Raw genomic sequence first — 461,373 nt, forward strand, 5'->3', positions numbered from 1 at the left:
ACACGCTGCGGGTCTACCGGATCAACCCGGCCGGTGGCAGCACGGCGCTCACCGATGTGACGAGCGCGGCGGCTCCGCTGGTGTTCTCCGCGAACGCGGGAGAGGTCAACGACGGGCGCACGGCCTACGGGCTGGCGACGTGGAAGGACCGCGCGACCGGGCGCAACTACGCGCTGGTGAGCCAACGGCACGAGACCGCCGTGGCGCTTCTGGAGCTCACCGTCACCCCGACCGGGACCGTCACCTATCACAAGGTTCGCAGCCTCACCCTGCCGCAGAGCTTCGCGCTGCCCAACGGCAGCACCTGGACGCCGTGCGACGACCCTGGCGACCTGCCGCAGGTCGAGGGCATGGTGGTCGACGCCACCAGCGGTGTGCTCTACGCCGGTCAGGAGGACGTCGGCATCTGGAAGGTGTCGGCAACCTTGACCGGGACTCCGGTCCTGATGGACAAGGTGAAGGAGTTCGGCCTCCCGCTCGCCTACGACCCGGTGACCGAGGAGTGCTACCAGTCCGGCCCCGATCCCGGCTACGGTGGCACGCACATCACGGCCGACGTCGAGGGCCTGACCATCTACTACCGGGCCAACGGCAAGGGCTACCTGTTGGCGTCCAGCCAGGGCGACAACAGCTTCGTGGTGTACCAGCGCTCCGGTGCCAACACCTTCCTCGGCTCGTTCCGGGTCGGGCCGCACTCCGACCCCACCCACCCGGACGGCTCGGAGGAGTGCGACGGGGCGATGGTGATGAACGTGCCGCTCGGTGACAAATTCGACGAGGGTCTGTTCGTCGTCCAGGACGGCTTCGACGGCCCTGAGGTGCTCGACGGCAATGGCGAGCCGCGCACCACGACGAACTTCAAGTTCGTCGAGTGGGACGACATCGCCGAGGATCTCGATCTGGCTGTCGACCCGACAGGCTGGAGTCCCCGAAGCTGAACAAACCGTCGCCCGGTCCCGCATCGCGGGGCCGGGCGACGGTGCGTGCGTCACGATCAGCGCTCGACGAGTGCGATCTCGAAGGTGTACAGCGTCGCCCGATAGACGTGCGAGCCGTATTCGACGGCACGGCCGTTGTCGTCGTACGTCGTGCGGCTCATCGTCAGCAGTGGTGCGCCACGCCGCTCGTGCAGCAGCCTCGCCTCCGCGGCGGTCGCGGCGCGCGCGCCGATGCGCTGGTTGGCGACCCGCATGTGGACGCCGGCGGCGCGCAGCATCTCGTAGAGGCCACGCTGCTCCAGCCGTTCGACGGTGAGGTCGGTCAGCCCGTCCGGCAGCCAGTTGTGCATGATCGCCAGGGGTTCGCCCTGCGCGCACCGCAGCCGCCGCAGGTGCACCACCTCGGTGCCCGGTGGGACCCGCAGGGCGAAGGCGACGTCGTCCTCGGCCGGAACACGAGCCATGTTGAGCACGGTGGTGGCGGGCCGCTTGCTGGCCATCGCCAGGTCGTCGTAGAGACTCGACAACTCCACCGACCGTTTGACCATGCTGTGCACGACCTGCGTGCCGACCCCGCGCTTGCGCACCAGCAGCCCTTTGTCGACGAGGTGCTGGATGGCCTGCCGCATTGTCGGGCGGGACAGACCCATCTGATCGGCGAGCTGGATCTCGTTGTCCAGCCGGTGGCCGGCGGGCAGGGTGCCGGCGTCGATCATCGCCTCTATCTGCTGGGCGACCTGGAAGTACAACGGGACCGGACTCGTCCGGTCGAGCGTGATCGACAGGGAGTTGGTCAATGGTTCCTCACGCTTCGTCGCAGACCCTGATGCTGACACCATCAAGTTAGCAGACATCAGAATGTCCTGACAAAGTCTTGACTTCGGTGTGTGACGGGGACTACGAATCATGGCATGCATCGTGCTGGCGCCTGCCGCCACCGATGTTCAACACGTGGGAGGTATTCGTTCATGCGCATTGGACTGCTCGGCGTCGGACGCATCGGTGCGACACACGCCCAGTTGCTCGCGAGTCACCCCGAGGTGACCGAGCTCGTGCTCGGTGATGTCATGCCCGAGCGCGCTCGTGACGTGGCCGAACGCCTTGGCGTACGCGCTGCCGGTCCGATCGACGAGGTGTTCGCCACGCCCCTCGACGGCATCGTCATCGCCACGCCCACGGCCACGCACGCCGACCTGATCGAGCGCGGGGTCGACGCCGGGCTGACCGTGTTCTGCGAGAAGCCGGTCGCGGCCGATCTGGCCCGCACGGTCGAGATCGCCCAGCGGGTGGCGGCGGCCGACGGCCGGGTGCAGGTGGGGTTCCAGCGCCGCTTCGACGCGGGTTACCGAGCGGCCAGGGAGGCGCTGCGCAGCGGCGCGGTCGGCACCCTGCACCGGATGCATCTGCTCACCGCCGATCCGACGCCTCCGCCGGCCGAGTACATCCCCCTGTCCGGCGGCATCTTCCGCGACTGCCACATCCATGACTTCGACATCGCCCTCTGGCTGACCGGCCAGGAGGTCGTCGAGGTCTACGCCACCGGCGCGAACCGGGGTGCCAGCCTCTTCGCCGAGGCAAGCGACGTCGACACCTCCGCAGCCATTCTGACGTTCGCCGACGGCACCCTGGCGACCCTGCAGGGCTCGCGGTACAACGGCGGCGGTTACGACGTGCGGGCCGAACTCGCCGGCACCGAGTCCACCTTCGTCGTCGGCCTTGACGACCGGGCGCCGCTGCGCTCGGCCGAGCCCGGCGTCACCTATCCCAGCGGTGAGCCGTGGCCGGACTTCTGGCAACGCTTCAGCGCGTCCTACACCGCGGAGATGAACGCGTTCCTCGACTATGTGGCCGGTCGGCGTAGCAGCGCGTGCACGGTTTCCGAGGCGCTCGAGGCGCTCTACATCGCCGAGGCCGCCGACCGCTCGCGGCGTGAGCGCCGGCCCGTACGGGTCGAGGAGATCCGCGCCAGCGGCCCCGCGAACGAGCTGAAGCACTCGGCGGTGCTGGCATGACGCGGCGACTGGCGGGCGCGCCCATCTCCTGGGGCGTGTGTGAGGTGCCCGGCTGGGGCTACCAGCTGGACGTGGACCGGGTGTTGGCGGAGATGGCGGCACTCGGGTTGACGGCCAGCGAGTTCGGCCCGGACGGGTTCCTGCCCGTGGACGGCGCGGCCCGCCAGGAGACACTGCGACGGCACGGACTGCAGGCCGTCGGTGGATTCCTGCCGGTGGTGCTGCACGGATCGACCCAGGATCCGGTGTCAGAGGTCGCCGCCGCCCTGCAGCAGTTCCGGGCGGCGCAGGCCGGTGTCCTCGTCCTCGCTGCGGCGACCGGTCTCGACGGATACGACTCCCGCCCGGAGCTCGACGCCGACGGCTGGCGGACCCTGCTGTCGAACCTTGACCTGCTGGATCGGGTGGCCGCCGACGCCGGCGTGACCGCCACGCTGCACCCGCACGTGGGCACCATGATCGAGAAGCCGGAGGAGATCGAGCGGCTGCTCGACGGCTCCGGCATCGGGCTCTGCCTGGACACCGGCCATGTGCTGGCCGGCGGCGGCGATCCGGTGCGGCTGGCCGGGCAGGCCGCGGAGCGGGTGAAACACGTGCATCTCAAGGACGTCGACGCGGGGCAGGCCCAACGGGTCCGCGCCGGTGCGGTGAGCTACCGCGACGCGGTCGCGCAGGGCCTCTACCGCCCGCTCGGCCAGGGTGACGTGGACATCGCCGCCATCGTCGCCTCGCTGGAGAAGGCCGCTTACGCCGGCTGGTACGTACTGGAGCAGGACCTCGTCCTGGACCGGGAACCGCCGGCCGGGGCCGGACCGGTCACCGAGGTTGCCGCCTGCCTGGCCTATCTGCGGGGGCTGTCGTCGTGACCGGCTTCGACCTCATCACCGTCGGCAGGTGCGGCGTCGACCTCTACCCGCTGCGTTCCGGCGTCCCGCTGGCCGAGGTGGACACCTTCGGCCGGTTCCTCGGCGGGTCGCCGACCAACGTCGCGGTCGCCGCCGCCCGACTGGGACGGCACGCTGCGGTGGTGACGCGCACCGGAGACGACCCGTTCGGCGATTTCGTGCGGGCCGCGCTCAAGGAATACGGGGTCGACGACCGGTTCGTCCGGTCGGTGCCGCTCCTCAAGACGCCCATCACCTTCTGTGAGATCTTCCCGCCGGACAACTTCCCGCTGTACTTCTACCGCGAACCCAAGGCTCCTGATCTGGAGATCGCCGCGCAGGAGTTGGACCTGGACGCGCTCGGCGCGGCGCGGATCGTCTGGCTCACCGGCACCGGCCTGTGTGCCGAGCCCAGCCGCGCCGCGCTGCACGCGGTGCTCGCCCATCGCCGCGGACCGACCGTGCTGGACCTGGACTATCGGCCGATGTTCTGGTCCTCGGCCGCGGAGGCCACCGGGCACTACCGGGCCGCGCTCGCCAGTGGGGCGGTGAGCGTAGCCGTCGGCAACCGTGAGGAGTGCGCCGTGGCCACCGGTGAAGACGATCCGGAGCGGGCCGCGCAGGCGCTGCTCGACTTCGGTGTCGCCCTGGCCGTGGTGAAGCTCGGACCGGAGGGAGTGCTCGGCTGCACGGCCGACGGCCAGCGGGTACGGGTGCCACCCACCCCGGTCGAGGTGGTCAACGGCCTGGGCGCCGGCGACGCGTTCGGCGGCGCGCTCTGCCACGGCATGCTCGCCGACTGGCCGCTGCGTCACACCCTGCGGTACGCCAGCACGGCGGGCGCCATCGTCGCCTCCCGGCTGGCCTGCTCCGCTGCCATGCCCACCGCCGACGAGGTGTCGGCCCTGCTCGGGGAGAATCCGGATGTCTGATGCCAGTGCCCAGATCGGTGACCTGGTCCGGCGCCGCGCCAGCCGGCCCGCGTTGGTCGCGGAGTCCGCACAGGCCCGGCGGCGGCTGTCCGACTGGGGTGACCAGCGGCTGATGATCATCGCCGCGGACCACCCGGCTCGCGGCACGATCGGGGTCCGAGACCGGGCCGACGCGATGGCCAGCCGCGCCGACCTGCTCGACCGGCTCTGCGTAGCGCTTGCCCGCCCCGGCGTGCACGGTGTGCTCGCCACCGCCGACATCGTCGAGGACCTCATGCTCCTCGGCGTCCTGCACGACAAGCTCGTCATCGGATCGATGAACCGTGGCGGCATCACCGGCTCGGCGTTCGAGCTGGACGACCGGTTCACCGGCTACGACGCCGAGACGATCGCCGCGATGAACTTCGACGGCGGCAAGATGCTGTGCCGCATCGACCTCGACGACCCCGGCACGGTCAACACCCTGGAGGCGTGCGGCCGTGCGGTGACGGCGCTGGCCGGGCGCGGCCTGATGGCGATGGTCGAGCCGCTGCCGGTGAGCCGGGTCGACGGCCGCACGCAGCTCGACCAGCGCCCCGAGGCGCTCATCCGGGCGATCAGCATCGGTCAGGCGCTCGGCGCGACCTCGGCGTACACCTGGTTGAAGATCCCGGTCGTCGAGGAGATGGACCGGGTCCTCGATGCCACCACGCTGCCCGTGCTGCTGCTCGGCGGTGAGACACCGCCCGAGCAGGCCTACGCCGGTTGGCAGAAGGCGCTGGAACTGCCCGGCGTGCGCGGACTGGTGGCCGGACGCGCGCTGCTCTACCCGACCGACGACGATGTGGCGGCCGCCGTCGACGCGGCCACCGCCCTGCTGTGAAGGCGGTGAGCGCGGTGCACATCCCTCGGGGCGCCACAACGACACCTGGGTGGACGGTCCAGGTGACACCGGAAATGGCCGGTTGGACCTACTGCGGGCTGCGGGTGTTGGACCTGGAGCCCGGTAAGACGCGCGTCTTCACCACTGGTGACGACGAGATGCTGGTGCTGCCGCTGACCGGTTCGGCGATGGTCGACTGCGACGGGACGCGGTTCGAGCTCGTCGGCCGGACCAGCGTCTTCGACCGGGTCAGCGACTTCTGCTACCTGCCGATCGGGGCGCGGGTGGAGGTGTCCAGCACGACCGGTGGGCGGTTCGCGCTGCCGTCGGCGCGGGCCGGACGCCGGCTGCCCCCGCGCTACGGCCCGGCCGAGCAGGTGCCGGTGGAGGTGCGTGGGGCAGGGACGGCGAGCCGCCAGGTGAACAACTTCTGCGCCCCGGACGCTTTCGACTGCGACAAGCTCGTCGCCGTCGAACTGCTCACCCCGGGCGGGAACTGGTCGTCGTACCCGCCACACAAACACGACACCGAGACTCCCGGCGAGGCGGTTCTCGAGGAGATCTACTACTTCGAGACGCGCGGCCTTGCCTACCAGCGGGTGTACGGCACCACCACCGTGCTGGCCGAGGTCGGTGCCGGCGACGTCGTCCTGGTGCCGAACGGCTACCACGGGCCGTCGATGGCCGCCCCCGGCTACGACCTCTACTACCTGAACGTCCTGGCCGGCCCGGCCGCCGAGCGGTCGATGGCCTGCGCCGACGACCCCACCCACGGGTGGATCCGTAGCTCCTGGTCCGGCCAACAGGTCGACCCACGCGTACCGATGACAACCTGTCTGGGGAGGACCGGCGCATGAAACTCACCGTGGCGCAGGCGACCATCCGCTTCCTCGCCAACCAGTACAGCGAGCGTGACGGGCGACGGCACAGGCTGATCGCCGGCTGTTTCGGAATCTTCGGCCACGGCAACGTCGCCGGGCTCGGCCAGGCGCTGCGGCAGGCCGAGCTGGACGGCGACCCGGGGATGACCTACTACCAGTGCCGCAACGAGCAGGCGATGGTCCACACCGCGGTCGCCTACGCCCGGATGACCGCCCGGATGTCGACGTTCGCCTGCACCACCTCGATCGGGCCGGGCGCCACCAACCTCGTCACGGGCGCCGCCCTGGCCACCGTCAACCGGTTGCCGGTCCTGCTGCTGCCCGGGGACATCTTCGCCACCCGGGTGGCCAGTCCGGTCCTTCAGGAGTTGGAGGATTCCCGCTCCTACGACGTGTCGGTCAACGACACGCTGCGGCCGGTGTCGCGGTTCTGGGACCGCATCAACCGCCCCGAACAGTTGCCGGCGGCGCTGCTCGCCGCGATGCGGGTGCTCACCGACCCGGCCGAAACCGGAGCGGTCACGCTGGCCATGCCGCAGGACGTGCAGGCCGAGGCGTACGACTGGCCGGACGAGCTGTTCACCGAGCGGACCTGGTACGTGCCGCGCCCGGTACCCGAGCCGGCCGCGCTGGCCCGAGCGGCGCATGCCCTGCGCGCGGCACGCCGCCCGCTCATCGTCGCCGGCGGCGGCGTGACCTACAGCGACGCCAACGACGAGCTCGCCTCCTTCGCCCGACGCACCGGCATCCCCGTGGCCGAGACCCAGGCCGGCCGCGGCGCGCTCCCCCACGACCATCCGTGCGCGGTCGGCCCGATCGGCGTGACCGGATCCACGGCCGCCAACGCCCTCGCCGCCGAGGCCGACGTGGTGCTGGGCATCGGCACCCGCTACGCGGACTTCACCACCGCTTCGCGGTCGTTGTTCGCCGAGCCGTCGGTGCGGTTCGTCAACCTGAACGTGGCTGCCTTCGACGCGGCGAAGCTCGGCGCGATCAGCCTGGTCGCGGACGCGCGGGAAGGGCTGCGGGCACTCGACGCGGCGCTGCCGCGCTGGCAGGTGGGCGAGGAGCGCAGGAAGCTGGCCGTGACCCTGACCCGCCGGTGGGACGACGCCGTCGACGAGGCCCGCCGCCCTGGGCCCGGCCCCCTCACCCAGAGCCAGCTCATCGGCGCGGTGAACGACGCCGCCAACCCGGCCGACGTGGTCGTCTGCGCGGCCGGTTCCATGCCCGGCGACCTGCACAAGCTGTGGCGGCCGGCGAGTCCTCGGCAATATCACGTCGAGTACGGCTACTCCTGCATGGGCTACGAGATCGCCGGTGGCCTGGGCGTGAAGCTGGCCCAGCCGGACGCCGAGGTCTTCGTCCTCGTCGGGGACGGCTCCTACCTGATGATGGCGCAGGAGTTGGTCACCGCCGTGGCGGAGGGGCTCAAGCTGGTGGTGGTCCTGGTCGACAACGGCGGTTACGCCTCCATCGGGGCGCTGTCCGAGCAGGTGGGTGGTGCCCGGTTCGGCACCGTCTACCGATACCGCGACCCTGCCTCCGGCCGCTTCGACGGACAGCCGCTGCCGGTCGACCTGGCCGCGAACGCGGCAAGTCTGGGCGCCGACGTTTTGACCGCGGACACCCTCGACGAGGTCCGCGTGGCGCTGGTGAAGGCGCGCGCCGCCGCCACCACCACCGTTGTGTACGTCCGTACCGAGCTCGGCGGGCCGGGGAGCCCGGCCAACGACACGTGGTGGGACGTTCCGGTGGCCGCGGTGTCGACCACGCCGGACGGCCCGCCGGCCAGGCAGCGGTACGTCGAGCGCAAGGCGACGCAACGCGGCCACTGGTCGGGTCTGTGAGCGTCGTGCTGTCCGTGCTCGCCGCCGTGTTCGTCTTCGTCTGCGGCGCCAACGACGGCGGAGCGTTGCTCGCCCTCGCCCTACGCCACCGCGAGGTCGCCGGCATCGCCATGCTCGGACTTCTTCTCGCCGCCATCGTCGCCGGTCCCCGCCTCTTCGGACTGGACGTGGCGCACGCGTTCACCGGCCGGCTGGTCGCCTCCGGCGATCGCGGCGGGCAGCCGATCGTCGTGATCGGCGTGGCGGCGGCGGTCGCACTGGTCCTGGTGCTGACGTGGCGAGGCGTACCGACGAGCGTGACCCTGGCGATCATCGGTGGGTTGGCGGGCGCCGGACTCGGGCTCGGGCTCATGCCGTCGTGGAGCACTCTTGCGACGATGCTCGGCATCGGCGCGGCCGCGCCCCTCGTCGGTGGGCTGCTGGGCTATCTGCTCGGCGTGCTGGCCCAGCGGGTCCCGACCACCGGTCGGGCGTCGGCCACGGTCCGGCTGGCGCACGTCGGCGCGTTCGGTTGCCAGTGTCTGGCCTACGCGGCCAACGACGGGCAGAAGATGTTCGCGGTCGCCGCGGTCGCCGTCGCCGCCGTCCACGGCTCGGCCGAGCTGTCGCTGCCGGTGTTGTCCGCCGTGGCGGCGCTGTTCGCCGCGGGGGCGCTGACGAGCCTGCGGCGGATGTCGCGAGGTGCCACGTTCAGCCTGTCCCCGCCACGTCCGTGGCAGATCGTCTCGGCCGAGATCGCCTCGTCCGCGGCGGTGTTCGGCACCGCCGGGCTGGGTGTGCCGGTCAGCATGACCCAGTCCGTGGCGGCCGGTTTGGTCGGCGTCGGCGCCAGCCAGGGCGCACGCCGGGTGCGCTGGCAGTACGCCGTGCCGATCCTGGTCTCCTGGCTGGTGACCCTCCCGGCCAGCTTCGGCATGGCGGCGGTGGCCGGGCTGGCCGTGCGAGGGCTCCGGTGACCGGCCGTCGGCTGCGCCGGGTCTGGCGGATCGTGGATGACCTCGCTGGTCGCTCCCACCATCGGGTCGTCGGCATCCTGCTGCGCCAGCTCGAGCAGAACCAGGAGGCGGTGGACCTGGCCGTCGACGTGGTCACCAGGGCCGTGCCGTCGGCCACGGGCCGGGCCCGGATGGGCGACATCGAACACGCCGGCGACGACCATCGGCGGCAACTCGTCGTCGAGCTCGCCGCCTCGCTCACCACGCCGATCGACCGCGAGGACCTGTTCCGGCTCTCCCGGTCGATCGACGATGTGCTGGACAACCTACGGGACTTCGTACGGGAGAACGACCTCTTCGGTGCGCCCACCGTGGACGCTGCCGTGCCGGCGCTCATCGCCGTCCGGGAAGGGCTCGCGCTGCTGCGCCGCGCCCTTCAGCAGCTGGTCGACCATCCGACCGACGTCGCCGACCTCGTCCTGGCCGTACGGAAGCGGGCCGGTGTCGTGCGTCGCGTGTACCAGGAGGCGATCGGGCAGCTGCTGGCCGGGGACGTGACCTCCGAGATGCTGCGGCAGCGTGAGCTGCTGCGTCGCATCGACGTCGTCGGCCTTCGGCTGGCCGAGTGCTGCGACGCGCTGGCCGACGCGATGCTGAAGCGAATCGTCTGAAGGGCTGATGTACATATGTCTTGACAAAGATTGCCGTCGTATTACGCTCAGGACACTCCGCGGCTGCGATAGGCCTTTCACCGCAACCGACGGACGAGTTGGCTCTCACCCGCATGCTCCGCCACCGAGGAGGTTCGCGCACGTGGACAGCCGCCACATAACGATCCCGACCCGTCCCACCCGTCGCCTTGCCGCTGCCGCAGTCGGCATCGCCGCGCTCGTCACAGCCGCCGCCTGCGCCCCGTCCAGCGGAACCGAACAGCCCGGCGCGCTCCCATCCGCCTCCGTCGACGCCTCCTTCGACCTCGACGCCCTCGTCGCGGCGGCGAAGAAGGAGGGCAGCGTCCTCGTCTACGACTCGACCGGCGACATCAAGAAGGTCGCCGAGGCATTCACCGCCAAGTACGGCATCAAGGCCGAGGGGGTGAAGTCCGACACCCAGAAGACCGCCGAGAAGCTCGTCCGGGAGAAGGAGGCCGGCAACGTCGCCGTCGACCTCACCCTCTTCTCCGACGGCCCGTTGCTGGCCGGCGAGCTGCTGCCCCGCCAGGTCGTCTACACGTGGTTGCCGCCGGACCTGATCAAGGACATCCCGGAGACCAACCGCAACCCACTGCTGGTGCTGTCGAAGGCCAACGTCTGGGTGTACAACCCGAAGATCTACCCGAACGGCTGCCCGGTGAAGAACGCCTGGGAACTCACCGAGGACAGCTGGCGCGGCAAGGTGCTGCTCCAGGATCCGCTGGGCAAGGCGACCATCGTGCAGTGGCTCAGCCAGACCGCCGGCCACGGCGCCGCACCGCTCGCCGACGCCTACCAGCGGCATACCGGCAAAGCCCTGCAGACGACCGAGAAGAACGCCGGCTGGGAGTGGGTCAAGAAGCTGGCGAAGAACAAGCCGATCATCAACAGCGAGGACGAGAACATCGCCGCCGCCGTCGCCGCGCCGCAGCAGACCGAGGGCCGCATCGGCCTGGTGTCGATCGCGAAGTTCCGCGACGTCGAGGGCAAGGGCTACCACATGGCCGTCTGCGAGGGCCTGAGCCCCTGGGTCGGGTTCTCCTACTCCAAGTACGTCGCGATCGCCACCGGGACGAAGCACCCCAACGCCGCCAAGCTGTTCGTCCACTTCGTCATGACGCAGGAAGGCATCAAGCACGAGATGGAGGAAGGCGGCGTCTCGGGCAGCACCGCCGTGCCGCCCAGCGACGGCAACCCGAAGGGCCTCACCGACTGGGGTACGCAGTTGTTCGCCATGGACCCCAAGGGCCTGCTCGACGACTACCAGAACACCCAACCCGTCCAGGACTTCTGGCGCGTGCAGCACAACTGATCCGGCGGGTGCCCACCGAGTCGTCACGATCGGTGGGCACCATGGCTCTGCTTGAAGGGACAAGACACTCAAGATGGCAGTCATCGACCGTCCGGCACCGCCGGCGCCGCCGCCGTCCACGCAGACGCCGGCCAGCCGTTGGGGCCGGATACGGTACCGGGCACGAGTCCTGCTCGCCGAACCGACCACCCTCATCGGCATTGCCCTCGTGCTCATCTTCGGTTACCTGGTCATCGCGCCCCTGGTGGCGATCGTGTCGGATGCGGCACGCGTGCAGTTCGGCGACGACAGCCGGGCCGGGGCGCCGGCCGGATCGCTCACGGGCTACTACCTGTGGCGGGTGTTCCGGTCACCGATCAGCGCAAGCCTGTTCTGGGAGCCGCTGTCACACACCGTGGTCGTCGGGCTCGGCGTGGTCGTATTCGCCGTGGTGCTCGGCGGTTCGATGGCGTGGCTGGTGACCCGAACCAACGTGCCCGGCCGCAAGTTCCTCGCCGGCGCCCTCGTCGTGCCGTACATGCTGCCGTCCTGGACGTTCGCCCTGGCCTGGCTGACCCTGTTCAAGAACGGCCGGTCCGGCGGGACGCCGGGCTTCCTGGAGACCTGGGGTGTCCAGACCCCCGACTGGCTCGCGTACGGCGCCGTGCCGATCATCGTCACCCTCGGCCTGCACTACTACCCGTTCGTGTTCCTGCTGTTCGGCAACGCGCTGCGGCGCATCGACTCGCAGTTGGAGGAGTCCGCGCGGGTGCTCGGCGCCAACAGGAGCCAGGGGATGCGGCACGTGGTCCTGCCGCTGCTGCTGCCCTCGCTCTCCTCCGCCGTGCTCCTCGTCCTCGGCCGGGTGCTGGGCACCTTCGGCACCCCCTACATCCTCGGCCTGCCGACCGACTACGCGATGTTGTCCACCAGCCTGTACCGCAGCATCCACACCCGGGCTCCCGGCGTGGCCGCCGTCATCGCCGCCGTCATCGTCCTGCTCGGGGTGCTCGTCGTGCTCATCGACATGCGCCTGGTTCGTGAACAACGCCGGTTCGTCACCATCGGCGGCAAGGGCAGCATGGACCGGGCCACCGACCTGCGCCGCTGGCGGTGGCCCGCCTACGGCCTCGCCATGGCCGTCTTCGTCACCAGCGTCGTCGTGCCGCTCGCGACCCTCGCGTTGTCCACGGTGACCTACGCGCCAGGCGTGTTCCGGGCCGACAACTTCACGCTGAAGTTCTGGACCGCCGAGTCGATCCCGGAGGCGGTCGGTTTCCCGCACGGCCTGCTGCGCAGCGATGACCTCTACGAGGCGATGTGGAACAGCCTGCGCATCGTCGGCATGGCGGCCCTGGTCTGCGGCCTCGTCGGGCTGATGGTCGGGTACGTGGTGGCTCGCTCGCCCAGCCGCCGGCTGTCGGGCACCCTGCGGCAGGTCTCGTTCCTGCCCTACCTGGTGCCGGGCATCGCCTTCGCCGCCGCCTACCTGACGCTGTTCGCCGTCCCGCGCGGCCCGATCCCGGCGCTCTACGGCACGACCCTCCTGCTCGTCGTGGTGATGGCGATCACCCACCTGCCGTACTCGTCGCGGTCCGGCATCTCCGCCATGATGCAACTGGGCCGCGAACCGGAGGAGGCCGCCCAGGTGGCCGGCGCCGGCTGGCTCACCCGGCTGCGCCGGATCGTGCTGCCCATCCAGAAGGGCGCGCTGACCACCGGCGTGTTACTGCCGTTCATCTCCGGGCTCAAAGAGCTGTCGATCGTCATCATGCTCACGACCGCGAGCACGCCCCTGTTGACCACCCTGTCGATCAACCTGGTCGACTTCGGATATCGGCAGCAGGCCAACGCGGCGGTACTCATCATCGCCGCGCTCTCGTTCACCGTCACCTACCTGGCCCAGCGGGCCACCAGAAGCAACCTCGCCACGGGCCTGGGAGGCTGAACATGCCGAACATCGAACTCATCGGCGTCGACAAGAGCTACGTCGCCGGCCAATACGCGGTGCGTGACCTGCACCTGACCATCCCCGACGGCGGCTTCATGTGCCTGCTCGGCCCGTCCGGCTGTGGCAAGACCACGACCCTGCGGATGATCGCCGGCCTCGAGCAGCCCACCAGGGGCGACATCCGGGTCGGCTCCCGGCTGCTGGACTCCGTGGGGCAGGGCCTCTTCGTGCCACCCGAGAAGCGGGGCATGGGGCTGGTGTTCCAGAGCTACGCGCTGTGGCCGCACATGACGGTCACCCGCAACGTCGAGTTCGGGCTGATGATGCGGAAGACACCCACGGCGCAACGCGCACAGCGCGCCGCCGAGGCCATGGAGATGCTGCACATCGCCGAGTACGCTGCCCGCTACCCCTCGCAGCTGTCCGGCGGCCAGCAGCAGCGGGTCGCACTGGCCCGGATGCTCGCGGTCGACCCGGAGGTCATGCTGCTCGACGAGCCGCTGTCGAACCTCGACGCGAGGCTTCGCCTCGAGATGCGCGCCGAGATCAAGAGAATCCACCAGCGCTCGCACGCCACCGTCGTACTGGTCACCCACGACCAGCTGGAGGCGATGACGATGGCCACCCACGTCACGGTCATGAACGAGGGAGTCGTCGAGCAGACCGGCACCCCGATGGAGGTCTACGAACGGCCGGCAAGCGTGTTCGTGGCCCAGTTCGTCGGTAGCCCACCGATGAACACCATGCCGTTCGGGTCGGCCGACGTGGCCGGTCCCGGCGCCACCGTGGCGGACTACGTGGCCACCCGGGTCGGCCGCCCGCCCACCGACGGAACGGGCGGTGTCCGGCCCGAGGCACTCAACATCGCGTACGCCGACGCCGATGTTCCCGACGGCGTCTGGCGGGCCCCGGCCGTGGTCGAGACGGTCCTGCCCACCGGCTCGGCCTGGACCGTGCAGGTGCGGTGCCACGGCGAAACGCTGTACGTCCAGTCCTACCGGAAGATCGAGACGACGCCGGGCGCCGAGGTGACCCTCTGGGCCGCCGCGGCCGACCTGCACGTGTTCGATGCCGACGGCCGCCGGATGACCGGCTGGGACCAGTTCCTGCGCGAACAGCGGACCGGACAGCGTCCCGCCGCCGGACCGGCCGTCGCCTCCGGGTCCGGCCGGTGATCGCCGCACGGCTGCCGCGGCCTCGCGCGCTGCTGCTGGACTTCGGTGGCGTCGTCGTGCAGACCGCACGCCGGGACACCTGGGTCACCGACCTCGCCGCCGAGGTCGTCGCGATGCTCGGCGCGGCCGGCTGCACCGAGCTGACCATCGACGACGTGGTCCGCGACGTGCGGGCCGCCGCCGCCGCCGACTCCGCCTGGAAGAACGCGATGTCGCGACTGTCCGCGCCGGCCGAGCTGACCTGGCGGGTGTTCTGGTCGGAGTTCGTCGCCGCCGACTGGCCCGATCAGGCGCGCGCGTTGGTGACCAGCCAGGCATGGTTCCTGTGCCGACGCCAGGGTGAGCTGCGCTCGACGCGGGTCGCCCGCAACGGCATCGAGGATCTGCTCCGCGGCGCGCGGGAACGGGACATCCCGGTGGCGATCGTCAGCAACGCGATGTCGGGCATCGTGCACCGGGACTGGCTCGCCCAGGCCGGCCTCGACAAGGACCTGGCGCTGCAGCTGTACAGCGACGAGCTCGGCATCCGCAAACCCAATCCGGAAATGATCCGCCTGGCGTGCCGCGCGCTCGCGGTCGCGCCCAGTGACGCGTGGTACGTCGGCGACAACTTCGACCGCGATGTCGTCTGCGGCCGGCGGGCCGGGGTCGGAGTGACCGTCCTGATGACTGCCCGCTCCACCCACGACCTGCCGTTCGTCGTCGCCCAGACGCCCGACGCGGTCGTCGACGACCCAGCCGAACTGCTGCGGCTGCTCACCCTCACCGACGAGAGGCCCGCATGACCACGATCGACGTGACCCGCTCCGCCCAACTGGCGGAGGTGGCCGCCGAAGCCGCCACCGCAGTCGGTGACATGCTCCGCGGGGCGTTCCGCTCCCGGCCCGAGGTCGACTACAAGCGCGATCGGCACGACCCCGTGACCGTGCACGACAAGGCTGCCGAGGCGCGGATCCGCGAAATCGTGCTCTCCGCCGAGCCGGACAGCCGCATCGTCGGCGAGGAAGGCGGCGCGGTCGGCGAGGGCCACGTCGAATGGCACGTCGACCCGATCGACGGCACGGCGAACTTCGCCCACGGGCTCCCCTTCTTCTGCACCTCGATCGGCGCTGTGGTCGACGGGCGGGTCGTCGCCGGAGCGATCTACGACCCGCTACGCGACGACCTGTACACCGCCACGCTCGCCGGGGCCTGGCACAACGGACGGGCGCTGGCCAGCGTCGGCGCCGCCAGCGAGCAGCAGGCGCTGCTGCTGACCAGCTACCCGAGCGCGCGCGAGATCAGAGCCGCTCCCGACCGGGCGGTGCGACGGCAGACCGACCTCATCATCGAGTACCAGACGCTGCGTCGCATCGGCAGCGCCGCGCTGAGCCTGGCGCATGTCGCGACCGGCTGGGCGGATGCGGCACTCGGTATCGGTGTCAGCAGCTGGGATGTCGCGGCCGGCTCGCTGCTGGTGACCGCCGCCGGCGGCCACTACCTCGGCCTGCGCCCGAACGGTGTCGAGACGGACCAGGCGGCATGGCGCGAGCGCGGCTACTTCGCCACCGTCGGCACGCTCGACCCGGTCGGGTCGACCGCGATCGAGGCGTTCGCCGACACCCACCGTCCGGTGCCGCTGACGTGACCAGCTCCGACACCCGCCTGAGCCCGGGTACCGCCCTGCGGTACCGCTGGATCGTCACCGACCTCGACGGCACACTGGTCGACCGCGACCTCGCGATGGTCCCGCGTAGCCGCGCAGCCCTACAGGCATTCCGCAGTGCCGGCGGCCAGGTCGTCATCGCCACCGGCCGCAGCGCCGCCTCGGGTCGGCGCTACTACGACGAGCTCGGTCTCACCGGACCGGCGATCCTGCTCAACGGCGCGCTCATCGCCAACCTGCACACCGGTGACGTGCTGCACGAGAGCCGTTTCGACGAGACGGCGTGGACGGCGGTCCGCGCGTTGGTCGAGACGCTTCCGCCCGACGTCGCCGCCGTCGCGTTCGTCGGTGAACGGGCCCTCGCCACGTACCAGCCGGCCTGGGTCGACACCTATGCCGCCCGCGACCGCGTCACCGTCGAACACATCGAGAACTGGCACGACATCGACGGCATCAGCAAGGTCATGTTGCTGTGCGCCGACACCGACGCCGCGCACCGCACCGCCGCGGTCGCCCACAGCGTCGCCGAGGTGACCGTCGTGATGTCCGAGGCCACCTACGTGGAACTGCTCCCCGCGGGCGTCGACAAGGGCGTCGCGCTGCGCTGGCTCGCCGACCACGAGCAGGTGGCCCTGGCCGAGGTCGCGGCCGTCGGTGACAACCCCAACGACGTGCCCCTGCTGCGGGCCAGCGGGTTCGGCGTGGCGGTCGGCGACGGACACCCGGAGGTCCTGGCCGCGGCCTCCGCGGTGGCGGGCACCTGCCTCGAGGGCGCCGTCGCCGACGTCGTCGCCATCGCCCTCGGCCCCGCCCCGACCGCCGAATGAGGCTCACCGTGATCGGCTGTTCGGGCTCCGCACCCGGCCCGGACGCGGCGTGCTCCTGCTACCTGGTCGAGCAGGACGGATGGCGGCTCCTGCTCGACCTGGGCACCGGAGCGGTGGGGCCGCTGCAGCGGTACGCCCCCGTCACCGCGCTCGACGCCGTCTTCGTCACCCACGCGCACGGAGACCACTGCGACGACCTCACCGCACTGGCCTACCTGCGATCCGCCGCAGGCGACGCCGGGTCGCTGCCGGTGTACGGGCCGGCCGCCGTCGAGAGCCGGTTGGCGCAGCGGCTTCCCGCCCATCGGAAGCTCACCTTCGGGCCCGCCCCCGACCGCATCGGCCCGTACCGGGTGCGTACCGCTGTCGGTCGGCACCAGGTGGAGAACTGGGCTGTCCGCCTCGACGACCAACTGTGTTACACCGGCGACAGCGCGCCCTGCGATGCCCTCGACGACCTGGCCCACGGATGCGCCGTCGTGCTGGCCGAGGCGTCGGGCTTCGACGACGAGCCCGTACCGAACCATCTGACTGCCGGCGACGCCGGCAGGCTCGCCCACCGGGCGGGAGCCCAGCTTCTCGTTCTTACCCACGTCCGGCCCTGGCATCGGGATCGGGTCGGCGACCTGCTGGCCGAGGCCGCCCGGCACAGCTCCTGCCCCGTCCTCCTCGCCACTGCCGGCCTCACCCTGAACCTCTGACGGATCCGTCCGGGTGATGTCGCCGGCCCGGGCCCCGGTCAGCCTCCGTTAGGAAAGGAACACCATGCGCAGCATCGAGCACTGGATCGACGGCAAGCCGACACGACCCCTGTCGGGCCGCACCGCCTCCGTCTGGAATCCCGCCACCGGCCAGCCGCAGGCCACGGTGCCGCTGGCCAGCTCCGCAGAGGTCGACACGGCTGTCGCCGCCGCGGCGCAGGCTTGGCTCTCGTGGCGTGAGACCTCGCTGACCGCCCGGACGAAGGTGCTCTTCGCCTTCCGCGACCTGGTCGAGAGGCACACCGACGACCTGGCCCGCATGATCACCGCCGAGCACGGCAAGGTCCTCGACGACGCCCGGGGAGAGGTGACCCGTGGCCGGGAGGTCATCGACTTCGCCTGCGGCATCCCGCAGCTACTCAAGGGCAGCTACTCCGACCAGGTGTCCAACGGCGTCGACTCGTACACGTTCCGGCAGTCACTCGGCGTGTGCGTCGGTATCACGCCCTTCAACTTCCCCATCATGGTCCCCCTGTGGATGCACCCGATCGCCATCGCCTGTGGCAACTCCTTCGTCCTCAAGCCCAGCGAGCGTGACCCCTCCCCGTCGAACCTGATCGCCGAGCTGTACGCCGAGGCCGGGCTGCCGGCCGGCGTGTTCAACGTGGTCCACGGGGACAAGGAGGCCGTCGACCGGCTGCTCGACCATCCCGACACCGCCGCGGTGTCCTTCGTCGGTTCCACGCCGGTCGCCCGCTACGTCCACCAGCGGGCCAGCGCCTCGGGCAAGCGGGTCCAGGCACTCGGTGGCGCCAAGAACCACGCCGTCGTGCTTCCCGACGCCGATCTCGCCGACGCCGCCAGGCAGATCACCGCCGCGGCGTACGGCTCGGCCGGGCAACGGTGCATGGCGATCTCCGCCGTGGTCGCGGTCGGCTCCGCCGCCGATGAGCTCGTGTCCCTGCTCACCGAGCAGGCCCGCCGGGTACGCGTCGGCCCTGGGGACGCGGAGAGCAGCGAGATGGGACCGGTCATCACCGCCGAGGCCCGCGACAGGATCACCGGGTACGTCACCCGGGCCGCCGAGGCAGGCGTCCCCCTGGTCGTCGACGGGCGTGAGGCGCCCGTCCGCGACGGTTTCTTCGTCGGCCCGACCCTGTTCGACACGGTCAGCACCGACGCCGAGGTGTACCGCGACGAGGTGTTCGGACCCGTGCTGGTCGTCGTACGCGCCGACAGCTTCGACGAGGCCGTGCGCATCGTCAACGCGAGCGAGTACGGCAACGGCGTCGCGCTGTTCACCGGAAGTGGGGCGGCGGCACGCCGGTTCGCCCGTGCGGTGACCGTCGGCATGGTGGGCGTCAACGTGCCCGTTCCGGTGCCGATGGCCTACCACTCGTTCGGCGGCTGGAAGAACTCCCTGTTCGGTGACACGCACGTGCACGGCCCCGAGGGCGTCAACTTCTACACCCGGGGGAAGGTCGTCACGACCCGGTGGCCCAGCGGGTCCCCCTCGGCGGTCAGCCTGAGCTTCCCCACCACAAGCTGACTGCTTCCGACCGCGGACGACGGGTCCGCTGCTGACGTGGACGGGCCCGGGTCTGCGCTATCGGGGTGAACGGGACAACAGCAGGGACGCGGCGTCGTCGTCTCCGGCATGGATCATCGCCGCGGCGCGGCCCGGCGTGCAGCCGTACTCCCGGACGAAGGCGGAGATGAAGGCGGACGGGCTGGCGTACCCGATGCGACGGGCGACCTCGCCGACCGGTCGGGTACGCAGCAGCGTCAGCGACACGCGCAGCCGCAGGCTGGTCCGCCACTGCGAGTACGACATGCCGAACTCGCGGGCGAAGTCGCGTTGCAGCGTCTTGACGCTGACGTGCAGCCGCTCGGCCCACTCGTCGAGGCGGGTGGGGTCGCCGGGGTCGTTCGCCAGCGCCGTGGCGACCGTCGCCGCGACGCCCGAGCCACCGGCCTGCCCGTCGTCGGCCGGGTGGGAACGGGGGTCGAGCCCGGCCATGATCCGTCTGCGGGCCTCGGGTGCGCCGCGCTCGTCGTACTCCCGGTCGGCGATCGCCAGGACGAGTTCCGCCGCTTCGACGTCGATGCGGGCGGCGCCGGCCCGGAGGCCGTCGAGGGCGGCGGGCACCTCGCGCAGGCAGATCCGGTAGACGGTCTGCCGGTCCGCCGCGTGCACCTCGTGGGTCACCGCCCGTTGGACCCAGAAGGCCTCGCCCGGGCCGATGAAGGTGACGCCCCGGTCGTGTCGGGCGGAGAGCATGCCGTCCGGCGACCAGTAGAGCTGGTGCAGGAAGTCCTGTCGGTTCTCGCCGAACGCCAGGCGGGCCGCCGAGCGGTATCTCAGGACGAGGATCCCGTCGGGCGGGCCAAGGCCGTAGCCGAACTCCTCGCAGCTGACGGGATCCGCCGCGAGCGGGGCCGCGACAGTCACGCTCTGACCTCTCCTCGACATGGGTTGACCTCTCGTCGACATCCCGAAAGCGACAGTAAGGGTAGCCTAAGCTTTGCAGCCCAGCGGGGTTGCCACCCCTGTAGTCCCTCGAAGGAACAGTAGATGTCCGTACGACAGCACTGGCGTCCGGCCGTCGCCGCAGCCCTGGTACTCGCCGTGGTGACCGGTTGCGGATCCGGCTCCGAGCCCGCCCCCAAGTCCGACGGCGGCTCCGGAACCCGCGTCTTCTCCGCCGACAACGGCGAGATCAAGATCCCCACCGCCCCCGAGCGCGTGGTCGCCACCGGCTATGCGGTGCCGGCCCTCATCGAGGCGGACGCCGCCCTGGTGGGAGTCTCGACCTGGAAGCGCGGCCTGGCGATGATGACCGAGCAGGACCGCGCCACCTACGACAAGCTGCCCAAGGTCGCGGGAGAGTCGGCCGCCGAGACCAACTACGAGGCCATCGCCGCCGCCAAGCCGGACCTCATCGTGATCGGTGTGCCGAAGCCGGTCCTCGCCGACGTCGACCTGAAGCGCCTCGAGAGCATCGCGCCCGTCGTGGCGATCGGCCCGACGGTTCCGGATGCCTGGCGCGAGCTGTCCCGCCGCCAGGCCGACGCCGCCGGACGCACCGAGCACTTCGAGGCGGCCAGGGACGCGTACGAGAAGAAGGCCGCAGAGCTGAAGGCCAAGTACGGCACCGCGCTCGGCAGCCTGAAGTTCGGGCACCTGGGCGCCTACGGGGACATCTCCAAGGGCACGTTCCACCGGGAGTTCGCCAAGTCGTGGGGCACCAACATCGCGCAGGACATCGGCGTGACCTACTACGGCGAGGTCAAGAAGAAGGGCGGCGGCGGACTCGACGTGACCGAGTATCCCTCGCTCGAGGAACTGCCGGAGAGCCTCGGCGAGGCCGACGCCATCACGTACACGCTCCAGCCCGACGGCACGCCGGCCGAGGCGGTGAAGCAGGTGATCGACTCCGCGTTGTGGAAGAACCTGCCGGCGGTCAAGGCCGGTCGGGTCTTCCCGCTGCAGTACACGGAGGCGGCGACGTACGAGTCGGCCCTGAAGACCCTCGACTCGATCGACAAGGCGTTCACGCCACTGCTCAACCGATGACCGTCGACCGCCGCGACCCGGCTGCCCGGGTCGCGGCCCACCACCACACGGGCAGCGGCACCACGCGGATCGGGTATCCGATCGGGGTACGTAACGTCCGGGTCCTCACCCGGCAGCAGTTGACCCCCCGGATGCTGCGACTGACCCTCGGCGGCCCGGCCCTCGCCGGTTTCCACACCTACCAGGCGGACGACCACGTCAAGATCGTCTTCCCCGACCCGGACGGCACCCGTCGCGACCCCGTCCCGAACGCGGACGGGATGCTCGACTGGCCGCGCCCGCTGCCCACCACCCGCAAGTACACGGTGCGACGGTACGACGCTGCCGCCGGTGAGATCGACCTGGACTTCGTGCTGCACGACGGCGGCGTCGCCTCGACGTGGGCGGCCTCGGCGGCGGTGGGCGAAGAGGTCACGATCGCCGGCCCACCCGGAGCGAAGGCGTTCCCGCACCACTACGACCACTACGTCTTCGCGGTCGACACCACCGCCCTGCCGGCCGTCGGCCGGTGGCTGGAGCACTCCCCCGCCGACGTGTCGGCCCACGTCGTGGTCGAGATCGACGACGTTGCGGAACGGGGCTACCCGCTGGCGCCTCGCGACGGGGTGGCGGTGACCTGGCTCGCCCGCGAGGGTGCCCGCTCGGCGCTGGCGGAGACGGTGCAGTCGCTGCGCCTCCCGGCCGGGCGAAGTTTCCTCTTCGCGGCCGGCGAGGCGACCGACGTCAAGCCGCTGCGCGCCTGGAGCCGGGAGCACATCGACTCCCTGATCACCGGATACTGGAAACGCGGAGTTGCCGGGCTTGAAGACTGATCCGTCCCACCGCACGGCCCTCCTGCTCGTGTCCGTCGCGCTGCTCGTCGTCGCGGCGGGCGCGAGCATGGCCGTGGGTGCCCGCCCCGTCGCGGTGGGCGAGGTCTGGCGGGCCCTCACCGACTTCGCCGGCACCGCCGACCACCTCGTCGTACGCGACATCCGGCTGCCCCGCACGATCCTCGGCGTCTGCGTCGGCGCCGCCCTCGGCGCGGCCGGCGTGCTGATCCAGACGCTGACCCGCAACCCGCTGGCCGAGCCGGGCATCCTCGGCGTGACCGCCGGGGCCGGCTTCGCGATCAACCTTGGTGTCCTGGCGGGCGTGGCCGGGTCACAGGCCGGACAGCTCGTGCTCGCGGTCGCCGGCTCCGCCCTCGCCGCAGTCGTGGTCTACGCCGTCGGACGGACCTCGCCGCTGCGGTTGGTCCTCGCCGGCGTCGCCCTGAGCTGGGTCCTGATGGGCGTGTCGCTCGGCCTGCGGCTGAGCTTCCCCGACGTCTTCGACCGGTACCGGTTCTGGTCGGTCGGGGCGCTGGCCGGCACCGAGCAGACGCCGTTGGTCGTGCCCGTGCTGGTGACCGTGGCCGCCCTGGTCGCCGCGATGGCCGCGACCGGGCCGCTGAACGCCCTGGCCCTCGGCGAGCACGTCGCCCACTCGCTCGGCGCCCACGTGACGCGGATCCGGGTCACCGTCCTGGTGCTCGTCACCCTGCTCACCGGTGTCGCCACCGCCGTCGCGGGGCCGATCGCGTTCATCGGCCTCATGGTTCCGCACCTGGCCCGGCGGCTGGCCGTCGACTCGGTTCCGTGGATCATGGCGTACTCGATGCTGCTCGGTCCGGTCCTGCTGCTCCTCGCCGACATCGGCTCGCGGGTCCTGCTGCCCACCGGCGAGGTCCCGGTCGCGATCGTCACGGCGTTCCTGGGTGGCCCGGTGCTGATCTGGGCCGTCCGTCGCTACAGTGCGGGGGCGCTGTGAACACGGTGACGCTGCGGGCGGGGCCGGTCGTGGTCCGGGCCGAACGGCGTACGGTCGCCGTGTCGTCGGGGCTCGTCGCGGTCGCGGCGGTCCTCGCCCTGGTGGCCCTCTGCTACGGGCAGGCCTGGGCCAGCCCGGCGGAGGTGTTCACCGCCCTGACCTCCGGCGGCGGCGAGTCGAGTTTCGTGATCAGGGAGTGGCGGTTGCCGCGGGTGACCGCGGCGCTGGTCTTCGGCGCCTCCCTGGGTCTCGCCGGAGCGATCTTCCAGAACCTGACCCGCAACGCGCTGGGCAGCCCCGACGTCATCGGACTCGACGCGGGCGCCTACACCGGCGCCCTGGTGGCGATCACGATGCTGAACGGCACCGCCGGGCAGCTCGCGGTGGGCTCGGTGACGGGTGGGCTGCTGGCCGCGGCGGTGATCTACCTGCTGTCGCTGGACTCCGGGCTCAGCGGCCTCCGGCTGATCGTCATCGGAATCGCCGTCAACGCGATGCTGACCGCCCTGAACTCCTGGATCGTGCTGCGGGCCGAGATCGATGTGGCGCTCGCCGCGACCGGCTGGAACGCCGGCTCGCTCAACGGCATCGACTGGGCGGAGGTGCGGCTGCCGTTCGCCATCGTCGCCCTGCTCGTGCTGCTGCTCGTCGTGCTCTCGAACGCCATGCACCAGGCGGCACTGGGCGACGAGATCGCCCGCACCACCGGCGTGCGCCTGGGCCGGCTCCGGCTGCTGATGGTCCTTGCCGGCGTGGGCTGCACCGCCACCGTGACCGCGGTCGCCGGGCCGGTCGTGTTCATCGCCCTCGCCGCGCCCCAGATCGGCCGGCGGCTCGCCCGGGCCGCCGGCGTGCCCCTGGTCCCGGCGGCGCTGACCGGCGCGGTGCTGCTCCTGGCCGCCGACCTCGTCGCCCAACTGCTGTTGGCGCCGGTCGCGCTGCCGGTCGGCGTGGTCACGACGGCGATCGGCGGCTGCTATCTCATCTGGTTGCTCGGCATGGAGGTGAAACGGAGTGGGTAGCCGTCTGACCGCGGAGGACGTCACGCTCGGCTACGGCGAGCGGGTGGTGTCGACGCGGGTGAGCCTGGCCGTGCCGGACGGCGCGTTCACGGCCATCGTGGGGCCGAACGCGTGTGGGAAGTCGACGTTGCTCAAGGCGTTCGTCCGACTGCTCACACCGTCGTCGGGAACGATCCGCCTCGACGGCCGGGACGTCTCCGACCACCGCCCGAAGAGGTTCGCGCGACAGGTGGGGTTCCTGCCCCAGGGCCTGGTCGCCCCGGAGAACATCGTCGTCCGGCGGCTCGTGGCCCGGGGCCGTTACCCGCACCAGTCCCTGCTCGCCACCTGGTCGGCCGCGGACGAGGAGGCCGTCCGGTCGGCCATGGCGGTGGCCGGCGTCACGGCCCTGGCCGAACGACCCGTCGAGGAGCTGTCCGGAGGACAACGGCAACGGGTCTGGATCGCGATGGTGCTGGCGCAGGAGACGCCGTACCTGCTGCTCGACGAGCCCACCACGTTCCTCGACATCACCCACCAGTACGAGTTGCTGGCGCTCTTCGCGCGGCTGCGCGACGAGGGCAGGACGATCGTCGCGGTCCTACACGACATCAACCAGGCCTGCCGTTTCGCCGACCACATCGTGGCGATGAAGGACGGCCGGGTCGTCGCGCAGGGCGCACCGGCCGACGTGGTGGACGCGGCCCTCATGCAGGAGGTCTTCGGCCTGCCGAGCATCGTGATGGCGAACCCGGTGACCGGCACCCCGATGGTGGTGCCGACCGTCTGACGTCCTATCGCGCGCTGCGCAGCTTGAGAATGTACGTCGCGGTAAGCGCAACGGCGTGGTCTTCGTCATGTGACAGATCCGCGAGGGCACGTGACGCCGTGATCCCCGGGATGTCCGCGAGCGCCTGTGTCAGCCGTCGACGTGCGGACGATCCGACGGTGCCGTGGGCGAGGCAGTCAACGAGCCTGGTAGCGATCTGAGCCGCCAACGCGGGATCACTCGCCAGCGCGCTCAGCGCATCGGCTGCGTCGACGTCATTCGCCTCCTCGACGACCATCTCGATGAGCGTGGGTACAGTTTCGGCTACTCCGCGTGTCCCGAGCGCCAGGGCCGCACACCTGCGGACCACGATGTCGGGATCCGTGAGGGCGTCCTGCAGCAGTGCGGTCGCGTCACCGTTCGGGATCTCGGCGATGGACTGGACGGCACGTTTCCGCACCTCCGCTACCGGCGAGCCGAGGCCCTCCGTCAGCAGCGCCAATCCGCCGTCGCCCGATTGCGCCAGAGCCCATCGAAGGGCTCCGGCGACGTTCGGGTCCGTCTCGCTCAGCGCTGCCTCCACCAGGGCTTCCACTGGCACCGGGACCTCTACGGCCGAGGACAGGGCCGCGCGCTGGCGCTTTCCAGCGCTCTCCGACCCCAATGCCTGGAGGAGTGCGACGATCTGGAGGACGTCCTCCCAGTCTGCGGGTTGCGCGGCACCGGTCCGCCGGAGTCGCGTAAGCAGCTCCGTCTCCCCCGCGATGCGTTCCCGCGTCCGACGGATGAGGTCGTCGACGAGCTCCGAGGGCGTGAAGCCGGGATCATCCAGCGCGCGCCCGACCTCACGCAGCGACAGCCCCAATGACCGCAGGCTCTCGATATGGAAGATCCGCCGGATGTCCTCGCTGGAGTACTCCCGATAGCCGGCCTCGGTACGACCCGTTGGCCGCGCCAGGCCGAGCGAGTCGTAGTGCCTGAGCATGCGGGCGCTGACCCCGGACCGTCGTGCCACCTCACCGATCAACACTGCCTGTCACCCCTCCTGGCTGGTCCCGCCGAGGGCTACGATGCGCTTCGCCTCCTCGATCGCGAACTCGAATCCGGCATCCGGGTTGCGCAACAGCCGTTCGGTGGCGATCGCGTGCTGACGCACGCGAGGATCGAGATCCGCCGTCGCGGCGCGTACGGTCGGCATGATCACCTCACCGAGCGCGATCAGCGCCCGGCTGAGGCTCAACTGCATCTCACGCTCGCCGCGCCCGAGCTGTGTCGCCAACACTCCGGCCAACTCGGGTTCTTCAGCTTCGGGGACGAGTACGACCGCTGCTCGCCAGGCGCTCCGCGCCACCTCGTCGTCGGCGTCGGTCAGAAGCGCCCGGGTGATCGCCGGCCACGCATGCCGGTCCCCGATCTTGGACAGCGTGTGCAACGCCTGGCTCCGTGCCTGCGCGCGCTCCGATCGGAGCTCACCGATGAGCTTCGGGACCGTCAGCAACGACGAGTGGCGGGTGAGTGCCCACGTGAGCATTTCGCGCACGGAAAAATCGGGCTCGGTCGCGCATCGTTCGATGAGCTTGTCGACGAACCGCGGGTCAGGGGTCGTGCCGACCGCCAGCGCTGCCCGCAGCCGCACCGACGAGTTGCTGTTCGCCAGCCCCTGGAGGGCCCGCACCGTGTTCGTGTCCTCTTTCGGCATGGTCATCGGGACCACCTCCTTGGGCACAGTGAAGACCTTGTCACTGTGTCAAGGTCAAGCGGCCATGCCGTGAGATGGCCAGGCACCCTCAGCCCACCGCCCGAGGCCAACCTCGCTGGCGTCACACCGTGGTCGAGGCGCGGGAGGGGTCAGTTCTCCCCCCGCGCCGACGCCTGGACGTACTCCTCGCTCTCGCGTCCTTGCGGGACCACGAGACCGGGCGTGCTCCAGGAACGCCACAGCCGGCTGTACCCGCCCCCCGCCTCCAGCAACTGGCCGTGCGTGCCCTGCTCGGTGATGCGACCGTGCTCCATGACAACGATGCGGTCCGCGGTGGCCGCCTGGCTGAGCCGGTGGGCGACGATCAGCGTGGTGCGGCCCTCGGTGGCAGCCGTGGCGGCGCGGTCGAGGTCACGCGCGCCCGCGCTGCCAGCCTCCGCGGTGGCCTCGTCGAGGACCGCGACGGCGGGGTCGGCGAGGACGAGACGGGCCAGGGCAAGCTGCTGGGCCTGGGCGGCGGTGAGCTGCCGTCCGCCCTCCCCCACGCTCGTGGCGAGGCCGTCGGGCAGGGTACGGAGAAGGGCGGTGGCGCCGACGAGGTCGAGGGCTGCGGCTATCTCGGCGTCGGTGGCGTCCGGGTCGGCAAGGCGCAGGTCGTCGCCGAGCGTCCCGGCGAAGACGTGCACCTCCTGGCTGATCAGGGCGATCTCGCGACGGACGCGGCGCTCCCCCAGTTGCGCCAGCGGCACGCCGCGCAGGCGCACCGAGCCGCGGCTGGGCGCGATGATTCCGGCGGCGATGCCGGCAAGCGTGCTCTTGCCTGCGCCGCTCGCCCCGACGAGAGCGACGCGTTCCCCGGGTGCGAGACGAAGGGCGATGTCCCGCAGCACCACTGGTCCGTCGTCGTAGCAGTGCCGGGCGACGACCAGCTCCAGCGCCGCAGGCTCGGGCTCGCCCGGCCCGGCCGTCGCGGACCGTCCCCGACGAGCGGGCCCAGCGCCGTCGGGGGCAGCGGAAGCGTCGGGGGAAGCGGGGCCGGGCAGTGAGGTGACGCCGACGAGCCGGGCGAGGCTCGCCCCGGCCTGCAGCACGGAGTCCGACTGGAGCAGCAACAGGCCGATGGGGTTGAAGAGGCGGTGGAAGTAGAGGGCGGCGGTGGTGGCTGCTCCCACGGTGACCAGATCGTCGCGGACCAGCAGGAAACCGGCGAGCAGCACGGCGGCGAGCCCCACGAACTCCGACCGGTTCATCCGCAGCCCAAGACGCGTGTGGTAGTTGAAGATCTCCAACGACAGGTCGCGGGCCACGGCAGAGCGCTCGGCGATCCGGGCGACGTGGGCGTCCTCCATCCGGTAGGCGCGCACGGTCGCCGACCCACGAAGCGCCCCGGCCATCACCTGTGCCCGCTCGCCGGTCGCCACCCGCTCGCGCGCGTAGTACGAAACCGAGCGCTTCAGGTACCAGCGCAGCGCCAACGCGTAGGCGGGGGCCGCGGCCAGCCCGGCGAGGCCGAGCCGCCAGTCGAGGGCGAAGAGCCCCGCCGAGGTCAGCACGATGGACAGCAGCGCACCGAGGAAGGCGGGTCCGCTGGTGCTGATCACATTCGTCGCCACGGCCACGTCGTCGCCGGCGCGGGCCACCAGGTCCCCGGTCCCGGCTCGCTCCAGCGTGGCTGACGGCAGGTGCAGGGCGCGGTCGAGGACCCGCTCCCGCAGCCGCGCCAGCACGGTCTCGCCGAGGCGTGCCGCGACCGCGGCGCCGGCCGCGGTGAGGAGCCCGGCGAGCAACGCCGCGCCCGCGATCACACCCGCCCAGGCCACGATCCGTGGCGTGTCGGCCCCGTCGATGACGTCGTCGACGAGGCGACCGAGCACCCAGGGGGCGAGGAGCCCGGTCGCGGCTGCGGCGACCAGCAACGTGGCGGCGGCGACGCTGAGCCCGGGCAGCCGGGCGAACTCCGTTCGGAGGGCGGCCCAGGTCTGCCGGGCGGTGGCCGTCGGCAGCAGTTGCCTGGATTCAACGCCGATCGTGGTCGACTCGTCGGTGGTCACCGCAGGACCTCCTCCCGGTAGCGGGCGTCGCTGGCGAGCAGTTGGTCGTGAGGGCCCTCGGCGATGACCCGCCCACGGTCGATCACGGCCACCCGGTGCGTGATCCGCAGCAGAGCCGGACTGTTGGTGATCAGCACGGTGCCGCGGGCCTCCGCCCCGCGAGCCGAGGCCAACCCCTCGGCGACCATCAGCTCGGTCACCGCGTCGACCGCCGTGGTGGGGTTGTGCAGCACCAGTACCGGCGGGTCGGCGGCGAGCGCCCTGGCCAGCCCGATCCGCTGCCGCTGCCCGCCGGACAGGTTCGCCCCCCGCTCGGTGAGCAGGCGGTCGACCCCGTGCGGATGCGCGGCGAGCACGTCCTCGGCCGCCGCAGCCCGCACCGCGGCGCGCAGGACCGTCTCGTCGATGCTGGCGTCCGCGGCGAGATTGGCGCGCAGCGTCCCCTCGAACAACGCCACGTCGTGCTGCTCGACCAGGACTGTGCTGCGCAGGGCATCGATGTGCAGCTCCTCGGCGGGCACGCCGTCGACGTACAGCGTTCCCCGGTAGTCCTCCCGGGGTACCCGGCCGGACAGCAGCGCGACCAGCGCCTCGGCCTCGCTCGGATCGTAGGCGAGCACGCCCAGGACCTCACCGGCGTCGACCCGCAGGCACACTCCGTCGAGTCCGGCGTACCCGACCGTGTCGAGGGCGAGGCGTGACGGGTCCGGGGCCGGCTGCCCGGCGGTTCCCGGCCGGGTGAGCGGCGGGGCACCGAGGACCCGGGCAACCCGCCCCGCGGAGGCGCGGGCCATGGCGAACACCTGTACGCCGTACCCGAGTGTCTGCACGGGCTCGGCGATGAACTGGGCCAGCCCGACGACGGCGACGAGCTCGCCGATGGTGAGCCGGCCCTGCAGCGCGAGCCAACCGGCGACGCCGGCGACCGCCGCGAGGAAGAGACCGTTGACCGTGGTGGTGAGCCCGAGGTGCAGGCCCTTGGTGGTGGCGGCACGCAGGGTGACCGTGAGGGCGTGGCTGCTGGCGACCGCGTACCGGCGCGCGGCGTGTTCCTGGGCGCCGATGCCGCGCAGCACGCGGAGGCCGGAGACGAGGTCCACGGCGAGCGCGGTGGTGGCGGCGAGGGCCTCCTGCTGAGACGCGCTGCGCCGGGTGAGCAGCGGCGCCATCCGTTGCAGGGCGAGGACCAGCAGCGGCACCCCGACGAGCACCCCGAGCCCGAGCGGAACGTCGACGACGAGCAACGCGACGGCCGCGACCACGAGCGCGGTGAGCGCGGCGGCGCAGAACCCCGCGACCCGTACGACGTGGGCGGACAGCTCGGCGTCGGAGGCGGTGACGGCCAGCAGCTCGCCGTCGCGCAGACCCGAGCGGCGTCCGCGCGGGTCGAGGGCGCTCCCGGCAATCTCGACCCGCAGGAGGTGTGCCTCCTGCTCCACGGCGGCGAATGCCTGACGGGCGCCGGTTCGATAGGCGAAGGCGAGAACGGTGAAGAGGACGGCAAGACCGGCGAGCGAGAGCAGCAGCGCACGCACGTCCCCGGTGGCGACCGCACGGTCGATGATCACACCGATGGCGACCGGAACGAGGGCCTCGGTGGCCTGATGGACGCAGAGCAGCGCGATGCCGGCCACCACGCGACCGCGCTGGCGGCGCAGGGCGCGGCGCAGCACCACCCGACCGCTGATCCCATCGCCGGTCATGAGCGTCAGGCCCCTGCGAGAACGAAGGAAAATGTGTACACGAGCTGCGCCCTCCCAGCGATCAAGGAACAGGTTAGCCTGCCCTAATGCCCGGCGACGCCGGGGCCTTGGCGCTGCCCGGCACGGCCTGCGGTGCCGAGCCGCTGGAGCACGCGGTGGTGCGGGACGGCATGCTGCACCCTGCCTCGCACACCGGTGGTGGTCACGGCCATGAACAACGAGTTGAGCAGTGCCTCCTCGACCGAGTCCATGACGGCGGCGAAGAGGGGATCGATCATCGCGTCGGGTAGCGGCTGCTGCGGTTGCGGTGCCGTGGTGAAGGCGATCGCGTAGTCGCCGCTGCCGTTGGTGTACGCCGCACCCACCCGGGACATGGCGAACACGGCCCGGCGGGCGAGCCGGCCGAGCTGACGGGCGTCCACCGGCGCGTCGGTGGCCACGATGATCATGCACGAGTTGCCGGGCGGCTCCGCCCGGTCGTGCTGCGACACCAGCTCGGCAGCGGGCATCGGGACTCCCAGCACGGTGAGGATGCCGCTGAAGTTCGACTGGACGAGGGCGCCGACGGTATGGACGGCGCCGTCGACGCTGACCCGGCGCGACGAGGTGCCGATGCCGGCCTTGAAACCCAGGGCTGTCGTGCCGGTGCCCGCGCCGACGCAGCCCTCCGCCGGCAGACCGGCCGAGGCGTGCTCGACGGCATCGAGCACGTGCTGCTCGGTCACCGGGCGACGGCGGATGTCGGACAGGTGGGCATCGTTGGTCTCCCCGACCAGCGGATTGAACGACACTCCGGCCGGCTGCCGGCCCATCAGGTAGGTGAGCAGGGCGTCCGCGGCGCGGAAGACCGACAGGGTCGCGGTCAGCACGATCGGTGATTCCAGGACACCGAGTTCGTCCACCTGCGTCGAGCCGACGAGTTTCCCGTACCCGTTGCCGACGTACACCGCGGCCGGAAGCGCCGGGTGCCCGGCGCTGAGCCGGCGCGGCACGACGGCGGTGACGCCGGTGTGCAGGTCGGCGCCGTCGTCGACAGTGACGTGACCGACCAGGACGTCGGCCACGTCGGTGATGGCGTTGAGCGGGCCGGTCGGCAGGGTACCGACGGCGATGCCGAGGTCCCGTGCCCGGCGTGGTTTCTGGTCCACCGCACTCCTGTCGTCGTGGTCAGCCTGGCACGGTACCCACGATCGTCGGGTCGGTGCACCGGCCCGGCCCAGGTTCGCACCGGCACGACGCCGGGCGGCAGCCGGCAACCAGGAGGACGCGTCTATATTCACCCGCAGCGTTGTATCGATGTCGAGAAGATCGCGGAAAGGGCATAGCGTGACTGGAGAGACAGTGGGGAGGCGACTGCGAGCACTCGTGGTCGCCGCGGCCGTCCTGTGCGGACTTGCGCTCGTACCGGCCCAGCCGGCGTCCGCACAAGCCGGGGTGATGATCCAGCCGGTGGGCGGGCGGGTCACCGGAGTGCTCTCGAACAGGTGCGGAGGCATCGACAGCGATCACTACGGTACGGACATCGCGGGTAACAGCGGGATGGCGATCGGCGCCGCCTACACCGGCACTGTCGCCTTCGCCGGCTGGACCGCCGGCGGGGGAAACATGGTGACGATCTCCCACGCCAGCGGTTACCAGACCAGATACCTGCACATGGTGCAGCAGCCCGCCGTCGCCGTCGGGCAGCGGGTCGGGCAGGGGCAGGTGCTCGGGTACGTCGGCAGCACCGGCAACTCGACCGGCCCTCACCTGCACTTCGAAATCCGGCGCAACGGCGCGGTGTACAACATCACCCCGGCCTACTCCTGCGGCGGCACGGTCACCAAGGGCGCTGCCATCAACCTGGCGTTCGAGGACCTGACGCCGACCGATGAGGTCCCCGATCGGTTCGCGTTCGTGAACTCGGCCGGCGTGCTGCACGCCAAGGACGGCGCGTACTCGTCCTGGCAGGCCGTGAACTCCGGCGGCGCCACCAAGGTCGTGCTCAGCGGCAACTGGATCGGCTGGCTGCAGGGCGGCAACTTCTACGCCAAAGACGGCATCTACGCCCCCTGGCTCACCATCGCCGGAGGCGGACAGGTCAGCGACATCGCCATCAACGGCAACCGGTTCGCATTCGTCAACTCGGCCGGCGCCCTCTACGCCAAGGACGGCGCGTACTCCTCCTGGCAGGCCATCAACTCCGGCGGCGCCACCAAGGTCGCACTCAGCGGCAACTGGATCGGCTGGCAGCAAGCCGGCAACTTCTACGCCAAAGACGGCATCTACGCCCCCTGGCTCACCATCGCCGGAGGCGGACAGGTCAGCGACATCGCCATCAACGGCAACCGGTTCGCATTCGTCAACTCGGCCGGCGTCCTCTACGCCAAGGACGGCGCATACTCCTCCTGGCAGGCCATCAACTCCGGCGGCGCCACCAAGGTCGCACTCAGCGGCAACTGGATCGGCTGGCAACAGGCCGGCAACTTCTACGCCAAGAACGGCATCTACGCCGAATGGCTCACCATCGCCGCAGGCGGGCAGGTCAGCGACATCGCGGTCAGCGGTCAGGACTGGTTCGCGTTCGTCGGCGGCGGTAACTTCTTCGCCAAGCAGGGCGCCTACGCCTCGTGGTTGACCATGAGCGGCGGCGGGCAGGTCAGCAAGGTCGCCATCACCACCTGACGGCCACCCCACGCTCAGCGGGCGGTGCGAGCGAGGGTTCGCTCCCACCGCCCGCTGGGCGTCGGGCTGCCCAGCTCGGGCGGCTGGGCCTCCCCAGAGATGCGGGCACCCTGAGATCGACTACCCGAGGACGACCAGTTGGACCGCGATCAGGACGTCGAACACGCCGCACCACTCGGCGTACGAGCGGGCCACGGCCTTGTCGAGCTTGAGGTGGACGAAGTCCCAGATGCCGTGGAAGAGCCAGCCGGCCGCCACCAGGTAGCGGCCCAGGTCGGGGTCCACGGCCAGCCCGAGGAGGGCGAGCGCGCCGAAGGCGAGCATGCCCAGCGCCTGGATCCGGATCATGCCGGGCCGCAGCGCGTGCCCACCGATCGCGCTCCAGATCAGCGCGCCCAGGGCGATCGGGACGATGACGGCGGTCGCGGGGACCTCCGCCAGCCGTAGGCCCATGATGAGCAGGACAGAGGCGACCAGCACGATCCAGGAGAGGCCCCGCCTTCCCGCCCTGGCGACGACCAGATAGAGCAGGGGCAGGATCAGGAGAACCTCGCCGAGCCCGGCCACCTGGCCGGCGCGGTCGCCGCCGCCGCCCAGGGACAGCGCGGCCGACGCGAGGGCCAGCAGCGTGGGCCAGCGCCGACCCAGGGTGTGGATGGTGCGGCTCATCGCGCGTACTCCTCGCGGCGACGGAGCATGACGCCGAGCATGAGCGGCAGCATCACGACGTGGGTGGCGATCATCAGTTGGTCGCCCGAGATGACGCTCAGCCAACTCAGCGGCGCGAGGACGACGGCCGGTACGAACATCGCGCCGGTCATCTCCAGCGTGCCCGCCCAGCCGTGGCCGCGGTACCGCATCCAGACGACCATCCCGACCGACATGTCGAACGCCATGGCCAGCGCGGCGATCTCGGGGTGCCTCGCCGCCGAGTGGTCGACGCCGGCGAGTGCGAGGACCCCGGCGCGGGCCGCGCCGAGGACCAGCATGCCGACCACCATCGCGGCGACCATCTCCAGGTAGTGCCGAACGAAGTGGCGCCTCATCTGACTGCTCTCCTCCGGGTATGGACAAGGGGTGAACTTGCACCGTCCACACTGGGCGAGGCGACGGACCGCCAGTAGTGCCGAACCCGCATGTGGGGGCGTGGGTTCGGCACGAGATCTCATGACACCTGTCACGCCGGTCAACTGCGACAATGGCCGCGTGGTGGACGAGGCGATCGCGCACGGGACGGGGCTCACGGGCTTTCGCCGGTACACCTGGTGGACCCTGACCGGGGCCGTGGTGAGCGTGCTGGTGTTCCTCAGTGGCGACTGGCTGCTGGGTGGGGGCGTGCCGGCCTGGGCCCGCGGCGTCGGCGGCGCCGCGCTCGCCGTCACCGTCGTCGCGAGCGTGGTGCTGCTCAACCGGCTGCTGGTGCCGGTGACCGGCACCGCGGTGCGGGGCCGGCCCGCCGGATGGCTGATCGCCGGGGGCGCGGGCGCCGCGGTGCTGGGCGCGATTCAGCTCGCCTTCCGGGAGTACGGGCTGTGGGCGGTGGCCCCGGCGATGGTGGTGGCGATCGGCGCGGCGTTCCTGACGGCGCCGGGCCGACGGGCGCTCGTCGCGGGCGCGGTGGCGGTCGCCCCGGTTCCCGGCACGCTCGTCTGCCTGCGCTCCGGCGAGGGTGACCTGCTCTACGCGGCGGCGTTCCCACTGGGCCTGACGGCCTTCACCGCTTGGACGACGCTGGGCCCGTTGTGGGCGTGGGACGTCGCTGGCCGGCTGCACCAGGCGCGGCGGCTCGCCGGGGAACTGGCGGTCAAGGACGAACGGCTGCGGTTCGCCGCCGACCTGCACGACATCCAGGGCCACCACCTTCAGGTGATCGCGGTGAAGAGCGAGTTGGCGGCGCGGCTGGCCGAGGTCGACCCGGCCCGGGCCGCCGCCGAGATGAGAGAGGTGCGGCAACTGGCCACCGACGCGCTGCGGGAGACCCGCGCCCTGGTGCAGGGCTACCGCCGCACGACACTGGAGGAGGAAATCACCAACGCGACCCGGGTGCTCGCCGCCGCCGACATCGACGCGCGGATGGACCTGCGGCCGGCCGCCGAGAGCCTGTCCGCGTCCGGCCGGCACCTGCTCGGGCTGGTGATGCGCGAGGCCACGACCAATGTGCTGCGCCACAGCCGCGCCGCGCGGGCCGACGTCGAGTACCGGGTCGACGGCGGCCGGGCCCACCTGCGGGTGAGCAACGACGGCGCGGTCGAGGTGCCCGGCACGGCGGCCGGCACCGGGTTGGACACGCTCGCCGAGCGGCTGGCCGCGGCCGGTGGCGACCTGACCTGGCGGCACGACGGGGACCGTTTCGTCGTCGCGGCGAGGCTGCCGGTGGGTGCGGCATGATCCGCCTGCTGCTCGCCGACGACGAGGAGATGCTCCGCGGCGCCCTGGCGGCGCTGCTCGGGCTGGAGCCCGACATCACCGTCGTAGCCGAGGCGTCGACCTCCACGGACGCCACGCGCCTGGCTCTGGAACACCGGCCCGACATCGCCGTACTGGACCTGGAGATGCCGCCGACCGACGGGCTGCGCGCCGCAGAGGAGATCCGGGCCGTGCTGCCCACCCGGATCGTGCTGGTCACCCGGCATGCCCGGCCGGCCGTGCTGCGCCGGGCGTTGTCCGCCGGGGTGAGCGGCTTCGTGCCGAAGAGCACAGCGGCCACCCGGCTCGCGGAGATCGTCCGCGACGTCGCGGCCGGCCGGCGGTACGTCGACCCGGAGATCGCCGCGTCCGCCCTCACCGAGGACGCCTGTCCGCTGACCGAGCGCGAACTGGAGATGCTGCGCGCGTCCCGGACGGGTGCCTCGGTCACCGAGATCGCCGCGCACGTTCACCTCGCCCCGGGCACCGTCCGCAACTACCTGTCTGCGGCCATGACCAAGCTCGGCGTCAGCTCGCGTCACGCGGCCGCGCATCGCGCGTGGCAGGAGGGCTGGATCTAGCCGGGTCGGTCGGGGTTCACCGCGTCATCGGTGAGAGTCGGGTGCCGTGGGGGGCGTCACCCGTACCCGCTCCTGCTCAGGACGGCTCTCGATGCCGTCGAGCTGCTCGCGGATGGTCCTCCGCAGGTCGTCGTAGTCCCGGAAGTGGTAGTCGTTGAACAGGGTGTAGCCGGTCCACATCAGATTGGCGCACACCCGCGGCACCACCCGGCCCGTCGCCGCGCCCATGCCGACCAGCACCACCGACGTGATGCTGCCCGGCTCCTTCTCGTTCTGCATGTGGATCGCCTGGAACGCGGCGGCGCACGCCAGGGCCACGTTCAACGTCTCGCTCACGTTCTGCACCGACTGTTCCATCGTCGGCGTCGAGATCAGGAACTTCGGGTTGGTCGCCCCGGACGGCACACACACGGCACTTCCGACCGGCAGCGAGCCGCCGAACTGATCGCGGATCGCGCGCTGGACGCGTAGCTGGATCCCCGCCCCGAGGTGCCGCTTGATGACCGCATCGACCCCACCGTCCATCCGGCCGGTCGAGTTGGTGGGGCTGACCCAGGCGTCGGCGTGCTCGTTGGTGATCGACCCCTTGTGGATCTCGACCTCGGGGGTGTCAGCGAACGCCGCCCGCCACGCCGTCACCACCTTGGCGTTGACGTCCTTCAGCACCACCTTCAGCAGGGGTCTTTCGATATCGGTGGTCATGGCTCACTCCGGTGGTGGCGGGAAGGGGTGCATCCGACGTGGATCAAGGTACCGCGTCTGCGGGCGGACGAAATCCGGGGCGGAGACACCGCCGGGTCGGTGGTCCTGCTTCCCGACCGCGCCTGGAGAACCGGCGCACGGCACAATTTTCCCCACCTTGATCACCCGTGCCGCGCCACCGGCACGGGCCGCCACCCCAGGAGTCCACGATGACCGGCGCCGACGCCCCCACTCCGTCCGACCCGACCGATCCGCTGGCCCTCGCCGAACTCTTCAAGGGCGGCGGCGAGCCGTGGCTGCCGCTCCTGAAACCGGTCATCGAGGCGCAGCCGGCCGCGGCCACCTTCATCGGCCCGGGCCGCGCCCCGAAGGTCGTACCCGTCCGGGAACTGACCTTCCAGGCGCTCAAGCCCAACCCACCGCACAAGTGGAAGGTCGTCGTCTTCGGCCAGAACCCGTACCCGCGGCCCGAGAGCGCCACCGGCATCGCCATGTTCGACAACACCTTCCACGACTGGGCCGACAGCCAGTTCGGCAGGGTCGTCACCATTCGCTGCATCATCAAGGCCGCGGCGATGTGGAAGCACGGCATCCCCAAGAAGACGCCGATCGGGGACATTCGCGCCCTGCTGAAGGAACACGACACCGTGCAGCCGCCGGAGTGGTTCCAGGCGATGCTCACGCAGGGCGTGTTGCTGCTGAACGCGGCACTCACCGCTAGCAGCGACGGCGCGATGTCCACCGGCCAGCACACCGCTTTCTGGCAACCGGTCGTCGAGAAGCTCGTCGAGGAGATCCTGAGGGCCAAGCAGCACGCCGACGAAGAGGACCGGGGCGTGGTGTTCGCGTGGTGGGGCGCGCACGCCCGCAACCTGAAGAAGATCGTGCTCCGGCTCGAGGAGAAGTACCCCGAGGTGGAGGTCCGGCACATCGACCACCCCAACCCCGCGGCACAGGGTGACATCTTCTGCGACGGGAACCACTTCGCCGACGTGAACACGGCCCTCAGGACGCTGGGGGCCGACGAGATCGACTGGCTGCCCAGCAAGGGGTGGAGCACGCTGACTGGGCAAGCCGGAGGCACGGACGCGGGCATGGCCGACCGGATGGGGGCGTTCATTGCCTCCACGATGGAGCTGCACCAGCTCTACCTCGAGCGGCTCGCCAGCGTCAAGGACGAGGGGCTCGTACTCCCCGCGATCACCGGCGTGTTCGACACCCCCCTCATGGACTTCCGCGAGGCCGCCGAACCGGTGGCCAAGCTGCTGTCGGGGCTCGACCGGCACGTGGAGCAGTCGCGCCGGTTCGGCGAGACGCAGGTGAACGGCGGGGCCGACGGCCTGTCCGTCGACGAGGTCGCCGCCCTCTACCTGTACACCTGCGAGTCGGCGTTCTACCGGCAGATCAACGCCACCCTGCGTGACCCGGACCGCAGTAGGATCCTCCCGTACCTGCCGTACCTGCGCCTGTTGTTCTCGGCCGTGTCACGGCTTCCGGCCCGCAGGGAGCCGCTGTGGCGCGGGGTGTCGCTGGACCTGCGGGCGCAGTACCCGCTCGGCCAGACCGTGACGTGGTGGGGCGTGTCCTCGTGCACGTCGAAGCTCAGCGTGGCCCAGGCGTTCCTCGGCAGCCGCGGCAAGCGGACGCTCTTCGAGGTGCTTCCCGTGCGGGCGGTGGGCATCCGCAGGTTCTCCGCGTTCACCGGCGAGGAGGAGTTCATCCTCGCCCCCGGCACGCAGCTTCAGGTGACCGACGTGCGGGCCGAACGCAACGGCCTGTGCACCGTGCGGCTGGCCGAACTGGCCGAGCAGCACCTGGTGGCGTGAGCAGGCGCGGCAGGGTGGCCCGCCGGCACCGGGGGAAGCGGGGCGGGCCACCGCCAGGATCATTGTCTGTTGAGCAGATACGCCCGCCACGCAACGGCTTGACGCGTATGCGGCCGAAAGGGTGACGGGTGCCCGGCCCTCCGCGCCGAACTGAAGCCGGTCGCGCGGTCGGGAGCAACTCGCGCGTTCCAGCCCCAGCCCGGCGGGGAGGGCGACGAAGGTCAGGCGATCAGGTCCTGGACAGGGCGCGGTCGCTGACAAAGGACTGGAGACCGAACTGGCGGGCCCTGCGTTCGGCGAACTCGGTCAACCCCTGGCTGTCGGCGTAGTCGAGGCTGTAGAGGTCCAGTTCCAGCTGCAGCAGTTGCTCGGCGATCTGGGCATGGAACTCAAGCACGTCGGGCGGCCACGGGGCATAGCCGTCCTCGGTCCAACGGGCCGAGAACGACTCGAAGACGATGCCGTCGACGATCTCGGCCAGCCGGGGCAGCATGCCGAAGCCCCGATTGGCCAGCAGGTACGCGGGCTTGGCTTCCTCCCGTATCGCGGCGACCAGGGTGAGCAGGTGTGGCACGTCCTCGGGATAGGTCAGCTCGACATTGAGCGTGTCCAGAAAGAGCCCCGCGTAGCCCTGGGCGATCGCCTTCTTCGCCGCACCGACAACGTGCGCCACCCAGAGCGGGTGCCCGACCTGGACGAATGCTCCGCCCCAGTCCGGGTTACGTTCCTGGCGCTGCCAGGGCGCGGGCGGGCCCTGGTCCTCCGACAGCGAGAGGTAGGCGAGCGTCTGCACGTCCTGCTCCGCGAGGTATCGCAGCTCGGTGGGTTGGTAGAAATCCGGTTGCAGGACCACCCGCACGTACCCGGCGAGGTGGTCCAGTTGCCCGTCGCCGTAGTAGAAACAGATGGGACGTCGGCTCATCACCGCCACCCGTGCTCTCGGTACCAGGAGAAGGTGGTGCGCACGCCCTCCTCCAGGCTGACGGTCGGCTCGTAGCCCGTCAGCTCCCGTAGCCGGGACAGGTCCGGGCAGCGGCGGGCGACCGAGCCGGGCGGCGCCGTCTCGGGCTCGATGGCGGGGCTCACCCCGGCCACGCGTAGGACCAGCTTGGCGAGGTCTCCGATGTTGGTCTCCTCGCGGTCGTTGCCGATGTGCACGATCTGACTCGCGGCGGCCGGGGCCGCCATCAGCCGCAGCATGGCCTCGACGGCGTCGTCCACGTGGCAGAACGCCCGGTACTGGTCGGCGCCGGGGACCGGGAACGGGTCGGCTCCCCGAAGGGCGCGCAGGGACATCTCCGGAATGACGTGGTCGGCGCCCATCCGTGATCCGTACACGTTGTGGAAGCGGCCCACCACGGTTTCGAAACCGCGGGCACGGGCCGTGTGCAGGAAAGCGGCCTCACCGAGCAGTTTGCTGGCCGCGTACGCGAAGCGCGGCGCCGAGATGTCGGAGATCATCGTCGGCACGGCCTCGGACGTCGGCACCGGTACCACCCCGGCCGTCACACCCCCGGCGTAGACCTCGCTGGTGGAGGCGAAGAAGACCCGCTCGCCAGGGGCCACCCAGTCGAGCAGGTGCAGCGCGGAGAGGGTGTTGACCCGGACCACCCGGGCCGGATCCTGCTCCACGTTACGGACTCCGACGACGGCGGCGAGCAGGTAGATCTGGTCCCAGCCCGTCGGTAGGGCGGCCCAGGTGTCCGGGGCGGTCAGGTCCCCGGAGACCACCCGCACCGCCGGGTCGCTCCGCAGACGGTCGAGGTCGGCGTCGTCACGGCCGCGGGAGAAGTCGTCCACGATCGTCACCTGGTGACCGTCGGAGACAAGGCGACGGGCGAGGTGCAGGCCGATGAAGCCGGCCCCGCCGAGCAGAAGCGCCCTCATGCCGGCACCTCCGCCGCCGGTGCGGCCGACCCGGATGCGACGGGGGCGGCCGGCAGGTAGCCAAGGCCCGCGTAGCGGACCCCGGCGGCCATGACCGCGGCGGAGTCGAGCACCCGCCACGAGTCGTAGATGAACGCCGGCCGCGCCGCGCCGAGCACCTCCGGGACCTGGATCGCCCGGTAGTCCGGGTGGTCATTGATGATCAGGACCGCGTCCGCGTCGGTGAACGCCTTGTCCAGGCTGACCGGTTCGCCCCCGTACTGCCGGATCACATCGTCGGTGACCATCGGGTCGTGACCGAGGACAGTGATGCCGGCGGCGGAGAAGACCCGCATCATGGTGGCGATCGGGGTGCCGCGCATGTCGTCGGTGGCCGGCCAGCCCTTGTACGCCCAGCCGAGCACCGCCAGGCGCGCACCGAGGCTACGGCCGCGCGCCTCGATCAGCATCCGGACCACGGTCTCACCGACATGGATGGGCAGGTACTCGTTGAGCTGGCGGGCCTTGCCGACGAGGAACGGCCGGCGGTCGCCCGCGCTGTCGATCATGATGTACGGATCCTTGGAGAGGCAGCCACCCCCGACGTACCCGGGCTTGGCGAGGTCCGGGCGTGGGTAGTCGACGTTCGCCGCGTTGATCACCTCCAAGGGGTCGAGGCCGTGCCGCTCGGCGATCAGCGCGATCTCGTTGCCGAAGGAGTAGATCAGGTCGGTGTGGCAGTTGTTCGAGAGCTTCACCAGCTCGGCGGTCTCGAGTCCGGACACCGGTACGACGGCCCGCACCAGTCCGTTGAAGAACTCGATCCCGGCGGCGAGGCTCTCGGCGTCCAGGCCGCCGATCACCTGCGGCAGCTCGACGAGTTCACGCAGCGCCTGGCCCTGGATGGTCCGTTCCGGCGCCATCACCAGCCGGACCTGCTCGCCCCAGGCGGCCCGCAGCTCCGGCAACACCACCCGGCGGCTCGTGCCGACCGGCACCGTGCTGCGGACCACCACCAGGGTGTCCGGGCGGCAGCTGGCGGCGACGACCCGGGCGGCGGCGGCCAGGTTCGCCAGATTGGGACGCTGGGTGATGTTGTCGACCGGCGTCGACACGCTGATCACCGCCACGTCGACGGTGTCCTTCGGCAGGGCGGCGCCCACGTGGATGTTTTTGCCGATGTGGGCGGCGAAGACGTCCTCGATGCCGGGCTCGAAGATGTGCGGCCGGCCGCGGGAGAGCGACTCCAGCACCGCCGGTGACACGTCTGCGCCGTACACCGTGAAGCCCTTGTCGGCGAGGGCGGCGGTGAGCGTGAGCCCCACGTAGCCCAGGCCGACGACCCCGATCTTTGTGCTCATTCGTCTTGTCCCTTTCCATTCATGTGTGTCGTGATTGAGGTGAGGCCCGGTGCTCGGACCTCACGTCGCGGAGGCCCGGCCGTCCGCGACGCACTCAGCCGCAGCGGGCTGTGAGCCGATCGAGAGCCCGGACGGTGACCGTGCCCGCGAACCGTTCCGCGCGGTAACGGCGGCAGGCCCCGCGTACGTGGTCGGCGCGCACGGCGTAGTCGACCGCGAGCACGAACTTGCCGGCATCGCGCAGCGCCCGGGTGTGCGCCAGGTTCTCCGCGCACCAGCTCTGGGTGCACGGCTCGTCCGTCGCGAGGTAGAAGAGCTCCTCCATCGCGATGCCGTCGACGGCGGCGGTGTAGCCCGACTGCTCGCGCAGCTCGGGTGAGTTCTGTGGAACGATCAGGAAACCCGGCCGCTTGGCCTTGGCGTACTCGCTGATCCTGACGATCAGGGCAGCCATCTCGGCACCGAGCCGCGCGCGGTCGCGGCCCTGGGTGGCATCGAGGGAGATCTCCTCGTACGCCAGCGGCGTGTCCAGGTAGACCCCGTCGAAGCCGGCGCGCAGCGCTTGATCGACCCGGGGCCGCACGACCCGTTCCCACCAGCGGGGATCCCAGTAGCGGACGAAGTACTCTCCGGGCCAGTCCGGCCACTCGTTGGCCAGCAGGTCCCGGGCGTCGCGGCGGATCACCGGGTACTCCGGGCGGAAGTTCTCGATGCTGCCGATCTCGAAGTACGCCAGCGCTCGCTTGCCGCTGCGGCGCAACGCGCCGATCTCGGCAGGGGTGAAGTAGCCGGTGTGCCCGTCCCGGGTCAGGTCGACGACGGCGAGCTGATATCGGCCCCGGGTCAGCGCGTCGAGCCGGCCGTCGGCGTACCCCTGTAGCTGGTAGGCCCAGTCGGTGATCGTCGCGGGCGAAGTGGTGGCGACACCACCGGGTACGACGGTGGCCGGGGCGGTCGGCCGCGCCACGGATGGAGGAACGTCGGCCGGACCTGAGCCGGTACTGCCCGTACTGCCCGGACCGGACGGCGCGGTGCTGGTGCCGGGTGGCGTCGCCGACATCGGACCGCTGTCCGACCGGCGGCCGACGAGCCCCCACGTCCCGGCCGCCACCAGCACGGTCACCCCGGCGAGGGCGGCCACGAGGAGCCGCTGGTTCCCGCCGCCCGGGGGCCGGTGGCTCACCGCGTCTCCCCCGCGGCCCAGATGTCCTTGATCGATGTCGCCAGGTCGCGCACCGGCGACCAACCCAGCTCGTGGTCCGCCCGGCTGACGTCGGCCCGGATCCAGTTGACCGCCATCGAGCGCTGCGGCCCGGTACCGACCTCGCGGATCCGGCCACGGTAGCCCGCCGTGCCGGCCAGCAGCTCGACCGCGTCCCGCGCGGTGATCGCCCGGCCGCTGCCCGCGTTGAAGACCCGGTGCCGTAGCTCGGGCGCGAGCACCGCCGCGACGATCAGCGCGGCGAGATCCCGCACATCGACGAAGTCCCGGTACGCCGAGAGCGGCCCCAGGGTGATCTCCGGAGCGCCATCGGCCAGCGCGCCACGGATGCGCGCCGCCGCCCGGCCGAGCAGGTTCTCCTCCGACATACCGGGACCGATCGGGTTGAAGACCCGCAGCGAAACGGCGTCGGCCTGCCCGGATTCGCCGGCGAGCTGGAACAGCCTGGTCCCGGCCAGGTGGCTGACGCCGTACGCGCTGACCGGCTGCGCCGGGTCCTCCTCGGTGACCGAGGCACGATCCGGCACCGGGCCGTACTCGCCGGCCGAGCCGAGCCGGACCAGTCGGGCCTGCGGCACCGCGGCGGCGGTCGCTTCCAGCAGTTTCGCCGCGACCAGCGTATTCGCCGTGACCAGTTGTGCGGCGGAGCCGGTGAGGGCGCCCACGCAGTTGACCACCGCATCCGGGGCGACCTCGCGCAGGATCGCCGCGAGCGCGTCCGGTTCGCCGTGGAGCAGGTCGAAGGTCGCCCGGCCCGGGCAGATCACCTCGGTCACCCGCAGGTCCGACTCCAGGGCGGCACGCGCGTGCCCACCGATGAAGCCGGACGCTCCGAAGAGCAGCACCCGCGTCACGTCAACTCTCCGGCTCGCACGACGGCCGACAGGTCTGCTCCGGCCAGCGGGCCGCCGGCGGCCGTCCCGTCACCGAGGGCCACCCCCAGCGGCCTCGGGTGGGCGGGCAACAGGATCGGCTTGAGCTGTGGGAACGAACGGTTCGCCTCGTCGTAGTCCTCCGGCCGGCCGATGTCCAGCCAGAACCCGTCGAACGGGTACGTCACCGGGGCGTCGCCGCCCGCGAGCAGGTCCAGCACCAGCTGGTCGAAGCCGAAGGCGAGCCCCGCCGGGTAGGGATCGAGCGTCTTCCGCGACATCCCGTACACGCCCATGCTGACCGGGTAGCGCAGCGCCGGCTTCTCCCGGAACCCGACGATCCGCCCGGCGTCCACGTCCAGCACGCCGAAGTCGATCTGGTGCACCCGCTCGGAGGTTGCCAGCGTCAGCCCCGCGCCGGAGAGTTTGTGGGTGCGGAGCAGGTCGCCGTAGTCCAGGTCGGTGAGGATGTCACCGTTCATGACCAGGAACTCGTCGGGCAGCCTGTCCTTCAGCCCGAACAACGGGCCGACCGTGGAGAGCGGTTTGTCCTCCTCGACGTAGTCGATGACGAGCCCCCACCGGCGGCCGTCCCCGACGAACGCCTGGATCAGCGGGCCGAGGTGGTTGATCGCCAGGGTCACCGAGGTGAACCCGCGCGCCGCGAGCTGGTCGAGCACGATCTGCAGGATCGAGTGGTTGTCGCCGATCGGCATCAGGGGCTTCGGCAGCGCCGTCGTATACGGCCGTAACCGCACCCCTTTGCCGCCGGCAAGGATCACCGCGTGCAACCGGACCTCCCCAAGGGCCTCGAGTGGACTATCGGTAGTGCCGGACCTGACCGATCACCGGAACCAGGCCGAGCGCGAACAGCACCTGGAGCAGCACGACGCTGCCCAGGTAGAGCGAGGTGTCGGCGAGCGCGCGGCCGCCCTGCCCGAGCAACGGCGCGACGCCGAGCAGCGCGCCGACTCCGGTGTGCAGCACGATCACGACCGCCATGGACAGGCACAGCCAGCCGTACCGGCCCCGGCCGACCAGCAGGAAGGCCAGGTAGTAGGCACCGGCAAGTGCCACGTGCGCGGCCGTCATCACCACCCCGGCGGTCGAGAGCATGCCCGCGTGGGAGAGCCCGGCCAGCAGCGCCGCCCCCAGCACCACCGGCACCGCGAGGCATGCCGCGACCTCCCGGCCGATCATGCGCCAGACCCCGGCGACGAAGCCGCGCGGTTCGTGGGTGTGCCGGGCCAGCGCGACCGCGTTCGCCCAGAACAGGCTGGTCCGCCACTCCACGAACCCCATGGAGAGAATCAGCGGTACCGCCGCCGCCGCGAGGTCCAACCGGCCCAGCAGGTACGGCGCCTGCGCGTGGAAGAGCAGCGCCGCGGAGCAGAGCCCGTAACCGGCGACGCCGAGCAGCGCGGGCGCCTCCGGCCAGAGCGGATCCCGTGGTGCCGGTTCCTCGGCCCGGGCGGCAGCCTGGGCGACCCAGAGCGCTGCGGCGAGGGTCGCCAGCACGCCGACAGCCGCTGAGCCCACGGCCCACCGTTGCTGCGTCGTGCCGCCGGACACCAGGTAGACCCCCCCGAACAGGAAGGCCGGGATCATCGCCAGGGCCAGCCACAACTCGCGCCGGTAGAAGATCAGTAGCGTGCTGGCCAGCTGGTACGCCAGTTGAAAGACCATCATCGCGGCGAGCGACAGGCCTCCGTACGGCAGCACCGCGCCGCCGGCCACCATGCCGAGCAGGGGCGCGGTCAGCGCGGCCGTCCGCAGTACCCGGCTCGCCGAGCGTGGCCGGCCAAGGCCGAGCAGTCGGTATGCCGAGTAGGCGATCACGCCCGAGTAGATCCAGCCGAGCGTCCCGGCGAGGATCATCCCGAGCACCAGGCCCGGTCGCCCCACGACCGCCAGCACGGCCGGAAACGCGCCACTCGGCAGCACGTAGAGCAGGCCGTGCGAGATCGTTCGCAGGTCGCTCCAGCGGCCGTGGCCGCTCGTCGGCGAGGTGCGTGCCCCGTCGACGACCGGCGAGATCGGCCCCATCCGCCGGTACACCTCGGAGGCGAGTACGAAGACGTCGCTGTAGCCGTACTCGACCTGGGCGGCCCGGTCGGTGTGCCCGTCGGCCTCCAGTGCGGCGGCGACCTGCAGCGCGTCGACCACGCGGGTGAGCTGGGGCCGGACCCGCTCGACCAGGTCGTCGACCGGATCGGTGGAGATCCTCGGCAGCAGGATCGTGCGTTCGGGCTCGTCCGCCCGGTCGTCGCGGCGCGGTGACGCTTCGGTGGTCATCGTGACGCCGGGCCGCCACAGGGGGTCGGTGGCGTCAGCGTCCCTGCGGGAGCTCATCGCCGGCCGCCGGCGGGTCGCAGCATCCCGACCGTCGACTCGCCGTCCGAGTACGACACCGCCGGACGCACGGACGAGTTCGGGTCGCTGCGCGGCGGGTACGCGGTGGATCCGTACTCTTCGGGGCCACGCTGTCGGGGCACGCGGGCGGGGACGGGTGCCACTCCGGGCCGGATCTTGCGATCCGGGACCTTGACCCAGCCCTGTGCCTGGCCACGCAGATGCTTCGGCGGAGCGGACACCGTCCGGGGCACGGCGAGCCCCTCGTAGATGTTGCGGTACGCCTGCAGCGAGCGCTGCAGGGTGAACTTCTCCAGGACCCGGGCCCGGGCGACCGCACCGAGCCGCAGCCGCAGGTCCCGGTCCCGCAGCATCCGCACGCAGGCGTCGGCGACGGCGGCGACGTCCCTCGGAGCGACGACGAATCCGGTGTCACCGACCGCCTCGGCGACGCCACCGACGTTGGTGCACACGGTCGGCCGTCCGCACGCCATCGCCTCCACCACCGTGTACGGGAAGCCCTCGGAGATGCTGGTCAGCGCGACCAGGCTGCCGGCGTGGTATGCCTCGACCGCGTTGCCGACCCGGCCCTCCAGCGTGGCGTGGCCGGTCAGCCCGAGTTCGTCGATCAGCGCCTGGCAGCTGGCGTGGTAGACCTTGTTGGCGGCCGGCGTCCCGCCGAAGATGCGCAGCCGGGCGGCCGGGATCTCCGCGCGGACCAGCGCGTACGCCCGGATCAGGGTGTGCAGGTCCTTGAGCGGGTCGATTCGGCCCATGAACGAGATGGTCGGCACCTCCGGTTCACCGACCGCCGGAGGGAACTCGTCCGGGTCGACGCCGTTGTACATCGTCCACATCCGCTCCGGGTCGGCCCCGTTGTGCAACTGCCAGCGCCGGTTGTACTGAGAGTGCGGCGCCAGCGCGCCGGTGATGAGGTACGCCGCACCGGCGAGTGAGCGGAAGAAGCTCAGCACCAGCACCCGCACCGGATGCGGTGCGCTGTCATTCAGGTACGAAATGTACCGCTCACGGAGATATATGCCGTGTTCCGAGAGGACCAGCGGCGTGCCGTAGGTCCACGTCGCAGCCATGCCGACGAGCGTGGCGAGGCCGTTCATCGACGAGTGCACGATGTCGGCGCGCACCGGCGGCGCGCTCAGCGGCCGCATCATGTGCGAGATGAGCCAGGCCGCCTCCAGCGCGTCGGCGACGCTGGGCGCGGGCCCGGTCTCGTCGACCCGGAGGGTGTGCCAGGCTTCCAGCATCATCCTCAGGGCGTCGTTGGAGAGCAGGCCCGCGCTCAGGTCGCCACCGCCGGCGGCGTACTCGAACATGCCGCGCAGAGCCAGCAGGAAGGTGCTCCGGTTGACCGAGCCAGCCTGGGAACGGGTCGACTCCAGTGGGGTGACCAGCGCCCGCAAAAACACCTCGTAGGACTCGAGGAATTCCGCGCCGGGCCGTCCGGACGGGACCAGCACCCCCCGCTGGGGGCGGCGGCCTGGCGGCCGTCCGCCCCACAACGGGATCGAGTGCACCCGGTCAAGGTTCGCCGGCCGGTCGAACACCGGTTCCTCGGTACCGTCCACGGTGAGCGCCACGACCTCCCACCGATAGTCCGGCATCCCCCGGATGAGCTGCTCGCACCAGATGCTCACGCCGCCCATCGCATAGGGGTAGGTGCCCTCCGAGACCAGAGCGATCCTCACCAGTTGCTCCCGTTCACCTTCGCGTCACTGCTTGTCGCTGCCAGGCTCTACAGGCGAGGAGCGGCGTCGAACGTCACGGCGGTGTTCGCCACGAGCGTCACCGGAACGGTCACGTCGGTGCCGTACGTGCTGGCACCCGCGGTGGCCGTGGTGACACCGCCCAGCCGGAGCGTGCCGGCGGCCGGCGAGGTCACCGTGATGTCACCGGTGGTCCGGTCGTAGATCGCCTCGGCCCCGGCGTTGCGGGCGGCGAAGTGGGCCGTGGTCGCCTTGGTGTACGCGGCGATGTCCGGCCATGCCGAGTTCAGCAGCGGCACCGAGTAGAAGGAGTCGTACTTGGTGAGCACGTCCTTGACCCAGTCGGTGAGCAGGCTCTTGCCGGCGCCGTAGTCGCGCACGTTGGCGATGTGGAACGTGTGCGCGTAGATCGAGCCGGACGCCACGTGCTGCAGCGCCACCCCGGACTCGTAGTCCAGGACCTGGGGGAAGGTGCGGTTGGTGGGCCAGTAGGGGAAGAGCCCGTCCGGGCCGTAGAAGGAGTTGTAGAAGACCGTCTCCTCCGCCGGGGTGGTGGTGTGGTAGGCGATGTTCGTCGGCCAGCACGGCACCACCGCGATGCTCTGGTCCAGCGGGTGTGCGGTGGCCCCGTTGAAGTTCGCCGGCACGTGACTGGGGAACGACATGTTGCCGGCCACCGCGTTGATGCCGAGATCCGCCGCGGCCTCCAGCAGCGCGGGGTTGGACGCTGCCAACCCGTGATCGGTGGGCGGGCCGGTGTCGTTGTCCGGGTCGTCGTTGTAGACACCGAGGCCGGAGTACTCGGGGGTCTTCAACACGGTGGTCGGGGCGTTCAGCCCGATCGCGGCGCCCGCGGTCCGGTTGGTGTTGATCTCGCTGTAGCTGGTGTTGTAGTCCGTCGTGTTCAACTCGGGGTGGTTGAACGTGTGGTTGGTCCACCGGAAGTTGTTCTTGAGGCACTTCGTGGTGGCGGTCAGCGTGGTGGCGTCGCCGTTGGGGCTGCACGTGGCGCCGGCGAACGGGTCGATGTCGGCGCCGTTGTACGCGATGTTGAAGGTGAACCCGGCCGCCAGCGGGTGGGCCGTACGCAGCGCGGTCTGCTGCGCGTCGAGGTTGACCGTGTCGTGGCCGCTGACCTGGAAACCGGGGCTGTACTCGACGGTGCCGTCATCGTGGTAGTGGTCCGAGGTGTTGAACCAGTCGTCGATGTCGACGTTGAGGTGGTGCTTCTGCTCACCGAGGTGCAGACCCTTGGTCGTCCACCGGAACAGGCCGTAGACCAGCAGGTCCGAGTGGAGCAGGTACTGGTTCGAGGTGAACGTCAGCGCGATCCGCTCCCGGCCGTCGGGAGAGGTGGAGCGCACGGCCAGCACGTCGGAGCCGTTGGTCATCAGAGCGTCGGCGCTGCAGCCGGACCTGATCGAGGTGCGGTAGACGTACGACTGCGTCACGGGAATCTGGGCCGAGCTGTTGAGGTAGTCGAAGACCGCGGCACCGTTGCTGGTCAGCGAGACGGGCAGGGGCGTGTTGCCGACCGCGCTCTCACCGTTGGAGGTGAGGCAGTAGTCCTCCGGCCAGGTTCCGTAGCTGGTGTAGAGGGCGGCCTGCCGGACCTGGAAGTTGCGCTCGTAGGCCCAGAGGGTGTTCCACTCCGTGCTGGTCAGGCCACTGAGGTAGTTACCGCCCGACTCGTAGAGCTGCATGCTGTTGGTGAGCAGGATCGCGTTGTACTTGCCGACGCCGTCGGTGCGGACGAGCGTGCTGGGGGTGATCGAATCGGTGGCGGTGTAGATGATGTCGTAGGCCGCGCCGACCCGGTTGAGGGTGGTGGTGAGCGTGGCTACGCCGAAGTCCGCCGTGTTCGTGGCCACGATCAGCGCCCGGAGCGCGACCTGGTCGTTGAGTGCCGCAGTACCGACGCCGCCGCTCCGGGCGCTCTGCTTGGACTCGGCGACCTTGACGGTGCCGGACCTCGTGGGCAGCGGGCCGGGGCGGGCCTCCTGCTTGTTCGCGACCTGACCGAGGCCGGGTGAGGTCGGCGGCTGGGCCGGCGCGGCCGGCGGCCGGGCAAGGCCCGGAGCCTGAGTGCCGAGGACGACCGTGAGCGCGGTCAACCCGGCGAGGGCGAGTCGTGTCGCGCGACGGCGCGCAGGTCCGATGGGGACCATGAAGGGACCTCCGATGAGGAGACGACCGATGCCACAGTCCCTTATGGACTGTGAAGGTGCCGCCGAAGGCTAGCAATTAGCTTTTCGAATCCCGGAGGCTCGACTGTGTCGCATGTAGAGCATTGACGCAAGCGTAGACGGGTGCTAGTGCGGCAAGATCCAAAAGCCGCAAGCAGTAGCACGTTTCGATGGATCTTGAATGTGGCTTGCGCTGACGTCAGCCGGGTTGACGTGCCCTTTTCCAGAGGTGCGGTAACACGTCATTCATATTCGCTTCACATGAACCCAGCCGCGCGGGGCTGGAATTTCGGCCCCGGTCGGGCCGAAACGGTCGAGACTGTCCGCTGTTCGCTTCGTCGCCACCAATTGCTGAGAGGCAAGTATGGCCACTCAGGCCATGTCGGCCATACGTTCGACTGGCAGCCCTATCATCCCTACGGCTGACTCGCGACAAAGTGGGCACCACCGGGGCGTCGGAACGAGCCGGGCACCTGATGCTTGCGCCGGGAGCTGGACTCGGCCGCGCGACCCGTGACCTGGGCCGGGAGCTGGGCCGGGAGTTGGGCGTCAACCGTCAGGCCCTGCGGTGGTGGCCCGCAAGCGACGTGACGGACGCGTGGCGTAGGACGCGCAAATCCCGAACATCGGGTACGACGACCGCTGGCTCTACGCCGCCGCGCTGGACCGGAACGGTGGCGGATGCCCGCGGCGGGCGCAGACCTTGAAGTCGCGCGACAGCCGAAAGCGCACGGCGTCCGCGCACCTCGCCGGCCAGGTCCGACAACCGGTCGATTTATTCGTCATCGACGACTTTCATCCCGGGAACGGTGCGGCACCCTGGACGATTCCATCGACCACCAACGGTGGCATCAGTAGCGTCCACCATGCTCGACCTTTCCACGACGAGAGAAATGCAACTTGCGGGTTATCCCGTAATCCGGGATTCCCACGTCGGACCGCTTTGTCAGCCTCCGGTGAGTCCGGCCCCTCTCGCCGAGACGGACGGCCGAGTTGACGCCTGCGGCGTGCCGAGGGCCGCCGCCAGGACGCGGCCCGCCCGGCTGGTCTCACCGGCCGCTACGACGCCGTAAACGAACCGGTCCGGCCGCAGCACCACCGCCTCGACGCGATGCCGGCGCAGCCAGGCACTGATCGTCCCGTCCACATCGACAAGGTCGACATGCTTCACCCCGCCGTACCCGCGGGCCGGCGGCAGACCTTCCGGCGCGGTGCCCGCCTGGTGCACGACGGCGAAGCGCACCGCCGGCTCCCGCCACTCCCCCGGCGACGGCTCGGCAGCCCCGCCGAACCCGAGCACGGCGAAGCCGGCGCCGAGCGTCTCGTCGAGGAGGTGCGGCGCGGGCATGGCCGCCGTCGCGACCCGAGGCTGGGGGAACATCGTCCCGACACCGCCGTCGCGCCGACCGCCCGCCATCAGCCCGGTCGGATAGGCCGGCGACGGCTTGAACTCGAAGTGCCGAACGAACCGGCGGATCCGGGGGACGGTCTGAAGGACCCCCAGTGCCTTGTCGCGCAGCCACGCCGCCGACCGGCTCCGCACCTGGAAGAGCCGTCCCAGCCGTGCGCTCGCCCGCGCCATCGCCGCGGTGTGTGGGCGCCGCTCGATCTCGTACGTCTCCAGCAGCGTCGGGTCGGCGTCACCGGCGAGGACCAGGGCAAGCTTCCAGCTGAGGTTCGCCGCGTCCCGCAGCCCGCTGCAGAGTCCTTGGCCCATGAACGGAGGAATCCGGTGGGCGGCGTCCCCAAGCAGGAAGACCCGGCCGACACGCCACTGCCGGGCGACGAAGTGGTGGTAGGTGTTGACCACCGCGCCGGTGACGGCGAAACGCAACGGGTCGACGTACGGCTGCACGAGCGTGTTGATGGTCTCCGGCCGCCGCATCTCGTCGGCGGTCTCCCCGGGGCGCAGCATGAACCCCATCCGATAGCTCCCCTTCGCCCCGGGTGACGCGAAGGCTGAACGCCGCCAGTCGCAGACGAACGTCGTCCGCTCGACGCGGATTCCGCCCGGCGCCACATCCCCCGAGATCTCGAGCCAGGACTCCGGGTAGCTGGAACCCACCACGCCGATGCCGGTGGCGGCGCGGGTGGTGCTGCGGGCACCGTCGCAGCCGAGCACGTAGCGGGCTCGCACCACCCGGCTCTCGAGGGTGATCATGTCGCGCAGGACCAGGGTCACCCCCTCGGTGTCCTGCCGCAACGCCACCAGTTCGACGCCGAGACGAAGTGCGACGTGGTCGAAGCGGCCCAGTCCGGCGCGGAGGGCCTGCTCCAGCGGCCGCTGGTCGACGAAGCTCAGCGGAGGGTGGCCGAGTCCGAAGTCCACCTCCGCCAGCACGACGGTGGCGAAGGCTCGTCCCTCGCGGTTGACGTACTCGGCGACCGGGACCGGATGCAGGTCGCGACTCACCTGCTCGATGAGGCCGGCCTGCTGGTAGATGCGCAGTGCCTCGTCGTCGCAGGAGAGCGTGCGCGGTCGGCCGGGCGGCGACGGGTTCCGCTCGACGACCAGGGTGCGGACCCCGCGGGTACCGAGCAGGTTGGCGGTCAGCGCGCCGACGGGTCCGCAGCCGATCACCGCGACGTCGACGTCGTAGACCTTCTCGTCAGCCGGGGGCATGGGGCGTCTCCTTCCGACAGGAACCCCGCAACGGCCGTCGTCGCTCCTGCCCGTCAACGACACCAGGCGGGCGTAGATGTCCTGTGGAGACCGTGTGGAGGACACCCGCCGCCCCGGGCCTTCCCGGTCGGCCGGGTCAGCCGGCCCGGCGGCGATCCGTGTCGTCCGGCCCGCCCCGCGTCGGCGGGCGCGAGGGTGCCGGTGGAGCCGTCTCGGGGAAGCTGGTCAGCAGCAGCCCGGCGCCCTGCTCGACGGCGAGCCGGACGCCGGCACGCAGTTCCACCGGGTCGTGGCGGGCGGCGCCGCGGATCCGGTGCAGTTGGGCGACGCAGACCCGCTCCCCCAACTGCTCCGCCACGGACAACGCCTGCTCGGCCAGTGCCGCCGCAGTGCTCCGCTCCCCCGCCACCAGGTACGCCTCGGCGACCGCGCACAGCGTGATGGTGCGGGTCGCGCGCAGCCCAGGACGGTAGATCGCCTCGCCTGCGGCCCTCATCGCCGGCAGCCGACCACGGTCCCCGCCGTAGGCGGTGGCCCACTCAGCGAGAAACTCGCCGGTCGTCACGAAGTGCGGCAGCCCGGTCGCCGCGCCGGCCAACCGGCACTGCTCCGCCGCGGCACGTACCCCGGGAACGTCGCGTTCCTGCAACGCCCTCCAGCCATCGAAGAGCGCCGCGTTGGCACGGCCGTGCGGATCGTCGACCTGGTCGGCGAGGATCTCGGCGGCCCGGATGTCCTCCCGCGCCGCCGCGCTCCGCCCCCGCAGGGAGCGGACCAACGCCCGGAAGTTGTGGGCGGCCAGCGCCGGCCGCCGGCCGACCTGCTGGCCGAGCAGCCGCAGGTCCACCTCGCGCAGCCGGTCGACCGCAGCCGTGAGATGCCGCTCCGCCTCCGGCAGCCGGCCGGCGAAGTAGCCGACCACGCCCAGGAGATACTCACCTGCCGCGCTGATCAGGCCGGTGCCGTCGTCCTCGGCGACGCCGAGCCGCCGGGCGAGGTCGACGCAGACCGCGAAGTCGGCCCGGTTGGCGGCCAGCTCGCCCAACGCCCACAGCGCCGGCCGCAGATCCACCTCCGGCCCTACCATCGCCAACAGTTTCCGGGCCCGGGAACAGACCTCGTCGACCGGGTCACTTCCGATCCCCGCGGTCATCTGGAGCAGGGCCGCCCGGTGCAGCTGGACCGTCAGTTCGGTCCGCGCCGTCTCCGGCGAGACCGCCGAGTCCGGGGCGAGCCGCCGCGCGGCGCGGCCGAGGTGACCGAGGGCGTCCTCGTACGCCATCCGCCCGGTCGCGTCGTCGGCGGCGACCAGTGACCAGCGGAGATGGTCGTCGCCATGGCCGAGTCCGACTGCCTGGCCGTAGTGGTGGGCCAGTTCGGCGGGGGCAAGACCGCTGCCGGCCCGCTCGCCGGCGGTGGCGAGCCGGGCGTGCAACGCGGCCCGACGCGGAGGCGCCAGCTCGGCGTAGGCCACCTCGGCGAAGAGCGGATGGCGGAAGCGCACCTTGCCCGGCTCCGCCTCGGCGACGAGCGCACTGGCGTACGCGGGCACGAGCCGCTCGCCCGCCTCCCCCACCGGCGTGCCGAGGACCGCCGCCAGCACGTGCAGGTCGAGTTCGTGTCCGGCGACGCTGAGCAGGTCGAGGCAGTCCCGGGCCGCCTCCGGCAGATCGTCGAGCCGCAGCCGGACGGCGTCCCGAACGGTCGCCGGCAACTGCACGTCCGCCGGGTCGGCTCCCGACCGGAGCAGTTCGGTGATGAAGAACGGGTTCCCACCGGTACGGGTCACCAACCTCGCCACGACCTCGTCCGGCGGACGCACCCCCGTGCCGGCCGTCAGCAGGATCGCCACCGAGGACGCGTCCAGGCCCGTCAGCGCCAGCCGGGCGAAGTTCCGTTCCCGGGCCAGTTCGGCAACGGTCGCCAGGAGCCCGGCACTGCGGTGGTACGGCCGCGACGTGACCAGGACGAGGGCACGGGTGCCCGCCATGAGCGGGGAGAGGAACCGCAGCAGCAGCAGCGAGTCCGGGTCGGCGGCGTGCAGGTCGTCCAGCACGACGAGCAGCCCCCGCTGCCGGGCCACGGCCCGGATCAGGTCGGCCACCGCCTCGTACGCCCGGAACCGCGCCGCCGGGTCGAGTTCAGCGCCCGACGCGGTGAGCGGCTCGGCGGCGAACCCGCCCAGTGACCGCGCCTTCCCTGACTCGCCGGCCTGCGGCATCGCCCGCAGGCTCCGCACCACCTGATTCCACAGCCAGAACGGAGGCGCCTGCCCGACATTCGGACACCTCCCCCACACCACGGGAGTCCCGGACGCCTCGGCCCTGGCGCTGACCGCGGCAGCGAGGCTGGTCTTGCCGATCCCCGCCTCACCCACGACGGCGACCAACCGACCGTCGCCGTGCACCGCCGCGACCAGCGCCTCGCCCAGCCGCGCCAGCTCCGCGTCACGCCCCGCGAGCGCGCCCAGCACCTCGACCATGGCCACCCCGCCGCCCGGCGCCGTGCCGCCGGGGGCCGTGCCGCCGGGGGCCGTGACCGGGCACGATCCCACGCCAGCTACGGCCGGCTCGCCCGGCATCTCGCCGGCCGCCACAGCGGCGTGCCGGTCGCCGCCCGCCGCCGGCGACCCGGCCGCAGGGCGGGGAGCTTCCCGCACGAGCCCCGACGGGGCGGGCGCGACCGCCGTCACCGCGGGCACGGCCTGGTCCAGGACCAGCCGGTGTGCCTCGCGTAGTTGCTCGCCCGGATCGAGCCCGTACTCGCGGGCCAACAGCCGTCGGCCCTCGTCGTAGACAGCGAGGGCGTCGGTCTGCCGCCCGGACCGGTACAGCGCCAGCATCAGCTGTGCCCGGGCCACCTCCCGCAGCGGCTGCGTGGCCACGAACCTGCGCAGCTCCGGCAGGAGCGTCTCGTGCCGGCCGGCAGAGAGGCCCGCCGTGAGGCGTCCCTCCTCGGCGCCGAGACGCAACTCGGCCAGCCGTGCCGCCTCGGGACGTACCGCGTCCAGATCAGCCGCAGTGGTCAGCGGCTCGCCCCGCCACAGTGCCAACGCGGCGCGGTAGCAGCGCTCGGCCGCCGCGGCATCGCCCGCCGCGAGCAGTTCCGCCGCCCGGCCGACCAGACGCTCGAACCGGACCGCGTCGACGGTGTCCGGCGCGATCCGCAGTTCGTACCCCTTCGGGTGGCCGACGAGAATTCCGCCTGGCCCGCGAGGGGCGCGCTGTGGCTCCAGGACCCGGCGCAGCCCGGCGACGTACGTGCGCAGGGTCGTCCGCCCGCTGACCGGCGGCCGGCCGTCCCACAACGCGTCGACGAGCCAGTCGGCGGCGACGAGCCGGTTCATTCGCAGCAGCAGCAGGACCAGCAACGCCTGCTGCTTGGGACTGCCGGCCGCCACCGGTTCGCCGTCTCGGACAACCTCAAGGGGACCCAGCACGTGGAACTGCACACCAGCACCACAACGCCCGCCCGCGTCCCGGTGCTGTCTCACCATGTGCCGCCCGGCAGGACCAGACGGACCCGGGTACCCGGACGGACCGATCGGGTACTCGCGGGACCGATGGTGAGCTCAGCGCCGATGCCCTCCGCCCGTTCCCGCATGGAGTGGGTGCCCACCCCCGCACTCGCGCTGGCCCCGGTGCCGACCCCCTCGTCCGCCACACACACCTCCAGGCCGTCCGGTCCGCTCCCCACCTCAATCGTGCACCGGTCCACATCGGCGTGCCGGTGCACGTTGCGGACCGCCTCGGACACGATGCCGTAGACGGCGGTGGCCACGGCGTCGGGCAGGCTCAACTGCGGTGCCCGTACCAGCACCGTCAGCCCGGCGGTGGCGTAGCGCTCGCGGAGCCGGTGCAGCGCCGGCAGCAGCCCGCCGTCGTCGAGCAGCGGTGGCCGCAGGTCCCGGGCGATGTCCCGTACCCCCACCGCCTGCCGGTCCACCTCGGTCACCAACCGTTCGAGGAGATCGTCGGCGGCGGCGATCTCGGGGAAGCGGCGGTGCTGGTGCAGCATGTTGCGTCCGGCGGCGAGGGCCAGGGCAATCCCGCTGAGCGCTGGTCCCAGTTCGTCGTGCAGGTCCCGGCGTAGCTTGCGGCGCTCCTCGTCGCGGGCGCGGGCCAACCGCAGGCGGGACCGATCCAGGTCCCCCTGGGCGATCGCCAGCTCCGCCAGTGCGGTCACCACGGGGGCGAGATCGGCCAACACCGTGTTGGCGCGTCGGGCCAGGCGTTCACCGGCTCGTGGCCAGGCCCGCAGTACGCCCACCTCCTTGTCCGGGCCGGCGAGCAGGATGGTCAGCGGCGGCCCGGCGGCGGCCGGTGGGCCGTGGGGCCGGCGTGGTCGTGGCACCGCCGGAGGGGGCGGCTCGCCGGTGAGCGTTATCGTCACCTCCGCCAGCCACAGCGAGTCGGCGATCCCGTCGGCGACGGCGTCCAGCATCTGCCGTCCTCGGTCGGTGGTGCTCAGCCGGTCGGCGACCTGGCGGATCAACGGCTGATCCGCGTCGCCGTGCACGAGGCGGTCGACCCGGTGCCGCACCCACCGGCGCAGGGGTTGGCAGGCCGTGACCAACAGCGCGATCATCAGCATCTCGGGCACGGCCGAGGAGGCGGGTGACACCGTGCTGAGCAGCAGCACGCCGCCGGTGTAGGCGCCGATCGCCATCCCCGTCGTCAACGCCCAGACCAGAATCCGGCGAACGGCGGGTTCCAGGTCCCGCAGTCGGTGCCCCAGCAGCAGCACCAGGACCGGTGCCGGGAGGAACCCCTGGGCGCAGAGCAGCAGCAACGGTGCGAACGGCGCCGGGACGGAGAGCGGCAGCACGGGGTCGAGCGCGGGCGGCAGGAACGCCAGCGAGAGCAGCAGGGTGCCGACCGCGAGCCAGCCGAGGCCGTGCCGTTGCCCTGCGGGCGCGGCGTGCCGGCGGGCCAGGACCCCGCCGGCTGCGGCCAGTCCGAGCAGGACAAGCACGGGTGCCCACCACGGCTCGATCGCCGCCCGCACGGTGAGCAGGGTCGGGTCGGTCAGCGGGATCGCATTCCCCCCGTCGGGGAGGGTCAGCACGCAAACCTGGGCCACCCCGATGGAGGCCATTCCGATGCCGATGGCGATCCGGGTGGCCCGGCGCAGGGGCCGCACCGGCAGCAGCCAGGGAAGGACGACGATCAGCGCGTAGATCCCGGGAACCCGGGCCCAGTAAGCGGCACCGAGCAGGTGCGCCGGTCCCCACAGGTCGGGCCACCGGTGCACGATCATGGCCCAGCAGGTGGTGGCCGCGGAGACTGAGCCGCCGACACCGGCGGCGGCCATGATCCAGGCGGCCGGGTGGGCGCGGCGCAGGAGGGTGAGCCACGCGACCACGCCGTAGCCGGCGCCCACCACCAGGTCGACCAGGGAGTAGAGCAGCCACGGGTGCCACGGCGGGGCCGCGACCCACCAGGCGGCCACCGACGCGGCGGTGAGTCCACTGGTGACGATCAGCACCGACCAGGCCGCGACGGGGTTGCGCCGGTCGCTGCCGGGACTCGTCATGCCGAACCTCCGCAACTGCCCCGGCCCCGGTCCGGCGCGGCCGACCCGGCGCCGCATGGCACGTATCTTGCCGGGTCGCAGTGTTCGGTGCCACCGCGCATCCGCCGCTGTCTCGGCGTCGAACACCTACAGCAGGGCCACGCACCGCCACTGCGGCGTCAGAAGCTGCTGATCAGCTTGACGAACGCGTCGTCGATCTTCGCCGTGTCGCGGGCGTCGAACGCCTTACCCGCGGACGCCTTGGCGATCAGGTCCAGGGTCGCGAAGTCGGACTGCTCGTCAAACGCGATGCAGAAAATCTTGACCGGACGATCCGGATCCAGCGCGACGTCCTGGAGCAGCCGGGCGAGCTTGGTGTCCTTGCTGTACTCGTTCTTGCCGTCCGTCAACACGACCACCGCGTTGATCCGGGACTCGTCATAGTGGTCGAGCATGTAACGGCGTGCCGCCCGGACGGTGGCGTACAGGGCGGTGCCCCCCTCGACGTGGAGACTGCTGATCTTCTTGGCGAGGACCTTCTGGTTGAACGCCGACAGTCGGACCTCCTCGCTGTAGGGCGACTTCCGCCGTTGATCTGTTTCCGACGAGAACGACCAGAGCGCCACCTGGTCCTCGGAGTTCAACAGACCGAATCCCTTGGCGGCGGCCGCGGTCGCCACCTGGAATCTGCTCTGGTTACCGATCTTGGCGTTCATCGAACCGGACGTGTCGACGGCGACGAGGATGTTCGCCTTCTTCCGCAGCGTGTCCCAGCCGGTGAGGATCGCCTTGACCACGGCGGGATTCGGCGGGTCGAAGTAGGTGAGATCGGCTGTCCCGCGCCCGCGGACGGAGGCGACCAGCGGGTCGGACGCGTTCCGCTCGTGGTCGCGGAACCCGAGCCGGCTGAAGCTCCGCTGTTGTGCCGGCTGCTGGAGGTACTCCCGGAAGTCGGCGGCGGCGGCACGCTGCTCCGGGCTGGCCGAGGGAAGGACCACGTACGGATGGTCGAGGTTGAACGTGCCCTCCTTCGGATACAGCGCGACCAGCGGGACCTTGGGCTTCTCACCCCGGGTGGGACTCAACTCCCCCTCGTTGTACTGGTAGACCAACTCCTCCTGCGTCACGATCGCACTCACGTCGGTCGAGGCCGACGTGCCGGCGCCGGACAGGTCCGCCTCGGCGAGGTTCTTCAGCAGGTCCACCACGTCGTCGCTGTAGTGGGACACATTGGCCTCGATCCGGCGGACGAACTGGGTCACCCTCGGATTCGCCAGGTCGCTCTCGGTCAGGTCACTCGCCCGGTTGATGGCCGCGTAGTACGTCGCGATGATGGCCGCCAGCCCGGAGGTGGACAGGTTCGGGTTGACCTTGCCGAAGGTGAACCGCCCCCAATCGGGGCGGCCGAAGGCGGCCCACCCCGTCCGCCCGGACAAGCCCAGGATCTCGCCCCAGCCGAGCGGCCCCTGTCGTTGGAGAAGCTCTCCCTTCGGGCGCGGCACGGCGATGACCAGCGGGCTGTTCGCGATCGACGGGTATTGGCCGGAGGTCTGCGCCGGGCGTTTGGCGGCCTCGTCGAGCAGCTTCAACTGCCCGGTCCACAGGGTCGACGTCGGCAACCACACCTGCGGTCGCGGAAGGTCCGGCTGCTTGGCGGCCCAATCGCCGGCCAGCGCATCCGTCGCGGCACCCGAGGTCAGGCCATGTACGGTCACGGTGGCGCAGCGGCCACCGAACCGCCGATCGCTCTTGTTGTAGCGCTCGGCCAACTCGCCGAGCAGCACGTCCTTCTCCACCGAGGAGCTGACCTCCAGCGGCGTACACCCCACGTCCCCCGCCGGCCGGACGATCAGGTAGGCCGCCGCGATGACCGCGACCCCGGCCACGATGGCCGCCGTGTACGGCAACCACGGCCGAGCGTTCGGTCGACCTGTAACCATTGGTCCTCCAGCGAATTGGCTGACGGTGTCGACATCAGTCACGGCCGATCCCGGGCCGGCCCGCGCAGGGCGGATCAGTCGTCACCCGGGATCATGGCACGCCGGCGGTCAGCCCGGCTGGAAGCATGCCGGTCGATCACGGTTCGGTCGCAGCGCGGCGAGCCAGGGGGCCCGTGCGGGTCGTCGCCCTACTTCATGGAACTGAGCAGCCCGACGTCGGGCCGCAGCGCGCCGTCCTGGCCCAGCGACAGGAAGTCGGCCTCGACCACGGCCCGCTCGAGCACTCCCGCCCGCACCGCCTGGTGGCGCACGGCTGACCAGAGGAAGACATCGAGGTTGTCGAAGCGGGTGTCGCCCTCGACGACCTCCTCCTCGTGGAACCAGAGGCCGACCTGCCCGTCGGTGAGCACCACGTAGAGGTTGCCGCTGCCGTCGGCGCCGATCGAGTAGACGTCGTCGTCGGTGAGCTCCGTCTGGTAGTCGGCGGCCAGGATCCGGCAGTCGTTCGCGGCGAAGTCGAACCCGTAGGACCAGTCGTACACGTCCAGGAACTGGGGCATGCGCCCTGACCGCACGCGGCGGTCGAACGCCGCCAGCGCCGTAGCGACCGCTGGCGGGAGGCGGTCGAGCATCGGCGCCACCGGCCGGGTCTCCACGGGAACGGTGACGGGAGCGCGGCCGGGGAACCACCGTGCGAGGTCGGCATCGAGGTCGCGTTCGACGTAGCCGATCAGATCAACAGGTGTGAGCGTCACCGGCGGATGCTAACCGGGACCTCCGACGCGTCGGTGACCCGCCGGTGTGGCCGCGACCGCGACCACACCGGCGAATCCGGCTATCTCACCGTTGGGCTATCTCGGACGCCGCATCACAGTCCACTACATTGGCCCGACCTCGGGCCACCGACCGTGTTCGCCGCCCCGCCGTTAACCGGTGGCGGCTGGTTTCCGACGCACCGCAGCGGCCCGTCGATCCGGTTCCCGGAAACGACGATCGGGGTGCCGCCGGTACGGTTGTCGACCAGGCTGACCGGCCCGGTCACCCGGGTCCCGCCGATCAGGACCCGGCCGGTGGCACCGGTGACCGAGACCGGACCGTCGACCCGGCTGTTCGTCAGCTCCACCACCGAGGCCCCGGCGGCGGCCACCGGTCCCGTCACTGTGGCGTCGAGCGCGACCAGTCCAGCGCCCTTCTCGACGCTCACCGGCCCGAGCACCCTGGCACCCGGCGCGAGACAGGTCACCGCGGCACGGACCAGCAACGGGCCTCGGTGCTCGCCGCTCACCACCTGGCCGCAGGTCTGGTCGGTGACCTCCAGCTTCACCGGAAGCGTCACCAGAGAATTGGAGGGGTCGTCGCTGGTGACGCACAGTTGGGCCCGGTACGTGCCGGCGGCCAGCCCGGTGCTGTCCAGGGAGACCGTCACCTCGCTGGCCTGGCCGGCACCGGTTCCGGCGGCGAGGCGCGTCGTCCTCAGCCACGGCACCTCCTCAGGCGTCACGCATGGTTGCAGGTCCGGCAGCCGTACGTGGGTGATGAACCGGGCCGCGCCCTTGTCGTTCTTGACCCCGACCAGGTGATTGGCCCGGTCGATCTCGTGCACACCGCGCGAGCTGGTGGTCAGGATGTTGCCGTTGCCGAGGGGGTGAACGCCCTGGTAGCCGCTGCCGCCGGGCGCGTAGACGCCGAGGAGCTTGCCGGCACGGTCCAGCTCCCAGACCCCGGCGGTGGAGCCACTGCCCCAACTCGCCGCGAGTACGTTGCCGTTGGGCAGCTCCACGAGCTGGCCGGGCCAACTCAGCCCACTGAAGAAGCGGGCATTGGCGTGCGAGCCGTCCTTGCTGAAGCTGTGGATGGCGTCGCTGTCGCTGGCCGAGACGAGCATGTCGTCGCCGCGGAAGAGGATCGACCACGGCCCCTTGAGCCCGTCCGCCCCCGGCGCGACGAACCTGCCCAGGTACTTGCCCTCGGCGTCGAACTCGACCACGGAGTTGGCGTTGTCCCCGTTGGCGACCGTGACCAGGACGGTGCCGCGCGGGGAGAGCGCGATGCCCCGGGTGTTGGTCATGATCGCCGGGTCCCGCACGCCCGCGGTCGGGGCGAAGACGCGGCGGAACTTGCCGTCCAGGCCGTGCTCGGTGATCACCGAGTTGACCTGGTCGGACATGAGGAAGCCGCTGCCGTCCGGCTTGGCGATGATCTGGAACGGCGTGTACAGGCTGGTGGACGGGTCGAACGCGGTGTGCGGGATGAACTGCGGGTCGATCAGGTTCCCCGAGTGCGGATCGAACGCCATCACCCCACGGGTGGCACTGCCCGAGTTGGGAATCAACAGCACGCCGTCACGCAGGAGCCGGACACGCTCGTCGTCCGGGCCCGCGTTCGGGTCGTCGAGCCGCCAGTCCAGCACTCCGTGCCCGGAGTTGCGTACCGTGAACGACTGCTTGGTGACCATGCCGGCCGGCTGCCGGGCCGAGAGCGACCGGGGTGCCACCTCGATCTTCGGTACCGGCACCACCGTCAGTTCCAGCGCGATCGCCGGCGTGGGCTTCTTCGGGTCGTTGCTGGCCAGGCACAGGTCGGCCCGGAACACGCCGCCGTCGTCGAGGCCGGTCGAGTCGAGGGTGACCTTGATGTCCTGGCTGCTGAACGGGGCCAGCGTTCCGTTTGCCGGCGTCACCTTCGCCCATGCCGGCCAGGAGCAGTCGGCACCGTCGCCGGTTGCCTGCCAGGTGAGCTCGGCTCCGCCGGCGTTGCCCACCTTGACGGTGTGGCTCTCGGTCTGCGCGACATCCAGGCTGCTGCTCAGCGTGGCCGGGTCCAGGGTCAGGTCCGGGGACGCCGGCAGGACGGCGACCGGGAAGTGCGCCTGGGCGATCGGTTGCCCGCCCGACCCGTGCCGGGCGTCGGTGGTCAGGTTGATCGCGCCGTGGAGCCAGTCCTTACGGGGCGTGCCGGTGACGTCCAGGGTGACGGTCAGCTCCTGGCTGGCGCCGGGCGCCACCGTGAACTGCGTCGGCGTGACCGTGATCCGGGCTCCGGCCGGGGCCTGCGCCGCCGCCCGGTAGGTCGCGTCCACGGTGGCCACGCTGGACACCGTGCGGGTGAAGGTGCAGACCTTCAGGCAGTGGTGTTCGACGACGGCCGGCAGGTTCAGCGTCTGCGGATCGCCGCCGGACTCGGGATCGGCCGCGGCGAAGCTCTCAGCCGTCTCGTCGAGCACGAGCCCCGTGCGGGCGGCCTGCCCCAGGTTGATCCGGCCGGAGCCGATGTCGAACGCGTCGGCCGGCGTGACACCGTCCTCCTTCACCACCCCGTCGCGGTCCGCGGTGACCGCCAGCGCGGAGCGGATCCGCGTCGGCGACCAGTCCGGGTGCAGGGCCGCCAGCAGAGCGCCGGCGCCGGCGACGTGCGGCGAGGCCATGGACGTGCCCTGCATGAAGGTGTACTGGGCCGGGTTTCCGGCCGTCCCGATCGTGGCGGCGAGGATGTTCCGGCCCGGGGCGGCGACGGTGGGCGCGAGCATGTCGAACCGGCTGGGCCCACGCGAGCTGAAGTCGCCCACCACGTCGGTCCAGTCCCCGTCGCGCAGCACCTCGCTGCCGGCGCCCACCCGCACCGAGACAGGCCCGTCGGTGGCGGCCAGGTGGGCGCGCAGCCGCTGCCCGTCGGCGAGGCTGACCATCACGGCGGGGATGGCGCTCCCCGTGAGTGCGCCCATGGTCAGCGGCGGTCCGCCGTACTGGGTGTGCACGACCACCCCGGTGGCGCCGGCGGTGGCGGCGTTGCGCACCTTGACGGAGAAGTCGCAGCCGCCTCTGGGGATCAGGGCGACCCTGCCGCTGAACGCCGCCGACGGGAAGACCGCGCAGCCCTGCGCGTTGTCCGGGTCGACGGTGCCCGCGTACCGGAGTTCTCCCTCGATGGGTGGGCTCGGTGAGCCCTCCCCCAGCACGGCGGCGACGCGGGTGAGCGCCGGCGGGGCCGGCGTCGGCCCCGTCACGTCGAGCCGGTGGGCGACGACCCGCTCGTGGCTGACCGCGGCGACGGACATGTTCCACGGCGCGGTCTTAGCGACGGTGCTGGCGGCCGGGCCGTTGTTGCCGGCGGAGGCGGCGACGAAGATGCCGGCCGAGTAGGCCTCGAGGAACGCCTGGTCCACGAGGTCGTTCCACGGGTTGTCGCGCCCGGAGATCGAGTAGTTGAGCACGTCCACGCCGTCGGTGATCGCCTGGTCCACCGCGGCGATCGTCGCCGAGGAGTTGCATAGCGTCGTCACGCAGACCTTGTAGGAGATGACGTTGGCCCGTGGCGCGACCCCGGAGATGGTGAGGGTGTGCGAGTCCGCGCCGACGGTGATGGTCGCCTGGTGCCGGTTGCCTGCGGCGGTCGAGGCGGTGTGGCTGCCGTGACCGTGGTCGTCTCGGGCGTTGGTGCCGGCGGCCATCGACCAGGCGCCGATCAACTTGTCGTTGCAGATCGCCTCGGGGCGCGGGTGGGTCGGAGCGCAGACGCCGACGTAGTTGCCCGCGCCGAACGGGTTGGTGTGCCGGTAGCCGTCGCCGTCCACCGCCGCGAACGACGGATGGCCGGGATTCACCCCGGAGTCCAGGACTCCGACGATGACGCCCTCGCCCCGGGTCGCGACCTCCCCCGCGGTCTGTCCCTGCCAGACGGCGGCCGACTGGATCAGCGCGTTACTGGTGTCCGTCTCCAGGGTGAGTGCCTGGTCGGGTACGACCGCGGCGACTCCCGGCAGGTCGGACAGGTGCTGCGCCTCGTCCGCGCTGACCGCGACCGCCAGTCCGTTGATCACGTTCCGGTACGTGTGGGCGACCCGCACGGAGCGGCCCAGGGCGGTCTCGATCTCGTCCACCAGCACGTCCTGCTGCCGCGCCAACTCCTTGGCGTAGGAGGTGCTCGCGGCCGCCCGGGGGTCGATCCTGCCGGTGCGTGCCGTGGTCGCCCTCGAAGCGGCCACCAACGACGGCTTGTCCATCCGCAACAGCCAGAGCCCGCTCTTGGGCTGCGGAAGAAGCTCGGGTGCCGGTCGCTCGGACGCCGCGGGTGCCTCCTGGCCATCCGGTAGCGGCAGGCGGGAGGGTGCCGCAGTGGCGGGAACGGCGGTCGCGGCGAGCAGCAGGATGCCTGCGGCCACCGACGCGACCAGCCGAGCGCTCGCCCTGCGGGTGGGGAAGGTTCTTCGATAGAGCGGCTGGGCCACCGTGAGCTCCTTAAGTCACCGATCGGCGCGATTGGTCCGTGTCTCGCGGCCTCGCCAGAGCGGGAGGTGCTCAGTGCGACAGGGTGCGATCGTGTGACAACCTAGGTGATCACGAGAGGCTAGGCAATGACCTACGTCAATCGGCTCACCTCGCCGGGGCCTCGCCGGGGCCTCGCCGGGACGGACGACCACGCGTCATCACGTGGCGCGCGTGGACCCGCCCTCAGCGGGTGAGGACGTAGGCGAGGACCGCCACGCCGCCGGCCACGACCAGTGCGCTGCCGGCGGCCAGCAGGGCGGCGCCCTCCGGGGGCCCGAGGTGGGTGGGCAGCCGGACGGTGCGGTACCGGCGTCGGGCCAGGGCGGCCACCGCGACCGCGACCGGTGTGCAGGCCAGCACGAGCGCCGCGGCGAACGGATGACGCGGCAGCAGCTCACGGCCGACGGCCACCAGCACGGTGGCCGTCGCCAGCGCGGTGCGCAGCCAGGCGAGCAGGGTGCGTTCGGCCTGCGCGCCCCGGTCGGCGTGCCGCTGCAGCTCCATCAGGTCAGCACCACGACGGCGATCGTCACGCCGGCCGCGACCACCCCCACCGCCGACGCGACCGCGACGGGGGTGGACGGCAGCGGTAGCTGCAGCCGCAGCGCCCGCTCGTTGCGGCTCCACCGGGGGAACGCCTCGGCAGCCACCACGACGGCGAGCACCGCCAGCACGGCCGCCGCCCACTGCGAGTCGTCCGCACCGAAGGCCTTGACCGCCGCGGCGGCCACCATGAGGCCCAGCGCGGTCCGCAGCCACGCGAGGAACGTGCGTTCGTTGGCGAGGGTGAACCGCGGGTCCGGTTCCGTGCCCACCCCGTAGACCCGGCGCGGCCAGCGGCGGTCGGCCGGTCCTGTCGGCTCGCTCCGGCCGGCCGGCCCTGTCCGCTCACCCGGGCCGACCGGCGTGGGAGATGACCCGCCCGTCACCCCGCGACCGGTGCCGAGGGCTGCCACGGGGTGTCTCCACATTCCCGCTGGACGCGGGCGAGCTCCTCCGTCAGCGCCGCCCGGGTCTCGGCGTACGCGGGGTCGTCGTAGACGCTCCGCATCTCCCACGGGTCGGCCCGCAGGTCGAACATCTCCCACTCCGGCTCCTGCGGAGTCAGGGAGGTGCCGGGCAGTCCGAGCCCGTCGGCGTAGTAGTAGACCAGTTTGTGGTCGTGGGTGCGCACGCCGTAGTGCGCCCACACGTGGTGTTCGTCGTCGTCGTGCTCCCAGTAGCGGTAGTACACCGACAGCCGCCAGTCGCCGACGGCCTCGCCGCGCAGCAGCGGCCGCAGCGAGCGCCCCTGCATGCGGGGGTCGGCCGGCACGCCGGCGTAGTCGAGGAACGTCTGGGCGAAGTCGACGTTCATGGTGAGCGCGTCGGTGGTGGAGCCGGCCGGGATCTCCGTCGGGTAGCGGATCATGAACGGCATCCGCAGCGATTCCTCGTACATGAACCGTTTGTCGTACCAGCCGTGGTCGCCGAGAAAGAACCCCTGGTCGGAGGTGTAGACGACGATGGTGTCGTCGGTCAGGCCGTGCTCGTCGAGGTAGTCGAGCAGGCGGCCGACGTTGTCGTCGACGCTGGCGACGCAGCGCAGGTAGTCCTTGATGTACCGCTGGTAGGTCCAGAGCGCGGCCTCGTCGGGATCCAGGTGGGGCGGCAGCATCTCCTTGATGTCGTGGGCGGTCAGGTCCCCGTCCACCCGCATCCGTGCGGCCCGGGCGGCGGCGGCGTGCCCGGAGTGGTCGTCGTCGAACGAGCCCGGCACGGCCACGTCGTCGACGTACATGTCGCGGTGCTTGTCGTCGGGTTCCCAGTTGCGGTGCGGCGCCTTGTGGTGGACCAGCAGGCAGAAGGGGCGCTCCGGGTCGCGCTGGTCGAGCCAGTCCACGGCCAGGTCGGTGATGATGTTCGTGCAGTAGCCCGGACGGACCCGCTCGGTGCCGTCCATCCCGATGAAGACGGGGTCGCGGTAGCGGCCCTGGCCGGGCACGATCTCCCAGTAGTCGAAGCCGCGGGGGTCGTGCTCCGGGCCGTGCCCGAGGTGCCACTTGCCGACCAGCGCCGTCTGGTAGCCGGCGCGGCGCAGCAGCTCCGGGAAGACGAGCTGCCGGTTGTCGAACTCGGTCGACAACGTCTGCACGCCGTTGACGTGGTTGTAGGTGCCCGTGAGAATGGTGGCCCGGCTGGGCGCGCAAAGCGAGTTGGTGCAGAAGCAGTTCTCCAGCAGCGCACCGCCGGCCGCGATGCGGTCGATGTGCGGCGTCTCGTTGATCTTGCTTCCGTAGGCGCCCACGGCGTGCGCGGCGTGGTCGTCGGCCATGATGAAGACGATGTTGGGCCGCACGGGTTGTTCCTTTCTGGAGCGAGGTTCAGGACGCGTACGCGGCGGCGTCGTAGTAGGTGCTGGGGTCCACCGCGTTCGGCAGCTTGCCCAGGTCCTTGAAGAGCCCGTTGAGGCTGGTGAGCCACCCGGCGACGGTGCCGTCGGTGGACTTGGCGGCGAGCTCCGCGGACGTCAGGAACCGGGCGTTGGTGGCTTCGGCGCGCAGCTGGTCGACCGGCGCCGACTTGAGGAACTTCGCGGTGAGCTCGACGGCCCCGTCCACGTCGGCCGCCCGCTCGTCGTTGGCGGCACGCAGCACGGCGATCACCTTCTTCACCAGTTCCGGCTTGCCGGTCACCACGTCGTTGCGCCCGACGTAGGCGGACGGGAAGCTGATGTCCGGGTAGAAGTCCTCGTTCTTGGCCAGCTCCCCCAGGTTCGGCACCCGCTTCTTGATCGTGCCGATGAGCGGGTACCAGATGCCGGCCGCGTCGATCTGGCCGGAGCCGAACGCGGTGACCACGGTGCTGGCGTCCATCGCGACCTTCTGGACGTCGTCGATGGAGAGCCCGGCGCGGCGCAGAGCCAGCCGCACCATCATGTCGCCGGAGGTGCCCTCCGGCACGCCGACCTTCTTGCCCTTGAGCGCGGCGATGGAGGTGATGCCCGGCTGGGCGATGACCCGGTCGGCGAAGCCGAGCGAGTTGATGGCGACGACGCGGGCCTTGCCGGAGGCCGGCAGCCACATCGCGCCCGGGCCCAGGTAGCCGAAGTCGAGGTCGCCGGCGCCGAGCGCCTGCACCTGCAGGGGCCCGTTTGTGAAGACCTTCAGGTCCGGCTTGAGGCCGTGCTGGGCCCAGAGCTTCTTGTCCTGGGCGATCGCCATGAGGCTCGCGCCGGTGAAGTCGGCGATGTAGCCCAGCTTGACCGGTTCGCCGTCGGCGGAGCCGGAGCCGGAGCCCGACTGCTCGTCGCCGCAGGCGGCGAGGGCGGCGGCGGTTCCGAAGCCGGCGAGGCCGGCCAGAACGGCGCGACGGGAGAGAGGGCTCATTGTGATGCACCTTCCTGAGGGGTCTGGTGGTAGACGGCGCGCCAGACCCGATTGCGGATCCGCGAGAATTCCGGCGAGAGGCGGACGGCCTCGGTACGCGGGTACGGCAGGTCGACGTCGATGACCTCGTACACCCGCCCCGGCCTGGCAGCCATGACGACGACCCGGTTGGCGAGGTAGACGGCCTCGTCGACGTCGTGGGTGATGAACATGACGGTGCGGCGCTCGGTGCCCCAGGTGGCCAGCAGCTGATCCTGCAACTGCACCCGGGTGAGGGCGTCGAGGGCGCCGAAGGGCTCGTCCATGAGCAGGATGCCCGGGTCGACGGCGTAGGCGCGGGCGATCGCGCAGCGCTGCCGCATGCCGCCGGAGAGCATCCGGGGCAGCACGTCCGCGAAGTCGGTAAGGCCCACCAGGTCGATGAAGTGCTGCGCCCGGCGTCGCCGCTCGGCCCGCGCGACCTTGGCGATGCGGAGACCGAACTCGACGTTCTGGCGCACGGTCAGCCAGGGGAAGAGCGCGTACTGCTGGAAGATGACGCCGCGTTCCGGGCTGGGCCCGTTCACCGGCCGAGAGTCGACGAGCACCTCACCGCCGGTGGGCTCGATCAGGCCGGCCGCGATGTTCATCAGGGTCGACTTGCCGCAGCCGGACGGCCCGACCACGGTGACGAACTCGCAGTCGGCGATGTCGAGGTCGACGTCCTGCAGCGCGTGGAACGGTTTGCCGCCCACGTCGAAGACGCGGCTGGTGGAGCGGAAGGAGATTTTCTCGGTCATCGGCGTTCCTGCCATCCGGTGAGGCGCTTCTCCGCGACGAGCAGAAGCCGGTCCATGATCAGGCCGAGCACGCCGATGGTGATCAGGCCGACGAAGATGCTCGGCAGGTCGTAGTAGATCTGCGCCTGCTGCATGCGGTAGCCGAGGCCCTCCTGCGCGGCGATCAGCTCGGCGGCCACCAGGGTCGCCCAAGCCGCGCCGAGGCCGACGCGCATGCCGACCAGGATGAACGGGGTGGAGGCGGGAACGACGACCCGGCGGAACACCACGGCGTCCCCGGCACCGAGCACCCGGGCGGCGTTGATCAGGGTGGCGTCGACGCCCACCACGCCCTGGTACGTGGACACGACGCAGGACAGGAACGCGGCCAGGAAGATGACGAAGATCTTCGGGGTCTCCCCGATGCCCATGAGCAGGATGGCCAGCGGGATGACGGCCAGGGGCGGGATCGTGCGGAAGAACTGCACGTAGGGCTCGATCAGGCCGCGCGCCGTGCGGTACCAGCCCATGAGGAAGCCGACCGGCACCGCGAGGGCGCTGCCGAGCGCGAATCCGATGAGCACCCGGCGCAGGCTGGCGAGGCTGTCGTCGAGCAGGGTGCCGTCCATGGCGAGTTCACCGGCGCGGACGGCAACCGCCCGTGGCCCGGGAAGGCCCGACACCCCGGCCCGGGCGAGCACGGTCCAGATGCCGATGCCGAGCACGACGGCGAGCACGTTCCACACCAGCAGCGGCACGGCGCGGCGCGGCGGGGACGCCGCGCGGGTGGTTTCCGGCCCGCGGGTCCGGGGCGGCTGAACGTCTATCGGCACGGTGGTCCTCCGTAGCCCAGGGCGGATGTCGGCGCCCATGCCCGGGAGGCGGCGCTCAAGGTAAGGGAATCTTGAGCGCCGCGATTAATCCTGTCAACCCTTCGGACTAAAATTGCCGAGCCCAGGCCACTGCCCGTGCTCGTAAGACATCCGGCCTCCGGCCACTACGGCCGATGTACGACGCAGGGGGACAAACGCCCGCCCCCGCTGCGGGGCTGCCCGACGGGGCCGCTGCGCCGCACGCCGCCGGACCGGCACGCCGGCGGAGGCGTCGGTCATGATGGTGCGGTGATCGAACGACCGGATGCCATGCAACGCGTGCGGCTCGCGCACACCGAGACCCTGCTTGCCCAGCTCCGCAACGCCGGCCCGGTCAGCCGGGCCGAACTCATCCGGCTGACCGGGTTGTCGCGCACCACGCTGTTCGACATCATCGGCGACCTCATCGCCCGTGGTGTGGTCGTCGAGCGCGAGCCGGCGCTCTCCGGCCACCGCGGCCGGGGGCGTCCGTCCACGACCGTCAGCCTCAACCCGTCCGCCGGCCAGATCATCGGCATCGACCTCGGCCGGGCGACGATCACCGTCATCGTCGCCACCCTCAGCCACGACATCCTGGCCCGCGGCAGCCGCGCTGTCACGCTGACTGCGGGCCCGGCCCGGCGCGCCGACGCGGCGATCAAGCTGACCGACGACCTCGTGCACGAGCACGACATCGACCTGCGCGCGCTGGAGGCGATCGGCCTCGGCCTGCCCGGCCTGGTGACCGACCGGGGCCGTCCGGCCGGCGGCAGCCCTTCGGCGGCCGCGAAGCAGGTCAGCGCGCGAATCCAGGACCGGTACGGCGTCGCCGTCGTCACCGACAACAACTCGCGGCTGGCGGCGCTGGCCGAAGGCACCTGGGGCGCGACCCGTGACGTGCGGGACGCCATCTACGTCCGGTGGAGTGACGGCGTGGGCGGGGGGCTGATCGTCGACGGCCGACTCGCCCGTGGCGCCCACGGCGCCGCCGGCGAGATCGGCCATGTCAGCGTCGAGCCGGACGGCGAACCCTGTCCGTGCGGCGGCCGGGGCTGCCTCGAGCTGCTGATCCGCCCGTCGGCGCTGATCGAGCGGTGCGCCCGCCGCGGCGTCACCGTCGCGGACCCGTCCGACCTGGTGGCGCGGGCACGCGCCGGCGAGCCGACCGTCCAGGACGTGGTTCGGCATGCCGCGACGCTGCTCGGCCGGGTCCTGTCGGGGATGGTGGTGCAGTTGGACCCGGGCAAGGTGGCCATCGGCGGCACCCTGGCCCACGCCGGCGACGCGGTGCTCGAGCCCGTGCGGGCGGCGATCGGTCAGCTGGCGATCCCCCGTCACCCGCGCCGCCTGGACGTCGTGACCGCCCAGTTCGGCGACGAGGGCGGCGCCCTGGGCGCGGTCGCGGCCGCCCTACGGCTCAACGTGTCCGAGCCCTTGCCGGCCCTCCCCACGGCGCAGGGCTAATCAATAGATACATTTGCATGTATTGGCTTCCTCGGGTATGAAGGCTGAAAGCACGTCTGGGTGCTGGTTCCTGGGGAGGAGCGACGATGAAGCACACCCTGCGCCGTCTGCGAACGGCGGTGGTCGCGCTCGGCGCCTGCACACTCGGGCTAAGTTTCCTGTCAGTACCCGCCGCCGAGGCGTACCCGGTTCAGCCTCTCGCACCACAGTCCGAGCGGGCACCCGAATCGGACCAGTTCTCGGCCGAGGGCATCACCACGGTCGGTGAACTGCGCACCGTGGGCGGCTCGCTGTCCTACGCCGGGGGCGGCCGGGAACAGATCATCCGGCATCCCGGTGCTTCGTACGTCAAGGTGCACTTCAGCGCACTGCGACTGGCCCCCGGCGACCACGTGACCGTGTCGAGCCCCGACGGCCGGGAGAGCCACCGGTACGACCGCAACCTCAACCGGGCGACCGGCTCGGACTACACCACCGACGGACAGCCGGGCTTCTGGGCGATGTCGGTGGAGGGCGACACCGCGGTGGTGACGCTGCACAGCAGCCGCCTCTCCCGTGGCAACGCCGCGACCATCGACCGGTTCTGGCGCGGCTACGACCGCGCGGAGATCGCGGCACACAACTTCTCCACGCAGTCCGTCTGCAGCACCGACGCGCGCCGCGACGCCGTCTGCTACCAGAGCAGCCACCCCACCGAGTACGCCCGCGGCAGGGCGGTCGCGCGGCTGCTGATCAGCGGCGGTGGGATGTGCACCACCTGGCGGGTCGGCAACACCAACCGGATGTTGACCAACAAGCACTGCTTCTCGACGCAGGCCGCCGTCAGCGGCAGCGAGATGCAGTTCAACTACCAGTGCGCCACCTGCGGCGGCGCGAACCCCGGCGCCGGCACCAAGGTGAGCGGCGCCACCCTCTACAAGGTGAGCAGCGGCGGCTCCGGCGACCTGGACTACACGCTGTACTCGGTGAACAACTTCGCCAACATCCAGGCGTTCGGCACGCTGTACCTGGCGACGACCGCCACCACCAACGGCACGCGGATCTATATTCCGGGGCACGGCGACGGCAGCCCGAAGCGACTGTCGATCTACGAGGACACCCAGAACGGCACGACGTGCAGCGTGCGGAACGCGAACTACAACACCTCGAACATCAGCTACAGCTGTGACACCTCCGGCGGCAACTCGGGCTCGCCGGTGCTGAACGCCAGCCACCGGGTGGTCGCCCTGCACCACCTCGGCGGCTGCCCGTCGAACCAGGGCGCGAAGGCACACCTGATCTACAACGAGATCGCCAGCCTGATCGACAACAACGGCTGACGACGTCCGTCCGGAAGGGTCGGCGCCCGCCCGGCTCGGGCGGGCGCCGGGGCCAGGTGATCCGCGGTTTGCGGTCACCTGGCCTGCCACCCATCGGCCCGGAGCTCAGTAACCTCGGATTCCGGCAGGTCAGCCGACGGGTGGGGCGGTCCAGGAGGACCGGATCAGCTCCCGCTCGGTGGCGGCGAGGTGGGCGGTCGTGGCGAGCCAGGCCCAGGCGTACCGGTCCGGGTCGGGATCGTTGAGCCGACCGAACGCATCGCGACCGCGCCGGTCGGACTCGTCGGCGAGCACGGCGGTCACAGCGGCGGCGGTGGTGAAGCCTGCGCGGCGCAGCGGACCAGCCAGCCCGGTGCCCTCGCCGCGGGCCGCCTCGGCGACGGCGCGGCGACCGCCGGAGACGGCCAGCTCCACCAGCCTGCGGACCCGCCACAGCGGGGACTCCGCGACCGCGTCGGCGTCGACGGCGAGAACCGGTTCGGTCATCGCGGCCGGTTCGCGCGGCGGTAGGTGGCTGCCCTGGATCTCGTCATAGCCGAGGTCCAGCCGGCCGTGCCAGCCTGTCGGCAGCCGGAGCGTCGCGGCAGCACCGGGCACCGGGCCGACCGCGAGCGGGTGCAGCGTGCTGGCCCGGTCCGGGTCCAGCCGGCCGACCACCCGGATCCGCAGGCCCGGCCGGGAGGCGAGCCGCCGCAGGTTGGCCACGTGGGCCAGCATCGGGTGGGAGTCGACCGGCGCCAGCCGGATCACCGGCCCGTCCGGCACCGGCACCCGGTCCGCTCCGGCCTCGGTGGCGGGGGCCAGCTCGCGGGCCAGCACCTGGTCACCGACAGCACCCACCACCATCAGGTCACCGCCGACCAGCGCGGCACCGGCCCGGTCCGGGTCCTCCGGGTCGTCGGCGGCGAGTTGGGCGGTCACCACCTCGGCGAGCGGGCGGGCGAACAGTTCCGCCAGCGGCCCGGTGGACCAGTCGGTCCCGGTGAGCGGGCTGGCCCGGACCCCCTTGCCGGCGCCGAGCCGGCCGTCCGGGGAGACGGTGGTGCCGGTGATCCGCAGGCCGCCACGGGCCAGCACCGAGTGGTTGACCGCGACCGCGCCCATCTCGGTGACCGCCCGGGCGCAGTCCCGTGCCCGGTCCGGGCCGCCCGGTTTCACGTCGCCGAAGGAGAGCCGGCGCCCGTCGGCGGTGACCAGGTGGGTGACCACCCCGGCGTACCCGTTCGCGCTGATCACCGGCTCCCGGCAGACGCCGTACACCTCCAACGTGCCGTCCGGCTGGTAGGCCCGCCGGAGGATGCCGACCAGCGCCGGGTCGGGATCGCCGGCGGCCAGCCGGCCGGCCACGTACAGCAGGTCGTGCAGCACCTCGACCAGCTCGGCCAGCCGGTGGCCGGCCTGTCGTTCCCGGTGGGCGCGCAGGCCACGTACCGTGCGCAGCGCCGCGCTCTCGGCCCTCGGCAGGCCGGCCAGCCGGGCGCTGTGCGCGGCCCGCAGCAGTTCGGCCTGGGGAACCGCGCCGGCGGCCGGCACGCCGGCCGCGAGCACCGCGGCGGCTGCCCGCCACAGCGCGCTCGCGGCGGCCCGTTGCGCCTTCGTCGGTGCCGTGTTCCGGCTGGTACGACCGGCGGCCGGGCCAGCCGGTCCCCCGGTGCGCCCGGTGGCCACGCCAGGGCCGTCCGGGCTGGACGATGCGGCGGTGGACGCCGGATCGGGGTGGGTGGCCAGGTCGGCGATCGGGCAGGCGACCAGGACCGCGGTCCGGTGCAGACAGCGGGGCGCCAGCAGGCAGCTGCACCGCGCCTGGTGCGGATCGGTGACCGCGCCGGTCGGTCCGGGCGTCAGGGTGACCAGGGCCTCGGCGCCGCAGTGCACCGATACGCCGCCGTCGACCCGGCCGACCGGTACACCGGTCAGCCGTCCGACGGTGGCGTCCAGCCGCCTGTGCAGCCTAGGTGGCAGGGCCGCCACCGCCGCGGCGGCGACCCCCGGCAGCACCGGCGGCAACCGGTCGATGTCCGCGGCGGTGGGTGTGCGGTCCGTCAACGTGATCCTCCGCGGATGCGGTCGCCCACCCAGCGGGCGAGTTCGAGCGGGCTGAGAGCGGCGACCGGCATCCCGGCCGCGACGAGTTGCTCGGCGACCGGTACCGAGTAGCAGGGCACTCCCCTGTCGTTCAGCGCGGCGCAGCCGAGCAGGTGCACGCCGGAACTCGCCAGCGTGCGGACCTCGCCGAGCAGCCCGGCCAGCGGATAGCCCTCCTCGAAGTCGCTGACCACCGCGACGATGGTGCGGCTCGGCACGGTCACCAGCGAGCGGGCGTGGGCCAACCCGGCGGCGATGTGCGTACCGCCGCCGACGCGCACCTCCAGCAGCAGCGACAGCGGGTCGTCGACCCGGTCGGTCAGGTCGGCCACCTCGGTGGAGAAGGCGAGGAAGTGAGTGGACAGGGTGGGCACCCCGGCCAGCACGGCGGCGGTCAACGCCGACCACACCACCGACGCCTCCATCGAGCCGGACACGTCGACCACCAGCACCAGCCGCCAGTCGGCCTCCCTGCGGGTCCGGGTGTTGAAGATCGGACGTTCCGGCACCACCACCGTCCGGCCGTCGCCGAGCCGCTGGGTGTGCGCCAGGTTCGCCCGAAGCGTACGGGCGAGGTTGATCCGGCCACCGGGACGACGGGACGGACGCGGGTTGGTCAGCCCGGTCAGCGCCGGACGCACCTGGGTGGCCAACTGCTTGGTCAGCTCCTCGACCAGCCGCCGGACCAGTGGCCGCAGCTTGGCCAGGTGCCCCTCGGGCAGGCCACCGGCCAGCGACAGCACCGAGGTCAGCAGCTCCATCGAAGGGCGTACCGTGGCCGGGTCGAGCTCGGCGAGCACGTCGGTACGGCCGCTCTCGGCCGCTCGGGCGATGACCTCCTCACGTACCGCGGTGCCGAACAACGCCTCCAGTTCGTCGGCCCACTCGCGCGCGGTCGGGAAGGAGGCTTCCTGGCCGCCGCCGGCCGCCTGGCCGAGGTCGGTGACGCCCTCGCCCTGGCCCGCTCCGTACAGCTCATCCAGGGCGCGGGCGTAGCGGCGGGCGTCGGCCGGCAACCGGTCGGGTTGCCGCCCGAGCAGCAGCCGCCACCGGTCCGTGGGGGTGAGCCGGGCGGCCGGCGTCTCCCGTCCGGGCTCAACGCCGGCAGGGTTGGCGGCGGGGGTGGCGGCGGAGCCGGTCGGCGTGCCCGGGATCGGGATGCTGCGGGCGACCAGGGCGGCCCGGCCGGCCGCGTCGGCGGCAGCCCAGCGGGCCAGCAGCTCGGGCGGGGCGGACAGGACCAGATCGAGCCGGTCACCCAGCCGTTCGGTGACGGTGTGCAGCAGCCGACCCCGGGCCGCCGGGGTGAGCACGTCGAACCCGCCACGCAGGGCCGGCAGCCGGTCCAGGAACTCGGTGTCGGTGAGCCGCTCGATCCGCTCCAGCAGCGGGTCCAACGCAGCCGGGGCGGACTGCAGCAGCGGGTGCGCCGCGGTGAGCAGCCCACCGAGCAGCCGGTGCAGGTGCCGGCGGGTGTCCGGTCCGGTCGCCGCGTCGATCCAGCCGGCCACCCGGGTGCCCAGGGTCTCCAGATCGGTCAGCTCAAGCAGCACCCGGGCGGCCAGGGCCGCGCCCTGGATCAGCGACGATCCGGCCCGGGCCAGGTAGCCGAGGGCCTCGTCCAGGCGCAGGCCGATCCGGTCCTCGCCGGCCCGGACCGCGAGGTCGACCAGCGCGGCGGCGTCGGCTGCGGCGTCGCTGCCGGCCAGGCCGGGCAGCCCGCGGACCGCCGCGTCCAACAGCACGACGGCCAGCTCGGCCGCCCGGGCCCGGCCGTCGGCGGTGGTGCCGGGCAGATGCTCCCGGCGCAGCGCCTCCAGCAGGTCCAGTGCGGCCAGCAGCTCGGGCAGCGTGCCGGTGCCCGGCAGCACCGCGGCGGCCAGCTCGAGCCGGTCGGTGACCAGTTCGGGCAGGTCGCACCGGGCGGCGTCGCGCAGCCCGGTCAGCAGCCGCTCGGCGGTGGGGCCGCCGTCGGCGACCTCCCGGCGAAACCGCTCCCGCAAGGTGCCGGCCGCGGCCAGCGCCGCGGTCACCCCGCGTACGCCGACCAGGTCCAGCCGGGCCGCCACGGACGGCGTCCAGGCCAGTTGCCAGCGGGTGGTCAGGGCAGCACCGTCGCCGGTGCCGGACACCGCGATCGGCTCGCCGTAGCCGACGCCGCAGACCTGGAGGCGTTGCAGCAGGATCTCCCGCCGCCCGTCCAGCTCGGTGCGCAGCGGGTCGAGCCGGACCTCGCGGGACTTCGGGCTGTCCGGGTCGGGCAGCCGCAGCGCGGCGAGTTCCGCCTCGACCGCGGGGCCGAGCCCGGACCGGGGCGTACCGGGGGCGATCCGGCCCCGCTCGGCGCCGACCAGCACGGTCTCCAGCGCCTTGGCCAGCGCTCGGCCCCGGCCGAGCAGTTCACCCTGGCCGAGCACGGTGGTCACCGCCTCCAGCACCTCGCCCCGTCCCGGGGCGGGCAGGTCCCGCAGCCGGGCCAGGTCGCCGGCCAGCCGTACCGTCTCGGCGGCCTCGCCGGTACCGGCGGTGTGACCGGCCGAGCGGAGTTCCCGGCACAGGTCGGTGACCGCCCGGGCGGCGGCGGCCCGGATCCGTTCCGGGTCGCCGGCGGCGGTGAAGACGGACTGCTGCCAGCGTGGGTCGCGGATCCCGGCCGGGTAGCCGGACCGGGAGTCGAGCAGGTCGAACGCGTACGGCACCAGCGAGGTGACCGCCGTGCCGCCGCCGGGGGTGGTGGCCGGCCCGCGCTGGGTCGTCACGGACCGGACCGGACCGGCCGGGACGGCACCGCCGGCCGTCCGGGCCGGACCGCCGCAGGCGTCGGCATCGGTGTCGGTGTCGCTAGACGGGGCGGCGAGCAGGGCCGGGGCGTGGAAGGCGCCGATGACGGCGGCGACCCGCCGGCCGTCCGCGCCGGCCTCGGCCAGCACCCGGCGCATGTGCCGCTCGCGGGCCAGGTCCCGGGCCGGTACGCCGTCGCCGCTGGCGCTGTCGGTACGCATCGCCCAGCCGACGGCGAGGGCGGCCCGGCGGACCGCCTCGGGCGAGCAGCCCGGGGCACGTACCTCGACCACCCGGTCCCACAGGTCGTCACCGTCCCGACCGGTGCCGCTGGCGCTGAGCGCGGCGGCGTAGCCGGACCGACGCAGGCCGGGCACCGGCTCACCGGTGTCCGGGGCGGGATCGCCACCGGCGGTCGGCTCGGACCCGGCAGTCGGCTCGGACCCGGGGGCCGGGTCGGTGGTGTCGGCGGTCCAGCCGGGGTCGGCCAGCGGCAGGTCGCAGCAGACCACCTCGACGCCGCGCTGCCGGGCCCAGCGGATCGCGGCAAGTTCCGGGGAGAAGTCGGCGAACGGGTAGAACCCCATCGGCCCGTCCGCGCCGTTGCTGCCGACCAGGGCCAGCGGGGCCCGGGCGGCCGGGTCGGACAGGTACGGCAGCCAGCCCTGGAAGTCGGCCGGCAGCTCGATACAGACCACCTCGGCCCCGGCGGCGTCGAGCAGTGCCGGGAGCACCGCCGCCAGGGCCGGGCTGTGATGCCGCACCCCGATCAGGTACGGCCGGACCGAACCGGCGAGCGCGTCGACCACGGCTCGCGGGTCGGCCGTCGGCGGGTCGGTGGTCGGCGGAGCCCCACCGGGCGATGTGCGGGATACGGTCGTCACCGCAGGTTCTCCCGCAGGTCCCAGAGCCGGCGCCACATCGCCGAGCCGTCCTCGGCGCGGCGGCGGACCGGGCCGTCCCAGTAGCCGAGCAGCCGGGCGTGGTCGTTCTGGTCGTCCTTGCGGACCACGCCGAGCAGGTGCCCGGGCACCAGGTCGAGCGCGTCCCCGCCGGGCAGGTACGCGGCGGCCAACCCGAGCGACGCCGCCACCTGAACCGCCTCGGCGGTGGACATGACCGTGCCGGGCCGTTCCACGTCCCAGCCCTCGCCCGACCGGCCGGAACGCAGGTCACGGAACACGGTGACCAGGGCGTCCAGCACCGCGTCGTCCACGGTGTAGGCCGCGCCGGCGCGCTGCACGGCGGCGGTGGCCTGCCGGCGGACCAGGTCGGTCTCGGTGTCCACGTCCGAGATCGGGTGGATGGTCTCGAAGTTGAACCGGCGCTTGAGGGCCGAGGACATCTCCGACACGCCCCGGTCCCGCAGGTTGGCGGTGGCGATCACGGTGAACCCGGGTGCCGCGCGGATCAGGCCGTCCTCGGTGCCGCTCAGCTCCGGCACGTTCATCCGCCGGTCGGACAGGAGGGACACCAGCGCGTCCTGCACCTCGGGCAGGCAGCGGGTGACCTCCTCGATCCGGACCACCCGGCCGGTACGCATCGCGGTCAGCACCGGCGAGTCGACCAGCGCCTGCGGGGTCGGGCCCTGGGCGAGCAGCAGGGCGTAGTTCCAGCCGTACCGGAACGCGTCCTCGGTGGTGCCGGCGGTGCCCTGCACGGTCAGCGCGCTGGTGCCGCAGACCGCGGCGGCCAGCAGCTCGGACAGCATCGACTTGGCGGTACCGGGCTCGCCGACCAGCAGCAGGCCCCGCTCGCCGGCCAGGGTGACCACGCACCGCTCGACCAGGCTCCGCTCACCGACGAACTTCGCCGGGATGGTCATGCTGGCCGGCAGTTCGGTCTCGGCCGGGCCGGTGCGCCGGTCGGCGGGCAGCTTCAACGCCTCGCCGTCGCTGCCCTGGATGAAGGTGACCACGGCGCGCGGGGTCAGCGCCCAGCCCGGTGGCCGGGCCCCGCCGTCGTACGCGGCCAGGAAGTCCAGCTCGTCGGCGTACCGCTGTTCGGCGGAGAGGACCTGGGCGGCGGTCTCCGACGCCGCGGTGGGGCGGACGTGTTCCGTCACGGTCACTGATGTTCCTCGATCTCTTTCTGGTTCGGACGGGGGTCAGCGGCGGGTGCCGCGGGTGGGCAGGTTGTCGAACCGGGGCCGGTCGCCGTCGCGGAGGCGTTGCCAGGCCCGCTGGTAAAGGCTGGCGGCCGGTTCGAACGGCACGGTCACGCCGAGCCCGGCCGTACCATCGGGTGCGAGGTCGAACAGGGCGGTCTTCCAGCCCTCGATCGGCGCTTGTCCGCTGCCGCGCTCCAGCCACGGGCCGGGCAGGAACAGCGACCGGCCGGCCCGGGACCGACTGGCCTCGATGACCAGGTCGGTGCCGGTCAGCTCGGCGCGGGCCGCCTTCAGCCGGGCCGGCTTCCAGCCGGTCCACTTCGCCGTGTTGCGGTCGGTCGGGTCCGGCATGGCCAGCAACATCAGGTACACCACCGCCGCGTCGACGCCCAAGCCGTGTTCCCCGGCCACCTCGGCGACCATGTCGGGCACCGACCGGGTCGGATCCTGCGGCCACCAGGTCCCATCCGCCGTCCGCGCGCCGCCGGCCGGCTCCCCCGGGTCGCCGAGCAGCGCCGCGAACCGCGGGTCACGGACCAGGCACAACGCCACCTCCATCGGGTACGGCTTGGCCGCGTCCGACCGCAGCGCCGGCAGGTACGGGTCCGTCCCGTCGGCGTCGAGCAGGTCCGGCCGCAGCGCGGGCGACGGTTGGCTGTCGTGGGTGGCCAGGACGATGGCGCCGTAGCGTTCCCAGCCCGGACCGGTCTCCGACGGGGTGCCCGCCACCTGCCGGAACTCGGGCAGGGAGACGTACTGGTCGAGGTCGAGCAGCAGGCCGGGGTTGGCCAGCCGGTCCCGGATCACGGCCAGCGCGGCCGGCAACGCGGCCCGGCACGGGTCGCCGGCCGGCGCGTGGTGGGCGACCCAGGCCGCCAGGGCGATCGTGGAGCGCAGCACCTCCCCGGTGAAACCCGCTGCCCGGCCGTCGACCTGCCGGGCCCGGTCGCCCCTGATCTCGAAGGCCAGGTCGGTGCGCAGTTCGACCGAGCGGGCCGGATCGAGCAGTGCCGGCAACGCCTTCGCGGGCCCCCAGCCGGTTCGGACCGCGCGCACCGCCTCGGCGAGCAACTGTTCGGGCACCACCACCCGCTGCCCCAGGGCGGCGTTCCAGACCGCCGCGGCGGCGGCCACGGCCGGGCCGTCCGTCCACAGCCGGGCCGGGTCGTCCGGCAGCAGCGCCGAGACCACGGCCCGCCGGAGCTGCGGGCCGGCCTCGTTCAGGATCCCGAAGGCCAGCTTGACCTCGCCGGCCTGCTTGACCCCGAGCGCCCTGCGCAACTCGGTCGGCACGGTGTTCGCCGAGTCCGCGTACGGCAGGCCGGCCAGCACCAGCCTCGCAGCGGTGGGGGTGACGCCGGTCAGCTCGGCGAACTGCTCGGCCGCCTCCGGCCGCCAGGGCAGCGGGCCGCGCGCGGCCCACTCGGTCAGGAAACCGGCCAGCCAGCCAGCCGGCCGTTCGTCACCGACCGGCACCGAGGACTGCACCGTGTACGGCTCGGGCACGGCGAACGCGCCGGCCGGGTCGTGGTGCAGCGCGTCGAAGCGGTAGCCGGTGGCCGTGCCGCTGGAGTTGAGGACGGCGATGAACGCCCCGTCGGGCAACGGCAGGATGCCCGGCCTGGGGTACCGGCGCGTGCCATCGGGGTTGTTCAGGTCGTCGTCCAGCAGGTGCAGGGTGAACCGGCGCCACCGGTTCGGTTCGGCCGCCGCGCTCAGGTCGAGCCGGTCCAGCTCGGTGAGCAGAGCGCGCAACGTCTCCCGGTGTTCGTCCGGGGTGACCGCCGCGACGGCCCGGTAGGCGACGGCCGCGACACCGCCGAGCACGGGCCACCAGTCCAGAGCGTCCGGCAGCGACGGTCCGTCGAGGTGCAGCCGTACGGCCGGTCCACTCCCGGTGGTGGCGGAGCGCTGGGCGGCGAATGCCTGGAACTGGGTGAAGGCGTGGGTCGAACCGTTCGCCCTGTGGGCCGAGCCGCGCAGACCGTCCAGCGCCAGGTTGAGCTGCTCGTCGGTGGGTCCGGTCGCGGTGGTCGCCGGCGCCACCGTCTTCGGGGCGGACAACGACCGGGCGAGTCGCTCGGTCAGCACGTCCAGGTCGGTGCGCACCCGGGCGGCCAGCCGCAGCACCCCGGCCACCCCGGCCAGCACCGCGTCGTGGCTGATTGCCGGCACCGTCGAGCGGACCAGCTCGACCAGCGCGTCCTTGTCGTCCCCGCCGGAGGTGGATGGTCCGGAACCGGAGGTGGATGGTCCGGAACCGGGAGTGCCGGCGGGTGCGCCGACCATGGACGCCGGAACGGCGACGGGAAGGCCGGTTATGGCCTGCGTGGCCACGGTCAACCGGGACCGGGTCGCCGCCTGGGCGGCGGCCCGCGCGGCCTCTTCGGCTAGGGCGGCGCGGCGTTCGTCGAGGGCTGCCTTGAGCAGCACGGCGGCGGTGTCCCGGTCCATCCGGCGCAGCGCGGTGGAGCCGTCCGGGTCCCGGGGCAGCATGTTGCCGAGAAAGCTCCGCCCCGGCAGCGGAACCACGGCGGGGGTGTAGTCCCGGCTGGACGGCGGACCGGCTGCAGCCGACACCGCTCCGTCCGGGTCGACCAGGACGAGACCCTTGAGGACGGCCCGTGGCCGGTCGTCGCCGGGCAGCACCAGCGCCGCGATCGGCTCCTGTCCCGGGGCCACGGTGACGGTACGACCGGCCAGGTCCTCGCCGCGTACCGAGCCGTCCGGCAGGGTGACCACCCGCCAGCCGAGCAGGCCGTCCACCGGAACGGCGGCCGGGGTGGCCCGGTCGGACAGGGCCGGCCGCAGCCAGCTGGCCGACTCCTTGAGGTGGCCTCCGCCGATCGGGAGGTCGACGAGGAACCGGGGCAGGCTGCGCCGGCCGTGGGTGTTGCTGGCCGGGTCGTACTCGTGCCAGCCGTAGTTGCCGTCGTCCTCGCTGGAGCGGTAGACCCAGTGGGAGGTGCCGTCGGTGATGACCGGCAGCTGCACCGGGACAGCGGTGTCACCGACGTGCAGCACGCCGTCGCCGGTGGTCCGCCCGCCGCCGGCCAGCGGCAGGGTGATCTGGCTCCCGCGCCGCTGGCTGCCGTGGGAAGAGCCGTGGATGGGCTGCGGCTCGCCGGGCGACGAGTGCCAGTAGCCGCGTAGGTCGTAGTCGAGCTCCTGGGAACGCCAGAAGACCAGCAGGTGGCCGTCGACGTAGTGGTAGCCGGGCTGGCCCCACATGTCGCCGGCCGGGATGCGCAGGTCGTGGCGGAGCACGATGCCCTCGGCGCCGAGCACGCGCACCGTGGTCGGCCCGCCCAGGATCACGTACGGCCAGGCTTCCTGCCGGGTCAGCTCGACCCGGTGGTCGCCGCCGGTCACCTCCTGCCAGGCCAACTCCCAGTCCGGCCAGCCCAGCTCGTCGATGAGCCCGCCGCGCAGGCTGCGGGTGACGCGCTCGGTGAGGTCGACGCCGAGGGCATGGCCGAGGTCGCCGCCCTGACCGGGGTCACCGGCCCAGCCAAGGTCGTCGGACACCAGGCGCAGCGCCTCGACCGGGAGCCTGCCCAGCCAGTCCACCGACTCCGGCAGATACGGCAGGCCGGTGGCGAACCGGTCACGGATCCGGGCCCGCAGCCAGTCGGTCAGCAACGGCCGGATGCCCCGCGTCCCGACCATCCGACGCAGGGCGTGCTGCTGGTCGTCGAGCTGGTCGAGGCCCCGGCGCAGGGCCCCGGTGAATCGGTCGTCACCGGCCACGGCGAGCAGATCCCGCGTTCCCTCGACCTTGGCCCAATGCGCCAGGTCCAGGGAGGCGCCCTTCTTCGGCGGGGCCACCGGCAGGTCGAGGGCGAGCAGCAGGTCGAGCAGGTCCAGGTCGCCCTCGGCGGCGAGGGTCTCGCCGCTGTCGGCCAGTTCGGCGCGCAGCCGGTCGGCCATCCGCTCGACGAGTGGGTACAGCTCCGACATCCGGCCGCGGTGGTGGCCGGAGTTGGCTCGGCCCACGAAGCGGCGCAGCCAGCCGACGGAGCCGTCCTGCGGGCGGGCCGTGTCCGGCGCGTCCGGGTCGGACAGTCCGGCGAGCGCGCCGGTGTCGGTCAACAGGGCCAGCCACGTGACCAGGTTGTCCCGGTCGGTGGGCATCAGGTCGAGCAGGCTGCCGCGGATCGCCGGGTCGCGGCCGGCCAGCGCCGTCACCGCCGGCAGGTGCGCCTTCCACCAGCCGGCCGGCGCCTCAACGGCCACCGGCAGCCGGAGCAGCTCGGTCAGGTAGGCCGCCTCGCGGTCGGCGACGGCGGCGGCGCCGGCCCTGCCAGCGGCCTTGGTGGCGGCCCTGACCAGCCGGTTCACCGCGTTGGCCGACTGCGCGGACGGCACCACGCCGGCGGCCGCGGACCGCAGCGCCAGCCGGCAGAACCGCTCCAGCGCCTCGTCGGCCGGCAACTGTGCGGACAGCTCCTTCGCGTAGCCGGCCAACGCGGTCGCAGACACCACCCTGGCCGACGCGAACTCCACGTAGACCTCGTCCAGCCGGTTCAGGTCGACCGGCAGGCCGTGCTGCGCCTCCGCCTTGCGCGCCTTGTTGAACAGTTGCGTCGCGTAGGTGTCCTGCCCGGCGGCCAGGAACACCCGCGCCGCCTGCTCGAAGAACGTCGGCAGGAGGTGCGGCAGCGTACGGACGAACCGGTCGGCGATGCTCTGGTGCCCGTCCAGGGCGGCCTTCGGCCGCGACCGCACCTGCTTGGCCAGCTTCTGCAACTCCGGCACCACCGCCAACGCGTGCCGGCCGTCCGCCGGGTGGTGCACCAGCACCCACTCCGGGAAGGCCAACGGACGGCGCAGGCCCAGCCCGACGACGGCCGGCTCGGCACCCAGCGCCAGGCCGAGGAACCCCACGGCGATGTCCTCGCCCTCGCCCAGGGCTGCGTCGACGAGGCGGACCACCACACGGTCGTCGAGGGCCGGGTGCCGGTAGGTGCGGGCGGTGAGGGGCACAGCCCGGTCGCCGGCCCCGGCGGTGCCGGTCGGCAGCACCGCGCCGGCGGCCAGCAGGCTCTCGGCCGAATCCTCGCCCGACATGGTCGTCATCCCGGTCACTCCTTCGTCCCCGTTCCGGTCACGGCGCCGGACAGGGCCGTCGCCATCCGCATTCCTTCCGACCAGGCCACCGGCCCGACCTCGGTCAACCGCAGCGTCGGTCCATCCACGACCGACCAGGAAAGCGCGCCCAGGGTCGCCTCGGAGTCCCAGTAGTCCTCGTCGAACCACATGGCGGCCTCGACCGTGCGGCCTGCCTCCCAGACCCGGCACTTGACCTGCGAGCCGGAGACCCGGTAGCCGAGGGTGGCAGCCCGGGCGGCCAGCCGGTTGGGGACCGTGGCGCCGCGGAAGTCGGTGATCGTGGTGTCACGGTCCTTCAGGTTGGCGGGCCTGCCCCAGGTGCCCCGGTGTAGTTGCTCGACCCGCTGGGTGACGTCCAGTTCGTCGGCGAACTCGGCCAGGTCGGCCAGGTCGGCCAGGCGCACCGGGTGGGGCAGCGTGGCGCTGGCCGGCGAGAACCGGACGGTTTCCCCGTCGAGGTTGACCACGCGCAGGTCACCGGTGTCGGTGACGTCCCTCAGAAAGCCCGGCTCGGCCGGATCGTCCCCGAGCACGACGAGGTCACGCAGCGCGTCCCGCCAGGCCGGGTCCGGCCAGACCCGGGCCAGCAGCCCGGTCGGCACCGGCAGCGAGGACGTCACCCAGGCGTCGACCCGGGCCAGGCATTCGGCGGCGTGCCGGTCCAGCCACTGGGCGAGCTGGCGCAGCCGGTCCACCTCGGGGTTGTCGCGCAGCGCCTTCGGCAGGGTCTTCAGCGGACGGCCGGCTGCCCGCGGGCCGGTGGACCGGGCCGCCACCTTTCCGTCCAGGAGAGAGATCTCGTACGAGTCTCCCGCCGGTAGCCAGCTCATCAGGAATACCCTCCGCAGTGACAAATTAGTTGGATTCATGAGGAATCGACCATGATCGACGACGCAGCGCACGCTAACAGTAGTGACCGACACGACAGGGCTCCGCCGGCCGGGCGACGGTGGGCGTACCGGGCCCGGGCCGGCGGGATGAGAAGGGCCGGACCTGCGGGAGTCGCAGGTCCGGCTGGTTCGGGTGCGCTCCGGACGGGGTCGGGCAGCGGTCCAATGTGAGGCAACGCGGTGACCTAGGTCACGCCAGGACGGCCGTCGAGCGTCATCATTACGGAAAGCAACGACACCAGGACCACGTGCCCCCCGGTCAGGGCCGAAGCCAGCGGTCGAACCAGGCACGGGTCCGGCGCATGACGTCGAGTTGGAGGTTGCGTTCCCGGATCGGGTGGCCTTCCCTGGGGTAGATCACGAACTCGTGCTCGACGCCGAAGTGGCGCAGCGACCGGTGGAAGTACACGGCCTGGCCGAGGGGGACGTTGGTGTCCTCGGCGCCGTGCAGGATGAGCATCGGCGTGCGGATGCGGCTGGCGAAGGAGATCGGGCTGACCGCGTCATGTGGATGCGGAACGATGCCGGACCAGCCGGTACTGCCACCGAGCGCGGCTTCGAACTGGCCGTTCTCCCCGGTCGCGGCGAGCATGCCCCAGTCGATGACGCCGGCACCGGCCAACGCGGCACGGAACCGTACGGTCTGGCCGATGGCCCCGGCCGCCATGAACCCGCCGTGGCTCCAGCCGGCGATGCCCAGCCGATCGGGGTCGGCGATGCCCTCGGTGATGAGCAGGTCGATGCCGGTCAGGATGTCGGTCCACTCCTCCTGGGCGACCCGACCGGCGACGCTGGCGGCGAACTGGTGGCCGCGGCCCTGACCGCCGCGCGGGTTGGGCAGGAACACCGCGTAGCCGGCGGTGGCCAGCCCACTGCGCGCTGGGGTCCCAGAACAGCTGGCAACGATCGGCGTAGCGATCGTACGGGCCTCCGTGCACGATTGTGACCAGCGGAAACGGGCCGTCCGACGCGGGTTTTCCGACGGGTAGTACGAGCAGGCCGTCCAGATCGAGGCCGTCGGCGGCACGGTAGGCCAGCGGCTGCTGAGTGCCGAGAGCGATGCCTCCCAGTTCCGGGCGGGTGTCAGTGATCTTTCGCAGCGTCCCACCGGCAGGGCCCCGGCAAAGTCGTGAGGGTCTCCGGCTTGGCAGGCCCCATGGGATGCGCGCGCTGCCGACATGATCGACCCCTGCCGGGTCGGTCTTTGCCGGGTCGGCGTGTCCTGCGTTGGTTCCTTTGGAGCTGCCCCGTTTGTGCTGTCGGTGGAGGGGGAGCGTGGACGGGGCAGCTCCATAGGGGCTGAAGGGCAGGTCCCCGACCGGGTGGGGGGATTTCGTCAGGCCGCCGCCCGGCTGCCCGGTGTACGGGGCGGCGTAGCAGCGACCTCCCGGGGCGGGTACGGGGAGAGGAGACACAGCTGAGGGCCGGCGAGACCGGGGCCCTGGCCAGGATCTCAGGTCATCCGCAAGGAGCGGAACGGGATTCCCGGAAGGCGGATGAAACGTCGGGCGGGATCGGACACTCCGCGACTTTGCCGGGGCGCTGGCCCGGTCGGTGGCCCGACGTGAACGTTCGCGGGTTGGTAACGGGTGCCGGTGAGTGCCGCGATCTCCTCGCCGGTAGGGGTGGTGGCAAGGCCATCGAGGCGTCCGGGGTGATGACCTGGCCCGTGCTCAGATCGAGCAGCCGCAACCGGGCGCGCGGCTCGCGCTCGCCGATGACATTGGCGTCGTCATGGCCCCCGGGGCGGCACGCGTCCTGCTCGGCGGGTTCATCCTCGGCGAGCAGAGCGACCAGTTTGGGGTCCGCGAGCGGCAGGTGGTCGATGATGCCAGCGCGCGAGCTGGTCAACGCGGTCATCGTGCCGTCGGCGAGGGTGAGCCTGTGCACCTGCGGGGTACCGCGGTCGGTGCGGTCGGACAGGAAGAACAGCGTGCCCGAGTCCGCAGACCAGCGCGGTCCAGGGGGTGCGGGCCCTGGGCCTGCCGCCACACCGACCCGCCCGCCGAGACGGCATTCGACGCGGATCACGTCGGGACCGGAGGTGTGTGATTGGCCAGCGCCTTCGCCCCCGGATCGGATCGCTGTGCACCGGCTACGGGGCATCGACATGGCCGTCCAGCTGGGAACTCATGGGCGGCCGGAGCCTTTCAACCTCTGTCGCGTCCATGCAAGTCCGCCGATTAGGTGCGTGGTTCGGGCCGCCGAGTCTGACAATCAGAACTATCCGCTCAAATTGGATTCAGGGGTAGTCATGGCACGCAAGACAAAGTCCACCGCTCGGCAAGCGCTCGTCCTTGCCTTCGCGGCCGGGGCGGTGACCGGGGCGGCGAGCATGCTGACCCTGCGCCGCCGCCGGCACGACGCCGGCATGCCTGGGCAGGATGTCCACGGTTCCCTCAGGGGGGACGACGTCGCAGGGCCGCTGGGCGAGTCCGCTGTCCCGCCCGTGAGCGCACGCCTCGACGCCCCTGCGCATGGCCCGGTCAGCATGTCGGCGGCCAGGCACGGCTGACCCGTCGGTCCCGGGGCGTCGCGCATCGACCGCCATCTCGGTGACCTCGCCACCCGGCTGCCGGCTTTCGAGTCGGCGCGGGGTTGCTCGGCTGGGGCGCCATGCTCGGAGGAGATTCGGCCGACCGCGCCAGAACGACGCCGGGACGAGACGGGCAAGGCATGAAGCCGGTTGGCGTGGGTAACCGCGCGTACCGACTTCACGGGCCCGACCGACGAGGGGAGACCGGATGACGAGGGCGCAAGATCAACCGGACGGGCCGGGCGGCAGGACCGGGCAGGCCCGGGATGCCGCCGTTGGCGTCGGCCGCGATGCGGGGCAGGCCGCTGGCCAGGTGTCGCACCAGGCCGCGGAGCAGGGCAGGGAGGTGGCCGCCGAGACCCGCCGACAGGCGCGCAACCTCGTTGAGGAGGCCTCCGCCCAGGCCCGGATGCAGGCAGAACAGCAACAGCGGCGGGCCGCCGACGGTCTGCGTACCCTCGGGACCCAGCTGCGGTCGATGGCCGACGACGGTCACCAGGAGGGCGTCGCCGCCGATCTGGTACGCCGGGGCGCCGACGCCGCCCAGCAGGCGGCGGGCTGGCTGGACAACCGCGAACCCGGCGATCTGCTCGACGAAATCCGCGACTACGGCCGCCGCCACCCGGGCACCTTCCTCGCCGCTGCCGGTATCGCCGGGCTGCTCGCCGGCCGTCTGGGCCGCGCCCTCTCCGGCGGTCAGGGCGACTCGACCGGTCAACCGTCCGGACAGCCCGAGGAGCCTCCCGGCGGCGCGCTGCACGTCCCACCTTCCGCCAGCGCGCGGGCTCCGGTGCGGCACGGGCCGACGGGCAGTGAGGTGGGGCCGTGACCACGCCACCGCCCCGGGGCGACGGCAACGACAAGGCGCAGCAGTCCATCGGCCAACTCCTCGCCGATGCCAGCCGTGACCTGTCCACCCTGCTACGGCAGGAGGTCCAACTGGCCAAGGCCGAGCTTCGGCAGGAAGCCCGTACCGCTGGCACCGTCGCTGCGATGGTCGTCGCCGCCGTGATCGCGGCGCTGCTGACCCTCCTGTTCCTGTCCAACGCCCTGTGGTGGGGGCTGTCCAACGTCATGGACCAAGGCTGGGCGGCACTGATCGTCGCCGTGCTGTGGGCCGTCGTCGGCGGCGTACTGGCCGTCCGGGCGCGCAAGCAACTCAGCGCGATCCGCGCCCTACCGCGTACGAAGCAGACCGCACAGGAGATACCCGACGCCCTGCGGGGGCGCTAGGAACCGGAATGAGGTGAACCGGCATGACCAGCGATCCCGACCAGATTCGTGCCGAGATCGAGGCCACCAGAACCGACCTGGGCGCCAACGTCGACGCCCTCACCCACAAGGCCAACCCGAAACGGGCGATGACGGCACCGATCAACCAGGCCCGCGGGCGACTCACCCGTGCCGTCGACAAGGTCATGGGCAGCACGCAGCACGCCCGCGAAGCGGGAGGCCAACACGCCGCAACAGCAACCCACCAGACCGCCGATGCCCTGTCCTCCGCCGGGCAACACGCCCGAGCCCTGCCGGAGGCGTCCAGGCAGCAGGCCCAGGGCAACCCTCTCGCCGCCGGCCTGATCGCCTTCGGAGTGGGGCTGCTCGCCTCGTCCCTGATCCCGCCCAGCAACCCCGAACAGAAGGTGGCCGGGCGTCTCAAGCAGCAGGCTCAGGCGCACTCCGGCCCGGTCAAGCAACAGGCTGCGGACATCGCCCACCAGGCACAGGACAACCTGCGCGAACCCGCGCACCGGGCCACCGAAGCCATCAAGAGCACCGCAACGCGGGGCGCGGCCGAAGTCCGCGACCAGGGTACCCAGGCCGCCCGACACGTGGGCGAGGAAGCCCGCGACAGCAAGAACCGCCTGTGAGCGCATCGCGGGGTGGAGCGATCACGACACTATTCGCCAACGCTGGTTCTGGCTGCCGTCGCACATGCCGTAGGTGACCTGCCGGCCGGGGCCGTGGGAGGTCAGGCACCCGCTCGAGTTCCCGTTGTGGAGCTGACGTTTCGCCGAGTCGTAGACCCACCCGAAGACATTTCCGCTGCTGGCCGGCGACAGCACGCCGAGCCCGTCATAGCCGATGGTGAGCTGCTTGGACGGCGAAGATCTGACGACCATGACCTTGCCGGCCGCCTCGAATTTCCAGGTCTGGCCGGGAAGCTTCCGCCAGGCGGTGGTCACCACCTTCGAGCCGTCGTTCGTGCCGGTGGTGCTGAGCACGGTGCCGTCGGAGCTCACGATCACCATCTTGTCGGGGCTGAACGGGCCCGAGGGTAACACCGGGGTGCCCGGATCGGCCTTGGTCGGCACCCCGGCGCCCGGATGGGCCTTGGTCGGCACCGGAATGCCCGGTCCTGCCTTGGTCGACGTCGAACTGACCGGAGGACTGGCAGCCGCGTCCGGGCCGCCGTCGGATACGCCGGTCGTACCGGTAGCGCTGGGAACGTTGGAAGGGCGGGAGGCCCCGGTGGCAGGCGGGGCGGCGGCCACGGCGGCACCGCCGGTCGGGGAACTGCCGGCGGAGGGCTCACGGCGTTTCGCGCTGCCATCGGCGAGATAGGCCCCGGCCAGTATCACCACAAGCACGCCGATCACCCCGGCAACAACCGGTCGACGCCATCTCCGGCGCCGGGTGTCGGTCGGCGACATGGCATAGGTCGTCAGATCCGGGAGCTTGGTCGGCGTCGCGCCGACGTGCTCGGGAGCGGAATCCCGCCCATGGGCGACGGTGGTGAGCCCGTCCGGACCGACCGAGGGGGTGTCGGTCAGCACGGCCGTCAGAGCCAGTGTGGCGGCGGGCGCTCCAACCGGGATGGTCGAAGCGATCCCTGCCTGGGTGAGGGTTTCCTCAAGGCCCTCCGGCAGCCAGTCCCGCCCGGCGGCTGCCGCGCTGCGGTCGACGTAGGCGGCGATGACGTCCTGCGGCGTGGGGCGCAGATGCGGCTCCTTGGCCAGGCACCGGCTGATCAGCTCCCGCAGCCCCGGATCGGTGATGCCGTCAAGAGTGGGTTCGCCCAGCGTGACGCGGTAGACGAGCTCCGCGTCGCTGCCGGCGCGGAACGGAGCCTTCCCGGTGGCGGCGAAGGCGACGACAGAGCCGAGGGCGAAGACGTCCGTGGCAGGGGTGGACCGCTCCCCGCGCAACTGCTCCGGTGACATGTAGGACGGGGTGCCCATCCGGACGCCGGTCTGGGTGAGGTCGATCTCGCCGTCGGCCCGGGAGATGCCGAAGTCGATGACGCGGGGTCCGTCGGCGGCGAGCAGCACGTTGCCGGGCTTGAGATCGCGGTGGGTGATGCCGGCGGCGTGGATGGCTTTGAGGGCCTCGGCCACCCCGGCGGCGAGTCGCCACACGCCGTGCAGCGGCAGTGTTCCGTGGCGCGCGACCGCGACGGCGAGATTGGGGCCCGGCACGAAGGCGGTCGCCAGCCACGGGCGGACGGCCTCGGAGTCGTGGCTGAGCACGGGGGCGGTGAAGACGCCGCCGACCCGTTTGGCGATCGCGGCCTCGCGCGCGAAGCGGGCGCGGAAGGAGGGGTCGGCCGAGTAGGGGTCCTTGACGACCTTCACCGCCATAGCCCGGCCGGCCTGGGTCACTCCAAGGTAGACACGGCCCATGCCGCCTTCGCCTATCCGGCCGAGCAGCCGGATGTCGCCCACCGTAGCGGGGTCGCCCGGGTCGAGGGGGAGGAACTCCAGCCCCAGATCGGGCAGGGTCGGGATGATGTCGTTCACTCGGCGCCCCTTCGTCGTCGCAGCGATGCTACAGAGGTGGAAAGGCTGACGTCCGTCCGAATCATGGTGGTTCTGGGTCGAAAGTCATGCCGGTGGGCGAGGAAGCCGGCGAGTAGGTCGGGTTGACGTTGGACGGCGCACAGGCGTTGTGCCCTGGGCGAACCACCTCGGCCATCCGGCGCCGCGCCCGTAGATCACTGATATCCCTGCCGGGGTAGTGTCCCGGCCCATGGCCACCGAGGCATTCGACATCTGGACCGCCGACAACGTCGCCGACAGGGCCGGAGACCGGCCCAGGCTACCGGCGGGGTGGGCCGACCACGCCGGGCCCGGCATCGATGTTCGGTCCTGGCCCCGCTCCCCCCGTACCGGTCAACCGATGCTGCACTGCTTCACGCTGCGGCTGCCCGAGTCATACCGGCGGCGCGGGCCCGACCTGGTGGCCGTCGCGGTATTCCAGTGGGAGGACGAGCTCTACTTCAAGGACCCGCTGCCGGAGGTCGCGGCGGTTGTCGCCGGACAACCCGCCGATGTCGCGCAGCCTGAGCACCCGTTCTGGGCCGAACTTGCCCAGGCCCAGGCTCACCCTCGGCTCCAGATCGCCGACGACGGGGTGGCATCGCTGCTGGCCATGATGTGGCTGACCGAGGCAGAGTTGAACGGACCACGGGTAACTCGCCCCGCTGCGGCTCCTTCTCTCGCCGACGGCGAGGCGGACAAAACCTCGTGGAGGGAGCGGCACGGCCAGTACGGTCCCCTGTGGCTGGTTCCCCGTGACGACCCCAACGCAGGCGTGCCACCGGTGGGCTTCCCGTCCGACGACGACGCCTACGTCGACGTACCGGACATGTACGACGTCTTCCACGTCGAGCACCTGGGCGGCACCGGCATGTCCCCCGACGGAATACGCGATGGCCTGTCGCCCTGGTACATCGAGGTCAGCAGACTGGGTGGCATCAGCTTCGGCGGCGACCAGGACATCGCCCTGGACCTCGACGCCAGCGCATTCCTCGGCGACTGGAGCACCAACGTGCTGATCCCGGGCAGCGGTGCCCCTGAACCGACGCCGCAGGGTTGACCTGGCGGCCCCTGGATCGTTCTGTCAGGAGTTCCTAGAGCGCGACCAGCACCGCGGCAAGGACGAGCAGGCAGCAGACGGTCTCGATCACCCCTACCCGCACCGGCGACAGCCGCCGCGCCGGCAGGATCCCGGCCCGGGCCAGGAGCAGCACGAAGACCGGTGCGAGCAGCACGTCGAGCCAGGCCGCCACGATCAGGGCGACCACGTGGAAGCCGATGGAGAGGCGGAGATAGCCGGCATCCCCACGTTCCCGGATCATGGTCTTGACGTACAGCACGGTGCCGACCAGGTACAGCATCACGGCCAGGAACGCGGGGACGACCTCGGCGAGCGGCACCCCGGACAGGGTGGCGAGCACGAAGACCAGCAGACAGCTCTGCGCCACGGAGGCGAGGTCGTTGAGCAGGGCGCGCTCCCGCCGTCGCCAGGCGTACCCGGCGTTGACCGTCAGCAGCACGGCGTAGACGGGGGCGTACCAGAGCACCGTCGGCCGAGCGAACAGCACGATCAGCGCGAGCGGCGTCGCCACCAGGCCGTAGGCCAGCAACTGGTCGGCGAAGCGGTGCGGTCGACGGCTCTTGATCGCCTGGAAGGCGTAGTAGGAGAGCAGGTAGCCGGCCAGCCAGGCGCCGAGCAGCGGCACCTGCGGCCAGTGCGGGCCGACCAGCACGACACCGACGGCGTACGGCAGCAGAAGCATCGCCCAGGCGCCGTGCTGCGGCGGCAGGAAGCGGCGGATCCGGCGACGGTTGGTCACCGGTCTCTCCGCAGTTGCGGCAGGGCCAGCCGCACCACGCAGGCGTCGGGGGCGCCGAAAGGCTCGAGCACTGCGCCGGCCGGTGGGGCGCCGGCGTGTTCGAGCGTGCCGCGGACGATGCCGACGTGCAGCGCGCAGATCGCGTCGGGGTTGCGCTTCACCAGTTCCAGGAAGGGGCAGGTGTGCAGGTGGATCTCGGTCGTCCCGGCGGTCGTCTCGTGCAGGCGGGGGCTGAAGCCCAGCGCGCGCAGGACGTCGAGCAGGGTGTCGACCGGGTCGCCGCCGGGGGCGTTGGCGGCGGCGAGGTGGCGGCCCCAGTCGAGGCCGGCGCGGGTGGCCTCGGCCCGGACGTCGCGGTGACCGCGGCGGGACAGGTAGTCGAGCAGGGCGGCGGTGAGCGCCCGGTACGGCGCGGGCGCCGGGGCCTCGGCGATGGCCACCCGGTAGCGCCACGCCGGCCGTCCGGGTTGGCCGCCGCTGGCCCGCGCCTTGACCAGCAGCCCGGCGTCGACCAGGCGGTCGAGGTGGGCGCGGGCCGTGGAGGGGTGCAGGCCGGTCCGCTCCCCCACCTCGGCGATCGTCATGCCGGTGTCGGCGGCGCGCACCATCTCCAGGATCGAGGCCCGGCTGGGGGTGCCGAGGGCCCGGTGTCGGTGGGGGTCGATCGTCTCGCCGGTCGGCCCCGTTCTCGGGGTTTCCACGTTGGATAACGTTACAACGTCGTTCAGCCACAAAACCCTGGCGGGTTCCCTGTCTGCCTCGCGCTACACGGGGGTCACGGTCTGAGCAGTCTGCTCGGCGCGGGACGGTCGGGTCAGGGCCCGCCGTCCCGGCGTACCGGGCCGTTCGGCCCTACCGGCGACGCCGACGCCGTACGCACGATGACATCCGTCAGGGGGTGAACGTCGTGTGCAACTACTGCGGCTGCCGGGAGTTTCCGCTGGTCGGCCGGCTCTCCGCCGAGCACGAGGCGATCGCGAACGCCGCGGGTCGGCTCCGCGTCGCGGTACTTGCCGGCGGTGACGACGCCCTGCCGGCGCTGGACGCGCTGGTCGCCCTCCTGCTGCCGCACACCGCCACCGAGGAGGACGGTCTCTTCGCGGAGCTGCGGGCCGAGGGCAGCCTGGCCGAGGCCGTGGCGAAGCTCTGCGCCGAGCACGACGACATCCACGGGGTGCTCGGCAACGTCGACCGGGCCACGCCGGACTGGCCGGCGGTGCTGGCCGCCCTCGACCGGCTGCACCGGCACATCGACAACGAGGAGCACGGGCTCTTCCCGGCCGCGGTGATCACGCTGCCGATCTCGGCCTGGGACCGGATCACCCCGACGGCCGACCCGGCCCGCTAGGCCCTCCGCCTGCTCAGGGCACCGCCTTCGGGTACGGCAGGAGCCGGGCAGGTCGCCGCAGCCGGGCTCCTCGGCGAACATGTCGCCCGTGGTGACGTACGCCCGGGCCCGGGTTCCGCCGCAGACGGCCCGGAGCTCGCAGACGCCCAACAACTGTCCCGTCCGCGTTGAGTTGGCACCGTCCGGTATGACTTGGCACGAGGTTGGCACTGTCCAGGTTGAGGTGGCACGTCCGGTACGGTGCTGTCCGGTCTCAGCGAGGTTAGCGGGTTCTCGGCGAGTTGACAGGCTTCCCGATGAGTGTGCGTGTATTTGGTCTCGACCGGCAGTCAGCTGTGTGCCGATCGGGCACTACGGCGCGCGACTGTTGCGGCAATGGCCGCGTACTTGCGGTCCGGGCGGTCCGGGGACTGCTGCTGCAAGCGCTGAAGTTCGGTGAAACCAGCCTTTGCCAGGCGGGCAGAGAATGTGTCTACGGGCCAGCGGTATGCCGTGTGGACCTTGTGGTCGAACGCGGCCACATCGTCGTCGCTGTCGAAGAAGCCGATCACCAGGTTCCCGGAAGGAGGCAGCATCCGGCGGAACTCGGCGAGTACCGCATCCAGCTCCGATGGCGGTAGGTGGATGGTCGAGTACCAGGAGAGGATGCCGGCCACCGAGTGGTCGGGAAGGTCCAGGTCCGTCATTGATCCGAGCTGGAACGCCGGCCCGGGAAAGTGGGTCCGGGCGTAGCCGATGAACTCAGGTACCAAGTCGACGCCGGTCACGTTGGCGCCGAGCGAATGCAGGTAGGCGCTCCAATGCCCGGGGCCGCAACCGAGATCGAGCACGGCGCCGTCCAAGCCGACGAGGTGGTCTCGGACAAGGGCCGTGTCATCCACGTGGGCCTGCCAGTCACCATCGAACAGGGCGATGTACTGCTCGGACATGTGCGAGTAGGCGTCGCGGACCGGCTGATTGCTCACGGCGCCACTCTAAAGTCTGCCCGCGTTCCGCCCCGAACCCAGTACGCGTCCGGGTTGAGGTGGCACGTCCGGTACGGGGCCGGGGTGCTGCGCGGTGCCGGGCCTGGGCGGGCCGCTGACGGCTGAGTTCGAGGTCGGCTACGTCGGCGCCGAGGGATCGGAGGTCCGCACCTCCTTGATCGACTCGGCGGGGGTGCTGTTCGAGCTGGTCAAGCCGGTACGCGGCTTCCCGTCGTACAAGCGGCAGCGCAACTTCCCGGGCTTGTGGTGGTCGTCGACGACCGGCGCTCACGTCGGGTACGAGTCGTGGCTGGAGCGCGATCACCTGATGCTGCTCGACTTCGACCCGGCGGTGGCCGGGATCGCGTCGCAGCCGTTCTGGCTGTTCTGGGACGACGAGGCTTCCGGCCGGCGCCGTTCGCACGCGCCGGACTACTTCGCCCGGCTGGCCGACGGGCGGGGCCTGGTGGTGGACTGCCGACCAGTCGACCGGATCAAGCCGCGTGACGCCGCGGCGTTCGCCGTGACTGGCCGGGCGTGTGAGCTGGTCGGATGGGAGTATCGGCTGGTCGGCGCGCCGGAGCTGGTGATGGTGCGCAATGTGCGCTGGCTGGCCGGTTACCGGCATCCGCGGTACCGGCTGCCGGCGGTGGGCGCGGCGTTGCGGGAGGTGTTCGCCGAGCCCGCGCCGTTGATGGACGGTGCTGGCGCGGCGGGTGAGCCGATCGCGGTCCTGCCGGTGTTGTTCCACCTGCTGTGGTGCGGTGAGCTGGCCTGTGACCTCGGGGTACGGCTGCACGAGGCGACCATCGTGACCACGGCCGGGGCCTGCTGATGGGCGCGGGCAAGTTGCCGGTGCTGCGTGTCGGGGAGTGGGTGCGTTTCGACGGCGACGAGCACCAGGTGGTGGCGCTGGCCGGCACGTCGGTGCGGCTGCGCTCGCGGGGTGGGGTTGCGCAGGTGGTGCTGCTGGCGTTCCTGCTCGCCGCCGCGGACTTCGAGCTGCTCGACGAGCAGCAGGCGGTGCCGGCGGTGGAACCGCTGGGGCTGCTGGAGACCCTGCCGCACGAGGTGCTCGAGCGGGCCCGGCGCTGGGAGCGGCACCTCGTCGAGGTGGTCACCGGCCGGGCACCGGAAGCGCCGGAGGGCGCCGGGCCGCGGCCGGGTTACGACCCAGCGGCGAGCACGCTGAAGGACCGCGACGCGGCCAAGGCCGTCGAGCTGAGCGCCGCTGGGCAGCCGACCTCGGCGCGGACGGTGACGCGGATGCGGCTGCGCTACGCCGAGCAGGGCCTGTGGGGGCTGGTCGACCAGCGATACACCCGCGGCAGCGACCCGGTCGGCCGGGCCGACGAGCGGCTGGTCACGGCGATCCGCGCCGAACTGGACGCGCAGACGCACGCCTCGACGGGCACCCGCGGGCGCCTGATGCGACGAGTGCGCACCGCGCTGGACGCCGAGCACGGGCCCGGGGTGGTGCCGATTCCGGGTCGCAGCGCGTTCTACGAGCTGGCCGGCGGGCGGCACTCGTTCGGCGCGGCGACCACGCGCCGGTCCCTGGCCAACCGGCCGGTTGCGCCGTTCACCCCGACGTTCGCCACCCGGCCCGGTGAGCTGGTGCAGATCGATTCCACGCCGCTGGACGTGATGGTGCTGCTGGACTCCGGCGTCCCCGGCCGCCCCGAGCTGACGATGGTCGTCGACGTGGCCACCCGCACCATCGCCGCGGCGGTGCTGCGCCCGGCCGGCACCAAGGCCGTCGACGCCGCGTTGCTGCTGGCCCGCACGCTGGTCCCTGAGCCGATGCGGCCCGGCTGGTCGGCCGCGCTGCGCATGTCCGCCTCCCGGCTGCCGCACACGCGGCTGCTCGACATCGACGCCCGGCTGGAGACCGCCGCGGCCAAGCCGGTGATCGTCCCGGAGACGATCGTCATCGACCACGGTCGGGTGTTCGTCTCCGAGGTGTTCACCCGCGCTTGCGACCGGCTGGGCATCTCTATCCAGCCGGCCCGCAAGGGCACCCCGACCGACAAGCCGCTGGTCGAGCGGCAGTTCTCCTCTATCGCCAGCCTGTTCTGCCAGCACGTCGCCGGCTACACCGGCGGCAACGTCACCCGCCGCGGCGACCGGATCACCGACGAGCCGCTCTGGAGCCTGCCCGAGCTGCAAGACCTGCTCGACGAGTGGATCGTCGCCGGGTGGCAGCACCGGCCCCATGACGGACTCCGCGACCCGCACGCGCCGCGCCGGGCGTTCAGCCCGAACGACGCCTACGCCGCGATGGTCGCCGTGTCCGGCTACCTGCCCCTGACGCTGTCCGGGACCGACTACCTGGAGCTGCTGCCGGTGCACTGGCGCCACGTCAACGAGTACGGCATCACCATCGACCACCGCACCTACGACGACGACGCCCTGCCCCACGGCGAACGCTCCACCGTCGCTGAGCAGGGCGGGCGCTGGGAAGTGCACTACGACCCCTACGACCTGTCCCACGTCTATGTCCGCACCCCGGCCGGCTGGATCACCGCGGCCTGGACGCACCTGCCGATGGTCAGCGCGCCGTTCGCCGACTTCACCTGGCGCCACGCCCGCCGGATGGCCGCCGCCCGCGGCCTGCCCGACGACAACGAGACCGAGGTCGCCCGGGTCCTCGACGAGCTGCTCACCCGCGCCGGCAACGGGCCGCCGAACAAGGCCACGGCCCGCGTCGCGGCCCGCACCCGGGCGGCACGCCGCCGGGTGCTGCCCGAGGCGCAGGTCATCGACCTGCCCACGCCCGCACCCGCACCCGGCGCCGGGCCGGCGCCGGTGGAGCCGTTCGGGCTGTTCGACGTCGACGCCGAAGCCGAGCGCTGGCTATGACCCGGCGCAGGGCCACAGTCCCGGCTCCCGTCTCGGTGCGCCTCCGCCGCAAACGTCCCTTCCGATTGAGAGGCAAAGGCCCCGCCCCGATGGAGCACCTGAGCCAGCCCGACCAGCCCAAGCAGGTCCTGGCCGACGAGCCGTTGACCACCAAGGAGGGCTGGGCGCGGTTCGTGGACCGTCGGCCCACCCCGCCGGCCGCCGGCGACGGGACCGACACCGACGACGCGCGCATCGACTACCTGTCCGAGCTGGTCATGGTCAACACCCCGGTCGTTGCCGAGGTCGTGGCGACGGCACGGCGCTTGGTGCTGCTCAACCGCCGCCAGCTGTCCGCACGCCGCGGGCTGATCGTCACCGGCGTCCCGGGCACCGGCAAGACCACCGCAATCACCGCGCTGGGCCGCACCCACGAAGTCGCGGTGCGTCGCCGGCACCCGCACGAGAAGAACCGGCTGCCGGTCGTCTACGTCACCGTCCCGCCCGCGGCCACACCCCGGATGCTGGCCGTCGAGTTCGCCCGCTTCTTCGGTCTGCCGCTGGGCCGCCGGGCCAACATCACCGACGTGACCAACGCCGTCTGCGCGACCGCCGCTCACGTCGGTGTCGAGCTGGTCCTGGTCGACGAGGTGCACAACCTCAACCTCGCCACCCGCGCCGGGGCCGAGGTGTCCGACCAGCTCAAATACTTCGCCGAGCGGCTGCCCGCCACGTTCATCTACGCCGGCGTCAACGTCGAACGCGTCGGCCTGTTCGCCGGCCCCCGAGGTCAGCAGCTCGCCAGCCGGTTCACCACCATCCCCACCACCGCGTTCGCCTACGGCACCGCCGACCAACGCGCCGCCTGGCACGCCCTGGTCGCCAGCCTGGAAGCCACTCTGCCGCTGCGCGCCCACCAGCCCAGAACGCTCGCCGCGCTGGACGAGTACCTGCACCGGCGCACCGCCGGCATGATCGGCAGCCTGTCGCACCTGGTCCGCGGCGCCGCCATCGACGCCATCCTCGACGGCACCGAACACCTGACCCGCGCCCACCTCGACCGGGTCCGCCTCGACCACGCCGCCGAGGCATACGCCGCGACCCACCCCAGCCCCGCACCGGCGCCACGGGCGCCGGCCGCCACGACCGCATGATCCGAAGGTTGCCGATCACGGTTCGGCCTGCCCAGCAGGAAACCGTCACCTCCTACGTCCGGCGCCTCGCCGCACTGCACTCCATCGGCTACCGAGACCTCTGGCAGCACCTCAGCGCTTCGGTGCCCTACAGCGGCACCAGCAAGCGCCGCCAGCTCATCGTCGCGCAGCGGCTCGTCGCCGCAACCGGCCACCAACTCGCCGCGCTCGCGCACGCGATGCCCGAACTGCGTGACCCCGCCCCGCGCTGGCGGGAGTTGCGTCACCTTCCCCAACGGGCCTGCCCCGTCTGCACCGCACGGCACCCGGGCGGGCCGGTCGTCCGGTTCTTCGCCCACCACGAGTTCGTCTGCACCCGCCACGGCTACTGGATCGGCCCGCCGGTCCCCACCATCCCGGACCTGCGTCCTCGACAGCTCGCGCGGCTGGTCCCCGAACTCGTCACCGCGCAGCGACGGCACACCCGGCTGCTGCGCCGCCGAGGCTGGCGGCACGTCTTCAACGCGTTCGACGTCTCCATCGCCGTCTGCGTCGACCGGCGGTTTCAGCAACGTATCGACGTTCCCGGACGCCGCAGTTGGCAGGAACGCATCGACCTGCTCATCCCTACCCGCACCCGGTTCAACACCTCGGTGTTCCTCGCCGCGTTCTACCCCGAGATCGTCAACCTTGCGCGGCTGTTCTGCTCGCCTACGTGGCGGGCCGTTGCCCGCCGGGCGCTGACCTCCGCGGAGCACCGGCTCACCATCACCGCCGAGATCAGCCGGCAGATCGGACCTGAGCCCGTCCCCCATGACTGGCCCGTCACCCAGGAGTGGACCGGGTACGAAACAGACCGTTGGCTGCGGGCGATGGCCGGCCTGCCGGATGTCGTCGTGCCCAACCGCACGTTCCCGCAGACCCGCCGGGTCACCTTCGACGGCGTCCCGGTCAACCACGCCACCTCCGACGAGACCCTCGCCAAGAAAGCCAACAAGGAGTTCAACAAGCACCGCCATGTTCCGAGCTGGGCGCTACCGAACTACGCCGACCGGCCCACCAACCACGACCTGCCGCTCGACTACCAACCCGAGCCCGAACACCACCCACGCCTCAGCCTGTCGCAACTGCTGGACGCACTCATCGCCGACAGTGCCAAGTAGATCCGGACGACTAACCTGATCTTGTCCGCGCGGACCTGGCACAACCGCAGCTCAGGCACCGACACCAGTGCCACTTTCCGCCGGACGGGACATTGGTGTCCCGTCCGGGTGAAAGTGGCCCAGTCCGGGCTATCTGGTCCAGCGGGTGGTCCAGTCCGGGTGAGGGTGGCCCGAGGAGTTGATCTCAACCTAAGTTGAGGTTCTAGGTTGTCCCCATGGACACCACGAACTCCACTCCCCCCACCAACGACGACGAGAAGAGGATCCGCGAACTCGTCGCGCGGACCCAGGAGGCGCAGATCGACCCGGACGTACTGCCCGCCCTGCACACCTCCGACCTGGTGCTCATCAACCTCGCCGGGCGGCGCCTCTTCGGGCGCGAGTCCTTCGCTTCGGCCATGGCCGAAGCGCTCTCCTCCCCGCTCAAGGACATCCGGACCGTGCTGGAAGTCAACGACATCCGGTTCGCCACCCCCGACGTCGCCATCGTGAGCCTGACAAAGACGATCCACGACGAACGGCCCGAGGCGGAGGACTCATCCGAGCTGCCCTTGACCGGCATCATGACCTACGTCATGACCCGCAGGGGCGACGACTGGCGCATTGCCCTGGCGCAGACGACACCGATCCGCTGAACGCCCACTGACAAACACCCGGCGAACTCTGCAAGCAGCCTGTCACTCCGCAGTTCATCGGCTCCACCTCTGCAAGATTCAATGAGACAGGTCACTCAGCGCCGGAACGCTGCGGCGCTGAGTGACCTTGAGGATCACAGAAAGCGCCAAGTAGGTCCGGACAACATCGGGCCGGACCGTCCGAGCTACCTGGCACCACCGCAGGTCGCGGGCGACCGGGCGTGCCAGGTTCATCCGGACCGGACAACAACCGTCCACCCGGGACCGGGGTCCCCGCGACCGTTCCACGGCGGCGACCGGCACGGCGCTGGATGATCTCGGGACCTTTGGCCTGGTTGCGCGAAGTAACGCGTCGGCACGATGACCGGGACGCCCCGCTCGCGAGTTGCGCCCCGGCGCGGCTACGGGCAACGGGGGGCGTCACGGCTGTCTAGCGAAGGAATGAGGCGTATGTCGCGAGCGACCGAGGGTGCGGGGCGGGCGCTGCTCGCGGTGGGGGGCCTGGTGCGCCGGGCCGAGGTCTCCGCCGACGGCCGGACGCTGCACCAGATCGGCGGCCGGGAGGCGGACGCCTTCTACCGGGACCGCTGGTCCTACGACAAGGTGGTCCGCTCCACGCACGGGGTGAACTGCACCGGCTCGTGTTCCTGGAAGGTGTACGTCAAGGACGGCATCATCACCTGGGAGCAGCAGCAGACCGACTACCCGAGCGTCGGACCGGACCGGCCGGAGTACGAGCCGCGCGGCTGCCCCCGCGGCGCCGCCTTCTCCTGGTACACCTACTCACCGACCCGGGTGCGTTACCCGTACGCCCGGGGCGTGCTGGTGGAGATGTACCGGGAGGCCAGGAGTCGCCTCGGTGACCCGGTGGCCGCCTGGGCGGAGATCCAGGCCGACCCGGAGCGCCGCCGCCGGTACCAGAGGGCGCGCGGCAAGGGCGGCCTGGTGCGGATCTCCTGGGACGAGGCGCAGGAGATGATCGCCGCCGCGCACGTGCACGCGATCGCCGAGTACGGCCCGGACCGGGTCGCCGGCTTCTCGCCGATCCCGGCGATGTCGATGGTGTCGCACGCCGTGGGCGCCCGCTTCATGTCGCTGCTCGGCGGCTCGATGCTGTCGTTCTACGACTGGTACGCCGACCTGCCGGTGGCTTCCCCGCAGGTCTTCGGGGACCAGACCGACGTGCCCGAGTCCGGGGACTGGTGGGACGCCTCCTACTTCGTCATGTGGGGCTCCAACGTCCCGGTGACCCGCACCCCCGACGCGCACTGGATGGCCGAGGCGCGCTACCGGGGGCAGAAGGTCGTGGTGGTCAGCCCGGACTTCGCCGACAACGTCAAGTTCGCCGACGAGTGGATGCCCGCCCAGCCGGGCACCGACGGCGCCCTGGCGATGGCGATGGGACACGTCATCCTCAAGGAGTTCTTCGTCGACCGGCGCACCCCCAGGTTCGTCGACTACGTACGTCGCTTCACCGACCTGCCGTTCCTGGTGACCCTGGAGGCGGGCGCCGACGGGGCGTACCGGCCGGGCAAGTTCCTCACCGCCGAGGACCTGGGCGAGACCGGGAAGGAGGCGGCCTTCAAGACGGTGCTCTGGGACTCCGCCACCGACGCGCCCGCCGTGCCGCGGGGCAGCCTCGGCCATCGCTGGGGCGAACAGCAGGGACAGTGGAACCTGGACCTGGGCGACCTGGAGCCGGCGCTGACCTGCCTCGGGGCGGGCGGCGCGGTGGAGGTGGAGCTGCCCCGGTTCGACACCGACACCCCGCAGGTGCTGCGTCGCGGCGTGCCGACCCGGACGGTCGAGGGTCAGCTGGTGACGAGTGTCTTCGACCTGCTGCTGGCCCAGTACGGGGTCGGCCGCGACGGCCTGCCCGGCCAGTGGCCGTCCGGGTACGACGACGGCGAGGTGCCGTACACGCCGGCGTGGCAGGAGCCGATCACCGGGGTGCCGGCGGCGCAGGTGTCCCGGGTGGCGCGGGAGTTCGCCGACAACGCGGAACGCTCCGGCGGCCGGTCGATGATCCTGCTCGGCGCCGGCACCAACCACTGGTTCCACTCCGACGCCACCTACCGGGCGATCCTGGCGCTGGTGACCCTCACCGGCTGCCAGGGCGTCAACGGCGGCGGCTGGGCGCACTACGTCGGGCAGGAGAAGTGCCGCCCGGCGACCGGGTGGGCGCAGCTCGCGTTCGGCCTGGACTGGGTACGCCCGCCACGGCAGATGATCGGCACCGCCTTCTGGTACGTGCACACCGACCAGTGGCGCTACGACACGTACTCCGCCGACGTGGTCTCCTCCCCCACCGGCACCGGCGCGTTCGCCGGCAAGCACACCATGGACCTGCTGGCGCAGTCGGCGCGCGCCGGTTGGATGCCGTCGATGCCGACCTTCGACCGCAGCCCGCTCGACCTGGCCGACGAGGCCCTCGCGGCCCGGCCGGACGACCCGGCGGGCTGGGTGGCGGAGCGGCTAGGTCAGGGAGACGTGAAGTTCGCCTGCGCCGACCCGGACGCGCCGGAGAACTGGCCGCGGGTGCTGACGGTGTGGCGGGCCAACCTGCTCGGCTCGTCGGCGAAGGGCAACGAGTACTTCCTGCGCCACCTGCTCGGCACCGACGCGAACCTGCGCGCCGAGGAGGCGCCGGAGGAGCTGCGGCCGAAGGACGTGACCTGGCGGGAGGAGGCGCCGGAGGGCAAGCTCGACCTGCTGCTGTCGCTGGACTTCCGGATGACCTCCACGACGCTCTTCTCCGACATCGTGCTGCCGGCCGCCACCTGGTACGAGAAGCACGACCTGAGCAGCACGGACATGCATCCGTTCGTGCACGCCTTCACCCCGGCGATCAACCCGCCGTGGCAGACCCGGACGGACTTCGACGCCTTCCACGGCATCGCGAAGGCGTTCTCGTCGATGGCGGCCACCCGCCTGGGCGTACGCAGGGATCTGGTCGCGGTGCCGCTGCTGCACGACACCCCGGATGCCATGGCGACCCCGCACGGCCGGGTCCGCGACTGGGCGGTCACCGGCGAGACCCCGGTGCCGGGCCGGACCATGCCGAAACTCGTCGTGGTCGAGCGGGACTTCGGCGCGATCGCCGACAAGATGGCCGCGCTCGGACCACTGATGGACACCCTCGGCACCACCGGGAAGGGTTTCTCGGTCGACGTCCGCCCGGAGGTGGAGTACCTGCGCCGCAAGAACGGCGAGGTGCACGGCGGCGCCGCCGACGGGCGGCCGTCGCTGGCGAAGGACGTGCACGCCTGCGAGGCGATCCTCGCGCTGTCCGGCACCACCAACGGCCGGGTGGCCACCGCCGGCTTCCACGACGTGGAGAAGCGCACGGGGGTACGCCTGGCGGACCTGGCGGCCGAGCACGAGGGCAAGCAGATCACCTTCGCCGACACCCAGGCCCGTCCGGTGCCGGTGATCACCAGCCCGGAGTGGTCGGGCAGCGAGCACGGCGGCCGGCGCTACTCCCCGTTCACCATCAACACCGAGCGGCTCAAGCCCTGGCACACGCTCACCGGCCGGCAGCACTTCTTCCTCGACCACGACTGGATGCACGAGGCCGGCGAGGGGCTGCCGATCTTCCGGCCGCCGCTGGACATGCACAAGCTCTTCGGCGAGCCGAGACTCGGCCGCAACGGGGAGCTGGAGATCACCGTCCGGTACCTCACCCCGCACTCGAAGTGGTCCATCCACTCCGAGTACCAGGACAACCTGATCATGCTGACCCTCTCCCGGGGCGGCCCGACGATGTGGATGAGCGAGGCGGACGCGGAGAAGATCGGCGTACGGGACAACGAGTGGATCGAGGCGGTCAACCGCAACGGCGTCGTGGTCTGCCGGGCCGTGGTGAGCCACAAGATGCCCGAGGGCACGGTCTACATGTACCACGCCCAGGAGCGGGTGATCGACGTGCCGAAGTCGGAGACCAACGGCCGCCGCGGCGGCATCCACAACTCGCTGACCCGGCTGTTGGTCAAGCCCACCCACCTGATCGGCGGGTACGCGCAGCTGTCGTTCGCCTTCAACTACCTCGGCCCCACCGGCAACCAACGCGACGAGGTCACCGTGATCCGCCGCCGTTCCCAGGAGGTGCAGTACTGATGCGGGTGATGGCGCAGATGGCGATGGTGATGAACCTCGACAAGTGCATCGGGTGTCACACCTGCTCGGTGACCTGCAAGCAGGCGTGGACCAACCGGTCGGGGGTCGAGTACGTCTGGTTCAACAACGTGGAGACCCGCCCCGGGCAGGGCTACCCACGCACGTACGAGGACCAGGAGCGTTGGCAGGGCGGCTGGGTGCGGACCCGCTCCGGCAAGCTCAAGCCGCGCTCCGGCGGTCGGGTGAAGAAGATGTTCAGCATCTTCGCCAACCCGAAGCTGCCGTCCATGCGGGACTACTACGAGCCGTGGACGTACGACTACGAGCACCTGATCAACGCGCCGGCCGGGGAGGACACCCCGGTGGCCCGCCCGAAGTCGCTGCTCACCGGCGAGGACACGAAGATCACCTGGAGCGCCAACTGGGACGACTCGCTCGCCGGCGGCAACGAGATCGCCGCCGGCGACCCGGTGCTGGCGAAGATCTCCGGCCAGGTGAAGCAGGAGTTCGAGAACACCTTCATGTTCTTCCTGCCGCGGATCTGCGAGCACTGCCTCAACCCGTCCTGTGCGGCCTCCTGCCCGTCCGGGGCGATCTACAAGCGGGCCGAGGACGGCATCGTCCTGGTCGACCAGGACCGCTGCCGGGGCTGGCGGATGTGCGTCACCGGCTGCCCGTACAAGAAGATCTACTTCAACCATCGCACCGGCAAGGCCGAGAAGTGCACCTTCTGCTTCCCGCGCATCGAGATCGGCCAGCCGACCATCTGCTCCGAGACCTGCGTGGGGCGGCTGCGCTACCTCGGGCTGATGCTCTACGACGTCGACCGGGTCGCCGAGGCCGCCGCCGTCGAGGACGAGCACGACCTGTACGACGCGCAGCGCTCGGTCTTCCTCGACCCGCACGACCCGCAGGTGGTCGCGGCCGCCCGGGAGGCGGGCATTCCGGACGACTGGATCGAGGCGGCGCAACGCTCCCCGGTCTGGGACCTGATCATGCGGTACGAGGTGGCGCTGCCGTTGCACCCGGAGTACCGGACCATGCCGATGGTCTGGTACATCCCGCCGCTGTCGCCGGTGGCCGACGTGCTGCGCGACACCGGCCACGACGCGGAGGAGGCCGGCAACCTGTTCGGCGCCATCGACGCGCTGCGCATCCCGGTGGAGTACCTCGCCGAGCTCTTCACCGCCGGCGACCCGGAGCCGGTGCGCGGGGTGCTGAACCGGCTCGCCGCCATGCGCGCGTACCAGCGCCGGATCAACCTGGGTGATGCGCCCGACGAGTCGATCGCCGCCGCGGTCGGCATGACCGGCGCGGAGGTGGACGAGATGTACCGGCTGCTCGCCATCGCCAAGTACGAGCAGCGCTACGTCATCCCCGCCGCGCACGCCGAGGACGCCCACCGGCTGGAGAAGATCGCCACCGAGTGCAGCCTGGACTACGAGGGCGGCCCCGGGATGGGCGGCGGCGGCCCGTATGGGCAGGGCCCCTTCGGGGAGTCGTCCGGCACGCCGGTGCCGGTGCAGGTGGAGACCTTCCACATGCTCCGCGACCGGCAGACCGCCGAGGGCTTCACCGACCCGGGCGACGAACCGCGCCGGGTCAACCTGCTCAACTGGGACGGCAAGGGCAGCCCGAAGGGGCTCTTCCCGCCTCCCCGCCCCGAATCCGGACACGTCGACGGAGGTAACCCGTGAGCCAGCCGACCTGGCGGGCGGTGGCCGCCCGCGCGGCGTCCCTGCTGCTGCGCTACCCCGACGAGGCGGTGCTCGCGGCGCTGCCCACCGTGCGCGCCGCGCTCGACGGCCTGCCGGCCGAGGTGGCCGCGCCGCTGCGCGACGTGGTCACCCACCGGGAGGCGACCGAGCCCGTCGAGCTGCGGGCCGCCTACGTGCAGCTGTTCGACTTCCGGCGCCGCTGCTGCCTGCACCTGACCTACTACACCTGCGGTGACACCCGCCGCCGCGGGGAGGCGCTGGTCGGATTCTCCGCGGCGTACAAGCGGGCCGGGCTGACCGTCGTCGACGGCGAGCTGCCCGACTTCCTGCCCGCGGTGCTCGACCTGGCCGCCGTCGACGACGGCGGGTGGCGGTTGCTGCGGGAGAACCGGATCGGCCTCGACCTGCTGGTCGAGGCGCTGGGGCGGGAGAAGTCGGTCTACCGGCAGGCGGTGGCCGCGGTCTGCGAGATGTTGCCGCCCGCCCAGCCCGGCGACCTCGCCGCGGCGGCCCGCCTGGCCCGCACCGGCCCACCCGTGGAGCAGGTCGGCCTGGAACCGTTCGGGCTCGTCGACACGACAGGGGGCCGTCGGTGAGCGCGAGGAACGCAGCGCGGCGGAGCACGGCAGGCGCAAACGAAGGGTGGCACCGATGAACATGCTGCTGTGGGCGGTGTACCCGTACCTGGCCCTGGCGGTCCTGGTCGGGGGCCTGATCTGGCGCCACCGGTACGACAAGTTCGGCTGGACCACCCGCTCGTCCCAGCTCTACGAGAGCGCCATCCTGCGGTGGGGCAGCCCGCTGTTCCACTTCGGGGTGCTGATGGTGCTGGTCGGTCACATCGGCGGTCTGCTGGTGCCGAAGGCGTGGACCGAGGCGGTGGGCATCACGGAGCACGCGTACCACCTGATGGCCGTGTTCATCGGCACCGTGGCGGGCCTGTGCACCCTGATCGGGCTGAGCATCCTGATCATCCGGCGTCGGCGGACCGGGCCGGTCTTCGCCGCCACCACCCGCAACGACAAGGCCATGTACGTGGTGCTCGCCGGGGTGATCGTGCTGGGGCTGCTGGCCACCGTGCGGGCCAACGTGGCCGGGGGCGGCTACGACTACCGGGAGACGGTCTCCCCGTGGTTCCGGTCGCTGTTCTACCTCAGCCCCGACCCGGAGATCATGGCCGACGTCCCGGTGGGCTTCCAGATCCACATCCTGGCGGCCTTCGCCCTCTTCGCGTTCTGGCCGTTCACCCGGCTCGTCCACGCCTTCAGCGCGCCGGTCGGCTACGCCACCCGCCCGTACGTGGTGTACCGCAGCCGGGACGACCGGCCCGGGCTGCGGCCGACCCGGCCCGGCTGGGAGGGCCCGCCGCGGCCGCCCACCCCCCGCGACGGTCGGACCCGCTCGCGGCGGTGAACACGACACTGACGAGGGAGAAGAACCGATGACCCCGGATCTCCGGCTGGACGAGTGGCTCGCTCGGGCCGCGGCGGCACTCGAACTCGACGCGCCGTCGGCCGAAGACACCCGCGCCGTGTTGAACGTCGTCCGAGAGGTGGCACACGGGGTGCACCGGCCGGCGGCGCCGCTGGCCGCGTACCTCATCGGGATGGCCGTCGGCCGCGGCGCCGACCCCACCGCCGCCCGCCTCGCGGTCGCCGCGCTGGTTCCGCGGGACGCGCCGGCCGGGGAGGCGCCGTGACGATCGCACCTGGCCGCCCTCGCCACGACCATCCCGCGCGACCGGCCGCGCAGTGGGCGGCGGCCCGAATGTTGGCGCACACGCTGCCGGCTGCTCTGCCGGAGGAGTCGGTCCCGCTCGCGGCCGCGACCGGACGAACCCTGGCGGCTCCGCTACGTGCGGCGGTTCCGCTGCCCGGCTTCGACAACTCCGCCATGGACGGGTACGCGGTCCGCGGTGACGGCCCGTGGCGGGTCGTCGACCGGGTTCTCGCTGGGCGTACCCACGCCGTCGCGTCCCTGGTCGCGCACACCGCCGTCGAGGTCGCCACCGGCGCTCCGGTGCCGGACGGCGCGGACCGCGTCGTGCCCTACGAGGCCGCCGACCGGACCGGGGACGTGGTGCGCGCGACCCCGGGCGACCGCCGGCACATCCGCCGCGCCGGTGAGTACGCCCAGCCCGGACAGGAACTCGCACCGGCCGGCTCGCGGGTCACCCCGACGACGGTGGGGCTGGCCGCCAGCGTGGGACTCGACGCGCTCACTGTCCACGCCCGGCCCCGGGTGCGGCTGGTGGTCAGCGGCGACGAGTTGGTCCACACCGGTCTGCCCCGGTGGGGCAGGGTCCGGGACGCCATCGGACCGATGCTCGGCCCGCTCCTGCCGGCGTGGGGAGCGGTCCTGCTGGACTCCCGGATGGTCGGCGATGACCCCGACTGGTTCGCCGAGGCGATCGCGGACAGCACTGCCGACGCCGACGTGACGATCGTCTGCGGGGCGTCGTCGGTGGGTCCTGCGGACGGACTGCACTCCTCGTTGCGACGCCTCCGCGCCGTGGTGCACGTCGACGACGTGGCGTGCCGCCCGGGACACCCTCAGGTCCTGGCGCAGGTCGGGCCGAGATGGATCGTCGGGCTGCCGGGCAACCCCTACGCCGCGCTGGTCGCCGCGCTCACCCTGGTCGACCCCATGCTCGCGGCTCTCGCCGGTCGGTCCCTGGCCGAGCTCGACGCGGCGGTGCTGGCCGGTCCACTGCGTCCGGACGACCTGAACACCCGCATCGTGCCCGTACGACGTCGGGACGGACAGCTGCGGCTCGTCGAGGGCGCCCATCCCGGCTACCTGGGCGCCGCCGCAACCGCCGACGCCTTCGCCGTCGTGCTCCCCGGGTGGCAGCCCGGCGACGGCGTGGGCCTGCTCACCCTGCCATGACCCCCGCCCGGGCCGGCAGCACCTGGCCGGCCGGCCTCCTGCCGATGTGGGACTTCCGGCCCTGTCCGGGCCAGATCGGCGGGTCGAGGCTCGTATCGGTAGAGCCGAATCCGCAACTCCCTCAGGCCGACCCGGCCTCGGCACCACGATCCGACGGAGAGCAGCGATGACCATCGCCCGTGACAGCCAGGCCGTGGACACCACCCCTCCACCAGGGGACGCCCCCGGCAGCGCCCGGAGCACGTCGGCGCCCGACAGATCCGGGGCCACCTTCCAGCTCGCCCTGGCGACTCTCGGCTTCCTGGTCAACTTCTGGGCGTGGGCGCTGCTGGGTCCACTCGGCCCGGGCATCAAGGAGCGACTCGACCTCAGCTTCGCCGCGCAGTCCCTGCTGGTGGCCGTACCGGTGGTGGTCGGGTCGCTGGGCCGCATCCCCGTCGGCGCCCTCACCGACCGGTACGGAGCGCGGGTGGTGTTCCCGCTGGTCACGGTGGCGACGATCGGGCCCGTGCTGACCCTGAGCGTGGTCTCCTCCTACCCTGCGCTGATCGTGACCGGGTTCTTCCTCGGCATCGGCGGCACTGCCTTCGCCGTCGGCGTGCCCCTGGTCTCCGGCTGGTACCCGCCCCGGCGGCGCGGCTTCGCCATCGGCGTGTTCGGCATCGGCATGGGTGGCACCGCGATCGCGAACTTCACCACCGTCCGGCTCGCCGACGCCTACGGGGCACGGACACCGTTCCTGCTCGTCGCCGCGATCCTGGCCGGGTACGCGGTCCTGTCGTTCCTGCTGCTGCGCGAGGCCCCCGACCGGGCCCGACCCGCAGGGTCGGCCTGGCAGCGACTCTCCACGGTCGGCCGGCTGACCGTCACCTGGCAACTGTGCTTCCTGTACGCCGTCGGGTTCGGCGGGTTCGTGGCCTTCAGCGTGTACCTTCCCGCCTACCTGCGCACCGCGTACGGCCTCAGCGCCGGGGACGGCGCGTTGCGCACCGCCGGGTTCGTGGTCCTCGCCGTCCTCGCCCGCCCGGTGGGCGGCTGGCTCTCCGACCGGCTGCACCCGGTGCCGGTGCTGGTGTGGTGCTTCGGCGGGGTGGCCGCCTTCGCGGTGGTGCAGGCCTTCAAGCCTGCCCTGATGCCCGTGGCGACCGTCGCACTGCTCGGGATGGCAGTGCTGCTGGGCGCGGCCAGCGGCGCGGTGTTCGCCCTCGTCGGCAAGGTCGCCCCCGCCGACCAGGTTGGTGCGGTCACCGGCCTGGTCGGTGCCGCCGGCGGCCTCGGCGGCTTCGTCCCACCGCTGGTGATGGGCTGGGTGTACGGGTCGCAGGGCTCGTACGCCATCGGCCTGATGCTGCTCTCCGATGTCGCGCTGGCCGCCGCGGTATTCACCGCGGTGAAGATGGGCGGCCTCGCCAGGCGCGCCACCTGACCGTTGGCCAAAGACGCTGTGGCGCCCGCCCGTGTCTTCCGGAGACTGACGCGGCCGCGAGGCCGAGCACGCCTCGCGGCCGCGCCAGCTCCGCCCCTGGAACCGCCGGCCGTCGGGGTCGACCGGGCGACGGACCAAACTGACGGTGACCTGGTTCCGGTTTCACCGGACTATCGATGGTTTGGGTGGAACGATAGAAGACGTGGGAACTGCGAAAGCTGTTACGCCTGCCATCTCGCCGCTTGCTGGCGAGCCGATGAAGCGTGCCGATGCCCAGCGGCTCGCGGGAGTGCTGAAGGCATTCGCCGACCCCGCCCGGTTGCGACTGCTCAGTCTGATCCAATCCGCTCCGGAGGGCGAGGCGTCCGTGAGTGACCTCACCGCGCCGCTTGGTCTCTCCCAGCCGACCGTGAGTCACCACCTTCGGATCCTCACCGAGGCCGGCCTGCTCGAACGCGAGAAGCGCGGCGTCTGGGCGTACTACCGCCTCGTGCCGTCCGCGATCGCGGCGATCGCCGACCTGTTGACGCCGCCGCGCAAGCGGGCGACGAAGAAGGCCCGCTGAGCGGGGGATCACACCTGCGCGCGAGAAGCCGGCCCGGCCCCTGGACGCTCAACCGCCGGGTCGCCTGGGTCTGTCCGGCGACGGGGCCACGAGCGACGCGTCGATCGCCTGTAACAGGGCCGTCGCGGATCCGGTGAGGCGCCTGCCGGACGGCCAGACCGCCCGCAACGTCCGGCTCAGCGGCAGGTCGTCCACCGGCACGGTCACCAGTTGGCCGGAGGCCAACTCCGTCTCGACGGCGTACCTGCTGAGCACTGCGGGCGCGGTGCCGGTCATGGCGGCTCCCTTGACGGCGGCGTTGGATCCGAGGGCGAGGTGGGGCGGCAGCGGGTCCAGGTCGCGCAGGGCCAACTCCAGTGTCTCGCGGGTGCCGGAACCCGCCTCCCGGACCACCAGCCGCGTGCGCGCAAGCTCAGTTGGCCGCAGTGGGCGGTTGAGCCGAGCCCACAGATGCTGTGGCGCCACCACGACGACAAGGTGGTCATGCCCGACGATGCGGTGGTCCAGCCCGTCCGGCACCGTCGGGCCTTCGACGAACCCGATGTCGACGCTCTCATCGGACACCAGCATCCGGGCGACCTCGGCGGAGTTGACGACGGTCAGACCGACCCGCACGTCGGGCTCCCGCTGACCGAGGCAGTGCAGCCAACGGGGAAGCAACGCCTCGGCGACAGTCATGCTGGCAGCGATGCGGAGCTGGGCCGCCCGCGCCTGCCGCATCGCCGTGAGGCTGCTCTGGAACTCGTCGGCGGCCGCCAGCAGCCGTAGCGACCAGGTCACCACGACCTTGCCGTCGTCGGTCAGCACCGACCCGCGCGGCGTCCGGGTGAGCAACGGAAGCCGGGCCTGGCGCTCCAGTGCGGCGAGCCGCTTGGTGGCCGACGGTTGGGCCATCCCGATCGCGCGGGCGGCCTGGCCGACGCTGCCCAGCTCTGCCACCGAGGCCAGGAGGCGGAGCGACAGCAGATCAGGAAGTTGGCTCATAGCCACAGGCTATGACGTGCACCGCGCCCGAGGACTACTGGTCACGATGCGCTGGCTTCAGGCTGTCTCCATGGCGATCAAGAATCCGACCAGAGCGGGCGACGACCGTACCCGGGCGCGGCGGAGCTCTGACCGGCTCGCCGCCGTACTGCCGGGCCTGCTCGTCGCCGGCGCGGCCGCCGCCATCGGGTACGCCGTGAACCGTCAGATCGGAGCGGCCAGCCCGCTGGTGGTGGCGATCACGCTCGGCCTGTTGCTGAGTGCGCTGGGCGGATACCGTCCGCGACTCCGGGACGCCCTGCGGCTCGCCTCGTCGACGCTGCTGCGTACCGGAATTGTGCTGCTCGGCCTGCAACTGGTCGTCTCCGACATCTACCGGCTCGGGGTCGGGCCAATCGTCGTGGTGCTCGTGAGCGTCGCCACCACGTTCGTCGTCACCCGCTGGGTCGGGCGGCGGCTCGGCCTGACCCCGGCCCGCTCACTGCTCGTTGCGACGGGGGTGGCCATCTGCGGGGCGTCGGCGGTGGCCGCGATGAACCAGGTTGCCGACGGAGAGGACGACGACGCCGTCACAGCGGTCGCCGTGGTCACCGTGCTCGGCACACTGTCGCTGGCGTTCCTCCCCGTGTTGGGTCTACTGCTCGGGCTCGACGAGGCCATGTTCGGCATGTGGATCGGGGCGAGCGTGCACGAGGTCGGTCAGGTGGTGGCCATCGGAGGAGCGGTTGGCGCGGCCGCGTTGTCCACCGCGGTGGTGGTGAAGCTGTTCCGGGTAGCACTCCTCGCGCCGCTCGTCGCGGCGGTCGCGATCGGTCGCCGTTCGGCGGCGCGGAAGGGCGACGGCGCTGAGCTTCCGCCAGTCCTTCCGTGGTTCGTGGCCGGATTTCTCGCGATGGTGGCGCTGCGTACCACCGGTTGGCTGCCCGGCGGAGTGCTCACCGCCGCCTCCACGGCGAGCACACTTCTGCTGGCCACAGCCATGTTCGCGCTCGGTGCCGCCGTCAACCTGCGGGCCGTCGCCCGTAGTGGCCGCTCTGCGGTGGGTGCCGGTGCCATCGGTACCGCCGTCCTGGTGGCCACCTCACTGGCCGGCCTGGCCCTGGTGGGCTGACCGTGGCGCAGCGGTTGTCGGATGCGCAGCGCGAGGGGCGGCGGATGCGTGGGCGATCTGGCGATCCTCTCGAAAGTATCGCTTGAGAATCTCGCAACTTTCTGGAAACCTATAACCGTCGATGAGTGTGAACGCTAACACAAGCTGATCGGCCCAGGACCCACCACGAAACAACCAGGTCAGTCGCGGTACCGCCTCGACTCCCGACCAACAGCCCGGGCGAGGCGGTCCATGTCCGCAACAGCCAACCCACAGAACTCGGGAGGTACTCGCGTCGACTACGCGGGGAGAGCCTGACGCCCGTCGCCACCACCCCTGCCGGCCGGGCGGCTGGACCCTCACCGCGAGCTGTGCTCGCTGGTCACCCAGCCCAGGGCGAACCGCATCCCGGTAGGCACGCCCGGCCTGGGTCATGTCGCCGGGGTGGCCGTTGGGCGAAAAGCGCCCAGGCCGACGCCGGCATAGAGGCGAGATTGTCCGAATCGCTCTAGAAAGCCACCCCACCCAACCGTTGGAGGATCAGTATGGTCTCCCAGACCCGTCCCATCAGGCGTCGGCTTCGAACACTCTCGGTCTCCGCAATCGCCGCGGTCGTCGCGGCTCTCGTCGTGTCCCTGCTTCCCAATCTCGCCCAGGCCGCCGAGACCACCCTGGGCGCGGCTGCGGCCCAGTCGGGTCGGTACTTCGGTGCCGCCGTCGCCGCGGGCAAGCTCAGCGACGGCGCGTACACAACGATCTTGAACCGGGAGTTCAACAGCGTCACTCCCGAGAACGAGATGAAGATCGACGCGACCGAGCCGCAGCAGAACAACTTCACCTTCACCAACGCCGACCGGATCGTCAACCACGCCCTCAGCCGGGGCTGGCAGGTACGCGGCCACACCCTGGCCTGGCACTCGCAGCAGCCGAGCTGGATGCAGAACATGAGCGGCAGTGCCCTACGCCAGGCGATGCTGAACCATGTCACCCGGGTGGCCACCTACTACCGGGGCAAGGTCGTGGCCTGGGATGTGGTGAACGAGGCGTATGCCGACGGCAGCAGTGGCGCGCGGCGTGACTCCAACCTGCAACGTACCGGCAATGACTGGATCGAGGCCGCGTTCCGGGCCGCAGACGCCGCCGACCCGGGCGCGAAGCTCTGCTACAACGACTACAACACCGACGATTGGACCCAGGCGAAGACGCAGGCCGTCTACAACATGGTGCGCGATTTCAAGCAGCGTGGCGTGCCGATCGACTGCGTCGGGTTCCAGTCGCACTTCAACGCCAACTCGCCGTACCCGAGCAACTACCGCACCACCCTGTCCAGCTTCGCGGCCCTCGGCGTGGACGTGCAGATCACCGAGTTGGACATCGAAGGTTCCGGCAGCGCGCAAGCCACCGCCTTTCGCAACGTGATCAACGACTGCCTGGCGGTGGCCCGCTGCAACGGTGTCACGGCGTGGGGTGTACGGGACTGCGACTCGTGGCGCTCCAGCGGCACCCCACTGCTCTTCGACTGCAGCGGCAACAAGAAGGCCGCCTACACCTCCACCCTTGACGCGTTGAACAGCGCGACTCCTTCCCCCACCCCCTCGGCCACGGCCACACCGCCGCCGGGACCCATCGACCCGAGCGCGTGGTACGAACTGCTGAACCGGAACAGTGGCAAGGCACTGGACGTGTGTGGCGCGTCCACGGCGGACAATGCCTGCGTTCAGCAGTACGCCCGCTCGGGCGGGCAGAACCAGCAGTGGCAGTTCGTCGACTCCGGTGGCGGCTATTACCGGATCCGGGCGCGGCACTCGGGCAAGGTGCTGGACGTGTCCAACTACTCGACCGCAGACGGTGCCGCGATCGTGCAGTACGGTGACCACGACGGAACGAACCAGCGGTTCCGGCTGGTCGACACGGGCGGCTACGTCCGGCTGATCAACCAGGGCAGCGGCAAGGCGGTGGAGGTGCAGAACTCGTCCACCGCTGACAGTGCCCCCGTCGTGCAGTACACCGACTGGAACGGCACGAACCAGCAGTGGCAGTTGGTCCGGGTCGGCGCACCTCCCACCACGCCAACGCCGACGCCGACTCCTACCGGCACCTGCACTCTTCCGTCGACGTACCGTTGGACGTCGACGGGCTCGCTGGCGAACCCGCGGTCGGGTTGGGTCTCGCTGAAGGACTTCACCGTCGCGCCCTACAACGGCAGGCAACTCGTCTATGCGACGACACACGACACGGGAACGTCGTGGGGCTCGATGAACTTCGGCCTCTTCACCAACTGGTCCGACATGGCCACGGCCAGCCAGAACGCGATGTCTTCTGGCACTGTTGCGCCTACGCTCTTCTACTTCGCCCCGAGGAACATCTGGGTGCTCGCGTACCAGTGGGGTGGGTCCGCTTTCTCCTACCGGACGTCGAGCGACCCCACCAACCCGAACGGGTGGTCCTCGCCGCAGACGCTGTTCTCTGGAAGCATCTCCGGCTCCGGTACGGGACCAATCGACCAGGCGATCATCGGTGACGGCGTCAACATGTATCTGTTCTTCGCCGGGGACAATGGCAAGATCTACCGGGCCAGCATGCCCATCGGCAATTTCCCCGGCAGCTTCGGCACGACGTCGACAGTGGTCATGAGCGACACGACGAACAACCTGTTCGAAGCGGTCCAGGTCTACAAGGTCCAGGGCCAGAACCAGTACCTCATGATCGTCGAGGCGATCGGCTCGCAGGGTCGCTACTTCCGCTCGTTCACGGCCACCAGTCTGGGCGGTTCGTGGACCCCGCAGGCCGCAACCGAGAGCAACCCCTTCGCCGGCAAGGCCAACAGTGGCGCGACCTGGACCAACGACATCAGCCACGGCGAACTGATTCGCAGCAACGCAGACCAAACCATGACCATTGACGCCTGCAAGCTGCAGTTCCTCTACCAGGGACGTTCCCCCAGCTCCGGCGGGGACTACGGCCTCCTCCCCTATCGGCCAGGTCTGCTGACGCTACAGCGCTGATGACGTGACGCAGGTCCGGCACGGATGTTCCTGACGATCACGAGCAACGACATGCGTCGAATCGGGCGAACGTAGTCACGACCCACGATCAGGATCAGGTGAATCCGAAGCGGCGGGCTCGGCCCAAGGCCGAGCCCGCCTACGGACTTCAGCCGCTGCCGAAGGGGCTCCAACCTCGAAGTCCTCCGCTGTCCGGGTGCGCCAGAAAAGGATCCCGGGTGGACGGACGCGCCGGACGGCGGCGACTGCGCGCCGCATGGTCGATATTGCGTCAGCGAAAGCCGGGTAGATACTCTACGCGCTCGATCGAGCGCCCTAGGTGATCATCCTGAATTCCTGCTGACCGGAGATGACGTGCTCAGACGCACTGCAACCGTCGGAATCGCCCTACTGGCCTGCCTTGCGGGCACCGGCGCGGTGGCCATGCCAGCGCACGCCTGGGAACCCGAGTGTCCCATCGATTGCGACGGTGGGGGTGGCGATGGCGGTGGCGGTGGCGGCCCCGTTACGCCTCCGCCTTCGCCTGCGTACAACCTGCAAGGCGTCATCCAACTGGAAGACACCGGCCACGAAGGATCCTGGCCGCTGCGCCGCGGCGGAATCAAGGTCCGCGGATACTCCCGGCTCGCCACCTGGAGCAACAACCGGGTGGACGCCAACTACATCAACGTCCGCTGCTCCGCCACCGTCCTCAGCTACTCCAGCAACGACTACGACTCCGAGAACAACGGCGCGCTCGTCGACGTGAGCTTCTGGTCTCCGACTGTCCCGGTCACCGGCGTCCCCGTCCAGTCCCGGACCGTCAAGGTCGACTGCACCCACCACGCCGAGAAGAACGGCGTCAACTACGACACCACCAGCACCGCCCAGTTCGTCATCCCCGAGTGATTCCCGGCGGGGCCGGTCCGGACCGGGCCGGCCCTGCCGCCCTCGGCCCCTCTCAGTCGGCCGCAGTAGATGCCGGCTTCAGACGCTTCCGCTCGACAACGCTTGTTGCCGTCACCACGCTCAGCGGCGGCACGTCCTTCGCGACGACGGCACCTGCGCCGACGACCGAGCCGTGACCGATTGTGACTCCGGGGCTGACCGTGGCTGCGGCGCCGATCCACACGTCATCCTCGATGACGATGGGCGCGTGCGTGATGAAGTCGTACCGTTCATCGAGCTCGACGGGATGTCCAGCCGTGCTCAGAGTCACTCGGGGACCGATCAGGACGCGGTCACCGATGGTGATGCCCCCGTAGTCGAGGAAGAAGCACCCCTGATTGATGAACACGCGCTCGCCGAACGATGCGCCAAGCCCGTAGTCGCAATAGAACGGGGGCAGGATGGACAGACAGTCGGGGATCGGTTGACCGAAAATCTCGGTGAGCACCGTCCTGCGCGCGTCGAGGTCGCCGAACGGCAGCCCGTTGAGTCGCGAGGTCAGGTTCATGACGAGCTGGACGCGTTCCGCGAAGGCTCGTGACTCGGGCGTCCGGGTTCGTAGGCGTTGCTCGTTGCGCACCAGGCGATGCTGGCACGGCGAGTCAGGGACCCGGTGGCGACCCACCGGCAGGGAGCGCACTTCGTGATCGTGGTGTTCTCATCGAATGCCCGGATCTGCCGCGATCCCTGCGGGTGTCGCAGATCAGGTGGCGGGCGACTGACCGCGTTGAGCAGCGAGTCTCTTGATCATGATGTGTTCCCGACGGATGCCGTCGGGCATGAGGTCGCCGAGCTCGCCCAGGTCATGGAAGCCGTTTCGCCGGTAGAGCGCCCAGGCGTTGTCGTTGCCCTTCACCACGGCCAGCCGTAGCGTCCCCGCGCCCACCTGCCGAGCCCGCTGCTCGACCGCATGCAGGAGGTGGTCGCCCACGCCTCGGCCACGTCCCACCGGCGCCACGTACATGGAGATGAGCTCGACGACGCCGTCCTGATCAGTCGGCACTCCACTGGCCATCCCGACGGGCTGCCCGTCGAGCATCGCCACCACGTTGTACGAGTCGGGGATGGCCAGCCGAAGCCGCCAGCGTTCCTCACGGTCGCCGTCGCCCTGCCAATCCGCCAGCTGTGAACCGAAGGCGTACGGCGCCTCCGTCAGCGCAGCGAGGCGCAGTTCCCGCCAGACCTGCCAATCGCCCTCGGTAAGCACGCGCGTTTTGATCACTCTTGAAGGCTGCCGCAGATCTGGGGGACCGGGCAATGCGTTTTCGGCTGGGGCCATCGGCGAGCCGGTAACCATGGGCCCAGTGGTCACGAGCGGGCACGAGATGCCATCGGCACGGCCGCCGAGAGCAGGCATTTGGGGCATCACGGCCGCTTAACTCAGCGTCGACGCAACAAGTAGGTGTCCATCACCCAGCCCCGACCCTGCTTTGCCTCCGCTCGTCGTGACCAGATCGCGTCGGCGACCTCGTCCAGGCGGCCGGCGACCAACTGCTCGTCGGACGAGCCGAGGTTCGCGCCCCACCAGATCTGCCAGGTCGAGGGCTCGGGTAGCCGGCGGCAGGTCAACGCCCCGTCGAGCATGACGACGAGGTTGTCGCCGTCTGCCGCGTCCTCCAGCAGGCGCCGGCCGGTCGTGATCGTGATCGGGCCACCGATCGCGTTGAGCACGAGTCGGTGGCGGGCCGCGAGCAGCTGGACACTGCTGAGACCGGGCACCACCTCCACCGCGACCTCGACGCGTCCGCGCTCGACGATGCGGTCCGCCAGCCGGATCGCCGAGTCGTACAGGGCCGGGTCGCCCCACACGAGCACCGCCGCGTCTCCCGGGTTGTCCAGCAGTGCCTGCTCGTAGACCTGCGCCCGCGCCTCGTGCCAGTCGCGCACCGCGGTGGCGTAGTCGGCAGGGTCGGCACGGTCCCGCTCGGGGTCGGGGACGTGCACGAGCCGCCGCTGCCCGGTGACGTGCCGCTCGCAGATCGTCTCGCGCATCGCGATGAGGTCGGCCGTGCCCGGGTGCTGCGCGGTCTTGTCGGCGACGAGGAAGTAGGCGACCTCGTTGAGCACCCGGGCGGCCTGGGCCGTCACCAGCTCGGGGTCGCCCGGGCCCAGCCCGACGAGCGCGAGGCGCCGTGTCACGCGTCGTCCTCCAGGTCGCCCTCGACCTCCAGGTAGACCCGCGCCATCTCCGCCATGATCTCGGTGTCCGGCTCGGACCACAGCCCGCGGTCAGCAGCCTCGTTCAGCCGTTCCACGATGCCGCGCAGCGCCCAGGGGTTCGCGCGGCGCATGAACTCCTGGTTCGTCTCGTCGAGGACGTACTCGCGGGCCAGAGACTCGTACATCCAGTCGTGGACGACTCCGGCGGTCGCGTCGAAGCCGAACAGGTAGTCCACGGTCGCGGCGAGCTCGAACGCGCCCTTGTACCCGTGGCGCTGCATCGCCGCGATCCAGCGCGGGTTGACGACGCGTGAGCGAAAGACGCGGTTGGTCTCCTCCTGCAGTGTGCGGGTGCGCACGGCGTCCGGCGTGGTCGAGTCCCCGACGTACGCCTTCGGCTCGGTGCCGGTCAGCGCACGGACCGTGGCGATCATGCCGCCGTGGTACTGGAAGTAGTCGTCGGAGTCGGCGATGTCGTGCTCGCGCGAGTCGATGTTCTTCGCCGCGACGACGATGCGCTTGTAGCTGGTGCGCATGTCGTCGGTGGCCGCGACACCGTCGAGCCCGCGGCCGTACGCGAAGCCGCCCCACGCGGTGTAGACCGCGGCCAGGTCGGCGTCGTCGCGCCACGTGCCGGACTCGACGATCTGGAGGATGCCGGCACCGTACGAGCCCGGCTTCGAGCCGAAGATCCGGGTGGTGGCCCGCCGCAGGTCACCGTGCCCGGCGAGGTCCTCGCGGGTATGCGCGCGGACGAAGTTGAGCTCGTCGGGCTCGTCCAGCCCGGCGACGACCTGCACGGCGTCGTCAAGGATTTCGATGACGTGCGGGAAGGCGTCGCGGAAGAAGCCCGAGATGCGCACGGTCACGTCGATGCGCGGACGGCCCAGCTCGTCGAGGTCGATCACCTCCAGGCCGTTGACGCGTCGCGACGCCGGATCCCAGGTCGGGCGCACGCCCAGCAGCGCGAGCACCTCGGCGACGTCGTCACCGGACGTGCGCATGGCGGACGTCCCCCACACGGACAGGCCGACCGAGCGCGGGTGCTCGCCGGTCTCGGCGAGGTGCCGGGCGACGAGCGACTCGGCCATCGCCTGTCCCGTCTCCCACGCGAGGCGCGACGGGACGGCACGCGGGTCGACGGTGTAGAAGTTGCGACCGGTCGGCAGGACGTTGACCAGTCCGCGCAGCGGGGAGCCGGACGGCCCGGCCTCGACGAAGCCGCCGGCGAGCGCGTGCAGGACGTTGGTCAGTTCGTCGGTGGTGGCGGCCAGGCGCGGGACGACCTGCTCGGCGGCGAACCGCAGGACGTCGCGCACGACCGGGTCGTCGTGCAGCGTGTCGATCGCGTCGACGGCCCAGCCGGCCTTCTCCATCGCCTCGACCAGGGCACGGGCCTGCCCCTCCACGGCGTCGACCGCGGGGAGAGGGGCGTCCTCCGCGAGCCCCAGGGCGGCGCGCAGGCCGGGCAGAGCGCGGTTCTGGCCGCCCCACACCTGCGTGGCGCGGAGCACGGCGAGCACGAGGTTGACCCGCGCCTCCCCCGTCGGCGCCTGGCCCAGCACGTGCAGCCCGTCGCGGATCTGGACGTCCTTGATCTCGCACAGCCAGCCGTCGACGTGCAGAAGGAAGTCGTCGAACTCCTCGTCGTCGGGTCGCTCCTCCAGCCCGAGGTCGCGGTGCATCTGCGCGGACTGCATGAGCGTCCAGATCTGCTGGCGGATCGCGGGCAGCTTCGCCGGATCCATGGCCGCGACGTTGGCGTGCTCGTCGAGCAGCTGCTCGAGCTCGGCGATGTCGCCGTAGCTCTCGGCACGCGCCATCGGCGGCACGAGGTGGTCGACGATCGTGGCGTGCGCGCGGCGCTTGGCCTGGGCGCCCTCGCCGGGGTCGTTGACGAGGAACGGGTAGATCAGCGGCATGCTGCCGATGGCCGCGTCCGTGGCACACCCGGCCGAGAGCGCGGCGTTCTTGCCCGGCAGCCACTCCATCGAGCCGTGCTTGCCCAGATGCACGACCGCGTGGGCACCGAAGCCGTGCTCGAGCCAGCGGTACGCCGCCAGGTAGTGGTGCGACGGCGGCAGGTCGGGGTCGTGGTAGATCGCGACCGGCTTCTCGCCGAAACCGCGTGGCGGCTGGATGAGGATGACGACGTTGCCCGCGCGCAGCGTGGCCAGCACGATGTCGCCGGCGTCGTCGACGAACAGTGAGCCGGGGGCCTCGCCCCAGGTCTCGACCATGGCGGCACGAAGCTCGTCCGGCAGGTGGGCGGTCCAGCGCAGGTAGTCGTCGCGGCCGATACGCACGTGCGACTCACTGAGCTGGGCCTGCGTGAGCCACTCCTCGTCCTGGCCACCGGCCTCGATCAGCGCGTGGATGAGCGCGTTGCCGGCCGTCGTGTCGGGGTCCTCCCCCTCGACCGGCGGGAGCGGGTCGAGCCCGGGAATCTCGCCGGGCGCACCGAGGTGGTAGCCGGCGTCGCGCATCGCGCGCAGCAGCCGGATCGCCGATACGGGCGTGTCGAGGCCGACGGCGTTGCCGATGCGGCTGTGCTTGGTCGGGTAGGCCGACAGGACAAGGGCCACCCTGCGCTCGGCCGGTGCAACGTGTCGGAGCCGCGCGTGGTTCACTGCGATGCCCGCGACGCGGTCGCACCGCTCGGCGTCGGTCTGGTAGCGCGGCAGACCGTCGGCGTCGACCTCCTTGAACGAGAACGGGACGGTGATGAGCCGGCCGTCGAACTCGGGGATGGCGATCTGGGTCGCGGAGTCGAGCGGGGTGACGCCGTCATCGGACGCCTCCCACTCGGCCTTGCTGGAGGTGAGCGCCAACGCCTGCAGCACGGGGACGTCCAAGGCGCGCAGCCGCTCGACGTTCCAGGACTCGTCGTCGCCGCCGGCGCTGGCGGTGGCGGGCTTGGAGCCGCCGGCGGCGAGCACGGTGACGATGATCGCGTCGAGCGTGGCGAGCTCGGTGAACAGCTCGTCGGGCGCCGCCCGCAGCGAGGAGACGAAGATCGGCACGCCGACGGCCTTGCCGGTCGCGTCGATCGCGTCGGCGAGCTCGTGCGCAAACGCGTTGTTGCCGCTCACCTCGTGTGCCCGGTAGTACAGGATGCCGATCCGTGGCACACCGCTCCCGGCTGCCTGCCGGCCGACGCCCCACTCGGGCAGGACGGCCGGCGGCTCGAAGCCCTCGCCGGTCAGCAGCACCGTGTCGGAGAGAAAGGCGTGCAGCTGACCCAGGTTCTCCGCGCCGCCCTCGGCGAGGTAGCGGTGCGCCTCGGCGCACACGCCGATCGGCACGGTTGACAGCTCCATGAGTGCGGCGTTCGGCGTCCGCTCCCCGCCGAGCACGACCAGGGGACGTCCGGCGTCGCGCACAAGGGCGGCGACGTCCCGCACGTCCTCGGGCGAACCGAGCACGCGCAGCACGACCAGGTCCGCCTCGGCGGTCAGGGCGTCGCGGCGCTCGTCGGTCACCCGGACAGGGTTGGCCCAGGTGTAGTCCGAGCCGCTGGCACGCGCCGACAACAGGTCGGTGTCCGACGTGGACATGAGAGCGATGCGGGTCATGCTTCTCCTTCGGTGGAGATGGTCCGGGAGCCGAGGCGCAGGTCGTCGACCGGGCGGCCGGCGCAAAGGTGCTCGCGGACCAGCCGGGCCGCGTCGCCGGGTCGAACCGGCCCGTACCAGGCGCCGTCGGGGTGAACGACGGCCACGGGGCCGTGATTGCACGGGAACAAGCACCCGGTCTGCGCCATGAGGACGTCGGAGTCGGTGAGCCGGTGCTCGACGAGCGCGCCGACGAGCGCGCGGTAGGTCTCGTCCGCACCTCGGGCGCTGCAGCGCGGGCCGCGGCACAGCAGCAGATGGTGCCGGTACGGCGGGGGCGCGTCCCAGGCCGGTGACGACAACGGCGCCTCGCGGCCGGTGATGGTCCGCTCTCCGAACCGGATGACCGGCGGGTCGATCTGCTGGCGGTGCCAGTGGCCGGCGACGCGTCCCACCCACGAGCGGGCGTAGGTCAGGTCGTCGGTGCTCACCGGCTCGAGGCGAACCTCTCGGACGCCGTCGGCGTGCACCAGGTCGAGCACGTGGGTGAGGGTCGGCTCGCCGCCCTGCAGGAATGCCAGACGGGCACCGGCGGCCTCGGCCGCCTGGCGCAGCACCGCCGGTCGGGCGGCGTCCGGCAGGGCGGTCGCGACGTGGACGAGGACGCTCACGACGTCAGGAGCAGACGAGCCAGGTGGGGGGAACCTGGTGGGAGGATCCGATCTGGTGCGAGCGAGCATAACGAGACACGACGGTCTTCCTTCGTCCGGCGGCCTGTGCGCGAGGCCTGGATGGGCAGGTGTCGCAGACGGGGGTCTGCGGCCAGCAGGTCTTCGGACTCGGGATCAACCGGACGGAGCGCCTTCCCAGACCGTTGGTCCAGTGGCGTCGTGCTCCGCCCGTCACCCTCACCGCTGCGCGTCAGTCCCGGACTCTCACCGGGTTCCCTGGCTCATGGCTGAGTTTGGCTGGCAGGACGAACGTAGCACCGCCGACCGACAGCGCCCGAGACGGGCTCTGGCACGATGGCGCCGTGCCCGAGAGGACCCGCCGCGACCTGTGTCCCGGCCTGCTGCGCCCCTGGATCGCCGACGACGGCGCGCTCGTCCGGGTGCGCGTTCCCGGTGGCGCCGTGACGACCGAGGCGCTCGGCGCACTCGTCCGGGTGGCGCGTGAGCACGGCGACGGCGCGGTCCACCTGACCAGCCGCGCCAACCTCCAGGTGCGCGGCATCGAGCACGACGACGGGTGCCTGCCGGACGCGGTCGTGGACGTGATCATGGCAACCGGGCTCGTGCCGTCGACGTCGCACGAGCGGGTGCGCAACATCTTGGCCTCACCGCTCACCGGACGCAGCGGTGGCCGCGCCGACCTGCGTCCGGTGATCGCTGACCTCGACGCCCGGCTGTGCGCGGAGCCCCTGCTCGCCGCGCTGGCCGGTCGGTTCCTGTTCGTGCTCGACGACGGCCGCGGCGACCTGGTCGAGCGCGACCTGGACCTCGGTCTCGTGGCGCTCGACGCGAGCACCGCGCAGTTGCGCGCCGGGACGTCGTGGGGACCGGTCGTCCCGCTGGACGAGGCCGCTGCGGCGCTGACGACACTCGCCGTGCGGTTCGCCGAGCTCGCCGGTAGCGAACCGAGCTCTCCCTGGCACGTCGAGGAGCTGCCCGGCTCCGGCGCGGCAGTGCTGGGCGCCGTGCTCGAGCGTGCCCCGGGGACCCGGGTGAGCACGCCGCCACCCCCGCTTGGCAGGATCGCGCAGGACGACGGCCGTGTCGCGCTGCACCTGGCGGTCCGCGACGGCCGGGTGGATGCTCGCTTCATGGACCAGGTCCGCGCCCTCGGTGCCGGCGACCTCGTCGTCACGCCACGGCGCACCCTGCTCGTCCCCGATCTGGAGAATGCATGACTTTCGCCCCACCGACGCGCCGCTACGACTACGTCACCGACGGCGCGGTGATCTACGCCGACTCGTTCGCCACCATCCGCGCCGAGGCCGACCTGACGCGCGTCCCGGCCGACGCCGAGAAGGTCGCGGTGCGGATGATCCACGCGTGCGGGCAGACCGACCTGACGCGGGACCTGGTGATCCATCCCGGTCTCGTGACGGCGGCCCGGGCGGCGCTCGATGCGGGAGCGCCGATCCTGACGGACGCGCACATGGTCGCCGCCGGCGTCACCCGCGCCCGGCTGCCCCGCGACAACGAGGTCCGCTGCTTCCTGCGCGAGCCCGAGGTCCCGGCGCTCGCCCGCGCGTGGGGCACGACCCGGTCCGCGGCGGCGGTGTCTCTGTGGGCCGAGCACGTCGAGGGTGCCGTCGTCGCGTTCGGCAACGCCCCCACGGCCCTGTTCCACCTGCTGGAGATGCTGCGTGACGGCGCACCGCGACCGGCCGCGATCATCGGCACGCCGGTGGGTTTCATCGGTGCGGCCGAGTCCAAGCAGGCACTCATCGACCTCGCCGCCGACGCACCCGGGCTCGACGTGCCGTATCTCGTGGTGACCGGGCGTCGCGGCGGCTCGGCGCTGGCCGCCTCGGCGCTCAACGCCCTGGCCCAGGAGGCAGAGTGAGCGGCCGGCTGTTCGGCGTCGGGGTCGGCCCGGGGGATCCCGAGCTCGTCACGCTGAAGGCCGCCCGGCTGATCGGCGCGGCGGACGTCGTCGCCTACCATCAGGGGGTCGGCAAGCAGTCCAACGCGCGCCGCATCGCCGCCGACCTACTCCCGGACGGCGTGATCGAGGAGGCGCTCGTCTACCCGGTGACGACGCAGACCACCGACCACCCGGGCGGGTACGCCGGCGCGATGGCGGACTTCTACGCCGAGTGCGGCGACCGGCTCCGCGCGCACCTGAGGGCGGGCCGCGACGTCGTCGTGCTGGCCGAGGGCGACCCGATGCTCTACGGCTCGTTCATGTACCTGCACGACCGGCTCGCGGACGAGTTCGAGACGCAGGTCGTCGCAGGCGTACCCGCCTTCGCGGCCGCCACGGCCACGACCGCCCTGCCCCTGGTCCGGCAGACCGACGTGCTGACCGTGCTGCCCGGCACGCTTCCCGAGCCGGAGCTGGCCCGGCGCCTCGCCGACACCGACGGCGCCGTGATCATGAAGCTCGGCCGCACGTTCGCCAAGGTCCGCTCGGCGCTCGAACAGGCCGGACGCGTCGAGGGGTCCTGGTACGTCGAGCGGGCGTCGATGGACGCCCAGCGCGTGCTCCCGGTCGCCGACGTGGACCCCGAGACGGTGCCGTACTTCTCGATCGTCCTGGTCCCCGGCGACACCCGTCCCGGTGTGGCGCGCTACGACCGCTCGGTGAGTGAGGTCACCGAGCCCGTCGCCGGTGCCGAAGTCGTCGTCGTGGGCCTCGGTCCCGGTCCCGACCAGTGGCTCTCCCCCGAGGCGTCGCAAGTGCTCGCGGAGGTCGGCCACGTCCTCGGCTACGGACCGTACGTCCAGCGCGTCCCGCAGCGCCCGGGCCTGGTGCGTCACGCGTCCGGCAACACCGTCGAGGTGGACCGGGCCCGCGAGGCGCTCGAGCTGGCGCTCGCCGGTGAGCGCGTCGCGGTCGTCTCCGGCGGCGACGCGGGCATCTTCGGTATGGCGTCAGCGGTGTTCGAGGCCGCGGAGGACCCACGCTACGCGGACGTCGCCGTGCGCGTCGTGCCCGGAATCTCGGCCGTCCAAGCGGTCGCGGCGCGCGCCGGCGCCCCCATCGGCGCTGACTTCGCGGTGCTGAGCCTGTCGGACCGGCTCAAGCCCTGGGACGTCGTGGTGAAGCGACTGCGCGCCGTCGCCGAGGCGGACCTCGTGCTCGCCCTCTACAACCCGCGCTCGCGCTCGCGTACCGAGCAGGTCGCGCAGGCCCGAGCAACGCTGCTGGAGCACAAGTCACCCGAGACCGTCGTAGTCGTGGGTCGCGACGTCGGCCGCGCCGGGGAGAGCCTCACCGTGACGACGCTGGGCGAGCTCGACCCCGAGACCATCGACATGAAGTGCCTGCTGCTCGTCGGCGCCTCGTCGACGCGGGTCACCGCGGCCGGCCGCGTCTGGAGCCCGCGCTTCGTCGCCTAGTCAGCCGCGGGCGCGACGTTCGCGGCTGGCCGCGTACAGGAACGACTCACCGCCGCGGACGCCGGGAGCCAGCGCGGGGCCGACCAGGATGACCGCGGCCTGGCGCAGGCCCGCGGCCTCGACCTGCTCGCCGATGTCGGCCAGTGTGCCGCGCAGGACGAGCTCATCCGGCTGCGTCGCCTTGGACACGACGACGACCGGGCACCCGTCGCCGTAGTACTCGGCCAGCTCGGCGGCCAGCTCGCGGCTGCGAGTGATGGCCAAATGCAGGGCCAGGGTCGCGCCGGTCGCGGCGAACGCGGCGAGCTGCTCCCCCGGCGGCATGACCGTGGAACGGGCCTGAGCGCGGGTGAGCACGACCGACTGGGCGAGCTCGGGGACGGTCAGCTCGGCGCCGACGATCGCCGCGGCAGCCGCGTAGGCGGGCACACCGGGAGTGACGTCCCACGGGACCTGCGCCGCGTCGAGCCGGCGCGCCTGCTCGTGTACCGCGGAGTACAGCGACGGGTCGCCCGAGCACAGCCGCACGACCTCCAGCCCGTCGGCGTGCGCCCGCACCAGGTGGGCGGTGATCTCGTCCAGGTCAAGGTGCTGGGTGTCGACCAGTCGGGCGTCGTCGCGGCAGTGGCCGAGCACGTCGGCGTCGAGGTAGGTGCCCGCATACAGGCACACGTCCGCAACCTCGAGCAGGCGAACCGCGCGCAGCGTGAGCAGGTCGGCGGCGCCGGGTCCGGCCCCGACGAAATGGACGGTCATGACTCTCCCTTGGTGACGGTCCACTGGCTGACGGCACGCGCGGGCGTCCAGCCGGTGAAGCCGCCGAGCGGCTCGGCGCGCTCGACGTGCAGGCGGACGAGCTCGCCGCCATGGCGACGGTACCGCTCGAGCAGCACCGCCTCGGTCTCGGCCGTGACGCCGTGGACGACGAGCCGGCCACCGGCGCCAAGCGCGTCCCAGCACGCTTCGAGCACGCCGGGGACGGTCGCTCCACCGCCGACGAACACCGCGTCGGGGCGCTCGAGACCGGCCAGGGCGTCGGGCGCCGAGCCCTCGACGAGACGCAGGCCGGGAACGCCGAGCGTGGCGGCGTTGCGACGCACGAGCGCGGCGCGGTCGGCGCGGGACTCGATCGCGATCGTCCGCGCCGTCGGCCAGGCACGCATCCACTCCACGCCGATCGAGCCGCTACCGGCGCCGACGTCCCACAGCAGGTGACCGGGGGCGGGCGCGAGCCGGGCCAGGGCGCTGGCACGCAGGTCGCGCTTGGTGATCTGCCCGGCGTGCTCGAACGCGTCGTCGGGAAGCACCCCGCCCGCGGCCCAGCCCGGTCCGGTGCCGCGGATCTCGGCCGCCAGGACGTTCAGCCGGGGCACATCCACGACGTCCCACGAAGCCGCGGTCGACTCGGCACGCGACTCACTCGCGGCGCCGAGGTCGCCGAGCACGGTAAGCCTGGACTCTCCCCAGCCGAGTCCGGTGAGCAGCGCGGCGACGGCGGCAGGCGTCGTCTCGTCGCTGGAGAGCACGAGCAGCCGCCGCCCGGGTGCGAGCGCGGGGACGACGAGGTGCACGTCGCGGCCGACCAGGCTCACCGTCGTGACGGACTCCGCCGGCCACCCGAGACGTGCTCGAGCGAGCGCCACGGAGGAGACCGCGGGCACGATCGTCACCCGTTCCGGGCCCAGGATGTCCAGCAGCGTCGTGCCGACGCCCGACACGAGCGGGTCGCCCGACGCCAGCACGACGACGGGCCTGCGCGCGGCGCCCAGCAGGCCCGGCAGGTTCTCACGCAGCGGCGACGGCCACGCGACACGCTGCTGGCCATAGACCGGCGGCACCGCATCGAGGTGCCGGGCTCCGCCGAGCAGCGTCGCAGCCCCGTGCACCAGCGTCCGAGACGGCTCCGGCAAGCCCGCCCAGCCGTCGGCCCCGAGCCCGACAACGGTCACGTGCGCCTCCATGGGTTGCACCCTAGCCCGGTCCGCCCAGGCGCCGGACCGCTGTCTGGGCCGTCAGGACGGCGTCTAGGGTGATGCGAAGGTTCGAGGTGCCCCACGGCCGATGGCCACGGGGAGAATCTGGGAAGCCGGTGAGAATCCGGCACAGGGCCCGCTGCGGTGACTCAGGCACAGACCTGGGAAGTCCGAAGACCGGCCTCGATCCGAGCCGCGACGCGTCCGCGTCGTGGACGGTCATGGCAGATTGAGCGGGAGCCCTACATGCCAGCGCAGTACCCCTTTTGTGCCGTCGTCGGCTCCGACGACATGACTCTCGCCCTCACCCTGGTCGCGATCGACCCGCTCATCGGCGGCGTCCTGGTCCGTGGGGAGAAAGGCACCGCCAAGACCACCACCGTGCGCGGCCTCGCCGAGGTGCTGCCGCCGGTACGGACGTATGCGGGCGACCGGTTCTCGGTCGACCCGGACGATGCCCTGGCGGTCTGCCCCGACGGGCCCATCGACGCCTCCACGCCCGTCGTCGAGCGGCCGGTGCGGCTCGTCGAGCTGCCCGTCGGTGCGAGCGACGACCGGGTGACGGGCTCCCTCAAACTCGACGCGGCGCTGCGCGACGGCGTAGTGGCGTTCGAGCCGGGCCTGCTCGCCCGAGCCCACCGTGGCCTGCTCTACGTCGACGAGGTCAACCTGCTGCACGACCACCTCGTCGATCTGCTGCTCGACGCAGCGGCGACCGGCCGGGTCAGCGTGGAGCGCGACGGCTTCTCAGTCGAGCACGCCTCCCGGTTCGTGCTGATCGGCACGATGAACCCCGAGGAGGGCGAGCTGCGCCCGCAGCTGCTCGACCGGTTCGGCCTGACCGTCGAGGTCGCCGCACCGCGCGACCCCTCCCTGCGGGTGGAGGTCGTGCGTCGCCGGCTGGCGTTCGACGCCGACCCGGAGGGCTTCACCGCACGCTGGGCCGACGAGCAGGACGCCCTGCGTGCGCGGCTGGCGGCGGCGCGGCGGCTCGTGCCGGACGTCGTGCTCGACGACCAGACGCTGACGACCATCGCCGAGGTGTGCGCCGCGTTCGACGTCGACGGCCTGCGCGCGGACCTCGTCACCGCCCGCACCGCCGCGGCGCACGCCGCCTGGCAGGGACGCACGTACGTGACCCGCGAGGACGTCCGCGTCGCCGCCCGTCTCGCGTTGCCGCACCGCCGGCGCCGCAACCCGTTCGACGAGCCCGGCCTGGACGAGGACCGGCTCGACGACCTGCTGGGCAACGACGACCCGCACCCCGGACCGGACGGGCCCGACGACGGCCCCGGTGGTCCCGGCGGCGGGCCGCCGGACGACGCCCCGCAGGACGGCCGGTCCCCGGACGTCCACGACTCACACGCCGGAGGATCGCCCGCGCCGGACAACGCGCCGCAGCCTGCCGTTGCCGGATCGGTCGCGTCCGCCGGCGAGCCGGCACGCGCCCGCCTGCTCGTCGTACGGGGCACCGGCGAAGGCCAGGCCGGCCGCCGGTCCCGGGCCCGCACGCCTCAGGGCCGGGTGGTCGGGCAGCAGCGCGGTTCGTCCGTCGCCAGCCGCCTGCACCTGCCGGGCACCATCACCGAGGCGGCGCCGCACCAGCGTTCCCGTGGCGGCCTGGTCGAGGGCCGCGGTCTCGTCTTCGCCCCGGGCGACCTGCGCCGCGCAGAAACCGTCGGGCGGGAGTCGAACCTCGTCCTGCTGTGCGTCGACGCGTCCGGCTCGATGGCCGCGCGACGTCGCATGGAGCAGGTCAAGACCGCCGTGCTCGCGCTGCTGCTGGACGCCTACCGCCGCCGGGACAAGGTCGCGCTGGTGACGTTCCGCCAGCGCACCGCCGACCTGGCCCTGCCGCCGACCGGGTCCGTCGATGTCGCCTCCCGGCGCCTGGCCGACCTGCCGGCCGGCGGGCGTACGCCGCTCGCCGAGGGCCTGGAGCGCTCCACGGAGGTGCTGCGCCGCGAGGCGCTGCGCGACCCGTCCCGCCGGCCGCTGCTGGTCGTGGTGACCGACGGCCGTGCGACCTTCGGGCCGGACGCGCTCGGTCGTGCCCACCGCGCCGCGGCGCACCTGGCCGCTACCGGCGTGCAGAGCGTCGTGGTCGACTGCGAGACCGGACGGTTCCGGCTCGGCCTTGCCGCGCAGCTGGCCGCAACCCTGCAGGCCGAGCACGTGCCGCTCGGTGAGGTGACCGCCGAAAAGCTCACCAGCGTCGTCCACACGGCGACCGCGCCGCGCGAGGGGGTGGCCTGATGCCGCAGGGCAAGCCGCTGGTCGTCCCGGACGACGGCATCACCACCCGGGCACGACGCAACCGTCCGCTGCTGATGGTCCACACCGGCAACGGCAAGGGCAAGTCGACCGCGGCCTTCGGCCTGGCGATACGCGCCTGGAACCAGGGTTGGGACATCGGGGTCTTCCAGTTCGTCAAGTCGGCCAAGTGGCGCATCGGGGAGCAGACGGTGCTCGAACGACTCGGCCGCCTGCACGAGGAGACCGGCGAGGGCGGGCCCGTCGAGTGGCACAAGATGGGCTCGGGGTGGTCCTGGAGCCGCAAGGGCGGCACCGAGGCAGACCATGCCGCTGACGCCGCCGAGGGCTGGGCGGAGGTGAAGCGGCGCATCCAGGCCGAGCGGCACCAGCTGTACGTCCTGGACGAGTTCACCTACCCGATGCAGTGGGGCTGGGTCGACGTCGACGACGTCGTGGAAACACTCGCCAACCGTCCTGGCCGCCAGCACGTCGTCGTCACCGGCCGCCGCGCCGACCCCCGCCTCGTCGCGGCGGCCGACCTGGTGACCGAGATGCTGCACGTCAAGCACCCGATGGACGTCGGCCAGAAGGGTCAGCGAGGCATCGAGTGGTGAGGCTGCCGCGCGTGCTGCTCGCGGCACCGGCCTCCGGCCACGGCAAGACCACGATCGCGACCGGGCTCATGGCCGCGTTGGCCGCCCGCGGGCATGCCGTCTCGGGGCACAAGGTCGGGCCCGACTACATCGACCCCGGCTACCACGCGCTGGCCACCGGGCGTCCGGGCCGCAACCTCGACCCGCACCTGACCGACCCCTCGCTCGTGGTCCCGCTGCTGCTGCACGGCGCCCAGGGCGCGGACGTCGCGGTCGTCGAGGGGGTCATGGGCCTGTTCGACGGCCGCATCGGCGGCGACGGGTTCGCCTCCACCGCCCACGTCGCGACGCTCACCCAGACGCCGATCGTCCTGGTCGTGGACGTCTCGCACGCCGCGCGCAGCGTAGGGGCAGTCGTGCACGGGATGGCGACGTTCCAGCCCGGCGTCACGATCGCGGGTGTCGTGCTCAACAAAGCCGGCTCCCCCCGCCACGCTGCCGAGGCGGCACGCGCGGTGGAGTCCGCCGGCGTCCCCGTGCTCGGGATCCTGCAGCGCGACCATGGGGTCAGCGCGCCTTCGCGCCACCTCGGGCTCGTCCCCGCAGCCGAGCGCGACGAGGCCGCCGCCTCGCTGGACAGGCTGGCCGAGCAGGTCGCCCGCCACGTCGACCTGGACGCCGTGCTGGAGGTGGCGCACACCGCGCCCGACCTCGACGCCGAGCCGTGGGACCCGGCCGCGCACGTCCGACCCTCCGGCACCGGGTCCCCGATCATCGCGGTCGCGGCCGGGCGTGCGTTCACCTTCCGGTACGCCGAGACGACCGAGCTGCTGCAGGCGGCGGGCTGCACCGTCGTGCCGTTCGACCCGGCCCGGGACGAGCGGCTTCCCGCCGGGACGCGCGGTCTGTATCTCGGCGGGGGTTTCCCCGAGGTGCACGCGGCCGCGCTGAGCACCAACAGGGCGCTGCGCGACGAGCTGCGTCAGGCCGTCCTCGACGGCGTCCCGACGGTGGCCGAGTGCGCCGGACTGCTGTACCTGTGCCGTTCCGTCGACGGGCACCCCATGGTCGGGGCGCTCGACGCCGACGCGGTCATGACGCCCCGGCTCACCCTCGCGTACCGCCGGGCCGAACTCGGCTCGGACCAGCTCCTCGGCGCACGCGGGACCGGTGCCACGGCGCACGAATTCCACCGCACCATGGTCACTCCCGTGCACGGCGAGCGTCCCGCGTGGACGTTGGAGGGCGGCGACGTCGGGTTCGCGGGCCGGACGCTCAGCGCGTCCTATCTGCACGTGCACTGGGCCGGGCACCCGTGCCTGGCCCAGTCGTTCGCGGACGCGGTGCACCAGGCGGACGCGATCGCGGCACCTGGTGCGCCACGAACGCACGCCGTCGCCGTGCCACTGGTCCCCGAACCGCCTGCGGCCCCGTTGCGCCACCACGGCGACCTGGAGCTGTCCGCCGGCCTGCTGGACCTGGCGGTCGACGTCAGTCGCCTGCCCCGCCCGGAGTGGCTCGAGCGGGCGCTGCGCGACGGAATCGCGGCCTCCGATACCTACCCCGAAGCCACCGCGGCCCACGTCGCTGTGGCGCGTCGCCACGGTCGTGACGAGTCCGAGGTCCTCGTCACGGCCGGCACCGCCGAGGCGTTCTTCCTGCTCGCCCGAGCACGGCCTTGGCGACGCCCGGTCGTCGTGCACCCTCAGTTCACCGAGCCCGACGTCGCGCTACGCGCCGCGGGCCACACCGTCACCCATGTCCTGTGCCGGACCGAGGACGACTTCGCCCTCGACCCCGGTGCTGTCCCTGACGACGCGGACCTCGTCGTGGTCGGCAACCCCGCCGACCCGACCGGGCACCTGCACGCCGCCGCGACCCTGCGCGCCCTGTGCCGCCCCGGGCGCGTTGTCGTCGTGGACGAGACGTTCATGGACTTCGTGCCGGGTGAGCCGCAGACGCTCACCTCGCACCGGCTACCCGGGCTGGTCGTGGTGCGAAGCCTGACCGAGCTGTGGTCGATTCCCGGCATCCGCGCCGGGTACGTCGTGGGCGACGCCGCCGTGGTCGCCGACCTCCGAACCCAGCAACCGGCCTGGTCGGTCGGCACCCCGGCGCTGCATGCCGTCGTCGCGACCACCGGGCCGCAGGCCGAGGCCGAGGCGGGGCGCCGGGCCGCGCTGTGCGTGCGGCAGCGGCGCACGCTCGTGGACGGGCTGAGCGAGCTCGGCCTCACGGTCGCGGAGTCCCACGCCCCGTTCGTCCTCGCCCGGCTGGGCTCCGGGGCGCACGCGCGCCTCAGGGACGCGGGCGTGGCCGTACGCCGGGCCGACACCTTCCCCGGTCTCGACGGCTCGTGGGCGCGCATCGCCGTCCGCGAGCCGGCCGCCACCCGCCATCTGCTCACCACGTTGGGACTCACCGTCACATGGAGCTGAACGTCACCGGTCGCAGCGTGCTCGTCCTCGACGGGGGCCCACGCGCCATTGCCACGGTCGCTGCGCTGCTGCGTGAGGGTGCAGCTGTCACTGTCGCAGCGCCGACCGTGTGCGCCGCGCTGGAGGACCTCGCCCTGCGTCGGCGCCTGACCTGGGTCACGGCACCCGTGGACGAGGGCTGCTTCGATGTCGTGCTGCGGGCCGTCACGCCCCGGACGGCTGACGCACCCGCCCGGACGGACCGGGCCGGTCACGTCACGCTGGTCGGCGCCGGCCCCGGGGACCCCGGTCTGGTCACCGTCGCCGGACGTGCGGCCATCGAACAGGCCGACGTGATCATCGCCGACCGGCTCGCGCCGTGGGAGGCGCTGGCGTGGGCCCGCCCGGAGGCCGAGGTCGTCGACGTCGCGAAGATCCCCTACGGGCGGAGCACCAGCCAGGAGGAGATCAACCGTCTCCTCGTGACGCACGCACGCGCTGGGCGTCACGTCGTGCGGCTCAAGGGCGGCGACTCCTACGTGTTCGGCCGCGGCTTCGAGGAGGTTGCTGCGTGCGCCGACGCCGGGGTCGCCACCACCGTGGTGCCCGGCGTGACGTCCAGCGTCGCGGGCCCCGAGCTCGCCGGCATTCCGGTCACCCACCGCGGACTCGTCCAGGGCTTCACCGTCGTCTCCGGCCACGTGCCGCCGGGCCACCCCGATTCGTCGATCGACTACCCGGCCCTCGCACGCTCCGGCACCACGATCGTGGTGCTCATGGGCGTGCGTACCCTTCCTGCCATCGTCGAAGCGCTCATCGCCGCCGAGCTGGACGAGGGCACGCCGTGCGCGGTCGTGGCGGACGCCAGCCTGGCCAGCCAGCAGGTCGTCCGCAGCACCCTCGCCCACATCGTCGCCGACACCGCCGCGGCCGGCATCGGCGCCCCTGCCGTCGCGGTCATCGGTCACGTGGCCGCGCTCGAGCCGCGTCCTGCGTGGGCGGTCATGACAGCCGCCACACCGTTTCCCCGCCCGATACCTGCTATGGTCGTCCCACCTTGCTGAAGGAAGCCGGTGCGATCCCGGCGCAGTCGCGCTACTGTGACGCCGCTTGCGGCGAAGCCAGACCCTCCAGCCAGGTGAACATTCATCGACGGGACGCAGATTTCCCAAGGAGTGTCATGTCTCAGGCAACCACGGCCGTTCCGGCCGCTGTCCCCAGCATCCCCGTGCGCGAGCTCGCCCCCTGGGCCCTGTTCTTCTCGCTGCTCACCGCCGTCGTTCTGTTCTTCGTGGGCGCCGAGCAGGGAGCATTCTCCGTCTTCGAGGGCACCGCCGTGCACGAGTTGGTTCACGACGCACGGCACGTCTTGGGCTACCCCTGCCACTGACGCTCGCGCGTCGGGCGCCCGGTCGGCCGGATTCACCTTCTCTCGCTCCCGGTCCTGCCGGCGGCTCGCGCTGCCCGCGGCCGGCTCTCGAACGGACCCCTGATGGCCCCTCGTACCTTCCTCGTGCACGGCCTGCTGGCTGGCCTCATCGCCGGCTTCGCGGCCTTCCTCGTCGCCTACGTCGTCGCTGAGCCCCAGGTCGACACCGCCATCGCCCTGGAGGAGGCGGGCTCGGCCGAAGACGGGCACACGCACGACGACGCGACCGCCGAGCAACCCCACAGCCACGGTGAGGAGGCCCAGGTCTCCCGCGAAACGCAGTCGACCTGGGGCCTGGCAACCGGCACCATCCTGATGGGCGCCGTCCTCGGCGGCGCCACGGCGCTCGCTGCCGCGTTCGCCGTCGGGCGCCTGGGCAGGCTCTCCGCACGAGCCTCCACCGCGGTGGTGGCCGGCGTCGGCTTCGTCGCCACGGCGCTGGTGCCGTTCTTCAAGTACCCCGCCACGCCGCCGGCGGTGGGCTCGGGCGACACGATCGGCGAACGGACCGCCCTGTACTTCGGATTCTGGGCGCTGAGCCTCGTCGCGGCGATCGGCGCCGTGCTCCTGGCCCGGCGGGTCCTGCCCCAGCTTGGCGCGTACGCCGCGGTGCTGGTCGGTGCCGCCGCATACCTCGTCGTGGTCGTGGTCGCCGGCGCCGTCCTGCCGACGGTCAACGAGGTCGGCAACTTCCCGGCCGACACGCTCTGGTACTTCCGCCGCTCGTCGATCATGACCCTGGCCGCGACGTGGACCGTCCTCGGCTTCGTGCTCACCGGCCTGGTCGGACGCGACGCGGACCGAGCCACCGAGCGGCTGCGCCGCCAGGAACTGGCCGCCACGCTCTGAGCCGCCCCGGACCGCAGCCGCGCACCACCCGTCGCGCGGCTGCGGTCAGCGCGGCTGCGGTCCGGGGCGGCTGCGGTCAGCGTGCCGGCAGCGCCTGCACCCAGGCCAGCGCGGCGTCGACGTCGCGGACGACCCGCACACCGCCCGACGGGCCGGCTCGGCGGACGACGACCACCGGCATCGCCCGCTCGGCGGCGACCTCGAGCTTCGCGACGGTGTGGTCACCGCCGGAGTCCTTCGTCACCAGGACGTCCGCGTCTGCCATCACCTGCCGTTCGTGTTCGATCGTGTACGGTCCACGGCTGCGCAGCAGCATCCAGGAGGCCGGCAGGCGGAGGTCCGGCTCGTCCACCACGCGCACGAGGCACGCGTGGCGGCGCAGCGGCTCGACGAAACGCCCGAGCGACTGCCGCCCGACGGTGAGGAACGGCCGTTCCCCCAGCCCTGCCGCCACGCGAGCGGCCTCGTCGTGGTCGCCGACCCAGTGCCAGCCGGACGCCTCAGGCCGGCCAGCCCAGCCGGGCCGCTCCAGGCGGAGCAGCGGAACGCCGACCGCCGGGCACGCCGCAGCCGCGTTGGCGCTGATCCTTTCCGCGAACGGGTGTGTCGCGTCGACGACGGCATCCACCCCAGCGCCCTCCAGGTACGTCGTCAGCCCTTCGATCCCACCGAAGCCACCGACACGCACCTGTCCGACCGGCAGCCGCGGACGCACGACACGTCCCGCGAGCGAGGTCACGACTTCGGCACCGTCCTCGACGAGCGCGGCCGCCAGCGCGCGGGCCTCCCCCGTCCCGCCAAGCACGAGGACCCTCACGCGTGGGGTCCGATCGCAGGGACTGCGGGAACGCCTTGCTCGGCCAGGCCCAGCAACGCGTCGACGTCGAGGTGCTTCTTGCCTGCGTCAGAGGCCGTGCCCGCCACCAGGGACCGGGCGGTACGGCGAGCCTGTGCGTCCACCGCTCCAGTATCGCTTCTCGTCTGCCCGTCGGACCGGCGGGCTCGAACTCCCCGAGCCGTCCGTGGCCGCAGCGAACGCGACCGGCCGGCCGGAGGAACGGCAGGCGGGGACGGGTCATGGCATCTCCCAGAGGGATCATGGTGGGTGCCGCGATTCTGTCCGCGCCGTCGTGCGGCGCCAATATCGATGGCCATTGCTGGCGGAGGCGCTTCGTCGATCGCCGGAGTTGCCGCGGTGCCGCTACTTGCGAGCCACCACCACCTCCGCTACACAGGGGTCAGTAGGGGAAGCGCCGCAACGACGACCAGTGTGATCCACCAACATGGATGGAGGCGCCTCGATGGCGTTGATCCCGGCGGCTGGCGGCGGTTGTGGCGAGTCGTCGACGCCCGCACCATCGATCCGGTCTCCGAGGCCGGCCAATTCTGATGTCGAGTGGGACAACTTCGACCCCCAGGCATACGTCCGGCACAACTACGCGGTGCTGCGTGCCGACGATCGTGAACTCCTCCGCCGGACCAGGGACTTCTTCGCTGAGACGACGCTCTCCGACGCGTGCTGTGTCGACGTCGGCTCGGGGGCGAACCTCTACCCGGCGCTGTCGCTGCTGCCGATCGCGCGCACGCTCGACCTGTGTGAATGGTCGGCGTCGAACGTGCGCTGGCTGAGCACGCAGATCGCCGGCTACGACGAGCTCTGGGACCCGTACTGGCAGGTGTGCGCGGAGCACCCGGCGTACTCGGCGGTGACCGATCCACGGGGCCGGCTGGCTCAGGTGGGCCGGGTGCTGCGGGCCAGTGTCTTCGACCTGCCCAGGCGTGCCTGGGACGCCGGCACGATGTTCTTCGTGGCCTGCTCCATATCGGCCGACCAGGCGGAAGCCGAGCACGCCATCGGCAGCTTCCTGCACGCGCTGCGGCCCGGCTCGCCCTTCGTCGTGGCGGTCATGCTCGGTTCCCGCGGCTACCACGTCGGCGAGCGCCTGTTCCCGGCCGTGGCGCTGCAGCGCGCCGAGGTGGTGGCCAGCATCGCGACCAGCGCGTACGACCTGGACGTCCACGAGGTCCGGCCCCGGACGCCGCTGCGGGACGGATATCTGAGCATGCTGCTGGCCACCGGCCGCAGCCGCGGTTAGGGCATCGCGTCAGTCTCCGGCGATCGTCCGGCGGGCACCGGTGGGCCAGAGGATCGTAATCGGGACACCCTGCTGCCGCGCCCAGTCGACGGTCCGGTCGGTCGCCGCCGCGTGGCAGCCCGGGTCACCGTCCCAGATCGCCACGAGTCGCTGCACCCGTCGCACCAGCTCCCGGTTGGCGGCCACGTAGGCGGCCGTGCCGGAGCGGTCGTAGCCGGGGTGGACGACCGCTGCCGCCCGAGCGAGCAGCTCGTCGAAGGTCGCTCGGTTCTCCGGGGCGATCACGGCGGTGCGGTAGTCGCGGGCGGGCAGGATCACCTCGTACGTGCCGCCCATGTCCAGGAGCGTGCGCGCGAAGACCTGGTCGGCGCCGGCGGCCAGGCAGGTGACGCCGTGCACCGGGCGGTCGCTGATCCGGCGCAACTCGGCGCGGAGCGCGTCGGCGACGAGCAACTCGGTGTCGCGGGTCAGGTTGATGTGCCCGGCTATGCCGACGCGCACCGGTGCGGGTTCAGTCGGCATCCCCCGGTCCTTCCCGCTGCTTGGGCACCGCGGGCGCCAGCCGGATCAGCTCGAACCCGCTGTCGGAGAGCACGTCGGGCAGGGCCCGGATCTCCGCGCGGTTCTGCTCCTGGACGTCGAGGGGCAACTCGTCCCATGGCCGCAGGGCGGGATGCCGTCGCCGGACGTCGTCGCGGAACTCGCCGTGCGTCCAGCCCTCCCCGCGCCGTTCCCGGCACCACCGTTCGTGCTCGAGGCGGGCGAGTTCCTCGATCCGGTCGTCGATGGCCTCTCCGGCGGCGGAAGCGTCGCCGGTGCCGCCGCGCCGGGGCGCCACGACGCACCCGAGGTTACGCAGCTTGGCGGCGATGTCCTGGACGTGGGCCCGGTTGGCTCGTCGCAGCGACTCGGGCAGTCGCGACCAGCCCACCATCGCCGGCGCGCCGCCGGGGCGCACCCCGGCGCGCTGCTGTGCCTGGAGGTACCGCTCGTGGATCAGCCGGGCCAGCCGCTCGGTGAGGTCCTCGGCGATCAGCCGGGCATCGCAGGCGTGCGTCAACACCGGATAGAGGCGGAGCTTGCCGTGTACTTCGTCGAGCAGATCGTGGCGGGCATCGCCGTGGAAGGCGGCGGCAAGCGCTGCCTGCCGGTAGACCGGCACGAAGACCGAACTCTCCGCGCTCTGCCAGAGGGCGGGCGTGTCCAGCACGAACTGCAGCCCGTTGGTCTCGTCCGGGGCGCAGATGTAGATGCGGTCGTAGCGGCGGCGGTCGAGCCGGTCGAAGCTCGCGAGCCGGTCGAGCTCCAGATCGTACGCGGTGATCTCGCAGGCGGCGGTCAGGAACGGATAGCGGGACGCCACGGAGGCGAGTTCGGTGCTGGCGTCCGGGGCCGCCAGGTCCACCCGCAGCGGGGGCGGCAGGTGGCCGGCCGGGGTGTCGGCCAGGCGTGCCCGCCAGTGCCGGGCGGTTTCCACCAGGAGGGTCCGGCGGAAGCTGCCGGTGCCGGCGATGAGCACCCTGGCGGGCCGGCCGCTGGGGCGCGGCAGCGGGTGGTGTCGGTGCAGTGCGCGGGCCGCGACGTCGTCGACGTGGAAGTAGTCCAGCCGCAGCCGGTTGAATCCGACGGCGCCGAGCCGTCGGGCCTGCAGGGACAGGCACATCTCGGAGTCGTGGACCAGTACGTAGACGCGGGGTGGTTGCCGGCGGTCCTGGATGAGACGGCTGGCGGTGTTGGCGATCGCGTGGTTGCGGTCGTCGTCCTCGCTGCACACGTAGACGGTGTGGGCCCGGGACAGGCCGGCACCGCGCAACACCGCGGGGCTGGCCGGGTCGCCGATGACACCGAGATAGCGGCGTAGGCGGTACTCCAGCGGTCCGAACGGTACGGAGCGCACCACGACCACGCGTTCGCCGTCGGCGAAGAGCCGGTCGGCGAGCATGTGGGCGAACTGGGAGTCGCCGCAGACCAGGACGTGGTTGCGGGCCCGCCGGGCCCGTAGGCGGCGGCTCTCGGCAGCCAGCAGCAGCCGGCTTGCCTCGGCCACGGCGAGCAGCGTGAACAGCGGGGCGGCGAACCGCGCGACCTGCAGCTGCCACGGGTATGGCCCGGCGTCCTGGAAGGGTTCGGCGCCGAGAACGAAGAGCTGCAAATCGTAGTAGAACACGTCATACGGATTGTGCGCGGTGTCAGGCCGGGACTCAAGCAGGCGCTCGAAGCCGACATAGCCGAGGATGAAGGCGCCCAGTCCGATGACTCCGAACACGACTCGCAGCCACCATACGGCCAGGCGGGACGAGCCGGCGGCCGGGTCTGTCATGAGCCACATGGTATTTGACGGGATCGATACAGCCGGGCTCGGCGCGTACGATCCGGTGCCCCCGACCTGTTCATCGACGACACCACCAGCGCCGGCCGGGCGAGCGGTCGGGCCCGGTCACGGGAAATCGTCGGGCCTGGTGTCAGGTAGCGCGGCAAGCAGTTGCCCGGCCAGCCGCCGCACGGTGCCGTCGTCCTCCTGGTGGGCGAGCCGCAGGAGCACGTCGCGGGTGCGGTGGTCGCCACAGTAGTGCCGGGTCAGCGCGAGCAGCGCGGTGCGCCGGATCTCCCAGTCGTTGTCGTCCGCCAGCCGTAGCAGCAGGTCCGGGTCGGCCAGCGTGGCTCCCAGTTGCTCCACGGCCCGGCGCCGGACCTCGAGGGCCGGGTCGTCGCGGACCAACCCCACCAGCAGCACCCGGACCTCCGGGTCCGCCCCGAAGTGCGTGCCGAGCGCGGCGGCGATGCGTGCGCGGATCGCCGGGTCCTGGTCAGCCAGGCGGCGCATCAGCCGCAGGGTCACCGCCATGGATGCCGCCCCCTGCTCGGTCAGGCAGCGCACCGCCGCGTCGAACACCGTGGGGTCGGTGTCCGACTCGACGCACTCCAGCAGCACGTCGGTCACCGCATCGGGGCTCCCGTGCTTGCAGAGAGCCTGCACGGCGGCCAGGCGGATGCCGACGTAGCTGTCCCGGCGGGCCCGCCGGGACAACGTCTCCACCAGGCCGTCGGTCTCGCCGTACCGGGCCAGCGCCTGGGCGGCCGCGCGCAGCACGTTCGGGTCCGGGTCCCGGCTTGCCTGTTCGGCCAGGCACGCCAGCACCTCAGGGTCGGGCGGGTCGGCGAGGCGGGCCAGGCGGAGGGTGACCCGTAACCGGACGATCGGGTCCCGCTCCTGGGAGGCGCGGCTGATGAGCAGATCACGGGTCGCCTCGCCGCGCGGCGGACGGGCGGTGAGCAGGTCGACCGCGGCGAGCCGGACGCTGGCGGTCGGATCGCGGCGAGCTCGTTCCAGCAGCAGTTCTCCGGTGCGGTGGTCCGGGTACGCCTCCGCCAGCGCGCGCACCGCGGCGAGGCGAACCGTCGCGTCCTCGTCGGCACGAGCCGCGTGCCTAGCCACGTTCCATCCGGTGTCGTCGGCGCGGTCCCGGTCGATCAGCGCGGCCACGGCGGCGGCCCGCACCGCGGCGTCCTCGTCCTGCTCGATCCGATCGATCAACCGGGCTCGGCAGCGCCCCTCCGGGTCAGCTACCAGCGCCAGCCGCTGCACGGCCACCGCCCGGATCCGCGCGGAGGTGTCGGAGCAGGCCAGCTTCAGCAACAACTCGGTGCTCTCCGGGCTGGCCCGCCCGGGCAGCAGCTCGGTCACTACGCAACGCCGCACCTCGTCCGGGGCGTCGCCGGTCACCCGCTGCAGCGCCCCCGCGCAGGCGGTCTCGGCGTGATCCGGCAGGGTCAGCAGCCCTTTCAGCGCGCACTGCACCACGCCGGGGTCGGTGTCGGTGGTCAGCAACCGCTGCAGTGTCCCAGCTGCGTCCGGCAGGGTGGCGCAACGCGTGGCGAGCACTTCGGCGGCGGCCCGCCGCACCGCGGCGGCGGGGTCTTCGGTGGCCCTGGCCAGCACCTGGCGGGCGTCCTCGGCCAGCTCGGTCCGGCCGCCGAGGGACTGCACGGCCAACGCACGCACCGCGACATCGGGTGAGTCGGCGAGGTCGCGCGGCACGTCGACGTAATCGGCGTCGGCGCCGAAGTGCGCGACCAGCGCCCGTACGGCGGCCTGCCGCACCGCGGTGGAGACCTCGACCTGCGCCTGGGCGAGCAGCAGGTCCCGGCATCGGCGGCGGCTGCGGCCGGTGACGTCCAGCCGCCCGGCGGTCTCGGCCAGTCCCGCGACCAGGGTGAGGTGGGCCTGCCTCTCGCGGCCCTGCCCGAGCTCCCGGACCAGCAGTTGCGTCAACTGCTCGTCGGCGGTGGAGAGCACCACGGCGATCCGGGTGGCGAACGCGGAGCCGGAGCGCCAACTGCTCCGCACTCCGCGACGGCGGTACCACTGCAGGAAGGCGTCGCGGCCGGGCCAGCCAGGCCCGAGCACCCGGATCGAGGAGAGCAGCTCCTGCTCGGTGAGTTCCACCAGGTTGGGGTCGTCGGCGGAGATGCCGTGTTCGATCAACCGCACGACCTGGCACAGCACCGCCTCGCCCGCGCCGGCCAGTTCGACGGGCTGCGCCGCCTCCGCCACACACTGCGCGGCCAGCACCAGGTGCCATGGCGGGCCGGTCAAGTTCAGCGGTGGCCAGGGCCGATTGGCCTCGGTGGCGAGCAGGGTGACCAGGTCGTTGGCGGCCGGGGCGGGCAGGTCGCTGGCGACCAGCCGGAGCACCTCCCGCCAGGAAGGGTCGGCCCAGTGTTCGCGGAACAACACGCGCAGTTGGTCGAGGCCCCAGGCGTCCGGATCGTGCTCGAACCTGTCCACGATCTCCTCAGCGCAGAAGAACTCCAGGAACGTGCGGTGCACGAACCCGAACAGCCGCAATCCGTACCGTTCCAGGATGAAGCTTCGCTGCCGCAATTGGTCGATCATCGAGTAGGCCAGGGTGAACGCCCGCTCGTTGTCAAAACCGTAGAAGGCGACGAGGTGATCCCGGAAGATACGCGCCAATTCATCGGATTCTACGTAGTTTCCGGCCGGACCGGACCCCCGAAACTGCATCCGATACGCCAGGTGGCGCACCAGCCGGCGTTTCGCCTGCAGATCCAGCTGCGGCACGTCGCCGTGGCTCTCCCGCAGTTGTTTGGTCACGTCCCACTCGGAGATCAGTACGTCGGTGACGTGCTCGTAGAGCCGGCGCCGGTTGCGGGGCAGCGGGTGGTCCCGGCCGACGATCGCCATGAGCATCAGCAGCAATGGGTTGCCGGCGATCTCGTGCATCTCCCGGGAGCTGTGCACCACGTCGAGAATCTGTCGCCGCTGCCGGTCCGCCTCCGCCGCCGGTGTGGGCATCACGTAGCGGTACCAGTTGCCGAGGAACCGGGCGATCCGCTCGTCGTCGAGATCCTCCAGGGTGAAGTGGTCGAAGCCGGCGTTGGCGAAGGTGTGCCGCAGGTATCCGGCTGCCCGCGAGGTGACGACCGTCCGCACCCCCGGGTACTCGCTGACGAACGCGCCGATCTGGGCGGCCACCTCCTCCCGCTGCGCCGGGTCGAACACCTCGTCCAGGCCGTCGAAGAGGAACAGTGCCTGGCCGCCCTGGTGCAGGTACGCCTTCAGCACATCCTGGTCGATCCCCCCGGCCAGTCCCTGCTGGTGGCGGTGGCCGACGTAGTCCAGCAGGCCGTCGCACCGCCCGTCGCCGCAGTGCGCGGCGTAGGACCGCAGTTCGATCAGGACGGGCAGGTATCCGTCCAGCGCCGCCAGCCGGGGCTCGGAGCATTTCCCGGCCAGCGCCAGCGCCAGGTACCGCGCGGCCGCCGACTTGCCGGAGCCGGGATCGCCGAGCAGCACGATCGACCGCCGGCCCTGATCGCACACCACGTCGAACAACACCAGCGCATCCTTGGCGGCGTACTCCTCCCAGAGCCGCTCGACCTCTTCCGGGTTGACCACCCCGGGCAGCCCGCGGGCACTGCCGTCCGTGGCGGAGCCCGCCCAGCGCCACCAGGCCAGCGGCATCTCCGGCCGGGTGTCCTCGTGGACCCGGGGTTCCACGAACACCTCGGACAACCCGACCCTGAGGTAGCCGATGGTGGGGCGGGGCGAAACCGCGTCCAGCGGCACGGCCTGGTAGCTCAGCGCCAGCTGCTTGTAGTACTGGCTGCGCACGGCCTCCGGCAGGTGGGTGTCCGGGTCGGCGGGCTCGCGGGCCGGGAAGCGCCCGCTACGCACCTCGGCCAGTGCCACGGTCACCTTGGCGGCGAGGTCGTCCACCGACGAGAAGAAGGCACAGAGGTGGCGCTCCTTGAGCTCCCGGCGCAGCGCGACGACCTGCTGCCAGTCAGCGTCCCGGTCGATCATGTGAACCGGCCAGGGCGTGTCCTCTGCGAGCAGGAAGATCAGGCAGGGTTTGCCGGCGGCGAGGGCCTCGCGGTACTCCAGTTCGGTGATGGAGGACCCCTGGCCGGGCGGGCGGAACCCGTACCGCCAGGCGAACAGCCCCACGTAGAGATCGCACCGGCGCACGTCGGTCAGGCAGCGTTCCAGCGGCGGCCGGATGTCGGCGCTGTACGCCTCCATGGCCACGTCCTCGATTTCCAGACGGCGTGCCACGACGTGGACGGCAGCGCGATATTCCAGCAGGTCTTTTTGGGTGGCCGAAATGTAGACCTTCATGGGACGGCAAACTCCAGGGAGTGGCTGGCGACCGCACCATTTAAAATATCAGTTGCAGTCACATCCTTCTGGCCCGCGAATGCTCGCCACCTCTTGGGAATCCCATCAACCGTGGGCCTATGATGTCCGCCGGGACAGTTACGGGTCCGGGCAAGCCGAATCCCGCGCTCGGGAGGGGTTCCGGCAAATACACCCAGATCCACCCAAATCCGTGTGTCGGTGCAGGTCACGGCGGCGGGCATCAATCATCATGGGACCGCAGTCCGCGGGCGACCGCGGACCGGTGGCGGCGATGCGGAGGAAGCCATGCTCACGGTGGGTGAGGTGCACACCAGCCTGCTGCAGCACAGCACGGCACTGTCCCAGGAGCAGAGCTCCGAGGTGCTCAGCCTGATCGAGGGCGAGATGGTGTTGACCTCTCGGCGCCCGTCGCTCTACGCGGTGTCACCGGACGTCCGCACCGGGGTGGACTGCTGGCTACCCAGCGCCAGGCAGCGCCAGCTGCGCGGGGTGGGCGCGGTGGTCACCCGGGCCATCATCACCGGCGGCCGGATCGTACAGGCGTCCTCGGTCATCCAGGTCGTCGACGGGAAGCGCCGCCAGCCCTGGTCGCACTACCTGGCCAATCCGGGTGTCCTGGAGACGGTCGGCAAGTTGGACGCCGCGGACCTGATCGCGGGCTTCCTGCACGGCAACAACGCGGACGTGCTCAACCTCGAGGCGATCACCGGCCGGGTGATCGACGGCGTGCAGACGTCCGACCTGCTGGACCGGCGCCCGCCGCTGCGCGCGGCGCGTACCCGGCTGCGCTGGACCACGCGGGTCAACCAGGGGCCGGACCGAGAGGTCTCGGCGGTGATCACCGTGGACTCCCCCACGCTGCGTACGGTCGAACTCGTGGTCGATCCGCAGGACGTGCCGGCCGCCGTGGCCGGCCTCTGCGAAGATCTCGCGCTGCACGACTGGCTACTCACCATGCTCTCCTCCCTGATGGAGGCCGCGGTCACCCGGCCGGCCGCCGGGCAGGAGCACATCGAGCGACTGCGCCCGGTGCTGGAACACCTGCTGCATTTGTGGCTGCCGGGCGCTCGGGTCCATCCGCGGCTGCGGCCGATCTGGGACCGGCTGGAGCAGGTGCCCGGTTTCAGCCGGCAGTGGAAGTCGTCGGTCAACTGGATCCGGGACCAGATCAGCGTGAGCAACATGACCCTGCTGCGCGACCTGGCCGACCAGATGGCGGCCAACCAGCCCTGCCGGCGCTGAGGGCGCGCTCACTCGCCGATGAACACGTAGCTCAACCGGTCGACCAACTCGCTGGGCATTCGCAGGCCCTCCCCGCCGGCGCGCTTGGCGACCTGCTGCGCGACGGCCGGCGGTACCGCCACCTGGCCGAGGATGGTCCGTACGGCCAACTCCACCGGCAGGTACTGGATGTCCATCAGGGTCAGCGTGCGGTACGCACAGAACGGCGCGGCGCTCGGGTTGAGCTGGAGGATCGCCGGCAGCTCATCCCAGTTGGTGGGCAGCTCCCCGGTGAGCCGGCGCGGCTGCCGGATCGTCTCGCCCCGGTGCCGTAGCACGCCGAGGCGGGTCAACTGCCAGACCGAGGCGAGCAGCGCGCACGCCCACACCCGGGTCTGCGGCTCGCCGGACCACAACTCGATGTCGACGAAGATGGAATGCTGGGGATCGCCGGACTGCACCGCCGGGGACCACGGCCGGGGCAGGGTCATCGCCGGGGCGTCGACGTGCCCGGGCGACCGCTTGCCGTTGGAGAGCCAGCCCGACTCGCTCAGCGGTGGGCGACTGCCGGTGGTGTGCCGGGGCGGTTCCACCACCAGTGTGTCGACCACCAACTGGGCCAGATCGAGCCCGTCGTGACGGGCGAAACTGGACTCCCGGGCGACGTAGTCCAGCACCAGTCCGTGCTCCGCCGCAGCGCTCTGCACCTGCGGGATCACCTCGTGCGGCGTACCGAAACGGTGGAAGTAGTCGTCGACCATGAAGCAGGTGCTGATCCGCGGTTGGCGGTTCGGTGGCAGCCCTTGCCGGGCCAGGGCCGGGATGGCGCTCGACCAGGTTGCGATCCGCTCGAACTTGCGGCGCAGCTCCTGACACCCGTCGCCGAAGTCCTCCGCGTAGAAGTGCCCCAACTCCACCGACAGGTGCGAGTACGCCACGCTCTCTGTACGACGCACCGCAGCTGCCTCCTGGAACCTGATGTCCACGCTGATCACACAATCTCCCATGCCGTTTCGTCGAAGAGCTTCTCGGTCAAATCGACGAAGGCGTCCACGGTCTTCACGTTCGCGATCTTGCTTTGCACGTCGTGGTCCGAGATGAGCTGCTCCCGCCACTGCAGCAGAGGATCCAGCGGCACCGCGCCGAGCAGCGTGGTGCGCCCGACGCCCCGCCGTCGGGCCAGCTCCGACAGCTCCGCGTCGCACTTACGCAGGAAGGCCTGCTGCGCGAGGTCGAGGTGACCGACCTCGGGGCCTCGTGGATCGATCACCGCGGTACGGATGAACCGAAGTGACTCGCGCAGCCGGTCCGGCTCGTGGCCGTACTCCTTGCCCATCGCCACGATCCCACCCGCCTCGAAGGCCAGGTCCGAGGCCGCGGTGACGTGCTGGGGAGTCCACCGATGGAAGACCAGCCAGCGAACCGTGACCTTGCGCAGGGCCGGGGTGGCGGTCGCGGCCAGCGCGATCTGGCTGGCGTACGACCGGCCGGCACTGAGATCCACCAGGGTGAGGTCGAACTCCTCTTCGAGACGGAGGAAGAGTTCGGCGCAGCGCTTGGAGATGTCGTTGGTGAACCCGAACTCGCTGCCGTTGCGCTGCCCGGGCAGGAGCACCAGCGGACCGGACCCGGTGGGCCGCTGGCGCAGGCTGGCCCGCTCCGAGGTGCCCCAGACGTCCAACTGCTCCGGAGACGGGATCTCCCCCCGCAGGTACCGGTGCAGCCCGCCACCGTTGGGCCCCGCGCCCTCCACGCCGTTGACCGCCTGCGGGATCTGGAACGTGATGCCGGCCGTCGGCGAGCCGAAATCGTAGTCGAGGTAGCAGGTGGGGCGGCCGGACAGCGCGCTGCGGTAGGCGATGTTCGCCGCGGTCACCGAACGCCCGGTGCCGCCCTTGTGCGACGTGACGAAGACCAGCATTCAGATCCCCTCGCTGGCTTTCTGCTGCCCGGTGGCGATGTCGTTGAGCAGCAGCAGCAGGGTGTTTGCCAGGGCCGCTGCGGTGCCAGGGCGTTCGTCCACCACGAGCTGCGCCCGGCGCAGGCTGGCCCGGATGCTGCGCATGCTGCGCTGCATCGCCTCCCCGGCGAACGTGCCGCGCATCAACTCCCGGTCGAAGAGGTACTCGGCCTCGTCGATGAGGTCCTGCGCATACGTGGCGAGCCGGCCGGCTCGCGGGAACGGCCGCTCCCAGAGCAGCTGACCGGCGCTGACCAGCCCCTGCACCACCCGCTCGGTCAGGTACCAGGAGGGCGCGTCCGGCTTGGGGGCCAGCCCCGGGAAGGCGCCGCCGGCGTGATCCCACAGGCCACGGTGCCGGCCGTCGGGGATGCGCCGCAGCAGCAGGTGATCCCATACCTCATCGGCCAGTTCGAGCAGCTCGCTGCGCCGCCGGGCGTTGCTCAGCAGGCCAGCGACGGTAGTGGCCCGCTGAAGCAGCACCGTGGAGTATTCGTTGACGTTCCACGACATGATCGGCTTGGACCGGTCGGCGTTCAGGGTCACCTGCTTGCCCGGCGCGTGCACGAACAGCGCCGGCTCGTCGGGCGAGGCGCGGCGGGTGATCCGCGCCCGCTGCGCCAGCTCCACCAGCACCGAGGCGATCCGGCCGAGCTCCTCATCGCCGCGCCCGCCGGCGACCAGGCCCTTCACCGCCAGCGACGTGGCCTGGAGGGTGTAGTAGTCGGTCCGGTCGCCGTCGGTCGTCCGCCAGGGAATGTCCTCGATGGGCCACCGCCGGCGGTTGCCGAAGGTCGCCACGGTCGCCCAGTAGGTCCGGGTCAACTCCCAGCGCAGCAGCAGGGCCCGCGACAGCCGCTGCTGCTCCTCGTTGAGCAACCCGAGCAGGCGGGTGCGTTCGGAGTTCAGATCCTCGATCGCGTCCATCGCGATGACGGTGAAGTAGAGGTAGGGAGCATTCTCCGCCGAGCCCTCACGCTGCAGGCCGATCGACTCGGTGGTCGGCACCTCCTCCGCCCCGGCGATGATCCCCCAGGACCAGCCGCACTCGAACAGCATCTCGCTGTTGTCCAGATCCTCGGTCACCCGACCCGACCCGATTATGACGCTGCGCAGGCTTGCCATCGTTTCCCGCAGCTGTTCGCGCAGCGACGCCACGAGTTCCCGGCGCGGCAGCTCGTCCTGATTGATCATGTCGCACAGCCGGAGGCCGTATTCGTCGGTGGCGGTGAAGACGAAGGTGCTGAAGCTGCGAAGCAGGCCGACCATGGCCGCGGTGAGCCGCGCGCTGGCCATCTCGTCCAGGGCGTCCAGTTGCGCCAGCAGGTCGCGCCGCTGGGTGGAGTTACGGTAGACCTTGACGAAACCGATCGTTGCCAGGGCCAGCGTGACGGACACCGCGAACGAGTCGACGATGTCCAGGGAACGTTGCTCGTCGGTGAGCTCCGGGCCGCCGTCCAGCGGGGTGAGGTAGCTTCCGCCGCTGAAGGTCGGGGTGCCGGTGTCGTCGGTGTACCGCGTGAAATAGTCGATCATCACGCCGACCAGCCGGCGGGGAATTTCGATCGCGCCGCCGATCGGGCTGAGCGCCTCGATCACCTCGTCGTCGGCGCGGTCCGGGTCGTCGAGCGACAGCGCGGGGACCTTGGCCGCCGGGAGTAGCAGGGTCAGGAGTTGCTCGGCATCACTGATCGAGTTGGTGCCACTCCGACCACCCCAGTGCCATTCACCGTTCTGCCAGCAGCTGCGCACCGTGGCCCGCCAGATGTCGAGGATCTCCTGGCGCGGCTGTATCCGCACGATTCACCGCCGTCTGTTGTAGTCGCCGACCTGAAAACCGCTGGTCCTGCCGTTCACACGATGATCTACGGTGATCCATACCGACGTGCAACAACATGGTACCGGGCCAGTCGAGTGCCAATCGATTACTTCGATGGCGCGTCTGCATAACAGTCTGGGCCACACGTTCATGACCACCTCAGGCAGGCCCTTCAGCCCGTCGCAGACGAGGAAGAACACGTCCTGACACCGCGGTTGGGCAGGTCGGTCAGCACGCTCATCCAGAACCTCGCGCCCTTCGCGGCCGGCCCGTCGCGGACCTTGGCCTCCGAGCTCGGCGGGGAACGGCCGGTGCCACGATGGCGTCGATGGACACCGCCGCGCAGATCCCGTCCAACGGGCGGTGGGACCAGTCGGTCATCTCCTCGATCACCCTGTCGGTGATCCGCGAGATCCTCGCTTCGACACGGACGCCCGTAGATCTCGGCGAAGTACGCGCAGACCTTCCCGGCCGTCAAACCCGTGACATACAACGACAACACGACCTCGCCCCCCGACAAGCGCCGCTGCCGCACGATCTGGGGTTCGAACGTGATCGTGATCTGCAGGGACCAGCATCCCGCACTGCCGCACCGGGCCGCAGGTTGCCCATTCGATCACCGGAAGCCGGACCTTCGCGCTGGACCCGAAGAACAACAAGGCGATGCGCGAGGCCGGGATCATGGCCAAGGGCAGCAACCTCGCCGAATTGGCGGGCGGACGTAGCCGAGGCTGTCCCAGGTGTTGGCCCGCCGAACCGGTCGCTCTCCTCACGCACCAGCTGCAGCCCCCGCTGCACCTTGCGGGCGCATTGGACGACCGTCAGTCGGCAGCGAGTTCCGGGCGGCGCGCCGAGGTTCTCCTCGGTGAGGGCTCCCCGGCGCCAGTGACAGGACGGATGACCGGTTCGATCAGTTCGGTGAGCCGATGGCGCTGTTCCGGGTCCAGACGGCCGGTTGCCGGCAGCAGTGCGGCCCTGACCTCGCCGTAAAGCCGCTCGGTCAGTTCAAGTCCGGCCGCAGTGAGGAACACGTCAACAGCTCGGCGGTCCTCGGCGCTCTTGCCACGTGCGAGCAGCCCCCGGCGCTCGGCACGGTCGATCAAGCCGGACATCGTCGACTTGTCCAGGCCGAGGAACGTGGCCAACTCGGTCATCCGTGGCCTGCGATCACGCAGCAGGCCAAAGACCCGCAGTTGCGTCAACGACAGGTCATGCTCGGCGCCGACCCGGGTGAGTACGCCCATCACCTGAAAGGCGTTGCGGACGAGGGCGTCCACGAGAGGATCCGCGGAGACGCCCGCCGGCGCATCGGTGGTCATGTCCGCATGCTAGTTGACATGGTTCGCAATGCCAACCAAAGTTGGGAAGGTTGGTAAGACGAACTACTCAGCGGAGGTCACCGTGCTTGTCACCGCCCCGGCGATGCCCGACCCACCGGCCTGCGGGGGCCCCTGGCGGCCGCTCGCTCCGTGACCACGCTGATTGCGGGCCTGCCCGCCACCCTCATGATCCTGCTGCACTCCGCCGACCGACCCTCATTCGCGACCGTCGCCGCACTTGCCGCCATCCTCCTCGTTGCCATTTCCCGGCACGCCAGCTCACGCCGGCGGCCGGCCACACGCTTCAGCCGGGCCAGGCACTGCACCGGCCACAGTTCCCGATTCGCACCACCTCCGCCTGGCGACGACCCTCCAGCATCTCCCCCACCGAGCGCGACGCGCCCCCGGCCGGACCTGGCGTCACCGACCCAGACCCCCTCGGCGACGTCGGCGGCCCTTCGGCCGCGGCTTCCCCCCTCGTGGCATCGCCGCACGACGCCCCGCCGCCACCCTGGCCACAACCGCCACCCTCGCTCGCGGTGACCCGGAAGGTCAGCGCCGATCGAGCGGTGGGGCATCCGCCCTTGACATCGTTTGCATTACCAACCATCATCGCTCTTGTTGGTAATACCAACGACCTGGGAGGACCACATGCGCGCCGCTGTCATCACCACCTTCAACACCCCACCGATCTACCGTGAGCACCCCGAACCGGTCGCCACCGGCGAGAATGAGATGGTCGTGGAGGTTCTCGCGGCCGCACTGCACCACCTGACGAGGGCAAAGGCCGACGGTTCGCACTACTCCAGCAGCGGCGTACTGCCGCTCGTGCCCGGCGTCGACGGCGTCGTGCGCGACAACCAGGGGCGGCTTCGCTATGCGGCGCTGGAAGACACGGCCCTGGGCACGTTCGCCGATCGAACCGTGATCGACCCGCGTCGCAGCGTTCTCCTGCCGGACAACATCGATCCCGTGCAGATCGCCGCCGCGATGAACCCCGGGATGTCCTCATGGGTCGCGCTGCGCCGCCGCATCGACTTCCCAAAGGGGCAGCGGGTCCTCGTGCTCGGTGCCACAGGCAGCGCCGGCCGGATGGCGATCCAGATCGCCAAGCGATTCGGCGCCTCCGAGGTGATCGCCGCCGGCCGCGACGCCGCGCGCCTGGCCACTCTGCCCGCGCTCGGCGCCGACGAGGCGATCACGTTCGACCAGATCGAGCAGGCAGCCGACGTCGATGTCGTTCTCGACTACGTCTGGGGCGAACCCACCGGCCGGGCCATGATGCGTCTGCTCACCGCTCGCACCGACCGCAGTGTCCCGCTGACCTGGATCGAGATCGGGTCGATCGCCGGCGATCTCGCACTGGTCCCGTCCGCTGCCCTGCGCGGCGCCCAGCTGCAGATCATCGGAAGTGGCATCGGCTCCGTCTCCCCCCGCGACTTCATGCCAGAACTGCCGGAACTGGCCACTGCGGTGGCCGAGGGCGCAATCGAGGTGCGGGCCCGGCGCATCCCACTCGCGGAGATCTCACAAGCGTGGACCGCCGAGACAGACGAGCGCATCGTCCTGGTGCCGTAGTTCGCCCGGAGGATCGCCCGCTGTGGCTGCCACCACGGGCGGTCCTCCCGGAACTGGCCTGTCAGACGCGAGCAGCCCCGCCTGGCCTCCGGCAGGGCGTCCGCACCACCAAGGAGTGATTCATGCAGAAACGGGCGTTGATCGTGGGACTGGGGATCGCGGGCATGGCCACGGCGATCGGGCTACGCCGGGCCGGATGGGCGCCTGTGATCATCGAGCGGGCTCCGGAGCGCCGAACCGGCGGCTATTTCATCGGCCTGCTTCCCGACGGCAGGCAAGCAGCCGATGACCTCGGCATCGCCGACTACCTGCACACCCGCACCCCGGACAGCGGGACCGTATGGTCCCTGAACCGCGACGGGACCCGCAAACCTGGTCTGGGCTTCCTCGACCTGCCCGGACGACCGAGCGCGGTGCTGCGCGGCGACATCGAAGCCGCCCTCTGGCACGGGATCACCGAACCGGCGCCGGGTGAGAGCGACATCGAGGTCCGTTACGGCACCACACCAATGGAGATCGTCGAAGGCTGCGACCGCGTGGAGGTACGGCTCAACGACGCCGCCACCAGCACCCCGTACAACGAGTCCTTCGACCTCGTCATCGGCGCGGACGGGCTGCGCTCAAGCGTGCGCCAGATGGTGTTCGGCCCGCACGGGCGCTTCATGACGAACTGGAACGCGATGATCTGCGCCTTCCAGCTGCCCGAGCAGGTACCCGGCTTCGCTCCGCAGGACAGCATCATCAGCGCCCGCTCCAAGCGGGCGGCGTGGGTGTTCGCACTGGCCGACCGGGCACCGACGGCGCTGCTGACCTACTGCACCAAGGACGTCGACGCCGAATTCACCGATGAGCCAGTCGAGCGTTTGCGCACGGTCTACCAGGGCATGGACGATCCTGTGGTGCGGTACGTGCTGGACTCCTTGCCGCAGGCCACCGACTATCTGTTCGACTCGGTGCACCAGGTGCGGATGCCGCGGTGGAGCCAGGGACGGGTGATGCTGCTCGGCGATGCGGCGTGGTGCCTGAACCTCTACTCGGGAATGGGAGCCAGCGCCTCCCTCAGGGGCGGCGCTGAACTCGGCCGGGCGTTGCGAGAGAACCCCGACGACATCAACACCGCCATGGGCATCTGGGAAGCCCGACTACGCCCGTTCATCACCAAGCACCAGCGCACCGCCCGCCTGAAGCAACAGATGCTGGTCCCGACGAACCGCTGTTTCGCGGCGTTCCGCTCGGTCGTCGTGGGCCCCGCCGCCAGGGTCCGGCACCGCGCTGTCGCCCGGAAAGGCCATCCAACTGGATACCTGACCGAATCAGGCGGTACAGATCGCCGGACACAGGCCGACGGGCGGTCCGCACGCATGGGCGAGGAGCAGGTGAGGCTGCCGTCGCCGGGTGTGACGTCCGGCCCGGCGGCCGGTGGGATCCGCAAAACGGGTGAAGAAATGCGACACAAGGTGTCAGGTTTTGGGGTGAAAATGGTGTCACCGGTCCGCGTCGACGGTGGTCGTGGACCAGGCACCACGGACAGATAAGGATCTCCATGCGCGAAACGCCGGAAGAGCTCAATGAGCTTCAGGCCCTCCTTGACGCCTCCCTCTCCCGCTCCACCTCGCACCTCCGATCGATCATCAACAGCGAACGCAGCCTCACCGCCGAGCAGCTCACCCAGGTTCTCACCGGCATGTGCACCCTCGCCCTGGCCACCGTCACGGCGAAGGGCGAGCCGCGGATCAGCGGCGTGGACGGGCACTTCCTGCACGGGAAGTGGCACTTCGGCACGGCGCGCGGCGCCGCCAAGGCACGCCACCTCGCCGTCCGGTCCGCCGTCAGCGCCGCGCACATGCGCGGTGAGGACCTCGGCGTGTTCACGCACGGCACGGTGGAGATCCTCAATCCCCAGGACGGCGAGCCGGCCGAGGACTGGCCGGGCCTGCTCGCGTACTTGAAGGACTTCTACGGCGAAGACTCCTTCGACTGGGACAACGACATTGTCTACTACCGGCTGCATCCGCACTGGATGACCGTCTACGCCCCGGACATCGCGAAGCTCACTGCGGCGTCCCAGTCCTGATCCGCAGGCACAGGTCGCATCGGGCCCGGGCTACTCACCGACATGGCCCGCGCCGCCAGACGCGCCAACCGCCGCCCACACGACCTCATCACCGCCGTGACCAGTGGAAACCCCAGAACCCAATGACCCTGGGTGCACGGTGACCAGCACGTATTTCCGTGCCGCTCCCACAGCCACCCGTTCGCAGGCCGCAGCCTCACGGCCTCATTGGGGACCGGGAACATCCGGGCACGTGCCGACTCCATCACGACCGCCCCTGCCAGCAAATAGGCGCGAGTCGAACCCGTCAACGTCACCGTAAACCTGCAGGTGATGATGAGAACGAAACAGAGAGCCTATCCATTTATCCGCCGTCTTCGCCCAGGCTGCTTTTTCGCAGTTCAAGAGCCCTAGAGGATCGCTGGCGACAGGGGAATTCGGGACGTACGCGTGAGGGTTTGGCGCAGACGTCAGCCCCAGGGGGTGAGGGGAGAGATAAGCGCCGAGCTCGGGATCATAATAGCGGTGATTGTCGTAGTGCAGCCCTGTTTCTTGATCGCAATACTGACCGGGAAATCGCAGCGGGGTGGTCGCGGTGTCGCGCTGCCGGGAGAGTTGCCCCCACAGTGTGTGCTGCTGGTTGCCGACGATGGCCCCGTCGGGTGAGACGAGCTCGACCGGCGTACCACTCAGGTCCGTGACTACCGAGTAGAATTCTTCGTCGATTCGCTCATCTTCGGAATCTGCGCGGACAACGGTTCGCGAGGCCTGAGTGAGCGGGATTACCGAGTCGTTCCGGTAACTCCATGTGGTGACCTTCTGGCTATCGCCATGAAGGTCCTCTTGCTCGGCGAGAACTCCCCCATCCCACGAGAACCGCGTCTGCTCAATTAGCCGGCCGTCAGCGGAAAGGTGACGCTTGCCGATGCGGCGGCCAATGGGGTCGTATTGATAGTGCCATTTACTACCGTCGGGGAGGGCGACAGAGAAAAGCCGACTCTCAGCGTCCCACGAATAGCGCCAAGTCTCAGGATCGCCGGACATCCGTGTTCGCGTCCGCGTTATGACGCGCCCAGCGGCGTCGTAGCGGTAGCGGATGTTCCCGGCCCGGGTGGTAAAGGTTCCGTCCGTCTCGCGGGGCCCTTGCGATGACATCTCCAGGGTTCCGGCAGCAGGACCAGCGGCCGAGGCCGGCCAGAAAGCGTTCACGATGTTGCCCGTGGGATCATAGTCGTACTGCTCCGACCATCCGTCACCTCGGCCAGTAACGGTGGTAACCCGCCCGGCGGAATCGAGACGGAACGCCCGGTCGCCAGTGAGCAGATCTTCCAAGCCCGTGACGAATCCGTCTGGGCTGTAGGTATACACGCGCCGTTGGAGCAGTTGCCCCGCGACCACGGATCCTCCCGAACTGGAGGAAGCAGCCGAACTGGTGAGGGCCTGAGTCACGAGGCGACCGAGTTGATCCCATTCCTGGGTGAGGACAGTTCCCTCCGGCAGATCCCGGTGGATTTCCCGGCCGGCGGCATCATATCCGAACCGCAGTTCCCTGCCATCGGCGGTGAGCGCCGAAGGCATTCCGGCGGCGTTGTAGACCCAGGCAGTACCGGCCCCGGACGGAGTGACGCGGCTCGTTACCCTTCCGGCCGCGTCGTAGGTCTTGGTGACCTTGCGACCGTTGCAATTTTCGGTGACCACCCGTCCGAGCGAGTCCCGGACGAAGACCAGGTCCACGTCGTCGTTTTTCGCTCGCAAGAGGCGGCCTGCCGGATCGTAGTCGAACGTCGTCACCGCGCCATCTGCTGGGTGATAAGACGCCAGCTTGCCAAGCAGGTTGTAGGCGAACGAGGCCTCATGGCCGCTGGCGTTCACACGGTGTACGAGCTGCCCTGCGGCGTCATACCAGTACTGGGTGGTAGCTCCGTTGTAATCGGTCTCCGCACTCAGCCGACCGGCGGAGTCCAACTCGTATTGCCACTTCAGCCCGCCGTGGGTTACCGATGTGAGGCGGCAGTTGTGGTCATACTTCAGCTCGCTGCGTGTGCCGCCCGGCCAGGAGATCGACACAAGCTGATCAAATGGCCCGTAAGTGTTCGACGTGACCGATCCCGTGGCGGAGATCCGGCGCAGCAGGTTCTCTTCGCCGTCCCAGGCCCAGGACTCGGTTGACCCGTCCGGCAGGGTCCGGGAGACAGGGAGGCCATCCGTCGTCCATGCATAGGCCGTTGTCCCGCCGTCGGAGCTCATGGCACGCACGACTCGCCCTAACTGGTCGCGCTCGTACCGGATCGTTTCACCAGTGGGTTTGGTGACGGTCACGGACATCCCGGCGGGATCACATTCCATCGTGGTGACCGTGCCATCCGCACTGGCTACCTCGGCGAGATGCCCTCGGCTGTCATACCCGTACTTGAGCACCGAGCCGTCGGGCGCGGTCAGTTCGGTAAGATTGCCGTTCTTGTCGAAAGCCTGCAGCCAGAAATTTCCGTCCGGCCCGGTAATCCGTACCGGGAGGCAGGCCTCATCGACTTCGACGTGGGATTCGCGCCCGTCTGGATTGGTTACCGAGACCAGGTTGCCGCGGTCGTCGTAGGCATATCGCGTGACCCTGCCGAGGGGGTCGGTGCGAACTGCGACACGGCCACGTCCATCGTATTCCGTCCGCGCCGTTTTCCCGATCGGGTCAGTGATCGCGGCGACCTGGGCAGACTCGGTGATCGCGTAGGAGGTGACATCTCCGTCGATGTCGGTCCAACGGGTGATGCCAGCCTCGTAGGCGAAGGCGCCGGATAGGGCACCGTTGGGGCCTTCTACGCGGACGCACCGGCCTTCGGAGTCGAAGGTGTAGTGGTAGGAGTAGCCGTTACGGTCGGTCCAGCCGGTCAGACGGCCCGCGCCGTCGTAAGTGAAGCGCCGCGGCAGATCGGAGGAGTTGACGACGCCGGACAGGTTCCCGGCATCGTCGTATTCGAAGCGGCGCAGGGGGATGTCCTCCTGGCCGTCGCGGCCGGCGAGGGCCAGCGCGGTGACGCGCTCGTCGGTGACCGATACCAGGACGCGGTAGCCGCCGGAGTGGACGATGCTGAGCGGGCGGCCGACCGCGTCGTAGCTGAAGGTGATCTCGTGGCCTGTGCGGTCCGTGACCGAGATCAGGGGCAGTTCGTCGTCTTCATATCCGGCCCGGCGTTCGAACTGCCAGGTGAGGCCGCGCTGCGGGTCGCTGATGGCGTAGGAGCCGTCCGGGTTCTGCCGCAACGGCCATGCGGGGCCGGCTACCGGGATAGCGGGGGGATCACCGGCGCTGCCCGGGGACATCCACGTCACAATCTCCCCGTCCGCGAACCTCGCGCAGATCCGTTCACCGGTCACCTGCAGGCGCTGGTCGAGGCTCGACATCCAGGACCGTCCGAACCACCGGCCTGCTCGGAAGGACGACCTGTGGGCACGCTTGAGCACGAGGGCCAGGACGCCGGGCAGCGTGACATCGATCTCGGCCAGAATGACGTCACCGGTCGCCACATCCACGAGATCGTTGACGTCAGGCATAATAGTCTCCACCCCTGCCTCGCTGATGGTTTTTTGTTCCCATTTATCGGCTTCCTCAAGCTTTGCTCGCCGGTGCCGGTGGCGCACTTGCCGACGTAATACGCGCAGCGACAGCGGCCGACCGGACAGATTCAGATAGGCCGTGGAGCACCAGGTGTCGGTGTTGCCCGACACGCACTTCGCCGCCGGGCCGGCCAGGGCGCCGGCGTGCGAGAAGGCGTCGAGCCCCGCAGCCGGAACCTCTCCGAAGGCCTTGGCCACGCCCAGGCCGCGACCGTCCTCAGGCCGACGACGAGCGGATAGCCGTAGAGCTACCGAGATCTCACAGCTACCGACCCTGCTGACCGGTTTCACCGGACGACGGCACCAACCCTCGCAGCGGCGCGAAATCGTGCCAGGGATCTTGCAGGGCCTGACCCCACGTCGCCTCGTGCCCCCGGCGCCGAAGCCTGAAGTAGACCGTGCGCCGAACGGAATCGCCCGTGTTGTTGCCGCCATTGTGGCCGAGGAGGTAGTGCTTCAGCAGCATATCGCCCGGACGACCGCGCACCATGTCTCGCTCCGGCAGCTTGACATTCGGGTAGGTCGTGAAGGCCTCGGGTCCGCGCTCGCGGAAGAGTTGTGCGTGATCGCGGTGTGTTCCCGGCCAGACGAAGAGGTTTCCCGTGTCATCGCTTGACTGGTCGGTCAGGAAAAACCCGGCGAGCATGGTGAATGTCCATGGGGGATCACCGGGTTTCCTCCCCTTACCGCCGTCGATGTGCGGCTTTTCCCGGGCGTCCTTGAAGGGCGGGTAGGTCAGTGCGGTCTGTACTGTCTCGGGAAACTCCAGCGCGCCGCTCCCGGTGAGTCCTTCGGCGAGCGAGAAGGCTGAGGTGTCACGCAACAACGCCGCAAGCACCGGCGCTTCCTCCAACTGCTGGAACCTGTAGACCACCCCAACGTGCCCTTCCACCGGCGGCCGGGCGCGTACCTGCTCATCGACCGCCGCGTTGGCAGCGGCTATCAGGTCCGGCGGCACGACATCCGGGATCACGATGTAGCCGCGCTCAGCGAATTCTTCCAGCTGTTCACGAGTCAGCACCCGTTTCACGCTCAATGCCGCCTGCCGGTCACGACTCTTCGGCATGGCTTCGGTCGGATCAGCCACGGAATCTGCCACCCACCCCTCTGTCACGGCTGCTGTCTCGAGTACCCTGCCGATGCTAGGTCGCGTGAGGAGGGATCTATATCCCTCGGTCTGACAGTTGCCTGCGGGGCGGGTTCAAGCAGTCCCAAACTTCCGTTCCGCCCACCCGCCGGGACCGGCGCGCCCTGCCCGTCGCCCTCGACAAGATGGCGAGCGTGCCCGAGAATCTCAGCGACATCCCGCGCGCCGAGGCGTTCAAGCGGCTCGGCCGGCGCCTGCACACCTTCCCGTCCGCCGCGCTCGCGTGCGCGGTCGCCCGTGGCGAAGTGCCCGCGGCATCGCTCGCCTCGCAAGTGTCGGCGCGGTTCGCCGAGGGCAACGTCATCGGCGCGGTGAGTCTGCTCGGGGCCGCGCCCGGCATGCTGCTGCGCCAGGTCGACCGGGCCGCCGTCCGGCTCGACCCGGCCGCGGTGCGGCAAGGTCGGGCGTGCGGCCACGCAGAGCTCCGGCCACGTCCTGCTCTCGCTTCGCGAGCACCTGGCGCACCGAATCGACGAGCCCGCTCCGTACGCGAAACGGATCTTCTCCGGGCACGGTGGACACGCCTGGATGACGCCGGACACGCACCCGCCGCCGCGCTCATCGGGATCGGCCGCCGACTGCCCGAGACCGCGCACCTGGTCGTCGACCCCGAGGTCCACCCCCGTCGCGCTCCCGCTCGCCAGCAAGCCGACCGAGGCCGGGTTGCGGGTGTTGCCGTGTGGCTCGCGCGCCCGTCGAGCTCATCGAATCCGGGCTCGATTCCTCCATTGCCGATGAGCGCGCCGGCACCGCCGCGGCGCAGTGACCGGCACGCCCGCCTTTCACGGGTGAAGTAGCTGGATTCGCGCCGCGAGGGCGATGAGAAAGCCGAGAAAGGCCAGGATCGCGGCGGTCGAGCGCAGGACGCCGGCCCGATGCCGGCGCGGGTTGATGCGACCGGTCATCAGGAAGGAGAGCAGCAGGCAGTCAGCTGAAGTCTTTGACGTGGTCCTCGGCCCACTGCCGGAACGAGCGGGCCGGCACCCCGGTGACCTCCTCGACGGCGGACGTCACGACGCACGGAGCCGCCAAGAGCTCGGTCAGGGTCCGGATGAGGAATTCCGGCATCTTCGGCTCGACGTCCTCCGGAGCCAACTCGACGACATCGATCGGCCGCCCGATCACCTCTCCGATCGTCTCGATGTACTCCTGCTGCGTCAAGGCTTGCGGTCCGGTCAGCCAGTACCCCTGCCCCTCGTGCCCGGTGCCGGTCAGGGCGCGGACCGCCACGTCGGCGATGTCGCGTTCGTGGATCGACGCGGTGCGCCCGTGCAGGAACGGAATACGCAGCACCTCCCCGGACCGGATCGCCCGAGCAAAGCTGAGCTGCTTGGTTGCGAACGTGGTCGGGCGGAGGAAGGTCCACGCCATTCCGGACTCCTGCAACGCCTCCTCCACCACGGCATGCATCTGCGCGCTCCGGCTTTGCCGCATGGCGGGTTCGACCACGGAAGCCGACGACAGCAACACGACGTGTTCCACCCCGGCCGCCCGCGCCGCGCTGACGAACTCGGCGACGCCGTCCGGGTTGGCGTACAGGAAGACCTTCTTGACGCCCTCGAGCGCCGCCGGCAGAGTCTCCGGCTCGTCCAGGTCGAGGCGGACCATCTCGACAGCGTCCGACAACTCCCCGGTCCCCGGCGTCCGGCTGCTCCCGCGGACCGAGGCTCCGGCGGACAGAAGCCCAGCCACCACATGGCTACCCACACTGCCGTACGCGCCGATGACAAGAACAGACATGGCATCTCCAAGGGTTAGCGGGTCGACGTTCGAACGAATCGCCGCCGATCGACAGTATCCAAATATCTCAGCAGCAGCAGGCTCTTCCCCGACCAGGCTCGATCGGAGCTGAGCTGCTCGACAGCCTTGATATAGATCCCAGTGATGCGGCGCTCGGTGGCGTCGGCGCGGGTGGCTCCCGCCGCGACCAAGGCTGACGGCTGGACAGGAACGTTAGCAGAAGACAGGAAGACGCATCCATCGAGGACGTTGCCGAAGCCGATCGAGTTGACACAGCTGCGGCTCGGGTCATCGATGATTACCTGCTTCGCCACGCGGACGTCGTTGAGTGTCTCGAGCAGGCACACCACGTTCGCGCAGTTCGTTCAGCACAACGACGTGTTCGGCACCCAGGTGCCGACCGACTCGCGCCAGCGGCCAGCCGAGGTTGTAGAGATGAATAGCGTCGTCGACCTGGCCGGGCGACAGGCCACGCCGGCTCCCGGCGCCGTAGCGAACAAGCAGGAAAGCCGCCGATGCGTACGTCTTCTCGCCATGCCCGGAAATCGGGAAGAAGCGGCGGCAGGCAGGCCGGGTCCTGGCGCAGCCGCACCGGGAGGGTCTCCAGGCCGTGCATCAGGGTGCCCGCGCGCCAGCGGCGGGTATCCGGGTCCACGGTCGGGCGGATGGCCGGGAAGCGGTCGAGCAGGGCGCCAACGGCGACCTCCGCTTCCAGGCGGGCAATCGGGGCACCGACACAGTGGTGGATTCCGTGGCCGAACGCGACGTGGCCGGCCGCCGGGCGGGTGATGTCCAGCCGGCCGGGATCCGGAAAGCGCTCCGGGTCGCGGTTCGCGCCCAGCAGTGAAACGCCATCGAGACGAGTTCGACTTCGGACAGCGAGTCGCCCTCGCATGTCCTTGCTCAGCCGGGGATCGATGAGCAGCTGACGCGCCCCGCGTACCCGCTGACCACCCACACGGGCTGCCCGCGCGGCGACCTGACGAGGCTGACCGGCCCTGCTGGCGAAGCAGGGCCTCCATCTCGTGCGACTTCTGGACGAAGTCCTCGTCCAGCTCGGTCAGCTGTCCTGCCTGCCCATGCGCGTACCCCCGAGTAGCTCTCAGCGTTCGCCGAGCGCGGCGATCACCCGCTCGGACACCTCGGTCGGACCGTCGACGTCGAGGAACAGCGACGAGCGCGCCCATGCCCGCTCAGGTGAATCGGTGGGTGGGGTGGCTGTGGGTTGTTAGTCGAGGTTGCGTAGGGCGGGGAGGACTTGGTCGGCGAAGGTGTTGAGGAATCGTTCCTGGTCGTGGCCGGGGCCGTGGAAGACGAGGTGGTTGAAGCCGGCGTCGACGTACTGCTTGATTTGGGTGATTGCTTGGTCGGGGGTGGAGGCGACGATCCAGCGTTTGGCGACGTGTTCGATGGGTAGTTCGTTGGCGGCTTTTTCCATTTCGACTGGGTCTGCGAAGCTGGCTTTCTGTTCGGGGGTGAGGGACAGGGGGGCCCAGAAGCGGCAGTTTTCCAGGGCTCGGGTCGGGTCGGGGTCGTAGGAGAGTTTGATTTCGATCATTTTGTCGATTGTGTTGGGGTCGCGGTTTTCCTGGTCGGCGCCTGCTTCGACGGCTGGGAGGAGTTTTTCGGTGTAGAGTTCCATGCCTTTGCCGCTGGTGCAGATGAAGCCGTCGCCTTTGCGGCCGACGTATTTGGCCATCACGGGGCCGCCGGCGGCGATGTAGATGGGGACGGGTGTTTCGGGCCGGTCGTAGATGGACACGCCGGTGGTTTGGTAGTACTGCCCGTCGAAGGTGACGCGGTCTTCGGTCCACAGCTGGCGGATCAGTTCTACGGCTTCGCGTAGGCGGGCGAAGCGTTCTTTGAAGTCGGGCCAGGTGATGCGTGCGACTGCGACTTCGTTGAGGGCCTCGCCGCTGCCGATGCCGAGCGCGATGCGGCCGGGGTAGAGCAGTCCGAGGGTGGCGAAGGCGTGTGCCACGACGGCGGGGTTGTATCGGAAGGTGGCGGTCAGCACGCTGGTGCCGAGCTGGACCCGCTCGGTGCGTTCCCCGACGGCGGCGAGCCAGGACAGGGAGAACGGCGCGTGTCCGCCGTCGTGTCGCCACGGCTGTAGGTGGTCGCTGATCCAGACGCTGTCCAGGCCGTGGCGTTCCGCGCTGACCGCGTACTCGACGAGCTCGCGCGGGCCGAACTGCTCGGCCGACGCCTTGTAACCGATCTTCAGTGTCATGCTCCATTGATAGGCCAAATTCAGAGGGACCCATATCCCCCGGCCTGACGGTTGGCGGTGCAACACCTCGTAGCAGCGGGTTCGGCCTGGGCTTCGGCGATGGGGGTCGGGGCTGCCGGTGTAGCTGATCTGGCGCAGGCTGGACACGTCGGCGACCGCCCGTAGGACGACGCCCGATGGAACGGGTCAGCGGCGCGGTGATCAGCAGGTCCGCCTGACCGCGCCGCGATCCGGATCGGCATCGAATCGGGCCAGCGGCGCTGAAGGAGGCGGCGGAGAAATAGAGCGGCGGGAACGAGCGAATCACCCCGGTGGCAGTCGACTCGCCGTCCGCGCACCCGGCCGGGCGCGGTCGCTGCCGATCAGGCCTACTCCTCGCGGGCGAACCGCGCGGCAGGGACGGCGGCCGACCGGTGAGCCATGACGCTGCCTGACCCGGGCCGCGGAGGTGGCGTCCGATGGGCAGACCGGACGCCGCTGCCACTCACCTCAGGCCGGTGAGGTGGGCGCCCGGCCAAGATGCCGGGCGAAGAACCGGGCCGCGCTGTCAACCTCGAACCTGGGCACTTCATGGTGCTTGCCCGCGTTGGCGTGCAACGTCTTCTCCGTCGAGGCGAAGGCGTCGAACAGCGCGAGGCCGGCCTCGCGTGGGATGTCCTCGTCGTCCCACTGCATGTCGAACTCGATCGGGACGGTGATCTGCTTCGCCTTCTCCGCCAGGTCATCGGGCCAGTGCAGGCCGAAGACCGCGGCCGTGATCCTGGGCTCGACCGCCACCAGCGGCACCCCGATCGCGGTGCCCAGGTTGATGCCGAAGTAGCCCACCGGCCCGTCCGCGCCGATCTCCGCAAGCTCCTGAAGCGCGTCCAGGGTCGCCCGCCACTCCGGCACGGCCAGCTCCGCCAGATACGCGCTGTAGCGGCGGGCACCCGGACCTTCAGGCTCACCCGTCGCCCTCGCCGCAGCCAACGCGGCGACCTCCTGCTCGTCGTGCGCCGTACGCGGCCGGTCGCCGTGACCGGGCGCGTCGATGACGGCGACGTGAAAGCCGCAAGCAGCCACGAATCTCTGCGCCCGGCCCGCCATCGCCGGATGCCTCTTGTGGTTGCCCCCACCGTGGCCCATCAGCACCAGCGGTGCCCAATCGGCGCCGGAGGCCGGCGACCAGAGAACGCCCGGCACCTCGCCCACGACGAAGTCGCGCTCCACCACGCCCTTCGCCGACGACTCGGCGGTGAACTGCAGAGAATGCATAGGTGTTGCCTTTCGAGAGATCAGCGCTTTGTCACCGGCGCGGGCCACGGTGCCGGTGTCCTCGCGGACCTGATCCCGACCGATGTTGTTCGTCCGCAACCCGTCCGGTGTCCACCACGCTCCCGCCGAAGGCCCTCCGGCGACGACTGCCGCCTCGCGGCGGTCCGGCGAGAGCCCTGGTAGTCCGCGTGACTAGGTGAGAAGCTCGACCACCGGGGCGAACTTCTCGAGGAACACCGCGTTCACGGTGAAGGAGGAGAAGCCGAGGGTCTCGCGGCGGCGCCGCAGTTCGTCGGCCATCTCCTGCGGGCTCCCGCGCAGGATGTTCAGCGAGTCGTGCTCGATGAGCGTTTTCATGTCGGTCCGCAGGAGACGCGGAACCCAAGGCGGTGCCTCGTCGCCGATGACGTAGATCGGGGAGACGAACTCGAGCTTCTCGGCCCGGTCCCCGGCCTGCTTGCGCACCTCCGCGACCCGTTCGGCCATCTCTTCCCGGGTGGTGAACGGGCTCGCGGCGAGCGTGACCAGGTCGGCCTTGGCGGCGGCCAGGGCACGGGCCTTGGGACCGCCGGCGGCGATGAGCACCGGGGTGTGCGCGTCTCCGTCGAGGGCGCGCAGTTCGTCGATCGTCTTCTCCACCTGCGCCAGGCGTTCCTTGGCCGGCGGCGTCTGGAGGCCGAGCAGCTTATCCGCGTCCTCGAGGACGAAAGGCCGGCCCGTCCCGATGCCGAGGTCGAATCGCCCGCCGCTCAGCGCCGACAGCGTGTGGGACTCCCATGCCGCCATACGCGGCAAGCGCAGCGGGCCGGCGAGCACCCACGTTCCCACCCGCAGCGTCGTGGTCGCCCCGGCCGCGAGGGCGAGGGCGGGGAACGGCGCCGGCGCAGTCAGGACGTCGGCCATGAGCAGGGTGGTGAACCCGAGGTCTTCGGCTTGCCTGGCCACGCCAAACCACTGCTTCTCGTCCTTTGGCTCCGAAATCACGGAGAACTTGAACGGCTTGTCGGTCATGGGCGAAACCCTGTCCTTTCGTAGAGCGGACCCCATCGGGCACCGGGGCCGCCCCCCGATCGCGGGCGGGGCAGACACCGGATCCGGAACTCGGATCAGCTCCGGTGCGTACGCGTGGGGATAACCCGCGAAACCCTCTCGGCCCGCATTCAGCAGGTTAAAAGCGGCTGCGCCGGTCCGGCATCCCTCAGCTTGGTAGACGCCTCGACGCCACCGCTGGACCCGGCACCGTCGGCACCGCATGTGGGAGATTGCGCGATGCTACGCCGCGCCGCTATTGTCGTGGCTGACCGTGAAGTCGTTGTTGGGAGGTGAGACCCGTGAACGCAATCACCTATGGGTGCTCCCTCAGTCCGTCACGGTCCGGCGGCTGACGTTCGGTGTCGCCGGGAGCGCCTGAGATCGTGGCACTCCTGGAGGGAGACTCCGATGGACATGAAGCCTTTGATATCTGGCCTGGGCGAGAACGCGGTGGTGGTCACGCGTGTCGCGGACGGGCAGTGGCATGCGCTGCATGACGATGTGGTTGTTGGCCGTACGTGGGCGGAGCATCGGTCTGATGGGCGTTTGTTCGTCAGCATTGATGCTTGGCATGACGCGACCTTTGATCGGCTTGCCGGGGTGGTGTTGGGGGAGTTGCCGGCGCCGCTGTACACGGTGGTTGATGAAGCGGATGTCGGGTTGACGGCGTGTTGGCGGCGTGCTGGTTTTTCGGTGCGGCGGCGCGAGTGGGAGTATTCTGTGCCGACCGACTTGCGGGTCTGTGGGCTCGGAGAGGTTTTGTTGCCTTCGGGCGTGACGATTGTGCCGGCTGGTCAGGTGGACGAGGGTCTGCTGCGGGCGGTGGACCGTGCGATTCGTGACGAGGTTGAGGCGACCGTGGGGTGGCAGTCGATGCCCGCGGAGGTGGTTGCCCTGCCTGAGGGTGACACTGTCGGCGACTTGTCGAAGTATGCGGTGGCGGTGGGGTCGGACGGTTATCTGGGTCTGATTCGGGTGGTGACGGTGAACCGGCCGCGTATCGGGTTGGTCGCGGTGCGGGCCGGTGAGCGACGTCGTGGGATCGCGCGGGCGCTGTTGGCTCATGCGCTGGGGGCGTTGCACCGTTCTGGGTTCGTGGAGGCCTGGGCCGAGGTGCAGGAGTCGAACCAGGCGGCCTCGGCGTTGTTCGAGGGCTTCGGGGCCCGGCCGGTGAGCAGTAACCTGGAGTTGGTCCGATGACGAGGACCAGGAAGGGCGTCGAGGTCGAGGGTCGGGTCGTGGAGTGCCTGCGCAGCGGCATGTTCACCGTGGAGCTTGAGAACGGCTACCGGGTGCTCACGCACATCAGCGGTAAGATCCGCCAGAACTTCATCAAGATCTATCTGGAAGACCGGGTGTTGGTCGAGCTCACGCCGTACGATTTGACGCGCGGCCGGATCGTGTTCCGGTACCGGAACTAGCCTGGCGACGGTCGACACCTTCCGCGGTAGCTGATCCCGGATCCCCGGTCACGGCCTTTCCGTGACCGGGGACCCGATGATGGTTCGCACGGCTGCGGCGGGGGCGATTTCCCGCCGACCCCCAGGTGACGCAGGAACGGGTAACAGCGTCCGGCCCTCGAGCCGGACGCCGATCACGTTCATCACTTGCCGAGCCGGCGGAACGGGCACGCGCTCGGACGGCGAAGCGACGGCACAGTCCGGGCTGACCCTGGGGAACCGGCCCGGACGGCCGCATTGCTCAGGCTTCGGTGCGAGGCTCGGTCCGCGCTGCTATCCGGCGGCGTCGTCGAGGAGCCACAGACCGTCGATGTCCACCTCGATGCGGGGAGAGAAAAGGACCCGGCGATGCGGTTCGTCGATGCCCAAGGGGACCGGCACGGCGAACAGATAGTAGGCCGGTACGGCGCAGCAGGTGAATTGCGCAGCCGCGTTCGACGCATTCGGGTGAAGCAGTGCGGCATGCTCCGCCCACCGACGAAGAAGATCTTTGAGCCAGAAGCCCGCCATTTTCCTTCGCTTTCCGGAAATCGGGGAGGCCTACTCGCCGCCGTCGAGCGGATACGCGGGGCCGGCACAAACCGGTGACGGAATTGCTCGCGCGCCCAGGCGCCCCGCAGGCTCGCGGCCCGCGATCACCAGGGCGCCCGGATTGACGATCGCGCCGGCCGCCGAGAAGCGGAGCGCGTGCCCGGCCCGGATGAGGCCGGCCGCACTCCCGCTCCGGACGGCGATCATGTTCACCGCCGCGACGGTGTCGCCCCGCGTGTCCCTGCCGTGGTCCTCTGGTTCCCGGTCAGCGAGAATTCCGAGGTTCGGCCCGTTCAGCAGCAGTATCTCGGTCATCGGGCGCCTCTCGATGTGCCGAGCGTGGATGGCGCTGGCCATGTGCACTATCGTGGCAACCCCTCGGTGGCGAAGACAACTACCCGGTCTGACAGTGTCAAGCTGCGGTCTCGCCGCGATCCCGTATCCCACACAGGATCAAGTCTGCAATTCGCGTAATATTGGTCAGCTTTCGTTCATTTGCGAATTTCGCCCACTTGGCGTTTCTTTGATCTCGCCCGTCGCCGCCAACAACTGCGCCACCCGATCTGCCCATACCCGTCAGATCTGACAGAAATCATAGCCGTCAATACAAATCGATGCTCACCTTGACACGCCGCAGCCGCGCGGTATCGTCGTCCATGACTGCTGGGGACGATCATTGATATGCGGCAGTGCGTCTCCCCTGGAAGATTGATTTGAGTTGTGGAGGTTGTTCGGGAATCGAGTTGCGCATGATGTCTCAAAATGTGCTTGAAGACTTCGGGGAGTTCGATTGGGCATTATGGGTCTAACTGCGTCTGGTCTCTCTACTCACAATTGCATCAATCTTGAGATTTTGCATACGGCTGGTTCGGTTTGGCTTGAGGGTGATGTTGTCTCCGCTATCTCTTTGGCTGAGGCGGCGGCGACGGCCAGGTGCCGGCGGGGTAGCGAGTGCTGCACGGCGTTGGCGAGCCTGCAGCTCGCGTTGCTGTTGACCAATCTTCGGCGTATCGATGAGGCCCGGCATGCGGTGCGCCAAGCTGCCGCGGCGGTCGACGATCCCGCTATTGATGCGGTGACGGCGCTGGTCAAAGCCAAGATTGCGCTTTGTGACGGTCGTATTGATGAGGCCGGGAGTTTGTGTGGCTCGGGGATGCTTGTGGCGAACGACCCGCGTTACGCGTCGTGGGCTCCGATCGGGAACATGGTCCGCGCGATCACCGCGATGCGGCGTGGTGAACTCGCCACGATGATCCATCATGCCAATCAGCTCAAAGAGGATGTGCTTTTCGGCCGGGACCCCTTTCCCTGGGCTTCGCCCGCGTGGCTTGTCGTGCAGATCATCGAGGCGGAGAAGGGTTGGGAGGTCGCGGTGCCGCTCGCCCGCGCGCTCCTCGAATCGGATGCGTCGACTCGGGGTTTCCTGTTGTCCGAGCCTACGGCGGCGTCGTTCGTCGTGCGTATCCTGCTGCGGGCGGGTGACCGGGAAACCGCCGAGCGGGTGCGGCGTTGCGCGGCGGCGCTCGCCGCGGAGAACCCGGACATCCACGCCATCGCGGCCGCCGCCCTGCACCTCGAGGCACTGCTCGAGAAGGACGTGAACCTGCTCCAACAGGCCGTCGCCTCCGGCTGTGACACGTGGACCCGCGCCTCGGTGAACGAGGACATCGGTGATCTCCTGTCCGAGAGCTCCGAAGAGTTCCGGCAGGTATGCACGCACTACGAGACGGCCATGCGCTCCTACGCGGACGTGGGTTCCCCGCGCGACTCGTCTCGGGTCCGCAGCAAGTTGCGGCGCCACGACACGTCGAAGGCCGCGGCGAGGTTCTGGCCCAGCAGCCGGATCCCCGCGCTGACCGACACCGAATACGCGGTAGCCGAACTGGTCGCGGGAGGACTCACGAACGCCGAGGTCGCCGGCAAGATGTTCCTGTCTCGCCACACCGTCGCCTTCCACCTCCGCAAGATCTTCCAGAAGGTGGGCGCCAAGTCGCGCATCGAACTCGCGGTCATGTGGAAGCAACTGGTCGGGCGGGAAAGCCTGGACATCTCATGCCACTTCTAGCGTCGTGAGCCGTTCACGCGGGTGCAGCAGCGGGCGAGGGATTCGACGATCTGGTCGGCGGGCCTGGTCCACACGGAGGGCTTGGGATCGTTGTTCCAGGTCTCGATCCAGTCGCGGATGTCGTTGTTGAGGGCACGAACCGCGCGGTGGGTGCCGCGTTGCAGTTTCTTGGCGGTCAGTTCGCCGAACCAGCGTTCGACGAGGTTGAGCCAGGAGTTGCTGGTCGGGGTGAAGCGCCGCAGGACGAGGCCACTACCAGCGAAGACTCCGACTTCAACAGGTGCGGCTGGGAGTACTAGCAGTGTGCGGGATGCCAGGGCACTGCGGTCCGGAAGTACCGTGTCCGCTGAGTATCGCGGTACCCGGCCGTATGAGAGAAGTGAGCTTTCATGGGTGTGACCCAGTCCGAACGGACATTGTCCAGTTTTCTCGCCTATCTCGACGGGTTGCGAGCGCGTGGCGACGTGCATTTCGACGAGAAAGTGCAGGCGTGGCACGTGCTTGGTTACCACGACACCCAGCAGGTGCAGACCGATCCGGTGACCTTCTCCTCCGTGGTCGCCCCGCTGGCGCCGAAACAGGAAGACTTCGACCTGTCCAACAAGGGCAACTTCCTCCGGGCGGACGATCCGGAGCACCGCCGGCTGCGCGGCATGGTCAGCAAGGCGTTCACCCCGAAGATGATCGCCGACCTGGAGCCGCGCATCGTCGAGATGACCACGCAGCTGCTCGATGCCGCCGATGCCGGCGGCGACCAGTGGGACTTCATCGGAGAGCTGGGCTACCCGTTGCCGTTCATGGTCATGGCTGAGCTGCTCGGCATCCCCGACGCCGACCGCGCGTTCCTCCGGAAGCTGTCCGACACCTTCGTCGAGGTGCAGAGCTACGAGCCGGAGGAGTCGCTGGACGACCAGGAGGAAAGCGCGGTCAACAACGTCGCGCCGCTGCTGCGTGAGTTGAACCAGTACCTACTGGAGATCCTCCGCGCCCGCCGCAAAAACCCCGGTGAAGACCTGGCCGGGAGGCTCATGACGGTTGAGGTCGACGGGGTGCGGCTGGACGAAGAGGAGGCCCTCGGTTTCCTCAACCTGCTGGTCGCCGGCCACCACACGACAACCGCCGCCCTGGGCAACACGGTTCTCGCGCTGGACGAGAACCCCCATGTGTGGGACCAGTTGCGGGCCGATCCGGCGCTGATCCCGGCCGCGATCGAGGAGTCGGTGCGCTTCCGGCCGCCTTTCCCGCGTTCGGCTCGGCGGGCGACGAAGGACACCGAGATCGGCGGCCAGAAGATCCCGGCCGGTGCGATCGTCCTGGTGTGGCTGACCACCGCGAACCGCGACGACCGCGTCTTCGCCGACCCGGACCAGTTCGACATCCTCCGCAAGCCCAATCCACACCTGTCGTTCGGCAAGGGCATCCATCATTGTCTGGGCGCACCACTGGCGCGGCTGGAGGCGAAGATCGCGATGCGTCTCATGCTGAAGCGCTACCGCGACATCCGCGTGCGCGATGACGCCCCGGTCAACCTCCGCAATCCCTGGACGATGATCGGCGTCAACAAGCTGCCCATCGAGGTTCGCAGGTACTGAGCGGGTCGCAGGTGATTCCTCCTCTCGGCGCATCCGTCGAGTTGACGGGTTGGTGCCGGATCTATTGTCAGGCAGGGATAACGATGGATACGTTTTCGGCATGAAGGCGATCGTGTATTCGTTGACCGGCGGCCGTGAAGTTCTGGAATTCGTCGACCGGCCGGTGCCGGAGCCGGGTCCCGGTGAGGTCCGGGTCCGTGTCGTGATATCCGGGGTGAACCATTCCGATTGGAAGGCCCGGGAGTTCGGTCACCGGGGTGGCCCCTTGATGTTCCCCGAGGTGGTGCCGCATCACGACGGCGGCGGTGTGGTCGACGCCGTGGGGGAGGGTGTCGATCCGGCAAGGGTCGGGCAGCGGGTGTGGGTCTGGGAGGCGGCGTACAAGCGTCCTCATGGCACGGCCGCGGAGTACACCATCGTTCCGTCCCGCAATGCGGTGCCGTTGCCCGCGAACGTGTCTTTCGAGGTCGGCGCGAGTTTGGGGCTGCGGGCGGTGGCCGCGCACCGCTGTCTGCTCGCCGGGCAGCACGGTCCGGGCCGGCTGGGTCCGGGCGCACTGCAGGGATGCACCGTGCTCGTTGCCGGCGGCGCGGGAGGCGTGGGGCAGGCCGCGATCCAGCTCGGAAGCTGGGCCGGGGCGTCCGTGATCGCGACAGTCAGCAGCCCGGAGAAGGCAAAGCTGGCGGTGGCCGCCGGTGCGGCGCACACCGTCGACTACCGGTCGGACACCGTGGTGGAGGACATCCGTGCGCTGGCCCCGGGAGGGGTCGACTTGATCGTCGAGGTGGCGGCGACCGCGAACATCGGCACCGCCATGGAGGTCCTCGCCACGGACGGTACCGTCGCCGCGTACGGGACCGAGGGCACCAGTGAGCTGACGTTTCCGACGCGGAAGGCGATCGGGCGGAACCTGCGCTTCCAGTTCGTGATGGTGATGACGATGCCCGCGGTCGACAAGGACCTCGCGGCGGCCGACATCACCGACGCGGCGGCCGCGGGAGCGATCACCGCGGGAGAAGAGGCCGGGCTGCCGCTCCACCGGTTCCCACTTCACCGGACCGGCGATGCACAGGACGCCGTGCAGGCCGGCATCGTGGGCAAGGTCCTCGTCGACATCGCCTGAGCAGTCAGAGCGAGGGATCCCCGGTGATGTTGGCGTTCCTGTGGCTGCTGCGGGACCTGGGGTTCGACGCCGGCCTGATCGCCGGCACTCGATGACTACGCCCGCACCATGGCCAACGTGGACTGAGCCGTAGGCGTCGTCACGGCTGCTATGTTCGGCTCGGCGGTGTCTCTCGGGTGGTGGGATTCCCACACCGTTCGGGGGAGCTGCGCCTCTCAGCTCGGGCAAGTCGCATGGCTTGCCACCATCGAATCAGCAGACCGTTGCGAGATGAATGCGAGTGTGGTGAGTTGCGGATTCTCGGCGTTTCCGGATCGCTTCGCCAGGAGTCGTTCAACACCCGGCTCCTGGCGGCCGTGCGGCCGTTGGCCCCGGCGGGGATGGAGATCGACCTCTTCGACGGGCTCGGCGAGCTACCGCTGTACAACCAGGACCTCGACACCCGGCAGGGCAGCCCGGCCCCGGTTACCCGGTGGCGCGACGCCATCCGCGAGGCGGACGGTCTGATCATCGTCACACCGGAGTACAACAGCTCGATCCCGGGCGTGGTCAAGAACGCGATCGACTGGGCCTCCCGCCCCATCATGAACGCCGCGCTGCACGGCAAGAGCGTGCTGACCATGGTGGCCACCCCCGGGCGCGGCCTGGGCCGCAACGCGCTGACCGATCTGGGCCGCGTGCTGCACGACTGCCACGCGCACGTGATCAGCGGGCCGTGGGTGGTGCTCACCGAGGCGGAGGGCAAGCTCGTCGACGTGAAGGACGAGGAGCACGGTCGGCTCGTTCCCACCCTCGCCGACCCGGTCGCCGTGCGCATCGCCACGGTCCAGCTGAACGCGCTGGCCGCCGCGGTCGACGCGGGCGCCGGCGAGCATGGCGTCGCTCCGCTGCGCGCCTACTTCGCCGCCGGCCGAGCGCAGAACGGCTAGCCGAGCCCCGACCACGACCGTGCGTACCTGGTGTTGCGGGAGCACGCGGACAGCCTCGGCGATAAGGTCGCCTTCGAGGACGACAAGCGGACGGTCACGTACGGCGATCTGGAGGCGCGGACCCGGCGGCCGACGCGGGGCCTCGGTGTGCGGCGTGGCGGCCGGGTGATGATCTGCCTGCGCAGGCAGCGTGGAGACGATCGAGAGCTGACTGCCCTATCTTCCGGCCGACCACGGCCGGCGCCCGTAGAGCTCGAGGCCTTCCAGACGACCGGAACCGCGGGCAGCGTCGCTGCCGGCCGGATCTCCTACCTGCTCGGCCTACGGGGACCGGCGATCACCGTGGACACGGCTACTACTTGGGAGGTGTGCGGCCGTCGAACCGCGCACGTCCTTTGGCCTCGGCGAGGGTGATCAGCGCCACGCACCGGCTCGACGCCGCGAGCGCGTCCCGGTCTCCGGTACGCGCGAAGGCATCCACGGCGGTGTCGGCGAACTTGATGACGTGTTCGTCCCCGTGGCCGACCGCCTGGGCCATGGTGTCCTCGACCGTCGTGACGCCGTCGGTGTGGACGGCGAGGTCCGCGCGATCGGCGGCGTGCTGGGGTGTGCACGCGGCGGTCAAGGCGGCGCTCGCCTGCCACACGGCGTCCACGCTTGGTACCCACAGCTCGCGCGGCAGGGCCGGCAGCACGCGGAGGACCGCGGTCGGCGCCGTCGAAGCGTGGACCAGCATGACCGCGTGGCCGTGGCCGTAGCTCAGGTAGCGGAAGACCGTGGCGTCGATCAGCTGGGTCAACAGCGTGGGCACCTGCTCGGGATCGTCCACGGCCCGCAGCGCGCCGAGTGCCGGTTGCCAACCGTCGGTGGTCGGGAGCTGGCTGAGCCGGTAGGGAACGCCCTTCTCCTGGTCGGCGACAGGCGGCACGGCGGCCAAGGCGTCGGCCGGGCTGAGCGACCCGGGGCGGCGGGAGGGGTCGCCGGTCACCGGCGTCCAGCACGCGGCCCAGTAGCCCAAGGCGTTGGCGAGCTCCACCACGTACGGGTTGTCGGCGCTGCCGGCGGATCGCGACTCCGAGCGGGGATCCGCTTCGGCCGCCAGCAACGAGTGGACCACGTGCCCGACCCGGATCGCGCCGTGCGCCGTGCCGCCGGCGATGCCGGGCATCAGCCGCGGCCACCACGTCGCCAGCACTTCCCGCCAGGGACGCTCGGCGACTTCGCGGTGGAGCAGGGTCGTCCAGTCCGCCACCCGCTTCAAGTCGCCGAGGGCCTCCCGCCAGTCGTCCTCGGTGACCGGGACGAGCCCGCGCGGCGGTTCTTCCAGACGTTGCGTGTAGTTGTCGATCCAACGATGCACGGAGTCGGCGTGCCCGTGCCGGATCATGGCCTCGACGGCCATCGGGCCGTGGTTGCTGAGGTGGTGGCCGCCCCACTCCGGTCCCGTCTCCTGGAACCGCTGGTAGGCATCCAACAGGACCGACTCGTTGTCACTCATCCGGGTTCTCCAAGCTGGCGCAGAACTTTGTGTTCGACCCTTTTCGGATGCTAGGTCCGGCGCTCGCCGCGCACTATCCCCGACGTTGATAGTGGCATTCGGCGCGTAAGTCGCCGCTTTACCAAGGCGGGGGATGGCCAGGGCCCGGGCAAAGTCGTTGAATATTGCCGAGCCAGTTCGGCGGGCGGTTGCCGGCGGCGATGTTGGTGATCCCGGCGGCGTTTGGTGCGCCGATGGCACTGTGGGTTGGCGGCGATTCGCCCGAACGTCGACCCGCCAACCCTTTGGAGGAGCCTTGTCTGTTCTTGTCATCGGCGCGTACGGCGGTGTGGGCAGCCATGTGGTGGATGGGCTTCTGTCCGCCGGAATCTCGGCCCGGGGAACCAGCCGGACACCGGGAAGCTGCGAGTTGCCGGGTGCCGTCGAGATGGTCCGCCTCGACCTGGACGAGCCGGAGACCTTGCCGGCGGCGCTCGACGGCATCAAGAAGGTCTTCCTGTACGCCAACCAGGACGGCCTCGCCGAGTTCGTCAGCGTGGCGCGGGCGGCCGGGGTGGAACACGTCGTGTTGCTGTCGTCGGCTTCCGTGGTCGAACCGGCCACCCGGCACAGCCGGAGCGCGCAGATGCACGCCGTGGTGGAGGGAGCGTTGCAGGAGTCCGGGATGGCGTGGACCTTCATCCGCCCGACCACGTTCGCCAGCAGGCAGCTCCGCTGGGCTCCGGGAATCCGGTCCGGGGAGGTGTTGCGTATTCCGTTCCTGCAAGTGCCCACCGCGTCGATCCACGAACGCGACATCGCCGACGTGGCGGTCCGCGCCCTGACCGGCACCGGGCACGAGGGGCAGGGGTACTGGCTGACCGGACCGCAAGCCTTGACGCAGCGGGAGTACATCGAGACGATCGGAGAGGTGATCGGGCGGCCGATCGAGGTCGTCGAGTTGGCTCCGGAGGACGTCGAGCCGAAGTTCCCGGAATCCTTCATCCGGACCATGACCGAGCTCATGGCGGCTCCGTGCATCGTGATGCCCACCGTCGAGGAGATCACCGGGGTGCCGGCCCGCTCGTTCCGGCAGTGGGCCGAGGACCACGTCAAAGACTTCAGCTGACTGCCCGCACGGTGGGGGAGGTCGCCGTGCCGGCCGAACCGGTCGGCATCGAGTACGGCCGCCTGCTCGACGAGATCCGGGACCGCATCGCCGACCCGGTCGCGGTGGGGCACGGCGATCGCCGGAGCGCGGCGGGTCGTCCGCGTGATCGAGGCGGTCCCGCGATGGCCGGGGCCCGGCGATGGATGCGGTGACCGCCGTGGTGTTCGACCTCGACGGCGTGCCCGTGAACAGCCACGAGGTGACGAGCCAGGCGTTCTCCGTCGCGTACGCCGAGGCGGTGGGCTCGACGTCGGCGGCACGAAGACGGCACTACGCGCGGAGACCGGCGGCGGTCCGGCGCTGGCACGCTCGGCCCGCTGGACTGGCCGCAGGTTACGGGAGGATCTCGCCCGCCTGACAGCAGAGGTCGCGCGGCTGGCCACGCGGCTGTCGGCCGGGCTCCGCTCGGTCGGGGGGCCTGCCGGCGACGGCCGGCCCGGACGGGTCGTCTCGACCTGGCCGAACCGCCCGGAGTGGGTGAGGCTGTACATCCGGCGCGTCTTCGGCGAGCTGTTCGGCGGCGTGCCGATGTGCCGGTGGCGCGTCGTGGTGAGCTGACCGATGAGGCGTTGGCGGTGATCGCGCCGTTGCTGCCCGAGCCGGGTGGTGCGCGGGGGCGGCGGCGGGATCACCGTCACACGGCTCCGTCCGCCGCGCTTTGCGGCACCGCGGGATCGGGCACGTCATCCCGGAACGCTCGGACACAGTCGCCCGCCGGGCCGCCAAGGGCAGCGCCGGCGGGCTCTACCGGGCCAGCCTCGTCCTCATCGCCGCCATCATCTGGCTTCCATGATCGCCAGAAAACCTAGTTGCTGCGTCTGCTGGCGTCGAGGGCAGTCTGCTCCACTCGCTGGCGGTAGTCCAGCCACCATGACTCGTCGGCGGGGGGCAGATTGTCGTTCCTGGGCAGCAGCCCGGCCGCGCCGTCGATGAGTTCGCGCACGATGTCAGCGTGGCCGGCGTGCCGTTGTGTTTCCGCGATGACGTGGACCAGGACGTGGTGCAACGTGACCGCTGCGTCGCCCCACCACGGCACGCGGCCGACCTCATCCAGTGCAAGGGCTTCAATGGTGGTGTCGGCGTGGGCGATCGCGCGACGGTACAGTGCGACGATCTCCTCGCGGGTCTCATCCGCAGTCGCCCACATGTCGGCATTGATCTCCGCTCCGTCGCCGACGTACGCCAGCTCCTGCTCGAACGGTCGGCCGAACACGACGCCGAAGTAGAGGATCTCCATGGCCGCCGAGTGCTTCACCAGACCGAGCAAGTTGGTTGCGGTCCGGGTCAACGGACGCCGAATATCGTATTCGCTGAGCCCGTCGAGCTTCCACAGCAGCACGTCGCGGCCGCCCTTCAAGTAACTGTGCAGGTCTGCCTTCATCGCGGCACTATGGCATCCGGTTAGGTGTCGGCGCCGCCCCGGACGACGCCGCAGGCGCCGACGCGGCCCATCGAGTCAACCAATCCGTTGCGGTGCAACGCTTTGACGTACTTCCGGGACGGGAACTGGGCGGATTCAAGCGGAGTGCACGATCGTGTCGGTTGGTCTGCGCGACCGGGTCGCGTTGGACAGCGCCGCCCCGGCCAGGGACGCCTTCATCCGGAAGTCGATCGAGTAGTCGACGATCCGCCCGGAGTACCCGTCCTTGATCGCACAGAGGTAGAGCTTGCCCTCGCCGGTGGGGTGTTCGGTGATGTCGGTCAGCCACAACCGGTCAGGGGCGTCGGCGGTGAACCGACGGTGCACCAGGTCGTCGTGGTGGATGGCCAGGGCGGCGTTGATCACATAAGCGTCGTCGAGGTCACGTCGGGTAACCGGGGTCTTCTTCCACGCGTAGTAGGCCTGCTTGCTGAAGCCCAGCACCCGGCAGGTCACCGCGACGGGGATCCCGTCCGCGGCCAGGTCACCGATCAGCGGGTACATCATTTTGGGGAGATTTCTTCAGCGAAGTAGGCCGCCGCCCGACGCAGGATCTCGTTCTCCTGCTCGAGGACCTTGTTCCGCCTGCGCCCAGTCCCGAACATGGTCGAGATCTTCTTCGGCATCATCACCCGCCAGGCCATCAGCCGCGGAACCTTCACCAGCGTCCCGGACCTCGTCTACGCGATCCGCGTTCATCGACGCCTACAACCAAGGCTGCGAGCCGTTCAGCTGGACCCAGACCGCCGAACAGATCCTGACCAAAGCCACCCCTCGAAAGACCTCAGACACGCGACGCTAGAAGTGGCATGAGATGTCCAGGCTTTCCCGCCCGACCAGTTGCTTCCACATGACCGCGAGTTCGATGCGCGACTTGGCGCCCACCTTCTGGAAGATCTTGCGGAGGTGGAAGGCGACGGTGTGGCGAGACAGGAACATCTTGCCGGCGACTTCGGCGTTCGTGAGTCCTCCCGCGACCAGTTCGGCTACCGCGTATTCGGTGTCGGTCAGCGCGGGGATCCGGCTGCTGGGCCAGAACCTCGCCGCGGCCTTCGACGTGTCGTGGCGCCGCAACTTGCTGCGGACCCGAGACGAGTCGCGCGGGGAACCCACGTCCGCGTAGGAGCGCATGGCCGTCTCGTAGTGCGTGCATACCTGCCGGAACTCTTCGGAGCTCTCGGACAGGAGATCACCGATGTCCTCGTTCACCGAGGCGCGGGTCCACGTGTCACAGCCGGAGGCGACGGCCTGTTGGAGCAGGTTCACGTCCTTCTCGAGCAGTGCCTCGAGGTGCAGGGCGGCGGCCGCGATGGCGTGGATGTCCGGGTTCTCCGCGGCGAGCGCCGCCGCGCAACGCCGCACCCGCTCGGCGGTTTCCCGGTCACCCGCCCGCAGCAGGATACGCACGACGAACGACGCCGCCGTAGGCTCGGACAACAGGAAACCCCGAGTCGACGCATCCGATTCGAGGAGCGCGCGGGCGAGCGGCACCGCGACCTCCCAACCCTTCTCCGCCTCGATGATCTGCACGACAAGCCACGCGGGCGAAGCCCAGGGAAAGGGGTCCCGGCCGAAAAGCACATCCTCTTTGAGCTGATTGGCATGATGGATCATCGTGGCGAGTTCACCACGCCGCATCGCGGTGATCGCGCGGACCATGTTCCCGATCGGAGCCCACGACGCGTAACGCGGGTCGTTCGCCACAAGCATCCCCGAGCCACACAAACTCCCGGCCTCATCAATACGACCGTCACAAAGCGCAATCTTGGCTTTGACCAGCGCCGTCACCGCATCAATAGCGGGATCGTCGACCGCCGCGGCAGCTTGGCGCACCGCATGCCGGGCCTCATCGATACGCCGAAGATTGGTCAACAGCAACGCGAGCTGCAGGCTCGCCAACGCCGTGCAGCACTCGCTACCCCGCCGGCACCTGGCCGTCGCCGCCGCCTCAGCCAAAGAGATAGCGGAGACAACATCACCCTCAAGCCAAACCGAACCAGCCGTATGCAAAATCTCAAGATTGATGCAATTGTGAGTAGAGAGACCAGACGCAGTTAGACCCATAATGCCCAATCGAACTCCCCGAAGTCTTCAAGCACATTTTGAGACATCATGCGCAACTCGATTCCCGAACAACCTCCACAACTCAAATCAATCTTCCAGGGGAGACGCACTGCCGCATATCAATGATCGTCCCCAGCAGTCATGGACGACGATACCGCATGGCTGTGGTGTGTCAAGGTGAGCATCGAACTGTATAGATCACAATTATTTCTATCAGGTCTGACGGGTGTGCCGATGGGGGTCCCGCGAGTCATTGGCCAGGTGGCGCGGTTGTTGGTGCCGGGCGGTGATCAAATAGGTGGTGACGCTCGGTGATTTTCGTCGTCCATAGGATCGCGGCGAGATAGGGGTCGGACACTGTCAGACCGGGTAGTTGTCTTCGCCACCGAGGGGTTGCCACGATAGTGCACATGGCCGGCGCCATCCACGCTCGGCACATCGAGAGGCGCCCGATGACCGAGATACTGCTGCTGAACGGGCCGAACCTCGGAATTCTCGGGGAACCGGGAGCCAGAGATCTACGGCAGCGACACGCTAGACGACATCGTCTCGGCCGTGAACGACGAGGTCGCCGCGGCGGGCTGAAAAGTGATCGACGTTCAGAGCGAGAGCGAGGCCGATCTGATCCGGGCCGTACTCGCGCACCGCTTCTCGACGGCCGGCGCGATCGTCGATCCGGGCGCCCCCATGATCGCGGGTTGGAGCCTGCGGGACGCCTTGGCGAGTCTGTGCTGGCCCTGCTGCGCAAGGCGCCGTCGTGGGCCTTGGCTCTCTCGGCTACCGGCTGGCCACCCGTGCCCTTCTGCATCTGCTCGACGGTGGCGAATGGGCATCCGCGATTCCCGGAAAGCGAAGGAAATGATAGTGAGGTTCTGGCTCGGAGCCCTTTTTCGCCGGTGGGCCGGGCTCGCCGCACTGCTTCACTCGGATGCCTGGTATGCGGCGGCGCAATTCGCCTGCTGTGATGTGCCGGCCCTTTATCTGTTCAATGTGCCGGTCCAATCAGGCATCGACGACCCGCATCGTCGGGTCCTCTTCTCTCCGCGCTTCGAGGTGGACATCGACGGTCTGTGGCTGGTCGACGACGACGCCGAATGGCAGCGCGGGCCGAAGCTCGCACCGAATTCTGAGTAATTTGGCCGTCCGGGCCGGTTCCCCAGGGGCCGGCCCGGCCTGTGCCGTCGCTTCGCCGTCCGAACGCTGGCCCGTTCCGCCAGCTCGGCAAGTGGTGAACGTGATCAGCGTCCGGCACGAGGGCCGGACGCAGATACCCGTTTCTGTTTACGAGCGGCAGCGGAGGCGGATTCGGCCGCGTGCGGCGGTGGGCGGCTTGGTCGGTCTTGATCGGGATGCCGGGCGGATGCCACGTCGTCGTAGCAAATCGCGGTTGGCCTTGGAGGAGTAGGCCTTGTCGGCCAGCACTGGGTCCGGGCGGGCGCGTGGCCGGCCGGGGCCGGTGCGCGGGACCCGGGCGGACTCCAGCACGACGGGGAACTGCGGGCTGTCGCCGCGTTGCCCGGCGGTGATGACGACGGCCAGGACCTTGCGGCCTTGTTCGCAGGCCAGGTGCAGCTTGGTGGCCAGCCGCCGCAGGAGCGTCCAAGGCCGGTGTTGAGCGCCAGGAACTTGTCGTGAGCGACGCCAAGTTCTCTGTCGGGCGGTGAGGCTGTGATCTCAGGCGTACAGGGCAGTGTCAAGCCACTACATCGAGTAGATCAGAGGTCACGCCGCGTGTCCTCAGGGTCGACGGAAAATCGCCTCCGCCCAGGCCCGGCGCTGCGTAGGGAATGGACGGCGAGCGCGTCGACGGCATTCCGATCACGAGCAGGGAGAGGGCTGGATGCAGCAGGTCGAGCAAGCACCGCAGCGATAAACGCCGCCGAAGGTCAGCACGTCCGCGTTCCCGGTGAGGCGATGGCCGGGGAGCTCGTAGGCCGGCTTGCGGCCAACGTCATCGACCTTGACCAGCAGCTCGCCGAGCTTCACGAGCTCATCGCTGTCCGATTCCACCGTAACCACCACGCCAAGGTGATCACCAGCATGGTCGGCATCGATGACCTCTCCGGCGCGGAGTTCCTCGCCGCCACCGGCGGCAACCTTGACGGATTCGCGTCCGCTGACCACCTCGCCGGCTACGCCGGACTGGCGCCTACACCACGCGACTCCGGTCGACGCGTCGGCAACCTCCACCGCCCGAAGCGATACAACCGCCAACTCCAACGCGTCTTCTACACATCACCCCTGATCAGCATCCAGCGCAGCCCCGCTTCAAAGTCCTTCTACGAGCGCAACGAGCTCAGGGCAAACGCCACGGCCAAGCCGTCCGTACTCTTGCCCGGTGCCGCGTGAAACGTGCTCTGGGCGATGCTGCGCGACGACGGACCCTACGAAGAAGACTGCCCTCGCCGCTTGACAAACAGTATTGAGAATCAGGCGGAGCCGACAATCGGATCCCCGGTCACGGAAAGGCCGTGACCGGGGATCCGGGATCAGCTACCGCGGAAGGTGTCGACCGTCGCCAGGCTAGTTCCGGTACCGGAACACGATCCGGCCGCGCGTCAAATCGTACGGCGTGAGCTCGACCAACACCCGGTCTTCCAGATAGATCTTGATGAAGTTCTGGCGGATCTTACCGCTGATGTGCGTGAGCACCCGGTAGCCGTTCTCAAGCTCCACGGTGAACATGCCGCTGCGCAGGCACTCCACGACCCGACCCTCGACCTCGACGCCCTTCCTGGTCCTCGTCATCGGACCAACTCCAGGTTACTGCTCACCGGCCGGGCCCCGAAGCCCTCGAACAACGCCGAGGCCGCCTGGTTCGACTCCTGCACCTCGGCCCAGGCCTCCACGAACCCAGAACGGTGCAACGCCCCCAGCGCATGAGCCAACAGCGCCCGCGCGATCCCACGACGTCGCTCACCGGCCCGCACCGCGACCAACCCGATACGCGGCCGGTTCACCGTCACCACCCGAATCAGACCCAGATAACCGTCCGACCCCACCGCCACCGCATACTTCGACAAGTCGCCGACAGTGTCACCCTCAGGCAGGGCAACCACCTCCGCGGGCATCGACTGCCACCCCACGGTCGCCTCAACCTCGTCACGAATCGCACGGTCCACCGCCCGCAGCAGACCCTCGTCCACCTGACCAGCCGGCACAATCGTCACGCCCGAAGGCAACAAAACCTCTCCGAGCCCACAGACCCGCAAGTCGGTCGGCACAGAATACTCCCACTCGCGCCGCCGCACCGAAAAACCAGCACGCCGCCAACACGCCGTCAACCCGACATCCGCTTCATCAACCACCGTGTACAGCGGCGCCGGCAACTCCCCCAACACCACCCCGGCAAGCCGATCAAAGGTCGCGTCATGCCAAGCATCAATGCTGACGAACAAACGCCCATCAGACCGATGCTCCGCCCACGTACGGCCAACAACCACATCGTCATGCAGCGCATGCCACTGCCCGTCCGCGACACGCGTGACCACCACCGCGTTCTCGCCCAGGCCAGATATCAAAGGCTTCATGTCCATCGGAGTCTCCCTCCAGGAGTGCCACGATCTCAGGCGCTCCCGGCGACACCGAACGTCAGCCGCCGGACCGTGACGGACTGAGGGAGCACCCATAGGTGATTGCGTTCACGGGTCTCACCTCCCAACAACGACTTCACGGTCAGCCACGACAATAGCAGCGGGGCGTAGTGTCGCGCAATCACTTCTGCCGGTGTTGCCACGCACTTACAGGATGAGAGGAAGCGGCCGTGCTTCATAGCCGCCCGGAACCGGGAATGCCCTGCTGACGGGATGCCTGCCCTGCCCGGCGATGCCGGATCCGGCGGTGTTCACCGCCGCGGTCGCTCGGTAACGGGGCGCTGGAGCGGCTGCGGGAGTTCGCCTGGCGCTGCGGGCGGACGCGCTGTTCGAGCTCACCGACGCCGTCCTGTGCGCCGACCACGCGGTGACATCGCTCGTGCAGCTGTGCCTGGAACCTGGAGTTCATCCGCGGCCACGGCACCCTGTACGACGCGCTGTCCGCCGGGAAGACTGACGACGAGAAGCTGTTCTCCCTCGCCGTCCCTGCCGCGCTTCTTGCGGTTCGCAGCCTGATCGGCCTTCTCCGGGATGACCGGGCCGCGCTCTGCGCCGCGTGGGACTTCACCGACGACGACGCCGTGCGGGTCGTGCAGGCCGAGCCCTCGCCGGCATCCTCATCGACACCGTCGCCCGCATGCCCGCGAAGGCCCGTGGGTGCTGACCTGACACCATCGCCAAGATCACCAGCCGCCAGCCCCAGCTCGACGCCATCGCCGACGAGCTCGACTACCGGCCCCGCGCGTCCTCGGCTACCACACCGCCTGAGAGGCTACTGACCCTGGACGCCCAGGTCGGACCCACTGCTACGATGCGTTGACGTCGCCAACCCACAGGCCCGGGGATATGGATTTCCCTCTGAATTTGGCCTATCAATGGAGCATGACACTGAAGATCGGTTACAAGGCGTCGGCCGAGCAGTTCGGCCCGCGCGAGCTCGTCGAGTACGCGGTCAGCGCGGAACGCCACGGCCTGGACAGCGTCTGGATCAGCGACCACCTACAGCCGTGGCGACACGACGGCGGACACGCGCCGTTCTCCCTGTCCTGGCTCGCCGCCGTCGGGGAACGCACCGAGCGGGTCCAGCTCGGCACCAGCGTGCTGACCGCCACCTTCCGATACAACCCCGCCGTCGTGGCACACGCCTTCGCCACCCTCGGACTGCTCTACCCCGGCCGCATCGCGCTCGGCATCGGCAGCGGCGAGGCCCTCAACGAAGTCGCAGTCGCACGCATCACCTGGCCCGACTTCAAAGAACGCTTCGCCCGCCTACGCGAAGCCGTAGAACTGATCCGCCAGCTGTGGACCGAAGACCGCGTCACCTTCGACGGGCAGTACTACCAAACCACCGGCGTGTCCATCTACGACCGGCCCGAAACACCCGTCCCCATCTACATCGCCGCCGGCGGCCCCGTGATGGCCAAATACGTCGGCCGCAAAGGCGACGGCTTCATCTGCACCAGCGGCAAAGGCATGGAACTCTACACCGAAAAACTCCTCCCAGCCGTCGAAGCAGGCGCCGACCAGGAAAACCGCGACCCCAACACAATCGACAAAATGATCGAAATCAAACTCTCCTACGACCCCGACCCGACCCGAGCCCTGGAAAACTGCCGCTTCTGGGCCCCCCTGTCCCTCACCCCCGAACAGAAAGCCAGCTTCGCAGACCCAGTCGAAATGGAAAAAGCCGCCAACGAACTACCCATCGAACACGTCGCCAAACGCTGGATCGTCGCCTCCACCCCCGACCAAGCAATCACCCAAATCAAGCAGTACGTCGACGCCGGCTTCAACCACCTCGTCTTCCACGGCCCCGGCCACGACCAGGAACGATTCCTCAACACCTTCGCCGACCAAGTCCTCCCCGCCCTACGCAACCTCGACTAACAACCCACAGCCACCCCACCGGACCACCTCAACGGGGATGGGCGCGGGCCCAAACCGTTACGTCGAACTGTCCGGCGTACGGGACGAGCAGCAGGTGGCGGCGGGCGAGCTCGGCGGTGAGAGCCGTAACGAGGTCGGGCAGGGTGCCATGACCGGTGACCGCGACGGTCACGGTGGTGACCTCCGGGTGTGCGGTGCGCAGCCGGTCCTGGTCGAGCGCGGCGAGCAGGCGCCCGGCCCGGAGCAGGTCCGTGTCGCTGAGTTCCCGGGCCTGGCCGACAGGATGCGGATGTCCGAGGAATTCATGCACCCATCGTCGGCCGGGACGATAAGGCGTCAGTAACGCCGGTATTGGTGTCGCACCCTGGTCACCGGATCTCACCCGGCGGACGCGGCTCCGGTACCGTCGTCAGCCGCGGGGTTCCCGGGTCGGTCACCGGTTGCCTCGCCGGCTTGCGGGTCAGCGCCGTCCCCCCGGCGGCGTCGAAGCTGCCGAACATGGCAGCGTCACCTTGCCGCTCATCGTGTCGCCGTCGGCCCGGATGGCGAACGTGAGCGTCAGGTGGATCTGCTGCAGTCACGGTGTGAGTCCCGGCGCGTCGGCGTCACGCGTCGCGGGTGGTCATCGCGGTTGCCCGTCGTCGCCGTCCGGCTGGAGCGAGCGTTAGCGACCGTCTTCGAGCGGCCCGGACAGCGCTTCCGCCAGGCCCGCCGGCCGGGCGGACGCGGATGTCACTCGACCGCCGGCAACGGCTCCGAGCCGGCCGAACGCATCTGAACGGCTTTCCACCAGCCGGATTGTCCCGGTACCAGTCGACCGTGTCCGCCAGCCCCTGCTCGAATTCCACCCGCGGCGCGTAGCCCAGTTCGTCGCGGATCTTGGTCTCGTCGACCGAGTAGCGCAGATCGTGCCCTTTACGGTCCGGAACCCGGCGAACCATCGACCAGTCGGTGCCGGTCAGCTCGAGCAACCGCTCGGTGATCGCCAGGTTCGTCTGCTCGTTGCCCCCGCCGACGTTGTAGACCTCACCCGCCCGGCCCTGGGTGAGCACGAGCTGGATGGCCCGGCAATGGTCGTCAACGTGCAGCCACTCCCGGACGTTGCGGCCGTCGCCGTACAGCGGAACCGGCCTGCCCTCGAGCAGGCTGGTGGCGAACAGCGGGATGAGCTTCTCCGGGTGCTGACGCGGGCCGAAGTTGTTGGAGCATCGGGTGATACACACCTCAAGGCGGTGCGTACGCCAGTACGCCCGAGCCATCAGGTCGGACGCCGCCTTGGACGCGGCATACGGGGAGTTGGGCAGCAGCGGCCACTCCTCGGTCCACGAGCCCGCGCTGATCGAGCCGTACACCTCGTCGGTCGACACGTGCACGACCCGGCCCACGCCGGCGCGACGGCACGCCTCAAGCACGCTCTGGGTGCCACAGAACATTGGTCCGGACGAACTCCGACGCCGATGCGAGCGAACGGTCGACATGTGTCTCAGCGGCGGAATGGACCACCGCGTCATGCCCCTGAAGAAGCTCCGCCAGCAGAGGACTGTCGCAGACGTCGCCCTCCACGAACTGCAGCCGGGGGTGATGGGCCGGCAGATTGTCGCGGTTTCCGGCATAGGTCAGCTTGTCCACGACCGTTACCCGGGCATCCTCAGCAACGAATCAACGACTCAGGACAGTACTTCGCGGCATAGCATCATCCCATATCGTGCTATGCCGCGACGCGCGGCTGCAGTCGGATTCAGACCAGAAGGTGTTTCTCGTGGTCGGAATCCCATATTTTTCCCGGCGCTATCAACGGGCATCTAATTGACGCGTTCATCTCGCGTCACAGATCGGTGAGGCGTTCGACGACGGCCGAAGGGAGCGGCAGCAGGGCCATCTCCCGGGCCAAGGCGGCGGCCGTGTCGATGTGCTTCTCGTCCTCCAAGAGCCGGGCGCAGCTTTGCACCACGGCTCCCGGCGTGGTATCCGGCGGGGACAGCATGAGACCGGCGCCCGACTCGGCGATCATCATGCCGTTGTCGAACTGGTCGTCGAACCACGGCAGGACCAGCTGAGGAAGCCCCGCCGCGACGGCGTTCAGGGCCGTGCCCTGCCCCCCGTGATGGATGATCGCCGCGCAGGAGGGCAGCACACTGCCGAGGGGGATGCGACCGGCGTGCAGCACGGCGGGTGGCAGCCGGCGCCAGCGTGCGGCGATGTCGTCGTCGACGGCCACCACGAGTTCCACGTCCAGCGCCGCCAGGTGGTCCAGCATGGTGAGCATGAAGTCGGAAGCATCGTTGCCTGCGGCCCGGGGCACGATGGTGCCGAGCGTCACGCAGATCCTCGGCCGGTCGGGGGTGCGGAACGCCCAGTCCGGTATCGGAGCCTCCCCGCTGGAGGCGACGTGACGCAGCCCCAGGTATTCGGACGCGTGCGGCAGCCGGAGGCTGACCGGCCACGGGTTGAGGACCTGGTGCGGGGCAGGGATCCCGGCGAATCCCATGTCGTGCAGCTCGGCCGAGAACTCCTCCGCGCCGGCGTCCCGGTACTCGGGCAGTTGGGACACCGACCAGTGATACTGCACCCAGGGGATGCCTGCGGCCAAGGCGGCGAGCGGACCGGCGAACTCGGCGCGCTCGCTGACGACCAGTTGGGGGTGCCACGAGTCGACGAGGCTCCGGGTTCCCGCGAAGTTCTGCCGGGCGATGCGAGCGAACGTACGGCCGTGGGTGTGACGCCGGTCGATCACCGCGTCCGGGTCCGAGGGCCGTCCGGCTCGGCCGATCTCCGTGAGATCCGCGGCCGGGCCGGTCGCCGCGACCGGCAGGCCCGAGCGCAGCGCGGGGTCCACGAAGTTGTCCGAGGTGCTGACGAGCACCTCATGACCCGCGATCCGGAACGCCCAGGCCAGCGGCACCAGCGGGAAGAAGTGCCCGGTGAGCGGCGTCGTGGTGAAAAGAACACGCAATATCGTCGTCCTCCTCGGCGTCGATCGGCGATCAGGCGGAGACCTCGACGTGACTGTCGTCGCCGATCAACAGGCGGTGGGCCGCCGCGTCCTTGCGTGCGCGACGGACCTGACCCCCTTTGCCGATGATCGAACCAGCGAGGGCGCTGACATCGAACACGGACGCGTCGTCCAGCAGAATGGAGTACTCGACGCCCGCCGCGCGTAGCTGGCACCCTCGGCCGATGGAGGTGAACGGCCCCACCCGGCTGTCCTCGATGACGCTACCGGCACCGATGATCGCCGGGCCGGTGATCGTCGATCGCCGCACGACCGCCCCAGCTTCGACGATGACGGGACCGGAGATCTGCGACCGGTGGTCCACCAGCCCGTGAGTCGCGGGCACGATGGCCTCCAGGAGAACGCGATTGCACTCCAGGAGGTCGCCCAGGGTGCCGGTGTCCGCCCAGTGACCGGAGAACAGCTGCGCGGTCACGGTGCGCTGGCGCTCGATCAGAAACTGGACGGCGTCGGTGATCTCCAGCTCGCCACGTCCGCTCGGCTCGATGCTGCGGACCGCCTCGTGAATCTCCGGCGTGAAGAAGTAGGCTCCGGTCACCGCGAGGTCGCTGTTCGGGTGTGCCGGCTTCTCCTGCAGCCGCGTGACCCTGCCCGCGCCGTCCAGCTCGGCGATACCGTACTGCGACGGGTTCGCGACCTTCGTCACGACCAGGTGCGCAGCCGGCCGGGTCCGCCGGAATTCGGAAGCCGCGGAGCCGATGCCGCCGACGAAGATGTTGTCACCGAGGTACATCAGGAAGTCGTCGGCGTCGAGGAAGTCCCGGGCGATGAGCACGCAGTGCGCCAAGCCGCGCGGTTCGCTCTGCACGATGTACTCGACCGAAATACCCAGGTAGGACGCGTTACCGACGGCCTCGGCTATCGCTTTGCCCGAGTCGCCGACGACGATGCCGACATCGGTGATGCCAGCCGCGGTGATCGCCTCGAGGGCGTGCAGGAGAACCGGCTTGCCTGCCACCGGAACCAGCTGTTTAGGACTGTTGTGAGTAAACGGACGCAATCGGGTGCCAGCGCCGCCGGACAACACGAGAGCCTTCACCATGACCTCTCAGACCAACTCTTCGAGCGTTTTGACCACCTCGGACGGGGAAGGTGCCGCGAGCAATGGGTGGCCAGCGGTAGCTCCGGTAAGGACGGGAGGTCATGTCAAGCCGGATCCCGGGACCGCATCAACAGAACTCGGGCAGCCGGGCTGCGACTTCCGTGGGGCTTGGCATGGCGGCGATCTCCTCGGCGATGGCCTTGGCCGCCTGTCTGGCATCGGGATCGGTCAGCAGTCCGCCGGCTGCCTCGGTGACGGCCGCGGCGGAGACGAGATCAGCGCGGCGAAGGTCTTCCCCTCGTTCAACTCCCTCGGGCAGTACCCGCCTCCCGGCGCCGGCGGCGGACACCGCGCCGGCGTTGAGGAACCCGTCGAACCCGATGGGCAGGAACAGCTGTGGTATCCCGGCACCGGCCGCGCCGAGGGTGGCCCCGGAGCCGCCGTGGTGCACGGCGAGATCGACCAGCGGCAGCAGTTCCGCCTGCGGCACCCAGCGCTCGAGGTGCACGTTACCGGGCAGCACACCGATCTCGGCCACCGAAATGTTCGGCCCGGCTGCCACCACCACCTCGACGTCCAATGCCGACAACCCATCGATAGCAGCGCGCAGGGCAGGGGCAGTGCCGACCACGGTACCCAGCGTCAGGTAGACCAGCGGTCGTTTCCGCTCGGCCAGGACGATCTGTGGTAGCTCGCCGGATTCGCTGAATGGCACCGGGCGCAGCGACACCCGTTCCGGATGATCCAAGAATGAGGTTTCCTGCAGCGAGGGCGGATAGATGTCCAGGTATCGGTCACCCAGGAGGTACTGCCCCTCGGGCAGCTCCACCCCGATCTCGGCGGCGACCGTACGGAGGAGCTCCATGCCTTGCTGCTGCGACCGGTCTCCTCGGTCGACCGCCTCCGCTCGGGCGTGGGAGTGGCATACGGCGGGAATGCCCAGGCGGTGCGCTGCGAGCCCGGCTCCCGGGTTGCCCGCTTCGTACACCACCAGGTCGGGCCGCTCCGCCCGCAGCACGGGCAGCAGGTCGGCAGCAAACCTGCGGGGAATTAGTTCGCTGAACACCCGGACTGCGGGCTCGAGCCATTCCTGCCATGTCAATTCCTGGATCTTCCCGTCCGCCTCCGCGAAAACAGTATCGAAGGCCTCCCGGATCGGCATTCCGGCCGGCGCAGTACGGAATCCAAGCCCTAGTAACAACGGGTGGAATCTCTCGCCAGTGGCATAAATGACGTCATGGCCGACGTCCCGGGCAGCGAGGGCCAGCGGCAGCAACGGGTAGGCGTGACCATAACCTGAAAGACTGGAGAAAACGATCTTCATTCCAGGTTTCGCCTTCCTGCCTGGGAAAAATGATGACAGTGGTCGAGCGAGACAAAGCTCAGGCTAACCAGCGGGTGCCGCGGTCTCCATCCCTCACATTGACTGCACGTGGTTACCGCGGATGAGGCGGCCGGGCCTCTCCCGGGAAGGCCGAATCGCGTCAGGCCGCCCGGCGCAGCGGCCGGCGGCTGACCCGGGCGGGGAAGGCGTTGCCGCCCCAGCCCATGCGGTCCCCCACCGGGGCTGTCTCCGGCCAATGGCTCTGGGGCACTTTCGGTGCTGACGTTGGGCAGTAGGTAGAGATGCCCCGGAATTGCCCTTATGTGCTGGCGTTTCTCTGCGCTGGCCAGCCCCGAGGAAGGAGCTGCGACTGCAGCTCCCTCGAGTGGCCGGACACGCTCGCCGCTGGCCTGACCTGCGATGTCGCACGGCCGCCGCCGGAACTACTTTCCGTGGCCACCGAAAGCGAGCCAGAGCCGAATGCATGTGAGACAGAGCCGTTAGATCCACAGACCCATCGGCGGACGAGATCATCGAGCCCTGCGACACCTGGCTCGGATCGCCGAGCTGATCCGGCGGGCACCCGCCGCGCCGGCCGGCATGGCAACATTCCGCTCTAGGACACCAACGGCGCCGGTAGCGCGGTGGAAGACGGGGGCCCGGTGAGCGAATCGAGCGAGCGAGCGGTTCTGCGGGCCGTCGTGCTGATGCGCGACCATCTGGGTGAGCCGTTGACGATGGACGAACTGGCGCGCTCGGTGATGTTCAGCCGCTTCCACTTCACCCGGGTCTTTCAGCGAGTCACCGGCGTGGCGCCGAGCCGATTTCTCTCGGCCATGCGCCTGCACCGCGCGAAACAGCTTCTGACCACGACGGAACTCACCATCACGCACGTCTGTGCCCACGTCGGCTACAGCAGCGTCGGCACCTTCAGCTCGCGGTTCTCGCGCCGGGTCGGCATGTCGCCCACCCGCTTCCGGCACCTCGCCCAGCACGACGCGATCGAGCCGGGCCGGGCAATCTCGCAGCCGTCGCACGCTCGGATATCCGGCCAGGTGTGGACGCGCGACAACGTCCCGCGGCTCATCTATGTCGGCCTCTTCGCCGAGCGTGCTCCGCAAAGAGGCCCGGCTCGTTGTACGGTGCTCGACGGTGCCGGCCGTTACGAGCTCGACGCCGTACCTGCGGGCACGTGGAGCCTCGTCGTCCAGGCTGTCCCGTCCGGCCAGGTCCGGTGCGAAGGTTCCGCAGCCACGTACGTCTGCACCCGGAGCCCGATCACGGTGAGCCGGGGCATCGAGATCAAGACGGACCTGGAGCTCAAGCCGGCCCGCGCCCTTGATCCGCCGCTGCACCGTGCCTTGGTGGAGGTGCGCAAGCATGCGCTCAGCGCCCTGACCGTCGAGCTCACGGGTTCCGAACCACGGCCTGCCGCTCGTTGCTGAGGCCGGCTGAGCCGGCCGGCGGGACCCCGCCGGCCGGCCTGGCTCGGCCCGGGGGTCAGCCGATGCTGCGGGCGAAGCGGAAGAACCCGTGCGGATCGTAGGCCCGCTTGACGCGCACCAGTCGGGGGTAGTTCTCGGCGTAATAGGCGGTCCGCCAGTCCTTCAGCGCCGGGTCCATGTAGTTCTGGTAGCTCTCGCGCAGGGAATGCCGGTCGAGCACCGCGAAGCCGTCCGCGAGCCAGCTCTCGCACGCCGCCGTGTCCTCGCCGGTGTAGGTGAGGTCGGGTAGTTGCGCGGTGACGCCGGCCAGCATCTTGGTGGTCCGGTGCACATAGGCGGTGTCCGTGCGGGCCCGCTCGTTCGCGGCGCCCCCGAGGGCCTCGAAGTACAGCATGCGGTCCTGCCCGGTCCGGAAATGCGCCGGATCGGCCAGGACCGACAGGAGGTCCTCGACGTCGGCGCGAGGCACCGCTGAGTCGAACATCCGGCACCGGGTGCGGTAGTAGTTGTAGCGAGGCTTCAGCGCCTCGGGAGTGGTGCCGACACGGTGGCACTGCGCGGTGGTGAGCTCCGCGCAGCCATAGATCTGCATCGTGAGGTCCTGAACCGACTTCTCCAGGACGGACCGGTTGATCGGCGCTACGCCGGTCATTCCGACCAGTTCGTCGATGCGGCGGTTGAGTTCCTCCATGGTGCCGTACCAGGCGCCAGTGACGACCACCATCGTGCCGGGTGAGGGCAGGGTCGTGGTGCGGGCCAGCAGGACCGAGGAAAGATCGTTGGGTGACGCCAGCACCCACTGCTGCCAGTTCTCGATCAGCGCGGTCGCGTCACTCTCCAACCACATCAGCCTGTAACCGACCAGGGTGTTACGCCGCACCGGTTCAAGCGTGTAGCTGGTGACGACGCCATAGTTGCCGCCGCCGTTGCCGCGCAGCGCCCAGTACAGATCGGGATTCTCCCGGGCCGAGGCCCGCACGATGCGCCGGTTCGCCAGCACCACGTCGGCCGAGACCAGCCGGTCGCAGGCCATGCCGTACTTGCGAGTCTGGTGACCGATGCCACCGCCCTGGATGTAACCGCCGGCGCCCACCGTGGGGCAGAGGCCACTGGCCAGGGCCAGCCCGTGCGGGGTCAGGGCGGCCAGCGCATCGACCTGCTGGGTGCCCGCGCCGATCGTGACGTGCGTTCCGTTGGTGGTGACCCGGTTCATCCGGGAGACGTCCAGGATCATGCCGGTTGTCGTCGAATAGCCACCGAAGCTGTGCCCCCCGCTGCGGGGAACGGTGTGCACCGCGTTGTCCTGGGCGAACGCTATGACGGTCTGGACGTCCCTTGTGCTCTCGCAGTAGGCGACGGCCATCGGATTGACGTTGTCAAACTGGCCGAGCGACTGCTCGTGGGCCTGCCTGTAGCGCGAATCCGACGGCAGGATGAGGTCACCGTCGAGGTGACAGCTCAGCGAGTTCCAGTCGACCGTGCCGCCGCCGCGCCGGGTGGTGCTGCCGGCGGCGGATCCGGTCGGCCCGGAGACGCCCGTCACCGCACCGACCGCCGACGCGGCGGTGAGGCTCAGGACAGCACGACGAGTGAAGTTTCCTGTCACAGCGATTCCCCCGTACGAGTAGAACGTTGCTGCGATTCTCATCGATCGCTGCGGGGGCGCGCATCTTCCGGTGTGCCGTACTCACCGCCCTCGACCGGATTCCCAGGCGGACACCAGCGGCGCGCGAGTGGGGCCCGGCACCCTGGCCCCAGCATCGCGGAAGGGGTTCAGCATGCAGGTAGGTGAGCCGGTGATCGCCGACGCCTTCGAGTTCGCCCCCGATATCGACATGATCGGCGACGGCGGCTACCAGGACATCGGCCTGCTCACCCCGCACAGAGAGCCACCCGGCGGGGACCTGACCGCCAAGCAGAAGACGTACAACTACTCACTCGACCGGCTGCCGGCCCCGCCACGGCGGGTGTAGGAAATAGCAATGAAATTCCGAGTACTCGGTCCGTTCGAGGGTTCGATGGAGGGCAAGCCGAGCACACCCAGCGCGACCCGGGTGCGCTGGACGCTTGCCCTGCTGCTGCTGCGGGCCAACCGGGTGGTCGATCGGGGCTGCATCATCCAGGAGCTGTGGGGGGAGAACCCGCCGCGCAGCGCTGTCACCACGACGCAGACCTACATCTATCTCCTGCGCAAGAAGTACCAGCGGGTCGGCGAGGGCGAGTTCATCGAGACCCGCCCGCCGGGTTACCTGTTGCGGTGCGACGAGTCGGAGATCGACGCGTTCGTCTTCGAGCGGCTGAGTGCGGAAGGCGCCGCCGCCTTCGCCGCGGGCGACGCGGAGCGGGCGGCCCGCCGCCTGAGGCAGGCGCTCGCGCTGTGGCGCGGCCCGGTGCTCGCCGACATCACTGCGGGCCCGGTGCTGACCCCGCACATCCGGCAGCTCGAGGAGGTGCGCACCCGGACGATCCGCACCCGCATCCTGGCCGACCTGCGACTCGGCCGGCACCACGAGCTCATCCCCGAGCTGCGGTTCGCCGCGCTGGAGAATCCGTTCGACGAGTGGCTCCACGAGCAGCTGATGATCACCCTGAGCGAGGCGGGCCGGCGTGCGGAAGCCCTGGACGCCTACCGCGAGCTGCAGCGCGCGTTGGACCAGAACCTGGGCATCGAACCGTCGCATACACTCCGGCAACTCCAGCACGACGTGCTCGTGGGCGCCGTGCGCCGCCCGGATCGGGCGGAGGAGGTGGCATGACCGACTGCACCGAGCGGCACACGCCCGCGCCGGACAACGACACGGCAGGAGAGGGCCAGAAGGGCATGCCAAAGGAGGCGCAGTCATGACTGAGCAGGTGCACCGGCGATACGGCCCGAGCGCGCAGTGGTTGCACATCAACGAGGCGCACATCACCGAGGAGGCCGTGGCCGACCTCGCCGGGTTCAAGTCGAACGGGGTCAACTTCAAGCTGGCGCTGTGGAACCCACAGCCCAACGGCGTGCGGTACCTGAAGGCGCTCACCTTCGCCCTGGGCATGCAGCTCAGCCCCGCGAACAGGGAGAGGCTGCACCGCACGCGCAACCGCGAGGTCGGCGACCCCTATTCAGTGCGTTGCAACGGCGAACCAGTATGCCTCGACTACTTGCAGGCGGTGCACGAGGTCGAGTTCATGGCGGGGAACCTGCCCCTCGACGGCGCCCGGATTGTGGAGATCGGCGCCGGCTACGGCCGGACCTGCCACACCCTGCTGTCCAACCACGAGGTCGCCGGATACACGATCGTCGACCTGCCGAACACGCTGGCGCTGTCGCGCCGGTACCTGCGGACCGTGCTGGAGCCGGAGCAGTTCGCGAAGATCCGTTTCGTGGGCATCGACGAGGTGGACGAGCAGGTGCGCGGTGCCCGCTTCGATCTGTGCGTGAACGTCGACTCGTTCGCCGAGATGGACCCCGCCACCGTGCGGGACTACCTCGCGCTCATCGACGCGACCTGCGCGCACTTCTACGTCAACAACCCGGTCGGCAAGTACCTCGACAAGATGCTGGACGGCCACTCGCAGGGCGGCGCGGTTGTGGAGCTGGCGCTGAACAGCGGGCTGCTGCGCGACGTCATCGACATCCACGACAGCGAGGCGGTGCTGGAGAAGGTGCCCGCTTTCGTGTCCGCGTACCGGCCCGGCGAGCGGTGGCAGTGCGTGGCGCGGGAACGCGCGGTGTCGTGGAGCTACTACTGGCAGGCCCTGTACCGCGCCGACCCGGTGCCGCGGTGAACGCCGCCGGTGCCGGCGGGGACCGGCCGCTGATCGCGGTGCTGGGTGGTTCGGGCTTCATCGGCGCCGCGGTCGTCGAAGCCCTCGCCCGGCGGCCGATCCGGCTACGCACAGTCGGCCGCCGGCCGCAGCCGGTGCCGAAAGGCGCCGTGGCCGAGGTCGAGGTGCTGTACGCCGATCTCACGGCTCGCGCGGGGCTCGAAGCCGCGGTGGCCGGCGCGGACACGGTGGTCCATCTGCTGATGCACACCGCCGGCTGGCGTGAGGCCGCCGGCAACCCGGCCGCCGAACGGGTGAACGTCGGCGTGATGCGCGATCTGGTCGAGCTGCTCGGGAAGGCCCGGCGGCCGCCCGCGGTCGTGTTCGCGGGCTCCACCTCGCAGGCCGGCCTGCCGGAGCGGATGCCCCTCGACGGCAGCGAACCCGACCGGCCCACGACCGCCTACGACCGGCAGAAGCACGCAGCGGAGCAGGTGCTCAAGGCGGCCACCGCCGCCAAGCTGGTCCGCGGCGTGTCATTGCGGCTGCCCACCGTGTACGGGGACAGCCCTCGGGGGCGGCTGAACGGCCGCGGCGTGGTCTCCACCATGGTGCGCAAGGCCTTCGCCGGCGAGGAGCTCACCCTGTGGAACGACGGCACAGTCGAGCGCGACCTGCTGTATGTGCACGACGCAGCAGACGCCTTCCTCGCCGGGATCGACCACGCGGACGTGCTCGCGGGCCGGCACTGGCTGCTCGGCACCGGGCGCGGCGTGCCCCTGGGCGACGTGCTGCGGACGATCGCCGACCTGGTCGGCGCCCGCCTGGGGCGGTCGCCGGTGCCCGTCGTCTGCGTACCGCCGCCCGATCTCGCCACGGCCACCGACATGAACAGCGTCGTGATCGACTCGTCGAGGTTCCAGGCGGCCACCAGCTGGCATCCCCGGGTGCCGTTGCACACCGCGCTGCGGCGTTGCGTCGACGCGTTCGCCGAGAACGCCGGATAGCGCCGACCTACAGTAGCCCGTTCAGCAAGCCGACGACCGCGAGCAGCGTACGCGCCTGTATGTTGAGGTAGTGCCCGTGCCGGGACAGCGAATTCAGCTGGCCGGGGGTCACCCAGGCGAACCCGGGCGGGGGCTCGGCGCCCGCCTCGGCCTCGCCGGCCTCCACGAGCAGGTAGCGGCCAACGGCGTTGAGGAAACGGCCACCCTCGTCGGAGTGCATCGCGGCGTATCGGATCCGGTCCGCTCCGGCACGGCGCACCAGGTCGAGGAACGGCGGCCGATCCCGCTCCGGCAGGTGGGCGTAGTTCTCCGGGGTGCACTGCACCGTCGGCCCGAGTTCGACGGTGTCGAGGAGACCACCCTCGGCCCGGGCCTGGACCAGCAGGTGCGGCACCCCGCCGAAGCGGCGGACCAGGAACGCGCAGAGACCCATGCCGACCGGCTCGAACAGCGGCTGCATCCACGAGGTCACCTCGCGGTTCCCGGCCTCGACGGACACCCCGCCGACCCGGAAGTACCGGTTCCCGACGTGTTGGATGTTGTCGTCGGTGCGCACCCAGTCGCTCACCTCGGCGAGCGGGATGCGCCGGGCCCGCACGTCGTGCCGGGCCCGCTCGTTGGTGAACCACGACAGCACATCAGTGTCGGAGCGCACCGCGCCCGCCTCCGCGGGCGCCGTCGGGGCGCAGGCAAGGATGCTGCGTGCGTCCATGTTCACGACTTTGTCGCGGTGCAGCAGCTTGCCGATCTGCCCCAGAGTGAGCCAGCAGAAGTCGTCGTCCGGCGGCACGTCGTCGAAGGTCTCGATGATCATGTTGCGGTTGGACTTGCGCAGGAACCAGGAGCCGTGCTCCGACTGGAGCACGTCGGCGAGCACCCGGCTCCGGCCAGGCCGGGTGAAGTACTCGACGTACCTCACGTCGGCGCCCCGATGCACGCCGGTGTAGTTGCTGTACGTGGCCTGGACGGTCGGCGAGAGCTGCAACAGGCCGGGATTGCCCGGCTCCATCTTGGCCTGCATCAGGAAGTGCAGTACGCCGTCGAACTCCTTGGCCAGGATACCGAGGATCCCCACCTCGGGCTGCACGATGATCGGCTGCTGCCACTCGCGACCGTCGATCACGACGTGCAGCCCCTCCACGCTGAAGAACCGCCCGCTGCGGTGCACGAGGTTGCCGCTGTCCGGTTCGAACGACCAGCCCTTGATCTTCGCGAGCGGCACCCGCTCGACGGTGAAGCGGTGCGCCTCGCGGCGCCCGGCGAGCCAGGCGTCGAAGTCCTCGGTCCGCATGCCCGTGCCGGTCGCGACGGCCCGCCGGGAACGCGCGAGCCGTGCGGGCAGCCGGGTGTCATCCCGCTCCGCCAGCCGCGTCGCGATCGTCATCCTGGTTCCCTTCGAGACGAGGTCGGGCACCGGACTGCGCAAAGCGCGGTGACGCCGGCCGTCAGACGGTGAGCCGGGCCACGGCCGAGTCGATGCGTCGGCTCGTCACCGGCCGTCCACCGGCCGGGTGGCCCGTACGCTGACGTAGTTGTTGTCCCTTTCCAGGCCCAGCACCTGCGCGCTCAGGTAGTCGACCCCGTCGGCGTACGTGTACGGCTGCATGAACCGGCCGGCGCGCACGTCCCGATACAGCCGGGCCAGCGGGTGCTCCGCCACGTACGTGGCCCCGCCCACCACGGTGAGGCAGTCGTCGACCACCGCGGCCGCCAGTTGGTTGACCATGAGCTTGGCGCACTGGAACGGGGTCATCATCCGCCGGCCGCGCTCATCCGGATCCATGTCGTGACGTGGGGACAGTTCGTCGGCGTTGACGATCGCGCCCGACGCGGTGGCCCGCAGTGCGTACAGCCGCGCCTCGATCTCGGCGAACAGGGTGCGCGACGCCGCGGGCGGTGTGGCCGACCGCCGGGCGACCGTGTCCACCGCGAGGTCGCGGGCGGCCTGGGCGACGCCGGCGTAGATGCCGAGCATGGTGATGGAGCTGACTGCCTGCCCGGCGAGGACCGCGTCGCTGTGCGCGCCTACGCTGCCACGCGCCAGCACGTCACCCGCGGGCACCGGGCAGTTGTCGAACGCCACGTCGAGCGTGCCGGACGCGCGCATGCCCAGGCCGTTCCATCCGTCGACGATGGAGAGCCCCGGGGTGTCCCGGGCCACGATAGGGGCGTGCAGCAGCGTTGCTCCCCCGGCGACCGGCGCCTGGGCGGAGACGACGAAGTGCGTCGCGATCGGCGCCATCGTCACCAGAGTCTTGCGGCCGGACAGCAGCCAACCACCGGTGCCGTCGGGGCGCAGCTGGGTGACCTCTCGCCCGTAGTCCTTCACCGCGCCGCATACCACCGCCTCGCCGCGGGCCATCGCGCGCAGCAGCCGCTCGGCCAGTTCCTGCGTCGGCGGCGGGCCGTGCCGCCACTCGTACGTCAGGGTGATCCCCCGGCTGAACTGGGCGTGCAGGGCCAGCGCGGTCGAGGCGTCCGCCTCGGCGACCCGCACAAGCGCGACCGCCACGTCGTGCAGCCGGCTGACACCCAACCCGCCCAGCTCGGCGGGCACGGTCGCGCCCAGCACGCCGTCACGTGCGAAGCCGCGGAACGTCTCGGCGGGGAACGTGCCGTCCCGGTCGTTCGGTGCCGCCGCGGCCCGTATCCGGGGCAGGTGCCGAGCCAGGATGGTCAGCAACTCTCGACCTGGCTCGGTGATCGCGGTAGTCAGGTCACCGGGTGGCACCGCCGGTCGCGGCGTGTCCCGTTCCGTCTCCATCAACGCGGCACCGACGTGGGACGGTGACGCGGTGTCCTGTTCCTGCATAGCCCCCTCGATCCCTCAGAGCACCCGGACGTTCGGCACATAGCTGATCCATCGCCCGCCGGAGCGCCGGAATTCCTGCTCGTTCGCCATGATTTCGTCGGCGTGGTTCCACGCGAACAACAGCGCGTAGTCCGGGTACGGATCGCGGAACGCGGTCGACGGGCGTACCGGGATGTGCTTGCCGGGCGTCAGCCGGTGCTGCTTGGCGGGCGTACTGTCACACACGTAGGAGACGAGCTCGGGCCCGATATCGCAGAAGTTGGTGACTGTGGCGCTTTTCGCCGTGGCGCCGTAGGCGACCACGCTGGATCCGTCGGTGCGTAGCCGTCGCAGCAGTTCCACCAGGTCGTCGCGCACGCGCATCACGCTGGCGGCGAAGCCACGCAGAGTCGCCATGCTGGACAGCCCGCGGGCGTCCTCCTCGGCGAGCAGGCCGGCGACGGCGGCGCTGGGCGTGCGCCTCCCGGCCCGGGCGAGCGTGTACCGGATCTCGCCGCCGTGCACCGGCAGCCGTTCCACGTCGACCAACTCGAATCCGTAGTGCTCGGCCATGGCCCGCACCGAGTGCGCGCTGAACAGGAAGAAGTGCTCGTCGTAGATCTGGTCGAAGGACGTCTTCTCCACCAGGTCACCGAGGTACGGGTCCTCGAACACGAACACGCCGTCCGGCGCCAGCAGCGCGTCGACGCCGCGGAAGATCGAGTCCGGGTACGGGATGTGACACATGGTGTTCGCCGCGAAGATGACCTGGGCCGGCCCTTCCGCGTCACGGACCTGCGTTGCCGTCGAGTCCTCGAAGAACGCGGTACGTACCTGGACGCCCGCGGCGCGGGCCACCTCGGCCACCCGCCCGGAGGGTTCGAAGCCCAGATGGCGTACGCCGGCCTGTTGGATCGTGCTCAGCATGACGCCGTCGTTGCAGCCCATCTCGACGATGAACGGGTCCGGCACGGCCAGCTCGGTGGCGAGGAACCGTTGTGCGACGCTCGCGAAGTGCTCACGCATCACCGCCGACCCGGACGAGTGGTACGGGTAGTCCTCGTGGAACATCCTCTCCCGCGGTACCGACTCGGTGAGCTGCACCATCGTGCACGACTCGCATTGCCCGACGGCGAGCCGGAAGAAGAATTCCGTGGCGTCGCTGTCCGGCTCCCGGAACGCGTCGGACAGCGGCTGACGGCCTAGGTCGAGGAACTCATGGACATTCCCGTCGCACACTCTGCAGGTGGCGGTCGCCAGTTCTCCCGGCATGGTGTTCCCTCCGTACCAGATGGGTTGTCTCAGAAACCGGCCAGCACCTCGCGAAGGGCCCGGATCACCGCCTGCTGCCGGTCGAGCGGCAGCGACGGGTACATCGGCAGCGAGAACACCTCGCCGGCCAGTTTCTCGGTGACCGGCAGCGAGCCCTTGGCGTATCCGAGGTGCGCGAATCCGGCCATCGTGTGCACTGGCCAGGGGTAGCTGATGTTCAGCGCGATGTCGTACGCGCGCAGCCGCTCGATGATGTCGTCCCGCCGGGGGTGCCGAACCGCGTACAGGTAGTACACGTGCTCATTGCCGGGCGACACCGTCGGCAGCACGAGCCCGCCCGGCTCGGCGAGGTCGCCCAGCGCCTCGGTGTAGCGCTGCGCGACTACGCGGCGCCCCGAGATGTACGCGTCGAGCCGGCGCAGCTTGCCCCGCAGGATCTCGGCCTGCACCTCGTCGAGGCGGCTGTTGTGCCCGGGAGTCCGCTCCACGTAGTAGCGGTCCTCCATGCCGTAGTAGCGCAGGCGCCGGATGTTCTGGTCGGTGTGCTCGTCGCCGGTGATCACGGCGCCGCCGTCGCCGTATGCGCCGAGAACCTTCGTGGGATAGAACGAGAACGCGGCGGCGTCGCCCATCGCGCCGGCCAGCTGGCCGTGGTGGCGCGCGCCGTGCGCTTGGGCGCAGTCTTCCAGGACGGCCAGGCCGTGCTGGGCGGCCAACCGGCGTAGCGGGGCCATGTCGACGCACTGGCCGTAGAGGTGCACGGGGACCAGCGCCCGGGTGCGCGGGCCGATCGCGGCCGCGACCTGGTCGGTGTCCATGAGGAAGTCGTCCTCGCGCACATCCACGAAGACCGGCTTGGCGCCCGTCCCGTCGATGGCCACCACGGTCGGCGCGGCGGTGTTGGCGACCGTGATCACCTCGTCGCCCGGGCCCACGCCGAGCGCCTGCAACCCCAGCTTGATCGCGTTGGTGCCGTTGTCCACGCCGGCGCAGTGGGTGACGCCGTGGTACGCCGCGAACTCCGCCTCGAACCCGGCCACGCTCGGACCCAGTATCAGCTGGCCGGACTCGAACACCTTCGCCACCGCGGCGAGTACCTCCTCGCGTTCGTCGTGGTACTCCGGCAGGTAGTCCCAAACGCGGATCATCACCGTTGCCCTCCCTCGTGGGCGAGCGTTGCACCGACTGACAGCGCATCGGCCTCGGCCCGGATCTCCAGCTTTCGGAACGCGGGCGGGGAGCAGGGCGGGACGTCGACGACGGTCTCCACCAGCTCACCCCAGCCGATCTGATCGAACCGGCGCTGACATTTCTTGCGTATTTGGTGGACGTAGGTCTGTGCGGTGGCGACGGCACTGCACGGCGTGTTCTCGCTCCACAACCGGAACGCCGCACCCGACAGGTAGAACGAGCCAACTGGAAAGGCGAACGGCGTAACCCTCGCGCGGAATGCGTGGGTAAAACGTGCCACGCCTGAATCTTTTCGTCAAAATGCACCTCTCCACGCGCTCACAACCCGTCGAGATAGGCGAGAAGATTGGCGCGATGCTCACCGGAGACGGTAGATCCGGACCGCAGGGCCCTGGCATCCCTCACACTGCTAGTGTTGCGTGTCTGAATTGATTTGACGGTTTGGGTGCGGGAGGCTGCTTCTCGTGTCTGTTGCTGCCGCGTTGGTTCTTCGTCCGGGTGATGGTGCTCGGCTTCGGAGCTGACGAGCACCCACGGATCACCATGCACTTCACCCCGACCAGCGCCTCGTGGATGAGCATGGTCAAGATCTTCTCCCGTCAAAAGACCTCGGACCCGCGACACCAGTCGTCCAGCCGTCGCGGGTGAACAGCCGAGCGCACTGTCAACCTGTGGGATGGTGTGCCCCGCCCCGCGTCGATCACGCTTCCGACATGGACGGCTTCGAGCTGTACGCCCTCGCGCGCAAGCTGATACAGATCGGCGAGGACGCCATCCCGGACCCCACCGGCCTGCAGCGGCTATCCCCCGGCGTGCGCCACGTCATGATCGACGTGTTCGAACACCCGGACACCTCGATCACCGAGATCGCCGACCGCACCGGCTTCCCAGCAAGCCACGTGGAGGCGTCCGTCACCACCCTGAGCAGCCTCGACGCCGTGACCACCACCGCCGACCCGAACGCCCCCGAACGGACCGTGGTCCGGCCGATCCCCCGGCACAACGCCGCCGCGCGCATCGACGAGCGGCTCACCGCAGCGGCCGGGATCCAGGACCCCCGCCAGGCCAAGGAACTGGTCGGGACACTGGAGAAACTGGCACGCCGGCTGGCCGGGACCATCTCGCCGGAACTCTTCGACTGGTACACCGCCGAGACGCCGCCCTGGGACACCAGCCGCCCGCAACCGGCCATGCGCCACCTCGCCGAGGCAGGCGCCTTCCGCGGCCGGGTCCTCGAAATCGGCTGCGGCACCGGCGAGCACGCCCTCATGGCGGCCGCACTCGGCCTGCCGGCCCTCGGCATCGACCCGGCGCCGACAGCGATCGAGACCGCGCGGCGCAAAGCCCGCGAGCGCGGCCTGCAGGCGCGCTTCCTGGTCGGAAACGCCTTCGAACTCGGCAAGCCAGGCGAGCAGTTCGACACAGTCCTCGACAGCGGCCTGTTCCACGTCTTCAGCGACCCCGAACGGATCCGCTACGCCGACAACCTGGCCATCGTCATGCCCCCGGACGCACGATTGTTCCTCCTCTGCTTCAGCGACCGCCACCCACCCGGCAACGGACCACGACGAGTGAGCCAGGACGAAATCCGGGCCACCTTCGCCACCGGCTGGCGGGTCGACTCGATCGAACCCGCAACGCTGGAGAACAACAAATACGCCGACGGGGTACCCGCCTGGCTCGCCACGATCACCCGCACCTGAGCCCCGCAGGCCGAGACAATGAGCGCCCTCACCCCGTTCGACTACTCCTTCTCCTACTTCTAGGCCCCAAACGACGCCGTGTCATATCTGCGGGATCCCCCGGCCAGGTGCTGTCAGACCGAGGGATAGGGATCCCTCCACATCCGACCTAGCATCGGCAGCACGTCCTGAACATCGAATGCGACAGGAAGGGTGGAAAGTTCGTGGCTGAAGACGACACGATCACCATTCGCGTTGACGCCCGGATCGAGCAGGCACTTGCCGCCCTGACCCGCGGTGGCGCGTCCGTCACGACGGCGATCGAGCGGGCGATCCTGGAGTCGGCCAGGCGCGCCGCGCCCGCCGCGCCCACCGAAGCCATGCCGACCAGCATCGACTCGCGGACGTTGAGTGTGCGGCGGAGCCTGACTCGTGAACAGCTGCTGGAGTTCGCCGAACGCGGCTTCATCGTGATCCCGGACGTCGTGCCTCCGGACATCCTGGCCGCGGCCAACGCGGCGGTGGACAAGCAGCTACGCGCCCATCCGCCCGAGGAAGGGCACGCCGGACCGCACTTCATGTTCCCGAAGTGGGAGGAGGAGCCGGACCTCGCGGCGCTCCTGCGTGACACCCAGGCCTTCGAGCTCGCCGAGGAACTCACCGGTGACGGTGCCATGGAATATCCGTGGCAGACGCAGATCGCGATGACCTTTCCGCCCTACGTCGACGACCGGGGAATGCCGCACATCGACGGCGGCATGCGCCGGAAGGCCGATGAACCCCCGCGAACCTTCACCATGCTCGCCGGCTTCTTCCTCACCGACCAGGACGGCGACGATACCGGGAACCTCTACGCCTGGCCGGGAACGCACCGCGCCCACGCAAAGTACTTCCGTGAGCACGGGCCCGACGCCTTCACCTCCTACCCGGACATCAAGCTGCCCGAGCGGGAGCAGGTGCGCGCCCGCGCGGGAGACATGCTGCTGAAGCACTACATGGTCGGCCACAACGTCGGCAGCAACACGTCGGACTCCGTCCGGCGCACGGTCTACTTCCGGCTCAAGGTCCGCGGGCACGACGCGACGTGGCGCCAGATCCTCCAGAACCCCTGGCACGACTTCACTCCGCTGCGGCCGTTGGTGGCGTCGTTCGACGACAACGGCCAATAGCGGTCCGTGGTCGGATTCGACAGCCGGCGGGGGTTTCCGACCTGCCGGCTGTCGGCGTGAGGGATGCCGGAGAGGGACGACGATGTACGACAGCGACACGTACCTGCGGCGGTTGGGCCACGACTCCGCCACCAGCCGGCCGGCCGCGGATCTGACGACCCTCGTCGCACTGCACAAGCGGCACATGGAGAGCATCCCGTTCAACAGCGCGGGCTCGCTGGCGGTGCCGGCGCCGAGCGGCCGGCTGGTCGATCTGGTCGACTTCGACGAGGACGCCACCTTCGACTCGGTGGTGGCGGCGGGTCACGGCGGCGGCTGCGTCCAGATGACCCGGCTGTTCCTGCGGCTGCTGCGCGACCTCGGGTTCGATGCCGACCTGATCGCCGGCACGACGGTGGAGGGCCGCCAGTCGTACGGTGTCGAGGTCGAGCACATGCTCATCCTGGCCCGGGTGGCCGGCGGGTCCTGGCTGGTCGACATCGGGTACGCCGGGCCGTCGTTCGTCGAGCCGCTGCGCCTCGACGGCGCGGCCGGCGATCAACTCCAGTACGGCTGCCGGTACCGGCTCGTTCCTGACGGGGACGGCGTGTCGCTGCGGCGCCGCCCCCGGCTCGGCCGGTGGAGCACGGTCTACGACTTCACCACGAAGGTCCGCGACCGGTCGGACTGGGCACCGGTGGAACACGCGATCAACGCCGCGCTCGCGGCGGGCGGCGGCGGCGAGCTCTACAGCCGGGCGGTCTCCGACGGCCAGGTGGTGTTGAAGGGCCGTCGTTATCTGACCGTCCGGGGCGGCATCGAGAAGACCCGCACCATCATCGACGACGGTGATTGGCATGCGCATCGCAGCGCGATCCTGGCCGGCGAGGTCGGCTGATCCCGACAACGAGGAGGAAGGCATGCGCCGACGGATTGCCCGGTCGGAACGGATGTACGTCAGCGAGATCAGGACGCAGGCGCTGCAGATCTGCGTGGTGCGCGGCGGCGTCGACGCGCAGCTTCTGGACGCGGCGTTCACCGCTGTCCTCGCCGAGGCGCCGGGGCTGCGCAGCCGGCTGGAGAAGGACGGCGACGACTACTACCTCAGCCGGCTGGAGCCGAGCGAGTTGCCGCGGCTGCACGTCCGGCGCAACGAGCCCGGTGCGCAGCTTCAGGAGTACAACAAGCCGTTGTACCTCGGCGGCCCGCTCGCGCGTGCCGTCCTGCTGACCGGCGCCGACGAGGACATCGTGATGTTCGGCGTCGACCATGCGATCTGCGACGGCCGCAGCGCGACCGCGTTCTGCCGCCGGATCTGGCAGCGGTACATCGACATCCAGTCCGGCAGCTACTCCGCGCCGGATTCGCGGCCGCAGGAGTGGCCGGCCCCGCTCGACGAGCGGCTGCCGCCGCGCAGCGAGGCCGAGCTGGACGCCTACGTCCAGGAGCGGCTCAAGCGGGCCGAGGGCGCGCCGGTGGCATCCCTGCCGTTCCGGGCGGCCGGGTCCGCATCGACGGTGCCGGCGGAGAATCTGATGACCTCGCGCCGGCTCCGGCTGACCGAATCGGAGACCACCGGCCTGCTGGCCTTCGCCAAGGACGCCGGGGTGTCGGTGAACGGGCTGGTCGCCGCGGCGCTGCTGGCGGCCGTACGCGCGGGCCTGCCCGAGGAGCTGGACGGTCATCGGCTGTCCAGCTTCTGCACCGTGGACCTGCGCGATCAGGTTGCGCCGGACCTCAGCCACGAGGCGATGGTGCCCATGGTCTCCTGGTACCGGGATCTGCTCGAGGTGCCCGCCGGCGTCGACCTGGTCAAGCTGGGCCACCGTTTCACCACCGAGCTGCGCGCCGGCATCGCGCGGGGTGACGCGGCGATGGAGATGCAGGCACTGGACCGGCTGCTCCCCCACCCGCAGCTTTGGCCGACCAGCCTGGTGCTCACCAACGTCGGACGGATCGACGGGCCACCGTCCCCGAAGGGGCTGGAGATCGTCGACATGACCAAGTTCCCGCTGTCCAGCCGGTGGGACCCGGAGCGCGGCTCGGGCCCGCTGCTCGCGTCGCCGGCGACGATCTACGGCCGGTTCAGCATCGAGATGCCGTACAGCACGCAGTGCTTCACCACCGAGCAGATGGACTCGATCCACGACCACATCCGCGACTCGCTGCTGACCTGCGCCGACCGGGCGCCGCGTTCGCGGCGATGAAGCAGGCGGGCGGCCGGAGCACATCCGGCCGCCCGCGGACAGGTCGAGGTCAGAAGCGGACGGGCAGGCGCAGCACGCTCAACACCGGGGTCTTCAGACGCACCGGAACCTGCTCCAGCGGCACGTCCAGGGCGAGTCCGGGCAGGCCGAGCACCAGCGAGGCCAGCGCCTCGGCCAGTACGAGCCGGGCCAGCCGCTGCCCGACGCAGGCGTGTACGCCGTACCCGAAGGCCAGGTGAGCGGACGCGTCCTGGCTCAGGTCCAACCGGTCGGGGCAGCCGAACCTGGCCGGATCACGGTTGGCCGCCGGCAGGGCGACCGTCACCGTCTCCCCCTCGCGGATCAACTTTCCGCCGAGCTCCACGTCGGACAACGCGGTCCGGAAGATCTGGAACTGGTTGACCGACGTGTACCGCAGCAGCTCCTCGACCATTCGCTCGATGCCCTGCGCGCCGTCGGCCCGCACGGCCGCACGCAGCGCGTCGAGCTGGTCGCCATGACGCAGCAGCGCCAGCAGCGACGACGCGAGCGCACCCTCGCAGCTGGCGAAGCCCGCCGCGAAGACGATCAGCAGCATGTTGGTGATCTCGCGGTCGGTCAGCCCGGGCTCGGCGGCCAGCCGCCCGATGACGTTCTCGCCCGGCTCCACCCGTGCCTTGCCCACGAGGTCCAGGAGGTGGTGGTACGCCCGGGTCCCGGCCTCCCGCTCCGCCTCGAGGCTGACCTCGTCATCGGTGGCGCTGTCGCTCAGGGCGGACAGGACGGCGCTGCCGGCGAACGGGACCCCCAGCACCTCGCACAACACCCGCAGCGACAGCGGCCGGACGTAGGTCGGCAGGAGGTCGACCGGCGAGCCGTGCTCCCGTACCTCCGCGAGTTGCACGGCGGCCAGCTCGGCCACCCGCGGGGCGTACGCCCTCGTGGCGCGGGCACTGAACTCGCTGCTGAGCAGGTTCCGGTAGCGGGTGTGCTCCGGCGGATCCATGTGGATGAACCCGCCCGGCACGATGGGCACGGACGGGAAGATCTCGCCCTTCTTCGTCACCGGCGCGTGGGTGGTGTGGAACCGGTGGCTGAACGCCTGGTTGCTGAGCACCTCACGGGCGAGGTCGTGGCTGGTGGCCAGCCAACCGACGTGACCGTCCGGGTACACCATCCGGGTCAGTGGCCGCGTCCGGACCAGCTCACCGAGCACCGCCGGTGGATCGAACGCTTCGGTGCGGTCCCAGTACTGGAGATACGAGATCGGTTCCGAGGTTCCCTCAGTCATGCGGTGACATCCTCTGCTCTGGACCGGGTTTCACCGGGTCGCGTCGAATCCCTGTTTCGCGGCCTGAACCCGGAGCGCCTGCCGGTCCACCTTTCCGGCGGCGCTCAGCGGCAGGGCGGCCACCAGCAACAGACGCTCCGGGAACTTCCGTGGCTCCATCCCGGCCGCGGCGAGGTGGGCGGTCACCTCGGCCAGACTCAGGTCGGCCGAGGTGGCGACGCAGGCGCAGACGCGTTCGCCGTACAACGGGTCCGGCACCGCCACGCAGGCGACGTCGCGGATCGCGGGGTGCGTGATCAGCACCGACTCGACCTCCGCCGGGCTGATGTTGAGGCCGCCGCGGATGACCACGTCCTTGCGGCGTCCGACGATCCGGAGCCGGCCAAGGTCGTCGATCAGCCCGAGGTCTCCGGTGCGGGTCCACCCGTCCGGGGTGCGCAGCGTGCGGTCCAGCTCCGGGGAGTTGATGTAGCTCATCGGCGACATCGGGCCGCGCGCGACGACCTCGCCGGTCGCTCCGGTTGGCAGCTCGAGCCCGTCCGGGCCGACGATGCGAATGTCCGCGACGGCGGGGTCGGGACGGCCGACCGTACCGTCGTAACGGCCGAGACCGCTGTTGCACGAGACCCCGTCGGCCGACCCGTACAGCGAGACGACTGTGCAGCCCAGGAGCTTCTCGGCGCGCCGCGCGGTGTCCGGGTCGAGCGCGGACCCACCGAGTACGGCGGCTTGCAGGGCGCTGAGGTCGGTGTCCTGGACATCCGGGCAGTCCAGCAGCATGCGCAGCATCGTCGGCACGCCCAGCAGGTGGGTGGGCCGGGTGTCGGCGATGGTCCGCAGCGTCGCGGCAGCGTCGAAGGTCGGCCTCAGCACGAGGGTCCCGCCCAGGGTCGCGAGGGTGACCGGCGTACCGCTGGAGCCGAAGGCCGACGCCAGCGGGACGAGGAACAAGTTGCGCATCGTGGCCGGAGACCCTCGGTGCAGGCCGGCCATCATGGCACCCCGCCCGCCGGTCAGCGCGTTGTGCGAATAGAGGACCATCTTCGGTTCCGCCTCGGACCCGGAGGTGACCAGGATCCGCGCCGGCCCGTCGGGGTCGAATTCCCGCGGCACGAACTCGTCCGCGGTGGCGGCGAACAGGGACTCGATCGGCACGCAGCCCGGCGTCTCGGCGGCGCCGTCCCCGGCGACGATGACGGCACGCAGCATCGGCAGGGCGTCGGCGTGTTTCCGGATGCGCTCGGCGCAGGGATAGCCGTGATGATCGGCGACGGTGATCACCGCGACCGCCTCGGAGCGGCGCAACAGGCTCACCGCGTCGCGGTCGCCCCGGCCGAGCGGAAACGGCAGCACGATGGCGCCCACCGCCGCGACGGCGAGGTCGACGGCACACGCGAGGCGGGCGTTGGGCAACTGGACCGCCACGACGTCATCGGGGCCGATGCCAAGCTGTGCCAGCCCCGCGGCCAGGCGCCGGGTTGTCCGGTCCAGTTCGCCGTAGCTGACCGTCCCCTCGGCGTCCAGCACGGCCGGCGCCTGAGGCGTGCGCTGGACGTGGCCACGGAACAGGGAGTACAAGTCCTGGCCCGGGTAGTAGCCCGCGGCGGCCCAGGCCCGACGCTGGTCGGCGGAAACGTGGTCGGTGTACCGAGTAGAGGTGCGGTTCAACGAGACCCTCCCCTTCTGTGCCTGACGGAGATCCATCCGGTCCCCTAGACCGGGGAGGCGGAGCGGGCCAGTGCCGCGCGGGCAGCGGCCTGCAACTGGACCCGATCGGGTTTGCCCCAGCCGGTCTTCGGCAGTCCCCGGCGAATCTCGATCAAGCTGGGAACGTGGTTGTCGGACAGGGCCTCGGCGACATGACGGCGCAACTCCTGAAGCTCCACGACGGCGCCGGGCTCCGGCACGACGGCGGCGTAGATGTGCTCCACCCGATTGGCGTCTTCGACCCCACACACTGCGGCCTGGGACACGCCCGGGACCCGGCTGAGCACCTTCTCCACCGCCTCGGGGTGGATGCTGATGCCCTTGACCTTCAGCATGCCCGCGATCCGGCCACCCAAGTGCAGGTAACCGTCGGCGTCGAGGCGCCCGAAGTAACCAGTGCGCACCCAGCCGTCACGGACGAGCGCCGCGGTCAGTGTCGGCTCATGCCAGTAGCCAGCCGACGGCCAACGCGGCTTCGCACAGACCTCGCCGACCTCACCCACAGGCAACGCCGCGCCGGTCTCCGGATCCCGAATACTCAACCCCTCGGGATCCACCGGCCGCCCCACCGCCCCAGAGCCGTCCACGTCGCCCAGATCGTCGGCAGCGAGCATGGTGAGCACCCCGGCCTCGGTCGTGCCGTACACCTGAATCAGCACCCGACCGAAAACCTTTCGGGCCTCACCCAACCGCTGCGGCACCGCCGGACTTCCCGCATGGAACAGCTCGGTCAGGCTCGACAGATCGGTGGCCGCCCGGTCCGGGTGCTCCGCAAGGGCATACACCTGAGGAGTACCGACAGCGAGCCGGCTGATCCGGTACTGGGCGATTGCACGCAGCACGGCCCCCGCGTCGAAGCCGTTGTGCAGCACGACCAGGCCACCGCTGACGAGCGTGTCGTCCGCGGCAAACACGTCGGAATGGATGAGCGGTGTGGTGATCAGGAGGTTTGTCCCGCCGCTGCGGCCGGCGGCGCTCGAGCCAGCCATGGGTGGTGGGAAGGGTGCCGCCGAGACCATGGCGTTCCTGACCCCGAAGGTCCAACAGACGCCATTCCGGCCGCTCGACAGCCTGATCTGGGTGATCACCGCGAGGTCGCCGTCGACGATGTCCGCACACGGACCCACACCATCACCGGAACCCGCGGTCAAATCCACGGTGTCCGGGTGCCCGGCGCCCAGCACCCCGAGAATCAACCGACCGGCCGCGTTCACCACCAGGGCCCGCGCCCGTTTCTCGTTGGCCGAATCGACCGCCAGCATCCGCACACCGACATCCGCGCCAAGGGCACGCCGCAACTCCAACCGCAACTCGTCGTCGGGCCCGTCCGGGTTCACCCAGCGCATATGCGCGGCGGTCGCCCCCACCAGGTTGGCCGCCCACTGCAGGATCAGCGTGGCGGCGGTGTTCGGCTCGGTCAGAATGCAGACGACGTCGCCGCGGGTGATGCCCTGGCGGCCCATCACGGACGCGGCCCGGCGGGTGGCATCGGCCAGTTCCCCCGCGGTCAGGGGGACACCATCACTGACCACCGCAACGTGACCCGGATCGGCATCGAAACGGGACAACAACTGCTGCACATAATGCACATGCGTCGTACTCATCACCCGGTTTCGCCTTCCTGTCCGGGAAACATGCGATGGCCAGTGGCCGAGCGAGACAAATCGCAGACTAACCGGCGAGTGCCGCAGCAACCATCCCTCACATTGACTGCACGTGGTCACCGCGAATGAGGCGGCCCGACATTTCCCGGGAAGGCTGAATCACCCCTAGACCCGGGAGACGGGCCGGGTCAGTGCCGCGCGGCCATCGGCCCGCAGCTGGACCCGATCGGGTTTGCCCGGGCCGGTCACCGGCAGTTCCTGGCGGATCTCGATCAAGCTGGGGACGTGGTTGTCGGACAGTGCCTCGGCGACATGGCGGCACAACTCCTGAAGGTCCACGACGGCGCCGGGCTTCGGCACGACAGCGGCGTAGATCCGCTCCACGCGGTCGGGGTCCTCCACGCCGCACACCGCGACCTGGGACACGCCGGGCGCCTGGCTCAGCACCCTCTCGACGGCCTCGGGGTGGATGCGGAGACCCTTGACCTTCATCATGTCCGCGATCCGGCCGCTCAGGTGCAGGTAACCGTCGGCGTCGAGGCGCCCGAGGTCGCCGGTGCGCACCCAGCCGTCCCGGACGAGCGCCGCGGTCAGCTTCGGCTCGTGCCAATAGCCGGCTATCGGCCAGCGCGGTAGCGCGCAGACCTCGCCGACCTCGCCGGCGGGCAGCGCCGCACCGGTCTCCGGGTCCCGGATGCTCAGCGCTTCGGGGCTCAACGGCCGGCCGACGGTGCCGCACGCGCGCAGGTCGCCGTGATCGTCCGGGAAGAGCATGGTGAGCACGCCGGTCTCGGTCGTGCCGTACACCTGGATCAGCACCGGACCGAAGATCTCCCAGGCCTCACGCAGCCGGAGCGGCGCCCCGGGGCTGCCGGTGTAGATCAGCTCGGTCAAGCTGGACAGGTCGGTGCCCGCCCGGTCCGGATGCTCGGCGAGCGCGTACACCTGCGGAGTGCCGAGAATGAGCCGGCCGATGCGGTACTCGGCGACCGCGCGCAGCACGGCCCCCGCGTCGAAGCCGTTGTGCAGCACGACCATGCCACCGGTGACGAGCGTGTCGTCCGCGCCGAACCCGCTGGAATGGGTGAGCGGTGCGGTGATCAGAAGGTTCGTCCGGCCGCTGCGGCCGACGGCCGACGTGGCCATCTCGTTCTTGACCCCGAAGGTCCAGCAGACACCCTTCGGCAGGCCGCTCGACCCACTCGTCTGCGTGATCAACGCGAGGTCACCGTCGACGATGTCCGCACCCGGACCCACACCATCACCGGAACCCGCCGTCAGGTCCACAGTGTCCGGCCGCCCGGCGCCCAGCACGGCGAGAATCGGCCGATCGGCCGCGTTCACCACCAGATCCCGCGCCCGCTCCTCGTTGGCCGGATCGACCGCCAGCATCCGTGCGCCGAGATCCGCGACGACCGCGCGCTGCAACTCCACCCGCAACTCGTCATCGGGCACCACCGCGTTCATCCCGCGCACGTGCGCGGCGGTCGCCCCCACCAAGTTCGCCGCCCACCGCAGGATCAGCGTGGCGGCGGTGTTCGGCTCGGTCAGAATGCAGACAACGTCGCCGCGGTTGACGCCCTGGCGGCCCATCACGGCCGCGGCCCGGCGGGTGGCATCGGCCAGCTCCCCCGCGGTGAGGAGGACGCCCCTGCTGACCAACGCAACGCGATCCGGATCGGCATCGAAACCGGTCAGCAACTGCTGAACATAATGCACATGCGTCGTACTCATAACCCGGTTTGCCTTCCTGTCCGGGAAAAATGCGATGACCAGTGGCCGAGCGGGATAAATCGCAGACTAACCAGAGAGTGCCGCGGTAACCATCCCTCACATTGACTGCACCTGGTCACCACGAATGGGGCGGCCGGACATTTCCCGGAAGGTTGAATCGCGTCAGGACGCGGGGCGCAGCCAACGGTTGACCCGGGTACGCAGGTCGGCCGGAAAGACGTCTTTGCGCAGCAGGGCGTGCACGCCCTTGGGCGGCAGGGGGACATCGACGTGGTGGATCTCGCTCTGGTCCGCGTACTGGGTGATCCGGAAGCTCGCCGCCATGCTGAACAGTGCGTGGGCCTCGGCGCGGGTGACGCCGGATGCCGCGCTGAACCAGCTGATCATTGCGCGCAGGCAGTCGACCAGCGCGGCCTCCAGGCTGTCGGCCAGTCCGATGCCGACCCAGTGCGTGTCGGTCTCGGCCAGGGGCCGGGTCAAGCCGACGTTCTTGTGGAGGTCGTACCGCATCCGCAGGCGCTCCGCCGTCGACTTCAGGCCGGTCTGGTCGACCAGCCCGTCGCCCTGCAAGGCGTGCACGTCACCGATCCAGATCCGGGCCCCCGGCTTGGCCACGGGAAGAAACAGCGACGAACCCACGGTGAGCTCGGGAAGTGCCAGGTTGCCGCCGTGCACGCCGCCGACCAGCGCGCTCACCTGCTCGTCGCCTGGCGGTTCGACCGCGATGATGCCGGCGAACGGGTCGAGCGGCAGCGAGATCCCGTGGACGTAGTCGGCTCGGGTCCGGGTCGGGTCGAACCGGAAGTCGTGGAAGTACGGCTCGTCGAAGTCGTACGGCAACGCGCCGGCCCGGGTCGGGAAGGCGTTCCCGCCCCAGTCGCTCAGCCGCAACTCCGTCAGCCGGCACTCGACGACGTCGCCCGGCTCGGCACCGGTCACCTCGACCGGGCCGATGATCTGGAACGGGCAGCCCGGGTACTCCTTGCGCAGCCGCGCACGGTCGGCCGACGACATGCCGTACCGCAGCTGGTTCTGCCAGTTCGTCCAGGTGTCCGGATAGAGAACCTCGTCGCCGGGTTCGATCTTGGCGGCCGGCGCAGCTCCGGAATCGAGGATTCCCGGCCGGACCGTGGCCAGTGTGGACTGAACCGTATGCATCGTCACGGCTGCTACGCTAGGCAGCCGAAGATAGGCCAGGCAAGGAAGTCCGGGCGTCGCCGGAAATACTACCAACCTGACTGATGAGGGCGCACCGCAGACTTTCGGCCAGGCCGCATAGAGTGCGATAGCAGAATCATCAGATTGTCGCGGACGTGAATTCGAGTGTAGTCCGACCACGGCGGTAAGGGACTTTGCGAACTTCTCGATGGGGGCGCGGAAGCGCCCGCCCTCCTCGGAGAAGATCCGCCAGCAATTGAAGCCGGCTAAAGCGCGCTCGACGGCAGAGCGGATACCGGTGAACTGTTTGTTGAACTCCGCCTGTTGTTCGACCAGTGCCTCGTCACGCAGCCCTTGAACGGGTAATCGGGGTGCGAATCTTGGATCGGGGTGCGAACAACCCCGAACGCTCCGCCGACCCTGCTCGGCGGCGGGACCTGTGCGGCAATTGCCTTACCGAATCAGGGGTCGCAAAAGGTCTTAGCGACGCGACACCGTGAACTGGCTGACGCAGACGCTCCTCGAAGGGTGCGGATCCCCTGGGAGATCCGCACCGCTCCCGACTTGGCAGGTTCTGCCGGCTACTACATCCGGTACCGGTAGGTGATCCGGCCGCGGGTCAGGTCATAGGGGCTCAGCTCCACCAGCACCCTGTCCTCCAGCATGATCTTGATGAAGTTCTTGCGGAGCTTCCCGCTGATGTGCACAAGCACCTTGTGCCCGTTGTCGAGCTGCACCCTGAAGCGGGCGTCTTTCAGGCACTCGACGACGATGCCGTTGACTTCGATACCCCGGTTTACTTTTGCCATATCAACTCCAGGCTGCTGCTCGCGCGGCGGGCGCCGACGCCCTCCAACAGCGGGATCGCTGCGGTGTCAGTTTCGTCGACGTCGACTGACGCGATGTTGAACCCGCAAGCGTGCAGAGCACCCAGCGCGTGCACCAGCAGCGCCCGGCCGATGCCACGGCGCCGCTGGTCGGCACGGACCTCGACGGAGACGAACCGCGCTATCCGCGGCGTCCCGTTCTCCCGCATCGACGGCAGAACCCGGAGCACACCAACCTCGGCGCCCTCGACTTCGGCGTGGAACACACCATCGCCGCCTGTGAGAGTCACCCCGGTCGGGGGCCGGGCGGTGGTCTGCGCTTCGGTGGGCACCAACAGGTACTGCCGCTCACGTCGATGGACGGCGAAGCCAGCCCGTCGCCAGTTCGAGTTCGTATCCGAGTCGTCGGCGTCGACCATCGTGTACAGCGGCGCCGGCAGTTCCGCCAGCATGGCGGCGGCCAGCCGGTCGAAGACCGCGTCGTGCCACGTGTCGATGCTGATGAACATTCGGCCGTCGGACCTGCGCATAGTGTCGCCGCGGCCGACCACCAAGTCATCTTCGACGGCGTGCCACTGATCTGCCGCGACCCTCGTGATGACGGGCGTCACGGGGTCTGGGATGGGATGCGTAGTGACGTAAATAGTTGTCGCCTTTCAGGAGTGCCTTTGGGGCGCTCCTGCGACGTCTCCGTCAGTCGCCTGCCGTGACCGGTAGGGGGAGCACCCACATCATCGAACCAACATTCACGGGTCCCACCTCCTCAAAGGTCTGTCACGGCCGAGGCTGAACGTTACCAGACCGGGCGTCGTCGCGCGCAACCGCCTGGGTGTAGAACCCCTCAGGGAAGCCCTCTTCCACGAAAGGGCTTTTGAATAGGGTTCCGGGTCCCTTCGTAAGGAGTCGTTCAACAGCCGGCTTCTCGCGACGGGCCGCGGGTGGTTCTCACCGAGGCGGACGGCAAGGACGAGGACGAGGAGCAGGGCCGGCTCGTCCCCCACCATCGCCGACCCGCTCGCCCCGCACCTCGCCACAGTCCAGCTGAAGGCGCTGCCCGCCGCGCCGGCGAGCATCCCACAGCCCCGCTGCAGGCCTTCTTCGCCTCCGGACGGCCGCAGAGCTCACAGGACGTGGGCGGTGAGGTGACAGCCGGAACTGTCGCCTCACCGCCCACGGCTTTCCGGTGAGGCGTTTACCAGGCTGAGGGATGCCCGGTCAGCACGGCCACTTCTAGCCTCCGAATGCGGGCCGACGGGTTTCGCCCATCCGGTGCCCGACCGGGTCCGCTCTACGAGAGGACGTGTGATTCGTGCGCGCCGAACTGATCAGAGCTCTCCCCCTGGAGTTGCGGGAGCACGCGGACAGCTTCGGCGAGAAGGTCGCCTTCCAGGACGACAAGCGGGCGGTCACGTACGGCGATCTGGAGGCGCGGACCCGGCGGCTGGCCGGACATCTGATGGGCCTCGGTGTGCGGCGCGGCGACCGGGTGATGATCTGCCTACGCAACAGCGTGGAGACGCTCGAGAGCTACCTCGCCATCCTTCGTGCGGGCGCGGTCGGGGTACCGGTCAACCCCGCGTCCACCGACCCCGAACTGGACTACTTCCTGGCCGACAGCGCGGCGGCCGTCGTCATCACCGACCCCGTGCACGTGGCGGGCTTCCTGCGCTCGCCGTCCCTGGCCCCCGACGCGCGCCTGTTGGTGACCGGCGACGCACCCACGCACCCGTCGGTCCACACCTACCAGAAGCTCGCCGCGAGCGAACCGGCGGTAACCGCCCCGGACGACCTGGGTCTGGATGAAACGGCGTGGATCTTCTACACCTCCGGGACCACCGAAAGACCGAAGGGAGTGCTCTCCAGCCAGCGCAACTGCTTGTACTCGGTCGCGGCGAGCTACGTTCCGATCCCGGGACTGTCGGCGGACGATCGCGTGCTGTGGCCGCTGCCCTTGTTCCACAGCCTTTCCCATATCGCGTGCGTGCTGGCGGTGACCGTGGTCGGCGCGACCGCCCGGATCATGGACAGCCCCTCCGGGGACGAGTTCCTGGAGGCGGCCCGGGAAACCCGGGCCACTTTCGTGGCGGGTGTGCCGGCCACCTATCACTACCTTCTCGAGGCGCGGCGGCAGCGCTGGGTCGCCCTGCCGGATCTACGGATCGGGCTGGTCGGGGGCGCGGTCGCCGGCCCCGAGCTGTGCCGGTCGTTCCGCGAGGAGTTCGGGGTGCCGCTGGTCGACGCGTACGGCAGCACCGAGACGTGCGGCGCGATCACCATGAACCCGCCGGGAGGCGTCCGCGTCGACGGGTCGTGCGGGCTTCCGGTGCCCGGTGTGGATGTCCGGATCGTCGACCCGGAGACCGGCCGCGACATGCCGGTCGGCGCCGAGGGCGAGGTATGGGTGCGCGGACCGAACGTGACGTCCGGCTACCACAACAAACCGGAGGCGACCGCAGCGGCGTTCCGGGACGGCTGGTATCGCACGGGTGACCTCGCCCGCCGGGACACCGCCGGCTATTTCACCATCTGTGGCCGGATCAGCGATCTGATCATCAGGGGCGGCGAGAACGTCCATCCGGAGGAGATCGAGGCGGTCCTTCGCGCCGCTCCGGGGATTGCCGACGTCGGCGTGGCCGGCCGGCCGCACGAGGTGCTGGGCGAGGTGCCCGTCGCCTATGTGGTCACGGACCCGTCGGGCGTCGACATGGGCGCCGTGATCGAACGGTGCCGCCGGGAGCTGTCCACGTTCAAGGTTCCCGAAGAGGTCTACGAGGTGGTCAGCGTTCCGCGGACCGCGTCGGGAAAGATCCAGCGCCGCCGGCTGGCCGATCAGCCCGCCGTGCTGCGGTACACGGCAAGCGGGTCGCACGACGGGGTCCTGCGCCTGGAATGGGTGCCCGCGCCGTCTCACGGCACCGCCAGCCCTGCGCCGACGACCTGGGCGTTCGTGGGCTCGGCCGCGGCCGGCCTCGCCGCGGCCGTGGGTTCGTCCTCCTGTTACGCCGATCTTGCCACGGCCGACGCCGCCGAGATGACGGTGCTGCTCGCGCCCGAGATGCCAGGCACCTGGGCGGAGCGATGCGCCGAGACCCGGCAGCTGGTCGAAGCGGTGACGGCGTGGGCCGCTCGAGTCGGATCGGGGCAGCTGGTCCTCCTGACCCGGCACTCGGTGACGGTGTCGGCCGAGGATGAGCCGGCCGATCCGGCTCAGGCCATGTTGGCGGCCGCGACGGGCCGGGTTCTGGGGAGCCGGGCGATCCTGGTCGACCTGGACGACGAATCGCCGATCGACGCCGTGCCGTACGCGATCCTGCGCGACGAACCGCGCTGGGTGCTGCGGTCCGGCGCGCTCCTGGTGGCCCGGCTGACCCGCCAGGCGGTCCCGGATCGTTCGATGCGAGATTCGTGGTCAGGTGCCGACGGTGTCGTAGTGCTGACGGGCGCGGACACCGTACGCGGCGCCGCGGTGGCCCGCCACCTGGCCTCCGTCCACCCGAACGAGCGACTGGTGCTGATCGCCAGCGGGGACGCCGCCGCTGCTGCGTGGGAGTCCACGATCGCACCGGGCCCGGCCGCCGCGGTGATTCTCGCCGACGGCGACTCGGAGCTGGCCCGGAAGCTGAGCAACGCCGCAGACTCCGATCGGACCTCGTTCATCGCGATCGTCGACCCGTACGAGGTCACCAAGACGGCGGACCCCGGCCGGGCGGTCTCGGCGGCCATGGTGGACGCCGTGGTCCACGATCGCCGTCGGCGCGGGCTGGCCGGCGCGGTGCTGACCTGGTGCGAACCGGCCGGGGACACTCCGGGTTCGCCATGGGTGCGTGACGGGCTGTTCGCGGTCGACACGCTCCTTGCCACCTCGGATCCGGCACCGCTGTTCGCCCTGCGTCCGCGCCGGCCGGAGCCGGGGGCGGGCATGCCCGCTCTGCTGCGTGCCATCTTCCCGGAGCCGCTCGTCCATGACGGACTCGACGACACGACGTCCGCCCTCCGGGCAGAACTGAGCCGCCTGGACCGGCACGCGCAACACGCGCTGCTTCAGGCCCTGGTCCGCGACGAGACCGCGGCGACGCTCAACCGGCCCGGCACCGCCGGCGTCCCGGCCGACCGGACCTTCCGGGATCTCGGATGCACCTCGGCCGCGATCGTCGAACTGCGTACGCGGCTGATGGCCAGGACCGGTCTGAAGCTGCCGACCGGAGCGGCGTTCGACCATCCGACGCCGCGCGCGCTGGCCGCGTTCCTGCACACCGAACTGGTCGACGGCACGGCCACCGACACGGCCACCGACACCGCCGTCGGCACGCCGTCCGGGACCGACGAGCCGATCGCGATCATCGGGATGGCCTGCCGGCTGCCGGGTGGAATCACCGGATCCGACGGCGTGTGGGATCTGGTCAGCGAGGGTCGGGAGGCGTCGGGGCCCTTCCCGACCGACCGTGGCTGGGACCTCGAGCGACTGTTCGACGCCGACCCGGGCCGTGCCCGGACCTCGTATGTCGACCGGGGCGGGTTCCTCGACGACGCGGCGGAGTTCGACGCCGACTTCTTCGGCATCTCCCCGCGCGAGGCGATCGCCATGGACCCGCAGCAGCGGGTGCTGCTGGAGACCTCGTGGGAGGCGCTGGAGCATGCGGGCATCGACGCCTCGTCGTTGCGGGGCGCCGACGCCGGGGTCTTCGCCGGCCTGATGGAGCAGGGCTACGGCACCAGCGGTCCGGTGCCCGAGGAGCTCGAAGCCTTCCAGACGACCGGAACCGCGGGCAGCGTCGCGTCGGGCCGGATCTCCTACCTGCTCGGCTTGCGGGGACCGGCGATCACCGTGGACACGGCGTGCTCGTCGTCGCTGGTCGCGCTGCACCTGGCTGCCCACGCGCTGCGCCGCGGCGAGTGCTCGCTGGCCTTGGCCGGTGGGGCCACGGTGATGGCCACCCCTCAGTCGTTCGTTGAGTTCTCGCGGCAGCGGGCGCTGGCCGCTGACGGCCGGTGCAAGTCCTACGCCTCGGCCGCCGACGGCACCGCGTGGGCGGAGGGCGCCGGGGTGCTGGTCCTGGAACGCCTCGGCGATGCTCGCCGCAACGGGCGCCGGATCCTGGCCGTGCTGCGCGGCTCCTCGGTGAACTCCGACGGCGCGTCGAACGGCCTCACCGCACCGAGTGGTGAGGCGCAGCAACGGGTCATCCGGCAGGCACTGACATCGGCCGGTCTGGGTCCTGCGGACGTTGACGCGGTGGAGGGACACGGGACCGGGACCGTTCTGGGCGACCCGATCGAGGCCGAGGCGTTGCTGGCCACCTACGGCCGGGACCGGGACGCCGACCAGCCCCTGTGGCTCGGCTCGCTCAAATCGAACATCGGCCACACCCAGGCCGCAGCCGGCGTCGCAGGCGTGATCAAAATGGTCCAGGCGCTTCGGTACGGTGTGCTGCCGGCGACGCTCAACGTGGACGAGCCGACATCGCGCGTCGACTGGTCGTCCGGCGCGGTCGCGCTGCTGACGGAAAGCCGGCCCTGGCCGCACCGTGGTCGTCCTCGTCGCGCGGGAATCTCCAGCTTCGGCCTGAGCGGAACGAACGCCCACGTGATTCTGGAGGAAGCACCCCGGCAGCCGGCCGTCCGGCAGCCGGCACCGCAAGCGCCCCGGATCGTGCCCCTGGTCCTGTCCGCCCGCGGAGCGCAGGCGCTCAACCGGCTGGCGGACCGGCTGGTCTCGCTGATCCAGACCGCCGACGAGTCGTCGTGGGTCAACGTCGCCGTGGCGCTGGCCTCCCGGCGGACGACCATGGACGAGCGCGCGGTCGTGCTGGCCGGCTCCCGGGACGAGGCGCTGGCGGGCCTGCGCGCACTGGCCCGGGACGAGGCCAGTCCCCTCGTCGTGCGCGACAGCGCCACCTCCGACGCGTCGTCCGGCGTCGTGCTGATCTTCCCGGGGCAGGGCGCGCAGTGGGCCGGGATGGGCCGTGAGCTGCTCGACACCTCCCCCGCGTTCGCCGAGGTCGTCCAGGAGTGCGCTCGGCTGCTGACCGAGTGGGCAGACTGGCCGCTGATCGACGTGCTGCGCGGCGAGGCCGACCAGGAACTGCTGGAGCGTGTCGACGTCATCCAGGTGGCGAGCTTCGCGATGATGGCCGGACTGGCCGCGCTGTGGGCGTCGGCCGGGGTGCGGCCCGACGCGGTGGTGGGCCACTCGCAAGGCGAGATCGCCGCGGCCTACGTCGCCGGGGCGCTGTCGCTACCTGACGCCATGCGGGTCGTCGTGGTCCGGAGCCAGATGATCGCCGAGACCCTGTCCGGCCGAGGCGGCATGGCCTCGGTACGCCTCGACGCCTCCGACGCGACGGCGCGGCTGGCGAAGTGGGACGGCCGGGTCCAGGTCGCCGCGGTCAACGGCCCGTCCTCGGTGGTGCTCTCCGGTGACCCGCAGGCCCTGACCGAGGCATTGCGCGAACTGGCCGAGGCCGGTGTCGACGTACGGCGGGTGGCAGTCGACTACGCATCGCACAGCGACCAGGTCGAGGCCGTCCGGGAGCGCCTGGCGGTGGCGCTGGCAGGCCTGTCGCCCGCCGAGCCCACGGTGCCCTTCCACTCGACCGTGACCGGGGGCCGGGCCGACGGTGCGCTGGACGGCGACTACTGGTACCGCAACCTGCGGCACCAGGTCCGGTTCGGTCCGACGATCGACCGCCTCCTGGAGCAGGGCTTCGGTGCGTTCGTCGAGGTCAGCCCCCACCCGGTGCTCGTCCAGCCGGTCGCCGAGGCCGTCCACGAGGCGGGCTCGAAAGCGGTCGTCGCCGGTTCGCTGCGCCGGGACGACGGCGGGATCGGCCGCCTGGTGCGCTCGATGGCCGAGCTGTTCGCCCGCGGCGTCCCGGTGGACTGGCGCGGCCTGCTCCCGGCGGCCGGCCGGGCCGCATGGATCGACCTGCCGACCTACCCGTTCGAGCGGCGGCGGTTCTGGCGACGTCCGGTGGCGGCCGCCGGTGCGTCCGACCTGGGCCTGGCCGACGCCGGGCACCCGCTGCTCGGCGCGCTCGTCCGGCTGCCCGATTCCGGTGGCCTGATCGCGACCGGGCGGTGGTCCGCGTCGCTCCTGCCCTGGTCGGGCGGCGACGAGAGCGCGGTCGAGGTACCCGAGGCGGCCCTCGTCGAGCTGGCGCTGTGGGCGGGTGACCTGGCCGGCACCCCGGTCGTCGAGGAGCTGACCATCGACCGGGCCGTCGTGCTGCCCCGCAACGGCAGCCTCGACGTACGGATCCTCGTGGGACAGCCGGACGCTGCCCACCGGCGGTCGCTGAGGGTCTACTCGGGTCCGTCCGGCGCGGGCGCCGCCGAGGAGTGGACACCGCACGCCACCGGCACCGTGGCACCGGCGACCCGGTCCGCCGCCGAGGTCGCCGGTGTCCCCGCCGCCGGGGCCGCCGGTGCCACCGCCGAGGTCGCTCTCGACGACGCCGAGCGGCCGGACGCGCAGCGCTACGACATCCACCCGGCACTGCTCGACGCGGCGGTCCGGACCGTCCTCTCCCCCGATCAGCGGCCGAAGACCTGGCGAGGCGTCCGGCTCCTGGCGTCCGGGGCCGACACTGTCGGCGTCCGGTCCACGTCCGCCGGGGACGGACCGGCCTTCCGCGTCGAGCTGGCCGATCCGGCCGGGCAGCCGGTGCTGGCGGTGGCCGAGCTGGTCGCCGGGCAGCGCGCATCCACCGCGGACCTCTTCCGCCTGGACTGGGTCGACCATCCGATACCCCGGGACACCTCGGTGCCCGGCCTCGCCGCCCATTACGTGACCGATGCCGCCGGGATCGCCGACGCGCCGGCGGCCCTGCTGATCCATGAGGCCGACGTCTCGGACGGCGACCCGCGCGCGGCGGTCGTCGAGGTGCTCGAACTGATCCAGGCGTTCCTCGCCCGGCCGGGCGAGGACGACGCCCGGCTCGTGATCGTCACGCAGGACGACGACGGGATCGCCACCAGCGCCGTCCGGGGGCTGGTCCGGTCCGCCCAGTCGGAGCACCCGGGCCGGCTCGTGCTGGTGGCCGCCGACCAGGCGGCCCGGGCGACCGCCTCCGTCATCGCGGCCGTGCGCAGCGGTGAACCGCAGCTGAGGCTCCGGGACAACCGGGTGCTCGTGCCCCGGTTGGCGCGGCTGCGGCCGGTCGCGCCTTCACCCGCGTCCCGGCCGCTCGACCCCGGCGGCACTGTGCTGATCACCGGTGGTACCGGAACGCTCGCGGCGGTGACCGCGCGGCACCTCGTCGCCGAGCACGGTGTCCGCCGGCTGATCCTGGCCGGCCGTCGCGGCCCCGAGGCCGACAGCGCCGCGGCGCTGCACGACGAACTGGCCGGGCTCGGCGCGACCGTCCGGCTCGTGGCCGCCGACGTGGCGGACCGCGAGCAGGTGGCGGCGCTGCTGGCCACAGTCGGAGCGGAACACCCGCTGACCGCGGTCGTGCACACCGCCGGGGTACTGGACGACGCGGTGATCACCGAGCTCGACCCGCACCGCGTAGACGCCGTGTTCGGGGCGAAGGTGGACGCGGCCCGTCACCTGGACGACCTCACCCGCGACCTCGATCTCGCCGCCTTCGTCCTCTACTCCTCGGCCGCAGGTGTGCTCGGCAACCCGGGGCAGGGCAACTACGCCGCGGCCAACGCGGCACTGGACGCCGTGGCGCGGGAACGGCGGCAGGCCGGCCTGGCGGCGGTCTCGATCGCCTGGGGTTACTGGGATCGGGCCAGCGGCCTGACCCGACACCTCAGCCACGCCGACCACCGGCGGAACCGGGACGTTGGCATGATCGGCCTGTCCGACGGCGACGGGATGGCGTTGTTCGACCAGGCCCTGCGGGCCGGCGACGACGCCGGTGCGGCCGTGGTCGCGGCCGGGTTCGACCCGGTCGCGCTCCAGGCGGCCGATGGCTCGCGGGTGCCGTCCGTGCTGCGCGGTCTGGTACCGGCCGGGCAGCCGGTCACCCCGGCCGGTGCGACCGTGCGGCCGGCTCCGGCGGCGCCGGCCTCCTCGTCCGGCCGGATCGGCGCGCTGCCCCCGGCGGAGCAGATCGACGCCCTGGTCGACCTGATCCGCCGGCAGTGCTCCCTCGTCCTCGGCCATGCGAGCACCGACGCGATCCGGCTCGACCGGACGTTCAAGGACTCGGGCTTCGACTCGCTCACCGCGCTCGAACTGCGCAACCGGCTCGCTGCCGCGACCGGGCTGACCCTGTCCCCCGCGATGATCTTCGACTACCCGCGGCCGCGGTCGCTGGCGGCCCACCTGCAGGCCAAGCTCCTCGACGACGCACAGGCCCAGACCCGGCCGGCCACTGCGCAACCGAGGGCGACGGCCGAGGAGCCGATCGCCATCGTCGCGATGGCCTGCCGGTTCCCCGGCGGCGTACGCAGCCCCGAGGACCTGTGGCGAATCCTCGCTTCGGAGACCGACGCGGTCACCAAGTTCCCCACCGACCGCGGCTGGGACACCGACCGGCTGTTCGATCCCGACCCGGACCACCCCGGCACCACCTACGTCCGCCACGGCGCCTTCCTCGACGACCCCGGCGCGTTCGACGCCGCCTTCTTCGGCATCTCGCCGCAGGAGGCACTGGCGATGGACCCACAGCAGAGACTGGTCATGGAGACCTCGTGGGAGCTGCTCGAACGGGCTGGCATCGACCCGCACGGCCTGGCCGCCCAGGACGTCGGCGTGTTCGTCGGGGTCAACAGCCACGACTGGACCGTGCTCACGCACCACGCGTCCGGCGTGGAGGGCTTCCGCCTGACCGGCGGCTCGGGCAGCGTCGTCTCCGGACGGGTGGCCTACCACCTGGGCCTGGAGGGCCCGGCGATCACCGTGGACACCGCCTGCTCGTCCTCGCTGGTGACCCTGCACCTGGCCGTGCAGGCCATCCGGAACGGCGAGTGCTCGATGGCGCTGGCGGGCGGCGTGATGGTGATGGGCACCGTGGAGACCTTCGTCGAGTTCTCGCGGCAGCGGGGGCTCGCCCCCGACGGCCGCTGCAAGGCGTTCGCCGACGCGGCCGACGGTACCGGCTGGTCGGAGGGGGTCGGGCTGCTTCTGGTCGAGCCGCTGTCCCAGGCCCGTGCGCGGGGCCACCGGGTGCTGGCCCTGGTCCGCGGGACGGCGGTGAACTCCGACGGCGCCTCCAACGGTCTCACCGCGCCGAACGGCCCGTCGCAGCAGCGCGTGATCCGCAAGGCGCTCGCCGCGGCCGGACTGCGGGGCGACGAGGTCGACGCCGTCGAGGGGCACGGCACCGGGACCACGCTCGGCGACCCGATCGAGGCGCAGGCGCTGCTGGAGACCTACGGCCGGGACCGGCCGGCCGACCGCCCGCTCTGGCTGGGGTCGGTGAAGTCGAACATCGGCCACACCCAGGCCGCAGCCGGCGTCGCGGGCGTGATCAAGATGGTGCTGGCGATGCGGCACGGCGTCCTGCCGAGGACGCTGCACGTCGACCTGCCGTCGACGCACGTGGACTGGTCGGCGGGCGCGGTCCGGCTGCTCACCGAACGCCGCGACTGGCCCCTTGCCGGACGGCCGCGCCGGGCCGGTGTGTCGTCGTTCGGCATCGGCGGGACCAACGCTCACGTCATCCTGGAGGAGGCCGGCGAGGAGACCGCCAGGCACGACGCCGACGAGATGACCGAGGACCCCGCCCCGGATCGGCCCTCGGACGACCTCTGCGTGCCGGTTCCGGTCTCCGGTCGTACCCCCGCCGCGCTGCGGGCCCAAGCCGGCCGGCTGGCGGACTTCGTGGCATCGCGGCCGGAGCTGGAGCCCGCCGACATCGCCCTCGCGCTGGCCACCGGCCGGGCGCAGCTCGACCGGCGGGCGGTCCTGGTGGTCCGGCATCGCGACGAGCTGGTCGGCGATCTGCGCGGTCTGGCCGAGGGTTCCGCGCCGGCCATCGGTGGCTCCCCGGTCGACGGTAAGCTGGCCGTCCTGTTCACCGGGCAGGGCAGTCAGTGGCCCGGCATGGGCCGGGACCTCGCGGCCGCCTTCCCGGTCTTCGCCGAGGCGTTCGCCGCCGCCTGCCGGGCTGTCGAGAAGCACTGGGCCGGTCATGCCACGGTGCCGCTGTCCGACGTCGTCTTCGCCGCCCCAGGTGCGGAGGACGGCCGGCTGATCGATCAGACGATCTACACCCAGGCCGGCCTGTTCGCCCTGGAAACCGCCCTGTACCGGCTCTACGAGTCGTGGAGCCTGCGCCCGGACCTGGTCGCTGGCCACTCCATCGGGGAGATCACCGCCGCGCACGTCAGCGGGGTGCTCGACCTGGCCGACGCGGGGAAGCTGGTCGCCGCGCGGGCCCGGCTGATGCAGGAGCTGCCTACCGGCGGAGCCATGGTCGCCGTCCAGGCGAGCGAGGCCGAGGTGACACCGTCGCTGGTGGAGGCACCCGGCGTCGTCGGCGTCGCGGCGGTCAACAGCGCCCGGTCGCTGGTGCTGTCCGGTGACGAGGTGGCCGTGCTGTGGGTGGCGAGCGATCTCGCCCAGCTCGGCCACAAGACCCGCCGGCTGCCGGTGAGCCATGCCTTCCACTCGCCGCTGATGCGGCCGATGCTCGCCGGGTTCCGGGAGGTCGCCGAGTCGCTGACCTACCGGCCAAGCCGGGTGCCCGTCGTGTCCACGGTCACCGGCCGGCCGGACGCCGGACAGCAGTTCGCCACCGCCGACTACTGGGTCGAGCAGGTGCGGGCCACGGTCCGGTTCGGGGACGCGGTCACCTCGCTGCGCGATCAGGGCGTGACGACCTTCCTGGAGCTCGGGCCGGGGGGCGTGCTCACCACGATGGCGTCGGAGAGCCTGGACTCGTCGAAGGTGTCCTGCGTCGCGACGCTGCGCTCGGACGGCGCGGAAGTCGCCGACGCGGTGGCGGCCCTGGGCGAACTGCACGTCCGCGGCGTGGCCCTGGACTGGCCCGCAGTCGTCGGCCGTCGGGCCGGATCCGCCTCGGCCCTGGCCACCGAGCTGCCGACCTACGCGTTCCAGAGCCGGCGGTACTGGCTCGACCAGGCACCGCTCGGCGATGCAGTCCCCGCGGTCACGGCCGGGCCGGCCGGCGGCCAGGAGGACGCTCAAAAGAGCGTCGCCGCCCGGTTAGCGGACCGGTCCCGGGACGAACGCGAGCGGATCACGCTCGAGGTGGTCCGGGAGTCGGTGGCGGTCGTGGTGGGCTACCAGCGGGCCGATCTCGACGCGATGGACGACGACCAGTCGTTCAAGAGCCTGGGCTTCGATTCGCTGGGCGGCGTCCGGCTGCGCAACCGGCTGCGTGACCTCACGGGCGTCGATCTGCCGGTGACGGCCGTCTTCGACCATCCGACGCCGCGGGTCCTGGCGGCGCACCTGGCAGGCGAGATGTCCGGCGAGGTCGCCGAGGTGACCGATCGGGCTCCGGCGCCCGTGGCCGACCCCGACGAGCCCATCGCGATCATCGGCATGGCCGTACGGCTGCCCGGCGGCGTGGAGAGCCCGGACGACCTGTGGCGGCTGGTCATCGAGCGACGCGACGCGGTGTCCGGCTTCCCCGCCGACCGGGGTTGGGACACCGACGGGCTCTACCATCCGGATCCCGCGCACCCCGGGACCACCTACACCCGGTCGGGTGGCTTCCTCTACGACGCCGCCCAGTTCGACCCCGGGCTGTTCGGGATCTCCCCGCGCGAGGCGCTGGCCATGGACCCGCAGCAACGGCTGCTCCTGGAGGCGTCCTGGGAGGCCATGGAGCGGGCCGGCATCGACCCGCTTTCCGCCCGGGGCGAAGAGGTCGGTGTGTTCACCGGGATCGTGCACCACGACTACGCGACCCGGCTGAACCGGATTCCCGAGGAGGTCCGGGGATACGTCATGACCGGCACGTCGCCGAGCGTCGCCTCGGGCCGGATCGCGTACGTCTTCGGCTTCGAGGGGCCTGCGGTGACCCTGGACACCGCGTGCTCGTCCTCGCTGGTCGCGATCCACCAGGCCGCGCAGGCGCTCCGGCTGGGCGAATGCACGATGGCGCTGGCCGGCGGGGCCACGGTGATGGCCAGCCCAGAGGCGTTCGTCGAGTTCTCCAGCCAGCGCGGGCTCTCCGCCGACGGCCGGTGCAAGGCGTTCTCGTCCTCCGCGGACGGCACCGGCTGGTCGGAGGGTGCCGGCGTCGTGCTCCTGGAGCGGCTCTCGGTGGCCCGGCAGCGTGGCCACCGTGTGCTGGCCACGGTTCGCGGGTCGGCGGTCAACTCCGACGGTGTGTCGAACGGGCTGACCGCACCGAACGGGGTGGCGCAGCAACGGGTGATCCGGCGGGCACTCGCCTCGGCCGGGCTGGGTCCGGCCGACGTCGACGCGGTGGAAGCCCACGGGACCGGCACGGTACTCGGCGACCCGATCGAGGCGGGGGCGTTGCTCGCCACGTACGGGAAAGCCCGGGATGCGCAGCAGCCGCTGTGGCTCGGGTCCTTGAAATCCAACATCGGGCACACCCAGGCGGCCGCCGGCGTGGCCGGCGTGATCAAAATGGTCGAGGCGCTGCGGCACGGAGTGCTGCCGCCGACCATCAACGTCGAGGAACCGACCGGACAGGTGGACTGGTCGGCCGGCACCCTTGCCCTGCTGACCGAGCCGCGGGAGTGGCCGCAGACCGGTCGGCCCCGACGGGTCGGCGTCTCCGCGTTCGGCGCCAGCGGAACCAACGCGCACCTGATCCTCGAGCAGGCCCCGTCCGAGGAGGCCGCGACCGCCCCGTCCGAGGATTCGGACCCGTTGAAGGGGCTCGCGACGAACGTCGTGCCGCTGGTGGTGTCCGCCAAGAGCGTCCGGTCACTCGCCGCACAGGCCACCCGGCTGCGGACGTCTCTGGACAGCCCCGCTCAGACCGGCGAACCGGCGCTGCCGGCGATGGCCGAGGCCCTGGTGCACGGCCGGGCGACGTTGCCGGAGCGAGCGGTCGTGCTGGCCGGCTCGCGCGACGAGGCGCTGACCGGCCTCGCCGCGCTCGCCCGCGGCGAGGTGGCACCCAACCTGACCACGGGCAGCGTGGTCGGCTCCGGAGCACCCGGCCGGCTGGTTCTCGTCTTCCCGGGCCAGGGATCGCAATGGGCCGGCATGGGGCGCGCGCTGCTGGACAGTTCCGCGGTCTTCCGGGCGCGGATCGACGAGTGCGCGCGGGCGCTCGAACCCTGGGTGGACTGGTCGCTGACCGATGTCCTGCGCGGCGAGGTGGACGAACAGACCCTCGATCGGGTGGACGTCCTCCAGCCGGCGAGCTTCGCGATGATGGTCGGCCTGGCCGCGCTCTGGGAGTCGGTGGGCGTGCGGCCCGACGCGGTGGTGGGCCATTCCCAGGGGGAGATCGCGGCGGCGTGCGTCGCCGGTGCCCTGTCGCTGGCCGACGCGGCCCGCGTCGTCGCGGTGCGCAGCCGGGCGATAGCGACCACCCTGTCCGGCCGGGGCGGCATGGCGTCGGTGATGCTCGGCGCGGGCGAGGCGAACGACCGGCTGGCCGCCTGGCCCGGCCGGCTCGAGGTGGCCGTGGTGAACGGCCCGTCCTCGGTGGTCATCGCCGGCGACGAGGAGTCGCTGGCCGAGGCTCTGGAGTCCTTGACGCGGGAGGGCGTACGGACCCGCAGGGTGCCGGTGGACTACGCCTCGCACACCCGCCACGTCGAGCGCATCGAGGACGTCCTGGCGACGGCGTTGAGCGGGATCGACACCCAACCTCCGCACATTCCGTTCTACTCCACGGTGACCGGCGGCTGGATCGACGGTGGTGACTTGCTCGGCGCGGACTACTGGTATCAGAACCTGCGGCAGCCGGTCGGCTTCGGCCCGGCCGTGGCGAGCCTGCTGACCCAGAGTTTCGGAGTGTTCCTGGAGGTCAGCGCGCATCCGGTCCTGGTGCAGCCGATGACCGACGTCATCGACGACCTGGACTCGGGCGCCCGGCCCCGCGGCGCCGGGCGCCCGATCGTCGCCGGCACGCTGCGCCGGGACGCCGATGGTTCGGCAACCTTCCTCGCCGCGGCCGCGCGGCTCTTCGTCGGCGGTGTGCCGATCGACTGGAGCTCGGCACTGCCGGCGCATCGGCCCCGGCACACGGCCGAGTTGCCCACCTATGCCTTCGACCGCCAGCACTTCTGGCTGACCGAAGCCGCTCCGGACGATGACGGACCGGGCGGCCAGGCGACGGATGCCGGCTTCTGGAACGCGATCGAGGACGCCGATCCGGCGGCTCTGGCCACCATGCTCGAGCTGTCCGCCGACCAGAGCGAGGCCTTGGACGCGGTGCTGCCGGCCATCGCCGGCTGGCGGAGGGCACGCGAGACCTGGTCGGTCTCGGCGAAACTCCGGTACGCGATCGGCTGGGTCCCGCCCCAGCGCGAGGCCCTGGGTGTGCCCGCCGGTCGCTGGCTCGTCATCACGCCGGAGTCCGCGGACGTCTCGCGCGAGGGTCTGCTCGACCAGTTGCGGGCCAACGGCCTCGACGTGGTGCCCTGCGCGGTGGAACCCGGCCTGTCTACCGACGAGCTCACCCGCCGGCTCGGCGGAGTCCTGGCCGACGACGAAGTGACCGGGATCCTGTCCCTGCTGGCACTCCCTGACCGGACCGGGCGCGCCCGGCCGGACCCGGTCGCGCTCACCACCGCCACCCTGACCCTGATCCAGGCGCTCGCTGCGGCCGGCGCCACCGCGCCCCTGTGGTGCCTGACCCAGGGCGCGGTCAGCGTCGATGCCCGCGACGCCGTCGCCGGGGCGGCCCAGGTGGCCCAGGCGGCCGTGTGGGGCCTGGGCCGGGCGGCCGCACTCGAGCGCCTGGACCGCTGGGGCGGCTTGGTCGATCTGCCCGCCGAACCGGACGGCCGGGTCGTCCGGCACCTGCTCGGCGTGCTGAGCGGGGCGTCCGGTGAGGACCAGGTGGCGATCCGGCGATCCGGCGTCCACGTCCGACGCCTGCGGCGGGCCACCGGTCCGGCCGGGACCGGGAGCGAACGGCGTTGGCGGCCGCGGGGGACGGTCCTGGTCACCGGCGGCGCGGAGGGCCTCGGCCGGTACGTCTCGTTGTGGCTGGCGCAGGCAGGCGCGGAGCGATTGGTGGTCACGACCAGCGAGGGCGAGCCCGGCGAGAGCGTCGAGTCACTGCGCGACGAGCTGGCGAAGCTCGCCAGCGGCACCGTCGTCGAGTCGTGCGCGGACGCCGACCGGGACGCGCTCGCCGGCCTCGTTCACGCGCCGGGCCGCCCGGTGACCGCGGTCGTCCACGCTGCCGACCTGTCCCTGACCAGCCCGATCGACGAGACCAGTGACGTGGAGGTCACCGAGGTCTTCCGGGCCAAGGTGGACACTGCGGTCCGGCTGAGCGAGTTGACGGCGGAACTTCCGCTCGACGCGTTCGTCGTCTTCTCCTCGATCGCCGGCATCTGGGGCGGTGGCGGTCAGGCAGCCGCCGGCGCGGCGAACGCGGTTCTCGACGCGCTCGTGCGGCGCCTTCGAGCGGACGGCGTCCCGGCGCAGGCGATCGCCTGGGGTGCGCTGACCGCGGCCGGCGCGGGAATGGACGAGGAGACGCTGGCCCAGCTCCGGCGGCGCGGCGTCATCCCGATGACACCCGAAACGGCGGTGGCCGCACTGGATCAGGCGATCCAGGCCGCCACGGAATCGGTGGTCGTCGCCGACATGGACTGGCGCGCCTTCATCGTGCCGTTCACGTCGGCCCGCACCAGTCCGCTCTTCGACGACCTGCCGGAGGCCGCGGCGGCGATCGAGGCGGCACAGCCCTCCGACGACTCGACGGAAAGCGCGTCGTCGCTGACGACCTCGCTGCGCGCGGCCGGGGAGGCCGAACAGGATCGGATTCTGCTCCGGCTGGTGCGGAGCCAGGCATCCACGGTCCTCGGTCACAGTGGTGCCGACGGGGTCGGTCCGGCCCAGGCGTTCCAGGAGGCCGGGTTCGACTCGCTGGCGGCCGTCAACTTCCGCAACAGCCTGATCACCGCCACCGGGCTGAGGCTGCCGGCCACACTGATCTTCGACTACCCGACCCCGCAGGCGGTGGTCGAATACCTGCGCTCGGAACTACTCGGGGCCGAGGACGACGTGGACACCCGTGAGGAGGACGTACGGCGGATCCTGGCCTCAGTGCCGTTCGAACGGTTCAAGGAGGCCGGTGTCCTCGAAGCGTTGCTCGGCCTGGCCGACGCCGAAGCGGGCGGGGCCGTGGCCTCCGATGAGGGCCCCGAGTCGGCGCAGGCGGCCGACGACGAGCTCATCGACGCCATGGATGTCGACAGTCTGATCGAGCGGGCACTCGGCTCCGGCAGCTGATCGCGGTCCTTTGGCGCCGTCGCCGCAACTGCGACGCTTCCATGTCAGGGCCGGCGCGCTGGCGGCGAGGACGTCGGGACGGGAGCTGCCCACCGTGGTCGGGACCCGCTGGTTGTGGGGCACGGCGAGGACTTAACCGTGCAACCGTTCCTGCTCGCCAGCGGCGACAACAGCCCAACCAGGTAGCTCAGCGCCTGCCGTCGCGGCTCGGCCAGCCCGAAACGGTGCGCGAACCGCGCCAGCAGATCATCCAAACCCGTCCACCACTCGACGATGTCATCGATCAACACAAGCGCGACAGCCTGCCCGGCCTGCGGCTGACCACAACAGACGGACAGCGCGCGGCCACCTCATCCGCCGCACGATTAGCATCGACAGCCGCAGCTGCATGGCCGGTGCCACCCGGGCGTCGATCATGCCGATGAGCTGCCGAAACTCCAGATCAGGCAAGTACGGCTGGAGTACAGAACGTCCTTACCACTCACGACTCACCTGCCCATCTCCTCCGGCAGCGCTGCTTCTCGGTGTCTGTGCCTGGGAGTGGCTGGTCGCCTACACCAGAAACGTGAAGCAAACCTTCCACCAGGGCCCCGGCAAGATCGTGAGGGTCTCCGGTTTGGCAGGTCCCATGGGATGCGGGCGCTGCCGACGCCATCGGCCCTTGCCGGTTGGTCTTTGCCGGGTCGGCGTGCCCTGCGTTGGTCCTTTGGAGCTGCCCCGTTTGTGCTGTCGGTGGAGTGGGAGCGTGGACGGGGCAGCTCCAAAGGGGCTGAAGGGCAGGTCTCCGACCGGGTGGTGGGCATTCGTCAGGCCACTGCCCGGCTGCCCGGTGTACGGGGCGGCGTAGCGGCGACCTCCCGGGGCGGGTACGGGGTGAGGAGATATGGCTGAGGGCTGGTGAGACCGGGGCCCCGGCCAGGATCTCGGGTCATCCGCGAGGAGCGGAACGGGACTCCCGGAAGGCGGATGAACCTCAGGCGGGATCGGACACTCCGCGACTCTGCCGGGGCCCTGGGACCCTCCCCGCATCGCACGCGCGGAAAGTCCCCTTCACCCCAAGCGCGCCGGCCCGTGCACCACCTTTCGCGACCGGCGAAGCGCTAACCGATCGAGTCGTCGAGGAGCGCAATTGGCGGCGTCGTCCAGCAGCCACCCCGACGATCGGCCAGGGCGCCGCTGGACGGAACCGGGCCCAGCAGGTGGGCAGCACCTCGGAACTGCCCCACCGCTGAGCCCGTGTTCCGGTTCGTCAGGACCGGCGGACCTCGATGGGCAGCCGATTGACGCCGATCATCGCCCAGGGATTGCGGAGGTTGACCGGCACGTCGTCGCGTACCCGGATGTCGCTGTACCGCTCCATCAGAAGGTTCATGGCGATCCTCACCTCGAGCCGCGCCAGCGGCGCGCCAAGGCAGAAGTGCATGCCCTTGCCGAACGTCAGGTGAGGGTTGGGGTCCCGGTGGATGTCGAACCGGTCCGGGTCGGCGAAGACACGCTCATCGCGGTTCGCGGTGGTCAGCCACGCCAGGACGAAGTCGCCGGCCGGGATCTTCTGCCCGCCGATCTCGACGTCCTTCGTCGCCTGCCGACCGAGACGAGGGAACGGCGGCCGGTAGCGCATCGATTCCTCGACCGCGGCCGGAATCAGCGCGGGCTCGGCCCGCAGTTGCGCCCAGACCTCGGGGTTCTCGTGCAACGCGAGAACCGTGTTGCCCATCGTGGATGTCGCGGTGACGTGGCCGGCGAGCAGCAGCAGGCCGAGGAAGCCGACGGTCTCCTCGTCGTCCATCCGCACACCGTCGACCTCGACCTCCAGAAGCTTGCTGGTCAGGTCGTCGCCTGGGATCTTGCGACGGCTGCGGACGAACTCCAGCAGGTGGGTGTTCAACTCGCGCAGCAGCGGCGCGACATTGTTGACCGCGCTCTCCCCCAGGGAATCCAGCGACTGCTCCGGGTCGACGTTGTGCACCTCGAAGAAGGTGTCGGACAGCCGCCGGACGAACGCGCGGTCGGTGACCGGGATGCCGAGCATCTCGGCGATGACGATGAACGGCAACGGGTAGCCCAGCTGCTCGATCAGGTCCCACTGGTCGCCGCCGGCATCCGCGTCGTCGAGCAACTGCTTGGTCACCTCGGTGATCCGCGGCTCGAGTCCGGCGATCATCTTCGGGGTGAACGCCCGGCTGACCAGACCGCGCAGCCGGCGGTGCGCCGGATCGTCCGCCCGGACGAAGTTGCCCTTCTTGAACAGGTCGAAGTCTTCCTGCTGGGGGGCCAGCGGGGAGACGTCGGATGAGAAGGTCGCCGAGTCGGTCAGCACCTGGAGGGTGTCGTGATAGTCGAGCACGTGCCACGCCTTGATCTTGTCGTCGAAGTGCACGGCTCCGCGCTCACGCAGCCCGTCGAGATAGGCGAGAAAGTTCGACAGCGTCCGTTCGGACTGTTTCACACTCATGAAACCCACGCCCCTCGTACGGTCCGATTCCGCGATAACCGCAAGCCACGGTAGATCCGGACCGCAGGGCCCTGGCATCCCTCACACTGCTAGTCGTCCAGCCGTCGCGGGTGAACCGCCGCCGAACACACCGTCAACCTGCGTGATGGCGTGCGCTGCCCGGAGTCGGGAACACTTTGCGATCATGGACGGCTTCGAACTGCACGACCTCGCGCGCAAGCTGATGCGGATCGGCGAGGACGCCATCCCGGACCCCACAGGCATGCGGCAGATGTCCCCCGGCGTGCGTCAAATCATGACCGATGTATTCGAACACCCGGAAACCTCGATCGCCGAGATCGCCGACCGCACCGGCTTCCCGGCGAGCCACGTGGAGACGAGCGTCGCCACCCTGCGCGACCGGGGCGCGGTTACCACCGCGGCTGACCCGGCCCACCCTGGACGCACGTTCGTCCGGCAGGTCGCCCGGCACAGAGCCACTGATCGAACCGCCGCGCGGATCGACGAGCGGCTCGCCGAGGCCGCCGGGATCCAGGACCCCGGCCAGGCCAAGGAACTGGTCGAGACGCTGGAAAAGCTGGCGCGCCAGCTCACCGAGGCCCTGTCGCCCGAGCATTTCAACGCACGGTATTCGGGCACGCCGCCCTGGGAAACCGGCCGTCCGCAGCCGGCGCTGCGCGACCTCGCCGAGGCGGGCGCCTTCCGCGGCCGGGTACTCGAGGTGGGGTGCGGCACCGGCGAGGTCGCACTCATGGCGGCGGCCCTCGGCCTGCCGACGGTCGGCATCGATCCGTCGTCGACGGCGATCGAGATCGCGCGGCGCAAAACACGGGAGCGCGGCCTGGAAGCGCGCTTCCTGGTCGGCAACGCGCTCGAACTCGGCGACCTGGACGAGCAGTTCGACACGGTGCTCGACTGCGGCCTGTTCCATGTGTTCAGCGACGCCGAACGAGTCCGCTACGCCGACACCCTGGCCACCGTGATGCCGCCGGACGCGCGGTTGTTCCTGCTCTGCTTCAGCGACCGCCATCCACCCGACATCGGGCCGCGACGGGTGAGCCAGGATGAGATCCGAGCCACCTTCGCCAACGGCTGGCGGGTCGATTCGATCGAACCCGCGACGTTGGAGAACAACAAATATGTCGACGGGGTATTGGCCTGGCTGGCCACGATCACCCGCACCTGACCATCCTCTTCCCGAGCGACTCTCCCGGAAAGGCGTCCCGTTCACGCCGGATTCGCAGAACGGGACGGCGGTGAATTCCGAAATCGCTGTCAGGTTGAGGGATAGTCCGGCGCCGGCACCGAACTTCGTACCGTAAGGCCCAATCGACCAGAAGGAGCCAGCAGACATGGGTGGCAGCAAGGTGGAGAGCTTCGACACGCACTACAGCGGGACACCGCTCTGGGACCTCGGCCGCCCGCAACTGGCCATGCGCAACCTCGCCGAGGCAGGCGCGTTCCGCGGCCGGGTACTCGAGGTCGGCTGCGGCACCGGTGAGGTCGCGCTCCTGGCAGCGGCCCTCGGCCTTCCGACGGTCGGCATCGACTCGGCGCCGACAGCGATCCAGACCGCGCGACGCAAAGCACGCGAGCGCGGCCTGGAAGTGCGCTTCCAGGTCGGGGACGCGCTCGAACTCGGCGACCTGGGCGAGCAGTTCGACACCGTGCTCGACTCCGCCCTGTTCCACGCGTTCAGCGGCACCGAGCGGGTCCGCTACGCCGACAGCCTGGCCACCGTCATGCCGCCGGACGCACGGTTGTTCCTGCTCTGCATCAGCGACCGCCATCACCCCGGCAGCGGACCGCGACAGGAGAGCCAGGGCGGGATCCGCGCCTTGCGGGTGAGCCAGGACGAGATCCGGGCCACCTTCGCCAACGGCTGGCGGGTCGATTCGATCGAGTCCGTGACCTTGGAGAACAACAGAGACATCAACGGGGCCCCGGCCTGGCTGGCCGCGATCACCCGCACCTGACCACCCTTTCCCAGAATGGGGCGACGTCGAATTCCGAAATCGCTGTCAGGTTGAGGGATAGTAGCGCCCGCGCCGGACTTCGTACCGTGAGGCCAATCGACCAGAAGGAGCCAGGCAGAAATGAGTCCGCGACCTGGGCCGACCTTTCCGGATTGGCCGCAATTCGACGACACCGAACGGCGAGCTCTCGATCGGGCGCTGAACCAGGGTCAGTGGTGGCGCATGGGTGGCAGCGAGGTGGAGAGCTTCGAGCGGGAATTCGCCGGATACCACGGTGCCCGTCACGCCCTCGCCGTCACCAACGGCACGCACGCGCTGGAGCTCGCCCTGCAGGTGCTGGGCGCGGGACCGGGCACCGAGGTGATCGTGCCGGCGTTCACCTTCATCTCCTCGTCCCAGGCCGCTCAGCGGATCGGGGCCGTCGCCGTCCCGGTGGACGTCGATCCGGACACCTACAACATCGACGTGACCGCCACCGCCGACGCGATCACCCCACGGACCCGGGTGATCATGCCGGTGCACATGGCGGGTCTCATGGCCGACATGGACGCACTCGACAAGCTCGCCTCGGATGCCGGGGCCCGGGTCCTGCAGGACGCGGCCCACGCGCACGGTGCCCGATGGCAGGGCAAGCGCGTGGGCGAGCTGGGCTCGGTCGCGGCGTTCAGCTTCCAGAACGGCAAGCTGATGACCGCGGGCGAGGGCGGCGCGGTGCTGTTCCCGGACTCGGACGAGTACGAGAAGGCGTTCCTGCGCCATTCCTGCGGCCGGCCACGCACCGACCGCGGCTATCACCACCAGGTGGCCGGCACCAACATGCGGATGAACGAGTTCTCGGCCGCCGTCCTGCGCGCTCAGTTGGGCCGCCTCGACAGCCACATCGAGCTGCGGGAGCAGCGGTGGCGGTTCCTGTCGGCGCTCCTGGCCCAAATCCCCGGCGTCCGGCCGCAGGGGGGCGACTCGCGGGCCGACCGGAATCCGCACTACATGGCGATGTTCCGGCTTCCCGGCTGGTCGGAGGAGCGGCGCAACCTTCTGGTCGATCGTCTGGTCGACGCGGGGATCCCGGCCTTCGCGGGCTTCCGCGCCATCTACCGCACCGCGGCGTTCTGGGAAACCGGCGCACCCGCGGAGTCCGTCGACACGCTCGCCAAGCGGTGCCCGAACGCCGACGCGATCAGCCAGGACTGCGTCTGGCTGCACCACCGCACTCTGCTCGCGTCGGAGCAGGCTCTCACCGACACAGCCACCATCGTGGCCGACGTGGTGGCCACCGGATGAGGATCCGCACCGTATTGGTCGGGTTCGGGTGGTCCGGCCGGGAGATCTGGCTTCCCCGCCTGATGGCGAGCGGCGACTACGAGGTGGTGGCTGCGGTCGACCCCGATCCGGCCAAGCGGGAGGCGTTCACCGCGGCGACCGACCGCCCGGCCTTCGGTGACGTCGACCTGCTGCGAGCCGAGGACGCCGACCTCGCGTTGGTCGCCGCGCCCAACCACCTGCACGCGGCGATCGCGCGACGTCTTCTCTCCCGAGGTCTCGCCACCTTCGTGGAGAAGCCGGTCTGCCTATCGAGCGTGGAGGCGGACACGCTGGCTGAAGCCGAGCGGGCGGGCGGCGGCCCGTTGCTGGCCGGGAGTGCCTGCCGGTACCGCGCCGACGTGCGGAAACTGGCGGATCTGGCCGGCGAGCTCGGCCACCTGCGCCACATCGACCTGGTGTGGGAACGGGCCCGCGGAGTGCCCCGGTCCCAGGGCTGGTTCACCAGCCGGGCGGAGGCAGGCGGCGGGGTGTTGTTCGACCTCGGCTGGCACCTGCTCGACGTTCTCGAGACCATCGCCGGGCCGGTGGCCTTCGACCGGGTCGCCGCGTCCACCTCGTACGACCACGTCAACGACCCGCGCTGGACGGCGGCCTGGCGGCACGATCAGCCGGCGCCGGCACTCGACGCGGACGTCGAGGACACCGTGCGCGGATTCCTGGTCACCGGCACCGGTCTGTCGGTCGGCCTTCGCGCCAGTTGGGCCACGCACTCGGTGAGCCATGACGTCACCGAGATCCGGATCGACGGGAGCGGCGGTGCCGCGACGCTCCGGTCCACCTTCGGCTTCAGCCCGAACCGCGAGCCGGGGCCGCGGCTCAGCGTCGTCCGGCGGGGCCGGACGAGCGAGGTCGCGGTCCCGGCCGAGCCGATCGGCACGGAGTACTCCCGCCAGCTCGACGACCTCAGGGCCCGCCTCGCCGATCCGTCGGCGTGCGGATCCGCGATCGCGGGCGCGCGGCGGATCGTCGGCACGATCGAGGCGCTGTACGCGGCCTCGGCGACCCCGCTGCTGCCCACCGGGCCGGTCACGATCGCGGCGGCGACCTGATGGAGAACGTACCGATGCGCAGTGTGGTGATCTTCGACCTCGACGGCGTCCTGGTGGACAGTCACGAGGTGATGGGCCGGGCCTTCGCCGCGGCGTACGCGGAAGTGGTCGGTGCCGGTCCCGCGCCGTTCGCCGACTACCAGCGCTATCAGGGCCTGTATTTCCCTGAGATCATGCGACGGATGCGCCTTCCGCTGGAGATGGAGGAACCGTTCGTCCGGGAGAGCCACCGGCTCGCGGCCCAGGTGCCCGTGGTGGACGGGGTGGTCGACCTGCTACGGACGCTCCGGACGCGCGGATTCCGGCTCGCCGTGGCCACCGGGAAGGCCGGCCCGCGGGCTCGCTCCCTGCTGACCACGCTCAACCTGATCCAGCACTTCGACCACGTGGTCGGCTCGGATGAGGTCGTCAACGCCAAACCCGCCCCGGAGATCGTGTTGCGCGCGCTCAGCCTGCTCGACGCGGAGCCGGACGCGGCCGTCATGGTCGGCGATGCCCCGGCCGACATCCGTAGCGCCCGAGCCGCCGGAGTGACCTCCGTGGCGGCGACCTGGGCGACCGTGGACGAGGACGACCTGATGGCTGCCGGCCCGGATCTCGTCATCCACTCCCCCGATGAGCTGCTGCCGGTGTGCCCGCCGGTCTCGATTCCGGGTCGGTGGTGACGGGCCGGAGGGCACGGCCGGGAACCTGACCAACTCGCGACCGAGCTCGCCCGGTTCCGGCGGCGGATGCCGGACGGCCTCCCAATAGGGCGCGACGCCTCGCTTGTCACACGATGTGGATTACCCCAGGAGCCAAGACCCCTTTCTCGATATCGGGTCAGCGCCGGTGGCCTCCGGGGGAAGGACCATCTGAGATGTCTCCGCCATCACGCCCGAGCCGACGTGCGCCCGCCTGCCAGCTCCACCAGTTTCGGCACCAACTCGGCGGGCGCGGGCTGCGATGCGATTTCCTGTTGCAGGCGCCTGGCGGCTTTGCGGCACTCCTGGTCATCCAGCAACTCGACGACGTGGGATTTGATCCGCTCCACGGTGGTCTCGGTGTGGAGTAGATGGTGACCGGCGCCGCTGGCCGCGATCACGTCGCCGATGGTCAGCTGGTCGGAAAACTGGGTGACAACCAGTTGTGGCACTCCGTAGATGCCCGCGGTGAGCGCGGTGCCCACCCCGCCTGGGTGCACGATTGCCCGACAGTTCGGCAGCAGCACGTGCAGGGGCAGCGACTCCGCTACCCGCACTCCGTCCGGCACCGCGCCGAGAGCCGCACGAGTGGCTGCAGAGACGGTGAGCACGACATCCACTCCGAGGCTGGAGACCGCCTCGATCGCCTGGCTCAGCAGACCGGTCACCGCGTCACCGATCATCCGCACCGTTGAGGTGCCCCAGGTGATGCACACCCGGGGCCGCGTGGGCGGTTCGATAAGCCACTCCGGCATCGCACCGGGGGCGTTATAAGGCACATACTGAACGGACAACCGCGGGGCCGAGGTCTCTCCCGGCACGCGCATGCTGGGCGGGCAGGGGTCGATCCACGCCGAGGGGGCGGCCCTCGGTGCAACACCGAACTTCTCATAGAGACGCACATACGCCGGCGACGGCGGCGGGGCGTCTTTCCTCACCGTCATTCCCGGGGCGAACGGCATTCCGACCGTATGCGCGACGGTCGGAATGCCGAGCACCTCAGCGGCGACCGGAGCGGCGAAGGTGATCGATTCGTGCACGATCAGGTCCGGCTGCCAACTCCGGGCGAACTTGACAAGATCGTCCGTCATCGCGTCGGCGACCTCGACCATCGTGTGCCCCATCTGCCTGACCAGATTTTGCTGTACGCCGCTCAACTTGGCCGGATCGGATGGCCACCGTTCGTGATCGTGCAGCTTGCCGTCCCTGGCCCGGCCCGCGATGTCGATGTCCTTACCCACCGCCACCGCCGGCAGCCCGGTCGTGATGATCGCGTCGACCAGCGACGGCGTGCTCGCCACCCGCACCTCATGCCCAGCGGCCCGTAACGCCCACCCGAGCGGCACCATCGGGTAGTAGTGCGACGGCCAGGCGAACGTCGTGAACAGGAATCGCATACCTTTACCTCTTCCTCGAAGATGCGAGTAGCAGATCCACGTCCTTGCCGACTTGCTCGACCACAACGGCGAGCATGTCCGACAGTGACGTCGCGATTCTGGAACCGACATTGATCACGGATGGCAGGGAGCTCGCCCATTTCCTATCGCGTGGCACCTAGTTCCGGGCCTCTTGCCCGGCCGCCTCGAGCCGCTCGACGAGATAGCGGGTCAGCGCCGCCGGGGTCGGGTTGTTGAACACCGCGGCCGGGGTGAGCGCGGTGCCGGCGTGGCTGCTCAGTCGCCGGGTCAGTTCGAGTGCCATCACGGAGTCCAGGCCGACCTCGAAGAAGCCGCGCTCCGGCTCGACCAGGTCGTCCGGGTTCAGTCCGAGGACGCGAACCAGCTGCGTCCGCACCAGGTCCAGCATTGTCTTCTCCCGGTCCGCACCGACCTGCGCACTCAGGAGCTCCGTCCACCGGCCGGCCGGCTCCGCGCCGGCCGCCGCCCGGTAGGCGGACCGCCGGCGCGGGCGGACCAGCCCGCGTAGCAGCGGAGGGACCGGCCGGCCGGGCGCGGGTGCGCCCCACTGATCGGGCCGGCCGGGGACCGGGAACTGTTCGGCGGTGTCGATCGCCGCGGAGAGGGCCGACAGCACCGAGCCGTCCGCGGACGGCAGCACCGGCGCGCGAGCGCCACAGCGTGTGGCGGCCGCCCGTGCGAGCCCCTCAGCCGCTCCCGTGGCCGCCTGATCGGCCGGACCGGTGAGTTCGGCCGCCGCGGTGATCACCGCGAACAGGGCGAGGTCCTGATCCACGGTCAGCTCGGCCAGGTGCCGCAGCGACTCGTCCCTGGCGTCGAGGACGGCGCCGAGCTGCTCCGGGCCCAGCTCCGCGAGCGGGGTGCGGTCGGCCATCCCGGCGGCGTGCACCACGCCGGTCAGCGGCTGGTCCGCCGGTATCCCGGACAGCAGGCGGTGGACCGCGTCCCGGTCGGTCACGTCGCAGGCCACGACGGTCGCCGACGCGCCGAGAGCGGCGAGCTCGTCGACCAGGGACGCCGCCCCGGGAGCGTCCGGACCACGCCGACCCGCCAGGACCACGTGGCGGACGCCGTGCTCGGCGACCAGATGCCGGGCCACCCTGGATCCGGCCGCGCCGGTGCCGCCCACGATCAGGACCGTGCCGGCCGGGTCGAGCGGCTGAACGGCCGGTCCGGCTTCGTCGACGGCCACCAGCCGTGGAACGTGGACGCGCCCGGCCCGCACCGCCGCCTGTGCGACGCCGGCGGCCAGCACCGGGCCCAGCCCGACGTCCGGATCCGCGTCCGGCTCGACGTCCACGAGGACGAAACGATCCGGGTACTCGGCCTGGATGGCGGCCATCATGCCTCGGACAGCCGCGGCGGCCGGGTCGAGCACCGCGACGGACTCGACCGGGACCGCGTTCCGGGTCCGCACCACCAGCCGGAGGCCGGCCAGCTCGGGCTCGTCCAGCCATGCCTGCGCGACGGCGAGCGCGCGACGGCAAGCCGCCACGGGCTGTTCGCCGAGGGTCACGTCGAGGACCGCGACCCCGACGGCCAGGGCGGACGGATCGCCGCTGAGGTCGAGCACCGCATCGTCGCTGTTCACCGGAACGGTCCACGGCGGGGCCGCAGCGGTCTCCCGGTCGAGCTCGGCCCACGCGATACGCAGCGCGCCGCCCGGCCTGCCGAGCCGGGGCTCGCGCGCCGGCCGTACCGCGATCCGGCCGGCGGTGAGCACCGTCTGGCCGGTCTCGTCGGCGGCGGTCAGCGCGATACCGTTCTCGACCGGTCGCAGCCGGACGCGCAACGACGCGGCGCCGGTCGCGTGCAACTGGACATCGCGCCACCCGGCCGCGCTCCCCGGCGCCGGGTCCATCGCACGGCTCGCGGCGTCCAGGAGCAGCGGGTGGATACCGAAGGCGGCGGCGTCCTCGCGGAGCTCGTCCGGCAGGACCAACTCCAGGAAGGTCTCGTCGCCTCGCCGCCAGACGCCACGTACGTCGTCTCGCGGGTCGGCCGGTGTCACCGGTTCGGCATCGGCCGGAGGCCAGACCGTGAGACCGGACTCCGTCGCGTCGGTGCCGGCCGGGCCCGAGACGAGCAGGCCGGTCGCGTTCAGGGTCCAGCCCGACCGGTCGCCATCGGCCGAGGCCGGCGCGGATTGCACGGTCACCGATCGCCGACCGGCGAGGTCTGTCCCGCCGACGCAGACCTGCACCGACAGGGACGTTCCCCGGTCCAGCCACGCGGGCTCGATCAGGTCGAGCTCCGCCATCGTGCCGTAATCCAGCTCGTCACCGGCCCGGATGATCAGCTCCACCCAGACCGAAGCGGGTACCTCGACCGGGCCCGGCCCCACGGCACGGGCGAGCCACGGCTGCTGGTGCGTGGACAGCCGCCCGACGGCGAGCACGCCACCGGAATCCGGCAGACCGGCCACGGTGGTCAGCAGTGGGTGCACCGCTTCCTCAGCAGCCGCGACGGCGCCGCCGCCCCGCAGCCAGTACCGGCGCTGCTCGAACGGATGGGTGGGCAGGTCGCGGCACAGCTCACGCCAGGCCAGCCCGCCGCCCGGGACGGCCGCCGACCAGTCGACCGGCAACCCGATCGCGAACGCCTCGGCCATCGCGGTCAACACCTGGCGTACGCCACCCTGGTCGCGGCGCAGCGTGCCGATCACCCCGACCGGCCGACCGGCGTCGGCGACGACGTCGAGGATCGGCGACACCAGGCCCGGATGCGGGGACACCTCGACGACGGCCCGCATGTCGGCGGTCACCGCGCGGACGGCCCCTTCCAGCTCGACCGGTCGGCGCAGGTTCCGGAACCAGTAACCCGCGTCGAGGACCTCGTCCGGGCCGATCCACCGGCTCTCGACCGTGGAGTAGAACCGGCACGAGCCGCCGAGCCCGCGCGCCGGGCGCTCGCCGACCCCGTCGAGCTGGGACAGCATCGGCCGCTCCAGCTCGTCCACGAGGAAGGAGTGGGACGCGTAGTCCGCCCGCAGCCTGCGGCACCAGATCCCCTGCTCCGCGGCGAAAGCCTCGAGTTGCTCGATGGCGGCGACCTCACCGGAGATGCCGACCATCGCGGGTCCGTTGACCGCGGCGAGCTCGAGCCGGCCCTCGTCCGCGAGCAGCAGCTCCTCCGCCCGCGCGCGGCTGACGCCCAGAACGAGCATTCCGCCGGTGGGGGGCAGCGCCGCGGCCAGCCGGGAGCGCACGACGCAGATCCGCAGCGCGTCGTCCAGCGAAAGGACCCCGGCCACGCAGGCGGCGGCGAGCTCTCCCTGCGACGACCCGATCACCACCTCGGGGGTGACCCCGGCCCGGACCCAGAGCTGTGCCAGCCCGGTCATCATCACGAACGCGGCGGGTTGGACGACGTCGGTCCGGGAGAGGTCGTTGGCACCGCCGAGCGCCTCTTCCAGGGTCCAGTCGCAGTCGTACTCGTCGAGCAGTTCCTGGCATCGGTGTACCCACGCCCGGAACTCCGCCGACTCGGCCATCAGTTCGCGGCCCATGCCGGCCCAACCGCTGCCCTGGCCGGGGAAGACGAACACCGCGCCGGTGCCCGGCCCGGACCGTCCGGTGACCACGTCCGGCCCGGTCTCGCCGGCGGCGAGGCTTCGCAGCCGACCGACCAGTTCGCCGTGGTCGGCCGCGAGGACGGTGGCTCGCTCCCGGTGCTTCGTCCGGCCGAACGCGAGCGCGGCGGCCAGCTGGGGCAGCGGAGGCTGCCGGTCCTCGACAGCGTCCGCCAGCCGGGTCGCGACCGCGGCGAGGCGGCCCGGATCGCCCGCCGACACGACGAACGGCAGGAGGCCTCCCGCGCCGGGCTCGGCCGGTCCGGTCGCGGTGACCGGCGTCCGCCGGGGCGGCTCCTCGAGGATGAGGTGCGCGTTGGTGCCGCTGGCCCCGAAAGCGGACACTCCGGCGCGGCGTGGCCGGTCCGGGCGCGCCGGCCACGGCCGGGCCTCGGTCAGCAGCCGGATGGTGTCACCGGACCAGTCGACCTCGGGGGTCGGTGCGTCCGCGTGCAAAGTCGCCGGCAGCGCCTGGTGCCGGAACGCCAGCACCATCTTGATCACGCCGGCCACACCGGCCGCCGCCTGGGTGTGGCCGATGTTGCTCTTCACCGATCCCAGCCACAGCGGCTCCGCCGTCTCCCGCCTGCCGTAGGTCTCCTGGAGGGCCTGCGCCTCGATCGGGTCGCCGAGCCGGGTGCCCGTACCGTGCGCCTCGACGACGTCCACTTCGGACGGCACGAGCCCGGCGACCGCGAGGGCCCGCCGGATGACCCGCTGCTGCGCGAGCCCGCTCGGGGCGGTCAGGCCGTTCGAGGCGCCGTCCTGGTTGACCGCCGAGCCCCGGATCACGGCACCCACCGTGCTGCCCTGGACCTCGGCGTCCGGCAGTCGCTGCAGCAGGACCACGCCGACGCCCTCCGACCAGCTGGTCCCGTCCGCCGACGCCGCGAAGGCCTTGCACCGCCCGTCGACCGCCAGCCCGCCGGACTTGGCGAACTCGACGTACGCGTTGGGCGTCGCCATGACCGTCACGCCCCCCACCACGGCGAGCGAGCACTCACCGTTGCGCAGGGCCTGCATGGCCAGGTGCATCGCGACGAGGGACGAGGAGCACGCCGTGTCGACCGAGATCGCCGGCCCGGTGAAGCCATACACATAGGACACCCGGCCGGACGCCACCGAAAGCGCACCGCCGGTGACCCGGAGGCCGTCGGTCTGCGGGTCACCGCCGTGCATCCCGTAGCCCTCGCCCATCACGCCGACGAAGACGCCGACATCGGAACCCCGGTACGCGGCCGGGTCGAGCCCCGCGTCCTCGAAGGCCTCCCACACGACCTCGAGCAGCAGCCGCTGCTGGGGGTCCATGGCCGTCGCCTCGCGCGGGGATATGCCGAAGAACCCGGCGTCGAACTCGGCGGCGTCGGTCAGGAAGCCGGCCGCCTCCACCGGGATGGTGGACAGGTCCCAGCCGCGGTCGGTCGGCACTGCCGACCGACCCTCACCGCCCGTGGCCAGGAGGTCCCAGAACCCGTCCGGGCCCCGCACGCCGCCCGGCAGCCGGCAGCCGAGCCCGACCACCGCGATCGGATCGGCCGGGTTCGCCGCCGCGACGGCCTCGACCGCCGCCGGCGCGTCCCGGCCGGTGAGCCGTTCCCGGAGGAACCCGGCCAGCTCCACCGGCGTCGGGTAGTCGAAGACCATCGTCGCGGGCATGGCGAACCCGGCCTCGGCGCTGAGCCGGTTGCGCAACTCGACCGCGCCCAGCGAGTCCATCCCGGCGGACTGGAACGGCGCGTCCGGCGCGATGTCCTCGGCCGAGGCGTACCCCAGTACCAGCGCCACCCGGGCCCGGACCAGGGACAGCAGGGTGCGCTCCTGCTCCGCCACCGACCGGCCGACCAGCGAGCCCGCCAGGTCACCGGCGGCCGCCGCCCGGCCCGCCCGGCGGCGAACGCGCACCAGGTCACGCAGCAGCGGCTGCACCGGTCCGCCGGTGGCCGCGTCGGCCCGCGCGGCGGCAAGGTCGAGCTTGATCGGCACGAGGTGGGCCTCCCCGCTGTCCACGGCCGCATCGAAGAGCGCGAGCCCCTCCTCGTGGCGCAGCGGCGACACACCGGCGCGGCGCATCCGGGCCCGGTCCGCGTCACCGAGGTTCAGGGTGATGCCGCCGTCCTGCGCCCACAGACCCCAGGACAGCGACACGCCGTTCCGGCCGTTCGCACGCCGGATCGCCATGAGGCCGTCCAGGTAGGCGTTGGCGGCGGCGTAGTTGGCCTGCCCGGCCGAGCCGAGCAGCCCGGCGGCGGAAGAGAACATGATGAACGCGGCGAGGTCGTGGTCGCGGGTCAGGTCCTCCAGGTGGCGGGCGGCGTCCGCCTTCGGGCCGAACACGGCGCCCAGCCGATCCGGGGTCATCGCGGCGACCAGCCCGTCGTCCAGGACACCGGCGGTGTGCACGACCGCAGTCAGCGGGTGCTCCGGCGGGATCGCGGCGAGCAACGCCGCCACCGCGTCCCGGTCCGCGACGTCGCAGCTGACCACGGACGTCTCGGCGCCCCGTTCGGACAACTCGGCCACCAGCGCCTCGACGCCGTCGGCCGCGAGTCCACGCCGGCTGACCAGGAGCAGCCGCCGGACACCGCGGGTCCGCACCAGGTGAAGCGCGACGAGAGCGCCGAGCGACCCGGTGCCACCGGTGATCAGCACCGTCCCGTCCGGGTTCCACGGGGCGGGTTCTGCGGCCAGCGCCCCGGCCACCGCGAGGCGGGGGACCCGGAAACCGCCGGCCCGGGCCGCGAGCTGTGGTTCATCGAGGGCCAGCGCCGTACCGAGGACCGGTCCGGCGTCGAGGCCCGGCTCCACGTCGAGCAGCAGCACACCGGGCATCTCTGCCTGGGCCGCGCGCACCAGGCCCCACACGGCGGCACCGGTCGCGTCGGTGAGGCCGCCGGTCCCGCCGTCGACGGCACCCCCGGTCCGCACGACGAGCCGGGTGTCTGCGGGGGCGTGGCGCTGCCAGGCCTGGAGCACGGCGAGAACGTCGGCGAGGACGACCCCGGCGGGCGGGCCGGCCGGCACGTCGTACACGGCGGCCGTCGGCCGGCCGGGTTCGGCGGCGAGCGCGGCCACACCCTCGGCGCTGTCGATGCCGACGGTCGCCGGATGGCCGGACGGAACCTCCTCGGTGGCCACGGGATGCCACGCCACCCGGTACATGGCGTCCGTCGCGGGGCGGCCGCCCACATCCTCGGGGCGGACCGGCATCGAGCCGACCGACCGGGCGGACAGCACCGGCCGGCCGGTCTCGTCGGCCGCCTCGAGACTCCAGCGATCGTGGTCCAGCCGGGCGAGGCCAGCCCGCAGCCGGCGCGTCCCGGTGGCGTGCAGCACCACCGACTCCCAGCGCGTCGCGAGCGAACCGGGGTCGAGCACCACCCGGGTCACCGCGTCGAGCAGGGCCGGGTCGAGGCCGAACGCAGCGGGCTTCTCCTCGTCGGCGAGCGCGACCTCCACGAAGGTGTCCTCGCCACGACGCCACAGCCCGAGCAGCTCCGAGCGCCCGGCGGCCTCCGGGTCGATCGCGACCTGCTCGGCGCCCGACGGCGGCCACGGCTGCACCGGCCCGGCGTCGGTGACGGCGCCGGCTTGCAGGGTGCCGCCGGCACACCGGACCCACGTTCCCCCACTGTCCCGCGCGCCATAGACGGTGAACGGGCGGCTGCCGCCGGCCTCGGCTCCGACCACGATCTCCAGCCGGACGGTCGTCTCCGGGGGGATCGCGAGCGGCGCCTCCAGCGCCAGGTCTCCCAGTACGCCGCAGCCGAGCTCATCACCCACCCGCACGGCGAGGTCGACGAGCGCGGCGGCCGGCACGATCGGCACCCCGTGCAGCCGGTGCCCGGCGAGCCAGGGATGGGTCGTGAGCGCCAGCCGGGCCGTGCCGATCAGGCCACCGGTGTCCGGGACGGGCACGATCGCCGACAGCAGCGGGTGGTCGACCTCGACCTGCCCGAGATCGGCCGCGTTCACCGCGCCGGGCGCCGAGGTCAGCCAGTAGTGCCGGCGGTCGAACGCGTACGTCGGCAGCGGCACGTCCGGGGCGTCCGCGGGGACGAGCGGGTGCCAGTCCACCTGCACTCCCCGGACGAACAGCGCGGCCAGCGAACCGATCACGGTTTCCGGCTCGGCCTGTCCGTCCCGCAGCGCGGGCACGCACACCGGTTCGTACCCGGACCGCGCCCCCGTCTCCAGGATCGGCGCGGACAGGCCGGCCCCCGACCCGAGCTCGACGAACAGCCGCCCACCCCGGTCCAGCGCGGCGCGGACGCCGTCGGCGAAGCGCACGGTGCGCCGGACGTGGTCGACCCAGTGGCCGGGGTCCGTCAGGTCGGCTCCGTCGGGGGCGACCACCGGAATCCGGGCCGGCCGCCAGACCACGTCCGCGATCGCGGACCGGAACCCGTCGAGCATCGGGTCCATCCGCGCCGAGTGGAACGCGTGGGACACCGCCAGCCGGTGCACCTTGCGGCCCTGTTCCCGCAGCGCCCGCACGGCGGCGTCCACCGCGTCCTCGTCGCCGGACAGCACGACCGACGCTGGGTCGTTCACGGCGGCGAGGGAGACGCCCCCGTTCAGGAACGGCCGGACATCCTCCTCCGTCGCGGCCACCGCGGCCATCGCCCCACCGGCGGGCAACGCCTGCATGAGTCGGCCGCGGGCGGCCACCACGGTCGCCGCGTCGTCGAGCGACAGCATTCCGGCGACGTGCGCCGCGGTGATCTCGCCGACCGAGTGCCCGAGCAGTAGAGCGGGTCGTACGCCCCAGGACTCGACGAGCCGGAACAGCGCGGTCTCGACCGCGAACATCGCCGCCTGGGTGTAGACGGTCTGGTCCAGCGCGGCCGCCTCCGGGCTGCCCGGCTGGGCGAAGACCACGTCCCGGACGGACCGGTCCACGGCGCCGGCCAGCCTCTCGTCGAGCTTCGCGCACGCGTCGTCGAAGGCGGCGGCGTAGACCGGGAACCGGTCGTGGAGCTCGCGGCCCATGCCGGCCCGCTGCGCCCCCTGGCCCGGGAACACGAACACCACCGACGCTGCGGCGCCGGCGGTGACGGCGCCCAGCGCCGTGCCCGGGCCGGCCTCGCCCACGGCGACCGTGTCCAGGCCGGCGAGCAGAGCGTCCCGGCCGGCCGCGGCGACGACCGCCCGGTGCGGGAGCAGCGCGCGGCCGGCGACGAGCGTCCGGGCCGCACCGGGAAGCGGCACCCCCTGCGCCACGGCGGTTCGTAGCCGTCCCGCCTGGCCGGCGAGGGCCGCCGCGCTCTGCGCGGACAGGACGAACGGCAGCACAGCCGGCGCGATGTCCCCGTCCGCCTCCGGCGCGGCCGGCTCGGGGATCTGTTCCAGGATCAGGTGGGCATTGGTGCCGCTGATGCCGAACGACGAGATCCCGGCGCGCCGTGGCCGGCCGGCGTCGGGCCAGTCCCGGCCCTCGGTCAGCAGCGCCACGGCGCCCTCGGACCAGTCGACGTGGGGGGTGGGTTCGTCGACGAAGAGCGTGGGCGGCAGATGCCCGTGCCGGATCGCCTCCACCATCTTGATGACCGCCGTGACGCCGGCCGCCGCCTGTGTGTGGCCGAGGTTGGACTTCACCGAGCCGAGCCACAGCGGCTGCTCGGCCCGGCGGTCACGACCATAGGTGGCGATGATGGCCTGCGCCTCGCTGGGATCGCCGAGCGTGGTGCCGGTGCCGTGGGCCTCCACCGCGTCGACCTCGTCCGCACCGACGCCGGCCGCGGCGAGAGCGGCCCGGATGACCCGCTGCTGGGCCAGGCTGTTCGGGGCGGTGAGACCGTTGGACGCGCCGTCCTGGTTGATCGCGGAGCCGCGGACGACGGCGAGCGGGCGATGGCCCTTGCGCCGTGCGACGGAAAGCCGTTCCAGCACGACGACGCCGACGCCCTCGGACAGCACGGTGCCGTCGGCCGCCGCGGCGAACGCCTTGCACCGGCCGTCCGCAGCCAGCCCCCGGGCCCGGGAGAACCCGGTCAGGCCGACCGGGGAGCCCATGACGGCGACCCCACCGGCGAGCGCGATCTCGCACTCGTCCTGGCGCAGCGCCTGGGCCGCCAGGTGGATCGCCACCAGCGAGGACGAGCACGCGGTGTCCACGGTCATGGCCGGGCCCTCGAAGCCGAACACGTACGCCACCCGGCCGGACGCGACACTGCCGGCCGTCGCGGTGGTGGTGAAGGCCTCGAACTCGGCCGGGACGCGCGCCAGGTCGCCGAGGTAGTCGTGGATGGACATGCCCGTGTACACGCCGACGGATTGGCCGCGCAGCGACGAGGGGTCGAGGCCGGCCGTCTCCAGGGCCTCCCACGTGGTTTCGAGCAGCAGCCGTTGCTGGGGGTCCATGGCGGTCGCCTCGCGCGGCGAGATGCCGAACAGGCCCGCGTCGAAGTAGCCGGCGTCGTGCAGGAAGCCGCCCTGCCGGGCGTAGGTGGTCCCGGCCTGATCGGGGTCGGTGCCGAGGAGGCGGTCCACCTCCCAGCCGCGGTCGGCCGGCAGCGGCGACATGCCGTCCCGGCCTTCGGCCACGAGGTCCCAGAACTCGGCCGGCGTGGTGATCCCACCCGGGAGCCGGCACGCCATGCCGACGATCACCACGGGATCCTCGGCGGCCGGGAACGGACGTTCCGGGGCCCGGGTCACAGGCGCGGCACCGCTGTCGGCCGACCCCTGCACCTTCTCGAGCAGGTAGCGGCCCAACTGTCGCGGTGTCGGGTAGTCGAAGATCAGCGTGGCCTGAAGCTTGATCGCGGTCTCCGCGGTAAGCCGGTTGCGCAGCTCGACCGCGGTCAGCGAGTCGAACCCGATCTCGCCGAAGCGGCTGTCGTCGGAGGCAGGGTCGAGGTCGGCGATGCCGAGCACGGTCGCGACCTCCGTGCGCACGAGCGCGAGGATCAGTTCGGTCTGCTCCTCGGTCGTGAGCCCGGCGAGCCGGCGGCCCAACGCGCCCCCGGGCTCGCCGGCACCCGCCCGCGCCGTCCGCCGTGGCGGCCGGACCAGCGACCGGAACAGCGCCGGAACGGTGCCGTCGGCACCAGCCTCGGCCCGGACCGCGCCGAGGTCGAGACCGATCGGCACCAGCAGCGGGGCGCCGGAGCGGATGCCCGCGTCGAAGCTGGCCAGCGCCTCGTCGGCCGGCATCGGCCGTACACCGCCCCGGCTCATCCGGGTCCGGTCGACGTCGGCCAGCCGGCCGGTCATCCCGGTCGCCGGGCTCCACAGTCCCCAGGCCAGCGCCACCGCTGGCAGACCACTGGCGGCGCGCGCGGACACGACCGCCTCGGCGTACGCGTTCGCGGCCGCGTAGTTGCCCTGGCCCGCCGAGCCGAAGACGCTCGCGGCCGAGGAGAACACGGCGAAGACCTCGGGCGGATCGTCGCGGGTCAGTTCGTCCAGCAGCCGCAGTGCCGCCGCCTTCGGGGCGAACACCCGGGCCAGGCGGTGCGGGTCGAGGCTCGCGATGACGGCGTCGTCCAGCACCCCGGCCGCGTGGATGACGCCGGTCAGCCGGTGCTCGGCCGGGATGGCGGCGAGGAGTGCGGCGAGCGCGTCCCGGTCGGTCACGTCGCAGGCGACCACCTCGACCGACGCGCCGAGCTCGCCCAGTTCGGCCATCCCGTCGGCGGCCGCGCCGCGCCGGCCCGCCAGGACCAGCCGGCGGACGCCGTGCTCGGCCACCAGATGCCGGGCCAGCAGCGCGCCCAGCACGCCGGTCCCGCCGGTGATGAGCACAGTGCCGCCGTCGGTGAACCCGGGCGCGACCGGCTCCCCGGTGAGGACGGCACGGCCCAGCCGCGGGGCCAGGACGGCGTCCCCGCGGACCGCGACCTGCGCCTCGCCGGCGGCGAGGCCCGCGGCGACCGCCTCGTCGCGGTCTCCGCCCGGCTCCACGTCGACCAGGAGGATCCGGCCCGGGTGCTCGGCCTGCGCCGACCGCACCAGCCCCCAGAGCGCGGCACCCGCCGGATCCACGATCGGACCCGACGCCGGGACCGCACCGCAGGTCACCACCACCAGGGGCACCGAGGCGAGCGCCGGCTCCTCCAGCCACGCCTGCACCACCTCGAGCACCCGGCCCAGCAGCGGCAGCGGCTCGGCCTCCGCGCCGGCGGCCGGCGCGACGTCCAGGACGGCGACGTCCGGGCGGGGATCGCCGAGCTCGTCGGCCAGCGCCAGCCGCACCACATCGCCTGAGCTCTCGACGACGACCTGGTGCTCCGGCGCCGTAGTCGGCGCCGGCAGGGGCAGCGGCGTCCAGTCGACCTGCCAGAGCGAGTCCGGCGTCCGGCCGCCCGACTGCCCGCCCACGTCCGTGATCGGGAGCGAGACCAGTGATTCCATGGACAGCACCGGCGCACCGGTCCCGTCCGCGGCGTCGAAGGACAACGCGTCCGGTCCGCACGGCGCGACCCGGACTCGCAGCGCGACGGCACCACCGGCGTGCAGCCGGACGCCGTTCCAGGCGAACGGCAGGACGTTGCGGTCGTCCGCGCGCCGGTGGAAGGCGTTCGCGTGCAGGGCGGCGTCGAAGAGAGCCGGGTGGATGCCGAACCGGTCCACGTCGTCCCGGTGGTCGGCGGGCAGCGCCGCCTCGGCGAAGATCTCCTCGCCACGCCGCCACACAGCGGTCAGCCCGGCGAAGGCCGACCCGTACTGGTATCCGCGGTCGGCCAAGCGGTCGTAGAAGTCGTCGACCGGCTCCGGAACGGCGCCGGTGGGCGGCCACTGACCGAAGTCGAAGCCGCTGCCCGATGTCTGGTCGTACGCGTCGGACAGCAGGCCGGCGGCGTGCCGGGTCCACTCGCCGCCACGGGAGCTGTGCACCTCCACCCGACGGCGACCGGCGGCGTCCGGCGCGCCGACGGCGACCTGCAGGCTGACGGCCGCGTCCGCCTCGAGCACCAACGGCGCCTCGATCACCAGCTCGTCGAGCACGCCGTAGCCGAGCTCGTCGCCGACCTGGATCGCCAGGTCGACGTAGGCGGTGCCGGGCACCAGCACGTTGTCCTGGATCCGGTGACCGGCCAACCACGGGTGGGTCGCCAGGGACAACCGGGAGGTACAGACCACACCGTTGGTCTGCGGAAGTTCCACCACCGCACCGAGCAGCGGGTGGGCGCTGGTCACCTGCCCCAGCGACTCGGCGCCCGCCGCGGTGGTCGGCATGGTGATCCAGTACCGCTGGTGGTCGAACGGGTAGGTGGGCAGCTCGACCCGGACCGCTCCGGCGCCCTCGGGCAGCAGGGCTGGCCACTTCACCTGCACGCCGCGGACGAAGACCTCGGCCGCCGAGGTGGCCAGCCGGGCGGGTCCGTCCTCGTCCCGCCGGATCGACCCGACCGCGAGCACGTCCGCGTCCAGCTCCGCCGCGGTTCCGGTGATCGACGGCACCAGCACCGGATGGGCGCCGAGCTCGATGAAGACCCGGTGGTCCTGGGCGATCAGCTCGCGGACGGCCGGCTCGAACAGGACCGGCTGACGCAGGTTGCGGTACCAGTAGTCGGCGTCGAACGGCTGCTCGTCGCGCCAGCCGGGCTCGACCGTCGAATAGAACGGGACGCGCGGCGCCGAGGACGTGACGGCGGCGAGGTCGGCCAGCAGGGCGGATCGCAGGCTCTCCACGTAGTGGCTGTGGGAGGCGTAGTCGACCGGAACCCGGCGGCACCGGATGTCGCTGTCGGCCAGCTGCGCGGCGAGCTCGTCCAGCGCGGTGCCCTCGCCGGCGACCACCACGGACGAGGGTCCGTTGAGCGCCGCCACCTGCAGCCGCGCTCCCCACGGCTCGATCAGGGCGCGTACCGCGTCCTCGGCCAGCCCGATCGACGCCATCCCACCCCCGGCCGGCAGCAGCTCGGCGATCGCCTGGCTGCGCAGTGTCACCACACGGGCGGCATCCGCCAGTGAGAGCGCGCCCGAGACGCAGGCGGCTGCGATCTCACCCTGCGAGTGGCCGACGACCGCGTCCGGGACCACGCCGAGCGATTCCCAGACCGCCGCCATGCCGAGCATCATCGCGAAGCACACCGGCTGCACGACATCGACGCGTTCGAGCTCCTCGGGAGCCCCGTCGCGCAGGACGTCGACCAGCGACCAGTCGACCCACGGCTCGAACGCCTTCTGGCACTCGGCGATCCGGGCGGCGAAGACCGGCGAGGTGTCCAGCAGCCGCCGGCCCATGCCGATCCACTGGGTGCCCTGGCCGGGGAAGACGAAGACGACCTTGCCGGGCCCGCTCGTACCGGCCGACCCGGCGATCACCCCGGGCCCGGTCCGGCCCTCGGCCACCAGGGCGAGCCCCGCGCGCAGCTCCTCGTGGGTCGCCGCAACCACCACCGCCCGGCGGCTCTGCACCGCGCGTCCGGTCGCCAGTGCGTGGGCGAGGTCGCCGAGCGCGACGCTCTCGTCCACGGTGTCCCCGAGCCGGCGGCCGAGGTTGGCCAGCGCGGTCGCGGTCTTGGCCGTGACGACGAACGGAAGCGCCGCCCCCGGCGCGGTGTCGGCGACCTGCTCGCCCGGGTCGGGGGCGGCCGGAGCCTCCTCCACGATCATGTGGACGTTGGTCCCGCTGGCGCCGAACGAGGAGATGCCGGAGCGGGCCGGACGCCCGGTGTCGGGCCACGCGCGCCCCTCGGTCAGCAGTTCGACGGTGCCGGGCGACCAGTCGACCTGCGGGGTCGGAGCGTCGACGTGCAGCGTGGCCGGCAGGTACCGGTTGCGCAGCGACAGCACGGTCTTGATCACGGCCGCGACGCCCGAGGCACCCTGGGTGTGGCCGAGGACCGACTTGACCGAGCCGAGCAGCAGGGGCCGCTCCGGATCACGCCCCCGGCCGTACGTCGACAGCAGCGCCTGCGCCTCGATCGGGTCGCCGAGCGTGGTCCCCGTTCCGTGCGCCTCGACGGCGTCGACCTCGTCCGCGGACAGCCCGGCGGCGTCCAGCGCGGCGCGGATGACCCGCTGCTGCGCGGGCCCGTTCGGGGCGGTGAGGCCGTTCGAGGCACCGTCCTGGTTGACCGCGGAGCCCCGGATCACGGCGAGTACCTGGTGCCCGTTGCGCTGGGCGTCGGAGAGGCGCTCGAGCAGCACCACGCCGACGCCCTCGGCCCAGCTGCTGCCGTCCGCCGCGGCGGCGAAGGACTTGCACCGGCCGTCGGGGGCGAGGGCCCGCTGGCGGGCGAACCCGACGAAACCGCCCGGCGTCGCCATCATGGTCGACCCGCCGGCGAGCGCCATCGTGCACTCCCCCCGGCGCAGCGCCTGGCTCGCCAGGTGGATCGCGACCAGCGACGAGGAGCACATCGTGTCGACCGTGACCGCGGCCCCCTCGAGCCCGAGGCAGTACGCGACCCGGCCGGACGCGATGCCACCGGCGCTGCCCAGCGCGCGCTCGAGGCTGAGGAAACCTTCCGCGCCCGCGATGTCGGGTGCGTAGTCCTGGTGCACGATCCCCGCGTAGACGCTGGTGGTGGTGCCGCGAAGGCTGTCCGGGTCGATTCCGGCGCGCTCGATCGTCTCCCAGCAGACCTCGAGCAGCTGCCGCTGCTGCGGGTCCATCGCCGTCGCCTCCTGGGGCGAGATGCCGAAGAAGCGGGCGTCGAACTCGGCGGCGTCGTGCAGGAAGGCGCCTTGGTCGACGTATGTCGTACCCGGGGTGTCCGAGTCCGGGTCGTACAGGTTGACCAGGTCCCAGCCCCGGTCTTCGGGGAACGGCGTGTAGACGTCGACGCCTTCGGACACCACCCGCCAGAAGTCCTCCGGCCCGGCGATGTCCCCGGCGAAGCGGCACCCCATCGAGACCACCGCGATCGGCTCCGAGGCCGCGGCGAGCAGCTGGCTGTTCCGCTGCTTCAGCCGGGCCGTTTCCTTGACCGACTCGCGCAGTGCCCGGATGAGATCTTGCTCAGAGGTACTCACGTCAATCAACGCTAGGGGCGCGGCCGGGCGGCCGGGATCCTTCAGACTGACGGGCGATGCGGCCCCAGCCGGTCGAGCAGACCGTCCACCAACGCGGCCATCGCGCCCGCGGCAGCGGTTCCGTAGACGTGGTAGTCCGGCCGGACCAGAACGGACGCCGCGCCCCGGTCCCGCAGGTAGTCCAGGTACCCGCCGTCGGCCTGTTCGCCGGGCCCGATGTGGACGACGGCGGCGCCGAGCCCGGACAGCAGGGCGCGCTGGGTCTCGCTGACGGCGTCCGGCTCCTCGGTGGTGATCAGCAGGAAGCCCGCCGCGATCAGGTCGTCGAACCGGCCGGTGCCGATCACGTCACCGCCCCCGGGCTGGATCAGTCCGGTGACCAGCGGTGTCGCCTCGGGTGGTGACGTCCGGCGGCCACCGCCGTTGGCCCGGATGGCCGCGTCGCGGTCGGCCGCGGCGGCCGGATCGGTCACGCAGATGACCCGGCCGAGCTTGACCGAGGCGAGGACGGCCTCCTTGGTGTGGCTGCGCCGCTCGAGCGTGTACGAATCGAGCAGCCGCTCGTCGGCCCGGCCGCCGAGCACCAGGTCCAGCTTCCACGCCAGGTTGCTGACGTCGCGGATGCCCGAGCACATGCCCTGGCCGGCGAACGGAGGCATCAGGTGGGCCGCGTCCCCGGCGAGGAGTACCCGGCCCTGCCGCCACTGCTGGGCCCACCGGGCGTGGGACCGGTAGACCCCGCTGCGCGACAGCGTCGCCGTGCGCGGCGTGACGCCGTGCGGTGCCAGAAGCCGCCACGCCGTCTCGACGCTGTCCAGCTCGGCGGCGGACTCCCCCGGCAGGCACATGAACTCCCAGCGCCTCCGGTCGCGCCCGCTGCCCACCAGCGTCGTGGGCCGGGCCGGGTCGCACAGCTGCAGGTTCGTCGGCTCGAACTCGCGGGGCTCGTGCAGCGCGACGTCACACAGCAGCCACTCGAAGGAGAACCCCAGGTCGGTCATCGGCACGGCGGCCAGTTCGCGGACGACACTGTTGGCCCCGTCGCAGCCGACCAGCCAGCCGGCCCGGAAGGTGTGGGTGGCCCCGGTTTCGTCCTCGGCGATCGCGGTGACGCCGTCGTCGGTCTGGCTGATGCCGACGACGGACAGGCCACGCCGGACCTCGACCCCGGGTTCGGCCGCCAGCGAGGCGCCGAGCAGCTGCTCCAGCGCGGGCTGGTGCATCGTGTTGGCGTCCGGCCACCCGTACCGGCCGGCCTCGCTGAAGGCGATGTCCAGGAGGACCTGCCCGTCCGTGCCGCGCCACTGGTAGCCGGTCGCGGGCACCGATATCCCGGGCAGGCCGGCGCCGACACCCGCCGCCGCCAGCAGACGGGCGGTCTCGCCGTCGAAGCTGGTGGCCCGGGGCAGCCCGAAGACCTCCCGATGCCGCTCGAGCACGGTCACCCGCCGGCCCCGGCGGGCCAGCAGGCTCGCGAGCACGGCACCGCTCGGACCGCAGCCGACCACGAGGACGTCGGCGCGCGGGGTCAGGGAAGCCATGTCTCGCGACCATACGCAGGCGAGTCGGCGTGCCCCATCGCTTGCCCTGACAGTGCCGGCGGGGAACAGCACCCGGCACCGGCAACCACCGTCAACGCGAGGGATCCACGACGGCCGGCACGGCACCTAGCGTTGCCCTGCAAACCGTCACGACGGCCTGGCCTGCGCCGGCGCCCAGCCTCGCGGCCGATCCGTCGGCCGCGATCGTCGAGCTGCATTGGAGATCACCGTTGCGGGGGCATGAGCACTACGTCCGCCAGATCCTCGGCCGGCTCGACGCCGATCCTGCCGCCGTTCCCGTCACGCTCGGAGACGAGCCGTTCTCGGCCGAGCGCCTCGCCAGGGCGATCCGCACGACAGCCGCGTGGATGCGCTCGGCCGGTGTCGGCCCCGGCGCCTCGGTCGCCGTGCTGACCAGCCCCAACACGCCGGCCACGCTGGTCTACCGCTACGGGGTGAACCTCGTCGGCGCGACGGCGGTCCACATCCGCGGGGTCAACGCCGCGGACCCTCGGGACGAAATGGGTCCTCGCGTCCAGGCCGAGATCCTCGCCGACCTCCGGCCGGCGGTGCTCGCGGTGGACCAGGACAACCTCGACCGGGCGCGCGGGCTGCGGGCCGCGGCCGGATCTCCGTTCGCCCTCGCCGCCCCGGGTCCGTCCGGACCGGACGTGCTGGACATGACCCGGCCCCCGGAGACGCCGTTCGACGACTCGACGGCCGAGCCGCCGGAGATCGCCGTGGTGACGTTCACCAGCGGCTCGTCGGGACGGCCGAAGGGCATCAGCTGGCCGTTCGCCGTCAAGAACGACATGGCCGCTGCCGCCGCCGGGGCCCGGCCGGCGGTCTGCCTGATCACCGGGTCGCTGACCCACTCCAGCGGTTTCTCCGCCGATGACGCGATCATCGCCGGGGGCAGCGTGGTGCTGCACCACGGGTTCGAGGCCGAAGCGGTGCTCCGGGCCGTCGAACGGCACCGCGTCACCCGGCTCGTCCTCGCCTCTCCCCAGGTCTACGCCCTCACCGAGCACCGCGCGTTCGACGGCTACGACCTTTCGAGCCTGCGCGAGGTGTTCTACACCGGGAGCCCGGCCGCGCCGGAGCGGCTGGCGGCCGCCGCCAAGTCGCTCGACCCGGTGCTGTTCCAGGTCTACGGCACGAGCGAGACCGGCATGGTCACCCTGCTCACCCCGGAGGACCACCTGGACCCCGACCTGCGCCGCACCGTCGGACGGCCCCCGGCGAACGTCCGGATCACCATCCGCGATCCGCAGGACCACGACCGGGTCCTCCCGCCGGGCGTCGCCGGCGAGATCTGCTCGTCCGGGGGCTGGGCGATGAGCCACTACTGGAACGACCCGGAGCAGACCGCGCGGACGGTCCGCGACGGGTGGGTGCACACCGGCGATGTCGGACGGCTCGACGAGTCGGGGTACCTGACCCTCGACGGCCGGCTCGACGGCGTCCTGAAGGGCCACGGCGTCCGGATCTACCCGGAGGCGGTGGAGCGCGCGCTCCTCGAGCACGCGGACGTGGCCCAGGCGGCTGTGTTCGGAATCGAGGACGAGGACCGCCTGGCGCTGGTCCACGCGGTGCTGACGCCGACGTCCGGCTGCACGCCACGACCGGCCGACCTGCGGGCGTACGTGGCGGACGCGCTCGGCGACCGCCACGCTCCGGTGGACATCGAGGTCAGACCCGAGCTGCCCCTGCTGGGATCGGCGAAGCCGGATCGGAACCTGCTGCGGGAGCAGGCGCTGGGTGCGCGGTTCTGGCAGTCGTCGCTGGACGGTGTGGACGGCGATTCCCTGCTGCGGGACCGGCTCGCCCGGCCGGGCGACGAGGCAGCCGGGGTACCGGCGCTCGTGCGGCGGGTCCCGGAGTTCCCGTCCGCGGAGAACACGCTGCTCGGGGTCTGGGCGGTGCTGCTGCACCTGCTGGGCGCCGGCTCTCCGGTGGTCTTCGGGGCCGGGCTCCGGCCGCTCCTGGTGGACGTCGCGCCGGACGAGGAGATCGGCGCCGTCCTGGACCGGGTCGGGGACGCCGTGGCCGCCTCGGCCGGGCACGCCCGACTGGGACCGCGGGGGCGGGCCGTGCTCGACGCCGCAGCGGACGCGTTGTTCGACACCGCGGTCAGCTTCACCCGTGCCGGGGACCCGCCGCCCGATCCGGTCCGGCCGCCCACGGCCGAACTCAGGGTGGACCGTGACGCGGGCGAACTCGTCCTGACCCTGGTCACCGACCCGCGGCGCATCGGCGCGGAACCCGCGGGGCGTCTCCTCGACATGGTCGTGCGCCTGCTCCGCGCGTTCCGCGAGGCGCCCGGCCAACCGGTCGCCGGGCTGGACCTCCTCGACCCGGCCACCCGCCGCCAGGTGCTCCGCGAGTGGAACGCGTTCCGGGAGCCGCAGCCCGCCGCGACGCTGGGCCGGCTGTGGCAGCACGCCGTCGACGAGCACGCCGGGCAGCCGGCGGTGGACGAGGACGGCGTCGTGACCTCGTACGCCGAACTCGACCGCCGTGCCGGACGGCTCGCAGCGGCCCTCGCCGAGGTGGGTGCGGCACCGGGCCGGATGGTGGCCCTCGTGCTGCCACGATCCCTGGACCTGATCACCGCGCTCCTGGCGACCGTCCGGACCGGCGCCGCCTTCGTCCCCGTCGATCCGGGATATCCGCGAGAGCGGATCGCCGCCATGCTGGAGGACTGTGACCCGATCGCGGTCTGCACGACGGCGTCGTCCGACCTCCCGCTGAACCGTCCCTGGCCGCGCGTCCTCGTCGACGACCCGGGGATCGGCGAACGGACGGACGAATCTCCGCGGGTCACCCCGGGACTGGCCGATCCGGCGTACGTCATCTACACCTCCGGCACGACCGGCCGGCCGAAGGGCGTCGTGGTCACCCACACCGGGCTGGCGAACCTGGCCGCGACCAAGCGCGAGGGCCTGGGACTGGACAGCACCGCCCGGGTGCTGCAGTTCGCGTCACCGAGCTTCGACGCGTTCGTCGCCGAGCTGATGGGCGCGTTCACCGCGGGGGCGACGGTGGTCGTGCCGCCGCCGGGCCCCCTCGCCGGAGAGCCGCTGACGGCGGTCCTGGTCGAGCGGCGGATCACCCACGCCATCCTCCCGCCGGTGGCGCTGTCCAGCATGGACCCCGCGGCCGTGCCCGGGCTCCGCGGCCTGATCAGCGCCGGCGAGGAGTGCCCGGCCGAGCTGGCCGCGCGGTGGTCCGCGAACCGCCGGATGGTCAACGCCTACGGGCCCACCGAAGTCACCGTCTGCGCCACTCAGAGCGGGCCGCTCACGGGAGGTGGCCGTCCCCCGATCGGACGGCCCATCGCCGGTGCCCGCGTCTACGTGCTCGGTCCCGGGCTGCAGCCGGTGCCACCCGGATTCCGCGGGGAGCTCTACGTGGCGGGACCGGGTGTCGCCCGGGGTTACCTCAACCGGCCCGCGTTGACGGCCGAACGCTTCGTGACGGACCCGTTCGGCCCGCCCGGCGCCCGGATGTACCGCACCGGCGACGTCGCCTCCTGGCGCGACGACGGCAACCTGGACTTCCACGGCCGGGCCGACGACCAGATCAAACTGCGGGGCTTCCGGATCGAGCCGCGCGAGGTGGCGGCGGTGCTCGAGGAACTTCCCGAGGTCGCCCGCGCGGTGGTCGGCGTACGCGAGGACGGCACCGGTCGCACCCGGCTGGTCGCCTGGGTCGTGGCCGCCGACGGGGAGGCGCCCGCCCGCGAGCACCTCCGCGAGCACGCCGCACGCCGGTTGCCGGAGCACATGGTGCCGACCGGGTACGTCGTCGTCGAGGCCCTTCCGGTGACGCCGAACGGCAAACTCGACCTGACCGCGCTCCCCGAAGTGGCCGAACAGGACAGTCCTGCGCGGGAGGCCCCACGTACCCCCGCGGAGCGCGCGCTGGTCGCCATCTTCCAGGAGCTGCTGGAGGCCGCCGAGGTCGGTGTCGACAGCGACTTCTTCGCGCTCGGCGGCGACAGCATGCTGGCCATCTCGCTGATCCGGCGCGCTCGCGAGGCGGGGCTGGCCATCTCCCCTGCGGAGATCATGGGGAACCCCACGATCGGTGCCCTCGCCTCGGTGGCGACCTCGCTGCCGTCCCCGCCCGCCCCGACTCCTCACGTGGAAGGCCGCCGATGACCCGCCCAGAAGTCAGCCCCGAGCTCCTCGATTCGCTCGACCTCGCCGACCCGGTGCTGCACGCCGAGAACGAACTTTCCGAGGTGTGGCGCGCGCTCCGCGAGGAGCGGCCCCACTACTGGCACCCGCCCAAGGGTGACCGTCCCGGCTTCTGGGTCTTCACCCGCTACTCGGACGCGATGACGGTTTACCGCGACAAGGAACACTTCACCACCGAGGGCGGCAACGCGCTGGCGACCCTGCTCACCGGTGGCGACTCCGCGTCCGGCTCGATGCTCGCGGTGACCGACGGCGACAAGCACACCCAGTTGCGCAACGTGCTGAACGCGGCGTTCTCCCCCCGCCGGCTCAAGAGCATCCGCGAGGCGATCCGGCGGACGATCGACGACCTGGTCCGGGCGGCGATCGACAAGGGCGAGTGCGACTTCGTCCACGACGTGTCCGCGAACGTTCCGCTGGGCGCCATCTGCGGTCTGATGGACGTGCCCGAGGCGGACCGCCGCTATCTGCTCGGGCTCACCTCGCACGCGTGGAGCTCCGACTACGCGGACGCCCCGCCGCAGGAGAGCTGGCAGGCCAAGAGCGAGATTCTGCTCTACTTCGCCGACCTGGCGCAGACCCGGCGCGGCAGTGACTCCGACGACGTGGTCAGCCTGCTGGCCAACTGCCACGTCGGCGGTCGCCCGCTCAGCGACGCCGACCTGATGTCCAACTGCTACGGGCTGATCATCGGCGGGGACGAGACCGGACGTCATGCCATCTCCGGCGGCCTCCAGGCACTGATCGAGTGGCCGGACCAGTGGCGCGCTCTCAAGGAGGGCACCGTCGGCCTCGACACCGCCGCCAACGAGGTGCTGCGCTGGACCGTTCCCTCGTTGCACGGCGGGCGCAAGGCCTCCGGCGATACCGTGGTCAACGGGCAGCCGGTCAAGAAGGGCGACATCGTCAGCGTCTGGATCTCCTCGGCCAACCGGGATCCCGAGGTCTTCGCCGATCCGGACCGCCTCGACCTCGGCCGCACGCCGAACAAGCACCTCACCTTCGCCTTCGGCTCGCACATCTGCCTGGGGCACACGCTGGCGCGTATCGAGGTGGAGGAGGTGCTCGACTCGCTGCGCACCCTCGTGTCGTCCGCGGAACAGAACGGGCCGGAGCGGTGGATCTACTCCAGCATCCTGCACGGCATGAGCTCGCTGCCGGTCACGCTGACGCCCGAGCCGGCGTGAACCGCGTCGCCATCGTCACCGGATCGGCCCGGGGCATCGGTGCCGCGGTGGCCGGCCGGCTGATCGAGGACGGCGTCGACGTCGCCGTCCTCGACATCGATCCGGTGGCGGCGGCGGCCGCCGCCGCCGGCCTCGACCGGGCGGGCGGCCGCGCCACGGCCATCGGGGTCGACGTGAGCGACGCCGACTCGGTCCGCACGGCGGTCGACGAGGTCGTCGACCGGTTCGGGCCGCCCGGCATCCTGGTCAACAACGCCGGTGTCACCCGGGACAACCTGCTCTTCTATCTCTCGCCGACCGACTGGGACCTGGTCATCAACGTGAACCTGCGGGGCACGTTCCTGATGACGCACGCGGTCGCCGAGCACATGGCCAAGCTCGGCTGGGGCCGCGTGGTGAACCTGTCGAGCATCGCCGCGGTCGGCAACGTCGGCCAGGCCAACTACTCGGCGGCGAAGGCCGGGATCGAGGGCCTGACCAAGACGCTGGCCCTGGAACTCGGCCCGCTTAACGTCACCGTCAACGCCGTGGCGCCCGGCTACGTGGCCACCGAGATGACCGCGGCACTGGCGGCGCAGGCCGGCCGTACGGTCGAGGAGCACCAGGCGCAGGCCGCGGCGACGATTCCGCTGCGCCGGGTCGGTCAGCCGAGGGACATCGCCGACGTGGTGGCCTTCCTGGCGAGCGACCACGCGTCATTCGTGTCCGGCCAGATCATCCATGTCGCCGGTGGACCGGTCTGCTGACCAGCGCCTCCACTCGACACTGTCAAACCGGGTAGTGGCCCGGGAACCGGCCGGGTGGAGCCTGCATGACGCGCTCGCCGCCTGTCCCGCGCCGTGGATCGAGGTGCACCTGGGCAACGTCCTGGACTGCCCGGTCACCGTGCTCACCGGCAATCGAGATGCGCTCGTGAGCCTGGACGAGGCGCACGCCTGGGCCGGGCACACGACCGGGCCGACCGACGTGGTGGTGCGGCCCGGCGGTCACTTCTACCTGGCCGGCCGGAACGAGCAGGTCGTGGAGGTCATTCGTCAGCGGTTGCCGGCCGTCACGGCGGACGATGCACCCCAGCACATTTGACGGGCATCGAACTGTCAACGTGAGTGATACTCAGATGAACCGGCCTAACCGGGCATGGCCCGCGATCTGATCGCCGCCCGCACCTACGCGCCGTCGATGCGCTGACCAGCACCTTTGCGATCGTGCGGCCGACCGCGCCCCACAACACCCCGGGAATTTGGCCGCCAGCAGTGAAAAAACAGTGTTCTATTCATCCATTTCGATGGTAACGTCGGAGCGCACCGCAGTAGGCAAGGCCGCCTGGCTGTGGGTTGCGACTAATAGACGACCCGCCCGGATCGGCATGATCAATTTGGGGGATTGGCTTTGATCAGGTCACGTCGAGCAAAGTCTGGACGGAACGATTCCCACGGCATTTCCTCCGAAAATTGCCTAACCGTTCAGATGCTCGCGCAGGCCCGGGCGAGCTGGCGCTCCGGCGATCTCGGCCTGGGCCTCTCCTACACCGAGGCCGCCACCCTGGCCAGCTGCGATCGGTGCGGCGAGCCCTGTGCCCTGCACGCGCGTCTGCAACAGGCGCTGCTCTACACCCTGATCCGGCGGACCGGCGCGGCACAGCAGATCATCGATGAAGTACGCGCCAGCCCCGCGTTGACCGAGCACCGAAAATCTGCCGCCATCGCCACACTTGTCGAAGCAAAGATTAAACTTGCGAACGGCGATATCGCGGGTGCGGCCAGCCAGTCGAAACTCGGAATGCAGCTGGCGAACGAGGCTCATCAGACGACCTGGACGCCACTCGGAAACGCCATCCTGGCCACAACAGCATTGCGTTGCGGCGAGTTGTTGAAGAGTATTCATCATGCGAATCAGCTGAAGGAGGACGCGGTTTTCGGCCGCGAATTCGTGCCCAGCGGTCAGGCCATGTGGATCGTCATTCAGATCGCCGAAGCGGAGAAGGGCCCGGAGCAGGCCGCCTCGCTCGCCGGCAAGGTGGTCGAGTCGGAAGCGGCAGTCTGTTCCCTGCTCGCCGACGAGCCCGCCGCGATCCCGTGGCTGGTCCGGCTCCTGATCGGCCAAGGGCAGACCGACCGGGCCGGCTGCGGCGTGCAGTTGTCCGAGCGGGTCGCCACCGAGAATCCCGACATTCCCGAACTACGCGCGGCCGCGGCACACGCGGCGGGCCTCCTGGCCCGGGATGTCGAGGAGATCCGGCTGGCCGCCGAGGCCCACACCGATCCGTGGGCGCGCGCGCTGGCGATCGAGGACATCGGCCTGGTCCTGGCCGAGGACGACGAGGAGAACCCGGAGGCGGTGAAGAACCTCGATCTGGCCATGCGATCGTTCGCCGAGATGGGGTCGCTGCGGGATTCCTCCCGCGTCCGGAGCAAGCTGCGAAGTATCAAATCCAACCCGGAGTCGCAGGCGAAATTCTGGCCGTCCAGCGGTATTCCCGGTCTGACCGACACCGAATACGCCGTGGCCCGGCTGGTCTCCGTCGGCCTCACCAACGGGCAGGCAGCGGCACAGATGTTCCTCTCCCGGCACACCGTGGCGTTCCACCTCCGGAAGATATTCCAGAAGATCGGCGTCAAGTCCCGGCTGGAGCTGGCGGTCATGTGGAACGAACTCGCGGACGGGATGCCCGGCGATTCCGGGTCGCCCAGCTGCCCGAGTTGAGTTCGCGTCCGCTACGTCCGGGACGCCCCGACCATCTCCGCGACCAAGGAGGCGAGCCCCACCGCCTGCTGCGCGTTCAGGCGGGGATCACAAGCCGTCTCGTACCGGGCAGGCAGATCCTTCTCCGCGACGGCCGGCGTACCACCGAGACACTCGGTGACGTCGTCGCCCGTCACCTCCACGTGGATGCCGCCGGGGTGGGTGCCCAGCCGCCTGTGCACCTCGAAGAAGCCGGCGATCTCGTCGACGATCTGACAAAGATGGCGGGTCTTGTAGCCGTTCGTCGACATGTAGGTGTTGCCGTGCATGGGGTCGCACTGCCAAATCACCTGGCAGCCGGAGGCGGTGACCTTCTCCACGATCGGCGGCAGAACGTCACGGACCCGGGAGTGCCCCATGCGGCTGACCAACGTGACCCGCCCGGGCTCGCCGTGCGGGTCGAGCCGGCGCACATATTCGACCGCCTGCTCCGGGGTCGTCGCCGGACCGATCTTGATGCCGATGGGGTTGGACAACAGCTCCGCGAAGGCGAGATGGGCGCCGTCGAGCTGGCGGGTGCGCTCGCCGATCCACAGGAAGTGCCCCAGTCCACTGGACAGGCGAGGCTCCGGCCCGCTGGTGTCCACCCACAGCTGCGACCGTTCGTAGTCGAGCAGAAGCGCCTCGTGGCTGACGTAGATCTCGCTGCCGGCGGGGCCGCCTCGACGGAATTCGCGGACAAGCCCCATGGTGCCAGCGGCGCCGGCGTGGGCTCGCAGCATCCGGTCAGGATCGGGCGTCCGGGCCGCGGGCGTGGATTCGACAGAGTTGACCATGTCGCCGCGGTAGACGGGCAGACCCCGGGCATCGACGGCCTGGGAGCGGGGCTTGGCATACTGCCCGGCCATTCGAGCGATCTTGACGACGGGCAGTCCGGCACGGTGGACGAGCACCGCGGCCATGTGGGCCAGCGTTCGGAGATTGGCGCTCTGGTGGGCGTCGGTGCTGTCGGCGAAGGTCTCCGCGCAGTCGCCTCCCTGCAGCAGGAACGCCTCGCCCCGGGCGACCGCGGCGAGCTGACGGGCCAACCGGGCGGTCTCGTCCGGCGCCACGATCGGTTCGGCCCTGCTCAGCGCGGCCACCGCGTCTCGTGCCCGACGCGGATCAGGCCACACCGGTTGCTGCGCCGCAGGCTTGCGCAACGCCGCTTCCAGCCGCCCGGAGAGAGGGCCGTCCAACGGCGGAAAGTGCGTCATCGACGAGCCCCGTCGGGCGAAGCGACCAGGTCGGCCACGGGCGTTCGCGGCATCCGATCCAACACGCTCGCGACCACGTCCGGCGGGACGTCGCTCACCAGTGCCGCGCCCTCCGGTCCGTCCAGGACAAAGGTGAATCCCCGGAGCGCCTTCTTGTCGTGTCGCATCAACCGGAGGAGGGCGGCGGTATCGGCCTCGGCCGGCAGCGCGGCGGGGAGCCCGTAGTGCCGGACGACGTCGTGATGCTCGGCCACCCGGGCCTGCCCGATGCGGCCGAGAGCCCCGGCGAGCTGTCCCGCGAAGACCGTTCCGATGGCCACCGCCTCGCCGTGGCGTACGGCGTAGCCGGTGGCTCGCTCCACCGCATGGCCCAGCGTGTGGCCGTAGTTGAGCAGGTGCCGCACTCCGGTGTCCCGCTCGTCCGTCTCCACGATGCGGGCCTTGAGCGTCACGCTGGCGGTGATCTGTTCGGCCAGGGTGAGCCCGCGCAGGTCCGGCGCGCCGATGAAGTGGCAGCGGGCGATCTCGCCGAGGCCGCTCAGCATCTCCCGCCGCGGCAGGGTGGTCAGGTAGTCGGTGTCGCAGAGCACCGCGCTGGGCTGCCAGTACGCGCCGACCAGGTTCTTGCCGGCGGGCAGGTTCACCGCCGTCTTCCCGCCGACGCTGGCGTCCACCTGGGCGAGCAGGGACGTGGGCAGATGGATCACGGGTACGCCCCGGTGGTACAGCGCGGCCGCCAGCCCGACCACGTCGGTGGTGGTACCGCCGCCGCACGAGACAATCACGTCCGACCTGGTCAGCCCGAAGCGGGCGAACTCACCGCACAGTGCCTCCACCGTACCGAGGGTCTTGTCGTGCTCGCCGTCGTGCGCGGGCAGCACCAGGCTCTGCACCCCGGTGTCGGGCACCCACTCCCGGGGGCGGGCCGACACGACGACGGCTCGCTCGGCGCCCAGCCGCCGGATGACGCCGGCGAGCGCCGTCCGCACGCCCGGGCCGATGAGTACGTCGTACGAATGGTCTCTCAAACGCAGAGAAACCGCGGTCATGTTGTCCCCTCCGGCCGCTGCGTGAACGGGTTCCGCCCCCACCAACCGCCTGACCAGTTTCGCCCGCGTCGCTCCGGGCAGCTATCGCCAACGTGAGTAGTCCCGGCCGGTCCGGACGACGATCGTGCCGGGTGCGAAGGTGACCGCGACGCTGGCCGCCGAGGCCGACGACGTACCCGAAGCGCCGGGAAAACTGCCCGCCGCCGGCTGACCCAGGCGCCCGGCCGGGTGCCGCGGGACGGCGGCACCCGGCCGGGCGAGAGGGCCGCGTGGCTGCGTGAGCATCCCGGTGTCGAGGTGGTGTGCCGGGACTCCTCCGGTGCCTACGCCGAAGCGGTCCGCCGTGCGCTGCCCGAGGCGTTGCAGGCCGCGGACCGCTGGCATCTGTGGCACAACCTCGCCGAGGCCGTGCGCAAGGAGGTCACCGCGCACAGTTCATGTTGGGCCACCGCCGGCCCGCCGCCGCAGGAAGGCAAACGGACGGTGACCACCCGGCAGCGGTGGCAGCAGGTCCACGACCTGCTCGACAAGGGCGTCGGCCTGTTGGAATGCGCCCGCCGGCTCAACCTCGGCCTGAACACCCGTCAAACGGCACGCCCGGATCAGTGAACCCGAACGCCTGGTCCGCGCACCGCCGCCCACGATTCCCGCACGGCCGATGCTCGGTCCCGTCCGCCGTAATGGGTAGCCAACTTCGGGCGTACACGCTACGTCTGTGGAGGCCGCGCGACGGTGGCACGTTGAATCCCTGGCAGAATTGAGGTGTGGCCGTGCGTCTGTCTGCTGTGGAGATGCTTGTCTCGCCGTCGTTCGCGGTCTTTTGGCTGCATTCCCGTACCGAGGGCTATCTCGACGAGATGAGCGCTGCGGGCCGGCAGGCCGATGCCGAGGACGTGGGGTTCGCGGTTTCCGCGGTGGCAGTGCGGACGGTGACAGACGCGGCCAGCGTACGTGTCGCCGTCGAGGTCTGGAACCGGCGGCCGATGCTGTTGGGGGATGAGCCGGCGTTCGAGTATGCGGTCGAGGGCGAGGTCGAACTCGGCGACGGGCAGTGGTGTATTGACGAGTCACATGACCCTGCGGTGCGGGTTGGGCTGGTGTTGCCCGGTGGTGCCGGGCGCTACGGCGTGCGCGTCACCGCCTATCATCAGCAGCGGGTAGCCGAGCTGATTGAAGAGCATGCCGAGGATTTCGTTTCGGCGATGGCTGCCGTTCGGGCCTTGCCCGCTACAGAGGGCGAGCGTTACCGGCTGCAGTTGTGGCCGGTGGGACGGGGCCGCTGACGACCCCGTCCCGGGTTCGCCTGGTCACGTGTTGACGCGGACGTAGAACTGGTCGTGGTCGAGGACGCGGTTGGGCTTGTAGAAGGTGTTCTCCAGCAGGTCCAGGGGCGCTGCGCGCCGTGGACAGCGCGGCGACGGCTGGATTTGTAGTCGCACGCCGTTGCAATGAGCCAAGCGGCATGTATCCTCAGGCATCGACGAATTGCTATTGGTCGTTTCGTAACCTTTGACCGATGGAGGGGTACATGAACAGAACCCGGATGCTGACCCTGCTCGCAGGTGTGCTCTCCGCGACGCTCGCGGTACTTGGGCTGGCCAACCCGGCGCAGGCCGCCGGCCACCACTACGTGGCGCTCGGCGACTCGTACGCCTCGGGGGTCGGCGCCGGCAGCTACACCTCGGAGAGCGGCAACTGCAAGCGCAGCACCAAGGCGTTCTCCGCCCTCTGGGCGGCGGCCAACGCGCCGGCCTCCTACAAGTCGGTGGCCTGCGGGGGCGCGAAGACGACCGACGTGATCAATTCGCAGGTCGCCGCGCTCAGCTCGCAGACCACCCTGGTCAGCATCACCATCGGCGGCAACGACGCCGGGTTCGGCAACATCATGTCCACCTGTGCCCTCAAGGGCTCCAGTGCCTGTATCGCCGCGGTGGACGCGGCCCAGGCACAGGCCCGGGCCAACCTCCCCGGCCTGCTCGACCGCACCTACACCGCGATCCGCAACAAGGCCCCGAACGCCAAGGTCGTGGTGCTGAGCTACCCGGTCTTCTACCAACTCGGCACGGCCTGCGTCGGGATCGGTGAGGCGGCCCGCGCGAAGGTCAACGAGGGCATCAACCTGGCCGACAGCCTGACCGCCGCCGCCGCGGCCCGCGCCGGGTTCACCTTCGCCGACGTACGCAGCATCTTCGTAGGCCACCAGATCTGCAGCGGCAACAAGTGGATCCACTCGGTCGACATCCTGAACCTGTCGAACTCGTACCACCCGATGGTGACCGGGCAGGCCAACGGCTACCTACCGGTGTTCACCCAGGCAGTCGGCCAGTCCACCACCGCCAAGAAAGCTAGCGCCAAGGTATAGCCCGCGTAGACAACCTGAACTGCTCCTCCGTCCTGCCGCTCTACCGGGGCTGCCTCGTCAACGGTCGGGCTACAGCACTGCTGCGGGCGTGAATGTTTGTCCGTAGGCGCCGGATGAGACGGCTCCACCGGGTCGACCCGGTGGAGCCGTCTCGCTCGTGAGCGGGTACTACCAGATCAGGCCGGTACCGTACGGATAGAGCGGATTTCCGTACCCGGTCGGAACCGGCTGGCCGGCGTCGATGTGGGCACGGATCTCGGCCCGCTGCGTAGCGGTCGCGCCCAGGTCGTACGGCACGTCCCAGTGCTCCACCTCGTCGGCCGGCACGTCTCCGCCAAGGCCAAAAAGGGGGCCGCCACCAATACCGCGTCAAAACAGCCCACTACCAGCGAAGACTCCGACTTCATCAGGTACGGCTGGAGTGCTGGACCCGGGAGCCGGACCGGGTCAATGCCGCTCGGGCATCGGCCCGCAGCTGGACCCGATCAGGTTTGCCCGGGCCGATCACCGGCAGTTCCCGGCGAATTTCGATCAAGCTGGGGACGTAGCTGTCGGACAGTGCCTCGGCGACATGGCGGCGCAGCTCCTCAGGGTCCACGGTGGCGCCGGGCTTCGGCACGACGGCGGCATAGATCCGCTCCACACGGTCGGGGTCCTCCACGCCGCACACCACGGCCTGGGACACGCCGGGCGCCTGGTTCAGCACCCTTTCGACGGCCTCGGGATGGATCCGGATGCCCTTGACCTTCATCATGTCCGAGAGCCGGCCGCTCAGGTGCAGGTAGCCGTCGGCGTCAAGGTGCCCGAGGTCGCCGGTGCGGATCCAGCCGTCCCGCACGAGCGCCTCGGTCAGTTCGGGCTCGTGCCAGTAACCGGCCGACGGCCAGCGCGGCTTCGCACAGACCTCGCCGATCTCGCCCACGGGCAGGGTCGCGCCGGTCTCCGGGTGCCGGATGCTCAGCGCTTCGGGGTTCACCGGCCGGCCGACGGTGCCGCAGGTGCGCAGGTCCTTGTGGTCGTCCGGGGAGAGCACGGTGATCGCGTCGCCGGCCTCGCTTGTGCCGTAGCCTTGGATCAGCACCGGACCGAAGATCTCCCGGGCCTCGCGCAGCCGGAGCGGTGCCCCGGGGCTGCCCATGTAGAACAGCTCGGTCAAGGTGGACAGGTCGGTGCCCGCCCGGTCCGGATGCTCGACGAGCGCGTTCACCTGCGGAGTGCCGAGCATGAGCCGGCTGATCCGGTGATGGGCGACCGCGCGCAGCACGGCCCCCGCCTCGAAGCCGTTGTGCAGCACCACCATTCCACCGGAGACGAGCGTGTCGTCCGCGGCGAACCCGCTGGAATGGGTGAGCGGCGCGGTGATCAGGACATTCGTCCGGCCGGGGCGGCCGGCCGCGCTCGCGCCGGCAATGGGTGGCAGCCACGGTGCGGACGCGACCATGTCGTTCTTGACCCCGAAGGTCCAGCAGACGCCCTTCGGCAGGCCGCTCGACCCACTGGTCTGGGTGATCACCGCGAGGTCGTCGTCGGTGATGTCCGCGCAGGGCTCGGCGCCGTCGCCGGATCCGGCGGTCAGGTCCACGGTGTCCGGACCCCCGGCCCCGAGAACCGCCAGGACCGGACGCTCGGCCCCGGTCGCGAGCAGGTCGCGCGCCCGCCCCTCGTGAGAAGCGTCGACCGCCAGCATCCGTGCGCCCAGGTCCGCGACGACGGCGCGCTGCGACTCCAGCCGCAGTTCGTCGTCGGGGATGACCGCGCTCATACCGCGCACGTGCGCGGCGGTCGCCCCCCGCAGGTTGGCCGCCCAGCGCAGAATCAAGGTGGCGGCGGTGTTGGGCTCGGTGAAAATGCACACGACGTCCCCGCGGGTGATGCCCTGGCGGCCCATCGCCGCCGCGGCCCGGCGAGTGGCGTCGGCGATCTCCCCCGCGGTGAGGATGACACCGCCACTGACTATCGCGGCCCGATCCGGATCGGCGTCGAATTGGGTCAGCAACCGCTGAACATAATGCCCGTGCGTCGTACTCATAACCCGGTTTCGCCTTCCTTCTCCGGGGGAACGCGATGACCAGCGCCGACCGCGAACCGCAGGTTAACCTGCGGGGCAGCATGGTCCCCATCCCTCACATTGACGGCACCCGGCCGTCAGAAAATGTGGTAGGCGCGCTTTCCTCATTGGACAGCGGCGGATCACCGAGAGCTCGCCAGATACATCGACCGTCACCCTCGGCCTGTGTCGCCGAGGCGAGGGCGGCCACCGATTGTGCGTCGGAGACGTCGGTCCGTCGGGGCCGGGGCGGAAACCATTCATCCTGGTAGGGGCGCGAATCCGTTGCCCGATCCTAGTATCGGCCGCAGCGGATCGACTCCGTCACTGTCGTCGTCAGGAGACCGCACCGTGCCCGGTCCGCTGGAAACCAATCCGCTGTTCGCGCTCCTCGACCACTCCGTGCGCCGCGACCCGTACCCGATCCTCGCCGAGCTGCGGGCGGCCAGCCCGCTGCGCGCCGGTGACCTGGTCGTCGTCGGCGACCACGCCACCTGCATGGCGGTGCTGCGCAACCCGGCGATGGGCAACGACACCCTCGGCTACCCGAGCATCGCCGAGGTGCTGCCTCGGTCGAGCTCGCTGATGGTGCTCGAGTCGCTGTTCTTCATGGACCCGCCCGAGCACGGCCGCCAGCGCAACCTGATCTCCAAGTCGTTCACCCCGCGGATCACCGGCCGGTACGAGCCGATGATCCGCGGCACCGTCGACCGCGTCTACGCCGACCTGGCGGATCGCGGCTCGTTCGACGTCGTCGAGTACGCGACCCGCGTGTCGCTGGGCGTGATCTGCGAGCTGATGGCGATCCCCGACGGCGACGTGGCCATGCTCAAGGACTGGTCGGACGAGCTGGCCCTGGCCACCGAGGTGCCGACGCTGTCCGCCGCGTTCCGCAGCCCGGAGCTGTTCAGCGAGGAGGAGGTCGGCGGCTTCGCGAAGACCTCGTTCGAGATCCACGCGTACTTCGCCGACCTGATCCACAAGCGACGCCGGCAGCCGGGCGAAGACCTGATCTCCAGCCTGATCGAGGTCCGCGACGGCGGCGAGTCGCTGACCCGCCCCGAGATCACCAACGTGCTGCTCAACCTGTTCGCCGCCGCCCACGAGTCGGTGACCAACGTGATCTCCAGCGGGGTGCTGGCGCTGCACCGCAACCGTGACCAGCTGGCCCTGGTGCGCGAACGGCACGAGATCGCGCCGCTGCTGGTCACCGAGGTGCTGCGGTACGACGCCCCGGTGCAGCTCACCGCCCGGGTCGTGCTGCGGCCCACCACGGTCGGCGAGCTGCGGGTCGAGCCGGGCACGGTCGTGGTGCTGCTGCTGGCCGCGGGCAACCGGGACGAGGCCGCGTTCCCCGGGGCCGACCGGTTCAAGGCCGACCGCAAGCCGAAGAGCACCCAGCTCTCCTTCGGCGCCGGGCCGCACTACTGCATCGGCGCCGCGCTGGCCAAGCAGGAGGCGGAGACCGCGCTGTCCGCGTTCGCGACCCGACCGTCCGGGTTCGAGGCCGACGAGGGCGCGCTCGACTACCGCCAGCACGTCGTGGTGCGCGGCCTGCGGACCCTGCCCGTCACCCTGCGGCCCTGAGCGAAGGAATCGACGTGCGCGTCGCCGACGACAAGATGCGGCAGTACCTCAAGAAGGTCACCGCCGACCTGCTCGCCACGAAGGAGAAGCTGCGCCGGAGCGAGGAGCGCGCCGACGACCCGGTCGTGGTGGTCGGCACCGGCTGCCGGTTCCCCGGCGGGGTGCGCTCGGCGCAGGACCTGTGGGACCTGGTCGACGCGGGCCGCGACGCGATCGGCGAGTTCCCCGGCGACCGCCACTGGGACGTCGAGGCGCTGTACGACCCGGACCCTCAGGCCGGGCAGGAGGGGCGCTCGTACGTGCGCGAGGGCGGCTTCATCGACGCCGGAGCGTTCGATGCGGGCTTCTTCGGCATCTCGCCGCGCGAGGCGCTGGTGATGGACCCGCAGCAGCGCGTCCTGCTGGAGGTCGTCTGGGAGGCCCTGGAGTCCGCCGGCATCGACCCCGAGACGCTACGCGACAGCGACACCGGCGTCTTCTGCGGAGTGACCGGGCACGACTACGACACCCTGTGGAAGGCGTCGCCGTACTCGCCCCACGGCATCATCGGCAACATCGCCAGCGTGGTGTCGGGCCGGGTGTCGTACTTCTTCGACTTCACCGGCCCCTCGGTCACCGTGGACACGGCGTGCTCGTCGTCGCTGGTCGCGATCCACCAGGCGGCGCTGGCGCTGCGCGTCCGGGAGTGCTCCCTGGCGGTGGCGGCCGGGGTGACGATCCTGAGCACCTCGCGCAGCTTCGTGGAGTTCTGCGGTCAGGGCGTCATCTCGCGGACCGCCCGCTGCCGGTCGTTCGCGGCCGGCGCGGACGGCACGATCTGGGCCGAAGGCGCCGGGGTCGTGCTGCTGGAACGCCTCTCCGACGCGCGCCGCAACGGGCACCGGGTGCTGGCAACGCTGCGCGGCTCGGCGGTCAACCAGGACGGCCGCAGCAACGGCCTGTCGGCGCCCAACGGCGAGGCGCAGCGGCGGGTGATCGGCGCGGCGCTGGCCGACGCCGGATTGTCGCCGCGCGACGTGGACGCGGTGGAGGCGCACGGCACGGGCACGGCGCTGGGCGACCCGATCGAGGGCGAGGCGCTGGTGGCCACGTACGGCCGCGACCGGGCGCCGCAGCGCCCCCTGCGCCTCGGCTCGGTGAAGTCGAACATCGGGCACAGCCAGGCCGCCGCCGGCGTGGCCGGCGTCCTCAAAATGATCATGGCGATGCGGCACCGGCGCCTGCCTCGGACGCTGCACGTGGACGAGCCCACCGCGAAGGTCGACTGGCGGGGTGCGGTCACGCTGCTCACCGAGCCGGTGGAGTGGGAGCGTGGGCACGGGCCGCGCCGCGCCGCGGTGTCCTCGTTCGGGATCAGCGGCACCAACGCCCACCTGATCCTCGAGGAGGCGCCCGAGGACGAGGACGAGCACGAGGTGGAGGCCGGCACGCTGCCCGTGCTCGCCTTGCCGGTCTCCGCCAAGACCGAGCGGGCACTGCCCGCGCAGGCCGCCGGGCTGCTCGACGTCGCCGGGCGCACCGGCCCGGCCGACCTCGGATTCTCGCTGGCCACCACCAGGTCGGCGTTCCGGCACCGGGCGGTCCTGCTCGGCCGCGACCGCGACAGCCTGCTGAACGGGCTGCACGGCCTCGCCGGCGGTGCACCGGGCCCCGAGGTCGTGACCGGTGTCGCCACGGCCGGGCGCGTCGGGATGCTCTTCACCGGCCAGGGCTCGCAGCGCCCGGGCATGGCCCTTGCGCTGGCCAAGGAGAACCCGGTCTTCGATGAGATCTGCACCGAGCTCGACAAACATCTGGAAACCCCGCTGCGCGAGATTCTCACGGCACCCGACGGCGGCCTGCTCGACCGTACGGATCACGCCCAGGCCGCCCTGTTCGCGGTCGGGGTCGCGCTGTTCCGAATCTACGAGGGCTGGGGCCTGCGACCGCGTGTCCTGCTCGGGCACTCGATCGGGGAGATCGCGGCGGCCCACGTCGCCGGGGTGTGGTCGCTCGCCGACGCCTGCCGGCTGGTCGCCGCACGGGGACGGCTGATGGCCGCGCTGCCCGAGGGCGGCGCCATGCTCTCCGTACGCGCGCCCGAGCACGACGTCCTGCCCGCACTGGAAGGGCGCGGCGACCGGGTCGCGATCGCGGCCGTCAACGCGGCCGACGCCGTCGTGGTGTCCGGCGAGCTCGCCGAGATCGAACGCCTGGAGAGCCTCTGGGCCGGCGAGGGACGGCGCACCCGGCGGCTGCGGGTCAGCCACGCCTTCCACTCCCCCCTGATGGAGCCGATGCTCGCCGAGTTCGAGGCCGTCGTGGCGGGCCTGACCGCGCACGAGCCCCGGATCCCGATCGTCTCCAACGTGACCGGCCGCCTCGCCACCGCCGGGCAGCTCACCTCACCCGCGTACTGGGCCCAACAGGTACGCCGCACGGTCCGCTTCCGCGACGGGCTCGACGCCGTGCTCGCCAAGGGCGTCGACGTCCTGCTCGAACTCGGCCCCGACGCGGTGCTCAGCCCGCTGGTCGAGCAGGCGGTCGCCGTGCCCACGCTGCGCAAGGGCCACGACGACGACGAGTCGGTGCTGCGCGCGCTGGCGACGGCGTGGGCGCACGGGGCCACCGTGGACTGGCACGCGGTGTTCGCCCCGGCCGCTCCTCGCGCCGTGGCCCTGCCCACCTACCCGTTCCAGCACGAGCACTACTGGCTGTCCGCGCCGGCCGGCGCCGCCGATGTCGCCGCCGCCGGGCTCGGGCGCTCCGCGCACCCGTTCCTGGGTGCGGTGGTCGACCTCGCCGACGGCGACGGCCGCGTCCTGACCGGGCGGCTCTCGCTGGCTGAGCACCCGTGGCTGGCGGGGCACCGCGTGCACGACACCCTGATCCTGCCCGCGACCGCGTTCGTCGAGATGGCCCTGCACGCCGGCGAGCTGACCGGGTGCGAGGTGCTGCGCGAGCTGACCCTGCAGGCGCCGCTGCTGCCGCCCGAAAACGGCGGCGTCCGGATCCAGATCCAGGTCGGCGCCCCCGACGACACGGGCACCCGAACCGTACGCGTGTTCTCCCGCCCCGGCGATGACGGCCCCTGGCAGCAGCACGCCGCAGGCCTGCTCGCGCCCGGCGGCTCCCCCGGCGAGCCGGAGCTGACCTCGTGGCCGCCGACCGGCCTGGTGCCGACGATCGGCGGCGGCATCTACGAGCGGCCCGACCTGGCCGGCGGCTGGGACTACACCGGCGCGTTCCGCGGGATGGGTCGGGTCTGGCTGCGCGAGCTGCCTGGCGGCGGCACCGAGGTGTACGGCGAGGTCGCCCTGCCCGCCGAGCACGAGCGCGAGGCCGGCCACTACCGCATCCACCCGGCGCTGCTGGACGCGGCGCTGCAGACCGTGGGGCTCGGCCCGTACCTGCGGCCGGTCGACACCGGCACGGGCGTCATGCCGTTCACCTGGTCGGGGTTCACCCTGCACCGGCCCGGCCTGGCCAAGCTCCGGGTCCGGGTGCGCGGCACCGACGGGCAGGTGAAGCTGACCCTCGCCGACGACGTCGGCCTGCCGGTGGCGACCGTGGAGAACCTGGTCTGGCGGCCGATCCCGGCCCGCCTGTCGGCGCCGTCCGGCCGCCGCGGCGACCGGGCCCTGCTCGGCCTCGACTGGGTCGAGGCCACCGGGTCCGTCGATGCGCAGGCCGAGGTGTATCGCGTGGTGGCCGAGGAGGGCGACGACGTTCCCGCCCTGGTCCGCGCCACCGTCGAGCGGGTGACCGGCGACCTGGCCGGGTGGCTCGCCGACGCGCGCCACGCCGGCACGCGGCTGGCGGTGCTGACCCGCGGCGCGGTCGCCGCCGGGCCCGGCGAGACGGCCGGCCTGATCGCGGCGCCCGCGCTCGGCCTGGCGCGCGCCGCGCAGGCCGAGCACCCCGGCCGGATCGTGCTGGTCGACGTCGACGAGCACACTCCGGAGGACACCGCGGTAGCCCTGGCGCTGACCACGGGCGCCCCGCAGGTCGCGGTGCGCGACGGCCGGGTACTCGTGCCCGTGCTGCGACCGGCCGACGCCGACGGCCTGTTGAGCGTGCCCGAAGGGCCGGCCTGGCGGCTCGCGGCGTCCGGCGCGGGCACCCTCGACGACCTCGCGCTCGTGCCGTTCCCCGAGGCCCTGGAGCCGCTCGGCGACCGCGACGTACGCGTCGAGGTGCGGGCCGCCGGCGTGAACTTCCGCGACGTGCTGATCGCCCTGGGCATGTACCCCGGGTCCGCGATGCCGGGCGCCGAGGCCGCGGGCATGGTGCGGGAGGTGGGCCCCGAGGTGACCCGGGTACGCCCCGGCGACCGGGTGACGGGCGTGTTCGGCGCCGCGTTCGGGGCGGTCGCGGTCACCGATGAACGCCTGGTCGCGCCGATGCCGCCGGGCTGGTCCTTTGAGGACGCCGCGGCCCTGCCGATCGCCTGGCTCACCGCGTACCACGGTCTCGCCGACCTGGCCCGCCTGCGGGCCGGCGAGACCGTCCTCGTCCACTCCGGGGCCGGGGGCGTGGGCATCGCGGCGATCCAGCTCGCCCGTCACCTGGGCGCCGAGGTGTTCGCCACGGCCAGCGCCGGCAAGTGGGCGGTGCTGCGCGACCTCGGACTAGACGACGACCACCTCGCCTCCAGCCGCACCACCGACTTCGAGCAGCGCTTCCGCGCGATCACCGGGGGACGCGGCGTGGACGTCGTACTGAACTCGCTCACCGGCGAGTTCCTGGACGCCTCGCTGCGGCTGCTCGCCCCCGGCGGACGGTTCGTGGAGATCGGCAAGGCCGACCCGCGCGACCGCGCGGAACTCGCCGGCCGTGGCATCGCGTACCAGGCGTTCGACCTGGTCGAGTCCGCCGGTCCGGACCGGATCGCCGACCTGAGCGCCGAACTGTTCGCCCTCTTCGAGCGGGGTGTGCTGCACCTGCCGCCGCGACGCGACTGGGACATCCGGCGGGCGCCGGAGGCGCTGCGCTTCGTCAGCCAGGCCCGGCACGTCGGCAAGGTCGTGCTCACCGTGCCGCGGACGGCCCGGCCCGAGGACACGGTACTGATCACGGGCGCCTCCGGCCGGCTGGGCCACGACCTGGCCCGGCACCTGGCCCGCGGTGGGGCCCGGCGGCTACTGCTGTTCAGCCGGCGCGGCTCGGACGCGCCCGGAACCGACGCGCTGGTCGCCGAGCTGACCGCGGCCGGGGCCACGGTGTCGGTGGTCGCCGGCGACATCGGCTGCCGCGAGGACGTCCGGCGCGTGCTGGACTCCGTCGTGCCGGAGCACCCGCTGGGCGCCGTCGTGCACGCCGCGGGCGTGCTGGCCGACGGGGTGCTCGGCTCGATCACCGGCGAGCAGTTGGAGCGGGTGCTGCGCCCCAAGGTCGACGGCGCCTGGCACCTGCACGAGCTGACCCGCGACGCGCCGCCGGCCGAGTTCGTGTGCTTCTCCTCCGCGGCCGGGGTGCTCGGCGCGGCCGGGCAGGGCGCGTACGCCGCAGCCAACTCGTTCCTGGACGCGCTCATGACCGAGCGACGCGCCGCGGGGCTGCCCGCGACGTCGCTGGCCTGGGGGCCGTGGGCGCTCGGCGGCGACGACCCCTCGGGTGCGGGCATGGCGGGCCGGCTCGACGCCGCCGACTGGGCCCGGCTGGGCCGCGGCGGCATGCTCGGCCTGACCACCGAGCAGGGCCTGGACCTGTGGGACGCGGCGCGGACCAGCGACCGGGTGATGCTCGCCCCGATGCGCCTCGACCTGACGACGATCGCCGGGCTCGACGAGCACGACGTCCCGGCGATGCTGCGCGAACTCGCCGGGCGTTCCGCTCGGCGCCGCGCGGTCCGGCCCCGGTCCGCGTCGGCGGTGTCGCCCGAGGCCCTGGGGGCACTCGCCCCGGCGCGGCGGGGCGGGCGGCTGCGCGAACTCGTCCGCACTCACGTGGCCGCAGTGCTCGGCTATGCCTCGGCCGACGAGGTCGCCGTCGAACTGCCCTTCCACGACCTGGGCTTCGACTCGCTCACCTCGGTGGAGCTGCGCAACCGGATCGGCGGCGCGACCGGGCTGCAGCTGCCCGCCACCCTCGCCTTCGACCAGCCGACGCCGCTCGCCCTGATCGAGCACCTCGACGCCGAGCTCACGCGGACCGCCGCAGCGCCCGCCGAACCGGCGCCCGCCCCCTCGGTACTGGACGGGCTGGCGGCCCTGGAGGCCGGCGCTGCCGGACTGGACGACGAGTCGCGCGGCAAGGTGCGTACCCGGCTGCGGGCGCTGCTGGACGTGCTGACGCCCGGCGACGACCGGGCGGCGCTGCGCTCGGCGACCACTGTGGAGGAACTGTTCGACTTCGTGGACCGTGAATTCGGCTGAGAGGTGTCGTTCGCATGTCCCAGGAAACGAAACTCGCCGAATACCTCAAACGCGTCACCACCGAGCTGTACGACACCCGGGCCCGGCTGCGCGAGGCCCTGCGCCCGGACACTGACCCGGTGGTGGTCGTCGGCATGGCCTGCCGCTACCCCGGCGGCGCGGACACCCCCGACGACCTGTGGGAGCTGCTCTCGCAGGGCAAGCACGCGATCACCGACTTCCCGGCCGACCGAGGCTGGGACACCGCCAGCGTCTACGACCCGAACCCGCAGGCGCCGGCGCCCGGCACGACGTACGTCCGCGTCGGCGGCTTCCTGGACACCGCGACCGGCTTCGACGCAGGCTTCTTCGGTATCGCGCCGCGTGAGGCGATCGTGATGGACCCGCAGCACCGGATCCTGCTCGAGACCGCCTGGCACGCCCTCGAAGACGCCGGAGTCGACCCGGCCGCGCTGCGCGGCACCGACACGGGGGTGTTCGCCGGGATCTCGGCCGGCGACTACACCACCAACCTGGCCGAGATCCCGCCCGACCTGATCGGCCAGATCTCAATCAACAACGCGGTCAGCGTCGCCTCGGGCCGCATCGCCTATCTGCTCGGCGTCCACGGGCCGGCGCTGAGCGTCGACACCTCCTGCTCATCGTCGCTGGTAGCCGTGCACCTGGCGGCCCAGTCCCTGCATCTGGGCGAGTGCAGGCTCGCGCTCGCCGGCGGGGCCGCGGTCACCGCCACCCCGGCCCGGTTCATCGAGTTCTCCCAGCAGCGGGCACTGGCCCCGGACGGCCTGATCAAACCGTTCTCCGCCGACGCCGACGGCACGGCGTGGGGCGAGGGCGCGGCCGTGGTCGTCCTGGAGAAGCTGTCGCGGGCCCGCGCCCTGGGGCACCGGGTGCTGGCCGTGCTGCGCGGGTCGGGGGTCAACCACGACGGGCCGTCGAACGGGCTCACCGCACCGAACCGGCACGCTCAGGAGCAACTCATCCGGGAGACGCTCGAACGGGCCGGGCTCACCGGAGACGACGTCGATGCGGTGGAGACGCACGGCACCGGCACCACGCTCGGCGATCCGATCGAGGCGCAAGCGCTCGCGGCCACGTACGGCTCTCGCAGAGAACGCACGCTCCATATCGGTTCCAACAAGGGCAACCTCGGGCACACCCAAGCGGCGGCCGGCATCGCCAGCGTCGTCAAGACGGTCCTGGCGCTGCGGCACGGCCTGCTGCCCCCGATCGCCGGCTTCTCCCGGCCCACGCCGCACGTCGACTGGGAGAAGACGGCCCTGCGCCCCCTGGCGGAGGCCACCCCCTGGCCCGAGACCGGCGGCCGGCCCCGGCGCATGGCGGTCAGCGCCTTCGGCATGAGCGGCACCAACGCCCACCTGATCCTGGAGGAGCCGCCCGCACCCGGCGAGGCGGACACTCCGGCGGGGTCCGCCGGCGGTGAGGAGGACGGTGTGCCGGCGGTGCTGCCGCTCACGCTTTCGGCCACCAGCGCGGCGGCGTTGGCCGCTCAGGCGCGCAGCCTGCGTGGGCACCTCGACGGGTTGACGGCAAAGGCGGGCGCTGCCGACGTCGCGTACGTTCTCTGCCGACGCACCCACCACCCGCACCGGGCCGTGGTGCTGAGCGACCGCGGGGACGGCTTTGCCGGCCTCGACGCCCTGGCCGAAGGGACGCCCTCGCCGCGGGTCGTCCTCGGGCACGCCGGTGCGGACGGCGGCGTCGCGTTCCTCTTTCCCGGGCAGGGCAGCGAGTGGCCGGGCATGGGGCGGGAGCTGCTGCGGACCTCGCGGGTGTTCCGAGAGACGATCGCGGCGTGCGAGGACGCGCTGTCCGAAGTGGTCGAATGGTCGCTGGGTGCGGTGCTGCGCGGCGAGGACGGCACACCGCCTCAGCAGCGGCCCGACGTGCTGCAACCCACACTGCTCGCGATAATGGCCGGGCTGGCCCAGATGTGGCGGTCCTGCGGTGTGCGGCCCGCCGCCGTCACCGGGCACTCGCAGGGGGAGATCGCCGCGGCGTGGCTGGCCGGCGCGTTGACGCTGCCCGACGCCATGCGGGTGTCAGCGCTGCGCAGCCGGCTGTTCACCGAGCTGACCGGGCTGGGCGGGATGGCCTCGGTGGGCCTGTCCCCCGACGAGACCGGCGGCCTGCTGTCGCGCCGCCTCGAGATCGCCGCCGTCAACGGGCCCCGATCCACGGTGGTCTCCGGTGACCTCACGGAGTTGGCCGCGCTGCTCGCCGGGTGCGCGCGCCGGAATGTGGCCACCCGGCGGCTGCCGATCGGGTACGCCGCCCATTCCTACCAGGTGGAGTCGATCCGCGACCGGCTCCTCGAAGGGCTGGCCGGGATCCGGGCCGAGGCCGCGACCGTGCCCTACGTCTCCGGGGTCACCGGTGACTGGCACGACACGGCGGCCGTACCGCTGGACGCCGCCTACTGGTACCGCAATCTGCGCGAGCCGGTTCGGTTCGACCGGGCGGTCAACACGCTGCTGGACGGCGGCAACCTGAAGCTGATCGAGGTCAGCCCGCACCCGGTGCTCCTGCCGGCCGTCCGCGAGACGCTCGACGCGGTCGGGGCCCCCGTCGCGGCCCTGGGCACGCTGCGCCGCGACGAGGGCGACCTCGACCGGTGGATGGCCGCGCTGGCCGAGGCGCACGTGTCGGGCGTGGCCGTCGACTGGCCGGCCGCGCTCGTCGGCACCGGTGGGCGCCGGATCGACCTGCCGGGCTACGCGTTCCAGCGGGAACGGTACTGGCTGAACTCGGCGCTGCCCCGGATGGACGGCCGCCCGGCGGACGACGGTGGAGCGGAGGAGACCGCCGGTGCCCTGCTGCGCCGCCTGGCCACGCTGGCGCCGGGCGAGCGCGACGACGCTCTCGCCGACCTGATCGCCGAGCACGTCGCCGTGGTGCTGCGATACGCCTCGCCCGGGGCCGTCCCCCGCGACGACACGTTCCGTGACCTGGGCTTCGAGTCGCTCAACGCGGTGGACCTGCGCAACCGGCTGGGCACCGCGACCGGCGTCGAGCTGCAGCTGGCCGACGTCCTCAACTACCCGACCGTCACCGACCTCGCCGAGTTCCTCGGCACCCGGCTGCCCGAGGCCGCATCCGCTGCGCTCGACGCACCCGCCGAGGCGGACGCGGGCGACGGCACGCTCAGCGCGCTCTACCTCGTCGGTGTCCGCGCGGGCCGCACCGCCGCGGCCATGGACCTGATCCGTACGGCGGGCAGCCTGCGCCCCACCTTCGGGGACGGGACCGCCGCGCCGATGTACCGGATGGCGGACGGCACGGGCGCGGCGCTGGTCTGCACGTCGGCGCCGATCGCCCCGATGACCGACGTCGCCTACGGGTTCTTCGCCGCCGCGATGCCGCAGCCGCGTCCGTTGTGGATGGTTCGGCCGCCGGGCTTCGAGCCCGGTGAGCGGGTGCCGACCGACCTGGACGCCCTGGTGCGGGCGCAGGCGCGGGCCCTGCTGGACAACGGCAAGCTGGACCGGGTCGTGCTGGTGGGCTACTCGTCGGGCGGGTGGCTCGCGCACGAACTCGCCGCGCACTTGGAGGCCGCCGGGCGTCCGGCCGCCGCGCTCGTGCTCTTCGACTACTACCCGTACGCCTCGGGTGCCGACGAGCTGCGCGCCGGCTTCATGCGCGAGCAGGCGCGCCGCTGGCCGGCCGGGGCGGGCGGCACCGACCGCGCCCTGGACACCCAGCTCGGCGCGATGGGCGCCTACCAGAGCCTGTTCGCCGACTGGCGGCCCGGCGGGATAGCCACCCCGATCCTGCACGTGGCCGCGGCTGACGCGCTGCCCGGGCGTCCCGCGCCCGCGCCGCAGGCCCGGTTCCGGCCGCCCTGCAACCGCGTGGTGACGCTGCCCGGCAACCACCTGAACATGCTCTCCGAGCAGGCCGAGGCGGCCGCCCGTACGGTCGACGACTGGCTGGCCGAGGTCCTGTGATGCACGAGGACGTCGCGATCGTCGGGATGGCCTGCCGGTTCGCCGGCGCCGATGGGCCGGAGCAGTTCTGGCGGCTGCTGCGCGACCGGGTGGACGCCGTCACCGAGGCGCCGCCGGGCCGCTGGACCGACGCCGGGCCGGGCGAACGGCCCCGGGTTGGCTCGTTCCTGCCCACGGTCGACGGCTTCGACGCCACGTTCTTCGGGATTTCCCCGCGCGAGGCGGCCGTCATGGACCCGCAGCAGCGACTCGCCCTGGAGCTGAGCTGGGAGGCCCTGGAGGACGCCGGGATCGTCCCGGCGACCCTGCGCGGCGGCCGGGCCGGGGTCTTCGTCGGGGCGATGCGCGACGACTACGCCCGGCTGGCCCAGCAGCTCGGCGAGGACACCGCCACCCAGCACTCGTTCACCGGCCTGCAGCGCAGCCTGATCGCCAACCGGATCTCCTACCTGTACGGCCTGCGCGGCCCGAGCCTGACCGTCGACACCGGGCAGTCTGCCTCCCTCGCCGCCGTTCACCTGGCCTGCCGCAGCCTGCGCTCGGGCGAGTCCGACGTGGCGCTGGCCGGGGGCGTGAACCTCAACCTGCTCGCGGCGAGCGACGAGGAGGCTGCCCTGTTCGGCGGCCTGTCCCCCGGCGGCCGCTGCCGCACCTTCGACGCGGGCGCCGACGGCTTCGTGCGGGGCGAGGGCGGCGGCATCGTCGTGCTCAAGCCCCTGGCGGCGGCGCTGCGCGACGGCAACCCGGTGTACTGCGTCGTCAGGGGGTCGGCGCTGAACAACGACGGCGGCGGCGCAGGCCTGACCGTGCCCAGCGAGGCGGCGCAAGCGCAGCTGCTGCGCGACGCGTACCGCGACGCCGGTGCCGACCCGGTGAGCGTGGGCTACGTCGAGCTGCACGGCACCGGCACGCCCGTCGGTGACCGGGTCGAGGCCGCCGCGCTCGGCGCGGTCCTGGGCGCCGTCCGCGACCCCGGCCGCCCGCTGCCGGTCGGCTCGGTCAAGACCAACCTCGGCCACCTGGAGGGCGCGGCCGGCATCTGCGGCCTGATCAAGACCGCCCTGGCGATCCGGCACCGCGAGCTGCCCGCCGCCCTGCACTTCACGGCGCCGCACCCGCGGGTACCCCTCGACGAGCTGCGGCTGCGGGTCGTGACCGAGGCGGTGCCGTGGACGGCGGACGGGCCACGGATCGCCGGGGTCAGCTCGTTCGGGATGGGCGGCACGAACTGCCACGTGGTGCTCGCCGAACACGTCGCCGCAGCATCCCCGTCGGAACCCGGCCCGGCGCAGGCCGCGTTCCTGCTCTCCGGCCACACCGGTGCCGCGCTGGCGGATCAGGCGGCGCGGCTGCGGGCGTACCTGGCCGACCGGCCCCGCACCGACCTCCTGGCGGTGGCCCGCCCGCTGGCCGGTGCGCGGACCTTCCTGCGGCATCGGGCGGTGCTCACCGCGGCCGACGAGCCGGGTCTGCTCGCGGGGCTGGACCGGCTCGCGGCCGGGCGCGGCAGCCCGGAGATTTCCCGGGGCGTGGCCACGCCCGGCGCGACCGCCGCGTTCCTCTTCTCCGGGCAGGGCAGCCAGTATCCGGGGATGGGCCGGGCGCTGTACCGCGAGCACCGGGTATTCCGGGACGCCTTCGACGAGGTCTGCCGGCACCTGGACGCCCGCCTCGACGTACCGCTGCGCGAGATCGTGTTCGCCCCGGCCGGCACGCCGCGGGCCGCCCTGCTGGACGAGACCCGCTACACCCAGCCGGCGCTGTTCGCGCTGGAGGTGGCGGTCTACCGCCTGGTCACCTCGTACGGCGTGGCGGCCGCAGCGCTCGCCGGGCACTCGATCGGCGAGCTCGCCGCCGCGACCGTCGCCGGTGTCCTCGACCTGCCCGACGCGGCGACCGTGGTGGCCGCCCGGGGTGAGCTCATGCAGGCGCTGCCGGCGACCGGCGCGATGCTGGCCGTGCGCGCCTGCGCGGAGGAGATCCTCGAACTGCTGTCCGGCTACGACGGCCGGATCGGGCTGGCCGCCGTCAACGGGCCGGCGGCCACCGTGATCAGCGGCGATGCCGAGGCGCTCGCCCACGCGGCCGAGTTGCTCGCCCGCCGAGGGCGCAAGACCACGGCGCTGCGGGTGAGCCGGGCGCTGCACTCGCGCGACCTGGACCCGATGCTGGAGCGTTACGGTGCGGTCCTGGCGGCGGTCGCCCTGCACCCGCCGCGGCTGCCGATCGTGTCGACGCTCACCGGCGAGCCCGTCGGCCCCGCCGAGATGACCGACCCGGGCTACTGGGTGCGGCAGGCTCGGGAGCCCGTACGGTTCCTGGCCGCGATGCGCGCCCTGGACGCCGCCGTCCTCGTCGAGCTCGGGCCCGGCGGGGGCCTGGCCGCTGCGGCCCGCGAGTGTCTGGCCGCCGGCGACGGGCCCGCGCCGGCCGTGACCGCCGTGCTGCGCCGCAAGCGGCCCGAACCGGCGACGCTGCTCGGCGCGCTCGGCACGCTGCACGCGCACGGCGTGCCGGTGGACTGGGCCACGGTGCTCGGCGGGGCCGCAGGACTACGGCTGCCGACGTACGCGTTCCAGCGCGAGCCCCACTGGCTGACCTCGCGGCCGGTCCCGCGAACGGCGCGGCCCGCGGTGACCGTCGGGGACCTGGTCGTGGAGGAGGTCGCCGAGGTGCTCGGCTATCCCGACGCGACGGCCGTGGAACCTGAGCGCACGTTCACCGACCTGGGTCTCGACTCGCTGATGGCCGCGGAACTGCTGGACCGGGTCCGCGCGCGCACGGGCACCGCGCTGCCCGGCACGGCGGTCTTCGACCACCCCACCCCGGCCGCGCTGACCCGTCACCTGTTCGCCGCGTCCGTCCCCGTCCCCGGGCCCGCGCCGGTGGCCGGGTCGGCCGACGCGGACGACCCGGTCGTCATCGTGGGCATGGCTTGCCGTTACCCAGGCGGCGTCACCGGCCCCGACGAGCTGTGGCGGCTGGCCGAGTCGGGCGGCGACGCGATCGGCGAGTTCCCCGCCGACCGGGGCTGGGACCTCGACGCGCTGTTCGGTGCCGGACCCGACCGGCCCGGCACCTCGCTGACCCGTCGCGGCGGTTTCCTCTACGACGCCGCCGAGTTCGACGCCGTGTTCTTCGGGATCTCGCCGCGCGAGGCGCTCACCACCGACCCGCAGCAGCGGCTGCTGCTGACCGCCGCCTGGGAGGCGTTCGAGCACGCCGGCATCGACCCGGCGACCGTACGCGAGAGCCGCACCGCCGTCTTCGCCGGCGTCATGCACCACGACTACGCGCCCCGGGTGCACACCGTGCCCGCCGGACTCGAGGGCCACCTCGTCACGGGCAACACCTCCAGCGTGGTCTCCGGGCGCCTGTCGTACGTGTTCGGCCTGCGCGGCCCCGCCGTCACCGTGGACACGGCGTGCTCGTCCTCGCTGGTCGCCCTGCACCTGGCCGTCCAGTCGCTGCGCCGCGGCGAGTGCACGCTCGCCCTGGCCGGCGGCGTCTCGGTGATGTCCACGCCGGAGATGTTCGTGGAGTTCTCCCGGCTGCGCGGGCTCGCCCCCGACGGGCGGTGCAAGTCGTTCGCGGCCGGGGCGGACGGCACCGCCTGGGCCGAGGGCGCCGGCCTGCTCGTGCTCGAACGTCTCTCCGACGCCCGCCGCCACGGCCACCGGGTGTGGGCGGTCGTGCGCGGCAGCGCCGTGAACCAGGACGGCGCCTCCAACGGCCTCTCCGCGCCCAGCGGCCCGGCCCAGGAGCAGGTGATCCAGGAGGCGCTCGCCGACGCCGGCCTGGCACCCGGCGACATCGACGCGGTGGAGGCGCACGGCACCGGCACGCCGCTCGGCGACCCCATCGAGGCGCGGTCGCTGATCGCCACGTACGGGCGGGACCGGCCGGACGGACGGCCGCTGCTGCTCGGCTCCCTCAAGGCGAACATCGGGCACGCGCAGGCGGCGGCCGGCGTCGGCGGCGTCATCAAGATGGTCCAGGCCCTACGGCACGGGGTCCTGCCGGGCCTGCTGCACCTGGACCGCCCGACCGGGCACGTCGACTGGGAGGACTCGGGCCTACGCCTGCTCGACGCCACCACCACGTGGCCGTGGACCGGCCGCCCGCGCCGGGCGGGCGTCTCCTCCTTCGGCATAAGCGGCACCAATGCGCACGTACTGCTGGAGGAACCCGCCCCGGAGCCGGCGCCCGGACGCCGCCCGGAACCGCCCGCCGCGCTGCCCTGGGTGGTGTCCGGCCGGTCCCCGCGGGCGTTGCGGGCGCAGGCCGCCCGGCTGCGCGACCTGCTGCACGGCGAACCGGAGACCGACCTCGCCGATCTGGCCCGTGCCCTGACCGCGCACCGTCACGCGCACGAGCACCGCGCGGTCGTCGTCGGCACCGGGCGCGACGAGCTGCTGCGCGGCCTCGACGCGGTGGCCTGCGGGCTGCCGGCGCCGGGCGTGAGCACCGGGCGGGCCCGCCCGGGACACCGGCCGGTCCTGGTCTTCCCGGGCCAGGGCACCCAGTGGACCGGCATGGCCGTGCGGCTGCTGGAGTCCTCGCCGGTGTTCGCGGCGTCGATGCGCGAGTGCGGGCGGGCCCTGGCTCCGTTCGTGGACCGGTCGCTGCCCGGCGTGCTGGGCGACGCGGCGGCGCTGCGCCACGTCGACGTCGTGCAGCCGGCGCTGTGGGCGGTGATGGTGTCGCTGGCCGCGGTGTGGCGTTCCTTCGGCGTCGAGCCGGCCGCGGTGGTGGGGCACTCGCAGGGGGAGATCGCGGCGGCCTGCGTTGCCGGGGCACTGTCGCTCTCGGACGGTGCCCGGGTGGTCTGCCTGCGGGCCAGGGCGATCCGCGCGCTGTCGGGTCGCGGCGGCATGATGTCGGTCCAGCTCCCGCGCGCCGCCGCCCAGCGGCACCTGCGGCCCTGGCAGGGGCGGATTTCGATCGCGGCGGTCAACGGTCCCCGGTCGACGGTGGTCTCCGGCGACCCGGACGCGCTGGACGCGCTGGGCGAGCAGCTCGCGGCCGAAGACGTACGGCTGTCCCGGCTGCCCGTGGACTACGCCTCGCACTCGGCCCAGGTGGAACGGCTGCGCGAGCGCCTGCTCACCGAGCTCGCCGGGATCCGGCCGCGCACCTCGGACATGCCGTTCCACTCCACGCTCACCGGCGGGATCATCGACACGGCCGGCCTCGACGCCGAGTACTGGTACCGCAACCTGCGGCACACCGTCGAATTCGAGGGCGCGATCAGGGCCCTGCACGCCGCCGGCCACCGCACGTTCGTCGAGGCGAGCCCGCGCGCGGTGCTGACCATGGACGTCCAGGAGATCCTCGACGAGGGCGACCGTCCCGGGACCGCGCTCGGCACGCTGCGCCGCGACGACGGCGGCCTCGACCGGCTGCTGACCTCGATCGCCGAGGCGTACGTGATCGGCCTCGGTGTGCGCTGGGAGCCGGCCCTGGCGGCGGGCGCCCGGGGGCGTGTCGGCCTGCCCACGTACGCGTTCCAGACCGAACGCTTCTGGCTGCTGCCCGACACCGCGGCGGCCGGTGCCCGCGCCCTGGGCCTGGTGCCCGGCGAACACCCGCTGCTCGGTGCCGGGCTGCCGCGCGCCGACGACGGCGGGCTGCTGCTCACCGGTGTCCTGTCGGCGACCGGCCGGCCGTGGCTGGCCGACCATGGCGTCGGCGGCGACGTGCTGCTCTCCGGGACGACGTTCGTGGAACTCGCCCTGCACGTCGGGCAGCGGGTCGGCCGCCCGCAGGTCGAGGAGCTGGTCCTGCACGCGCCGCTGGTCCTGGCCGAGGGTGCCGGCGCGCGGATCCAGGTCAGTGTCGGCGGGGCCGCGTCGGAGCCACGCCGCCCGGTCACCGTGTACGCCGAGGACGCCAGCACCTGGGTCCGGCACGCGAGCGGCTGGCTGACCGGCAGGGTGGCCCCGGCCGCGCCGTTCGCGTGGCCGCCCCCGGACGCCGAACGGGTCGACCTCGGCGACGCCTACGAGCGCCTGGCCGCGACCGGCTACGACTACGGGCCCGCCTTCCGGGGCCTGCGGGCGCTCTGGCGATCCGGCACCGACCTGTACGCCGAGATCGTCCTCCCGGAACCGCTGCAAGCCGACGCCGCCGAGTACGGGCTGCATCCCGCCCTGCTCGACGCCGCCCTGCATCCCCTGCTGGTCGCGGACGACCACGACGAGATCTGCCTGCCGTACTCGTGGAGCGGCGTCGCGCTGCACGCCACCGGCGCGACCGGCCTGCGGGTGCACCTCGCCGACGCGGGCGGCGGCGCGATCCGGCTGCACGCCACCGACTTCGACGGCCGGCCCGTGGCCTCGGTCGACGCGCTCACGCTGCGCCCGCTGCGGCGCGGGTCGCCCGACCGGCTGCTCTGGCAGGTCGACTGGGTCGAGGCGCGGGCCGGCGAACCGGCCGAGGTCGTGGCGTACGTCTGCCCCGACAGCACACCGGACGTCCCCGCCGCGGTGCGCGAGGCGACCGGCGGCGTCCTGGGGTGGTTGCAGCGCACCCTGGCCGACCCGGCCCACTCGGACACGACCCTGGTCGTGGTCACCCGGCACACCGACCTGGCACAGTCGGCGGTCCGGGGCCTGGTGCGCTCGGCGCAGACCGAGAACCCGGGCCGCATCGTGCTCGTCGACACCGACCGGCCCGCCGGCCCCGAGGATCTGCGCGCGGCGGCCAGCACCGGCGAACCCCAGGTCGCCCTACGCGGCTCGCGGCTGCTCGCCCCCCGACTGACCCGATCCGCCACCCCACCCACGACGGCGCCGTGGGCGTGGAACCCCGACGGAACCGTGCTGATCACCGGGGGCACCGGCACGCTGGGCGCGCTCGTCGCCCGCCACTTGGTCACCGAGCACGGCGTACGCCACCTGGTCCTGACCGGGCGCAGCGGGCGCGGCGCCCCAATCGCGGACGAGCTGGTTGCGCTCGGCGCCCGGACGCGCGTCGCCGCCTGCGACGTGGCCGACCCCGACGCGGTCGCCGCGCTGCTCGGCTCCCTCGACCCCGAGCACCCGCTGACCGCCGTCGTGCACGCCGCCGGGGTACTCGACGACGGCACCCTCGACTCGCTGGACGCGACCCGGCTCGACACCGTGCTGCGGCCCAAGGCCGACGGGGCGTGGCACCTGCACCGGCTCACCGAGCACCTCGACCTCGACGCGTTCGTGCTCTTCTCCTCGGTGGCCGGCACTATCGGCACGCCCGGGCAGGCCAACTACGCCGCCGCGAACTCGTTCCTCGACGCGCTCGCCCACCACCGCCGTGCCCGCGGCCTCACGGCGACCTCGCTGTCCTGGGGGCTCTGGGAACTCGACACCGGCATGACCGGCCACCTCGGCAACGCCGGCCGGGCCTGGCTGGCCCGGTACGGCCTCTCCCCGCTCGGCCGCGAACAGGGCCTCGCGGCGTTCGACCTGGCGCTCGCCCGCGACGTCGCGCACCTGATCCCCGCCCGTCTCGACCCCACCGCGTTCGCCGGCCCGTCCCGCCGTACACCGGCGGCCGCGCCCACCGACGCGGCGGACGCTGCCCCGCGCGACCGGCAGACGCTGACCGACCTGGTCCTGTCGACCATGGCCGCGGTGCTCGGCCACGGCTCGGCCGACGACATCGAGGAGGACCGCACCTTCCGCGACCTGGGCTTCGACTCGCTCACCGGCCTCGAACTGCGCAACCGGCTGAGCGCCGCCACCGGGCTGCGGCTGCCGGCCACCCTGGTCTTCGACCGGCCCACCCCGGCCGCGCTGGTCGCCTTCCTGACCGGCCGGACACCCGCCCGACCCGCCGGCGGCGAACCGGCGGCCCGGCCCGCCGCGGACACCGACGACCCGGTCGTGATCGTCGGTATGGCCTGCCGCTACCCCGGCATCGGCACGCCCGCCGAGCTGTGGCGCCTGCTCGCCGAGGGCCGCGACGTGATCACCGACTTCCCCGCCGACCGGGGCTGGGCGACCGACGCGCTCTACGCGCCTTCGCCGGCCCCCGGGAAGACGTACGTGCGACGGGGTGGGTTCCTGGGCGACGCCACCGCGTTCGACCCGTCGTTCTTCGGCATCTCGCCGCGCGACGCGCTCATCATGGACCCGCAGCACCGGGTCCTGCTGGAGACCACCTGGCACGCCCTGGAGGACGCCGGCGTGGACCCGCACGCGCTGCGCGGCTCCGACACGGGCACCTTCACCGGGCTGATCGCCGGCGACTACACCTCGCTGGTCACCGACATCCCCGACGACCTGGTAGGGCAGGCCTCGGTCGCCAACACCCCGAGCGTCGCCTCCGGTCGGCTCGCCTACCTGCTCGGCCTGCACGGGCCGGCCATGACCGTCGACACGGCGTGCTCGTCCTCCCTGGTCGCGCTGCACCTGGCCGCCCGGTCGCTGCGCGAGCGCGAGAGCAGCCTCGCGATCGTGGCCGGGGCGACCGTCATGTCCACGCCCACCCGGTTCGTCGAGTTCTCCCAGCAGCACGGCCTCGCCCCCGACGGCCACGCCAAACCGTTCTCCTCGGACGCCGACGGCACCGCATGGGGCGAGGGCTCGGCCGTCCTCGTCCTCGAGACGCTGTCGCGGGCCCGCGCCAACGGCCACCGGGTGCTCGCCGTCGTGCGCGGCACCGCCGTCAACCAGGACGGGCCCTCCAACGGGCTCACCGCGCCCAGCCGCGACGCCCAGGAGCGGCTGATCCGGGCCACGCTCGCCGGGGCCGGGCTGAACGCCGACGACGTCGACGTCGTCGAGGCGCACGGCACGGGCACCACGCTCGGCGACCCGATCGAGGCACAGGCCCTGGCCGCCACGTACGGCGCCGGGCGAGAACGACCGTTGCACATCGGCTCGATCAAGGCCAACCTCGGCCACACCCAGGCCGCCGCAGGCGTCACCGGCATCATCAAGATGATCCTGGCGATGCGCCACGGCGAACTTCCGGCGCAGCCCAGGCTCACCGCGCCCACCCCGCACGTCGACTGGGACGACACGCCGCTGACCCTGCTCACCTCGCCCACCCCCTGGCCCGAGACCGGCCGGCCCCGGCGCGCCGCAGTCAGCGCGTTCGGGATCAGTGGCACCAACGCGCACCTGATCCTGGAGCAGCCCGAACCCGCCGAGCCCTCGGCGGCGGTCACCACGGCACCGGTCGTGCCGCTCCCGGTGTCGGGCACCACGCCGGCCGCCCTTGCCGCGCAGACCGCCCGGCTGCTCGACCACGTGGCCGACGCTCCTCGCCTCGTGGACGTGGCGTACACGCTCTCCCGGCGCGCCCACCACCCGCACCGCAGCGTCCTTCTCGGCGGCGTCTGCCTCACCGGGCACGCGTCGGGCGAGGTCCCGACCGCGTTCCTCTTCCCCGGCCAGGGGACGGCGTGGCCCGGGATGGGCCGCCGTCTCCACGAGACGATGCCCGCGTACGCGCAGGCCTTCGACGAACTGAATGCCGAGCTGGAGCCCCTGCTCGGCCGGTCACTCACCGACCTGGGACCCGAGCTGCTGAGCCGCACCGACTACGCCCAGCCCGCGATCTTCGCGGTCGAGGCGGCGCTGCACCGCCTGCTGACCAGCTTCGGCGTACGCCCGGACTTCCTCGCCGGTCACTCCGTCGGGGAGATCACCGCCGCGTACGCCGCAGGGGTCCTCTCGACGGCCGACGCCTGCGCGCTGGTCGTCGCCCGGGGCAGGCTGATGCGCCAGGTCGGCCACGCCGGAGCGATGGTCGCCCTGCCGGTCTCCGAGGACGAGGCGCGGGAGCTGATCCGGGGCCGCGAGCACGAGGTCGCGATCGCGGCCGTGAACGGGCCCGCCGCCGTGGTGCTCTCCGGCGACGAGCAGGCCGTCCACGACTGCGTACGGGGGCTGCGGGCCACCGTGCTGCGCACCGACCGCGCCTTCCACTCGCACCACCTCGACGAGATCCTCGAACCGTTCCACGAGGTGCTGACCGGCTTGACGTTCTCGCCGCCCGCCACGCCGATCATCTCCGCGGTCACCGGCGAGCCGGTCGCGGCCGGGCAGCTGTGCACGCCGGAGTACTGGACGCGGCAGGCCCGCGACACGGTGCGCTTCGGCGACGCCCTGGAGCGGCTCGCGCGGGCCGGGGTCCGCGCGTTCGTCGAGGCCGGACCGGGACACACGCTGTCCACCCTGGTGTCCGCGGCCCTGCCGGACGCGGACGAGCCGATCACCTGCCTGCGCGAGACCGAGCCGGACGGCTTCCTGACCGCGCTGGCCGGCCTGCACGTACGCGGCGTCCGCGTCGACTGGTCACCGCTGACCGCCGGCGGCACACTTGTCGACCTGCCGCCGTACGCCTTTCAGCGGGAGCGTTACTGGCTGCGCGACGTGGAGCACCCGCCTGTCGACCCGGTGCGCTACGACGTCACCTGGCAGCCCCGGCCCGCACCCGACCGTCCCGCGCACGGCGGGACCTGGCTGATCGTCGGCGAGCACGACGCCGCAGGCCTTCGCCGGGCCCTGATCGGGCGCGGCGTGCAGGTGCGGCAGTGCACCGATCTGCGGCAGCACCAGGGGACACCGGCCGGGATCGTCTCGCTGCTCGCGCTGGACGACCGGGACGACGCCGGGCTGCCCCGGGCCGCGACCGCCACGCTCGACCTGCTCAACGCCGTCGACGCCACCGGGCTGGGCGCGCCGGTCTGGAACCTGACCCGGGGCGCCGTCTCGACCGGCCCCGGCGACCGGATCCGCCGGCCCGCGCAGGCCGCCGTGTGGGGGCTGGGCCGCACGATCGCGCTCGAGACACCGTACGTCTGGGGCGGCCTGCTCGATCTGCCGGAGCAGGATTGCTGGTCCATGGTGGCCGATGTCCTGCTCGATCCCGGTGGCGAGGACGAGATCGCGATCCGCGGCGACGACGTCCTCGTCCCGCGCCTGCGCCGCGCACCGGTCCGGGAGCCGCAGCCCTGGCGTCCGCACGGGACCATTTTGGTGACAGGCGGGCTCGGCGGCCTGGGCGCGCAGGTCGCCCGGTGGCTGGCCCGGCGCGGCGCCGGCCGCCTGCTGCTCGCCGGCCGGCGCGGCGCCGCCACGCCGGGCGCGGAGGACCTGCGCGCCGACCTGGTCGCGCTGGGAGTGGACGTACGCATCGCCGCCTGCGACGTCACCGACCGGGCCGCCCTGTCCCGGCTGATCGCGTCGGTGCCCGCCGATGCGCCGCTGACCGCGGTCGTGCACGCTGCCGGCATCCTCGACGACGCCCCCGCCGCAGTCCTGACCCCGCAACGGATGGCGGGCGTCTGGGCGCCCAAGACCGGTGCCGCCTGGCACCTGCACGAGCTCACCCGCGCCCTGCCGCTCGAGCATTTCGTGCTGTTCTCCTCGCTCGCCGGGGTGGTCGGCTCGGCCGGTCAGGGCGCCTACGCTGCCGCCAACGCCGCGCTGGACGCTCTCGCCCTGCACCGGCGCGACCTGGGCCTGCCCGCCACCTCGGTCGCCTGGGGACCGTGGGCCGGTCCCGGCATGTTCGACGCCGTGGCGGGCCGCCCCCCGCACCTCGACGGTCTCACCGCGATGGTGCCGCAGGAGGCCCTCGACGCGCTGGAGCGCTGCGTGCCTGGCTGCAGCGTGGTCGCCGAGGTCGACTGGAACCGCTTCGGCGGGCGTCCCCGCGGCCTGCTCGCCGAGCTGACCACCGGCGCGGAGCCCGGCCGCCCCGAGCCGTTGCCCGCCGAGGTGCTCGCGCTGCCGGACGAGGACCTCCGGGAGTTCCTGCTCGGGCGCGTGGTCACCCACGTCTCGGCCGTCTCCGGGCACCCGGCCGCCGACGTTCCGCCGGGCGAGCCGTTCAAGCAGTTGGGCATGGACTCTCTCGCCACGATCCAGCTGCGCAACCGGCTCAGCGCCGACACCGGCCTGAGTCTGGCCGCGACCGTCGTCTACGAGCACCCGACCCCGGTCGAACTCGCCGGCCATCTCACCGACCGCCTGCGTGCGCTGCGGACGCCGTCCAGTCGTCCGGTCCTCGACCGGTTGCGCGACCTGGAGGAGGCCCTGGGCGCGACCACGACCGCAGAGGACGCGCGTACGGAAATAACGGCCGCGCTGGAGGGGCTTCTCCGCCGATGGCGCGGCACCGAGGGTCTCGCCGTCTCCGCCGATCTCGACGTCGCCTCCGATCTCGACATCGCCTCCGACGAGGAGATGTACAGCCTCATCGACGCCGTGCTGGGCACCGCCGGCGAGCATCGCTGAGATCCGCCCACAGCTCGGTCACGCTCGTCACCGCCGCCGACATCTACGCCTGATCCGAGGTGCCGCGGTGGCCCCGCGGGTCCTGGTCCTCCTGGAGGTCGCGGAAGGCGGCCTGGACGCCGGCCTGGAACCGGTTGCGCGCGCCGAGTTCGGTCATCAGGGTGGCGATCCGTCGGCTCAGCGTGCGGTAGCCGACCCCGAGCTGCCGGGCGATCACCTCGTCGGTGCTGCCGGACAGGAGCAGTGCCACGAGCTGCTGCTGTGAAAGTTCGACCTCGCTGTAGTCCGCCTCGGACGCGTTGGGCGGCTGGCTGGCCGGCGAGGTGCCCTGGCCGGCAACTGCCGGGTTGAGCGGATGCTGCGGCACCGGCGCGGCGCGCTCCCACAGTGCATCGAAGAGTTTGCCGAGTGCGACGAGAAGCCCGCTCGCGTACACCATCACCGCGCCCTGGGTGTGCTGGGCGTCGCCGGGTTCGGGCTCGACCTGCAGCAGCGCCAGCCGGTCGTCAACCAGGCAGAGGCTGACGGGCAGCGCCGGCAGGGTCCGTGCCTGCGCGCCGGCGGCGGCCAGGTCGGTCAGCCGGCTCCGCGCGCCGGGAAGTTCGAGGCAGTCGCGCTGGTAGACCACGCGGCAGATCACCTGGCCGTACGGCGGCGTCGGCTCGAACACCGCGCCAGGGTTCGGATCGGACGGACCGCCGAGGTCGGGCGGTCGGACCAGAACACGCAGCTCGTGCCGGGCGGTCCGGTGCAGTGTCGTGAGCCGCTGCACGACGGCTCCGCGGCCGTTCACCCTCTCGACCAACGTAGGACGGCGGGCGGCAGCGTGCCCGCGGTAGGCGGTGGCGAGTTCGTCGACGTGCCGGCGAGCCTCGCGCATCTGCCGCTCGTGGGCGAGCAGTAGCGCCTCGATCGCGATGTCCGGCGGTACCGCGATGTACCGGTCCGGCGGTCCGGGCACCCGGCTGGCCAGGTCCCTGGCCTCCAGCGTGGCGAGTACATCCGCGAGCGGCTCGGGGCGTTGCCAGGCCGTGGTGAGGTCGGCGACGGTGGTGGGGAGCCGGCCCACCAGCAGTTCGTAGGCAGACTCCTCCGCTGGGGCCAGCCCGATCGCTGCCAGCGTGCCGCGTCCGTCGGCGGCTGTTCCCCCTGCCGAGTCCGGGGCCGGTCGAAGGCCGTCAGGGCTGGACACCGTGACCCTCCCCTGCCGCGGTGAGCCAGCCGCGGGCGACCGCCCGGTATCCGGCTTGGAACCGGGTCCGGGCATCGAGTTCGGACATCATGTCGCTCACCCGACGACGCACGGTGCGTTCGGACCAAGCGAGATTGTCGGCGATTCCCTGGTCGGTGAATCCGGACACCAGCAGGGACAGCAGGTCGCGGTCCGCATCGGGCAGCTCGCCTGGCGGGCGCACCTCGGCTTTGCTGTCGCGGAGGCGCAGCGGCACCGCGCGTTCCCAATACAGTTCGAAGAGTGCGAACAGCGCCGCCAGCAGCACCGGGTCACGCACGATCAGCACCCGGTCTGACGGCGCGGTGTCGGTGTCGAGCTGGAGCATCCCGAGTGGCTGGTCGCTCAGGATCATTTTTAGCGGAGTCTCGGTGACCCGGGCCTGCTCGCCGGCATCGATGGTCTGGGAGATGGCCGCGACCCGGCCGGGCAGGTCGAGCGCGCCGTGGTCGTACAGCACCCGGCAGGACATTCCGCCGCGCAGCAGTTCCAGCTCGGCCTGGTTGGAGTCCATCTGGTCTGCTGCGGCGTATGGCGGTGCGTCGCACACACACAGTTCGTGTCGGGCACTGCGCAGGACGTGAGTGAGGTACCGGTCGATCTCGGCGGCGCCGTGGACGACCTCGACCGGTTCGGTCGGACCGCCGTCGGCCGTGGTGCCGCGAACCTGGTGGAACTGCGTGCTCAGCGTGAGCATGCGTTGGTGGACCTGGGTCAGCTCCTGGCTGCGCGCACCGAGGAGGGCTGCCAGTGCGGTCTGCGGCGGGGTGGCGGCATACCGCGGCGGGTCCGTGCTGGTCAGGGTAACCAGGTCCAGTTGTCGGAGTCGTACGAGTGCTGGCCCGGTGTGGTCGTCCCAGGAGTGGTCGGCCGCGAGCCGGGTGAGTTCGGCGTGGGTCACCGGTGGGCGGGCAACCAACGCTTCGTAGAGGCCCTGCTCAACTGGCGACAGACCGAGGATGCGTAGCACCTGTCGATCATCACTGACGGAGGGAGGGTGTGGCGCCGGCTTTCCTGTGACATTGGACGGGAGTACGGGTCTGGGGTGGCGGACGGTGTGTCCGCCACCCCAGAGGGTGAGTGGATGCTAGATCGCGGCTACTCCCGTGCCACGCTACTGGCCCTTGTAGTGTCCTCCGGCCTTCAGGCCGTAGGCGCGGGTGATGGTCTGGGTGATGGTATTGCCGGCGGAGTCGACACCCTCGGCGCGGACGCTGACCGCGCCGGTGGTCCTGGACAGTGCCGGGTGGTCGAACGTCGCGGTGTACGTGCCGTTGCGGGCCGCCCGGGTGGTGACCTGCTTCCAGTGCTTGCCGTCGTCGAAGCTGAGCCACATCTTCAGGCTCTTCAGCGTCGGCTTCGGCCCGATCAGGTACGGGCTGTGGTACCCGGTGACCGTCACCTGGCGCCGGGTGCCGGCGGGCAGGGTGTTGTCCAGGTCCAGGTCGAAGTCGTACCCGAGGTACAGCTCGTCGCTCGCCTGGCACGGGTCATGGTTCGGAGCGGTCCAGCCGTCCGGGTCGACCCAGGGTTCCACGAACCAGCCGCTGCAGTGGATGCCCACCCCTGGCGGCGGGACGGTGGTGAACCCGTCGTCACGCCGTTGCGAGGTGAACGTCCGCTCGGTCTGGACGTCGCGGGCGTAGAGCTGCTCGGAAATCGGGTTCTGGAACCGCTCGGTCATCCGCAGCTTCGTCTTCTCGGCCGGCAGCACGGCGTAGGGGCTGAGGAACGCGAGGATGAAGTAGTACCAGAGCCCCTCCTGCACCGGGATCTCGGTGCCGTCGTCCTTGTACAGGTGCAGCTCGTTAGTCTGCTTTCCGTCGGGGCTCAGGCCCCAGGCCAGCTGACCTCCGCCGAAGCCGTTGTTGGTCAGCACGTGCTGCATGTTGAGCATGTTGCCGTTGCGGCAGGACGTGCACATCTGCCAGACGTAGTCGGCCGTGGCCGGGTTGGACCGGGCCGCAGCAGGCACGCTCGGCTGCTCGCCCATGTCGCGGACGGTCGAACCTGACCGCGCGACGACATCGACATAGCCCTGTGACCAGCCCTGTGTAAGGCCTTGGGAGGTCTTGTAGTAGAACGTGGCGTTTTCCGCCCAGGCCATGTCCTTCTTCGCCGGCCCCACGTAGGAGGTCAGGGTGCCGGGCGCCGTCACGATGAGCTTGCTCCCTAGGAGCGGACTCATCGGCCGGAAGCTCACCGAGGCAATACCGGGTGCGTCGGCGTGCAGCCGGTTGTCGATCCGGTACAGCTCCCGGTCGGTCACCGCGTGCGCCCCACCCGGCACCCGGTTGTGCTTGACGAACGCCAACGGGTACACGTAGGGCGTCGACGCGGTGGCGCGGACGTCGAGGCTGACCGGGCGCTTCGCCAGCATGCCGGCGAGCAACCGGCCCTCGCCCGCGGCGAGGTTCATCGTCGGGATCGGGTAGAACGGCCACGGATCATTATCGCTCCCGTACCGGTTGGTCGGGTTGAGGAACGGCCGGCCGAGCGGACCGTAGCCGAGCACCCCGGCCGCACCGGCCCGCTGGGCGTTCTCCACCCGGTCCAGACCGTCGCCGGCGCAGGGGAACCACGGGTCGTAGGGCTCTGCCGGGCAGATGTCGGACAGGTCGAGGAGGACCAGCTTGCCACGGGCGTCGAGGCCCTCGAAGTTGGCCGGCAGGCCGGCTCCGGCGGAGACCAGCGGCAGGGTACGCCGCCCGTCCAGCTTCGGTATCTGCGCGTCGGTGCCCTGGTAGTGCGGTGTCAGCTTGATGTGGCCGGCGCCGCGAACGGTCATCTTGACCGGGTCGACGCCCGACAGGAACTGGGTGTGGGAGGTGAAACTGCCCCTGGTGGCCCGGCCGGTCGGCAGTGTCCACAGGCGGGTCTCGCCGTAGGGCTGGTTGAAGTACTGCAACCACGCGAACCGGCTGTTCTCGGTGGTGCTCTCGTACCCCAACACCATCTGATAGGGCACGGAGGGCTTGGGAGTCTTGACCGTCACCCGCTGCGCCTTGCGCAGGTCGAAGGTGACCGAGACATCCTTGGTGGCGTCGACGGTGGGGTTGGTGACCAGCGCGTGGTGGAACTCGCCGGCGGCGTCCCGCCAGGTCACGTCGGTGCCGATGTTGTACATCCCCGCCGGCAGCTTGCCGGTGTAGCTCTGCACCGCGGGGGACAGAACCAGGGAAGGGAACTCGGGCTGGTCGTCGAGCCGCAATGCGAGGAATCCGCCATAGTGGATGTCGGTGCCGCCCGGCGGGTTGATCACGTTGACCGAGAGGTTCACCGTTCTGGGTTCCTTGGACCCGCCGACCGCGGTGGTCACCTGGATGTCACCACCGGTGGCGTGCACCGAGCCCTGGTAGTTCGTGATCGCGCCCTTGGTGGTGTCGAGCGTGACGGTAACCTCGGCGGTGCCGTGAGCCGGGACGGTCACGGTCGACGGGGTGACGGTGAGTGCACCGGCGGGGGCAGGGCCGGCCTTGGTGACGAGCGTGGTGGACAGGTCGAGGGTGACCGGCGCATCGCCGTCGTTGACGTAACTCAGCGTCTTGCTGGCCGGGCCGGTCTGCGGATAGGTGAGCCGCCCGAAGTCGACGTTGCTGGTCGCGTACACCCGCTGGGTGGTCGCCCGGACGACGTCGACCCGGCCGGCGCCCTGCGAGTTGGTGCCGTGGCCGAGGTCCTTGCTGGTGCTGGTGAGTACCTGCTTGATTTTCTGCCCGGTCCAGTCCGGGTGTTCCTGGGCGAGGATCGCCGCGGCGCCCGAGACGTGTGGGGTGGCCATCGAGGTGCCCGAGATGGTCATGTACTTGTCGTTGTCGGCGATCGGGCCGAGGGCGGTGCCGTCGGCCCTCGCGGCGGTGATGTCCACACCGGGGGCGGCGATGTCGGGCTTGAGGCCGAAGTTGCCGATCCGGGGGCCGCGGCTGGAAGAGCCCGCCATCTGGTCCTGCTTGTCGACCGATGCGACGGTCAGCGCCGCGTCGGCGGCGCCGGGTGCGTTGACCTTCTGGAAGCCCCCGTTGTTTCCGGCGGCGATCACGAACAGGGCGCCGTACTGCGCGGACAGTTCGTTGACGGCCTGGGAAAGCGGGTCGTTGCCGTCGGTGACCGCGCCGCCGACGCTGATGCTGATGATTTTGGCGCCGGACTGGGCGGCCCACTGCATGCCGCCGATGATCCCCGAGTCGGAGCCGTAGCCGCTGTTGGCGAGAACCTTGCCAACGATCAGCTCCGCGCCTGGGGCGACACCCTTGTACTTACCGCCGGACGCCGCGCCGGAGCCGACGATCGTTGACGCCACGTGGGTGCCGTGACCGTGACCGTCCTTGACCATCTCGCCGTCGATGAAGCTCTTCGAGTCTTGAACCTTGCCGGTCAGGTCGGGGTGGGTGTCGTCGATGCCGGTGTCGAGCACGGCGATCTTGACGCCGGTGCCGTCGTAGCCGGCCTTCCACGCCTCCGGCGCGCCGATCTGCGGCACGCTCTTGTCGAGCAGGGCCTTGGTTCTGTGGTCCAGCCAGATCTTCGACACCCCGGCGTCCAGCGTGGACGCCGATGCCCTGCCGGCAGGGTTCGGGGAGTCGACTGACGCCCAGAACCGGGCGGCCTGCTTCTTGGTGACCTTCACCGCGGCGGAGCTCACCGCTGGCAGGGCCTTCGGTGTGGCGGTCGCCGGGAGTGCGTCGGTCTTGGTGGACAGTACCTTCGCGTCCCGGATGGACTTCGGGTACTGCACGATCAGCGGGAGCTCTTCCGATGCGTCGTCGGCGTAGCCGTTCTTCACCAGGTACGTCACGTCGAACAGGTCGCGTTCCAACCGCCCTGCGCCGATGAGCCCGCGTGCGTCGGACGGGAAGACGTAGAACGCGTCACCCTCGCGCAGGTGCGTGAACGACACCGACCGGCCGCCGCCCCGGGGTGCCGGGGCCACCTCCACCTGCGGCGCACCACCCTTGGCATTGGCCAGGTAGGACACCACGTCACCGGTGACCAGGGTGACCTTGGTCGCACCGGCGAGGGGGGTGTTGGTCGCCGGCAGCGGCGATTCGCCGGTGGACGCCGCCCCGGCCGGGCTCGCTGGCGCGGTCGGCGGAGGTGCCGCCCCGGCGGTCGGCCCGGTCGGCGGAGGTGCCGCCGCGGCGGTCGGCGCGGTCGCGGCCACCAGCGCGAGTACCGCCGCGCCGGTGACTGCTGTCCGCAGCCGCCAAAGTTGAGAACGCATGAATGAACTCCTCGGCGAGCATGGAGTAACCAGGAGGGGGTCGGTCAGCGGCTGACGCTGCCATTCGATACCGCTCGGTGGAAGCTCGCGGGCAGGCCGGTTGGCGCCAATGGCAAGAACCGGCCTCGGGAACCGAGCCGGTCCGGCGCGCCGCACGCAGCATCGCTTCGCCCCTGACGGGAGAAACCGGGCATTAGAGGATCTTGGCGCTCTGGTGTCGTGATCTTCACCCGGTGGGGTCACGCCCCTTGTGGCTCGCGCTCGCGACCCGGCTCGACACCGTGCTGCGGCTGGGGGCTCTGGGAACTCGACACCGGCGCGCCGACCTGGTCGCGCTGGGAGTGGACGTACGCATCGCCGCCTGCGACGTCACCGACCGGGCCGCCCTGTCCCGGCTGATCGCGTCGGTGCCCGCCGATGCGCCGCTGACCGCGGTCCGCGGTCGTCGGTCCAGGCCCATGACGGATACAGCTGCCGGTCGATCGACGGGAACCGCCCGATCGGGGCATTCGGCCCGGTGTCCGGCGGCAGTGATGTGGATGCGCAAGGACGGGACTCGGTGTTAAGAATCTTGGAATTCCCCCCGTAGTAGCGGAGCCATCCAGCGGCGGCACGCCTGCTGCCCGGTCGATCGCCTGGTGTCCATATGGTGGGTTTTCAGCGCCGAACCACCCAGCCGTCATCCACCGTTCGGGTGGTTCAGCCAGTCCGCATCCTCGACCGACTCGCAGGTCGTGATCTTGCCGGCTGGCCCACCCGTGGCGTCCGCCGGCTCTGCCGAGCGGTCCACGATCGACCGACCCTGGTCAGGGGCTGATGCTCATGCCAGGATGTCTCCGCAATCGCGCTTGTAGTCGGCACTCTCCGAAGCAGAGGCTCCCCAATGACCAGGACCGCCAAAGTGGGCACGGCCTTTGCGACCTTCGCAGCGGCTGCAAGTTTCTTGATTTCGCTCGCCGGCTCCTCGCTGAAAAGCACTGTCCAGGTCTTCTTCCTGAACATCGCGGACGGCTTCGACGTCAGCCGCGGCAGCCTGGCGATCGCGACCACCCTGTTCGCTGTGATCACCGCGGTGACATCGTCGGTGATCGGGCACCTCGCTGACCGGATCGGCGCGATCCCGGTGCTGGCGATCGGCACCGCCCTGAACGGCATCGTGTTGCTGCTCAGTGCCATGGCCACCGAGTTGTGGATGTTCGTCCTCACCTACGGCGTGGTCGGTGCCGTCGCCGTCACGATGCTCTCCTTCGTGCCGCTGGGCGTGCTGGCCGACCAGCTGTTCCAGGGGCGCAACAGTGGTCTGTTCTACGCGCTGCTGACCAACGGGGCGGCGGTGGGATTCATGGTGTTGGTTCCCCTGTGGACCTACCTGGACAACACCATGTCCTGGAACCAGGTGCTGTTCGCCCTCGGTGTGGTCTTCCTCGTCGTACTGCTGCCCCTGTCCCTGGCGTTGGTGCGCCTGTCCGTCAGCCGGCAGCCGGCCAGGGTGGCACCGAGGGTGTCGTTCTGGAGCGCAACGGCCACGACGTTCCGCCACCCGCAGATGCGCGCGCTGGTGCTGGCCTTCATCGGCTGTGGGACCACCATGGCCTTCATCGACGTGCACTTCTTCCCGCACCTACACGACCACGGAATCTCGGATTCGGTCGGCGCCTCGGCGGTGGCGGTGCTGGGCGCGCTGGAGATCATCGGCGCGCTGGCCGCCGGACGACTGTGTGACCTCGGCTGGATTCGGGCCACGCTGATCGGCGCCTACGCGATGCGCGCCACCGCCATGGTCATGCTGCTGTTCGTCAACTCCCCGGCCACCGTCATCGCCTTCGGTGCGGTCTTCGGCGTGAGCTATCTGGCCACCGTGGTCGCCACGACGGTGTGGGCGACCCGGGTCCTGCCGCCCGGGGTGCGCGGCACCGCGCTCGGGGTGCTCTGGGCGGTCCACATGCTCGCCGTGGCGGCGACGAGCCAGGTCGGGGCGATTCTCGCTGACCTGCACCACAGCTACACCGTCACCATCGGTGCGTCGGCGGTGCTGACGGCCGCCGCTGTGGTCCTCGTGGCCATTCAGCCGAGCCCGGACGACCGCATCGCCGACGCCGCGCCCCCGGTGGAGGAAGCGCGGCCGAACGTCGAGGTTTGACAGACGACAAGCGACACTTGAACACCTGCAGGCCAACCGAATCAACCCGTTCGATGGAGACGGACGTGGTAGATGCATGGATGGTGGCCCTGCGCGCCCTGCACCAGGGCTTCCTGGTTGGTTGTCGGAATGTCGACTGATCTCTATTGTCTGCATCCACAGTCGCCACAGCGACACCTTTCCCCCGTGGAGTCGGAGTGATCATGCGCGGGCTCGACCGGCGGTCCGCACGGCGTGCACAGTTCGGCCCGCATGCCTGCCGGGCCTGATCCGATGCGGACTCCAGTGGCCGTCATCGGCGGGGGCCTGGCCGGTTCCCTGCTCGCGCTGCGGCTCGCCGAGCAGATCGGGGGACACCGCATCGAGCTGTACCTGGGCGCGGCGACGCGCGGCCGGGATGCCACTGTCGCCTCCGGCGGACTGGTCCGGGGCTTCGAGACGAACCTCGACGAGTGTGGGTTGGCGGCTGAGAGCCTCGCCGAGCTTCGCCGCGACCCCGCGCTGGCCCACGCGAGCGGATACCAGGAGTCGCCCTCGTACTATTTTCTGCGCCCGGAGGCCGATCCGGATCGCCAGCTCGCCCTGTTGGACGGCGTGCTCAGCGGCTCCGCCCGGCTGGTGCCAGCCGGACAGGTGGCGCGGGCCCTCGGCCTCGCCCCCCGGCCGGAGGGCACGTTCGCGGTCGTCGAGCAGTACGCGGGGCACATCCGTCCGGATGCGCTGCGCCACTACGCCGTCGCTCGGGCCACCGCGCTGGGTGTTCGGGTACGCCGCGAGGCGGTCGCCTCGGTCGCAGCCGGGCCAGCCGTGACGGTGGGCGGCAGCGTCCGGCAGCACGACGTGGTGGTGGTCGCGGCCGGTGCGTGGACCAGCGCACTGGTTCCCGTGTCGCTGCGCACCCGACGAATCCAGTACGGCGTGTACCCGCTGGCGCGACCCGACCTCGGTTGCCTCGTCGATGACTTGTCCACGTTGTATTGCCGGTCCTATGGAGTCGGGTCCGTACTGCTGGGTGTCGCCACCTCGGCGTGGGGAGCAGCTCCGGGGGACGACCGCCCCGACCCGGCGTACCTGGATCGGGTTTCGGAGGTCGCCCGCGCCGTTCTCGGCCTCGACGGGCGACTGCCGTCGCCACAGTGGTCGGCCGCGGGCGTGGACTGTTTTGCCGACGAGGGCGGGCTGCGGCTACGCGCGATCGACAACATGCCCGGGGTGTTCAGCTTCGCCGGTGGGGCGGGGAGCGCCGCGAAGAGTGTTCTGGCATCGAGCCGACTGGCCGCCGCGACGGTGTGCGCGGCGGCCAGCGGACAACCGCCACAGATGTCCACGCCCCCGGTGCCGGTTTGCCGGGAGCTGGGCGACCAGGCGTCAAGATGAGAGGCAGCATGGAGAGACACAAGTCAGTGGTCGCGGTGGGGGCCGGCCCGGCCAACCTCGCCTTTGCCGTGGCGGTCGAGGAGATGGCTCCCGACGTGGCCGACGAAACCCAGCTGGTGGACCAGTACGACGACATCGCCTGGCAGCGCGGGATGCTGCTGCCGTGGGCCCAGAGCCAGGTCGGCTTCCTCAAGGACCTCGTGACGCTGCGCAACCCACGCAGCCGGTACTCCTTCGTCAACTACCTGCACTCGACCAACCGGCTGGACGAGTTCATCAACCTGGGCTCGGCGTTGCCGTTCCGACTGGAGGTCTCCGCGTACCTGCAGTGGGTGGCCAAGTCGCTCGAGCGGGTGCAGGTGGAGTACGGGCGGACGGTGACGGCGATCACGCCGGTGTCGTCACGTGACGACGGAGTGTCGGATCGCTGGCGGGTCCAGTTCGACACCGGCGAGGTGGTCCGCTGCCGGAACGTGGTGATCGGGGTCGGCCGGGCCCCCAACGTTCCCGCCGCGTTCCGGGATCTGCCCGCCGATCGGGTGGTCCACAGCACCGAGTTCACCAGCCGGGTGGCGCAGCTCGACCCGAAGGCGGTGCGCCGGGTCGTGGTCGTCGGCGGGGCGCAGAGTGCTGCCGAGATGCTGTGGACGATGTACCAGCAGTTCCCAGCCGCCGAGTGCCGGATGTTGATGAGGTCAGCCGGGCTACGCGGCTACGAGAGCAGCGCCTTTACCAATGAGCTGTACTTCCCGTCGTTCGTCGACCAGTTCCACGCCGGCTCCGCCGAGGCCCGGGCCCAGTTGTTGCAGGAGATGCACCGGACGAACTATGCCGGACTGGCCCCCGGAATGCTCGACGCGCTGTATCGCCAGATGTACCAGGACCGGCTGACCGGCAAGTCGCGGATCGTCATGCACACGCTCACCGACGTGCTCGCCACCCGGATGGAGGGTGACGAGGTCGTGTTGACCGTGCACGACCGGCTCCGGGGGACGACCGACGAGCTCCGCACCGACCTGGTGCTCCTGGGCACCGGCTTCGAGCAGGGCAAGCCGGCGCTGATCCGGCAGACCGCCGCCTCCGTGGGCGTACGCGAGATCACGGTCGACCGCAACTACCGCATGGTGACGCCGGCCTCCGTGACCGCCGGCTGCTATCTGCAGGGCGTCAATGAGGAGACTCATGGCATCGCGGACTCGCTGATCAGCGTACTGGCGATCCGCGCTGGCGAGATGGTGACCGATCTACTCGCCCCCCGTGCCAGCACACCGGCGCTGGTCGGCACGGCGGCCGGCGGCGTCCTCGCCGAGGGAAGGGATGACTGACTCATGGAGATCCGCAAGCTAGACCACGACGGCCTCAAGCCCGACAACGGGCTGCGGGCGCAGCGGCTGATGCCCTGGGAGGCGTTGAACGCCCCCTTCGAGGGCTCCTGGTGTGTGGTGCCGCCCGGGGCCGAGTCCGGGGCGCACGGTCACCACGAGTACGAAATCTGGATCGCGTTGACGGGCCAGGCGGAGCTCGTCACCGACGCGGGCACCACGCCGTTCGTCGCGGGGGACGTCGTGCACTTCCCGCCAAACGAGCGGCACCAGGTGGTCAACCGTGGTGAACAGCCGTTCCAGATGTATGCGATCTGGTGGGATCACGAGATGGCGGACCAGTTCGTCGAGCGCCACCGGACCGTGTCATGAGCCTGGGCGAACCGCCGGTGATCGTGGTTCCGGCCACGCCCACCTCCAACGGGGGCCTGCACGTCGGGCACCTGGCGGGGCCGTACCTGGCCGCCGATGTCTACGCCCGGTACCAGCGTGCGCGGGGCAGGTTTGTCATCCACACCACCTGCACCGACGACAGTCAGTCCTTCGTGGCAACCCGCGCGGCGGGCCTGGGGGTGGGCCCGGCGGAGTTGGTGCGCGATGCCACCGCGCAGATCGGACAGGCGTTCACCGCGCTGGGTGCCACCATGGTCGGGCTGCCGCCGGTCGACGAAACCTACCGACGCACCGTGCTCGATTTCGTCACCGCCCAGCACCGGGCAGGCGCCTTCGAGCTGCGTACCGTCCGGTTTCCGTTCGCCCGCCGGGCCGGGGTCTGCCTCTACGACGCGCTCGTCTCGGGCACCTGCCCGACCTGCCTGGCGCAGAGCGCGGGCGGCGCGTGCGAGGCGTGTGGACACCCGAACAACTTCGACGAGCTGCTCGACCCGTACTACACGCTCGACCCCACGGACGACGTCGAGCACCGCGAGGTGGAGATCCTCGTGCTGCCGTTGGAGCGACTGCGCGACCAGCTCGCCGACTACTACGCCCGGCACGCGCCGCAGTGGCGGCCGAACGCCCGCGACCTGGTCACCGAGCTGATGGCCGGTCCGCTACCGGACGTGCCGGTCACCGTGCCCGGCCAGTGGGGGCTGCCGGCCCCGTTCGCCGAGACACCCGGGCAACTGTTGTACCCGTGGATCGAGGCGATGCCGGCGATCATCTACAGCACCTGGTGGTCGGCCGGGCAGCTCGGCCGGCCTTCCGAGCGCGTCGACCAGTTCTGGCTGGCCGACAGCCAGCCCACGATCGTCTACTTCCACGGGTACGACAACGTCTTCCACTGGGGAATGCTCGACCTGGCCATGCTGCTGTCGCACCCGCAGCGGTACGCCACCCCGACGGTGACCGTGACCAACGAGTTCTACGAGCTGGACCGGTCGAAGTTCTCCACCAGCCGCAACCATCTGATCTCTGCCCCCGACCTGCTCGGCCGCGTGCCCCGCGACCTGGCGCGGTTCTATCTGGCTCTCACCGCCCCGGAGTTCCAACGCACCAACTTCACCGAGGCCGATCTGCGGGACGTGGTGGCCACCCGACTGGTGCAGCCCTGGAACCGACTGGCCACGGCGCTGGCCGAGCTGGGCATCCAGGACGGCGCGGTGTTGCCGGTGAGCCCGGCCGGCCGCACCCGGGCCCGGATGGTGGCCGACCGGCTGCGCCGGCACTACCATGACGACCGGTTCAGCCCGGGCGGGGTCGCCGAGACGATCGCCACCCAACTGGACCGGCTGGCGCGTGGCCAGATCGACTCGGAGAACGCAGCCGACGTGCTGGCCCAGGTGCAGACCCTGCTCGCGTACGCCGCGCCCATCCTGATCGACGTCACCGACACGCTGGCCGGCGCCGGGGTACGGCTGCGGATCGACGACGGGCCGGTGGACAAGGTCACGATGTTCCGGTTGCCGATGCTGCCAGCCACGTTCGACCAGTTGGCTCCCGGCGCTGGCGCCGAACGAGCATCGTAGGAGAACCAGATGAAGTTACTTGCCATCGAGACGTGTCAGTATCTGGGGTACTACCTGTCGCGTTACGCGCAGGTGGAAGCCCTGGGTGCGACTCTGTACGTGCTCAACGGTGAAGGTGAGCCAGACTTCTGGCCCGCCGAGCGGTACCGGGTGGCCGGTTCCCGCCACATCGACGACATCATCGCCGTCGGCAAACAGTGGCACCAGGCCGAGGGCTTCGACGGGGTGTTGACGTTCTCGGAGTCGTCGGTGATCACCGTAGCGGCGGTGGCCGAGGCCCTCGGCCTACCCGGCATCGGAGTCGAAACCGCGGTCAACTGCCGCAACAAGTACCTGATGCGGCAGGCGTACGAGCGGGCCGGCGCGCCCTCCCCGCAGTTCCGGCTGACCGGCACCCTGACCGAGGCGCAGGCCGCCGCGGAGGAGTTCGGTTATCCGGTCATCATCAAGCCCACGCACGGCGCCGGCAGCAACTTCGTGTTCAAGGTCGGCTCCCCGTCGGAGTTGGCCGAGCGGTACACGCAGGCGGAGGAAGGCAGCCGGGACATGTTCTGGGCGCGGTCCGAGCCGGAAGGCGTGGACCTCGGACCGAGCGGCCTGCTGGTGGAGTCGTTCCTGGACGGCGCCGAGTACCTCATGGAGGTGGTCGTCTGGGACGACGAGGTGTACCTCGGCTCGGTGGTGGACCGGATCACCATCGAGGGGCAGACCTTCGACGACGATGTCCACCACGCGCCGACGTCCATGAGCCCGCAGGACCTGGCGGCGGTGCACGAGGTGGTCGCTGCCGGGGTGCGGGCACAGGGGCTGCGGCGCAGCGTGGGGCATGCGGAGGTGCGGTTCCACGACGGCAGGCCGCACCTTCTGGAGATCGCCGGGCGGGTCGGCGGCGGCGGGCTCGACATGATCGCCAGGCTGACCGCCGATCACGACCCGATCGCGGCGGCCGTCGACATCGCCCGCGGAGTGCGGCCCCGGGTGCGGCACTTTGAGCCCACTGGTGTGCACACCGCGTCGATGTGTCTGATCTGCGCAGCCGGCACCATCGCCAGCGTGCACGTGCCGGCCGAGGTCAGCGAGTCGGAACAGACCTTCGACCTGAAGATCACCGCACGGCCGGGCGACGTCATCAAGCGCCCGCCGCACGGCAATACGATCCTCGGGTTCCTCGGCACCACCGGGGCCTCGCAGGAGGACGCCTTCGCGACGATGATCCGGTTCGCGGACCTGATCAAGGTGGAATTCGCCGACTGATCCGGGCCGCTCCACTGGCCGTCCCGCCCCTTCACCAGCAGCAGCAAGACAGACAGACAAGGACGATGGTTCATGGCGCAGACAGTCGAGGCCGTGGTGTCGCTCGGCCCGGGTCAACCGGTGCAGATCCGCGACATCGTGGTCCCGGACCCCGGACCGGACGAGGCAACGGTGCGGGTGCTGGCCTGCGGGGTCTGCCACACCGACCTGCATTACCGCGACGGCGTCATCGGCTCTGGCTACCCGTACCTGCTGGGGCACGAGGCAGCCGGGATCGTCGAGCAGGTGGGCGACAACGTGACGCACGTCGTCCCAGGTGACTTCGTCATCCTCAACTGGCGGGCGGTCTGCGGGCGCTGTCGCCCCTGCCTGCGCGGGGCACCTGAGGCGTGTCTGGACGAACTCACCGCCAGTCGACCGATGACGCTGACCACCGGGGAACCGCTCGGGGCGGCACTGGGCATCGGTGCCTTCGCCCGGCTCACCCTGGTCCACGCGGGCCAGTGCACCCCGATCGACAAGGCGGTGGACCCGGCCACTGCCTGCCTCCTCGGCTGCGGTGTGATGTCCGGACTGGGTGCGGCGATGCGCACTGGGGGCGTCAGTCCCGGAGACACCGTCGCGGTGATCGGCTGCGGCGGGGTGGGCTCCGCGGCCGTGGCCGGCGCGCGACTGGCCGGGGCGACAACCATCGTCGCTGTCGACATCGATCCGCGAAAGCTGCCGATGGCCACACGGTTGGGCGCCACGCATGTCGTCGACGCCAGCCGGGAACCGGACGTGGTCTCCAGGATCCGACAGATCACCGGTGGGCTCGGCGCCGACGTGACCATCGACGCGGCCGGGTCGCCGGAGACCTGGAGCCAGGCTTTCCACGCGCGCTCCATCGGCGGCACCTTCGTGCTGGTGGCCAGGCCGGACTCATCGATGCGGCTGGAGATGCCGCTGTTGGACCTGTTCCTGCGGGGCGGCACCTACAAGACCTCCTGGTACGGCGACTGCCTGCCCTCCAGGGACATGCCGATGTTGGTCGATCTGCACCTGCAGGGCCGGCTGCCGCTCGACCTGTTCGTCACCGAGCGGATCGGCTTGGGCGACGTCGAGGTGGCGTTCGAGCGCATGCGCCGCGGCGACGTGCTGCGCAGCGTCGTCTTGCTCGATTGACCACCCTCGGCGGCCGGCGAGCGCCCGCCGGCCGCCGAGGTCCGGTGACTCGCTGGTCTCTGGCGTGTCCCGACGTCTGGCGCACCGCCAGAGCCACTCACCTCGACCGTACCGCTATCGCCGGCCCAGGCCGTCCACCCCGTTCAAGGAGCACGCGTGCCCGCACCCATCGCAACGGCCCTCTCGATCAACTATCACGGCCGCCGGTTCCGGCCGGTCGTGGACGGCAGCGGGGAGCACAGCCGCGTCGCGAACTACTGGCAGGATGGCGACCTGCTCTGGGGCGAATTCACCGGGGGTCACGCGCGCCGGGGCACCCTCGCCGGGCGGTGCCAGCCCGACGGCTCGGTCGACTTCGCGTACTGCATGGTGCTCGACGACGGGCGGATCATCGTCGGCGAGTGCCACAGCACCCCCGAGATCCTCCCCGACGGGCGCATCCTGTTGCACGAGACGTGGCAGCGCCACGGCGCCCACGCCGCCAGCGGCGTATCCCAGATCGAGGAGATCCCCGCGTCCCCGGCGGACGCGGACATCTGAGTTCCCCCGCTTTCCGGTTGCCTTCTCTCAAGCCGCCACGCTCGACGCCCCGTCGGGAGCGGCGCTCGGCTGCACAGCGGAGGACGGCACGAAGCCGCGAGCGAGCAACAGCAGGCCGAAGACAATCTCGAACAGACCTCCCGGGATCGCCAGGACGACCCCGACCCCGGCCCCCATCAGCTCGGCGGCCGAGCCCGTCGCCAGCAGCGCGTATCCGGCGAATCCCCAGATCGCCAGCCAGCTCGGCAGCCAGCGCTCCCGGTTGAGGGCCAGGAAGAACGGCAGGCTGCCCAGCCCCAGCGACAGCATGGCCGCCTGGTAGGCGATGTCGGCGGCACCGGCACCGGCCGAGTCCAGCAGGACGATCCCGGCGGTGAGCAGGAACGCCTCCGCGCCGCGCGCGACAAGGTATGTCCAGGCGGCCCCCGGGCGCGATCGACGCAGCGCCCGGAAGGCCAGTACCCCGATGGCCGCCACCATGACGGAGTTGAGCACCACGAGCGCCGCCCCGGCGAACTGCCCGGCGAGAGCGCTGCCGATGCCATAGGCGACGAATGCCAACAGGAAGAACGCACCGGCGCATCTGCCGGTCACTCGGAGTGACATCTTTGCCTCTCAGGCTTTCGTACTAAGTAAGGTACTAAGTACGATAGCCTTGGCGGCAAGGCCGGTCAACGCGATGCCAGGAAGACGGGAACCAGTCGGTGGGCGAACCAGCACGGCAGCTGAGTCGCGAGCGGGTGCTGCAGGCTGCGGTCGGCATCGCCGACGCGCACGGCCTGGGGGCATTGACCATGCGGTCGCTGGCCGCCGAGCTGAACGCCAAGCCGATGTCGCTGTACCACTACATCCGCAACAAGGACGAGCTCCTCGACGCCCTCGTGGACGGGGTCTTCGCGGAGATCGAACTGCCCGAGGTGGGCGGCGACTGGCGCGCCGAGGTGCGCCGGCGTTCCCTCTCGGCCCGTACGGTCCTCGCGCGGCATCCCTGGGCGCTGACCCTGGTAGAAAACCGGGCCAGTCCCGGGCCGGCCAACCTGCGCCATCACGACACCATGCTGGGTGTGCTGCGGGCCGGGGGCTTCTCGCTACAGATGACAGCTCACGCGTACGCGATCATCGATGCGTACATCTACGGCTTCGTGCTGCAGGAGGCGTCGCTGCCGTTCGACGGTCCAGACTCCGCCGACACGATCGCGGAATCGATCATGGAAGGTTTCGCGGCGGGCGACTATCCCCACATGGTCGAGTTCGCCACGCAGCACGTACAGCAGCCTGGCTACCACTTCGGCGGGCAGTTCGAATTCGGCCTCGACCTGATCCTCGACGGCCTGGCGATGCACGGCGGTGCCACCCGCCCGTCGTGACTCCTATCTACCGGGCCCGCCGGTGAAGCCGCCCGCCGTCTCAGATCAGCCCGTGAGCGAGCATCGCCTCGGCGACGAGCCGGAAGCCGTCGATGTTGGCTCCAGCGACGTAGTTGCCCGGCATGCCGTACTCCTCGGCGGTGGCGTAGCAGCGGGCATGGATAGTCCGCATGATTTCCTGCAGCCGCTGCTCAGAATGGGTGAAGGTCCACGAGTCCCGGCTCGCGTTCTGCTGCATTTCCAGCGCGCTGGCCGCGACTCCACCGGCGTTGGCCGCTTTCCCGGGCGCGAACCGCACTCCGGCCTCGGCGAAACCCCGCACCGCCTCCGGCGTGGTGGGCATGTTGGCCCCCTCCACCACGATGGTGCAGCCACCCGAGATCAGGGTGAGCGCGTCGGCGGCGGTGAGCTCGTTCTGCGTCGCGCAGGGGATCGCCACCTGGCAGGGCACGTCCCAGATCGGGCGACCTGTGACGAACGTGGCGTGCCGGCGCGCGTCGACATATTCGTCGATCCGTGCCCGGCGGACCTCCTTGACCTGCTTGAGCACGTCGACGTTGATTCCCTTTTCGTCGTGTATATAGCCGGAGGAGTCCGAGCATGCCACCACGGTTCCACCGAGCTGATGCACCTTTTCAATCGCGTAGATTGCCACGTTGCCCGAGCCGGAAACCACCACCCGCTTTCCGTCGAGACTGTCGCCGCCGTCGGCGCGTAGCATCTCCTCGGCGAAGAACACCGCACCGTAGCCGGTAGCCTCCCGGCGCACCTGGGCACCGCCGTAACTGAGGCCTTTGCCGGTCAGCACCCCGGACTCATACCGGTTGGTGATCCGCTTGTACTGCCCGAACAGGTAGCCGATCTCCCGGCCACCGACTCCGATGTCGCCGGCCGGCACATCCGTGTACTCGCCGATGTGCCGGTACAGCTCAGTCATGAACGATTGGCAGAACCGCATCACCTCCCGGTCGGAGCGGCCCTTGGGGTCGAAGTCCGACCCACCCTTGCCGCCGCCGATCGGCATGCCAGTCAACGCATTCTTGAACAGTTGTTCAAAACCGAGGAACTTCACGATCCCCAGATAGACCGACGGGTGGAAGCGAAGACCTCCCTTGTACGGGCCCAGGGCACTGTTGAACTCCACCCGGAAGCCGCGGTTGATGTGGACCTCACCGCGATCGTCCTCCCATGGCACCCGGAAGATGATCTGCCGCTCCGGCTCGCAGATTCGCTCAATGATCTTCGCTTCGGCGTACTCGGGATGCCTCTCCAAGGCCGGCACGACACTGTCGAGCACCTCCCGCACCGATTGGTGGAATTCGGCCTCGCCAGGGTTGCGCCGCACCACCGAGGTGAAGATCGACTCTAGCTTGTCCTGTGCCGACATGCATACTCCTCGATGTGCAACCATGGCCGACTTGCCGCGTGTGCTGGGCGACCCGCAGGTCACCTGCGCCGCCACGACCACGCCAAGATCACATGTCGCTGCGGGTAGCGATTATCGTGGTACGGCAACTTCGGCATGTTGAGCGGGAAGCTCCGGCAGGACGAGGTTCCCTCGCGGGCCTTGTCCTTGACGACGCTTCGTCGCGTTCAGTGTGCCATTCCCGCTGCTGGTCCCGTCATCAGCGGTGCCGTTTGGCGAGGTGACGGCGCTGCGGATGCGTGCCGCGGCCTGATGGCTGGCGACGAGACGTCTGGCTCCTACCGCTGAGACCGTAATGTCCGCCGACATCAGCCAAGAGCGGCGGGCGCGCTCCGAGTTCCGGCTGGAGGCCCTCCTCGACAGCCTCGCCGCCATACTGGCCCACTCCCGCATCTGGCGAACCTCCGACCCGGTTTCCGGGGTGTCGGCGGCGTCCGACTCGGCCTGGCGGCCGTTCGACCTGATGATCACTGATTTGATCGGTAGCTCTCGACTGCCTTTTTTGTGGTGCTGGTGGCGGTAAGCGGCCATGATCGAGATAGGCAGTGTCGCGCCAGAAGATCATGGACGTGGCCGTCCCACCCGGACGGCCGTCGTACCCAACCCTGAACTGAGGAGACCTCTTGGACACGGAGATGTGGAGCCTGCTCCGGGTAGGTGATGGCGGGCAGGACCTCGTGCTCACCGTCGACTTCGGCGGGGCCAGGCCGGAGGCCGGGTTTGTGGACCTGGCCGCCCGCCTACCCTCCGGCTGCACCGTGCTGGCCACCCGGCCGCCGGACCGCCTCATCGACGACCCGGTCGACGCCGTCCGGCAGGTCGACGCCTGGCGGGACGCGGTCCTCGCCACCGGTGCGCGGATCTCGGCGGTGATCGGATACTGCTCCGGCGCGACCGTGGCAACCCGCCTGGCGCACGACTTCACCGCCCACGGACACCCGGTCAGCCTGGTGCTGGTCGATCCTGCGGTGGCGACCCACGAACTGCTCCTGGAGGCGTACCACAGCTCGATCGAATCGCTGGTGGCGGTGCTCGACCAGCCGCCGGCCAGCGGCGATGAGGTGTCCGGCCCGGTGCCGGGAGGGGCCGCCCTGGTGGGCCTGGCCCGGCGTCTCGGTGACAGCTACGTCCGGACCGCCGGCCAGGTCGGCCGGGAGCTGGACCTGGACGACGACCTCGTCGACGACCTCGCCGTCCGGTTCCAGCGCTACCTGTCGTACCTGGTGGTGGCCGCTCTCGCCGAGCTGCCGACACCGGTCACCGCACTGCGGCTCCCGGTGCTGACCGTCGTGTCCGCCACGCACCCCGAGGACGCCTTCCCGGCGGTCGGCGACCGCCGGGTCCGGTTCGACGTTCCCCGCGCCGACCTGCTCGCGGACGCCAGAGCCGGTCGGCTGTTGGCGGAGTTCATCACCGGGCGGTCGGCGACACCAGCCCCAGTTCCCGGTAGATAGCGTCACTGACCCGGTGCCAGATGGATTTGCCCGCCACAAAGCCGGGCAGTCCGTTGCCGTTGAAGGCCACCACCAGCTCGTGTTCCGGGTCGACGTATGCCATCGGCGACGACCCGTGGCCCTGGTGACCGAACGTGCGTGGGCTGGTGTGTGACCCGTAGTACGCGTGCTCCTCCCCGTGCCGTCTGCTCTCCAGCGTCAGGCCCAACCCGAAGTCGATGAGGGGAGCCTCCCCGAAGAAGCTCGGTCGCTGCGGTCGGATCATCTGCTGGACGGTCGGTGCGTCCAGCAGGCCATCATGCCCGGCACTCCACGCGTCGCCGACCGCATGGTGGCAGAGCAGCTCGTAGAACCGGGCCATGCTGCGGGCGCTGGCCCACAGCCCCTCACCCGGATGCCGCGTCGTGTGGACCAGGCCGCTGGCCAGCAGCCGCCGGGTTTCGGCAGCGGTCTGCACCTCCTGCGGGCTGCTGAGCTCCGCCGCCCTGTGCCGGTGGTAGGTACCCACCTGGCCGCCGAGCGCCCGCAGCTCGTCGGCGGAGAAACCATAGTGGTACGTCGTACCGAGCGGGCCGGCGATCTCGTCGGTCACGAACCGGTCGAAGTCGCGGCCGTCCAGCTGCCGGACCACCTCGGACAGCACCAGCCAGCCGATGGCCGAGGAGAAGTACGACGGCTGCTGACCGGGCACGTCGTCCGGGTGCAGCCGGGCCGCGAGAGCCCCCTGGACCGCCTGCGCGTAGCCCACGGAGTAAGGGTCGGCGCTGCGCGGGTCGTCGGTGAGCAGTCGCCCCGAGGAGTGGGTGAGCAGGTGCCGGAGGGTGATCGCGGCCTTGCCGTCGGTGCCGAACGCCGGCAGGTAGGTCGCCACCGGCTCGTTCGGGTCGAGTGACCCGCGGCGCCACAGCTCACACAGGGCCGCCGCGAGTAGCGGCTTGCCACCGCTGAACCAGGGCAGGATGTCGTCGGGCCCCAACGGCGTGCCGTCCTCGCGGTGGCCGGCGACCCGGTCGTGCACCGGCTTGCCGGCGATCGAGACGTAGAGCTGGATGCCGAGGTGTCGGACCTCCCCGATCGCCTCGGCGATCGCCCGGTCCAGCGCACCGGTCGCCGACCGGGATGCCGGCCGGTCCGCCGGCTCGTCCCGGCGGTGCTCGGCGCGCAGGACGGTCAGCCGTTCGGCGAACCGGCGCGGGGTGGGCGCCGAGATGAGCGTGTCCAGTGGCACCGGAATGCCGAGCGTCCGGCGTACCCGTTGGAGAAGCTGGATCGCCAGCAGCGACTGGCCGCCGCTGGCGAAGAAGTCGGCGTCCACCGGCAGCTCGGGCTGGCTGAGCAACTCCCGCCAGAGAGCGAGCATGTCGGCCAGGAACGGACTGTCGGGGTCGACCGACTGCGACTCGACCGGAAGGTGTCGACGCGGGGACTCGTGGCCGAGTCGTTCGTCCGTCTCGCTTTCCTGCATCCTGGTCCTCTCGAACGATGGACATCCCACCTCAGGCGCACGATTTGCCTGGAAGCGACGCGGCGTCCGGTGCTGGCCGTCCCCTCGGGCGGCGGACCCGTCCCGCTGGCGCGCCGGCCATCGTAGCCCTCGGGGGACACGTGGTCGCAGCCATGGTGGCGATGTGACAGCTCCGGGCTGTGGTCACTCCGCGTAGTGATGTCTGTGCAATTTGGATCGGTGTCGACGGCCGGGCCGACGGGGTCGGCACGGCGCCCTGAGTGCTCTTGATCACGCAACCGACTCCTGCTAGCGTCGGGGCCGCATCAGATATCAACTATGTTGCATGTGCTAATTGCGGCTACAGATAGTGACCACGGGAGATGTGGCGACGTAACAATTGGTGGACGCACACAGGTATGACCGACCGTCTCCCGATCGGCATGTCGTCAGGCGGCATCCTCTGATCCATGTCCCCGGTGGACCGGTCGACCAGTAACGACCGGCATGGTCCGATCGGATGCCGCATACCCCGACCGTAGTCGCGACCCGGCCAGGTCGACCGGCGGGTTTCCCCTGCTCAGGCCCCATTCGGGTGGCCAACACCCACCCCGTCGGCCCCGCCCACCGGTGGCCCGGTCCGGCGGTGGTCGTAGGTGAGCCGGATCTGGCCGCCGGCGCGGGTGAAGCGCCAGCACCACGGGTCGGTGCGGCCAGCGCACCACGGTCCGGCGAAGCATCGAGGCGGAAGGACGATCAGTCAGGTGGCAAGCTTCAGAGGCGTTGCCGGTTGGCCATCGCGTTGGTGGGCCAGCGTCCGCGACCTGCCGAAGGTCGAGGCCATCCTGCTCGTCAACACCCTCGTCGGGTGCGTCGGGTTCGGTCTCTACACCGCGGTCAGCGTGATCTACTTCTCCACCTTCGCCGACGTGTCGGCGGTGCAGGTGGGGCTCGGCTTCTCCCTCACCGCCTCGGTCTGGATCTTCGCGGCCAGTCCGGTCGGCCGGCTGATCGACCGGATCGGACCACGCGAGATGACCATCGGAGCCGGTGCGGTGCAGGGACTCCTGCTCGCCTGCCTGCCGCTGATCAACGGCGTCGCGTCGTTCCTGATCCTGATGTGCACCCTCGGCATCGCCGAACGTGGCGCGAGCGTCAGCCGGGAGGCGCTCCTGGCGCAGCTCGTCGACGACAAGCGCCGGGTGGCCACCGCCGCCCGGAGCCGGAGCATCGCGAACATCGGCCTCTCGGTGGGCACCGCCCTGGCCGGCGTCGCGCTCGCGGTGAACACCCGGACGGCGTTCGTCGTGCTACTGGTCACCTACGCGGCGCTCACCCTGGGGGTCAGCGCGATCAGCCTTCAGTATCCCCGGGTGCCCGGCCGGCGGGAAACCGTCCGGACCGGTCCCAGAGGCGCCTTCCGCGATCCGCCGTTCCTCGCGGTGTCCATCCTGTCCGGCCTCGTCTCGATCTTTGACACGGTGCTGGTGATCGGTCTGCCACTGTGGATCGCCCACCACACCAACGCCCCGGCCACGATCTTCGCCGGCCTGATGATCACCAATACCCTGCTCGTCGTCCTGTTCCAGGTCCGCGCCGCACGCAACGTCAAATCGGTGCCCGACGCTCGCCGGGCCCTCATCCAGGGCAGCCTGGCCGCCGCGCTCGCCTGCGCCATCTTCGGCGTCACCGCCTGGACCGACACCGCCGTGCTGGCCGGGGCCGTCCTTTCCGCTGGCGTCCTGCTGCTGACCGCCGGTGAGCTGCGCGCCGCAGCCGCCGACTGGTCTCTCCGGTTCGAGCTGGCCCACCCGGACGCCCAGGGCGAGTACGGGGCCATCCACTCCCTCGGTTCGACGATCCGGTCGATCTGTGGTCCGGTCCTGGTGACCTACCTCGTGGGCGTCTGGACCGGCGTGGGCTGGCTCGCCCTGGTCGTCATCTTCCTGCTGCTCGCCGCCGCGACCGGGCCGGTCGTCGGGTGGGCACAGCGCACCCGCGTCCGATACACCCCCGCCGGCAGCAACCCCGAGCCGGTCCCCTCCACCATCGACAGCGTCGCGGGCAAAGCGGTGCCGACGGCGCAACCCGAGGGAGCAACCCGATGAGCCGGCCGGTGCCCGCCAGCCCTGAACAGCGTCGACTGTGGTTGGTCGACCGGCACGAGGAGGGAGGCACCGCCTACACCGTGCCACTGGTCTGGCAGGTGTACGGCGAGCTGGACGTGCCGGCCCTCGAAGCGGCGGTGGACGCGCTGGTGGCCCGGCACGAGGCGCTGCGCTGCGCGTTCGTGGACGACGGCGACCAGGTGCACATGCTGGTCGACGAGCCGGCCGGCGGCAACCTGCGGGTGTCGACCGGGCAGGCAGCCGCGCAGGCCGAAGCCGAGCTGGCCGCATTCCTCGACCGGCCGTTGAGCCTGCAGCGCGGTGAGGTGTTCCGGGCGGCGCTCTGGACGCTGCCCGAGCAGGAGGCGTTGCTCGCCCTGATTCTGCACCACGCCGTGGTGGACGGCTGGTCGGTTGCCAACCTGGCCGAGGATCTCTCCACTCTCTACGCGGGGCTGGCCGGCGCCGGTGCCGAGGGGGCCGGCACGGAACTGCCGCCGGTTCCGGGGATGGCCGAACTGGCCGCCCTGCAACGGCGGGAACGCACCGAGCAGACGCAGCAGGAGGCGGTCAGCCACTGGCGGGAGACGCTCCAGGGAGCACCCGCCGAACTCGACCTTCCGGTCGACCGGGCCCGCCGCCCCGATCTGCTCGACTGGCGTGGTGGCATCCGTACCCACAAGCTGGACCGGTCGACGGCGCAGGCACTCAGGAAGCTGGCCGCCGAGCGTCGCACCACCCCGTTCGTGGTGGCGATGTCGGTGCTCGGAGTCTTCCTCGCCCGATGGTGCAACGTGGTGGACCTGGTGATCGGTGTACCGGTCGCCGACGACCGCGACGAGGTGACCGAGCGGGCGGTGGGCTTCTTCGTCAACACGCTGCCGATCAGGCTCGATCTCAGCGGCGACCCGTCGTTCGACGAGATGATCAGCCGTACCCAGGCCCGCGCGTTCGAGGCGCTGCTGCACCGCGAGGCCCCGCTGGACCTCATCATCCGGTCGCTGGATCTGGACCGGACCCCCGGGACACATCCGCTGTTCCAGGTCATGATGACGTACCAGAACGTTCCGGAGATCCACCTGCGGCTCGGGTCGACCCGGGCGCACCCCCGTCCGGTCTACCCCGCCGGCGCGAAGTTCGACCTGCTGATCGATCTGGCGCCCCACAGCGAGGGACTGAACGTACGGTTCGAGTACCGCACGGCCCTGTTCGACGACCGGTCGATTGCCGAGGCCGTCGGCTCGTACGTCGAGGTTCTGCGACGCGGTCTCGCCGACCCCGGGGTCCGGGTGGGCGAGATCGACCTGCTCCCCGGGGAACAGGTCGCCGAGCGGCCCGACGGGTCGGAGCCGGTGACGGCCGTGCCGTCACCGGTGCTCTCCCTGGTCGCGGACGCGGTCCGCACCGCGCCCGACGCGGTCGCGGTGACCTGTGGAGAGGTTCGGCTCACCCGGAGTGAGCTGTGGCGGGCCGCTCTCCGGCTCGCCGCCCGGCTACGCGCCGCCGGTGTCACCGAGGGGGTGCCGGTCGGCTCGTACCTTCCCCGGGGTGTCAATCTCGTGGTGTCCCTGCTGGGCATCTGGGCGGCGGGCGGGGTGTACGTGCCGTTGGACCCGCAGAACCCGCTGCCGCGCAACCTGTTCATCCTCGACGACGCGGGGATCGGGGTGCTGGTCGCCGACCGGGCGGTCCCCGAGCTGGGTCGGCGCACCGCGGTGCTGCTGGGGGAGGACGACGACACCGGTCCGACCGTCGGGGAGTTCCTGACCGACCCCGGGTCACCGGCGTACGTCATGTACACCTCCGGTTCCACCGGCCATCCGAAGGGTGTGCTGGTGGAGCACGGCAGCCTGGCCGGGCTGATCGCGGAGATGGAGCGGCTGGTCCGGCCGAACGCGGCCGACCGGATGGTCGCGTCGACCACGGTCACCTTCGACATCTCGCTGGTGGAACTGCTGCTGCCGCTGACCACGGGCATCGAGTGTGTGGTCGCGGACTCCGGGATCGCGGCCGATCCGGTCCGGCTCGCCGAACTCGTCCGGGACCGTGGCGTGACCGTGGTACAGGCGACGCCGAGCGTGTGGCGGATCCTGGCCGAACACCTCGACAGCGGGGTACGGGTGGCGATCTGCGGCGGGGAACCGCTGACCGTGGAGGTCCGCGACGCGCTGCTGGGCCTGGCCGGACAGGCGTTCAACGGGTACGGCCCGACCGAGGCCACCGTCTACTCGTCGGCCTGGGAGATGACCCCCGGGGACATCTCCGTCGGCGTGCCACTGCGCACCAACCGGTTCCTCGTGCGGGACCGGTGGGGCCGTCCGGCCCCCGCAGGCACCTGGGGCGACCTGTGGATCAGTGGTCCGGCGCTGTCGCGCGGCTACCTGAACCGACCCGAGCTGACCGCCGAGGCGTTCAAGACGATCGACGGGGTCGGACGCGGCTACCGCACCGGTGACCGGGCCCGGCGTACCCGCGACGGCCAGTACCAGCTACGCGGCCGGGTGGACGACCAGTTGAAGCTGCGCGGCTACCGGATCGAGCCGGGCGAAGTGGAGAGCGCGATCAACCGGCTGCCGGGGGTGAACGGTTCCACGGTCGTCGCGGTCGAGGTCGACGACAACCGTAGCCTCGCGGCCCTGGTGGTGCCCACCGAGCGCGACGGGGCGGGCGCCGCCGTCGATGACTGGCGCACCCAGTGGGAAGAGGTCTACACCGACCTCGACCGGTCGGAGTTCAGTGGCTGGACGAGCAGCCTGACCCGCGAACGGTACCCGGACGGGGTGATGCGGGAGTGGGCCGGCCACACACTCGACGCGCTCACCCGCCTCGGGTTCGAGCATGTGCTGGAGATCGGCGCGGGGTCGGGCATCGTCACCCGGCCGCTGGCACGGAAGGCCGCGACCTGGCTGGCCACCGACATCTCGGCCCGGTCGGTGGACGCGCTGAACGCGGACCGGGAGACGCTGGGCCCCGGTTTCGCGGCGCTACTGAGGTCGGCCGACGAATGGGACGGCCTGCCGGACCGGTTCGACCTCATCGTGCTCAACTCGGTGATCCAGTACTTCCCGACCCGGGAGTACCTCGACCAGGTGCTGGGCGCGTGCCTGGACCACCTGTCGCCCGGTGGCCGGATCTTCCTCGGTGATCTCCGCTCGTGGCCGCTGGCGCGGGCACACTACCGGGCGATGGCAGAGGCACGCCATCCGGACGCGGACGGGCCGCGACTGGCCGCAGCGGCCGACCAACTCGCCGACGCTGAACGGGAACTGCTCGTCGACCCGGGGTACCTGTACCGGCTCGCCGGGTCCCGGGGTGACCTGCGGGTCTCCCTGCGGCCCAAGCACCTGGTCGCATGGAGCGAGATGTCCGCGTTCCGGTTCGACGCGGTGTTGACCAGGGCCGGGGCGCCGACCGCGCCCGACCGCATCCCCGGTGAACACGCCTGGCAGACCCCGGAGTCGTTCGAGGGGATCTGTGCCCGGGTGGGCGACGGCTCCGACCCGGCGGTGGTCCGGGGGATTCCGAACGCCCAGAACGCGGCATGGCTCCCGGCCCGGGAGCCCCGGGTGCCGGTGACCCCGGCGGCGCTGGTGGATCTCGCCCGCGCCCACGGCTGCGTCGCTGTGCTCCGCGTCGACCCGCAGGACGCCACCCTGCTCTGCGCCTACCTCGACCGGTCTGCCACGGCCGCCCGGCGGTACGCGGAGTGGGACGCCGCGCGGGCCACGGTGGATCCGGGCCGGCCACTGGTCAGCGAGCCACGGCGGTCCCCCGCAGCCGGTTTCGATCCGGAGGACGCGATCGAGCGGCTGCGCCGGATCCTGCCGCCCTACCTGGTGCCCCACGTGATCGTCACGGTGCCGGCGCTGCCACGGATGCCCAGCGGCAAGGCCGACCGGAACCGCGCACGGCGGCTGGTGCTCGAACACGTGCAGGCCCGGCAGGGCCGTACCGCGCAGCCGGCCGACCCGCTGGAGACGGCGGTGCGGGACGCCTGGGCCCGGGTGCTCGGCCATGACGGCTTCGGCCGGGCGGACAGCTTCTTCCGCCTCGGCGGTGACTCGCTCGGCGCGGTACGCGTGCTGGCGGACCTGCGCCGCCAGCTCGGCGTGCGGCTCCGCCTGCCGCAGTTCGTCCAGGCGCCGACGTTCGCCGGACTGTGTGGGCTGGTGCGGACTCTCGTGGCGGCCGAGGACGGCGGGAACAGCTCAGGTTCGCTGACGATGAGGGGAGAGACACCGTGACGGGTTCAGCGGATGCGCCGGTGGTCGTCGACACGTTGCCCGGGCTGTTCCGAGCGGCGGTACGGACGCATCCGGACCGCCCCGCGGTCAGCGACGGCAACCGCCGACTGACGTACGCGGAACTCGACCGGGAGTCCGACGCCGTGGCCTCCGGGCTACGGGTCCGGGGCGTGGCCGTCGAGGACCGGGTCGGGCTCTACGCCGAGCGGTCCGTCGACCTGCTCGTGGCGGTCCTCGGCATCCTCAAGGCGGGCGCCGCCTACGTCGCGGTGGACAGCCGCTACCCGGACGCCCGGCGCGACCTCATGCTGCATACCAGCGGCGCGAAACTGGTCATCTGCGCGCCGGACTGGCTCGACCGGCTGCGGGAGCTCCCCGCCGACGTGGTCACCCTGGCCGAGGTGACCCGGTCGGAGCCGACGCCGATGCCGGCCGTCGAACCCGCCAGCGCGGCGAACGTCCTGTTCACCTCCGGCTCGTCGGGGCAGCCGAAGGCGATCGTCCTGGAACACCGGAACCTGGTCTCGCTCGCGCTCAATCCGGGACTGCCCCAGCTCACCCCCGCCGACCGGTCCGGGCAGATCTCCAGCGTGTCGTTCGACGCCTTCAACATGGAGCTCTGGACGGCGCTGGCCGTCGGCGCCGAGGTGGTCGTGCTGCCCGACGTACCGGATCTGCTGGCGGCCGACTTCCAGCGGCAGCTCAGGCGGTACGGGATCACGGTGATGGTGGTCCCGACGATGGTGGTCAACCAGGTGGTCCGGGCGGACCGCGACGCCTTCGCCCCGCTACGCCTTGTCCGGGTCGGCGGGGACGTGCTCCAGCCGTCCGCCTGCCGCGATCTGCTCGGCGGCCGGTTCTCCGGTGAGCTGTACAACATGTACGGACCGGCCGAGATCACCACGGCCTGCACTTCGCACCTGGTGACGATGGCCGACGCCGAGAGCGACCTGATCCCCATCGGCCGGCCGCTGGCCGGGGTGACCGCCCACGTGCTCTCGCCGGACCTGCGGCCCGCCGCCGACGGGGAGATCGGCGAACTGTTCGTGGAGGGGCCGGGGGTGACCCGTGGCTACCAGGACCAACCGGAGCTGACCGAGGAGCGGTTCTGCACGCTCACCGGCGACGACGGTGCTCCGGTCCGGGCCTACCGGACCGGTGACCTGGTCCGTCGCCGGCCCGACGGCGTACTGGAGTTTGTCGGCCGGGCCGACGACCAGGTGAGGATCCGGGGTTACCGGGTGGAGCCGGGCGAGGTGGAGCGGGGCCTGCGCCGCCAGCGGCAGGTGCAGGAGGCGGCCGTCCTGCCCGACGGTACGGCTGACGACCGGCGGCTGATCGCCGTCGTCGTGGTCGACGGCACGCCCAGCCTCGCGGAGCTGCGGGCCCAGGCCGAAGGTGACCTGCCGGACTTCATGGTGCCCAGTCACTTCATCGTGGTGCCGCAGATCCCGGCCACCGACCACGGCAAGCGGGACATGGCGGCGCTGCGCGAACTGCTGGACGCCCACCGCCAGCGCCGGGACAGCTACCTGCCGCCGGGTACGGACACCGAGCGGTATCTCGTCGAGTTGTGGGAGCGGCTGCTCGGGGTGGAGAACATCGGCAGCAATGAGAACTTCTTCGCGTTGGGTGGCCATTCCCTTCAGGCGTTCCAGATGCATCGGCGGATCAGCCGGGACCTCGGGGTGAAGCTGCCGTTCCAGGCGCTGCTGTCCAACACCGTCCTGGCCGACCTCGCGGCCCTGATCGACCAGTCCGTGGCGGGGGGCGAGCCGGCGTGACGGGCGCAGCGGGGATCGAGTGAAGCCGATGGACAGCCCGTACGCCCTCGGTGACCGGATCGAACAGGTCGTGGCGACCCGCGTCCGCCAGCGACCCGACGCGACGGCGGTCCAGCAGGGGGAACGCCGGGTCAGCTACGGCGAGCTGTGGGCGCAGGCGTGCACGGCCCGGGATGCCGTCCGGGCCGGCGGCGTATCGGCCGGTGACGTCGTCGCCGTGCACATGGAACGCACCCCGGAGCGGGTGGCGGCCTTTCTCGGCGTGCTGCTGGCCGGGGCCGCGTACCTGCCCCTGGATCCCCGGTGGCCTAGGGACCGCGTCGACGGGGTGGTGGCACGCAGCGGCGTGTCCCTGGTCGTCACCGACGACGAGCAGCGCTTCGCCGGGACCGGCCTGGTCAGCCTCTCGCCGGACGTGTTCACCGGGTCACCCCGGCCGGTGGCGCCCGACGCGCCGACCGGTCGACCCGAACTCGACGGTGCCGCCCCGGCCAGCGTGTTCCACACCTCGGGCTCGACCGGCCGGCCCAAGGGCGTTCTCTCCCCGCACCGCGGCACCTGCCGGGTGCTGGTCAACTCGCCGACCATCCCGCTGGATTCGACCACCGTGTTGTTGCAGGCCGTACCGGTGCCGTGGGACATGCACTCGTTGGAGCTGTGGGGGGCCCTGCTCAACGGCGGTCGCTGTGTGCTGATGGACCGCGACCAGCCGGCCCTGGACGCCGAGGCGCTGCGCGCCGGGATCGCCCGGGGGGTGAACACCCTCTGGGTGACCAGCTCGTTGTGCAACGTCTTCGCCGACGAGTGCCCGGAGCTGTTCCGCGACATCCGGGTCCTGGTCGTCGGCGGTGACCGGGTGTCCGCCCCGCACCTGCGCCGGATTCTCGACGCCGCACCGGAGCTGCACCTGGTGAACCTCTACGGGCCAGCCGAGTGCTCGATGGCGGCGACCACCCACGTGGTGACCCACGCCGACCTGGTGGACGGCACCGACGACGTGCCCATCGGCCGGCCGGTGCCGCAGACCGGGGTGGTGCTCCTCGACGGCACCGGGGAGATCGCACTCTCCGGTGACGGGCTGGCCCTGGGCTACCTCAACGACCCGGACGAGACCGCGCGCCGGTTCTTCGACCGGGACGGTGTCCGCTACTACCGCACGGGTGACCGTGGCGAACTCGGCCCGGACGGCGAGTTGCGGTACCGGGGCCGAATCGACCGGCAGTTCAAGATCCGTGGTGTGCGGATCGAGCCGGGCGAGGTCGAGGCGGTGCTGCGGTCGTACCCGTCGATCGCCTCGTGCGCGGTGCTGCGGGTGACGCGGCGCGCCGGTGACGCGGAGCTGGCCTGCGTCTTCAGCTCCACCGACGGGCGTCCGGTGGAGCTCGCGCCACTGCGCGACTTCGTCGCGCGCACCCTGCTCGACGCGATGGTCCCGACCCGGTTCCACCAGGTCAGCCGGCTACCGCTGACCCCGAACGGCAAGCTGGACCAGGCCGAGCTGCACCGGCTGGTGTCGCACGCCCCGGCCGGGGCCGCCGACGCCGCCGTGGACCCGCTGCTGGCGGAGGTACGCGACCTGCTCGACCTGCCGGAGGTGACGGCCTCCGACGACCTGTTGGTAGCGGGCGCCACCTCCCTCGACGCGATCCGGCTCGCCGCCCGGCTGACCGGCCGCCTCGGTGTCCGTTGCACGATCGCGGACATCTACCGGCGGCGCTCACTGGCCGGCATCGTCGACGCGCTCGACGCGACCGCGCCACGGGCCGCGACGCCGCTGGTGCCGGTTGCCGCCAGCGGCCCGGCCCCGCTCTCCCACGCGCAACGCCGGTTCTGGCTCGCCGAGCAGACCGCGCCCGGCCAGGCCGACAACATGCTGGTGCTGGCCTATCTGATGACCGGCACCCCGCACCCGGACGTGCTGCGGCAGGCGTTGACCGACGTCGTACGGCGCAATCCGGTGCTGCGCACCAGCTACGGCTGGGACGACGACTCCCCGATCCAGCAGGTGCTGGACGGGGACGCCGTCGTGCTCAGCGTCGAGGAGGTGGTCCTCCCGGCGGTGGCCACGGTCCAACTGGCCGCCGAGCAGGCGACCATGGACTGGTGGAGCCGCCCGTTCGAGCTGGAGGACGAGATCCCGGTCCGGGCCCGGATCTGCCGGCTCGACGAGCGTCGACACCTGCTCTGCCTGCACGTGCACCATGTCGCGTTCGACGGCTGGTCCGAATCGGTCTTCCTGGCGGACCTCGCCGACGCGTACGCGGCCCGTCTCGCCGGGAAGGACAGCCCGCCCCCGGGCGGGCCGGTCTCCTACCGGGACTTCACGGTGTGGGAGCAGGAGAACCTGGAGCACTGGCGTCGTACCGAACTGCCCTTCTGGCGGGACACCCTCAAGGGTGCGCCGGCCCCGTTTCTGCCGCGTCCGTCGGCCGTGGGTGAGGCGCCGCGGCGGGAACTCGAACTGGAGGTGACGGCGGAGACGGTGGCCGCCCTGCACCGGGCCGCCGCCGCGAACGGGGCGCCGCCGGTGTCGGCCCTGATCACCGCCACCGGCAGGGCGGTGGCCACCGTCTTCGGGGTGCCCGACTTGCTTATCGGCACGGTTACCGCTGGCCGGTTCGACACCGAGACCGAGCGGATCATCGGGTACTTCGTCAACCCGCTCGCGGTGCCGGTGTACGACGTGCCGGGCAGCGAGCCCGGAACGCTGCTGCGGGCGGTCAGCGACAGCACGGTCGCTGCTCTGGAGCATGCCCGGATCCCCTTCGACGAGCTGGTCCGGGAGCTGCGGCCGGACCGGTCCCGGCATCCCTTCTTCCAGGTCTGGGCGGTGCTCCAGGCGGAGACGCCACCGGTGACGATGGGCGCGGACGTCGTTGTCGAACGGGTCCGGGTCCGGCCCCCCACCACCGCCGTCGAGCTGATGTTCGAAGCGTTTCCCCGCCCGGACGGTTCCTGGTCGCTGATCATGCTGTGGCGGGCCGACGGTATGACCGAGGACACCGCCGTGCGCCTGCTCGCCGAGATGGACGACGCCCTGCACACGCTGGGATAACGCACATCAACCCTGGCAGCGCAGATCTACACCTACGGCCAGCGCATGCGGGGGGAAATCGACAAAGCAGGCAGCCCCGGCCCTGGCCGCCCTGGCCGTCGCGGCGACGGGCCTGGTCCTGGCCCCGTCACGGTTGACATGGCCGTCGGGGCCGCCATCGTCTCGGGCGGCCCCGCTCGCGGAGACCTTCGTGCTGGTCTTCGTCCGTCCGCTGCCCTAGCAGCCGACCGGGTTCTGGGAGTACACGACAAGCGTGTCGAAGCTGGCCCTCGCGCGGCAGTATCCCCGTTCGGCGGGGTCCATGAAGTAGGCGGTGGCTGCCGTACCGTCGGAGGACTGCTGCAGGTAGTAGAGCGTCTCCGGGTCCTCCTGGTACGGGCCGGCGGGCGCGTCCGCGCGTTCCAGGGCGATGTCGATCGGGCCGCTGCATCCGCCCGAGAGCCTGGCGAAGGCGGTCTGCATGCCAATGGAGTAGTAGAGGTTGGTGACCGTCAGCGAGCACGCCGATTCTTGTTGGGGCGCGGCGGCGGGCGCGGCGGTGGCCGGCGTCGCTGCGGCGACCAGGCCCCCAGCGAGTACGGCTGCACTCACCATGCTGCGGATTCGCATGATTCGTCCTCCCCAGTCGAAGCGTGTAGAAATCTTCCACACGTGATGTGAATCCTGGCAAAGAATGCCGGGCGGGGGAACCCTTCAAGGGAAGCCAGCCGAGGAGGACGTCGCGACCCGCCGTAGTGCCGCTCATGGCAGTTCACCGCCGAGAACAGGGGCCGGACGATCATCGCGTCCAGGGCGGCGGGAGGGTGCACCACGAGCATCCGCCACGGTCAAGAAGCTCCATGAAAGCGGGGGAGTCCGGCCGTGTGGCAAGGGGAATCACCGTTTGCCCACCCTTGCGGGACCCTTGCCACCTGGATGAGGGCGTACCGCGTCCACGGTCGCCAGTCCTAGCTTCCTTGCACCGAGCCGCCGCTCCCCGCCTGAACCCTTTCCTACCGGTTTTGGGCCTCCTCATCGACAACGGCTCGGAGGGAAGGAACGTGATGAACCAGAAGAATGCGCTGGCCGTCATCGCCGCGGTGGCGATCACGCTGAGCACTGTGGGGGTCGCGAACGCTGCGTTGCCCTCGCGAGCCCGCAGCGCCACACCGTCTGTTGGTGGCTTCCGCCCGCTAGGTGTGCAGGATCGGTCGGATGCCCTGGCGGCGGCGGCTCAGGAGACCACAGCTGTGGCCAAGGTGCTGGGCCTGGGGCCCAAGGAGCGCCTGGTGGCCAAGGATGTGCTGGTCGATGACAACGGCGCCCGGCACGTGCGCTACGACCGTACGTATGACGGCCTGCCGATCGTGGGCGGCGATCTCGTCGTGCACCGGTCTGTGGGTAACCAGGTCGCCGGGGTCACCTGGGCGCACGAGGGCACGATCAAGATCAATGGCGCGACCTCCCCGCGCCTCAGCGTCGAGGACGCCTCGGCCCGTGCGCGGCGCGGGGCGAAGCACGTCAGGTCGCCGCGGACGACGAAGCAGGACAGCAGCCAGCTGGTGGTCTGGGCCGTGGGCAAGGTCGCGGTGCTGGCCTACCGTTCCACGGTGACCGGCGCCGGCGAAGTGGGCGCCAACTCGCGCGAGGCGGTGGTCGTGGACGCCTCCAGCGGCGCCGTGCTCGACCAGTACGAGGTGCATCAGCCGGTCTCCGGTACCGGCAACGGCATCCACGTCGGCCAGGTCACCCTGGAGACCACGCAGAACAGCAGCGGTTACACGCTCACCGACGCGCTGCGCGGCTCCACCATCGTGTACGACTCGTACGGCAGCTCGGAATCCACTCCGTCGCAGAACGCCAGGGCCTTCACCAAGTCGTCGAACTCGTGGGGCAACAGCACCACGTCCAGCCGCGAGAGCGCTGCCGTGGACGTCTCCTACGGCCTCGCCAAGACCTGGGACTACTACAAGGCCACCTTCAACCGCAATGGCATCCGCAACGACGGCAGGGGCGCCCCGGCGTACGTACACGTCGGCACCAACCTGGTGAACGCCTTCTACGACGACACCTGTTTCTGCATGGCCTTCGGCGACGGCTCCTCGCAGAACAGCAACACCCCGCTCACCTCGCTGGATGTCGCTGGTCATGAACTGAGCCACGGAGTCACCGCCGCCACCGCGAACCTCAATTACTCCGGCGAGTCCGGCGGCCTCAACGAGGCCACCAGCGACATCTTCGGTTCCATGGTCGAGTTCTACGCCGCCAACACCGCCGACCCGGCCGACTACCACATCGGCGAGAAGCTCAACGTGAGCAGCAACGGCTACATGCGCCGGATGGACAACCCCGCCGCCGACGGTAACTCCCTGTCCTGCTACAGCAGCCAGGCGTCGACGGCCGACGTGCACTACTCCTCCGGCATCGGCAACCACTTCTTCTACCTCGCCGCCGAGGGTACTGGGGCCAAGACCATCGGCGGGCTTGCGCATAACGGCACGACCTGTAACAACGACACCTTCGCCGGGATCGGCCGGAGCAAGGCGGAAGCGATCTGGTACCGGGCCCTGGCCACGTACATGACCTCGACCACCAACTACTCGGCAGCCCGTACCGCTACCCTCAGCGCGGCTGCCGACCTGTACGGCACCGGGTCGCAGGAGCGGTACATCGTGTCCAGGGCGTGGGCAGCCGTCTCCGTCGGGACCGTGTTGCCGACCCCTACCGGAAGCCCGTCACCGTCGCAGTCCTCCTCGGCGAGCCCGACGCCGTCCTCGTCGGCCAGCCCGACGCCGTCCTCGTCGGCCAGCCCGACGGCGACGTCGTCGCCGCCCACCGGCAGCGCGCTGGTCAACGGCTCGTTCGAGCAGGGCACCCTGGGCTGGACCCAGAGCGCCAACGACATCACCAACTCCACGCTGGCGCCCGCACGTAGCGGCAGCTGGTACGCCTGGATGCTCGGCTACGGCAGCTCCGCCGCCGAGTCGCTGTCGCAGAGCAACATCGCCGTGCCGAACACGGCGAGCCCGAAGCTGACGTTCTGGTTGCGGGTCTCCACCCAGGAATCCGGGGCCATCGCCTACGACACCCTCAAGGTCAAGATCAACGGCACGACGTTGGCCACCTACTCCAATGCCAACGCCAGTGCCGCGTACGTCCAGAAGACGATCGGCCTCAGTGCCTACCGCGGTAAGGCGGTCAGCCTGGAGATCGCCGGCCTGGAAGACGCCTACCTGTCCACGATCTTCCTGATCGACGACGTCAGCATCAGCTGATAGCTGCGCCCTCAGCCGCCGGACCGGGGGATTCGCCAGGCCGATCCCCCGGTCCCGCTGGTCCCAGAGCGCGACATACGGAGGCAGGCAGGGTCGCCTGCCTCCGCTACGGACGGGGCGACAGCTGGGTCCGCCGCCCGCCCGTGGCTTCAGTCGCCGTAGAACTGGACCAGGGCGAGGCGCCCGCTCACCCCGTGCCGACGGTAGATGCGGGTGAGGTGAGCCTCGACGGCCTTCACCGAGAGGTGGAGCCGGTTGGCCATCTGCCGGTTGGTCAGACCGGCGCAGGCCAGGTCGACGATCTCCTGCTGGATCGTGGACAGGACGGTTTCCGCAGGGTCCACCGCCCGGAGCGCGGTTTCAGCGACGCTCAGCCACGGTGTGCAGCCGGCGTGCCGGAAGGCGTCGCCTGCTGCCCGCAGGTCCGTCCGTGCGGAGGCCCGGCGGCGGTTGCGGTGCTCGAGCTTCCCGAGGACGAGCTGGGAGCGGGCCACCTCCAGCGGGTAGGGATGCGACTGCGGCAATGCGGCGCGCAGCTGGTCAGCCGCCCGCCGTGGGTCGCTGACCGCTGTCAGGACGGCGTCAGCCCGGTCGAGTCCCAGAACGACGACGTGGCGCTCGTGCCGTTCGGCCCGCTCCCGGGCCTCGACGATGACCGCGCAGGACTCCTCCGTCTGCCCGGTCAGGGCGAGGGCTTCCGCCAGGTCCGCGTCCAGCAGCAGCAGCGCTGGATCGTGGAAGCGCAGTTCCCGCAGGAGGGACGCGGCCAGTCCCAGATGCTGTACGGCCTGGGTGGTGTCGCCTTCGATCAGGTGGGCTCGGCCCCGAAGGCAGTGGGCGTAGCTCAGCCACGCGAGGTCCCCGACCGCCTCGATCGACCCGATCGCCTCCTCGATCAGGGTGACGGCGTGTCCGGCGGAGCCGGTGTTGAGTTCGGCGGCGGCGGCGAACACGTCGGCGAGCCGCACCCCGGTCTCGGTCAGCGGGAACATGTCCGCGGCCGCGAGATATAGGAGCTGTGCCTTGGCGCAGTGCCCCGCCCGCTCGTGGATGGTCGCGGCGATGTGGAGGATGTCGCACGCCGCGTCCGCACGCCCTGACCGCTCTAATTCCGCCCGCAGGAGCTCGATCTCCGCCATGGCCTGCCGCGTGTGGCCGCTGCGCAGGTACGCGGTGGCAAGGCCGCGCCGGACCTGGACGGCCGCACCGTCGACGGGGCTGGAGACGCTGAGCTGGCGTCCCTCCTCGAACATCGCCGTCGATTCGGGTGAGGCGGTCAGCAGGTGGAGGTAGGCCCGCAAAGCCAGGATCTCCAGCCGGCCCTGGTCATCTCCCGCGACGTGTTCCTGCGCCCGGTCGAGGCAGGCATGGGATTCGGCCAAGTTTCCGTATTGGAGGGCGTGGACTGCGGCCTCCACGTGAGTCGAGCAGATCGCGGCGTCTGACGCGTCCGTCTCGCGCAGGGCAGCGGCGATCAGCGCTGGTTTGTCGGGGTGGTTGTGGCTGAGGACACGGGCCGTCAGCAGCCGTGCCCTGACGCGGACGTCGGCGGCCGGGGCGTCGAGCAGCTGCTTGGCGCAGGTGAGGGCGAAGTCCACCTGGCCGGCCGCTGCGGCGTGCTGGGCTGCGGCGAGCAGGCGAAGTGCGCTGGTCGTGGAGTCGCCGGGCGTGTGCCGGGCCGCGAGCCGGAGCAGTTCCGCGGCGGTACCGGGTGCGGCGCGCTGCAGTGCCGTTTCCGCGGCCCGCACGAGGGTCTCGCCTATGGCGGCGGTGGGGGCCGGGGCAGCGTGAGCGAGGTGGCGTGCCTGTTCGACCGGGTCCGTGGCCAGGCGGGCCAGGGCCCGGTGGGCTCTGCGACGGGCATCGGGGACGGCGTCCGCGTAGACGATCTCGCCCAGCATTGGCTGGGCGAACCGTGGGCGACCGTCGGGCCCCCAGCGAACGATCCGCCCGCCGACGGCATGACGCAGCGTCTGCAGCGCGGCGGCGGGCAACTCGGTCGCGTGACGGGCTGCGGACAGCAACAGCAGGGCATGGCACGCCGCCGGCGGCACCTCGGACAATGCGCTGGCGACAAGCCCGCGCAGCCGCCGCGACACGGTGAGCGGCCGGGACGGGTCATCGGCCCAGTCCTCGACCGGATCGTCCTGGCAGGCACGGCTGAGCTCGATCGCGAGCAGCGGGTTACCGCCGGTCGCCTGGAAGACCCGGCGCAGCACGAGCCCGGTGACGTCCTTGCCCGACCGCTGCGCGAGAAGCCGCGCGACGCCCGCCTCCGAGAGCCCGCCCACCCGCAGATCGACCGTGTTCGGCAGGCACAGGATGTCACCGGCCGGGGCCTCGTCCGTACGCTCGGCGGCCACCACCATGATCTGGCGCCCGGCCATCCGGCGGAGCGCGAACTCGAGGACACGGCAACTCGCCTCGTCCAGCCACTGGATGTCGTCGAGCAGGACGAGCAGCGGCCTGGACGCCGCGAGGCACCGCAACGCCTCCACCACCGCCATGCGTACGGCGAGGGGATCCACGGGAGCGTCCGGCGGCGGCAGGTCGCGGAGCATGGCCATCCGCAACGCAAGCCGGAAATGTTCCGGCAGCAGGCCCTCGACCTCGGCAACGACATCGTCCAGCAGGTCGATGAGGGCGAGGTAGGGCAGTTGCACTTCCCCCGCGACAGACGCGCTCCGCAGGACCAGGGCGCCGCCGGCCACCGCCCGCCGGGCAAGTTCGTCCAGCAAGGCGGTCCGGCCGACACCAGGTGGCCCATACAGCAGGACACTGCTGCCGTCGGCCGCGCACGCATCGAGCCGGGCGAGCAGGTCGGCCCGTTCGATGAGAGCACCGGCCACTGAGCTGGCCGGCACTGACACAGCGCTGACGGCGTTCACGACGGACAGTGTCATCGCGGCGATGACAACACACCAGACCTGGCCAGGAATTTTACGCGAAAGCAACCTGCGCTGATCGGAAGGAGGAAGCGCTCAGGTGCGGTGACCCCGGAGAGGAGCGACTCGGGGACGTAGCCCCGGCGAGCCGGTGCTCCACCGGGGCGCGCACAGGACCGGACTGATCCGTCCGGTCCTGCCGACCCGGTGCTGCGGCGAACTGGCACGAGCGATCTGACCAGTGCCGCCGACGCGGCTCGGCGGGTCCACCGATCCGCCGATGCAACAGAGCCGGCGCGGCCTACGGCCCGTCGACGCGGATCGGCATGCTGGGTGAGGACGCGGCGGGAACGAGCAGCCGGGGGTTTCCTGAGCCGTCGGCGGGAACGGCCCAGATGTCCGAGCTGCCCGCTGCGCCGGGTCTCGCGTAGGCGACCTCGCTGTCGGACAGCCACTGCGCTTGGTCGTCAACGCTGGCGGTCTCCGCCAGCGGAGCCTCGCGCATCGTGACCAGGTCCAGCACGTGCAGCCGCCATGGCTCTGCGGCCGACGGCGAGACCCGCTTCTTGAACGCGAGCCGGGTCCCGTCCGGCGAGAGCGACGGGCATTCCACATTGCCCCGCAACGTTCGCGCCTCCCACTTGGCGTAGTCACCTTCGACCAGGTAGGTCCGGCCCTGCGTGGAGACCGTCGCGTAGAAGCGGTTGTCGTCGGCGGCAAACGTGACGCCCCAGAAGTTCACGTCCGCGGCGTGGTGGCGCCTGCCGTCGATGTAGAGCGGGATCGTCTCGATGTTGACGATCGGATAGCCAGTCCTGGTGTCGAGGATCCCGGTCCAGGTGGAGAAGCCGGTGGCGTTGTAGGACTCGCCGGTGACGAAGACCGTCCAGGCCACCATTCTGCCGCTGGGCGAGACCCTGGCCCGGCTCGGGACGCCTGCGAGGTTGAGGCGGTTCGTCTCGCGCAGCTCGCTGTCGAGAATCAGCGCGCTCGTCCGGGGCAGGCCGCCGCGCACCTCGGCCGTCAGGCAGACCGCCGTCCCGCCGGAGGAGTGGAAACGCCGGCAGCTCAGGTCGCCGACGGTGCGGGCTGCGCCCGGGTCGTCCGACGGCACGGCCGCGACCCGGGCGCCTGCGTCGAGAAACAGCAACTGCCCCGAGCGGGTGGTGTCGAGAGCCGCCCCGGCCGGCGACGGATCGGCCGCGGCCAGCACGGCATAGGTGATCGCGACCGCGGCGAGCGCCACAATCGACGCGGCGAGGACCAGGGCACGTTTCACAGGATCACCTTCCGGGCGGCGAGTAGGGAGAACGCGAGCCCGCCCGCCATCACGAGCAGGCCGGTCCGGGCGTCCCAGGCGGTCCAGAGCGCGCCGAAGGCGACCGACGAACCCAGCCGCGCGAGCGCCTGCGCGGTCTGGAGCACGGCCATCCCGCTGGTAAGCAGGGCCTCGGGCAGCAACGGTCCGGCGGCGGACATCAGGACGCCGTCCGTGGCCGCGTAGAACGTGCCGTGCAGCACGAGGACCGCGATCAGCAGCGCGATGCCGGTCGCCGTACCCGCGAGCAGCAGGTAGGCGGCGAGGAGGGCGACGTGCCCGCCGAGGAAGACCCCGACGCGGCCCCGCCGGTCGGCCAGGCGCCCGAGGGGCACGGCGAGCAGCAGGTACACCGCGGCCGTGCCGAGCGGCAGCAGCGGGAACAGGCCGGGCGTCATCGCGAGCTGTTTCTGCAGCAGCAGGTAGACGAAGAGGTCACTGACCGTCACCAGGCTGAGCAGGACGGCGACGGCGCAGATCCGCCGGAACGCGGGATCGCCGACGATGGCGCGCACGGCCGTCCCGATCCGCGGTGGCTCGGCCGCGAGAGTGGTGCGCGGGTCGCGGACGTAGAGCGCGAGCAGCACCAGCCCGAGCGCCGCGACGCAGAAGGAGGTCATGAATACGGCGTCGTAGGACCCGCCGGTGGCGGCGAGCACCCCGAACGCGGCGAGCGGGCCGAGGAAGGCCCCGAGCGTGTCCATGGCCCGGTGCACGCCGAACGCCTGCCCCAGCCGGTCCGGCGGGGTGGACAACGAGATCATCGCGTCCCGCGGGGCCGTCCGCAGTCCCTTGCCGGCCCGGTCCGCGGTGATCACGGCGCTGAGGGCGCCGACCGAGGTCCCGGCCAGCAGCAGACCGAGTTTGGCCAGGGCGGAGAGGCCGTAGCCGCTCGCGGCGACGAGTTTGCGGTGGCGCCAGCGGTCGGAGGCGTGCGCGCCGGCGAGGCGGACCAGTGCGGTCACCCCGAAGTGGAGGCCGTCGAGCACGCCGATCTGCAACGGGTTGAGCCCGAGCGCGAGCACGAGGTAGAGCGGCAGGACGGCGGTGACCATCTCGGCGGAGATGTCGGTGACCATGCTGACCATGCCGAGGGCGAGGACGTTCGCCGGGACGGAGCGCAGCAGCGCCCGTCCCGGCGGACGGTTGGCGGTGATGTACATCAGTGGCAGGTGTAGGTCGGGCTCGTGTCCTTTACCGCGCCGTCGGTCCCGATCAGCTGCGAGGAGAAGGTGCTGTCGGTCAACGTCAGCTTGATGACGCCGTACGTCCCGGACAGCCGCTTGAGGCTGTTGGGCTGCACGTTGACGATCGGGTAGGGCGGCGCGCCGGCCATCCCGCCGAGCAGTTCGACCATGCCGTTCGGGTCGGCGTCGCCGTCGGGGTCCTGCGGGCCGAACCGCTCGTAGTGGTGGTCGTGGCCGTTGAGGACCAGGTCCGCGCCCTCGTTGTAGAGCATCTGCCAGATCGGCCTGCTCACCGGGTCGTTGCCGTGGTCGCCAGAGCTGTACAGCGGGTGGTGCCAGGACGCGGCGATGCAGCCCTTGGTGTTCGCGGCGAGGTCGGCCCGCAGCCAGGAGATCTGCGCGGCGTCGTCGAGGCTGTTGGAGTTGAGGACGATGAAGTGCCAGTTGCCGTGGTTGAAGCTGTAGTAGTTCTTGCCCTGCGGGTAGGCGATCGACCCGAAGTAGGACTTGTAGCCGGCGTACTCACCGGCCGGGTCGTATGTCTCGTGGTTGCCCGGCGCGGGCCGGATCTTCGACTTGAACTTGCCCCAGGTCTTGTCGAAGTAGTTCTGGAAGTCCGACAGGCGGGCGTCGTCGTACTGGTTGTCGCCCATGGTGATGACGAACTCGGGGTTCATGGCCGTGACGAGCGCGGCCGTCTTCGGGTGTTGGCAGGAGCTGGAGCTCGCGGTGCACTGGTCGGCGATGTCACCTGCGGCGGCGACCGTGAAGGTGGTCCCACCGGTCGGGCTGGGCGAAGGAGACACGGTGGGCGAGGCGGTCGGTGCCGTGCCCAGGGTGAGCTTGTCCATGTTGGGGCCGCCGGTCGCCGTGGTGGCGGTCGCCCGGATCGTGTTGGCGCCGGCCCGGAGTGGCACGTTGATCGTCTGGTCGGTCCAGGTGCTCCAGCTACCGGTGGGGTTGAAGGCGAGCCCGGACGTCACGGTGGCGCCGTTGACCGCGATGCTCAGCGGCCGTCCCGAGGTGGTGCCGTTGGCGTAACGGAAGGTGCCCGGCCGGCTGCCGGCCGCCGCCGCGGTCACGGTCCATTCGATGTAGCCACCGACGACGTTGGTGTAGTCGACGAACCCGGTACCGGTGTATCCGGCATGGTTGCTGAGGACGGCAGCCTGGGAGAGCGTGGCGTTCTCGGCCTGGTGGTCGGTGCCACCGGGATCAGGGGTACCGTCCGGGCCATAGACCTCCAGTTCCCAGAGCGAGTAGCCGTAGGACGTGCTGCGGGCGGTGCCGTAGACGCGCAGGTACCGTCCGTTCGCGCTGAGGCCGGTGTGGTCGTCGGTCCCGCCGTCCGCGCCGGTCACGGTCTTGACGGTGGTCCAGGCGGTCCCGTCCGGAGAGGTCTCCAGCCGGTACGCCGAGCCGTACGCGTCCTCCCAGGTCAGCTTGACCCGGTTGATCGCGACGGACGAGCCGAGGTCGACGCGGAGCCACTGCGGATCCGATCCTTCGACGCTGGCCCAGCGGCTCGTGGCGCTGCCGTCGACGGCGTTCTCCGGACCGTATTCGCTGCTTTCGGTCGACGAGGAGGTGGCGGGCCGGTTGTGGGACAGGAGCACGTCGGCGGCGTCGGCCCGGTCGACGATGACGATCAGTGCCGTAGCCACCAGCATGGTGCTGGCTACAGCGAGGGTGGGTAGCTTTCTCTTCCAGCGCACGGTGCCTCCTTGGGGAGGGAGTTCAACCGGCCGGGGGCAGTTGTTCACTGAAGCGCGTCACGTCCGAGGGTGTTCCGGAGCCGCGCCAAGCCGCTTGGGGAGAGGTTTTCAATTACGCATTTCGATGTCAAGAGGTTAGGAAGACAATTTGCCTTTTCGGTCGCGCCCCCGTCGGCATGGGCTCGGAGCGTTCAGTGGTCACCGCTGTTTGCATCGCCGACGGTCCAGTCGATGGCCGGCGCCGTCGGCGATGCGGTGACGTCGAGCCCGCGACGCCGTGCGGGTGCGCTCCGCACGGATCGGAGCAGGGACCCGTGCGGAGCGGCACTTCGCTAGCTGATGGTGATGCGCAGGATGCGGTCGGCGCCGTTCGCGGCCCCGCCGTTGTTGTCGCAGTTGGTGGTGCTGAGCCAGAGCTGGTCGGAGCCGGGCACCTTGGTGACCGTGCGTAGGCGTCCGTACGTGCCCGTGTAGTACGCCGTCGGAGTGCCCGTGGTCTCGCCGCTGAGCAGCGGGATGCGCCACATCTGCTCGCCGCGCAGCGTCGCCATGTAGACGACGTCGCGGACGATCGCGATACCGCTGGGCGAGGCGGTCGACACCGACCATTGTCGCTTCGGGTTCTCCATGCCCGCGACGCCGCAGGTGCCCTCGCAGGTCGGCCAGCCGTAGTTCTTGCCCGGCTTGATGAGGTTGAGTTCGTCGTACATGCTGTTGCCGAACTCGGCCTCCCAGAGCCGGCCCTGCGAGTCGAACGCCAGGCCCTGCGGATTGCGGTGGCCGTAGCTGTAGACCCGGGTACCGAACGGGTTGCCCGGCGCCGCGGCACCGGTCGGCGTGATTCGCAGGATCTTGCCGTTGAGCGAGTTGAGGTCCTGGGCCCGGCTGCTGGTCTGCCCGTCACCGGTGGAGACGTAGAGGTACCCGTCCGGCCCGAAGGCCAGGCGGCCACCGTTGTGGTAGCGGTTCTTGGCGATCCCGGAAAGGATCGTGGTGTACCCGGTCAGGGTGCTGCCGTCGTAGGTCATCCGGGCGACCCGGTTGCCCTCCGAAGCGGTGTGCATGAAGTAGACGTAGTGGTTGGACGCCCAGCCGGGGTCCACGGCGACGCCGAGCAGGCCTCCCTCACCGGCGGTGGTGACGACGTTCGGGACGGTCCCGACCTGGGTCCGCACACCGGACAGCGTCGCCTTGAAGACCTTGAACTGGCCGGAGGTGACCTTGTCGTCCCGCTCGGTGACGAGGGCGGTCTGCCCGTCGGGCATGAAGTACGTGCCCCAGGGAATCGTCCAGCCGGTGGAGATCTGCGTGATCCCTGACGGCACGCCGCCGCTGCAGGTCGCGGTCGTGAAAGACACCGTGTTGCTCTGCCCGGACGTGTTGCCTGCGCCGTCTCGGGCGACGACATTCAGCCCGTACGCCGTGTTGCAGGCGAGCCCGGTGACGGAGGTGGTCGCCGCCGGGGGCGTGCCGATGACCGACTTGATGACGGTCGTCCCGGTGCGCACGTCGTACGCAGTGACCCCGACGTTGTCCGTGGACGCCGTCCAGGTGAGCGTGACGCTGCTGCCGCTCAGATTCGAGTAGGCCAGGTTCGCCGGGGCGGTCGGCGCCTGGGTGTCGGAACTGGCCAGGGTGGAGCAGATCGCCTGCGCGCTGGACAGCGAGACGTTGCCGGCCGCGTCCCGGGCGAACACCGACAGGCGGTACTCCGTGTTCGGCGAGAGGCCGGTCAGGTTCCGCGAGGTGCCCGTGCCCGTCGTCTGACTCAGCAGGTTGCCGTCGTGGTAGATGTCGTATCCCGCCACCCCGACGTCGTCGGTGGACGCGCCCCAGTTCAGCGTCATGCTGGTGGAGGTGACGGCGGAACAGCTCGGGGTGCCCGGTGTGCTGGGCGCCTGCGAGTCGCTCTGCCCGGTGACGCGCAGCCGGTCGATGTTGCCCAGGCCGAGCGCGCCGGTGGCGGTCAGCCGCACGGTGTTGGCTCCCGCGGCCAGCGTCGTGCTGACCGTGACGTCCGCCCAGTCGGTCCAGGCGGTGGTCGCCGGGAACGGCTGGTTGCCGACGAGGTTGCCGTTGACCGCGATGTCCCCCGGCCGGTTCGCCCCGCCGGAGTTGGCGTAGCGGAACGCCAGCTGCGCGGTGCCCGCGGCGGCCGCGGTCACCGTCCACTCCACGTACGCCCCCGCCGCGTTGGTCGTGTTGACGAAGCCGGTGCCGGTGTAACCGGCGTGGTTCGACTCGACCGCGCCCTGAGCGATGACGGCGTTCTCCGCCTGGTAGTCGGTGAAGGCCGGCGCTCCGGCGACCTCGAATTCAAGGTGGTCGAGGTTGGCGGTGCCGGCTGCCGAGGTGGAGGTGACCCGGACGGTGTTGCTGCCGGCGCCGACCGGGGCGGTGACGGTCTTGTCGGCCCAGGTGTCCCAGTCGGAGGTGCTGCCGAACGGCGCCGCCGCCGCGACGCTGCCGTTGACGGCGATGTCGGCCTCGTAGCGGATGGGTGCGGCATGGGCGGGAGTCGCCATGAGGGCCGACCCGACGATGAGGATTTCCGTGCCGAGCGCGGCGATGAGTCTCATGCCCGCTCTGGTTCGTACCATTGCGTGCCTTTCTCCCGGAGGGCGAAAGATAGTCAAACTGACTTACAGTCGCTGATGCTACGGCTGACCATGCATACCGGTCAATATTTGAGTGCCGCCATGCGGGGCAGTGTCAGCCCGGGTGCTCGACACTCGGAGGATCACTTGGCACGCCGGAACCCGTCTCTGCTCGACGGGCCCCGGGAAGGCGCGGACAGCCGGCTAGACGGCGGTCCTCAACGCGGACTTCGCGTCCATCGTGGCACCCAGAGCGTCGAGGCCGGCCAGGGCGGCGCCGACGACCGGAGCCTGCGCCGACACCACCACCTCGGCGCGGGGCAGCGCGGCCAACACTCCCTCCACGATCGACTGGTGCAGCAGCGGGTGCCGGGCGGCGAGCACGCTTCCGCCCAGCACGAGAGCCAGCCGTTCCTCGCGCATGCCCAGCCGCTCGGCGGCGACCCGGGCCAGGGACAGCACCTCCGTTGCCTGTTTGGCCACGATGCGACGGGCCACCTGGTCCCCGCCGGTCGCGACGGCGAACAGGACCGGGGTGAGCTCGTCGACGCGGGCGGGGGCGACCTCGCCGAGGTGCACGGCGATGCCGAGGTCCTCGACCGTGGCCACCCGGAAGTGGTCGATGACCGCCTCGGTCAGCCGGGTGGCCGGCCCGCGGCCGTCCTCACCGCGTGCCGCGTGCCACAGCGCCAGGGAGGCCAGGTCGTGCCCGCCGCCCCAGTCTCCGGTGAGCATCCCGAGGGCGGGGAACCGTGCGGTTCGCCCGTCGGCGTCGCGGCCGACGCAGTTGATCCCGGCGCCGCACACGACCGCGATCGCGCGTTCGGCGTCGGTGCCGGCGCGGATCAGAGCGAAGGTGTCGTTGTCGACCCGGTTCTGGTGTGCCCACCCGGCCGCAGTCACTGCCTCGGTCAGGATCCGCACCTCGGTGGGCAGATCCGCGCCGGCGAGGTAGACCTCGGCCCGGTCGAACACCGCGGCCGTGCCGAGCCCCGCGTGCTGCTTGGCCTGCGCGATGAGCCGGCCGAGCAGGCCGATGGTGCCGGGCACGCCGATCAGATGCGGCGAGGACGCCGGTCCCCGGGCGCGCCCGAGCACGGCTCCGGCGCCGGTGGCGATGATGACGTCGGTCTTGGAGTTGCCGCCGTCGACCGCGACCACGGTCCTTTCGCCGATCATGCGGCCCACCTCAGGTGCGCGGCGTTCAAGGCGAGAAGCCGGTCGGTGAGGCCCTCGGCGAGGTCGTGCTGGCCGACCAGTGGATGTGCCAGCAGCGCCTGGTAGACCCGCTGCCGTCCACCGGCCACGGCGGCGTGCACGGCCAGTTCCTCGTACCCGCTGACGTGGGAGATGAGACCGGAGATGTGGGGGCCGACGGCCCGGACCGGCAGCGGCGCCACGCCGTCGGCGTCGACCCGGCAGCTGACCTCGATGACGGCGTCGTCGGGCAGGAACGGCAGGGTTGCGTTGTTGCGCACGTTGACCGAGTGTGTGGTGCCGTCGCCGCTGCGCAGCGAGCCGATGAGCCCGACGGCGGCCTCGGAGTAGTACGCGCCGCCGCGCTTGGCGAGCAGGTCGGGTTTGGTGTCGCGGGTGGGGTCGGCGTACATGGACAGCAGGGCACCTTCCAGTTCGGCGACCTGCTCGCCCCGGGTCGGTGCGCCGCGTTCCTGTTCGACGACCTGGTCGTGGGCGTAGAAGTAGCGCAGGTAGTACGACGGCACCGCGCCGAGTGTGGCCAGGATCGCCGGGGGCAGGTTCACCTCGCCTGCGATCTCGTCCAGGTGCGCCGACAGCAGCTCGGGCAACCGGTCGACGCCGTCGACGTGGACGCCCCGTTCCCAGGTCAGGTGGTTCAGGCCGACGTGGTCGAGGGTCACCTGCCCGGGTGCCACGCCGAGCAGCGCGGCGAAGCGCCGCTGGAAGCCGATGGCGACGTTGCACAAGCCGACGGCCCGGTGCCCGGCGTCGAGCAGGGCGCGGGTGACGATGCCGGTCGGGTTGGTGAAGTTGACGATCCACGCTCCGGGTGCGGCGTGGCGGCGTGCGCGTTCGGCGACGTCGAGCACGACGGGAACGGTGCGCAGGGCCTTGGCGAGACCGCCTGCTCCGGTGGTCTCCTGCCCGACGCAGCCGCATTCGAGCGGGAACGTCTCGTCGCTGATCCGCGCGCGCTGCCCGCCGACCCGCAGTTGGATGATGACGACGTCGGCGTCGGTGAGCCCGGTGTCGAGGTCGGTGGTCCAGGTGATCCGCCCGGGGTGTCCGTGGCGGCGGAAGATCCGCTGCGCGAACCCGCCGACGATCGGCAGCCGGTCGGCTGCCGGATCGATCAGCGCTATCTCGGTGACGGCCCCGTCGAGGCGGGCGAACCCGTCTATCAGCTCGGGGGTGTAGGTCGAACCTCCGCCGACCACGGCGATCTTCATGGAGTTGCTATCCTTTCACGCCGGTCAGCGTGACACCCTGGACGAACGCCTTCTGAGCGAAGAAGAACAGGACGATGACCGGGACCATGGTGAGCAGGGTCGCCGCGCTGACGAGATGCCATTCGACGTGGTGCAGCGACCGGAACGAGGCGAGGCCCAGCGAGATGGTCCAGGCGTCCTGGTTCTCGCTGGTGTAGAGGAACGGGCCGTAGTAGTCGTTCCAGGCGTAGAAGAACTGGAACATGGCCGCAGCGGCGATACCGGGCCTGGCCATGGGCAGGATGACGCGCAACAGCGTGCGCCACTCGCCGCAGCCGTCGACGCGGGCCGCGTCGAGGTACTCGTCGGGGATGGTGACCAGGAACTGGCGCAGCAGGAAGATGGAGAACGCGTCTCCGGCCAGCATCGGCAGGATGAGCGGCCACAGCGTGCCGGTGAGTCCGATGTTGGCCCACATCATGTAGAGCGGGACCGTGGTGACCTGCGGCGGCAGCATCATCATGCAGATGATCAGGACCATCGTCGCGTTGCGGCCGCGCCACCGCAGCTTGGCCAGCGCGTATGCCGCCGGCACGCTGGCCAGCAGCATGAACCCGGTGGCCAGGATCGCGTAGAGGAACGTGTTGCCGATGAACCGCAGCAGCGGCGTCTTCCGGAACACCTCGACGTAGTTCTCCGGGTGCCAGCTCTGCGGCCACATGTTCGCGGTCAGCGTCTGGTCGCTGGTCATGAACGAGGTGAGCAGCAGGAAGGCGATCGGGGCGAGGAACATGATGGCCATCGCGATGCCGATCGCGTGGCGGGCGACGAAGCCGAGCACGTGGTGTCCGAGGCCGCTGGGTATGGACTGGGTCATGAGTCGCCTCCGCTGAACGCCTTGAACCGCCGCAGCAAGATGATCGTGGCGGTCATCGACACCACGAACAGGATGACCGCCATGACGTTCGCGGCCCCGAACAGGTTGTTGCCGAAGCCGATCGAGTAGAGCCGCATCGGGTAGGTCAGCGTCGAGTTCTCGGGGTAGCCGAACGTGCCGGCGATGCCGCTGCCCGAGGTGACCTGGCCGGAGGCGACGCTGCCGGCGACCGCGGCCTGGGTGAAGTAGTTGAACGTGCCGATGACGCCGGTGATGGTCGCGAACAGCAGCACCGGCGAGATGGTGGGCAGGGTGACGTAGCGAAACCGGTGCCAGCGGCCCGCGCCGTCCAGCGACGCGGCCTCGTAGAGGGCCTGCGGCACGTCGAGCAGCGCCGCGACGAAAATGATCATCAGGTCGCCGACGCCCCACAGGGCCAGCAGTGTCAGCGACGCCTTGGCCCAGTCGGGGTCGTTGAACCAGCCCGGCCCTTCGAGGCCAAACTGCGCCAGCAGCGTGTTGACCGGCCCGGTGCCTGGCTTGAGCAGCAGCACGAACGCGATGGTGGCGGTGACCGGGGGCGCGAGAGCGGGCAGGTAGTACAGCGTGCGGTAGATGCTGCGGGATCGCTTCATCGCATTGAGCAGCATGGCGGTGAGTAGCGCGCCGACCGTCCGGGCGGGGACCATCAGCAGCACGAACACCAGCGTGTTCTTCGCCGCGATCCGCACCGTCGGGTCGTCGAACACCACGTATTCCCAGAAGTCCAGCCCGACCCAGACCGGCGGGTTGAACATGTCGAAGCGGGTGAAGGAGAAGTAGACCGCAGCGACCAGCGGGTAGACCAGGAAGATCAGGATGCCGATCAGCGCGGGCCCGATGAAGGTGAGGGTGACGAGGGAGCGCCGGACCCGGCCGGCACCCCCCTGGCTGGCTGCGGTCGGCATCGCTGCTAGCCGGCCAGCTTGATCATCTTGTTGACCCGGACGTCGACGCCGGCCAGTCCGGCACTCAGGTCCTTCTGCGTCCCTGACTGCCACCCCTGCAGGAACTCGGAGAAGGTCTCCTGGTAGCCGGGGCCGATCGCGCTGGGCGGGGTGGTGCCCGAGTTCGGGTTGGCGAAGATGTCGAGGAACACCTTGAACGCCGGGTCTGCGGTGAGCCGCGGCGAGGTCAGCGCCGCGGTGGTGGTCGGCACGTTGCGGATGCCGTTGGACAGGTCGACGATGCTGTCGGTCTCCGTGGTCAGGAACTTGATCAGAGCCCAGGCCGCCTCCGGGTTGCGGGCGGTCCGCGAGACGCCGATGACGTTGCCCGAGATGTAGCCCGCGCCCGCGCGTTCGGCCTTGTTGACCGGCAGCGTGGCCACCCCGAACTCGACGTTCGGCGCCTGGTCCTTGAGGAACGCCATCCGCCACTCGCCGTCGACGGCCATTGCGACCTTGCCCTTGTGGAAGGCGTTGTCGGCCGACCACTCGTCACCCAGCGAGGCGCGGAACTTCTCCAGCTTGTCGTAGCCGTACCAGTCGACGAGTTCCTTCTGCCAGGTGAGCAGCTCCTTCCAGGCGGGGTCGGAGCCGATCGCCGAGGTGCCGTCGTCGTTGAGCCACTTCGCGCCGACCATCGGCGCGAAGTGCGACGGGGAGTTCTCGTAGAAGCCGAACAGGGGCAGGAAGCCGGCCCGCTCGATGGTGCCGTCCGCCGAGCGCCTGGTCAGCTTCTTGGCCATCTCGGACAGTTCAGCGAGGGTCTTCGGGGCCTCGGTCAGCCCCGCCTCGGCGAACATTCCCTTGTTGAAGTAGAAGCCGTACGCGTCGGCCAGGAACGGCATCGTGCACCGCTTGCCCCGGAACTCCGTGTAGGAGCGGGCGACCTGCGGAATCGTGTTCAGGTCTACGCCGTCGCGCTGCAGGTACGGGTTGAGATCGACCCACGCGCCCGCAGCGCAGAACTTGCCAACGATGTCGGTTGAGTAGCTGATCGCCACGTCCGGACCGGTGCCGGCGCCGATCGCGGTGGTCACCTTGGCGTCGTCCTGCCCGCCCTTGACGCTCAGTGTGACCTTCGGGTACTTCGCCTTGAACTTGGCCAGCGTCTCGTCGAGGGCCTTGGCCTCACGGTCGGTGAAGAAGTGCCACAGTTCGACCGCGCCGGTGGGCTCGACGCCCGAGGTCGCGATCGGCTTCGGCGCCTCGGTAGGGGTGCACGCCGTGACCACTGCCAATGCTGCGACCATGCCGGCCATCATGGTCATACGCCGGTTCAGCAAGCGCTGCATGAAGTGTTCCTCTCCGGAATCAGAAATTCGGAGTTGCGGGGTCGCGGCTCGGCCGAGCCCTTCGCCTGGTGTGGCAAGGACGCCGGTCGGGCCACACGGGGTGGTGCTGATCTGCGGTGCTGATCGGAGGAGCAGGGCTGAGCGCGCCGCGGCAGACGGCGGTCAGCCGGCCTGCATGGCGGTGCGCTGGTTGTCGATCAGGGATTCGCGCACCGCTCGCCATCCGGCTTCGAGCGCGCCGAGCAGTACGGCGTCGTCGGTGACCTCGGTGACGGCGATGGTGATGTCGAGCGGGGTCGTGCCGGGCAGCGCGGCACGGACCCGCTGCGCGAGCGCTTCCCCGCCGGCCTGCGGGACGTCGCCGGCCAGCACGATCAGCGGCGGGTCGAGCACGCCCGCGACGGCGGCCAGACCGAACGCGATGCGGGCGGCCACCGCGTCGAGGAAGCGTCCGGCCCGAGGGTGGCCCGACGCGACGGCCACACCGATCGCGGCGCCCGGGGTGGCGGCCGCGATGCCGTGCTCCGCCGCGAGCGCTACAACGGCGGGACCACCGAGCAGGCTCTGCAGGTCGGCAGGCGGACGGTCTGAGGGCAGCGACACCGGCACGTAGCCGATTTCGCCTGCGCCGCCGCGCCCCCCGCGTAGCAGCGTGCCGCCGAGGTCGATGGCCAAGCCGAGACCGTCCCCGATCCAGAAGAGTGTGAAGCTGGCGCCCCCGGCGGCGACCCCGTGCGTACGTTCGGCGATCGCGGCGAGGTTGACGTCGTTCTCGACCTCGACCACGGTGCCCAACCGTGCGGCGATTCGTTCGACGAGACCGGGCCGGTCGAACCCGGGCACGTCGATGTAGTGGATGACCCCGCTCGCCGCGTCGTACGAACCCGGCACCCCGAGCTTTACGTGGCGGACCGCGGAAGCGCCGACCCCCGCCTGCCCGATGACCCGGGTGACCGTGTCGGTGATCGCGTCGACGGGGTCGAGTGTCGTCAGGTCGATCGAGTCCTCGATCCGGGCGTGCACCACACCACCGGCATCGATCAGCGCCGCGACGAGCGACGGCCCCGGAATCTCGGAGACCTCCCGGATACAGATCGCGACCGCGAACCCCGCCTCCGGATTCGCCGAGTAGATCTCGGCGTTCGGTCCCGGGCCACCCGAGCTGCGTCCGACCACCATCGCCAGCCCCGCGTCGGTGAGGCTGCGCAGCACGTCCGAGGTTGTCGGCTTGCTCAGCCCGGTGAGCTCCCGCAACTCGCCACGGGTGAGCGGGCCATGGTCCAGCAGGTGGGCCAGGATCGCACTCTCGTTCATGGCGCGCAGCAGCTTCGACGAACCGGCTGGTCGGGTCATCCGCCCTCGCTTGTGTCAAAGGAACGTTAGGCAATCAAATTTACTAATGCCGGAGACTAGGGCGACGAGTCCGAAGTGGTCAAGAGGTGCGACAGAATCGTTAGGCAATCTTCCTAACCATCTTGTGTGACGGACGTCTCCTGGCATACGTTCCCCCCGAGCCCGGGGCCCTGGGCCATCGCGACCGCTCGCCGACGTCCCTCGTGCGGTCACATGTCCGCTCGTATCACCGCGTTCCGCAGCCGCGGCACGCACCGCGACCCTCCATAGGGAGTCCCGCAATGATGCGCAGAACAGCCTGGCCCGGACGAGCCCGCCCCATGCTTGCGGCCGCCGCCGTGGCCACCGCCGGCACACTTCTCGGCGGGCTCGTCCTCGCCACGTCCGCCGAGGCCGCCACCAACCTGGCTCTGGGCCGCACCACCGCCGTCTCCTCCACCGAAACCTCCTCGCTCGACGGCGCCAAGGCCGTCGACGGCTCGACCTCGACCCGCTGGGCCAGCACCGAGGGCAGCGACCCGCAGTGGATCCGCATCGACCTGGGCAGCACCCAGCAGATCGGACAGGTGACACTGCGCTGGGAGGCCGCCTACGGCAAGGCATACCGCATCGAGGTCTCGCCCGACGCAAGCACCTGGACCACGATCTACTCCACCACCACCGGCAACGGCGGTACCGACGACCTCACCGGACTCACCGCCAGCGGGCGCTACATCCGGATGTACGGCACCGCCCGCGGCACCACGTACGGGTACTCGCTGTACGAGTTCGAGGTCTACGCGCCGACGGGCACGCCGAGCCCCTCCCCGACTTCCACTCCCCCGCCCGGCGGAGTTGCCGTGCCGTTCGGCTCGCACCTGCGGCCGTACGCCGCGGGCACCCTCAAGCTGTCCGGCGCCGCGTCCACGCACGACCAGACCGTGATCAGCTACTACAACACCTGGAAGAACGCGTTCATCAAGCAGAACTGCGGCAACGGCTGGTACGAGGTCTACTCCCCCGACGCCGACCACCCGTACGTCGCCGAGGCGCAGGGCTACGGCATGGTCATCACCGCGCTGATGGCCGGCGCCGACCCCAACGCGAAGACGCAGTTCGACGGCCTGCTCAAGTACGTGCTGGCGCACCCGTCGGTCAACAACCCGAACCTGCACGCCGCCGAGCAGAACACCTCCTGCACCTCGGTCAACGGTTCCGACTCCGCCACCGACGGCGACCTGGAGATCGCGTACGGGCTGCTGCTGGCCGACAAGCAGTGGGGCAGCACCGGCGCCTACAACTACAAGTCGCTCGCCGTCACCCGGATCAACGCGATCAAGGCCAGCGAGATCAACGCCACCACCAAGCTGACCCTGCTCGGCGACTGGAGCAGCGCCGGCGACTCCTACTACTACCTCAGCCGCACCTCGGACTGGATGCCCGGCCACTTCCGCGCCTACCGGAAGGCGACAGGCGACACCGCCTGGGACACCATCCTGGCCAAGCACCAGTCCGTCACCGCGTCGCTGCAGAGCGGCTACGCCCCCAACACCGGTCTGCTGCCCGACTTCGTGATCAACACGAACACCACGCCGAAACCCGCCACCGGGCAGGTGCTGGAGGACCCCAACGACGGCAAGTACTGGTGGAACGCCTGCCGCGACCCGTGGCGGATCGGGGCCGACGCGGTCACCAGCGGCGACGCGCAGTCGCTGGCCGCGGCCCGCAAGCTGAACACCTGGGTCAAGGCCAAGACCGGCGGCAACCCGTCGAACATCGCCGTCGGCTACTCCCTCGACGGCACCGCGCTCAGCTCGGGCTCCGAAGCGGCGTTCTTCGCGCCGTTCGCGGTGACCGCGATGACCGACCCGGGCAGCCAGGCCTGGCTCGACGCACTCTGGAACAAGATCAAGTCGACGGTGCTGGACACCTCGGGCTACTACTCGGCGAGCCTGCAACTACAGACGATGATCGTGGTCTCCGGCAACTTCTGGACCCCGTGACACCGCCCGCACAGTGACCGGCCGCGGGCGGCCCCCTGATGACCGAGGACCGCCCGCGGCAACCTGTCCTCTCGTTCACCGGGAAGGTCGCTGATCCCGGGCGGCGGCGAGCCTCCCTCGTCGTCGACGACATCGGCCTGTCTAAATATGTTTACCGTACCTATCCTGAGCTGCAAGAGCAGCTTGGAAGAGGCTCAGTTGTCTTTGAAGGGGCTGAGGGTTCTTCCGACAAGATAGCCCAGCGGAGCGGGCAGGGACTTCCACGCGGCCGAGGTGAGCCACCCCCGCTTTCATGGAGCTTCTTGATCACGGTCTGTTGGCCGTGGGGAGGAAGTCGTCCGTGGCAGCACCGAAGAAGTACCCCGCAGTTCCGGCAGCACCGTCACCGGGCTGGGCCGCTCCTGCGCGCTGCTCACCGACGGCCGGTTCTCTGGTGGCACCTCGTCGGCCACGTCTCCCCCGAGGCGGCCTCGGGCGGGCTGATCGCGCTCGTGCGCGACGGCGACGGCGACGGCCCGGTCGATCGAGTGGAACGTCCAGGCCGGCGAGCTGACCGCGCGGCGGGTGGCGGAGGAGAAGCGGGACCGCCCGTACACCCGCGTCGACCGGCAGCGCCCGGTGTCGGCGGCGCTGCGCGCATACGCCTCGATGGCGACCTCGGCCAGCGACGACGCGTACCGGCGCGTCCCCGAGTAGGAAGACGATCGCCGCTCGACGACGAGTGGTCCGGGGAGAGCGAACTCCCGCCCCGGACCACCGATCGTCCGCTACGTCCCGCCGAACGGATCGGGCAGGAACAGGAACTCCTTGGCGAGGGCACGCACCTCGACCCACTCCGGGGCCGTCGACAATGCCTCCGGTTCCCACAGGTGGGCCTTGTCCGCGCCGCTCATCAGGTCGAGCATCTGGTCGATGCGGCGGGCCAACGCGGCCTGCGCCGGATCGACCAGCTCAGCCTCCTCCAACGGTTCCAGGAGAGCGACCACCGCTTCGAGCTGGAGCGCCAACTCGTCCGCCGAGCCGCCGACGCCGGCCCTGCGCAGGTACTCCCGCTGGTCGTCGGGCGCCAGCGCGAGACGAGCGACCACCCGCGTCAGCCCGCACAGCACCGAGATCACGCGGGCGGGATGAAGGAGATCATCCGGATCGTGGCCCGCCGCCTGAGACATCGGATCACCTCTCCAGAGCGAACGCGTCACTTCAGCTGGTCGAGCTTCCACTGCGGCAGCTTCTCCCGGTACTGAGGCAACCTGGCCTCCGGCTTGTTCGGCTGCTTGACCTTCCAATAGGGGAGCTTCCCGTGATGGCCACCGCCGGGATGCCACTGGATCATCCTACCGGTCGTGAACTGCTTGCCCCTCTTGACGGTGTATTCCCGGAACATCCACCCCTGCCCCTTGTGGGCGCCCTTACCGAGTTTTTCGATCTGCCAACCGGGCGACCCCTTGACGATGGCCTCCACCTGCGCGGGAGACATGTCATACAGCAGGTACGGGTTGCCCATGATGTCCTCGACGGATCCGAGCTGGCTACCCACCGGCCGAACAGCCGTCCCCGGGCCCGCTGCTGCCGTCGTCGCCGCAGCCGCCCGGGGCGCGGCGGGCAGCGCCGCCGCATCGATCACCGGGCGGGATGCGGCCGCCGACGCTCCGGCCAGTGGGGCGAAGAGACCACCGACGATCCCGCCCCCGATCATCCCGTTCGTGACGTCGGTGTTGAACTCGTCGATGTCGAAACCCTCGCCCTGGGCGGCATCGACCGCGTGGCCGGTCGCCGCTGACGCGCCCCCGGCTAGTGCACCGCCGACGACTGCGGCCGTCACGGCGCAACCCACGCCTGCGGTAGCTCCGCACAGCGCGGCCACACCGACACCGACAGCGACCCCGACCGCGACCTGTGCGACGAATTTCCACGGGTCCTCCTGGTAGGAGTCGACCACGGATTTCGCCGCTGCACTGACGTCGTCGACGACGGTGTCGACAGCTGAACTCACCGCCCCCTTGGCCTTGTTCCACAGCCCGGAGAAAAGCAGGCCGCTGGGATCGGAGAAGCTGGGTGGCGCGTTGTTGCCATAGGCGTAGCCGTGCATCTGCTGTGGGTCGCTGGTGTCGATGATCGGGTCGACGGAGATGAAGCGACCGGTGCTCGGGTCGTACTCGCGGGCGCCCAGATGGGTCAGACCTGTCGGGTCGATCGTGCCTCCGACGAAGCCACGGTCGCCGGCCCACGCCGTCGGAGCAGAACCGCGGACGTCACCGAAGGGCAGGGTCCGCCGCCGCTGGACCAGGAGGTCGGCCGCCTTCAGGCTCAGCTCAGCCGTGTTGTGCTGGTCTGCGACGAACCACGTCAGACCACCGGCCTTGGTGCGGACCGCGATCTGCTGGTCCAGGTGCGTGTAGTAGCGGGTGCAGGTGGCGGCCGTGGACCCGGCTGCGACCTTCACCTCCATGCCGTTGGGCAGATACAACGTGCTCCCGCCGCCCTGCGGGTCGCGCCGGATGAGCCGGTTGCCCTCGGCGTCGTACAGGTAGCTGACGGTCCGACTGCCGGTCTGCGCGGAGCTGAGGCGGCCCTCGTTGTCCCAGATCAGATTCTGCGGCGTTCCCGCCAGGCTCCGAACGGTGGTGTTGCCGGACTCGTCGTACTGGTATGTGTCCACCTGATCGGCGCCGACCGGGCGGTCGGTCGTCACGTCCCGCAGTTCGTGCGGTCCGGAGCCGGCCGCACCGCCTTGCGCCGGGTAGCGATAGCTCCTGATGGTGTCACCGCCGGCCGCGTGCAGGATCTCCCTGCTCCGGCTACCCGTCTGCCCGGCAGCGTCGTTGTACTCGTAGCTGTGCCAGTAGGGCGCCGGCCCGCCGAGACCCGTCACCGACCGCGCGGCGTCGCCGCAGTCACCCGCGCCTGGGGTCCAGGCCTCCTTCAGCCGGCGCAGGTGGTCATAGTTGTAGCACTGGGTATCGGTGGACTGGCCGTACGGCGCGTCGTGGACCCGGGTCAGGTTGCCGGAGTCGTCGTAGTCGTAGCTGATGTCGGCCGGCACCGCCGCGTTCTCAGGCGACACCTTGGTGTTCCGCAGCCGGTTGGTGCCGTGTTCGATGGTGTAGTTGATCTGCACCCGCTTGCCGAACGCTCCCAGGGTCCGCTCGACAAGCTTGCCGACCTTGTCGTACCCGACGGAGTAGACGTAGATCCCCAACCCGGACACGAATGTCGTCGGAGCGCCGACATCGTTGTAGTTGAACAGCATCTGCTCAGCGGCGAGGTCGTTCCGCACCGCGGGCAGGATGGTCGAGGCGATCTGACCGTCCGGCTTGTACTGCGATGAGAACGTGTACGAACAGGGGTCCGCGGACGTGGACGCACAGAGTGCGCCCTCCGTGCTCGGAATGGTCACCCGGGTGCCGCTGGGCCGGCCCGCCACGTCGTAGCCGGTCACCTCGTTCGTGTACTGCCGACCGTTGTCGAAGCGCACGGAACGGGTGAGTTTGCCGACACCGTCGGTCAGAGTGTCGTAGGTCCACTGGGCGCGGATCGGACCGGTCTCCGAGTCGTCGCGCAGTGTGGACTTCCGACCCAGTTCGTCATAGGTCGTCACGAGGATCCGACCCCGCGCATCCGTCACCTTGGTGATCTGGCCGCTGAGGTCGTACTCGGTCAGACTGACGCCCTTGTCCGGGTCCTCGTCGCGGACCTTGTGACCGCGCTGGTCGTACTTGTACTTCCACTCGTTGCCGGCCGCGTCCCGGATGCTCGTCAGCTCGCCACGATCGGTGTAGGTGTAGCGCGTCGTGTCGAAGGCGGTCGCGTCCTTGAACTGTCGCAGTTCGACCGTCCGTCCTTGAGCGTCGACCAGATTCCCGGTCTTGGTACCCCCCTTCGGCGGCGTGACGGTGGTCAGGTCACCCTGATAGGTCGTGCTGGTACGCCACTTCTCCTCACCGCCGATGCCCTGGACCTTGAAGATCTCGGCAGACGGGCGGCCCGCACCGTCGTACAGGTACTCGGTGAGCGACGGCGCCACCTCCCGGCCTGCCGGCCCCAGGAGTTCGGTACTCACCGCGGCGTTCGTGGTGTCGTAGTGCGGATGCGTGGTCCACCACTTCAGCCCGCGGGAGTCGTAGTAGACGTCGGTGACCGCACGTCCACCGCCGGGAGCCTGCGTCTGTGTCTGCCGTTCCCGCAGCCAACCGTCGTAGAGCGTGACCGACGTCTTGTAACCGGTCCCGGTCGGCAACAGCTTCCGGGTGGTGACCGCGGTGGGCTTGGTGTTCCGGACCAGGTAGCTGAACTCCAGGTTGCTCGTCTGGGTGGCTTGGTCCCGTCCGGGTAGCCACACCTTCACCAAACGGCCCAGCCCGTCGTAGGCCAGAGCGGTCTTCGCACCGTTGGGATCCACCGTCTGCGACGGCATGTTCCACGCGGTCGCGAACGTGGTGACGGTCTTGTGCCCCTTGGGATTGGTCGCTGTGGTGCTGGTGACCGGACCCGCTGTCTCCGGCACGTACTCGGTGCTCGTGGTGTGGTTCAGCGCGTCGGTGCCGTACTTGACCCGCCCGTTGGCGTCATAACCACTCGTGGTGATGGTCGACCAGACCGGCGTGTTTCCCTGCCAACCGCTCACCTCCTCACTCTTGACCGGCAACCCCCGCACCGGCAGATCGGTGTCCCAGTTGTTGTTCACCCGATCGAAGGTGGTACGGGATTCGGACAGCAGGTCCGCGGGCAGGTTCGCGGTGGCGGTACAGGCGACCCCCACCTGCTGCGTCCGCTTGACCTTGTTCAGCATCCAGATGGTCCCGTTGCGGGCGTACCAGGTGCGGGTGCAGGTGTCGTCGGCCGCCGTGTTCTCGTCACCGAGGTCGTTGACCTCGTAGGGAAGGTTGTCGGAGTTGTACTTGGTGGCAGTCTGCGTCCAGCGGATGCCGTCCGCCTCCGTCGTCGTCCTGCTGTAGGTGCGGACCTTGGCGGTATTGACCATGTACGCGCGCAGCGAGTTCGCCGAAGCAGTCTGCGCCGGAGTGGTGGGCGTGGTGATGCTGCCGGACACCCACGGCCCGTTGGCGCCGTCCCGGGTCGTCTCCTCGAGGAGTTGCCCCGCGTACGCGTCATGGTCCTCGACGCGCCCACCGAAGGAGTCTTCCACCCACACGTCGCGGGTGCCGCTCGCCTGCTTGTCACCGTCCATGCCGCGCAGGTAGCGGTACTCGGTGGTCAACTGCGTTCCGGTGGCCAGGCCCTTGCGGACCTTGACGTGTCCGTATCCCCGGAACTGACCCCAGGTACGTTTCTTCTCCTTGACGAGTTCACTGTCGTCGAAATGCCAGGCGGGATCGTCGAGGTAGTCGTAATAGACCTTTTCCGCCTCGCCGGCGCCGGTGTTGTCGTTGGTGTCGACGAAGTCCACGGCATACTTGTGGAACCAGTCCAACACCGGGGTGGTGCCGTCGTTGCTGTAGTACTGCGGCATGCAGCGCTTGGTATTGGTCGACGGCGTGGGCAGCGCGGACCGGACGCAGTCAAGAGGCTTGAAGGTCACCACGACCTGCGCACCGGTCTCGGTGGTGATGGTCCGGACCCGCCAACGGAAGAGTGCCGTCTTCCCGTCGCTCGGGCCGTCGACACGATTGGGTAGCGGGTCCGCCCCGGGGTCGAAGACGATCTCCGGGTCCGAGGCCACGGAGCCGCCGGCGGTCGTGACGTGGCCGGTCCTGGTCAGACCTCGCAGATACATGGGGATGCCCTCACCGTACGGGTATCCCGCATCGAGGTACTCGTGACGCAGCGCCCAGGACTCGACGTCCACGTACGCGCCACCCGAGGTGTGCACCTGCGCCCGGATCTTCGCCAGGCGCTTCTGCGTGAAGTAGCTCGGATTGAGCTTGTCGGTGCACGGCGACGCATGGCAGTACCGGTCCCACGGGGTGTCGGGCCAGGCCGACGGCACAGGCTTACCACCCGAGTCGTAGCAGGTCGCGCCGGCCTTGCACCGGTCCGCGACATCGAAGATCACGCGAGCCGACGCGTAGGTGGTCGATGGCGCGTCGGCACGGTTGCCGTATTCGATCCGGGTGAGATATCCGCCGCGATCGTAGGTGGTCCGTTTGGTGGCGTCCGACTCGCGCCCGTAGGCTCCGGTCTCCTTGGCGTAGAAGAGGGTCATCGTGTTGCCGTGCGGGTCCACGACGTAGTCGAGATTCCACCGCCAGGCCTGTGTCTCGCGGGATGCGGCGAAGTCGTTGGCCACGTAGCCCGACTCACCCGGGTGATTGCCGTACACCTGGCTGGTCCACACCGACTCGGTCGGGGTGCCGGCACTCGCTCCGCCCATACCGTGGTGACGGCCGAAGTAGTACTGCGTGCCGTCCGGCGTGGTCACCCGCCAGTACTCGCCGTCGTTGTCACCGTTGCCCAACGACGTGTCCTTGAGCAGCTCGACCTTGGATCCGTCGTCGCTGACCCCCTTCCAGCGGCCGTTGCCGGCGTCGACCAGTTCCGTGGACCCGCCGTTCAGTGAAAGGGTGGCGTTGCTACGCCACCAACACTGATCCCCCGTCTTCTTCGTCTTGTTGTTCGGTGCCTTTCCGTCGACATCATCGGTGTCGTCCGCGCATCCCTGGTAGGTGCGCTCGACATAGCCGGGCCACATCTCCCAGCCGTCGCCGATCCAGGAGCCCTGGTTGTTGGTGCCTGCGGTGCGTCCGTCGATCGACTGCGAGTTGTACGACAGGGAGAGCGAGGGTTCCGGGCCACCGACGCCGGGGACCACACGCAGCGGGTACGACCAGGAAAACGCACCTGTCTGCGCCGACACCTCCCAGGTGGAGGAGGGCGACAGGCTGGTGGCCGTGTAATCCCCGTTGTCCCCGCTGGCCCCGGCGGCGAGGGCGATGATGCTGGACCTGTCGGCGGCGCCCACCGGCGCCACGGCGGACACCGTCCCGTCCTGGAAGTCCCGGCGCGAGACCAGCGGGGTAACCGTGGTGCAACCGGTCACCTCCGGGGTGGTGAGCGCGCATTCCGGTAGCGCGATCAGGCGGGCCCGGGCCGCCCAGTCGCCGCCGAAGGCCGCGGCGACGGAGCGGTAGTCGACGGCGACGGCTGCTCTCGCCGGTCGACGTACCGAATCGGCTCGGTTCACCTCGAGCAGCAGCCCGTCGATGCCGGCGCGCTTGGACCTCGCCCGATCGTGCACCCGCACGGTGACGGCCCGCAAGGGTTCTTCCCTGCCCCGCGCGGCGGCAACCTCGGCTCCGGGATCCTCGACCGGGGCGACGGAGACCGGCGTCCCGGGGGCTCGTACCAGTCCGTTCCGTGCGGCCCTGCCGGTCGCGGCCCGGCTGGCGAGCCTCGGCGCCCGAGAGACGTCGACGGTCACCGAGCCGGCGGCGGGCCAGGCGACCGCGACGTCACCACGCGCTTCGCGCTTCGCTGCCGTCCACGTCGGTCGGGGCGTCCAGTCGAGCTGCCGGAGCGGGATCCCCGCCGCCTTCGTGGCGTCCGGCGGTTTCCATCCCGGTGTGGCGAGGGCGGGCACCCCCGGGAGCAGCGTCACCGCCAGGACGGCGGCCATCGGCCATCCCAGCCAGCGAGTGCGGTTCGCCAGTCGGGACAGCCCCGGTGGCCCGAACCGGCCATAGGTCCTGGACATGTACGCGGTCCTTCCATCGCCGACCCGGTCGGCACTCGGCATTGCAGGAAGTCGGACGGCCACGGATGCGGGTCGCGCAGGACGCGACCCGCATCCGATGCTCAGGTGAGGGCGAGGAACTCGATCTCGACGTCTTCGGGCACCCGCTGCCATGCCCATACCTCGTCGATGTCCCCACTGAAGGCGGAGCCTGAGAACGCGCGGCCGATGGCGAAGGAGCCGGTGCTGTCCCAGACAGAGGTGAACGGAAGGGTCTTGATCTCGGTGCGGGCGGGGTCGATGAAGCCGTCGGTGTCCTTGTGGTGCACGTAGAGCTTCATGGCCCCTGCCGGTCCGTCGTAGACGGCGGCGAGATGTACCCACTCGCCGGCGACGACCGGACTCGTGGCGCAGACCCGGGATACCGCAGCGGAGGTCGAATCACTGGCGGCCATCGAGAAGCAGTACTTCTTCTCGGCGCTCTGGTAGCCGAGTTCGAAGATGCTCCGGGTGGTCCCGTGCTGTGAAACCGCGGTGCGGTTCGCGCTGGTGTCGTTGACTCGCACCCAGGCGGCGACAGCGAAGCTGCGCCGCGCGCCGGTCTCCGGATGCAGGCCGGTAGCGAGCACCGGCGCCGCGGTGCTGATGACGCTGCCGCCATTGAATCGCGCCTCGTAGTAGCCCTCCGGATAGGAGGGCGCTAGCAGACCTGTCGGCGTGAAGGTCACACCGTTGCCCGAACTGAGCGTCGGCTCCTCGAATGAGTAGGTCATCGCGCGGGTTCCGGCACCGTTCTCGATGCCCACCGTGGCGTAGGCCCCGGCCTCCAGCTCATCGCCGTCAAGGATGTCGGCGTAGGCGAAGGTTATGTTGCCATCTTCGCTGATCTGTGCCTGGAAGGTGACTCGGGCGCTGAGATCCTCCTCGAAGGCGGCGTTGCGCCACTCGACCACGAACGTGCGGTTGGGCGCGGCTCCCACGGTGGCCGTCCGGACACTCGACGCGGCGTCGAGTTCGAGGGTGGTCCAGAACGGGTACAGACCGAGGTTGAACTCGTCCGGCTCAGGGATGGGACCGTTGAGCCACCCCGGGTCGGACGGCTCAGCGAACATGAGCGCGCCGTTGGTGGAGATCCACGCCTCGTTGTAGGAGCCGCCATAGAAGGGCATGGCGAAAGGCAGCGCGATCTTGGCCAGCTCGTCGTCACCGGTGAGTGCCACGGGATCACTGGCCGGGACAAAGGTTCGAGGACCACTGCTCATGGTGTACTCGGCTGCGGTCTCCGGCAGGAGGCGAGCCTGCTGCCAGCTGACCGCACCCAGAACGGTCCCGTGGTGAGGCTTCGCCACGAGATCGACGTCGTCCTTCGCGTTGCCGTCGAGCTTCCAGTGACCGGCTTCGGGCGCCGGCGAGCAGACTCGGAACTCGTAGCGCGCCTCGCCGAAGCGACCCGCTCCGTCGTAGGCGCGGACGCGGAGTACCCGGAGCAGGTCCTTCTGCGGTTTTACCGTGATCGCCGCGGTCTTCGGCCCGGTGCCTGCCGCGGTGATGGGAGCGCTGAAGGCGCCGCCGTCGAGTGCCCAGGTGAACTGCAGGACGCTCGTCTCGGCGCTGACGTTGAAGGTCGCCTGCACACCGATTCCGCCGCTGCACGTTCCCGACCCGTCGTCCTCGAAGTAGAGGGCCGCGTCGGCCGGTTTGATCGTCGGCACCGCCGGCGCGGTGGAGTCGGTGGAGAACGCGAACCAGCCGGTGTAGTCGGAATAGACGCCCTGCTCGTCCTTGCTGCGGGCTCTCCACCGATAATTGCCGTTGTTGAGCGCCGGCGTGACGCGCCATTTGGCCGGTTGCGCCGGATTGGTGGGGCCGGTCGCGTAACCCGTCTTGGCTCCGGTGGCCACGACCGTTCCGGTGGAGGTCTGCACCTCGAAGTAGACCGTCAGGATCGTGGCTGCGTCCGGGTCGGTCGCGAAGACCGAGAGTTCTGGATCCTTGCGGCCGATGAGGGGATTGCTCGTGCAGTTCAGGTAGCAGTCGGAGATCGCCTGGCCCGTCGGCTTGTTCGGCTTTCGGTTGTAGGTCGCGGTGAGGAAGGTCTTGTTACCCAGGAAACGGGTCCACTGGTAGTCGTCCGACTCGTTCGCGGCCCGCAACCCTACTGCGAAGCGGTTCGAGTTGTTGCTGGCGCCCGCCTGAAGCTTGGTCTTCAGACTGCCGGCGAAGACATTCGCGTCGTCGCCCTTCGGGCAACTCGATTCGTTGGCGCTGAACGTCTTGGTGTCGACGCGCGCCACCCAGTCGCCGTCGGAGTCGTTGTACCAGGTGTAGGAGCCGGGACTCGAGACGTACTGGGTCTGCCACAGTTGGATGCTGGTGCTGCTGCAACTCGCGGTGTGGTCGGCCGTGACGGACATCTCCGCCGAGGTGATGGTGCTGCCCTTCAGCTCCGTGGTGTCGAACTGCAGGTGGGCTCGCCAGACGTTGGACGTCCCCCACTGCCGCCCCACCCGCATCTCGGAGTACTCACCGTAGTAGGAACGGTTCGGACTGTCGTCCATGACGTTCGTGTACCACATCGGCGAGGGCTTCGAGAATGCCGGATCGATAGTCACCGGATAGACGGTGTCCGGCGCGTCGAGCATCTGCCGCAGTGGAGACACCGACAGGTTGCCGGCTGCGACCTCGACCGGCATGGTCTCGATCCGGTGCGGCGACGGCTCCCCGGCCTGCGCCGCCCGCTCCTTCTCGAGCGCGGCCGCTTTTGCCTTCGTCACCTTTCCCAGCGCCAGGTCACGGGGAGAGACCGCGGGCGCGGGCGAGTCCCACATCGTCGCGGCCGTCGAGGCGTAGAAGACGGACGACGCCTCGTCGACCGCCTCGACCCGACCATCAGATCGCTTGCGCAGGGACAGGCCATCGGATTTCACCCGGAACGAAACCCGTCCCAGCCCGGAGTTCCCGGCGGCTTCACGCGACTTGACGACGAGCAACTGACGGTAGGACTCAGCCCCCACCTCGACGCGCAGGTCGACTCCAGGCATCACCTCGGCGTACGTGGCGGAGTTGCCGTCGAGGACCGGCTCCGGCAGCGGGCCGCCGGGCCAGTACAACGAGTACCGCTTGCCGGGGCGACCGAAGCTGAGCAACGCGCCGTCCCCGCCGCCGGACAGTTCAATCGGCTCCACGACGGCGCGGGCGGTCACACCGCCGTCGGGTCCGCGCTGCAGTGTGGTGTCGATGTCCAGCCAGTGCGCCCCTCGACGGACGCGCTGCGGCACGGGTGAGATGACCGAGGTCAGGGAGCCGTCCGGATTCGCGAAGGTCTGCGACCGCTCCGATCGCCGGGAGACCACCTCCACCCGCTCTCGGCACGTCCGGGCGACTGACAGCGCGTCCGTCTCGGCCGGAGCTTCCGCACGACACTCAGATGCTGACGCTGCTGCGGCATGACCTGCTGGTACCGAGATCGGGAGTAGCACCAAGGCCAGGATAGGAATCAGACGGCGGAAGAGCGGACGCGGCATGGCGCCTCCTGACAGGGCGTCGGTAAGTTCGCAGAACTTAGCAACGAGCCAGCCCGCTGTGGGGGCAGTTGATCTTCGCCCAGCCCCCAGCAGTCGTCGATTGTGGATCGTGCTGCTGTGGACGTCTCGCGTCAACCGCCCAACGGCCGCCTGCGTGGCAGCCGGAAACACTGGCAACAAGGTCGATGCTGACAACTCTTCGGATCGGGCTGGTGCTAAAGATCGTTATCGATTGGATACCGGGTCCGGCCGGTGTCCGTGCGGGCATAGTCGCGGAACGGCTCCACAGATGCGCTGGTCAGGTAGTCGGGGACGTCGCGTAGGTCCCGGTCGGTGACAACGTCGAGGAAACCAACTTCGCGCATCTGCGCTTCGATGTCGTTCAGCGGGACTCCCACGGAGGTTCGACAGGACAGCCGCCTCCGTCGGCACCACCCGGCGATGCGCGACCAGGATCCAGACAGCCTCGCCGGCCACCTGCGGCTCAACAACATGATCATCTTGTGCGACCACGACGCCTGGTCCATCGAAACTGACACAGCGGTCTTCCCGCTCACCGCCCCGATGAGCGTCCTGACCCGCACAGCGAAGATCCCCGCCCAACGGGACGGGGATCGCTCGAAACGCGAAGAGAAATCACGCTTCGTGGGGAAACAATGTGTCCGAGGGGGGACTTGAACCCCCACGCCCTTTACGGGCACTAGCACCTCAAGCTAGCGCGTCTGCCATTCCGCCACCCGGACCTACTCGTTCAGCCTACCCTGTCGGCCTGGGCGGCTTCACCACCCGTCGACCGCCCCGGAGGGCCGCACGGGGCATTACTGTACACGGCGACGATGGATCATGCACATCGCCTTCCCGCCTACCCGTTTTCCCAGTTCAGGGGGCTGAAGACCCCGGAGGCGGCAGGCCAATTCCGATCATGATCGGCAGGGCGGGTGGCGTCGGGCCACCCTCTGCGGGCAGCATGACTGACGTGTCACAGCCCTCACCCCTAGCCGCCCTCCAGCATCGGGCGCTGGCCCAGCGCGCCGCCGGTGACATCTCCGGCGCGCGTCGGCTGCTGTCCGACGCGCTCGGACCGATCCGGGCCAGCTACGGCGAGGACCATCCGGAGGTGCTGCGCGTCGCGCACCTCCTGGCCCGCCTGCACCGTGAGGCCGACGACCCGGCCGCCGCGCGGCGCGTACTGGAGGAATGCCTCGCGGCCGGCGAGCGCCGGTGGCATCCCGCCGACCCGCTGATGCTCGCGCTCTCCCTCGACCTCGCCTCGGTCTCCGAGGAGCTGGGCAACCGGCACGAGGCCCGCCGCCACTACTCCCGCATCGCCGACGCCGGGCCCGCCGTGCTCGGCGCGGACCACCCGGCGGTACGCGAGGCGCGGCAATACCTCGGCGCCGCCGCGCCCGGGGCGGCCCCCATTCCTCAGCACAACCCATCCGCCGCCCAGCCCCACCCGACGGCCCCTCAGCCCAGCCAGACGGCCCTCCGGCACGGCCCGCCTACCGTCCAGCCTGGTCCGCCGAAGCTCGACGGTCCGACCATTTCCCTCGCACCGGTGCCGATGCCCCCGCCGCAGCGGCAGGGGCAGGCCCCCGCGCCCCGGCCGGGTGCGACGCCGCCCCCGCCCCCGATGTCCGCCCCACCCCGGCAGGTGCCAACTCCACCGTCGGTCCCGGCAACGCCGCATCACCTTCCGGCTCCGCCCCAGATTCCGGCGCCGCCCCAGCAGTTCCCGCCGCGCATCCCACCTCCGCCCCGGGCTCCGGCCCCGCCGACCGCGCCGCCGCCGACCCAGGCCCATGCAGCAGCACCGGCACCGGCACCGGCACAACGTCGTCCCGAGCCGCCCCTTGCACCGGGATCGCGGGGGCACGCGCCCGCGCCCCCGCTCCCCCCTCCCCCGCCCACCACGCCGGTTGGCGGGCTGGCCCAGCAGGCGGGCTCCTCGTGGGCACCGGCCCAGATCGCCGCGCCGCCGGCGTCCCGAGCCCCGGTTCCCCCACCGTCGGTCCCCACCGCCCAGCCCGGGCCGCCGCATCAGACCCGCCCGCCGACGCCGGCCGAGCCGTCTCCGCGTACCGGACCGGTCACACCACCCCAGCCGCCGGCACCCCCCGGGGTGCCGCGGCCCGCGTCGAGCGGCGCCCAGCCCACATCCGCCCCACCGGCACCCGCACCGGCCGTGCCGCAGGCCGTGCCCGCACCGCGCCCGCCCGTTGGGCCGGCACCGCAGCCGACACCGCCGCCCGTCCCGGCGCCGGGTTGGGACAAGCCGACCATTCAGGTACGGCAGATCGACGCCCTGTTGCGGGAGGAGGCCGCCCGAGCGACCGGTACGCGGGCCGGGCCGGTCAGCGGCGGCCCGACGGCCACGGTGAGCGGTGCTCCGTCAGAGGCCGGCGCCCCGGTCAGCGCACCGCCCGCGAGCGGGCCCCCGGCGGTCCCGGTCAGTGCGCCTCCCACGCCCGCACGACCGGTCAGCGGCACACCGGTCAGTGGGCCACCGGTCAGTGGGCCACCGGTCAGCGGGCCACCGGTCAGTGCACCGCCCGTGGGCGGGCCACCGGTGGGCGCCACACCGTTCACGACTCCGCCCGTGAGCCGCCCGCCGGTGAGCGGAGCACCGATCAGCGGGACGCCGTACAGCACACCGCCCGTGAGCGGCACGCCGGTCAGCGTGCCGCCCGTGAGCGGCACGCCGGTCAGCGTGCCGCCCGTGAGCGGCATGCCCTTCAGCGCTCCGCCGGTCAGCGCCGCGCCGTTCAGCGCCCCGCCGGTCAGCGGGCCGCCGGTCAGCGGGCCGCCGGTCAGCGGGCCGCCGGTCAGCGGGCCGCCGGTCAGCGGGCCGCCGGTCAGCGGGCCGCCGGTGCCGCCCTGGGGCATTACGGCGCCGCCGTGGAGCAGCGTCGCGCCGCCGCAGCCGCTGGCACCGGCCGTCGACCCGGCCCCGCGAGACGGGGCCGACCGTCCCGCCGAGGAGCCGGTCGCGCCGTACGCCGGCTGGGAGCCGGAGATTGCTCCTGCGCCGGCACCACCGCCGCGGTCACCCGGTCCGGAGCCGTCGGTGCCGCGGCTCGACGCATCCGCCGACGCGCCGTTCCCGGTCCCACCGCCTCCGTTCCCGGTCCCACCACCACCGGCCCCGGTCCCACCGCCACCGCCACCGCCACCGCCTCGGGACCACCGCTCCGACGCGACCGAGCGGGGACCGGCCACGCCGGACTGGGCGGAGCAGCAGGCGGCCGCACACGGGCCGGCGGGGCAGGGACAGGAGGGACAGGGGCAGGGACAGGAAGGACAGGAGCAGGCCTGGCACGCGCGGGACGGCTGGCGGGCCGACGACGACTACCCCTCGCCGCCGGATGCCTGGCAGACGACGTACCAGGAGGAGCGGACCGGGCGCCGCCGGACGGTGGTCCTGGTCGCGGTGGTGGCGCTGGTGGCCCTGGCGATCGTGGTCGGCGTCGCGGTGCTGATGTTCGGTCGCGATGAGGCCCCTCCCCCGGGCGCGACACCGGCGTCGGCATCGGCGGGTCCGAAGGTGAGCGGGCCTCCGCCGGGTGACCTGAAGCTGCGCGACGACAGCAGCACGATCAGCCTCACCTGGACGGACCCGTCCTCCGGCGCGGTGCCGTTCATGGTGGCCGGCGGGCGGACCGGGCAGAAGCTGGGCGTGCTGGCCACCGTGGACCCGGGGCAGACCAGCTACACGGTCAACGGCCTCAACTCGCGGGTGGACTACTGCTTCACCGTGCTGGCGGTCTACTCCACCGACACCTTCGCCACGTCCGGGCAGGTCTGCACCGCGCGGGGTCCGGCCCCGACGCCGAGCTGACCGGTCGTCCACACCGCACACGCTGGGTGTCCACAGCCGGACCGTGCGGGTTTCCCCTGCCTCAGGGTGGCCATATGATGGCACCCGGCTCAGGGGAGGGTCGCCGGTCTCCGGCGCGCCGACCGGCATGACGACACGGGGAGGCAGCCGCTTGTGGCCACCAACGACGACGCCGTGAGCACCGGGCCGGAGATCCCCGCTCGCCGTTCCCGCTGGCGCGGCGGCCTGGTCACCGTCGGCACGGTGGGCGCGCTGCTGGCCGCGATGGGACTCACCGTCCTCGGGCTGGGCGCCGCCGACAACGCGGTGGCCAACTACGACGCCAGCAGCTGGCTGTGGAGCGCGGCGCGCAGTGAGATGGCCCGGGTCAACGGCATCACCGCTCGGGTGGACACCCGGGTGGAGGTCCCCAACGCCCGCCGGCATCCGATGCAGGTCATCCAGACCGACCGGCTGTTGGTCCTGCGTGACCTGAACACGGGACAGGTCAACTCGCTGGACCTGGCCACCCTCCAGATCACCGCCACCACCCGGACCACCCCCGGCCTGGGCGTCAACGTCGCGCTGCACGAGGACGCCGCGTTCGTGGTGGACGCCGTGCAGGGCATCGTCCGGCAGCTCGACCCGCGTTCGCTGGCCCCGGTGGGTGAGCCGGTGCGCTATCCCCCGGGCATCACCGGCGGGGCGTTCGACGGGGAGGGCCGGCTCTGGATCGCCGTCCCGGCCGAGGGCACCGTCTCGGCGGTCACGGCGGCGGAGCTGCCGTCCGAGCCGGGCTCGGCCGCGCCGGCTGACGCCGGTGTCAGCCCGAAGAAGGTCGAGACGTACGAGATCGCCGAGCCCAGCCACGAGCTGATCGTCTCCACGCTCGACGACGGGGTGGCGGTGCTCGACCGTACGTCGGGCGAGCTGGTGCGGGTGCAGCGCGGCGAGGTCAGCCGGACGCCGCCGCTGACGATCGCCGGGCCGGGTGCCCTGCCGGCGCGGACCAGCGGGCCGAAGGTGCCGGTGACCGTTCCCGGTGACCGGACGGTGCACGTGGTCGGCGCGGGCGGCGAGGAGCGCGCGTTCACCGTGCCGGGCCGGGGTGACGGGCTCAGCCCGGCCGTGGCCTGGGCCGACCGCTACTACTGCGCCGACGAGACCACCGGCACCGTGTACTCCTTCGACGCCAACGGCCAACTCGTCGACACGATCGGCGGCAAGGGCTCGACGGGCCCGCTTGAGCTGGAGGTGCGGGAGAACCGCCTGTTCATCAACGCGCCGGACTCGTCGACCGCCCGGGTGGTCGACGACAAGCACCAGGTGCGCGAGGTCGACAAGTACGCCAACGACGTGCTCGGCGGCGACCCGCCGCCGGTGCCCCCGCCGCCGCCCCCGCCGAAGAAGCCGAAGGTGGGCAAGCCGAGCGCGCCGCGCAGCGTCACCGCGTCGGCCGGCAACGCGCAGGCCCGGGTGAGCTGGCGGCCGGCCGCCGCGAACGGCGCGGAGATCATCCGGTACGTGGTGGAGGGCGCCGGCCAGCGCCGGGAGGTGGGGGCCAACCAGCGGTCGGTGGAGGTCACCGGCCTGACCAACGGCGAGACGTACCGGTTCTCGGTGCACGCGGTGAACGCCAAGGGCGACGGCCCGGCCCGGACCAGCAACCCGGTCACCCCGACCGCGGCCGTGCCGGACCCGCCGGCCAGCGTCACGGCCGAGGCCCGGCCGGACGGCACGGTGCTGGTCAGATGGCCGGCCGCCAACGGCCAGGGCAACACCATCGCGAAGTACGCGGTGACGGCCGCCTCGGCCGGCGCGAACGCCCCGGCGGGCGAGTCGGCGAAGACGGAGCTGGTGGTGCCGGCCGGCGAGCTGGAGTACGGCACGCAGTACGCGTTCACCGTCGTCGCGGTCAACGACCGGGGCGCCGGGTCGACGGCGTCCCCGGTGAGCAACAGCGTGGTGCCGTTCGCGGCGCCCGGCCAGCCGGTTGACCTGCGGGCGTCGACGGTGGCGGACCAGCCGGGCACCGTCGCGGTGCAGTGGTCCCCGGCGTTGGCCAACGGCCGGCCGGTGACGAAGTACCTGGTGGACGTGGGCGGCCGGGCCAGCGAGGTGACCGACACCCGGGCCACCGTGAACGGCCTGGGCGACGGGCAGAACGTCACCGTGAAGGTGAAGGCCGTCAACGAGGCCGGCCCGGGCCCGGAGGCCACCGCCACCGCGCGTACGGTCGCCCAGCCCCGGATCACCGTCACCGGCTCGTCGGCGACGGCCACGGCGGTCACGGTCACCTTCACCGTGGACGCCGGGGGCGGGAAGGCGAACTGCACGGTCAGCGTCCCGGGCGAGGCGCCGGTGCAGGCGAGGAACTGCGCCAGCGCCACCGTGTCGGGCCTGACGCCGGGCACGAAGTACACGGCCACGGTGACGGCGAGCAACGCCGCCGGCAAGGGCACCGTGACCCGCGCGCAGGAGACCGATGCGCTGTACGGGATCGCGACCTGCAACAACGGGCCCGACGACGACCAGCGGACGTACTGCGACAGGGAGGTCGACGGCCGCAACGGCAACGAGGTCTTCCGGGTCACCCGGCAGGACAACGACCAGCAGGCCGGCTGGGCCAAGCCGGGCCGGCGGCTGAAGGCGTACTGCCGTAAGCAGGGCGAGAACGTCGACTCCTGGATCTACAACAACCAGAAGCAGAGCACCTGGTGGGTGCAGGTCGAGTTCGGCGGGAAGAACTACATCCCGTGGGCCTGGCTCAACCTCGAGGGCGGGGACAACATCAACGTCCTGCCCACCTGCTGACCGCTCCATCAGGCAAGGAGCACCACCGTGAACGCCAACGAACCGCTCACCCAGCCGGAGGTGCAGGGCTTCGCCGCCCTCGCCGCCCGGCTGGCGGAGAACGTCAACTCGGTGGTGCTGGGCAAGCCGCAGGTGGTCCGGCTCGCGTTGACGGCGCTGTTCGCGCAGGGGCACGTGCTGCTGGAGGACGTGCCGGGGGTCGGCAAGACCACCCTGGCCCGGGCGATCGCCGCCACCGTCAAGGGGCGGTGGCGGCGCATCCAGTTCACCCCGGATCTGCTGCCCTCGGACGTGTCCGGGGTGACCATCTTCAACCAGGCCACCCGGGGCTTCGAGTTCCACCCGGGGCCGGTGTTCGCCAACATCGTCATCGCCGACGAGATCAACCGGGCGTCGCCGAAGACCCAGTCGGCACTGCTTGAGGTCATGGAGGAGCGCACGGTAACCGTGGATGGGGTCCGGCACCCGGTGCCGCAGCCGTTCCTGGTGGTGGCGACGCAGAACCCGGTGGAGATGGACGGCACGTACCGGCTGCCGGAGGCGCAGCTCGACCGGTTCCTGGTGAAGCTCTCCGTCGGCTACCCGGACGAGGCGGTCGAGGTGGAGGTGCTGCGCGGGGCGACGGTCCGCTCCCCCGAGGCGCTGTCGGCGATCGCCGACACCGACACCGTCGGGGAGATGGTGCAGATGGCCCGGCGGGTGCACATCGCCGAGCCGCTGTACGCGTACGCGGTCCGGCTGGCCGCCGCGACCCGCAGCCACCCGCAGGTGCGGGTGGGGGTGAGCCCCCGGGGGGTGATCGCGCTGACCCGGGCGGCGTGCGCGTACGCGCTGATCGACGGGCGGGGCTGGATCATGCCGGAGGACCTCAAGGCGCTGACCGAGCCGGTGTTCGCGCACCGGCTGCTGCTCAGCTCGGACGCGCAGGTGCGCGGCGTGACCCCCGCCGAGGTGCTGCGCCAGGCGGTCGCCTCGGTGCCGGTGCCGCTGCCGTCGGGGCAGGTCGCCCCGGCCCGGGTTCAGGGCTGAGGCGGGCCGTACGGACGTGGGGATCACCGCCCGGGGCGCCGGGCTGCTCGTGGCCGCCGTGGCGCTGCTGGTCGCCGGGTTCCGGTTCGCGTACCCGGAGTTGACGCTGCTCGGCGCGGCGGCGGCGGTCGCGGTGGGGTACGCCCTGCTGGTGGCGCTGTGGCGGCCCCGGCTGGAGGTGACCCGGCAGGCGGACCCGGACCGGGTGTCCCGGGGCGAGCCGGCGCGGATGGTGCTGACGGTGCGCAACTCGGGGCGGCTGCGGGCGGCGAACCTGCTGGCCGAGGACCGCTGCGGCGAGCGGGCGGTGCCGGTGCCGGTGCTGCGGCTGCGCCCCGGTCGGGACACCACGATCAGCTACGACGTGCCGACCGACCGGCGGGGCGTGGTGCCGGTCGGGCCGCTACGGGTGACCCGGCGCGACCCGCTGGGGCTGGTGGCGCTGGCCCGCCCGTACTCGGACACGGTGCCCGTGTGGGTGCACCCGCGCATCTACCCGCTGGCGGCGGTGCCGAGGGGGGCTGGTCGCAGCCTCGACGGCCGGGTGGACGGGGTGCCGCACGGGTCGATCACGTTCGACTCGTTGCGGGAGTACGTGGTCGGCGACGAGTTGCGCCGGGTGCACTGGCGCACCAGCGCCCGGGTCGGTGAGCTGATGGTGCGGGAGAACGTGGACACCAGCCTGCCCCGGATCGTGGTGCTGCTGGACGACCGGGCCGCCGCCCACCCCGATCCGGAGTCGTTCGAGGCGGCCTGCGAGGCGGCGGCATCGGTGGTCGCGGCGGCGCTGCGCGCCGACCTGCCGGTAACGCTGCTGCTGGTGGCCCCGGAGCAGCCCACCGACGACGGACAGTCGGCGTCGGCCGGGGACCGGTGGGTCGCCCGGGTGGTGGGCCGGCTGCGGGCACGTCCCGCCGCGCCGCCGGCCACCACGGTGGCGAGCCGGGCGGCCGAGGCCGCGACCCCGCCGCTGGACCGGCTCGCCGCGGTCCGGCTGGATCCGGGGGACGCCGGTGCGGCGCTGGGCGCGGTGACGGCCCGGCTGCGTCAGCAGCGCCTCGGCGACACGCTGGTCTTCCTCACCGGGCCGGGCGGCCGGGGCGACCTGGGGCACCTCGGCGCGTTGCGCGGGGCGTACCCGTCGGTGGTGGTGGGGGTGTTCGGGGCGGCGGAGCCGACGCCGGCCGGCGCGACCGGGATCGTGGTCGTCGACGCGGCCGACGGGGCCGCGTTCGCGGCCGAGTGGGACGGGGTCCGCCGGTGGTGAGGGCGCTTCGGGCGGTGCCGCTGCCGCTTGCGCTGATCGCGATGGTCGCGCTGACCGGGGTGGTGCTGGGCCGGGTGTACGCCGGGGGCCTGCTGCCCCGGCTGGTGATCGTCGCGGCGGTGGGCTCGGTGCTGGTCAGCGTGGCCGCCCGGCGGCTGCCGTCCTGGCTGGTCGCCCCGCTGTCGGTGGCCGGCCTGGCCGGGTTCACGGCGTGGTCGCTGCGGCTGTCCGCCGACGCGGCCGGGCTGTCGGGCTCGCTGGCCGAGGTGACGGCGGACGCGGCGCGCAACGGCATCCCCCGGCTGTTGACCGCGATGATCCCGGTCGAGCCGACCCCGGACACGGTGCTGGTGCCGCTGGTCGCGGCGTGGCTGGCCGGGCTGGCCGGCGCGGAGGTGGCGCTGCGGGCCGGCCGGGTGCTGCTGGGCTGTCTCCCCCCGGCGCTGCTCTACGCCGGCGCGCTGTACGTGGTCGGGCCGAACGCGGACCCGGCGATCTGGCCGACGGTGGCGTTCGCGGCGGTCGCCGCGGTCGGGCTGGCCGCGCCGTCCCGAGGGCCGGGTCCGTCGGGCCCGGACCCGACCGCCGGCCTGGCCCCGGGGGTACGGGCGGCGGTGCGGGTACGCCTCGCCGCCACTACCGCCGCCGGGCTGGTCGTGGTGGTGGGACTGGCCGCCCTGCTCGGCCCGGTGGTGGCGGGCCGGGTCGACGACCGACCGGTGGACCCGCGCCGGTACGTGGAGCCGCCGCAGGTGGAGTCCCTGGACGAGAACCCGCTGATCCGCATCTCGGGCTGGGCGTTGAACCCGCAGCAGAAGCTGCTGGACGTGACGACGCGCCGCCCCGGTGCCCCGGCCGACGCCCCGTCACCGGTGCCGACCCCCGCCGGGCCGGACAGCGGTGACGGGGGCCGGTCGGTGCGGATCCGGCTCGCGGTGCTCAGCGACTACGACGGGGTGACCTGGCGGGTCGGGGCGACGTACCGCAACGCCGGGCGGATCCTGCCGGCAGCCGAGCCCGCCCCCGGGGCCACGGTGGAGACGGTCCGGCAGGAGATCACCGTGGCGGACCTGAGCGGGCGGTTACTGCCTGCGGTGGCCACCCCGCGCGAGGTCAGCGGCGCCCGGGTGGCGTACGACCCGCAGACCGGGACGCTGATCCGGCCGGAGGGGCTGACGCCGGGGCTGCGGTACACGGTCACCTCGGCGGCGGAGCGGCCGGACGACAACCTCCTCGGCATGGCGGACGTGCCGGCCGGGGAGGAGGTGGCCCGGGTGCTGCGGGTGGCCGACGGGGTGCCGGACCCGGTGCGTCGGCTCGCCGCCCAGCTCGCCGAGGACAACGGCGCACCGTACGCGCGGGCGGCGGCGATCGAGCAGTTCCTCGCCGAGCACTACCGGATGGTAGCGGACGCGCCGAGCGGGCACGCGTATCCGAATTTGGGCTTCTTCCTCTTCGGACCGCGCAACGCGGGCGGCCAGCGGGGCACCTCCGAGCAGTTCGCGGCGGCGTTCGCCCTGCTGGGCCGGTTGACCGGGCTGCCGACCCGGGTGGTGGTGGGCTTCCGTGCCACCGGTGACGGGCCGGTCCGGGCCGGCGACGCGTACGCCTGGCCGGAGGTGCTCTTCGAGGGCCTCGGCTGGGTGCCGTTCGACCCGCTGCCCCGTCCGGACGACGAGCCGCGCCCGGTGGAGGAGGACTTCCGCCCCACGCCGGAGGACCCGCCGCCGTCGGAGGTGCCGGAGCCGACGCTGGAGCCGACCGCCACCCCGCCGGCGCAGGCCCCGCCGGGCGGGCCGGTCGACTCGGGCGGGCTGTCGACGCCGGTGCTGGTCGGCGGAGGGACGGGCGGCCTGCTGATCGTCGTCGGGGCGGTGCTGGCGGTGCTGGTCGCGTTGCGCCGGGCGCGGTCCCGGGCCCGGCTGTCCACGGGCGACCCCGGCCGGCGGATAGCCGGCGCCTGGCGGGAGCTGACCGACGCGCTGCGGCTGGCCGGCCGGCCGGTGGGCGGGGACCTCGCCGCCACGGAGGTCGCCGAGCGGGCCCGCGCCGCCCTGGCCGAGGCCCGCGCGGGCCGTCCCCGACCCGATGCCGACACCGGGGCGGGCCGGACCGACGCCGGACCGACGCCCGACCCGACGCCCTCCGTGGACGAGCTGGCCGTCCTGCTCAACCAGGTCGCCTTCGCCCCGGGCAGTGCCAGCGAGGCGCAGGCCGACCGGGCGGCGGCCGTGGCAACGGACTACACCACGGCGCTACGCGCCGCCCGCCCCCGCTGGCGCCGCCTACTCTGGTCAACCCACCCCGGCCCCCTCCACTGGCCCCACTGACCCCGACCGGCAGGAGCGGTGGGGGTCAGGAGCGGAGGCGGCGGACGAGCTTGCGGAGGCCGGCCTGCCAGCCGTCGGGGTCCTCCGCGCGGCGGCGGGCGTAGGCGGCGACCTCCGGGTGGGGCAGGATGAGGAACCGCTCCTCGGCGAGGCCGGCGATCACCGCGTCGGCCACCCGGTCGGGGTGCAGCACCGCGCCGGAGGCGGCGATCACCCGCGCCCCGAGGTGACCGGCGGCCAGCCCTTCGGCGAGCATCGGTGTGTCCACCCCCTGCGGGCACAGCGCGCTGACCCGGATGCCCTGGTCCCGGTAGGTGATCGCGAGCCACTCGGCCAGCCCGACGGCCGCGTGCTTCGTCGCGGTGTATGGGGCGTCGCCGACAGCGGTGAGCACCCCGGCGGCCGAGCAGGTGTGCAGCAGGTACCCCTGGCCCCGGGCCAGCATGCCGGGCAGCACGGCCCGCGTCGAGTGCACGTGGGCGAGCACGTTGACCCGCCAGGCCCGGTCCCAGTCGGCGTCGGTGGCGTCCAGCCCCGCCTCGGTGGCGACGCCGGCGTTGGCGCAGAACAGGTCGATCCGGCCGTACCGTCGCTCGGTGTCGGCCACCAGGGCGCGGACCTGCTCCTCGGCGGTGACGTCGAGCTGCACGGCGTGGGCGACCGGGCCGACGCCCTCGGCGACGGCGCGGGCCCCGGCGGCGTCGAGGTCGGCCACCACGACGGCCGCCGCGCCCTCGGCGGCGAACCGGCGGGCGAGCGCCGCGCCGATGCCGCCGGCTCCGCCGGTGATCACCGCCACCCGGTCGGTGAGGTTCATGTCGGCTCCCTCCGTCGCCCCGGCAGGGCGGTCAGGCCGGTCCCAGTCGGGCGATCAGGTCACCCAGCGCCGCCGCGCCGCCGCCGGCCAGCTCGGGGGTCGGCAGCAGGGCCAGCACCGGTACGTCCACCCCGGCGTCGGCGTAGCGGCGCACCTGATCGCGGCAGTGCTCGGGCGAGCCGTGCAGCACCAGCGCGTCGACCACCTGGTCGGGCACGGCGGCGCCAGCGCCGCGCCGGTCCCCCGCCGCCCAGGCCCGCCACATCGGCCCGAGCGTCTCCGCCCGGCCCAGCCAGCGGTGGAACTCCGCGTACGCCGGCACGGTGAGGTAGCTGGTGATCAGCCGGCGGCCGAGGGCGCGGGCGTGCGTGGCGTCCTCGGTGGGGCAGACGAAGATCCGGGCCACCACCTCGAACCCGTCCCGCCGCTCCCCCAACGCGCCGAGGGCGGTCGGCACGTCGTCGGCGGCGAGCCAGTTGAGGATCACCCCGTCGGCCTCGGCGCCGGCCAGCCGCAGCATTCCCGGGCGCAGGGCGGCCAGCAGCAGCGGCGGCGGCACGGCCGGCGGCCGTTCCAGGGTGAACCGGCGCACCGCGAAGGTGTCGTACGCGCCGTCGACGGTCTGCCCGGCCAGGGCGGCCCGCAGGAAGCGCAGCACGTCCCGGGTGCGCTTGAACGGCTCGTCGAAGGCCACGGCGTTCCAGTCCCGCACCAGCACCGGCGAGGACGCGCCGAGGCCCAGGGCGAACCGGCCGGGGGCGGCCTCGGCGAGCGCGGCGGCGTGCATCGCGAGCAGGCCCGGCCCCCGGGTGAACACCGGGGCGATGGCGGTGCCGAGCCGCAGCTCGGGCTGCCACGCGGCGGCCAGCGCCAACGGGGTGAACGCGTCGGACCCGGCCACCTCGGACGACCAGAGGTCGGTGAACCCCGCCCGGTGCAGGGCCGCGTAGACAGCCGCGTGGTCGGCCAGCGGGATGCCGCTCAGCGGCACGGTCATACCCCATCGGTTCGTCACCGGCCGATCCTCCCGCTGCCCGGGCCTTCCGGCAAGGCGCCGCCGGGCCGCGCCGCGCCCGCCCGCGGCGGGCCACGCCTGCCAGTTGGGCGACCGGCGCGGACGACAGCGGCACCGGCCACCAGCGGCACAGGCAGCAGCGCCACGGGCCCGGCGGTCCGGGGCGACAGCGGCGCCGGGCCCGGGCGACGCGCGGCGCGGCCCGGCGGTACGGGCACGCGCGGCGCGGCCCGACGGCGCTAACCTCCTCGGGTGACCTTCTCGATCGTGGGCCGCTCCGCCGACGGCCGGCAGCATGGTGTCGCCGTGGCCAGCAAATTCCTCGCCGCCGGGGCGCTGGTGCCGGCCGCCGCGGCGGAGGTTGGCGCGCTGGCCACCCAGGCGCATCTCAACCTCGCCTACCGGGAGCAGGGGTTGGCGCTGCTGCGCACCGGGGTGGCCGCTGCCGACGTGGTCGCCGGGCTGGTGGCCGCCGACCCGGGTCGCGACGACCGTCAGCTCGGGGTGGTCGGGGCGAGCGGCGACGGGGCGACCTGGACCGGCCCGGGGTGCCACGGCTGGGCCGGCGGTCAGGCCGGGGACGGCTGGGCGGCCCAGGGCAACATCCTGGCCGGTCCGCACGTCATCGACGCCGTCCGGGACGCCTGGCTGGCCGGGGTGGCGCTGCCGCTGCCGGCCCGGCTGCTCGCCGCCCTACGCGCCGGCGACGAGGCCGGGGGCGACCGGCGGGGCCGGCAGAGCGCCGGCCTGTTCGTGGTCGAGCGGCGCGGCGGGTACGCGGGCACCGGCGACAGCCTGGTCGACCTGCGGGTCGACGACCATCCCGCTCCGGTGGCGGAGCTGGGTCGGCTGCTCGACGCGCACACGCTGCTGTTCGGCAGGCCGGACCCGGCGACCTTGCTCGACCTGGCCGGCCCGCTGGCCGGGGAGGTCGCCGCGCTGCTGGCCGGCGCCGGGTATCCGGTCGGGGCGGCCGGGGTGTACGACGCGCTGGACTCCTGGGCGGGCGTGGAGAACCTGGAGCAACGCCTGGTTCCCGGCCGGATCGACCCGATCGTCCTGGCGCACCTGCGCCGCACCGCCCCCGACAGCGCCTGACCGGAGCCCGGCGATCCCACCGCCCGAGCCGAGTCGGACCAAGCCGAACCGGCGCGGGGCGGGCCGGGGCGGGCGGGCTGGGCGGTCAACCACCGAAGGAGAGCCAGCGCACCCCGGCGGCGGTGAGCACGGCCCGTTCCCGGCCGGTGAGCGGCACCCGGCCGGTGGCCCTGCTCACCAGCGCGAGCCGGTCCCAGCCCAGCTCCGCCGGGACGTCCCGGCCACCGGTCAGCAGCGCCGCGACGACCTCGGCCGCGGCCGGCGTCAGCCACGGCGCGCGGCCCAGGGCGGCGGCCAGGTCCAGGCCGTGCACGCCGACCTCCACCACCCGGGTGACCAGGAACTCGGACAGGGCCATGGCGTCGCCGTGCCGGGTGCGGACCACCTGGTCGGCCGGCTGGCGGCCCACTGCGGCGTCGGCCGCCCGCCAGGCCCGGCCGAATTCGGCCGCGACCGCCGCCGGGTCGGGCAGTTCGCGGGCCTCCCGGCGGGCGCTGTCGATCCGCGCCCGGTCGACTTCGGGGGTGAACTTCGCCGCGCCGAAGTACCCGGCCGCGTCCACCTCGGCCCGGCCGGGTGCCGGCGCGGAGAGCATGCCGGCGAGGCGGCCGGCGCCGGTGGAGACGTGGGCGATCAGCTCCCGTACCCGCCAGGGCGGGCAGCCGGTGGGCCGATCCAGGTCGGCGGGGCCGAGGCCGCGCAGGACCCCGCCCAGCGTGGCGCACTCGTCGTGGAAGGCCGCCCGTACCGCTCGCATGGGCCTCCCCGTCGTAGGTGAAGCCTCCAGTTTCGCAAACTCCGCTAATCAGTTGCGGCCGGTTGCCGGGCCCCGGGCACCGAGGGTCTCGCCCTCGACCAGTTCGCAGGGGAGCAGCCGTTGGTGGTCGCTGGTCCGGCCGTGCAGGATGTCGTCGAGCACTTCGATGGCCTGCCAGCCCATGTCCTCGCGGGGGATGCGGAAGCCGGTGAAGTCGAGGTCGGTCTCGGCCTGTTCGGTGGGATCGCCGAGCGCCAACAGGGACAGGTCACCGGGCACGGACAGGCCCCGGGCCCGCGCCGCCTCGGCCATCGCCACCGCCTCGACCAGTTCCTCGCAGAAGACGGCGGTGACCCGGGCCGAGCACAGTGCGTCGAGCAGTTCCGCCCGGGTCCGTCCGCCGACCGGTTCGTGCCGACCGTCGACTCCGGTCTCCCGGACCGCGGCGGTGAAGCCGGCCAGTCGGTCGATGGCGGACTCGGGGCCGGCACCAGCGCCGACGTACGCCATCACCCGGTGCCCGAGGTCGACGGCGCGGCGGACGAGGGCGGCGGTGGCCTGGGCGTAGTCCGCACCGACATGTGGCACCGGACCGCCCTTGCCGGAGGGTAGATAGGCGTCGTCGCGTCGACCGACAGACACGAAGGGCATGTCCTCGGCGACCATCCGGGCCAACTCGTCGCGGGGAATCTCCCGACCGAGCAGAACACACCCGTCGGCGAGCCGGATGCGGTTGTTGTCGTGGAAGATCCGCCGGCTGCCGCCACTCACGGGGGCGCTGGTGAACAGCAACAGGTCGCACCCGATGCTCTCCGCGCACGCCTCGATGCCGGACAGGAACGGGTGGTAGAAGTTCACGCTGGTGCTCGGGAACACCGACTCGTAGGTGAACACGCCCAGGATCTGGTTGTGCTGCTGGAGCAGCCGCCGGGCGAGCGGGTCGGCGACGTATCCCGTCTCGCGAATGACGCGCAGCACTCGCTCCCGGGTCTCCGGGGCGATCCGCCAGGCCGCCTCACAACGGTCGTTGAGCACAAGGGACACCGTCGTCTGGCTCACCCCGGCCATCCGGGCGATCTCCTTCTGCGTCAGCCTGCCCCGCCCCGCGGACACGGACACCGGCCACCTTCCCGAGGTGTAGGTATTGCCGACTGTTGTTGCGGAGGATGCTGCCCGGCCCGCGGAACCAGTGTCAAGGGTGGACAGATGCAGTAATACGAATTACGGGCTGCGGCGCTCTTGACCCGGGGTTCCCGTTGATCCAAGACTCAGCGCACCCCCCGGCAACGCAAGGAGCCGAAATGCCTGATCATGCCCTGTCCCGACGTGGCCTTCTCCGGGCAGCAGGCCTCGCCGGTCTGACCGGAACCGGCCTCGCCGCCCTCGGCCCCCCGGCTCACGCCCGGCCGAAGACCCCACGGCTCGGCGGTATCGCCCTTGTCCCCCTCGACGACCGGCCCTACACCTGGTACGCCCCGCAACAGATCGCCACCGGCGCCGGCTACGACACCCTGTTGCCGCCACGGAAGACCCTGGGTCGGCACTTCACCCCCGGCGACGGTCGCGCCGTCGGCCGGTGGCTCACCTCGTCCACCTCGTCGGCCGACGCGCTGGTCGTCGCCCTACCGATGCTCGCCTACGGTGGACTGCTCAACTCCCGCAACAGCTCCGTACCAGAGGCCGAGGTATTCGCCCGACTGGCGGCGGTACGGACCGTCCGACGGCGCCGCCCACACCGGCGGCTCTACGCCTTCGACACCATCATGCGGCTCACCCCCGAGGGGCCGTGGCGCAACGAACTGCGGGTCTGGGCGACGGTGAAGGACGAGGTCGACAACCTCGGAATGGTGGAGAAGCGCCCTCAGCTCGACGCGTTGGAGTCCCAGATCCCGGCCGAGGTGCGAAGCGACTATCTGTCCACCCGGGCCAGGAATCACCGGGTCAACCTGACGATGATCGACTGGGCTGCCGAAGGGATCTTCGACTTCCTCGTGGTGGGCCAGGACGACGCCACCGGCAACGGCCTGCACCGACCGGAGTCCCAGGCACTCGCCGCCCGCATCGCCGAACTGGGCGTCGGTGACCGGGTGGTGATCTACCCGGGTGCCGACGTGGTGGCCGCCCTGCTCATCGCCAAGATCGCCATCAGCGACGCCGGCGTGCGTCCCAAGGTGAGCATCGAATACTCCCGGGTGCCGGGTGAGGCCTGGACCGCGCCCTTCCAGAACATCCCGTACGCCCAGCTCGTCCGGGGCTACGTCGACATCCTCGGCGGGACGGTCGTGGACCAGCCGGAGCAGTCCGACCTGGTCCTGATGGCCAACACAGGCGGCAGTTCCGCGTCGGTGGCACCGTTCGCCGACCGTCTGGTGGCCCACGTCCGGGCCGGCCGCCCCGTGGCCCTTGGCGACGACGCGATCGCCGGACACTCCGACCGACGACTACTGTCCCTGCTCAACGGCCGAATCCGGTACGTCGAGCTGGCTGGCTACTCCGGCTGGAACGTCGGGATCAGCCTTGCCCAGGCGATGTCCCGCTGGGCGCTGCGGCAACGATCGATGTGTGGTGACCTGCCACCCGGCTCGCGGGCCACCGTCGGTGAGCCGGTGCTGGCCGCACGGCGGGCGCTCCTGCACGACGCGGCCCGAGCCAGCATCGAACTGTCCGTCTCGGAACTGGTGCAGACCGACTCGTACCGCAACAACGTCCGCACCGCCACCACCGCCTACGCGTCCTCGCTGGGCGAGCCGGACCCGCAGATCATCAAGACCTACTTCTCCGAGATCAACGCGTACGCGGTCGACAACACCACCCCGTACGCGGAGAAGCTGTTCACCGACGAGTTCGCCGGGGCCACGCTCGCCCTCGGCAGCGATGGACGATCGCCGGTGACGGCCCGCGTGGACCGGCTCGACGCCTGGCACACCTACCTACCCTGGGACCGTACCGGCGAGATAGCCGCCGAGCCCCGGATCGTCCTGACCTCGAATCGGGGGCACCGGTGAGGGCGCGGGCAGCGGCGTTGGTGGCCGCGCTCATCGTCGGCGTCGCGGCGCCGATCCCGGCCGCTCCGGCCGTCGCCGCCACCCCCGTCCCTCTCGTCGACAGCTACTTCGACTGGGTCCTGGCGTCGTACGACGGGGTACGCAACGGGTTGCGCCGGGACATCGAACACATCTACGGCAACCAGTTCACGGTAGCCGGCCGGCCATGCTCCCCGGCGAGTCCGTGCACCGTCGGCGGACCGCGGCAGAGCACCGCCGCCTGCACCAGCCTCCAGTTCATCTCGGTCTACCTCGACCAGCGGGCCGCGTACGAGCAGCGGTCGCTGTCGAGCGTGGAGACCGGAATCATCGACGAGTTCGCCAACGCGGTGCTCGCCCACCGGCTGACCAAGAACCCGAACGCGCCGAAGATCTTCGACGATGCGGTGGCCAGCACCCCGGACGGTGCGATCCGCTACTTCACCTCGTTCGGCAACGCGGCGTGCGGAGAGGCTCTGCTGGCCGCCCACCAGGCGACCGGCACCACCGGATACCTCGACGCGGCCACCGGCATCGGCGAGTTCCTGCTCCGTATGCAGGACCCGCGGGCCTACTACCTGTCCTACGGCATCCATCCGTTCGTCGACGGACTCGGCCAGCCCACCACCCCGCCGGGCGGCTACGTGGACCAGATCTCCAGTTGGAGCAACCTCTACTCGACGATCTCCATCTGGAATCTCACGGCGATCGCGTTCATGCAGCGGTTGGAGACAGCCGTAGCGCCGTCGGACAACAGGTACGGCCTGTCGGCCGCCACCGCCCGGCAGTTCCTCAGCACGGGCCTCCAAGCCGGCGCGGACTGGTACACCTTCGACTTCGACTCCCCCACCACCAGCCAGAACCGGGTGGTCGCGCAGAGCGCGTACAGCGCGGACTGCCGTGACAATCTGTGGCACCGCAAGGGATCCTGCACCTACACCAACGGCCAGATCGCCGGCGGAACCCTGGGCACCGACATGATCGAGTACGGACTGGCCGGACTCTACGACCACGAACGCCAGCTCAACGGCGCCAGTTCCGCCGCCGCTGCCGTAGCGACCCTCTACACCACCTACACCAGCCTCCCGGGCTGGCACACCGCCTCGGCCACCGACCCGCTCGACTGCGTTGACGACACCGCGTCCGGAGCCGTGGACCCGTACTACCCACCGAACAACCAGGGGGCGACGCCGTCGGGTGACGCGTGGGACTACGACTCGCACCTGTCCTTCGGTGGCTTCTTCCGCCTCACCTCGCCCAATGTGAACGCCGAGGCGAAGTACTACGACATCGTCGGCTTCGGCGTCCTCGCCGAGCTGCGCAAGGAGCTGGTACCGGCCAAGTTCACGGCGGGCTACCAACGGTTGCAGCAGGCGGACCGGCAGGACGCGCTCTACGCCCTGCTCGACCGCTCACTGGTCGCGATGTTCCTACCCACCCGGGACACCAACGACCTCGACGGTGACACCGACACCACCGAATACCTGTGCAAGGGCACCCGGGGCACTCTCCCGATCGCCCACAACGGGCTCGGCATCCTCAAGGCGGTCGGCTACGCCGGCACCCGGTGACCCCCCACCGACCGGCGACCTTCATCCCCCAGCACCGAACGAGAGAGAACCGATGCGTCCCACCAGACGACTCATACCCCGCGCCCTCAGCATCGTCACCACCACCGCGGTCACCCTCACCCTCGCGGTCGCCCTACCGGGCACTCCGGCCGCAGCCGCCCGGCCCCCGGCCAACCTGGGCCAACTCGCCGTCGTACCGCTGGACGACCGGCCGTTCACCGCGTACACGCCGGTCGCGGTCGCCGAGGCCGGCGGGCACCAGGCGCTGACACCACCGAAGAACCTGCTCGGCGAGTACTTCACCTATGGTCAGGCCGACGCGGTCGGCGCCTGGTGGCGGAAGTCCGCCGCCGGCGCGGACGGCTCGGTCGTCGCGGCCCCGATGCTCGCCTTCGGCGGCCTGGTCGCCTCCCGGTCCTGCGACACCAGCCTGGCCGACGCGCGGCGGCGGCTCACCGTGCTGGACGAGGTGAAGCGGAAGAACCCCGACAAGCCCCTCTACGCGTTCGACGTGATCATGCGCCTCACCATCGAGCCGACCAGCAGCTATCCCGGCATGTACTCCGGGCCCATCCGGCGCTGGGCGATTCTGATGGACCAGGTGGAGAACCTCGGGCAGGAGGAGCACCGGGCCGAGTACGAGCAGGTCGCCAAGGAGATCCCCGAGGAAATCAAGGCGGACTTCCGCTGTGCTCGGGCTCGGAACCACCAGATCAACCGGGACATGATCGAACGGGTCGCGAACGGCACCGTCGACTACCTGATCCTCGGCCAGGACGACGCCACCGAGTACGGCCCGCACCGCCTGGAGAAGGCCGGCCTGGCCGCGCTCACGGCAAAACTCGGGGTCCAGGACCGGGTCAAGATCTACCCGGGCGCGGACATCCTCGGCGCGCTGCTGGTGGCCAAGCACATCACCAAACGGCTCGGCGAATCCCCGACGGTCGACGTCGAGTGGTCCCGGACCCCCGGCGACCAGTGGGTCGCGCCCTATCAGGACGTCCCCTACGCCACCCTGGTCGACGAATACGTGCGTACCCTCGGTGCCCGCCCCTCTGACCGGTCCGACGCCGACATCCTGTTGATGGCGAACACGGCCGGGGGCGGAGACCTGGAACCCTTCGCCGACCGCATCCACGACGCGGTGGCTCGGGGCCGACTCGTCGCAGTCGGCGACGACGCGGTGGCCGGGAAGGTGGACAGCGAGCTGCGTTCACTGCTCGCCCCCCGGATCCGGTTCGGGGAACTGGCCGGTTGGTCCGGCTGGAACATCGGTCTGTCGATCTCCCAGTCGGTGGTCCGCGCGGCGCTGTTGCAGGCGAGCCGGACCGGACGCCTGCCGGGCTTCCCGGGCAAGTCGAAGGGGCTTCCCTTCCAGAACGCACGCCAGGCCATCCTGCTGGGCGCCGCCACCGCACACGTCGAGTTGACGTTGCAGGAGCTGGCCCACACCGATGTCTACCGAAACCAGGTGCTCAGCCAGGTCCAGGCGTACGCCCGGGACAACGGCGACGATCCGCAGCACATGACGAAGGTGTTCGAGGGCGCAAACCAGATCGCGGTGGAGCGGACCAGGCTGCTGGCCGATCAGCTCTTCGCCGACGAGTTCGCCGGCACCCCGATCCGAGCCGGCAACAACGGCTGGTACGAGGTGAGCGCCGTCGTGCACCGGCTGGATTCCTGGGAGATGACGCTCGCCTGGCCGCGCTACCAGGAGCTGGAGGCCTTCCCCACTCTCGTCCTGAGCACCGCCCCCACCGACCGCAGCGCGCTGCTCACCGTCTCGGCCCTGCCCGTGCGAACCACGGTTCGGCCGGACTCGGACGTGGACACCCGGATCACCGCGGTGCTCCGTAACGACGTCGGCATTCCGGTGACGGCAAAGCTCGGCGCCGTCGTCCCGCAGGGGTGGGCCAGCCCGGCCCCGGTCGAGGTGCGGCTCGCCCCGTTCGCGGTGGTGGAGGTTCCGTTGACCGTGGGAGTCCGACAGCTCGCGGCCGAGCAGAGCGCCACCGTCACGGTCGACGCCCCACACGGCGTGCTGCCAGGCTGGTTCCGCCCGTTCACCGCGAGCGCCACCACGACCGTCAGCGCGGTGTGGCGCAACGTGGCGCTGGCGTCCGAAGGCGCCACGGCCACCGCGTCGGGCTGGTGGCAGAAGTACGTGCCAGCACACGTGATCGACGGCAACCGAGCCAGCGCCGGTAGTCGCTGGATCACCGATCCGGCCGATAGCCACTGGCTCCAGGTGGGGTTCGCCGCCCCGGAGCTGATCGACACCGTGCAGCTCCACCAGTACGGCGGGTACGAGCTGACCGCGTACCGGATCTCGGGCCTCGTCGACGGTGTCTGGCAGGTGCTCAGCGAGATCACCGGAAACACGACCCAGGTCACCACGCACACGTTCACGCCGGTCCGCGCAACCTCGGTCCGCCTCGACGTGCTCCGCAGCCGGGACAGCCGGGCGCGGCTCTACGAGATCGAGGTGACCTGCCGGGCCGCCTCCTGCGGCTGACCGTCCGCCCACCGGGCCCGCGGACCAGCGTCGACACCACCGCTCGCCCAGGTCCGGTTACCGGATGGCTCTCCACCCGGTAACCGGACCTGCGGGCGGCCTGCGGGGTCCGCCGCACTCCGGGTGCGGATAGGTCGGCGGCTGGCACCAGGTGTCGTCGGGGCGGCCCGTTTCGCGCCGGCCCCGGCGGGTAGGCGCTCCCCAGACGAGGAGAGGGGCGCCCAGAGATGGCCGGCATCATGCTGCGCAGTACCGCGTTCAACGATCATGACCAGTTGCCCGGACGCTTCGCCCGTGGCGACGCGAACGTCTCGCCGCCGTTGCAGTGGGCCGACGTGCCCGACTCGGCGCAGGAGCTGGTGCTGCTCGTCGAGGACCCCGACGCCGGCCGGGAGCCGTTCGTGCACTGGCTGGTCACGGGGATCACGCCGGAAAGCGGCGGGGTGGCCGAGGGCGCGGTGCCCGACGGGGGGCGGGAGTGGCCGAACGGGTTCGGCGGGGCCGGCTGGGGTGGCCCGCGCCCGCCGCAGGGCGAGGAGGCACACCGCTACTTCTTCCGCCTGTACGCGGTGGACCGGCCGCTGGAGCTGCCCGCCGAGCCCTCCGCCGGGGAGGTGCACCGGGCGTTGGCCGGCCGGGAGCTGGCCAGCGGCACCATGGTCGGCACCTACCGCCGCTGACCGGGCACCGGCTGCGCGGGCCGAGGCCGGGTGCCCGGGCGTCGGGCCCGGGTCAGCCCTTGATCCGGGGGACGAGCCGGTGTACGACGGCGAGCAACAGCGCCGCGACGATGGCCATGGTGCCGGCGATGCCTGCGGCGCTGCCCGCGTAGCCGACGAAGAGCGACCGGCGGCCCAGCTGGTCGGGGTCCAGCCGGGGCAGGTCGACCAGCCAGGACAGGGCCAGCGCCGAGCTGACCACGGCCAGTGCGCCGGCCAGGCCGAGCACGATGGCGGCGACGCGGTGGGCGTCGGCCGGCTCCACCTGGGCCTGTTCCCGCTGGGTGACCAGCAGCATCAGCCCGGCCAGCGCCGCCCAGGCCCCGACCACCAGGAACGCGGCCATGGCGTCACTCGGGCGGTGCCAGCCCGCGGAGAGGGTGGCCACCCCGGCGACGGCCGCGTACCCGACGCCGACGCACGCGCCGAGCACCCGCACGTTGCGCGGGAGGACCAGGATCAGCGCCAGGGCCACCGAGGCGGCCACCGCGGTGTGCCCGCTGGGCAGGCTGTTGCCGGCGACGGCCCGTTCGGGATCGATGCCGTAATCGGGACGGACCAGGAAGTGCTTGAGCAGTTGGGTGGTCACGTTCGCCCCCGCGATCAGCAGGGTGGCCGTGATGGCCAGTGCGACCCGACGCCGGATGAGCGCGATGAAGCCGATCACCGCGGTCGCCACCAGCAGCGACAGGGCCGACATGGTGTTGAGGATGCGGTCCACCGGTGAGGCGATGGTGTCCTGGCCGATCCGGTTGCCGGTCAGCGCCACCGTGTCGACCCACTGGCCGAGCTCGGTGTGCAGGGCGGCGCGCCACACCACGACGAAGGCGGCTGTCTGGGCCAGGGCCAGTACGACCAACCAGACTGCCGTCCAACCTCTCGCCGTCGCACGCACCCGCACACCGTAGCGGCACGCCCGGGAGCGTCTCCCAGTGGCCTGCCGACACTCTGGCGCTAGTTTGGGGCGGACCGACAGGAGGTCGCCGGTGACCACCACACCCGAGCCCGGAGGGCCGTCCACCCGCGAGCCGCGCCCCGCCGACGGGCCGGAGTCGCTCGCGGACCTGCTCGGCGGCCGGCGGGGCGCGGTCGACGCCACGCTGCCGCCGGTGGCGTTCGCGGTCGGCTGGCTGGCCACCGGTCACTCACTGGTCGGCGGGGTGGCCGCCGCAGTGCTGGCCGGGACGGCGGTGGCGGGCTGGCGGCTGCGCCGGGGCGATCGGCCCCGCTCGGTGCTGGTCGGCCTGCTCGCGGTGTGCGTGGCCGCGCTGATCGCGTTGCGCACCGGGCGGGCCGCCGACTTCTTCCTCATCCAACTGCTGTCCAACGCGGCCAGCACGCTGGCCTGGGTCGTCAGCATCGTGGTGCGTTGGCCGCTGCTGGGCGCCGTGGTGGGGGTGGCGCTGCGCCAGCGGGGGCGGTGGCGGCGCGACCCGGCGCTGCTGCGGGCGTACTCGCGGGGGAGCTGGGTGTGGGCGGCCACGTACGTGCTGCGGCTGGCGGTCTTCGTGCCGCTCTACCTCGGCGGTCAGGTGGTGGCGCTGGTGGTGGCGCGGGTCGCGCTGACCTGGCCGCTGGTGGCGGCGGCGCTGGCGGTGAGCTGGCTGGTGATCCGCCGGTCGCTGCCGGCGGGGCATCCGGGGCTGCGACACCCGGTCACCGTGCCCGGCCCCGCGGCGAGGGAGGCGGAGGCGGGCGGGGCCGCCGGGTGAGGGCCGGGGCCCGGACGTAAAGGGAGAGGCCGCCACGGGGGGAGCGGCCTCTCCGGTGACGTACGTTACTCCGTCGACGACCGTCGCGTGATCCCTCGACGGCCGATTTTCGCGGCGCTTTTCGCGGCAATTTCGGTTTCGGGCGGTGGGGCGGGCCGGCCGGTCCGCTGCGTTGACCGGACGGGCCGGCCCGTCCCGGCCTGACCGTGGAAGTCAGGCCGTCCGCCGACCGGGCTCATAGTTCCCCCTGGCCCGGCCGGGCTCCGGGTGGGCGGGCCGCGCCGCCCACCCGGAGGACCTGGGTCACCCGTTCGGGAACAGGTTCCCGTAGTCGGCGTACGCCATGGCGACGTCGGCCTGGGCCCAGAACCGGTGGTAGTTGAACGTCGGCTCCGCGCCGCCGTTCAGGTACGCCTGCACCTTCGGCCAGTCGGGGTCGTTCTTGTAGAACGACCGGATGTCGAGGAAGCTCTTGCCGGCGGCGACGGCGTCGCCGTTGGGCATCTTCCCGGTCCAGCCCGGCGGGACGTAGAGGCCCTGACCGTCGGCGGCGTTGTAGACGTCGTCGAAGCGCTTGTAGTCGCCGCGCTTCTCCGGCATCGAGACGCCCTTGGCGTCGCTGGCCGCGTACAGCGCGTCGAGCAGGCCCTTGGCGGTGGTCTTGGCCGCCGCGTTGCCGGACTTCGCGGCGTACGCGATCAGGGTCCGGGCGTAGGCGGCGGCGACGCCGACGTCCTGGCCCTTGACGGTGACCTCGACGTGCAGGTTGGTGTTGGGCTGCGGGCTGGCCGGGTTCCAGTTGGTGGGCTGGCCGGTCCACTTCATGTCCGACGGGATCGACCAGTTGGCGCCCACCGTGGTGTTGGCGATCGCCCACGGCACCCACTTGTCCAGCAGGGCCTTGGCCTTGGCGTTGCCGGTCTCCAGGTACAGCTCGGCGATCCGCTGCATCGACCACGCCTGCATGCCGAACCACTGGTTCGACGGCGGGTCGTTGTAAACCGGGTCGACGTCGTAGAACATGCCGTAGAAGGTGGCGGTGCCGGCCGGCGGGGTGCCGTAGTTGCCGTCCCAGCTGTTGGTGGCGCCGCCGGCGATGCCGCCCTCGGCGGACTGGAGCCAGGTGTAGAACTCCAGCTGCCGGTCGAGGCTCTTCTGCCAGTCCGCGACGGCGGTCGGGGACTGCGGCTTGAGCTCGGCCACGTTGGTCAGCGCCCAGGCCGCGAACGGGTTCTGGTAGCCGAAGTGGTTGTGGCTGGAGCCGATCCGCCACGACCAGTTCTGGTTGGCCTCGTACGCGCCGCCCCAGGCGTAGTACCAGGACATCAGGTAGTGCGCCGAGTCCTTGCCGGTGCCGGCCGGGCAGGCGCTGGCGCCGACGCAGTTGCCGATCTTCTTGAAGTACTTGTCGAACATCGCGTACCGCAGGTAGTCACCCATCTTCGCGGCCTTGGCCACGGTGGCGGCGACGTCGGCCTGCTTGCCCTGCGCCTTGGCCCAGGTCAGGGCCCAGTACGCGGCCTGCACGGCGCGGGCGTCCGCGTCGGGGGCGTTGGTGTACTTCCACTGCTTGGCGGGGGCGTTGGCCTCCTTGACGAACAGGTCGAGGTAGCCGTACTGGCCGCCGTGCTTGAACGTGTCGCAGGACGGCTGCGGCACGGTCTCCCACACCGACTCCTGGGTGCCCCGCTGGAAGGTGTTGATGTACGCCGGCTTGGTGGTGCCGTCGCCGCAGCGGCCGAAGCCGTAGGTGTTGTCGACGTCCAGCAGCCAGTGCATGCCGTAGATGTCGCCGGTGCCGTAGGTGTTCTGCAGCTCCGAGCGCAGCGGGTCCGCACCGACCGGGACGTTCGGCTGGAGCTGCGACGGGTACTGGTTGGGCAGCGGCCACTCCGCGGCGTACTGCGGGGTGCCCGCGGCGCCGGCGGTCGCCTGGTCGGCGTGGGACGGGATGATGTACTTCTCCATCACCGTCCAGGAGTTGTTGAACGGGGCCCAGTTCTGGGTGACCCGGCCGTACTGGGCCTCCAGCCACAGCCAGAAGCTGAACGCCTCGGACGTGGTCTCGTGGCCGTGGTCGGGCGCCTCGACGATCAGCGTCTCGATCGAGTGGTAGGGCACGCCCTCGGCGCTGAAGTAGCCCGAGTTCTTGATCTTGCCGTACTGGTCGAGGAAGCGCTTGATGTAGGCGTTGTCCCCGCCGGGGGTGTCGTTGTCGATCTCCGTGGCGGTGACGGCCAGGGGGGCGACGCCGTTGCCGGAGGCGGTGATGGTGGCCGTGCCCCCGACGGTGTCGGCGTCCTCCGCCGCAGCCACGGTGACGGTTGCGCCGGTGTTCCAGTTGGCGGGCGTCAGAGTGACCGAGGCCGGCGTGACGGTGATGTCGGCGTCGCCGGTGCGGGCGAGCGTCACCGGCACGTTGGCCGTCGGCGCCGCGCTGAGCTTGAGGTTGAACGTGGCGGTGCCGCCCTCGCTCACGCTGACCGCGGACGGGGTGGCCACCAACCTCGGGCCGGAGGCCGCGGTGACGGTGAACGCCTTCTCGTCGACGGCGATGCCGTTGGCGTTGTCGTAGGCCTTGGCCTGGACGGTGTAGCTGCCGGCCGGCAGGTCCTCCAGGGTGTAGCCGTACGGGGCGGTGGTGTCGGTGTTGACCAGCAGGCCGTTGCGGTAGAACTCGACCTTGCTGATCGTCCCGTCCGGGTCGCTGGCGGTGGCGGTCAGCGGCACGTCCGCCGGGGCCTCGAACGGGCCGGCCGGCACCCCGAGGGACACCGTCGGCGGCTTGTTGGCGGGGGTGCCGTTGCAGGTGACGCCGTTGAGGGTGAACGCGGTGGGCTTCGGGTTGCTGCCGGTGTAGCTGCCGTTGAAGCCGATGGTCGTCGACGCCCCGGTGCCGAGGCTGCCGTTGTACGACTCGTTGGTCGCGGTCACCTCGCTGCCGGTCTGGCTGTACTTCGCCGACCAGCCCTGGGTCACCCTCTGGCTGCTGTTGGGGAACGTCCACTTGAGCGTCCAGCCGTTGATGGCGTCGCCCAGGTTCTTGATGGTGACGTTGGCGGTGAAGCCGCTGCCCCAGTCGTTGGTGGCGTAGACCACGTCGCAGGCCGGGGCGGCCTGCGCGGCACCGGCCGGCAGGGCGACCCCGCCGACGGCCAACGTGGCGGCGGCGAGCATCGCCGTCCGGCGACGTCTTGCCATGAGTCTCATGTGCGCGGTGTCTCCTCGGACCAGGCCGGGGCGCGGGGCCCCGGCGGGAGCACCTCCACGTGCGGGTCGCACGGGGGGACGGAGGCGCTCGGGATGGTGGTCGATCCGGCCCGGCCGGGTTCGGGACGGGGCGTCGGCGCTGGCAGACAGCGGCCGTCCGTCCTGTCGGGTGCCGTCCGGTGACCGGATGCCCTCGGCGACCCACGCTCACGCGAGCTGGCTCCTCGTCGCGGTAGGTCGACAGTCTGGCATGGAAGCGCTCCCACAACAAGGAGCCACCAAGGAGAAGCAGGTAGATGTTTCGATCTCGTTTTGGGTCTTTCACAAACCCGTGACGGGCGTTACAGTCGCTTCATCCTCGATGGGAGCGCTTCCATCGATGGAGATCCACCGAAGATGTTGCCCGGGGTCGTCGTGCCCGCGACGTTCCCGGGACACTGCCCGAAGGCTGACGGCGGGCCAGCCCGGACGCCGCCGCCAGCCACCACCCACCGGCAATGGAGGGAGGTGGAACCAGAGCCACTCGCGTGGCCCGGCTCCCGCGCGACACGCACGGCAGGACGCCAATTCCACTCGTGCGTGTTTGCATCGAAGGTGGGGACGGGGGTTGCCCTCCCCCGTCCCCACACTAAACCCCCCGCCACGATGGGAAAAGAGGCCGACGGGTCAGGCGTGCCACGCCGCCCGGCCGGCCTCGCTCGCTATCGGCCCCCCACCCGCGCGCCCCGACCGCCGCCCGCAGCGCCCCACTTGGCGTGTCCGCGCAACCGGCCGCGCGCCAACCCATTCCGCACAACAGAGCCGACCCGGCGCAGTGGGGTCGGCCGCCCCCGCCTGCCCTATGCTGGGAGCGCTCCCGGCCGGTCGCGGCGGGCACCCACCACAAGGAGAAGGCCCCATGTCGATGCTCAGCCGCCCCGAACCTTCCGCCACCGCCGGGACCACCGGCGCCGGCCCGCGCGCCGGCGGCCCCGCCTCCGCCGACGCCGCGACCGCCGGCAGCCCGGCCGCCGGCAGCGGAACCGGGTCGGACCCCGACACCGACCCGACCGACCGGCCCCGGGGCGCGCTGCGCTTCCCGGCCGGATTCGGCTGGGGCGCGGCCACCTCGGCGTACCAGATCGAGGGCGCCGCCAAGGAGGACGGCCGGGGCGAGTCCGTCTGGGACACCTTCAGCCGCACCCCCGGCCGCACCCGCAACGGCGACACCGGCGACGTGGCCGCCGACCACTACCACCGCTACGCCGACGACCTCGACCTGATGCGCGACCTGGGGCTGCGCAGCTACCGGTTCTCCATCTCCTGGCCGCGCATCCAGGCCGACGGCGCCGGCGCGGTCAACCAGCGCGGCCTCGACTTCTACCGCCGGCTGGTCGACGGGCTGCACGAGCGGGGCATCTCGCCGATGGCCACCCTGTTCCACTGGGACCTGCCGCAGGCGTTGCAGGACGCCGGCGGCTGGGAGAACCGGGACACCGCGTACCGGTTCGCCGAGTACGCCGAGGCGGTCTTCCGGGGCCTCGGCGACCAGGTGCCGGTCTGGCTGACCATCAACGAGCCGAAGACCGTGGTGCAGAACGGCTACCTGATCGGGCACCACGCCCCCGGCTTCCAGGACCCGCAGGCGGCGTACCTGGTCGCCCACCACCTCCAGCTCGCCCACGGGCTGGCCGTGCGGGCGCTGCGCGCCACCGGCAGCGCCGGCCGGATCGGTCCCGCGCTCAACCTGCACCCCTGCTACGCCGCCGACGACAGCCCCGAGGCCGCCCGCGCCGCGCGCCTCTACGACGGGTACGAGAACCGCCTCTACCTCGACTCGATCCTCAAGGGCAGCTATCCGGCCGACGTGCTCGACGACCTCGGCGCCGACAGCCGGCTGGCCCGGGGCGTCGCCGACGGCGATCTGGAGATCATCTCCTCGCCGATCGACCTGCTCGCGGTGCAGTACTACACCCCGTACTACCTCACCGGCGACGGCGCGACGGTCACGCGCTGGCCCACCTCGCAGGCGGACTGGCAGCAGATCTACCCGGACGGCATGTACGACATCCTGACCCGGGTCACCCGCGACTACGGCCCCGTCCCGCTGACCGTCACCGAGAACGGCCTGCCGCAGGCGGACACCCTCTCCACGGACGGCACGGTCGACGACGCCGGGCGAATCAGCTTCCTGCGCGACCACATCGCCGCCGCGCACCGGGCCGTCTCCGACGGGGTGCCGCTGGAGAGCTACCACGTCTGGTCACTGCTCGACAACTTCGAGTGGGCCGAAGGGTACGACCAGCGCTGGGGCCTGATCTACGTGGACTACCCCACCCAGCGCCGGGTGCCCAAGCGCAGCGCGCACTGGTACCGCGAGGTGATCCGGGCCAACGGCCTGTAGCCCGACGGCATCCCAGTCGGGCGGGCGTGGCACGGCCGCGCCCGCCCGATTGGCGTCCGGTGGTCGTCGTCCCGGCCCCGCCGGGCGGGGCCGGGACGACGTGGTCAGCGGGGCAGCGCCTGCTGGAGCTCGGCCCGCAGCGCCGGAGTGAGCATCTCGCCGGTCTGCTTGGCCAGCCGGGCCATCTCGTAGCCGACCACGCCGATGTCGGCGTCCCCGGCCGCCAGGGTGGCCAGGATCGAGCCGTCGCGGACCTGCATCACCAGGAAGTAGCCGCGGCCCATCTCCACCACCGTCTGCTTGACGATGTCGTCGTCGAACATCTGCGCCGCCCCGGCGGCGATGCTCATCAGGCCCGAGGTGACCGCGGCGAGCTTGTCGGCGTTGTCGCGGGGCAGGTGGTCGGAGATCGCCACCAGCAGCCCGTCGGACGAGACCACGATCGCGTGCGCCACACCGGGCACCCGCTCCGCGAACCCGCTCACCAGCCAGCTCAGGTCCCGGGCTTCCTGGCTCAACGTCTTCACTGTTGTCCCCCTTCGGTGCTCCCGCCGGCCGGCGGCAGGATGATCTCGGTGGTCTCCTCAGCTTCGGCCCGCCGCACCCCGCTGTAAAGCCGGGACAGCATGCCGCCGACGGCTTCCGGGTCCGGGTCGTGCCGTGGAGTCGGCTCCTGCGGCCGGGCGGGCCGCGTCACAGCGGACAGCTGCGCCATCGGCACCCGCACCGGCAGGCCGCGCTCGTTGGTGCCCCCGGTGACCGGGACCGCCGGGGGCGCCGGGGCCGCCGGGGCGGAGCCCGGGGCCGGGCCCTCCCGCGACCACCAGCCGCCCCCGCCGTCCGCGGGCACCCCGGCGGCCGGGGCGAGCACGTCATCCGCCCGCACCGGCACCGGCCGGGACTGCCGCGCCACGGTCACGCGTCGCGGCGGGCGACCGGCCACCGGCGGCTCGCCCGGGCCCGCCGGGCCGCCGTTCCGCTCGGCAACGACCCCACCCGGGCGCGCCGTCGCGGTCAGCGCGGTGGTCAGCATCCGCCGCGACGGCGGCGGGTCGAGCTGGACCGGCGGGGCGTCGGTGAGCAGGGCCGCCGGAATCCGGACCAGGGCCACCAGGCCGTCCTCGCGGGGGTGCAGGCGCACCTGCACCGCGTGCCGGGCGGCCAGGTGGCTCACCACGAACAGGCCCATCCGCTCGGACGCCGCGACGTCGGCTGCCGGCGGGGACGCCAGCACCTCGTTCGCCTCGGCCAGCGCGGCCGGGGTCATCCCCAGCCCTCGGTCGGTCAGCTCCACCAGGGCGCCGGGGCCCTCGGATCGGGCGGCGACGAACACGACGGTGTCCGGCCGCGAGAACGCGGTGGCGTTCTCCAGCAGCTCGGCGAACAGGTGCACCAGGTCGCCGATGACGTGCCCGACGACGTGCAGGTCGGCCACCTGCTCGCGGTGTACCCGCTGGTAGTGCTCGATCTCGGCGCTCGCGGCCAGCAGCACGGCGGCGAGACTCACCGGGCGGTTCCACCGCCGGGTCGAATCGCTGCCGGCGAGCACCAGCAGGCTCTCGTCGTTGCGCCGCAGCCGGGCGGCGAGGTGGTCGAGCCGGAACAGGTTCTCCAGCTGGTCCGGGTCGCTCTCGTCGCGTTCCAGGCCGTCGAGGAGTTCGAGCTGCCGCTCCACCAGCACCTGGCTGCGCCGGGCCAGGTTGACGAACATCAGGTTGACGTTGCGACGCATGCTCGCCTGCTCCACCGCGACGCTGACCGCGCTGCGGTGCACCGCGACGAACGCCTCGGCCAGCTCGCCGATCTCGTCCAGCGAGCGGACCACCGCCGGCGGCACCTCGATGTCGGACACCCCGCTGTTGACCTGCCGCAGCTGGTCGAGTGCGTCGGGCAGGTCGATCTGGGCGATTCGCAGCGCCTGGCCACGAAGCAACCGCATCGAGCGCGCGACGGACCGCCCGACCACCACCGAGATCAGCAGGGCGACCAGCAGCACCGTGCCGATCCCGCCGAACACCAGCAGGGTGGTCCGCAACTGCCCGGATCTGGCGTCATCGGCCCGGGTCACCGCGTCGCCGAGGACGCCGACCTCCAACTGTCGCAGCCGATCCTGACGCTGCTCGCTGGCCACCCACCACTGCGGCGCGTTCAGCACCCGCGGCGCGGCGCCGCCGCTGGGCAGGCTCTGCTCCTCCAGCTTCGTGGCGGCGGCGAGGGCCGGTTCCGCCGACGCCGCGTCGTACCGGCGGATCTGGTCGGCGGTGGCGGCCACCCGGAACGCGCCGAGGGCGGTGAGCTGCTGGGCCCGCAGGTCGGTCAGCTTGACCTGGTCGGCCACTCCGTACCGGCCGGCGCGGGCGGCGGCGTAGAGCTCGGCTCGTGCCCGGGAGGACAGCTCCTTGACCCGGGCGAGCTGGACGTAGCGCAGCACGCTGTCGTTGAGCACCCGCTGGCCCTCGCCCGGCGAGGGCTGGGCGAGCAGGGTCAGCAACGCGTCGACCGCCCGGTGGTAGTTGCCGAGGACGGTGTCGCTGGCCAGCACCGCCGGGGGCACGGCCGCCCGGATGTAGATCACCTGGTCGTACGCCTCCAGCGCCTGCGAGTAGGCGATCTGCCAGGCGGCGTCGGCGTCGGCCAGCGGGCCGGCTGCCCGCCGCAGCTCCCGCACGGCGGCGTCGCTGGCGGCATGCAACGGCCGCAGCGCGGCGATCGCGGCGTCCCGGTCGGCCCGGCCGCCGACCCGGCGCAGCTCGGCCAGCTCACCGGCGGTGCGGTCGCGTTCCTGTTGGAGCTGGTGCACCACGGCGGTGATCTCCCGGCCGATGCCGACCTGCCGGGCGAAGTCGCTCAGCGTGGTGGTCTGCCCGACCAGCCCCCGGGTCTGCACCCCGGCCAGCACCAGGAACGCCACCGAGGGAATGACGAGCACCGTGACGAGCTTGGTCCCCATCCGCCAGTCCTGCAGCCGAAACGGCGAGCGGCGGCGGTGCGGCACGACGCGGACGTCGAACCGTCGCCGACTGTGGTTGGACACCCCACTCCCGGCGGGGTCGGGACCTACGCCCACACATGCCTCCTAGGCCCTCGCGTCCGCCGCATCGGGGAGCGGGGTCCATCCAACCAGGCAGGCCGCCGCTGTCAACGGGCTCACCTGAGCAGAAGCTCAGGAAGGATACCGAGGGCTGCGCGGAGCTGACGGGGTCGGTGAGGGCACCTCATCCGTCCGGCCGATGTCGCGGAGCACCACCGGCTCGTCCAGCCGACCCAGCGCCACCCGGGCCGCGCCGGTCGCGCCGATCTCCGGGTCGGGCCGGTAGCGCACCCGGCGAGGTGCCAGGACGGCCGCGAACGACTCCCGCCACCACCCGGACGCGGCCAGCGCGCCGCCGCCCAGCACCACCTCCACGGGCCCGTCGACGGTGGACTCCAGCTCGGCCAGGTCGGTGGCGACCAGCCGGCAGATCCCGGACATCAGTCCGGCGAGGATGTCGACCGCGCCGGTGCCGAGGCTCAGCCCGCGCAGCTCACCGGCGCCGGCCGGGGCGTGCCCGGGCGGCCGGTCGCCGCCGAAACGCGGGTTGGCCGACACCCCGCCGCCCGGGGCGATCCGCGCCAGCGCGGCCTCCAGTTCGGCGCCCTCGGGCAGCCGCAGCTCCCGCCCGGCCCAAGCGAACAGGTTGCCCCCGCTGGAGTACGCCGCACCGGTGACCACGTGGTCGTAGTCGACCCGGTACCGCCACAGCCCGGCGGGCAGCGGCGGCAGCTCCGCGCCGGCCGGCATGGCCTGGACCAGCCGGACCGCCGCGGACGTGCCCACGGTCACCGCGGCCCGGCCCGGGCCCACCGCGCCGGAGCCGACGTTCGAGGCGGCCCCGTCCCCCACCGGCGCGGCCCAGGCCGCGTCGGCGAGCTGCGGCCAGCGGCGGGCATGCTCCCGCCGCAGCCGGCCCCGCCAGCCGTCGGGGGCCAGCTCCGGCAGCTCCCCCGGGCCCGCGCCGGCCAGCTCGCACGCCTCGGCGTCCCAGGTCAGCGTGCCCAGGTGGAGCAGCCCGGTGCCAGAGGCCTCGGACACCGACATGGGGGCCGCGTCGAGCAGGGCGCCGAGCACGAACTCGGCCAGGCCGAGGAAGCGGGCCGGCGGGGTCGAGGTGCGCTCCCGCAGCCAGGGCAGCCGGACCGACCAGTAGCAGCGGTGCCACCAGGTGCCGGTGCGCCGGTGGTAGGCGACCTCGTCGGCCGGGCCGGTCGCGCCGGCCGGGGGCGCCGGGCGGGTGTCCAGCCAGGTGAGCACCGGGCCGAGCGGCTCGCCGGCCCGGTCCACCGGCAGCACCGAGTGCCACTGGGCGGAGACGGCGACCAGCCCGACGTCGCGCAGGTGACCGCCGGCGGCCAGCTCGTCCAGGCACTCGGCGAGGCAGGCCAGGTAGGTGGGGCCGTCCAGGGTGCCGGCGCCGTCGTCGTCGACGGTGAGGCGCACCTTGCGGCGGGCGAGGGCGCCGGGCCGCAGGGTCGCGCCGGTGTCCAGCACGAGACCCCGCACCGAGGAGGTGCCCAGGTCGAGGGCGAGGATGTCCATCGTCGATCACCGTACCCGGCGGCCGGCCCGGCGGCCCGGCGGTCCGCGTCGCCGCAGGTGGCCGCCGCCCGGTCCCGTACCCCGGGATCGGGTTCCGGGCGCGCGGCGGCGCGCGTAGGGTGATCGCATGCCCGCGCACCTGACCTGCTGGTGGCCCGCCGACCCGGCGGCCCACCCCCGCGCGTAGCTTCCCACGCGGCCGCCCGACAAGGCGGTCGCCGGTTCTCTCCCCCGGCCCAGGGCCGCCCCCGACGGCGACGCCCGGCCAACAGGAGAACCCGATGACCAGCCCGCACGACCTGCTCGCCGCCGTCGCCCGCGGCGTCGACCCCGGCCCCTTCGCGCTCGTGCGCCGCGAGGGCGCCGACCATCTGGAGCTCTTCACCGGCACGGTACGTCCCGTCGACCGGCTCGCCGACGTTCCACTGCCCGACGGGCCGCCCGGCCCCCGCACCCTGGCGCTGGTGCCCTACCGGCAGGTCACCGAGCGCGGGTTCGACTGTGTGGACGACGGCACCCCGCTGGAGTGCCTGGAGATCGCCGGCCACGCCCGGTTGCCCCTGGCCGACACGCTCGCCGCCCTGCCCGACGTCCCCGTGGCCACCGCCGACGCCGGGTTCGACATCGCCGACGCCGAGTACGCCGACATCGTCGCCCGGGTGCTCGCCGAGGAGATCGGCCGGGGCGAGGGGGCGAACTTCGTCATCCACCGCGCCCTGCGGGCCACCGTGCAGGGCTCCCCGCTGGTCGCCGCCCTGGCCGCGCTACGCCGGCTGCTGCTGCGCGAGCGGGGCGCGTACTGGACGTTCGTGGTGCACACCGGGACGCGGGTCCTGGTCGGGGCCAGCCCGGAGCGGCACGTCAGCGTCGACGACGGGCTGGTCATGATGAACCCGATCAGCGGCACCTTCCGGCACGGCGGGACGGCGGACCGGGCGGCGCTGCTGCGCTTCCTCACCGACCCGAAGGAGGTCGACGAGCTGTACATGGTGCTCGACGAGGAGCTGAAGATGATGGCCTGCGTCGCCGAGCACGGCGGGCAGGTCGTCGGCCCGTACCTCAAGGAGATGTCCCACCTGGCGCACACCGAGTACCTGCTGGCCGGGCGGGGCCGCCTGGACGTGCGGGAGGTGCTGCGGGAGACGATGTTCGCCCCCACCGTCACCGGCAGCCCGATGGAGAACGCCTGCCGGGTGATCGCCCGGCACGAGACGACCGGGCGGCGCTACTACGCCGGGGTGCTGGCCCTGCTGGGCCGCGACGACGCCGGCCGGCAGACCCTGGACGCGCCGATCCTGATCCGGACCGCCGAGATCTCCCCCGCCGGCGAGCTGCGGGTGCCGGTCGGGGCGACCCTGGTGCGCCACTCCACGCCCGAGGGCGAGGTGGCCGAGACCCACGCGAAGGCCGCCGGGGTGCTGGCCGCCCTCGGCCTGCGCCCCGACGCCCCCGACCCGGGCCCCGGCCCGGTCGAGCGGCTCGCCGACGACCCGGACGTACGGGCGGCGCTGGCCGCCCGCAACGCCCCGCTGGCCCGGTTCTGGCTCGACCAGCGGCCCACGGGGGCGGTGGCGCTGCCCGGGCTGGCCGGCCGCCGGGCGCTGATCGTGGACGGCGAGGACACCTTCACGGGCATGCTCGCCCACCAGCTACGCGCACTCGGGCTGGCCGTCGAGCTGACCCCGTGGCACCGCGCCGCCACCGACGGGTACGACCTGGTGGTGGTCGGCCCCGGCCCGGGTGACCCCCGCGCGGTGGACCAGCCGAAGATGGCCGCCCTGCGCAGCCTGCTCGCCGGGCGGCTCGCCGCCGCCGCCCCCACCCTGGCCGTGTGCCTGAGCCATCAGCTCCTGGCCGGGCTGCTGGGGCTGCCGCTGCACCGCCGGGACGCGCCCTACCAGGGGTTGCAGCGGGACGTCACGGTGTTCGGCACCAGCCGGCGCGTCGGGTTCTACTCCACCTTCACCCCCGTCGCCGACGCCGACCGGGTGGCCACCGCGTACGGGCCGGTGGAGCTGTCCCGGGACCCCGTCGACCACGCGGTGCACGCGCTGCGCGGGCCCGGCTTCGCCGGCGTGCAGTTCCACCCCGAGTCGGTGCTCAGCCGCGACGGCCTGGCGGTGCTGGCCGACCTGCTCGGGCACCTGCTGTCGGTGCCACCGGGTCGGGCGGCGGCCGGCGCGCACCCGACACCGGCCGGTTCGGCGCCTGGACCCGCCGACCGGGGGTAGGGATGCCGGCGACCGGTGGCCGGACGAGGGCTCTCGTACCGCCACCGGTCGCCGAACGGAAGGAGTCAGCCGGCGGCCATGCCCTTCTTCAGCGCCGCGCCGATCCGCACCGCCCGCTTCGCGGTCAGCGCCGTCGCGCCGAGCGCCACGGAGTCCGGGGCCACCTCGCCGTTGTTGCTGGTGTGCGAGGCGCCGTACGGGTTGCCGGCGATGAACTGGCTCGGTTCGGTGTAGCCGGGGGTGACCACGACGCCGCCCCAGTGGTAGAAGACCGTCAGCAGCGACAGCAGCGTGGACTCCTGCCCGCCGTGGGTGGTCGCCGTCGAGGTGAACGCGGAGTAGACCTTGTCGGCCAGCGCCCCCTGCGCCCACAGCGGGCCGGTGGTGTCGATGAACTGCTTGAGCTGCGCGGCGACCATGCCGTACCGGGTCGGCGAGCCGAAGATCACCACGTCGGCCCAGGACAGGTCGTCGGGCTCGGCCTCCATGACCTCCTGGGTCTCCAGACGGTGCGCCTGCCACCCCGAGTTGGAGCGGATCGCCTCGTCCGGCGCCAGCTCACGCACCTTGCGCAGGCGGACCTCCGCACCGGCCTCCCCGGCGGCCTCGGCAGCCGCGACCGCCATCTGGTACGTGATGCCGGTCGCGCTGTAGTAGATCACCGCGACCTTGATCTGGCCGTCCATCAGATGTTCCTCTCCTCGATTCAGGTCAGCTCCCGCGCCTACCCGTTCCCTTCGGCGGCAAACGCCGGGCCGGTGCCGCCGCCGGCCCGCGCGCTGACATGCTCGACGCATGTCGATCAGGGAGGCCACCGCCGCCGACTGGCCCGAGATCTGGCCGTTCCTGCGCCGGATCGTGGCCGCCGGTGAGACGTACACCTGGCCCCGGGACGTCGACGAGGCGACCGCCCGGCGGCTGTGGCTGCCCGGCCCGCCCGCCCGCGCGGTCGTCGCCGTCGACGACGCCGGGACGGTGCTGGGGACGGCGAAGCTGGCCCCCAACCAGCTCGGCCCCGGCGACCACGTGGCCAACGCGAGCTTCATGGTCTCCCCGGCCGCCGCTGGGCGCGGGGTGGGCCGGGCGCTGGGCGTGCACGTGCTGGACCTGGCCCGGGCCGAGGGCTACCGGGCGATGCAGTTCAACGCGGTGGTGGCCGACAACGAGCGGGCGGTGGCGCTGTGGCGGTCCCTCGGCTTCGCGGTGGTCGGCCGGATCCCCGAGGGCTTCCGGCACCCGAGCCGGGGGTACGTCGACCTGCTCGTCATGCACCGCCGACTCTGACCGGTCAGCGGCCGGGCCCGCCAACATCGACGCCGCGCCGGAACCGGTTCCGTAAACCGACTTATCCGCTGTGGAAGCTACGGATGCTTTCGGTCCACCACGAACCATTGGTGATCATCATTTATCCAGAGTGGATCACAAAAGATGCCCCCTACCAGGGAAAACGTCAGAGATAGATCTTCACAGTGCCGGGTGGGCTGCGGTAGCTTCGGGCCACCTTGCAAGGAGGCTGTCAATGTTTGCTGCGCGGTTCACCCGTGCTCTCGCCGCCGCCGTCACCGGCACGGCTCTGGTCCTGACCTCAACCCACCCAGCGCTCGCCGAACCAGCCACACCAGACGGTCCGCCACCCCCGACAGCCCCGTCGGCCCCACAACCCGAACCGGGAGAGATCGGCACCCACCGCGTACCGCTGCTCACCGGCGACACGGTCACCGTGACCACCGGCGCCGACGGCCGATCGACGTACGCCGTCGACGCCGCCGACGATCCGACCCGGTCCGCCACGTTCACCGTTCAGGGCAGCGGCGACGACCTGTTCGTCATCCCGTCCGACGCGGCACCGTACGTGACCTCCGGTTTCCTGGAGCGCGACCTGTTCAACGTCCGCGAACTGGTCCGCCAGGGAATCACCGGAACCGCGAAGACCCTGCCGGTGATCGTCACCTTCCAGGGCGACCCGGCCCCCAAGACCCTGGCCCGGCAGGCCGACGCGCTGCCGGCCAGCGCGAACGAGCGCACCCTGGCGAGCATCGACGGGGCCGCGCTGAGCGTGTCGACGGCGGACGCCCGGCAGTTCTGGGACGCGCTCGCCCCGGCCACTACCGACCGCACCGCCCGCGCCGCACTCAGCAAGGGCGTCGAGAAGGTCTGGCTGGACCGCAAGTTCACGGTCAACCTGGCCCAGAGCGTGCCCCAGGTCGGCGCCCCCGCCGCGTGGGCGGCCGGCGTCACCGGGACCGGCGTGAAGGTCGCGGTGATCGACACCGGTATCGACCCGGCCCACCCGGACCTGTCCGGCAACATCGCCGGCATCGCCAACTTCACGCCCGAGGCGGACGGGGTCGACTACCACGGCCACGGCACCCACGTGGCCTCCACGGTGGCCGGCAGCGGCGCCGCCTCCGGCGGGCGTCACAAGGGCGTCGCACCGGGCGCCAAGGTGCTCTCCGCGAAGGCCCTCGACCGCGGCGGGTCCGGGCAGGACTCCTGGATCATCGCCAGCATGGAGTGGGCCACCGCGCAGGGGGCCGACGTGGTCAACATGAGCCTGTCGGCGCCCAACACCACCGACGGCACCGACCCGATGAGCCAGGCGGTCGACTCGCTGACCGCCTCCACCGGCGCGCTGTTCGTGGTCGCCGCCGGCAACAACTACGGCGACCTCGCCATCGGCAGCCCCAGCGCGGCGAGCAGCGCGCTGACCGTCGGCGCGGTCGACAAGGCAGACGCGCTCGCTCCGTACTCCAACCGTGGCCCCCGCTACGGCGACGCCGCGGTCAAGCCGGAGATCACCGCGCCGGGCACCGACATCGTGGCGGCCCGCGCGGCCGGCTCCCCCTGGCCGGCAGTGGAAGGGCAGTACACCCGGGTCAGCGGCACCTCGATGGCTACCCCCCACGTCGCCGGCGCCGCCGCGCTGCTCGCCCAGGCCAACCCGGACTGGACCGCGGCGCAGCTCAAGGACGCGCTGGTGACCAGCACCAAGGCCGGCGCCTACGCGTGGTGGCAGGGCGGCACGGGGCGGCTGGACGTCCCGCGCGCCCTCCAGCAGCGCGTCTACGGCACGGCCACGGTCAACGTCGGCAGGATCGCCGACGCGCCGGCGCCGATCGAGCGCAAGGTCTCCTACACCAACTCCGGTGCCGCCCCGGTCACGCTGGGCCTCGCGCTGGACGTGAAGGCGTTCGACGGCAAGCCGATGCCCGCCGGTTCCGCCGCGCTCTCAGCGACCAGCGTGGTCGTGCCGGCGAAGGGCACCGCCGAGGTGTCGCTCACGGTGGACCCGAAGGCCGTCCCTACCGGCGGGTACGGCGGCATGCTGCTCGCCAAGACCGCCGACGGCTCCGTGTCGCTGCGTACCGGGGTGTCCTGGTACAAGGAGACCGCGATGCAGCCGGTGACCGTCCGGCTCATCGGCTCGCGGGGCGATACCCCACGCCCGCAGACGGTGGGCGCGATCCGGGTCGACAACCCGGTCGACAACGACCCGATGACGCTGCCGGCGTACTACGAGATGGCCCGCGACGGTGTCGTGACGATGCTGCTACCGGTCGGGGTGTACGACATCCAGGTAGCGATGATGGAGCACGAGGAGGACGTCCGGCGGGCGACGCTGATGACCGAGACCGAGGTGCAGGTCGACGGGCCGACCACGGTGACGTTGGACGCCCGCACGGCGGTCAACGTCCGGCCGCCTACGGCCGCGCCGACCGACATGCCGAGCGTCAGCTACGGCACCCTGCGCGGGTTGGCCGACGGCTCGGTGCTGCCGTTCTCGATGCTCATCGGCGGCAGCCAGTACGAGGGCTACGCCACGCCGACCAAGCCGGTGAAGATCGGCTTCTTCGAGTTCCACAACCAGTGGACCCTGTCCGAGGCGCTCGTGGACCTGCGGGTGCGGGGCGGGGGCCGGCTCGCACCGGACTACGACCTGCTGTCCGCCAGCGGTCACCTGGACGGCAAGAAGCGAAACCTGCCGATGGTGTTCGCCGGTGCCGGCAGCCCGCAGGAACTGGCCGCGGCCGGCGTCAAGGGCAAGGCGGCGCTGATCCGGATCCAGATCCCGACGGACATGGAGTGGCCGTGGCGGCACGTACAGGCGCAGAACGCGGCGCGTGCGGCACGGGACAACGCGGCAGCCGCGGGGGCCGGACTCGCCCTGATCTATGTGGACGTCGCGAAGGCTCCCGCGCTGCTGGGCAACTTCGTGCCGAGCACCGACACGATGCTCGCCCTCACCCTGTCCCGCGACGAGGGTGAGTCGCTGCGCAGGCGCGGCAGGAGCACCGTCACCCTGGGCGGCACCAGCGGCCCGTCGTACGTCTACCACCTGCGTCGGGACCACCCCAACGGCGTGCCGGGCACGCCGGAACGGCCGGTGGACCCGAAGGCGATGGTGAAGCTGACGACGACCTACCACGCCGACAAGCCGCACATGTTCGACTCGATCTGGGGGACGCTGGGTCCGAGGGACCCGTGGTCCTCGCAGAGCACCTGGCGGTTCCCCGGCCCGACCGCACGTACCGAGTACGTCGGTGAGGGTGACCACCTGCAGTGGCTGCGGTACATCGTGCAGGTCGGCAAGACCCAGGCCGGCAGTGAGGAACAGTTCTGGTGGACCTCGGACGACTACTTCCGGGCGGGCACCCGCAGCCGGGACGAGTCGTGGTTCGCCGCGCCCGTCCGGATCGGGGCGCTCGAGGTCACGTCCCCCGTGGTGCGGCAGAACACCTGCGGGTTCTGCCGGGACGGCGACATCTTCCTCGCCGGGCAGTACTGGCTGGACGGCACCGCCGGACACAGCATGGTCGCGTCCACCGCCAACAGCACCTGGAAGCTGACCCGCAACGGCGTGGTGATCCCACCGCTGGCCTCGTCCCCGCGCCGCTTCCAGCTACCGGCCGGGCCGGGCGTCTACCGCCTGGAGACCACGGACACCGGGTACGGACTCAACTCGGTCCAGACCCTCGCCCCCCGGGTGGACTCCGTCTACACCTTCCGCTCGCAGACCCCGGTGAAGGGCGCCCCAGCCGAGTACATCTGTCCGATCGGCACCGGGTCGTGCGCGTTCCAGCCGGTGCTGCAACTCGACTACGACCTGGCCCTGGATCTGAACAACCAGGCCAAGGCCGGTCGGGGACACCAGTTCACGATCACCGCGGCCGCGCACGGGCTCACCCCCGACAGGTCGCGGGTGAAGGGGATGTCCGTCTCGACGTCGACTGACGGAGGGGCCACCTGGCACCCCGCGCGGGCGGTGTCGACCGGCGGCGGGAAGTTCAACGTCCGCACCGTTCACCCGGCGTTGTCCAGCACGGACGGCTACGTCTGGCTGAACGTCAACGCCTGGGACGCCGACGGCAACCGAACCGAGCAGACCGTCCAGCGGGCATACGCCCTCCGGTAGCTCTCCCGGTGGTGGGGTGCGGTCGGATATCCCGTCCGCACCCCACCACCGTCAGGGAGCCCGGTCAGCGGACCAGGGCGTCCAACAGCCGGTCCAGATCCGTCGCCGGGTCGGCGGTCAGCCCGGTGTGCACCGGGCTGGTCTGGATCATCGTGCTGCGCGGCGCGGCCAGCCAGCGGAACCGCTCCCCGCGCTTCATCCGCCCCGACGGCCCGTCCCCGGCACACGTCCGGTCCCAGGAACCCAGCGCCGCCGCGACCTCGGCCAGGTCCACGTCCGGCGCGAGGGCCCGGACGCGGTCGGCGTCCAGATGGGTACGCGCCGCGAGGAAGTCCCGCCCCTGGCAGTACAGGATCACCCCGACGTTGATCTGCTCGCCGCGCTCGATCCGGGGCACCAGCCGGATCACCGCGTACTCGAAGGGTTCTCTCACGCGGGACTCCCCTGCGGCAGCCAGTCGGCGGTGCGCGCGACCCGGCGGGTGAGGTGGTCGACGTACGCGGCGCGGGCCGCATCGGCGGAGTCGAAGTCCGGCCCGGCCAGCCAGGCGTCGGGGACCAGGGCCAGCACCTCGGCCAGCAGCCCGGGGGTGACCCGGGGCGTCAGGTCCGCGTCCGCCTCGGCCAGCCGGCTCGCGTACGGGGCGAGCACGTGATCATCGGCCCGGTACGCCCGGTGCACCGCAGCCTCGGCACGCGGCCAGTTGTGGTGGAAGTACAGGCAGGCTCCGTGGTCGATCAGCCACAGCTCGCGGTGCCAGATCAGCAGGTTGGGGTTGCGCCAGCTCCGGTCGACGTTCTCGGTGAACGCGTCGAACCACAGCACCCGGGACGCCAGCGCCGGGTCGACCGGGTGCGCCACCGGGTCGTAGCCGAGCGCGCCGGGCAGGAAGTCCATCCCGAGGTTCGGCCCGCCGCTGCCGCGCAGCAGCTCCTGCACCTCCTGGTCGGGCTCGGCCCGGCCGATCACCGGGTCGATGCCGAGGACCACCAGCCGGGGCACCGCCAGCCCGAGCCGACGGGCCAGCTCGCCGCAGATCACCTCGGCGACCAGCGCCTTCGGCCCCTGCCCCGCGCCCCGGAACTTCGCCACGTACGTGCCGAGGTCGTCGGCCTCGACCACACCGGGCAGCGAGCCGCCCTCGCGCAGTGGGGTGACATACCGGATCCCGGTTACCTGACGGAGCACGAACCCACCCTAACCGGGCCGGCACGGGGGCGACCGTACGGGCCCGCCCCGCAGCTCACCGCGCACCGCCCGCTCCGGCAGCCGGGCAAGTGGGCCCGGCGGGGTGTCGGTGCCCGGTCCTATGCTGACCGCCGACCCGGACGGAAGGCGGCTGACCACGTGGCAACGAGCGGGGCGAGGACGAGGACGGCGACACCGGCCGGTTCGGCGGCACTGACCGACGCGGAGGCGCTCGCGCTGCGGACGACCAGCCTGCTGCTGCGCCCCCACCCCACCGCCCGGCCCACCGACGTGGCCGGCGTGGTCGAGTGGTTCGGCGCGATGCAGGCGCAGGACATGGCGAGCGGCCTGTGGTCGCTCGGGCTGCGGCTGCCCGGCTGGACGCAGGCCGACGTGCGGGAGGCGCTGGAGCGTCGGGAGGCGCTGCGCACCTGGCCGATGCGCGGCACCGTGCACCTGGTGCCTGCCCGGGACGCCCGCTGGATGCTGGAGGTGACCGGGGTGCGCATCCTGGACGCCGCCGGGCCCCGGCGGGCGAGCCTCGGCCTCAGCCTGGAAGACGCCGACCGGGCCGCCGACGTGCTCGGCGAGGCGCTGGCCGGCGGCGTCCGGATGACCCGCTCGGAATGCCTGGGCACGCTCAACGCGGCCGGCTTCGACACCACCGAGCAGCGCGGCTACCACCTGATCTGGTACGCGGCCCAGCGCGGCGTCACCTGCATCGCCCCGCACGTCGGCACCGAGCAGACCTTCGCCCTGCTCGACGAGTGGGTGCCCGACCCGCACCGGCCCGACCGCGACGAGGCGCTGGGCATCCTGGCGCTGCGCTACTTCCGCAGCCACGGCCCCACCACCCGGAAGGACTTCGCCGGCTGGACGGGCCTGACCGCCGCCGACGCCAAGCGGGGCATCGCCGCCGCCGGGGCGGCGCTGACCACCGTGACGGTCGACGGGGTCGAGTCGGTGGTCGACCCGGCCCTGCTCGACGCGCCCCGGGAGCCGGTCGACGACGTGCACACCCTGCCCGGCTTCGACGAATACCTGCTGGGCTACAAGGACCGGGCGCTGATGCTCGACGCGGCGCACAAGCAGGCGATCATCCCCGGCGCCAACGGGGTCTTCCAGTCCACGGTGGTGCGCGGCGGCCGGGTGGTCGGCACCTGGAAGCGGACGCTGACCAAGACGAAGGTGAAGGTCGCGGCGCGCCCGCTGGTCGACCTCGACCTCGCCACCCGGGCCCGCGTCGACGCGGCACTGGAGGCGTACGCGGCGTTCATCGGGCTGCCCCTGGCCGTCGAGTGGGCCAACGCCTGACCCGCCGTGTTCGGTGTGGTCATTGCCGGGTCAGTCCGACAATGGCGGCGAGGCGGGCCACGTCGGCGGTGACGAGGGCGCGGCCGGCGGCGTGGGGGTCGCCGAGGTCGAGGTGGGCGCGGGTGATGTCGATCAGGTGGGCGGCCCGGTGTTCGGCGGGGAGCAGATGCCAGCCGTCGCCGCCGGTGGCCCGCCGGTGGATAGTGGCGGCCCGGTGGTGGTCGCCGAGGCGCATGGCGGTCAGGGCGCGCGGTCAGTGCCGCGTCGCCCGCCGTGTCGGCTGTGAAATCGCTGTCCGGTTGTCGGGGCATGGTGATAGACAGCCGGGGTGGAAAAGACTCTGGAGTTTCCCGTTCTGCTCCGGCTGATCGATGAACGGTCGGCCGCCTTCCGCACTGCGGTCGCCTCCGCGCCCAGCCTCGACGTGCAGGTGCCGACCTGCCCCGAGTGGACGCTGTTCGATCTGGCGCAGCACTTGGGCGAGGGACGCCGCTCCTGGGCCGCCACCGTCACCGCAGGGCCTGCCGCCGCGGCCAAGTCCGAATCGAAAGGCCCGGCTGCGCCTCGGGAGCGCGAGGCTCTGCTGGCCTGGTTGGCCGCATCGACGCAGCAGCTACTGGACACACTGCGCGAGGCCGGCCCGGATCACGGCTGCTGGACCTGGTGGGGTGATTCGCAGTCGCCGCAGACCTGCGGTGCCGTCGCCCGGCACCAGCTCCAAGAGATCGCGGTGCATACCTACGACGCCCAGATCACCCTGGGCGCACCGCAGCCACTGCCGGACGAGGTGGCACTCGACGGTGTCGACGAGTTCCTGTCCACTTGCGTCGCGACGACGGGGGCCTGGCCGCACGAGCCCGCTGCCGTCGACTACCACGCCACCGAGGGCCGATCCTGGCGCCTCTCGCTCGCCGCCGACGGCGCACGGAACACCCGCATCGCCACGCCCGGCACAATGCCCGCCACCGCTGCCGGCGAGGACCCGGATGCGGCCGACGCCTCCCTGCGGGGCACGGCCGGTGAGCTGGTCCTGCTCTTCTACGGCCGTATTCCGATGGACTCCCTGAAGCTCGAGGGCGACCGACGTCAGTTCGACCTGCTCATAGCCTGGGACCCGTCTGAGTAGGACGGAGACAGCCGGCCCACCAGTCCGGCGCCGCGCACCGCGACCGCTGGCCGTGCCGCTGGAGTCACCGACAGGCTGGCCTACACCCGTAGTGGTAGTCGCCGTGGCCCCGGTGCCGCAGGGTTCCAGCTGAAGGTCAACTCCTCGTTTGACGCGTGGGGCGAGACGTTGGGGAAGTATTCCGTCTCGCAATGATGCAGATGGAGGTTTGACATGAGAACTCGTCGGTTCTTCACCGCTGCGGCGGTCGGGGTCGCCACGATGCTCGGCGCGGTGGCTGTTGCTCCGGCACCCAAGCAGGCGGCGACCAGTTGGAGCCTGAGCAATTCGCGCGGGGACGTCGTGGGCGCCTGGGTGCACGGCGGGGCTCCGACGGTCGCCTGTACGTGACGGTGAACGTCAAGGACACCGCCCCCCACCCGATCGGGGACCTGCCCTTCAGCCCCTTTGGAGCTGCCCCGTCCACGCTCCCACTCCACCGACAGCACAAACGGGGCAGCTCCAAAGGGGCCAACGCAGGGCACGCCGACCGGCAAAGACCGACCCGGCAGGGGCCGATGGTGTCGGCAGCGCGCGCATCCCCTGGATGCCTGCCAAGCCGGAGACCCTCACGACTTTGCCGGGGCCCTGGGCCCGCCGTCCCATGGGCGATGCCGTGGCGGTAATGAAAGATGGGCCCCTGCCAACGGAATCCGTTGACAGGGGCCCCTTCCTTACTGAGATCGTTGCCGCGCTAGACGCGGGTGATGCGGATCGCGTCGGCGATCACTAGGCCGGTGTTGCCGGACCACCGGCTGACACCCACCTTGTTGGCGTCCCCGGCGGCCAGGGTGAAGTTGCCCAGCGAGCGCCATCCACCACCGTTGGCGGTCTGGTTCAGGTGGACCGTCTGGTTGCCGCTGCTGGTCACCACGACGTACGGCGTGGTGGTGTTGTAACCGGCGACCGCCGGGTACCAGGCCTCCACCCGGTAGGTGGCGGTGGCCGGGATGTTCACCTTGTACCAGGCGGTGTCGCTGGCCGCGACCGGGTCGGCGAACCGGTAGTCGGCGCCGTAGCGCTGCGCCGAGTACGACGAGGTGCCCCAGTTGCTACTCGCGGTGAACCGGCCCGCGGTGGTGTTGTCCACGATGGTCGACCAGGTCGGCGGGGGCGTGGTGGTGCCGGTGACGAGCTGCATGTAGTAGGTCCAGTTCCAGTTCGGACCCGGGTCGGTGTGCGTGGCGCCCGGCACCTGGTTGTGACCGATGATGTTGTTGCGGGTCTTCGGGATGCCGTACTTGTCACACAGGTGCCGCGTCAGCGCCGCCGACGACCGGTACATCGCGTCGGTGTACCAGGAGGCGTTGTTGACGTAGCCCTCGTGCTCGATGCCGATCGACTGGGTGTTGTAGGTCCAGTTGCCGGCGTGGTAGGCGACGTCCTTGTCCCGCACCATCTGGGTCACCGCGCCGTCGGAGGAGCGGAGCAGGTAGTGCGCGCTGGTGCCGGCGGCGGCGTTCTGGAACCAGCTGATCGAGCCGGCGTAGCTGCCCTGCATGGTGTGGATGATGACGTAGTTGATCGGGTACGACGACTCGCGGCTGGAGGCCGTGTAGTTGGACGAGTTCGCCGCCACCCAGGCCGCCGGGCCGTAGTCGGTGCTCTGGGTGCCCATGTCGGCGGCGCCCAGCGGCGCCACCGCCGCGTAGTCGCCCCGCTGGGGCGCGACCGGACGGCCGTCCACGGTGACCTGGCCGGTGGCCGTGGTCGCCCTGAAGCCGCTGCCGAGCAGGTCGTACACGGCGTCGGCGTACAGCCGGGCGGTGGCCTTGTCCGACGAGCCGCCGTAGCGGGCGATCAAGCCGTACCACTGGTTGACGTCGTCGCGCTGCTTCGCGGTGAGCCCGGCCTGATCGGCGTACGAGCGGAGCACCGCCGCAGCGCCGGCGACGTTCGCCGCGTCGCTGGTGCGCAGGTCGGTGCGGTCCAGTCGGGCACGGCGCGCGGCCTCGTCGAGGGTCCGCACCTTCGGGTTGCTGGTCAGGTGCATCACGCCGTACCCGCCGGAGGCACTGGGCTCGCCGTTGTGACCGTCCAGCCGGGTCTCCGCGTACCCGAGCGCGGCGAGCAGGTCGCGCGGCACGTCGGAGCGGGCCGAAGCCTGGTCGAAGGCGGCGGCGAGCGTCTCCGCGCCCTGCTGCGGCGCGGCCTGGGCCGGCTGGCTGGTCAGGCCGATCATCAAAATCGCTGCGCCGCCGAGCAGTTGGCTCACCCGACGCGAGGGTCTCCGAACAGTCACCGTCACTCCTCGTCGACTACAAAGGGCGACTGCAATCATGTCGCCCGGGTCGCCGCACCATATAGCGCGACTTCCGTCTATGTCGAGACCTTGCATCGGGCTTGATGATGATGAAGAATTCCTTCATTTCGTGGGCGTTGGGACAACAGCGGCGTGCCGCCTGGGGCACCCCGCCACCGGCCAGGATCGGCTCGTCGGTCAGCCCGGTGGCGACCACCCGGGGCCGGACCATGGTGGCGCGGCCTTGCCGGAGTGAGTCCTCACTCCGTAGCATGGGGGCATGACGGAGACCTCGGCCCGGCGCCGAGCGCCGGGAATGAGTCCGGAACGCCGACGCGAGATGATCGTGGCGGCGGCGCTGCCGCTGCTGGTCGAGCACGGCGCCGCGGTCAGCACCCTGCAGATCGCGAGGGCAGCCGGGATCGGCGAGGCGACAGTCTTTCGCGCCTTCGCTGACAAGGACGAGTTGTTGGACGCCTGCGTGACGGCGGCTCTGCGCAATGATCACGTCCTGGCCGAGCTCGACGCCGTGCCGCTGGATCAGCCGTTGGCCGCCCGGCTGGCCGAGGTCGCGGCGACCCTGCAGGCCTACCTGGAACGGATGGGTGCGGTGATCGACGCGGTGCACGCGGCCGGCCGTCGAGGCCAGCGCAGCGCGACCGGCGACCGGACCACCGCGACCGGGCGCACCCAGCAGGCCGTGGTCCGGCTGCTGGAACCCGACCGGGCCGCGCTGCGACTGCCGGTCGAACAACTCGCCGTCCTCTTCCTCGGCATGCTGTTCGGCCGGCGGGGAGCACCCGGGGGCGCCGAGACCCCGATCGAGACGCTGGTCGACGTGTTCCTGCACGGCGTGGTGGGCTCCGCGGCCGACGCCGCTGTCATCGCCGGAGGAAGCGCATGAGCATCACGCTGAACCACGCCATCGTGCCCGCCGTCGACAACGAGCGGGCCGCTGTGTTCTTCGCCGGCATCATGGGGCTGCCCTACTCCGGCAGGGTCCGCCACTTCGCGCCGGTACGGGTCAACGAGCAGCTCACCCTCGACTTCATGACCGTCGACCGGCCGGTCGGCCTGCACGTGGCGTTCGACGTCGACCCGGCAACCTTCGACCAGGTCCTCGCCCGGCTGCACGCCGGTGGCGTGCCCTATGGCAGCGAACCCGACGAGCCCGACAACGGCCGCACCGATCACGCGCTGAGCGCCCGCGGCCTCTACTTCACCGACGACGCCGGCAACCTCTACGAACTCATGTCACCTGCGTGACCCTCCGCTGGCGGCGACGCCGCCGGTGGTCTTGAGCGGCCGGGCGGGCAGGCCACCCGTCCCGGTGTCGGGCGACCGTGGCCCGCTGCGGTCCGGCCCGTCCCGCCGTACGCTCGGCCGATGGACGCCACCTTCTTCTTCGACCCCGCCTGCCCGTGGACCTGGCGCACCTCGCGCTGGCTGGTGGCCGTGGCCGACGCCCGCGAGCTGACCGTCGAGTGGCGGTCGTTCAGCCTGACCATCCTCAACGAGGGGAAGGTGGCGCCGCAGTTCGCCGAGGCGATGGCCGCCTCCGGCCGGGCGCTGCGGCTGGTGGAGGCGCTGCGCGCCGAGGGCCGCGGCGACGACGCCGGCCGCTTCTACGCCGAGCTGGGCGCGCGCACCCACGACGCCGGCAACCCGCTGTCGGACAAGCTGGTCGACGCGGCCGTGGAGGCGGCCGGCCTCACCGCCGCCGCGCCGGCCCTCGACGACGACCGCTGGGACGAGGCGGTACGCGAGTCGCACGCCCTGGCGTACTCCTCGGCGGGCCCGGACATCGGCTCGCCGGTGCTGACGGTGCCCGGCGCGGAGCGCGGCATCCACGGCCCGATCCTGACCGAGGTCCCCGGCACCGACGACGCGCTGACCGTGTGGGACTCGCTGCTGCCGCTGCTGCGACTGCCGGCCTTCCAGGAGATCAAGCGGGGCCGCCGCTGACGATCGCGGCGTCCGCCACGACAGGGGCGGTGGGCGTCGGACCCGGCCGGCATGATGGCCGGATGATCGCGCGCTTCAAGGACCTCTGCATGGACGCCAACGACCTTTTCGGGCTGGCCGGCTTCTGGGCCGGTGTGCTCGACGGCGAGGTGGTCGACACCGGCGACGGGGACGCCCGGGTCGACCCCCGGGGTGGTGGCCCCGGCGCCGAGTCGATCTGGGTCAACCGGGTGCCCGAGCCGCGCGCCGCCCAGACCCGGGTGCGCCTCGACCTGCGGCTGGCCGGGCCGGAGCCGACGGAGCTGCTGGCGGCCGGGGCCCGGCTGGTCCGCGAGCCGGACGTGGAAGTGAGCTGGTGGGTGCTGGCCGACCCGGAGGGCAACCAGTTCTGCGCCTTCGCCCCCCGGGAGGGCTCCCGCCCGGGGCCGTTCGAGCTGGCGGTGGACAGCGCCGACCCGGTCGCCCAGGCGACCTGGTGGGCGGGGATCGTCGGCGGCCGGGTGGAAACCACCGCGGAGGGCGTCGCCTCCGTCGTCGGCGCGGCGGGCTTCCCCTGGGACCAGTGGGTCTTCGACGCGGTGCCGGAGCGCAAGCGGGTGAAGAACCGGGTGCACTGGGACGTCGACCTGACCGGCCCCGACGCCACCCGGCTGATCGCCGCCGGCGCGACGCTGCTACGCGAGCCCGACGCCGACATCGGCTGGTGGGTGCTGGCCGACCCGGAGGGCAACGAGTTCTGCGCCTTCGCGCCGCGCCCCAGGCCCTGAGCGCGGCCGCCAGCGCGTCGCCGTCGAAGTCGATACCCCTCCGGCCGGCCCCTGCCTGCCCGATCGGTGGGTAATCGAGCGATCCCCCCGCTGCCGGTCCACCGGTTGGGCAGGATCGTTGACGGCGAGGATCTCCTACCAGGTACGGGTGGCCGCCGTGCCGGCCGTGGTTTGACCGACGCCCGCGGTGGGGTACCGCGACGCCGACGAAGGGAGCGCCGATGTCGGAGCCACATGTCACGCTCGACCCGAGCGGGCTCGACCCCGTGCAGCAGAAGTTGCGGGGCCCGCTGGAGGATCAGCTGACCTCGGCCCTGCAGGCGGCCACCGAACGGATCCGGGTCAGCTACGCGGGCGAGCCGGTCGAGCAGGTCTGCCAGCGGCTGCTGGACGAGACCCGGTCCGGGCTGCACCCGGACATCGCCGCCGGCTTCCAGCCGGACATGGACGAGTTCTGCCGGGTGGCGGTGGCGATCGTCCGGGACGAGATCTGACCACGGTCGCCGGCCCCGACCGGCGGCGTCGGCCCACCGGGTCGGCTCGGGTCAGGACCGGGTCCGCAACTCCCCGGCCCTGACCCACCAGCCGTCGTCCGGCATGGCAGCGGAATCCGCCGCGACGAGCGCGTGCGCGCGGCACGCCGCCCACGCCGGGCTCAACGCGGCGAGCCAGCCCGCCCGCACCTCAGCTCCACGGTGCTCCGCCGCCGGACTTCGGCACGCCCCCGACCCACCCCGACGAGCCGCGAGCGCCGGCCAAGGCTAGGTCCGTCGCCACAGGTTGAACAAGATTTCCCGCCGCCAGACGGGGATGATTGATGTCAATGCCGAATACCGGCATGTACCCGTAACACGGTCAGCGGTCCCGGCGCTTTACCCACCGGGAGCGGGTCCGTCCGGGTGGTTCGCGAAAGCCGGACGAGTGCGTCAGAAGTGCCGGAGCAGCTCCGGGAAGGCGGCCAGCCGGAGCACCCCGGCGTCCGTCGGGTCGAGGTCGTCGTGCTCCAGTACCCAGGTGTTCTCGTTCGGGATGAACACCGCCCGCATCCCGGCCGCCCGGGCCGGCAGGATGTCCGACCTCGGGGAGTTGCCGATCATCCAGGCGGCAGCCGGGTCGAAGCCGTGCTCCCCGACCAGCCACCGGTAGGTCTCGGCGTCCTTCTCCCGCACGATGTGCGCGGCGTGGAAGTGGTGCAGCAGCCCGGACGCGTCCAGCTTGCGCTGCTGCTCCTCGCGGTCGCCCTTGGTGAGCAGCAGCAGCCGGTGCCGCCCGGCCAGCGCGTCGAGCGTTTCGGCGACCCCGGGCATCAGCTCGACCCGGTGCGCGACGAGCGCCTCGGCCAGTTGGTCGATCTCCCGACGCTCGGCGTCGGTGGCGGGACGCTCGCGCAGCCGCTCCAGGCACTCGCCCAGGCTCCGCAGGAAGACCTTGCTGCCGTACCCGTGGGCGACGGCGTTGGCCCGCTCCACGTCGTCGAGCACCTTCCGGATCTCGACCCGGTCGAGCGTAGGGTGGTCCAGCCAGTCGAGGAAGTCTTGGATGACCCGCTCGAACAGCACGTTGTTCTCCCACAGCGTGTCGTCGGCGTCGAAGACCATCACCTGCGCGCCCCGGCGCCGCCCCATGGCGTGTCCCATGTTCTTCCCTCCCGCATGACCCGGGACACCGTACTGCCCGCCCCGGGAACGGGGCATGCGGGTTTACGCCGGGCAGAACGGGAACCGCCAGGGGACGGACCCGCGACGAGAGGAGCAGCCGCGATGACTGCGACGACGAGCGCCATGCTCAATCGGCTGACCGACGCCGCCCGCCACGGGTCGGCTGGACCGGTCGGGGCAGGCCGACGGCCGGGCACCGAAGTGCCCGTCTCAAGGTGAGTGCGGCTCGATGGCGGCGAGCAGTTCGTGCATGCCGGACGAGGGGTTGTCGTCGGGGAAGACGGTCCCGTCCCGTTCGTGGCGCTTGGTCAGAAGAGCCGCGCGGCCGGCGGCCAGTTGTCGGTATGCCATGTACCGAGCCGCATCGATGCGCTTGCCATCTCGCCCATCAAGCTTGCGGCTCCTGCGCTCGGCCACGCTGGTATCCATGAAGGCGGTCTGATCCTCGAAGTGGAGGATCAGCCACAACTCGAAGCAGGGGTTGGAGATGGCAAGGCGGATGCCGTGCTCGGCCGCCAGCCGGATGGCCTGATCAAGGTGCGGATGGTTCATCGGCCACTCGACATCGAACACACACCAGCACTCGTCGACCTCGTCGTCCCGGCTCCGCTCGACGGCTCGCTTCACGAGGGTGAGCGGCACCCCCTGATCCGGATCGATCTCCACGTCGATGGAGGTGTTGCTGCGTACGTGGGGAAGTCGCTTCAGTGCGTTCACGTAGTCGGGCTCCGAGGCCTCGCCCTCGCAGAACACGACGATCGTCCTGCGTTCCGGTCGGCTGGCGATCCGCCGTCTGAGGTCCTTGACCCTCGTCCTCCTCGGTGCCACCGCCGCTAGCCGATCAACCCGAGCGCGCGCAGCATGTCCGTGCGATCGACGTCCGGGAGCGCCCCGAACCGGCCGTGCAGATATGCCTTTTCCAGGTTCTGCGACCGCCTGACCCGCTCACCGGCGAACTCGGCCAGGGCGCCGAGTCGAGTGGCACCGTCCGCTGTCTTCTCGGTCAGCCAGACCTCGTCGCGGTTCAGGTGGTTGAGCAGGCTCGTATCGTGCGAGGTGAAGATCAGTTGCGCGCCTGCCGGATTGGTCGTCGGATCGTGGAACAGTCGGATCAATTGCATGGACAACGTCGGATGCAAACTGGCGTCCAGTTCGTCGAAGAGCAGCAGCGAACCCGATCTGAGTGAGCTCAGCACCGGCCCGATGAGTTGGAACCAGGTCCTGGTGCCCTCCGACTCCGCAGAGAATTCGAAGGGGAGGGCCTCCTGCGCCGTCCGGTGGACCAGCCGTACCCTGCGCTGCTTGAGCACGCGGTCGGGCTCACCATCAGCACGAAAAAGGCCACCGTCGTGCTCCTCGAACACCACGTCCTCGATGCCGAGGTCGGCCAATCTCAGCAGCGCCAGAGCCTGCGCCCGATCCGAGTCGAATGCCTCAGGTCGATTGTCGAGACCTGACGGTGCCGATTGCCCGACCTCAGAGGGCTCCTCGAACCAGCGAAGTGTCGACCTGCTGCTAGCGGCGCGATTCAGACGCGCGAACATGGAGCCCTGGGTGGGCAGTTGTCCCAACGTCTGAATGCCGAGCAGGGCGCTGGCGAAGTCCGACACGAGGGGTTCGTCGAAGCGCCGGGCGATGGAGAGCGCGAGCGAGCGGTCGGTGAGCAGTTCCCGCGTGCCGGACAAGTTGCCGAGGCCCCGCTGAAGGGTCAGACTGACGCCTTCACGCTCGAAGATTCGTCGACGCTTCTTCTCGGGGTAGTGGAAGAGGCCCTCGTAGCGGACCGCCGCTTCGTCGAGTTCGAGGACGTACTCGAATCGCACGCCCGCGACGACAGACTCCACGGTGAACTCCGACGGGCGCTCCTGTCCGTCGGAGAACGCGAATCGTTCGACAGGGATGCGATCGTCCCAGAAACGCAGAGAATCCGCGACCGCATCACGCAGCCACGTCAACGCGGCGATGACATTGGACTTGCCCGAGGCGTTCGGGCCGAAGACGGCCGCGACGGGCAGGAGACTCTCGCCGAGGTTGGGCGCGTCCCGCGCCTCGACCCGGTCGCGATCGACGGCGACCATCGACAACTCGACTGGATCGAGTATCGAACGAAAGTTCGCGGCCTCGAACCGGATCAGCACGGCGACACCCTTCCCCTACATCTGACTGCCATCCTAGTCCCGATCTCGTCAAAAACGCGCGAAGGAGGCCTTCTGTCGGCATCGCAGCGACAAGGATGTCGTTCCTGAGGGCGCACGCGGACCCCCAAGAGGCGGGTCAGCGGCGCAGGGTGAGGATCAGGTCGGCGACCAGGGCCGTCCAGCCCGTCTGGTGCCACGCGCCCAGGCCCGCGCCGTTGTCGCCGTGGAAGTACTCGGGGAAGCAGATAAGGTCCCGCCAGTCCGGGTGGGTCTGGAAGAGCTGGGCGGCCCCGTAGATCGGCCGCCGGCCCCAGTCGTCCCGGGTGAACAGGGCGATGAGCCGCGCGGAGAGGTCGTCGGCGATCTCGTCGAGGGTGCGCTTCACCCCCGACCGGGTCGGGTACTCCACCTGGAGGTCGTCGCCGAAGAACGCCGCGTAGTCGCGCAGCGCGCTGATCAGCAGGAAGTTGGTCGGCATCCAGATCGGGCCGCGCCAGTTAGAGTTGCCGCCGAACAGGCCGCTGGTCGACTCGGCCGGCTCGTAGCCGACGCTGAACTCCTGCCCGCCGAGGGTGACGGTGAACGGCTTGTCCAGGTGGGCGCGGCTGAGCGTGCGCAGGCCGTACTCGGAGAGGAACTCGTCGGGGTCCAGCATCCGGGCCAGCAGCCGGACCACCTGCTCCGGGCCGACCATGGACAGCAGCCGCTGCTGGCGGCCGTCCGGGCCGATCCGTCGGGCGCCGATCACGCCGGCGTACTCGGGGCGGTTGGTGAGGAACCAGCGCAGCCGGGCGCCCAGCTCGGGCAGCCGGTGCAGGGTGCGCGCGGTGAGCCGGGTGGTCGCCGCCAGCGGCAGCAGCCCGACCACCGAGCGGACCTTCAGCGGCACCTGGCTGCCGTCGGCCAGCCGCAGCACGTCGTAGAAGAACGCGTCCTCGTCGTCCCACAGCCCCTGCTCGTACGCGGCGGCGGCGATGTAGGCGAAGTGTTCGAAGAACTTGGTGGCGGTGTCAGCCCAGGTGGGGTCGTGTTCGGCCAGGACGATGGCGATGTCGAGCAGGTTGAGCGCGTACATGCCCATCCAGCCCGTGCCGTCGGACTGCTCCAGCGTCCCGGCCACCGGCAGCGCCGCCGAACGGTCGAAGGGGCCGACGTTGTCCAGCCCGAGGAAGCCGCCCTCGAAGACGTTGTTGCCGCCGGTGTCCTTGCGGTTGACCCACCAGGTGAAGTTGAGCAGCAGCTTGTGCATCACCCGGGCGAGGAACTCGTGGTCGCGGGAGCCGTCGATCTCGAACACCTTCAGCGCCGCCCAGGCGTGCACGGGCGGGTTGACGTCGCCGAACGCCCACTCGTACGCGGGGATCTGCCCGTTGGGGTGCAGGTACCACTCCCGCAGCAGGAGCAGGAGCTGCGACTTGGCGAAGCCCGGGTCGACCCGGGCGATGCTCACGCAGTGGAAGGCCAGGTCCCAGGCCGCGTACCAGGGGTACTCCCAGGGGTCCGGCATGGAGATCACGTCGAAGCTGGTCATGTGCCACCAGTGGCTGTTGCGCCCGTGCCGGCGGCCGGCCGGCGGGGGCGCGGAGCCGGGGTCGCCGGCCAGCCACCGCTGCACGTCGAAGTGGTAGAACTGCTTGCCCCACATCAGCCCGGCGATGGCCTGCCGGGCGACCAGCGCCTCGTCGGCCGTGGCGGCGTCCGGCACGACGCTGTCGAAGAACCGGTTCGCCTCGGCCCGCCGGGCCCACACCACCGCGTCGAAGCCGTCGCCCAGGTCGGCCCGGGGCGGCGGCGTCCCGCCGGGCGGCGGGACGGTGCGGGTCAGCCGCAGCCGGATCTGCCGGCGCCCGCCGGCGGGCACGTCGAGCACGTAGTGCAGCGCACCCTTGGTCCCCACCCGCTCCGGGTTGACCGTCGCCGCGCCGTCGACCACGTGGTCGTTGATCCCGTCCTTCGGGTACGGCGAGCGGCCGGGCAGCCCCCAGAGCCGCTCGGCGTTGGTGTCGTTGTCGCACAGCAGCGGGACGGGATCGCCGTCGCCCTCCAGGAGGATCTGGCCGAGCACCCAGTGCTCGCCGACCAGCCGGGCGCCGCCGTCGGGACCGGAGCCGGAGCCGACGATCCGGGGCACCCGGTCGCCGCCGGGCAGCCCCCACGCCCAGGTGTTGCGGAACCACAGCGACGGCAGCACGTGCAGCCGCTCGTCGGTGTCCCCCCGGTTGGCCACGGTCACCACGACGCACATGTCGCTCGGGGACGCCTTGGCGTAGTCGACGGTCACCGCCCAGTACCGGTCGTCGTCGAAGACACCGGTGTCGACCAGCTCGTACTCGGTGTCGTCGCGACCGCGCAGGGCGTTGACGGCGACCAGCTCGTCGTACGGGAAGGCGGCCTGGGGGTAGTGGTAGCGCCAGCGCATCCAGGAGTGGGTGGGCGTGGAGTCCAGGTACCACCAGTAGTCCTTGGCGTCCTCACCGTGGTTGCCGCCGTCGCCGCCGAGGCCGAACATCCGCTCCTTGAGGATCGGGTCCCGGCCGTTCCACAGGGCGAGGGCGAAGCAGAACGTCTGCCGGTCGTCGCAGACGCCCGCCATGCCGTCCTCGTTCCACCGGTAGGCTCTGGACCGCGCGTGATCGTGGGGGAAGTAGTCCCACGCCGTGCCGTGCTCGCTGTAGTCCTCCCGTACCGTCCCCCACGCCCGCTCGGACAGATAGGGACCCCATGCGCGCCAGTCCTGCTCCCCCGAGTCGGCCTGGGCGAGCCGGAGCCGTTCGGCGTCGGGTACGGACGCGGGGCCAGGGGGCACGTCGGTGATCACGTGCCTATCTTCGACGCCGCCGGGGTACTTCACCACAGCGGCCATTCTCGTCGTGGCGTGTTACACCTCGGCGCTGCTGGAGGAAAGTTGATCGACATTCGTTTCGGCCCCCAGGTGTGTGGGGAGCTGACCGGCGGGGCCACCAGGGAATGGCTGGTCCCGGACGGCCTGGGCGGGTACGCGATGGGCACCGTGAGCGGGCTGCGCACCCGCCGCTACCACGGGCTGCTGGTGGTCCCCGGCCAGACACCGGCGTCCCGTCGGATGGGACTGGTCAGCCTGGACCCGGCGGTCGTCCTCCCCTCCGGGGCCCGGCTGCGCCTCGGCGCGCACGAGTGGTCCTCCGGCGACGTCGACCCGCGCGGCTTCGAGCTGCTGGAAGGCTTCGACCTGACCGACGGCCTGCCGCGCTGGCGGTGGCGCATCGGCGACGTGGTCATCGAGCGTGAGCTGGCCATGGCGTACGGGCGCTCGTGCGTGGCCGTGGTGCACCGGCTCGTCGCCGGCGGGCCGGTCCGGCTGGAGCTGTCGGCGGCCTGCACCTGGCGGGACGCGCACGGCGAGCGGCGCGCGGACGGCCCGGCGCCCCGGGTCGAGCCGGTGGACGGCGGCGCGGTGGTGGAGGGCGCGTTCCGGCTCGCCGGGCCCGGCTGGGCCCCGGAGGGCCAGTGGTGGGTCGGCGTGCACCACCGCGAGGAGGAGGCGCGGGGCCTGCACCCCGACGAGGACGTGTGGCACGCCGGGCGGTTCTCCGGGGCCCTGGAGCGCCCCGGCGACACGGTGTCGGTGCTGGCCTGGGCCGGAGACCTGGCCGCCGAGCCGCCCCCGGCGGAGGAGATCGTCGCGGCGGCCCGGCGGCGCAACCGGCAGGTGGTGGCGCGGGCAACGCCGGCCGACGCGGTCGAGGCCACCCTCGCGCTGGCCGCCGATGCGTTCGTGGTGCGCACCGCCGCCGGCCCCGACGTGGTCGCCGGCTACCCGTGGTTCGGCGCCTGGTCGCGGGACACGATGACCTCCTATGAGGGGCTCTTCCTGAGCACCAACCGGGCCGACGAGGGGCGGGAGCTGCTGCGGGCGTACGCGGCGACGCTGTCGGAGGGGATGCTCGCCAACACCGCCGACACCGGGCGGGTGGAGTACAACACGGTCGACGCGACGCTGTGGTTCCTGCACGCGGTGAGCCGGCACGTCACCGTCAGCGGGGACACCGACCTCGGCGACGAGCTGCTGCCCGCGCTGCGCGGGATCGTCGACGCACACGTGGCCGGCACCCGGTACGGCATCGCCGTCGACCCGGCCGACGGGCTGATCACCCAGGGCGGCACCCCGGGCACGGCGCTGACCTGGATGGACGCCCGGGTGCACGGGGTGCCGGTCACGCCGCGCACCGGCAAGCCGGTGGAGGTCAACGCGCTGTGGGTCAACGGCCTCGCGGGGTTGGCCGAGCTGACCGAGCTGGCCGGCTCCGACGCCGCCGAACTGTGGCGGCTGCATGCCCGGGCCACCGCGTCGTTCGCCGCCCGGTTCCCCTCGCCGGTCGGCTGGCTGCACGACATGGTGGACGCGCCCGCGCCCGCGTACCCGCTGGGTGGGGCGCCGTTCCACGACGACGACCTGCTGCGGCCGAACCAGCTGCTGGCCTGGTCGCTGCCGTACGCGCCGCTGGAGCCGGACGAGCCGACCCTGCGCCGGGTGGCCGCCGGGCTGCTCACCCCGCTCGGGCCGCGCAGCCTCTCCCCCGGCTGCCCCGGCTACGTCGCCCGGCACCGGGGCGGCCCGGCCGAGCGGGACGGCGGCTACCACCAGGGCACGGTGTGGCCGTGGCTGCTCGGGCCGTACGTGGACGCCGCCCGGCGGGCGAAGATGGACGTCGCCGGGTTGTTCGCGGGCATCGACGCGCACCTGAGCGAGTACGGGCTGGGTTCGGTCAGCGAGACCGCCGACGGGGCGGCCCCGCACGGCGCGACCGGCTGCCCGTTCCAGGCGTGGTCGGTGGCCGAGGTGCTGCGCGCCCGGCGGGTGCGCCGGTAACGCTTTACATCCCGGCAACGGTGACGTCTCCGCCGGTTATCCGGCCGGGGACAGGATGGGCCCCGATCCAGGGCGCGTCGGCGGCATCCGGTCTGCGGGTGCGGCCGGCGCGCGCCGGAGCCAACTCCGAGGGGGCCGAATGTCACCTGACGCCGAAGTGATCGACATCCACCCCGCCCGGCGCCAGCGGGTGCTGATGCTGTCGTGGGAGTACCCGCCGGTGCTCGTCGGCGGCCTCGGCCGCCACGTCCACGCCCTCTCCGTCGCCCTCGCCACCGCCGGCCACGAAGTCACCGTCATCACCCGCCACACCGACGGCGCACCCCACGAGGAATACGCCGACGGCGTCCGCATCCTCCGCGCCGCCGAAGACCCCGTCACCTTCCCCCTCGCCACCAGCAGCCTCCTCGCCTGGACCATGGCCTTCAACCACACCCTCACCCGCGCCGCCCTACGCGCCACCGAATCCGCCACCTACGACATCGTCCACGCCCACGACTGGCTCGTCGCACACACCGCAATCACCCTCCGAGACCACCTCGACATCCCACTCATCACCACCATCCACGCCACCGAAGCCGGCCGACACCAAGGCTGGCTCCCCGAAGAGATGAACCGCACCATCCACGGCATCGAACACTGGATCAGCGGCGAATCCAACCGGGTCATCGCCTGCTCCGGATACATGCGCGAGCAGGTGACCCGGCTGTTCGACGTGCCGGCGGGCCGGGTCGACGTGGTGCCCAACGGGGTGGACGGTCGGGCCTGGCACGCCCGTCCCCGGGCGGTGGCCTCGGCCCGGGCCCGGTTCGCCGGGGACGGCCCCCTGGTCGGGTACGCCGGCCGGCTGGTCTACGAGAAGGGCGTGCAGCACCTGGTGCACGCGGTGCCGTACCTGCGCGAGCGGCACCCCGGGCTGCGGGTGGTGATCGCCGGCGACGGCCCGTACCGGGAGGAACTGGTGGACCAGGCGCACCGACTGCGCCTCGGCGACACGGTGCGCTTCGCCGGCTTCATGAACTCCACCCAACTCCCGGCCATGCTGGCCGCCACCGACGCCACCGTGGTGCCGAGCCTCTACGAGCCGTTCGGCATGGTCGCCCTGGAGGCCGCGGCGGCCGGCGCGCCGCTGGCGGTCGCCGCGACCGGTGGCCTCGCCGAGATCGTCGAGCCCGGCGTCACCGGGGTGACCTTCCCGCACAGCGACCCGGACGCGCTCGCCGGCGCGGTCGACCGGCTCCTCGGCGACGAGGTCTTCGCCCGCCGGGTGGCCCGCCGGGCCCGCACCATGGTCAGCGAGCGGTACGGCTGGGCGACCATCGCCGCGCACACCGCGAGCAGCTACGCCGCGGCCCGCCGCGAGCACGGCACGTTCCAGGCCCGGCGGGCGGCGAGCCGGCTGGCCACCGGGCACACCCGGATCGCCATTCCGGAGGGGAACCTGTTGACGACTGGCCATACGGCCTGCTGACAGCTTTCCCCGGCCTGTCGTCCGATAGGTCCACACCGATCCGCTGGCTATGGTGTACGTCGACCAGCGGTGAGGAGAGCGGTGCAGCAGGTAGTGATCGCCGGCCGGTACCGCCTACTCGACCTCGTGGGCCGCGGCGGGATGGGCCGGGTGTGGCGGGCGAGGGACGGCGTGTTGCACCGCGACGTCGCGGTCAAGCAGGTCGTCCCGCCGGCCTGGTTGTCCGACGAGGAGCGCGACGAACTGCGCCTGCGCACCCTGCGGGAGGGCCGGACGGCGGCCCGGCTCAACCACCCCAACGTGGTCCGGGTGTACGACGTGGTGCCGGTGGGCGACGACCCATGGTTGATCATGGAGTACGTCCCGTCCCGGTCGCTGCAGAACGTGCTGGACACGTCCGGGCCCGTGTCGCCCCGGGAGGCCGCGTCGATCGGGCTGGCACTGCTGGCCGCGCTGCGCGCCGCGCACCACGCCGGGGTGCTGCACCGCGACGTGAAGCCGGCCAACGTGCTGATCGCCCACGACGGGCGGGTGATGCTCACCGACTTCGGGCTGGCCGTGTTCGACGACGGGGACCCGACGATGACCCGGCCGGGGCTGGTGCTCGGCTCGCCGCAGTTCGTCGCCCCGGAGCGGGCCGCCGAGGGGTGCTCCAGCGTGGAGGCGGACCTGTGGTCGCTCGGGGCGACCCTGCACGCATCCGTCGAGGGCCGGTCCCCGTACGCCCGCAGCACCGCGATGGCGACGCTGAGCGCCCTGGCCACCCGGGAGCCCGACCCGGCGCCGCACGCCGGCCCGCTGGGCCCGGTCCTGGCCGGCCTGCTGCGCCGCGACCCGCGCGACCGCACCGACCACGACGAGACGCAGCGGCGGTTGGCCTCGGCTGCCACCGGGGACGGGGAACCGTGCCCCCTGGCCCTCGCCGCGCCGGCCACGCTGCTGCCGCCGGACGTCCTCGACCCGGGGGCCGCCCCGCCGTCCACCCCGGCCGACCACGGCCGCCCGGCCGGATCCGGCCCGAACGGCCGGCGCTGGCCGTTGGCAGTGGCGGCCGGGGCGTTCGCCGCGCTCGCCGCGATCTCCACCGCGATCGCGCTCGGTCAACGCGAGCACGACCGGGGCGCGCCGCCGGGGATCGAGGCCGGGCGGCCGGGAGCCGTACCGGACGGGCCGGGAGCCGGGCCGAACCGGACGGGAGCCGAGCCCGGAGCGGGGCTACCCGGAGCGGGACCGCCCGGCAAAAGCGTGCCGCCTCCGCCCTTCCCCTGTCTGCGGCCCTACCCCGCCGGCGAACCCGCTCCCACCGTCTCCCCCGCCCGGGGCGAGCGGCTCCGGCTGCCGGCCGGTTGGCGCTGGTACGCCGACCCGGCCGGGTTCCGGCTCGCCGTACCGCCGGGCTGGCGGCACTACCGGCAGGGGGACGCGGTCTGCTTCCAGGATCCGACGGCCCGGCGGGTGCTGACCGTCGCCCCGGCCGGCGATCCCGACGCCGCCCCACTGGCCCAGCTACGGGTGAACGAGCGGCGCGCACTGGACGCGGGCGCCCTGCACGGGTACGCGAAGATCCGGCTGGAGACGGTGGCCGGCCGGGGGTCGGAGTGGGAGGCCGCCTGGGACGCCCCGTACGGGGCCCGGCTGCACGCGGTGCAGCTGATCCCGCGCGACACCCGGGCGTGGTCGCTCTCCTGGAGCGCCCCCGACGCGGACTGGCCGACCGGCGCGAGCGAGCGGAACACGATGCGGGTCAGCTTCCGGCCCGGCGCCACCGGTTGAGACACGGTGCCCAACGGCACGGCGCACGCCGACACCGTCCTCTGTGGACCGTCCGGGTTGTTGCCCCCGGGCGGCGGCTCTGCCAGAGTGGCATAGTTTGTGGATCAAGAACCCTGGGGAGGGCGAGGCGTCATGATGGGACCGTCCCACGCGCTGTCGGGCGCGGCGGTGTGGCTGACCGGCTCCTGGGCGCTCGACCAGTTCGCCGACTACCACCAGTCGCCGCTGGCACTGGCGGTCGGCACCGCGGTCTGCGCCGGCGGGGCGCTCTTCCCCGACCTCGACCTGTCCGGCAAGGTGACCCGCAACCAGGGCGGCGCCACGGTGGCCCGCACCTTCGGGGTGGTCAGCCTCTTCGTCGCCGAGGTGATGGAGAAGATCTCGCTCGGCGTCTACTACGCCACCAAACTGAGCAAGGACCCGCGCCGCAACAACGGCCACCGCACGCTGACCCACACCATCCCGTTCACCGTGCTGGTCGGCTGGGGCACCACCGCGCTGTGTGCCGCGTACGGCAAGTGGGCCGTGGTCGGCATCCTGTTCTTCATGTTCGGGCTGGCCCTGCGCGGGCTGTTCGACCGGTGGGCGGAGCGCGCGGGCTGGGTCATCGTGACCCTGTCCTCGGCCGCCGCCGCCTGGTTCACCTTCGTCAACCTGCCCGGCGACCGGGGGTACCCGCTGATCGGGCTGGCCGTCGGGGTGGGCTGCTTCGTGCACATCCTCGGCGACATGATCACCCGCGCCGGGGTGCCGATTCTCTGGCCGATCCCGATCAAGCGCCGGATGTGGACGATGGTCGGCCTGCCGAACAGCATCGCCCTGCGCACCGGCAGCAAGGCCGAGGTCATCGTGCTGCGCGGCGTGCTGACCGCAATCACCGTGCTGGCCGCCGTGGGCCTGGTCGCCCCCTCGGTGCTGCGGAAGTTCAACATCGAGATCTGACCGCGCCCCGGTCAACCGCCTGAGTGGCGCCGCCGGACCGGCCGCCCCACCCGCCGGCGGGTCCGGTCGAGGACGGCGCCGCGGGCCGGTTCCCGGCAGCGCCGTCCTCGACCGTTGGGCGTCAGCCTCCGATGCCCAACGCGGGCTCGGCGGCCTCCAGCAGCGGCCCGCGCACGGATCGGCCGATGCGGTGGGCCTCGGCCAGGATGTGGGTGCGCCAGCGTCGCCACAGCGGGGTGAGCCGGGAGGTGACCAGGACGACGTCGACGGCGCCGTCGGGCAGGACGGTGCGGATGCCGATGGCGTGGTGGGTCGGGTGCGCCGGGTCGGCGGGCAGCCGTTCGAGCAGCGTCTCGTCGTAGTCGAACAGGTCGGCGGGCGGGAACCCGGCCGGCAGGGTGTCGCCGCAGCCGAACACGGCGACCCGGGTGCCCGGCGGCAGGGTGTCGCGCAGGTGGGCCAGCTCCGCCGTCACGTCCAGGCCGCGGACCCGGTTGGTCCCCCGGCGGATGGCGGGCAGTTCCAGCCTGACGTGCCAGTCGCGGGTGTCCTCGAGCTGGGGCAGGTGCTTGGAGTACCAGGCCCACAGCAGTTCTATCAAGGGCTCGGGATGCTTGTGCAGGAACGTGAGCATGTTGCTGCGGTTGTCGCTGAGGTCCGGGTCCGACCGGCGCGGGTGCGGCGTGTCCACCGCCCAGCCCTCGCGGCTGACCTCGAACGACAGGCCGTGCCGGTACAGGCGGAAGCCCAGCTCCGTGTCCTCGGCCCCCCAGGAGCGGAAGATCTCGTCGAAGCCGCCCACGGCCCAGAACTCCTCGGCCGGGACGGAACAGTTGCACGTCCAGAACAGTTGCCAGGGCAGCGCCGTGCGGGCGAGGTAGAAGCGGGCGGTCGCGAAGAGGGAGTGCCGGGAGTCCTGGAATTCCGGGTTGGTGCCGTGGTCGCGCACGACCTCCTCGGGGGTGTGTGTCTGGAGGATTTCCTCCAGGCCGGGGGTCGGGTAGCCGGGACGGAAGCCGTAGGTGTAGCCGATCACCGCCCGCGCCGGGCCGGGCTCCCGGTGTGCGGCCAGGTGCCCGGCGACGAAGTCGGGGCCGGGCAGGATGCCGCTGTCCACGAAGGCCAGGATCTCGCCCCGGGCGAGGCGGGCCCCGGCGTTGCGGGCCGTGGCGGCCCGGAAGCCCAGGTCCTCCTGGAAGTGGTATCGCAGGCGGAGCCGGCCGGTGAAGTCCTCCACCGTCTGGCGGGTGTCGTCGGTCGACCCGTCGTCGGCGACGATGACCTCGAAGGAGTCCGTCGGTGTCCGCTGGTCGGCCAGGGCCGTCAGCGTGCCGCGCAAGAGACGGGAGCGGTTGTAGGTGGGGATGATGACGGAAATCATCGGCGTTGCGGCGCCAGAGGACATTGTGGCGACTCCGGGTGGTCGGGGCGTAACAACGTAGCTGTCGCCGAGCACCGGGGTCCATCATCCGTGAGGGTTTTTCATTTCCGTCTCACGATTCGATCCGAAGGGGTTCCGCCGAGCGGGAATCCACGCACCGTCGGGCGCGGTCGGCCTGTGTGGACAGAGTGTGCGAACGCGCCGGACGAACCGACCTAAGCTGTCCGCCTTTTTGAAGGTTCCGTGTCGTCGCACTGCTGAAATCGACGAGAAGTCTCTACCATCGGTTCAACGATACCGTTCAGGGCATGACTGCTGACATCACAGGCGCCGCCCATGTCGTCGACCCGGCTACCGTCATGGGGTTGCTTCCGGTCAGGCCGCGGCTACTCGCCCTGGGCGAGCCCACTCACGGCGAGGACGTTCTGCTCGACCTGCGAAACGATCTCTTCCGGCAGCTCGTCGAGCGGGAGGGCTACCGGACGATCGCGATCGAGAGCGATTGCCTGATGGGCCTGGTCGTGGACGACCACGTCACCTCGGGCACCGGCATCCTCGACGACGTCATGGAGCGCGGCTTCAGCCACGGGTTCGGCGCGTCCGCGGCCAACCGCGAGCTGGTGCGCTGGATGCGCGCGTACAACGACGGCCGGCCCACGGCGGAGCAACTGCGCTTCGCCGGTTTCGACGGCCCATTGGAGATCACCGGCGCCGCGAGCCCCGCGCAGGCCCTCACCGCACTCCACGGCTATCTCACCGCCTGGGTTGACGCCGATCTGCTCCCCTGCACCGCGGAAACGCTTGACCGTCTGCTCGGCACCGACGACCGGTGGACCAATCCCGCCGCGATGATGGACCCGTCCCAGTCCGTGGGGCAGACGCCCGACGCCAAACAGCTGCGTCTGCTCGCCGATGACCTGGTGGCCCTGCTCGACGCGAGGACACCGCGCCTGATCGCGGCGTCCTCACGGGAGGACTGGCACCGAGCACGCCTGTACGGGCGTACCGCTATGGGGCTGCTGCGCTACCACTTCTGGATGGCCGACAACTCGCCGAGCCGCATGGCGAGGCTGCTGGACCTGCGGGCATCGATGATGGCCGCCAACCTGCTCGCCATCGCCGAACGGGGACCGGCGCTGGTGTACGCCCACAACGCGCATCTTCAGCGGGACACGAGCACGATGCGGATGGCCGGCTCGCCGCTGCAGTGGTGGAGCGCCGGCGCGATCGTCAGTGCCCACCTCGGCGAGGGATACGCCTTCCTCGCCACAGCCCTCGGCACGATTCGCCACCGGGGAGTGGACGCCCCACCTCCGGACACCGTCGAGGGGCTGCTGTACGCGCTCCCGGAGGAGCGATACATCGTCGACGCCCGCCGACTGGCCACTGCCCTCGCCGACGTGACGCCCGCCTCCCGGGTGTCCCCCTGGTTCGGGTACGCCCCGCTTGATCCGGCCCACGTGGCCAGCACCGACGGGATCGTGTTCGTCAAGGACGCCCGGCGGAGCTAGGGAGCAGGTGCTTGGCGTCGCGTGGGTCCAGCGGCCTGCGGCGTCGTCGACTATTGACGCCCTCGTGACACGTGTCCTACGGTCTGCCGAAACGCCTTGTCGAAGCGTTTCGACACAACGTTTCGACGCGGTTGGTTCGACGCGGCGTTTCGGCGCGGGTCGACTTGCCGCGGCATCACGGTAGGAGCCGAGAAGTGAAGTTCACCGACGGGTACTGGCTACTGCGACCGGGGTTCAGCGTGCTGCGCCCCGGCACGGTCGAATCGGTCGAGCCGGACGAACGGGGCTTCACCGTCTTCGCGCCGACCGGCCGGATCACCGGGCGGGGCGACACCCTCAACCGGCCGGTCGTCACCGTCCGGTTCTTCTCCCCCGCCCCCGGCGTCGTCGGGGTGACCGTCGGCCACCACCACGGCGGGCTGTCGAAGCAGCCCCGCTTCGCGCTGTCGGCCGGCGACGAGCACCCGGTCACCGTGGAGGTCACCGGGGACAGCGCGTCCCTGACCACCGGCGAGCTGACCGCCCGGGTCACGCTCGTCGACCGGTGGCGGGTCGACTTCCTGCGCGGCGACCGCCTGGTCACCTCGTCCACCGAGCGCAGCGTCGGCATCGCCACCGACGGCGAGGGCCGCACGTACGTCCACGAGCGGCTGGCGCTGGGCGTCGGCGAGACGGTGTACGGCCTCGGCGAGCGCTTCGGCCCGTTCGTCAAGAACGGCCAGACCGTCGACATCTGGAACGCCGACGGCGGCACCGCCAGCGAGCAGGCGTACAAGAACGTGCCGTTCTATCTCAGCAGCGCCGGGTACGGGGTCTTCGTCGACCACCCCGAGCACGTGTCGTTCGAGATCGGCTCCGAGGTCGTCTCGCAGACCCAGTTCAGCGTCGAGGGACAGTCGCTGACCTACTACCTGATCGACGGGCCCACCCCGAAGGACGTGCTGCGCCGCTACACCGCGCTGACCGGCCGGCCCGCCCGCGTCCCGGCCTGGTCGTACGGGCTGTGGCTGTCGACGTCGTTCACCACCCCCTACGACGAGAGGACCGTCACCGAGTTCATCGACGGAATGGCCGAGCGGGACCTGCCGCTGTCGGTGTTCCACTTCGACTGCTTCTGGATGCGGCAGTTCCACTGGGTCGACTTCGTCTGGGACCCGGCGACCTTCCCCGACCCGGAGGGCATGCTGCGCCGGCTGCACGAGCGGGGCCTGAAGGTGTGCGTCTGGATCAACCCGTACATCGCCCAGCGCTCCTACCTGTTCGAGGAGGGCCGCCAGGCCGGGTACCTGGTCCGCAACCCCGATGGCTCGGTGTGGCAGTGGGACAGGTGGCAGGCCGGCATGGCGCTGGTCGACTTCACCAACCCCGACGCCGTGGCCTGGTTCTCCGGAAAGCTCAGGGCGCTGCTCGACATGGGCGTGGACTGCTTCAAGACCGACTTCGGCGAGCGCATCCCCACCGACGTGGTCTGGCACGACGGGTCGGACCCGCAGCGGATGCACAACTACTACGCCCACCTCTACAACCGGGCGGTCTTCGAGCTGCTGGAGGCCGAGCGCGGGATCGGCGAGGCGGTGGTGTTCGCCCGGTCGGCCACGGCCGGCGGCCAGCAGTTCCCGGTGCACTGGGGCGGCGACTGCGAGTCCACGTTCGCGGCGATGGCCGAGTCGCTGCGTGGCGGGCTGTCGCTGTCCGCGTCCGGGTTCGGCTACTGGAGCCACGACATCGGCGGCTTCGAGGGCACCCCCGACCCGGCGGTGTTCAAGCGGTGGATCGCGTTCGGGCTGCTCTCCTCCCACTCCCGGCTGCACGGCTCCGGCTCGTACCGGGTGCCGTGGGCGTTCGACGACGAGGCCGTCGAGGTGCTGCGCCACTTCACCCGGCTCAAGCTGCGCCTGATGCCGTACCTCGCGGCGGCGGCCGAGGAGGCGCACCACGACGGCGTGCCGGTGATGCGGCCGATGGTGGTGGAGTTCCCGGACGACCCGGCCGCGGCGTACCTGGACCGGCAGTACATGCTCGGCCCCGACCTGCTGGTGGCGCCCGTGCTGAGCGCCGACGGCCGGGTGACGTTCTGGGTGCCGGCCGGCACCTGGACCCACGTGGTCACCGGCGAGCAGCTCACCGGACCGGCCTGGGTGGACCAGCAGCACGGCTTCGACAGCCTGCCGGTGCTGGCCCGACCCGGCGCGGTGCTCGCCGTCGGATCCACCCACGACCGGCCGGACTACGCGTGGGCCGACGGCGTCGAGCTGCGGCTGTACGCGCCCGCCGAGGGGCAGCGGACCCGGGTGCGGGTGCCCTCGCCCGGCGGCGGGCTCGGGGCGGAGTTCGAGATCCGGTACGCCGACGGGGCGGCCACCGCAGGACTGGTGGGCGGAGAATCATCGGGGTACACCGTGGTGGTCGTGGGAGCGGAGGCGAACCGGTGACGAGAAGTTTTCCCGAGGGGTTCCTGTGGGGGGCCGCCACGGCGGCGTACCAGATCGAGGGGGCGGCCACCGAGGACGGCCGGGGTTCGTCCATTTGGGACACCTACAGCCACACCCCCGGCCGCACCCTGAACGGGGACACCGGCGACGTGGCCGCCGACCACTACCACCGGTGGGTCGACGACCTCGGCCACCTGTCGGAGCTGGGGCTCGGGGCGTACCGTTTCTCGATCTCCTGGCCCCGGGTGCAGCCCGGCGGCTCCGGTGCGTTCAACCGGGCCGGGGTGGACTTCTACTCCCGCCTCGTCGACGGCCTTCTGGAACGGGGCATCCGCCCGGTGGCCACCATGTACCACTGGGACCTGCCGCAGGAGTTGGAGGACGCGGGCGGCTGGCCTGCGCGGGACACCGCGCTGCGCTTCCGGGACTACGCGGCCGGCATCGTCGGCGCGCTCGGCGACCGGGTGCACACCTGGACCACGTTCAACGAGCCGTGGTGCTCGGCGTACCTCGGCTACGGCTCCGGGGTGCACGCGCCGGGCCGCACCGAGCCGGCCGGTGCGCTGGCCGCCGTGCACCACCTGAATCTGGCGCACGGGCTGGCCGGGCGGGCGGTGCGGGAGCTGGCCCCGGCGGCGGAGCTGTCGGTCACGCTGAACCTGCACGTGATCCGCCCGGCGTCGGACTCGGCCGCCGACGCCGACGCGGTGCGCCGCATCGACGCGCTGGCCAACCGGGCGTTCCTCGGACCGATGCTCGGCGGGGCCTACCCGGCCGACCTGATCGCCGACACCGCGGAGGTCACCGACTGGTCGTTCGTGCGCGACGGCGACGAGCGGGCGGCGGGGGTGCCGCTGGACGTGCTCGGGGTGAACTACTACTCGACCACCCTGGTCCGGGCGTGGGACGGCGCCTCGGCCCGGTCCGCCGCCGACGGGCACGGCAGCTCGGCACACACCCCGTGGGTCGGTGCCGCGAACGTCGACTTCCTGCCCCAGCCCGGGCCGTACACCGCGATGGGCTGGAACATCGACCCGAGCGGGATGACCGAGCTGCTGCTGCGGCTGTCCCGGGAGCACCCGGGCCAGCCGCTGATGATCACCGAGAACGGCGCCGCGTTCGACGACGTGGTCTCCCCCGACGGCCGGGTGCACGACGACCGGCGCGTCGACTACCTCTACCGGCACGTTGACGCGGTCGGGGCGGCGATGGACGCGGGCGCGGACGTCCGCGGCTACTTCGCGTGGTCGCTGCTGGACAACTTCGAGTGGTCGTACGGCTACGATCGGCGGTTCGGCATCATCCGGGTCGACTACGAAACCCAAGCCCGGACCTGGAAGGACAGCGCGTACTGGTACCGGGGCCTGGTCGCCACGGGCCGGCTGGAGCCGCCGGCCGGCTCCTGACGGCCCCGCTCGCCTGGGCGGTCCGGACCCCGGCTGCTCCCCCTCCGAGAGCCGGCCGGCGCGGTCAACGGAGCTGCTCGTCCGCCCAACGGACGAGCAGCTCCAGCAGCGGCCGGCGGCCGGCGAACATCTCGGCCTCGCCGCGCCGGTCGTACGTCTGCGCGGTGCCGCCGCCGGCCCGGCCGAGCATCAGCGGGGCCAGCCAGAAGTACTTCGCCGCCCCGGCGAGCCGCACCGCGCGGGCGACCTCGGTCCGGTCGAGGGCACCGCGCAGGCCGTCGGCGTACCGGTCGACGACGGTGGTCGCCACCTCGTCGAGCAGGGCGACGTCGACCAGCCCGTCGAGGAAGGTGTCCAGCACCAGGTTGGCGGCGTCCTCGCCGACCGGCCCGGGGCCGACGAACGACCAGTCCAGCAGCACCGGGCCGGCGTCGCCGAACACCAGGTTCATCGGCCAGCAGTCGTGGTGGCACAGGGTGCGCGGCAGCCCGTCGGCGGCGGCCAGCAGCGCGTGCCGGCGTTCCCAGAGCCCGCGCAGGGCGGCGCGCAGCGGCGCGGGCCAGACGGCCACGGCGACCGGGTGGTCCCACGGCACCGGCTCGACGACCGGCCGGGTCAGGGTGTAGTCGCGCAGCCAGTCCCGGGCCAGCCAGTCGTGACCGGGCGACCGGCCGAGCCAGGCGGCGTGCCCGGCACCGAGCCGGGCCGCGACGTCGCCGAGGTCGGCGACCGTGCCGGCGGCGCCGGGCCGCCCCGCGACGTCGGCCAGCCAGAGCGCCACGCTGCCGTCCGGGCGCTCGTCGACCCCGAGCGACTCGGGCGCGGCCAGCCCGGCATCGGCGTACGCCCGGCAGGCCAGGCCGCTGCGGTACGCCTCGACCTCGCGCCGCCAGTAGTTCCAGTGCCCGGGGTCGGTGCTGCCGGCCCAGTGCGCCGGACCCTCGCGGCCGGGCGGGGTGATCAGCTTCAGCACGGCCGGGCGGCCGTGGCGGCGGGTCCGCCAGATGCCGCCGGTCACCGCGTTGAGCGGGTTGTGGGTCAGTTCCTCGGCCGGCTCGTCGGCAGGCACCAGGCCGATGGGGGGACGCGACACCCGTTCGACCCTACGGCCTGCCGACCCGCCCCACGAAACACCTGCGCTAACGCGAACGAGCCGCCTCGCCCATAAAGGACGGCAAGGTGGAGGCGTCGTAGCCAGTCATCATTACCGGGCTTCCGGGTCCACGCCTCTAGCTTGATGCGGGCGGTGAACCTCGATCCACGCTTCTACATCTTCAACCAGCCAGACCGCTCCTCCGGCCAACCGGTCGAACGGGGACGGGAAGTCCGGCCGAGAGACGATCTGCACGATCCGGGCACGGGAGACGCCAAGACGGTCCTGTAGCTCTGCGCTCCCGTACAGCCTGCGGACCATGGATCGAAGCTATGCGACACAACACTGTCATATTCGACACCTGTCATACTTGACACTGACGTGTGTGACACTGGATCGTATGCGCTGAGACCTCCGGGCAGCGACTCGCGAGGGCGGCTCCGGGCCAGCCATGGCCAAGTGAGGGGGAGGCGACCGAACTTGATCTCATCTATCGCTCTGGCAGGGGTGGCGGTGCTCGGCTTCGCGGCTGGGCTGTTCCTGTTCACGATCAAGTCGCGGTGGTGTCGGCGGTGCGGGTCCGTGTTGCGCTGCCCATGCTGTCGTGCAGGGCCGACCGTGACAGCGTCGGAGCGGCGGTGGCGGCGTGGACAGTGATCTCCTGCCGATAGGTCGGCGGGTCGCGCACTGGCGCGGGCGGCGGAGGATGTCGCAGCAGGTGTTCGCCGACCGGCTCGGTAAGTCGAAGAGCTGGGTCGACAAGATCGAACGCGGCGTCCGCTCCCTCGACAAGGTCTCCACCCTCCAGGACATCGCCGCCGTCCTGCGGATCGACACGGCGGTGCTGCTCGGCCGGGAGGTCCGACCGGCCGAGGTGACCGAGCGGGCCGAGGGTGTGGACCGAATCCGGTCGGCGCTTTCGGCGTACGAGATCGTTCTTGGTCTGCCGGCGGCCCGCCTTGTCGTGGCGCCGGCAGACCGGCTGGCCCGCAATGTCGAGCATGCGTGGACCACCTTCCAGCATGCCCGGTACCCGCAGTTGATCGCGCTGGTGCCGGACCTGCTGGCCGGCGCGCAGCGCACCTTCGCCGACGATCCGGGGTCGGGCCGCGCGCCGCTGGTCGAGGTGTACCGGGTGACCGCGTCGCTGCTGGTGAAGCTCGGCGAGGCCGAGCTGGGTTGGCTGGCTGCCGACCGGGCCATGGCCGTGGCGACCGGTGACCCGCTGCTGGTGGCCGCCGCAGCCGTGCAACTCGGCCAGGTGCTACGCGCATCGGGCTGGACCCGGGCGGCCATGTCGACGGTGCTGGCAGCCGCGTACCGGATCGCCCCACGCGACCCCGAGGGCGGCACGCCGGAGGAACTGTCGTTGTGTGGGACGCTGCTCGTCCAGGCGGCCCTGGCGGCAGCCCGACACGGCGACGACCTGGCCGCCGCCGAGCTGATCGACGAGGCCGCCAACCTGGCCGCCCGGGTGGGCGAGGGCCACGACCACCACCGGACCGCATTCGGGCCGACGGCGGTCGGCCTGGCCCGGACCGCCGCAGCCGTCGAACTGGGCGACGGACACGACGCCGTTGCCTGGCACGAGAGGGCCACCGCACGGGACGGCTGGCGCTGGCTGCCCCCCGAACACCGCGCCGCGCACCTGCTCGACGCCGCCCGCGCCTACCTCCACGTTGACGACCCGGCCAACGCCAGCCGGGCGCTGATCGACGCCGACCACACCGCACCAGCCGAGGTACGCCACCGACCGGCGGCACGAACCGTGCTCGCCCAGGTCGCCCGCGACCCCCACGCTCCCGCCACGATCATCCAACTCGCCACCACCCTCGGGGTGACGTGAGGCTACGGATCACACGCCGAGGTACAATTTTCTGTACTTAACCTGGAGGTGATCATGCGGACCGTGAATTTCACCCAACTGCGGCAGAACCTGGCCGCCGAACTCGACAGCGTCATCGACGACGCGGAGGAGGTGGTGGTGACCCGGTCGGGCCATGAGCCGGTGGTCATCGTGCCGCTTTCGGAGTACGAGGCGATGAAGGAAACCGAGTACCTGCTCCGCAGCCCGAGCAATGCCGCAGCCCTGCGTCGATCGATCGCGGAGCTTGAGGAGGGCGACTCCACCGAGCGGGAACTGATCGATCCGGCCGACGTTCGGGACGTCGCGTGAGACTGGTCTTCACAGCGACGGCATGGAGCCAGTACCTCAGCCACACAGACCGCAAACTGGTGAAGCGCATCAACGACCTCATCGCGGACGTGATGCGCAACGGATACGAGGGCATCGGCAAACCGGAGCCCCTTCGGGGGGAGCTGTCCGGATTCTGGTCCCGGCGGATCGATCGCGAGCACCGGCTGGTGTATCGGATCACCAAGGACGACATCGAAATCATCGCCTGCCGGTACCACTACGGCGACAGGTAGCGGCCCAGAACCGGAGCGTCGGTCGCCCTGGTCACCGTGCCGGCTGACCGACCCGATCCGGCCGGCGCAGACTCAGGCGCCGACGCGCTGGGGTGGGACGGTCAGGCCGTACAGGGCCATCAGCTCGGGGGTGTCGACGCGGCTGCCGTCGGCCACCGAGTCGCAGGCGATGTCCACGATCTGGTCCTTGTGCGCCAGCAGGTAGGGCCGGGCGCCGACGTCAGCGCTGGCCAGGGTGGCGATGCCGGCCCAGTGCCGGCGGCCGAAGAGCATCGGGTACCCGCGCAGCCCGTTGTAGGTGGCGCAGGCCAGCACGTCGGGGTACGGCAGCGCGGCCACCCGCCGCACCGCCGCCGGGGTGAGCCCCGGCATGTCGACGGGCACCACCACCACCGCCTCGACCATCTCGTCGGTCAGCGCGGCCAGGCCCGCCCGGATCGATGAGCCGACCCCGGTCCCCCACGCGCGGTTGACCACCACCGTGGCCCGGGTCAGGTCGGCGGTCTGCCGGACCTGGTCGGCCGCCGCGCCCAGCACCACCACGAGCTGCTCGCAGCCCGCCTCGGTCATCGTTCCGATCATCCGGTCCACCAGGGGTTGCCCGCCCTGGTGGAGCAATGCCTCCGGGCCGCCGAGGCGGCGTCCCCCGCCCGCCGCGATGATCATTCCTGCGATTCGCACACCGGGTGCAACGAGCGCCCGACAGATCAGTGTCGGGGCGAAACGGGTATTTGCCACGCATCGCCCCGACGTCGACTCAGCGGCGGTACGCGTCGGCCAGCGCGGCGAAGGCCGCCTTGGGCTCCCACGGCAGGTCGGGGTACGTGTCGCCGAGCCGATCCTCGAACACCTTCACCAGGCCGTACGAGGCCCGGTCCACGTCGCGCAGCGGGTCCTCGCGGTGCGGCAGGTTGTACGACGCGAAGGTGCACCAGAACGCGGTGTCCACCCCCTCGGCGGCGAAGATGTCGAGCAGCTTCCGCAGGTAGCCAACCTGCTCGTCCTCGTCGCGGGCGTAGTCGCCGGTCAGCCGGGCGCCGTTGGCGCCGTCCCACTCGACGATGAACATGCCGCGCGCCCCGAGGTCGGCGGCCCCCCGGTGGGTCGTGCACCCGAACTCGGTGATCGCCACCGGCTTGCCCTGGGCGACGAGGGTCCGGATGCCGTCGGCGTACGCGTCGGCGACCTCGGCCGAGTGGTAGGCGTCGGACGAGACGTAGTCGAAGGGCGTCCAGTCGATGCGCTCGCTCGGCAGCGAGGCGTAGGTGACCTTCCCGCCGAACCGCGCGCGGACGACCCGGACGGCCTCGCCGAGGAAGGCGTTCAGCCGGGCGGGCACCTCGGGCAGCGCCTCGCGGAGGAGGTCCGGCCGGGTCAGCACGTCCAGCCGCTCGGCGAGCGTGTCGCCGGGCAGGAACCCCTTCGTGAACAGCGTCAGCTCGGCCCCGGTGACGAGGACGACCTCCGCGCCCCGCCGGCGCAGCCCCTCGGCACGCTCGGCGCAGTCGGCCAGGACGTCGAGCAACTCGTCGGCGGTCAGGTCGCAGGTGAACGGGGAGAACCACACCTCCAGCCCGACGTCGGCGGCGTGCCGGGCAGCGATCTCCAGCCGCTCGGGGATGCCGCCGGTGACCCGGACCGCCGTGCAGTGCAGGTCCTCCCGGATGACCCGCATCTCGCGCCGCACGACGTCCGGATCGAACGGCTCGCGGGTGCTCTCGCCGGCGTCGACGAAGCCGGTGTCGTACGTGATTCCCTTGCCGCGCACAGTCGCCCACCTTCATTAGGGTACGCGGCGTACCTTAAAGCGGCGGCGGGGCGCGGCGCAAGACGGGAGCTGGGGTACGATCCGTACCCGTCATGGCAGGCGACGGGGCGGAACGGACCGGGGCGACGCGGCGGCGCGGGGCGGCCCTGGAACAGGCGATCCTGCGCGCCGCCGCCGACGAGCTGATGGAGTCCGGCTACGCCGGCCTCACCATGGACCGGGTCGCCCGGCGGGCCGGCACCAACAAGAACGCGATCTACCGGCGCTGGCCGAACCGGGCCGCGCTCGGCGTCGCCGCGTACCGGCAGCTCGCCGTGGCCAACCTGGACCCGCCGGACACCGGCGAGCTGCGCGGCGACGCGCTGGAGCTGCTGCGCCGGGCCAACTGCCACTGGACGTCCCCGCTGGGCGAGGTGCTGCGCGGCCTGCTGTCCGGCGTCGGCGAGGAGCCGGATCTGCTGGCCCAGTTGCAGGAGCAGGCCGGTGCCGCCGGGACGGCCGGCTGGCTGGCGGTCCTCGACCGCGCCGTCGCCCGGGGGCAGGCGCCACCCGAGGCCCGGCACCCCCGGGTGGCCACGGTGGCCCTCGCGCTGCTGCGCAACGAGATCGTCACCCGCGGAATCGCCAGCGCCCCGGACGAGGTGCTCGTCGAGATCGTCGACGAGGTGTACCTGCCGCTGCTGCGCGGGCGCGCCCGCCCGGGCGTCGGCTGACCGGCGCACGGACCCGACCAGCGCCGGCCCCGGGGCGGTGGCGGCTCAGGCGTCGGCGTAGCAGTCGACGACGGACAGATCCAGCGGGAACCGGACCGGGGTGTCGCCGAACAGCAACGCGGCTGCCCGCTCGCCGCTGGCGCGCACCACCTCGGCCACCGCGTCGGCCTGCGCCGCCGGGCAGTGCACGATCACCTCGTCGTGCTGGAAGAAGACCAGCTCGGCATCGGTGCCGGCGAGCGCCGCCCGCAGGATGGCCAGCAGGGTGGAGGCCCACTCGGCGGCGGTGGCCTGGATGACGAAGTTGCGGGTGAACCGGCCCCGGGAGCGGGCCGCCCGAGCCCGGGGCCCCTGCGGGTCGGCCGCCGCGCCAGGGTCGACCCCGGCGTCGTCGCCGTCGGTGAAGCCGGCCGTGCCGGGCGGGCACGTCCGGCCCAGCCAGGACCGGACCAGCCCGCCCGCCTCGCCGGTGCGGGCCGCCGCCTCGACGTACGCGAAGGCGGTCGGGTAGTTGCGCCTCAGCACCGCGAGGGCGGGGACGGCCATCCCGCCGGTCTGCCCGTACATCGCGCCGAGCAGGGCCACCTTGGCCCGGGCGCGGTCGCCGCCGAAGGAGTCCCGAGCTAGGGCGGCGTAGAGGTCGCCGGCCCCGCCGGCGGCGGCGAGCCGGGCATCGCCGGAGACCGCCGCGAGCACCCTCGGTTCGAGTTGACCGGCGTCGGCGACGACGAGCCGCCAGCCCGGGTCGGCCGCCACCGCCCGCCGGATCACCTTCGGGATCTGCAACGCGCCGCCGCCCCGGGTGGCCCACCGGCCGGAGACCACCCCGCCGGGGACGTACTCCGGGTGGAACCGGCCGCCGCGCACCCAGGCGTCCCGCCAGGCCCAGCCGTGCGCCGTCCAGATCCGGTAGAGCTCCTTGTGCTCCAGCACCAGCGGCACCGCGGGGTGGTCGACCCCGCGCAGCACCCAGGCCCGGGTGTTGGGCAGCTCCACCCCGGCCCGGGCGAACGCCTTGAGCAGCTCGGCCGGGGAGTCGACGTGCACCTGGCGCAGCCCGAACGCCGCCGCGATCCCGGCGGCCAACTCGGCCAGCCGACGGGGCGGGCCGCCGACCAGGGACGGCTCGCCGAGCAGCTCGGTGAGGAGCTCGTCGTGCACCTCGGCGCGCCAGGGCAGCCCGGTCGCGCCCATCTCGCCCGCGATCAGGGCACCGGCCGACTCGGCGGCCACCAGCAGCCGGAACCGGCCGGGGTGCTCGGTGGCCGCGACCCGGGCGAGCTGGTCGGCGTACACCCGGGTCAGGGCCTCGACGCCCGGGCCCGGCGGGCCGGGCAGCGCGTCGAAGAGCGCGCCCTGCCCGTGGCCCGGCGGTTCGGCTGCGCGGGGCGGCGGGTCCGGCGGCACCGGCGCGCCGGTCAGCCGGGCCCAGGCGGCGGCGAGCGAGCGGGGCTCACCCCAGCGGCCGGCGTGCCCGAGCAGCAGCGACTCGGTCAGCTCGACGTCGTGGCAACGGTCGAGCCGGACCCCGGCGCGCAGCAGCGCCGGGTAGACGGCCGCGCCGCAGGCCCAGACCCAGCGCGGATGCTCCGCGGCCTCCCGGGCGGCCACGGCGGCGGCGAGGTCGGCCACCGGCTCGGCCGGGGCCGCGGGCCGGCCGACGGGGTCGAGGGGTTGCAACACTCCCCCGCCCCGGTCGTCCGACACCACCGCCACCAGCACGGACGTGATTCTGCCTCGCCCCTGTGACACTCCCTCGCCGGGCACGGGCACGACGTACGGGAGTGACCATCCCCTGGAGGGGTTGGTCACTCCCGTAGTACGTGCGCCCGGCGGGGCGCGGGTGGGCCTACTTCACCGCGCCGGAGGTCAGACCGGACTGGATCTGCCGCTGGAACACGGCGTACACGATGATCATCGGCAGGATGGCGATGGTGAGGGCGGCAAAGAGGCCGGACCAGTCGGCCTCGTAGCCCGCATTGACCGAGATATCCGCGATGCCCTGGGTGAGCACCCACTTGTCCTTGGCGTTGGACAGCAGCACCAACGGCAGCTGGTACTGCGCCCACTGGCCGATGATGTTGAAGATCGCGACGCTGATCAGGCCCGGCTTGGCCATCGGCACCATCACCTGGAAGAACAGCCGGGTGTGCGAGCAGCCGTCGATCATCCCGGCCTCGGCCACCGAGCTCGGCAGCGTGCGGAAGAACGCCGCAAGGAAGAACACGGTGAACGGCAGCGAGTACGCGGTGTAGACCAGGATCACGCCGGTGTGGGTGTCCAGCAGGCCCAGGTTCTTCACCACGAAGAACAGCGGCACCAGGGCCAGGAAGACCGGGAACGCCAGCCCCGAGACGAACAGGTAGTATACCGCCCGGTTGCCCCAGAACTTGTAGCGAGCCAGCACGTACGCGGCCATCGACCCGAGCAGCATGGTGGCGAAGGTGCTGCACCCGACCACGATGACGCTGTTGACGAAGTACCGGCCGACGTGCGCCTTGGTCCACGCCCGGCTGAAGTTCTCCCAGCGCAGCTCGGCCGGCAGCGTCCACGGGCTGCTGAAGATCTCGCTGGTGTTCTTGAACGCCGCGAGGAACGTCCACAGGATCGGCACGATGACGATCACTGCCCAGACTGCGAGCGCGATGTGACCGAGGCCGGCGAGCAGTCGCACCTCCGAGCGTTGGCTCTTCGGGTCGGGCCCGGTGGTGGACTTCCCTGTACGGGGTGGCAGCGCCGCCGGCGCCGACGGCAACGTGGTCTTCATGTCAGTACTCCACGCTTTCCCGCTTGGTCAGCCGCAGCGTCAGCGCCGCGAACGTGAGGGTGAGGAAGAACAGCGCCACGCCCATCGCCGAGGCGTAGCCGTACTTCGAGTAGACGAACGCGTTGCGGTAGATCTCGTTCGCCAGCACCGTGGTCGCCCCGTCGGGGCCCCCGCTGTCCACCGAGAGCACCGCGACGATGGCGAACGCGTCGAACGCGGCGATGCCGAGGTAGACCCAGGCCACCTGGAGGGTGTCCCAGAGCAGCGGCAGGGTGACCCGGAAGAAGAGGGTGACCCGGGTCGCCCCGTCCATCTCGGCCGCCTCGTAGATCTCGCCCGGGATGGAGGCCATCCCGGCCGAGAAGAGCACCACGTAGAAGCCGACGGCCTGCCAGACCAGCACCGCGATGATCGACCAGAGCGCCAGGTTCGGCTTGACCAGGAACAGCACCGGGTCGAGACCGAACTCCATCAGCACGCCGTTGATCAGGCCCGACTCGTTGGGCCGGTAGACCATCTGGAACAGCACCGCGATGATCGCCACCGCCAGGACCTGGGGGAAGAAGAACACCACCCGGTAGAACCTCGCCCCCCAGACCCCCTGACGCTGACCGCCGACGCTCCGGCCGCCCACGTTGAGCTGGAAGGAGAAGAACAGCGCGATGGCGATCGTGATCAGCGGCAGGGCAAGCAGCAGTACGCCGTGGTGCTGGACCGCCTTCCAGAAGTTGCCGTCGTCCAGCAGCCTGCGGTAGTTGTCGAAGCCCACCCACTGGGGGGCGGACAGGCCCCGCCAGTTGGTCATCGAAATCTGGAACGCCTGGGCGTACGGTGCGATGACGAAGACCACGTACAGCGTGACCGGGGCGAAGAGGAACCCGATCACAAATGGATACTTGCCGTGCCGCATGACCCCGCTCCGATCAGCGCTTGAACTTGGTGATGGAGCTGTCCTTCTTGATGGCGTCGGCGCGCTTCTGCACCCGCTCCACGAAGGCGTCGGCCTTGATCCGACCGAACATCAGCTCGTTGGTGGCGGTGCGGACCTCGGTGTCCAGCTCCTTGTACCAGCCGTCGAAGTAGATGTTGAACACGTCCTGGCCGGCCGCCTTGAGCGCGGCCTGGGAGCTGGCCACGCCGGGCGGGAAGGCGTATCCCTCGGAGCCGGCGGTGACGACGGTCGGGGCCTTGACCACCTCGGTGAAGCCCTTCGCGCCGGCCGTGGACAGCATCTGGCGCATGTACTCCAGGCCGCCGCGCGGGTTCTTGCTCTTGGCCGAGACGAAGTAGCCCTCACCGGCCGTGGCCCGCAGGGCGGTGGCCGGCAGCTTGTCGGACGCCGCCAGGCTCGGCACCGGCATGAGCTGGTACTCGAAGCCGGCCGGGGTGTCCTTCTTCTGCTCGCCCTCCAGCCAGTCGCCGCTGGGGTAGAAGCCCAACTTGTACTGGTTCTGCCGGAGCTGGACGTCGGTGTGCTTGAGCCCCTCGAAGCTCTTGTCCACGTACTTGGCACCGATCTCGGCCCACGCCGTGGCGGCCTGCTTGACGGCGTCCTGCTGCCAGGCGCCGTCCTCCAGGTTGTCGATGTTCTTCACCACGTCCGCGCCGCCGATCTTCGCGGCCTGGGTGAGGATCACGTTCCACTGGTAGTACGCGGCGTTCGCGCCGGCGTAGCCGTAGGGGGTGATGCCCTTGGCCTTGATCTTGTCGAGCAGGGCGATGAACTCGCTCCAGTCCTTCGCGGGCGCCCAGCCGTTGTCCTTGAACAGCTTGCCGGAGTACCAGATGCCGAAGACGGTGGAGACGTAGTAGAGAACGTACGGCTTGCCGTTGAACGAGCCGACATCGACGGTGCCGGGGACCACGGTGTCGCGGACCTTCTTGCTCGGGTCGTCGACCGACGGGGCGTCCCACAGCTCGGTGAGGTCCTGAAGCTGCCCGTCGGCGACCAGGGCGCCGAAGTCCATCAGCTTCTCGCCCGAGTTGTTGACGAACTCCGGCGGGTTGCCGGAGGCGAACCGGGGCTGGAGCACCGTGGAAACCGCCTGGGTCGCCTGGTGCTTGACCTCCGCCTTGGGGAACGCCTTCTTGTAGAGCGGCTCGTGCACGTCGGTGGCGTACTTCTCGCCGTAACCGCCGTTGAAGATGACCACCTCCAGCGGGGCGTCGTCCTTGACACCGAGCGGGTTGGTGGCGCTCTTGGTGCCGGTCTCGGCCTTGGTGTTGCCCTCCTCGTCGGAGCCGCTGGTCGCGCAGGCGCTGAGCAGGCCGGCGGCCGGGATGGCGAGCAGGCCAGCGGCGGCGGCGCGGCGCAGCAGGGTCCGGCGGTTCAAATCGGCCGGGTGCTCGGGGGTAACCGACATCGTTGTCTCTCCTTGGTGGTGTCGAATCAGGCGGTTCGCCGGAGACGCCCGGCGTACCGCGACTCAAGGGCGAGGTTGTGCTCGTCCCCACCGGGGACGTTGGCGGAGAGGTAAACAGGGGGTACCTCTCCGGCCTGGTGGAACCGTCGTACGACCTCGGCGGTCAGCAGCTGCGCCAGCAGCGCGGCGGTGACCGAGGAGACCGCACAGACCGCGCCGCCGCCCTCGAGCGGCAGCAGTGCGTCACCGTACGGCGCGCCGTTGTCCAGCACGACGTCGGCGAGGTCGGCGAGCCGGTGCCCCGACGGGTGCCGAGGGGCGACCCGCGCGGTGTGCTCGACGGAGGTGACCGCGATCAGCGGATGGCCGTTGCCCCTGACCAGCGTCGCCAGCTCGACCACCGAGCCGTTGATGCCGGACTGGGACGCGATCAGGAAGACGTCCCGCAGGCGCGGGGCGGCCAGGGCGTAGAGCTGGTGGGCGACGGCCGGGTCGCGTTCCAGCTTCGGATCGGTGAGCACGTCGCGGGGAGCGTCGCCGTGCAGCACCAGGTCGTGCAGGGTGATCCGGTTGGTCGGGACCAGCCCGCCGGCCCGGGCCACCAGCTCGGCGGCGAACACCTCGGAGTGGCCGGCGCCGAACGCCTGGAGCACCCCGCCGGCGCGCAGGCTGGCGGCGATCAGGTCGGCGGCCCGGCCGACCGCCTCGGCCTGCGAGTCGACGACCCGGTCGAGGACGGGACGGACGGCGGCAGCGTACCCCTGTGCGCTGATCATGCGGCGGCCCCCTTTTCCGCCTTGTGCCCGTCGACGGCCTGGGCGGTGCGCCGGAAGGCCGCGTGGGCGCGGGCGTGGGTGCGCTGCGCCACCGCGATGTAGAGCAGATCGAGCACGACGAGCTGCGGGTGCCGGGCGGACAGCGCGTCCGGCCGGAAGGTGGTGGCCTGGCTCGCGGTGAGCAGCACGATGTCCGCCAGTTCGGCCAGCGGCGAACGGGGGAAGCCGGTGAGGGCGACGGTGGTCGCGCCCCGGCTGCCCGCCTCGGCGAGCATCTCGATGGTCTCCCGGGTCTGCCCGGTGTGCGAGATGCCCAGCGCCACGTCGCCGGGGCCCAGCAGCGCGGCGCTGGCCAGCCCCTCGTGCACGTCGCTCCAGGCCCAGGCGGCCACCCCGATGCGGTGCAGGCTGAACTGCATCTCCGCGCCGACCAGGGCGCTGCCGGAGGCGCCGAAGATGTTGACCCGGCTGGCGCCGGCGATGGCCACCGCCGCCCGCTCGACCTCGGTCAGGTCGAGCAGCGCCGCGGTGTCGTGCATGGCCCGGGTGTCGGCCGCCATGATCTGGCCGAGCACCCGCGCCAGGGGGTCGCCGGGCTGGATCTCCCGGCCGATGTCGACGGTCCAGCCGGCGGAGCGGGCCCGGCCGGTCTCGGCGGCGATGCCGAGCCGCAGGTCCGCGTATCCTTCGAAGCCCATCGCCCGGCAGAACCGGGTGATGGTGGCCGGGGAGGTGCCGCTGCGCTCGGCCAGCTCGACGATGGTCGCGCGGGCCGCCGCCTCCGGGTCGCTGAGCACGTGCTCGGCGACCCTGCGCAGGGCGCCGGTCAGCTCGCCCACGCCGGCCCGGACCCGGGCGAGCACGCCGTCGGTGGGGAGCGAGCCCCGCCGGTCGGCCGTGTCGGCGTCGACCACGGCGGTGCCCTCGGGGGTCTCCGCCTCGTGATCCACCATGCGACGCCTTTCGGAAAAGGTTCTTAACTGTTAGTGGTAAAATTTCTTACTAACGACCCCCCGGTGTCAAGACCGTGGGCGAAGTTTTCAAACCGTTACCTGGACCACGGCCCACGACCGGGCCCGGGTCTTGCCTCCGGCGGCGGGGCCGACCAGCATGAATCCGCCCGCACCACCGCTAGTCCAGGGAGGCCCAACGATGTCCGACACCGTCGTGGTCGGTCTCGACGTCGGGGGTACGTCCACCCGGGCGGTCGCCCTCACCCTGGCCGGGGAGCGCCTCGGCACCGGCCGGGGTAGCGGGGGCAACCCGACCAGCCACGGCGCCGAGCGGGCCGCCGGGGAGCTGTTGACCGCCCTGCGCGGGGCCCTGTCGGGGGTGGACCCGGCCCGGGTCCGAGCCGGTACCATCGGGCTCGCCGGCGCCGGCCGGCTGCTCGCCGACCCGGCCGGGAAGGCCGCCTTCGACCGGGCCTGGCGGGACGCCGGGCTACGCTGCCCCTGCACGGTGCACGGCGACGCCCTGGTGGCGTACGCCTCGGGCACCGCCAGCCCGGACGGCACGGTGCTCATCGCCGGCACCGGCGCGATCGCCGCGCAGGTCAGCGACCTCCGGCTGGATCGCGTGGCCGACGGGCACGGCTGGCTACTCGGCGACGCGGGCTCGGGGTTCTGGCTGGGCCGCGAGGCGGTCCGCCGGCTCCTGGCCGACCTGGACTCCGCGCAGACGCCGGGCACGCTGGCCGCCCAGGTGCTCACCGAACTGGTCGGCTCCGACCGGGTGGCGGCCCGCCCCCGGGACACCGTCGACACGGTGGTCCAGGTCGTCACCCGCCGCCCGCCGGTGGAGCTGGCCCGGCTGGCGCCGCTGGTGGTGGTCGCCGCCGCCGCGGGCGACCCGGTCGCCACCGGGCTGCTCGACGAGGCCGCCGGGCACCTGGCGGAAAGCGCCGGGCGGATCCGTCCGCCCGGCGCTGTCGACCCGGTGGTCCTCGGCGGCGGCCTGCTCACCGGCGACACCCCGCTGGCCGCAGCGGTCCGGGTGGAGCTGGGCCGGCGATGGCCGGACGCGCCGCTGCGCGCAGCCGGCGACGGTGCCGCGGCGGCGGCCTGGCTCGCCGCCCGGGACCTGCCCGAGGTCACCGACCCGGCGGCCCTTCATCCGCTGCTGGTGCCGCCGACGACCTGACGGCGCCGGTCGAGCACGACCCACGCCCGCCGACGCCCCGGCTGCTCCCCCGTACCCCCCGAGCAGCCGGAGCGCCTCACCCCACCGGCGGACGCGGGGCGTCGATCACGCCCGGGTACTGATGATCGACGTCCAGCACTGCCGATCCGAATCGGGACTGTCGCAGACCCGGAGCTTGATCAGGCTGCCCTCGTGCATGTCCTTGTTGCAGTACCCCCAACCGGTGGAGGTGAAGGTGCAGGTGCCCTGCCGGTAAAGCGTGCTGTCGCTCGGGTAGTAGTTCCACCAGACCGCGGTGGGCGTGCTGCCGAGCGTGCTGTTGTTGGAAATCCAGAGCACGTCACCGTACGGCTGCCAGCACGCGACGGAATGGCTGAAAGGATCGTCGACGGTGCAGTTCTTGGGATGTCCGTTGTCGACGTCCCCGCCGGTGGCGACATTCTTCTCCCAGGCGACCGCCGCCAGGGCCGGGCTCGCCCACGACGTGGCGACACCCAGGCCGACCGTGAGCGCCACCAGCGCGGCTCCCGCCTTCCTCATCAGATTCACAATTCGTCTCCATCCGTATGAGGGGGTACCGGCCTAGCCGGCACCCCCTGAACGTCCCTACGCGGCCGACGCACCCCATTCGACCGGGTTCTGCTTGAGAGTGGTGCCGTACTGCGAGCAGTAGGCGTACGACGTCGCCCCGGCGGCCGCTCTGGTGCCGAAGGCCACCGCCCCGTTGCTGCACCTCGCCCACCCCTTGAACGGGCCGTAGTCGCACGAGATCCCCGCCGTGTACTTGTCGTTCCAGACCAACGCGCAGGCCGCGGCTGCCCCGGCGGCGGGCGCCGCCGCAGAGCCGGATCCCACGCCGGCGACCGCCTGGGCGGGCGCGGCGACCCCACCGATCGCGAGCACCGCGCCCAACGCGAGGGGGGTGAACATCATTCTCTTCCGCATTGTTTCCTCCGAATCGATCGGTTATTGCCGGACCTTCGCCATGCGATTCGTCAGCTCGTCCAGCGATGAGATGGCACGCCATGGCCGAGGGAGCTCCTGGGGCGCGATCAGCCCGGGCACCAGGCGCTCGCCGCCGGATCGACTCCTGTCCTCGAAAACGAGGCCCTGCGGGTGGGGAACCAACGTCCGTACCCGGGGAGCGAGTTCCGCATTCAACACCCGGTTGGAAATAGTCGGCGCATCGGTGAGGAAGAGGGCGACCCTGGTCCCCTGCGGAACCTCACGCTCGAACACATCCATTGAATTCAACGGCGTCTTTCCGTCCAGCGTGTTGATCGGCCCCCGGTCGAACTCGACGAACAGTCGGCCGTCCGACAGGACACTGCGGTCGGCAGCGCCCTTGAATGTCCGATCCACCCGCACCACCATGTAGACCCGGGGATAGGGGGTGTCGGCCGGCTCCGTCAGGTACGTCACGCCCTCCCGGAAACCCTCGACGGTCCCGACCGCGGTGACTTTGATGTAGTCCGCCGCCGCCAACGCCTCCGGCGTCTGCTGGGGGGTGTAGGAGTACTCCTTGAACCGCAGCGCCCGGGGATCCACTGCGGATGCGCTGACCACGGCCTCGTCCGACGTGCGGGCCGCGCCGTCACCGCAGCCCGGCACCAGAGTGATCACACACGCGGCGGCCAGGACGACGCCCAGCACGCGTGAGTTTCGCTGTCGCATGGGTGGCCCCTCAGTCGTAGTAGGCGTTGAAGTCGGACGTGTTGTGGGCGCTGTAGATGGCGTCGGTCGACCGGACGGTGCCGATGTCGCCGCCCGCCATGCAGTCGCGCTGGCTGGCCGGTGGAGGATCCTGGTGGCCCTTGAAACCGAGCGTGTGTCCCGCCTCGTGACAGGCGACCGACGAGTACCCGTGCTCGTCGTCGGGGGCGTCCCGGGCGATGGCCGAACCGACCAGGTACACGTGGTTCTGGTCGCACTCGCCCTGGTTGGACGAACCGTCGTTGGGCCACGCGTACTTGCAGAACGCCTCGCCGTACACCCCGTCGCGCCACGCGTCGAACCAGGCGATGTCGGTGCGGGGCGTCCCGTCCCCCACCGCCACGTCGCAGGTCGAGTGGTAGGTGACCGCCGGGATGGCCGACAGGCGGGTGTCCATGTAGTTCATCGCCCCGGTCATGTTGTCCCGGATGTAGGACGTGACGCTGGACGTGAAGCAGTAGGAGACGTTCCCGCCGTCCTGGGCGTTCTTGTTGAAGTGGCTGAGGTCGGCCGACGCCGGTGCGGGGGCCAGGGCCACGACGGCCGCGGTGGCCGCCACGCAGACGAGAACCCTCCCTGGCACCGATCGTGATCTGGACAGCATGTTCATCCTCTCTGAGCGGCCGAACCGGTCGGCTCGCCACGGGCCTGTGAACAGGTGGACCACGGTGGGGCACCCACGAGGACTGCCACTCGGCAGCCGGGGCGGCTACGGCTGCCGGGCCAACCGCATGGTCAGCAGGTCGCCCGCCTCGTCGAAGACGAGGGTCAGGTGTTCTCCGCTCTGCGCCGCCGCTCCGCGCGGCCTCGGCAGGTGCTCACCGGTGAAGTCGCCGTCGAGTTCGACAACGGTGACGGCGCGATCCGTTCCGACGTCCGTCCCCAGCCGGGCCGCGGCCTCCGCGCCGCTGCTCCGCATCGACCGGACGCTCGTCGCCCCGGCGTCACCGGCCCAGGCGGCGAGCCGCTGCGCCTTGTCCGCAACGGAGCCCGACGGGCGCCCCTGCCCCGGAGCTGCCGCCGGGGATCCGGTGGCCAGCGTGCCGTCCGTGTTGCAGCGGGCCCGCATGTCGGTGGGGCTGGCCACCCAGAGCGTGTAGCAGGGCGTTCCGCTGGGATCGGGCTGGCCGACCGGGTAACTCGGGCTGGCCCAACCGGTCTTCCACACCTTGTCGGCCGCCGTCCGGTACTTCAACTTTCCGGCGGTCATGCTCAGGACGGTCGACGGATTGGTGACCTCCACGCCGACGTCGAGATTGCTCGTCGACGCCGGGGTGCCGGACCAGCGCGTCACGTAGGCACCGTTGCGGTACAGGTCCCAGGTGCCGTTGGAGGGCTCCTCGGCGCGCAGGACGGACTTGGTGTTCAGGGCCGCGCTTCCGTGGCAGCGCATCTCCCAGGCGTATCCCGGACGGCCGGCGGCGCTGAACCAGTGTGGGGCACCGTTGCCGCACGGGTACCCGGCAAACCGGATGACCCCGAATTCCACCCAGGCCGAAGCCGTCGGATGATCGAAGTTGACCCACATCTCGGAGGTGGCGAACTGGCTGCCGGTGTCCGGCACGTACATGGAGTAGGTGCCGATCTCGGCCTCGGCGCCGGACACGTCGGCGTGGGGCCAGGTAATCACGCCGTAGCAGTGGCTCTCCCAGGTGCACGCCGGCGGCGGCGGCACCAGCGCCGCCTGTGCCTGCGGGGCCTGGGGTAGCAGCGCCATGGTGAGACCGGCCAGTACGCCGGCGGACAACAAACGACGACGGCTTTTCGACATGTTTCTCCTTTCGCCAGTTCGGGCTGAACAGGTGACCGCCGCCGACGCCGAACGCCGGCCGTCGGGTGGGTGTGGCGATCCGCCGATGGTGGCACCCGGGAAAGGCCGCGCCTGGGTTTCTGGACGTCCATGGACGACCGTGGACGGTGCCTGGCACGATGCGCGGGTGAGCGACAACTCCCAAGATCGGTCCGGAGTGGACAGCCCTGGGACGGAGCAGGAGTTGTTGGCGGAGCTGAACTCGCTACGGGTCCGCGCGGCCCGTCAGCGCGGCAAAGCCAGGCTGTCGCTCCAGGACCTGACGGCGGCCACCGGGGTGCCCAAGAGCAGCCTGGCGAACTATCTGACCGGGCGCACCGCGATGCCCCTCGACGTCCTCGACCGGCTGCTGCTCGCGCTCGGGGTGGATCCGATCGACGCGGGGGCCTGGGCGACGCGCTGGGAACGACTCACCGGGGAGCGGCTCAGCGGCCTGACAGCCGACAGCGACCTGAGCCGCGCCGGGACCACCGAGGTACGGGACCACGAGCCGGCGCACGGCCCGGAGGCGACGGCACCCCGCACCCCGGACCGGCCCGGTCCGGCGCTGCCGGTGCCCGCCCAACTCCCACCCGCCTCAACCGCGTTCACCGGTCGGCAGAACGCCCTGGCGGGCCTCGACGAGTTGCTCGCCGAGGCCGACGTGAAGCCGGGCGCCCCGGTGATCGCGATCGTCACCGGGGCCGCCGGGGTGGGCAAGACGACCCTGGCGACCCACTGGGCCCAGCGAATCCGCGACCACTTTCCGGACGGTCAGCTCCACGTCAACCTGCGGGGCTTCGATCCGTCGAAGGATCCGGTCCCGCCCGCCGAGGCGGTACGCGGCTTCCTGGACGCCTTGGACGTCCCCCGGCATCGGGTCCCGACCGGCACCGACGCGCAGATCAACCTGTTCCGAAGCCTGCTGACCGGCCGGCGGATGCTCCTGCTCCTCGACAACGCCCGGGACGCCGACCAGGTCCGCCCGTTGCTGCCGGGCTACTCCGGCTGCATGGCGCTGGTCACCAGCCGCAGCCAGCTACCCGGCCTGATCGCGGTGGAGGGCGCCCGGCCGATCGCCCTGGAACTGCTCGCCACCGAGGAGTCGACAGCGCTGCTGGTCGGCCGGCTCGGCGCCGGCCGGGTGGCGGCGGAACCGACGGCGGTCGACGAGATCGTGCGGCACTGCGCCGGCCTGCCACTGGCCCTGGCGATCGTCGCCGCCCGCGCCGCCACCCGCCCGCGCTTCCCGCTGGCCACCATCGCCGCCGAGCTGCGCGACGCTCCCCGGCACCTCGACCCGCTCGCCGGCACCGAGCCCAGCATCGACGTCCGGGCCGTCCTGTCCTGGTCGTACGCGCAGGTCGGCACGCCGGCCGCCCGGCTGTTCCGGCTGCTCGGGCTTGCCCCCGGGCCGGACATCGGGGTCACCGCGGTGGCCAGCCTCGCCGGCGCAGCAGTGCCCGAGGTCCGGCCGCTGCTCGCCGAGCTGGTCGACGCGCACCTGGTCACCGAGCACGAGCCCGGCCGTTTCACCTGCCACGACCTGCTGCGCGCGTACGCCGGGGAGCTGGCCGACGCGGACCCGGAGCCCGACCGACGGGCGGCGACCCGCCGGGTGCTCGACCACTACCTGCACAGCGCGCACGCCGCCGAGCGGCCGCTGCAGCCGCCCCGGGGTCCGCTCACGCTCGCCGACCCGACGCCGGGGGCGGCCCCGGAACGATTCGACGACCGAGCCGCCGCGCTGGTCTGGTTCGCCGCGGAGCACCGGGTGCTCGTCGCCGCCGTCGAGCAGGCGGCCGACACCGGCCACGACGGGCACGCCTGGCAGCTCGCCGCCGCCTGCGTCAGCTTCTTCGACCTGCGTGGGCACTGGCACGACTGGACCGGCACCCAGGAGATCGCCCTGGGCGCAGCCCGCCGGCTCGGCGACCCGGCCGCCGCGGCCCACGCGCACCGCTTTCTCGGCGGCGCCGCCACCCGGCTCGGCCGGTTCGTGGACGCCCGCGCCCACCAGTCGCGCGCGCTGGAGCTGTTCGGCGAGCTGGGCGACCAGCTCAACGAGGCGTTCACGCACCGCAGCCTGGGCTGGATCGCCGAGCGGTCGGGCCAGCACGCCATCGCGCTGCGGCACGACCTGCGGGCCCTGGAGCTGTTCCGGCGCACCGGCCACCGCGGCGGTGAGGCGAGTACCCTCAACTCGGTCGGCTGGTGCCACGCCCAGCTCGGCGACCACCGGCAGGCGATCGCGGACTGCGAACGGGCGCTGGTCCTGCTCGACGAGCAGGGCGACCTGGACGGCGTCGCCATGACGCTGGACAGCCTCGGCTACGTCCACCGGCTGCTCGGCGAGCACGCCCGGGCCGCCGAGCTGTACCGCCGGGCCCAGAAGCTGTTCGTGGCGCTCGGTGACCGGCACGGCGAGGCCGAGGCCGGGGCGAACCTCGGCGACACCCTGCGCGAGGCCGGCGACCCCGAGCGGGCCGCCGCCGCGTGGCGGCACGCGCTTGCCATCCTCGACGACGTCGACGACCCGAAGGCCGACGGGGTCCGGGCCAGCCTCGACGAGCTGGTCTGCGCCGAGATGGACCCGGACGGCCCCGAACCGGCTGACAGCGACGGCAGCCCGGGTGAGCCGGCCGGCGGGGGGTCGGCCGGGACCACGTCAGCCGGGCCGACCCGCCGCACGGCCGGTGGGGGCGCCACGCCAGAACCGCTACCTACTTGAGCTGGCCGGCGGTGAGCCCGGACTGCACCTGACGCTGGAAGAGCAGGTACACCACCAGCACCGGGATCACCGCGATGGTGAGGCCGGCGAAGAGCTGGGCGTAGTCGCCGGCGTACCCCTGGCTGATCGACAGGGCGGCCAGGCCCTGGGCGAGCATCCACTTCGACTCGTCGCCTTGGAGCAGCACCTGTGGCAGCAGGAACTGGTTCCAGTGGCTGAGGAAGTTGAAGATGGCGACGCTGATCAGTCCCGGCCGGGCCATCGGCAGCATCACCCGGAAGAACAGCCGGAAGTGGCCGCACCCGTCGACCAGCGCCGCCTCCGCCACCGAGGTGGGCAGGGTGCGGAAGAAGGCGGTGAGGAAGAAGACCGTGAACGGCAGCGAGTACGCCGCGTAGACCAGCACCAGCCCGGTCCAGGTGCCGAACAGCCCGGCGCTGCGGACCACGAAGAACAGCGGCACCAGGGCCAGGAAGACCGGGAACATCAGCCCGCCGACGAACAGGTAGTAGGCGAGCTGGCGGCCCCGGAACTCGTACCGGGCGAAGACGTACGCGGCGGTGGCCCCCATCAGCATGGTGAGGGCGACCGAGCCGGTGACCACCACGGCGCTGTTGAGGAAGTACCGGCCGATGTGCGCCCCGGTCCAGGCCCGGGCCCAGTTGTCGAACCGCAGCGCGTCGGGCAGGCCCCACGGGTCGGCGATGATCTCGGCGTTGGTCTTGAACGAGCTGATGAACATCCACAGCAGCGGCAGCACGGTCAACGCGCTCCAGAACAGCAGGAAGCCGTGCGAGAGGAAGTTCACGACCCCCCGCTCGCGGCGCACCGGCCGGAGCTCCCGGGCGTTCCGGTCACCGTCGACGACCACGCCGACGGGCCTGTCCAGAGCGGTCATGACAGCTCGATCCGTTCCCGCCGGCTGACCCGCAGCGACAACACGGCCACCGACAGGGTCAGGAAGAACATCACCACGCCGATCGCCGACGCGTAGCCGAACTTGTTCTCGCTGCCGAACGCCGTGTCGTACATCCGCACCCCGATCACGTCCGAGGAGAAGTTGGGGCCGCCGTTGGTCATGAGCTGCACCAGGATGAACCCGTCCAGGGCCGCGACGGCCAGGTAAATCCAGGCGACCTGCACGGTGTCCCAGAGCAGCGGGATGGTGATCCGGCGCAGGGTGGCCCACCGGGACGCCCCGTCGAGCAGCACCGCCTCGTAGATCTCCCTCGGGATCGCCGACATGGCGGCCCCGAAGAGCACCACGTAGAACCCGACGTTGGACCACACCATCACCGCCAGCACGCACCAGAAGGCGACGTCCGGGTCGCCCAGCCAGACCGGCCCGGTCACCCCCACCGTCCCCAGGATGCCGTTGAGCAGCCCGCTCGTGGGGTGGTAGGCCTCCTTCCACAGCGCCGCGATGATCACCACGGAGAGCACCTGCGGGAAGAAGTAGACGGTGCGGTAGAACGCGCCGCCGCGTACCCCGGTGACCCCGGCCCGGCCCCGGCGCCCGCCCATGCTGAGCATGGTGGCGAAGAACAGCCCGAACGCGATGGTGAACACGGGCACCAGGGCGAGCAGGATCGCGTTGTTCTTCAGCGCGTTCCACACGTAGTCGTCGTGCCACAGGGCCTTGAAGTTGGCCAGGCCCACCGGGTTGGCCTCGGCCGAGTAGCCGAGCCAGTCGGTGGTGGAGATCTGGAACGCCTGCAGGTACGGCGACACGACGAAGACGACGTAGAGCAGCAGGGGCGGCACCAGGAAGGTGACGATCAGCGGGAGCCTGCCGTGCTTCACGCCGACCGCTTGTACTTCTTGATCGAGGTGTCCTGGGCGATCGAGTCGGCGTGCTTCTGGCACTGGTCGAGGAACTCCGCCGGGCCGATCCGCCCGCTGAAGAACTCGCCGCAGGCGGCGTCGACCAGGTTGCGCTCCAGCTTGCGGTAGTAGTTGTTGTAGACCCAGTTGAAGCCGCTGTCGCCGGACGCCTCCAGGGCCTTGACCACGGTGGTCAGCCCGTACGGCAGCTCGACGCCCTCGGTGGCGCCGGCGATCACGGGCAGGCTGGCGACCTTCTTCGTGAAGTCCTGGGCGCCCTGCTTCGACAGCATGGTGCGGAAGTACTCCAGGCCGCCGGCGACGTTCTTCGCCTTGGCCGGCACCATGAACGGCTCGCCGGCGGTGCCCCGGACCGCCTCGAACGGCAGCTTGTCGCCGCTGCCCAGGCTCGGCGTCGGTGCGACGGTCATGTTGAACCCGGCCGGGGTGACCGCCTTCTGCTCGTTCTCCAGCCAGGAGCCGCAGGAGATGAACGCGGCCTTGCCCTGGCACCACGCGGTCTGCGACTGGACGTGGTCCAGGCCGGGCGTGCCGTCGAGGATGAACTTGTCCTTGACGATCTGGTGCCAGGCGTCGGCCGCGGCCTTCATCCCGTCGGACTTCCAGGCGTTGGGCTCCAGGTTGTCGATCGCGGTGGCGACCGAGGCGCCGCCGAACTTGATCGCGGTGGAGATCACCGGCCAGCTCATGTAGCGGGGGTGCTTGCCGGCGTACGTCCAGGGGGCGATGCCCGCCGCCTTGATCTTCTTGCACAGGGCGATGTGCTCGTCCCAGGTCTTCGCGTACTCCCAGCCCCGGTCGGCGAAGAGCTTGCTGGAGTGCCAGATGCCGTAGACGGTGTAGGTGTAGTTCATCACCAGGAACTTGCCGTCGTACGACCCGACCTCGACCACGCCCGGCAGCAGGGTGTCCTTGACGGTCTTGCCGGGGATGTCGAGGCTCGGGGCGGCGAGCAGCTCGCCCAGGTCGGCGAGGGCGTTCTGGGAGACCAGGCCGTTGAAGTCGATCTGCCCGGCGCCGGAGTTGTTCACCACGTCCGGCGGGGTGCCGTCGACGAAGCGCGGCTGGAGGGTCTTGCTGATCTCCGCGGTGGCCGAGTGCTTGATCTTGGCCTTCGGGTACTTCGCGGTGTACATCGCCTCGTGGGCCTTGGCGTAGTCCTCGCCGAAGCCGCCGTTGAAGATGACGACCTCCAGCGGGGCGTCCTCGGCGACCCCGAGCGGGTTCTGCGCGGACTTGGTGCCCTTGTACACCTTGGCGTCGGCGGAGTCGTCGCCGCCGGAGCTGGCGCAGCCGGCGAGCAGGCCGGCGGCGGGGGTGGCCAGCAGGCCGGCGGCGGCGCTGCGCCGCAGGATGTCACGCCTGTCCATCGTTGCTCCTCGGATCGTCCCGGGCGGATCTGTTTTTTCTCTTCACGTCACTGAAGTCGACTGAAGAATTTCTACGGCAGGAGCGCGTCGACTTCAAGCCCTGGCCACCGAACCGTTATCACCACCGGGCAGCCCGACCTGGCATAGCCTGAGCCCATGCGCCGCCTCCGGCAGCTCGCCGAGCGCACGCCGGCAGGGCGCGAGCGCTACGTCGACCTGCTCCGGGCGGTCGCGATCGGGATGGTCGTCGTCGGTCACTGGGGCGTCACCGTGATCGGCCGGGACGCCGCCGGGCGGCCCACCGGGCACTCGGCGCTCGGCGACCTGCCGTGGGCGTACCCGCTGACCTGGGTCGCCCAGGTGCTGCCGGTGTTCTTCCTGGTCGGCGGGTTCGCCAACGCCGCCTCGCTGACCGCGCACCGACGCCGGGGCGGCGACGCCACCGGCTGGCTGCTCGACCGCAGCGCCCGGCTGGTGCCGCCCACCACCGTCCTGCTGCTGGTCCTGGCCCTCGGCGCGGCGGGCGCCCACCTGTGGGGCATCGACCCGGCCCAGGTCCGCGAGGTGGTCTGGTTCGCCACCATCCCGCTGTGGTTCCTCGTGCCCTACCTGGCCGTCGTGGCCCTCACCCCGCCGATGCACGCGCTGCACCGCCGCTTCGGGCTGGCCGTGCCGGTGGCGCTGGTCGGGCTGGTGGCCCTCGGCGACCTGGGTCGGCTGGTCGGGCCGGAGGCGCTGGCCACCGGAAACCAGCTGGCCGGCTGGCTCGCCGTGCACCAGGTCGGCTTCGCCTGGTACGACGCCCACGCCCGGCCGGCCGGGGACCCGGGACGCGACCGCACCCGGCACCCCCTGCCGACCTCGCGGCGGGCGGCGACGGCCCTGCTGGTCGGCGGGTTCGGCGCGCTGCTGCTGCTCACCACGATCGGGCCGTACCCGGTCGCCATGCTGCACGTGCCCGGTGAGCGGTTGGAGAACGACGGCCCGCCCAGCCTGGCGCTGCTCGCCCTGGCCACCGCGCAGCTCGGGTTGATCCTGCTGCTGGCCGGCCCGGCGCGGCGGTGGCTGCGCCGGCCCGGCCCGTGGCAGGCGGTGATCGCGGTCAACTCCGTGGTGCTGACCGTGTTCCTCTGGCACCTCACCGCCGCCGTGCTGCTGATCGGGCTGCTGGACGTGGTCGGCCTGCTGCCCACCCCGGCGGCGGGGACCGCGGCCTGGTACGCCTGGCGGGTGCCGTGGCTGCTGCTGCTCGCCCTGGTGCTGGCCGGCCTGGTCGCCGTCTTCGGGCCGGTCGAGGCACGTGCCGGCCGGCGCCGGTCGGCCGGGGAGCGGTCGACGGGCCGTCGGCGGGTCCGCACCGCGCTGGTGGTCGCCGGGTACGCCGCCGCGCTCGGCGGGCTGCTGGTCAACACCGTCACTCCGAAGAGCGCACCCGAGCCGCTGGGCCTGCCCGCCCCGGCGCTGGTCGGGTACCTGGCCGGGGCGGGGCTGCTGCGGCTGCTCAGGTCTGGGTGGGGAACCCGAGGTTGACCCCGCCGTGCCGGGGATCGAGCCACCGGCTGGTGACCACCTTGCCGCGGGTGAAGAACGCCACCCCGTCCGCGCCGTGGGCGTGCAGGTCACCGAAGAGGG

The 461,373-nt window shown here is 71.4% G+C and carries 319 protein-coding genes, 1 tRNA gene, 12 pseudogenes and 3 riboswitches (2 of these 335 running past the window's edge); of the genes and pseudogenes, 164 read left to right on the top strand and 168 right to left on the bottom strand.

Annotation, left to right across the window (positions count from 1 at the left end):
- Nucleotides 1-938, top strand: partial view of a phytase gene (locus tag ACQPZO_RS18840; RefSeq protein WP_433342722.1) — the 3' portion only. Its footprint begins 415 nt before the window's first position; only the last 938 of its 1,353 coding nucleotides appear in the window; its start codon lies beyond the left edge, outside the window; its stop codon occupies nt 936-938.
- A 56-nt stretch (nt 939-994) separates the two neighbouring features.
- On the opposite strand, the gene ACQPZO_RS18845 is transcribed toward ACQPZO_RS18840, so the two are convergent.
- Complete coding sequence (locus tag ACQPZO_RS18845; RefSeq protein WP_433342724.1) at nt 995-1,735, bottom strand: GntR family transcriptional regulator; 741 nt, start codon at nt 1,733-1,735, stop codon at nt 995-997.
- A gap of 171 nt (nt 1,736-1,906) precedes the next feature.
- Between ACQPZO_RS18845 and ACQPZO_RS18850 the strand changes: the two genes are divergently transcribed.
- The 16 genes from ACQPZO_RS18850 (at nt 1,907) to ACQPZO_RS18925 (ending at nt 19,125) form a co-directional block, all read left to right on the top strand.
- A complete protein-coding gene (locus tag ACQPZO_RS18850; protein WP_433342726.1) occupies nt 1,907-2,950 on the top strand; it encodes a Gfo/Idh/MocA family protein in 1,044 nt (347 codons plus the stop codon).
- Nucleotides 2,947-3,816 (top strand): TIM barrel protein, encoded by an 870-nt coding sequence (locus ACQPZO_RS18855; protein ID WP_433342728.1) that lies wholly within the window; start codon nt 2,947-2,949, stop codon nt 3,814-3,816. The genes ACQPZO_RS18850 and ACQPZO_RS18855 overlap by 4 nt, the downstream gene beginning before the upstream one ends.
- Nucleotides 3,813-4,766 carry a 5-dehydro-2-deoxygluconokinase gene (iolC, locus tag ACQPZO_RS18860; protein ID WP_433342729.1) on the top strand — a complete coding sequence of 318 codons (954 nt, stop codon included), beginning with the start codon at nt 3,813-3,815 and terminating at the stop codon, nt 4,764-4,766. Before ACQPZO_RS18855 ends, iolC begins: the two co-directional genes overlap by 4 nt.
- Nucleotides 4,759-5,628 carry a Cgl0159 family (beta/alpha)8-fold protein gene (locus tag ACQPZO_RS18865; protein WP_433342731.1) on the top strand — a complete coding sequence of 290 codons (870 nt, stop codon included), beginning with the start codon at nt 4,759-4,761 and terminating at the stop codon, nt 5,626-5,628. Before iolC ends, ACQPZO_RS18865 begins: the two co-directional genes overlap by 8 nt.
- A gap of 74 nt (nt 5,629-5,702) precedes the next feature.
- Nucleotides 5,703-6,485: a 5-deoxy-glucuronate isomerase gene (gene iolB / locus ACQPZO_RS18870; RefSeq protein ID WP_433342733.1), complete on the top strand. Its 783-nt coding sequence runs from the start codon at nt 5,703-5,705 to the stop codon at nt 6,483-6,485.
- Nucleotides 6,482-8,359, top strand: coding sequence for a 3D-(3,5/4)-trihydroxycyclohexane-1,2-dione acylhydrolase (decyclizing) (iolD, locus tag ACQPZO_RS18875; protein WP_433342735.1), 1,878 nt, complete (start codon nt 6,482-6,484; stop codon nt 8,357-8,359). Before iolB ends, iolD begins: the two co-directional genes overlap by 4 nt.
- Nucleotides 8,356-9,315 carry an inorganic phosphate transporter gene (locus ACQPZO_RS18880; RefSeq protein WP_433342737.1) on the top strand — a complete coding sequence of 320 codons (960 nt, stop codon included), beginning with the start codon at nt 8,356-8,358 and terminating at the stop codon, nt 9,313-9,315. Before iolD ends, ACQPZO_RS18880 begins: the two co-directional genes overlap by 4 nt.
- Complete coding sequence (locus ACQPZO_RS18885; protein WP_433342739.1) at nt 9,312-9,965, top strand: DUF47 domain-containing protein; 654 nt, start codon at nt 9,312-9,314, stop codon at nt 9,963-9,965. The genes ACQPZO_RS18880 and ACQPZO_RS18885 overlap by 4 nt, the downstream gene beginning before the upstream one ends.
- A gap of 142 nt (nt 9,966-10,107) precedes the next feature.
- Entirely contained in the window at nt 10,108-11,298 is a 1,191-nt protein-coding gene (locus ACQPZO_RS18890) for an ABC transporter substrate-binding protein (protein WP_433342740.1), read from the top strand.
- Between the two features lie 73 nt (nt 11,299-11,371).
- A complete protein-coding gene (locus tag ACQPZO_RS18895; protein ID WP_433342742.1) occupies nt 11,372-13,225 on the top strand; it encodes an ABC transporter permease in 1,854 nt (617 codons plus the stop codon).
- Nucleotides 13,226-13,227: 2 nt separating this feature from the next.
- Nucleotides 13,228-14,403, top strand: a complete 1,176-nt coding sequence (locus tag ACQPZO_RS18900) for an ABC transporter ATP-binding protein (protein ID WP_433342744.1) — start codon at nt 13,228-13,230, stop codon at nt 14,401-14,403.
- On the top strand, nt 14,400-15,188 hold the full coding sequence (locus tag ACQPZO_RS18905) for an HAD family hydrolase (RefSeq protein WP_433342745.1): 789 nt from the start codon (nt 14,400-14,402) through the stop codon (nt 15,186-15,188). The genes ACQPZO_RS18900 and ACQPZO_RS18905 overlap by 4 nt, the downstream gene beginning before the upstream one ends.
- Complete coding sequence (locus ACQPZO_RS18910; RefSeq protein WP_433342747.1) at nt 15,185-16,030, top strand: inositol monophosphatase family protein; 846 nt, start codon at nt 15,185-15,187, stop codon at nt 16,028-16,030. Before ACQPZO_RS18905 ends, ACQPZO_RS18910 begins: the two co-directional genes overlap by 4 nt.
- The gene (locus tag ACQPZO_RS18915) at nt 16,027-16,875 is read left to right on the top strand and encodes a Cof-type HAD-IIB family hydrolase (protein ID WP_433342749.1); all 849 of its coding nucleotides are present in this window, start codon (nt 16,027-16,029) and stop codon (nt 16,873-16,875) included. Before ACQPZO_RS18910 ends, ACQPZO_RS18915 begins: the two co-directional genes overlap by 4 nt.
- 8 nt (nt 16,876-16,883) lie before the next feature.
- On the top strand, nt 16,884-17,576 hold the full coding sequence (locus ACQPZO_RS18920) for an MBL fold metallo-hydrolase (RefSeq protein WP_433342751.1): 693 nt from the start codon (nt 16,884-16,886) through the stop codon (nt 17,574-17,576).
- Nucleotides 17,577-17,640: 64 nt separating this feature from the next.
- Nucleotides 17,641-19,125 (top strand): CoA-acylating methylmalonate-semialdehyde dehydrogenase, encoded by a 1,485-nt coding sequence (locus ACQPZO_RS18925; RefSeq protein ID WP_433342753.1) that lies wholly within the window; start codon nt 17,641-17,643, stop codon nt 19,123-19,125.
- 57 nt (nt 19,126-19,182) lie between these two features.
- Here the strand turns inward: ACQPZO_RS18925 and ACQPZO_RS18930 are convergent, their stop codons facing one another.
- Nucleotides 19,183-20,028 (bottom strand): helix-turn-helix transcriptional regulator, encoded by an 846-nt coding sequence (locus tag ACQPZO_RS18930; RefSeq protein ID WP_433342755.1) that lies wholly within the window; start codon nt 20,026-20,028, stop codon nt 19,183-19,185.
- 123 nt (nt 20,029-20,151) lie between these two features.
- Between ACQPZO_RS18930 and ACQPZO_RS18935 the strand changes: the two genes are divergently transcribed.
- Genes ACQPZO_RS18935 through ACQPZO_RS18955 form a run of 5 tightly spaced genes read left to right on the top strand, consistent with a single transcriptional unit; the run spans nt 20,152 to nt 24,735 of the window.
- The gene (locus ACQPZO_RS18935) at nt 20,152-21,153 is read left to right on the top strand and encodes an ABC transporter substrate-binding protein (protein ID WP_433342756.1); all 1,002 of its coding nucleotides are present in this window, start codon (nt 20,152-20,154) and stop codon (nt 21,151-21,153) included.
- On the top strand, nt 21,150-21,965 hold the full coding sequence (locus ACQPZO_RS18940; RefSeq protein ID WP_433342757.1) for a siderophore-interacting protein: 816 nt from the start codon (nt 21,150-21,152) through the stop codon (nt 21,963-21,965). Before ACQPZO_RS18935 ends, ACQPZO_RS18940 begins: the two co-directional genes overlap by 4 nt.
- Nucleotides 21,955-22,944: a FecCD family ABC transporter permease gene (locus ACQPZO_RS18945; RefSeq protein ID WP_433342759.1), complete on the top strand. Its 990-nt coding sequence runs from the start codon at nt 21,955-21,957 to the stop codon at nt 22,942-22,944. The genes ACQPZO_RS18940 and ACQPZO_RS18945 overlap by 11 nt, the downstream gene beginning before the upstream one ends.
- Nucleotides 22,941-23,966 carry a FecCD family ABC transporter permease gene (locus ACQPZO_RS18950; protein ID WP_433342761.1) on the top strand — a complete coding sequence of 342 codons (1,026 nt, stop codon included), beginning with the start codon at nt 22,941-22,943 and terminating at the stop codon, nt 23,964-23,966. The genes ACQPZO_RS18945 and ACQPZO_RS18950 overlap by 4 nt, the downstream gene beginning before the upstream one ends.
- Nucleotides 23,959-24,735, top strand: coding sequence for an ABC transporter ATP-binding protein (locus tag ACQPZO_RS18955; RefSeq protein ID WP_433342762.1), 777 nt, complete (start codon nt 23,959-23,961; stop codon nt 24,733-24,735). The genes ACQPZO_RS18950 and ACQPZO_RS18955 overlap by 8 nt, the downstream gene beginning before the upstream one ends.
- Nucleotides 24,736-24,739: 4 nt before the next feature.
- Here the strand turns inward: ACQPZO_RS18955 and ACQPZO_RS18960 are convergent, their stop codons facing one another.
- The 5 genes from ACQPZO_RS18960 to ACQPZO_RS18980 all read right to left on the bottom strand — a co-directional run bounded on the left by ACQPZO_RS18960 (nt 24,740) and on the right by ACQPZO_RS18980 (nt 31,315).
- The gene (locus ACQPZO_RS18960; protein ID WP_433342764.1) at nt 24,740-25,744 is read right to left on the bottom strand and encodes a HEAT repeat domain-containing protein; all 1,005 of its coding nucleotides are present in this window, start codon (nt 25,742-25,744) and stop codon (nt 24,740-24,742) included.
- Between the two features lie 6 nt (nt 25,745-25,750).
- A complete protein-coding gene (locus ACQPZO_RS18965) occupies nt 25,751-26,413 on the bottom strand; it encodes a HEAT repeat domain-containing protein (RefSeq protein ID WP_433351077.1) in 663 nt (220 codons plus the stop codon).
- Between the two features lie 149 nt (nt 26,414-26,562).
- A complete protein-coding gene (locus ACQPZO_RS18970) occupies nt 26,563-28,464 on the bottom strand; it encodes an ABC transporter ATP-binding protein (RefSeq protein ID WP_433342766.1) in 1,902 nt (633 codons plus the stop codon).
- Entirely contained in the window at nt 28,461-30,167 is a 1,707-nt protein-coding gene (locus ACQPZO_RS18975; RefSeq protein ID WP_433342767.1) for an ABC transporter transmembrane domain-containing protein, read from the bottom strand. Before ACQPZO_RS18975 ends, ACQPZO_RS18970 begins: the two co-directional genes overlap by 4 nt.
- Before the next feature lie 83 nt (nt 30,168-30,250).
- A complete protein-coding gene (locus ACQPZO_RS18980; protein WP_433342768.1) occupies nt 30,251-31,315 on the bottom strand; it encodes a P1 family peptidase in 1,065 nt (354 codons plus the stop codon).
- Between the two features lie 289 nt (nt 31,316-31,604).
- Here ACQPZO_RS18980 and ACQPZO_RS18985 point away from each other — a divergent pair, with 289 nt between their 5' ends.
- Nucleotides 31,605-32,831 (top strand): peptidoglycan DD-metalloendopeptidase family protein, encoded by a 1,227-nt coding sequence (locus ACQPZO_RS18985; protein ID WP_433342769.1) that lies wholly within the window; start codon nt 31,605-31,607, stop codon nt 32,829-32,831.
- A gap of 120 nt (nt 32,832-32,951) precedes the next feature.
- Here the strand turns inward: ACQPZO_RS18985 and ACQPZO_RS18990 are convergent, their stop codons facing one another.
- Complete coding sequence (locus ACQPZO_RS18990) at nt 32,952-33,500, bottom strand: hypothetical protein (protein ID WP_433342770.1); 549 nt, start codon at nt 33,498-33,500, stop codon at nt 32,952-32,954.
- A complete protein-coding gene (locus tag ACQPZO_RS18995) occupies nt 33,497-33,877 on the bottom strand; it encodes a hypothetical protein (RefSeq protein ID WP_433342771.1) in 381 nt (126 codons plus the stop codon). The genes ACQPZO_RS18990 and ACQPZO_RS18995 overlap by 4 nt, the downstream gene beginning before the upstream one ends.
- A gap of 121 nt (nt 33,878-33,998) precedes the next feature.
- Here ACQPZO_RS18995 and ACQPZO_RS19000 point away from each other — a divergent pair, with 121 nt between their 5' ends.
- Nucleotides 33,999-35,219 carry a sensor histidine kinase gene (locus tag ACQPZO_RS19000; protein WP_433342773.1) on the top strand — a complete coding sequence of 407 codons (1,221 nt, stop codon included), beginning with the start codon at nt 33,999-34,001 and terminating at the stop codon, nt 35,217-35,219.
- Nucleotides 35,216-35,818, top strand: coding sequence for a response regulator transcription factor (locus tag ACQPZO_RS19005; protein WP_433342775.1), 603 nt, complete (start codon nt 35,216-35,218; stop codon nt 35,816-35,818). Before ACQPZO_RS19000 ends, ACQPZO_RS19005 begins: the two co-directional genes overlap by 4 nt.
- A 24-nt stretch (nt 35,819-35,842) precedes the next feature.
- Here ACQPZO_RS19005 and ACQPZO_RS19010 read toward each other — a convergent pair whose 3' ends face one another.
- Nucleotides 35,843-36,520 carry a macro domain-containing protein gene (locus tag ACQPZO_RS19010; protein ID WP_433342777.1) on the bottom strand — a complete coding sequence of 226 codons (678 nt, stop codon included), beginning with the start codon at nt 36,518-36,520 and terminating at the stop codon, nt 35,843-35,845.
- Between the two features lie 209 nt (nt 36,521-36,729).
- On the opposite strand from ACQPZO_RS19010, the gene ACQPZO_RS19015 reads away from it, so the two are divergent.
- Complete coding sequence (locus ACQPZO_RS19015; protein WP_433342778.1) at nt 36,730-38,346, top strand: ADP-ribosyltransferase domain-containing protein; 1,617 nt, start codon at nt 36,730-36,732, stop codon at nt 38,344-38,346.
- A 229-nt stretch (nt 38,347-38,575) separates the two neighbouring features.
- Here ACQPZO_RS19015 and ACQPZO_RS19020 read toward each other — a convergent pair whose 3' ends face one another.
- The 21 genes from ACQPZO_RS19020 to ACQPZO_RS19120 form a co-directional block, all read right to left on the bottom strand.
- Nucleotides 38,576-39,268 carry a hypothetical protein gene (locus ACQPZO_RS19020; protein ID WP_433342780.1) on the bottom strand — a complete coding sequence of 231 codons (693 nt, stop codon included), beginning with the start codon at nt 39,266-39,268 and terminating at the stop codon, nt 38,576-38,578.
- Nucleotides 39,268-40,233: an NAD-dependent epimerase/dehydratase family protein gene (locus ACQPZO_RS19025; RefSeq protein ID WP_433342781.1), complete on the bottom strand. Its 966-nt coding sequence runs from the start codon at nt 40,231-40,233 to the stop codon at nt 39,268-39,270. Before ACQPZO_RS19025 ends, ACQPZO_RS19020 begins: the two co-directional genes overlap by 1 nt.
- On the bottom strand, nt 40,230-41,573 hold the full coding sequence (locus ACQPZO_RS19030; RefSeq protein WP_433342783.1) for a nucleotide sugar dehydrogenase: 1,344 nt from the start codon (nt 41,571-41,573) through the stop codon (nt 40,230-40,232). Before ACQPZO_RS19030 ends, ACQPZO_RS19025 begins: the two co-directional genes overlap by 4 nt.
- Nucleotides 41,574-41,667: 94 nt before the next feature.
- Nucleotides 41,668-42,756: an endo alpha-1,4 polygalactosaminidase gene (locus ACQPZO_RS19035; RefSeq protein ID WP_433342784.1), complete on the bottom strand. Its 1,089-nt coding sequence runs from the start codon at nt 42,754-42,756 to the stop codon at nt 41,668-41,670.
- Nucleotides 42,753-43,649, bottom strand: coding sequence for an NAD-dependent epimerase/dehydratase family protein (locus ACQPZO_RS19040; protein WP_433342785.1), 897 nt, complete (start codon nt 43,647-43,649; stop codon nt 42,753-42,755). Before ACQPZO_RS19040 ends, ACQPZO_RS19035 begins: the two co-directional genes overlap by 4 nt.
- On the bottom strand, nt 43,646-44,449 hold the full coding sequence (locus ACQPZO_RS19045; protein ID WP_433351079.1) for a sugar phosphate nucleotidyltransferase: 804 nt from the start codon (nt 44,447-44,449) through the stop codon (nt 43,646-43,648). The genes ACQPZO_RS19040 and ACQPZO_RS19045 overlap by 4 nt, the downstream gene beginning before the upstream one ends.
- 37 nt (nt 44,450-44,486) lie before the next feature.
- The gene (locus ACQPZO_RS19050) at nt 44,487-45,962 is read right to left on the bottom strand and encodes a hypothetical protein (protein ID WP_433342787.1); all 1,476 of its coding nucleotides are present in this window, start codon (nt 45,960-45,962) and stop codon (nt 44,487-44,489) included.
- 53 nt (nt 45,963-46,015) lie between these two features.
- Nucleotides 46,016-47,725 carry a GT4 family glycosyltransferase PelF gene (gene pelF / locus ACQPZO_RS19055; protein WP_433342789.1) on the bottom strand — a complete coding sequence of 570 codons (1,710 nt, stop codon included), beginning with the start codon at nt 47,723-47,725 and terminating at the stop codon, nt 46,016-46,018.
- A 47-nt stretch (nt 47,726-47,772) separates the two neighbouring features.
- On the bottom strand, nt 47,773-49,911 hold the full coding sequence (locus ACQPZO_RS19060) for a hypothetical protein (RefSeq protein WP_433342791.1): 2,139 nt from the start codon (nt 49,909-49,911) through the stop codon (nt 47,773-47,775).
- A 964-nt stretch (nt 49,912-50,875) separates the two neighbouring features.
- Nucleotides 50,876-52,552, bottom strand: a complete 1,677-nt coding sequence (locus ACQPZO_RS19065) for a bifunctional 3-(3-hydroxy-phenyl)propionate/3-hydroxycinnamic acid hydroxylase (RefSeq protein ID WP_433342792.1) — start codon at nt 52,550-52,552, stop codon at nt 50,876-50,878.
- A gap of 136 nt (nt 52,553-52,688) precedes the next feature.
- The gene (locus tag ACQPZO_RS19070; protein WP_433342794.1) at nt 52,689-55,952 is read right to left on the bottom strand and encodes an ATP-binding protein; all 3,264 of its coding nucleotides are present in this window, start codon (nt 55,950-55,952) and stop codon (nt 52,689-52,691) included.
- An 89-nt stretch (nt 55,953-56,041) separates the two neighbouring features.
- Nucleotides 56,042-58,087, bottom strand: coding sequence for a sensor histidine kinase (locus tag ACQPZO_RS19075; RefSeq protein WP_433342795.1), 2,046 nt, complete (start codon nt 58,085-58,087; stop codon nt 56,042-56,044).
- A gap of 158 nt (nt 58,088-58,245) precedes the next feature.
- Complete coding sequence (locus ACQPZO_RS19080; protein WP_433342796.1) at nt 58,246-59,973, bottom strand: substrate-binding domain-containing protein; 1,728 nt, start codon at nt 59,971-59,973, stop codon at nt 58,246-58,248.
- 221 nt (nt 59,974-60,194) lie between these two features.
- Nucleotides 60,195-60,761 (bottom strand): hypothetical protein, encoded by a 567-nt coding sequence (locus ACQPZO_RS19085; RefSeq protein ID WP_433342798.1) that lies wholly within the window; start codon nt 60,759-60,761, stop codon nt 60,195-60,197.
- 113 nt (nt 60,762-60,874) lie between these two features.
- A complete protein-coding gene (locus ACQPZO_RS19090; RefSeq protein WP_433342799.1) occupies nt 60,875-65,230 on the bottom strand; it encodes a S8 family serine peptidase in 4,356 nt (1,451 codons plus the stop codon).
- A 223-nt stretch (nt 65,231-65,453) separates the two neighbouring features.
- Nucleotides 65,454-65,774, bottom strand: coding sequence for a DUF202 domain-containing protein (locus tag ACQPZO_RS19095; RefSeq protein ID WP_433342800.1), 321 nt, complete (start codon nt 65,772-65,774; stop codon nt 65,454-65,456).
- A complete protein-coding gene (locus tag ACQPZO_RS19100; RefSeq protein ID WP_433342802.1) occupies nt 65,774-66,085 on the bottom strand; it encodes a YidH family protein in 312 nt (103 codons plus the stop codon). The genes ACQPZO_RS19095 and ACQPZO_RS19100 overlap by 1 nt, the downstream gene beginning before the upstream one ends.
- A 110-nt stretch (nt 66,086-66,195) precedes the next feature.
- The gene (locus ACQPZO_RS19105; RefSeq protein ID WP_433342804.1) at nt 66,196-67,608 is read right to left on the bottom strand and encodes a sulfatase family protein; all 1,413 of its coding nucleotides are present in this window, start codon (nt 67,606-67,608) and stop codon (nt 66,196-66,198) included.
- Nucleotides 67,609-67,633: 25 nt separating this feature from the next.
- Complete coding sequence (locus tag ACQPZO_RS19110; protein ID WP_433342806.1) at nt 67,634-68,638, bottom strand: aliphatic sulfonate ABC transporter substrate-binding protein; 1,005 nt, start codon at nt 68,636-68,638, stop codon at nt 67,634-67,636.
- Nucleotides 68,635-69,417, bottom strand: coding sequence for an ABC transporter ATP-binding protein (locus ACQPZO_RS19115; RefSeq protein WP_433342807.1), 783 nt, complete (start codon nt 69,415-69,417; stop codon nt 68,635-68,637). Before ACQPZO_RS19115 ends, ACQPZO_RS19110 begins: the two co-directional genes overlap by 4 nt.
- Nucleotides 69,414-70,229: an ABC transporter permease gene (locus ACQPZO_RS19120; RefSeq protein WP_396673715.1), complete on the bottom strand. Its 816-nt coding sequence runs from the start codon at nt 70,227-70,229 to the stop codon at nt 69,414-69,416. Before ACQPZO_RS19120 ends, ACQPZO_RS19115 begins: the two co-directional genes overlap by 4 nt.
- Before the next feature lie 288 nt (nt 70,230-70,517).
- On the opposite strand from ACQPZO_RS19120, the gene ACQPZO_RS19125 reads away from it, so the two are divergent.
- A complete protein-coding gene (locus ACQPZO_RS19125) occupies nt 70,518-71,711 on the top strand; it encodes an ROK family transcriptional regulator (RefSeq protein WP_433342809.1) in 1,194 nt (397 codons plus the stop codon).
- Nucleotides 71,712-71,797: 86 nt separating this feature from the next.
- Entirely contained in the window at nt 71,798-73,030 is a 1,233-nt protein-coding gene (locus tag ACQPZO_RS19130) for a trypsin-like serine peptidase (protein ID WP_433342811.1), read from the top strand.
- A 129-nt stretch (nt 73,031-73,159) separates the two neighbouring features.
- On the opposite strand, the gene ACQPZO_RS19135 is transcribed toward ACQPZO_RS19130, so the two are convergent.
- The 7 genes and pseudogenes from ACQPZO_RS19135 to ACQPZO_RS19165 all read right to left on the bottom strand — a co-directional run.
- A complete protein-coding gene (locus ACQPZO_RS19135; RefSeq protein ID WP_433342813.1) occupies nt 73,160-75,076 on the bottom strand; it encodes a hypothetical protein in 1,917 nt (638 codons plus the stop codon).
- A complete protein-coding gene (locus ACQPZO_RS19140) occupies nt 75,073-78,780 on the bottom strand; it encodes a vWA domain-containing protein (protein WP_433342815.1) in 3,708 nt (1,235 codons plus the stop codon). The genes ACQPZO_RS19135 and ACQPZO_RS19140 overlap by 4 nt, the downstream gene beginning before the upstream one ends.
- A complete protein-coding gene (locus ACQPZO_RS19145) occupies nt 78,777-79,967 on the bottom strand; it encodes an ATP-binding protein (protein ID WP_433342816.1) in 1,191 nt (396 codons plus the stop codon). Before ACQPZO_RS19145 ends, ACQPZO_RS19140 begins: the two co-directional genes overlap by 4 nt.
- A gap of 36 nt (nt 79,968-80,003) precedes the next feature.
- On the bottom strand, nt 80,004-85,085 hold the full coding sequence (locus tag ACQPZO_RS19150; RefSeq protein WP_433342818.1) for a hypothetical protein: 5,082 nt from the start codon (nt 85,083-85,085) through the stop codon (nt 80,004-80,006).
- A gap of 5 nt (nt 85,086-85,090) precedes the next feature.
- Nucleotides 85,091-85,948 (bottom strand): DUF4132 domain-containing protein, encoded by an 858-nt coding sequence (locus ACQPZO_RS19155; RefSeq protein ID WP_433342819.1) that lies wholly within the window; start codon nt 85,946-85,948, stop codon nt 85,091-85,093.
- Between the two features lie 319 nt (nt 85,949-86,267).
- Nucleotides 86,268-87,126, bottom strand: a pseudogene (locus ACQPZO_RS19160) (alpha/beta hydrolase family protein); the annotation flags it as partial.
- 529 nt (nt 87,127-87,655) lie between these two features.
- A pseudogene (locus tag ACQPZO_RS19165) lies at nt 87,656-87,967 on the bottom strand (S9 family peptidase); the annotation flags it as partial.
- A gap of 295 nt (nt 87,968-88,262) precedes the next feature.
- On the opposite strand from ACQPZO_RS19165, the gene ACQPZO_RS19170 reads away from it, so the two are divergent.
- The 4 genes from ACQPZO_RS19170 to ACQPZO_RS19185 all read left to right on the top strand — a co-directional run bounded on the left by ACQPZO_RS19170 (nt 88,263) and on the right by ACQPZO_RS19185 (nt 90,412).
- Nucleotides 88,263-88,523, top strand: coding sequence for a hypothetical protein (locus ACQPZO_RS19170; protein ID WP_433342821.1), 261 nt, complete (start codon nt 88,263-88,265; stop codon nt 88,521-88,523).
- 229 nt (nt 88,524-88,752) lie between these two features.
- The gene (locus ACQPZO_RS19175) at nt 88,753-89,373 is read left to right on the top strand and encodes a hypothetical protein (protein ID WP_433342823.1); all 621 of its coding nucleotides are present in this window, start codon (nt 88,753-88,755) and stop codon (nt 89,371-89,373) included.
- A complete protein-coding gene (locus ACQPZO_RS19180) occupies nt 89,370-89,777 on the top strand; it encodes a phage holin family protein (protein WP_387021973.1) in 408 nt (135 codons plus the stop codon). The genes ACQPZO_RS19175 and ACQPZO_RS19180 overlap by 4 nt, the downstream gene beginning before the upstream one ends.
- A 23-nt stretch (nt 89,778-89,800) precedes the next feature.
- Nucleotides 89,801-90,412 (top strand): DUF3618 domain-containing protein, encoded by a 612-nt coding sequence (locus tag ACQPZO_RS19185; protein WP_433342824.1) that lies wholly within the window; start codon nt 89,801-89,803, stop codon nt 90,410-90,412.
- Between the two features lie 21 nt (nt 90,413-90,433).
- Here ACQPZO_RS19185 and ACQPZO_RS19190 read toward each other — a convergent pair whose 3' ends face one another.
- On the bottom strand, nt 90,434-92,281 hold the full coding sequence (locus ACQPZO_RS19190; RefSeq protein ID WP_433342825.1) for a protein kinase domain-containing protein: 1,848 nt from the start codon (nt 92,279-92,281) through the stop codon (nt 90,434-90,436).
- A gap of 229 nt (nt 92,282-92,510) precedes the next feature.
- Between ACQPZO_RS19190 and ACQPZO_RS19195 the strand changes: the two genes are divergently transcribed.
- Complete coding sequence (locus ACQPZO_RS19195; protein ID WP_433342826.1) at nt 92,511-93,359, top strand: hypothetical protein; 849 nt, start codon at nt 92,511-92,513, stop codon at nt 93,357-93,359.
- A 34-nt stretch (nt 93,360-93,393) separates the two neighbouring features.
- On the opposite strand, the gene ACQPZO_RS19200 is transcribed toward ACQPZO_RS19195, so the two are convergent.
- Nucleotides 93,394-94,161 carry a YwiC-like family protein gene (locus tag ACQPZO_RS19200; protein ID WP_433351081.1) on the bottom strand — a complete coding sequence of 256 codons (768 nt, stop codon included), beginning with the start codon at nt 94,159-94,161 and terminating at the stop codon, nt 93,394-93,396.
- Nucleotides 94,116-94,820: a helix-turn-helix transcriptional regulator gene (locus tag ACQPZO_RS19205; RefSeq protein ID WP_433342827.1), complete on the bottom strand. Its 705-nt coding sequence runs from the start codon at nt 94,818-94,820 to the stop codon at nt 94,116-94,118. The genes ACQPZO_RS19200 and ACQPZO_RS19205 overlap by 46 nt, the downstream gene beginning before the upstream one ends.
- Before the next feature lie 206 nt (nt 94,821-95,026).
- Between ACQPZO_RS19205 and ACQPZO_RS19210 the strand changes: the two genes are divergently transcribed.
- Nucleotides 95,027-95,467, top strand: coding sequence for a hemerythrin domain-containing protein (locus ACQPZO_RS19210; protein ID WP_433351083.1), 441 nt, complete (start codon nt 95,027-95,029; stop codon nt 95,465-95,467).
- 329 nt (nt 95,468-95,796) lie between these two features.
- Here ACQPZO_RS19210 and ACQPZO_RS19215 read toward each other — a convergent pair whose 3' ends face one another.
- A complete protein-coding gene (locus tag ACQPZO_RS19215) occupies nt 95,797-96,432 on the bottom strand; it encodes a class I SAM-dependent methyltransferase (protein ID WP_433342829.1) in 636 nt (211 codons plus the stop codon).
- Nucleotides 96,433-96,526: 94 nt separating this feature from the next.
- On the opposite strand from ACQPZO_RS19215, the gene ACQPZO_RS19220 reads away from it, so the two are divergent.
- The 13 genes from ACQPZO_RS19220 (at nt 96,527) to ACQPZO_RS19280 (ending at nt 112,918) form a co-directional block, all read left to right on the top strand.
- Nucleotides 96,527-97,267 carry a TnsA-like heteromeric transposase endonuclease subunit gene (locus tag ACQPZO_RS19220; protein WP_433342831.1) on the top strand — a complete coding sequence of 247 codons (741 nt, stop codon included), beginning with the start codon at nt 96,527-96,529 and terminating at the stop codon, nt 97,265-97,267.
- The gene (locus ACQPZO_RS19225; RefSeq protein WP_433342833.1) at nt 97,267-99,294 is read left to right on the top strand and encodes a Mu transposase C-terminal domain-containing protein; all 2,028 of its coding nucleotides are present in this window, start codon (nt 97,267-97,269) and stop codon (nt 99,292-99,294) included. Before ACQPZO_RS19220 ends, ACQPZO_RS19225 begins: the two co-directional genes overlap by 1 nt.
- Nucleotides 99,295-99,383: 89 nt before the next feature.
- A complete protein-coding gene (locus tag ACQPZO_RS19230) occupies nt 99,384-100,427 on the top strand; it encodes a TniB family NTP-binding protein (RefSeq protein ID WP_433342834.1) in 1,044 nt (347 codons plus the stop codon).
- An 8-nt stretch (nt 100,428-100,435) separates the two neighbouring features.
- The gene (locus ACQPZO_RS19235) at nt 100,436-101,569 is read left to right on the top strand and encodes a TniQ family protein (RefSeq protein ID WP_433342836.1); all 1,134 of its coding nucleotides are present in this window, start codon (nt 100,436-100,438) and stop codon (nt 101,567-101,569) included.
- Nucleotides 101,570-101,784: 215 nt separating this feature from the next.
- Nucleotides 101,785-102,204 (top strand): SgcJ/EcaC family oxidoreductase, encoded by a 420-nt coding sequence (locus ACQPZO_RS19240; protein WP_350888818.1) that lies wholly within the window; start codon nt 101,785-101,787, stop codon nt 102,202-102,204.
- 450 nt (nt 102,205-102,654) lie between these two features.
- A complete protein-coding gene (locus ACQPZO_RS19245) occupies nt 102,655-106,320 on the top strand; it encodes a nitrate reductase subunit alpha (RefSeq protein ID WP_433342839.1) in 3,666 nt (1,221 codons plus the stop codon).
- The gene (gene narH / locus ACQPZO_RS19250) at nt 106,320-108,017 is read left to right on the top strand and encodes a nitrate reductase subunit beta (protein WP_433342840.1); all 1,698 of its coding nucleotides are present in this window, start codon (nt 106,320-106,322) and stop codon (nt 108,015-108,017) included. Before ACQPZO_RS19245 ends, narH begins: the two co-directional genes overlap by 1 nt.
- Entirely contained in the window at nt 108,014-108,634 is a 621-nt protein-coding gene (narJ, locus tag ACQPZO_RS19255; protein ID WP_433342842.1) for a nitrate reductase molybdenum cofactor assembly chaperone, read from the top strand. The genes narH and narJ overlap by 4 nt, the downstream gene beginning before the upstream one ends.
- A gap of 55 nt (nt 108,635-108,689) precedes the next feature.
- On the top strand, nt 108,690-109,451 hold the full coding sequence (narI, locus tag ACQPZO_RS19260) for a respiratory nitrate reductase subunit gamma (RefSeq protein ID WP_433342843.1): 762 nt from the start codon (nt 108,690-108,692) through the stop codon (nt 109,449-109,451).
- 28 nt (nt 109,452-109,479) lie between these two features.
- Nucleotides 109,480-109,737: a DUF6457 domain-containing protein gene (locus ACQPZO_RS19265; RefSeq protein WP_433342845.1), complete on the top strand. Its 258-nt coding sequence runs from the start codon at nt 109,480-109,482 to the stop codon at nt 109,735-109,737.
- The gene (locus ACQPZO_RS19270) at nt 109,734-110,927 is read left to right on the top strand and encodes a molybdopterin molybdotransferase MoeA (protein WP_433342846.1); all 1,194 of its coding nucleotides are present in this window, start codon (nt 109,734-109,736) and stop codon (nt 110,925-110,927) included. The genes ACQPZO_RS19265 and ACQPZO_RS19270 overlap by 4 nt, the downstream gene beginning before the upstream one ends.
- 166 nt (nt 110,928-111,093) lie before the next feature.
- The gene (locus ACQPZO_RS19275; protein WP_433342848.1) at nt 111,094-112,353 is read left to right on the top strand and encodes an MFS transporter; all 1,260 of its coding nucleotides are present in this window, start codon (nt 111,094-111,096) and stop codon (nt 112,351-112,353) included.
- A gap of 193 nt (nt 112,354-112,546) precedes the next feature.
- On the top strand, nt 112,547-112,918 hold the full coding sequence (locus ACQPZO_RS19280) for an ArsR/SmtB family transcription factor (RefSeq protein WP_433351085.1): 372 nt from the start codon (nt 112,547-112,549) through the stop codon (nt 112,916-112,918).
- A 48-nt stretch (nt 112,919-112,966) separates the two neighbouring features.
- Here ACQPZO_RS19280 and ACQPZO_RS19285 read toward each other — a convergent pair whose 3' ends face one another.
- On the bottom strand, nt 112,967-113,902 hold the full coding sequence (locus tag ACQPZO_RS19285; RefSeq protein WP_433342849.1) for a LysR family transcriptional regulator: 936 nt from the start codon (nt 113,900-113,902) through the stop codon (nt 112,967-112,969).
- A gap of 70 nt (nt 113,903-113,972) precedes the next feature.
- On the opposite strand from ACQPZO_RS19285, the gene ACQPZO_RS19290 reads away from it, so the two are divergent.
- The 3 genes from ACQPZO_RS19290 (at nt 113,973) to ACQPZO_RS19300 (ending at nt 118,885) form a co-directional block, all read left to right on the top strand.
- Nucleotides 113,973-115,013, top strand: a complete 1,041-nt coding sequence (locus ACQPZO_RS19290) for a YeiH family protein (protein ID WP_433342850.1) — start codon at nt 113,973-113,975, stop codon at nt 115,011-115,013.
- Between the two features lie 524 nt (nt 115,014-115,537).
- The gene (locus ACQPZO_RS19295) at nt 115,538-117,997 is read left to right on the top strand and encodes a non-reducing end alpha-L-arabinofuranosidase family hydrolase (RefSeq protein ID WP_433342851.1); all 2,460 of its coding nucleotides are present in this window, start codon (nt 115,538-115,540) and stop codon (nt 117,995-117,997) included.
- 648 nt (nt 117,998-118,645) lie between these two features.
- On the top strand, nt 118,646-118,885 hold the full coding sequence (locus ACQPZO_RS19300) for a hypothetical protein (RefSeq protein ID WP_433342853.1): 240 nt from the start codon (nt 118,646-118,648) through the stop codon (nt 118,883-118,885).
- A 52-nt stretch (nt 118,886-118,937) separates the two neighbouring features.
- Here the strand turns inward: ACQPZO_RS19300 and ACQPZO_RS19305 are convergent, their stop codons facing one another.
- From ACQPZO_RS19305 to ACQPZO_RS19325, 5 genes are all read right to left on the bottom strand, one after another.
- Nucleotides 118,938-119,504, bottom strand: coding sequence for a sugar O-acetyltransferase (locus ACQPZO_RS19305; RefSeq protein ID WP_433342855.1), 567 nt, complete (start codon nt 119,502-119,504; stop codon nt 118,938-118,940).
- Nucleotides 119,505-119,627: 123 nt separating this feature from the next.
- Nucleotides 119,628-120,146 carry an N-acetyltransferase family protein gene (locus tag ACQPZO_RS19310; protein ID WP_433342857.1) on the bottom strand — a complete coding sequence of 173 codons (519 nt, stop codon included), beginning with the start codon at nt 120,144-120,146 and terminating at the stop codon, nt 119,628-119,630.
- 158 nt (nt 120,147-120,304) lie between these two features.
- Nucleotides 120,305-121,063 (bottom strand): precorrin-6A synthase (deacetylating), encoded by a 759-nt coding sequence (gene cobF / locus ACQPZO_RS19315; protein ID WP_433342858.1) that lies wholly within the window; start codon nt 121,061-121,063, stop codon nt 120,305-120,307.
- Nucleotides 121,060-124,659 (bottom strand): cobaltochelatase subunit CobN, encoded by a 3,600-nt coding sequence (gene cobN / locus ACQPZO_RS19320; protein ID WP_433342860.1) that lies wholly within the window; start codon nt 124,657-124,659, stop codon nt 121,060-121,062. Before cobN ends, cobF begins: the two co-directional genes overlap by 4 nt.
- A complete protein-coding gene (locus ACQPZO_RS19325; protein ID WP_433342862.1) occupies nt 124,656-125,309 on the bottom strand; it encodes a (2Fe-2S) ferredoxin domain-containing protein in 654 nt (217 codons plus the stop codon). The genes cobN and ACQPZO_RS19325 overlap by 4 nt, the downstream gene beginning before the upstream one ends.
- A 136-nt stretch (nt 125,310-125,445) precedes the next feature.
- Nucleotides 125,446-125,626: riboswitch (cobalamin riboswitch) on the bottom strand.
- 45 nt (nt 125,627-125,671) lie between these two features.
- Between ACQPZO_RS19325 and ACQPZO_RS19330 the strand changes: the two genes are divergently transcribed.
- Genes ACQPZO_RS19330 through ACQPZO_RS19340 form a run of 3 tightly spaced genes read left to right on the top strand, consistent with a single transcriptional unit; the run spans nt 125,672 to nt 128,708 of the window.
- On the top strand, nt 125,672-126,547 hold the full coding sequence (locus ACQPZO_RS19330) for a sulfite reductase subunit beta (RefSeq protein ID WP_433342864.1): 876 nt from the start codon (nt 125,672-125,674) through the stop codon (nt 126,545-126,547).
- Nucleotides 126,544-127,209, top strand: coding sequence for a precorrin-8X methylmutase (locus ACQPZO_RS19335; RefSeq protein ID WP_433342865.1), 666 nt, complete (start codon nt 126,544-126,546; stop codon nt 127,207-127,209). Before ACQPZO_RS19330 ends, ACQPZO_RS19335 begins: the two co-directional genes overlap by 4 nt.
- Nucleotides 127,206-128,708: a precorrin-2 C(20)-methyltransferase gene (locus tag ACQPZO_RS19340; RefSeq protein ID WP_433342866.1), complete on the top strand. Its 1,503-nt coding sequence runs from the start codon at nt 127,206-127,208 to the stop codon at nt 128,706-128,708. Before ACQPZO_RS19335 ends, ACQPZO_RS19340 begins: the two co-directional genes overlap by 4 nt.
- Here ACQPZO_RS19340 and cobM read toward each other — a convergent pair whose 3' ends face one another.
- Both cobM and cbiE read right to left on the bottom strand, forming a co-directional pair.
- The gene (gene cobM, locus ACQPZO_RS19345; RefSeq protein WP_433342868.1) at nt 128,709-129,464 is read right to left on the bottom strand and encodes a precorrin-4 C(11)-methyltransferase; all 756 of its coding nucleotides are present in this window, start codon (nt 129,462-129,464) and stop codon (nt 128,709-128,711) included.
- Nucleotides 129,461-130,669 carry a precorrin-6y C5,15-methyltransferase (decarboxylating) subunit CbiE gene (cbiE, locus tag ACQPZO_RS19350; protein WP_433342870.1) on the bottom strand — a complete coding sequence of 403 codons (1,209 nt, stop codon included), beginning with the start codon at nt 130,667-130,669 and terminating at the stop codon, nt 129,461-129,463. The genes cobM and cbiE overlap by 4 nt, the downstream gene beginning before the upstream one ends.
- A gap of 67 nt (nt 130,670-130,736) precedes the next feature.
- A riboswitch (cobalamin riboswitch) is annotated at nt 130,737-130,881 on the top strand.
- A gap of 46 nt (nt 130,882-130,927) precedes the next feature.
- Between cbiE and ACQPZO_RS19355 the strand changes: the two genes are divergently transcribed.
- The 7 genes and pseudogenes from ACQPZO_RS19355 to ACQPZO_RS19385 all read left to right on the top strand — a co-directional run bounded on the left by ACQPZO_RS19355 (nt 130,928) and on the right by ACQPZO_RS19385 (nt 138,225).
- Nucleotides 130,928-132,937 (top strand): VWA domain-containing protein, encoded by a 2,010-nt coding sequence (locus tag ACQPZO_RS19355; RefSeq protein ID WP_433342873.1) that lies wholly within the window; start codon nt 130,928-130,930, stop codon nt 132,935-132,937.
- Nucleotides 132,937-133,551 (top strand): cob(I)yrinic acid a,c-diamide adenosyltransferase, encoded by a 615-nt coding sequence (cobO, locus tag ACQPZO_RS19360; RefSeq protein ID WP_433342875.1) that lies wholly within the window; start codon nt 132,937-132,939, stop codon nt 133,549-133,551. The genes ACQPZO_RS19355 and cobO overlap by 1 nt, the downstream gene beginning before the upstream one ends.
- Nucleotides 133,545-134,873 (top strand): annotated as a pseudogene (locus ACQPZO_RS19365) (cobyrinate a,c-diamide synthase); the annotation flags it as partial. The gene cobO and the pseudogene ACQPZO_RS19365, both read left to right, overlap by 7 nt.
- A 57-nt stretch (nt 134,874-134,930) precedes the next feature.
- A complete protein-coding gene (gene cobC / locus ACQPZO_RS19370) occupies nt 134,931-135,968 on the top strand; it encodes an Rv2231c family pyridoxal phosphate-dependent protein CobC (RefSeq protein WP_433351087.1) in 1,038 nt (345 codons plus the stop codon).
- Nucleotides 135,959-137,011: a uroporphyrinogen-III C-methyltransferase gene (gene cobA, locus ACQPZO_RS19375; RefSeq protein WP_433342876.1), complete on the top strand. Its 1,053-nt coding sequence runs from the start codon at nt 135,959-135,961 to the stop codon at nt 137,009-137,011. The genes cobC and cobA overlap by 10 nt, the downstream gene beginning before the upstream one ends.
- Nucleotides 137,001-137,088: riboswitch (adenosylcobalamin (AdoCbl) riboswitch) on the top strand. (Overlaps the previous gene by 11 nt.)
- A gap of 39 nt (nt 137,089-137,127) precedes the next feature.
- On the top strand, nt 137,128-137,337 hold the full coding sequence (locus ACQPZO_RS19380; RefSeq protein ID WP_433342877.1) for a CbtB domain-containing protein: 210 nt from the start codon (nt 137,128-137,130) through the stop codon (nt 137,335-137,337).
- Between the two features lie 102 nt (nt 137,338-137,439).
- Nucleotides 137,440-138,225 carry a CbtA family protein gene (locus ACQPZO_RS19385; RefSeq protein ID WP_433342879.1) on the top strand — a complete coding sequence of 262 codons (786 nt, stop codon included), beginning with the start codon at nt 137,440-137,442 and terminating at the stop codon, nt 138,223-138,225.
- Nucleotides 138,226-138,301: 76 nt separating this feature from the next.
- Here ACQPZO_RS19385 and ACQPZO_RS19390 read toward each other — a convergent pair whose 3' ends face one another.
- Complete coding sequence (locus ACQPZO_RS19390) at nt 138,302-139,042, bottom strand: cobalt-precorrin-6A reductase (RefSeq protein ID WP_433342880.1); 741 nt, start codon at nt 139,040-139,042, stop codon at nt 138,302-138,304.
- Between the two features lie 484 nt (nt 139,043-139,526).
- On the opposite strand from ACQPZO_RS19390, the gene ACQPZO_RS19395 reads away from it, so the two are divergent.
- Nucleotides 139,527-140,321: an SCO2525 family SAM-dependent methyltransferase gene (locus ACQPZO_RS19395; protein ID WP_433342882.1), complete on the top strand. Its 795-nt coding sequence runs from the start codon at nt 139,527-139,529 to the stop codon at nt 140,319-140,321.
- A gap of 9 nt (nt 140,322-140,330) precedes the next feature.
- Here ACQPZO_RS19395 and ACQPZO_RS19400 read toward each other — a convergent pair whose 3' ends face one another.
- The 3 genes from ACQPZO_RS19400 to ACQPZO_RS19410 form a co-directional block, all read right to left on the bottom strand.
- The gene (locus ACQPZO_RS19400) at nt 140,331-140,843 is read right to left on the bottom strand and encodes a hypothetical protein (RefSeq protein WP_433342884.1); all 513 of its coding nucleotides are present in this window, start codon (nt 140,841-140,843) and stop codon (nt 140,331-140,333) included.
- Entirely contained in the window at nt 140,833-142,641 is a 1,809-nt protein-coding gene (locus ACQPZO_RS19405; RefSeq protein ID WP_433342886.1) for a RyR domain-containing protein, read from the bottom strand. The genes ACQPZO_RS19400 and ACQPZO_RS19405 overlap by 11 nt, the downstream gene beginning before the upstream one ends.
- A gap of 117 nt (nt 142,642-142,758) precedes the next feature.
- Complete coding sequence (locus ACQPZO_RS19410; protein ID WP_433342888.1) at nt 142,759-146,901, bottom strand: HEAT repeat domain-containing protein; 4,143 nt, start codon at nt 146,899-146,901, stop codon at nt 142,759-142,761.
- Nucleotides 146,902-147,270: 369 nt separating this feature from the next.
- Here ACQPZO_RS19410 and ACQPZO_RS19415 point away from each other — a divergent pair, with 369 nt between their 5' ends.
- The gene (locus ACQPZO_RS19415) at nt 147,271-148,227 is read left to right on the top strand and encodes an SCO2521 family protein (RefSeq protein WP_433342889.1); all 957 of its coding nucleotides are present in this window, start codon (nt 147,271-147,273) and stop codon (nt 148,225-148,227) included.
- Between the two features lie 8 nt (nt 148,228-148,235).
- On the opposite strand, the gene ACQPZO_RS19420 is transcribed toward ACQPZO_RS19415, so the two are convergent.
- The 5 genes and pseudogenes from ACQPZO_RS19420 to ACQPZO_RS19440 all read right to left on the bottom strand — a co-directional run bounded on the left by ACQPZO_RS19420 (nt 148,236) and on the right by ACQPZO_RS19440 (nt 153,304).
- Nucleotides 148,236-149,162 (bottom strand): SCO2522 family protein, encoded by a 927-nt coding sequence (locus ACQPZO_RS19420; RefSeq protein WP_433342890.1) that lies wholly within the window; start codon nt 149,160-149,162, stop codon nt 148,236-148,238.
- A 35-nt stretch (nt 149,163-149,197) separates the two neighbouring features.
- Nucleotides 149,198-150,127 carry an SCO2523 family variant P-loop protein gene (locus ACQPZO_RS19425; protein WP_433342892.1) on the bottom strand — a complete coding sequence of 310 codons (930 nt, stop codon included), beginning with the start codon at nt 150,125-150,127 and terminating at the stop codon, nt 149,198-149,200.
- Entirely contained in the window at nt 150,128-151,966 is a 1,839-nt protein-coding gene (locus ACQPZO_RS19430; protein WP_433342894.1) for an SCO2524 family protein, read from the bottom strand.
- 156 nt (nt 151,967-152,122) lie between these two features.
- A pseudogene (locus ACQPZO_RS19435) lies at nt 152,123-152,538 on the bottom strand (transposase); the annotation flags it as partial.
- 268 nt (nt 152,539-152,806) lie between these two features.
- Nucleotides 152,807-153,304 (bottom strand): MarR family winged helix-turn-helix transcriptional regulator, encoded by a 498-nt coding sequence (locus tag ACQPZO_RS19440; RefSeq protein WP_433342895.1) that lies wholly within the window; start codon nt 153,302-153,304, stop codon nt 152,807-152,809.
- A gap of 651 nt (nt 153,305-153,955) precedes the next feature.
- Here ACQPZO_RS19440 and ACQPZO_RS19445 point away from each other — a divergent pair.
- The 3 genes from ACQPZO_RS19445 (at nt 153,956) to ACQPZO_RS19455 (ending at nt 156,956) form a co-directional block, all read left to right on the top strand.
- The gene (locus tag ACQPZO_RS19445) at nt 153,956-154,882 is read left to right on the top strand and encodes a quinone oxidoreductase family protein (protein WP_433342897.1); all 927 of its coding nucleotides are present in this window, start codon (nt 153,956-153,958) and stop codon (nt 154,880-154,882) included.
- Between the two features lie 122 nt (nt 154,883-155,004).
- Nucleotides 155,005-156,417, top strand: coding sequence for an FAD-dependent monooxygenase (locus ACQPZO_RS19450; protein WP_433342899.1), 1,413 nt, complete (start codon nt 155,005-155,007; stop codon nt 156,415-156,417).
- A gap of 8 nt (nt 156,418-156,425) precedes the next feature.
- Nucleotides 156,426-156,956 carry a pyridoxamine 5'-phosphate oxidase family protein gene (locus ACQPZO_RS19455; RefSeq protein WP_433342900.1) on the top strand — a complete coding sequence of 177 codons (531 nt, stop codon included), beginning with the start codon at nt 156,426-156,428 and terminating at the stop codon, nt 156,954-156,956.
- 204 nt (nt 156,957-157,160) lie between these two features.
- On the opposite strand, the gene ACQPZO_RS19460 is transcribed toward ACQPZO_RS19455, so the two are convergent.
- Both ACQPZO_RS19460 and ACQPZO_RS19465 read right to left on the bottom strand, forming a co-directional pair.
- On the bottom strand, nt 157,161-160,742 hold the full coding sequence (locus ACQPZO_RS19460) for an RHS repeat-associated core domain-containing protein (protein ID WP_433342901.1): 3,582 nt from the start codon (nt 160,740-160,742) through the stop codon (nt 157,161-157,163).
- 67 nt (nt 160,743-160,809) lie between these two features.
- Nucleotides 160,810-161,631, bottom strand: a complete 822-nt coding sequence (locus tag ACQPZO_RS19465; protein WP_433342903.1) for a phytanoyl-CoA dioxygenase family protein — start codon at nt 161,629-161,631, stop codon at nt 160,810-160,812.
- 194 nt (nt 161,632-161,825) lie between these two features.
- Here ACQPZO_RS19465 and ACQPZO_RS19470 point away from each other — a divergent pair, with 194 nt between their 5' ends.
- Nucleotides 161,826-162,488, top strand: coding sequence for a hypothetical protein (locus ACQPZO_RS19470; protein ID WP_433342905.1), 663 nt, complete (start codon nt 161,826-161,828; stop codon nt 162,486-162,488).
- On the opposite strand, the gene ACQPZO_RS19475 is transcribed toward ACQPZO_RS19470, so the two are convergent.
- The 7 genes from ACQPZO_RS19475 to ACQPZO_RS19505 form a co-directional block, all read right to left on the bottom strand.
- Nucleotides 162,474-162,596 (bottom strand): hypothetical protein, encoded by a 123-nt coding sequence (locus ACQPZO_RS19475; RefSeq protein ID WP_433342907.1) that lies wholly within the window; start codon nt 162,594-162,596, stop codon nt 162,474-162,476. The genes ACQPZO_RS19470 and ACQPZO_RS19475 overlap by 15 nt on opposite strands.
- 22 nt (nt 162,597-162,618) lie before the next feature.
- Nucleotides 162,619-163,431, bottom strand: a complete 813-nt coding sequence (locus ACQPZO_RS19480; RefSeq protein ID WP_433342909.1) for an SDR family oxidoreductase — start codon at nt 163,429-163,431, stop codon at nt 162,619-162,621.
- 14 nt (nt 163,432-163,445) lie between these two features.
- On the bottom strand, nt 163,446-163,745 hold the full coding sequence (locus tag ACQPZO_RS19485) for a hypothetical protein (RefSeq protein ID WP_433342910.1): 300 nt from the start codon (nt 163,743-163,745) through the stop codon (nt 163,446-163,448).
- Nucleotides 163,730-164,326 carry a cytochrome P450 gene (locus ACQPZO_RS19490; RefSeq protein ID WP_433351089.1) on the bottom strand — a complete coding sequence of 199 codons (597 nt, stop codon included), beginning with the start codon at nt 164,324-164,326 and terminating at the stop codon, nt 163,730-163,732. Before ACQPZO_RS19490 ends, ACQPZO_RS19485 begins: the two co-directional genes overlap by 16 nt.
- 333 nt (nt 164,327-164,659) lie before the next feature.
- The gene (gene fgd, locus ACQPZO_RS19495) at nt 164,660-165,664 is read right to left on the bottom strand and encodes a glucose-6-phosphate dehydrogenase (coenzyme-F420) (RefSeq protein WP_433342912.1); all 1,005 of its coding nucleotides are present in this window, start codon (nt 165,662-165,664) and stop codon (nt 164,660-164,662) included.
- A 489-nt stretch (nt 165,665-166,153) separates the two neighbouring features.
- Nucleotides 166,154-166,918: an alpha/beta hydrolase gene (locus tag ACQPZO_RS19500; RefSeq protein ID WP_433342913.1), complete on the bottom strand. Its 765-nt coding sequence runs from the start codon at nt 166,916-166,918 to the stop codon at nt 166,154-166,156.
- 192 nt (nt 166,919-167,110) lie between these two features.
- The gene (locus tag ACQPZO_RS19505; protein ID WP_433342915.1) at nt 167,111-167,929 is read right to left on the bottom strand and encodes an LLM class flavin-dependent oxidoreductase; all 819 of its coding nucleotides are present in this window, start codon (nt 167,927-167,929) and stop codon (nt 167,111-167,113) included.
- 429 nt (nt 167,930-168,358) lie between these two features.
- Here ACQPZO_RS19505 and ACQPZO_RS19510 point away from each other — a divergent pair, with 429 nt between their 5' ends.
- Both ACQPZO_RS19510 and infA (ACQPZO_RS19515) read left to right on the top strand, forming a co-directional pair.
- On the top strand, nt 168,359-169,150 hold the full coding sequence (locus ACQPZO_RS19510; RefSeq protein ID WP_433342916.1) for a GNAT family N-acetyltransferase: 792 nt from the start codon (nt 168,359-168,361) through the stop codon (nt 169,148-169,150).
- Complete coding sequence (gene infA / locus ACQPZO_RS19515; RefSeq protein ID WP_387026654.1) at nt 169,147-169,371, top strand: translation initiation factor IF-1; 225 nt, start codon at nt 169,147-169,149, stop codon at nt 169,369-169,371. The genes ACQPZO_RS19510 and infA (ACQPZO_RS19515) overlap by 4 nt, the downstream gene beginning before the upstream one ends.
- A gap of 312 nt (nt 169,372-169,683) precedes the next feature.
- Here the strand turns inward: infA (ACQPZO_RS19515) and ACQPZO_RS19520 are convergent, their stop codons facing one another.
- Both ACQPZO_RS19520 and ACQPZO_RS19525 read right to left on the bottom strand, forming a co-directional pair.
- Complete coding sequence (locus ACQPZO_RS19520) at nt 169,684-169,920, bottom strand: hypothetical protein (protein ID WP_433342917.1); 237 nt, start codon at nt 169,918-169,920, stop codon at nt 169,684-169,686.
- Between the two features lie 30 nt (nt 169,921-169,950).
- The gene (locus ACQPZO_RS19525) at nt 169,951-170,298 is read right to left on the bottom strand and encodes a type II 3-dehydroquinate dehydratase (RefSeq protein ID WP_433342919.1); all 348 of its coding nucleotides are present in this window, start codon (nt 170,296-170,298) and stop codon (nt 169,951-169,953) included.
- A 607-nt stretch (nt 170,299-170,905) separates the two neighbouring features.
- On the opposite strand from ACQPZO_RS19525, the gene ACQPZO_RS19530 reads away from it, so the two are divergent.
- Nucleotides 170,906-172,006, top strand: coding sequence for a LuxR C-terminal-related transcriptional regulator (locus ACQPZO_RS19530; RefSeq protein ID WP_433342920.1), 1,101 nt, complete (start codon nt 170,906-170,908; stop codon nt 172,004-172,006).
- On the opposite strand, the pseudogene ACQPZO_RS19535 reads toward ACQPZO_RS19530, so the two are convergent.
- Nucleotides 172,003-172,239 (bottom strand): annotated as a pseudogene (locus ACQPZO_RS19535) (IS630 family transposase); the annotation flags it as partial. The gene ACQPZO_RS19530 and the pseudogene ACQPZO_RS19535 sit on opposite strands and share 4 nt — an antisense overlap.
- 156 nt (nt 172,240-172,395) lie before the next feature.
- On the opposite strand from ACQPZO_RS19535, the gene ACQPZO_RS19540 reads away from it, so the two are divergent.
- The 4 genes from ACQPZO_RS19540 to ACQPZO_RS19555 all read left to right on the top strand — a co-directional run bounded on the left by ACQPZO_RS19540 (nt 172,396) and on the right by ACQPZO_RS19555 (nt 176,064).
- The gene (locus tag ACQPZO_RS19540; protein WP_433342922.1) at nt 172,396-173,598 is read left to right on the top strand and encodes a cytochrome P450; all 1,203 of its coding nucleotides are present in this window, start codon (nt 172,396-172,398) and stop codon (nt 173,596-173,598) included.
- A 100-nt stretch (nt 173,599-173,698) separates the two neighbouring features.
- A complete protein-coding gene (locus tag ACQPZO_RS19545) occupies nt 173,699-174,721 on the top strand; it encodes an NADPH:quinone reductase (RefSeq protein ID WP_433342924.1) in 1,023 nt (340 codons plus the stop codon).
- Between the two features lie 290 nt (nt 174,722-175,011).
- The gene (locus ACQPZO_RS19550; protein WP_405106742.1) at nt 175,012-175,650 is read left to right on the top strand and encodes an NAD(P)H-dependent oxidoreductase; all 639 of its coding nucleotides are present in this window, start codon (nt 175,012-175,014) and stop codon (nt 175,648-175,650) included.
- 168 nt (nt 175,651-175,818) lie between these two features.
- Nucleotides 175,819-176,064, top strand: a complete 246-nt coding sequence (locus tag ACQPZO_RS19555; RefSeq protein ID WP_433351091.1) for a beta-ketoacyl synthase N-terminal-like domain-containing protein — start codon at nt 175,819-175,821, stop codon at nt 176,062-176,064.
- On the opposite strand, the gene ACQPZO_RS19560 is transcribed toward ACQPZO_RS19555, so the two are convergent.
- Nucleotides 176,006-177,148 carry a questin oxidase family protein gene (locus tag ACQPZO_RS19560; RefSeq protein WP_433342926.1) on the bottom strand — a complete coding sequence of 381 codons (1,143 nt, stop codon included), beginning with the start codon at nt 177,146-177,148 and terminating at the stop codon, nt 176,006-176,008. The genes ACQPZO_RS19555 and ACQPZO_RS19560 overlap by 59 nt on opposite strands.
- A gap of 295 nt (nt 177,149-177,443) precedes the next feature.
- Here ACQPZO_RS19560 and ACQPZO_RS19565 point away from each other — a divergent pair, with 295 nt between their 5' ends.
- From ACQPZO_RS19565 to ACQPZO_RS19580, 4 genes and pseudogenes are all read left to right on the top strand, one after another.
- Complete coding sequence (locus tag ACQPZO_RS19565; protein ID WP_433342928.1) at nt 177,444-178,256, top strand: SDR family oxidoreductase; 813 nt, start codon at nt 177,444-177,446, stop codon at nt 178,254-178,256.
- Between the two features lie 26 nt (nt 178,257-178,282).
- Complete coding sequence (locus tag ACQPZO_RS19570) at nt 178,283-178,450, top strand: hypothetical protein (protein ID WP_433342930.1); 168 nt, start codon at nt 178,283-178,285, stop codon at nt 178,448-178,450.
- Nucleotides 178,447-178,656 (top strand): hypothetical protein, encoded by a 210-nt coding sequence (locus ACQPZO_RS19575; RefSeq protein WP_433342931.1) that lies wholly within the window; start codon nt 178,447-178,449, stop codon nt 178,654-178,656. The genes ACQPZO_RS19570 and ACQPZO_RS19575 overlap by 4 nt, the downstream gene beginning before the upstream one ends.
- 178 nt (nt 178,657-178,834) lie before the next feature.
- A pseudogene (locus ACQPZO_RS19580) lies at nt 178,835-178,933 on the top strand (IS5/IS1182 family transposase); the annotation flags it as partial.
- Nucleotides 178,934-179,103: 170 nt separating this feature from the next.
- On the opposite strand, the gene ACQPZO_RS19585 reads toward ACQPZO_RS19580, so the two are convergent.
- The 3 genes and pseudogenes from ACQPZO_RS19585 to ACQPZO_RS19595 form a co-directional block, all read right to left on the bottom strand.
- The gene (locus ACQPZO_RS19585; RefSeq protein WP_433342932.1) at nt 179,104-179,679 is read right to left on the bottom strand and encodes a DinB family protein; all 576 of its coding nucleotides are present in this window, start codon (nt 179,677-179,679) and stop codon (nt 179,104-179,106) included.
- A 50-nt stretch (nt 179,680-179,729) separates the two neighbouring features.
- Nucleotides 179,730-180,305: pseudogene (locus ACQPZO_RS19590) on the bottom strand (DDE-type integrase/transposase/recombinase); the annotation flags it as partial.
- A gap of 211 nt (nt 180,306-180,516) precedes the next feature.
- On the bottom strand, nt 180,517-181,617 hold the full coding sequence (locus ACQPZO_RS19595; RefSeq protein ID WP_433342920.1) for a LuxR C-terminal-related transcriptional regulator: 1,101 nt from the start codon (nt 181,615-181,617) through the stop codon (nt 180,517-180,519).
- Nucleotides 181,618-182,646: 1,029 nt separating this feature from the next.
- On the opposite strand from ACQPZO_RS19595, the gene ACQPZO_RS19600 reads away from it, so the two are divergent.
- A complete protein-coding gene (locus tag ACQPZO_RS19600) occupies nt 182,647-182,916 on the top strand; it encodes a hypothetical protein (protein ID WP_433342934.1) in 270 nt (89 codons plus the stop codon).
- Between the two features lie 147 nt (nt 182,917-183,063).
- Here ACQPZO_RS19600 and ACQPZO_RS19605 read toward each other — a convergent pair whose 3' ends face one another.
- Together ACQPZO_RS19605 and ACQPZO_RS19610 are read right to left on the bottom strand one after the other, a co-directional pair.
- Entirely contained in the window at nt 183,064-183,375 is a 312-nt protein-coding gene (locus ACQPZO_RS19605; RefSeq protein ID WP_433351093.1) for a transposase, read from the bottom strand.
- 225 nt (nt 183,376-183,600) lie between these two features.
- Nucleotides 183,601-183,792, bottom strand: coding sequence for a hypothetical protein (locus ACQPZO_RS19610; RefSeq protein WP_433342935.1), 192 nt, complete (start codon nt 183,790-183,792; stop codon nt 183,601-183,603).
- A 30-nt stretch (nt 183,793-183,822) separates the two neighbouring features.
- Here ACQPZO_RS19610 and ACQPZO_RS19615 point away from each other — a divergent pair, with 30 nt between their 5' ends.
- Nucleotides 183,823-184,131, top strand: coding sequence for an IS110 family transposase (locus tag ACQPZO_RS19615; protein ID WP_433351095.1), 309 nt, complete (start codon nt 183,823-183,825; stop codon nt 184,129-184,131).
- Nucleotides 184,132-184,305: 174 nt separating this feature from the next.
- Here the strand turns inward: ACQPZO_RS19615 and infA (ACQPZO_RS19620) are convergent, their stop codons facing one another.
- Both infA (ACQPZO_RS19620) and ACQPZO_RS19625 read right to left on the bottom strand, forming a co-directional pair.
- Nucleotides 184,306-184,530 carry a translation initiation factor IF-1 gene (infA, locus tag ACQPZO_RS19620; RefSeq protein ID WP_387026654.1) on the bottom strand — a complete coding sequence of 75 codons (225 nt, stop codon included), beginning with the start codon at nt 184,528-184,530 and terminating at the stop codon, nt 184,306-184,308.
- Nucleotides 184,527-185,318, bottom strand: coding sequence for a GNAT family N-acetyltransferase (locus tag ACQPZO_RS19625; protein ID WP_433342916.1), 792 nt, complete (start codon nt 185,316-185,318; stop codon nt 184,527-184,529). The genes infA (ACQPZO_RS19620) and ACQPZO_RS19625 overlap by 4 nt, the downstream gene beginning before the upstream one ends.
- Nucleotides 185,319-185,679: 361 nt before the next feature.
- On the opposite strand from ACQPZO_RS19625, the pseudogene ACQPZO_RS19630 reads away from it, so the two are divergent.
- Nucleotides 185,680-185,845, top strand: a pseudogene (locus tag ACQPZO_RS19630) (NF041680 family putative transposase); the annotation flags it as partial.
- Between the two features lie 412 nt (nt 185,846-186,257).
- Nucleotides 186,258-187,262 (top strand): glucose-6-phosphate dehydrogenase (coenzyme-F420), encoded by a 1,005-nt coding sequence (fgd, locus tag ACQPZO_RS19635; RefSeq protein WP_433342912.1) that lies wholly within the window; start codon nt 186,258-186,260, stop codon nt 187,260-187,262.
- Nucleotides 187,263-187,290: 28 nt separating this feature from the next.
- Here fgd (ACQPZO_RS19635) and ACQPZO_RS19640 read toward each other — a convergent pair whose 3' ends face one another.
- From ACQPZO_RS19640 to ACQPZO_RS19665, 6 genes and pseudogenes are all read right to left on the bottom strand, one after another.
- A complete protein-coding gene (locus tag ACQPZO_RS19640) occupies nt 187,291-187,572 on the bottom strand; it encodes a hypothetical protein (protein WP_433342937.1) in 282 nt (93 codons plus the stop codon).
- A 58-nt stretch (nt 187,573-187,630) separates the two neighbouring features.
- Entirely contained in the window at nt 187,631-187,762 is a 132-nt protein-coding gene (locus tag ACQPZO_RS19645; RefSeq protein WP_433342938.1) for a hypothetical protein, read from the bottom strand.
- Nucleotides 187,763-187,994: 232 nt separating this feature from the next.
- Nucleotides 187,995-188,891: pseudogene (gene rfbB, locus ACQPZO_RS19650) on the bottom strand (dTDP-glucose 4,6-dehydratase).
- A gap of 196 nt (nt 188,892-189,087) precedes the next feature.
- Entirely contained in the window at nt 189,088-190,215 is a 1,128-nt protein-coding gene (locus ACQPZO_RS19655; RefSeq protein ID WP_433342939.1) for a nucleotide disphospho-sugar-binding domain-containing protein, read from the bottom strand.
- Between the two features lie 31 nt (nt 190,216-190,246).
- Nucleotides 190,247-191,314 (bottom strand): glucose-1-phosphate thymidylyltransferase, encoded by a 1,068-nt coding sequence (locus ACQPZO_RS19660; RefSeq protein ID WP_433351097.1) that lies wholly within the window; start codon nt 191,312-191,314, stop codon nt 190,247-190,249.
- A gap of 130 nt (nt 191,315-191,444) precedes the next feature.
- Complete coding sequence (locus tag ACQPZO_RS19665) at nt 191,445-192,641, bottom strand: glycosyltransferase (RefSeq protein WP_433342941.1); 1,197 nt, start codon at nt 192,639-192,641, stop codon at nt 191,445-191,447.
- A gap of 662 nt (nt 192,642-193,303) precedes the next feature.
- Between ACQPZO_RS19665 and ACQPZO_RS19670 the strand changes: the two genes are divergently transcribed.
- A complete protein-coding gene (locus tag ACQPZO_RS19670) occupies nt 193,304-194,086 on the top strand; it encodes an AraC family transcriptional regulator (protein WP_433342942.1) in 783 nt (260 codons plus the stop codon).
- A gap of 55 nt (nt 194,087-194,141) precedes the next feature.
- Here ACQPZO_RS19670 and ACQPZO_RS19675 read toward each other — a convergent pair whose 3' ends face one another.
- Nucleotides 194,142-195,692 carry an FAD-binding oxidoreductase gene (locus ACQPZO_RS19675; RefSeq protein ID WP_433342944.1) on the bottom strand — a complete coding sequence of 517 codons (1,551 nt, stop codon included), beginning with the start codon at nt 195,690-195,692 and terminating at the stop codon, nt 194,142-194,144.
- A 172-nt stretch (nt 195,693-195,864) separates the two neighbouring features.
- On the opposite strand from ACQPZO_RS19675, the gene ACQPZO_RS19680 reads away from it, so the two are divergent.
- From ACQPZO_RS19680 to ACQPZO_RS19695, 4 genes are all read left to right on the top strand, one after another.
- The gene (locus tag ACQPZO_RS19680; RefSeq protein WP_433342945.1) at nt 195,865-196,059 is read left to right on the top strand and encodes a hypothetical protein; all 195 of its coding nucleotides are present in this window, start codon (nt 195,865-195,867) and stop codon (nt 196,057-196,059) included.
- A gap of 9 nt (nt 196,060-196,068) precedes the next feature.
- Nucleotides 196,069-196,842: an AfsR/SARP family transcriptional regulator gene (locus tag ACQPZO_RS19685; protein WP_433342947.1), complete on the top strand. Its 774-nt coding sequence runs from the start codon at nt 196,069-196,071 to the stop codon at nt 196,840-196,842.
- Between the two features lie 85 nt (nt 196,843-196,927).
- Complete coding sequence (locus ACQPZO_RS19690) at nt 196,928-197,854, top strand: putative sugar O-methyltransferase (protein WP_433342949.1); 927 nt, start codon at nt 196,928-196,930, stop codon at nt 197,852-197,854.
- The gene (locus ACQPZO_RS19695; RefSeq protein ID WP_433342951.1) at nt 197,851-198,840 is read left to right on the top strand and encodes an NAD-dependent epimerase/dehydratase family protein; all 990 of its coding nucleotides are present in this window, start codon (nt 197,851-197,853) and stop codon (nt 198,838-198,840) included. Before ACQPZO_RS19690 ends, ACQPZO_RS19695 begins: the two co-directional genes overlap by 4 nt.
- Before the next feature lie 7 nt (nt 198,841-198,847).
- Here the strand turns inward: ACQPZO_RS19695 and ACQPZO_RS19700 are convergent, their stop codons facing one another.
- From ACQPZO_RS19700 to ACQPZO_RS19720, 5 genes are all read right to left on the bottom strand, one after another.
- A complete protein-coding gene (locus tag ACQPZO_RS19700; protein WP_433342953.1) occupies nt 198,848-200,224 on the bottom strand; it encodes an NDP-hexose 2,3-dehydratase family protein in 1,377 nt (458 codons plus the stop codon).
- A gap of 105 nt (nt 200,225-200,329) precedes the next feature.
- A complete protein-coding gene (gene rubN8 / locus ACQPZO_RS19705) occupies nt 200,330-201,604 on the bottom strand; it encodes an amino sugar nitrososynthase RubN8 (protein WP_433351099.1) in 1,275 nt (424 codons plus the stop codon).
- Between the two features lie 63 nt (nt 201,605-201,667).
- Nucleotides 201,668-202,903 carry a methyltransferase domain-containing protein gene (locus ACQPZO_RS19710; RefSeq protein WP_433342955.1) on the bottom strand — a complete coding sequence of 412 codons (1,236 nt, stop codon included), beginning with the start codon at nt 202,901-202,903 and terminating at the stop codon, nt 201,668-201,670.
- Between the two features lie 29 nt (nt 202,904-202,932).
- Nucleotides 202,933-204,054 (bottom strand): DegT/DnrJ/EryC1/StrS family aminotransferase, encoded by a 1,122-nt coding sequence (locus tag ACQPZO_RS19715; protein WP_433342957.1) that lies wholly within the window; start codon nt 204,052-204,054, stop codon nt 202,933-202,935.
- Nucleotides 204,051-204,374 carry a hypothetical protein gene (locus ACQPZO_RS19720; RefSeq protein WP_433342959.1) on the bottom strand — a complete coding sequence of 108 codons (324 nt, stop codon included), beginning with the start codon at nt 204,372-204,374 and terminating at the stop codon, nt 204,051-204,053. The genes ACQPZO_RS19715 and ACQPZO_RS19720 overlap by 4 nt, the downstream gene beginning before the upstream one ends.
- A gap of 289 nt (nt 204,375-204,663) precedes the next feature.
- On the opposite strand from ACQPZO_RS19720, the gene ACQPZO_RS19725 reads away from it, so the two are divergent.
- From ACQPZO_RS19725 to ACQPZO_RS19740, 4 genes are all read left to right on the top strand, one after another.
- Nucleotides 204,664-205,797, top strand: a complete 1,134-nt coding sequence (locus tag ACQPZO_RS19725; RefSeq protein WP_433342961.1) for a class I SAM-dependent methyltransferase — start codon at nt 204,664-204,666, stop codon at nt 205,795-205,797.
- A 203-nt stretch (nt 205,798-206,000) separates the two neighbouring features.
- Nucleotides 206,001-206,945, top strand: a complete 945-nt coding sequence (locus ACQPZO_RS19730) for a phytanoyl-CoA dioxygenase family protein (RefSeq protein WP_433342963.1) — start codon at nt 206,001-206,003, stop codon at nt 206,943-206,945.
- Between the two features lie 82 nt (nt 206,946-207,027).
- Entirely contained in the window at nt 207,028-207,822 is a 795-nt protein-coding gene (locus ACQPZO_RS19735) for an arylamine N-acetyltransferase family protein (protein ID WP_433342965.1), read from the top strand.
- 22 nt (nt 207,823-207,844) lie between these two features.
- Entirely contained in the window at nt 207,845-209,131 is a 1,287-nt protein-coding gene (locus tag ACQPZO_RS19740) for a phthiocerol/phthiodiolone dimycocerosyl transferase family protein (RefSeq protein WP_433342966.1), read from the top strand.
- Between the two features lie 49 nt (nt 209,132-209,180).
- Here ACQPZO_RS19740 and ACQPZO_RS19745 read toward each other — a convergent pair whose 3' ends face one another.
- The 7 genes from ACQPZO_RS19745 to ACQPZO_RS19775 form a co-directional block, all read right to left on the bottom strand.
- Nucleotides 209,181-210,401 carry a cytochrome P450 gene (locus ACQPZO_RS19745; protein WP_433342968.1) on the bottom strand — a complete coding sequence of 407 codons (1,221 nt, stop codon included), beginning with the start codon at nt 210,399-210,401 and terminating at the stop codon, nt 209,181-209,183.
- Between the two features lie 30 nt (nt 210,402-210,431).
- Nucleotides 210,432-212,105: a class I adenylate-forming enzyme family protein gene (locus ACQPZO_RS19750; RefSeq protein WP_433342970.1), complete on the bottom strand. Its 1,674-nt coding sequence runs from the start codon at nt 212,103-212,105 to the stop codon at nt 210,432-210,434.
- Between the two features lie 8 nt (nt 212,106-212,113).
- Nucleotides 212,114-213,712 (bottom strand): class I adenylate-forming enzyme family protein, encoded by a 1,599-nt coding sequence (locus tag ACQPZO_RS19755; protein ID WP_433342972.1) that lies wholly within the window; start codon nt 213,710-213,712, stop codon nt 212,114-212,116.
- 165 nt (nt 213,713-213,877) lie between these two features.
- Nucleotides 213,878-215,413 carry a class I adenylate-forming enzyme family protein gene (locus ACQPZO_RS19760; RefSeq protein ID WP_433342974.1) on the bottom strand — a complete coding sequence of 512 codons (1,536 nt, stop codon included), beginning with the start codon at nt 215,411-215,413 and terminating at the stop codon, nt 213,878-213,880.
- 195 nt (nt 215,414-215,608) lie between these two features.
- Nucleotides 215,609-216,604: an acetamidase/formamidase family protein gene (locus ACQPZO_RS19765; RefSeq protein WP_433351101.1), complete on the bottom strand. Its 996-nt coding sequence runs from the start codon at nt 216,602-216,604 to the stop codon at nt 215,609-215,611.
- Nucleotides 216,605-217,188: 584 nt separating this feature from the next.
- Nucleotides 217,189-217,413, bottom strand: coding sequence for a translation initiation factor IF-1 (gene infA / locus ACQPZO_RS19770; RefSeq protein ID WP_387026116.1), 225 nt, complete (start codon nt 217,411-217,413; stop codon nt 217,189-217,191).
- Complete coding sequence (locus ACQPZO_RS19775; RefSeq protein ID WP_433342976.1) at nt 217,401-218,042, bottom strand: N-acetyltransferase family protein; 642 nt, start codon at nt 218,040-218,042, stop codon at nt 217,401-217,403. The genes infA (ACQPZO_RS19770) and ACQPZO_RS19775 overlap by 13 nt, the downstream gene beginning before the upstream one ends.
- A 698-nt stretch (nt 218,043-218,740) precedes the next feature.
- Between ACQPZO_RS19775 and ACQPZO_RS19780 the strand changes: the two genes are divergently transcribed.
- Nucleotides 218,741-234,760, top strand: a complete 16,020-nt coding sequence (locus ACQPZO_RS19780) for a type I polyketide synthase (RefSeq protein WP_433342978.1) — start codon at nt 218,741-218,743, stop codon at nt 234,758-234,760.
- A gap of 1,249 nt (nt 234,761-236,009) precedes the next feature.
- Here the strand turns inward: ACQPZO_RS19780 and ACQPZO_RS19785 are convergent.
- Nucleotides 236,010-237,215 (bottom strand): cytochrome P450, encoded by a 1,206-nt coding sequence (locus ACQPZO_RS19785; protein WP_433342979.1) that lies wholly within the window; start codon nt 237,213-237,215, stop codon nt 236,010-236,012.
- Nucleotides 237,216-237,399: 184 nt separating this feature from the next.
- Here ACQPZO_RS19785 and ACQPZO_RS19790 point away from each other — a divergent pair, with 184 nt between their 5' ends.
- The 5 genes from ACQPZO_RS19790 (at nt 237,400) to ACQPZO_RS19810 (ending at nt 242,228) form a co-directional block, all read left to right on the top strand.
- The gene (locus tag ACQPZO_RS19790; protein WP_433342981.1) at nt 237,400-238,401 is read left to right on the top strand and encodes a methyltransferase domain-containing protein; all 1,002 of its coding nucleotides are present in this window, start codon (nt 237,400-237,402) and stop codon (nt 238,399-238,401) included.
- Between the two features lie 166 nt (nt 238,402-238,567).
- Nucleotides 238,568-239,191: a class I SAM-dependent methyltransferase gene (locus ACQPZO_RS19795; RefSeq protein ID WP_433342983.1), complete on the top strand. Its 624-nt coding sequence runs from the start codon at nt 238,568-238,570 to the stop codon at nt 239,189-239,191.
- A 120-nt stretch (nt 239,192-239,311) separates the two neighbouring features.
- Nucleotides 239,312-240,472, top strand: a complete 1,161-nt coding sequence (locus ACQPZO_RS19800) for a DegT/DnrJ/EryC1/StrS family aminotransferase (RefSeq protein ID WP_433342985.1) — start codon at nt 239,312-239,314, stop codon at nt 240,470-240,472.
- On the top strand, nt 240,469-241,563 hold the full coding sequence (locus ACQPZO_RS19805) for a Gfo/Idh/MocA family protein (RefSeq protein WP_433342986.1): 1,095 nt from the start codon (nt 240,469-240,471) through the stop codon (nt 241,561-241,563). Before ACQPZO_RS19800 ends, ACQPZO_RS19805 begins: the two co-directional genes overlap by 4 nt.
- Complete coding sequence (locus tag ACQPZO_RS19810; protein WP_433342987.1) at nt 241,563-242,228, top strand: HAD-IA family hydrolase; 666 nt, start codon at nt 241,563-241,565, stop codon at nt 242,226-242,228. The genes ACQPZO_RS19805 and ACQPZO_RS19810 overlap by 1 nt, the downstream gene beginning before the upstream one ends.
- A gap of 206 nt (nt 242,229-242,434) precedes the next feature.
- On the opposite strand, the gene ACQPZO_RS19815 is transcribed toward ACQPZO_RS19810, so the two are convergent.
- The 3 genes from ACQPZO_RS19815 to ACQPZO_RS19825 form a co-directional block, all read right to left on the bottom strand.
- A complete protein-coding gene (locus ACQPZO_RS19815; protein ID WP_433342989.1) occupies nt 242,435-243,643 on the bottom strand; it encodes a nucleotide disphospho-sugar-binding domain-containing protein in 1,209 nt (402 codons plus the stop codon).
- Nucleotides 243,644-243,800: 157 nt separating this feature from the next.
- Nucleotides 243,801-259,163, bottom strand: a complete 15,363-nt coding sequence (locus tag ACQPZO_RS19820) for an SDR family NAD(P)-dependent oxidoreductase (protein ID WP_433342990.1) — start codon at nt 259,161-259,163, stop codon at nt 243,801-243,803.
- 41 nt (nt 259,164-259,204) lie between these two features.
- On the bottom strand, nt 259,205-260,704 hold the full coding sequence (locus ACQPZO_RS19825; protein WP_433342992.1) for a bifunctional 3-(3-hydroxy-phenyl)propionate/3-hydroxycinnamic acid hydroxylase: 1,500 nt from the start codon (nt 260,702-260,704) through the stop codon (nt 259,205-259,207).
- Between the two features lie 230 nt (nt 260,705-260,934).
- On the opposite strand from ACQPZO_RS19825, the gene ACQPZO_RS19830 reads away from it, so the two are divergent.
- From ACQPZO_RS19830 to ACQPZO_RS19850, 5 genes are all read left to right on the top strand, one after another.
- Entirely contained in the window at nt 260,935-264,870 is a 3,936-nt protein-coding gene (locus ACQPZO_RS19830; RefSeq protein ID WP_433342994.1) for an amino acid adenylation domain-containing protein, read from the top strand.
- Entirely contained in the window at nt 264,867-266,096 is a 1,230-nt protein-coding gene (locus tag ACQPZO_RS19835; protein ID WP_433342996.1) for a cytochrome P450, read from the top strand. Before ACQPZO_RS19830 ends, ACQPZO_RS19835 begins: the two co-directional genes overlap by 4 nt.
- Nucleotides 266,093-266,842: a 3-oxoacyl-ACP reductase FabG gene (gene fabG, locus ACQPZO_RS19840; protein ID WP_433342998.1), complete on the top strand. Its 750-nt coding sequence runs from the start codon at nt 266,093-266,095 to the stop codon at nt 266,840-266,842. The genes ACQPZO_RS19835 and fabG overlap by 4 nt, the downstream gene beginning before the upstream one ends.
- Nucleotides 266,817-267,179 (top strand): thioesterase domain-containing protein, encoded by a 363-nt coding sequence (locus tag ACQPZO_RS19845; RefSeq protein ID WP_433343000.1) that lies wholly within the window; start codon nt 266,817-266,819, stop codon nt 267,177-267,179. Before fabG ends, ACQPZO_RS19845 begins: the two co-directional genes overlap by 26 nt.
- A 384-nt stretch (nt 267,180-267,563) precedes the next feature.
- Nucleotides 267,564-268,799: a helix-turn-helix domain-containing protein gene (locus ACQPZO_RS19850; RefSeq protein ID WP_433343001.1), complete on the top strand. Its 1,236-nt coding sequence runs from the start codon at nt 267,564-267,566 to the stop codon at nt 268,797-268,799.
- Between the two features lie 11 nt (nt 268,800-268,810).
- Here ACQPZO_RS19850 and ACQPZO_RS19855 read toward each other — a convergent pair whose 3' ends face one another.
- Nucleotides 268,811-270,034: a 3-deoxy-7-phosphoheptulonate synthase gene (locus ACQPZO_RS19855; protein WP_433343003.1), complete on the bottom strand. Its 1,224-nt coding sequence runs from the start codon at nt 270,032-270,034 to the stop codon at nt 268,811-268,813.
- Nucleotides 270,031-271,083 carry a 3-dehydroquinate synthase family protein gene (locus ACQPZO_RS19860; RefSeq protein WP_433343005.1) on the bottom strand — a complete coding sequence of 351 codons (1,053 nt, stop codon included), beginning with the start codon at nt 271,081-271,083 and terminating at the stop codon, nt 270,031-270,033. Before ACQPZO_RS19860 ends, ACQPZO_RS19855 begins: the two co-directional genes overlap by 4 nt.
- A 267-nt stretch (nt 271,084-271,350) precedes the next feature.
- Here ACQPZO_RS19860 and ACQPZO_RS19865 point away from each other — a divergent pair.
- Nucleotides 271,351-271,717 (top strand): annotated as a pseudogene (locus ACQPZO_RS19865) (transposase); the annotation flags it as partial.
- A gap of 130 nt (nt 271,718-271,847) precedes the next feature.
- Nucleotides 271,848-272,366: a hypothetical protein gene (locus ACQPZO_RS19870; protein WP_433343006.1), complete on the top strand. Its 519-nt coding sequence runs from the start codon at nt 271,848-271,850 to the stop codon at nt 272,364-272,366.
- Between the two features lie 24 nt (nt 272,367-272,390).
- Here the strand turns inward: ACQPZO_RS19870 and ACQPZO_RS19875 are convergent, their stop codons facing one another.
- Nucleotides 272,391-272,522, bottom strand: coding sequence for a hypothetical protein (locus tag ACQPZO_RS19875; RefSeq protein ID WP_433343007.1), 132 nt, complete (start codon nt 272,520-272,522; stop codon nt 272,391-272,393).
- A gap of 89 nt (nt 272,523-272,611) precedes the next feature.
- Here ACQPZO_RS19875 and ACQPZO_RS19880 point away from each other — a divergent pair, with 89 nt between their 5' ends.
- Entirely contained in the window at nt 272,612-273,445 is an 834-nt protein-coding gene (locus ACQPZO_RS19880; RefSeq protein ID WP_433343009.1) for an SGNH/GDSL hydrolase family protein, read from the top strand.
- Between the two features lie 168 nt (nt 273,446-273,613).
- Here ACQPZO_RS19880 and ACQPZO_RS19885 read toward each other — a convergent pair whose 3' ends face one another.
- Both ACQPZO_RS19885 and ACQPZO_RS19890 read right to left on the bottom strand, forming a co-directional pair.
- Entirely contained in the window at nt 273,614-273,772 is a 159-nt protein-coding gene (locus tag ACQPZO_RS19885; RefSeq protein ID WP_433343011.1) for a hypothetical protein, read from the bottom strand.
- 79 nt (nt 273,773-273,851) lie between these two features.
- A complete protein-coding gene (locus ACQPZO_RS19890; protein WP_433343013.1) occupies nt 273,852-275,441 on the bottom strand; it encodes an ANL family adenylate-forming protein in 1,590 nt (529 codons plus the stop codon).
- A gap of 402 nt (nt 275,442-275,843) precedes the next feature.
- Here ACQPZO_RS19890 and ACQPZO_RS19895 point away from each other — a divergent pair, with 402 nt between their 5' ends.
- From ACQPZO_RS19895 to ACQPZO_RS19910, 4 genes are read left to right on the top strand one after another with little or no spacing between them, the layout of a single operon-like run.
- Nucleotides 275,844-277,079 (top strand): cytochrome P450, encoded by a 1,236-nt coding sequence (locus ACQPZO_RS19895; protein WP_433343015.1) that lies wholly within the window; start codon nt 275,844-275,846, stop codon nt 277,077-277,079.
- A 14-nt stretch (nt 277,080-277,093) separates the two neighbouring features.
- Nucleotides 277,094-283,435 carry a type I polyketide synthase gene (locus tag ACQPZO_RS19900; RefSeq protein WP_433343016.1) on the top strand — a complete coding sequence of 2,114 codons (6,342 nt, stop codon included), beginning with the start codon at nt 277,094-277,096 and terminating at the stop codon, nt 283,433-283,435.
- A gap of 14 nt (nt 283,436-283,449) precedes the next feature.
- A complete protein-coding gene (locus ACQPZO_RS19905) occupies nt 283,450-287,403 on the top strand; it encodes a type I polyketide synthase (RefSeq protein WP_433343018.1) in 3,954 nt (1,317 codons plus the stop codon).
- Nucleotides 287,403-299,636: an SDR family NAD(P)-dependent oxidoreductase gene (locus ACQPZO_RS19910; RefSeq protein WP_433343020.1), complete on the top strand. Its 12,234-nt coding sequence runs from the start codon at nt 287,403-287,405 to the stop codon at nt 299,634-299,636. Before ACQPZO_RS19905 ends, ACQPZO_RS19910 begins: the two co-directional genes overlap by 1 nt.
- Nucleotides 299,637-299,679: 43 nt before the next feature.
- Here the strand turns inward: ACQPZO_RS19910 and ACQPZO_RS19915 are convergent, their stop codons facing one another.
- The 3 genes from ACQPZO_RS19915 to ACQPZO_RS19925 all read right to left on the bottom strand — a co-directional run bounded on the left by ACQPZO_RS19915 (nt 299,680) and on the right by ACQPZO_RS19925 (nt 306,088).
- The gene (locus ACQPZO_RS19915; protein WP_433343022.1) at nt 299,680-300,828 is read right to left on the bottom strand and encodes a helix-turn-helix domain-containing protein; all 1,149 of its coding nucleotides are present in this window, start codon (nt 300,826-300,828) and stop codon (nt 299,680-299,682) included.
- Nucleotides 300,815-301,837 carry a hypothetical protein gene (locus ACQPZO_RS19920; RefSeq protein ID WP_433343024.1) on the bottom strand — a complete coding sequence of 341 codons (1,023 nt, stop codon included), beginning with the start codon at nt 301,835-301,837 and terminating at the stop codon, nt 300,815-300,817. The genes ACQPZO_RS19915 and ACQPZO_RS19920 overlap by 14 nt, the downstream gene beginning before the upstream one ends.
- Nucleotides 301,838-301,981: 144 nt before the next feature.
- Nucleotides 301,982-306,088, bottom strand: coding sequence for a S8 family peptidase (locus ACQPZO_RS19925; protein ID WP_433343026.1), 4,107 nt, complete (start codon nt 306,086-306,088; stop codon nt 301,982-301,984).
- A 943-nt stretch (nt 306,089-307,031) separates the two neighbouring features.
- Between ACQPZO_RS19925 and ACQPZO_RS19930 the strand changes: the two genes are divergently transcribed.
- From ACQPZO_RS19930 to ACQPZO_RS19965, 8 genes are all read left to right on the top strand, one after another.
- Entirely contained in the window at nt 307,032-308,228 is a 1,197-nt protein-coding gene (locus ACQPZO_RS19930) for an MFS transporter (RefSeq protein ID WP_433343027.1), read from the top strand.
- Nucleotides 308,229-308,501: 273 nt separating this feature from the next.
- Nucleotides 308,502-309,605 carry an NAD(P)/FAD-dependent oxidoreductase gene (locus ACQPZO_RS19935; RefSeq protein WP_433343028.1) on the top strand — a complete coding sequence of 368 codons (1,104 nt, stop codon included), beginning with the start codon at nt 308,502-308,504 and terminating at the stop codon, nt 309,603-309,605.
- An 8-nt stretch (nt 309,606-309,613) separates the two neighbouring features.
- A complete protein-coding gene (locus ACQPZO_RS19940; protein WP_433343030.1) occupies nt 309,614-310,930 on the top strand; it encodes a SidA/IucD/PvdA family monooxygenase in 1,317 nt (438 codons plus the stop codon).
- 3 nt (nt 310,931-310,933) lie between these two features.
- Complete coding sequence (locus tag ACQPZO_RS19945; protein ID WP_433343032.1) at nt 310,934-311,299, top strand: cupin domain-containing protein; 366 nt, start codon at nt 310,934-310,936, stop codon at nt 311,297-311,299.
- Complete coding sequence (locus ACQPZO_RS19950; protein ID WP_433343033.1) at nt 311,296-312,894, top strand: class I tRNA ligase family protein; 1,599 nt, start codon at nt 311,296-311,298, stop codon at nt 312,892-312,894. Before ACQPZO_RS19945 ends, ACQPZO_RS19950 begins: the two co-directional genes overlap by 4 nt.
- 9 nt (nt 312,895-312,903) lie before the next feature.
- Nucleotides 312,904-314,148: an ATP-grasp domain-containing protein gene (locus ACQPZO_RS19955; protein WP_433343035.1), complete on the top strand. Its 1,245-nt coding sequence runs from the start codon at nt 312,904-312,906 to the stop codon at nt 314,146-314,148.
- A gap of 72 nt (nt 314,149-314,220) precedes the next feature.
- Nucleotides 314,221-315,312 carry an S-(hydroxymethyl)mycothiol dehydrogenase gene (locus ACQPZO_RS19960; protein ID WP_433343036.1) on the top strand — a complete coding sequence of 364 codons (1,092 nt, stop codon included), beginning with the start codon at nt 314,221-314,223 and terminating at the stop codon, nt 315,310-315,312.
- A gap of 156 nt (nt 315,313-315,468) precedes the next feature.
- A complete protein-coding gene (locus ACQPZO_RS19965) occupies nt 315,469-315,852 on the top strand; it encodes a hypothetical protein (protein WP_433343038.1) in 384 nt (127 codons plus the stop codon).
- 27 nt (nt 315,853-315,879) lie between these two features.
- On the opposite strand, the gene ACQPZO_RS19970 is transcribed toward ACQPZO_RS19965, so the two are convergent.
- The gene (locus tag ACQPZO_RS19970) at nt 315,880-316,446 is read right to left on the bottom strand and encodes a DUF4386 family protein (RefSeq protein ID WP_433343039.1); all 567 of its coding nucleotides are present in this window, start codon (nt 316,444-316,446) and stop codon (nt 315,880-315,882) included.
- 110 nt (nt 316,447-316,556) lie between these two features.
- Between ACQPZO_RS19970 and ACQPZO_RS19975 the strand changes: the two genes are divergently transcribed.
- Nucleotides 316,557-317,219 (top strand): TetR/AcrR family transcriptional regulator, encoded by a 663-nt coding sequence (locus ACQPZO_RS19975; RefSeq protein ID WP_433343041.1) that lies wholly within the window; start codon nt 316,557-316,559, stop codon nt 317,217-317,219.
- Nucleotides 317,220-317,259: 40 nt separating this feature from the next.
- Here the strand turns inward: ACQPZO_RS19975 and gdhA are convergent, their stop codons facing one another.
- A complete protein-coding gene (gdhA, locus tag ACQPZO_RS19980; protein WP_433343042.1) occupies nt 317,260-318,606 on the bottom strand; it encodes an NADP-specific glutamate dehydrogenase in 1,347 nt (448 codons plus the stop codon).
- 334 nt (nt 318,607-318,940) lie between these two features.
- Here gdhA and ACQPZO_RS19985 point away from each other — a divergent pair, with 334 nt between their 5' ends.
- A complete protein-coding gene (locus tag ACQPZO_RS19985; RefSeq protein WP_433343044.1) occupies nt 318,941-319,168 on the top strand; it encodes a hypothetical protein in 228 nt (75 codons plus the stop codon).
- Nucleotides 319,169-319,268: 100 nt separating this feature from the next.
- Nucleotides 319,269-320,099 (top strand): hypothetical protein, encoded by an 831-nt coding sequence (locus ACQPZO_RS19990; RefSeq protein WP_433343045.1) that lies wholly within the window; start codon nt 319,269-319,271, stop codon nt 320,097-320,099.
- Here ACQPZO_RS19990 and ACQPZO_RS19995 read toward each other — a convergent pair.
- Nucleotides 320,056-321,564, bottom strand: a complete 1,509-nt coding sequence (locus tag ACQPZO_RS19995) for a serine hydrolase (protein WP_433343046.1) — start codon at nt 321,562-321,564, stop codon at nt 320,056-320,058. The genes ACQPZO_RS19990 and ACQPZO_RS19995 overlap by 44 nt on opposite strands.
- 743 nt (nt 321,565-322,307) lie before the next feature.
- On the opposite strand from ACQPZO_RS19995, the gene ACQPZO_RS20000 reads away from it, so the two are divergent.
- Genes ACQPZO_RS20000 through ACQPZO_RS20015 form a run of 4 tightly spaced genes read left to right on the top strand, consistent with a single transcriptional unit; the run spans nt 322,308 to nt 332,734 of the window.
- On the top strand, nt 322,308-323,651 hold the full coding sequence (locus ACQPZO_RS20000) for an MFS transporter (RefSeq protein ID WP_433343048.1): 1,344 nt from the start codon (nt 322,308-322,310) through the stop codon (nt 323,649-323,651).
- Nucleotides 323,648-327,895: an amino acid adenylation domain-containing protein gene (locus ACQPZO_RS20005; protein ID WP_433343049.1), complete on the top strand. Its 4,248-nt coding sequence runs from the start codon at nt 323,648-323,650 to the stop codon at nt 327,893-327,895. The genes ACQPZO_RS20000 and ACQPZO_RS20005 overlap by 4 nt, the downstream gene beginning before the upstream one ends.
- Nucleotides 327,892-329,679: a non-ribosomal peptide synthetase gene (locus ACQPZO_RS20010; RefSeq protein ID WP_433343051.1), complete on the top strand. Its 1,788-nt coding sequence runs from the start codon at nt 327,892-327,894 to the stop codon at nt 329,677-329,679. The genes ACQPZO_RS20005 and ACQPZO_RS20010 overlap by 4 nt, the downstream gene beginning before the upstream one ends.
- Before the next feature lie 28 nt (nt 329,680-329,707).
- Entirely contained in the window at nt 329,708-332,734 is a 3,027-nt protein-coding gene (locus tag ACQPZO_RS20015) for an AMP-binding protein (protein ID WP_433343053.1), read from the top strand.
- Between the two features lie 216 nt (nt 332,735-332,950).
- Here ACQPZO_RS20015 and ACQPZO_RS20020 read toward each other — a convergent pair whose 3' ends face one another.
- Nucleotides 332,951-333,343, bottom strand: a complete 393-nt coding sequence (locus ACQPZO_RS20020) for a hypothetical protein (RefSeq protein ID WP_433343055.1) — start codon at nt 333,341-333,343, stop codon at nt 332,951-332,953.
- Nucleotides 333,344-333,777: 434 nt separating this feature from the next.
- Between ACQPZO_RS20020 and ACQPZO_RS20025 the strand changes: the two genes are divergently transcribed.
- Nucleotides 333,778-335,988, top strand: a complete 2,211-nt coding sequence (locus ACQPZO_RS20025; protein ID WP_433343056.1) for a M4 family metallopeptidase — start codon at nt 333,778-333,780, stop codon at nt 335,986-335,988.
- A 149-nt stretch (nt 335,989-336,137) separates the two neighbouring features.
- Here the strand turns inward: ACQPZO_RS20025 and ACQPZO_RS20030 are convergent, their stop codons facing one another.
- The 11 genes from ACQPZO_RS20030 to ACQPZO_RS20080 form a co-directional block, all read right to left on the bottom strand.
- A complete protein-coding gene (locus ACQPZO_RS20030) occupies nt 336,138-338,891 on the bottom strand; it encodes an AAA family ATPase (protein WP_433343058.1) in 2,754 nt (917 codons plus the stop codon).
- Between the two features lie 283 nt (nt 338,892-339,174).
- Nucleotides 339,175-340,152: a TolB family protein gene (locus ACQPZO_RS20035; RefSeq protein WP_433343059.1), complete on the bottom strand. Its 978-nt coding sequence runs from the start codon at nt 340,150-340,152 to the stop codon at nt 339,175-339,177.
- The gene (locus ACQPZO_RS20040; protein ID WP_433343061.1) at nt 340,149-341,354 is read right to left on the bottom strand and encodes an MFS transporter; all 1,206 of its coding nucleotides are present in this window, start codon (nt 341,352-341,354) and stop codon (nt 340,149-340,151) included. The genes ACQPZO_RS20035 and ACQPZO_RS20040 overlap by 4 nt, the downstream gene beginning before the upstream one ends.
- The gene (locus tag ACQPZO_RS20045; protein ID WP_433343063.1) at nt 341,354-343,093 is read right to left on the bottom strand and encodes a discoidin domain-containing protein; all 1,740 of its coding nucleotides are present in this window, start codon (nt 343,091-343,093) and stop codon (nt 341,354-341,356) included. Before ACQPZO_RS20045 ends, ACQPZO_RS20040 begins: the two co-directional genes overlap by 1 nt.
- Nucleotides 343,094-343,425: 332 nt before the next feature.
- Complete coding sequence (locus ACQPZO_RS20050) at nt 343,426-345,672, bottom strand: PQQ-dependent sugar dehydrogenase (protein WP_433343064.1); 2,247 nt, start codon at nt 345,670-345,672, stop codon at nt 343,426-343,428.
- Between the two features lie 222 nt (nt 345,673-345,894).
- Nucleotides 345,895-346,869 carry an N-acetylglucosamine kinase gene (locus tag ACQPZO_RS20055; RefSeq protein WP_433343066.1) on the bottom strand — a complete coding sequence of 325 codons (975 nt, stop codon included), beginning with the start codon at nt 346,867-346,869 and terminating at the stop codon, nt 345,895-345,897.
- Nucleotides 346,866-348,119 carry a 6-phospho-beta-glucosidase gene (locus ACQPZO_RS20060; protein WP_433343068.1) on the bottom strand — a complete coding sequence of 418 codons (1,254 nt, stop codon included), beginning with the start codon at nt 348,117-348,119 and terminating at the stop codon, nt 346,866-346,868. The genes ACQPZO_RS20055 and ACQPZO_RS20060 overlap by 4 nt, the downstream gene beginning before the upstream one ends.
- 7 nt (nt 348,120-348,126) lie before the next feature.
- Complete coding sequence (locus ACQPZO_RS20065) at nt 348,127-348,975, bottom strand: carbohydrate ABC transporter permease (protein ID WP_433343070.1); 849 nt, start codon at nt 348,973-348,975, stop codon at nt 348,127-348,129.
- Nucleotides 348,972-349,922, bottom strand: coding sequence for a carbohydrate ABC transporter permease (locus ACQPZO_RS20070; protein ID WP_433343072.1), 951 nt, complete (start codon nt 349,920-349,922; stop codon nt 348,972-348,974). Before ACQPZO_RS20070 ends, ACQPZO_RS20065 begins: the two co-directional genes overlap by 4 nt.
- A gap of 5 nt (nt 349,923-349,927) precedes the next feature.
- Nucleotides 349,928-351,253 (bottom strand): ABC transporter substrate-binding protein, encoded by a 1,326-nt coding sequence (locus tag ACQPZO_RS20075; RefSeq protein WP_433343074.1) that lies wholly within the window; start codon nt 351,251-351,253, stop codon nt 349,928-349,930.
- Nucleotides 351,254-351,415: 162 nt separating this feature from the next.
- Nucleotides 351,416-352,606: an ROK family transcriptional regulator gene (locus ACQPZO_RS20080; protein ID WP_433343076.1), complete on the bottom strand. Its 1,191-nt coding sequence runs from the start codon at nt 352,604-352,606 to the stop codon at nt 351,416-351,418.
- Nucleotides 352,607-352,926: 320 nt separating this feature from the next.
- Here ACQPZO_RS20080 and ACQPZO_RS20085 point away from each other — a divergent pair, with 320 nt between their 5' ends.
- Entirely contained in the window at nt 352,927-354,588 is a 1,662-nt protein-coding gene (locus tag ACQPZO_RS20085) for a glycosyl hydrolase family 8 (RefSeq protein ID WP_433343078.1), read from the top strand.
- 387 nt (nt 354,589-354,975) lie between these two features.
- Nucleotides 354,976-355,284: pseudogene (locus ACQPZO_RS20090) on the top strand (dihydroxy-acid dehydratase domain-containing protein); the annotation flags it as partial.
- A gap of 71 nt (nt 355,285-355,355) precedes the next feature.
- Here ACQPZO_RS20090 and ACQPZO_RS20095 read toward each other — a convergent pair.
- From ACQPZO_RS20095 to ACQPZO_RS20115, 5 genes are all read right to left on the bottom strand, one after another.
- Nucleotides 355,356-355,757, bottom strand: a complete 402-nt coding sequence (locus tag ACQPZO_RS20095; protein ID WP_433343079.1) for a hypothetical protein — start codon at nt 355,755-355,757, stop codon at nt 355,356-355,358.
- Between the two features lie 26 nt (nt 355,758-355,783).
- Complete coding sequence (locus ACQPZO_RS20100) at nt 355,784-362,161, bottom strand: RHS repeat domain-containing protein (RefSeq protein WP_433343081.1); 6,378 nt, start codon at nt 362,159-362,161, stop codon at nt 355,784-355,786.
- A 179-nt stretch (nt 362,162-362,340) separates the two neighbouring features.
- The gene (locus tag ACQPZO_RS20105) at nt 362,341-365,577 is read right to left on the bottom strand and encodes a LamG-like jellyroll fold domain-containing protein (RefSeq protein ID WP_433343083.1); all 3,237 of its coding nucleotides are present in this window, start codon (nt 365,575-365,577) and stop codon (nt 362,341-362,343) included.
- Between the two features lie 380 nt (nt 365,578-365,957).
- Nucleotides 365,958-366,140, bottom strand: coding sequence for a hypothetical protein (locus ACQPZO_RS20110; RefSeq protein WP_433343084.1), 183 nt, complete (start codon nt 366,138-366,140; stop codon nt 365,958-365,960).
- Nucleotides 366,141-366,401: 261 nt separating this feature from the next.
- Nucleotides 366,402-366,485, bottom strand: a tRNA-Leu gene (locus ACQPZO_RS20115).
- 224 nt (nt 366,486-366,709) lie between these two features.
- Here ACQPZO_RS20115 and ACQPZO_RS20120 point away from each other — a divergent pair.
- Nucleotides 366,710-366,892 (top strand): annotated as a pseudogene (locus ACQPZO_RS20120) (hypothetical protein); the annotation flags it as partial.
- A 1,133-nt stretch (nt 366,893-368,025) separates the two neighbouring features.
- On the opposite strand, the gene ACQPZO_RS20125 reads toward ACQPZO_RS20120, so the two are convergent.
- On the bottom strand, nt 368,026-368,628 hold the full coding sequence (locus tag ACQPZO_RS20125; protein ID WP_433351397.1) for a hypothetical protein: 603 nt from the start codon (nt 368,626-368,628) through the stop codon (nt 368,026-368,028).
- A gap of 181 nt (nt 368,629-368,809) precedes the next feature.
- On the opposite strand from ACQPZO_RS20125, the gene ACQPZO_RS20130 reads away from it, so the two are divergent.
- The 5 genes from ACQPZO_RS20130 (at nt 368,810) to ACQPZO_RS20150 (ending at nt 376,999) form a co-directional block, all read left to right on the top strand.
- Nucleotides 368,810-369,580 carry a fibronectin type III domain-containing protein gene (locus ACQPZO_RS20130; protein WP_433351103.1) on the top strand — a complete coding sequence of 257 codons (771 nt, stop codon included), beginning with the start codon at nt 368,810-368,812 and terminating at the stop codon, nt 369,578-369,580.
- 153 nt (nt 369,581-369,733) lie between these two features.
- Nucleotides 369,734-372,373: a fibronectin type III domain-containing protein gene (locus ACQPZO_RS20135; RefSeq protein WP_433343085.1), complete on the top strand. Its 2,640-nt coding sequence runs from the start codon at nt 369,734-369,736 to the stop codon at nt 372,371-372,373.
- 27 nt (nt 372,374-372,400) lie between these two features.
- Complete coding sequence (locus ACQPZO_RS20140; RefSeq protein ID WP_433343087.1) at nt 372,401-373,402, top strand: AAA family ATPase; 1,002 nt, start codon at nt 372,401-372,403, stop codon at nt 373,400-373,402.
- Nucleotides 373,403-373,418: 16 nt separating this feature from the next.
- Nucleotides 373,419-374,669 (top strand): DUF58 domain-containing protein, encoded by a 1,251-nt coding sequence (locus ACQPZO_RS20145; RefSeq protein WP_433343088.1) that lies wholly within the window; start codon nt 373,419-373,421, stop codon nt 374,667-374,669.
- Nucleotides 374,670-374,710: 41 nt separating this feature from the next.
- Entirely contained in the window at nt 374,711-376,999 is a 2,289-nt protein-coding gene (locus ACQPZO_RS20150; protein WP_433351105.1) for a transglutaminaseTgpA domain-containing protein, read from the top strand.
- Between the two features lie 25 nt (nt 377,000-377,024).
- Here ACQPZO_RS20150 and ACQPZO_RS20155 read toward each other — a convergent pair whose 3' ends face one another.
- Both ACQPZO_RS20155 and ACQPZO_RS20160 read right to left on the bottom strand, forming a co-directional pair.
- Nucleotides 377,025-377,816 (bottom strand): SDR family oxidoreductase, encoded by a 792-nt coding sequence (locus tag ACQPZO_RS20155; RefSeq protein ID WP_433343089.1) that lies wholly within the window; start codon nt 377,814-377,816, stop codon nt 377,025-377,027.
- Between the two features lie 31 nt (nt 377,817-377,847).
- A complete protein-coding gene (locus ACQPZO_RS20160; RefSeq protein WP_433351107.1) occupies nt 377,848-378,813 on the bottom strand; it encodes an LLM class F420-dependent oxidoreductase in 966 nt (321 codons plus the stop codon).
- Between the two features lie 270 nt (nt 378,814-379,083).
- Here ACQPZO_RS20160 and ACQPZO_RS20165 point away from each other — a divergent pair, with 270 nt between their 5' ends.
- Nucleotides 379,084-379,929 carry a DUF1028 domain-containing protein gene (locus ACQPZO_RS20165; protein WP_433343090.1) on the top strand — a complete coding sequence of 282 codons (846 nt, stop codon included), beginning with the start codon at nt 379,084-379,086 and terminating at the stop codon, nt 379,927-379,929.
- A gap of 85 nt (nt 379,930-380,014) precedes the next feature.
- Here the strand turns inward: ACQPZO_RS20165 and ACQPZO_RS20170 are convergent, their stop codons facing one another.
- Both ACQPZO_RS20170 and ACQPZO_RS20175 read right to left on the bottom strand, forming a co-directional pair.
- Nucleotides 380,015-380,686, bottom strand: coding sequence for a maleylpyruvate isomerase N-terminal domain-containing protein (locus ACQPZO_RS20170; protein ID WP_433343092.1), 672 nt, complete (start codon nt 380,684-380,686; stop codon nt 380,015-380,017).
- Between the two features lie 48 nt (nt 380,687-380,734).
- The gene (locus ACQPZO_RS20175) at nt 380,735-381,805 is read right to left on the bottom strand and encodes a LacI family DNA-binding transcriptional regulator (protein WP_433343093.1); all 1,071 of its coding nucleotides are present in this window, start codon (nt 381,803-381,805) and stop codon (nt 380,735-380,737) included.
- A gap of 182 nt (nt 381,806-381,987) precedes the next feature.
- Here ACQPZO_RS20175 and ACQPZO_RS20180 point away from each other — a divergent pair, with 182 nt between their 5' ends.
- The 4 genes from ACQPZO_RS20180 (at nt 381,988) to ACQPZO_RS20195 (ending at nt 388,475) form a co-directional block, all read left to right on the top strand.
- Nucleotides 381,988-383,691: a DUF4127 family protein gene (locus ACQPZO_RS20180; RefSeq protein WP_433343095.1), complete on the top strand. Its 1,704-nt coding sequence runs from the start codon at nt 381,988-381,990 to the stop codon at nt 383,689-383,691.
- The gene (locus ACQPZO_RS20185) at nt 383,688-385,280 is read left to right on the top strand and encodes a hypothetical protein (protein ID WP_433343096.1); all 1,593 of its coding nucleotides are present in this window, start codon (nt 383,688-383,690) and stop codon (nt 385,278-385,280) included. The genes ACQPZO_RS20180 and ACQPZO_RS20185 overlap by 4 nt, the downstream gene beginning before the upstream one ends.
- 52 nt (nt 385,281-385,332) lie before the next feature.
- Nucleotides 385,333-387,795, top strand: coding sequence for a DUF4127 family protein (locus tag ACQPZO_RS20190; protein WP_433343098.1), 2,463 nt, complete (start codon nt 385,333-385,335; stop codon nt 387,793-387,795).
- Nucleotides 387,796-388,022: 227 nt separating this feature from the next.
- A complete protein-coding gene (locus tag ACQPZO_RS20195) occupies nt 388,023-388,475 on the top strand; it encodes a YbhB/YbcL family Raf kinase inhibitor-like protein (RefSeq protein WP_433343100.1) in 453 nt (150 codons plus the stop codon).
- Nucleotides 388,476-388,527: 52 nt separating this feature from the next.
- On the opposite strand, the gene ACQPZO_RS20200 is transcribed toward ACQPZO_RS20195, so the two are convergent.
- A complete protein-coding gene (locus ACQPZO_RS20200) occupies nt 388,528-389,415 on the bottom strand; it encodes a phosphatase PAP2 family protein (RefSeq protein WP_433343102.1) in 888 nt (295 codons plus the stop codon).
- A gap of 85 nt (nt 389,416-389,500) precedes the next feature.
- On the opposite strand from ACQPZO_RS20200, the gene ACQPZO_RS20205 reads away from it, so the two are divergent.
- Entirely contained in the window at nt 389,501-390,226 is a 726-nt protein-coding gene (locus ACQPZO_RS20205; RefSeq protein ID WP_433343104.1) for a DUF3159 domain-containing protein, read from the top strand.
- Nucleotides 390,227-390,529: 303 nt separating this feature from the next.
- Here ACQPZO_RS20205 and ACQPZO_RS20210 read toward each other — a convergent pair whose 3' ends face one another.
- On the bottom strand, nt 390,530-393,427 hold the full coding sequence (locus ACQPZO_RS20210; RefSeq protein WP_433351109.1) for a glycoside hydrolase family 48 protein: 2,898 nt from the start codon (nt 393,425-393,427) through the stop codon (nt 390,530-390,532).
- Nucleotides 393,428-394,334: 907 nt separating this feature from the next.
- Here ACQPZO_RS20210 and ACQPZO_RS20215 point away from each other — a divergent pair.
- Nucleotides 394,335-395,819, top strand: coding sequence for a GH1 family beta-glucosidase (locus ACQPZO_RS20215; RefSeq protein ID WP_433343105.1), 1,485 nt, complete (start codon nt 394,335-394,337; stop codon nt 395,817-395,819).
- 104 nt (nt 395,820-395,923) lie between these two features.
- Here the strand turns inward: ACQPZO_RS20215 and ACQPZO_RS20220 are convergent, their stop codons facing one another.
- From ACQPZO_RS20220 to ACQPZO_RS20230, 3 genes are all read right to left on the bottom strand, one after another.
- On the bottom strand, nt 395,924-396,346 hold the full coding sequence (locus ACQPZO_RS20220; RefSeq protein WP_433343107.1) for a roadblock/LC7 domain-containing protein: 423 nt from the start codon (nt 396,344-396,346) through the stop codon (nt 395,924-395,926).
- Nucleotides 396,343-398,769 (bottom strand): nitrate- and nitrite sensing domain-containing protein, encoded by a 2,427-nt coding sequence (locus ACQPZO_RS20225; RefSeq protein WP_433343108.1) that lies wholly within the window; start codon nt 398,767-398,769, stop codon nt 396,343-396,345. Before ACQPZO_RS20225 ends, ACQPZO_RS20220 begins: the two co-directional genes overlap by 4 nt.
- A gap of 213 nt (nt 398,770-398,982) precedes the next feature.
- Nucleotides 398,983-400,395: an FGGY family carbohydrate kinase gene (locus ACQPZO_RS20230; RefSeq protein WP_433343110.1), complete on the bottom strand. Its 1,413-nt coding sequence runs from the start codon at nt 400,393-400,395 to the stop codon at nt 398,983-398,985.
- 281 nt (nt 400,396-400,676) lie between these two features.
- Between ACQPZO_RS20230 and ACQPZO_RS20235 the strand changes: the two genes are divergently transcribed.
- Nucleotides 400,677-402,626 (top strand): chorismate-binding protein, encoded by a 1,950-nt coding sequence (locus ACQPZO_RS20235; RefSeq protein ID WP_433343112.1) that lies wholly within the window; start codon nt 400,677-400,679, stop codon nt 402,624-402,626.
- A 65-nt stretch (nt 402,627-402,691) separates the two neighbouring features.
- Here ACQPZO_RS20235 and wrbA read toward each other — a convergent pair whose 3' ends face one another.
- Nucleotides 402,692-403,312, bottom strand: a complete 621-nt coding sequence (gene wrbA, locus ACQPZO_RS20240; protein ID WP_433343114.1) for an NAD(P)H:quinone oxidoreductase — start codon at nt 403,310-403,312, stop codon at nt 402,692-402,694.
- Nucleotides 403,313-403,421: 109 nt separating this feature from the next.
- Between wrbA and ACQPZO_RS20245 the strand changes: the two genes are divergently transcribed.
- A complete protein-coding gene (locus ACQPZO_RS20245; protein WP_433343116.1) occupies nt 403,422-403,910 on the top strand; it encodes an N-acetyltransferase family protein in 489 nt (162 codons plus the stop codon).
- A gap of 235 nt (nt 403,911-404,145) precedes the next feature.
- Nucleotides 404,146-408,039 carry a S8 family peptidase gene (locus ACQPZO_RS20250; RefSeq protein WP_433343118.1) on the top strand — a complete coding sequence of 1,298 codons (3,894 nt, stop codon included), beginning with the start codon at nt 404,146-404,148 and terminating at the stop codon, nt 408,037-408,039.
- 64 nt (nt 408,040-408,103) lie between these two features.
- Here ACQPZO_RS20250 and ACQPZO_RS20255 read toward each other — a convergent pair whose 3' ends face one another.
- Together ACQPZO_RS20255 and ACQPZO_RS20260 are read right to left on the bottom strand one after the other, a co-directional pair.
- Complete coding sequence (locus ACQPZO_RS20255) at nt 408,104-408,472, bottom strand: DUF3037 domain-containing protein (protein WP_433343120.1); 369 nt, start codon at nt 408,470-408,472, stop codon at nt 408,104-408,106.
- Nucleotides 408,469-409,227 (bottom strand): HipA family kinase, encoded by a 759-nt coding sequence (locus ACQPZO_RS20260; RefSeq protein WP_405106563.1) that lies wholly within the window; start codon nt 409,225-409,227, stop codon nt 408,469-408,471. Before ACQPZO_RS20260 ends, ACQPZO_RS20255 begins: the two co-directional genes overlap by 4 nt.
- 159 nt (nt 409,228-409,386) lie before the next feature.
- Here ACQPZO_RS20260 and ACQPZO_RS20265 point away from each other — a divergent pair, with 159 nt between their 5' ends.
- Nucleotides 409,387-410,541, top strand: coding sequence for a winged helix DNA-binding domain-containing protein (locus tag ACQPZO_RS20265; protein ID WP_433343122.1), 1,155 nt, complete (start codon nt 409,387-409,389; stop codon nt 410,539-410,541).
- A 19-nt stretch (nt 410,542-410,560) separates the two neighbouring features.
- On the opposite strand, the gene ACQPZO_RS20270 is transcribed toward ACQPZO_RS20265, so the two are convergent.
- Nucleotides 410,561-410,776 (bottom strand): hypothetical protein, encoded by a 216-nt coding sequence (locus tag ACQPZO_RS20270; protein ID WP_433343124.1) that lies wholly within the window; start codon nt 410,774-410,776, stop codon nt 410,561-410,563.
- Nucleotides 410,777-410,869: 93 nt separating this feature from the next.
- Between ACQPZO_RS20270 and ACQPZO_RS20275 the strand changes: the two genes are divergently transcribed.
- Entirely contained in the window at nt 410,870-411,667 is a 798-nt protein-coding gene (locus tag ACQPZO_RS20275) for a maleylpyruvate isomerase family mycothiol-dependent enzyme (protein ID WP_433343125.1), read from the top strand.
- Nucleotides 411,668-411,880: 213 nt separating this feature from the next.
- Nucleotides 411,881-412,057, top strand: a complete 177-nt coding sequence (locus ACQPZO_RS20280; RefSeq protein ID WP_433343127.1) for a hypothetical protein — start codon at nt 411,881-411,883, stop codon at nt 412,055-412,057.
- A 343-nt stretch (nt 412,058-412,400) separates the two neighbouring features.
- Here the strand turns inward: ACQPZO_RS20280 and ACQPZO_RS20285 are convergent, their stop codons facing one another.
- On the bottom strand, nt 412,401-413,948 hold the full coding sequence (locus tag ACQPZO_RS20285; protein ID WP_433343129.1) for an N-acetylmuramoyl-L-alanine amidase: 1,548 nt from the start codon (nt 413,946-413,948) through the stop codon (nt 412,401-412,403).
- A gap of 280 nt (nt 413,949-414,228) precedes the next feature.
- Here ACQPZO_RS20285 and ACQPZO_RS20290 point away from each other — a divergent pair, with 280 nt between their 5' ends.
- The 5 genes from ACQPZO_RS20290 (at nt 414,229) to ACQPZO_RS20310 (ending at nt 417,174) form a co-directional block, all read left to right on the top strand.
- Nucleotides 414,229-414,852 carry a TetR/AcrR family transcriptional regulator gene (locus ACQPZO_RS20290; protein WP_433343131.1) on the top strand — a complete coding sequence of 208 codons (624 nt, stop codon included), beginning with the start codon at nt 414,229-414,231 and terminating at the stop codon, nt 414,850-414,852.
- Nucleotides 414,849-415,214: a VOC family protein gene (locus tag ACQPZO_RS20295; RefSeq protein WP_433343133.1), complete on the top strand. Its 366-nt coding sequence runs from the start codon at nt 414,849-414,851 to the stop codon at nt 415,212-415,214. The genes ACQPZO_RS20290 and ACQPZO_RS20295 overlap by 4 nt, the downstream gene beginning before the upstream one ends.
- 120 nt (nt 415,215-415,334) lie before the next feature.
- Nucleotides 415,335-415,913 (top strand): DsbA family protein, encoded by a 579-nt coding sequence (locus tag ACQPZO_RS20300; RefSeq protein ID WP_433343135.1) that lies wholly within the window; start codon nt 415,335-415,337, stop codon nt 415,911-415,913.
- Between the two features lie 62 nt (nt 415,914-415,975).
- Complete coding sequence (locus ACQPZO_RS20305) at nt 415,976-416,680, top strand: VOC family protein (protein WP_433343137.1); 705 nt, start codon at nt 415,976-415,978, stop codon at nt 416,678-416,680.
- A gap of 221 nt (nt 416,681-416,901) precedes the next feature.
- Nucleotides 416,902-417,174, top strand: a complete 273-nt coding sequence (locus tag ACQPZO_RS20310) for a hypothetical protein (RefSeq protein WP_433343138.1) — start codon at nt 416,902-416,904, stop codon at nt 417,172-417,174.
- Between the two features lie 432 nt (nt 417,175-417,606).
- On the opposite strand, the gene ACQPZO_RS20315 is transcribed toward ACQPZO_RS20310, so the two are convergent.
- The 4 genes from ACQPZO_RS20315 to ACQPZO_RS20330 form a co-directional block, all read right to left on the bottom strand.
- On the bottom strand, nt 417,607-418,305 hold the full coding sequence (locus ACQPZO_RS20315) for an HAD family hydrolase (RefSeq protein WP_433351111.1): 699 nt from the start codon (nt 418,303-418,305) through the stop codon (nt 417,607-417,609).
- A gap of 243 nt (nt 418,306-418,548) precedes the next feature.
- A complete protein-coding gene (locus ACQPZO_RS20320) occupies nt 418,549-419,091 on the bottom strand; it encodes an RloB family protein (protein WP_433343140.1) in 543 nt (180 codons plus the stop codon).
- Between the two features lie 80 nt (nt 419,092-419,171).
- Complete coding sequence (locus ACQPZO_RS20325) at nt 419,172-420,476, bottom strand: AAA family ATPase (protein ID WP_433343142.1); 1,305 nt, start codon at nt 420,474-420,476, stop codon at nt 419,172-419,174.
- 136 nt (nt 420,477-420,612) lie between these two features.
- A complete protein-coding gene (locus tag ACQPZO_RS20330) occupies nt 420,613-423,339 on the bottom strand; it encodes an MGH1-like glycoside hydrolase domain-containing protein (protein WP_433343144.1) in 2,727 nt (908 codons plus the stop codon).
- Between the two features lie 42 nt (nt 423,340-423,381).
- Between ACQPZO_RS20330 and ACQPZO_RS20335 the strand changes: the two genes are divergently transcribed.
- The 4 genes from ACQPZO_RS20335 to ACQPZO_RS20350 all read left to right on the top strand — a co-directional run bounded on the left by ACQPZO_RS20335 (nt 423,382) and on the right by ACQPZO_RS20350 (nt 429,511).
- Nucleotides 423,382-425,325: an amylo-alpha-1,6-glucosidase gene (locus ACQPZO_RS20335; protein WP_433343146.1), complete on the top strand. Its 1,944-nt coding sequence runs from the start codon at nt 423,382-423,384 to the stop codon at nt 425,323-425,325.
- A 139-nt stretch (nt 425,326-425,464) separates the two neighbouring features.
- Nucleotides 425,465-426,796 (top strand): glycosyltransferase family 4 protein, encoded by a 1,332-nt coding sequence (locus ACQPZO_RS20340; RefSeq protein WP_433343148.1) that lies wholly within the window; start codon nt 425,465-425,467, stop codon nt 426,794-426,796.
- Between the two features lie 81 nt (nt 426,797-426,877).
- Complete coding sequence (locus ACQPZO_RS20345; protein WP_433343150.1) at nt 426,878-428,569, top strand: serine/threonine-protein kinase; 1,692 nt, start codon at nt 426,878-426,880, stop codon at nt 428,567-428,569.
- Nucleotides 428,570-428,701: 132 nt separating this feature from the next.
- Nucleotides 428,702-429,511, top strand: coding sequence for a metal-dependent hydrolase (locus ACQPZO_RS20350; protein ID WP_387026209.1), 810 nt, complete (start codon nt 428,702-428,704; stop codon nt 429,509-429,511).
- Nucleotides 429,512-429,632: 121 nt separating this feature from the next.
- Here ACQPZO_RS20350 and ACQPZO_RS20355 read toward each other — a convergent pair whose 3' ends face one another.
- Nucleotides 429,633-430,892: a glycosyltransferase gene (locus ACQPZO_RS20355; protein WP_433343151.1), complete on the bottom strand. Its 1,260-nt coding sequence runs from the start codon at nt 430,890-430,892 to the stop codon at nt 429,633-429,635.
- 308 nt (nt 430,893-431,200) lie between these two features.
- Between ACQPZO_RS20355 and ACQPZO_RS20360 the strand changes: the two genes are divergently transcribed.
- The 3 genes from ACQPZO_RS20360 (at nt 431,201) to ACQPZO_RS20370 (ending at nt 436,241) form a co-directional block, all read left to right on the top strand.
- Nucleotides 431,201-432,403, top strand: a complete 1,203-nt coding sequence (locus tag ACQPZO_RS20360) for an erythromycin esterase family protein (protein WP_433343153.1) — start codon at nt 431,201-431,203, stop codon at nt 432,401-432,403.
- A gap of 194 nt (nt 432,404-432,597) precedes the next feature.
- On the top strand, nt 432,598-434,835 hold the full coding sequence (gene yicI / locus ACQPZO_RS20365) for an alpha-xylosidase (RefSeq protein WP_433343154.1): 2,238 nt from the start codon (nt 432,598-432,600) through the stop codon (nt 434,833-434,835).
- Nucleotides 434,832-436,241, top strand: a complete 1,410-nt coding sequence (locus tag ACQPZO_RS20370; RefSeq protein ID WP_433343156.1) for a GH1 family beta-glucosidase — start codon at nt 434,832-434,834, stop codon at nt 436,239-436,241. Before yicI ends, ACQPZO_RS20370 begins: the two co-directional genes overlap by 4 nt.
- Before the next feature lie 64 nt (nt 436,242-436,305).
- On the opposite strand, the gene ACQPZO_RS20375 is transcribed toward ACQPZO_RS20370, so the two are convergent.
- On the bottom strand, nt 436,306-437,334 hold the full coding sequence (locus ACQPZO_RS20375; protein ID WP_433343157.1) for a phosphotransferase family protein: 1,029 nt from the start codon (nt 437,332-437,334) through the stop codon (nt 436,306-436,308).
- Between the two features lie 706 nt (nt 437,335-438,040).
- Here ACQPZO_RS20375 and ACQPZO_RS20380 point away from each other — a divergent pair.
- From ACQPZO_RS20380 to ACQPZO_RS20390, 3 genes are read left to right on the top strand one after another with little or no spacing between them, the layout of a single operon-like run.
- Complete coding sequence (locus tag ACQPZO_RS20380) at nt 438,041-439,180, top strand: helix-turn-helix domain-containing protein (RefSeq protein ID WP_433343159.1); 1,140 nt, start codon at nt 438,041-438,043, stop codon at nt 439,178-439,180.
- Nucleotides 439,181-439,234: 54 nt separating this feature from the next.
- Nucleotides 439,235-439,510 (top strand): type II toxin-antitoxin system Phd/YefM family antitoxin, encoded by a 276-nt coding sequence (locus ACQPZO_RS20385; RefSeq protein WP_433343161.1) that lies wholly within the window; start codon nt 439,235-439,237, stop codon nt 439,508-439,510.
- Complete coding sequence (locus tag ACQPZO_RS20390) at nt 439,507-439,764, top strand: Txe/YoeB family addiction module toxin (protein WP_396783694.1); 258 nt, start codon at nt 439,507-439,509, stop codon at nt 439,762-439,764. Before ACQPZO_RS20385 ends, ACQPZO_RS20390 begins: the two co-directional genes overlap by 4 nt.
- Nucleotides 439,765-439,836: 72 nt before the next feature.
- On the opposite strand, the gene ACQPZO_RS20395 is transcribed toward ACQPZO_RS20390, so the two are convergent.
- Both ACQPZO_RS20395 and ACQPZO_RS20400 read right to left on the bottom strand, forming a co-directional pair.
- Nucleotides 439,837-440,430 carry a nucleotidyltransferase family protein gene (locus tag ACQPZO_RS20395; RefSeq protein ID WP_433343163.1) on the bottom strand — a complete coding sequence of 198 codons (594 nt, stop codon included), beginning with the start codon at nt 440,428-440,430 and terminating at the stop codon, nt 439,837-439,839.
- Between the two features lie 91 nt (nt 440,431-440,521).
- A complete protein-coding gene (locus ACQPZO_RS20400) occupies nt 440,522-441,532 on the bottom strand; it encodes a hypothetical protein (protein WP_433343165.1) in 1,011 nt (336 codons plus the stop codon).
- A 92-nt stretch (nt 441,533-441,624) separates the two neighbouring features.
- On the opposite strand from ACQPZO_RS20400, the gene ACQPZO_RS20405 reads away from it, so the two are divergent.
- Nucleotides 441,625-442,245: a TetR/AcrR family transcriptional regulator gene (locus ACQPZO_RS20405; protein ID WP_433343167.1), complete on the top strand. Its 621-nt coding sequence runs from the start codon at nt 441,625-441,627 to the stop codon at nt 442,243-442,245.
- 45 nt (nt 442,246-442,290) lie between these two features.
- Here ACQPZO_RS20405 and ACQPZO_RS20410 read toward each other — a convergent pair whose 3' ends face one another.
- The 6 genes from ACQPZO_RS20410 to ACQPZO_RS20435 all read right to left on the bottom strand — a co-directional run bounded on the left by ACQPZO_RS20410 (nt 442,291) and on the right by ACQPZO_RS20435 (nt 449,104).
- The gene (locus ACQPZO_RS20410) at nt 442,291-443,997 is read right to left on the bottom strand and encodes a bifunctional 3'-5' exonuclease/DNA polymerase (protein ID WP_433343169.1); all 1,707 of its coding nucleotides are present in this window, start codon (nt 443,995-443,997) and stop codon (nt 442,291-442,293) included.
- 97 nt (nt 443,998-444,094) lie between these two features.
- Nucleotides 444,095-445,012: a carbohydrate ABC transporter permease gene (locus tag ACQPZO_RS20415; RefSeq protein WP_433343170.1), complete on the bottom strand. Its 918-nt coding sequence runs from the start codon at nt 445,010-445,012 to the stop codon at nt 444,095-444,097.
- A gap of 1 nt (nt 445,013) precedes the next feature.
- The gene (locus ACQPZO_RS20420) at nt 445,014-445,922 is read right to left on the bottom strand and encodes a carbohydrate ABC transporter permease (RefSeq protein WP_396674560.1); all 909 of its coding nucleotides are present in this window, start codon (nt 445,920-445,922) and stop codon (nt 445,014-445,016) included.
- Nucleotides 445,923-445,935: 13 nt separating this feature from the next.
- Nucleotides 445,936-447,375, bottom strand: a complete 1,440-nt coding sequence (gene ngcE / locus ACQPZO_RS20425; RefSeq protein WP_433343172.1) for an N-acetylglucosamine/diacetylchitobiose ABC transporter substrate-binding protein — start codon at nt 447,373-447,375, stop codon at nt 445,936-445,938.
- A gap of 26 nt (nt 447,376-447,401) precedes the next feature.
- A complete protein-coding gene (locus ACQPZO_RS20430) occupies nt 447,402-448,151 on the bottom strand; it encodes an SIS domain-containing protein (protein WP_433343173.1) in 750 nt (249 codons plus the stop codon).
- The gene (locus ACQPZO_RS20435) at nt 448,148-449,104 is read right to left on the bottom strand and encodes a MurR/RpiR family transcriptional regulator (protein WP_433343175.1); all 957 of its coding nucleotides are present in this window, start codon (nt 449,102-449,104) and stop codon (nt 448,148-448,150) included. Before ACQPZO_RS20435 ends, ACQPZO_RS20430 begins: the two co-directional genes overlap by 4 nt.
- Before the next feature lie 199 nt (nt 449,105-449,303).
- On the opposite strand from ACQPZO_RS20435, the gene ACQPZO_RS20440 reads away from it, so the two are divergent.
- Nucleotides 449,304-450,293 carry an N-acetylglucosamine kinase gene (locus tag ACQPZO_RS20440; RefSeq protein ID WP_433343176.1) on the top strand — a complete coding sequence of 330 codons (990 nt, stop codon included), beginning with the start codon at nt 449,304-449,306 and terminating at the stop codon, nt 450,291-450,293.
- Nucleotides 450,294-450,398: 105 nt separating this feature from the next.
- Here the strand turns inward: ACQPZO_RS20440 and ACQPZO_RS20445 are convergent, their stop codons facing one another.
- The 5 genes from ACQPZO_RS20445 to ACQPZO_RS20465 form a co-directional block, all read right to left on the bottom strand.
- Complete coding sequence (locus ACQPZO_RS20445) at nt 450,399-450,833, bottom strand: hypothetical protein (RefSeq protein ID WP_433343178.1); 435 nt, start codon at nt 450,831-450,833, stop codon at nt 450,399-450,401.
- 66 nt (nt 450,834-450,899) lie between these two features.
- Entirely contained in the window at nt 450,900-451,238 is a 339-nt protein-coding gene (locus tag ACQPZO_RS20450) for a hypothetical protein (protein WP_433343180.1), read from the bottom strand.
- A 21-nt stretch (nt 451,239-451,259) separates the two neighbouring features.
- Nucleotides 451,260-451,946, bottom strand: coding sequence for a hypothetical protein (locus tag ACQPZO_RS20455; protein WP_433343181.1), 687 nt, complete (start codon nt 451,944-451,946; stop codon nt 451,260-451,262).
- A gap of 31 nt (nt 451,947-451,977) precedes the next feature.
- The gene (locus tag ACQPZO_RS20460) at nt 451,978-452,565 is read right to left on the bottom strand and encodes a hypothetical protein (protein WP_433343183.1); all 588 of its coding nucleotides are present in this window, start codon (nt 452,563-452,565) and stop codon (nt 451,978-451,980) included.
- A 150-nt stretch (nt 452,566-452,715) separates the two neighbouring features.
- A complete protein-coding gene (locus ACQPZO_RS20465; protein WP_433343185.1) occupies nt 452,716-453,777 on the bottom strand; it encodes a hypothetical protein in 1,062 nt (353 codons plus the stop codon).
- A 166-nt stretch (nt 453,778-453,943) separates the two neighbouring features.
- Between ACQPZO_RS20465 and ACQPZO_RS20470 the strand changes: the two genes are divergently transcribed.
- On the top strand, nt 453,944-456,526 hold the full coding sequence (locus ACQPZO_RS20470; protein WP_433343187.1) for a tetratricopeptide repeat protein: 2,583 nt from the start codon (nt 453,944-453,946) through the stop codon (nt 456,524-456,526).
- Here ACQPZO_RS20470 and ACQPZO_RS20475 read toward each other — a convergent pair.
- The 3 genes from ACQPZO_RS20475 to ngcE (ACQPZO_RS20485) are packed head-to-tail and all read right to left on the bottom strand — an operon-like array spanning nt 456,519 to nt 459,741.
- The gene (locus ACQPZO_RS20475; RefSeq protein ID WP_433343188.1) at nt 456,519-457,424 is read right to left on the bottom strand and encodes a carbohydrate ABC transporter permease; all 906 of its coding nucleotides are present in this window, start codon (nt 457,422-457,424) and stop codon (nt 456,519-456,521) included. The two genes, ACQPZO_RS20470 and ACQPZO_RS20475, sit on opposite strands and share 8 nt — an antisense overlap.
- Nucleotides 457,421-458,329: a carbohydrate ABC transporter permease gene (locus ACQPZO_RS20480; protein WP_433343190.1), complete on the bottom strand. Its 909-nt coding sequence runs from the start codon at nt 458,327-458,329 to the stop codon at nt 457,421-457,423. Before ACQPZO_RS20480 ends, ACQPZO_RS20475 begins: the two co-directional genes overlap by 4 nt.
- On the bottom strand, nt 458,326-459,741 hold the full coding sequence (ngcE, locus tag ACQPZO_RS20485; RefSeq protein ID WP_433343191.1) for an N-acetylglucosamine/diacetylchitobiose ABC transporter substrate-binding protein: 1,416 nt from the start codon (nt 459,739-459,741) through the stop codon (nt 458,326-458,328). Before ngcE (ACQPZO_RS20485) ends, ACQPZO_RS20480 begins: the two co-directional genes overlap by 4 nt.
- Nucleotides 459,742-459,897: 156 nt before the next feature.
- Between ngcE (ACQPZO_RS20485) and ACQPZO_RS20490 the strand changes: the two genes are divergently transcribed.
- On the top strand, nt 459,898-461,271 hold the full coding sequence (locus ACQPZO_RS20490; RefSeq protein WP_433343193.1) for an acyltransferase family protein: 1,374 nt from the start codon (nt 459,898-459,900) through the stop codon (nt 461,269-461,271).
- Here ACQPZO_RS20490 and ACQPZO_RS20495 read toward each other — a convergent pair.
- A protein-coding gene (locus tag ACQPZO_RS20495; protein WP_433351113.1) for a CoA-acylating methylmalonate-semialdehyde dehydrogenase crosses the window boundary here: on the bottom strand, nt 461,243-461,373 show its end. It continues 1,354 nt past the right edge of the window; only the last 131 of its 1,485 coding nucleotides appear in the window; the start codon falls outside the window, past its right edge; its stop codon occupies nt 461,243-461,245. The genes ACQPZO_RS20490 and ACQPZO_RS20495 overlap by 29 nt on opposite strands.

It is taken from the genome of Micromonospora sp. CA-111912 (genome assembly GCF_050948415.1).
Taxonomy (GTDB): domain Bacteria; phylum Actinomycetota; class Actinomycetes; order Mycobacteriales; family Micromonosporaceae; genus Micromonospora.

Bases quoted from the DNA above. Each gene is read 5' to 3' on its own strand.
- ACQPZO_RS18850 (WP_433342726.1), top strand. From the start codon at position 1,907: ATGCGCATTGGACTGCTCGGCGTCGGACGCATCGGTGCGACACACGCC.
- ACQPZO_RS18855 (WP_433342728.1), top strand. From the start codon at position 2,947: ATGACGCGGCGACTGGCGGGCGCGCCCATCTCCTGGGGCGTGTGTGAG.
- ACQPZO_RS18865 (WP_433342731.1), top strand. From the start codon at position 4,759: ATGTCTGATGCCAGTGCCCAGATCGGTGACCTGGTCCGGCGCCGCGCC.
- iolB (WP_433342733.1), top strand. From the start codon at position 5,703: ATGGCCGGTTGGACCTACTGCGGGCTGCGGGTGTTGGACCTGGAGCCC.
- iolD (WP_433342735.1), top strand. From the start codon at position 6,482: ATGAAACTCACCGTGGCGCAGGCGACCATCCGCTTCCTCGCCAACCAG.
- ACQPZO_RS18895 (WP_433342742.1), top strand. From the start codon at position 11,372: ATGGCAGTCATCGACCGTCCGGCACCGCCGGCGCCGCCGCCGTCCACG.
- ACQPZO_RS18900 (WP_433342744.1), top strand. From the start codon at position 13,228: ATGCCGAACATCGAACTCATCGGCGTCGACAAGAGCTACGTCGCCGGC.
- ACQPZO_RS18910 (WP_433342747.1), top strand. From the start codon at position 15,185: ATGACCACGATCGACGTGACCCGCTCCGCCCAACTGGCGGAGGTGGCC.
- ACQPZO_RS18925 (WP_433342753.1), top strand. From the start codon at position 17,641: ATGCGCAGCATCGAGCACTGGATCGACGGCAAGCCGACACGACCCCTG.
- ACQPZO_RS18935 (WP_433342756.1), top strand. From the start codon at position 20,152: ATGTCCGTACGACAGCACTGGCGTCCGGCCGTCGCCGCAGCCCTGGTA.
- ACQPZO_RS18940 (WP_433342757.1), top strand. From the start codon at position 21,150: ATGACCGTCGACCGCCGCGACCCGGCTGCCCGGGTCGCGGCCCACCAC.
- ACQPZO_RS18965 (WP_433351077.1), bottom strand. From the start codon at position 26,413: ATGCCGAAAGAGGACACGAACACGGTGCGGGCCCTCCAGGGGCTGGCG.
- ACQPZO_RS18975 (WP_433342767.1), bottom strand. From the start codon at position 30,167: ATGACCGGCGATGGGATCAGCGGTCGGGTGGTGCTGCGCCGCGCCCTG.
- ACQPZO_RS18985 (WP_433342769.1), top strand. From the start codon at position 31,605: ATGATCCAGCCGGTGGGCGGGCGGGTCACCGGAGTGCTCTCGAACAGG.
- ACQPZO_RS18990 (WP_433342770.1), bottom strand. From the start codon at position 33,500: ATGAGCCGCACCATCCACACCCTGGGTCGGCGCTGGCCCACGCTGCTG.
- ACQPZO_RS18995 (WP_433342771.1), bottom strand. From the start codon at position 33,877: ATGAGGCGCCACTTCGTTCGGCACTACCTGGAGATGGTCGCCGCGATG.
- ACQPZO_RS19000 (WP_433342773.1), top strand. From the start codon at position 33,999: ATGACACCTGTCACGCCGGTCAACTGCGACAATGGCCGCGTGGTGGAC.
- ACQPZO_RS19005 (WP_433342775.1), top strand. From the start codon at position 35,216: ATGATCCGCCTGCTGCTCGCCGACGACGAGGAGATGCTCCGCGGCGCC.
- ACQPZO_RS19010 (WP_433342777.1), bottom strand. From the start codon at position 36,520: ATGACCACCGATATCGAAAGACCCCTGCTGAAGGTGGTGCTGAAGGAC.
- ACQPZO_RS19015 (WP_433342778.1), top strand. From the start codon at position 36,730: ATGACCGGCGCCGACGCCCCCACTCCGTCCGACCCGACCGATCCGCTG.
- ACQPZO_RS19020 (WP_433342780.1), bottom strand. From the start codon at position 39,268: ATGAGCCGACGTCCCATCTGTTTCTACTACGGCGACGGGCAACTGGAC.
- ACQPZO_RS19025 (WP_433342781.1), bottom strand. From the start codon at position 40,233: ATGAGGGCGCTTCTGCTCGGCGGGGCCGGCTTCATCGGCCTGCACCTC.
- ACQPZO_RS19030 (WP_433342783.1), bottom strand. From the start codon at position 41,573: ATGAGCACAAAGATCGGGGTCGTCGGCCTGGGCTACGTGGGGCTCACG.
- ACQPZO_RS19050 (WP_433342787.1), bottom strand. From the start codon at position 45,962: ATGACCACCGAAGCGTCACCGCGCCGCGACGACCGGGCGGACGAGCCC.
- ACQPZO_RS19060 (WP_433342791.1), bottom strand. From the start codon at position 49,911: ATGGTCCCCATCGGACCTGCGCGCCGTCGCGCGACACGACTCGCCCTC.
- ACQPZO_RS19065 (WP_433342792.1), bottom strand. From the start codon at position 52,552: ATGCCCCCGGCTGACGAGAAGGTCTACGACGTCGACGTCGCGGTGATC.
- ACQPZO_RS19075 (WP_433342795.1), bottom strand. From the start codon at position 58,087: ATGACGAGTCCCGGCAGCGACCGGCGCAACCCCGTCGCGGCCTGGTCG.
- ACQPZO_RS19095 (WP_433342800.1), bottom strand. From the start codon at position 65,774: ATGGAGCTGCAGCGGCACGCCGACCGGGGCGCGCAGGCCGAACGCACC.
- ACQPZO_RS19110 (WP_433342806.1), bottom strand. From the start codon at position 68,638: ATGAGCCCTCTCTCCCGTCGCGCCGTTCTGGCCGGCCTCGCCGGCTTC.
- ACQPZO_RS19115 (WP_433342807.1), bottom strand. From the start codon at position 69,417: ATGACCGAGAAAATCTCCTTCCGCTCCACCAGCCGCGTCTTCGACGTG.
- ACQPZO_RS19130 (WP_433342811.1), top strand. From the start codon at position 71,798: ATGAAGCACACCCTGCGCCGTCTGCGAACGGCGGTGGTCGCGCTCGGC.
- ACQPZO_RS19150 (WP_433342818.1), bottom strand. From the start codon at position 85,085: ATGACGACCATGTCGGGCGAGGATTCGGCCGAGAGCCTGCTGGCCGCC.
- ACQPZO_RS19155 (WP_433342819.1), bottom strand. From the start codon at position 85,948: ATGAGCTGGCTACCGGCGGGAGACTCGTACGAGATCTCTCTCCTGGAC.
- ACQPZO_RS19170 (WP_433342821.1), top strand. From the start codon at position 88,263: ATGGCACGCAAGACAAAGTCCACCGCTCGGCAAGCGCTCGTCCTTGCC.
- ACQPZO_RS19175 (WP_433342823.1), top strand. From the start codon at position 88,753: ATGACGAGGGCGCAAGATCAACCGGACGGGCCGGGCGGCAGGACCGGG.
- ACQPZO_RS19185 (WP_433342824.1), top strand. From the start codon at position 89,801: ATGACCAGCGATCCCGACCAGATTCGTGCCGAGATCGAGGCCACCAGA.
- ACQPZO_RS19195 (WP_433342826.1), top strand. From the start codon at position 92,511: ATGGCCACCGAGGCATTCGACATCTGGACCGCCGACAACGTCGCCGAC.
- ACQPZO_RS19225 (WP_433342833.1), top strand. From the start codon at position 97,267: ATGGGCGCGGGCAAGTTGCCGGTGCTGCGTGTCGGGGAGTGGGTGCGT.
- ACQPZO_RS19230 (WP_433342834.1), top strand. From the start codon at position 99,384: ATGGAGCACCTGAGCCAGCCCGACCAGCCCAAGCAGGTCCTGGCCGAC.
- ACQPZO_RS19240 (WP_350888818.1), top strand. From the start codon at position 101,785: ATGGACACCACGAACTCCACTCCCCCCACCAACGACGACGAGAAGAGG.
- ACQPZO_RS19245 (WP_433342839.1), top strand. From the start codon at position 102,655: ATGTCGCGAGCGACCGAGGGTGCGGGGCGGGCGCTGCTCGCGGTGGGG.
- narH (WP_433342840.1), top strand. From the start codon at position 106,320: ATGCGGGTGATGGCGCAGATGGCGATGGTGATGAACCTCGACAAGTGC.
- narI (WP_433342843.1), top strand. From the start codon at position 108,690: ATGAACATGCTGCTGTGGGCGGTGTACCCGTACCTGGCCCTGGCGGTC.
- ACQPZO_RS19265 (WP_433342845.1), top strand. From the start codon at position 109,480: ATGACCCCGGATCTCCGGCTGGACGAGTGGCTCGCTCGGGCCGCGGCG.
- ACQPZO_RS19275 (WP_433342848.1), top strand. From the start codon at position 111,094: ATGACCATCGCCCGTGACAGCCAGGCCGTGGACACCACCCCTCCACCA.
- ACQPZO_RS19285 (WP_433342849.1), bottom strand. From the start codon at position 113,902: ATGAGCCAACTTCCTGATCTGCTGTCGCTCCGCCTCCTGGCCTCGGTG.
- ACQPZO_RS19290 (WP_433342850.1), top strand. From the start codon at position 113,973: ATGGCGATCAAGAATCCGACCAGAGCGGGCGACGACCGTACCCGGGCG.
- ACQPZO_RS19295 (WP_433342851.1), top strand. From the start codon at position 115,538: ATGGTCTCCCAGACCCGTCCCATCAGGCGTCGGCTTCGAACACTCTCG.
- cobN (WP_433342860.1), bottom strand. From the start codon at position 124,659: ATGACCCGCATCGCTCTCATGTCCACGTCGGACACCGACCTGTTGTCG.
- ACQPZO_RS19335 (WP_433342865.1), top strand. From the start codon at position 126,544: ATGACTTTCGCCCCACCGACGCGCCGCTACGACTACGTCACCGACGGC.
- cobM (WP_433342868.1), bottom strand. From the start codon at position 129,464: ATGACCGTCCATTTCGTCGGGGCCGGACCCGGCGCCGCCGACCTGCTC.
- cbiE (WP_433342870.1), bottom strand. From the start codon at position 130,669: ATGGAGGCGCACGTGACCGTTGTCGGGCTCGGGGCCGACGGCTGGGCG.
- ACQPZO_RS19355 (WP_433342873.1), top strand. From the start codon at position 130,928: ATGCCAGCGCAGTACCCCTTTTGTGCCGTCGTCGGCTCCGACGACATG.
- cobO (WP_433342875.1), top strand. From the start codon at position 132,937: ATGCCGCAGGGCAAGCCGCTGGTCGTCCCGGACGACGGCATCACCACC.
- cobA (WP_433342876.1), top strand. From the start codon at position 135,959: ATGGAGCTGAACGTCACCGGTCGCAGCGTGCTCGTCCTCGACGGGGGC.
- ACQPZO_RS19380 (WP_433342877.1), top strand. From the start codon at position 137,128: ATGTCTCAGGCAACCACGGCCGTTCCGGCCGCTGTCCCCAGCATCCCC.
- ACQPZO_RS19385 (WP_433342879.1), top strand. From the start codon at position 137,440: ATGGCCCCTCGTACCTTCCTCGTGCACGGCCTGCTGGCTGGCCTCATC.
- ACQPZO_RS19395 (WP_433342882.1), top strand. From the start codon at position 139,527: ATGGCGTTGATCCCGGCGGCTGGCGGCGGTTGTGGCGAGTCGTCGACG.
- ACQPZO_RS19400 (WP_433342884.1), bottom strand. From the start codon at position 140,843: ATGCCGACTGAACCCGCACCGGTGCGCGTCGGCATAGCCGGGCACATC.
- ACQPZO_RS19405 (WP_433342886.1), bottom strand. From the start codon at position 142,641: ATGACAGACCCGGCCGCCGGCTCGTCCCGCCTGGCCGTATGGTGGCTG.
- ACQPZO_RS19415 (WP_433342889.1), top strand. From the start codon at position 147,271: ATGCTCACGGTGGGTGAGGTGCACACCAGCCTGCTGCAGCACAGCACG.
- ACQPZO_RS19425 (WP_433342892.1), bottom strand. From the start codon at position 150,127: ATGCTGGTCTTCGTCACGTCGCACAAGGGCGGCACCGGGCGTTCGGTG.
- ACQPZO_RS19440 (WP_433342895.1), bottom strand. From the start codon at position 153,304: ATGACCACCGATGCGCCGGCGGGCGTCTCCGCGGATCCTCTCGTGGAC.
- ACQPZO_RS19445 (WP_433342897.1), top strand. From the start codon at position 153,956: ATGCGCGCCGCTGTCATCACCACCTTCAACACCCCACCGATCTACCGT.
- ACQPZO_RS19450 (WP_433342899.1), top strand. From the start codon at position 155,005: ATGCAGAAACGGGCGTTGATCGTGGGACTGGGGATCGCGGGCATGGCC.
- ACQPZO_RS19455 (WP_433342900.1), top strand. From the start codon at position 156,426: ATGCGCGAAACGCCGGAAGAGCTCAATGAGCTTCAGGCCCTCCTTGAC.
- ACQPZO_RS19475 (WP_433342907.1), bottom strand. From the start codon at position 162,596: ATGACCGGTCGCATCAACCCGCGCCGGCATCGGGCCGGCGTCCTGCGC.
- ACQPZO_RS19480 (WP_433342909.1), bottom strand. From the start codon at position 163,431: ATGTCTGTTCTTGTCATCGGCGCGTACGGCAGTGTGGGTAGCCATGTG.
- ACQPZO_RS19490 (WP_433351089.1), bottom strand. From the start codon at position 164,326: ATGCGAGGGCGACTCGCTGTCCGAAGTCGAACTCGTCTCGATGGCGTT.
- fgd (WP_433342912.1), bottom strand. From the start codon at position 165,664: ATGACACTGAAGATCGGTTACAAGGCGTCGGCCGAGCAGTTCGGCCCG.
- ACQPZO_RS19500 (WP_433342913.1), bottom strand. From the start codon at position 166,918: ATGCATTCTCTGCAGTTCACCGCCGAGTCGTCGGCGAAGGGCGTGGTG.
- ACQPZO_RS19505 (WP_433342915.1), bottom strand. From the start codon at position 167,929: ATGACCGACAAGCCGTTCAAGTTCTCCGTGATTTCGGAGCCAAAGGAC.
- ACQPZO_RS19510 (WP_433342916.1), top strand. From the start codon at position 168,359: ATGGACATGAAGCCTTTGATATCTGGCCTGGGCGAGAACGCGGTGGTG.
- infA (WP_387026654.1), top strand. From the start codon at position 169,147: ATGACGAGGACCAGGAAGGGCGTCGAGGTCGAGGGTCGGGTCGTGGAG.
- ACQPZO_RS19520 (WP_433342917.1), bottom strand. From the start codon at position 169,920: ATGGCGGGCTTCTGGCTCAAAGATCTTCTTCGTCGGTGGGCGGAGCAT.
- ACQPZO_RS19525 (WP_433342919.1), bottom strand. From the start codon at position 170,298: ATGGCCAGCGCCATCCACGCTCGGCACATCGAGAGGCGCCCGATGACC.
- ACQPZO_RS19540 (WP_433342922.1), top strand. From the start codon at position 172,396: ATGGGTGTGACCCAGTCCGAACGGACATTGTCCAGTTTTCTCGCCTAT.
- ACQPZO_RS19545 (WP_433342924.1), top strand. From the start codon at position 173,699: ATGAAGGCGATCGTGTATTCGTTGACCGGCGGCCGTGAAGTTCTGGAA.
- ACQPZO_RS19555 (WP_433351091.1), top strand. From the start codon at position 175,819: ATGATCTGCCTGCGCAGGCAGCGTGGAGACGATCGAGAGCTGACTGCC.
- ACQPZO_RS19560 (WP_433342926.1), bottom strand. From the start codon at position 177,148: ATGAGTGACAACGAGTCGGTCCTGTTGGATGCCTACCAGCGGTTCCAG.
- ACQPZO_RS19585 (WP_433342932.1), bottom strand. From the start codon at position 179,679: ATGAAGGCAGACCTGCACAGTTACTTGAAGGGCGGCCGCGACGTGCTG.
- ACQPZO_RS19615 (WP_433351095.1), top strand. From the start codon at position 183,823: ATGGTCGGCATCGATGACCTCTCCGGCGCGGAGTTCCTCGCCGCCACC.
- infA (WP_387026654.1), bottom strand. From the start codon at position 184,530: ATGACGAGGACCAGGAAGGGCGTCGAGGTCGAGGGTCGGGTCGTGGAG.
- ACQPZO_RS19625 (WP_433342916.1), bottom strand. From the start codon at position 185,318: ATGGACATGAAGCCTTTGATATCTGGCCTGGGCGAGAACGCGGTGGTG.
- fgd (WP_433342912.1), top strand. From the start codon at position 186,258: ATGACACTGAAGATCGGTTACAAGGCGTCGGCCGAGCAGTTCGGCCCG.
- ACQPZO_RS19645 (WP_433342938.1), bottom strand. From the start codon at position 187,762: ATGTTCGGCAGCTTCGACGCCGCCGGGGGGACGGCGCTGACCCGCAAG.
- ACQPZO_RS19665 (WP_433342941.1), bottom strand. From the start codon at position 192,641: ATGAAGATCGTTTTCTCCAGTCTTTCAGGTTATGGTCACGCCTACCCG.
- ACQPZO_RS19680 (WP_433342945.1), top strand. From the start codon at position 195,865: ATGCAGGTAGGTGAGCCGGTGATCGCCGACGCCTTCGAGTTCGCCCCC.
- ACQPZO_RS19685 (WP_433342947.1), top strand. From the start codon at position 196,069: ATGAAATTCCGAGTACTCGGTCCGTTCGAGGGTTCGATGGAGGGCAAG.
- ACQPZO_RS19690 (WP_433342949.1), top strand. From the start codon at position 196,928: ATGACTGAGCAGGTGCACCGGCGATACGGCCCGAGCGCGCAGTGGTTG.
- ACQPZO_RS19700 (WP_433342953.1), bottom strand. From the start codon at position 200,224: ATGACGATCGCGACGCGGCTGGCGGAGCGGGATGACACCCGGCTGCCC.
- rubN8 (WP_433351099.1), bottom strand. From the start codon at position 201,604: ATGGAGACGGAACGGGACACGCCGCGACCGGCGGTGCCACCCGGTGAC.
- ACQPZO_RS19710 (WP_433342955.1), bottom strand. From the start codon at position 202,903: ATGCCGGGAGAACTGGCGACCGCCACCTGCAGAGTGTGCGACGGGAAT.
- ACQPZO_RS19735 (WP_433342965.1), top strand. From the start codon at position 207,028: ATGTACGACAGCGACACGTACCTGCGGCGGTTGGGCCACGACTCCGCC.
- ACQPZO_RS19740 (WP_433342966.1), top strand. From the start codon at position 207,845: ATGCGCCGACGGATTGCCCGGTCGGAACGGATGTACGTCAGCGAGATC.
- ACQPZO_RS19745 (WP_433342968.1), bottom strand. From the start codon at position 210,401: ATGACTGAGGGAACCTCGGAACCGATCTCGTATCTCCAGTACTGGGAC.
- ACQPZO_RS19750 (WP_433342970.1), bottom strand. From the start codon at position 212,105: ATGGATCTCCGTCAGGCACAGAAGGGGAGGGTCTCGTTGAACCGCACC.
- ACQPZO_RS19755 (WP_433342972.1), bottom strand. From the start codon at position 213,712: ATGAGTACGACGCATGTGCATTATGTGCAGCAGTTGTTGTCCCGTTTC.
- ACQPZO_RS19765 (WP_433351101.1), bottom strand. From the start codon at position 216,604: ATGCATACGGTTCAGTCCACACTGGCCACGGTCCGGCCGGGAATCCTC.
- infA (WP_387026116.1), bottom strand. From the start codon at position 217,413: ATGGCAAAAGTAAACCGGGGTATCGAAGTCAACGGCATCGTCGTCGAG.
- ACQPZO_RS19785 (WP_433342979.1), bottom strand. From the start codon at position 237,215: ATGAGTGTGAAACAGTCCGAACGGACGCTGTCGAACTTTCTCGCCTAT.
- ACQPZO_RS19790 (WP_433342981.1), top strand. From the start codon at position 237,400: ATGGACGGCTTCGAACTGCACGACCTCGCGCGCAAGCTGATGCGGATC.
- ACQPZO_RS19795 (WP_433342983.1), top strand. From the start codon at position 238,568: ATGGGTGGCAGCAAGGTGGAGAGCTTCGACACGCACTACAGCGGGACA.
- ACQPZO_RS19800 (WP_433342985.1), top strand. From the start codon at position 239,312: ATGAGTCCGCGACCTGGGCCGACCTTTCCGGATTGGCCGCAATTCGAC.
- ACQPZO_RS19805 (WP_433342986.1), top strand. From the start codon at position 240,469: ATGAGGATCCGCACCGTATTGGTCGGGTTCGGGTGGTCCGGCCGGGAG.
- ACQPZO_RS19810 (WP_433342987.1), top strand. From the start codon at position 241,563: ATGGAGAACGTACCGATGCGCAGTGTGGTGATCTTCGACCTCGACGGC.
- ACQPZO_RS19815 (WP_433342989.1), bottom strand. From the start codon at position 243,643: ATGCGATTCCTGTTCACGACGTTCGCCTGGCCGTCGCACTACTACCCG.
- ACQPZO_RS19825 (WP_433342992.1), bottom strand. From the start codon at position 260,704: ATGGCTTCCCTGACCCCGCGCGCCGACGTCCTCGTGGTCGGCTGCGGT.
- ACQPZO_RS19835 (WP_433342996.1), top strand. From the start codon at position 264,867: ATGACCCGCCCAGAAGTCAGCCCCGAGCTCCTCGATTCGCTCGACCTC.
- ACQPZO_RS19845 (WP_433343000.1), top strand. From the start codon at position 266,817: ATGTCGCCGGTGGACCGGTCTGCTGACCAGCGCCTCCACTCGACACTG.
- ACQPZO_RS19850 (WP_433343001.1), top strand. From the start codon at position 267,564: ATGCTCGCGCAGGCCCGGGCGAGCTGGCGCTCCGGCGATCTCGGCCTG.
- ACQPZO_RS19855 (WP_433343003.1), bottom strand. From the start codon at position 270,034: ATGACGCACTTTCCGCCGTTGGACGGCCCTCTCTCCGGGCGGCTGGAA.
- ACQPZO_RS19860 (WP_433343005.1), bottom strand. From the start codon at position 271,083: ATGACCGCGGTTTCTCTGCGTTTGAGAGACCATTCGTACGACGTACTC.
- ACQPZO_RS19880 (WP_433343009.1), top strand. From the start codon at position 272,612: ATGAACAGAACCCGGATGCTGACCCTGCTCGCAGGTGTGCTCTCCGCG.
- ACQPZO_RS19905 (WP_433343018.1), top strand. From the start codon at position 283,450: ATGTCCCAGGAAACGAAACTCGCCGAATACCTCAAACGCGTCACCACC.
- ACQPZO_RS19910 (WP_433343020.1), top strand. From the start codon at position 287,403: ATGCACGAGGACGTCGCGATCGTCGGGATGGCCTGCCGGTTCGCCGGC.
- ACQPZO_RS19925 (WP_433343026.1), bottom strand. From the start codon at position 306,088: ATGCGTTCTCAACTTTGGCGGCTGCGGACAGCAGTCACCGGCGCGGCG.
- ACQPZO_RS19935 (WP_433343028.1), top strand. From the start codon at position 308,502: ATGCGGACTCCAGTGGCCGTCATCGGCGGGGGCCTGGCCGGTTCCCTG.
- ACQPZO_RS19940 (WP_433343030.1), top strand. From the start codon at position 309,614: ATGGAGAGACACAAGTCAGTGGTCGCGGTGGGGGCCGGCCCGGCCAAC.
- ACQPZO_RS19945 (WP_433343032.1), top strand. From the start codon at position 310,934: ATGGAGATCCGCAAGCTAGACCACGACGGCCTCAAGCCCGACAACGGG.
- ACQPZO_RS19950 (WP_433343033.1), top strand. From the start codon at position 311,296: ATGAGCCTGGGCGAACCGCCGGTGATCGTGGTTCCGGCCACGCCCACC.
- ACQPZO_RS19955 (WP_433343035.1), top strand. From the start codon at position 312,904: ATGAAGTTACTTGCCATCGAGACGTGTCAGTATCTGGGGTACTACCTG.
- ACQPZO_RS19960 (WP_433343036.1), top strand. From the start codon at position 314,221: ATGGCGCAGACAGTCGAGGCCGTGGTGTCGCTCGGCCCGGGTCAACCG.
- gdhA (WP_433343042.1), bottom strand. From the start codon at position 318,606: ATGTCGGCACAGGACAAGCTAGAGTCGATCTTCACCTCGGTGGTGCGG.
- ACQPZO_RS19985 (WP_433343044.1), top strand. From the start codon at position 318,941: ATGTCCGCCGACATCAGCCAAGAGCGGCGGGCGCGCTCCGAGTTCCGG.
- ACQPZO_RS19995 (WP_433343046.1), bottom strand. From the start codon at position 321,564: ATGCAGGAAAGCGAGACGGACGAACGACTCGGCCACGAGTCCCCGCGT.
- ACQPZO_RS20005 (WP_433343049.1), top strand. From the start codon at position 323,648: ATGAGCCGGCCGGTGCCCGCCAGCCCTGAACAGCGTCGACTGTGGTTG.
- ACQPZO_RS20015 (WP_433343053.1), top strand. From the start codon at position 329,708: ATGGACAGCCCGTACGCCCTCGGTGACCGGATCGAACAGGTCGTGGCG.
- ACQPZO_RS20020 (WP_433343055.1), bottom strand. From the start codon at position 333,343: ATGCGAATCCGCAGCATGGTGAGTGCAGCCGTACTCGCTGGGGGCCTG.
- ACQPZO_RS20025 (WP_433343056.1), top strand. From the start codon at position 333,778: ATGAACCAGAAGAATGCGCTGGCCGTCATCGCCGCGGTGGCGATCACG.
- ACQPZO_RS20030 (WP_433343058.1), bottom strand. From the start codon at position 338,891: ATGACACTGTCCGTCGTGAACGCCGTCAGCGCTGTGTCAGTGCCGGCC.
- ACQPZO_RS20040 (WP_433343061.1), bottom strand. From the start codon at position 341,354: ATGTACATCACCGCCAACCGTCCGCCGGGACGGGCGCTGCTGCGCTCC.
- ACQPZO_RS20050 (WP_433343064.1), bottom strand. From the start codon at position 345,672: ATGAGACTCATCGCCGCGCTCGGCACGGAAATCCTCATCGTCGGGTCG.
- ACQPZO_RS20055 (WP_433343066.1), bottom strand. From the start codon at position 346,869: ATGATCGGCGAAAGGACCGTGGTCGCGGTCGACGGCGGCAACTCCAAG.
- ACQPZO_RS20060 (WP_433343068.1), bottom strand. From the start codon at position 348,119: ATGAAGATCGCCGTGGTCGGCGGAGGTTCGACCTACACCCCCGAGCTG.
- ACQPZO_RS20065 (WP_433343070.1), bottom strand. From the start codon at position 348,975: ATGACCCAGTCCATACCCAGCGGCCTCGGACACCACGTGCTCGGCTTC.
- ACQPZO_RS20070 (WP_433343072.1), bottom strand. From the start codon at position 349,922: ATGCCGACCGCAGCCAGCCAGGGGGGTGCCGGCCGGGTCCGGCGCTCC.
- ACQPZO_RS20075 (WP_433343074.1), bottom strand. From the start codon at position 351,253: ATGCAGCGCTTGCTGAACCGGCGTATGACCATGATGGCCGGCATGGTC.
- ACQPZO_RS20080 (WP_433343076.1), bottom strand. From the start codon at position 352,606: ATGACCCGACCAGCCGGTTCGTCGAAGCTGCTGCGCGCCATGAACGAG.
- ACQPZO_RS20085 (WP_433343078.1), top strand. From the start codon at position 352,927: ATGCTTGCGGCCGCCGCCGTGGCCACCGCCGGCACACTTCTCGGCGGG.
- ACQPZO_RS20095 (WP_433343079.1), bottom strand. From the start codon at position 355,757: ATGTCTCAGGCGGCGGGCCACGATCCGGATGATCTCCTTCATCCCGCC.
- ACQPZO_RS20100 (WP_433343081.1), bottom strand. From the start codon at position 362,161: ATGGCCGCCGTCCTGGCGGTGACGCTGCTCCCGGGGGTGCCCGCCCTC.
- ACQPZO_RS20125 (WP_433351397.1), bottom strand. From the start codon at position 368,628: ATGCCCCAGGGCGGCACCGGCGGCCCGCTGACCGGCGGCCCGCTGACC.
- ACQPZO_RS20150 (WP_433351105.1), top strand. From the start codon at position 374,711: ATGGTCGCGCTGACCGGGGTGGTGCTGGGCCGGGTGTACGCCGGGGGC.
- ACQPZO_RS20155 (WP_433343089.1), bottom strand. From the start codon at position 377,816: ATGAACCTCACCGACCGGGTGGCGGTGATCACCGGCGGAGCCGGCGGC.
- ACQPZO_RS20160 (WP_433351107.1), bottom strand. From the start codon at position 378,813: ATGACCGTGCCGCTGAGCGGCATCCCGCTGGCCGACCACGCGGCTGTC.
- ACQPZO_RS20170 (WP_433343092.1), bottom strand. From the start codon at position 380,686: ATGCGAGCGGTACGGGCGGCCTTCCACGACGAGTGCGCCACGCTGGGC.
- ACQPZO_RS20180 (WP_433343095.1), top strand. From the start codon at position 381,988: ATGCCTGATCATGCCCTGTCCCGACGTGGCCTTCTCCGGGCAGCAGGC.
- ACQPZO_RS20190 (WP_433343098.1), top strand. From the start codon at position 385,333: ATGCGTCCCACCAGACGACTCATACCCCGCGCCCTCAGCATCGTCACC.
- ACQPZO_RS20195 (WP_433343100.1), top strand. From the start codon at position 388,023: ATGGCCGGCATCATGCTGCGCAGTACCGCGTTCAACGATCATGACCAG.
- ACQPZO_RS20210 (WP_433351109.1), bottom strand. From the start codon at position 393,427: ATGGCAAGACGTCGCCGGACGGCGATGCTCGCCGCCGCCACGTTGGCC.
- ACQPZO_RS20215 (WP_433343105.1), top strand. From the start codon at position 394,335: ATGTCGATGCTCAGCCGCCCCGAACCTTCCGCCACCGCCGGGACCACC.
- ACQPZO_RS20225 (WP_433343108.1), bottom strand. From the start codon at position 398,769: ATGGGGACCAAGCTCGTCACGGTGCTCGTCATTCCCTCGGTGGCGTTC.
- ACQPZO_RS20230 (WP_433343110.1), bottom strand. From the start codon at position 400,395: ATGGACATCCTCGCCCTCGACCTGGGCACCTCCTCGGTGCGGGGTCTC.
- ACQPZO_RS20235 (WP_433343112.1), top strand. From the start codon at position 400,677: ATGACCAGCCCGCACGACCTGCTCGCCGCCGTCGCCCGCGGCGTCGAC.
- wrbA (WP_433343114.1), bottom strand. From the start codon at position 403,312: ATGGACGGCCAGATCAAGGTCGCGGTGATCTACTACAGCGCGACCGGC.
- ACQPZO_RS20245 (WP_433343116.1), top strand. From the start codon at position 403,422: ATGTCGATCAGGGAGGCCACCGCCGCCGACTGGCCCGAGATCTGGCCG.
- ACQPZO_RS20250 (WP_433343118.1), top strand. From the start codon at position 404,146: ATGTTTGCTGCGCGGTTCACCCGTGCTCTCGCCGCCGCCGTCACCGGC.
- ACQPZO_RS20270 (WP_433343124.1), bottom strand. From the start codon at position 410,776: ATGCGCCTCGGCGACCACCACCGGGCCGCCACTATCCACCGGCGGGCC.
- ACQPZO_RS20280 (WP_433343127.1), top strand. From the start codon at position 411,881: ATGAGAACTCGTCGGTTCTTCACCGCTGCGGCGGTCGGGGTCGCCACG.
- ACQPZO_RS20290 (WP_433343131.1), top strand. From the start codon at position 414,229: ATGACGGAGACCTCGGCCCGGCGCCGAGCGCCGGGAATGAGTCCGGAA.
- ACQPZO_RS20295 (WP_433343133.1), top strand. From the start codon at position 414,849: ATGAGCATCACGCTGAACCACGCCATCGTGCCCGCCGTCGACAACGAG.
- ACQPZO_RS20300 (WP_433343135.1), top strand. From the start codon at position 415,335: ATGGACGCCACCTTCTTCTTCGACCCCGCCTGCCCGTGGACCTGGCGC.
- ACQPZO_RS20305 (WP_433343137.1), top strand. From the start codon at position 415,976: ATGATCGCGCGCTTCAAGGACCTCTGCATGGACGCCAACGACCTTTTC.
- ACQPZO_RS20310 (WP_433343138.1), top strand. From the start codon at position 416,902: ATGTCGGAGCCACATGTCACGCTCGACCCGAGCGGGCTCGACCCCGTG.
- ACQPZO_RS20315 (WP_433351111.1), bottom strand. From the start codon at position 418,305: ATGGGGCGGCGCCGGGGCGCGCAGGTGATGGTCTTCGACGCCGACGAC.
- ACQPZO_RS20330 (WP_433343144.1), bottom strand. From the start codon at position 423,339: ATGGCCGCTGTGGTGAAGTACCCCGGCGGCGTCGAAGATAGGCACGTG.
- ACQPZO_RS20340 (WP_433343148.1), top strand. From the start codon at position 425,465: ATGTCACCTGACGCCGAAGTGATCGACATCCACCCCGCCCGGCGCCAG.
- ACQPZO_RS20350 (WP_387026209.1), top strand. From the start codon at position 428,702: ATGATGGGACCGTCCCACGCGCTGTCGGGCGCGGCGGTGTGGCTGACC.
- ACQPZO_RS20355 (WP_433343151.1), bottom strand. From the start codon at position 430,892: ATGATTTCCGTCATCATCCCCACCTACAACCGCTCCCGTCTCTTGCGC.
- ACQPZO_RS20360 (WP_433343153.1), top strand. From the start codon at position 431,201: ATGACTGCTGACATCACAGGCGCCGCCCATGTCGTCGACCCGGCTACC.
- ACQPZO_RS20380 (WP_433343159.1), top strand. From the start codon at position 438,041: ATGTCGCAGCAGGTGTTCGCCGACCGGCTCGGTAAGTCGAAGAGCTGG.
- ACQPZO_RS20385 (WP_433343161.1), top strand. From the start codon at position 439,235: ATGCGGACCGTGAATTTCACCCAACTGCGGCAGAACCTGGCCGCCGAA.
- ACQPZO_RS20395 (WP_433343163.1), bottom strand. From the start codon at position 440,430: ATGATCATCGCGGCGGGCGGGGGACGCCGCCTCGGCGGCCCGGAGGCA.
- ACQPZO_RS20405 (WP_433343167.1), top strand. From the start codon at position 441,625: ATGGCAGGCGACGGGGCGGAACGGACCGGGGCGACGCGGCGGCGCGGG.
- ACQPZO_RS20415 (WP_433343170.1), bottom strand. From the start codon at position 445,012: ATGAAGACCACGTTGCCGTCGGCGCCGGCGGCGCTGCCACCCCGTACA.
- ACQPZO_RS20420 (WP_396674560.1), bottom strand. From the start codon at position 445,922: ATGCGGCACGGCAAGTATCCATTTGTGATCGGGTTCCTCTTCGCCCCG.
- ngcE (WP_433343172.1), bottom strand. From the start codon at position 447,375: ATGTCGGTTACCCCCGAGCACCCGGCCGATTTGAACCGCCGGACCCTG.
- ACQPZO_RS20430 (WP_433343173.1), bottom strand. From the start codon at position 448,151: ATGATCAGCGCACAGGGGTACGCTGCCGCCGTCCGTCCCGTCCTCGAC.
- ACQPZO_RS20435 (WP_433343175.1), bottom strand. From the start codon at position 449,104: ATGGTGGATCACGAGGCGGAGACCCCCGAGGGCACCGCCGTGGTCGAC.
- ACQPZO_RS20440 (WP_433343176.1), top strand. From the start codon at position 449,304: ATGTCCGACACCGTCGTGGTCGGTCTCGACGTCGGGGGTACGTCCACC.
- ACQPZO_RS20445 (WP_433343178.1), bottom strand. From the start codon at position 450,833: ATGAGGAAGGCGGGAGCCGCGCTGGTGGCGCTCACGGTCGGCCTGGGT.
- ACQPZO_RS20450 (WP_433343180.1), bottom strand. From the start codon at position 451,238: ATGCGGAAGAGAATGATGTTCACCCCCCTCGCGTTGGGCGCGGTGCTC.
- ACQPZO_RS20465 (WP_433343185.1), bottom strand. From the start codon at position 453,777: ATGTCGAAAAGCCGTCGTCGTTTGTTGTCCGCCGGCGTACTGGCCGGT.
- ACQPZO_RS20475 (WP_433343188.1), bottom strand. From the start codon at position 457,424: ATGACCGCTCTGGACAGGCCCGTCGGCGTGGTCGTCGACGGTGACCGG.
- ngcE (WP_433343191.1), bottom strand. From the start codon at position 459,741: ATGGACAGGCGTGACATCCTGCGGCGCAGCGCCGCCGCCGGCCTGCTG.
- ACQPZO_RS20490 (WP_433343193.1), top strand. From the start codon at position 459,898: ATGCGCCGCCTCCGGCAGCTCGCCGAGCGCACGCCGGCAGGGCGCGAG.